Annotated in this window: 368 protein-coding genes, 29 tRNA genes, 2 rRNA genes, 1 other RNA gene and 1 pseudogene; 224 read left to right on the plus strand and 177 right to left on the minus strand. The window is 29.5% G+C overall.

The features are described 5' to 3' along the window. Positions 1–48: 48 nt before the first annotated feature. From FZC35_RS00005 to mutS, 8 genes are all read left to right on the plus strand, one after another. Positions 49–1,449: a GspE/PulE family protein gene (locus FZC35_RS00005; RefSeq protein ID WP_246118479.1), complete on the plus strand. Its 1,401-nt coding sequence runs from the start codon at positions 49–51 to the stop codon at positions 1,447–1,449. A gap of 9 nt (positions 1,450–1,458) precedes the next feature. Next, positions 1,459–2,598, plus strand: coding sequence for a type II secretion system F family protein (locus tag FZC35_RS00010; protein WP_148980630.1), 1,140 nt, complete (start codon positions 1,459–1,461; stop codon positions 2,596–2,598). A 184-nt stretch (positions 2,599–2,782) separates the two neighbouring features. Continuing rightward, positions 2,783–3,337, plus strand: coding sequence for a hypothetical protein (locus FZC35_RS00015; RefSeq protein WP_148980631.1), 555 nt, complete (start codon positions 2,783–2,785; stop codon positions 3,335–3,337). After that, positions 3,334–5,895, plus strand: coding sequence for a valine--tRNA ligase (locus FZC35_RS00020; RefSeq protein WP_148980632.1), 2,562 nt, complete (start codon positions 3,334–3,336; stop codon positions 5,893–5,895). The genes FZC35_RS00015 and FZC35_RS00020 overlap by 4 nt, the downstream gene beginning before the upstream one ends. After that, positions 5,892–6,242: a hypothetical protein gene (locus FZC35_RS00025; RefSeq protein WP_148980633.1), complete on the plus strand. Its 351-nt coding sequence runs from the start codon at positions 5,892–5,894 to the stop codon at positions 6,240–6,242. Before FZC35_RS00020 ends, FZC35_RS00025 begins: the two co-directional genes overlap by 4 nt. Before the next feature lie 171 nt (positions 6,243–6,413). After that, on the plus strand, positions 6,414–6,539 hold the full coding sequence (gene ykgO, locus FZC35_RS00030; RefSeq protein WP_148981140.1) for a type B 50S ribosomal protein L36: 126 nt from the start codon (positions 6,414–6,416) through the stop codon (positions 6,537–6,539). Next, the gene (locus tag FZC35_RS00035) at positions 6,539–6,760 is read left to right on the plus strand and encodes a hypothetical protein (RefSeq protein WP_148980634.1); all 222 of its coding nucleotides are present in this window, start codon (positions 6,539–6,541) and stop codon (positions 6,758–6,760) included. Before ykgO ends, FZC35_RS00035 begins: the two co-directional genes overlap by 1 nt. 1,209 nt (positions 6,761–7,969) lie before the next feature. Next, on the plus strand, positions 7,970–10,354 hold the full coding sequence (gene mutS / locus FZC35_RS00040) for a DNA mismatch repair protein MutS (RefSeq protein WP_148980635.1): 2,385 nt from the start codon (positions 7,970–7,972) through the stop codon (positions 10,352–10,354). Between the two features lie 262 nt (positions 10,355–10,616). Here mutS and nth read toward each other — a convergent pair whose 3' ends face one another. Beyond that, a complete protein-coding gene (nth, locus tag FZC35_RS00045; protein ID WP_148981141.1) occupies positions 10,617–11,282 on the minus strand; it encodes an endonuclease III in 666 nt (221 codons plus the stop codon). Between the two features lie 139 nt (positions 11,283–11,421). Next, the gene (locus tag FZC35_RS00050; RefSeq protein ID WP_172618965.1) at positions 11,422–12,099 is read right to left on the minus strand and encodes a 4-hydroxy-tetrahydrodipicolinate reductase; all 678 of its coding nucleotides are present in this window, start codon (positions 12,097–12,099) and stop codon (positions 11,422–11,424) included. Positions 12,100–12,168: 69 nt separating this feature from the next. Here FZC35_RS00050 and FZC35_RS00055 point away from each other — a divergent pair, with 69 nt between their 5' ends. Then, positions 12,169–12,855: an undecaprenyl-diphosphate phosphatase gene (locus FZC35_RS00055; RefSeq protein ID WP_148980637.1), complete on the plus strand. Its 687-nt coding sequence runs from the start codon at positions 12,169–12,171 to the stop codon at positions 12,853–12,855. Beyond that, on the plus strand, positions 12,855–14,534 hold the full coding sequence (locus FZC35_RS00060; protein WP_172618966.1) for a hypothetical protein: 1,680 nt from the start codon (positions 12,855–12,857) through the stop codon (positions 14,532–14,534). Before FZC35_RS00055 ends, FZC35_RS00060 begins: the two co-directional genes overlap by 1 nt. A 299-nt stretch (positions 14,535–14,833) precedes the next feature. On the opposite strand, the gene FZC35_RS00065 is transcribed toward FZC35_RS00060, so the two are convergent. Continuing rightward, entirely contained in the window at positions 14,834–16,516 is a 1,683-nt protein-coding gene (locus tag FZC35_RS00065) for a leucine-rich repeat domain-containing protein (protein ID WP_148980639.1), read from the minus strand. A gap of 130 nt (positions 16,517–16,646) precedes the next feature. Continuing rightward, complete coding sequence (locus FZC35_RS00070; protein WP_148980640.1) at positions 16,647–17,591, minus strand: Ppx/GppA phosphatase family protein; 945 nt, start codon at positions 17,589–17,591, stop codon at positions 16,647–16,649. A gap of 347 nt (positions 17,592–17,938) precedes the next feature. Between FZC35_RS00070 and FZC35_RS00075 the strand changes: the two genes are divergently transcribed. Continuing rightward, positions 17,939–18,487, plus strand: a complete 549-nt coding sequence (locus tag FZC35_RS00075) for a hypothetical protein (RefSeq protein ID WP_148980641.1) — start codon at positions 17,939–17,941, stop codon at positions 18,485–18,487. 140 nt (positions 18,488–18,627) lie between these two features. Here FZC35_RS00075 and FZC35_RS00080 read toward each other — a convergent pair. Continuing rightward, a tRNA-Val gene (locus FZC35_RS00080) sits at positions 18,628–18,699 on the minus strand. A gap of 92 nt (positions 18,700–18,791) precedes the next feature. On the opposite strand from FZC35_RS00080, the gene FZC35_RS00085 reads away from it, so the two are divergent. The 8 genes from FZC35_RS00085 to truA all read left to right on the plus strand — a co-directional run bounded on the left by FZC35_RS00085 (position 18,792) and on the right by truA (position 27,351). Beyond that, a tRNA-Lys gene (locus FZC35_RS00085) sits at positions 18,792–18,864 on the plus strand. Positions 18,865–18,938: 74 nt separating this feature from the next. Continuing rightward, a complete protein-coding gene (locus FZC35_RS00090; protein ID WP_172618967.1) occupies positions 18,939–20,054 on the plus strand; it encodes an MFS transporter in 1,116 nt (371 codons plus the stop codon). Between the two features lie 36 nt (positions 20,055–20,090). After that, entirely contained in the window at positions 20,091–21,830 is a 1,740-nt protein-coding gene (locus tag FZC35_RS00095) for a hypothetical protein (protein ID WP_148980643.1), read from the plus strand. A gap of 28 nt (positions 21,831–21,858) precedes the next feature. Next, complete coding sequence (locus FZC35_RS00100; RefSeq protein ID WP_148980644.1) at positions 21,859–23,340, plus strand: TolC family protein; 1,482 nt, start codon at positions 21,859–21,861, stop codon at positions 23,338–23,340. 20 nt (positions 23,341–23,360) lie between these two features. Then, positions 23,361–24,683, plus strand: coding sequence for a leucyl aminopeptidase family protein (locus FZC35_RS00105; RefSeq protein WP_148980645.1), 1,323 nt, complete (start codon positions 23,361–23,363; stop codon positions 24,681–24,683). 324 nt (positions 24,684–25,007) lie between these two features. Further along, positions 25,008–25,775: a type I methionyl aminopeptidase gene (map, locus tag FZC35_RS00110; protein ID WP_148980646.1), complete on the plus strand. Its 768-nt coding sequence runs from the start codon at positions 25,008–25,010 to the stop codon at positions 25,773–25,775. Positions 25,776–25,778: 3 nt separating this feature from the next. After that, complete coding sequence (radC, locus tag FZC35_RS00115) at positions 25,779–26,450, plus strand: RadC family protein (RefSeq protein WP_148980647.1); 672 nt, start codon at positions 25,779–25,781, stop codon at positions 26,448–26,450. Between the two features lie 166 nt (positions 26,451–26,616). After that, the gene (truA, locus tag FZC35_RS00120) at positions 26,617–27,351 is read left to right on the plus strand and encodes a tRNA pseudouridine(38-40) synthase TruA (protein ID WP_148980648.1); all 735 of its coding nucleotides are present in this window, start codon (positions 26,617–26,619) and stop codon (positions 27,349–27,351) included. A gap of 386 nt (positions 27,352–27,737) precedes the next feature. On the opposite strand, the gene FZC35_RS00125 is transcribed toward truA, so the two are convergent. Next, entirely contained in the window at positions 27,738–28,568 is an 831-nt protein-coding gene (locus FZC35_RS00125) for an RluA family pseudouridine synthase (protein ID WP_148980649.1), read from the minus strand. 37 nt (positions 28,569–28,605) lie between these two features. On the opposite strand from FZC35_RS00125, the gene FZC35_RS00130 reads away from it, so the two are divergent. From FZC35_RS00130 to dcd, 5 genes are all read left to right on the plus strand, one after another. Continuing rightward, positions 28,606–29,184, plus strand: a complete 579-nt coding sequence (locus FZC35_RS00130) for a septal ring lytic transglycosylase RlpA family protein (protein ID WP_148980650.1) — start codon at positions 28,606–28,608, stop codon at positions 29,182–29,184. A 281-nt stretch (positions 29,185–29,465) separates the two neighbouring features. After that, positions 29,466–30,044 carry a dTMP kinase gene (gene tmk, locus FZC35_RS00135; protein WP_148980651.1) on the plus strand — a complete coding sequence of 193 codons (579 nt, stop codon included), beginning with the start codon at positions 29,466–29,468 and terminating at the stop codon, positions 30,042–30,044. After that, a complete protein-coding gene (locus tag FZC35_RS00140; protein ID WP_148980652.1) occupies positions 30,041–30,691 on the plus strand; it encodes a hypothetical protein in 651 nt (216 codons plus the stop codon). The genes tmk and FZC35_RS00140 overlap by 4 nt, the downstream gene beginning before the upstream one ends. A gap of 17 nt (positions 30,692–30,708) precedes the next feature. Next, positions 30,709–32,148 (plus strand): methionine--tRNA ligase, encoded by a 1,440-nt coding sequence (gene metG, locus FZC35_RS00145; protein ID WP_172618968.1) that lies wholly within the window; start codon positions 30,709–30,711, stop codon positions 32,146–32,148. A gap of 147 nt (positions 32,149–32,295) precedes the next feature. After that, a complete protein-coding gene (gene dcd, locus FZC35_RS00150; protein WP_148980654.1) occupies positions 32,296–32,910 on the plus strand; it encodes a dCTP deaminase in 615 nt (204 codons plus the stop codon). 640 nt (positions 32,911–33,550) lie between these two features. On the opposite strand, the gene FZC35_RS00155 is transcribed toward dcd, so the two are convergent. Continuing rightward, positions 33,551–33,850 (minus strand): HU family DNA-binding protein, encoded by a 300-nt coding sequence (locus FZC35_RS00155; RefSeq protein ID WP_148980655.1) that lies wholly within the window; start codon positions 33,848–33,850, stop codon positions 33,551–33,553. Positions 33,851–34,080: 230 nt separating this feature from the next. After that, positions 34,081–34,275 carry a 30S ribosomal protein S21 gene (rpsU, locus tag FZC35_RS00160; RefSeq protein WP_172618969.1) on the minus strand — a complete coding sequence of 65 codons (195 nt, stop codon included), beginning with the start codon at positions 34,273–34,275 and terminating at the stop codon, positions 34,081–34,083. A 597-nt stretch (positions 34,276–34,872) separates the two neighbouring features. Here rpsU and FZC35_RS00165 point away from each other — a divergent pair. From FZC35_RS00165 to FZC35_RS00180, 4 genes are all read left to right on the plus strand, one after another. Beyond that, positions 34,873–36,389: ribosomal RNA gene (locus FZC35_RS00165) — 16S ribosomal RNA — on the plus strand. A gap of 57 nt (positions 36,390–36,446) precedes the next feature. After that, positions 36,447–36,520, plus strand: a tRNA-Ile gene (locus tag FZC35_RS00170). 5 nt (positions 36,521–36,525) lie between these two features. Continuing rightward, positions 36,526–36,598, plus strand: a tRNA-Ala gene (locus tag FZC35_RS00175). Between the two features lie 94 nt (positions 36,599–36,692). Continuing rightward, positions 36,693–39,489, plus strand: a 23S ribosomal RNA gene (locus tag FZC35_RS00180). The 16S and 23S rRNA genes sit together here with 2 tRNA genes alongside, the layout of an rRNA operon. Positions 39,490–41,655: 2,166 nt before the next feature. On the opposite strand, the gene FZC35_RS00185 is transcribed toward FZC35_RS00180, so the two are convergent. Next, positions 41,656–43,509: a TIGR02452 family protein gene (locus tag FZC35_RS00185; protein ID WP_172618970.1), complete on the minus strand. Its 1,854-nt coding sequence runs from the start codon at positions 43,507–43,509 to the stop codon at positions 41,656–41,658. 119 nt (positions 43,510–43,628) lie between these two features. Between FZC35_RS00185 and FZC35_RS00190 the strand changes: the two genes are divergently transcribed. Beyond that, positions 43,629–44,912: an NTP transferase domain-containing protein gene (locus FZC35_RS00190; RefSeq protein ID WP_172618971.1), complete on the plus strand. Its 1,284-nt coding sequence runs from the start codon at positions 43,629–43,631 to the stop codon at positions 44,910–44,912. 2 nt (positions 44,913–44,914) lie between these two features. Next, positions 44,915–46,675 (plus strand): glutamine--fructose-6-phosphate transaminase (isomerizing), encoded by a 1,761-nt coding sequence (gene glmS / locus FZC35_RS00195; protein WP_148980659.1) that lies wholly within the window; start codon positions 44,915–44,917, stop codon positions 46,673–46,675. Between the two features lie 777 nt (positions 46,676–47,452). Here the strand turns inward: glmS and dnaA are convergent. From dnaA to FZC35_RS00215, 4 genes are all read right to left on the minus strand, one after another. After that, the gene (gene dnaA / locus FZC35_RS00200) at positions 47,453–48,751 is read right to left on the minus strand and encodes a chromosomal replication initiator protein DnaA (RefSeq protein ID WP_148980660.1); all 1,299 of its coding nucleotides are present in this window, start codon (positions 48,749–48,751) and stop codon (positions 47,453–47,455) included. Positions 48,752–48,773: 22 nt separating this feature from the next. Next, positions 48,774–49,037, minus strand: a complete 264-nt coding sequence (gene rpsT, locus FZC35_RS00205) for a 30S ribosomal protein S20 (RefSeq protein WP_148980661.1) — start codon at positions 49,035–49,037, stop codon at positions 48,774–48,776. A 65-nt stretch (positions 49,038–49,102) separates the two neighbouring features. Then, on the minus strand, positions 49,103–49,627 hold the full coding sequence (gene ruvX, locus FZC35_RS00210; RefSeq protein WP_148980662.1) for a Holliday junction resolvase RuvX: 525 nt from the start codon (positions 49,625–49,627) through the stop codon (positions 49,103–49,105). Continuing rightward, positions 49,627–51,573: an ATP-dependent helicase gene (locus FZC35_RS00215; RefSeq protein ID WP_148980663.1), complete on the minus strand. Its 1,947-nt coding sequence runs from the start codon at positions 51,571–51,573 to the stop codon at positions 49,627–49,629. Before FZC35_RS00215 ends, ruvX begins: the two co-directional genes overlap by 1 nt. 48 nt (positions 51,574–51,621) lie before the next feature. On the opposite strand from FZC35_RS00215, the gene FZC35_RS00220 reads away from it, so the two are divergent. Then, positions 51,622–52,236, plus strand: coding sequence for a cell division protein FtsQ/DivIB (locus FZC35_RS00220; RefSeq protein ID WP_148980664.1), 615 nt, complete (start codon positions 51,622–51,624; stop codon positions 52,234–52,236). Positions 52,237–52,492: 256 nt separating this feature from the next. On the opposite strand, the gene FZC35_RS00225 is transcribed toward FZC35_RS00220, so the two are convergent. Next, a tRNA-Ser gene (locus FZC35_RS00225) sits at positions 52,493–52,579 on the minus strand. A 185-nt stretch (positions 52,580–52,764) separates the two neighbouring features. Here FZC35_RS00225 and FZC35_RS00230 point away from each other — a divergent pair. Both FZC35_RS00230 and FZC35_RS00235 read left to right on the plus strand, forming a co-directional pair. Further along, positions 52,765–53,289: a lysophospholipid acyltransferase family protein gene (locus FZC35_RS00230; protein WP_172618973.1), complete on the plus strand. Its 525-nt coding sequence runs from the start codon at positions 52,765–52,767 to the stop codon at positions 53,287–53,289. 311 nt (positions 53,290–53,600) lie between these two features. Next, on the plus strand, positions 53,601–54,593 hold the full coding sequence (locus FZC35_RS00235; RefSeq protein ID WP_148980666.1) for an aspartate-semialdehyde dehydrogenase: 993 nt from the start codon (positions 53,601–53,603) through the stop codon (positions 54,591–54,593). A 517-nt stretch (positions 54,594–55,110) separates the two neighbouring features. Here the strand turns inward: FZC35_RS00235 and FZC35_RS00240 are convergent. Both FZC35_RS00240 and lepB read right to left on the minus strand, forming a co-directional pair. Further along, positions 55,111–55,776: a ribonuclease III family protein gene (locus FZC35_RS00240; protein ID WP_148980667.1), complete on the minus strand. Its 666-nt coding sequence runs from the start codon at positions 55,774–55,776 to the stop codon at positions 55,111–55,113. Continuing rightward, entirely contained in the window at positions 55,760–56,569 is an 810-nt protein-coding gene (gene lepB, locus FZC35_RS00245; RefSeq protein ID WP_148980668.1) for a signal peptidase I, read from the minus strand. Before lepB ends, FZC35_RS00240 begins: the two co-directional genes overlap by 17 nt. A gap of 123 nt (positions 56,570–56,692) precedes the next feature. Here lepB and FZC35_RS00250 point away from each other — a divergent pair, with 123 nt between their 5' ends. After that, the gene (locus FZC35_RS00250; RefSeq protein ID WP_148981142.1) at positions 56,693–58,102 is read left to right on the plus strand and encodes an NAD(P)H-dependent flavin oxidoreductase; all 1,410 of its coding nucleotides are present in this window, start codon (positions 56,693–56,695) and stop codon (positions 58,100–58,102) included. Between the two features lie 528 nt (positions 58,103–58,630). Here FZC35_RS00250 and FZC35_RS00255 read toward each other — a convergent pair. From FZC35_RS00255 to FZC35_RS00270, 4 genes are read right to left on the minus strand one after another with little or no spacing between them, the layout of a single operon-like run. Continuing rightward, positions 58,631–59,263, minus strand: a complete 633-nt coding sequence (locus tag FZC35_RS00255; protein ID WP_320410365.1) for an RsmD family RNA methyltransferase — start codon at positions 59,261–59,263, stop codon at positions 58,631–58,633. Next, a complete protein-coding gene (locus FZC35_RS00260) occupies positions 59,190–59,570 on the minus strand; it encodes a HesB/IscA family protein (protein ID WP_148980670.1) in 381 nt (126 codons plus the stop codon). The genes FZC35_RS00255 and FZC35_RS00260 overlap by 74 nt, the downstream gene beginning before the upstream one ends. Further along, complete coding sequence (locus tag FZC35_RS00265) at positions 59,567–59,968, minus strand: iron-sulfur cluster assembly scaffold protein (protein WP_148980671.1); 402 nt, start codon at positions 59,966–59,968, stop codon at positions 59,567–59,569. The genes FZC35_RS00260 and FZC35_RS00265 overlap by 4 nt, the downstream gene beginning before the upstream one ends. Positions 59,969–59,977: 9 nt before the next feature. Beyond that, positions 59,978–61,252, minus strand: coding sequence for an aminotransferase class V-fold PLP-dependent enzyme (locus FZC35_RS00270; RefSeq protein ID WP_216362650.1), 1,275 nt, complete (start codon positions 61,250–61,252; stop codon positions 59,978–59,980). Positions 61,253–61,450: 198 nt separating this feature from the next. Between FZC35_RS00270 and FZC35_RS00275 the strand changes: the two genes are divergently transcribed. From FZC35_RS00275 to smpB, 3 genes are read left to right on the plus strand one after another with little or no spacing between them, the layout of a single operon-like run. Next, complete coding sequence (locus FZC35_RS00275) at positions 61,451–62,170, plus strand: alpha/beta hydrolase (protein WP_148980672.1); 720 nt, start codon at positions 61,451–61,453, stop codon at positions 62,168–62,170. A 43-nt stretch (positions 62,171–62,213) separates the two neighbouring features. Further along, on the plus strand, positions 62,214–63,023 hold the full coding sequence (locus FZC35_RS00280) for a dihydrodipicolinate synthase family protein (protein WP_148980673.1): 810 nt from the start codon (positions 62,214–62,216) through the stop codon (positions 63,021–63,023). Beyond that, positions 63,010–63,435: an SsrA-binding protein SmpB gene (smpB, locus tag FZC35_RS00285; protein ID WP_148980674.1), complete on the plus strand. Its 426-nt coding sequence runs from the start codon at positions 63,010–63,012 to the stop codon at positions 63,433–63,435. The genes FZC35_RS00280 and smpB overlap by 14 nt, the downstream gene beginning before the upstream one ends. Before the next feature lie 523 nt (positions 63,436–63,958). On the opposite strand, the gene FZC35_RS00290 is transcribed toward smpB, so the two are convergent. Further along, a complete protein-coding gene (locus FZC35_RS00290; protein ID WP_172618974.1) occupies positions 63,959–64,678 on the minus strand; it encodes a division plane positioning ATPase MipZ in 720 nt (239 codons plus the stop codon). Between the two features lie 93 nt (positions 64,679–64,771). On the opposite strand from FZC35_RS00290, the gene FZC35_RS00295 reads away from it, so the two are divergent. Both FZC35_RS00295 and FZC35_RS00300 read left to right on the plus strand, forming a co-directional pair. After that, complete coding sequence (locus tag FZC35_RS00295) at positions 64,772–66,256, plus strand: NTP/NDP exchange transporter (RefSeq protein WP_216362651.1); 1,485 nt, start codon at positions 64,772–64,774, stop codon at positions 66,254–66,256. A gap of 95 nt (positions 66,257–66,351) precedes the next feature. Next, positions 66,352–67,875: a YifB family Mg chelatase-like AAA ATPase gene (locus FZC35_RS00300; RefSeq protein ID WP_148980677.1), complete on the plus strand. Its 1,524-nt coding sequence runs from the start codon at positions 66,352–66,354 to the stop codon at positions 67,873–67,875. 719 nt (positions 67,876–68,594) lie between these two features. Here the strand turns inward: FZC35_RS00300 and FZC35_RS00305 are convergent. Both FZC35_RS00305 and FZC35_RS00310 read right to left on the minus strand, forming a co-directional pair. Next, a complete protein-coding gene (locus FZC35_RS00305) occupies positions 68,595–69,083 on the minus strand; it encodes a hypothetical protein (protein WP_148980678.1) in 489 nt (162 codons plus the stop codon). A 39-nt stretch (positions 69,084–69,122) separates the two neighbouring features. Then, complete coding sequence (locus FZC35_RS00310; RefSeq protein ID WP_148980679.1) at positions 69,123–69,815, minus strand: hypothetical protein; 693 nt, start codon at positions 69,813–69,815, stop codon at positions 69,123–69,125. Positions 69,816–69,931: 116 nt separating this feature from the next. Between FZC35_RS00310 and FZC35_RS00315 the strand changes: the two genes are divergently transcribed. Continuing rightward, a complete protein-coding gene (locus tag FZC35_RS00315) occupies positions 69,932–71,473 on the plus strand; it encodes an Npt1/Npt2 family nucleotide transporter (protein ID WP_148980680.1) in 1,542 nt (513 codons plus the stop codon). Between the two features lie 601 nt (positions 71,474–72,074). Here the strand turns inward: FZC35_RS00315 and mltG are convergent. Both mltG and FZC35_RS00325 read right to left on the minus strand, forming a co-directional pair. Then, positions 72,075–72,956: an endolytic transglycosylase MltG gene (gene mltG, locus FZC35_RS00320; RefSeq protein ID WP_172618975.1), complete on the minus strand. Its 882-nt coding sequence runs from the start codon at positions 72,954–72,956 to the stop codon at positions 72,075–72,077. 150 nt (positions 72,957–73,106) lie between these two features. Further along, positions 73,107–73,757, minus strand: a complete 651-nt coding sequence (locus FZC35_RS00325; protein WP_148980682.1) for an outer membrane beta-barrel protein — start codon at positions 73,755–73,757, stop codon at positions 73,107–73,109. A gap of 69 nt (positions 73,758–73,826) precedes the next feature. Between FZC35_RS00325 and FZC35_RS00330 the strand changes: the two genes are divergently transcribed. From FZC35_RS00330 to FZC35_RS00350, 5 genes are all read left to right on the plus strand, one after another. Then, complete coding sequence (locus FZC35_RS00330) at positions 73,827–74,645, plus strand: alpha/beta fold hydrolase (RefSeq protein ID WP_148980683.1); 819 nt, start codon at positions 73,827–73,829, stop codon at positions 74,643–74,645. Continuing rightward, entirely contained in the window at positions 74,645–76,255 is a 1,611-nt protein-coding gene (locus FZC35_RS00335) for a single-stranded-DNA-specific exonuclease RecJ (protein ID WP_148980684.1), read from the plus strand. The genes FZC35_RS00330 and FZC35_RS00335 overlap by 1 nt, the downstream gene beginning before the upstream one ends. A gap of 294 nt (positions 76,256–76,549) precedes the next feature. Next, positions 76,550–77,881 (plus strand): glutamate--tRNA ligase, encoded by a 1,332-nt coding sequence (gene gltX / locus FZC35_RS00340; protein WP_148980685.1) that lies wholly within the window; start codon positions 76,550–76,552, stop codon positions 77,879–77,881. After that, positions 77,878–79,305: an ATP-binding cassette domain-containing protein gene (locus tag FZC35_RS00345; RefSeq protein WP_148980686.1), complete on the plus strand. Its 1,428-nt coding sequence runs from the start codon at positions 77,878–77,880 to the stop codon at positions 79,303–79,305. The genes gltX and FZC35_RS00345 overlap by 4 nt, the downstream gene beginning before the upstream one ends. Then, on the plus strand, positions 79,302–80,132 hold the full coding sequence (locus FZC35_RS00350; protein ID WP_148980687.1) for a DMT family transporter: 831 nt from the start codon (positions 79,302–79,304) through the stop codon (positions 80,130–80,132). The genes FZC35_RS00345 and FZC35_RS00350 overlap by 4 nt, the downstream gene beginning before the upstream one ends. Positions 80,133–80,258: 126 nt before the next feature. On the opposite strand, the gene FZC35_RS00355 is transcribed toward FZC35_RS00350, so the two are convergent. Then, a complete protein-coding gene (locus FZC35_RS00355; RefSeq protein WP_148980688.1) occupies positions 80,259–80,636 on the minus strand; it encodes a DNA polymerase III subunit chi in 378 nt (125 codons plus the stop codon). Beyond that, complete coding sequence (locus tag FZC35_RS00360; RefSeq protein ID WP_148980689.1) at positions 80,633–81,787, minus strand: cation:proton antiporter domain-containing protein; 1,155 nt, start codon at positions 81,785–81,787, stop codon at positions 80,633–80,635. Before FZC35_RS00360 ends, FZC35_RS00355 begins: the two co-directional genes overlap by 4 nt. Before the next feature lie 134 nt (positions 81,788–81,921). Here FZC35_RS00360 and secA point away from each other — a divergent pair, with 134 nt between their 5' ends. Next, positions 81,922–84,426 carry a preprotein translocase subunit SecA gene (secA, locus tag FZC35_RS00365; RefSeq protein WP_148980690.1) on the plus strand — a complete coding sequence of 835 codons (2,505 nt, stop codon included), beginning with the start codon at positions 81,922–81,924 and terminating at the stop codon, positions 84,424–84,426. Positions 84,427–86,176: 1,750 nt separating this feature from the next. Here secA and rpmB read toward each other — a convergent pair. Next, positions 86,177–86,473: a 50S ribosomal protein L28 gene (rpmB, locus tag FZC35_RS00370; RefSeq protein ID WP_148980691.1), complete on the minus strand. Its 297-nt coding sequence runs from the start codon at positions 86,471–86,473 to the stop codon at positions 86,177–86,179. Between the two features lie 221 nt (positions 86,474–86,694). Here rpmB and FZC35_RS02875 point away from each other — a divergent pair, with 221 nt between their 5' ends. Beyond that, positions 86,695–86,838 carry a hypothetical protein gene (locus FZC35_RS02875; RefSeq protein ID WP_172618976.1) on the plus strand — a complete coding sequence of 48 codons (144 nt, stop codon included), beginning with the start codon at positions 86,695–86,697 and terminating at the stop codon, positions 86,836–86,838. Between the two features lie 427 nt (positions 86,839–87,265). Here the strand turns inward: FZC35_RS02875 and FZC35_RS00375 are convergent, their stop codons facing one another. From FZC35_RS00375 to FZC35_RS00390, 4 genes are all read right to left on the minus strand, one after another. Further along, on the minus strand, positions 87,266–89,050 hold the full coding sequence (locus tag FZC35_RS00375; RefSeq protein WP_148980692.1) for a hypothetical protein: 1,785 nt from the start codon (positions 89,048–89,050) through the stop codon (positions 87,266–87,268). 363 nt (positions 89,051–89,413) lie between these two features. After that, complete coding sequence (pth, locus tag FZC35_RS00380; protein WP_172618977.1) at positions 89,414–89,923, minus strand: aminoacyl-tRNA hydrolase; 510 nt, start codon at positions 89,921–89,923, stop codon at positions 89,414–89,416. Between the two features lie 8 nt (positions 89,924–89,931). Further along, a complete protein-coding gene (locus FZC35_RS00385) occupies positions 89,932–90,492 on the minus strand; it encodes a 50S ribosomal protein L25 (protein WP_148980694.1) in 561 nt (186 codons plus the stop codon). 195 nt (positions 90,493–90,687) lie between these two features. Then, a tRNA-His gene (locus FZC35_RS00390) sits at positions 90,688–90,761 on the minus strand. A gap of 205 nt (positions 90,762–90,966) precedes the next feature. On the opposite strand from FZC35_RS00390, the gene FZC35_RS00395 reads away from it, so the two are divergent. Beyond that, positions 90,967–91,506 (plus strand): guanylate kinase, encoded by a 540-nt coding sequence (locus FZC35_RS00395; RefSeq protein ID WP_172618978.1) that lies wholly within the window; start codon positions 90,967–90,969, stop codon positions 91,504–91,506. Next, on the plus strand, positions 91,488–92,816 hold the full coding sequence (locus tag FZC35_RS00400; protein WP_148980696.1) for an MFS transporter: 1,329 nt from the start codon (positions 91,488–91,490) through the stop codon (positions 92,814–92,816). Before FZC35_RS00395 ends, FZC35_RS00400 begins: the two co-directional genes overlap by 19 nt. A gap of 398 nt (positions 92,817–93,214) precedes the next feature. Here FZC35_RS00400 and thyX read toward each other — a convergent pair whose 3' ends face one another. From thyX to FZC35_RS00425, 5 genes are all read right to left on the minus strand, one after another. After that, a complete protein-coding gene (gene thyX / locus FZC35_RS00405) occupies positions 93,215–94,066 on the minus strand; it encodes an FAD-dependent thymidylate synthase (protein ID WP_148980697.1) in 852 nt (283 codons plus the stop codon). Positions 94,067–94,277: 211 nt separating this feature from the next. Then, positions 94,278–95,477, minus strand: a complete 1,200-nt coding sequence (gene murD / locus FZC35_RS00410; RefSeq protein ID WP_148980698.1) for a UDP-N-acetylmuramoyl-L-alanine--D-glutamate ligase — start codon at positions 95,475–95,477, stop codon at positions 94,278–94,280. Further along, positions 95,474–96,544, minus strand: a complete 1,071-nt coding sequence (locus tag FZC35_RS00415; protein WP_148980699.1) for a phospho-N-acetylmuramoyl-pentapeptide-transferase — start codon at positions 96,542–96,544, stop codon at positions 95,474–95,476. The genes murD and FZC35_RS00415 overlap by 4 nt, the downstream gene beginning before the upstream one ends. Then, entirely contained in the window at positions 96,534–97,706 is a 1,173-nt protein-coding gene (locus FZC35_RS00420; protein WP_148980700.1) for a UDP-N-acetylmuramoyl-tripeptide--D-alanyl-D-alanine ligase, read from the minus strand. The genes FZC35_RS00415 and FZC35_RS00420 overlap by 11 nt, the downstream gene beginning before the upstream one ends. A 14-nt stretch (positions 97,707–97,720) precedes the next feature. Continuing rightward, a tRNA-Ile gene (locus tag FZC35_RS00425) sits at positions 97,721–97,793 on the minus strand. 74 nt (positions 97,794–97,867) lie between these two features. Here FZC35_RS00425 and FZC35_RS00430 point away from each other — a divergent pair. Beyond that, entirely contained in the window at positions 97,868–98,497 is a 630-nt protein-coding gene (locus FZC35_RS00430; protein ID WP_148980701.1) for a class I SAM-dependent methyltransferase, read from the plus strand. A 16-nt stretch (positions 98,498–98,513) separates the two neighbouring features. After that, positions 98,514–99,329, plus strand: coding sequence for a tRNA (adenosine(37)-N6)-dimethylallyltransferase MiaA (gene miaA, locus FZC35_RS00435; RefSeq protein ID WP_148980702.1), 816 nt, complete (start codon positions 98,514–98,516; stop codon positions 99,327–99,329). Positions 99,330–99,521: 192 nt separating this feature from the next. Here the strand turns inward: miaA and FZC35_RS00440 are convergent. Further along, positions 99,522–99,597 (minus strand) — tRNA-Glu (locus FZC35_RS00440). 183 nt (positions 99,598–99,780) lie between these two features. On the opposite strand from FZC35_RS00440, the gene uppS reads away from it, so the two are divergent. Next, the gene (gene uppS, locus FZC35_RS00445) at positions 99,781–100,461 is read left to right on the plus strand and encodes a polyprenyl diphosphate synthase (protein ID WP_148980703.1); all 681 of its coding nucleotides are present in this window, start codon (positions 99,781–99,783) and stop codon (positions 100,459–100,461) included. Between the two features lie 118 nt (positions 100,462–100,579). Beyond that, the gene (locus FZC35_RS00450) at positions 100,580–101,221 is read left to right on the plus strand and encodes a phosphatidate cytidylyltransferase (protein ID WP_148980704.1); all 642 of its coding nucleotides are present in this window, start codon (positions 100,580–100,582) and stop codon (positions 101,219–101,221) included. Between the two features lie 282 nt (positions 101,222–101,503). Here the strand turns inward: FZC35_RS00450 and FZC35_RS00455 are convergent, their stop codons facing one another. After that, positions 101,504–102,973, minus strand: coding sequence for an ATP-binding cassette domain-containing protein (locus FZC35_RS00455; protein ID WP_148980705.1), 1,470 nt, complete (start codon positions 102,971–102,973; stop codon positions 101,504–101,506). 179 nt (positions 102,974–103,152) lie between these two features. On the opposite strand from FZC35_RS00455, the gene FZC35_RS00460 reads away from it, so the two are divergent. After that, the gene (locus FZC35_RS00460; protein WP_148980706.1) at positions 103,153–104,346 is read left to right on the plus strand and encodes an MFS transporter; all 1,194 of its coding nucleotides are present in this window, start codon (positions 103,153–103,155) and stop codon (positions 104,344–104,346) included. 120 nt (positions 104,347–104,466) lie between these two features. Here the strand turns inward: FZC35_RS00460 and tssK are convergent, their stop codons facing one another. From tssK to FZC35_RS02910, 3 genes are read right to left on the minus strand one after another with little or no spacing between them, the layout of a single operon-like run. Then, positions 104,467–105,762: a type VI secretion system baseplate subunit TssK gene (gene tssK / locus FZC35_RS00465; protein ID WP_148980707.1), complete on the minus strand. Its 1,296-nt coding sequence runs from the start codon at positions 105,760–105,762 to the stop codon at positions 104,467–104,469. After that, positions 105,752–106,246, minus strand: a complete 495-nt coding sequence (locus FZC35_RS00470) for a hypothetical protein (protein ID WP_148980708.1) — start codon at positions 106,244–106,246, stop codon at positions 105,752–105,754. The genes tssK and FZC35_RS00470 overlap by 11 nt, the downstream gene beginning before the upstream one ends. Positions 106,247–106,264: 18 nt before the next feature. Further along, positions 106,265–106,534, minus strand: coding sequence for an SPOR domain-containing protein (locus FZC35_RS02910; RefSeq protein WP_216362652.1), 270 nt, complete (start codon positions 106,532–106,534; stop codon positions 106,265–106,267). Between the two features lie 298 nt (positions 106,535–106,832). Between FZC35_RS02910 and FZC35_RS00480 the strand changes: the two genes are divergently transcribed. From FZC35_RS00480 to FZC35_RS00525, 11 genes and pseudogenes are all read left to right on the plus strand, one after another. Further along, positions 106,833–106,905: transfer RNA gene (locus FZC35_RS00480), tRNA-Trp, on the plus strand. Positions 106,906–106,920: 15 nt separating this feature from the next. Then, positions 106,921–107,115 (plus strand): preprotein translocase subunit SecE, encoded by a 195-nt coding sequence (secE, locus tag FZC35_RS02970; protein ID WP_148980710.1) that lies wholly within the window; start codon positions 106,921–106,923, stop codon positions 107,113–107,115. Beyond that, the gene (gene nusG / locus FZC35_RS00490; RefSeq protein WP_148980711.1) at positions 107,108–107,851 is read left to right on the plus strand and encodes a transcription termination/antitermination protein NusG; all 744 of its coding nucleotides are present in this window, start codon (positions 107,108–107,110) and stop codon (positions 107,849–107,851) included. Before secE ends, nusG begins: the two co-directional genes overlap by 8 nt. An 80-nt stretch (positions 107,852–107,931) precedes the next feature. Continuing rightward, a complete protein-coding gene (locus FZC35_RS00495; RefSeq protein WP_148981144.1) occupies positions 107,932–108,390 on the plus strand; it encodes an uL11 family ribosomal protein in 459 nt (152 codons plus the stop codon). Positions 108,391–108,434: 44 nt separating this feature from the next. Then, positions 108,435–109,112 carry a 50S ribosomal protein L1 gene (gene rplA / locus FZC35_RS00500; protein WP_172618980.1) on the plus strand — a complete coding sequence of 226 codons (678 nt, stop codon included), beginning with the start codon at positions 108,435–108,437 and terminating at the stop codon, positions 109,110–109,112. Beyond that, positions 109,105–109,584 carry a 50S ribosomal protein L10 gene (gene rplJ / locus FZC35_RS00505; protein ID WP_148980713.1) on the plus strand — a complete coding sequence of 160 codons (480 nt, stop codon included), beginning with the start codon at positions 109,105–109,107 and terminating at the stop codon, positions 109,582–109,584. Before rplA ends, rplJ begins: the two co-directional genes overlap by 8 nt. Before the next feature lie 4 nt (positions 109,585–109,588). Further along, the gene (gene rplL / locus FZC35_RS00510) at positions 109,589–109,957 is read left to right on the plus strand and encodes a 50S ribosomal protein L7/L12 (RefSeq protein ID WP_148980714.1); all 369 of its coding nucleotides are present in this window, start codon (positions 109,589–109,591) and stop codon (positions 109,955–109,957) included. A gap of 84 nt (positions 109,958–110,041) precedes the next feature. Continuing rightward, positions 110,042–114,079: pseudogene (gene rpoB / locus FZC35_RS02975) on the plus strand (DNA-directed RNA polymerase subunit beta); the annotation flags it as partial. A gap of 15 nt (positions 114,080–114,094) precedes the next feature. Then, positions 114,095–118,165, plus strand: coding sequence for a DNA-directed RNA polymerase subunit beta' (gene rpoC, locus FZC35_RS02980; protein ID WP_407078986.1), 4,071 nt, complete (start codon positions 114,095–114,097; stop codon positions 118,163–118,165). A gap of 73 nt (positions 118,166–118,238) precedes the next feature. After that, positions 118,239–119,177 carry a hypothetical protein gene (locus FZC35_RS00520; protein ID WP_148980716.1) on the plus strand — a complete coding sequence of 313 codons (939 nt, stop codon included), beginning with the start codon at positions 118,239–118,241 and terminating at the stop codon, positions 119,175–119,177. Between the two features lie 630 nt (positions 119,178–119,807). Then, the gene (locus FZC35_RS00525) at positions 119,808–120,338 is read left to right on the plus strand and encodes a hypothetical protein (protein WP_148980717.1); all 531 of its coding nucleotides are present in this window, start codon (positions 119,808–119,810) and stop codon (positions 120,336–120,338) included. 380 nt (positions 120,339–120,718) lie between these two features. On the opposite strand, the gene FZC35_RS00530 is transcribed toward FZC35_RS00525, so the two are convergent. The 10 genes from FZC35_RS00530 to FZC35_RS00575 form a co-directional block, all read right to left on the minus strand. After that, the gene (locus tag FZC35_RS00530) at positions 120,719–123,856 is read right to left on the minus strand and encodes a DNA polymerase III subunit alpha (RefSeq protein ID WP_172618981.1); all 3,138 of its coding nucleotides are present in this window, start codon (positions 123,854–123,856) and stop codon (positions 120,719–120,721) included. After that, positions 123,849–124,517, minus strand: a complete 669-nt coding sequence (locus FZC35_RS00535; protein ID WP_148980719.1) for an ABC transporter ATP-binding protein — start codon at positions 124,515–124,517, stop codon at positions 123,849–123,851. Before FZC35_RS00535 ends, FZC35_RS00530 begins: the two co-directional genes overlap by 8 nt. Next, the gene (locus tag FZC35_RS00540) at positions 124,517–125,704 is read right to left on the minus strand and encodes an ABC transporter permease (protein ID WP_148980720.1); all 1,188 of its coding nucleotides are present in this window, start codon (positions 125,702–125,704) and stop codon (positions 124,517–124,519) included. Before FZC35_RS00540 ends, FZC35_RS00535 begins: the two co-directional genes overlap by 1 nt. A 371-nt stretch (positions 125,705–126,075) precedes the next feature. Further along, complete coding sequence (locus FZC35_RS00545; protein ID WP_148980721.1) at positions 126,076–128,166, minus strand: mechanosensitive ion channel domain-containing protein; 2,091 nt, start codon at positions 128,164–128,166, stop codon at positions 126,076–126,078. Between the two features lie 2 nt (positions 128,167–128,168). Continuing rightward, positions 128,169–129,284, minus strand: a complete 1,116-nt coding sequence (locus FZC35_RS00550) for a hypothetical protein (RefSeq protein WP_148980722.1) — start codon at positions 129,282–129,284, stop codon at positions 128,169–128,171. Between the two features lie 31 nt (positions 129,285–129,315). Next, positions 129,316–130,446 carry a hypothetical protein gene (locus tag FZC35_RS00555; RefSeq protein WP_172618982.1) on the minus strand — a complete coding sequence of 377 codons (1,131 nt, stop codon included), beginning with the start codon at positions 130,444–130,446 and terminating at the stop codon, positions 129,316–129,318. A 178-nt stretch (positions 130,447–130,624) separates the two neighbouring features. Next, positions 130,625–130,873 carry a hypothetical protein gene (locus tag FZC35_RS00560; protein ID WP_172618983.1) on the minus strand — a complete coding sequence of 83 codons (249 nt, stop codon included), beginning with the start codon at positions 130,871–130,873 and terminating at the stop codon, positions 130,625–130,627. 668 nt (positions 130,874–131,541) lie between these two features. After that, on the minus strand, positions 131,542–133,176 hold the full coding sequence (gene argS / locus FZC35_RS00565; protein ID WP_172618984.1) for an arginine--tRNA ligase: 1,635 nt from the start codon (positions 133,174–133,176) through the stop codon (positions 131,542–131,544). A 192-nt stretch (positions 133,177–133,368) separates the two neighbouring features. Continuing rightward, entirely contained in the window at positions 133,369–134,745 is a 1,377-nt protein-coding gene (locus FZC35_RS00570; protein WP_148980726.1) for a phosphohexomutase domain-containing protein, read from the minus strand. A 2-nt stretch (positions 134,746–134,747) separates the two neighbouring features. Beyond that, on the minus strand, positions 134,748–135,125 hold the full coding sequence (locus FZC35_RS00575; protein ID WP_148980727.1) for a TraR/DksA family transcriptional regulator: 378 nt from the start codon (positions 135,123–135,125) through the stop codon (positions 134,748–134,750). Positions 135,126–135,249: 124 nt separating this feature from the next. Between FZC35_RS00575 and FZC35_RS00580 the strand changes: the two genes are divergently transcribed. After that, a complete protein-coding gene (locus tag FZC35_RS00580) occupies positions 135,250–135,534 on the plus strand; it encodes a hypothetical protein (RefSeq protein ID WP_148980728.1) in 285 nt (94 codons plus the stop codon). Positions 135,535–135,600: 66 nt separating this feature from the next. On the opposite strand, the gene FZC35_RS02965 is transcribed toward FZC35_RS00580, so the two are convergent. Beyond that, positions 135,601–135,807, minus strand: coding sequence for a hypothetical protein (locus FZC35_RS02965; RefSeq protein WP_320410366.1), 207 nt, complete (start codon positions 135,805–135,807; stop codon positions 135,601–135,603). Positions 135,808–135,969: 162 nt separating this feature from the next. Here FZC35_RS02965 and FZC35_RS00590 point away from each other — a divergent pair, with 162 nt between their 5' ends. The 8 genes from FZC35_RS00590 (at position 135,970) to FZC35_RS00625 (ending at position 145,200) form a co-directional block, all read left to right on the plus strand. Then, positions 135,970–136,701, plus strand: coding sequence for an ABC transporter ATP-binding protein (locus FZC35_RS00590; protein WP_148980730.1), 732 nt, complete (start codon positions 135,970–135,972; stop codon positions 136,699–136,701). After that, positions 136,698–137,465, plus strand: coding sequence for an ABC transporter permease (locus FZC35_RS00595; protein WP_148980731.1), 768 nt, complete (start codon positions 136,698–136,700; stop codon positions 137,463–137,465). The genes FZC35_RS00590 and FZC35_RS00595 overlap by 4 nt, the downstream gene beginning before the upstream one ends. 194 nt (positions 137,466–137,659) lie before the next feature. Then, positions 137,660–138,043 carry a disulfide bond formation protein B gene (locus tag FZC35_RS00600; RefSeq protein ID WP_148980732.1) on the plus strand — a complete coding sequence of 128 codons (384 nt, stop codon included), beginning with the start codon at positions 137,660–137,662 and terminating at the stop codon, positions 138,041–138,043. 142 nt (positions 138,044–138,185) lie between these two features. Next, a complete protein-coding gene (gene lon, locus FZC35_RS00605) occupies positions 138,186–140,582 on the plus strand; it encodes an endopeptidase La (RefSeq protein ID WP_148980733.1) in 2,397 nt (798 codons plus the stop codon). A gap of 57 nt (positions 140,583–140,639) precedes the next feature. Next, positions 140,640–141,959 carry a cysteine--tRNA ligase gene (gene cysS, locus FZC35_RS00610; protein ID WP_148980734.1) on the plus strand — a complete coding sequence of 440 codons (1,320 nt, stop codon included), beginning with the start codon at positions 140,640–140,642 and terminating at the stop codon, positions 141,957–141,959. Beyond that, positions 141,944–142,690 carry a hypothetical protein gene (locus tag FZC35_RS00615; RefSeq protein WP_148980735.1) on the plus strand — a complete coding sequence of 249 codons (747 nt, stop codon included), beginning with the start codon at positions 141,944–141,946 and terminating at the stop codon, positions 142,688–142,690. Before cysS ends, FZC35_RS00615 begins: the two co-directional genes overlap by 16 nt. 264 nt (positions 142,691–142,954) lie before the next feature. Beyond that, on the plus strand, positions 142,955–144,145 hold the full coding sequence (gene hisS / locus FZC35_RS00620; RefSeq protein ID WP_148980736.1) for a histidine--tRNA ligase: 1,191 nt from the start codon (positions 142,955–142,957) through the stop codon (positions 144,143–144,145). A gap of 2 nt (positions 144,146–144,147) precedes the next feature. Then, on the plus strand, positions 144,148–145,200 hold the full coding sequence (locus tag FZC35_RS00625; RefSeq protein ID WP_148980737.1) for a PCRF domain-containing protein: 1,053 nt from the start codon (positions 144,148–144,150) through the stop codon (positions 145,198–145,200). Positions 145,201–145,623: 423 nt separating this feature from the next. Here FZC35_RS00625 and FZC35_RS00630 read toward each other — a convergent pair whose 3' ends face one another. The 3 genes from FZC35_RS00630 to FZC35_RS00640 all read right to left on the minus strand — a co-directional run bounded on the left by FZC35_RS00630 (position 145,624) and on the right by FZC35_RS00640 (position 149,339). Continuing rightward, complete coding sequence (locus tag FZC35_RS00630) at positions 145,624–145,935, minus strand: hypothetical protein (protein WP_148980738.1); 312 nt, start codon at positions 145,933–145,935, stop codon at positions 145,624–145,626. A 121-nt stretch (positions 145,936–146,056) separates the two neighbouring features. Then, complete coding sequence (locus tag FZC35_RS00635; RefSeq protein ID WP_148980739.1) at positions 146,057–146,878, minus strand: hypothetical protein; 822 nt, start codon at positions 146,876–146,878, stop codon at positions 146,057–146,059. A gap of 172 nt (positions 146,879–147,050) precedes the next feature. Then, a complete protein-coding gene (locus FZC35_RS00640) occupies positions 147,051–149,339 on the minus strand; it encodes a DNA gyrase subunit B (RefSeq protein ID WP_148980740.1) in 2,289 nt (762 codons plus the stop codon). A gap of 182 nt (positions 149,340–149,521) precedes the next feature. Between FZC35_RS00640 and FZC35_RS00645 the strand changes: the two genes are divergently transcribed. Next, a complete protein-coding gene (locus tag FZC35_RS00645) occupies positions 149,522–150,853 on the plus strand; it encodes a hypothetical protein (protein ID WP_148980741.1) in 1,332 nt (443 codons plus the stop codon). Positions 150,854–150,917: 64 nt separating this feature from the next. Here the strand turns inward: FZC35_RS00645 and FZC35_RS00650 are convergent, their stop codons facing one another. Then, a complete protein-coding gene (locus tag FZC35_RS00650; RefSeq protein WP_148980742.1) occupies positions 150,918–151,700 on the minus strand; it encodes a biotin--[acetyl-CoA-carboxylase] ligase in 783 nt (260 codons plus the stop codon). A gap of 143 nt (positions 151,701–151,843) precedes the next feature. On the opposite strand from FZC35_RS00650, the gene FZC35_RS00655 reads away from it, so the two are divergent. The 4 genes from FZC35_RS00655 (at position 151,844) to trxB (ending at position 159,321) form a co-directional block, all read left to right on the plus strand. After that, positions 151,844–153,121, plus strand: a complete 1,278-nt coding sequence (locus tag FZC35_RS00655) for a glutamate--tRNA ligase (protein ID WP_148980743.1) — start codon at positions 151,844–151,846, stop codon at positions 153,119–153,121. 308 nt (positions 153,122–153,429) lie between these two features. Next, positions 153,430–154,656: a serine hydroxymethyltransferase gene (glyA, locus tag FZC35_RS00660; protein ID WP_148980744.1), complete on the plus strand. Its 1,227-nt coding sequence runs from the start codon at positions 153,430–153,432 to the stop codon at positions 154,654–154,656. Between the two features lie 318 nt (positions 154,657–154,974). After that, positions 154,975–157,713, plus strand: coding sequence for an isoleucine--tRNA ligase (gene ileS / locus FZC35_RS00665; protein WP_148980745.1), 2,739 nt, complete (start codon positions 154,975–154,977; stop codon positions 157,711–157,713). A 660-nt stretch (positions 157,714–158,373) separates the two neighbouring features. Beyond that, positions 158,374–159,321 carry a thioredoxin-disulfide reductase gene (gene trxB / locus FZC35_RS00670; RefSeq protein ID WP_148980746.1) on the plus strand — a complete coding sequence of 316 codons (948 nt, stop codon included), beginning with the start codon at positions 158,374–158,376 and terminating at the stop codon, positions 159,319–159,321. 1,421 nt (positions 159,322–160,742) lie between these two features. On the opposite strand, the gene rpsF is transcribed toward trxB, so the two are convergent. Together rpsF and alr are read right to left on the minus strand one after the other, a co-directional pair. Then, the gene (gene rpsF, locus FZC35_RS00675; protein WP_148980747.1) at positions 160,743–161,267 is read right to left on the minus strand and encodes a 30S ribosomal protein S6; all 525 of its coding nucleotides are present in this window, start codon (positions 161,265–161,267) and stop codon (positions 160,743–160,745) included. Positions 161,268–161,305: 38 nt separating this feature from the next. Continuing rightward, entirely contained in the window at positions 161,306–162,352 is a 1,047-nt protein-coding gene (alr, locus tag FZC35_RS00680; protein WP_148980748.1) for an alanine racemase, read from the minus strand. 173 nt (positions 162,353–162,525) lie between these two features. Between alr and lspA the strand changes: the two genes are divergently transcribed. Further along, positions 162,526–162,972, plus strand: a complete 447-nt coding sequence (gene lspA / locus FZC35_RS00685) for a signal peptidase II (protein WP_172618986.1) — start codon at positions 162,526–162,528, stop codon at positions 162,970–162,972. A gap of 527 nt (positions 162,973–163,499) precedes the next feature. Next, positions 163,500–163,763 carry a hypothetical protein gene (locus FZC35_RS00690; RefSeq protein WP_148980750.1) on the plus strand — a complete coding sequence of 88 codons (264 nt, stop codon included), beginning with the start codon at positions 163,500–163,502 and terminating at the stop codon, positions 163,761–163,763. Between the two features lie 3 nt (positions 163,764–163,766). Here FZC35_RS00690 and FZC35_RS00695 read toward each other — a convergent pair whose 3' ends face one another. Next, entirely contained in the window at positions 163,767–164,657 is an 891-nt protein-coding gene (locus FZC35_RS00695) for a uracil-DNA glycosylase (protein ID WP_148980751.1), read from the minus strand. A 1-nt stretch (position 164,658) separates the two neighbouring features. Continuing rightward, positions 164,659–164,964 carry a HesB/IscA family protein gene (locus FZC35_RS00700; RefSeq protein WP_148980752.1) on the minus strand — a complete coding sequence of 102 codons (306 nt, stop codon included), beginning with the start codon at positions 164,962–164,964 and terminating at the stop codon, positions 164,659–164,661. 89 nt (positions 164,965–165,053) lie between these two features. On the opposite strand from FZC35_RS00700, the gene FZC35_RS00705 reads away from it, so the two are divergent. The 4 genes from FZC35_RS00705 to FZC35_RS00720 all read left to right on the plus strand — a co-directional run bounded on the left by FZC35_RS00705 (position 165,054) and on the right by FZC35_RS00720 (position 169,989). After that, complete coding sequence (locus FZC35_RS00705) at positions 165,054–165,749, plus strand: hypothetical protein (protein WP_148980753.1); 696 nt, start codon at positions 165,054–165,056, stop codon at positions 165,747–165,749. A 25-nt stretch (positions 165,750–165,774) separates the two neighbouring features. Next, the gene (thrS, locus tag FZC35_RS00710) at positions 165,775–167,646 is read left to right on the plus strand and encodes a threonine--tRNA ligase (protein ID WP_148980754.1); all 1,872 of its coding nucleotides are present in this window, start codon (positions 165,775–165,777) and stop codon (positions 167,644–167,646) included. Continuing rightward, the gene (infC, locus tag FZC35_RS00715) at positions 167,639–168,229 is read left to right on the plus strand and encodes a translation initiation factor IF-3 (protein WP_148980755.1); all 591 of its coding nucleotides are present in this window, start codon (positions 167,639–167,641) and stop codon (positions 168,227–168,229) included. Before thrS ends, infC begins: the two co-directional genes overlap by 8 nt. A gap of 68 nt (positions 168,230–168,297) precedes the next feature. Then, positions 168,298–169,989 carry a hypothetical protein gene (locus FZC35_RS00720; protein ID WP_148980756.1) on the plus strand — a complete coding sequence of 564 codons (1,692 nt, stop codon included), beginning with the start codon at positions 168,298–168,300 and terminating at the stop codon, positions 169,987–169,989. A gap of 1,202 nt (positions 169,990–171,191) precedes the next feature. Here FZC35_RS00720 and FZC35_RS00725 read toward each other — a convergent pair. Continuing rightward, a complete protein-coding gene (locus tag FZC35_RS00725) occupies positions 171,192–172,121 on the minus strand; it encodes a hypothetical protein (protein ID WP_216362654.1) in 930 nt (309 codons plus the stop codon). A gap of 367 nt (positions 172,122–172,488) precedes the next feature. On the opposite strand from FZC35_RS00725, the gene FZC35_RS00730 reads away from it, so the two are divergent. The 13 genes from FZC35_RS00730 (at position 172,489) to FZC35_RS00790 (ending at position 185,850) form a co-directional block, all read left to right on the plus strand. Then, positions 172,489–172,764: a hypothetical protein gene (locus tag FZC35_RS00730; protein ID WP_148980758.1), complete on the plus strand. Its 276-nt coding sequence runs from the start codon at positions 172,489–172,491 to the stop codon at positions 172,762–172,764. Beyond that, complete coding sequence (gene gatA / locus FZC35_RS00735; protein ID WP_148980759.1) at positions 172,754–174,211, plus strand: Asp-tRNA(Asn)/Glu-tRNA(Gln) amidotransferase subunit GatA; 1,458 nt, start codon at positions 172,754–172,756, stop codon at positions 174,209–174,211. The genes FZC35_RS00730 and gatA overlap by 11 nt, the downstream gene beginning before the upstream one ends. Further along, positions 174,198–175,628: an Asp-tRNA(Asn)/Glu-tRNA(Gln) amidotransferase subunit GatB gene (gatB, locus tag FZC35_RS00740; RefSeq protein ID WP_148980760.1), complete on the plus strand. Its 1,431-nt coding sequence runs from the start codon at positions 174,198–174,200 to the stop codon at positions 175,626–175,628. The genes gatA and gatB overlap by 14 nt, the downstream gene beginning before the upstream one ends. Positions 175,629–176,059: 431 nt before the next feature. Beyond that, entirely contained in the window at positions 176,060–178,405 is a 2,346-nt protein-coding gene (alaS, locus tag FZC35_RS00745; protein WP_148980761.1) for an alanine--tRNA ligase, read from the plus strand. 61 nt (positions 178,406–178,466) lie between these two features. Next, complete coding sequence (gene yihA, locus FZC35_RS00750) at positions 178,467–179,000, plus strand: ribosome biogenesis GTP-binding protein YihA/YsxC (protein WP_148980762.1); 534 nt, start codon at positions 178,467–178,469, stop codon at positions 178,998–179,000. A 227-nt stretch (positions 179,001–179,227) separates the two neighbouring features. Continuing rightward, positions 179,228–179,410, plus strand: a complete 183-nt coding sequence (rpmF, locus tag FZC35_RS00755; RefSeq protein WP_148980763.1) for a 50S ribosomal protein L32 — start codon at positions 179,228–179,230, stop codon at positions 179,408–179,410. Between the two features lie 6 nt (positions 179,411–179,416). Beyond that, a complete protein-coding gene (locus tag FZC35_RS00760) occupies positions 179,417–180,394 on the plus strand; it encodes a phosphate acyltransferase (protein ID WP_148980764.1) in 978 nt (325 codons plus the stop codon). A 5-nt stretch (positions 180,395–180,399) separates the two neighbouring features. After that, on the plus strand, positions 180,400–181,302 hold the full coding sequence (locus tag FZC35_RS00765) for a beta-ketoacyl-ACP synthase 3 (protein ID WP_148980765.1): 903 nt from the start codon (positions 180,400–180,402) through the stop codon (positions 181,300–181,302). 301 nt (positions 181,303–181,603) lie between these two features. Then, positions 181,604–181,688, plus strand: a tRNA-Tyr gene (locus tag FZC35_RS00770). Between the two features lie 7 nt (positions 181,689–181,695). Beyond that, positions 181,696–181,767, plus strand: a tRNA-Gly gene (locus FZC35_RS00775). A gap of 39 nt (positions 181,768–181,806) precedes the next feature. Continuing rightward, entirely contained in the window at positions 181,807–183,006 is a 1,200-nt protein-coding gene (gene tuf, locus FZC35_RS00780; RefSeq protein ID WP_148980766.1) for an elongation factor Tu, read from the plus strand. 707 nt (positions 183,007–183,713) lie between these two features. Beyond that, positions 183,714–185,588: a leucine-rich repeat domain-containing protein gene (locus tag FZC35_RS00785; protein WP_148980767.1), complete on the plus strand. Its 1,875-nt coding sequence runs from the start codon at positions 183,714–183,716 to the stop codon at positions 185,586–185,588. A gap of 190 nt (positions 185,589–185,778) precedes the next feature. After that, positions 185,779–185,850 (plus strand) — tRNA-Thr (locus tag FZC35_RS00790). A gap of 604 nt (positions 185,851–186,454) precedes the next feature. Here the strand turns inward: FZC35_RS00790 and FZC35_RS00795 are convergent. The 3 genes from FZC35_RS00795 to FZC35_RS00805 all read right to left on the minus strand — a co-directional run bounded on the left by FZC35_RS00795 (position 186,455) and on the right by FZC35_RS00805 (position 188,774). Next, positions 186,455–187,060: a MarC family protein gene (locus FZC35_RS00795; RefSeq protein ID WP_148980768.1), complete on the minus strand. Its 606-nt coding sequence runs from the start codon at positions 187,058–187,060 to the stop codon at positions 186,455–186,457. Positions 187,061–187,220: 160 nt separating this feature from the next. After that, complete coding sequence (locus FZC35_RS00800; RefSeq protein WP_148980769.1) at positions 187,221–188,051, minus strand: response regulator transcription factor; 831 nt, start codon at positions 188,049–188,051, stop codon at positions 187,221–187,223. A 252-nt stretch (positions 188,052–188,303) separates the two neighbouring features. Then, the gene (locus FZC35_RS00805) at positions 188,304–188,774 is read right to left on the minus strand and encodes a single-stranded DNA-binding protein (protein ID WP_148980770.1); all 471 of its coding nucleotides are present in this window, start codon (positions 188,772–188,774) and stop codon (positions 188,304–188,306) included. A gap of 125 nt (positions 188,775–188,899) precedes the next feature. Here FZC35_RS00805 and FZC35_RS00810 point away from each other — a divergent pair, with 125 nt between their 5' ends. Then, on the plus strand, positions 188,900–189,961 hold the full coding sequence (locus FZC35_RS00810; protein WP_148980771.1) for an FtsW/RodA/SpoVE family cell cycle protein: 1,062 nt from the start codon (positions 188,900–188,902) through the stop codon (positions 189,959–189,961). Between the two features lie 155 nt (positions 189,962–190,116). Beyond that, a complete protein-coding gene (locus FZC35_RS00815; RefSeq protein WP_148980772.1) occupies positions 190,117–191,355 on the plus strand; it encodes a terminase large subunit domain-containing protein in 1,239 nt (412 codons plus the stop codon). A 387-nt stretch (positions 191,356–191,742) separates the two neighbouring features. Here the strand turns inward: FZC35_RS00815 and FZC35_RS00820 are convergent. The 5 genes from FZC35_RS00820 to FZC35_RS00840 all read right to left on the minus strand — a co-directional run bounded on the left by FZC35_RS00820 (position 191,743) and on the right by FZC35_RS00840 (position 195,619). Then, positions 191,743–191,820: transfer RNA gene (locus FZC35_RS00820), tRNA-Asp, on the minus strand. Between the two features lie 161 nt (positions 191,821–191,981). Next, entirely contained in the window at positions 191,982–193,070 is a 1,089-nt protein-coding gene (locus FZC35_RS00825) for a hypothetical protein (RefSeq protein WP_148980773.1), read from the minus strand. Between the two features lie 484 nt (positions 193,071–193,554). Continuing rightward, a complete protein-coding gene (locus FZC35_RS00830) occupies positions 193,555–194,229 on the minus strand; it encodes a hypothetical protein (protein WP_148980774.1) in 675 nt (224 codons plus the stop codon). Between the two features lie 80 nt (positions 194,230–194,309). Further along, entirely contained in the window at positions 194,310–195,095 is a 786-nt protein-coding gene (locus FZC35_RS00835; RefSeq protein ID WP_148980775.1) for a pseudouridine synthase, read from the minus strand. Then, positions 195,092–195,619 (minus strand): hypothetical protein, encoded by a 528-nt coding sequence (locus FZC35_RS00840; RefSeq protein WP_148980776.1) that lies wholly within the window; start codon positions 195,617–195,619, stop codon positions 195,092–195,094. The genes FZC35_RS00835 and FZC35_RS00840 overlap by 4 nt, the downstream gene beginning before the upstream one ends. A gap of 46 nt (positions 195,620–195,665) precedes the next feature. On the opposite strand from FZC35_RS00840, the gene FZC35_RS00845 reads away from it, so the two are divergent. The 5 genes from FZC35_RS00845 (at position 195,666) to gyrA (ending at position 203,575) form a co-directional block, all read left to right on the plus strand. Beyond that, positions 195,666–196,988, plus strand: a complete 1,323-nt coding sequence (locus tag FZC35_RS00845; protein WP_148980777.1) for a UDP-N-acetylglucosamine 1-carboxyvinyltransferase — start codon at positions 195,666–195,668, stop codon at positions 196,986–196,988. Continuing rightward, on the plus strand, positions 196,985–198,838 hold the full coding sequence (locus tag FZC35_RS00850; protein WP_148980778.1) for a ribonuclease J: 1,854 nt from the start codon (positions 196,985–196,987) through the stop codon (positions 198,836–198,838). Before FZC35_RS00845 ends, FZC35_RS00850 begins: the two co-directional genes overlap by 4 nt. Before the next feature lie 1,584 nt (positions 198,839–200,422). Further along, entirely contained in the window at positions 200,423–200,695 is a 273-nt protein-coding gene (locus FZC35_RS00855; RefSeq protein ID WP_148980779.1) for a hypothetical protein, read from the plus strand. A gap of 31 nt (positions 200,696–200,726) precedes the next feature. Further along, entirely contained in the window at positions 200,727–200,975 is a 249-nt protein-coding gene (locus tag FZC35_RS00860) for a hypothetical protein (RefSeq protein ID WP_148980780.1), read from the plus strand. A 47-nt stretch (positions 200,976–201,022) separates the two neighbouring features. Further along, positions 201,023–203,575, plus strand: coding sequence for a DNA gyrase subunit A (gene gyrA, locus FZC35_RS00865; protein WP_148980781.1), 2,553 nt, complete (start codon positions 201,023–201,025; stop codon positions 203,573–203,575). Positions 203,576–203,755: 180 nt separating this feature from the next. On the opposite strand, the gene FZC35_RS00870 is transcribed toward gyrA, so the two are convergent. Then, a tRNA-Thr gene (locus FZC35_RS00870) sits at positions 203,756–203,828 on the minus strand. A 287-nt stretch (positions 203,829–204,115) separates the two neighbouring features. Here FZC35_RS00870 and FZC35_RS00875 point away from each other — a divergent pair. Next, entirely contained in the window at positions 204,116–210,112 is a 5,997-nt protein-coding gene (locus FZC35_RS00875) for a hypothetical protein (RefSeq protein ID WP_148980782.1), read from the plus strand. Between the two features lie 670 nt (positions 210,113–210,782). Here the strand turns inward: FZC35_RS00875 and dnaN are convergent. From dnaN to rlmB, 4 genes are all read right to left on the minus strand, one after another. Next, positions 210,783–211,886, minus strand: coding sequence for a DNA polymerase III subunit beta (dnaN, locus tag FZC35_RS00880; protein WP_148980783.1), 1,104 nt, complete (start codon positions 211,884–211,886; stop codon positions 210,783–210,785). A gap of 72 nt (positions 211,887–211,958) precedes the next feature. Continuing rightward, on the minus strand, positions 211,959–214,778 hold the full coding sequence (locus FZC35_RS03005; RefSeq protein ID WP_246118476.1) for a prolipoprotein diacylglyceryl transferase: 2,820 nt from the start codon (positions 214,776–214,778) through the stop codon (positions 211,959–211,961). A gap of 142 nt (positions 214,779–214,920) precedes the next feature. Continuing rightward, the gene (locus FZC35_RS00890; protein WP_148980784.1) at positions 214,921–216,654 is read right to left on the minus strand and encodes an ABC transporter ATP-binding protein; all 1,734 of its coding nucleotides are present in this window, start codon (positions 216,652–216,654) and stop codon (positions 214,921–214,923) included. A gap of 14 nt (positions 216,655–216,668) precedes the next feature. After that, positions 216,669–217,430 carry a 23S rRNA (guanosine(2251)-2'-O)-methyltransferase RlmB gene (gene rlmB, locus FZC35_RS00895; protein WP_148980785.1) on the minus strand — a complete coding sequence of 254 codons (762 nt, stop codon included), beginning with the start codon at positions 217,428–217,430 and terminating at the stop codon, positions 216,669–216,671. 427 nt (positions 217,431–217,857) lie between these two features. On the opposite strand from rlmB, the gene trpS reads away from it, so the two are divergent. From trpS to FZC35_RS00920, 5 genes are all read left to right on the plus strand, one after another. Beyond that, on the plus strand, positions 217,858–218,853 hold the full coding sequence (gene trpS / locus FZC35_RS00900) for a tryptophan--tRNA ligase (protein WP_148980786.1): 996 nt from the start codon (positions 217,858–217,860) through the stop codon (positions 218,851–218,853). Positions 218,854–218,919: 66 nt separating this feature from the next. Next, a complete protein-coding gene (pgsA, locus tag FZC35_RS00905; protein ID WP_148980787.1) occupies positions 218,920–219,441 on the plus strand; it encodes a CDP-diacylglycerol--glycerol-3-phosphate 3-phosphatidyltransferase in 522 nt (173 codons plus the stop codon). Positions 219,442–219,575: 134 nt separating this feature from the next. Further along, the gene (dut, locus tag FZC35_RS00910) at positions 219,576–220,004 is read left to right on the plus strand and encodes a dUTP diphosphatase (protein WP_148980788.1); all 429 of its coding nucleotides are present in this window, start codon (positions 219,576–219,578) and stop codon (positions 220,002–220,004) included. Positions 220,005–220,072: 68 nt separating this feature from the next. After that, a complete protein-coding gene (locus tag FZC35_RS00915) occupies positions 220,073–221,641 on the plus strand; it encodes a hypothetical protein (RefSeq protein ID WP_148980789.1) in 1,569 nt (522 codons plus the stop codon). 809 nt (positions 221,642–222,450) lie between these two features. Further along, a complete protein-coding gene (locus FZC35_RS00920) occupies positions 222,451–224,838 on the plus strand; it encodes a hypothetical protein (protein WP_148980790.1) in 2,388 nt (795 codons plus the stop codon). Positions 224,839–224,940: 102 nt separating this feature from the next. On the opposite strand, the gene FZC35_RS00925 is transcribed toward FZC35_RS00920, so the two are convergent. Then, positions 224,941–225,516, minus strand: a complete 576-nt coding sequence (locus FZC35_RS00925) for a hypothetical protein (RefSeq protein ID WP_148980791.1) — start codon at positions 225,514–225,516, stop codon at positions 224,941–224,943. A 107-nt stretch (positions 225,517–225,623) separates the two neighbouring features. Between FZC35_RS00925 and FZC35_RS00930 the strand changes: the two genes are divergently transcribed. Then, positions 225,624–226,067, plus strand: coding sequence for a helix-turn-helix domain-containing protein (locus FZC35_RS00930; RefSeq protein WP_148980792.1), 444 nt, complete (start codon positions 225,624–225,626; stop codon positions 226,065–226,067). 68 nt (positions 226,068–226,135) lie between these two features. Here the strand turns inward: FZC35_RS00930 and FZC35_RS00935 are convergent, their stop codons facing one another. Both FZC35_RS00935 and FZC35_RS00940 read right to left on the minus strand, forming a co-directional pair. After that, positions 226,136–226,765, minus strand: coding sequence for a class I SAM-dependent methyltransferase (locus FZC35_RS00935; RefSeq protein WP_148980793.1), 630 nt, complete (start codon positions 226,763–226,765; stop codon positions 226,136–226,138). 133 nt (positions 226,766–226,898) lie between these two features. Then, entirely contained in the window at positions 226,899–227,462 is a 564-nt protein-coding gene (locus FZC35_RS00940; RefSeq protein ID WP_148980794.1) for a class I SAM-dependent methyltransferase, read from the minus strand. Between the two features lie 43 nt (positions 227,463–227,505). On the opposite strand from FZC35_RS00940, the gene FZC35_RS00945 reads away from it, so the two are divergent. The 3 genes from FZC35_RS00945 (at position 227,506) to FZC35_RS00955 (ending at position 232,692) form a co-directional block, all read left to right on the plus strand. Further along, a complete protein-coding gene (locus FZC35_RS00945) occupies positions 227,506–228,699 on the plus strand; it encodes a PLP-dependent aminotransferase family protein (RefSeq protein WP_172618988.1) in 1,194 nt (397 codons plus the stop codon). Next, entirely contained in the window at positions 228,689–229,570 is an 882-nt protein-coding gene (locus FZC35_RS00950; protein WP_148980796.1) for a hypothetical protein, read from the plus strand. Before FZC35_RS00945 ends, FZC35_RS00950 begins: the two co-directional genes overlap by 11 nt. Before the next feature lie 212 nt (positions 229,571–229,782). Continuing rightward, positions 229,783–232,692, plus strand: a complete 2,910-nt coding sequence (locus FZC35_RS00955; RefSeq protein WP_148980797.1) for a coiled-coil domain-containing protein — start codon at positions 229,783–229,785, stop codon at positions 232,690–232,692. A 13-nt stretch (positions 232,693–232,705) separates the two neighbouring features. Here FZC35_RS00955 and hemW read toward each other — a convergent pair whose 3' ends face one another. Beyond that, positions 232,706–234,049, minus strand: coding sequence for a radical SAM family heme chaperone HemW (gene hemW, locus FZC35_RS00960; RefSeq protein ID WP_148980798.1), 1,344 nt, complete (start codon positions 234,047–234,049; stop codon positions 232,706–232,708). A 154-nt stretch (positions 234,050–234,203) separates the two neighbouring features. Here hemW and FZC35_RS00965 point away from each other — a divergent pair, with 154 nt between their 5' ends. Next, entirely contained in the window at positions 234,204–234,428 is a 225-nt protein-coding gene (locus FZC35_RS00965; protein ID WP_148980799.1) for a hypothetical protein, read from the plus strand. Then, complete coding sequence (locus FZC35_RS00970) at positions 234,395–234,859, plus strand: leucine-rich repeat domain-containing protein (protein WP_148980800.1); 465 nt, start codon at positions 234,395–234,397, stop codon at positions 234,857–234,859. Before FZC35_RS00965 ends, FZC35_RS00970 begins: the two co-directional genes overlap by 34 nt. 77 nt (positions 234,860–234,936) lie before the next feature. Here the strand turns inward: FZC35_RS00970 and FZC35_RS00975 are convergent, their stop codons facing one another. Continuing rightward, positions 234,937–238,515, minus strand: a complete 3,579-nt coding sequence (locus FZC35_RS00975; protein ID WP_148980801.1) for a hypothetical protein — start codon at positions 238,513–238,515, stop codon at positions 234,937–234,939. A 171-nt stretch (positions 238,516–238,686) separates the two neighbouring features. Here FZC35_RS00975 and FZC35_RS00980 point away from each other — a divergent pair, with 171 nt between their 5' ends. The 3 genes from FZC35_RS00980 (at position 238,687) to FZC35_RS00990 (ending at position 241,990) form a co-directional block, all read left to right on the plus strand. Continuing rightward, positions 238,687–240,030, plus strand: coding sequence for an AMP nucleosidase (locus FZC35_RS00980; protein WP_148980802.1), 1,344 nt, complete (start codon positions 238,687–238,689; stop codon positions 240,028–240,030). A 40-nt stretch (positions 240,031–240,070) separates the two neighbouring features. Next, on the plus strand, positions 240,071–240,733 hold the full coding sequence (locus FZC35_RS00985) for a beta/alpha barrel domain-containing protein (protein WP_148980803.1): 663 nt from the start codon (positions 240,071–240,073) through the stop codon (positions 240,731–240,733). 69 nt (positions 240,734–240,802) lie between these two features. After that, on the plus strand, positions 240,803–241,990 hold the full coding sequence (locus FZC35_RS00990; RefSeq protein ID WP_148980804.1) for a leucine-rich repeat domain-containing protein: 1,188 nt from the start codon (positions 240,803–240,805) through the stop codon (positions 241,988–241,990). A 67-nt stretch (positions 241,991–242,057) separates the two neighbouring features. Here FZC35_RS00990 and FZC35_RS00995 read toward each other — a convergent pair whose 3' ends face one another. Next, on the minus strand, positions 242,058–242,600 hold the full coding sequence (locus tag FZC35_RS00995) for a hypothetical protein (protein ID WP_148980805.1): 543 nt from the start codon (positions 242,598–242,600) through the stop codon (positions 242,058–242,060). A 79-nt stretch (positions 242,601–242,679) separates the two neighbouring features. Here FZC35_RS00995 and FZC35_RS01000 point away from each other — a divergent pair, with 79 nt between their 5' ends. Beyond that, positions 242,680–245,409 carry a class I tRNA ligase family protein gene (locus tag FZC35_RS01000; RefSeq protein ID WP_148980806.1) on the plus strand — a complete coding sequence of 910 codons (2,730 nt, stop codon included), beginning with the start codon at positions 242,680–242,682 and terminating at the stop codon, positions 245,407–245,409. 497 nt (positions 245,410–245,906) lie between these two features. Here FZC35_RS01000 and FZC35_RS01005 read toward each other — a convergent pair whose 3' ends face one another. The 3 genes from FZC35_RS01005 to ssrA form a co-directional block, all read right to left on the minus strand. Next, positions 245,907–246,899 (minus strand): leucine-rich repeat domain-containing protein, encoded by a 993-nt coding sequence (locus FZC35_RS01005; RefSeq protein ID WP_148980807.1) that lies wholly within the window; start codon positions 246,897–246,899, stop codon positions 245,907–245,909. A gap of 397 nt (positions 246,900–247,296) precedes the next feature. After that, positions 247,297–247,722 (minus strand): ClpXP protease specificity-enhancing factor SspB, encoded by a 426-nt coding sequence (locus FZC35_RS01010; protein WP_246118478.1) that lies wholly within the window; start codon positions 247,720–247,722, stop codon positions 247,297–247,299. Positions 247,723–247,834: 112 nt separating this feature from the next. Continuing rightward, positions 247,835–248,182: a transfer-messenger RNA gene (gene ssrA / locus FZC35_RS01015) on the minus strand. Positions 248,183–248,247: 65 nt separating this feature from the next. On the opposite strand from ssrA, the gene FZC35_RS01020 reads away from it, so the two are divergent. Further along, positions 248,248–249,648: a leucine-rich repeat domain-containing protein gene (locus FZC35_RS01020; protein ID WP_148980809.1), complete on the plus strand. Its 1,401-nt coding sequence runs from the start codon at positions 248,248–248,250 to the stop codon at positions 249,646–249,648. A gap of 116 nt (positions 249,649–249,764) precedes the next feature. Here FZC35_RS01020 and FZC35_RS01025 read toward each other — a convergent pair. The 3 genes from FZC35_RS01025 to FZC35_RS01035 all read right to left on the minus strand — a co-directional run bounded on the left by FZC35_RS01025 (position 249,765) and on the right by FZC35_RS01035 (position 251,334). Then, positions 249,765–249,838 (minus strand) — tRNA-Arg (locus FZC35_RS01025). Positions 249,839–249,846: 8 nt separating this feature from the next. Further along, positions 249,847–249,928 (minus strand) — tRNA-Leu (locus tag FZC35_RS01030). Positions 249,929–250,239: 311 nt separating this feature from the next. Beyond that, positions 250,240–251,334, minus strand: a complete 1,095-nt coding sequence (locus tag FZC35_RS01035) for a UDP-N-acetylglucosamine--N-acetylmuramyl-(pentapeptide) pyrophosphoryl-undecaprenol N-acetylglucosamine transferase (protein ID WP_148980810.1) — start codon at positions 251,332–251,334, stop codon at positions 250,240–250,242. 22 nt (positions 251,335–251,356) lie between these two features. Between FZC35_RS01035 and aspS the strand changes: the two genes are divergently transcribed. Then, the gene (gene aspS / locus FZC35_RS01040) at positions 251,357–253,099 is read left to right on the plus strand and encodes an aspartate--tRNA ligase (protein ID WP_148980811.1); all 1,743 of its coding nucleotides are present in this window, start codon (positions 251,357–251,359) and stop codon (positions 253,097–253,099) included. Positions 253,100–253,222: 123 nt separating this feature from the next. Here aspS and FZC35_RS01045 read toward each other — a convergent pair whose 3' ends face one another. Further along, positions 253,223–255,127, minus strand: a complete 1,905-nt coding sequence (locus FZC35_RS01045; RefSeq protein WP_148980812.1) for a leucine-rich repeat domain-containing protein — start codon at positions 255,125–255,127, stop codon at positions 253,223–253,225. 335 nt (positions 255,128–255,462) lie between these two features. On the opposite strand from FZC35_RS01045, the gene infB reads away from it, so the two are divergent. Then, positions 255,463–258,546 carry a translation initiation factor IF-2 gene (gene infB, locus FZC35_RS01050; protein WP_148980813.1) on the plus strand — a complete coding sequence of 1,028 codons (3,084 nt, stop codon included), beginning with the start codon at positions 255,463–255,465 and terminating at the stop codon, positions 258,544–258,546. Positions 258,547–259,633: 1,087 nt separating this feature from the next. After that, positions 259,634–260,971, plus strand: a complete 1,338-nt coding sequence (locus FZC35_RS01055) for a hypothetical protein (protein WP_172618990.1) — start codon at positions 259,634–259,636, stop codon at positions 260,969–260,971. 466 nt (positions 260,972–261,437) lie between these two features. On the opposite strand, the gene FZC35_RS01060 is transcribed toward FZC35_RS01055, so the two are convergent. Continuing rightward, entirely contained in the window at positions 261,438–261,602 is a 165-nt protein-coding gene (locus FZC35_RS01060) for a leucine-rich repeat domain-containing protein (protein WP_148980815.1), read from the minus strand. A 126-nt stretch (positions 261,603–261,728) separates the two neighbouring features. On the opposite strand from FZC35_RS01060, the gene FZC35_RS02955 reads away from it, so the two are divergent. Continuing rightward, on the plus strand, positions 261,729–262,637 hold the full coding sequence (locus FZC35_RS02955) for a leucine-rich repeat domain-containing protein (RefSeq protein WP_148980816.1): 909 nt from the start codon (positions 261,729–261,731) through the stop codon (positions 262,635–262,637). Further along, positions 262,618–262,770, plus strand: coding sequence for a leucine-rich repeat domain-containing protein (locus tag FZC35_RS02960; RefSeq protein ID WP_148980817.1), 153 nt, complete (start codon positions 262,618–262,620; stop codon positions 262,768–262,770). The genes FZC35_RS02955 and FZC35_RS02960 overlap by 20 nt, the downstream gene beginning before the upstream one ends. Before the next feature lie 107 nt (positions 262,771–262,877). On the opposite strand, the gene lysS is transcribed toward FZC35_RS02960, so the two are convergent. From lysS to trxA, 7 genes are all read right to left on the minus strand, one after another. After that, complete coding sequence (gene lysS, locus FZC35_RS01075; RefSeq protein WP_172618991.1) at positions 262,878–264,407, minus strand: lysine--tRNA ligase; 1,530 nt, start codon at positions 264,405–264,407, stop codon at positions 262,878–262,880. A gap of 34 nt (positions 264,408–264,441) precedes the next feature. After that, positions 264,442–266,001, minus strand: coding sequence for a leucine-rich repeat domain-containing protein (locus FZC35_RS01080; RefSeq protein ID WP_172618992.1), 1,560 nt, complete (start codon positions 265,999–266,001; stop codon positions 264,442–264,444). A 239-nt stretch (positions 266,002–266,240) separates the two neighbouring features. Then, positions 266,241–267,968 (minus strand): transglycosylase domain-containing protein, encoded by a 1,728-nt coding sequence (locus FZC35_RS01085; protein ID WP_172618993.1) that lies wholly within the window; start codon positions 267,966–267,968, stop codon positions 266,241–266,243. A gap of 98 nt (positions 267,969–268,066) precedes the next feature. Next, positions 268,067–269,923, minus strand: coding sequence for a translation elongation factor 4 (lepA, locus tag FZC35_RS01090; protein WP_148980821.1), 1,857 nt, complete (start codon positions 269,921–269,923; stop codon positions 268,067–268,069). After that, on the minus strand, positions 269,916–272,204 hold the full coding sequence (gene ytpR / locus FZC35_RS01095; protein WP_148980822.1) for a YtpR family tRNA-binding protein: 2,289 nt from the start codon (positions 272,202–272,204) through the stop codon (positions 269,916–269,918). The genes lepA and ytpR overlap by 8 nt, the downstream gene beginning before the upstream one ends. Beyond that, a complete protein-coding gene (locus FZC35_RS01100) occupies positions 272,201–273,205 on the minus strand; it encodes a phenylalanine--tRNA ligase subunit alpha (RefSeq protein ID WP_148980823.1) in 1,005 nt (334 codons plus the stop codon). Before FZC35_RS01100 ends, ytpR begins: the two co-directional genes overlap by 4 nt. Positions 273,206–273,622: 417 nt before the next feature. Next, a complete protein-coding gene (trxA, locus tag FZC35_RS01105) occupies positions 273,623–273,937 on the minus strand; it encodes a thioredoxin (RefSeq protein ID WP_148980824.1) in 315 nt (104 codons plus the stop codon). 155 nt (positions 273,938–274,092) lie between these two features. On the opposite strand from trxA, the gene FZC35_RS01110 reads away from it, so the two are divergent. The 10 genes from FZC35_RS01110 to dprA all read left to right on the plus strand — a co-directional run bounded on the left by FZC35_RS01110 (position 274,093) and on the right by dprA (position 288,406). Beyond that, positions 274,093–274,347: a 50S ribosomal protein L35 gene (locus FZC35_RS01110; RefSeq protein ID WP_148980825.1), complete on the plus strand. Its 255-nt coding sequence runs from the start codon at positions 274,093–274,095 to the stop codon at positions 274,345–274,347. Next, a complete protein-coding gene (gene rplT / locus FZC35_RS01115) occupies positions 274,348–274,701 on the plus strand; it encodes a 50S ribosomal protein L20 (protein ID WP_148980826.1) in 354 nt (117 codons plus the stop codon). 1,800 nt (positions 274,702–276,501) lie between these two features. Beyond that, positions 276,502–277,584 (plus strand): redox-regulated ATPase YchF, encoded by a 1,083-nt coding sequence (gene ychF / locus FZC35_RS01120; RefSeq protein WP_148980827.1) that lies wholly within the window; start codon positions 276,502–276,504, stop codon positions 277,582–277,584. Positions 277,585–278,303: 719 nt separating this feature from the next. Continuing rightward, positions 278,304–281,021: a hypothetical protein gene (locus tag FZC35_RS01125; protein WP_148980828.1), complete on the plus strand. Its 2,718-nt coding sequence runs from the start codon at positions 278,304–278,306 to the stop codon at positions 281,019–281,021. 195 nt (positions 281,022–281,216) lie between these two features. Then, the gene (locus FZC35_RS01130) at positions 281,217–284,318 is read left to right on the plus strand and encodes a hypothetical protein (RefSeq protein WP_172618994.1); all 3,102 of its coding nucleotides are present in this window, start codon (positions 281,217–281,219) and stop codon (positions 284,316–284,318) included. 93 nt (positions 284,319–284,411) lie between these two features. After that, positions 284,412–284,996 carry a hypothetical protein gene (locus tag FZC35_RS01135; protein WP_172618995.1) on the plus strand — a complete coding sequence of 195 codons (585 nt, stop codon included), beginning with the start codon at positions 284,412–284,414 and terminating at the stop codon, positions 284,994–284,996. Then, a complete protein-coding gene (locus FZC35_RS01140; protein ID WP_148980831.1) occupies positions 284,993–285,733 on the plus strand; it encodes a hypothetical protein in 741 nt (246 codons plus the stop codon). The genes FZC35_RS01135 and FZC35_RS01140 overlap by 4 nt, the downstream gene beginning before the upstream one ends. A gap of 126 nt (positions 285,734–285,859) precedes the next feature. Beyond that, positions 285,860–286,387, plus strand: coding sequence for a cell cycle transcriptional regulator TrcR (locus tag FZC35_RS01145; RefSeq protein WP_148980832.1), 528 nt, complete (start codon positions 285,860–285,862; stop codon positions 286,385–286,387). Between the two features lie 388 nt (positions 286,388–286,775). After that, positions 286,776–287,300: a glycerol-3-phosphate acyltransferase gene (locus tag FZC35_RS01150; protein WP_148980833.1), complete on the plus strand. Its 525-nt coding sequence runs from the start codon at positions 286,776–286,778 to the stop codon at positions 287,298–287,300. Continuing rightward, on the plus strand, positions 287,297–288,406 hold the full coding sequence (gene dprA, locus FZC35_RS01155) for a DNA-processing protein DprA (protein ID WP_172618996.1): 1,110 nt from the start codon (positions 287,297–287,299) through the stop codon (positions 288,404–288,406). The genes FZC35_RS01150 and dprA overlap by 4 nt, the downstream gene beginning before the upstream one ends. Before the next feature lie 375 nt (positions 288,407–288,781). Here dprA and FZC35_RS01160 read toward each other — a convergent pair whose 3' ends face one another. Further along, positions 288,782–290,413 carry a WH2 domain-containing protein gene (locus FZC35_RS01160; RefSeq protein WP_148980835.1) on the minus strand — a complete coding sequence of 544 codons (1,632 nt, stop codon included), beginning with the start codon at positions 290,411–290,413 and terminating at the stop codon, positions 288,782–288,784. 263 nt (positions 290,414–290,676) lie between these two features. Here FZC35_RS01160 and FZC35_RS01165 point away from each other — a divergent pair, with 263 nt between their 5' ends. The 6 genes from FZC35_RS01165 to groL all read left to right on the plus strand — a co-directional run bounded on the left by FZC35_RS01165 (position 290,677) and on the right by groL (position 298,118). Then, entirely contained in the window at positions 290,677–291,498 is an 822-nt protein-coding gene (locus FZC35_RS01165; protein ID WP_148980836.1) for a glycine--tRNA ligase subunit alpha, read from the plus strand. Next, a complete protein-coding gene (locus tag FZC35_RS01170) occupies positions 291,495–293,495 on the plus strand; it encodes a glycine--tRNA ligase subunit beta (protein WP_148980837.1) in 2,001 nt (666 codons plus the stop codon). The genes FZC35_RS01165 and FZC35_RS01170 overlap by 4 nt, the downstream gene beginning before the upstream one ends. Before the next feature lie 48 nt (positions 293,496–293,543). Beyond that, positions 293,544–294,437 (plus strand): 5'-3' exonuclease, encoded by an 894-nt coding sequence (locus FZC35_RS01175; protein ID WP_148980838.1) that lies wholly within the window; start codon positions 293,544–293,546, stop codon positions 294,435–294,437. A gap of 332 nt (positions 294,438–294,769) precedes the next feature. Continuing rightward, the gene (gene tyrS, locus FZC35_RS01180) at positions 294,770–295,975 is read left to right on the plus strand and encodes a tyrosine--tRNA ligase (RefSeq protein WP_148980839.1); all 1,206 of its coding nucleotides are present in this window, start codon (positions 294,770–294,772) and stop codon (positions 295,973–295,975) included. Between the two features lie 174 nt (positions 295,976–296,149). Further along, a complete protein-coding gene (locus tag FZC35_RS01185; protein ID WP_148980840.1) occupies positions 296,150–296,485 on the plus strand; it encodes a co-chaperone GroES in 336 nt (111 codons plus the stop codon). Further along, on the plus strand, positions 296,478–298,118 hold the full coding sequence (groL, locus tag FZC35_RS01190; RefSeq protein WP_148980841.1) for a chaperonin GroEL: 1,641 nt from the start codon (positions 296,478–296,480) through the stop codon (positions 298,116–298,118). Before FZC35_RS01185 ends, groL begins: the two co-directional genes overlap by 8 nt. A 1,065-nt stretch (positions 298,119–299,183) precedes the next feature. Here the strand turns inward: groL and FZC35_RS01195 are convergent. From FZC35_RS01195 to rho, 4 genes are all read right to left on the minus strand, one after another. Then, positions 299,184–300,629, minus strand: a complete 1,446-nt coding sequence (locus FZC35_RS01195; RefSeq protein ID WP_148980842.1) for a hypothetical protein — start codon at positions 300,627–300,629, stop codon at positions 299,184–299,186. A 110-nt stretch (positions 300,630–300,739) separates the two neighbouring features. Next, the gene (locus FZC35_RS01200) at positions 300,740–301,009 is read right to left on the minus strand and encodes a hypothetical protein (protein WP_148980843.1); all 270 of its coding nucleotides are present in this window, start codon (positions 301,007–301,009) and stop codon (positions 300,740–300,742) included. Between the two features lie 119 nt (positions 301,010–301,128). Further along, positions 301,129–301,749 carry a ribonuclease HII gene (locus FZC35_RS01205; RefSeq protein WP_148980844.1) on the minus strand — a complete coding sequence of 207 codons (621 nt, stop codon included), beginning with the start codon at positions 301,747–301,749 and terminating at the stop codon, positions 301,129–301,131. 30 nt (positions 301,750–301,779) lie between these two features. After that, positions 301,780–303,024, minus strand: a complete 1,245-nt coding sequence (gene rho / locus FZC35_RS01210; protein WP_148981146.1) for a transcription termination factor Rho — start codon at positions 303,022–303,024, stop codon at positions 301,780–301,782. Positions 303,025–303,322: 298 nt separating this feature from the next. On the opposite strand from rho, the gene FZC35_RS01215 reads away from it, so the two are divergent. Both FZC35_RS01215 and FZC35_RS01220 read left to right on the plus strand, forming a co-directional pair. Beyond that, entirely contained in the window at positions 303,323–304,123 is an 801-nt protein-coding gene (locus FZC35_RS01215) for a hypothetical protein (protein WP_148980845.1), read from the plus strand. 2 nt (positions 304,124–304,125) lie between these two features. Beyond that, the gene (locus FZC35_RS01220; protein WP_148980846.1) at positions 304,126–305,100 is read left to right on the plus strand and encodes a ribosomal RNA small subunit methyltransferase A; all 975 of its coding nucleotides are present in this window, start codon (positions 304,126–304,128) and stop codon (positions 305,098–305,100) included. 606 nt (positions 305,101–305,706) lie between these two features. On the opposite strand, the gene FZC35_RS01225 is transcribed toward FZC35_RS01220, so the two are convergent. Both FZC35_RS01225 and FZC35_RS01230 read right to left on the minus strand, forming a co-directional pair. Continuing rightward, the gene (locus FZC35_RS01225; RefSeq protein ID WP_148980847.1) at positions 305,707–307,092 is read right to left on the minus strand and encodes a PDZ domain-containing protein; all 1,386 of its coding nucleotides are present in this window, start codon (positions 307,090–307,092) and stop codon (positions 305,707–305,709) included. An 872-nt stretch (positions 307,093–307,964) separates the two neighbouring features. Beyond that, positions 307,965–308,037, minus strand: a tRNA-Lys gene (locus tag FZC35_RS01230). A gap of 87 nt (positions 308,038–308,124) precedes the next feature. Between FZC35_RS01230 and FZC35_RS01235 the strand changes: the two genes are divergently transcribed. Together FZC35_RS01235 and FZC35_RS01240 are read left to right on the plus strand one after the other, a co-directional pair. Then, positions 308,125–308,712 (plus strand): elongation factor P, encoded by a 588-nt coding sequence (locus tag FZC35_RS01235; protein ID WP_172618998.1) that lies wholly within the window; start codon positions 308,125–308,127, stop codon positions 308,710–308,712. Positions 308,713–308,714: 2 nt separating this feature from the next. Continuing rightward, on the plus strand, positions 308,715–309,482 hold the full coding sequence (locus FZC35_RS01240) for an inositol monophosphatase family protein (protein WP_172618999.1): 768 nt from the start codon (positions 308,715–308,717) through the stop codon (positions 309,480–309,482). Between the two features lie 607 nt (positions 309,483–310,089). Here FZC35_RS01240 and FZC35_RS01245 read toward each other — a convergent pair. Then, the gene (locus FZC35_RS01245) at positions 310,090–311,796 is read right to left on the minus strand and encodes a Mur ligase family protein (protein WP_148980850.1); all 1,707 of its coding nucleotides are present in this window, start codon (positions 311,794–311,796) and stop codon (positions 310,090–310,092) included. A 68-nt stretch (positions 311,797–311,864) separates the two neighbouring features. Between FZC35_RS01245 and FZC35_RS01250 the strand changes: the two genes are divergently transcribed. The 7 genes from FZC35_RS01250 to FZC35_RS01280 all read left to right on the plus strand — a co-directional run bounded on the left by FZC35_RS01250 (position 311,865) and on the right by FZC35_RS01280 (position 318,597). Then, positions 311,865–313,556 (plus strand): ribonuclease E/G, encoded by a 1,692-nt coding sequence (locus FZC35_RS01250; RefSeq protein ID WP_148980851.1) that lies wholly within the window; start codon positions 311,865–311,867, stop codon positions 313,554–313,556. Positions 313,557–313,580: 24 nt separating this feature from the next. Further along, the gene (xseA, locus tag FZC35_RS01255) at positions 313,581–314,867 is read left to right on the plus strand and encodes an exodeoxyribonuclease VII large subunit (protein ID WP_148980852.1); all 1,287 of its coding nucleotides are present in this window, start codon (positions 313,581–313,583) and stop codon (positions 314,865–314,867) included. Positions 314,868–314,923: 56 nt separating this feature from the next. Beyond that, the gene (locus FZC35_RS01260; protein ID WP_148980853.1) at positions 314,924–315,487 is read left to right on the plus strand and encodes a DedA family protein; all 564 of its coding nucleotides are present in this window, start codon (positions 314,924–314,926) and stop codon (positions 315,485–315,487) included. Between the two features lie 173 nt (positions 315,488–315,660). Beyond that, positions 315,661–316,239, plus strand: coding sequence for a 16S rRNA (guanine(527)-N(7))-methyltransferase RsmG (locus tag FZC35_RS01265; protein ID WP_148980854.1), 579 nt, complete (start codon positions 315,661–315,663; stop codon positions 316,237–316,239). Continuing rightward, positions 316,220–316,993 carry a ParA family protein gene (locus FZC35_RS01270; RefSeq protein WP_148980855.1) on the plus strand — a complete coding sequence of 258 codons (774 nt, stop codon included), beginning with the start codon at positions 316,220–316,222 and terminating at the stop codon, positions 316,991–316,993. Before FZC35_RS01265 ends, FZC35_RS01270 begins: the two co-directional genes overlap by 20 nt. Further along, complete coding sequence (locus FZC35_RS01275) at positions 316,990–317,868, plus strand: ParB/RepB/Spo0J family partition protein (RefSeq protein ID WP_148980856.1); 879 nt, start codon at positions 316,990–316,992, stop codon at positions 317,866–317,868. The genes FZC35_RS01270 and FZC35_RS01275 overlap by 4 nt, the downstream gene beginning before the upstream one ends. A 150-nt stretch (positions 317,869–318,018) precedes the next feature. After that, positions 318,019–318,597, plus strand: a complete 579-nt coding sequence (locus FZC35_RS01280) for a phospholipase D-like domain-containing protein (RefSeq protein ID WP_148980857.1) — start codon at positions 318,019–318,021, stop codon at positions 318,595–318,597. 241 nt (positions 318,598–318,838) lie between these two features. On the opposite strand, the gene FZC35_RS01285 is transcribed toward FZC35_RS01280, so the two are convergent. The 9 genes from FZC35_RS01285 to FZC35_RS01320 form a co-directional block, all read right to left on the minus strand. Further along, positions 318,839–319,702 (minus strand): tyrosine-type recombinase/integrase, encoded by an 864-nt coding sequence (locus FZC35_RS01285; protein WP_148980858.1) that lies wholly within the window; start codon positions 319,700–319,702, stop codon positions 318,839–318,841. Positions 319,703–319,717: 15 nt separating this feature from the next. Next, the gene (locus FZC35_RS01290; protein ID WP_148980859.1) at positions 319,718–319,969 is read right to left on the minus strand and encodes a hypothetical protein; all 252 of its coding nucleotides are present in this window, start codon (positions 319,967–319,969) and stop codon (positions 319,718–319,720) included. A 555-nt stretch (positions 319,970–320,524) separates the two neighbouring features. Continuing rightward, on the minus strand, positions 320,525–321,742 hold the full coding sequence (gene clpX, locus FZC35_RS01295) for an ATP-dependent Clp protease ATP-binding subunit ClpX (protein ID WP_148980860.1): 1,218 nt from the start codon (positions 321,740–321,742) through the stop codon (positions 320,525–320,527). A gap of 78 nt (positions 321,743–321,820) precedes the next feature. Continuing rightward, a complete protein-coding gene (locus FZC35_RS01300; protein WP_148980861.1) occupies positions 321,821–322,420 on the minus strand; it encodes an ATP-dependent Clp protease proteolytic subunit in 600 nt (199 codons plus the stop codon). Positions 322,421–322,422: 2 nt separating this feature from the next. Further along, a complete protein-coding gene (gene tig / locus FZC35_RS01305) occupies positions 322,423–324,045 on the minus strand; it encodes a trigger factor (protein ID WP_148980862.1) in 1,623 nt (540 codons plus the stop codon). 21 nt (positions 324,046–324,066) lie between these two features. Beyond that, positions 324,067–324,147: transfer RNA gene (locus tag FZC35_RS01310), tRNA-Leu, on the minus strand. Positions 324,148–324,371: 224 nt separating this feature from the next. Further along, the gene (locus tag FZC35_RS02880) at positions 324,372–324,539 is read right to left on the minus strand and encodes a hypothetical protein (RefSeq protein ID WP_172619001.1); all 168 of its coding nucleotides are present in this window, start codon (positions 324,537–324,539) and stop codon (positions 324,372–324,374) included. A gap of 351 nt (positions 324,540–324,890) precedes the next feature. Further along, a complete protein-coding gene (locus FZC35_RS01315; protein ID WP_172619002.1) occupies positions 324,891–326,057 on the minus strand; it encodes an aminoacyl--tRNA ligase-related protein in 1,167 nt (388 codons plus the stop codon). A 165-nt stretch (positions 326,058–326,222) separates the two neighbouring features. Then, positions 326,223–326,297 (minus strand) — tRNA-Val (locus FZC35_RS01320). A gap of 164 nt (positions 326,298–326,461) precedes the next feature. Between FZC35_RS01320 and FZC35_RS01325 the strand changes: the two genes are divergently transcribed. After that, positions 326,462–326,548, plus strand: a tRNA-Ser gene (locus FZC35_RS01325). A 518-nt stretch (positions 326,549–327,066) separates the two neighbouring features. Here FZC35_RS01325 and FZC35_RS01330 read toward each other — a convergent pair. The 6 genes from FZC35_RS01330 to FZC35_RS01355 form a co-directional block, all read right to left on the minus strand. Continuing rightward, complete coding sequence (locus tag FZC35_RS01330; RefSeq protein WP_172619003.1) at positions 327,067–327,510, minus strand: leucine-rich repeat domain-containing protein; 444 nt, start codon at positions 327,508–327,510, stop codon at positions 327,067–327,069. Beyond that, a complete protein-coding gene (locus tag FZC35_RS01335) occupies positions 327,488–327,793 on the minus strand; it encodes a hypothetical protein (RefSeq protein ID WP_148980865.1) in 306 nt (101 codons plus the stop codon). Before FZC35_RS01335 ends, FZC35_RS01330 begins: the two co-directional genes overlap by 23 nt. 80 nt (positions 327,794–327,873) lie before the next feature. Next, the gene (gene topA / locus FZC35_RS01340) at positions 327,874–330,168 is read right to left on the minus strand and encodes a type I DNA topoisomerase (protein WP_148980866.1); all 2,295 of its coding nucleotides are present in this window, start codon (positions 330,166–330,168) and stop codon (positions 327,874–327,876) included. Between the two features lie 131 nt (positions 330,169–330,299). After that, positions 330,300–330,869: a DNA-3-methyladenine glycosylase I gene (locus tag FZC35_RS01345; RefSeq protein ID WP_148980867.1), complete on the minus strand. Its 570-nt coding sequence runs from the start codon at positions 330,867–330,869 to the stop codon at positions 330,300–330,302. Between the two features lie 159 nt (positions 330,870–331,028). Next, positions 331,029–331,103: transfer RNA gene (locus FZC35_RS01350), tRNA-Met, on the minus strand. Between the two features lie 196 nt (positions 331,104–331,299). Further along, positions 331,300–331,373 (minus strand) — tRNA-Arg (locus FZC35_RS01355). Positions 331,374–331,449: 76 nt separating this feature from the next. Here FZC35_RS01355 and atpB point away from each other — a divergent pair. The 4 genes from atpB (at position 331,450) to FZC35_RS01375 (ending at position 333,294) form a co-directional block, all read left to right on the plus strand. Further along, positions 331,450–332,166, plus strand: coding sequence for a F0F1 ATP synthase subunit A (gene atpB, locus FZC35_RS01360; RefSeq protein ID WP_148980868.1), 717 nt, complete (start codon positions 331,450–331,452; stop codon positions 332,164–332,166). Further along, the gene (locus tag FZC35_RS01365) at positions 332,147–332,383 is read left to right on the plus strand and encodes a F0F1 ATP synthase subunit C (protein WP_148980869.1); all 237 of its coding nucleotides are present in this window, start codon (positions 332,147–332,149) and stop codon (positions 332,381–332,383) included. Before atpB ends, FZC35_RS01365 begins: the two co-directional genes overlap by 20 nt. A gap of 90 nt (positions 332,384–332,473) precedes the next feature. Continuing rightward, on the plus strand, positions 332,474–332,827 hold the full coding sequence (locus FZC35_RS01370; RefSeq protein ID WP_407078981.1) for a hypothetical protein: 354 nt from the start codon (positions 332,474–332,476) through the stop codon (positions 332,825–332,827). Then, positions 332,818–333,294 carry an ATP synthase subunit B family protein gene (locus FZC35_RS01375; protein ID WP_148980871.1) on the plus strand — a complete coding sequence of 159 codons (477 nt, stop codon included), beginning with the start codon at positions 332,818–332,820 and terminating at the stop codon, positions 333,292–333,294. Before FZC35_RS01370 ends, FZC35_RS01375 begins: the two co-directional genes overlap by 10 nt. 657 nt (positions 333,295–333,951) lie before the next feature. Here FZC35_RS01375 and FZC35_RS01380 read toward each other — a convergent pair. From FZC35_RS01380 to FZC35_RS01405, 6 genes are all read right to left on the minus strand, one after another. Further along, entirely contained in the window at positions 333,952–334,890 is a 939-nt protein-coding gene (locus FZC35_RS01380; RefSeq protein ID WP_172619005.1) for a DMT family transporter, read from the minus strand. Beyond that, on the minus strand, positions 334,877–335,350 hold the full coding sequence (locus FZC35_RS01385; protein ID WP_148980873.1) for a hypothetical protein: 474 nt from the start codon (positions 335,348–335,350) through the stop codon (positions 334,877–334,879). Before FZC35_RS01385 ends, FZC35_RS01380 begins: the two co-directional genes overlap by 14 nt. Before the next feature lie 243 nt (positions 335,351–335,593). After that, complete coding sequence (locus FZC35_RS01390; protein ID WP_148980874.1) at positions 335,594–337,003, minus strand: Npt1/Npt2 family nucleotide transporter; 1,410 nt, start codon at positions 337,001–337,003, stop codon at positions 335,594–335,596. A 142-nt stretch (positions 337,004–337,145) separates the two neighbouring features. Continuing rightward, positions 337,146–337,940 (minus strand): MlaD family protein, encoded by a 795-nt coding sequence (locus tag FZC35_RS01395; protein ID WP_148980875.1) that lies wholly within the window; start codon positions 337,938–337,940, stop codon positions 337,146–337,148. Beyond that, a complete protein-coding gene (locus tag FZC35_RS01400) occupies positions 337,927–338,598 on the minus strand; it encodes an ATP-binding cassette domain-containing protein (protein WP_172619007.1) in 672 nt (223 codons plus the stop codon). The genes FZC35_RS01395 and FZC35_RS01400 overlap by 14 nt, the downstream gene beginning before the upstream one ends. Next, a complete protein-coding gene (locus tag FZC35_RS01405) occupies positions 338,598–339,587 on the minus strand; it encodes an MlaE family ABC transporter permease (RefSeq protein WP_148980877.1) in 990 nt (329 codons plus the stop codon). Before FZC35_RS01405 ends, FZC35_RS01400 begins: the two co-directional genes overlap by 1 nt. 259 nt (positions 339,588–339,846) lie before the next feature. Between FZC35_RS01405 and FZC35_RS01410 the strand changes: the two genes are divergently transcribed. The 9 genes from FZC35_RS01410 (at position 339,847) to FZC35_RS01450 (ending at position 345,980) form a co-directional block, all read left to right on the plus strand. After that, complete coding sequence (locus FZC35_RS01410) at positions 339,847–340,236, plus strand: DUF167 domain-containing protein (protein WP_216362634.1); 390 nt, start codon at positions 339,847–339,849, stop codon at positions 340,234–340,236. A 148-nt stretch (positions 340,237–340,384) separates the two neighbouring features. After that, entirely contained in the window at positions 340,385–340,840 is a 456-nt protein-coding gene (locus FZC35_RS01415) for an RpiB/LacA/LacB family sugar-phosphate isomerase (protein WP_148980878.1), read from the plus strand. Positions 340,841–340,921: 81 nt separating this feature from the next. Beyond that, the gene (locus FZC35_RS01420; protein ID WP_148980879.1) at positions 340,922–341,527 is read left to right on the plus strand and encodes a transaldolase family protein; all 606 of its coding nucleotides are present in this window, start codon (positions 340,922–340,924) and stop codon (positions 341,525–341,527) included. Then, positions 341,517–342,464 carry a tyrosine-type recombinase/integrase gene (locus FZC35_RS01425; protein ID WP_148980880.1) on the plus strand — a complete coding sequence of 316 codons (948 nt, stop codon included), beginning with the start codon at positions 341,517–341,519 and terminating at the stop codon, positions 342,462–342,464. Before FZC35_RS01420 ends, FZC35_RS01425 begins: the two co-directional genes overlap by 11 nt. Positions 342,465–342,608: 144 nt before the next feature. Continuing rightward, positions 342,609–343,445, plus strand: coding sequence for an acetyl-CoA carboxylase carboxyltransferase subunit alpha (locus FZC35_RS01430; protein WP_216362635.1), 837 nt, complete (start codon positions 342,609–342,611; stop codon positions 343,443–343,445). Beyond that, on the plus strand, positions 343,438–343,716 hold the full coding sequence (locus FZC35_RS01435; protein WP_172619009.1) for a hypothetical protein: 279 nt from the start codon (positions 343,438–343,440) through the stop codon (positions 343,714–343,716). Before FZC35_RS01430 ends, FZC35_RS01435 begins: the two co-directional genes overlap by 8 nt. A 76-nt stretch (positions 343,717–343,792) precedes the next feature. Beyond that, on the plus strand, positions 343,793–344,470 hold the full coding sequence (locus FZC35_RS01440) for a hypothetical protein (protein ID WP_148980882.1): 678 nt from the start codon (positions 343,793–343,795) through the stop codon (positions 344,468–344,470). Between the two features lie 29 nt (positions 344,471–344,499). Continuing rightward, positions 344,500–344,694, plus strand: a complete 195-nt coding sequence (locus FZC35_RS01445) for an NADH-quinone oxidoreductase subunit K (RefSeq protein ID WP_148980883.1) — start codon at positions 344,500–344,502, stop codon at positions 344,692–344,694. Between the two features lie 164 nt (positions 344,695–344,858). Continuing rightward, a complete protein-coding gene (locus FZC35_RS01450) occupies positions 344,859–345,980 on the plus strand; it encodes a proton-conducting transporter transmembrane domain-containing protein (RefSeq protein WP_172619010.1) in 1,122 nt (373 codons plus the stop codon). A 389-nt stretch (positions 345,981–346,369) separates the two neighbouring features. Here the strand turns inward: FZC35_RS01450 and FZC35_RS01455 are convergent, their stop codons facing one another. From FZC35_RS01455 to FZC35_RS01465, 3 genes are all read right to left on the minus strand, one after another. Next, positions 346,370–349,756 (minus strand): adenosylcobalamin-dependent ribonucleoside-diphosphate reductase, encoded by a 3,387-nt coding sequence (locus tag FZC35_RS01455; RefSeq protein WP_148980885.1) that lies wholly within the window; start codon positions 349,754–349,756, stop codon positions 346,370–346,372. Between the two features lie 168 nt (positions 349,757–349,924). After that, positions 349,925–352,960, minus strand: coding sequence for a S41 family peptidase (locus tag FZC35_RS01460; RefSeq protein ID WP_172619011.1), 3,036 nt, complete (start codon positions 352,958–352,960; stop codon positions 349,925–349,927). Positions 352,961–353,144: 184 nt separating this feature from the next. Further along, entirely contained in the window at positions 353,145–354,653 is a 1,509-nt protein-coding gene (locus FZC35_RS01465) for a type II secretion system protein GspD (protein ID WP_148980887.1), read from the minus strand. A gap of 148 nt (positions 354,654–354,801) precedes the next feature. Here FZC35_RS01465 and dapE point away from each other — a divergent pair, with 148 nt between their 5' ends. From dapE to FZC35_RS01485, 4 genes are all read left to right on the plus strand, one after another. After that, positions 354,802–355,968, plus strand: a complete 1,167-nt coding sequence (gene dapE / locus FZC35_RS01470) for a succinyl-diaminopimelate desuccinylase (RefSeq protein ID WP_148980888.1) — start codon at positions 354,802–354,804, stop codon at positions 355,966–355,968. 113 nt (positions 355,969–356,081) lie between these two features. Continuing rightward, entirely contained in the window at positions 356,082–357,242 is a 1,161-nt protein-coding gene (locus FZC35_RS01475) for a hypothetical protein (RefSeq protein ID WP_148980889.1), read from the plus strand. Positions 357,243–357,257: 15 nt separating this feature from the next. Next, positions 357,258–358,607 carry a cell division protein FtsZ gene (ftsZ, locus tag FZC35_RS01480; protein WP_172619012.1) on the plus strand — a complete coding sequence of 450 codons (1,350 nt, stop codon included), beginning with the start codon at positions 357,258–357,260 and terminating at the stop codon, positions 358,605–358,607. Between the two features lie 165 nt (positions 358,608–358,772). Further along, positions 358,773–359,048, plus strand: a complete 276-nt coding sequence (locus FZC35_RS01485) for a S1 domain-containing protein (protein ID WP_216362636.1) — start codon at positions 358,773–358,775, stop codon at positions 359,046–359,048. Positions 359,049–359,694: 646 nt separating this feature from the next. On the opposite strand, the gene FZC35_RS01490 is transcribed toward FZC35_RS01485, so the two are convergent. From FZC35_RS01490 to FZC35_RS01545, 12 genes are all read right to left on the minus strand, one after another. Then, positions 359,695–360,816: an aspartate kinase gene (locus FZC35_RS01490; protein WP_148980891.1), complete on the minus strand. Its 1,122-nt coding sequence runs from the start codon at positions 360,814–360,816 to the stop codon at positions 359,695–359,697. Between the two features lie 36 nt (positions 360,817–360,852). Continuing rightward, positions 360,853–361,350 carry a hypothetical protein gene (locus FZC35_RS01495; protein WP_172619013.1) on the minus strand — a complete coding sequence of 166 codons (498 nt, stop codon included), beginning with the start codon at positions 361,348–361,350 and terminating at the stop codon, positions 360,853–360,855. 62 nt (positions 361,351–361,412) lie between these two features. Further along, a complete protein-coding gene (locus tag FZC35_RS01500) occupies positions 361,413–362,936 on the minus strand; it encodes a hypothetical protein (protein ID WP_148980893.1) in 1,524 nt (507 codons plus the stop codon). Further along, positions 362,933–363,391 (minus strand): hypothetical protein, encoded by a 459-nt coding sequence (locus FZC35_RS01505; protein ID WP_148980894.1) that lies wholly within the window; start codon positions 363,389–363,391, stop codon positions 362,933–362,935. The genes FZC35_RS01500 and FZC35_RS01505 overlap by 4 nt, the downstream gene beginning before the upstream one ends. Before the next feature lie 6 nt (positions 363,392–363,397). Then, entirely contained in the window at positions 363,398–363,721 is a 324-nt protein-coding gene (locus FZC35_RS01510; RefSeq protein ID WP_148980895.1) for a hypothetical protein, read from the minus strand. A gap of 20 nt (positions 363,722–363,741) precedes the next feature. Further along, entirely contained in the window at positions 363,742–364,248 is a 507-nt protein-coding gene (locus FZC35_RS01515; protein WP_148980896.1) for a hypothetical protein, read from the minus strand. Further along, positions 364,245–364,787, minus strand: coding sequence for a hypothetical protein (locus FZC35_RS01520; protein WP_148980897.1), 543 nt, complete (start codon positions 364,785–364,787; stop codon positions 364,245–364,247). The genes FZC35_RS01515 and FZC35_RS01520 overlap by 4 nt, the downstream gene beginning before the upstream one ends. 10 nt (positions 364,788–364,797) lie before the next feature. Continuing rightward, positions 364,798–365,997, minus strand: a complete 1,200-nt coding sequence (locus tag FZC35_RS01525; RefSeq protein ID WP_148980898.1) for a phage major capsid protein — start codon at positions 365,995–365,997, stop codon at positions 364,798–364,800. A gap of 52 nt (positions 365,998–366,049) precedes the next feature. Then, a complete protein-coding gene (locus FZC35_RS01530) occupies positions 366,050–366,481 on the minus strand; it encodes an HK97 family phage prohead protease (protein WP_148980899.1) in 432 nt (143 codons plus the stop codon). Positions 366,482–366,505: 24 nt separating this feature from the next. Further along, positions 366,506–366,982 carry a hypothetical protein gene (locus tag FZC35_RS01535; protein WP_148980900.1) on the minus strand — a complete coding sequence of 159 codons (477 nt, stop codon included), beginning with the start codon at positions 366,980–366,982 and terminating at the stop codon, positions 366,506–366,508. Between the two features lies 1 nt (position 366,983). Beyond that, complete coding sequence (locus tag FZC35_RS01540; protein WP_148980901.1) at positions 366,984–368,111, minus strand: phage portal protein; 1,128 nt, start codon at positions 368,109–368,111, stop codon at positions 366,984–366,986. Positions 368,112–368,248: 137 nt separating this feature from the next. Continuing rightward, positions 368,249–368,938 (minus strand): tetratricopeptide repeat protein, encoded by a 690-nt coding sequence (locus FZC35_RS01545; protein WP_148980902.1) that lies wholly within the window; start codon positions 368,936–368,938, stop codon positions 368,249–368,251. A gap of 82 nt (positions 368,939–369,020) precedes the next feature. Between FZC35_RS01545 and yidC the strand changes: the two genes are divergently transcribed. The 4 genes from yidC to xseB all read left to right on the plus strand — a co-directional run bounded on the left by yidC (position 369,021) and on the right by xseB (position 371,931). Continuing rightward, positions 369,021–370,511, plus strand: a complete 1,491-nt coding sequence (gene yidC / locus FZC35_RS01550; protein ID WP_148980903.1) for a membrane protein insertase YidC — start codon at positions 369,021–369,023, stop codon at positions 370,509–370,511. A gap of 185 nt (positions 370,512–370,696) precedes the next feature. Beyond that, on the plus strand, positions 370,697–370,906 hold the full coding sequence (locus FZC35_RS01555) for a hypothetical protein (RefSeq protein ID WP_148980904.1): 210 nt from the start codon (positions 370,697–370,699) through the stop codon (positions 370,904–370,906). 97 nt (positions 370,907–371,003) lie between these two features. Continuing rightward, entirely contained in the window at positions 371,004–371,576 is a 573-nt protein-coding gene (locus FZC35_RS01560; RefSeq protein ID WP_148980905.1) for a cob(I)yrinic acid a,c-diamide adenosyltransferase, read from the plus strand. Continuing rightward, positions 371,566–371,931: an exodeoxyribonuclease VII small subunit gene (xseB, locus tag FZC35_RS01565; protein WP_148980906.1), complete on the plus strand. Its 366-nt coding sequence runs from the start codon at positions 371,566–371,568 to the stop codon at positions 371,929–371,931. Before FZC35_RS01560 ends, xseB begins: the two co-directional genes overlap by 11 nt. A gap of 131 nt (positions 371,932–372,062) precedes the next feature. On the opposite strand, the gene FZC35_RS02885 is transcribed toward xseB, so the two are convergent. Next, a complete protein-coding gene (locus FZC35_RS02885; RefSeq protein WP_216362637.1) occupies positions 372,063–372,224 on the minus strand; it encodes a hypothetical protein in 162 nt (53 codons plus the stop codon). A 68-nt stretch (positions 372,225–372,292) separates the two neighbouring features. Here FZC35_RS02885 and FZC35_RS01570 point away from each other — a divergent pair, with 68 nt between their 5' ends. From FZC35_RS01570 to FZC35_RS01640, 15 genes are all read left to right on the plus strand, one after another. Beyond that, positions 372,293–372,961 (plus strand): phosphatidylserine decarboxylase, encoded by a 669-nt coding sequence (locus FZC35_RS01570; protein WP_148980907.1) that lies wholly within the window; start codon positions 372,293–372,295, stop codon positions 372,959–372,961. Beyond that, on the plus strand, positions 372,958–373,629 hold the full coding sequence (locus FZC35_RS01575; RefSeq protein WP_148980908.1) for a phosphatidylserine decarboxylase: 672 nt from the start codon (positions 372,958–372,960) through the stop codon (positions 373,627–373,629). The genes FZC35_RS01570 and FZC35_RS01575 overlap by 4 nt, the downstream gene beginning before the upstream one ends. Positions 373,630–373,670: 41 nt before the next feature. Further along, on the plus strand, positions 373,671–374,474 hold the full coding sequence (gene pssA / locus FZC35_RS01580; RefSeq protein WP_148980909.1) for a CDP-diacylglycerol--serine O-phosphatidyltransferase: 804 nt from the start codon (positions 373,671–373,673) through the stop codon (positions 374,472–374,474). Between the two features lie 94 nt (positions 374,475–374,568). Then, positions 374,569–375,060 carry an acetyl-CoA carboxylase biotin carboxyl carrier protein gene (gene accB, locus FZC35_RS01585; protein WP_148980910.1) on the plus strand — a complete coding sequence of 164 codons (492 nt, stop codon included), beginning with the start codon at positions 374,569–374,571 and terminating at the stop codon, positions 375,058–375,060. Continuing rightward, positions 375,057–376,394: an acetyl-CoA carboxylase biotin carboxylase subunit gene (locus FZC35_RS01590; RefSeq protein WP_148980911.1), complete on the plus strand. Its 1,338-nt coding sequence runs from the start codon at positions 375,057–375,059 to the stop codon at positions 376,392–376,394. Before accB ends, FZC35_RS01590 begins: the two co-directional genes overlap by 4 nt. A gap of 86 nt (positions 376,395–376,480) precedes the next feature. Then, positions 376,481–377,881 (plus strand): leucine-rich repeat domain-containing protein, encoded by a 1,401-nt coding sequence (locus FZC35_RS01595; protein WP_148980912.1) that lies wholly within the window; start codon positions 376,481–376,483, stop codon positions 377,879–377,881. A gap of 41 nt (positions 377,882–377,922) precedes the next feature. Beyond that, complete coding sequence (locus tag FZC35_RS01600; RefSeq protein WP_148980913.1) at positions 377,923–379,173, plus strand: leucine-rich repeat domain-containing protein; 1,251 nt, start codon at positions 377,923–377,925, stop codon at positions 379,171–379,173. Between the two features lie 113 nt (positions 379,174–379,286). Beyond that, complete coding sequence (era, locus tag FZC35_RS01605; protein ID WP_148980914.1) at positions 379,287–380,153, plus strand: GTPase Era; 867 nt, start codon at positions 379,287–379,289, stop codon at positions 380,151–380,153. Between the two features lie 194 nt (positions 380,154–380,347). After that, positions 380,348–381,931 carry a leucine-rich repeat domain-containing protein gene (locus FZC35_RS01610; RefSeq protein WP_172619015.1) on the plus strand — a complete coding sequence of 528 codons (1,584 nt, stop codon included), beginning with the start codon at positions 380,348–380,350 and terminating at the stop codon, positions 381,929–381,931. Positions 381,932–382,272: 341 nt separating this feature from the next. After that, a tRNA-Leu gene (locus tag FZC35_RS01615) sits at positions 382,273–382,355 on the plus strand. Between the two features lie 92 nt (positions 382,356–382,447). After that, a complete protein-coding gene (locus FZC35_RS01620) occupies positions 382,448–384,094 on the plus strand; it encodes a malic enzyme-like NAD(P)-binding protein (RefSeq protein WP_148980916.1) in 1,647 nt (548 codons plus the stop codon). Then, complete coding sequence (gene mgtE, locus FZC35_RS01625; protein ID WP_148980917.1) at positions 384,075–385,439, plus strand: magnesium transporter; 1,365 nt, start codon at positions 384,075–384,077, stop codon at positions 385,437–385,439. The genes FZC35_RS01620 and mgtE overlap by 20 nt, the downstream gene beginning before the upstream one ends. A 107-nt stretch (positions 385,440–385,546) precedes the next feature. Then, positions 385,547–385,620 (plus strand) — tRNA-Met (locus tag FZC35_RS01630). Positions 385,621–385,905: 285 nt separating this feature from the next. Beyond that, positions 385,906–387,516 carry a leucine-rich repeat protein gene (locus tag FZC35_RS01635; protein WP_172619016.1) on the plus strand — a complete coding sequence of 537 codons (1,611 nt, stop codon included), beginning with the start codon at positions 385,906–385,908 and terminating at the stop codon, positions 387,514–387,516. Positions 387,517–387,558: 42 nt separating this feature from the next. Next, positions 387,559–388,539 (plus strand): leucine-rich repeat domain-containing protein, encoded by a 981-nt coding sequence (locus FZC35_RS01640; protein ID WP_148980919.1) that lies wholly within the window; start codon positions 387,559–387,561, stop codon positions 388,537–388,539. A 72-nt stretch (positions 388,540–388,611) separates the two neighbouring features. On the opposite strand, the gene FZC35_RS01645 is transcribed toward FZC35_RS01640, so the two are convergent. The 3 genes from FZC35_RS01645 to FZC35_RS01655 are packed head-to-tail and all read right to left on the minus strand — an operon-like array spanning position 388,612 to position 390,663. Next, a complete protein-coding gene (locus FZC35_RS01645) occupies positions 388,612–389,034 on the minus strand; it encodes a transcription antitermination factor NusB (RefSeq protein WP_148980920.1) in 423 nt (140 codons plus the stop codon). Further along, on the minus strand, positions 389,028–389,765 hold the full coding sequence (locus FZC35_RS01650) for an SDR family oxidoreductase (protein ID WP_148980921.1): 738 nt from the start codon (positions 389,763–389,765) through the stop codon (positions 389,028–389,030). Before FZC35_RS01650 ends, FZC35_RS01645 begins: the two co-directional genes overlap by 7 nt. Beyond that, the gene (locus tag FZC35_RS01655) at positions 389,758–390,663 is read right to left on the minus strand and encodes an ACP S-malonyltransferase (protein WP_148980922.1); all 906 of its coding nucleotides are present in this window, start codon (positions 390,661–390,663) and stop codon (positions 389,758–389,760) included. Before FZC35_RS01655 ends, FZC35_RS01650 begins: the two co-directional genes overlap by 8 nt. Positions 390,664–390,755: 92 nt before the next feature. On the opposite strand from FZC35_RS01655, the gene tssF reads away from it, so the two are divergent. The 4 genes from tssF (at position 390,756) to ligA (ending at position 396,208) form a co-directional block, all read left to right on the plus strand. Continuing rightward, complete coding sequence (gene tssF, locus FZC35_RS01660) at positions 390,756–392,498, plus strand: type VI secretion system baseplate subunit TssF (protein ID WP_172619017.1); 1,743 nt, start codon at positions 390,756–390,758, stop codon at positions 392,496–392,498. Beyond that, positions 392,495–393,385: a type VI secretion system baseplate subunit TssG gene (locus tag FZC35_RS01665; protein WP_148980924.1), complete on the plus strand. Its 891-nt coding sequence runs from the start codon at positions 392,495–392,497 to the stop codon at positions 393,383–393,385. The genes tssF and FZC35_RS01665 overlap by 4 nt, the downstream gene beginning before the upstream one ends. Before the next feature lie 238 nt (positions 393,386–393,623). After that, positions 393,624–394,538, plus strand: a complete 915-nt coding sequence (locus tag FZC35_RS01670) for an outer membrane protein assembly factor BamD (RefSeq protein ID WP_148980925.1) — start codon at positions 393,624–393,626, stop codon at positions 394,536–394,538. Then, entirely contained in the window at positions 394,535–396,208 is a 1,674-nt protein-coding gene (gene ligA, locus FZC35_RS01675) for an NAD-dependent DNA ligase LigA (protein ID WP_148980926.1), read from the plus strand. The genes FZC35_RS01670 and ligA overlap by 4 nt, the downstream gene beginning before the upstream one ends. A 254-nt stretch (positions 396,209–396,462) precedes the next feature. On the opposite strand, the gene FZC35_RS01680 is transcribed toward ligA, so the two are convergent. The 4 genes from FZC35_RS01680 to FZC35_RS01695 form a co-directional block, all read right to left on the minus strand. After that, complete coding sequence (locus FZC35_RS01680; protein ID WP_148980927.1) at positions 396,463–397,020, minus strand: hypothetical protein; 558 nt, start codon at positions 397,018–397,020, stop codon at positions 396,463–396,465. A gap of 2 nt (positions 397,021–397,022) precedes the next feature. Beyond that, positions 397,023–399,014, minus strand: a complete 1,992-nt coding sequence (tssC, locus tag FZC35_RS01685; RefSeq protein WP_148980928.1) for a type VI secretion system contractile sheath large subunit — start codon at positions 399,012–399,014, stop codon at positions 397,023–397,025. 210 nt (positions 399,015–399,224) lie between these two features. Beyond that, complete coding sequence (locus FZC35_RS01690; RefSeq protein WP_148980929.1) at positions 399,225–399,638, minus strand: nucleoside deaminase; 414 nt, start codon at positions 399,636–399,638, stop codon at positions 399,225–399,227. Between the two features lie 40 nt (positions 399,639–399,678). Beyond that, entirely contained in the window at positions 399,679–400,938 is a 1,260-nt protein-coding gene (locus FZC35_RS01695; RefSeq protein WP_148980930.1) for a type II secretion system protein, read from the minus strand. A gap of 327 nt (positions 400,939–401,265) precedes the next feature. Here FZC35_RS01695 and FZC35_RS01700 point away from each other — a divergent pair, with 327 nt between their 5' ends. The 3 genes from FZC35_RS01700 (at position 401,266) to FZC35_RS01710 (ending at position 404,023) form a co-directional block, all read left to right on the plus strand. Then, positions 401,266–401,952, plus strand: coding sequence for a hypothetical protein (locus FZC35_RS01700; RefSeq protein ID WP_148980931.1), 687 nt, complete (start codon positions 401,266–401,268; stop codon positions 401,950–401,952). A 653-nt stretch (positions 401,953–402,605) separates the two neighbouring features. Next, a complete protein-coding gene (locus tag FZC35_RS01705; RefSeq protein ID WP_148980932.1) occupies positions 402,606–403,253 on the plus strand; it encodes a hypothetical protein in 648 nt (215 codons plus the stop codon). A 59-nt stretch (positions 403,254–403,312) separates the two neighbouring features. Next, positions 403,313–404,023: a prolipoprotein diacylglyceryl transferase gene (locus FZC35_RS01710; RefSeq protein WP_148980933.1), complete on the plus strand. Its 711-nt coding sequence runs from the start codon at positions 403,313–403,315 to the stop codon at positions 404,021–404,023. Here the strand turns inward: FZC35_RS01710 and FZC35_RS01715 are convergent. The 5 genes from FZC35_RS01715 to FZC35_RS01735 all read right to left on the minus strand — a co-directional run bounded on the left by FZC35_RS01715 (position 403,995) and on the right by FZC35_RS01735 (position 408,465). Then, positions 403,995–404,540 (minus strand): CvpA family protein, encoded by a 546-nt coding sequence (locus FZC35_RS01715; RefSeq protein WP_148980934.1) that lies wholly within the window; start codon positions 404,538–404,540, stop codon positions 403,995–403,997. The two genes, FZC35_RS01710 and FZC35_RS01715, sit on opposite strands and share 29 nt — an antisense overlap. Before the next feature lie 91 nt (positions 404,541–404,631). Further along, complete coding sequence (radA, locus tag FZC35_RS01720) at positions 404,632–405,966, minus strand: DNA repair protein RadA (RefSeq protein ID WP_148980935.1); 1,335 nt, start codon at positions 405,964–405,966, stop codon at positions 404,632–404,634. Positions 405,967–406,034: 68 nt separating this feature from the next. Further along, positions 406,035–406,280, minus strand: a complete 246-nt coding sequence (locus FZC35_RS01725) for a hypothetical protein (RefSeq protein WP_216362638.1) — start codon at positions 406,278–406,280, stop codon at positions 406,035–406,037. A gap of 25 nt (positions 406,281–406,305) precedes the next feature. Next, positions 406,306–407,256 (minus strand): hypothetical protein, encoded by a 951-nt coding sequence (locus FZC35_RS01730; protein WP_148980937.1) that lies wholly within the window; start codon positions 407,254–407,256, stop codon positions 406,306–406,308. A 771-nt stretch (positions 407,257–408,027) separates the two neighbouring features. Next, a complete protein-coding gene (locus tag FZC35_RS01735) occupies positions 408,028–408,465 on the minus strand; it encodes an OmpA family protein (protein ID WP_148980938.1) in 438 nt (145 codons plus the stop codon). A gap of 243 nt (positions 408,466–408,708) precedes the next feature. Between FZC35_RS01735 and nusA the strand changes: the two genes are divergently transcribed. Beyond that, complete coding sequence (gene nusA / locus FZC35_RS01740) at positions 408,709–410,478, plus strand: transcription termination factor NusA (protein ID WP_148980939.1); 1,770 nt, start codon at positions 408,709–408,711, stop codon at positions 410,476–410,478. Positions 410,479–410,594: 116 nt separating this feature from the next. Next, a complete protein-coding gene (locus tag FZC35_RS01745; protein ID WP_148980940.1) occupies positions 410,595–411,959 on the plus strand; it encodes a hypothetical protein in 1,365 nt (454 codons plus the stop codon). A 1,093-nt stretch (positions 411,960–413,052) separates the two neighbouring features. On the opposite strand, the gene rpmG is transcribed toward FZC35_RS01745, so the two are convergent. The 3 genes from rpmG to FZC35_RS01760 all read right to left on the minus strand — a co-directional run bounded on the left by rpmG (position 413,053) and on the right by FZC35_RS01760 (position 416,299). Then, positions 413,053–413,214, minus strand: coding sequence for a 50S ribosomal protein L33 (gene rpmG, locus FZC35_RS01750; protein ID WP_148980941.1), 162 nt, complete (start codon positions 413,212–413,214; stop codon positions 413,053–413,055). 22 nt (positions 413,215–413,236) lie between these two features. Then, positions 413,237–413,309, minus strand: a tRNA-Phe gene (locus tag FZC35_RS01755). 65 nt (positions 413,310–413,374) lie between these two features. After that, complete coding sequence (locus FZC35_RS01760; RefSeq protein ID WP_148980942.1) at positions 413,375–416,299, minus strand: hypothetical protein; 2,925 nt, start codon at positions 416,297–416,299, stop codon at positions 413,375–413,377. Positions 416,300–416,542: 243 nt separating this feature from the next. Here FZC35_RS01760 and FZC35_RS01765 point away from each other — a divergent pair, with 243 nt between their 5' ends. After that, positions 416,543–416,752 (plus strand): hypothetical protein, encoded by a 210-nt coding sequence (locus FZC35_RS01765; RefSeq protein ID WP_148980943.1) that lies wholly within the window; start codon positions 416,543–416,545, stop codon positions 416,750–416,752. 64 nt (positions 416,753–416,816) lie between these two features. Continuing rightward, positions 416,817–417,302, plus strand: a complete 486-nt coding sequence (locus FZC35_RS01770; protein WP_148980944.1) for a hypothetical protein — start codon at positions 416,817–416,819, stop codon at positions 417,300–417,302. A 111-nt stretch (positions 417,303–417,413) separates the two neighbouring features. On the opposite strand, the gene FZC35_RS01775 is transcribed toward FZC35_RS01770, so the two are convergent. From FZC35_RS01775 to serS, 3 genes are read right to left on the minus strand one after another with little or no spacing between them, the layout of a single operon-like run. Continuing rightward, positions 417,414–418,802, minus strand: coding sequence for a hypothetical protein (locus FZC35_RS01775; RefSeq protein ID WP_148980945.1), 1,389 nt, complete (start codon positions 418,800–418,802; stop codon positions 417,414–417,416). Positions 418,803–418,833: 31 nt separating this feature from the next. Then, positions 418,834–419,697, minus strand: a complete 864-nt coding sequence (locus tag FZC35_RS01780; RefSeq protein ID WP_148980946.1) for a LysM peptidoglycan-binding domain-containing protein — start codon at positions 419,695–419,697, stop codon at positions 418,834–418,836. Further along, entirely contained in the window at positions 419,691–420,917 is a 1,227-nt protein-coding gene (serS, locus tag FZC35_RS01785; protein WP_148980947.1) for a serine--tRNA ligase, read from the minus strand. Before serS ends, FZC35_RS01780 begins: the two co-directional genes overlap by 7 nt. A 184-nt stretch (positions 420,918–421,101) precedes the next feature. Between serS and rplU the strand changes: the two genes are divergently transcribed. The 3 genes from rplU (at position 421,102) to FZC35_RS01800 (ending at position 422,398) form a co-directional block, all read left to right on the plus strand. Beyond that, on the plus strand, positions 421,102–421,380 hold the full coding sequence (gene rplU, locus FZC35_RS01790; protein WP_148980948.1) for a 50S ribosomal protein L21: 279 nt from the start codon (positions 421,102–421,104) through the stop codon (positions 421,378–421,380). 11 nt (positions 421,381–421,391) lie between these two features. Continuing rightward, positions 421,392–421,688: a 50S ribosomal protein L27 gene (rpmA, locus tag FZC35_RS01795; protein ID WP_148980949.1), complete on the plus strand. Its 297-nt coding sequence runs from the start codon at positions 421,392–421,394 to the stop codon at positions 421,686–421,688. A 440-nt stretch (positions 421,689–422,128) separates the two neighbouring features. Then, on the plus strand, positions 422,129–422,398 hold the full coding sequence (locus FZC35_RS01800; protein ID WP_148980950.1) for a hypothetical protein: 270 nt from the start codon (positions 422,129–422,131) through the stop codon (positions 422,396–422,398). 475 nt (positions 422,399–422,873) lie between these two features. On the opposite strand, the gene FZC35_RS01805 is transcribed toward FZC35_RS01800, so the two are convergent. The 5 genes from FZC35_RS01805 to FZC35_RS01825 all read right to left on the minus strand — a co-directional run bounded on the left by FZC35_RS01805 (position 422,874) and on the right by FZC35_RS01825 (position 427,991). Further along, positions 422,874–423,701 carry a hypothetical protein gene (locus FZC35_RS01805; RefSeq protein ID WP_148980951.1) on the minus strand — a complete coding sequence of 276 codons (828 nt, stop codon included), beginning with the start codon at positions 423,699–423,701 and terminating at the stop codon, positions 422,874–422,876. A 235-nt stretch (positions 423,702–423,936) separates the two neighbouring features. After that, positions 423,937–425,169 carry an amino acid permease gene (locus FZC35_RS01810; protein ID WP_148980952.1) on the minus strand — a complete coding sequence of 411 codons (1,233 nt, stop codon included), beginning with the start codon at positions 425,167–425,169 and terminating at the stop codon, positions 423,937–423,939. A 50-nt stretch (positions 425,170–425,219) separates the two neighbouring features. Next, complete coding sequence (acpS, locus tag FZC35_RS01815) at positions 425,220–425,630, minus strand: holo-ACP synthase (protein ID WP_148980953.1); 411 nt, start codon at positions 425,628–425,630, stop codon at positions 425,220–425,222. A 43-nt stretch (positions 425,631–425,673) separates the two neighbouring features. Beyond that, entirely contained in the window at positions 425,674–426,819 is a 1,146-nt protein-coding gene (gene mnmA, locus FZC35_RS01820; protein ID WP_148980954.1) for a tRNA 2-thiouridine(34) synthase MnmA, read from the minus strand. Beyond that, positions 426,816–427,991: an MFS transporter gene (locus FZC35_RS01825; protein WP_148980955.1), complete on the minus strand. Its 1,176-nt coding sequence runs from the start codon at positions 427,989–427,991 to the stop codon at positions 426,816–426,818. The genes mnmA and FZC35_RS01825 overlap by 4 nt, the downstream gene beginning before the upstream one ends. A gap of 230 nt (positions 427,992–428,221) precedes the next feature. On the opposite strand from FZC35_RS01825, the gene FZC35_RS01830 reads away from it, so the two are divergent. After that, positions 428,222–428,294, plus strand: a tRNA-Thr gene (locus FZC35_RS01830). A gap of 293 nt (positions 428,295–428,587) precedes the next feature. Then, positions 428,588–429,037 carry an NUDIX domain-containing protein gene (locus tag FZC35_RS01835; RefSeq protein WP_148980956.1) on the plus strand — a complete coding sequence of 150 codons (450 nt, stop codon included), beginning with the start codon at positions 428,588–428,590 and terminating at the stop codon, positions 429,035–429,037. A gap of 150 nt (positions 429,038–429,187) precedes the next feature. Here the strand turns inward: FZC35_RS01835 and FZC35_RS01840 are convergent. The 7 genes from FZC35_RS01840 to FZC35_RS01870 form a co-directional block, all read right to left on the minus strand. Further along, a tRNA-Leu gene (locus tag FZC35_RS01840) sits at positions 429,188–429,270 on the minus strand. 239 nt (positions 429,271–429,509) lie between these two features. Next, positions 429,510–430,118 carry a cold shock domain-containing protein gene (locus FZC35_RS01845; RefSeq protein WP_148980957.1) on the minus strand — a complete coding sequence of 203 codons (609 nt, stop codon included), beginning with the start codon at positions 430,116–430,118 and terminating at the stop codon, positions 429,510–429,512. A gap of 268 nt (positions 430,119–430,386) precedes the next feature. Continuing rightward, positions 430,387–430,457: transfer RNA gene (locus FZC35_RS01850), tRNA-Gln, on the minus strand. A gap of 294 nt (positions 430,458–430,751) precedes the next feature. Further along, on the minus strand, positions 430,752–431,369 hold the full coding sequence (rpsD, locus tag FZC35_RS01855; RefSeq protein ID WP_148980958.1) for a 30S ribosomal protein S4: 618 nt from the start codon (positions 431,367–431,369) through the stop codon (positions 430,752–430,754). A gap of 37 nt (positions 431,370–431,406) precedes the next feature. Further along, positions 431,407–433,572: a UvrD-helicase domain-containing protein gene (locus tag FZC35_RS01860; RefSeq protein WP_148980959.1), complete on the minus strand. Its 2,166-nt coding sequence runs from the start codon at positions 433,570–433,572 to the stop codon at positions 431,407–431,409. Continuing rightward, positions 433,569–435,296, minus strand: coding sequence for a hypothetical protein (locus tag FZC35_RS01865; protein ID WP_148980960.1), 1,728 nt, complete (start codon positions 435,294–435,296; stop codon positions 433,569–433,571). Before FZC35_RS01865 ends, FZC35_RS01860 begins: the two co-directional genes overlap by 4 nt. Positions 435,297–435,324: 28 nt before the next feature. After that, positions 435,325–437,421, minus strand: coding sequence for a sodium-translocating pyrophosphatase (locus FZC35_RS01870; RefSeq protein WP_148980961.1), 2,097 nt, complete (start codon positions 437,419–437,421; stop codon positions 435,325–435,327). A 323-nt stretch (positions 437,422–437,744) separates the two neighbouring features. Here FZC35_RS01870 and FZC35_RS01875 point away from each other — a divergent pair, with 323 nt between their 5' ends. The 5 genes from FZC35_RS01875 to FZC35_RS01895 are packed head-to-tail and all read left to right on the plus strand — an operon-like array spanning position 437,745 to position 442,911. Beyond that, on the plus strand, positions 437,745–438,173 hold the full coding sequence (locus tag FZC35_RS01875) for a division/cell wall cluster transcriptional repressor MraZ (protein ID WP_148980962.1): 429 nt from the start codon (positions 437,745–437,747) through the stop codon (positions 438,171–438,173). Then, the gene (gene rsmH, locus FZC35_RS01880; RefSeq protein ID WP_148980963.1) at positions 438,170–438,997 is read left to right on the plus strand and encodes a 16S rRNA (cytosine(1402)-N(4))-methyltransferase RsmH; all 828 of its coding nucleotides are present in this window, start codon (positions 438,170–438,172) and stop codon (positions 438,995–438,997) included. The genes FZC35_RS01875 and rsmH overlap by 4 nt, the downstream gene beginning before the upstream one ends. After that, positions 438,994–439,248 (plus strand): hypothetical protein, encoded by a 255-nt coding sequence (locus tag FZC35_RS01885; protein ID WP_148980964.1) that lies wholly within the window; start codon positions 438,994–438,996, stop codon positions 439,246–439,248. The genes rsmH and FZC35_RS01885 overlap by 4 nt, the downstream gene beginning before the upstream one ends. A gap of 14 nt (positions 439,249–439,262) precedes the next feature. After that, positions 439,263–440,771, plus strand: coding sequence for a penicillin-binding transpeptidase domain-containing protein (locus FZC35_RS01890; protein ID WP_148980965.1), 1,509 nt, complete (start codon positions 439,263–439,265; stop codon positions 440,769–440,771). Then, on the plus strand, positions 440,764–442,911 hold the full coding sequence (locus FZC35_RS01895) for a Mur ligase family protein (protein ID WP_172619018.1): 2,148 nt from the start codon (positions 440,764–440,766) through the stop codon (positions 442,909–442,911). The genes FZC35_RS01890 and FZC35_RS01895 overlap by 8 nt, the downstream gene beginning before the upstream one ends. Before the next feature lie 256 nt (positions 442,912–443,167). Here the strand turns inward: FZC35_RS01895 and rpmE are convergent, their stop codons facing one another. After that, positions 443,168–443,401: a 50S ribosomal protein L31 gene (gene rpmE, locus FZC35_RS01900; protein ID WP_148980967.1), complete on the minus strand. Its 234-nt coding sequence runs from the start codon at positions 443,399–443,401 to the stop codon at positions 443,168–443,170. Positions 443,402–443,617: 216 nt separating this feature from the next. Between rpmE and tsaE the strand changes: the two genes are divergently transcribed. Beyond that, positions 443,618–444,034 (plus strand): tRNA (adenosine(37)-N6)-threonylcarbamoyltransferase complex ATPase subunit type 1 TsaE, encoded by a 417-nt coding sequence (gene tsaE / locus FZC35_RS01905; RefSeq protein WP_148980968.1) that lies wholly within the window; start codon positions 443,618–443,620, stop codon positions 444,032–444,034. Positions 444,035–444,111: 77 nt separating this feature from the next. Continuing rightward, on the plus strand, positions 444,112–445,320 hold the full coding sequence (locus FZC35_RS01910; protein ID WP_148980969.1) for a M48 family metalloprotease: 1,209 nt from the start codon (positions 444,112–444,114) through the stop codon (positions 445,318–445,320). Positions 445,321–445,753: 433 nt separating this feature from the next. On the opposite strand, the gene cgtA is transcribed toward FZC35_RS01910, so the two are convergent. Continuing rightward, entirely contained in the window at positions 445,754–446,926 is a 1,173-nt protein-coding gene (gene cgtA / locus FZC35_RS01915) for an Obg family GTPase CgtA (protein ID WP_148980970.1), read from the minus strand. Between the two features lie 49 nt (positions 446,927–446,975). Continuing rightward, entirely contained in the window at positions 446,976–447,173 is a 198-nt protein-coding gene (locus tag FZC35_RS01920) for a hypothetical protein (RefSeq protein ID WP_172619019.1), read from the minus strand. Positions 447,174–447,355: 182 nt separating this feature from the next. On the opposite strand from FZC35_RS01920, the gene FZC35_RS01925 reads away from it, so the two are divergent. The 3 genes from FZC35_RS01925 (at position 447,356) to FZC35_RS01935 (ending at position 450,078) form a co-directional block, all read left to right on the plus strand. Next, positions 447,356–447,679 carry a hypothetical protein gene (locus FZC35_RS01925; RefSeq protein ID WP_148980972.1) on the plus strand — a complete coding sequence of 108 codons (324 nt, stop codon included), beginning with the start codon at positions 447,356–447,358 and terminating at the stop codon, positions 447,677–447,679. Between the two features lie 160 nt (positions 447,680–447,839). Beyond that, on the plus strand, positions 447,840–449,516 hold the full coding sequence (locus FZC35_RS01930; RefSeq protein ID WP_172619020.1) for a ComEC/Rec2 family competence protein: 1,677 nt from the start codon (positions 447,840–447,842) through the stop codon (positions 449,514–449,516). 229 nt (positions 449,517–449,745) lie between these two features. Next, positions 449,746–450,078 (plus strand): HIT domain-containing protein, encoded by a 333-nt coding sequence (locus tag FZC35_RS01935; RefSeq protein ID WP_148981150.1) that lies wholly within the window; start codon positions 449,746–449,748, stop codon positions 450,076–450,078. Positions 450,079–450,272: 194 nt separating this feature from the next. Here FZC35_RS01935 and tsaD read toward each other — a convergent pair whose 3' ends face one another. The 3 genes from tsaD to FZC35_RS01950 form a co-directional block, all read right to left on the minus strand. Next, the gene (gene tsaD / locus FZC35_RS01940) at positions 450,273–451,277 is read right to left on the minus strand and encodes a tRNA (adenosine(37)-N6)-threonylcarbamoyltransferase complex transferase subunit TsaD (protein ID WP_148980974.1); all 1,005 of its coding nucleotides are present in this window, start codon (positions 451,275–451,277) and stop codon (positions 450,273–450,275) included. Between the two features lie 231 nt (positions 451,278–451,508). Then, positions 451,509–451,583: transfer RNA gene (locus FZC35_RS01945), tRNA-Gly, on the minus strand. A 327-nt stretch (positions 451,584–451,910) separates the two neighbouring features. After that, on the minus strand, positions 451,911–452,753 hold the full coding sequence (locus FZC35_RS01950; RefSeq protein ID WP_172619021.1) for an N-acetylmuramoyl-L-alanine amidase: 843 nt from the start codon (positions 452,751–452,753) through the stop codon (positions 451,911–451,913). 80 nt (positions 452,754–452,833) lie between these two features. Between FZC35_RS01950 and FZC35_RS01955 the strand changes: the two genes are divergently transcribed. The 7 genes from FZC35_RS01955 (at position 452,834) to rpoD (ending at position 461,184) form a co-directional block, all read left to right on the plus strand. Beyond that, the gene (locus FZC35_RS01955) at positions 452,834–453,319 is read left to right on the plus strand and encodes a F0F1 ATP synthase subunit delta (protein WP_172619022.1); all 486 of its coding nucleotides are present in this window, start codon (positions 452,834–452,836) and stop codon (positions 453,317–453,319) included. Beyond that, a complete protein-coding gene (atpA, locus tag FZC35_RS01960; protein ID WP_148980977.1) occupies positions 453,300–454,820 on the plus strand; it encodes a F0F1 ATP synthase subunit alpha in 1,521 nt (506 codons plus the stop codon). Before FZC35_RS01955 ends, atpA begins: the two co-directional genes overlap by 20 nt. Then, on the plus strand, positions 454,817–455,566 hold the full coding sequence (locus tag FZC35_RS01965) for a F0F1 ATP synthase subunit gamma (RefSeq protein WP_148980978.1): 750 nt from the start codon (positions 454,817–454,819) through the stop codon (positions 455,564–455,566). The genes atpA and FZC35_RS01965 overlap by 4 nt, the downstream gene beginning before the upstream one ends. A 160-nt stretch (positions 455,567–455,726) precedes the next feature. After that, entirely contained in the window at positions 455,727–457,160 is a 1,434-nt protein-coding gene (atpD, locus tag FZC35_RS01970; RefSeq protein ID WP_148981151.1) for a F0F1 ATP synthase subunit beta, read from the plus strand. Then, positions 457,160–457,543, plus strand: coding sequence for a hypothetical protein (locus FZC35_RS01975; protein WP_148980979.1), 384 nt, complete (start codon positions 457,160–457,162; stop codon positions 457,541–457,543). The genes atpD and FZC35_RS01975 overlap by 1 nt, the downstream gene beginning before the upstream one ends. A gap of 349 nt (positions 457,544–457,892) precedes the next feature. Then, positions 457,893–459,482, plus strand: a complete 1,590-nt coding sequence (gene dnaG, locus FZC35_RS01980) for a DNA primase (protein WP_148980980.1) — start codon at positions 457,893–457,895, stop codon at positions 459,480–459,482. Then, on the plus strand, positions 459,466–461,184 hold the full coding sequence (rpoD, locus tag FZC35_RS01985) for an RNA polymerase sigma factor RpoD (RefSeq protein WP_172619023.1): 1,719 nt from the start codon (positions 459,466–459,468) through the stop codon (positions 461,182–461,184). The genes dnaG and rpoD overlap by 17 nt, the downstream gene beginning before the upstream one ends. Positions 461,185–461,373: the final 189 nt, after the last annotated feature.

Raw genomic sequence — 461,373 nt, forward strand, 5'->3', positions numbered from 1 at the left:
ATGATAAATGCAAACATTAAACCAAATGAATATTTATCTGAATTAGATATGGAAGATGTTTTTGTTGAAGAAAGTCTTCTTTCTTTGTTTCCTGAAAATTTTTGCATTAAAAACAAGTTGCTTCCTCTTGAATGTTCCAACAATGTATTGTTTGTAGTATCAGAAGAAGACAACAAAGATTTGGTCGAAGAAATTTCTTCTTATGTGAAATTTGACGATATTGTTTTTAGAGTGTGCAAAGAAGGCTCGATCGTTTTTCACATCAAGAAACTTTACAGTAAATTTAATTTTTCTATAGATCGATCTCAAGCAAATGATTCTGGAGAATATGTATGCGATAAAATTATCATAGATGCTTTTACTAAAAAAGCTTCCGATATACATTTTTGCCCTGCCAAAAAAAGTGTTTTTGTTAAATATAGAGTAGATGGGATTCTGAGAGAGGTTCTTGAGTTTGAAAAAGAAAAATGGGCGTCTGTTTCTGTTAGGATAAAAATTCTATCTGATTTAGATATATCTGAGACAAGAATTCCTCAAGATGGAAGTTTTTCTAAAGAGATTTCTGGAAAACAAATAGATTTTAGAGTTGCTTGTCATCCAACTATGCATGGAGAAAATATAGTTTTGAGGGTTTTGGGGAATAGCAAATCAATAAACTTAAACAATTTAAATTATTCTGGCCACATCATGGAGGATATAAATAAATTTATAGAGACCCCTGATGGATTAATCATTTTTACTGGACCTGTTGGATCTGGAAAAACCACTTCTTTGTATAGTATATTGTCTAGATTAGATCCTAAATCAAACAACATTGTAACTCTTGAAGATCCAATAGAATCTTATATCCCTTTTGTTAGGCAAACAGATATAAATAAGTCTCCAAATATGAGCTTTGCTTCTGGAATAAAGTCTCTTCTGAGGCAGGATCCTAATGTTATGTTGATAGGTGAGATAAGAGATTCTGATACAGCTCATATGGTCATGAGAGCGGCTATGACAGGTCATAAGGTTTTTACAACAATGCATACCAATAATGCTTTTGGGGTTTTTGATAGACTTGTAGAGTTTGGAATAGAAAAGAGCTTGATATTTCAATACTTAAAAGGCATTGTTTCTCAGAGATTGGTTAGAAAATTGTGTTGTTGTAAGGTTTTGGCTAAAAATAATATTCCTGACTGCATAAAATATCATTCAAAAGGAAGCAGTTTTATTTTTGAAGCAAATGGTTGCGCTAAGTGTGATTACACTGGATTTGATGGGCGTGTTGTGGTTGCAGAGAGTTTGTTTGTAGATGGAAAAAGAAAAACAGGAAACATAATGATGAAAAATAATTTATCAGATATAGTTCCTGAAGATTTCTGTGAAATATCCTTTGATGCAAGAAAAAAGATTGTGTCTGGAGAGACAACTCTTGAAGAGGTTTCCAGATCCATAGATATGTCTTGATGTTGTTTGATGTTATTTAAATACTTGGCTTTGTCTAAATCTGGAGTTAGAAAATCTGGACTTCTTGAGGCAAATAGTTTCGAAGATGCAATGATGGTTATGGATCACAAAGATATGAGCGTTGTTTCTTTAAAAAGAAAAATTGTTTTCTTTGGAAATAAGTTAAGTGATTCTGATTTGTTCTTGATGTTTGATTTTTTATCCAAATTTATGCTTAATGGACTTGCTTTGGATAAATCGCTGGATATGATTTATGAATGCTCTATACGGTCAAGTTCAATGTGTATAAATATTAAGCTTTTAATCGTAAAAGGGTTTTCTTTTTCTGAAGCTCTATTAAAAAATAAAAAACAGTTCAATAAGAGCAACATTGGAATTTTTTCAGTAATAGATAAAGTTGGTTCTATTAATAAATTTTGTGTGTTTTTATCCCAATATTACAAAAAAATGCATAAACATAGAAATAAGATAAAAAAGAATATGAGATATCCAATTTTATTATGTGTTTTCTTTTTGATTTCTTTTTCCGTTGTGTTGAATTTATTAATTCCAAGCATAGTAGATTTAATGCAACAAACAAATCAGGATATTCCAGCTCCTTTGTCCATTATGAATCATATTTCATCTCATTTTGGACTGTACGTACTTTCCTTTGCATCTTTGCCTTTTCTGGCGTTTATTTTTAGAGAAAGAATGAGCGATTTATTGGATATTATTCCTTTTGTTAGAAAATATAGAATGTACAGAGATTTTTCCTTTTTCTTTTATGTAAGTAGCATGCTTCTTAGTAATGAGATAAGACTAATAAATGGATTTAGAATTGCAAAAGATTGCATGTTAGTCAGAAGAAATGCGTACATGATAGAAGAGGTGTGTAGTAGCGTAGAATCTGGAGAATCAATAAGCAATGCTTTTCAAAATGCAGGAATAGAAGAGAGGTTATGCAAGTTAATTGATTTATACGAGAAATCTGCCAATTTACAGGATGGTTTTCATGTTATTTCAGAGATGTATGAAATGGAAATGTTTAAGATTATAGATGGGATAGGTGATTATTTGCAGCCAGTAATTTTGTCTTTAATAACTGGGCTAATTAGTTTAATAGTATATTCAATTATGGTTCCTGTTTATAGTTCTTTCTCTGTTTGATGACAGTTATCAACCATAACTGGGCTAATTAGTTTAATAATATATTCAATTATGGTTCCTGTTTATAGTTCTTTCTCTGTTTAGTTTTAGAGCGTCGAATATATAAGAAATTTATTAGGAGTAAAATTGTATTTGTTTGGGGGGGCATGATTCATTTTTGTATTGAATATGTTAAATTATTTATATGAGCAAATCTTTAGAAGATATATTAGCTTCAATTAGAAATGGCAAAAATATAACTGAGCATTCTACAGAAAAGAAATTTGATGAAGATTTTTATCTTGAGGAAAGTAAGGCTCTTAGGAGCGGTTCTGTGATTCAAGAAGATGATTCTATAAAACACATTAAACACGCTTTGGGGGAATTAAAAGAAATAGATGAAAAGTATGTTTCAATTCAGAAAACAGAGAAATTGAAAATTAAAGAAAGTGAATTAAATGATTTGATTGGCCCTATGTTTAATTCTTGGTTTAAAAATAATAAGCAAGAAATCATGAATACTCTTTCTTCTAAAATTGATATTAAGGATATTTCTCAGGATTTGATGAAGAGTATAATTTCTAGTGCAATTGAAGAGCGCATTTCTGAAGAATATATAAATAACATCTTAATAAAGCATGTTAAGGGTTATCATTCTTATATTAAGCAAACTATAGATCATTTGATTGGGAATGTTATTCAAGATAGATTGCATGAAACTATTGAAGATGTAATCAGAAAAATTATGAGGAATAAATGAGCTTTATAGAAAATATTAAAGAAATAGAGAAATGTAAATCTGCTAATTTTGATACAAAAAAGTACGATGGGGTTGTTGTTTTGCCTCCACCAAACATAACTGGAAGATTGCATATTGGGCATGCTTTAAATGCCTTTGTACAAGACCTTAGGGTAAGGTTTGAGAAGTTGCATGGAAGAAATATATTATGGATTCCTGGCACAGATCATTCAGGAATAGCAACTCAAATATTGGTTGAGAAATCTATCGCCCCATTGACCAAATATGATCTAGGGAGAGAAAATTTCTTAGAAAAAGTATGGGATTGGAAAGAAAAATATCAGGAGAATATATATGATCAATTAAAATCGCTTGGTCTTTTATTAAATTGGGATTATGCAAAATTTACCATGGATGACGACATGCAAATTTCTGTATCCAAGGCATTTTGTGAGCTTTATAATAGCGGATTAATTTACAAAGCAAAAAAGATGATTAATTGGGACGTGCAATTGGAAACGGCTATTTCTGATCTAGAGGTAAAATCTGAAGAAATGAAGGGGTCGTTATATTACATTAAGTATGATTTAGATGATGATGATTTGAAAGAGATAGTTGTTGCAACGACAAGGCCAGAAACATTGTTTGGAGATCAGGCTATTGCCGTAAATCCTAATGATGAACGATATGAAGGAATGATAGGAAAATTTGCTAGAATTCCTTTAACAAATCGAAAAATAAAAATAATTTCAGATGAGAGATGTGAGATAAATGTTGGAACTGGAGCTGTTAAAATTACTCCTGCGCATGATTTTCTGGATTTTGAGATTGGGCAAGATCACAATTTAGATAACTGTAGCATTATTGATCAAAAAGGCATGCTTTGCAGCGATTTAGTGCCAAGTAAATATATTGGTTTGGATAGATTTATAGTTAGAAAGATGCTTGAAGATGATTTAGGAGATTATTTAGAGAAGATTGAAAATATTAAGCATGTAATTCCAAAAGGAGATAGATCTGGAACTGTGCTAGAGCCAAGATTAACTGATCAATGGTTTATTGACACATCTGATCTTGCAAAGCAAGCTCTAGAAGCATTAAAAGATATTGAAATTTACCCTGATTACCTTGTAAATACATATAAACATTGGATGAACAATATTCAACCATGGTGCATTTCTCGACAACTATGGTGGGGGCATAGAATTCCTGTTTGGTATTGTGAAGGCAAAGTAATCGTTGCAATCAATAAGGAAGAAGCTGAGAAAAAAGCTTTGAAAATGAAGTTAAATATAAAAGACTTAAAGCAAGATGAAGATGTGTTAGACACATGGTTTTCATCGGGGTTGTGGTCATTTACAACAATTGAAAATAATAATTTAAGTTCTGATTTTTATCCAAATGATTTTTTGGTTACTGGAAGTGATATATTATTTTTCTGGGTAGCAAGAATGATTATGTTTGGATGCTTTTTCAAGAAAAATGTTCCTTTTAAAGAAGTTTATTTGCATGGGTTAGTTCAAGATGGATTTGGAAAGAAAATGTCTAAATCAAAAAATAATGCAATAGATCCTATGGAAGTTGTTGATAAGGAGGGCAAAGATGTCTTGAGGTTTGCTTTGCTTTATTCTTCGATTCCTGGAAAGAATGTTAAATTTGGAGATAAGAATATTGAGCATTCAAGGCATTTTTGTATAAAAATATGGAATTTGTACAAATATGCAAAACACCACCTTGGAAATGAAATGAATTCAACTTCAGATGAAATAAAAATTGATGAAAATATAAAAATAAATCATGCGTGGAATATTTGGATTCAAAATGAAGTTGATCACAGAATATATGATATTAATAAATGCATTAGAAGTTGGGATTTGTATCATGCTGCTAGCAAGGTGTATAAAATGGTTTGGGATGTTTTTTGTAGTTGGTATTTGGAAGGATCTAAATATTTGTTGAATTCAGAATATAAAGATGAAACAAAGTATGTATTGGCAAATTCTATTAAGAAGATATCTGTTTGTTTGCATCCATTTATTCCATTTTTAACTTCATATATTTACAAAGATTTATTTGGCAAAGATATATTGAATCATGAAATGTCTGAGAACTCAGTTGAATTAATTAATAACGATGAAGTAAATTTTGCAAAAAAAGCAATTGACGCAATAAGATTTATAAAAGCTGCATTTGAGATAGAGAAAAAACCTATTTTGCATGTGACAAATAATCAAGAATATAAAAATATGTATGGAATTATTAATCAGATTTCAAAATGTGAAATTCAGCTATCTGAAAATGCATATTCAGAAGAGCATATTCCTTATCCTATTTCTGATGGATTTTTGAGCATTCCAATTAAGAATTTTAATTCTAATGAAATAAATATAAAGTTGAATAAAATGAAAGAAAATATGCAAAAAGAATATGACATGATATGCGCCAAATGCAATAATAACGAATTTATTTCAAAAGCTCCGCAAGAAGTTAGAGAAGAGATGATCAAAAGAGTAAAAATTCTAGGAGGAGATCTAAAAAAGATGGACAATTTAATTAGTATGTTGGAGAATTCATTATGAAAATATTTGTCGCTGTAGTTGCATTTCTGTTGTATGGATGCGATTCAAAACATGGATTTATAATGAACAAGAGTGTTTTAGGCATTTCAGAGAATGATTTGTATTCTAAATATGGGAAGTCTGTGATTTCTCATCCAATGAATAAAAACGCCTTATTCTACTTTGAATCTTATGGGAAGAAAATGAATTGGGCTAGAATAGAAATTAAGAATGGAAAAGTTTGTTCGTATAATTCTGGATTTTCAAACAGCAAGCCAAGGATTGCAAATCATGTGAAGCCTAATTTAGTGAAAACCAAATGGATTGATGAATTATTCAGCTATATTGGATCTGCTTCAACAGGATAACAAGCATATCATTTAAGCTGAATAGGGCAATAAAATGCTTTTAGCCTGATAATATAAATATTATTAATTTATTCAGCGATCCAAGTGTTTAAGTCTTTTTTGCTTCAATATTGAATTAATCTCTCTAAGTTAATTGAATTTTTCTCGATAATGTGTTTTAATGTAGATATTATGAAAGTAGCAAGTTCTTTAAAAACTCTAAAACTAAGACACAAAGATTGTAAAATAGTCAAAAGAAAAGGAAGAGTTTACGTAATCAATAAAAAATATCCTAGATATAAGGCAAGACAAGGCTAATGAGCCAAAATAATTTTAAAAGTATTTTGGCTATGACTCAAAGAGCTAAGGATTTGACCAATGGAGAAATGCCTAAGGAAAAGATCAATAGCGATAATGTTGGGTATATAGCTTATTGCGAATTCTATAAGGGAGTATTAGATGAAGACGACCTTTTTAAGCGTTTTGTTAATCAAGATAAATATGTCGAAGATGACGATGATGATGAATACAAAGCCTAGTTTTGCATTGATCTTTAATAATTTTTAATTATAAGCACTATAATCAATGATCTGTTTCAGATCTTGTAATATTTTTTTGGCATATTTAATACGAATTGCTTTGCAAGATTACAAACAAATAGATGGGATCTCCATCAGATAATTTACAAATAATTTATAAATCAATTTCATTGCAGAAAAGCCTATCAATCAATTTTATTATAGAATTTTATAAATTTTTCTAGTTTAATTTCGAGTTTTATTGAGTTTGTTGAAGCAATTCATTGCGAAATCTTGAAGTTTTCTTGAATTCCCCTAAAAATCATTCAATATTTGCTCTTAAGAGGTATTTTTGTCATTAAAAGATATTTCATTAAATTTATTCCACAAATTCTAGTTTCCTTAATTATTTATTTCAAGAATTATTCAATCTGAGAAGGTTCTGATTAATTTATTTCAAAGATTGTCTAATCTGCAAGAGTTTTGATTAAATGTGTAAGTTGCAAAAATCCCAATTAAGCATTTTAAATGCACGCATTAATTTATCTAAAGAATTATAGTCTTAATCAATGTGTGGGTTGTAGAAGTTATAGTTACTTGGATTTTAAAATCCTTCGTTAAATTTATTCCACAAATTCTAGTTTCCTTAATTATTTATTTCAAGAATTATTCAATCTGAGAAGGTTCTGATTAATTTATTTCAAAGATTGCCCAATCTGCAAGAGTTTTGATTAAATATGTAAGTTGCAAAAATTCTCATTAAATTTTAAAAGGCTATTATCAATATATAATTTGCAGAAATTCCAATTAAGTTTTCAAAAGTTTTGATCAGCATGTAATCAAGAGATATCATTGTGCTATTTTATGAGAATTATAAGCAATGTAAGTTGCTTTCTTAGTAATAAACACAATCTATAGATGAATTAAGACAAACCATTTATAGACTCTTAATCTAGTTAGGAAAATCACAACTAGATCATTGTAAATTTCAAATTAATGAATTGTAGATTTTCAATTTTCAAATCATTTTAAAGTAACGCATAATCTCGAAAGTTATTATTAAGATCTATCTTGCAAATTAACATATAAATTTGTAAAAATTAGGATCATTTTAGAGATATTTTTTCTCAATTTGTTAGCATTCTAAATATCATTAGCTTTCCTGTCTATATTATTAGATGTTGAAAAGTTGTAAAATTGCTGATAATTAGTTATTTGAAAGGCAGTTTTATGCATACTCCATTAATAAAACAATACTGTGAATTAAAAGAGAATTATGATGATTGTATTTTGTTCTTTAGGGTAGGTGATTTTTATGAGATGTTCTTTAATGATGCTAAAAAAGCATCCCATAATCTTAATATCACTTTAACTTCCCATGGAAAAGCTAAAATTCCTATGTGTGGAATACCTCATCATTCAAGTAGCTCTTACATTAATCAATTAGTTCGTTCTGGACACAAGGTTGCATTGTGCGAAGAGGTTGAAGATACTGGAATTAGAGTTGATAAAAAAGCTCCGTTAAAAAGAGATGTTGTTAGGGTCGTTACTGCTGGCACAGTTACAGAATCTTCAATGTTAGATTCTAAATCTTACAATTTTTTGATGTGTTTTAGTCCAATTTCTTTTGGCATGACATCGTATGCTATAGTCGATTTATCGATTGGTGATTTTTTTGTTGAAGAAGTTTCTGCGAAAGAAATAAGAAATGTAATAGCAAAATGGTGCCCTAGCGAATGCCTTATGCCAAAATCAATCGCAGAATTTAATGAAGAATTAATGGATGAAATTTCTGAATGGAAAAATATAATTAGCTTTGTTGATGAAGATGAGTATAATCTAAATCAGAGTCAGAAAGATTTAAAAGCCATTTATCAAGTTTCTCATTTAGATGGTTTTGGACAAATGAAAGATTCATCTACTATAGCTGCAGGTTATTTGGCAAATTATTTAATGTACACACAAAAAACAAATGAAATAAAGCTAAAACCAATTGCTAAATTAAACAACAGTTATTTGATGCATTTAGATAAATTTACGCGAGATAATTTAGAAATTTCAAAAAATCTACAAGGAGATTCTAAAGAAACTTTATTTGGTATTTTAGATTGTACAGTTACGTCATCTGGGGCAAGGTTATTAAAATTTAGATTAATGTCTCCACTTAAAAGTTTATCATTGATAAGAAGAAGATTAGATTCTGTTGAATTCTTTGTAAAAAATAATGATTTAATAGGGCAAATCAGAGAGCATCTTATGCTTTGCAGTGATTTAGAGCGTGATATTGGAAGAGTTGCATTTAGAAGAAGTTGTCCAGAAGATTTAATAAGCATTGCTAATAGCTTGGTATATGCTAAGAATATTTATCATTTGCTGCATAAGCTTGTTTTGCCTATAGATATTCAGAAAGAAATTCAGTTTCTAACTGATAATGATAAGATAATAGAAAAAATACTTGATTCCATGGATTATAATCCTGTTTCCAAAGAAAATGGATTTGTGAGATCTGGATACAGTAGTAAATTAGATGAGGAAAAAGCGCAAAAAGAGCTTTATGAATCTCAAATTCCAAATTTAGAAAAGCAATACAAGAATTCTCATGAAATTCTTAGCTTGAAAATTATTCACAATAACGCGTTGGGATATCATATTGAAATTGCAAACTCAGAAAAAGGAAAAGTTCCATATAATTTTGCAAAAGTTCAATCTCTAGCCTCAATCTCTAGATACATGAATGACACTCTTAATGAAATAAATTCCAGAATATCAAATCTTTGTGATTCTATTCGTGTTCAAGAAGCGGTAATTTTTGATGAGATTATTAAGTTTGCCAAACAAGAGCAGGTTAATATCTTGAGAATTGCTAAGAGCATTGCGATTATTGATATTGCAGTTGCTATGGCAAAAATAGCTGTTGAAAATAATTATTGCAAACCCATTATGAATAGCGGAAATAATTTTGTTGTAAAAGAAGGAAGGCATCCTGTAGTTGAGAAGATTTGCAAGAATGAAAATTTTACATCTAATGATTGTGATTTGAATAAAAAGAAATTTATGCTTATGACAGGTCCAAATATGTCGGGAAAAAGCACTTATCTTAGACAAAATGCAATTATTACAGTAATGGCTCATTCTGGTTGTTATGTGCCAGCCAGTTATGTAAATATGGGAATTGTAGAAGAAGTGTTTGTTAGAGTTGGGGCCTCTGATAATTTGTCTAAAGGAATGTCTACTTTTATGATAGAAATGACAGAAACTGCATGCATTTTGAATCAATCTACTAAGAACAGCTTAATTGTGATCGATGAAGTTGGAAGAGGGACATCTACAAAAGAAGGAAGCGCTATTGCATCAGCAATCATGGAGAATCTATCTAAGAAGAAAGCTAGAACATTTTTTGCAACTCATTATCATGAATTGGTTAATAGGTCTCTTGAGGATGAAAATATATCATGTGCAACTATCAAAATTGAAAAGGCTGAAAACAAAATTTCATTTTTGCATAAAGTGGTGGAGGGTTGCTCAAAAACATCTTACGCTTTTGATGTATGTAAAATGGCTGGATTGCCACAAGAGGTGATAGATAGAGCTGAGCAAATTGTTAATGATTCTTGATGAGTGTCATATGAATTTCTCAATGCGTACATTTATTAATGCTTAATTTTTTTTGATATATGTTTGCCTATTCTTTAATTACCTTTATGCGAATAATTGCATCTTTCACTATATAGTTGCGCTTTGGTTCTTCGCAATTGAAGCTGCGTATTTTTTTTCAGGGAACATGTTTGCGTTCTCATTCATATATAATAAATATAGTTGAGCTTTGATTTCTTATAATTGAAGTTAAATATCTTGCTCAAGGAGCATGTTTTTGCTCCTATTCGTCTATATGCACATAATTGTGTTTTGATTCTTCATAATTGAAGTTGCATATCTTCCTCAAAGAACATCCATCACATTTAGGATTGCGTGCTTTGCAAGTGTTTCTTCCATGCCACACAAGAAAATTATGAGCTTCTAAAGCCCATTCTTCAGGAACATATTTTTCTAAATCTTTTTCTACCTTTTCAGGAGTGTTTCCATTTGACATTTCTAGTCTGTTTGCAGTTCTGAAAACATGAGTGTCTACAGGAAAAGTTGGCTTCCTAAATCCAAAATTTAAAACTACATTAGCAGTTTTTCTCCCGACTCCAGGAAGTTTTAGCAAATCTTCTATATTGTCTGGCACTTCAGATTTGAAATCATCGATTAACATTTGACTAGAAGCTATAATATTCTTAGATTTTGCTCTAAATAATCCAATAGATTTTACATATTCAATTAATTTATCAAACCCTAAATCAACTATTTGCTGTGGATTAGAAGCGACTGCAAATAATGCTGGAGTAATTTTATTTACTTGTTTATCAGTAGATTGGGCAGATAATATAGTTGAAACAAGAAGTGTATAATTATCCTCATGTTCTAATGCAATAGTTTCAGGCAGCTCATCTTTTGATAGTATTTTGAAAATTTCATTTATGCGCTTAGGGTTTGTTTTCATTGTAATTAATATATACACAACATGGCGCATTTAATAAAGTTGTTCCTATTTAATTTTTATAGAGAGTAGCTTGTATGGATTTTTTCTTCATAGAATGATTATAAGCTTGAAAGTTAAATTTGTGATTGCAAGTCTATAATTAAATTATTTCATTAATAAAATCTTGCATGATAAACAATTGATTTTTTTGCATAATTAGCCATTTGCATATTACTAATGCATCATGCGCATAAAGCTGTCTATCAAGAACTTGGTGTTCTAGTCTTGCTATCTCTAAATCATTTATTCCCATAAATTGATGCATAGACATGTTTTTGCCAACTCTGAGAGACCAAACTTTATCTGCGTTGATTTTATCATCTAGTTGTTTTGTTGTGCCTGATGGATCATCTTTTTTGTTTTTATGATGAACTTCTCCTATTTGTATAGCTAATTTACTTGCTAATGATATTTTTTCAATAGCATTTTCCATAATATTCCATGTAATTGATGTGTTTGGAGCCCACATAATTGGGATATTGAATTTATTGTAATCAGATTTTTTATGACCTTCAGTCGTTCCTATTAGAATTGGAATTTGATATTTATTTGCATATTCTACATTTGATTTGCTTGCTTGAGAATTTGAAAAATCTATTATTATATCAGCTCCGTCTTCAACTTTATGAAGAATTTTTACTTCTTTAGATAGTTTGTGGCCAACATAATCTGTACATTCTTTCACAACAACAGAATGTATATTTATATTTTGCTGTTGAGCGCTTTCAATGATTGCTTGGCCCATTCTGCCATTTGCTCCTATTATGCATAATTTCATGTCTAAATTTATCACATTGAGCAAATAAAATGGAGTTGTATATTGGGTAGATTGTTGATATTTTAACTCATGATAGAGTATTTTTTGCATGGAATTTTTGAAGCTTTTCCAATTAGCTCATCAATGCACCTAATGTTGCTTGGGTATAGCTTGGATAACATTGCAATTTTGCATGGAATTACTGCTATAGTAGCTATAATATTTTTTCACAAAACAATCATTAAACTTTTAGTAGATTTCTTTTCTTTTGGATCAATTTCTTGGAAATTATTTATTGCATTGATGCCTAAATTATTGGTTGGATTTGCATTGAGAAATTGTTATTTGAATTACAATTATTTTGTTGTAATTTTATTTGGATTAATATTTTTTGCAGTTGATTATTTTAGAAGTCAAAATATAGAAAGTATAAATGATATTAGTTATTTGCAGTCATTGCTTGTTGGAATCATAAGCTCATTTTCATTTTTTCCAGGAGCTAGTAGTTTAGGGACATATTATACTGCATTTAGAATTTTCAAAATTAATAGAAAGAAATCTTTAGATTTATCATTAATTCTTAATATCATTCCTTCTATAGGCGCATTCTTGTTAAAATATAATTATATACAGATAAGTATTGTCCAATTTACAGCATGTACTTTTATGTATTTTTTATCAATATTTTTATGTAGAAAATTAACCAAATATTTATTTTTATTAGGGATATACAGAGTAGTTATGGGAATGTTGATATGTATAAATATACGAGAATAATGCTTCTGTGTTTCTTGGCAGCTGGATGCGACAAGAAATCTGATTGCAAAGACACTATCGATGGAAGAATTTCTTCTAGTGTAAAAAAAGGAGATTGGAGTTCTGCTTCTAAATTACTGAATTTGCATTTGAACATGAAAAGCTCTGCATCAATGCATCTGATGAATGGAATGGTTTATGAAAAGCTATCTCAACAAGATCCAGCTTACGCAGGATTGTCAGTTGTTGCTTATAAAAGAGCCCTTAATCTTGATCCTAATAATTGCAAAGCGTCATTGGCAATTGGTAAATATTATTTAAGAGAGCATGATTACTTGAAAGCAATAAGCGCTTTTGCAAAAACATTGCTAACAAATGAAAATAGCGTTGAAGCTTTGTACGGAATGGCTAATGCTGCTTATGCAACAAGAAACATTACATTAGCTAGAAATTGTATAGATAAAGCTATGAAATTATCTGAAGACAAGCTGCTTTATAGGTTGGCAGCTTTGATTTATGCTGCAGAAAATAATCCAAAGCATGCAGAACTTGCTAATAGATTCGCTGTCATGGAAGACGACCTAGATGAAATAAAATACATTAGAGGTAGAATCACAGATTGGAAAAGAACTCATATTCGCATGAATAAAATTAAGTTTTCTCCAGAAGCAGAAGGCCAAGAAGTTCAAAAAGATGAGAATAAAAACATTACAGTGGAGTGTGTGATTTTGAGCTTTGATGAAAGCGGATCTTTTTCAAAAGGAAGCAACTTCTTAGAAACTTTGCAAGAATTTAAAAGAGATGAATTTTCTAAAGGGCTGCATGTGAGATTTGGTAATAGAAAAATATCACAAGATGGAAGCGCAATAAATACTGAGCCAGTTTATTCTAATTCTAGAGGCAAAGGATATGATCTTGAGAATGGATCTTGGGTTGTTGATGAAGAAAGTGGCAATACAGGAAAAGTAGTTAAGAAGGCATTCTCAATTGGATTTGATAGCATTAGATATAATCTAAACATATTAAACTCAAGTAGCTCTGTGATAGATATTGTTTCAAGGCCAGTCATGCAAATCGCATCTCAAGGAGGAAGAGGAACATTCGAATCTGGTGATAGAAATTATGTTAACACTGGAGGAGATGTAGGGTCTGCTATATCTAATATTCCATCTGGGGTTAGGTTATCTGTAGAGTCTAACAAAGTAGGAAATCAGGATGTTGCTTTATCAATTGATTTAGAAATAAATAAAACTATATTTAAAAATAATGCAGGGTCTCTAAATGACACTGCAAGTACAATACATGCTCAATTGCAAACCCAAATTCAAGCAAAGCTTAATGAAACAATTGTAATTGGAGGGGTTTATAGCAATATCAATGAATCAGGAAGATCAGGATTCCCTGGTGCTCATAATGTTCCATTGTTAGATTTAGTTTTGTCTAATAAAAATACCCATACAACAAAAAAGTCTGTGATGATGATGTTGACTCCAAAAACAATAGAAGATAAGAAGATTCCTGTTGAAATAGATGGGATGGAAAATATTTTACTTCTAAAAGAATATGAGCCATCATTCTTCAGAAACAGATATAGAAAAGAGAGAAAGATTAAGCAGCAATCTCATGAATATAGGAGGGATGATATAAAATTCCTTAATGATCAAAAAGATATTTTAGATCTTGAAAAAAGAATGTTTTAAAGGAAAGGATAGAATACGAAGAAAGCAAATAAAGAAAACAAAGAAAAATCTATAATATGAAAAAATGAACAAAGAGTTGAGTTTGAATTAATTAGATTCAATAAATACGAAATAATTAAGTGTATAAATATACAAAATTAAACCTCTAAAGGAAAATTAGATTTGGTATAAATTTAGAATTTGAACCTCTAAGAAGGCTGTGAATTTTTCATGTAATTTCTAAATATCTGAAGGTTTGTTTAATGTTGCAAAGCAGCATTAAGATTTTGAATGCTCGCAGTTTTTAATTTCTATTAACTTTAATTTCTATTAACACGAACAGTGCATGTTTTTTCAACTGCAAGTTTGATTTCTCGATCTGCTATTAATTGACTGCATTCAATAGATTGCAATTTTCTTTCAGATGGAATTTGGATTATATTAATTTCCATCCCTGTTCCGATTAATTTTTCTAATTTTCCAGAAAGCTTTAATGTTATTTGTTTGTTAATTTGCTTACTCATATTGAAATACATAAGATGCTTAAATTGCGTTAAATCAAAGTTTGTGATTCCATTTCCTTCTATCCATAAATGAGTTAAATGAGGAAACATTGCGTGCAATGATTTTAATATTATGCTTTGATCAGTAAGAATATTATGACTTATGCAAAGCCCTCCAATTGTTGGATAATAAAGTCCTTTTAATGATTCTGAAGTTAATTTATGCAATCTATTTCCTGTCATGAATAAAGATTGTATTCCATTCATCAATTTGCAAGGAGGGAGAGATTCAAGCTCATTAAATCCAACATTAACTTCTTTCAACCCTCCAATGCGCTCATCTTTGCTGCTCCACTCTTTAATTTCGCAGTTTATCAACCTTATTATTTTTAGATTGTGCTCATTGTCTCCAAAATACCCAGCCTCATGCAGTTCAAGTCCAAGTCCTTCAAAAATTAAGCTTTTAGGTGCGCATCCAATTTCTCTTTTTGCAAAATCTAAAATAGATTTTACAGGAGCTCCATTGCTTCGGAAGAAAGTAAGGTGATTTACATCTCCTGAGTTAGGTAAGATTCCTTCGCATCTGTAGTAAATTGTTCGCATAATTCCACCTGATTTGCATAGATTTTTTATTTTTTCTTTTTCGTCTTGATCAGTTTGCGCTGCATATACAGAAAAATTAATTTCTTGAGAATATAATGTGATTGCAGAATCTTGATTGTTAATATTATGCACATGACTTGCTATGGTATCTATGACAGAGCATATTTCTCTATCTTCAAACAAATGAAAATTTCCATGTTTCATATCAATGCGATGTTTATTTATAGCTTTAATATAAAAGTTAATTTTCTTTTTTGTGTCCATATCAACTAATCGCTCAAGTATTGATTTGTATTCCCCTATGTGTTGTGCGAATTTTTCAATAAATTTATAATATTTATCCATTAAAGGCAAATAAGCAACTGTGCGAATGCTGAAAGGCTCAAGAGCGTTTCTATGGTATTCTAATGGGGTCATAAAAATTGTTGTTTTTGCTTTTTTTCTAATTTCCTCTAATTTTTCTATTTCTTCTTCTGTGTATAAATCTTCTTCATTAGAAGTAAAGGGCCCAACAGAAGAATCGTGAGAGATTACTGAGTGTGATGGTGATTCTTTGATTGGATTGTCAGGCTCATCTTGATCGCATGACTTGCTTGAAGAGTTAGCAAAATAGGACATTTGCTTGAATTTATTTGCAAATTCCTCCTCTTCTTTTTTTGTTTTCATTGCAGATGCATTAATTCTCTTTAGATGCGATACAATTTCAGTGAGAGAGGCTATGCATTTCTCAAGTTCGAGGGCGGTTTGTTGAAAATTTTCGCTTCTTACCTCTTCATCATTTTTTGGGCTTGATTCATTGCATAGTGCGATAAGTGAACTTAAAGGTCTAGTTAAGTGATTTGTTGCATTAAAGTTGATGCAAATCAAACAGGATAAAATTTTAAGTAAAAGTTTCATGTTAACAAATTAACATATAAATATAATTAATCAAGTGCTTTTTTATCTTTTTTGTTTGATGCAAAAAAGATAAATATAAATTATTTCTTTTAGCGCAATTTTTTACACGCTATGTTTAGTTTTTCTTGATTTATCTGAAAGCTTTTTGATTATTTTTAGAACATGCAACAGAAAGTAGGCCTTCTCGCAATCCAGCGTTAGACATAACAATAACTGATATATTAGATATTATTGATATAATTTTATCTATAAAAATACAGCTTCCACGTGTAGAAATGTCTTTCTGGTTAGTTCTGTCATTTCTTTCAATGTCTCGTATAATTTCTCCAAATGATTGCTTTACTTGAATTAGAGGCAATATTTTGCCATGCAATATTTTGATATCTATATCTTTGAGAGAATGGGTATGGTTTGCAAGCGTGCTCATAATTCCAGATTTAGCTATTATGAAAGGTATGCTTTGTTGTGCGTGATTTTTCATGCATCTATGTGCAAACTGTCTTATTATATTTTCAGTTTCCTGGTCCATATAATATTCGCTATTGCTTTCAAGGAATTTTAAAATTCCAATTGGCAAAGAGATCCATTCTTTCAAATGCACGGAGTTATTATGTTTTAGGCATAGAGCTATTTCAGTACTGCAACCACCCATGTCAATTACATAAGAATATTTATATGGCATAATCTCGGAACACCCTAAAGAAGATAAATATATCTCTTCATCTGGGTCAATAACTCTAAAATTTAGACCTGTTTCATTCTTAATTCTTTTTATTATATGATTTTTGTTTGAAGCAAGTCTGCATGCTGCAGTTACTACGCATTCAATCCGTTTTACATCATATTGTTTGGCTATTTGCATGCATTTGTATAAAAAAGATATAGTTCTGTTGGCTGCATCTTCTTGAATTAATCCAGTTTTATATACTTTGTCACCTAATCTTACAGCATTTGCTGCAGACTTAAGTATTGAAAAACCCAAAGGTTTGTTTTTATTTGCAAATCCAATTAACATCCTGCAAAGATTTGATCCCAAATCTATGCATGCTGCTTTGTTATTGTAATTAAATTTCATTATACTAAATTTAACATATTTTTTTGTTTTATGATAAATTATATGATGTTTGCCTAGATAAATAAAATAAATTCATTTTTACTATATGTGATTAACATTGTATTTATTTAATTCATACACTAATCATTCATGTTTACGAAAGTCAAAATTTACTGCTAGGCGGTAAAATGGTAAGGTGTCAGGAGAATATAATGGTAATTTTAGATTTTAATTTTTATAAAAACTACAATACGTTGATTGCAATAAAGTCAGATAAGTACTTAGTTAAAAGAAAAATAGTAAGAAGACGAACAGCAAAAATATCAAAGAAACTTCCGTGATCATGCTTTGCATGCTAAATTGTGTTTGTGAAAATATTTAGAAAAGTGCCAAAAACTTTTAAAGCGCTTAGTTTGTTAGAAGTTAGTTTTGTATTGATAATTATGAGCCTGATGACATTTGCAGTTATGAAAGGCGTTGGGTTGGTTAGAAAAACTCAAGTAAATCGCTTGTCAAATGATGTGCAAGTTTATATTTCTGCAGCTCAATATTTTAAGAATGAAAATGGACAATTGCCTGGATTATATTCTGAAAGTCATAGTCCTGCGCCTATTTATGCAAATACTACTCAGAAATTTTTTGCTCAACTTCAAAAGTCTGGATTGGTGAACGTTAAAGAATCAGATAGTTATTCTACTCCCATAGGTGGATATTATGTGATAGATGAAGATAATGGTGATTTGTGGATCAAGATATGCAAAGATAGTCAAGGAAGTGAATATTATTCAATAAGTAGTAGTCAATGGAGCGTATTAAAGCATAATGAAAATATAGATGAAGTTAGACATGGAAATACAGATGAGTTTAGCGATAATTCAGCAAGCCAAACAAGATCTATAAGATTTAAAGTTGGATAATAGTTTTCAAAATTTGTAATTTCATGATTTTGACTTAGCAATATGAATATTATTTTATCCTAAAATTTTAAATTAATTAAATGTCAAAAAAATTTAATCAAAGAAATTTAATCAAAGAAATTTAAAAATGAAAAAGAAAATGAGCGTAATAGGGATTGAACCTATGACCCCTACGATGTCAACGTAGTGCTCTACCGCTGAGCTACACACTCTCTCAAGCAATGCTATCAAATTACAGGATTTTGTAAAGTATTTTATTTGATCTCTTTAAATATTTTCATCTTTGTGCTAAGTTTTCGTTTAGGGGCGCTTAGCTCAGTTGGTAGAGCATCTGACTCTTAATCAGATTGTCGTAGGTTCGATCCCTACAGCGCCTGTGAAATTTATGAAATTTATTAGAAATTATTTTTCTTTCACATATCTGGGAACCTTGCTTGAATATTATGATTACGTGCTTTTTATGCAGTTATCTTATTTTATATCTAAAGTATTTTTCCCTGAAAATTTTAATTCAATGTTTTATTTGTTTTCTGCTGGATATGCTGCAAGATTTTTTGGAATTTTTGCAATTAGTTTTTTTAGACATGATCAAGAAAAAATATTAAAAGCATCATTGTTGATTGTGTCTGTTTCTAGTTTAATTATATCTATAATGCCAACTTATCAATCCATAGGTTTGGTTTCTACATATGTATTAATAACATTAAGATTATTGCAAAGCATTTCTTATGCAGTGGAATTTCCTTCTGCAGTTTGCATCGCATCTGAGTCTAGTTCAAAGATAGGGTTAGTTATCTCTAGTGCCACTGTAGGATCTATTTTAGCCAATTTATCACCGTGGATTTTATTATTATTTTTTAACAGTCAGCAGATTTTAGATTTTTATTGGAGGATTCCTTTTATGATTTCTGGAGCATTAGGTTTGATTTTGTTTAGATCAAGGTCTGTAAATTATGAAATGATTGAACGTGTAAGAAAAAGTATGTCTCAGTTTAATTTTATATCTCATTCTAAGGGAATATTAAACTCTATAAACACTTTGCTATTTCCTGGATTTTTGATCATAGCTTATATGTGTTTGCCTCAATTTTACACTAAATATGGTTATAGCGATTTGTATTTTATATATAAATATAAGTTAATTATGTTAGTATTTTCAATAATATGCGTTAGCATAATTGGAAAATTAATGGACTCCAACAAGAATAAAATATTTAATGAAAGTGGGATTTTGCATGTTCATAGATATTTTGTGATTTTATGGACCGCAATAGCCTCTTTGTCCTTAATGTGTAAATTTGGAGCTATATTGTTGATGGCATTTATGCAATTTTGCATTGCATTTTCATTTCAGTACGGATTAAAAAATATGCGCTCTCAATGCAGAGGTTCAATTTTCGCATCTATTATTGCTTATAATACAAGTATGTTTATTGGATCTTTTGCCTCTTCGTTTATTAGTTTTGCATATATGATTATTATTCCATTGTCCCTTGGATCTTTATTTGCATTTCAAATTAATAAGAATTTCAAAAATACTGACCTGAAGACCAATCAGCAAGATTAAGAGTATAGATTGATCAATTTTATTTCACATAATTACATGTCATTTCTACCATTATTTGGTGTTCAAATTTTGCTTTATAAGATTTTTTCAAAAAATAGAGAGTTTTCATCAACATTATTTGTTTTGTTTGGCTTTGTTTCTTATTTATTTTTCTCATCAGAATCTATCTTTTTCACATTTTTATTGTGGGAAATAATTACGTGGATTTCTTATCTTTTATTACGCAATGAAAATAATCGAAAAGAAACTAGAGTTATATTGTTAAACAATATATTTGGAGGGCTTGCATTCGCATGGGCAACATGTGTTTTGTTAAAGAAGGTTAGTTTGTGGAGTGATTTGCATAATGTTGATTTTTCCAATGCAGATATAATTCAGATTTCGCTTGGTTTGTCTGTAGCTATTTTAACAAAATCATCTCAATTTCCATTTTCTTGGTTAATGCTAACTAAAAAATCTTCATCGCTTGTTAGTGCGTATTTGCATTCTTCAACTGTAGTGCAAATGGGAATTTACTTGATGGTAAAAATACACTCATCCGCTTTAAGTAGTGATCTATTTTTCTGGATTATATGTATTTCATCTTGCATAACTATCATTCAATCTTCTATGTATTTTAATAATAACAATTTGAAAGTATTAATTGCCATTACATCTCAAATTCATGCATCATTATGCATTTTGCTTGCTTTGTACGATATTAATTGCATAAGAAATATAATCATTGTTCATGCGATTTATAAGTCTTTTATGTTTATTTATTGCGATGAAATATTTAGGAAAAATAAAAGTTACAATATTAGAGATGTAAATTCCATTTCTTTTTCCTCTTTTCTGTTGTTGATTTTATGCTCCATTCCTATGTGTGGGATTCCTGGATTTATGGCTAGCGCAGTTTATGGAAGCAAGGTGTTTTTGCAAAACAAAATAAATTATATTTTGATGCTTATCATTAAGTCTTTCAATATTTTGATATTTGTCAAATTATTTATACAAATTTCTAATTTAATTAGAAGTAAAAAGATTGAGTTTTTTAGCTATTTGCATGTTTTGCTATTGCCATGTTTATTGTTCTTAGCTCCATCAGGATTTATCAAAACAAACTATTTTATTTTATCCATCCTTTTTTCTTTTTTGCTTTCTAAGTTTGCACTTAAGTCAGAGAGCAATTTTAATGTTGTGAAACTGTTTGGGTCTTTGATTGAAATGGCTAAAATTCCAAGTAAAAAAGATTATATATTTTACCTATCCTTTCTTTTGATCTTCATTGCAGCTGTGGGTAATTTTTATGAATGCAATGTTTTTGATAATTTTTTAATGCATTTTAATGTAGAAGATATAATATTCTATGCGTTTCTGATTTTTGGATGCTTTTTTCTTCTTCAAGATGGTATTTTTAAGAAGCTATCTGGATTTTGGTTGATAAGCATTTTTACGACAAATGAATATATGAAATTTGGGGGAGTTGATATTGTTGTTACCAATATATTGGCTGATGTCATTGTGTCTTATTTGCTTATTAAATCATTTATGAATTTTGACCACAAAGATAATAATATGATTAGATTTATAAGATCTGTCCCTATCAATGCTACGATATCTTTTTGCTGCATTTCTTTTTTTAAAATTTCTTCTAAGATTGTGCATTATAATTCGTCAATTTCAGTGAATGATATAGTTGTATTTTATCGTATTTTAGACACTTTAGGAGAGACCTTAGTTTTGTTGATAGTTGGGTTATGCATTAATTTTTTGATAGCTAAGGATAGATATTAAGAGACAAATATGATAGAAATTTAAATATATGAATATAATTTTTAAGTCAATTTTATCTTTAGTTTTATGTTTTTGCAGTTTTGAATCTATGCAAGCTAAAGGTGCAAAAAATACAAATACAACAGCTAATGTTAAGAAGCATTCCAATCAATCAAGAAAAAGAGATGCCTATCATAAATCAGAATTATCATTTATTTCTTCAGGAGATATAAAGCAAATAGAAGATTGGGCATCAAAAGTGGTTGCTAGCAATAATTATGTAAAGTGCATAAGGGCTAAATTTGTTTCAAAAAATGCTAAAAATATAGCAGATATTATGGCATTCTTTCCATCTGTAGATGTTTCCCTTTCTCATCAGCATGTTTTTAGAGAAAATGGAGCTAATGCTAAAAAAGTTTTTGATGCTAAGTGGCATAACAAAGAGGTAAAAGTTAATTTGATTCAACTTAAAAATTCTATGATTACTGATATAGCTGCTTCAGGAATGAAATCGAAAGCTGATCTTGAAGAATACTGGAAAGAATGGTCTAAATTTTGTTTAGAAGATGTTATTTCTAACTTAATAGATTGGATAGCGCAAAAATCTATCGTAAGAATGAAGCAAAATATTGTAAATTCAAGAAAATCTATCGTAAGAAAAATAGATTTAAGAATACAAACAGGAGTTATGAATGTTTCTGATTTATATTCTGCGCAATCTGAATTAGCTACTTCTGAGGCAGAATTATTTATTGCGCAAAATAAAGCAAAAGTTTTGAGAAATAAATTAGATGATATTTCAGGCGGAATTGAACCCCCTCAACAAATTGGAGTTATATCAGAGTATGGAAATTGGGAAGAGAATAAGTCATCCATTTTAAGAAATTCTCATGACTTAAAGCAAGAATATTACATGAGAAAACATAAAATCGCTAAAGGATCATCAAATGTATTAGGTGGAACTTTGCCGAATTTAGGCATTGAAATGTCATTTAATAAAAAATCTGACCATCACACTTTTGGATCGAATCCTTTGAAAAAATGGAGAGGTTCTTTTGATTTGAGCTTAAGTCAGCATATTGGATTAGATAATATTCCTAGAATTGTGAGCGGGTCAAAAGGAGTTGTTGCTGCTAGATTAGAATATTTAGAGGCTGTTAGAAAAACCATTACTGCTGGACATGAAGTGTTTGCTGATCTTGAAAATAGCGCGCAAGAATTGAAAATGCATAGAAGAGCTTTGGAGATTCATGAGAAATCATTGAGAGTTAAAAGAGAGTTATTTTTCAATGATTTAGAATTGCAAGGAAAAAGAAGATTATCTATAGATGATGTGATTTATGCTGAAGGAAATGTAACTTATGGGCATAATAAAACCATTGAAGCATATCAAAAAGCTGCAAAAAGCTACTTCACACTTATGCATATGAAAGGTGAATTAGCCAGAAGAATTGGAAACAGAAAAAATTCAAACAAATCTTTTGAGAATAGCGTTAAACAAGCACAAATAAAAAGAAATAAAAAGAAATAAAAAATTTCGAAAGGAAAAAAATGTTATCAGTTTTAAATTTAAATTTTAAAATCACAAAAGAAAGAGGCGATGCGTTGCTTTTTTCTGTCAAAAAATCAGAAGATAACTTGATTTATAGAAATGAATCTTCTATAGAATATTTTACAAGTAAAAAAGATTATTTGATTATTGGGGTAGAGGTTGCAAAATATATAAAAAAAGAAAATAAAAGCTTGTCAGATATTTGTATAGACTGCTCTATGGAAAAAGAAGATTTTTTAAAATTTTATGAAGGAATTTTAATAGGGTCTTGGGAGTACGATAATCACAAAACTGACAAGAGTGGTAAAAATATCTCTGTGAATTTATTAATCAATCAAAATATGGGAAATGACATAGAAAGCAAAGCAAAGGAAATTTCTAATTTAATTGAAGCTTCTTTCTTGACTAGAAAGTTGGTTGAAATGCCAGGAAACTTGCTTACTCCTAGCAAATTAGCTGAGTATGCAAAAAATATAGATGGGTTAAAAGTCGAGGTAGAGAAAATAAATCATGGTGGAATTTGGGAAGTTGGAAAAGGAAGCTCTGAAGATCCTCTTTTGCTAACTTGCGAATGGAATGGAGATAGCTCTGAAGATCCGATAATATTGGTTGGAAAAGGAGTCACATTCGATTCAGGTGGATTGTCTTTAAAGCCGCCAAGAAGCATGGAAGACATGAAATGTGATATGGGTGGAGCTGCTACTGTTCTAGGAATTATGCAGGCTGCTGTAAAAAATAAAATTAAAAAAAGAATTATTGGAATTATGCCATGTGTTGAAAATATGCCATCTGGAAATGCGCTTAAACCAGGTGATGTAATTACTTCAATGTCTGGAAAAACAATAGAAGTTCTAAATACTGATGCTGAGGGAAGATTGATTTTAGCAGATGCTTTGCACATTGCTCAAAATAAATATAATGCTAAGGAAATTATTGATTTTGCAACATTAACTGGAGCTGTGACAGTTGCATTAGGAGAATTATATGCTGGATTATTTTCCAATAATAATGAGCTAGCTAATAAAATAACTGAATCAGGGGAAATGGTTTGTGAGCCTGTTTGTAGATTGCCTTTGCATGAGAAGTATGATGAATTGATGAATAGTGATATAGCTGATATGTGTAATATACAAAAACCTGGGGGCGGGGCAGGAAGTATTACTGCTGCGCAATTTCTTCAGAGATTTGTTAATTCTGATGTTGCATGGGCTCATTTAGACATTGCTGGAGTTGCAAGAACTTCATTTAATTCGGCTATTAATATAAATAAATCTACTGGATTTGGAGTTAGATTAATTTATAATTACTTAACAAATAATTGAATCCAACAATGTATAACTTTCTGTAATTTGATTGTTCAATTATCAAATTTTCGATTCTAAGGAAGGAATTGAATCAATGCAAAAAAATTTAATTTAATCTAATTTTTGAAATCAAATCTAATTTTTGAAATTTTTATATTGTAATTTGCAAATAAAGAAAAAGTTGAATTAATGCATAATAGGCAGATCTGTATGTTAGAATTTTTACATTATAATCTTATATTACAATCTTATATTTATAAATTTGCTTAAATATCTATCTTATATTTATAAATTTGCTTAAATATCTATGCTTATTGTTATGTATTTGCTAACATTTTATTAATGGTTAGAAAAAATAAGTTTGGCGTAAAAATATATGATGAGAGTAGTTTTGAAAAAATGTCTAAGGCATGTAAATTAGCTTCAAAAACCATAGATTATTTAAAACAATTTGTGAAAGCTGGAATTACTACAAAGTATATAGATAAGATGTGTGAAGAATTTATTTTAAAAAATGGCGGAAAGCCAACATGTAAAGGGTATAGCGGATTTCCAGCATCGTTATGCACTTCTATTAATGATGTGGCATGTCATGGAATTCCAAATGATATCGAATTGAAAGATGGGGATATTATTAATCTAGATGTAGTTGTTGAAATCGATGGATGGCATGGAGACACAAGCAAAACATTTGCAGTTGGGAAAATATCTGAGCAACATCAAAATTTACTTAGAATTGCCGAAGAAGCTATGAACGTAGGTATTGAATCTGTAAAAATTGGTGGATGCTTTAATGATATAGGAAGATCAATTGAGCAATATGTTAAAAAACAAAAAGGATTTTGCTTAATACCTAAATTTTGCGGTCATGGAATTGGACAGAATATGCATGAAGATCCTCTAGTTTTACATTTTGAGACTTACGAAGAAACTTCTACAATTGAAAAAGGGATGTTTTTTACTATTGAGCCTATTATTTCATGTGGAAGCTCTAATGTTAGAGAAATGAAAGATGGATGGACAATGGTTACAAAGGACAATGGATTTGCTGCTCAGTTTGAACATACTATAAGTATTGGGCATGACGAGAAAATACATATATTAACGTAAAATATGGATCACAAACTTGGACATAGAAAAAGATTAAGAGAAAGATTTTTAGAATCTGATCATTCTAAATTCTCTGATTATGAGTTAATCGAGCTGTTGCTTCAAATGGCCCAGCCTAGAAAAGATGTAAAGCCATTGGCTAAGGATCTGATGGCCAGCTTTAAAAGTTTTAGCGCTGTTATTAGTGCTAGCGTAGATAAGTTGAGGCAAATAAAAGGAATGGGTCAAACATCTACAACTATGTTTAAGATTGTACATGAGTCATTATGCAGATTATTACGAGAAGATTTATGTGATAACCCCATTTTAAATACTGGAGATAAAGTGATGGATTATTGTAAATCTAGAATGGCATATCTTGATAAAGAGCAGTTTAGAGTTTTGTTTCTTAATAAGAAGAATGTTTTGATTTTAGATGAAGTTCAGCAAAAAGGGACTATCGATCATGCTCCAATTTATCCTAGAGAAGTTATACAAAGATCGTTAGAATTAGGGGCGTCAGCTATAATATTGGTGCATAATCACCCAAGTGGAAATCCATCTCCATCAAATGCAGACATAACTGTTACATATCAATTGAGAGATATTGCAAATATGATGGAAATATCCCTTCATGATCATTTGATTATTAGCAAGGGAGGTTGTTTTTCTATGAAAGAGAACAATATAATATAAGAATTGATGAGAATAAATTATGCTTGTTTGATGTTTATAATATTTTAGAAGCAATTTAATGATGTTTTTATGGTATTTTGGAAAATAATTTAATAATTAAATTAACAATTAGATTAATTAACGATTAAATTAATAAAGAAAATTTTATTTTACTAGAAAGGGATTAATGTTTAGATATAAATTTACCATTGAATATGACGGAGCAGCTGCAAATGCAGGTTGGCAAGTTCAGCCTGGAAAAATATCTATACAATCTTTATTGTCTGATGCTGCATTTGAATTATCTAAAAGTAAGATTTTATTTTATGGATCCGGAAGAACTGATAGAGGAGTTCATGCTTTAGGTCAGGTTGCTCATGCAGATTTTTTTAAAAGTTATCCGCTATTTTCTCTTAAACAAGGTATGAATTTTTATTTGACAGGAAAAAAAGTTGCAATTAAAGAAGTTGAATTAGTTTCTCAAGATTTTCATGCTAGATTTTCTGCAAAAATAAAAACATACAGATATGATATTTGTATGCAAGATTATCCAAATGTAATTAATTTGAAAAATTGGAGAATTAGCAGAAATTTGGATATCAAAAAAATGGAAGAGGAGTCTAAGTTTTTATTAGGCGTTCATGATTTTGCAAGTTTTAGAAGTAGTCATTGTCAAGCTGCAACATCAATCAGAAGCATAGATGAGATTAATTTCATTATTAGAGGAAATATCTTGAGTGTATATTTTGTTGGGAAGTCATTTTTGCATAATCAAATCAGGGCAATGATCGGAACTTTGGTTGATATTGGGATGGGTAGGCAAATTAATATAAAAAGTATTATGCAGAGCAAAGATAGAAAAAAAGCTGGGCAAACAGCTCCTCCAGGAGGTTTGTTTCTTGAGAAGATTGATTTTGATTAATAGTTTTGATTTTGACTCATAAATTAATGGTAAATATTCATGGCAAATTATAAATAATAATAAAATAAATTGATTGCAGAGTCTAAATAATAAATTCAGCGCAATAAATTGAATAATAATGAGATTTGTAGATAGCGTATAAGAAATTAAATTATACACTAGATCGTGATTTTAATGCTGCAAGTAAATTTGCTTTTAAGATTTAGAATGAAATGAAAAGAGAGATTTTTAATTGCATATCTCGAGAGCTTATTCTTTAATTGTATATTTTCTCATAGAAAAATCTTAATTCCATTGTTTTATTAAAATTGTATTGCCTGATAATAGTTAAATTCTATTTTATACAAGCTTAACATGATGTTTTTATGCATAATTATGCTAGAAGGCTATCTCTTCAAGTGATGAGATAAGTGCTCCATATGTCCAGGAAGAGGCGCTTGTATTGTAAATCTTTTTCCATTAAGTACAAAATATACTTCTCTGCAATGCAAATGCATCCTTGTCTGTTCTTCAGATCCATACATTCTATCGCCAACTATAGGTAGTCCCATATCAGAAACATGCCTCCTGATTTGATGTTTTTTGCCTGTTTTAGGGAAGAATTTTACAATTTCATATGGATATGTATCAATATGAATTTTACCAACTGATAAATATCCTGTAATTAGAGATTTTCCATCTTCAACAGTATTGATTGATCCGCTTCCTAAATTACTCCATGGAAGAAGAGATATATATGTCTTCTTCCAGTTTTTAATGGACTCAGATAATAACATGGCTGTATTTCTGTTTAATGCAAAAATCAATACTCCTGTCGTGAATTTGTCTATTCTATGGACTGGATAAGCTTTTTTGCCTTTTTTATGAGCGTATTGATTCACCTGCAAGAATGCAGAGTCATCTATATCTCCTTGACTGCACATATTGTATGGCTTATTTATAGCTAATATATCTTCATCTTCATATAATATTATAGAGCTATTTAATTCTTTTGTATAAATATCACTGTAGGCATTTTCTACTTTTGGTATTTTGTCCCATACATGTATTATGTCGTTTGATGACAATATATGCTGTGGGCTTACTTTTTTACCATTTAACGTGATGTCTTTCACCCTTAAATATTTTTGCAATTCGTTATAGGTAAGATTAATATAATGTTCCCTAAACCATTGCCTAATAGATAATCCGTTTTCTGCTTTGTATTTAATTTTCATAATTTACTATTTTCATTGATTATAATAACATATATTTGTGCAATTTGTTGTTTTATTAAGTCTTATGCTGTATGGATGTGTGCAAAAATGGGAAGATGCTCCTAGAAGAAGTAGTGGAAGAGATATATTTTCTGTTAAACGTAGAAGTGGATCGCATTATACTGTTAAGAATAGCCAAGGTTCTTTTAAAGTAAAAAGGCAAGGTCATTACAATTTAGATGAGTATGGAATAGCGTCATATTATGGAGGAAAATTTCATAATCGTAAAACTGCTATTGGAGTTGTATATAATCAATGGGATATGACATCTGCTCATCCAACCATTCCTCTTCCTGCTGTTTTGAAAGTTTCTCGCACGGATACAGGAAAGTCTATTTATGTTCTTGCAATAGATAGAGGTCCATTTGTGAAGAAAGGCCCAAGAAGAGTTATAGATTTATCAAGAGGGGCGGCAAAAGCTTTAGGGATGGAAAGACAAGGAGTGGCACATGTTAGAGTGCAATGCCTTGCTATGGAAAGCGAAAGGTTAAGGAAAAATTGGCCAACACATAAGAGAAATGGAAAAATACCATATAATCTAGCATGCAAATATACTAAAAGTAGAAACCATTGGTAAAAAATTAAAAGTAGAAACCATTGGTAAAAAATTAAAAGTAGAAATCATTACAAGAAAATCATAAATCATATAAAGCATTAATATTTCTATAAAATTTGATATTATGAATATGAATTTTTATTTAAATTAATCAATCTTTATATAATTTTATAATTTGACACTTAATCAATGGAGCTCATCTTTTATTAAATAATTTATATCTCTTACTTGATAATTTAATTGATTTCTTGCTTACTATTCAATAATTTTGATTTTTCTAGGCCAGTGTTATATATTAAGTTGTGTTTATAGTATTCGAAGGTATTGATGGAGTTGGGAAAAGTTCTCACATTAGAGGTGTCGCTAACTTTCTAGCTGAAATGGGAGTGCAGCATACTTGTACTAGTGAGTTTGGAAATTTACAAATAGGAAAAAATATTAGATATATATTGATGAATTATGATTTAACAGGAAGAGAAGAGTTGTTTTTAATTAATGCTATAAGATCTTATCATTCCAGAGAGGTTTTGGCTCCTTCTATAAAAGCTGATCAATGGATTTTAATGGATCGATTTATAGATTCTACTTGGGCTTATCAACACGGAGGAAAGCAAATTCCAAAAGAGGTTGTGCAGGAAATTACAAACTTGATCGATGTGCCTAAGCCTGATTTGGTCGTACTTCTTGATGGAGATAGTCATAGAAATATTGCTAGAGATAAGTTTGACAATGCTGGATCTGAGTTTTTTGATAGAGTTAAAGAGTCTTATGAAGAGCGTTTTGATTCTAGAAATTGGTTAAGATACAATACTAATCTGGGGTACAAGCCCGTTCAAGAGATGATTAGAAAAGATTTAAGAAAGAGAATTTTTCAAAGTTGATCAATAAAAAAAAATTAAAAGATAGACTGCAAAGTTTTCTTGATTCATCTGGATTGCCTGCATTTGTTTATGGATCTGAGGTGGGTTTTATTAATGAAGTATGCAAGGAATTATTTGATGAATTTAATATTGCAGAGAAAATACAGCTTGATTTATCTTCAATAAGTGAAGTGAGGGATTTAATTGGTTTTTTGAATGCTACTCCAATATATGGCAAGCAGAAATTAGTGTTGCTGAATGACGCTCAAAAATGGAGCAATGGTGTTAAATCTGCTTTGTTGAAAAGCTTAGAAGAGCATCCAAGTTATAACAAAATTATTATTACTTCTTCTTCAATATTGGATTTAACTATAATGTCTAGATGTTATAAAATTCATATTTCTTCTGATTTATTGAGCAAAACTTGCAACATTGATGAGGTAAGCAGAATAGAAGATCCAAATGTTTTGTTTGCATGCATGAAGGATTATTTGGAAAAAATAATTCTATGTAATAATTTTAATTTACTTGCTTATGCAGAAGATTTATGGGATAAGGTGAATGAAACTTATAGTTGGTTTAGAAAAGGAGAAATATCATCGCAAAATTGTATTCAGATTATGTCAAATCTGATTCTAGATCATTTGAATCAGATAAACAGTTTATAACTGCGCCAATATATTATGTGAATGGATCCCCGCATTTGGGTCATTTGTATACCTCAGTGGCAGTTGATATATTACATAGGTTTGCTTTGCTTTTTGGCGAATCATTTTTTTCCATTGGAACAGATGAGCATGGGCAAAAAGTTGAGCAATCTGCTCAGAGAAATAAGTGTGAAACGCAAGATTATGTAGATAGCATGTATATTGAATTTTACAAATTGATGAATGCAGCGAATATAAAATATGATGCTTTTGTGAGAACAAGCTCTAAGAAGCATAAAGATAATGTTTTAAATTTTTGGGATAAATTGTGTAAAAAAGGGGATGTATACGAAGGCGCTTATTCTGGCTGGTATTCTACTCGTGATGAGCAATTTTATTCTGAAGATGAAGTATCAGATGGCGCAAATGGAAAAATTGCAAAAATATCTAACAGTCCAGTTGAATGGCTGGAAGAAAAATGCATGTTTTTTAAACTCTCTAAATATCAAAATATTTTATTAGATTATTACAAGAAAAATAAAGATATTATAAAACCAAGTTCAAGATACAATGAAACTATAGGAATGCTTGAAGCTGGAATTCCAGATTTAGCAGTAACTAGATCAAGATTTTCATGGGGAGTTAGTTGCGGAGAAGGGCAAGTGATTTATGTATGGGTCGATGCTTTATCTAACTACATTACTGCAATGGAAAATAATGTAGACTATTGGATCAATGATATGATTCATATTATAGGTAAAGATATATTGAAATTTCATGCAATATATTGGCCAGCACTGCTTTTATCAGCAGATTACGCCCTTCCTAAAAGAATATATGCTCATGGATGGTGGACTGTTAACAAAGAAAAAATGTCTAAATCTCTTGGAAATGTGATTGATCCATTTGAAATTTTAAATAAATATGGAATTGATCAGTTGCGATACTGCATTATGAAAGAGATGAGCTTTGGTCAAGATGGAGATTTTGATCACGAAAGAATAAAAAATAGAATAAACACTGAACTAGCTAATGTAATTGGAAATTTGACTCAGAGAATACTTAGCTTTGTTTGGAAAGAATATGAAGAGACTTTAGAAATCAATAGCATAGATGAAAATGACTATGAGCTTCTAAAGTGTTGGGATGAATGCTTGGAAAATTCTTATTCAGCAATGAAAGAGCAACAAATTCATGTATATTTAGAAGAAGTTAGAAAAGCTGCTGCAAAAACAAATCAATACGTAGATGGTGCAGCTCCATGGAAGTGTGATGATGCTAACAAAAGGAGAATTTTATCTGTTGGAATCGAATGCATTAAAAGAATGGCCTTGATATTGAGTCCAGTTATGCCAGAGATGAGCAAGAAGATTTTGAATATTCTAGGATGTGAAATAAATATAGATTCATGGTTTAAATCAATTAATTATAGAAAACTGGATAAACCATCTCCATTATTTAGCAGAATAATTGGTTGAACTTGCTCCGAAACTCAGATAAATTATATGCATAATTGATTATGGCAATTAATTAAATTCTATAATTTTCACATTTTTATTTCATTTAGCCGTAAATCAATTTGACTGACTGCGCTTTTGATATTAATATTCATATAAGGAAAATAGATGAGTATTCAAATTGATAAAACTAATAAAATTCTTGAACAAGAGACAAAGAATAATGCTAGAGGGGTTCTTGCAGATCATGAAATTCGTGATTTAGCTATAAATAAAGGAATGATTTCTCCTTTTATAGAAAAGAATGTTGGAAAAGGGATTATATCTTACGGATTATCTTCATATGGATATGATTCTCGTTTAGGAGATGAGTTTAAAATATTTACAAATGTGAATAATAGCATAGTAGATCCGAAGAATTTTAGTTCTGATAATTTTGTTTCTAAGAAGGGTGATTTTTGCATTATTCCACCAAATAGCTTTATGTTATGCAGAACTGTTGAGTATTTTAAAATTCCTAGCGATGTTCTTGTGATTTGTTTGGGCAAATCTACTTATGCAAGATGTGGAATTATCGTAAATGTAACTCCATTGGAGCCAGGTTGGGAAGGGCATGTTACATTAGAGTTTTCCAACACAACTCCATTACCAGCAAAAATCTATGCCAATGAAGGTGCATGCCAATTCATTTTTATGAGATCGACTCCTTGCGAGACTACATACAAGGACAGATCAGGAAAATACATGAATCAAATTGAAATCACCCCTCCCATGATAAAGTAAAACTTTATTATCCCTGAATGATAAAGTAAAACTTTATTATCCCTGAATGATAAAGTAAAACTTTATTATCCCTGAATGATAAAGTAAAACTTTATTATCCCTGAATGATAAAGTGATAAATTTGAATTCTCTTTTGTGATTATAAAGCAACACTTAGAGCATTTAGTTATGAAGTGAAGCTTATTGTTTCTTTTGATTAAAATAAACTTCGATGCTTCTATGCGTTTTACAATCTTATATGGTTGTCATTTTATTAATATTTTTCTCCAATAGAGCAAATATTCATTTCAATTTCAACTTTACAAATTATTTAATTTTAAACAAAGCCTTTATTTTAGTTGCATTAAAAAGCTTTGTTAGATTTATTCTTTAATAAGAAATGACTTAGCTTTATTTAATTATAAATAGAGTTTTATTCTTTTTGTATTAATTAACATCATTATTCCATAAGTAAGCTTTGTTATCTTCATCATCAATAAATACTGTGCTGACTGATGAAGCCAAAATAATATGGTTCATTTTTTTCATAATTACCTCTGATAAATTATTAAAGAAATTGATTAATTAAATATAAAAAGAATTGATTAATTAATATAAATTTATTTTGATCTGCAGAAAACTTAAAGTTTTTGCGAGTTGATTATTTTGACTTACGTAAAGCTTTTTCTTGATTAAATAGCGTTCGGAAAGTTTTTGTAAATGTGATTTTAGCATCATATTTGCCTTCCACTTCTTGTTTTTCTCCAGTCCTTGGGTTTGTTTTTATTGCTGGCTCTCTCCATTTCGGCTCTGATTTGAAGAATCCTCCCCAAGAAACTGCATCATCATCTAGCATCGATTCAGTTATTATAAGCTTAAAAGCAGATAAAACATCATCTACTTCGTTTATTTTTATATGTAATTTTTTTGCTATAGCTTGCTTTAATTGCGTATAATTCATATTCCTCCTAAGAAATTATATAACTTAAGGTATGATACATTAAAGTTATATTTTTAAAAAGAGACACTCTCTTGAAGAAATGTAACTAGAAATAGTAAATTTTTTATTAATTTTTTCATATTAATATTAAAAATACAAAAAAATCATATTTTTTGAATAAATTTATAGATTTACTGTTTTTTGAAATTGCAAAAATATATCTAAATTAATATATTGGCTTTTGATTTAAGTCAGGTAGGTGATTTAGATCTTGCTTTAGCTATTTTACGAACTCTTTCTTTCTTTTGCATTGCTTTTTGCTCAGAAGGCTTTAAAAAATGCCTTCTCCTTTTTTGTTCAGCGCCTATTCCTTCTCTTTGAACGAATCTTTTTAGAAGTTTCCATGCTTTCTGAATTTCATTATTAACAACATTAACTGATATCATAATTCTTCTCCATTTCTGCAATAATATCATATTAGTTAAACAATGAAAACGCGATTAATATTTATGCGAAGTTTATAGTTTGTAAATTATTTCTATTTGATGCAATTTGCATAATTCTGCATTTTTTAATTTATATAGATATAGATAATTATGACAGATAAATTAATCAAATATATTCAGATATTAATATACAGCACAATTCTCTTTATTTTTCAGCAATGCCCTTTTCTTTATTTTTTTTGATTTAAGGATATGTGTATAGAATGTGATTTTAAACTTTTTTGGAAGAGCAAAATTTATGATTGAATTTTTATCTTGATTTAATAGATAGCAAAGAGGTTTTTTAAGCGCTTAAATATATAATATAAATTAATATGCAATTTATAATCGCTTTTGCATAATTAAATAATGCGTAATTTGTGTGTAAAACACTGAACATATGGAGCTATATGAAAAAAGTTAAAAAAAGGTGTTGACAATTTATGCGGTATGAGAGAAGATACTTGTGTTGGACAAAAAGTCTGTTTAAAAAGTGTTTTTTGAAGGATAGCAAGCTAGCTGTTAAGGATGACCAAGTGTTTACTTGGGACTTTGTTTTAACTTGAGAGTTTGATCCTGGCTCAGAACGAACGCTGGCGGCGCGCTTAACACATGCAAGTCGAACGGAGTTATGTTTTCGGACATAACTTAGTGGCAAACGGGTGAGTAATACATGAGAATTTACCTTTTGGAGTGGAATAGTTTTTGGAAACGAAAAGTAATACCACGTAATCTCTTTAATTTGGTTTTTAAAGAGCAAAGATTTATCGCCATTAGAGAAGCTCATGCCCGATTAGGTAGTTGGTAGGGTAAAAGCCTACCAAGCCGATGATCGGTAGTTGGTCTTAGAGGATGATCAGCCACACTGGGATTGAGATACGGCCCAGACTCCTACGGGAGGCAGCAGTGGGGAATATTGGACAATGGGGGAAACCCTGATCCAGCGATGCCGCGTGAATGATGAAGGTTTTTATGAATTGTAAAGTTCTTTTACTCATGAAGATAATGACTGTAATGAGAGAAAAAGCTCCGGCAAACTTCGTGCCAGCAGCCGCGGTAATACGAGGGGAGCGAGCGTTGTTCGGATTGACTGGGCGTAAAGGGTGCGTAGGCTGTTCTTTAAGTGGAATGTGAAAGCCCTGGGCTTAACTCAGGAAGTGCATTTCATACTGGAGAACTAGAGATCAGAAGAGGAAATGGGAATTCTTAGTGTAGAGGTGAAATTCGTTGATACTAAGAGGAACACCAAAGGCGAAGGCAAATTTCTGGGCTGAATCTGACGTTGAGGCACGAAAGCGTGGGGAGCAAACAGGATTAGATACCCTGGTAGTCCACGCCCTAAACGATGAGTGCTAGATATCGGGCGCACAAGTTGTTCGGTATCATAGCTAACGCATTAAGCACTCCGCCTGGGGAGTACGGTCGCAAGACTAAAACTCAAAGGAATTGACGGGGGCCCGCACAAGCGGTGGAGCATGTGGTTTAATTCGATGTTCCGCGAAAAACCTTACCAGCTTTTGACATGCAAGTTTTGGACAGATGAAAGTTTGTCCTTCGGTTCGGCCGGGCTTGCACAGGTGCTGCATGGCTGTCGTCAGCTCGTGTCGTGAGATGTTGGGTTAAGTCCCGCAACGAGCGCAACCCTTATCGTTATTTGCCAATAGATTTATTTCTAGGAACTTTAACGAGACTGCCGATGTTAAGTCGGAGGAAGGTGAGGATGACGTCAAGTCCTCATGGCCTTTATAAGCTGGGCTACACATGTGCTACAATGGCAACTACAATGAGATGCAATAGGGTGACCTGGAGCAAATCTATAAAAGTTGTCCCAGTTCGGATAGAAGTCTGCAACTCGACTTCTTGAAGTTGGAATCGCTAGTAATCGCAGATCAGAACGCTGCGGTGAATACGTTCACGGGCCTTGTACACACCGCCCGTCAAGCCACGGGAATTGGCTCTACCTGAAAGTGATTAGTTAACCCTATGGGAGACGGTCAAATACGGTGGAGTTGGTGACTGGGGTTAAGTCGTAACAAGGTAGCCGTAGGAGAACCTGCGGCTGGATCACCTCCTTTCTAGGGATTTACCCTATTTATACTTAATAGCTAGCGTGCTATCCTTCAAAAAAAATAGGGCTGGTAGCTCAGTTGGTTAGAGCGCACGCTTGATAAGCGTGAAGTCGGAGGTTCGAGTCCTCCTCGGCCCATTTACGGGGGTGTAGCTCACTTGGGAGAGCGCATGCTTTGCACGCATGAGGTAGTCGGTTCGATCCCGACCATCTCCACTTTGTCCGTTTTAAAAGTATAAGAAATATTTAATACATTCTCAATTTAATGATTGTTAAAAGTAAATTAACTATATAACATTCATTGAGTAAGAATCAAACGCGAAAGGGTATTTGATGGATGCCTTGGCATTAAGAGGCGATGAAGGACGTGATAGACTGCGATAAGCTACGGGGAAATGTCAATAATTTTTGATCCGTAGATTTCCGAATGGGGGAACCTGTTGCATTAGCAACATCACTTATTGAATTAATAGATAAGTGGAGCAAACCTGATGAACTGAAACATCTAAGTAATCAGAGGAAAAGAAATCAATAGAGATTTCGTTAGTAGCGGCGAGCGAAAACGAAACAGCCCAGTACTTTGGGTTTTTAAACCAAAATGCTATGGAAAGAGCAACGATATAGGTGATAGTCCTGTATGGGTATATAAAAATTCAATTTCTTGAGTAGAGCGGGACACGTGTTATCTTGCTTGAATATGGGGGGACCACCCTCCAAGGCTAAATACTACTTAATGACCGATAGTGAACAAGTACCGTGAGGGAAAGGTGAAAAGAACCCCGGAAGGGGAGTGAAATAGATCTGAAATCAAATACTTACAAGCAGTCGGAGCAAATTTTTTTGTGACGGCGTACCTTTTGCATAATGAGCCAGCGAGTTTATCTTTTGAGCAAGCTTAAGTCGTTAGACGTAGGCGTAGCGAAAGCGAGTTTTAATAGAGCGAGCAGTTTAAAGGATAAGACCCGAAACCGAGTGATCTAGCTATGAGCAGGCTGAAGATGTGGTGATACACATTGGAGGGCCGAACCATATCACGTTGCAATGTGTGTGGATGACTTGTTGCTAGGGGTGAAAGGCTAATCAAACTCGGAAATAGCTGGTTCTCCGCGAAATCTATTTAGGTAGAGCGTCATAATTATCTTTTTGGGGTAGAGCTCTGAATAGGCTAGGGGGGAGAAATCTTTACCAAACCTAATCAAACTACGAATACGAAAAGTCAATTTTATGGCAAGACAGACTTAGGGTGCTAAGATCCTAGGTCAAGAGGGAAAGAGCCCAGATCACCGTCTAAGGTCCCCAAACACAACTAAGTGGTTAAGGAAGTAAAAAAACCAAAACAGTCAGGAGGTTGGCTTAGAAGCAGCCATCCTTTAAAGAAAGCGTAATAGCTCACTGATCTATTAGTTTTTTTGCGCCGAAAATTTAACGGGGCTAAAGTTGTGTACCGAAGACGTGAGTGCTTTAAAATTAATTTATTAAGAATTTTCTTTGTAAATTTTTTTTAAGGCGCGGTAGCGGAGCGTTCTGTAAGCCTGTGAAGGTGTAGGCGTGAGCCTTACTGGAGGTATCAGAAGTGAGAAAGCTGGCATGAGTAGCATAAAAAAATGTGAGAAACATTTTCGCTGAAAGTCCAAGGTTTCCTACGCAAGGTTTGTCCGCGTAGGGTTAGTCGGCCCCTAAGGCGAGGACATTTGTCGTAGTCGATGGGAATCAGGCTTGGGTTTACCCAAGGTAAAAATAATATTCCTGAACCTGCTAAATGTGACGGAGTGAACATACTGTAAGTTTTTATTGGATTAAACTTGCTTTATCTAGCTTCCAGGAAATAGCATTAGCATATAGACCGTACCCCAAACCGAAACAGGTGGACTGGTAGAGTATACTAAAGCGTTTGAGAGAATGGTGTTGAAGGAACTCGGCAAATTGATCTCGTAACTTCGGAATAAGAGATGTCTCAATTTGGGAAACCAGATTGAGATGGCACATAAGAGGGAGTGGCGACTGTTTATCTAAAACACAGGACTCTGCAAAAATCAAAATTGATGTATAGGGTCTGACGCCTGCCCGGTGCTGGAAGGTTAATAGGATTTGTTCACGCAATGAATAGAAGCCCCAGTAAACGGCGGCCGTAACCATGACGGTCCTAAGGTAGCGAAATTCCTTGTCAGGTAAATTCTGACCTGCATGAATGGCGTAACGACTGCTCCGCTGTCTCCAACACCAACTCAGTGAAGTTGAATGCTCCGTGAAAATGCGGAGTACCCATGGTTAGACGGATAGACCCCGTGCACCTTTACTACAGCTTTACATTGGCAAGATGAACATTATGTGTAGGATAGGCGGTAGTCTTTGAAGCGTGGGCGCTAGCTTGCGTGGAGACATCCTTGAAATACCGTCCTTGATGTTTGTTTTTCCTAACCTTTTCTGCGATCCAGGTAAGGGAAAGTGTATGGTGGGTAGTTTGACTGGGGCGGTCGCCTCCTAAAGAGTAACGGAGGCGTACAAAGGTAAGTTCAAGTTGTTTGGAAAGCAACTGTTGAGTGCAATGGCATAAACTTGCTTGACTGCGAGACGTACATGTCGAGCAGAGACGAAAGTCGGTCATAGTGACCCGGTGGTTCTGTGTGGAAGGGCCATCGATCAACGGATAAAAGGTACGCCGGGGATAACAGGCTAATCTCTCCCAAGCGTTCACAGCGACGGGGAGGTTTGGCACCTCGATGTCGGCTCATCACATCCTGGGGCTGAAGCAGGTCCCAAGGGTTTGGCTGTTCGCCAATTAAAGTGGTACGCGAGCTGGGTTCAGAACGTCGTGAGACAGTTCGGTCCCTATCTGCCATGGGCGTGTGGAAAATTGAGAGGAGCTGCTCCTAGTACGAGAGGACCGGAGTGGACATATCACTGGTGTACCAGTTGTCGTGCCAACGGCAATGCTGGGTAGCTACAGTATGGCACGGATAACCGCTGAAAGCATCTAAGCGGGAAGCCGACCTCAAGATTAGTTTTCCCTATGAGAGTCGTGGAAGATAACCACGTTGATAGGCTGGGTGTGGAAGTCAGGTAACTGATGAAGCTGACCAGTACTAATACTCCATTGGTTTGATTCTTACGCAATGTTTGTTATGTTATTACTAATCATAAATTTTTGTTTATATTTCTTATACTATTTAAATTTTTTGACTTTTTGTTTATACTGTTTAAATTTTTAATATTATACTTCTTATTATTTTATATATTTTGTTGAATATGCGATTGTATCGTTATGTTCAAATGTTAATATAGGTATGTTTGATAATTTGATATATTTTATTAGAGTTATTTCCTAAGAATATTAAATTTGTTGATACAATTTATTTTTCTAATTTTTTAATAATTTGATATTTCATTGTATATGCAGTGTTGTAAATTTACTACATTGACTTATCTAAATCTTGTCTTTGAGTGTTAAGATAAAATTGCAACTTTATTGTGCTAAATTCATTGCATTTGTATTGATTGATTTAAATAAGTAAGAGTTGAAGTGCAAAATATTTTATATTTACAAAAGTTCTTCAAAGTCAGCCAAGTCTATTAAATTGCTTTTAAATAAACTGTTCTCATATTTTAGATTTCTTATAACAATTATATTAAAGCTACTTAAATTAGATCGATAAGAATAGTTGAGAGCAATTATTTAGATTGATAAAATTGGTTATTTTTTGCGCATTCTTTTAATTTTAATTTTAAGATAATTTGATATTTTATTATAATTTTAATTTAAAGCTTAATTTAAAAAACTATTCTTTTTTAATTAATAGTTGCTTAAAAATGAAAGGCAGGCCATCTTCATATCAGTCAATAAACTTCATGCCTTAATGCATATTGTTAGATTGCTTAAGGGTGAGTTTACAATGAAAAGTTTTTTCTGAACATATTGATAGCACAGCTTTTATGGCGCTGATATTAGAAAGGCGAAAAGAATCATTATCGCGCACAGCTATAGTCTGAACATCTTGTGTAATTTAAAACTCAAAACAATTAGTTTGTTCTGATGTTTGAAATCTGCCTTAACTAGATTGCTTAAATATTTAATCCTTAAATTCCCATTAACTAGATCACTTAAGTATAAATTTCAATGGATAGAATCAAAATTCTTTTTTGATCATATAGCTGCTTATTAGTTTTTTTCTACAAAAATTTAATTAAGACTAAGACTGTATTATAAAAGTGCAAGTGTTTAGAATTAACCTATTAAGATTTTTCTTTGTGAATTTTTTTTCAGTTTCGATAACGAAAAATTCTTTAATCCTATGAAGTCATAAGCATTAAAGAGTTGTTAGAAGCGAGAAAACTGGAGCGAATCGTAAAAACGTGAGAAACATTTTCACTGAAAACTCAAAACTTCCTATGAAGCTTTTCTTTTGGTTCAAGTAGAGTTAGCTTACCTTAAAATGAGAGTGTTTGTTGCAGTTAATAGCAATAGAAACAACGCTACTTAGCTCTGTAGATGTGATGAAATGAACTGCTGCAAGTTTTCATTGAGCTAAACTTGTTTTTCCTGCTATTGTGCAGATGATTTATTCTGATGATTTTGAAATCCTTGATTATTTAATGCGCATTTATAGAGCACTGAAATAAATTTGCAAAACTTTATATATTTTTGTTGTTGAAATATATTGCTTCCAATATGAGTGAAGTTTGGATCGAGACGCACTTACTTGTTATGTTTGTGAATTTATTTGCTTTTTTACTGTAAATGCATTTATTTCTATTAAGCGCTTCAAGAGAAGTTAGCAATGCGAATTGAAATATTTATTAGATTTATATAATTTGTAGCGTTTTATCAGTTTTGCCATTGAGCCATCTCAAAGACAATTTCTTGTGCCATATATAGGTTGTGAAATATTTATTACACATGCATCAGTTTTGCCTTAATTTGCTTCAAAAGAAATTGTTTATCCAGTGTTAATTGAAATATTTGCCTTTTAACAGTTCGCAGGAATTTCCTTTTTTGATTAATGTGGATTTTTATCTTTTTTATTTTCTATGATTTTGTTCTATATACTTGATATCACATAGTAAAAAAAGATAGCTTTAATTTTTTTTTGTTTTCTGGCTTTGTGTTGTATGTTTTTTTATATAGCTAAAATAGTTAATTAAAGCGAAAGTTCTTCAATTTGACTTATTTGACTTGTTAAATAATACAATAAGTCATTTTTAATTTTAATGATTATGAAATTGAGAAATTATGAAATTGAGAATTTTAATTTAATTAACTAGTGTATTTTTTTAAATTAATAATCATAGGAATTATAGCTCATATCAAACGCTTTGTTAAAAATTGTATTATTTCCCCCTTTTCCTGGTATTGCAAATATTACTTTCTTGAATAGTCCTTGGAATTCCTTTTCACTTAGCACTTCTTTGTAGCATTGTGTAATGAATTCTGGGCTATTTCCAAATACTCCACATCCCCATGCTCCTGTTATGAATGTATCGCTTCCAGTTATGTATGCAGCCTTAAGCTGGTCACGCATTTTAGCTTTGGTGATATTTTTGAACTCTTCTACATTTCCTTTTGAAAGATTGAATGCATATTGATCAAATTTTTTGTTTGATGCTCCTTTGCTAAGTTTGTCATTTATGCAGTATGCTGCTTGTACAACTACTGCAATATTATGAATTTTGTCAAATGGTTTATAGTCATCTTTCTTCGCTTTTCTGATCAATGAAACTCCTGGAGCGTAGATTATTTCGTTGTGAGCAATTGGATAAAGCGATGAATGTTGTTTTATTCTACTTTGAAGAATATGGAATAAATTTGTCGATCTGCACAAATCCTCTTCCTGTGCTGATGCTCCTTTTTTGAATCCTCCGCACATGTCTTCTTTGTTTGCAAAGTCTAATACAGCAACTTTAAGCCCTTGTTGAATTGCGGAATCAGATGCTGTGATGGAATCTGTATTCGCAACTTCTATTTTAGTGACATGTGTAGTTTTAGATTTTAATTTTTCATTGAATCTTTTGTTTAATTCTGTGGAATTATTTTTATACGTACTATTTGCTGCTTTTTTTGCGTTTAGACTTGTTTCATTATCTACATTCCAGTCATGGTGTTGGTTAGCAAAGATAGTTAATTCATAATCTCCTCTTGTGCTTCCTGGTTTGTATGCGCTCCAAGATTCTCCTGTTTTTGACACAATAACATCTGCAATCAATGCGCTTCCTGACCTATCTTTTGCATATTCAGGCTCTATCATAAGAGATGATCCTCTTTCATCTTTTTCAACAGAAGTAGAGGTAGAAGCTCCTTTTCCACCAGCAGATTCAAGTCCTTTTGACCCTTTGCTATAAGATTCTTGTTGTATTACAGAAGATCCTCTTCCAGCGGTAACTGCAGATCCTCTTCCAGCGGTAACTGCAGATCCTCTTCCACCAGAGGTAGAAGCTCCTTTTCCACCAGCAGATTCAAGTCCTTTTCCACCTTTTCCACCAGCTTCAACAATCTCTACAGTTTTTCTTGGTTGAGATGCGCCAAATCCACTAGGTTCTGCATTTTTTGATACATTATTGTAGAAATCATATTTTTCTGTAATGACTGCGTATCCTTCTATGTTTATAATTTTAAATTCTACCCCTATGCATTTTTCAATAGCTAATACCTGTTCACGTGCTAAATTATCCTCAGAAAATTTGTCTGTTTCTTTGAAATGTTGAGCCGTTTTAGATTGCGAGGAATGCATGTGATTCAATAGATCTTCTATGCTTCTATTTTTATTAATAGCCTCTTTAATTATTTGTTCTTGCTTATCACTGAGGCCTCGATATGTTGATTTAGCTACTTGTGTTAACAATGCTGTAATTATTGCGTAATAATCACTTCCATTTATTTCTCCACGCTTAGTTTTTTCATGCAAGCTTTTAATGGTAAAATTGACCGATTGCGCATTGTCTTTAATCAGATCTCCAAGTTCGTTTGCTAAACGTGAATTCAATTTTAATAATTCAAGTGAATGTATGCTGACTCCTATATCTTGCATTTTAATTGAGTTAGAATGCAATGCATTATAATCTATTCGATCCTGTTTTAAATTTATGCAATTTAAGTATGATGTCAATAAAAGTGGAATAATGTTTAATATTTTCATAATATATTCTAACATTTTAACTTTTGAAGTCAAGTAAATTTTTATTGTTGCAATTAGGCAAATTTAATCAATTGAATAAATAGGTTTTGCAATTGTATATATATTTGTTACAGTTATACATGACTATTGGAATTATTTTAGCTGCTGGAAAAGGGTCTAGATTTGGCTCAAAATCCAAGCTATTTGTCGAATTATGTGGTCAATATGTTTTAGACTATCCGATTAATTTATGTAAAGAATTAAGAATAGAAGAAATTAACTTGGTTGTTAAGGATAGAGAAGAAGATTTGGATAAATGCAATATTGAAGGGTGTAATATTATTTTACAATCCGATAAAAAAGGAACTGGTGGAGCCACTTTGTCTGCAGTTGAGAAATTTCAAAAACCTATTAATGGTAATGTTGTTATATTATTAGGGGATTGTCCTTTGGTGCTTGAGAACACAATAAGTCAAGCATTGAATAAATTAGATAATTACGATCTTATAATTGGAGGAGTTAAATCAGATTCAGATCATTCTTATGGGAGAATTATTTCAAAAAATGGAACAATTTTATCAATAGAAGAAAGTTCTGTTAAAAGTGAAATTACAGAATTTCGTAATGCTGGTTGGATGGTTTGTAATGGAAAATATCTCAATGATTTGCTTAGAAAGATTCCTTTAATTAATGGAGAATATTATTTAACAGAATGTGTTAGAATAGCTAATGAATTTGATTTGCGAGTTGGAATGATTGAAGTTAGTGAAGATATTGGAATAAATACAAAGTTGGATTATATTAATGCATCATCTGTATTACAGAAAAGATTTAGAGAAAATGCTATAAATAAAGGAGTTTTGATGATGGATCCTGATGCGGTTTATTTTTCAGCAAAAACTACTTTTGAAGATGATGTGCAAATAGATCCATATGTGACATTTAAAGGGAATGTAAAATTGCAATCTGGAAGTCATATCAAATCATTCTCTAGCATAGAATCTAGCACAATAGGGCAGAATGCTAAGATTGGCCCATTTGCTAATCTAAGAAATGGAACGATAGTTGGGGAAAAAGTAGAGATTGGATCTTTTGTAGAGACAAAAAAATCTGTATTTAAAAAGCAAAGCAAAGCAAAGCATCTCAGCTATATCGGAGATGCTGATATAGGAGAGGGGTCTAATATTTCTGCAGGAGTCGTATTTTGCAATTACGATGGAGTTAATAAAAACAAATCCAAAGTTGGAAAAAATGTTTTTCTAGGGGCTAATAGCTCTTATATTGCTCCATTGGAATTAGGAGACAATTCTCAAATTGGAGCTGGTAGCGTGATTACTAAAAATGTAAAAGATAATTCTCTTGCTGTTGCACGTTCTAAGCAAAATGAGTATAAAATAATAAATAAAAATAGGAGCAAAGATTAAATATGTGTGGTTTGATAGGTATAGTTCATAAAGAAGGCAATGTTTGCGAAAAAATACACAAGGGATTGGAATATCTTCAATATAGAGGATACGATTCTTGTGGTATTTCTGTCATGGAAGATGGGGAATTTTACGCAAATAAACAAATAGGGCCTATTTCTGGTCTGAAAAAAAATTGCCATAGTGGAAAAATAGGAATTGGACACACTAGATGGGCTACTCATGGATGCATCAGTATAAAAAATACCCATCCATTTATGCATAAAAATCTTGCAATTGTTCATAATGGGATTATAGAAAATCATTCTGAAATTAGAGACAAATATCCTGATTATCATTGGAAAACAGGATGTGATACAGAGTCTATTTTGAAGTCCACATATGAGCATTTAAAGGAATATAGAAATATTAACGATGAAATTACTGATCACGCTGATTGGAATTATGCATTTGAAAAGATGTCAGAAGAATTAGACGGGTCATTTGCTGTTGCATTTATGGATTTAAGCTACCCTGACACTTTATTTTTTATAAGAAAGGGATTAAGCCCTTTATCAATAGCTGTTTCAGATGACTTTGGAGCAATTGCATCTGATTGCCTTGCATTATCCGATATGTCTGATCATGTTATTGATATAGAAAATGGCCAATATGGATATGTAAAAGCTGGAAAATATGAAATTAAGCCAGGAAATATAAATGAAAAAAGACATATTATTAAATCTCCTAAAATGTCAGAGAAATCTCATGATACATGGTTTGCTCATGAGTTCCACACTCAACCAATGGTTTTGTCTAATGCGCTTCATAAATTTAACAGCGCTTTTACTTTATCAGATTTTGAGAAGCCTAAATTTATAGATATATTAGGATGTGGAAGTTCTTACTATGCAGGATGTGTAGGTAAGTATTGGATTGAAAAATATGCAAATATTATGTGCAGAGTTCAAATGTCTTCTGAGTGGAAAGATTTAAAAGGATACGATAGAACCATTGCACTTATTTCTCAATCAGGAGAAACAGCAGATACTTTAGCAGCTTTTGGAAAACAGCTTGGCGCACATAAGACTGTCGGTTTTGTGAATACTTTAGGAAGCAGCTTATCTAGAGCGGTAGATCATGTTGTGCCTACTTTTGTTGGTCAAGAAGTTAGCGTTGCATCTACAAAAGCCATGACTGGACAAATGCTATCTTTATTTTTATGGGCTACAAAATTATCTGGAGTCAACAAACAGGATGAATTAACTGAATTATTTGAAAAAATGTCTTGTTTAATCAATAAATTGCCTGAAAATACTAAAGAAGTAATAGATATATGTGCAAATGTTGATGATTTGTTTATTCTAGCCAAAGGGAATTTGGTTCCTATAGCGTATGAAGGTGCGTTAAAAATTAAAGAATTGGCATATGTTCATGCAGAAGCAATGAGCGCTAGTGAATTAAAGCATGGTCCTTTAGCGATGATTAATCCAGATTCATCTCAGGCAATTATATTTCTAGCCCCGTCTTCAAGCTCTCTTTGGAGCAAGATGCTTTCTGCTGTTGAAGAGGTTCATAGTAGAGGTGGGAAGGTCATTGTTATTAGCGATAAGCCTGAGAAGTTTAATGTTAATTATTCTGTAAAAATGCCATATATAGAGGAAGATTTAGCCCCATTTTTGTATATATTATCCATGCAGTGGATTGCTTATGGATTAGCAATAAGAAAAGGAAATGCAATTGATATGCCTAGAAATCTTGCAAAATCTGTCACAGTAGAATAATTTTAAATTAATTCATAGTTATCATTATTATTTTTGAAATAACTTGCATTTAGAAAGCAATCTTTTTCAATAATTTGACTAAGCCAGAAGGGCGATTATATCAAATCATATACAATTTCTTTATTTAATTTTTATGTCATGAAATTTGCATTATTTTTTTTAATATCTACAAATGTAAATTATTATAAGCTTGAAAATACTTAATTAAATTTAAGAGAATTTATTTAAACAATTTCATGTTTAAGAAATTTTTATTCGCATGCAAACTCTTCTAGTTTGTAATATCAGCCCCTTTTTGCATTAATTTTAGATGCTACAGTAAATTATTAACTGTTATCTCAAATCTAATGAAGTGTAATTTCTTTAATAAACAAATGGCATTTTTAGCGATGAATTTCTTAAAGCTTTTCTTAGAATATTAGTTGCTGATTAATTTATGCAATTCAAATATTGCTTGCTAATATTATTGCATTAACAATGAAAAAAGATTGATTTTTGATGTTAATCTTTCAAGTTATGGCAATAACACTCCAAACTTGATCATGAAATGATGCAAGTTTTTATAAATTAGATTTAGTTGCTTGATAATATCTATTAACGTTAGATTTATTGATTTATTTGCATATTAGATGTTTTATTTTTACTTAATTATTAATGCATTTTGGTATTTTTTAGCTCATATTCTATCTGCTAATATTTTATGCTTTCTAATTATTCGATTTTTTCATGCTAAATATAATTTATAAATATTATTGTAAGTTATAATTATTTCTCAAATTATTTTATCATTTGCTTAATATCTTGTAGCTCTGATTCAAGAGAATCTATGCTTTGTTCAATTTTCTTTATGCTATGCATTGCCGTTGTATGATCTTTCCCCCCAAGAAATCTTCCTATTTCTGGAAGAGAGCTATCTGTAAGCTCTCTACACAAATACATAGCTATTTGTCTTGGTTTAAGAATATTCCTTTTTCTAGATTTTGAGCAAAGCTCATCTTTTTCTATATTATAGTATTTACAAATTGAATCAATAATTAGTTCAGGTGTTATAGGTTTTTTATGCTGAACAAATTCCTTTAAAATTCCTTTAACTGTATCAAGATCAAGGTCTTTTTTGAAAAAATCTACATATGCTATAACTCTCATCAATGCTCCGCCTAATTCTCTTATGCTAGACTTAACGTTTTCAGCTATAAACTGAAGAATTTCATCATTGATATTTCTTCCTATAGATTTTTCCTTTAATATGCTTAATCGCAATTCATAGTTTGCGGGATGCAAATTCACAACTAATCCGCTACCCAATCTTGATCTCAATCTTTCTTCAATTCCAGATAATTCTGAAGGAGGCTTGTCTGCAGAAATAACCAATTGTTTTCCTTGAGATATTAGATACACAAAAGTGTGAAAAAATTCTTCTTGAGTTGAGTCCTTGCCTGATAAAAATTGAAAATCATCAATCATCAATATATCAAAAGATCTTAACTCTTCTTTGAAAGACATCATATCTTTTTGCTTTAATGCGTTGATAAATTTTAACATGAACTGCTCAGCAGATAAGTAGCAAACATTATTATTGTGGAAATTTTTCTTAATATACCATCCAATTGAATGCATTAGATGAGTTTTGCCAAGCCCAACAGGTCCGTATAAAAACAAAGGATTGAAAATTCTTTCTTCAGATTGCGCTATTCTTAATGCTGATGTGTAAGCCATTTCGTTTGATCTTCCAACAATGAAAGTTTCAAAAACCATATCTTTGCTTAAGGGAAGTGAATATTCATTTTTATTATTATACGATATTTCATTTTTTTGATTATTGATTTTAGAAGAAGATTCTTTTGCTAAAGTTTCCTTTACTTCGAATTCAATAGAAAGATTATGTTTTTTTGCGATATCTTGAACAATATCTAAATAGTGATTTTTAATCCAATTAGCAATGAATTTAGTTTTTACGCATGCATATAGCTTATCTTTAACTATATTAACCTCTACACCATCAAACCAACTACTCACAGTAGAGTCGCCAAGCTTGCTTTTTAGTTCAGTTAATATATCTTGCCAAACGCTGCTCATAAAATTCTATTCATCAAAAAATTCAAATTTTATTAAATAATTTAGCTAATCTTTCAATTTTTCTATCAGCATTAGCAGGGTGAACTATTCTTTTTCTTCCACATCTAGCTATGCAAGATTGAGTTTTTCTGAAAAGCTCAACATTTTTTTCTGCATTTTCGATAGATTTTCTCAATGCTTTAATAGAAGTTCTCATTGTGCTTAGGGCAGATTTATTTCTACCCCTAGCTCCTCCAATATTCTCATCTCTGCGAATACGTTTTTTAGTAGCTGTATGATTAGCCATTATTTACCTCTTTTGACATATACATAATTCTACAACATATTTTCATATCAATAAATAGCATTTTACTATTTCTTCCTTCCAATAAATGATTCTAATATTGTCATTGCTGACAATGCGTCATCTGTTTCTAATTTATGACCCCCACTATACATTGATGAGACGTATGAGCTTGTACATCTTTCATCTCGTTTTACTATTGGTCCTTTCCAAGATTTTTGTAAATTATCAATAAATTTTTGAGTTTCTTTGCATTGAAAGGCTTCTTCTCCCTTCATATTTAAGGGCCATCCTATAATAACCCCAACAACATCTCTTTCTTTTATTAATTGTAAAACTATATCTACAATAAATTTTTTTGGCCCATATACTCCATTAGGGATTGCAAGTTCCTGATTATAATCGCAGAAAGCTACTCCAGTTCTTACTTCTCCATAATCTAATCCAATTAACACTCCAGATGTGGGAATACTTTCTTCTGATATTGAGATATTATTTCCTGATTCAGATGCAATGCTACTTGCCCCTTCAATGCTATCTTTTTCTATTGAGATTTTATCTTCTGATTTTGAGATGCTGTCTATTGTTTGCATTATCTTTTTGCCAAACTATTTAATGGGACAATTTTTACTACATTGCCAAATTTAACTTGAGCATGATGAACTCCAGTTTCCTCAACAATTCCATGTCCAAATATATCATGAAATACTTTGTTTCCATTTTTCTTGTGCTTAAATGACTGGAAAGTTGAATTTTTTGAATCTAGCTCTTTTAAAAATCTAGATGGAGTTGTAGACATGTATTTTCCATGCTGCATTCTGCTTTGTGCGTATGATATTGCTAAGTAAGATCTAGCTCTTGTTAGCGCAACATATGCTAATCTTCGCTCTTCTTCAGTGTTAGCTCTTGATCTTATATGAGGAAACAACCCTTCTTCCCATCCAGGCAAAAATACGATATCAAATTCCAATCCTTTTGCTGCATGAACTGTCATCAGTTGAACATCTTTATCATCATCAGACTTTATATTGCTCCATAGAACATAATTTGCATATTCTTCTGCTCCTTCAAACTCTCCAACAGATTCCAGCCATCTGTTTAGATTTTCTTGTCTAGGAGGTTCAGATGCTTCAAACAATCCAGATTCTTCAATTATTTTTTTAGCTAATTTTGAAAAAGGAAGGGGAGAGCTTTTCCATGAATCAAATTGATCTAGAATTTCCTTTAATTTATTATTTGTAGATTCATTTAATCCGCTATTGTCTATTTTATCTTTTACAGAAGCTCCAGGAGAGCTTTCTATTTTATCTATAGTAGTTTTTCCTATTCCTCGTTTTGGAGATTGAATCAATCTGCTGAAAGCCATGAAGTCATTTGGATTAGCTAGAAATCTAATGTATGAAACAGCATCTTTGATTTCAGCTCTATCAAGCAATTGAATCGATCCAACAATAGAATATTTGATATTTGCATTAAGAAGGCTTTCCTCCATAGAGTCCATTTGCGCTGAAGTTCTGAATAATATTGCTACAGATGCGTCAGGATTTTTTTCTTTTTCCTGAGCAATAATTTTGCAAATCTCGCTACTTTCTTCTTTTTCATGAATAGCAACAAATACATCTACTTTTCTATCTGAAACAGAATTTGGCAGTAATTCTTTGTCTATTCTATTTTTATTGAATTTAATAAGTGAGTTTGCGCTTTTTATAATCTTATCAGTAGATCTGTAGTTTTGGTCCAATATAATTCTTTGTGAGTTTTTAAATTCTTCACCAAAGCCAAGAATGTATTTTATATTTGAGCCTCTAAATGAGTAGATTGCCTGATCTGGATCTCCAACACAGCATAATTGATTTTCTTTTCCACATATTAGTTTTAGCCATTCATGTTGGACTTCGTTTATATCTTGATACTCATCCACGCAAATTAGTTTATATTGTTCTTTATATTGCGCCAAAACTGATGGGTTATTTTTCCATAATTTAATTGCATTAACTAACAAGTCAGCAAAATCCATCGCATTCATTTCTTTTAGTCTTTTTTGATATATCTCTCCAATATCTCTTTCTGCAGGATTTAGGTCTCCGAATGTGCCTTTTTCTTTTGCTCTTTGAATTAGCTCCAAAATCTGACTTGGCCTAGAATCTTTGAATTTCATATGACTCATAATTTTTCTTATTAACTGCAATTGATCATCATATGAAAGAACTTGAATGTTCTCAAATCCTAATAATTTTTCATGAGTTTGCACGATATTTAAAGAGATTCTATGAAAAGTCCCTATTGAAATCATAGATGCAAAATGGCCCAAATGAGATTCTAGCCGTTTTTTCATTTCATGCGTGGCTTTATTAGTGAATGTAGTTGCCATTATTTGATTAGGAAGAACTAATCCCTGATCAATGTAATGACATATCTTTGATACAATTGTTTTTGTTTTACCAGTTCCCGCTCCAGCTACTATAAGCAGGTTATCTTTGCACTGAACCGCTTTTTCCTGGTTTGGATTTAAATTATGCATATAGCTAATTTGTACCACATTTTGCGCAAGCTATAAATTCATGAAGAGATATAATATAATTTAGGAATGAAGAGAAATATTTTCATTGCTTTTTCTATGCTAACTGCATTTATTTATGTAAAACAATTGAAAAAATATCAGATTCAAAAAATAACTATTCTAGGAAATATAATGACAACAAAAAATGAAGTTGTTAAATTGATTCCTAAGGGAATGTATGAGTGTAATGCAGCAAAAATAAGGCGCAATATGATCAAAATGCCATGGGTTGCAGATTGTACAGTAAAAAAAGTGTGGCCATATGAGGTTGTTGTTTTTATTGAAGAAGAGATTCCTATTTTTGAAAATGCCAATTTTTATATTACTTCAGTAGGCAAAATGATCAAGAAAGATTCTAGGGAATATCCAATTTCTAGAATTAAGTTTTCAGGAAAGTTTGTAGCATCTGAAATTGAGAATGCATTTAAGATTATGTCTCAACATGAAGATTTATTAGAAAAAGTTGATGCAATACATAGAAAACGAGAAGATAGATTTGATCTTAACATTAAAAATAAAACAATTAAATGTTTAGATGGAGATCTTAATCGCTGTATTATAAGATATTTATCTTTGCCTAAATATATTCCTAATTCTAAAAATATTGATCTAAGGCATCCACAAAGAGCCGTTTTTTACTAAATCAATAATATTATTTTCTTCATGAATTGAATTGGTTGAAATAGCAATTGACCTTTAATTATGCTAATAATGCAAATTCTTCATATTCAGAATTTAAAAAATTCTTAATTTAACAGATTAACAATATTCACATTTAATTTAATAATAGCTTGCATTTAATTTGAGTGTAATTCACATTTAATTTTAATAAGAGTCAATGTTTAATTAGAATCCATATTAATTTTTAATGTCAGTTTTGTAAAATTTTGTAAAAATACAGATAGAGTGGGATTCGAACCCACGAGATACTCGCGCATCTGCCGGTTTTCAAGACCGGTGCTTTCGGCCGCTCAGCCATCTATCCGATTTTATGATATCAAAAAATTATGATATGTTGTAGATGTTATGGGAAAAATATTTTATTATGCAAAATCTGCTCTATTTATATCGATAATGTATTCATTTACAGCATTGTATTTTGTAGTCGGGTTGCCACTTTTATTTAGTGAATCTTTCACGTACAAATACATGAGATCATGGTGCAAAATCATGATTGCTATAGTGCGTTTTTTTGGAGTGAAGAGTGAGATTGTTGGAAAAGTTCCTTCTGGGTCTGCGATTATATGTTCAAATCATCAGTCATATTATGAAATAATATTATTATTTGCAGCATTGGATAGGCCTGTTTTTGTTTTAAAAGCAAGTATTTTGAAAATTCCAATTTATAATTTATATTGCAAAGTAATGGGAATGATACCTGTTGATAGATCAAGATTTAATAAAGATTGGCAAGATTTGGCGAAAAAACAATTAGAAAAAGGCAAGCAAGTGATTATGTTTCCCGAAGGAACTAGAGTTCCTATTGGAAGGACTGTTTCATATAAACCTGGAGCATTTAAATTGGCAAAAGATATGAATATGCAAATATATCCTGCTAGCACTAATGCAGGAGAGATATGGTCTGGTCCAGGATTTTTGAAAAAAACAGGAAAAGTTTATGTAAAATTTCATGATCCAATTGATCCAGACCCAATTTTGCTAAGAGATGCAATTAATTCTGTTGTTAAAATATAATTTAAATAACGAGCTGCTAATGCAATTTCACTGCTTCTGTTTGTTTTTATTTCTTAAGAAGATAGATTTTTTCATCTAAAATTGATTTTACCATTGAAATATTATTTGAAAGTTTGTCAATATAATCTGACTGTTTCTATTTATTAAAAAATTAAATACAGCTTTTTATTTATCTAAAATTGATTTTACCATCGAAATATTATTTGAATTTTACTGTTTAGATATTATTTGAAGTTTAGATATTATTTGAATTTTTAATCTGAGCTCTTTAAGCGCTTTCAGTATTATTGATTGCATAGTATATTTTATATATGTTTAATATTGCGATTATTGGTGCTTCAGGATTGATTGGAAGGTCAATTTTAAGTGTTTTGCATGAAAGAAAATTTCCTATCAAGAATTTGTATTTACTTGCAAGAAAAGAGCAAGAGATTTCTTTCGACGATAAGGTATTTAAATGCAATCGTCTTGATGAATTTGATTTTAAATCTGCCGATATAGTTTTTAATGCTACAGATAGAAGTGTAATTATGAAATATATGGGCGATATTGTTGAATCTGGAGCGTTTTTGATTGACAAATCAGATGCGTTACGCATGGATAAAGACGTTCCTCTTGTTGTTTCTGAGGTTAATTATGAAATTAATAAAGATAAAATAGAAGCAAATAAAATAGTTGCATCTCCTAATTGTGTGGCTATGCCTGCTGCAATAATATTGAGCGCTTTGTTGCGAAAAACAAAAATAAGCCATGTGTTTATGACTGCGCTTCAATCTGTATCTGGAGTAGGGGGTAGTGGAACAAAAGGCCTACTAGAAGAAACAAAGAAAAGCTTAATGTCTTCTCATCTTAATCCTGCTTATTTTGAAAAAGTTATTGCATTCGATATTTTGCCCAAAATTGGTGAAATTAATTCAGATCTTTCGTCCACAGAAGAGTTGAAAATTAAAAAAGAAATAAACAAAATAATTAAAAATAAATTATATATGCATGTGACATGTGCTAGAGTTCCAGTTTTGACAGGACATGCAATTGACATGCATATTCCATGCGATCTAAGCAGAGAAGATGCTGTTAAGGCATTAAAAAGCATGGAGTGTATTCATGTTTGCGATAGAGAAGATAATACGTATGTTACTCAACGAGAATCAGCTGGAGAAGATGAGATCTTTGTTAATAGAATTAGACACATAGATGGAGTTTTAAGCATGTGGGTTTCATATGATAATATTAGATCTGGTGGCGCTATCAATGGAGTGAAAATTGCCGAAAAAATTATTCAAAGCTTGAAATCTACTAATTAAATCTTTTTTTGTATTGGTCAAATTTAATTCATAATTAGCTTTCTTTAATTTATAAAACTATCTTTTTTATATTTTAATCATTATGCAAAAGCATTATACAAAATTTATTTCTGATTTATTTCTGATTTATTTCTGATTTATTTCTGATTTATTCCTTCATCTTACTAGAGATATTTTTATATTTTAATTTTCAAATCACATAAAGTGACAGATTAAAGAAAGTTAGTTTAGTTTATAAATTTATTGATGATATAGAATTATTAATGATGAAGAAATTGTGAAGTTATGATATTTAACGTAGAGCTTTTTCACAATTATTTAAAATTTAGCGTTTATTTTTTACTATTGCTCAATTTAGCGTTTATTTTTACGATAATTCAAAATGTATCTTTCCAACTTTATTTAAAATTCAATTCAATCTCTTTGAAATATTTTCACCAACTTATTTCTGCTTAAGTTTAAATTAATCGTTATTTAACATCTATTTGTGTTTTTTTATCTTTAATTTTTTATGAACTTATTTTCTATTTTTTTTATTATCAATTAGATCTGTGTATTTTTTTAGAAATTCCAATGCTGCATTTTTTTCAGCTGCTCTTATTGATTGGCTTACTCCAATTGTTATTTGCGTATTTACTTGTAATTCAACTGTATATTCTGGTTTGTGAGGAGGGCCATGCTGACTTACAAGTGTGTATTTGTATTCTTTTGAAGTTTTGTGAGTCCATTTTTGCAACAAAGATTTTGGATCTAATTCAGCAAAGCTCATAGCCTCTTTAGGCCAATTGTTTTGTACCAATTTGTATGCAGAATCCCACTCTCCATCTAAGAATACCGCCCCTATAATTGCTTCGCATGTATCTGCAAGAACGTTATCTGAATTTTCTCCTTTATATAATATGTAATCTTGAACATTCCACATTCTTGCTATCTTCAAAAGGGTGTGTTTGTTAACTTTTGTAGCTAATTCTTCAGCACACTCTTGCTCCGATTCATGTTTTTGACTCCATATCATTTTTGCTATTGATAAATTAAGAACCCTATCTCCTATGAATTCTAATAATTCAAACTTAGATTTTTTATAACTAGGATGCGTGATCGCGTTTTTAGAATAAAAATTATTTTTAAATTTATAATTTATATTTTCTTCTAGCAACTTGATTGATTTAGATAAATCTTCCAATTCTACTCCATTTTATGTTGATAATCATGCTAATGATGCTAAATGGCAATCTTATGATCCATGATATCCAGTTATTTTCTTGAGCCATTCTAGAGCTTGATCCAAATATGATCAAAGTAGGCTTTCCTATAATTCTATCGTAAGAAACAGAGGAAACAAAATTGTGAAATCTAAAATCTTGCGAAAAGTGCATATTGTCTCCCATGCAAAATACATGCCCATTTGGCACTTCAAATATTTCTGTATTGTCTGATGCAATGTTTCTATCAGAAATATTATCCGGATCCCTTCTCAATATCTCATAAGATTTTCCAGATGGAAGTGTGACAGAAAACACACTCATATCTTCTTTGCTTCCATTGTCATGAATAAGTTCATATGCTTCTTTATATTCTATTTTCATAGCTTCGTTATTAATATATATTGTTCCATTTTTCATTTGAACTTTATCTCCATTTATACCGATTATTCGTTTTGTATAAAGCTTAGAAGGCTCTTTATCTATTGAGAAACATATAACATCTCCTCTTTGTGGAGTTTTTGCCATTATTTTATTTTTCCAAAATGGCAACATTCCACCTATAAATGGAATAGACATTCTAGAAAATCCATAATTATATTTAGTTGCGATAACAACATCTCCATTTTCCATTGTTCTAGACATTGATTCAGATGGAACGATATATGGTTCAAATAAGAATATGCGAACAAATATTATCAATCCTATGAAAATATTATTTCTTAATTTCTTTGTAATTTGCACTATTTTACCTATAAATTCCTTGTTAGCCACACATTATCATGATTAAATATGAATGTATAGTAAGTAAAACAGTAAGTAATTTTCAATTGATCTATAAAAAAATGCTTATCGATGATAAAATCTAATACTGAGTTTATGCTGAAAAGAGGAACCATGAGCATATTAAATAAAATGATAATGAATGGAAAAGAAATATTCCCCTTAGTCGAGGGAGGAAAGGGGATTTCTGCGACAAATGGGGAAAGCTCTGGAGCATGGGCTGCATGTGGTGGAATTGGAACTATTTCTGCTGTATATGGCGATGTTGTAGAAGATAAATTAGTTCAAATCAAAGGAATAGATGGGTTTGATGGCCCAACAAGAGATGAAAGATCATTGCAATTGGCTGAACATACAATCAAAGCAACTGTATCTCAAATTAAAATTGCTAAAGAGAGATCAAATGGAAATGGTCTTTTGAATATTAATTTACTTTGGGAGTTAGCAAAAACTAAAGAAATAATGCATGGCGTTTTGGAAAAAGCAGGTCATTTGTTAAATGGAGTTACGTGTGGAGCGGGAATTCCTTACAAATTAGCTGAAATAGTATCAAAATATGGATTGCTATATTACCCAATTGTCTCATCTGCATTAGTTTTTAAGATTTTATGGAAGCGAGCTTATTCTAAATACAAAGAAACTCTTGGCGCTGTAGTGTATGAAGATCCTTGGGTTTCTGGAGGTCATTTAGGGATTAGTAATAGGGAAGACCCTAAAAAAAGAGAAAGTGCACTAGATAGAGTGATTAGCTTGAGAAAAACTATGAATGAATTAGGTTTGCAATCTACTCCTATTATTATGGCTGGAGGAGTTTGGCATCTTAGTGATTATGAAAAAGATTGGATTAACAATGATTTTCTACAACCTATAATGTTTCAACTTGGAACAAGGCCATTGTTGACACAAGAAAGTCCTATTTCAGATGAATGGAAAATGAAGCTGTTTGATTTGAAAGAAGGAGATGTAGAGATAAATAAATTTAGCCCTACAGGATTTTATTCTTCTGCTGTTGGAAATTCGTTTTTGCGAGAATTGCAGGGCATAAGCGAAAGACAAGTTGCATATTCTAGAGAAAAAGATGAAAATTTCTCCGCAGAATACAAACAAGGAAGAAGAAGTATTTATTTTCACAGTGATGATTTGACCAAAGTTCTTGATTGGAATGCAAAGGGATATGATAAAGGAATGTATACCCCAGATGAAACAATAGTTTTTGTAACTGAAGAAAAGTCAAAGCAAATTGTTCAAGATCAAATTAATTGCGTTGGATGTTTGAGTAATTGCAAGTTTAGTAATTGGTCTAACTCGGAAAGTGGAACCACTGGAATGAAGCCAGATCCTAGATCTTTTTGCATATACAAGACATTGCATAATATATCTCACGGGCAATCTGTTGATAATAACTTGATGTTTGGTGGATACAATGCATATAAATTTGGACAAGATCCATTTTATTTCAAGAATGGAAAGAAGTTCATTCCTACAGTTAAAGAATTATTCGAAAGAATGTTGACTGGATATTAAAAAAATTAATTTTTTCTATAATCAGGAAATAGTTTTTTATAAAAGCAGTTTAAGTAATGTATTTCGTTTGCAAATAGTTTTGTATCAAAGTATTTTAATTTTTCAAATAATTTAAATAAAATAAATTCTGCCTAAGCAATGTCTTTTTGTAGGTAAATTTATAACACTTTAAATTTCATCTAAAGCAATATTTCTGAATCATTAATAAATATTATCGCATTTTGAATTGCTTCTTATGGCAAGCTAAGCTTTTTTTTATTTAAGTATCTTAGAAATATTTATAGTGACTTTGTTCTTTTCAGAATATAAAGTTAAATTTTTATTGCATTTTATTTATTGAAATAAACTAAGCTTTGTTCATGCGCTTCAAATAGAAATAGAATTATGGAATAAGCTAATTGTTATTTAAGTATTCGAATGGCAATAGAATAGAATTAAACAGTCCTTTGAAGTATATAAAAATTAAAGTTTATGATTTGTGCATCATAAGAATAGCATTCATTTTACGTTTTTTTGCAAAAGCATACTTTACGCTTTTTGCAAAAACATAATGTGAGACTTTCCCTCTATTTTTTCTTTTAATACTTTGAAATTTGCATGCTCATACTGATGTTTTCTGTATGATCTTACAGATATTATCGAATTTTCATCTATTAAATTTTTCTCTAACAGGTTTTCCAAAACTAAATTTTCTTTTTGTTCTGGAAATGGCAAATCTATAAATAATGTATCAAAAACCTCGTCAGGGAAATTAACTTTTAATGCGTTGGATATGTATGTTCTTGCCTTTATGTTCAGAATATCTGAGTTTATATCCCACTTTTTTACTGTTTCATTTAGATTTCTTATTACAGATGGGTCTTTGTCTACAAAAACAACTTCATTTGCTCCACGTGAAAGAGCTTCTAATCCTAAAGATCCGCTTCCACAGCATAAATCAAGAACTTTATTTATTTTTTGTCTACTCTCTATTGTATCGAAAATTACTCGTCTAATTCTCGCTAAAGGAGGTCTAGCAGGATGAATAACAGGCATAGATTTCATGCGATATATTCCCTTTATAATGCGGGGATTTATAACTCGTTTATTAAGCACAGAATGACTTTCCACATGCACATTTGCACTGTTCGTTAGGATTATTGAATACAAACCCTGAAGCACTTTCAGTTTCGTGATAGTCTATTGTAGCCTCAGAAAGCATTTTTAATGTATCGTCATCCATAAATGCTTTAACTCCATTTGTATCAATGTAATGCTCGCCATTTATTTCAAATACATATTCCATTCCATAAGACATTCCAGCACATCCATCTCTAGCAACATTTATTCTTATTCCTAGAGGTTTTTTGCCTTTTTTTTGCTCGTATTGGTCGAATTTTTCAATAATTTTACTAGCAGCTTTTTCAGATATGCAAGGAGGAACAATATTTTCCAACTTCACTTCTGTTGTATCATTTGAACAGTTCATTCTTTCCCTTTCTTGATTAATCTTTTAGAGATTAAATTTTCTATAGCATCTGTGATTGCTTCTTCTGCCAAAACTGAACAATGTGTTTTGATGGCAGGAAGAGATAATTCATCAGCTATATCTTTATTTGTAATTTTTTTAGCCTCTTCAAGTGTTAATCCCATTACTTTTTCTGTAAGAACAGAGCTTGATGCAATTGCTGATCCACATCCAAAAGTTTTGAATTTTACATCTGCAATTCTATCACTATCATCAACTTTAATATATATTTTCAATACATCTCCGCATCCTGGTGATCCAACAAATCCTACTCCAACATTATCATCTGTTTCATCCATAGATCCAACATTTTTTGGATTTCTGAATGCTTCATTAATTTTTTCGTTATATCTATTCATAATTTCTCCTTAGTGGTGTGAATGCCACTTAACTTTCTTTAAATCAACTCCTGATTTTTTCATTTCCCATAATGGGCTCATTTCGCGTAATTCATTTACAGTTCTAATTGCATCATTTGCAAAATTATCCATATCTTCTTCAGTAGTATATATTCCCATAACTATTCTTAATGAAGTATGTATAAGCCCTTCATCGACTCCTATTGCTTCTAAAACATAAGAAGGTTGCAAAGTTGTAGATGAGCATGCAGAAGCAGATGACATGGCATAATTTTTTAATTTCATCATGATTGCCTCTCCCTCTATATGTGCAAAACTAAGATTCATGTTATGTGGAATTCTTTGCTCTGAATCTCCATTTAAATATATATCTTCCAAAGAGGACATAATCTTATTCAATGTTTTTTCTTGCAAATTTTTCATGCGATTCCACTCAGATTCTCGTTCCAATTCTGCAAGTTCAGCAGCTTTTGCCATTCCAACACATAATTGAACAGGGACAGTTCCAGATCTGATTCCTTTTTCTTGTCTTCCTCCAAACACGATAGGAGAAACTCTAGTTTTTTTCTTAATATATAGAGCTCCTATTCCTTTTGGGCCATAAAATTTATGCGCAGAAAAGCTCATAAGATTTACGTAAATTTCTTGAAGATCTATTTTTATTCTTCCCACAGCTTGTGCTGCATCAACGTGGAAAAATACATTTTTAGCTTTACACATTTCTCCTATCGCCTTTATTGGTTGAATTGTTCCTAATTCAGAATTTACCCAACCTACAGAAATTAGAATGGTGTTTTCTTTTATTGCATCATGTAATTTTTGCAAATCAATGATTCCATTTTTCTCGATTTCTATATAAGTTGTTTCTACATTATCTTGTTTATCCAATTCGTGAAATGTTTCAAGAGTTGCTTTGTGTTCGATATTTGTAGTAATGATATGAACTTTATCCATGCCATTTTCTATCCTACTTTTTACTATTCCTTGAATTGAAATATTATTAGATTCTGTAGCTCCAGAAGTAAAAATTAATTCTTTAGATTCGCAATTTATAACTTTTCCAATAATTTTCCTACTACTTTCTACTGAATCCGTTGCCTGCCATCCATATTGATGAGTAATCGAATGTGGATTTCCTATGCATTTCAAATAAGAATCATATATTACTTTTGCTACTTCAGGACGACAAGGTGTAGTCGCGCTATAATCTAAGTAGATTTGTTGCTCAGAAGCATTTTGCTCCTGAGCTAGCCTTTTAGAGCTTTTTTCACTATTTATATTCACTATTTCTCCTTAAGTAATATTATAAAATTTAGAGAGAGCGGGCAAGGTTAATTATATTTTAATCTGTACTTGTATATTTATATAGAAATATTTGAAATTTATTTGTTGTTATTTTAATACAAATTAAAGACTTGATTAAGCTTTCATTAACTGTTAAAATAAATTGGTGCATTTTTATGTTCATTGTTAAAGGTGTTTATGATTGTTAATAAAAATAAAAAGTATTCCAGTATTATGATACAAAGAAAATATGGAGCTTTAGAAGGCAAGTATTCTAAGTGTGAAGCGAGTAATTTGGGAGGCAAATCAGCAGTGCTGATTCTTCATCCTGATTCTGCTTGTGGGGGATCCATGAAGAATAAAGTTGTAAAAGTTCTTGGAGATGCATTTGCAACTCTAGATTTTGATGTTTTAAGGATAAATTTTCGAGGGGTTGGAAAATCTCAAGGAAAATATGATGGTGGAGTAGGAGAATTAGATGATGCATTGGATGCTATAGATTGGCTTAACTCTCAATATTATGATTTGGCAAATATTTGGGTAGCAGGGTTTGGATTTGGTGGATTAATTGCTATTAAATCTGTAATGAGGCGTCCAAATATCAACGGATTTATTTCTATCAGCCCTCCAAAAGAGAGTCAAGAATTAAACCCACTTACTCCATGCTCTAATGGATTATTGATTGTAGGAGAAAATGATCATACTGTTGAGCCAGATGTTGTAAAATCTTTGACTGAAATTCTTTCTTGTCAAAAGAATGCTTCGATAGATTATAAATGTGTTGATAGGGCTGATCATTATTTCTCAGATCACATGAATGAATTAGAAGATACAATTTATAACTACATTCACGATAAAATGTTGTTAGATTCACCAATTTGCACAAAGAAAAAAAATAGAAAACTAAGCAGCTTATAATATTTGTGTTGAAAAAATTGAAAAAATATTAGAAATTACTTGTATGTATGAAAATTATATTGCAATTATCACTCCTTTCTATCATGGAAATATAGATTTTCCATCTTTGCATGTTTTCCTAGAAACAATTTATAAATCTGGAACTAGAAAAATTGTAGTTGGCGGAACGACAGGGGAGGGTATTTTGCTTACCAACTCAGAGAAAAAATCCATATTTACTCATATTAGAAAGCACTTCAATTTTGAAATTGTAGGGTGTTATTCTGATATTAGTGTAGTTAATTTTGATGAAGATGTTTATAATTTATGCGATAAAGTAATGATCTCTCCTCAGTATTTTATTAAGCCAAATATAGATTCGAAATTTGATTATATTAGCAACATAGCTGATAAATACGATAAGGAAATTATTATTTACAATAATCCATCTCGATTTTGCACAAATATAGATGAAGAATTGTATGATAAATTATATGAAATAGATAATATTGTAGGAATCAAAGAGGCTGGAAATATAGTTGATATAAAAAAATATGACAAATGGAAATGGTTTGGTGGAAATGATGATGCTATGGATATTTTTCAGAAAAATGGATTTAGCGGAATGATTAGCGCGGTTGGAAATTTATGCCCTAAATTGCTTGATAGTGCATGGAGTGATTTGAGTTATTTTAATGCATGGAAAAATATTTCTTTGGCAGTATTTGAATCTCCAAGCCCTTTGCTTATTAAATATTATCTTTATAAAGCGGGGATTATTTCATCCTATGAAACAAGATTCCATATAACTGACTCCAAATTAAATATGAAGTATAATGAATTAAAGGATGTTGTAGATAATGCTGCTGAATAGAAAAGCTAGATTTGATTACACGATTTTAAGCTCAATGGAGGCTGGAATTGTGTTGCTAGGAGGAGAAGTTAAGGTTTTGCGTAATGGCATGGGAGATATCATGCATAGCCATGTTATGCTGCATGATAATGAGGCATGGCTTATGAATATGCAAATTCCAGTTTACAAACAATCATCGATTAATTATGACGTGAGAAGAAATAGGAAGCTTTTGCTTAAGAAGAAACAAGTAAGGTCTCTTATTGGAAAAATGAAATTGAAAGGCGTGTCTGTTGTTCCATTAAAATTGTATTTTGTAAGAGGTTTAGTGAAAGTTGAAATAGGAACAGCTGAAGGTAAGAAGAAAGCAGATAAAAGACAAACAATTAAAGAAAGAGATTTGCAAAGAGAGATGCAAAGAACAAAAATTTAATTGGCTCTATTTTCAATTAATTTCAATTTTTCAACTTACTTCTAATAGCTTTCGATATTTTCAACATTTTCATTTTTAGCTGACTAGTGACTAGATATTTCAATTTATCTAATAATTTTATATTTTTCGCCATTTTTATTTTATCTATGACTTAATGATTTTAATTTATACTTTCAATTAATTTCAACTTTTCAACTTTTCAATTAATTTTTTAATTTTTTCAATTAATTTTTTAATTTTCGATATAATATACAATCTTTTAATGGCTTTTTAGCAATTTGCTTTTTTATTCTTTAAATTTTTAAGTTTCATTTTTTAGCGATATGCTATTAATATCAAGTCTCGAATCTGTTTTCTTAATGAAACGCTGAGGAGAAATAAATATTTCTCATATTTATTTTCCACTATTATTAAATATTTTTAGCTTTTTTGCTAAATTATACTGATAATTTGTGCAAATTGTTTGATAGATATATATTTTTATTAAATTGCGTGAAATTTAGATTATGTGAGTAGCTTAAAATTAATCTTTGTTTAAATTATTTATATGAAATATAATTGACCTAATTTCATTTTTTGCTGAGATATTAGATATATTTAGTTTAGATGGAGGTAAATCAAATACAGTTTTGCCCTCATTAAATAATTCCTTGAATACAACTCTATCTTTCACTCCAGAGCACAAAGAAAAACCAAGTGAACTTTGCATTTTTTTAAGCAATATCATGATCTTTCTTTGATTATTTGTTATTCTAACACTTAATTTGTTTGGAACTATAATCCATTTCAACTGTTCTTTTCTTTTTATTAATTTATGTTTTCTAGCATCCCAAATTATATTTGCATAGCATCCAGGTGTAAATTTTTTGTCTTCAGGGGAAAATTGACCAATAACATCCAGATCAAACCTGCTATCACTAATTGGGGTAAGGAAAATATCAGCAAGTTCGCATGCTTTTTTCATTGCATTATTTAAACTACCTGGAGTATCTATGATTATATAATCATATTTTTTATTGTCTTCAATAATTTGCTCAAGTTGATTTTCATCTTCTAGTTTTATATGGTCAAATTTTGGATTTTCTTTATGCCTAAAATAGTTATTTAATGTGAATTGTGGTTTATCTATATCAATAGTAAGCACTTTACTGTTTGCACTTAAAGCTACAGCTAAATTAGCGCATATAGTGGATTTCCCTGTGCCCCCCTTGATATTGCTAACAGCTATAATTTTTGAATTCATCATTTAATTATAATTTAATTATAATATTGTAACAATATTTAACAAAGGCCTTGCAAAAAGAATCAAATATGGTTAAGAATGTATTTAATAGTTATGTTAGTATTTACAACTTTTTGGCACAGAATAAAACGCAGTTCCAAGATATTGTTTCCAATTAAAAGATCAGAATTTAGTTTATTTTTTTCAATATCATCTTTGATGTTATTAATTTTATTTAATACTTCCATATTAAAAACTTTAAAAGATACGTTAATAATTGCTGATAAAAATTCTGGCGCTGAAGTTGTTAATTTTCTGAAAATTTTTGTAGTTGTTCCTTTATCTTTTATTTTTGTGTTCTTGTATAGCAAAGCGTGTAATTCAATAGATAATAGATTCATTTTTTATATAGTAATTGGATTTTTCACTGTTTTTCTTTTAACATTTGCATTGTTCTTATATCCTAACAGAGAATTTTTACACCCTTCATTAGAGAAAATAAATTATTTAAAATCTATGTATCCAAGATTAAAATGGATCATGCCTATTTATGGTTTATGGACTTATTCTTTATTTTATTCGTTTGCAGATTTATGGTGTAGCATGTGTTTAAGTCTTTTATTTTGGCAGTTTGCAAATCAAATTATTTCCAAAGAGGATAGCAAAAGATTTTATGGGTCATTTGCAATAATAGGATATTTAGGATTAATAATTGCTGGATATGTTGTAAAATCTATATTTAAAATGACAAATGCAGTTAAGCTAAAAAATGTTACTAGCATAGTGAGTGAGAATGCCTTTGATACTAGATTAATAAAAATAATTTTAATAACTTGCGCTTGCAACTGTTTGATCATATCAATATATTATTTTATAACTCACCACTTATCGAAGAAAGCAATTTCTTTTGGAGTCAAAAAATCTAAAACATCCTTGCTAAATAGTTTTAAAATAATTTTTAAACAAAAACAGTTGATGTATATCATGTTCTTAGTATTTTGCTATAACTTTAGTATTAATGTAATTGAAGTTACATGGAAATCGCAATTGAAAAAATTTGCAGGAAACAAGTCTAATTACATTTTTTATGTTGGAACAATTAATCAAGTGGTAGGATATGCAACTATTTTTCTAGGGTTTATTTCCAACATAATGTTTCAGCGCTGTAGTTGGTTTACATGTGCTATGCTTACTCCTATTTTAGCTTGCTTTACTTCATTGCTATTTTTATCAAGCATTGCAATAAAATATGTTGGATGGAAAACAATACTAGGATTTTCCTCTTTGGGTGTATGTGTTTTTGTTGGAATTGTTCATAATGTATTGAGCAAAAGTGGAAAATATGTCTTCTTTGATCAAACTAAAGAAATGTCTTATATGCATTTGGATCAAGATTCAAAAACTAAAGGAAAAGCTGCAGTAGATGTTGCTGGAAGCAGGTTATCCAAATCTTTAAGTGGTCAAATTCAAGCTATATTGCTTATTATTATCCCTAATTCTTCGCAGATAAAAATATTTCCTTATTTAGGGGCGCTGCTTATGTTAATATTTGCATTATGGTTCTGGTCTTTGAAAAAATTAGACAAAATGCATAAATAAAATGAACTTGATATTTTTTGCAATTAATTTTCAGAAAATAAGATTTATTTTATTAAATATTTTGAATACTGATAGATATTTGTTAGTATTATAATATGTCCGTAGCAACTGTATCTACTGTTTCATTTCGAGGAATGGATATTGTCAATATTGAAATCCAAGCTTATATTGGACCCGGATTGCCAGCATTTCATATTGTTGGATTGGCAGATAAAGCTGTTACAGAATCTAGAGAAAGAATTAGATCTGCCTTTCAATCTATAGGATTAGCTTTGCCTGCAAAAAGAATTGTTATTAATATGTCTCCTGCAGACATTCAAAAAGAAGGAAATCATTATGACTTGCCAATTATACTTGCTATATTGGGAGCTCTGGATATTATTTCAAAAGATTATTTGAATGAGTGGATAATTATGGGAGAAATTTCATTAGATGCAAAAATCAACCATGTTGCTGGATCTTTATTAGCTGCAGTTCATGCTGCGCATTTGAAAAAAGGATTAATTTGCCCATCTACTTGTGCAGGAGAAGCAAAATGGGGAGGAGATTTGAAAATTTTAGCTCCATCCAACTTAGTTCAATTGATGAATCACATTAAAGGAATTCAAATTTGCTTAGAGCCACATTATGAAGAAGAGAAAAAAATACATGAAGCAAAAGATTTTAGCGAAGTTAGAGGTCATGAATCAATTAAGAGAGCGCTAGAGGTTGCAGCTGCAGGGCGTCACCATGTTTTGATGATTGGCCCTCCAGGTGCAGGAAAATCTATGTTAGCATCTAGAATGAATACTATTTTGCCAGAATTAACTCCAAGAGAAGCATTGGAAGTTTCTATGATTTATAGTATTTCTAATTTAAATAAAGCTGGATTAATTAAGCGTAGACCATTTAGGTCTCCTCATCATAATTCTTCTTTGCCTTCTGTAATTGGAGGAGGGCATAAATGTCGCCCGGGAGAGATTTCATTAGCTCATCATGGGGTGTTATTTATGGATGAGCTTTCATTGTGGGCTCCATCAGTTTTGAATGGACTTAGAGAATCTATTGAGACAGGAAATATTTTTGTAGCTAGAGCCAATGCAAGCATTAAGTATCCAGCCAGATTTCAGTTAATTGCTGCTATGAATCCTTGCATCTGTGGCCATGCTTATGATTTAGAGAAAAGATGTTCGAAATTTCCTAATTGCTATACAAATTATCTCAATAAAATACCTGGACCTATTTGGGATAGATTTGGAATTATTGTCTCAATAGATAAGTTATCTCCTTGGGAATTGAGCGAAATTGGAGACAAGTCTAAGAGCAGTGCTGAAATGAAAGAAGTGGTTACTAGTGCAGTAAATGTTCAACAAAATAGATATAAAGATAAGGATTTCAAATGCAATAATGATGTTCCAAGTTCTAAAATAGATATATTGAATATATTGCAAGATTCAATGGATGTTATTAATAAATATGCAAAAAGTGTGGGAATGTCTAATAGGAGATATTATAATACTGCAAAAATTGCTCGCACAATTGCAGATATAGAGTCTAGCGAATTTGTTCAGATTCATCACATGCAGGAAGCGATTAGCTACAATATGTTTCAAAAGAGCTTGGTTAATATTTCTGAATGATAATACTTTTTGCCAATTATTTTATTTCTATATTTCTTAGTTTGCATATTGCATTAGAGATTTTCTTCTTTGCAGCAAGAAATGCTAATTGATTCATTTTGATGCTTTAAATATACCTTTTGGGGATTTATTTGTTTAATCTGCAAGAAATCTAAAATTTTAAGAATTCTTCTAATTCATAGAAAATCGAGTTCATAAAAAAGCTCAAATATTATGATTTTGAAGCGATGAAAATATCAATTTTATTTTCAGGGTTTGGTTTTATCATTCAGGTTAATACAAATCATTTTTGCAAGATTTGATTTCATAATAAATCTAATTGCAATTTTATTTTATAAATTTTAATTTGCATTGTGATTATGATTTGATTCCAAAACTTAATTAATTTTTAATTTATAAACCTAATTGTATGCAATGAATAATTTAAATTCTAAAATCTATATTTAATTAAACTTTAAAAAGGAGTTATTGCCCAATTAATATAAATTGTATTAATTTTCAATTATATGCATTTCTTAATTTCATAGTTTTTATCTTATCAAATTTCAATTTATTTAAGACATTATTACAAAAAGAAAGTTTAACAGGAAGGCTTAGGTTTGTATTAAAATTTATCTTATTTGTTAAATTCTCTGAGATTTTATTTAGAAAATAATTTGCATTATTTGATTTTCATATTTTACTATTTATCTTATTTGTTAAATTCTCTGAGATTTTATTTAGAAAATAATTTGCATTATTTGATTTTCATATTTTACTGTTTTATCTTTAGATAATTGTCCAATTAAGTAAAAATAACAAGAATATGAAGAGAGATTTTTCAAAAAAAGACCAGATAACTCATCTTCATTTATTATAATATCTAATTCTACCATTGTTTCAGTTACGATTACTTTGCCTTTTTTTTGCTTTTGAAGGAAAACAAGACAAATAGTAAGTAATATTTGGGCTAAATTATCTAAATTTCTTGGAGTATTTTGAAAATCTAATTCAATATAATTAATTTTTTGAATAATCTTTTCAGCATGATTTACAGTTAGATTGGAGCTAAATATGCTTCTAATAATATCTAAAACTTGCATTGCATGATTAATAGACTCTTTAATAATATCTTGTGATTCGCTATCTATCTTTTGGTCTAATAGCATAGCAACTCCACCCAGCGGATTGATTAAATCATGAGATATTCTAGATATCAGAGTATTCATTAATATGTTTTTATTCATGATGAATTTAATTGATACTTTTTATCTTGAATCAGATGATTTATTTCTTGAATCTCTTGAATCAGATGACTTGTCTCTTGAATCAGGCCTTGAATCTCTTGAGTCATTTTGATTATCACTTTTTTGTGAAACTATGATATTCCATTTTCTTTCCATTCTAATAATGAAAAATTGCATTTTTTTGTTTCTCATAGTTTGCAATAAGTTAGAGGCTTTTCCTCCCAATGAAGAGTAATCTATCTGACTTGAAGGCAAGAATGATTTTACTCCCCACGGAAGCAATATAACTATAAAGCCTCCTCTAACTTTTTCTGTGATTGTTCCTTCAACCAATTTTTTCCCTTGGAATATTTCTTCAAGATCTTTCCATGACCTAATTTGATTAACTTTAGAAAAGCTGATCACCATAGATCCGTTGGAATCCTCGTGTTTGTCTATCCAAACAGATATCAAATCACCAACATTAGGAATTTTTCCGAATCCATTAATTTTGAATTCATTAATGTCTATTCTTCCCTCTGATTTGATTCCAATGTTCACCCAAACATAATCCTTAGTTACACCACTTACAGTAGCTGGAACTATGCTTTTTTCCTTCGGCATTGAGAAAGAATTCTTAATTTCTTCCATATTTCTCAAATTAGATTCATCCACTTCCAAAGATTTATTGTAATATTGTCGTGGCTTAGGGCGCAATTTTAAAAACTCATGCATTCCAAGATTATAACAAATATAAAACCATAATCAAGTACATTATTACTTATTCCATAATTTTCTTGATATTGCTAAAGATTTAAGGATGATATATAGATTAATAGTAAAGGAGTTTTATGAATCAAAACGCAAGTTTTATAAATAGTTTGCAAAATTGGTCGATAAAAATAGTTAAAATATTTTTCCCAATTCAAGCTAAAGAAATTAAAAAATACCTTCCTACTGCAATGATGATGTTTATCATCCTTTTTAACTACAATATTGTTAGAATTTTAAAGGATAGTTTTATTATTGGAGATGCTGGAGCAGAAGTTGTTAACTTTTTGAAGCCATTTGTTGTTCTTCCAGCTTCATTGTTGTTTGTTATTTTTTACAGTAAAATGAGTAACTCATTTAGCGAAAAAAATGTATTTTATGTTTCTGTATTACCATTCATTGCATTTAATATAATATTTACACATATATTATATCCCAATGTGAGTTGGTTGCATCCTTCTGCTGAAACTATTGCAGGATTGAAAGCATCTTATCCAAAGTTAAGATCTATATTTCCAGTATATGGACTATGGACATACTCTTTGTATTACACGTTCTCAGAATTGTGGGGAACTGTTGCAATGAACCTATTGTTTTGGCAATTTGTTAACAGAATTGTAAGCACAGATGAAGCTAAAAGATTTTACCCATCTTTTGGATTAGTTGGAAATATTGGATTCACATTAGGTTCTGTTCTTCTTTTGAAGACAGTTACAGTGGCTACAAAAGATACAGGTGCATTTGCAAAGCAATTTACTAATGTTATGAATATTGTAATCTTACTTAGTTTTGCATTAGTTGTCTTATACTGGGCAATTAATAAATTTGTTCTTTCGGATCCTTCTATGTTGCCATGTGAAGAAAAAGTGAAAAAGAAAAAGAAAGCTAAGCCTTCTCTTTCAGAAAGTTTCAAGATTGTTTTTTCATCTAAGTATTTAGGATTGATCATGCTTTTGATTTTCTCTTACAATGCTATGATTAACTTGGTTGAAGTTACATGGAAAAGTCAGGTTAAAGCTTATACATCTGTTGCGGACAAAGAGATTTCCAAGGCGAACTATACAGCATTTGTTGCTAGAACAAACATATACACAGGATTAGTTTCCATTGCATTGTTTGTAGCTGCAAACTATTTGCTTTCTAGATTCAAATGGATTATTTCAGCATCTATTACACCTATAATTATGGTGTCAACATCTGTGTTGTTCTTCTTGTTTACTGTGTTTCCTAGCATTGCAACTCCAATGACTGCGTTCTTCTCATCAACTCCATTATTTATGGCTGTTGTATTTGGAGCTATACAAAATGTTGCAAGTAAGAGTACAAAGTATTCATTGTTTGACCCTACTAAGGAGATGACATACATTCCTCTTGATAAGGAATTAAAGAGCAAAGGTAAGGCTGCAGTAGATATTGCTGGAAGCAGAATTTCCAAATCTTTTGGTTCTGCATTACAAGGTGTTCTTTTGACTGTGTTTGGATTTTCCACTCAGTTGCAAATTGCACCTTATCTTATGATTTTTGTTATATCAATTGGTATTCTATGGTTCATAGCTGTTAAGTTGTTGGCTAAAGAGTACGCAAGTGCTTTGCAAGAAAAATGCGAAGAAGATAAGAAATAATTTTCTGTCTTAAGAATTTTATTTCAAGTTACTTTTAGAAGAACTTCATTCTTTTAAAAGCGCCATTTAGCTTTATTGATTTTTATTTCAATTTTATTTGGTTTTATTTTATATAATGAATAAATTAATAAGATCATACAAAGCTAATTTCAACAAATTATTAATATCAATCAATCTATTATTTCTTGAATAGAGAAACTATTGATAATTCATAAAGTTATTTCACTGAATAGTTAGCATGAATTAATTTGTTTTGTTATTTGCGAAGGAAATATTTATTTATTTTTTATATAAATTTATAATTTCATAACTAAGTATAAATCTAATTCATTTGAAATGGATTTTATATCAAGCATTTATTATATTTACTGTTAAATAATTATTGAGATCAATATAAATCAAGCTATACCAATAAGTTGAAATTAGAAATTTAGTATTATTGAAATATTAGAATCACTTAATTATATGATTGATTGCATTTTTATATTATTGAAGCGCATGACTAATTTATGGATCTCAAATATTAAAATAACTAATTAATTTTATTAATTATCAAGTAAGGTAGATTTTTTTGGAAACTTTAATTGTTTAATTAAATTTATTATTTTTTCTGAACTCTATTTATTGAATCTATATGGTCTGAGAATTTTTCTGACACTGTTATATTTTCTTCTCTATGATGAAAAAATAGCTCTTTGCTTGATATAGGGTTAATTGAAGCAATTAATGCATGTTTTCCTGGGTTGCATATTGATCCAATAGGCAATCCTTTAAATTTATAAGTATTATATGGAGAAATATGCTTAATATCATCATGAATTACCCTTGAAATATGAGTTTCTCCTTTTGTAATTCCATATACAGCAGTTGAATCTGCATCAAGTTTCATCTTTTGGTCCAATCTATTGCGAAATATTGTTGCTATTCTATGCATTTCATTGTTAGATTTAGATTCTTTTTGAACAATAGATGAAAAAATAATCCAGTCATTTATATTATTCCAATATTTTTTTTCATTTTGGCTCCAAATTTCAGTAGTCATTTTCACGAAATCATTTTGCATTTTTTGAATTATTTGATTTCTATTGATATTTCTTGCATACAAATAAGTTCCTGGAGAAATGGTTCCATCATTTGGAATTTCGCCAATTTCCCCTGCCATATATTGATTTTCATATAATGTTTGGCAAATCTTAAAAGAAGACCATCCTTCTGGTATTGTGATCTTTCTCATATATATTTTTTTTGACCAAATATGATATATAAATTGAAAAATATTTTTTGAATCATATTCTCCGCTTTCTAATCTAACTATTTTATTTGATGAAATAGCCATCATTGCAAGAGAGGCTAGCAATGATGATTTTGATGACGGTCTTTTGATTGATTGATTAAATATGCAAAATCTCTCTTTTAGTGATGCATTAGGATGTATGTATATAATTTTATTTATTGGATAAAGTAAAATTGAACAAAATAACACAACAGATAAAAATATATTGCGTAAAGCAAATTGATAAGTGTTAAATTTAAAAAATACTGATAGCAATATTATTATAAATAAGAAGTCTGGATAGAAAATTTTTTGTAAAAATATAATATTTTGCATTATGTTAATTCTATATTATTTTAGCTATATTCTCATCAATGCAGCTACAGACAAAACTCCAGGACCTTTTTTGTTAAAAGTAATTCTTCTTTCATTCGCATCAGATCCTTGTTTGAATAAATTAATTTGAGCGGGGTGTAAATATCTAAGCTCAAGAACTGTTATTCCAAGTCTAATTTGTGCTCCAGCTCCAACCATAGGTGTCCATTGCCACTCTTTATGCTTGTCATTAGTTGTTTCATTTTTATATTCCATATATTGACCATGGGGTCCTGCAAAAAGCAAGAATCTCATTAATGCAAAATTTACACCAAGCACTCCAGTAGTCCCCAAAGTCCAAGTATTTGCTTTAATTGTATATTTTTCTTTTTCTTTATTTGTATTTGCTTCTAGAGAGTTTTTGCTTCTAAAAGACTTTCCAGCATCTATACAAAATCCCAAAGAAAACATGCTAACAGAGAAAAAGCTTTCTAGGGAAGCGCCTAATGTTGTTCTACTTGCAAATTTTCCACTATTTTTTTCTGATGATATTTTCTTTTCAATTTTCTTTATAGAAGAACTGATTTTTCCTTTAAGAGATAGAGTGCTCATGTCTATTCCGATTCTGGATCCCATATAAAATGACATTGCATTTGTTTGCCCAGCAATCAATAATAAGTGTAATATTTTGCGCATATATAATTTTAGATTATTTTTATCTAAGATTGCAATGTATTTTTTTAGCAAGTAGAATAATATTAGTTTATGAGAAAATTATTAAAGAAATTATATAGAAAAATAGATGGAAATAGATTCGTTAATTTTGATGTTTTTTGCAATAATATTCAAAGTAAGTTTTCTATAGTATTTGCGCATAATATATTGAACAATCATCAAGATATGCAGTTTTTGATAGATAAATTTTCTGACACACATAATGTTATTGCAATCGATTTTTCTGGACATGCAGGAAGTGATAATCTTAATGAATATAATTACGACTCTTATTTAAGCGATTGTTTATCAGTGATAAATCAAGCAAATTCTAAGTATATTATTTGGATAGGGCAAGGTATTGGAGGGATTATAGGGGCAAAATTAGCTTCGCATATTGCCAATCCTATTGTTGGGCTAGTTGCATTTGATTGTGATCAGTTTTCTAATAATAATGTTTCATCTAATGATGTTGAGTATGAATATAATAATTTGATAGAAGCTAAAGAAGCTATTTATTCAAAATACTCTGATATAGATAGAAATATCTTAGATAAATTTTCTCTGAATAAATATAAAGTTATGAATGAAATGTTTGTAAATAATTATCATATTGGAATAATTGCTCAGCTTGATAACTTTTTTAATTGTGATTTAGTAAAAATATTCAATGATGTTAGAAGTAGAGCTTTGCTAATAGGTAAGAAAGACCTAATTGATAAAGTTAATGATATGGATGTTTGCAAAGAAGAGCATGAAATTAAATTGTTGCACAAAGAAGAGCATATTAATTTAATTCATGGATGGGTTACCGATATCATGAATGATCCTCATATGTTTTTGAATCAATTTAAGAAATACATGTCGTAATGTCTATTAAGGATGCTTTGTGGGTTGCGCCTAATGAAATTGAAATTGATAAATTAAAAAATCTTAAAGAATCTTATGAATTATCTGATTTAGAGGCTATTTTTGCAATTAACAGATCTGTTGATTTAAATGATTTTTTTAATTCTAAGATATCAGATTATATAAATAATAAAGATTTAGTTGACTTGCAAATTGTAGTGAATAGAATAAAAAAAGCAATTCAAAATAAGGAGAAAATAGCAATTTTAGGAGATTATGATGTAGATGGAATTACATCAACTTCCCTGTTTATCAAATTATTCAAATCTTGTAATATTGACTGTATTTATAAAATTCCAAATAGAGAAGATGGATATGGGCATTCTATGGAGAGTGTAAAAAATTTGGATGTAGACTTACTTTTGATGCTTGATTGCGGGAGTAGTCAAGATTTCAAAGAGATATCCAATAAAGATATATGTATTATAGATCACCATCAAACTAGCAATGATCCGAATGTGTTGGGATTTATCAATCCTTATAGATTTGATATTGATCCATTGCCTCAAGAGAAATTTAAAGGAATTTGCACTGCAGGATTGGTTTTTATTGTAATTTTTCATTTAGTTGAAGAAATGAAATTGAAATTTGATTTTAAAGCGTTGTTAGATTTAGTGGCTATGGGAACAATTGGAGATTGCATGGAGCTTACTGGATTGAATAGAAGTTATGTGCAATATGGCTTGAAATTAATTAATTTAAAAAAGCGAGATGGAATTAGATTTTTATGCGAAAATTTAAAATTAGATAGAATTTCTTCATCTAGCGTAGCTTTTTATATTTGCCCATGCATTAATGCTGCAGGAAGATTGGGCCAATCTGACATTGCATTGAGATTTTTATGTAATGATCATGAGTCTTATGAATTATCTCGTACATTGATTGGATTAAATAGCAGAAGAAAAGAAATAGAGCAGGTATGTTTAGATGAGGCTATGAGTACAATAAATGTTTCTAATAAGAAATGCATTATACTTGAGAATTCAGAATGGCATCCAGGAATTGTTGGAATTTTAGCCGGAAGAATAAAAGAAAAATTTGATTTGCCAACTTTTGTTTTTTATAAAAAAGGAGATATGTGGAAAGGGTCTGCTCGTTCTATAAATGGAATGAATATTGGAACTCTTATACAAGATTCTGTCTGCAAAGGTTTTGCTAAAGAGGGCGGTGGACATGCTATGGCTGGAGGAGTTTCTGTTTCTGAAGATTGTTTTGAAAAATGGAAAGAATTTATTCAGGAAAATGCAAAATTTACAAAGCAGAAAAAGAAAATTACTATAGATGCAATTATGACTATGAAAGCTGTTTACAATGTTAGCTTGGATAAAGTTGCGCCTTTTGGAATGGGAAATAGCGCTCCATTAATTTTGGTTAAGAGCGTTCTTCTTGAAAAAACTTCCAAATACAATAATCATGTTAGATTAAGCTTAAATGAAAATGGATTTAGAAGAAGTATTTTTGCATTTAAGTGTAGTGAGCATGAATTTAATGTTGGCATGTTAGTTGATATTATTGTAAGAGTAGACAATATTGGAAATATAGACATAGTTGATATCTCTAATGATGCATAACTGATATCTCTAACATTGCATTATGGTATTGTATTTTGACATAGAGCTTCTTTAATATTGTTGTATTTCTTTGTGATATAATTGATATTTCTTCATGATATTACCGATATCCTTTTGTGACATAACTGATATTTCTTTGTGAGATTGAAGATATTAATATTTCCCATATATCTTTCATAAACATTGCTGATATCTTATAGAGTAATGACTAACGCCTTTGTGAATTTAAGATACAATGAATTTTAATTAATTTTAGTCTTTATAACCATGATATACTGTGATATTCATTAATCAATGTTAGTTATTACACGTTTTGCTCCTTCTCCTACAGGAGACTTGCATATTGGCGGAATTAGAACAGCGCTATTTAATTGGCTATTTGCGCAATCTCACGGTGGGAAATTTTTATTGAGAGTTGAAGACACAGATCATGATAGATTTGCAGAGAATTCATTAAATTCCATCATAGAAGGACTTTCTTGGATGAATCTTCATTGGAATGAAGAAATTGTTTATCAGTCAAAAAATGTAGATTATCACAGAAATATAGCATATGAATTATTAGAAAAGAAATTAGCTTACAAATGTTATTTAACTCAAAAAGAATTATCAGACATGAGAGAAAATAATGATTATTCTGAATTAAGAAAATATAGAGATAATATAGTAGATTTAAATACTTCTTATGTAATTAGATTTAAGATGCCTTTAGAGGGAAAAATCGTTATGAAAGATTTAGTGCAAGGTGATATTGAAGTCGAATGCAAGCAATTGGAAGATTTTGTAATTTTACGACAAGATGCAAATCCAACTTATAATTTATCTTGTGCAGCAGATGATCATAAAATGAATATTACGCACATTATTAGGGGAGATGACCATATAACTAATGCTTTTAAGCAAATTTCTATATTTAATGCCATGGGGTGGAGTTTGCCAAATTATGCGCATATACCTTTAATACATAATGAATCAGGGCAAAAACTTTCAAAGAGAAATCAGGATGCTGGAATTTCTTATTATCGTGATTTAGGAATTTTACCAGAAGCTATGCTTAATTATTTACTGAGATTAGGTTGGAGCCATGGTGATGACGAAATTATTAGTATAGAAAAAGCTATCGAATGGTTTAATTTGGATAATATAGGAAAATCTGCATCTCAATTAAATATGGACAAACTTCTTCATATTAATGGAGTTTATTTGAGACAAAAAGACAATTTTGAATTATTAAATCTTCTTGATAATTATGGGCTTTCTCTTGGAGATGAAGGTCGTAATATGTTTAAGAAAGCAATGGGCGCTCTTAAAATAAGATCAAATACTCTAAATGAACTAAAAGATACAGCTCATGATTTTTTTGCAAATAGATTGCCTAGATATGGTATGGATGTACCAAATATTTCTCCTGAAGCTAGGGATTTTTTGAAAAGCTGGGATATAAATTTTGATGAAAGTGAATTGAGAAGCAAGTTAGAGAAATGTGATATAAAATTAAAAGACATTGCTCCTTTTATTAGATTTGCTTTATCAGGCAAGAAAGTATCTCCAGGAATTTTTGATATGATTCAATTCTTAGGGGAAGAATTAACTAAGTACAGAATAGACTGTGCTTTGAGACTATGATATTTAGATGCATTAAATTTCCTTTTTTTTATACTTTGTTTAATCTATTTTCCATATCAATAATTGTTCTTATGAGCTTTGTTATTAATAATTGGTATCTTGGATTTTATTCTGTTTTATCTTCTAATAAGGAAAAATTGCCGTATCTTATTATTTTATTTATAATATATAATATTATTTCTCATGCAAGTGTATCTTTGAAAGAATTTACACAATATTCAATAAGTATTAGGTGGAGAGCAAATATTATTGCTAAAATTGCAAGTAGAATTAAGCCTCATTTGATAGATATTTCTAATCCAGATCAAAGATTATGCGAGGATAGCAATGAATTTGTTTCATATTTTACAAAGCTTATATCTGACATTATTCTCAATGCAGTTTCTTTAATTGTATTTATGATTTCATTGACTAAAATTACTTCATTTGGAATAGCGTATAAATTAATTCTTGGAATGACATTGTATTCTTTGCTATGCAATCAAATCATTTCATTATATGTGAAAAAATACATCTTGAAATTAGGGGGTAAAAATGAAGGAAATGAAGCTGATTTAAGAATTAAAGTTTATGAGTTGCATCAATCTAAATCTGGATTTTCTATTGGATTAAAAAGATTAGTTGTGAAGGCTTTAAGAAAAATGTCTTTCCATCAAAAAAAATATTTTAATCATAAAACACTTATAGCATTCTTGCAGAAATTATTTGATGAAAATATAGGAATGATTTTCCCCTACATATTAATTTATTTATTTAGTTCAAAGTCTTGGAATATTGGGTTAGTGATGCAAATTGTGAATTGTTTAATGGTAATTAAATTTCGCATGATGTTTTTTAGTGAAAATATACAAGATATATATATCGCGAAAATTGGCTACTATCGTTTAAAAAGATATATCAATCATTTAATTGATCATAAAGATCAATTTCAACATGGAAGGTCTGAGAATCTTAATATAGCTTTTTGCAAAATTGAAGTGTCAAACATGATTTTATTGAATAATATAAAATTAGAAGTCAAGAAAAATGATTCTTTGTGCTTGTATGGAGAATCAGGCATAGGCAAAACAACTTTATTGAGATACATTAATAACTCTATGAAAAATATAGAAGGGTTAGTAAGCTATCCTGGAAAAATGATTTGTCTTTGTTTGGGTAATCTGAAAAATTATTTAATATCTAGAGATAGATATGAAGATCATTTTTCTCAAGGAGAATTGCAAAAAGAATGCATTTCTTGCTTGATTGAAGAAAAGCCAGATTGGATTGTTTGGGATGAATTTTGCTTGGGATTATCTCAAGAAAGCAGAAAGAGAGAGTTTTTTAGATTGAAAAATAGTTTGAAGAATATTGGATTGGTAATTTTGACGCAAGATAAATTAGATTTTTGTGATAAGTCAATTCATTTAGAGAGGTTTGCATGATTATTTATAGATTTTTGCCTTTTTTATACATTTCATCTTATGTTGTTATATTGTTCTTTGTGAAGCAATTGCAATTAGATTCTAGCTTAAAAGCATTAAGTAGGTTTATGGTTTCATTTATTGTTTTGTCTCCATTATTTATTATTAATCGAGATAAATTAAAAACAAAAAATCACAAGATATATTTTATCAGAGCTGTAATTGCATGTTGCGCTGTACTTTTGACATATAGAGTTTATAGCGTGTTGCCATTTACTAGCGCTACTTCAATTTCTTTGAGTGAGCCTTTGTTTAGCGCTTTATTATCTTTTTTAATATTGCGTGAGCAGATTTCATCAAGAAAATGGATTATGCTTCTTATTGGGTATATAGGAGTGTTAGTTTCAATGTGGCCAATAGATTTTGCAAATAAATATTTAGTTATGCAGGGGTTATTGATTTTGGCCAATATTGTGGTTTCTTTTAATAGCGTGATTATGAAAAAATTGAGCACAAATGAAGACACAGTTACAGTTTTGTTTTATTCATATATTTATATAATTCCTTTGCTTTGGATGGTAAATGCTTTTATGGGAAATAATTTGTGTTGCAGTGAAGTTTTTACTTATCAAAATATGAAAATATTAATTCCTATAGGTGTTTTAGGGGGATTAAATAATATATTGATGATTTTTTCTTTAAAGAAATTGCCGGTATCAACATTTACATCTGCTCAATATTTCAGGATTTTCCTTGCCACTGCTTTTAGTATATTTATTGGAGAGTGCATTTCAATCAAAGAGATTGTTGGAAGTATAATTATTGTTGTAAGTTCAGCTTTTATGTAATTGATTTAATCTGTATTATAATAATCTCTGTTATTAGATTAGATATAATTAACTGCAAAAACTCTTCTGTTAAATGCTTTAGCTTAGTTTTGATGTAATTGATTGTATAAATATTGTATTATTAGGTTATATTTTGCCTAAACTCCATTTTCCATTTTCTTCTTGCCATATTTTTCCTTTTGCTTCAGATCTAGGTGGATTCCATAGTATATTTTCTACACTTTCATAAGAATCTGATGCATGATGGAAGTAAATATAAGTGTCAAATTTCATATTTTCTATTTTTTTAGTGCTTATTACTATGGTTTGATCTTGCAAGTTAGGGTCATTTTCATCTCCATGAGGTAGAAATCTTCTGCTTTTCCAGAATGCATCATTCAGCATATTCATATCTTCTTCATTCTTTACAATTAAAAGAATGGATCTATCATGTTTGTATAATTTATAAACCAACTCGAATATATTTTTAACAGAATGATCTGGAGAGCAAAAATAAGTAATCATCTTTTATCTAGCATATTTTTAAATACAACAATAAACAATGCTCCAGCAGATAAAGATACAACTGTAGTAGAAACAATCCAATTTGTTAAATATGTAGAATTTTTATGAAAACTATATATGTTTATCAAAACAAAAGAAAATTCACTTACCTGAGACAACAATAAACTAGCCTCTAAAGCAAGTATGTCTTTCCATCCTAGCAATTTTAAGCTAGACATATTTATAAATAGTTTTATTGCAGTAACAGCGCAAACAATTGCAAATATAGATAACATGTTGTTCATAATAAATACTACGTCAAATAATATTCCTACATATATGAAAAATGACATCATTAGTATTCCGCTCAATGGGGCAGAAAAAGCTAGAAGTGAATTTTTTGGCCCTATATTCCCAAGTATAAATCCACATAAGAAAGCTCCATATACTCCAGATAATCCTAAATACTCTGATATAGCAGCAAAGCTAAAACATGCAGCAACTGATATTAATGCATTAATCTCTGAAATTTTAAATATCCAAGAGTTGAAGAATTTATGAACTATTCTTGGTTGAGATTTGCTCAAAAGAATAACTGTCCCAACCATACTTACGATAGATATAATAATTTTTATGAATAGCGTATGCATAGATTGATGAAATACTAAGCTTTTTAATATCATGATCATGGGAGCTAATGTTAAATCTTGAGCAATTAATATGCTAATCACTAGAGATTGAACTGGGGTGTTGATTTCATTAAAATTTTCCATAATTTTAATCGCTACTGCAGTACTACTTAAAGCAATCATACATGTTATTAATGCAACTGTTGTTGCGTCTAAACAGAAAAAATAAGACAATAACAAGCTTATTAGTATTCCAAAAATAATTTGAGCTGAAACGCAATACATTGCTGTTTTCCATACTTTTTTGAATTCATATACATTTAATTTAAGACCAACCGTGAAAAGCATGATTAGCATTCCATAATCACCTATAATGCCTATTAATTCTGGATTTGTAATCCATTGCAATGTGTAGGGGCCTAATAATACTCCAGTTAAAATATATCCCAAAATAGGTGGTTGTTTTAATCTTATAAATAACAATGCCATAACTGTGCAAACAGTAAGCACGATGGAAATTTGATTAATTTCAGCGAAGCCCATAAAACCATTATGTATGCATATTGAATAAAAGTAAAATTTATATATTTTTTACATAAAATTTGTATATTTACAATTAGAAAGTTAGAGAATATTTTTAAATTAATCTTGAAATATGTTCTCCTAGAGTATAATGTATGTTTGTGTTTTCTTTGAAAAAAGCAATTGAAATAGTAGTAAGTTCAGTTAAAAAATTATTTTTTGGATCAAATCAGTTTTTGCTGAATAAAATGTGGAAAGTAGTTGATCAAATAGATCATATAAATCTTTCCGATTTGAGCGATAAAGATTTGTCTGGCATGACATTTGTGCTGAAAGAAAGATTGAAAAATGGCGAGTCGATAGATGATATTTTAGTGGATGCCTTTGCTGTTGTACGTGAAGCTGCCCATAGAGTATTAAATGAACGTCCTTATAGAGTTCAGCTTTTAGGTGGAATTGCTCTTCACAAAGGAATGATTTCAGAAATGAAGACAGGAGAGGGAAAAACCCTAACTTCTGCTCTTCCTGCATATTTAAATGCTTTAACTGGTGAAGGTGTTCATATTGTTACAGTTAATGATTATCTTGCAGAAAGAGATTCTAAATTAATTGGAAAGATTTTTAATTTTCTTGGTTTGTCTGTTGGTTGCGTTGCAAATCATATGGGTGATGAAGCAAGAAAGCAGCAATATGATTGTGATATAACTTATATTACCAATAATGAATTAGGGTTTGATTATTTGAGAGATAATCTAAAAATGAGCCCTGATCAAGTTTGCCAAAGAGGTCTTCATTGCGCCATTGTTGATGAAATTGACAATATATTAATCGATGAAGCAAGAACCCCTTTAATTATTTCAGGGTCATCAGAAGAAACTTCTGGATTGTATATGTGGATTCAAAGCATTGTTTCTCAACTTGACGAAGCTCATTACGAAAAAGATGAAAAAAATCATACAGTTACTTTAAATGAAGATGGAATACAAAAAATAGAAAATATTATGCGTCAAGAGGGTGTTTTAGATGATGATCAGACAATTTATGATTCTCAACACATTATTTTAATACATCATATCAATCAAGCGTTGAAGGCAAATGCTTTATTCATAAAAAATGTGCATTATATGGTAAGCGATAATAAAGTTAATATTATTGATGAATTTACTGGACGAATCATGCATGGAAGAAGATATTCTGATGGACTTCACCAAGCTATTGAAGCAAAAGAATCGGTTGAAATACAAGAAGAAAATCAAACTCTTGCATCTATTACTTTTCAAAGATTATTTAGATTATATGGAAAGTTATGCGGTATGACAGGTACTGCATCAACTGAAACAGAAGAATTTGAGAAAATTTATAATTTGAATATTGCAGTGATTCCAACCAATAAAACAATTGCTAGAATTGATCATGAAGATGAAATTTACGGAACTATGAAAGAAAAAATCAATGCTGTTATTTCTCTTGTTAAAAAATGTCACGCCAAAGCGCAGCCAGTTTTACTTGGAACAAGCAGTGTGGAGAAATCTCAGATATTTGCGGATGCCTTAACTGAGCATGGAATTATGCATAGAGTTTTGAATGCCAAGAATCATGCCAATGAAGCTAAAATTATTGCTAATGCTGGTAAGTTAGGTCATGTTACAGTTGTTACAAATATGGCTGGAAGAGGAACTGATATTAAATTGGGAGGAAATCCTAAAATATTAATTGAAGATTTGACAAAAGATTTGGATGATGAAGAGCAAATTTCAGAAATTTCCAATCATGTAAATGAGCAATCTGAAAAAGAGAGAGAAGAGGTCTTAAAAGTTGGTGGATTGTTTGTAGTTGGAACAGAAAGACATGAGAGCAGAAGAATAGATAATCAATTAAGGGGAAGATCTGGACGTCAAGGAGATATAGGGGAGTCTAAATTTTTCCTTTCTTTAGAAGATGATTTGATGAGAATTTTTGCTTCTGGAAATCTAAAGCAATGGCTTAAGAGATTTGGATTAAAAGAGGGTGAGAAAATCACTAGCAAAATGATCACAAAAGCAATTTCAAAAGCTCAAAAGAGAGTTGAGGCTCATAACTTTGACATAAGGCAACAAATGAAAAAATATGCCGATGTGAAAGAAGATCAAATGTCTTACATATATTTATATAGAAATGAGATATTATCTAGTTTTAACTTTGATATGTTAATAGATATTTCAAACAGAGTGATTGACAATGCTATGGAAAAGTTTTTATCTGATGAAAATTGGAATGAATCTGGATTATCTGAATACTTGCAATCAGTTTGCGGGATTAATATAGATATTGCTAGCGCTGTAAAAGATACACAAGCTAACTCTTCGTTGATTTCTAATTATGTAAAGGAGAATCTAAGAGTTCATTTGAGTCAATTTGAAAATGATGAAGATATGATAAGTTTTAGCAGAGTTTGCGCTTTAAATGCAATTGATGATCAATGGAGATCTCATGTTCAGGCATTGGATTATTTGAGACAGGGTATCAACTTGAAAAGTTATGGGCAAAAAGATCCTCTTATTGAGTATAAAAAAGACGCCTTTGCTATGTTTGAGAAAATTTGGCCATCTATTTATGAGAATTCATTGCAAAACTTGACTAATAAAACAAGTCATCCCAGCTTGCTTGACGAAGAGTATTAACTTAAAATCCAAAGCATTCTAAAGTGCACTTCTTAATGAAAAAAGTTTAGTTTATTGAAATTATAATATTTGCTGTAAAGAAGATTAGTTATAATTAAGCTGTATTTTCCTATAGAATTTAATTGCATTTTGAAGTAATGTATATTATTTGCAAGCTCATTATAAAATTTAAATTTCATGATTTTTGAAATATAATTTTTGAAATCTCAAAAATGCATGGTCAATAAAATCTAAATAATTCACGGAAAATTTATTTTATCAATAAATAATTTCATGAAATAAAAAAATAAGATAAATAATATTTGAAATAAAAAATAAGCGAATAATATAGAAATCATTTCATGAAAAAATGAAAACAATCTTATGTTTAATTATATCAAGCAAGTAGCATGCAAATATATTCTATTTTTCTTAAATTGATAATGGATATCAGATAATTCTCATGTTGCATCTAAGATTCAATTAATTTTTATGAGCTTAGATTGAAAATGATTATGCGCAAAAAGATTGGAATAATATAGTAGAGCGCACAAATAATAGAATGAGATTTAGATGAATTGAAATCTTTTGAATATAGCAATATATTCAACTATAATATTTTAACAATATAACATATATTAAATTTTGAGAATTTACTGAGATTTTTTTTAAGTTCATGTTTATGATATTAGTAAGTTTATATTTTAATGCTTCTTCTTTAATTCTACTATGAAAAATATGTGTTATATATAATCTGTAGATGAGGCAATAGAAGTTGAATTTACTTTAGCTTTCTGACATTGCGTATGAAGCTAGATCTTAAGCATTAAGAGTGAAAAATTAAGAAATAACTAGAAAAATAATTTTAATTTATATCGATAGCAGAATCAATAAAATCAATAAAATCAATAAAATCAATAAAATCAATAAAATCAATAAAATCAATAAAATCAATAAAATCAATAAAATCAATAAAATCAATTGATAATCTAGAAAATTAGAATGCAATATAAATTATAATTGAACATATACAAACTAACATTATTTTTTTGTTAGATTGGCATTGCGCTGAACGTGTTTGTAAATTAAGAGTTTTTGCAAGATAATTTGCATATTATTGTTGATTTAAGTATATAAATTTTAAATAATAAATCTATTGATAAAGAATAGAATAATTGCTATTAAAAAATATATAATTTTCTTAAATAGCAGAAGAAGTGTAAAATTTCTGAGAGAGAGGTGTGATTTTCTTAGAATAGCCTTAAAATAGATTTAATTTAAAATACAAAGCGATATTTATAAAATAAAATCATTTTTAGTGAATTTTGTAATTTTCGTAGGATTTTTTATAAAAGTGCAATCTAGTAGGATTGGCATATAAGTTGTTCCCAATAAAATAAAATCATTTTTAGTGAATTTTGTAATTTTCATAGGATCTTTTGTAAAAATATAATTTAGTAGAGTTGGGAGCATTAGTTGCTCTCAATGAAATAAAATCATTCTTGGTAAAATACAATATAATTATTCCTGATGAAGTATAAATTTTTTAAATATCAAATCATTTCTTAAAAAACGCATATCCTGCTCGAAGAAATATAAATTTATTAAGCTTTTTTATAACAATTGATAATATCGACCTCAAGAAAGTCATTTTAGAATATGAAAAAAGTTTATCTCAAAATGCAAAGCAATTATTTGCAAAACAATATCTAATGAATTCTTATTATAATTTAGAATTACATTATTTTTTAGTGTAGAGTTAATTTAAAAATTAAGCTTTTTTAGCTTGTTTTTTAAGATACTTTTGCAATTTTCTTTTTTGCTCTTTTGCATCTACTGTCAATTTTCTATTTTTTGCATTTAGAAGGAATTGATCAAAACCACCATACTTGGTCATTGTTCTCTCACCACGGTGAGAAATCAAGATTTTAATTTCTTTTTTTCTTATTTCACTCACAACATTTTTGGAGTGAAGGTTAGGCAAGAAGAGTCTTTTTGTTTTATTGTTCGCATGGCTAACATTGTGTCCATGTTGTACTCTATGTCCTGTTACTAAACAAATACGCATACTAGAATAGTATATTAATTATCAAAAAAAGCAAATAGATTGAATTAAAAAAAATTTAAAGTTTAATTGATAGCCAATGAAAATCACAAATAAACAGATTGATAGCAATTTCTAGTTATGCGCTTTAATGAAAACTGCATTGATGGAGACGCGCACTATAAGCTGACATAGGGTAGGATTATATCTAGATATATGAGCATTATCCCAGAGATTTATAGGCTTTGGAATTTCTTGTAGATACTGGAGGAATAGATAGAGGTATGGCTGGCTTTATAATTGACATTTTAGCCATATTTGGAATTATGCTTGAAGTCATTGGAATCATGCTTGAAGTCATTGGAATCATGCTTGTAGATGGTGATTGATTGTCTTCTCCCAAATTAATTTTATGCTTGAAATTTGCATTGAGTTTGATTTGCATGGAAGTTGCAGAAAAGAAAATAGATTGAGCTAAAAAGATTGAACTAAAAGTTTTTAAAGATGCAATCAAAAACCAATGACTGTTATTTATGAATGAAATTTATTATGCACATGCGCAAAATTATCGGCAACATTATGTAAATTATAGGCAATATTATTCAAACTGTTCCTATTCATGAAATTGGCTTGAAATTGCTAAAAGCAAATAGAATGAATGAAATTTTTAAATTTAGGTTGTTGATTTATGAAATTTTCAAATAAGAAAACAGGCTGCTAAATTTTTTAATTAACTTGATTGAAAAATGAATTTAATGATTAAGATGTATTTATCATTAAATTGCATGCAAATTACTTAAAAAACAAATAGGCGGATTATACGCCCTCTTGAAACCCTCCATCAGTTAATATATTTCCTATGTACTGAATGCGCTTGTTATCTTCCAGTTTTTCATGAAAAAGCCTCACGCTAATTCTTCCATCAATATATATACATATCTCTGCTCTATATGCATTGTTGCACATCAATCTCCCTGCTTGTTTATCAATTAGTTTATTTTTCATAGGCTGTTTATTTTTATATAAATGATATGAATCATCCCCTCTTAGAAGTGCGTATTCTTTTGTAAATGGGAGCTTTGTTCCTTTTTCAATTAACATTGTATTCTTATCATTTTTTATTTCAAAATCAAATGGCAAAGCATGGCTGAATCTATTGTATAATTCATCGACTTTCTTAGCTTTTTCTTTCATTTCATCAAATTGCTTTTTATTGCGTTTTTCTAATTTAGCATCTTTCTTTTTTAGCTCTTCAATCTTCTGATCTTGCTCTTGTTTAGTTGATTTTGAAAGTTTGCTAATTGCATCAAATTGCTCTTGATTGCGTTTTTCTAATTCAGCATCTTTCTTTTTTAGCTCTTCAATCTTCTGATCTTGCTCTTGTTTAGTTGATTTTGAAAGTTTGCTCATTGCATCAAATTGCTCTTTATTACGCTTTTCTAATGCAGCATCTTTCTTTTTTAGCTCTTCAATCTTCTGATCTTGCTCTTGTTTAGTTGATTTTGAAAGTTTGCTCATTGCATCAAATTGCTCTTTATTACGCTTTTCTAATGCAGCATTTTTCCTTTTCAACTCTTCAATTCTCTGATCTTGCTCTTGATTGCGTTTTTCTGATTCAGAATCTTTCTTAATCAATGATAAAATAAGATTGTTAGTTACAGTTTGATATGAAAGTTGATAATCCTTATTCATTTGTATTTCTAGTTGATTCCATGATATGTCTTGCTCATTTTGCAATAAAATTCTGCGAATATTCTCATCTTGCTCAGAGAAATCTATGTAATGTTGTATGAATTCGCTTAATAATGCATTAGAATATTTTTGCGCTTCATCAATCATAGTTGAAGATTGCGCAATTCTTATATTTGCCTCTTCTGCTAAAAATGAACTTTTTATGGAATTGAATTCGTCGTCCTGTTCTTTGGCTGTTCTATTTCGATCTAGAGTGGAATATTCTGCTGTATATGATAAATATTTATTTAGTAGAATGACAAATTGATGAATTTGATTTCTTTCGATATAAAGTCTGTGACATTCTTCTCCAACTATTTTTCTTAATGTTCGTTCGTTAATTGAGCAAATTTCCATTAGATAAGAAACAATTTGATTGTTTTCATTTAAGAATTCATCAGATAATTCAATATAGAATTTGTCATATTCTGCATTTATCATTGCTCTTTCTGCCGCTTCTAATTGCTCAGTTCTGCTTTCTTGTGATTTGTCAGCACTTTCGCATTTATATGTAGAGGTCACTTCATCTGTTTCAGATTCTGCGTCATTAAATTTCATTTCATCCAATAATGCATTTAATTGTTTCTGGGTTGCTATATCTGTGGTTCTAGATGCGATAGAAAGCAATGCTGCAATTTGCTTTGATGGAATATCTTTTGGATCAATGACAGATCCAGTTTCGCTATCAGTATGCAAGTCATGGTAAATCCCTGCTTGTTCGCTAATATCACTATTTTGGCATGGCGCAACGGAACATGTGCTTGACTGAGATAGAGGATTTAGACTTGGGCTTAATCCCATATGCCCAGCATTTTCACCGCCTGATACAATGCATTGAGCTATGCATAAGCAAAGTATTTTTGTTTTCACAAATCACCCCTTTTCTTTTTTACTGTTTTATATATATTTGAGTGAATAGTCAAGCAATTTTATCCTTTGAATTATATTGTAGTTGAAATAATAAATTAGAATTCTGACAATCCATATAATTTACTTTAAATTCATTCTATTTTTCATCTATTTATAAATAGAAATTGATTTAAATTAGAGGGAAACTTTTTCTAGATCAATTGCCTTTCTTGCCAAACTGATTATGCTGTCAAATAGATGAGAGATTAAATAAATATTGAGAATTTCAACAGCAATTTTCATTTCGTTGAGAGAGCTGAATGTTGAAAAAGTATAAATTTTTCATTAATGGGAATTAGATTTTATGGATTTGCAAAGTATTTTTTATGCTAATGAGTCAGATTCAATCAAATTTTTGATCTTTTCTTTCCAATGCGATAAATCGCTTTTTGCTAATACAAAATCTCCAACTCCTTCACCAGGATGCCCAATGCCAAGTCTGATTCTGTGATAATTTTGACCAATTGAGCTTGTAATGCTTTTCAATCCATTGTGCCCACCAGAGCCTCCACCTTCTTTGAATCTGATTTCTCCATCTTTAAGATTTAATTCATCATGAATTATTAATATTTCTTCCGGCTTACATTTATTTTTGCTTATATAAGATAAAACAGCTAATCCAGAAGCATTCATATAAGTAGACGGCTTCATCATATTGAAAGTTTGATTTTTTGAAATTAAAAAGTTTGATTTTTTATCTGATGTAAAATCGCTTAAATTGCGAATTTCTTTTAGAATATCTAGAAAAATAAATCCAAGATTATGTCTTGTATTATCATATCTAGTTCCAATATTTCCAAGTCCGACTATTAATTTATAATTATCAAACTTCATTTGCTTCATTATTCCTTAGGTTTTGAAGGAGCAATAATGTTTGCAAGGGTATCATTCTCAGTTAACCTAAGAACTTGAATGTCAGTAGGAATTTCTAGATCTTTCAATCTTATTACATCGCCAATTGCGCTATTTTTCAAATCAAAATTGATCGCAGAAGGGATGTTGTCAGAGCTAACAACAGCTTTAATTCCCTTTGTCAAAACATTCAAAATTCCTCCTAATTTAATTCCAGGAGATATTTCTTTATTTTTGAATGATATAGGAAGAGTAACTGTCATTTTTCTGTTAGGCTCTATAGCAAATAAATCTATATGAAGCGGCTTTCCACTCAATGGATGGTATTGCACATCCTTAATTAGCGCTTTGTATGATTTATTATTTAATGAAAAATCCAATTGAGATATCATTGCGTTTGGTTGAGTAAGCATGTGCTTAGCACTTTTGTAATCAATAGAAGCGTGTTCATGGCTATTTTTTGAATACAATACAACAGGAACTTTTTCCTGCTTTCTTGCTTCTTTTGCAGCTTTGCTTCCTATATTTCTAGAAAAAAGATTTATATTCATAATATATATAATTTAACTCTTATTATTGTAAATTTCAATGCTGATGAATCAATGAAAATCATTATCGTGCATTTATCAGTAAATAAGAGTGAAAATTTAAAATAATTAACAAGCAAACAAAGCTAATCAATAAATAAATTAGTTGAAAAAATTAATTGAAACAAATTTCGATTGGAGTATCGAAATTTCTGACAAGGCGAACAACCGGTCTCGAACCGGCGACCTCTAAAGCCACAATCTAGCGCTCTAACCAACTGAGCTATGCCCGCCATCAACATAAGAATACAAAACAAATTTATGAATGACAAGTATATTATGAATGATAAGTGAATTTTGAATAATTTAAAAATTTATGAATGATAGATGCATTTTGATAAATGCATTTTGATAATTTAAAATTTAAAGTTAAATAATTTTCAAAGTTAAATAATTTAAAAATGTTAAAAAAATTAATTTTATGCTAATATGATCTCCATGAAGAAAATTGTAGTTCTAGTTGGGCCTTCCGGATCTGGAAAAACCTCGTTGGCTAATGCTCTTTCTTCAAAAGGTTTTTATAAACCCGTTACTTGCACCACTAGGTGTAAGAGACATAACGAAAAAAATGGGATTGATTACTTCTTTATTTCAGAGGAAGAATTCATTAACAAAAAGTACAATCAAGAATTAGTTGATTACGATTATGTTTTTGGAACTTGGTATGGAGTTGAAAGGGCAGAATTTCAAAAAAATGATAGCAATATCGTGATGCCTGCAACTTTTAAAGGGGTGTCGAATTTAAAATCTCATTTTGATAATGTTAGGTCTGTTTTTCTTAATCCTCCTAATGAAAATGTTTTAATGGAGAGAATGAGAGAGAGAATGATGTGTGAAAAATTGATAAATGACAGAATTCTAAATATTCGAGATGAAATGCGCAATATGGAGAAATGTGATTATGTAATTTCTACTGATCAAGATTTAGATGCATCATGCACAGATTTAGAAAGGATCTTATGTTTGAAAAATTTTTAAAAAGATACAAGTTGTATAAAAATTCTGAGCATTATTTGAGAAATAATATAATTTTAGCTCTTGGAGCTGTGAGCGCTGCAGTTTATGCGCTATGTTTTCACACTTTAATATACTGGTTGGCAGATTTGGAAGTTTCAGCGAAATCTCTTGGATTTGTCAGTCTTGGATATGTTGTAAGTGCGCTGAAAATTTTCTGGATTCCAATTTTTGAGAAATTTGATGTACCGTATTTGAAGAATTTCCTAGACAGACGAGCGTCATGGATTTTTCTTTGCATATTTATATCCGGTATTTTAATATCGATTGTGAGTTTTTTGCATCCTTTGCAAGATACTTACTATTTTGCAACATGCATTGCATTGTCTTTTTGTTGTTTTAATATAATGGATACATTATTGAGAGCTCAAATATTGAAACTAGCCACAGATGATAAAGATCAGACAACCATTGTTGGATTAGGGGCATTTGGTTTCAGAACAAGCATGTATGTATGCATTAATATATATTACTTACTTTATGCACAGTTCGGAATTTCATGGGAAAGCATATATAGAACTTCAGGAATTCTTATTATTTTTACTTCATTCTTATTATTTTTACTTCCAAAAGTAACTGAATTAAGCAAAGTAAAATCATTTAAAGAGCTTTTGGTTGTTCCATATCAGGCATTTTTGCAAAAACATAGAAAATATATTGTAAGTTTAATTGGATTTATGGTTTTCTTTAGATTGCAAGATAGATTGATTGCTCCTGTGTTTTATAAATTTATTACAAGTTTGAAACCAGTAAGCGTGTTTAGTTTTATTCCAGATATAGGAATTAGAACTATTTTCTCATCTTATAAATTTATAAGTGGACCTGTTATGGCAGTAAGTTTATTATTTAGTGTTAGATTTTTAAGAAAACACAGCTATAGATCAAATGCTATTACAAGTGTGATTATACATTCATTAAGTTGTTTGCCTTTAGTATTTTTAAGTATGCAAAAAAATCATATGGCATTATTTATAATTCTGACTCTATTTATTGAAAAGATAGCAAGAAGTTTTGCAAGCAATGTTTACTATATGTATCAAGCAAAGTTTTGTGATAAAGAGCATGCTGCAGGTCAAATTGCCATGCTTACTCTTATTGAATCTGTTGCAGGTGCGATTCTTGGAATTTCCTCAGGATATATAGCGCATTATCTAAATTGGACTGCGTTATTTATAGTGGCTACATTTATTAGCTTGCCTGTTTTATTCTTTATTAGAGGATTGCCAAAAGATTTGAATGATGCTTTAGGATCAAAAGCAGCATCTAAGAAATAAGCATAATTCAATTGCAGGAAAATATTTTATTGAATGCAATTTTGTTACATCGCTTTTATTTAGTTTTTAGTTTTTAGTTTTTAGTTTTTAGTTTTTAGTTTTTAGTTTTTAGTTTTTAGTTTTTAGTTTTTAGTTTTTAGTTTTTAGTTTTAACTTTTAACTTTTAACTTTTAACTTTTAACTTTTAACTTTTAACTTTTAACTTTTAACTTTTAACTTTTAACTTTTAACTTTTAACTTTTAACTTTTAACTTTTAACTTTTAACTTTTAACTTTTAACTTTTAACTTTTAACTTTTAACTTTTAACTTTTAACTTTTAACTTTTAACTTTTAACTAAAAGTGCGCAAAATTGCTTTGATAATTTTGTATAAATATCACAATGAATTTTTGTTTGAATTATTTAAGAAGATCTTCTCTTTTGATATTTTTCATCAATTCATTCCATTCGTTTTTACTCATATTAGTATCTTCTTGATTAATATTTTCATTATTTGACAATGCTTGAACAATTTTTATTCCGTCTTTCGATAAAGAAATTTGATTATAATTGTCAAAAGCTTCATAAGTAAATGGAACCCATGCTTTTAGTATGTTTTTAATTGCAATTGCATATTCTCTTATTTCAAATTGTGCATGACTAGAACTACGTAATTTAATAAATCTTAATAGGTTGTTTAAATCTATTTTCCAGTAAAATTGAGTGTATAAATTAGTTGGAAGAACTCCTCGAGCAACTTCTCTAGCAACTTCATCTTCAATTAATTCTTGATACGCTTTATAAGAATCTTCATTGATTTGATTTATTTTTTCTTGAGATTTCTTTTGAATTGATTGATCAATATGTCCTCCTCTAGCTTGTTTATTACTCATATTTTGTCCTGTAATATGATTCATTTCAGGTAAGTAAAAATCACTTTCCATCTCTGAATATCTTGCAGAATACTCATTAACATTTGCTGTTCTATGCCTTAACCATTGGCGGGCAACAAATATAGGAGCTTTAATATGCAACTTTATTTCACACATTTCGAATACAGAAGTATGTTCATTGCGTAGAAGATATTTAATAAGGCTTTTATCATTGCTAACAGACTTAGTTCCTTTTCCATATGAAATACGAGCTGCCTGAACAATAGCAGCATCATCTCCCATATAATCTATAACTCTGATGAATCCTTTGTCTAGTATTTTAGTTTCTTGACCAATAATTTTTTCCAAGCTTTCAACGCAAATTCTTTTTGTTTCCATGTAGAAATTAAAACATGAAATGCTATCTATCGATAGATTATCAATGCTAATTCTTGGTTATATATTTGTCATTCAGGTAATTAGAGAAATATAGCAGATAGAGTCATTAGAAAAAACAATTTTTTAAAGCTTATTATTCATTTAAACTGAACCATTATTGATCTAAATTGAATTAATTTTATTGTTTCGACAAAAGATTAGGAAAGGTTTCTCATAAAATATGCTCTAAGGCTAAATTTTTGAACTCTTTCCCTCTTGATTGAAAATTTTCATATGAATCAAATGACTGAAATCCAGGGGAAAAAATTACTACTTCATCTTTCATCTTTTTTTGCAAATTTTTTATTGCATCTTCAAGGTTTTCATAAACAGAGCAGGGGATATTCATGTTAGTAAAAATTGAATTTAATTCATGGCGATTTTCACCAACAAGAAATGCATGTTTAATATTTTGGACTGGAATGCTTTTTAATGCATATTTAGATATTTCAGATTTTTTTCCTCCAGCAATCCAAAAGATATTTTTATGTTTTTTGGTTAAATAATTAGAGCATTCTAAATTTGTACTTTTGCTATCATTTATTATTAATGGATTTGAATTTATTATTTCCTGTCTGTGTTCTAGCAATTGAAATGCTTTGCATGCATTTATTATATTTTGATCAGAAATTTCAAGCTCTCTGCATATTTGATACGCAGCAATTAATGACTCTTTAGAAATATGACAAAATTGAGACAATTCATCTGGAATAGAATAATTTATTGTATTTTGGCGTGTAATTTTTAGATTATCTAAGGCATTCTTCATATTTCTTAAAACATCTTCACCGATAAATATTTTCTCAGATAAATCAGAAATATTTAACTTTGCATCACAATATTCTTGATAGGAATTATAAAATTCTAAGTGATGAGGCCTGATATTTAGAATTGCTCCTATGTCTAGCTTTATTTTTGTTATTTCTAGCTGAAAAGATGACAATTCAATTATAGGAATTTCATTATCTTGAAGTTCATTTAGCCCAATTCCAATATTCCCCACAGCTCTTGATGGAATTCCATTGAAATTTAATATATGCGCAATTAATGACACTGTAGTCGATTTTCCAAATGATCCAGTGCATCCAATTCTGATTTTTTTATTCTTTGAAAATTTAAAAAACACATCTATTTCATGTGTGATATTATTTTTTTTAACAAGATTTAGAAATTTGTGATATCTAATTCCAGGGCTTAAAACAATTTTATCTACTTTATGTTGATTTGCATCGAATAAGTTATATTTTGATTTCAATATCAAATCTTGCTTATCTTCTTGATCATCCCATATATAAAATTCTTGATTATTTTTTTTCAGAATCTTAGCGCATGATTGATTTGATACTCCAAATCCTAATAGCAAATAATTCATATTATGAACAATATTATAAGTGCATTCACAAGAATTGCAAAACAAACAAATAGTTTGGTAATGTTTTTTTCTTTCATATAATGTTCGAAATGATGATGAATTGGGGTAGTGATAAATATTTTTCGTTTAAATAATTTTATTGATATCATTTGCACGATAACAGACATAGCCTCTAGAACGAATACTATTCCAGCAAGTGTTAGAATCCATTCTTGTCCAATTAACAAGTAATTAATTGCAATAAATGCCCCTAATGACATAGATCCAACATCTCCCATAAATATTCTAGCTGGATTGCGATTAAATTGCAGGAACGAAAATATTGCAACAAATATTATTGCGTTGATCATTAGATCTGTTGATGGTCCAAATTTAATAAAGTGCATAATTGAAAATGATGTAATTGTGATCAATGAGCATGATGCGGCCAATCCATCTAGTCCATCTGTTAAGTTAACAGCATTTGCAGTTCCGTTGATAACAAATGTCCACCATATTATAGACAAATAACTTATATCTAGATTTTGCTTAAAAGCATAAAGAGTGAGCAATGAAGTTAAAATTTGCAAGATAAATTTATGAGAAGCTTTGATTCCTTTGTTGTTTTTTCTTATTATTTTCAATGCATCATCTAATAATCCTATGAACCCAAATAGTGTAGTTAATATTATAATTAAATAATGATTAGCATTTAAATGAAGAAATTTGCTTAAATATAAAGAAGATAATATAAATGATGTTAAAAAAATCATTCCTCCCATGGTAGGTGTATTTTTTTTATGATTATGTTTGATGTATTTAGAAATAGGTTGTGAAAATTTACCTCTAATAATTTTTATATAAGCGCTAGTGAAGAAAAACACTGAGTAACATGTGAAAATTAGAACGTTAGTTATGTTAGTTATTAATTTTAATTCAGTGTTCATAAAATCTGTGTTCATAAAATATGAAGATGAGTTTAAAGCAATTAATCCTATAAGCATTGATAAATATAACTTAGTTTTTCTCGTTTGATTAATAAACGCCATTCCAAGATAGTTGGTTAGAAGTTGTAATTTAAATGCCATAATGATCCTCAAGATATTTAGATATTAGCTTTACATCAGTAGAATTGCTACCTTTTAGCAATATTACTGCACCTTCTTCCATAATTCCTTCCAAATATTTACATAACTCTTCATAGTAATTAAATATTTTTCCTTTTGATGTTTTCCAAATATCTCCCAATAAAAGAAGATGATCTACATCATAATCAGCATGGTGATATTGTTCCGCATAATCTCCCAGCTCTTTCATTTCTCCAAGCACAGCAATTTTCTTGCCAGGAAATTTCATTAACTGTTTTATAGATGCTTGCAATGATATGGGATTGCAATTAAAACTTCCATCAATCATAGAGAAATTGATGTTGTCTTTATTCAATTTCACTATATTGTTTCTTCCTTTTGACGGGGAATAATTTTTTATATTATTGCTTGCATTGATTAAATTTTCCATTTTTGCAATTTTCATAATAGGAAATGCATTTTGCTCGTATATATCATCATTTTGTTGAGAAATTTGATTAGAAAGATTGGCAGGACAATATTTTTCGCATATCTCAGGAAAAAAAGCATACTTACTAGTGTATTGCAAAAGTTGAGATTTCTCTTCAGCTATATGTTCTATATCTCTAAAATGTTCAATATGTCCTGCACCTATTGAAGTTATAATGGAGTAGTGTGGTTTTATTATTCGAGCCAACTCCTCCATCTCTCCTGGATGACTTGTTCCTGCTTCTAATATTAAATAATCAGGAATATTTTGAATATTACATATAGTTAGAGCTAATCCATAAATTGTATTATAACTTTCTGGAGATGCTAACACTTTTCTCTCTGAAAATGCAAATTTCATCTGTTCTTTTGTTGATGTTTTGCCTGCTGTTCCAGTTATTGCAATTACAGTAGAATTTAATTGATTTCTTACATTTTTAGTTAGTTTTATCATATATTCTTCTACGTTATTCACATAAATCACATGATCATTTGGTATATTAACTGGCTTTGAAGCTACAATATATTTAAACCCATTATAAATTGCATTTTGTGCAAAATCATGTCCATCATAATGATTTCCTTGTATGCAAAAAAACAAATCAGCTTTTTTTCGACTATCTAAGGAAATTCCAGAAATTGAATCATCAATCTGAAAAGTTTTAAGCATTATGTCATTGTTAATAAGTTTCATAATATTTACTAATGTAGGCTTGGCAGGATTTGAACCTGCGACAACACCGTTATAAGCGATGTGTTCTAACCCCTGAACTACAAGCCCTCCAAAAGATCTTAAGGCATAAATCGAATAGTATCAAGTTGCATGGTTGTGTAAATATATATTATTCTATTGTAATGACATGGACATGCGGTAGAAGCAGAAAATTAAAAAATAATTTAGCAAAGAATTGTGAGAAAAATATTTGCAATAATGAAAATATAAGAGATGTAATAAATAATATTCCTAAAGAAAAGAAATTATGTTTAGATATTGGATTTGGCTCTGGAGCAAGTGTTATGCAGACTTTGAAGGATGAAAATACCGTAGTTGTGGGTTGTGAGATTTTTAAGCCAGCTATTTTGCAAACTCTCATGAGTGTTAATGATAATTCTAAAGTATTTTTATTTATGTCTTTTATTGATGACTTGATAAAGAAAATCCCATCTTGCTCATTTGATGAAATTAAGATGTTATGCCCAGATCCATGGCCAAAGTATAAGCATCGCATGAGAAGGTGTTATAATATTTATAATTTTGATTTGAAAATTGCTAGAATTCTAAAAGGAAAAGGAAAGTTTATTATGGCCTCAGATATAAGTGAAATGACGCTTAATATGGTGAAATTATTTGATAGCCCTATATTTAACATTGAATGTAATAAATATACTGATTATGATTCTTGTCCACATAAAACTGATTATTGCAGAAAAGGATTCAGAGCAGGAAGAGATGTGAATGAAATGATTTCTATCAAGGCTATTTAATGGAAAAAATTATTTAATGAAATGCTTTATCATTGGAGGAACAACTGCTAGTGGGAAATCATCTTATGCTTTGGATTTAGCTAGCAAGATCAATGGATCTATCGTTAATGGAGACAGCAAGCAAGTTTACAATGTTTTGCCAACTTTGACTGCACAACCTGATAATTTAGAAAATCATTATTTATATGGATATTTTGACTATAATCAAAGAATAAATATGATGATTTGGCTTAATGATTGCGTTAGAGCTATTAAAACTCTAATCGAAAGAAATAAAATTCCAATCATTGTTGGTGGCACTGGATTTTATCTTAATGCTTTAAAAGAAGGGTTTATTCAAATACCCGATGTGAAATATGATCATGAATTAGATCTAATGAGCAATGAAGAATTAAAAACAAAAGCTACAAAATTAGATCCAGAAATAAATGTAAATCAGAATGATAAATATCGCTTGATTAGAGCTATTAATATTATGCTTGGTACAGGAAAAGCTTATTCTTGGTGGTTAAAACAAGAAAAGAAAAAATTACTTGATGTTGAGTTTCATTCAATCTATATATCTAAAACAAAAGAGCAAGTTGCAGAATCTGCATCAAAGAGGTTAGATAAAATGTTTATTAAAGCAATTGATGAAGTAAAAAATTTAAATAATACTCAAAAGCATATAAATTCAATTATAGGAGTTGATGAGATTAATATGTTTCTTAAGGATGAAATTTCTTTTGAAAAGATGAAAGAGTTGATATTAATAAGAACTATGCAATATGCAAAACAGCAAAGAACATGGTTTAAAGGGCAAATGACTTTTGATGAAATTGTTGAGAAATAGCATTTTGATGAAATTATTGAAATAGTTGCAATTTTACAATTTATACTTAAGAAATAAATACGCTTAGAAATAGTTAACATTAATCTTGAGATGTATATTTAGAAGCATTTGCACAAAATAATAGCAGTTAAAATATTAATTTAATTTGAAAGCTAATTTGAAATAATTTTTGAAAAGCTCTAAATACCAAAATGGTACTCCCTAGGGGAATTGAACCCCTGTTTCCGCCATGAGAGGGCGATGTCCTAGTCCACTAGACGAAGGGAGCTTTAAGTATTCATCATACAACGAGTTAGGGAATAATTCAATATACCTAGCGAACAATTTAATATAAATTTCTTAAATAGTGGGATGGTAGCAATTTAATATAATTTTTTGAAGAAAAATTCATATGATTTGCACTTTAATTCAATTTATTGGTTTTTTATGGAAAATGAATTAGTTTAATATTATGGCAAAGTGTTTGAACCATATCGCATTTATTATGGATGGGAATAGAAGGTGGGCCAAAAAAAATAAATGCAGCGCTATGCATGGATATGAAGCAGGTTTCGAAAAAATGCTAGAAGTTGTTGATTTATGCGCTAAAATGAATCTGAAATATGCAAGCTTTTATAGTTTTTCTAAGGAAAATTGGTTTAGAAGCATTAAAGAATTGTATGGAATTTTCTATTTAATTGAAAAACATGGCAAGCAAATCATTGAAAGATGGAGTAGTGCTGATTATAAAGTGAGAATTGTTGGAGATAAATGTAATTTGCCATATAAGGTTAAGAATTGGGCAGATGAGTTGGAAGAAAAAACACAAAATTGTACTGGATTGAATGTTTCTTTAGTTGTAAATTATTCTGGAAGAGATGACATTGTGAAAGCTATTGTGAAAATTATAGATAAGAAAAATGAAAATATAAATGAAAGCATAGTTAGTCAAAATTTGTATACATCAGATATTCCTGATCCTGATTTATGTATCAGAACTGGAGGAGAGTCAAGGTTAAGCAATTTTTTCTTGTGGCAAATGGCATACACTGAGATTTCTTTTGTAGATATTTTTTGGCCAGATTTCTCTGAAGATAATTTAAATAATTTAATGAAGAATTGCTTGTCCAAAGATAAAAGATGGGGAGTTTAAGAAATACTAAGAATTTAAATGTTATGAAATAAATATTGTTAAATTGCGTTAAATATATGGGATCATGCATATGCAATACAAGGTTTCTTTGTTTTTTGAAAAAATGTAGAATTCAGTAATGAATTTCTTAAAGTCAAATCTATTTAATAGATTAGTGTCTGGATTATTTTACGTTGGATTAATTGGATTATCAGCTTATTTAGAATATGACTCTTATTTATTTCTTACATTTGCATTTATATTGATAATAGAATTATTTTGCGCATTAAGATTTAGCAAATCTAGCAAGAGAGTGAAATTTTTTGTTGGATTAATTGGGTTGTTGTATGTTGCAATTCCGAGTTATTTTGTTGGAACTATGGTAATGAAATTTGCTGGCATGATTATGATTTTTGCTTCATTGGTAGATACAACAGCGTATGTATTTGGACGTATGATTGGCGGTCCTAAATTAATAAAAATTAGCCCAAATAAAACATGGTCTGGAGCAATAGCGGGAATGCTTATTCCATCTACATTAGTGTCATTTTATATACTTTACTCGCATGGAATTACTTTTGATTTTATGTTTTTTATGCAAATGATTTCTTATTTTTCATTTATGGCAGCAATTTCACAAATTGGTGACATTTTTGTTTCATATGGAAAAAGGAAGTTAGACATAAAAGATTCTAGCAAGTTAATTCCTGGACATGGCGGCTTATGGGATAGAATGGATAGCGTTCTCGCTATCGCAATTGGCTTTTTGCTAATCAGATAGCTTTGCTATCACAATTGGCTTCTTGTTAATCAGATAGGTTTTGCTATCACAATTGGCTTTTTGCTAATCAGATAGCTTTGCTATCTAATCTGATTATGCTTATCAATCGGATAATGGATAGCGTTCTAGCTATCAGTTTTTTCTAGCAAGATAATTGCTTTTTTATTGAAGTAAAATTCACATCTAATATATTTTCACTATTATGATATGTTATTATTTGCCAAGGCAGCTTTGTCATATGATTGATATTTGCAAGACGCTTTAATTTATCATCTGTAAATTTTAATTAATTTCTTTTTCTAATTTTATTATTTTATCATGTTCAATTTCATGTTGTGATGAAATTATTATGCTTGGAATATGCATTTTTAAGAATTGGATCAATTTATTACCTGTTTTTATATCTATACAATTGAGGGACTCATCCATCACAAGAGCCCATATTTTTTTATGCAAAATTGATGCAGATAGACTAAGGAAATTATGCTCCCCTGAGCTAAATTGCTTTTGATCAAGAAGGTAGTTTTTTTCAGGAAAAAATTCAATCCATTTTTTATTGTTTTTAAGTTGCTCTAGTTCAGATTCAAATACGATTAAATCTTTTTCTTTGTATATAATATGACTTCTCCAAATATTTTGATTTTCCTGATTTAATTCAAAATTTCCATTTTTCATTATTCCTGATTTATAGAGGAATATTCCTGATATTAATTTACATAACGTTGTTTTTCCAGATCCATTATTCCCAAATATCAATATGCATTCATTAGGCTGGATAGAAAATGAAAGATTTTTAATAATATTTCGATCATCGTAATTAAATGAAATATTTTGAGCTTGAATATTGGAAAATATTATATTTTTACATTCATTTTTCTTGTGTTTTATATCAAGATTGATTCCATGAAGCAGTCCAATGATATGCCTAGATAATCCAAATAATTTTGTGATTTGTCCAATCATCATTGCTCCGTGCATTATATAGATTGATTCCATTTTTGCAGGAACGTTAAAGTATATTAAAATCGAGAAAAATGCATATAAAGATATGTTTATTATAAGTGCAAATGATCTTATGTATATTACTTGTTTATTGTATGCATTATATTCTTTTTGAAGTTTTGTTGTGACCTCATCTTGAAATAAAGAGGAAGATTGATGAAATGATTCTTTGTATTTTATAGCTAAAATCGATTGAGAATTTGTTGCATTATCAGCAGCATAAGCTTTTTTTATCATGGGGGTCCATTTTATAATTGCAAAAACATAAAATATAGAATACGAAATAAATGCAGGAATTAGATATAGCAATATATTGCTGCGATACATTATTAGTCCATGAAGTGCAAATGAAAATAAATGTATGGAAAAATTAAATGATGAATTTATTATTCTATGCATGTGATCTGATAATCGTTTAATTTGCCCTAATTCAACTGATTTATCTCCATCTGATGATATGTATGTTTTCACTGCATGGCTTTTAGCATCTATAATTATCGCATTAAATGCTTTGTATGTTAGTAAATTTCTTAGTTGTGGATATGCATTTGTAAGCAATTTTTTATTTATTATAATAAATGCAGAAATTGTTGATTTATCTACAAAAACAGAATAAAGAAGAAGTGGAAAAATCCCATTTGATGCAATATATATTGCAGATATCAAGATTAAGAGTAAAAAACGCAGTTTGAATTTCATTGCATTGTGTAAAAATATTTTTATCAAGCGAATATATAATGGAAAAATCATTATCCAATAATATGTTGCAGAGCAATTAATTGCAATTAAATTAATTTAAGAATATTGCAAAGCTGGATTGAAAAATCATTAAATTTATTAAGAAAATTAGGTAAATCTTAAAATCTTTAGAAAGCTAAATAAATCTTAAAATCTTGAATATTATGCGAAAATCTTCTAGCATGGATTGAATGAATCTTAAAAAAACCTTCTCAGCTTTTTGGACTTTATCCGGATCAATGTTGGAATATTATGACTACATGTTGTTTACGTATATGATGCCTTCTTTTGGGCCTATTTTGCTTCCATTTGAAGATAAATCGAAAAGTTTATTGTTTGGATATGCTTTGTTGTTTGCTGCATCTATATTGAGGCCAGTAGGGGCATGGTTTATGGGATATGTTGGAGATGTAGTAGGCAGAAAGCAAGGATTAATGATTTCTATACTATGCATATCTATTGCCTCTTTGGGAATGGGGCTAGTTCCAAGCTATCAAACTATAGGAATATTCTCTGTGTACATAGTCTTTATGTTGAGAATATTGCAAGCAATGAGCGCTGGTGGAGATTTAAATGGATCAGCTATATTTTTAATAGAGCATCTAGGAAAAAGGCCTGGATTTGCTAGTGGAATTGCTTGGGCTTCTACTGTTTTAGGTATGATTTTGGCATCATTTGCGAATTATATTGCTGTACAATACGAGCCAAATGGATGGCGTTATGCCTTTATTATAGGTGCATCTATAGGTTTTGTAGGAATGATTATGAGAACTCACATTGTTGAGGGGGAGGGGTTCAAAAAGAAACCAAAGATAGATTGTTCTCCAAAGAGCATTTATCCATATTTATCTGTGATTGGAATGGGAGCAGGTATAGGTGGAATGTACTATTACACAATGGTATTTTGCTTTAACTATATTAGACATCTGCATGATTGGAATATAAATCTAGCATTGTGGCAGACATTTTGCTTTGCTATATATGCTGCATCTATTGTTTTGTCTGGATGGCTTAGCGATTATTTCAATTTAAATAAAATAATGAAGTTTTTTGCATTTGCAATTATAGCATTTGCTTTTCCGTGTTTTATGTTTATGAAGTGCAATTACATGTTATTTTCTATTATTATGGTTATTTTGCTAGGAATGTTTGTTGGGCCATCGCATAATTTAACATTCAGTTTATTTCCTCCAAGATATAGATATAGATCAATTTCGGTTTGTTATGGAATAGGGACCTCTATTATAGGAGGCGCGACTTTGTATGTATGTACTAAATTTATAAGTACAAGTTTTCCTGCAATTTGGCTTATTTCCTGCGCGTTAATGGGCTACCTTGGAATTATATTTGCTGAAAAAAGTCCAAAAATAGAATACATAGATTGATTGTTAATAAAAAATTACACTGTTAGTAATGTGAAGGCGCATATAAATTCATCATATGAGCTATTTAACTGTAGATTTGTTTTCAAGATTCATTTTATTGATAATCTAGATATTATTTTACTAAGCTTGATTTACAAATTCAATTAGAGAAATAGACGCTGGGTTATGCGATGAAGATGGATTGTAAATGCATAATTTTTCATTTTGCGCAAAGAATCTATCATTTGAATTTATTTTTATCATAATTTGCTGATCCGAAATATTATTTATTGTTGCCAATTCTCTTTTTATTCCAAGAACTCTTGTTTCAATTGCTGTGTTTAACATTGATTCACTGGCAATAATACAATCTTGCATCCATTTATTCATATCAGAAGATCTAGCATTTTCATCAAAATCTACAAGAAGGAAAATTTCTTCATTAATAAGATTTTCATTAATCTGCATGAAGAAAATTGATTCCTTTTGTTCGAAATTATGCAATATATATGGTTCTTTTATTTCATCAAGAATTCTTTGTATAAATGCAAATAAAGGGTTGAAGCTTTTTAGCAAATTATCATGATGATAAATCGGAATGTCATGAAATATAGCATCAACATTAAATATTGAAACATGGGCAATAAGATTTATCAGAGCAGAAAATAGAGCATTTGGATGAGAATTATTTGAATGTATAATATGCTCTACAGGCAAGATTCCTTGCATAAAAATAGAATGGATTGTAGATGGATTGTATGTCATTTTATTGACATGAATCTGATTTTTTATATGCATTGTTTTATCTTTTAGCAATTTAATTAATCGCTTAATCTCATGAATAATATTAGTTGCCAACTTTACATTAATGCATGGAGAATCATATAAATCAATTTTTGGTCCAAAATTACTTGAAATCACTGAGCATATTTGTATTCCAGTATGGTTAACTGGAATTTCATTGAATGCAATTTTATAGATTGGTTTTAATTTGAAGACACATGTTGAATTTTCTCCATTATTATAATCTTGAGTAGAATCTATTTGCACAGGTTGGTAGCTTTTATCATGTGAATCCGACTCATATGTGTAGTGAGAATCTGATTTCACTAGAAATATCTTAAGAGACTGATTCTTTTTCATATGTTCTTTGAATTTTATTTCTATAGATTCATCTTTATTCATTGGATAAAATATAATGCTTTTATCTTCTAAAATTGCTTCAATATTATTCAGGTATATTATTCCATCTTGCAAGTTGGAGTAATCCAAATCCATATCTACAATTCCCCAATGGTAAGGCATAGTTTTTGACAAGATATAAGACAATGCATTTTCTTGAGCTGTGTCAGATTGTTGGAAATGATGAGGAGAAAGAGGCATTCCTTCATACCAATGAATTTTGTAAGGACAGAATTTCTTTGTATTAGCATTCATGATTTGCTCCTATTGAATATGTTTGTCTGTATTTTAATCCGCTTTTGATTTTCCCTACAGAAGAGGCTTTTTCAATTGCATCTGGTCCAAGCTTAATGTTTAGATGCTTAACTTTAGGAGAAAGAGTAAAGCTGTTCTTTTTATCTGATTCATAAGACATAAATACTATTGCTCCGTAACATACTGGAGACCAATTTGCGATGCAAAATGCCTCTAATTTTGTTTGCGGTAGAGGTTCAAATGACCAAACTTTAATATGCTGAGAATTATGCGCAAGCAATGATTTCCTATTTTGAAAGTACTCTTTTCCTTTCATTTTAGAAATTGTATCCCATAAGCTTTGCTCAAATACTTGAATCAAGTCCAATCTTACAACAGAATTATTGTTCATATTTTGCGATGATAATATGCCTAATGTTTCCAAAGAATATCGTTTTTGTTTGTTTTCGCATCCTATTATCATGATTGTTAAGGCGCATAACATGCTTTTCCAATATTTCATTTATTTGTTTTCTCTCTCTGTTATTGTTGCAATTATATGATATTCAGATCTTATGATTTCAGATGTTGTTAAAGCATGCTGAAAATCAAATTTATCTTTCAATTTTACTGAATATATATCTGAATTTTGACTTATAACAACTCCTAATTCACCCACTTTATCAACAAAATCTTTTGCATCTTCTTTGTTTTTAAATGAACCTAAATTAATTTCATATTTTTTATGGTCAATTTTTTTAATATTTGATTTAGATTGCACATTTTGTATCATATATTTATGTGATTTTGAGTAATAAGACTGAATAAAAAAACCACATGCAAATGATAAACATGAGAAAATTACTAGTGTTAAGATAAAAAATACCGTAAAGCTAATGCCGACCCTTTGCTTTGGCTCAATCAGTTTATTTCCTAAATTATTTCTTAAAATTTGATTCTGCATAATTCATCTTCCAAAATGTTTATATGGCTTAATGATTGATAAATAGTAAATTTTGCCCTATTAAACATGAATTATATTCAATCCATTGATATATATTTCCTTTTATTGTAAAATTTGATGGTCAAATAGGAGTGTAGCTCAATTGGTAGAGTATCGGTCTCCAAAGCCGACGGTTGGGGGTTCGAGACCCTCCACTCCTGCTCAGAAAGGATTCTATGATTTTTTCTAAGATTAGAAGTTTCACCAACAGTATTAAATCAGAGTGGAGGCATCTTAGATGGCCCAGCAAAGCTGTTGTTTTAAGCTCTCTTAAATTAGTTATTATATTTTCAACAGTTTGCTCAATTATTTTTTTTGGAATTGATTTTATATTTTCAAATATAATAGGATGGGTGTTGAATAATGCATAAAATTGATAACAATAGAGTTGAATACAGGATTAAAATAGCCGATGGATTCGAGAATAAGTTTAAGGATTTTATAGCCTCTCATAGCGATTTAATTTCTGATTGCAATTTAGAAGATGGAATTTTTATTGCTAGCTTTGCAAGTCAATCAACATATGAAGAATTTTATAAATTGGCTTCTAGAGAAATGGATATTGTCTATGCTAAAAAAGATATCGATGATGATGCGCGTAGTAACTGGTATGCAGTTAACATTCCATCCAGAAGAGAAATCGGTATTGAGCAAAAATTTATTGAATATTCTATAAATAACGAAGGAATTAATGAAATTCTTTTGCCTAAAACTGAATCTACTGTTTGGAAAGATCAAGTTAAAAAAACTGTAAAAGAATGCATGAGTCCTGGATATATATTCATAAAAACAACAAGTCCTGCATATATTATGAAGGCTGCGGCGGATATAGATGTTAGGGTTAGTGTTTTAGATCATCCTGTATCAGAAGATGAAATAGAGAAACTAAGAATCAAAGAAAAGGAAGATTGCAATTTTGGTCAAAAACAGTCATATTCTGTAGGAGACCATATTTGTGTTTGTGATGGAACATTTAAAGGTCACAACGGATATATAGAAGAAATAGATGAGAAAAATGAAGGCCAGTTGAAGGTTGTTTTGCCTGTATTTGGAAGAGGCGTTTCTGTTAAACTTGGTTTTTCTGATATAAGAAAGGTGAATAAATGAGCATTAAAACAGATGTTTTAAAAAGCATAGTGGAGCAAAAAAATTCAGATGAAGTTGATTATTCAAAGAATTTATTGAAAATGAAAAAAGATGCTTTTGTGTCTTTTAAGAAAGCTCCTAAAGCTGTCGTAAGACTGCATTTAGAGGGGGGAAAGGCTAGTCCTGCCCCTCCAGTTGGTCCTGCGTTAAGTCAACATAAGGTTAAGAATTTGATGCAATTTTGTAAGGATTTCAATGCTGCAACTCAAGGATCTCCAGCTGGAATTAAATTTCCAGTGGATATTTTTATTTTTGATGGCGGAGAAGTTTCATTCAAAGTTTTAAAAATGACCGCTAGTGATTTGATAAAACAAAAAGCTGGAATTGAAAAAGGTGGATCCAAAGCTGGAAGAGACAAACATGCTGGATCTGTCACACACAAGGACTTAGTTGAAATAGCTGAGTTTAAATTTAGTGATTTAAATACGTTGTCTATTGAAGGCGCTGTTAAAATTATCGCTGGTTCTGCAAGATCTATGAATATAGATATTGTGGAATAAGCGAATACAGTGTACTATGGATTTTTGAAAGGTTTTGGTGTTTTGTGTCTAAAAACGAACGAGAAGTTTATGATGTTTTATCTGCTATAAAGCTCATACGAGAAAGCAAAAAAAGAAAATTTGATGAAACACTAGATTTCGGATGTGAAATTAACATAGGTTCATCTAAGGATCAAGTTAGCATTAGAGGGTCAGTGGATATGCCTGCTGGAACTGGAAAAAAAGTTGTTGTTGCAGTTTTTTGTGCTGATTCTGACAAATTTGATGAAATTAAAAAAGCTGGAGCTGACTATGTTGGAGCTGAAGATTTAGTTGATAGATTTAAAAGTGGAGAAATTAGCTGTGATGTGTGTTTGGCTAGCCCAGATGCTATGATCATGCTTGCTAAGATTAGTAAGATTTTGGGACCTAAAAAGCTTATGCCTAGCCCTAAATCTGGAACTGTTAGCAATGATATAGTTAATCTAGTATTATCTTTTAAAAAAGGTAAAGTTGTTTACAAAGCTGATGCGCAAGGAAACATATATGCTGGCATAGGAAGAATTAGTTTTTCAGATGAAGATTTGATTTTGAATTTCAATGCATTATTTGATGACGTGTTGTCAAAAGCGCCTTCAGTTAAGTCTTTATTTGTTAAAAGGGTCTTTTTATCTTCTACAATGGGTAGCAGCTCTTTTATGTTGGATAAAAAATCATTGAAATCAGGAGTAACAAATGAATAGAGCTAAAAAAGAATTATTTGTATCAGAATTATCTAAAGAAATTGAAAATGTTTCTTATATTTACGTTTACGGATGTGGAAATGTTAGTTCTGAAGAATTGTTTAAAATTAGACTTGACGCTACTTATTCTGACATAAATGTTAAATTTGTTAAAAATACTCTTGCAAAGAGAGCTTTAAATGATCAAATTCAACCTATGTTAGAAAAAACTAGTGTTTTGTGTTTTGGGTCTGGAGACCCTTTAAATGCAGCTCATGTTTTAGCTAGATATGAGAAAGAATATAAAGGTAGATTCGTTTCTAGAGGTGGCTTGGTTGAAAAGTCTCTTTGTGATAAATCTATGATTAAAAGGATGTCTTCCATTGGTTCTGTAGATGGATTGAGATCTTTGCTATTGGGAGTTCTTCAGGCTCCTATGGCTAGTTTTGCAAGAGTGTTAAATCTCATTGCTGAAAAAGAAGAAGGAAATTAATAAGATGAATAATATAAAAAATGATATTTTAGAAACAATAAGCAATATGCCTGTTTCTGAGCTTTTGCAATTAGTAAAAGATGCAGAAGAGAAGTGGGGAGTATCTGCGGCTGCTTCTGCAGCTCCTGCTGCTGACAGTTCTGAGAAAGAAGAAGAGAAATCTGATTTCGAAGTAGTTGTTGTTAGTATGAATGATGGAGCTAATAAAGTTGCATGCATTAAAGCTGTAAGAGCTATCACTGGGCTTGGCTTGAGAGAAGCTAAAGAATTAGTTGAGAGCGGTGGATCATTAGAAGGAAGATTCGACAAAGATGCTTCTGCTGGTCATAAGAAAGCTTTGGAAGAAGCTGGTCTTAAAATAGAATTAAAATAATAACTTAAGTTTATTATTTAATTTTAGCAAATTTTAAGCCATTCATTGGTTAGTATTTTCAATATTTAAAGGGGTTGTGTTCATATGTCATTTTATAAGGATTTTATTCGTAAATCTTTTGCAAAAACTGATGAGAGTTGTTTGTTAGTAAACGATTTAATCAGATTGCAAAGGGATTCTTATGATGAATTTTTGCAAGCAAATGTTTTGCCTGAAAAAAGAAAAGATAAGGGGCTTCAACTTGTTTTAAAGGAATTTTTCCCTATTGTTGGAATGTCGGGTCATTTGCGATTAGAATTTTGTGGATATGATGTTGCAGAGCCAATTTTTAGCTCTTTAGAATGCAAAAGAAAAGGCCTTACATATAGCGGCGTTATTAGCATTTTATTGAGACTTGTTGTTAGCGAAACAGATGAGTCTGGAAAAACATCAGTCAAAGATATTAGAGAGCAAAGTGTATATATTGGCGATTTGCCTTTTATGACCGATGCAGGAACATTTATTGTTAACGGAACTGAGAGAGTTGTTGTTTCTCAAATGCATAGATCTCCAGGTGTATTTTTAGATATTGAGAAAAAGACAGGAACAACAGGACCTTCTCACGATATACATATTGCAAGAATTATACCTTATAGAGGATCTTGGATGGATATAGAATTTGACTCTAGTAACTTGCTTTATATAAGAATTGATAAAAATAGAAAAATACCTCTTTCTGCTCTTTTGATGTCTTGTGGAAATGAAGACTTGTCCAAAGAAGGAATGTCAAAAAGTCAAATTTTAAGAGAATTTTACGATACTGTTAAGTTTGAAGTTTTGGAAGATGGGTTAAAATTTAATATAGATTTTAAGAAACTGACTGGATCTAAATTAGACTTTACTATTTTTAACGAAGAAACAAGAGAAGTTGTTCTAAAAGAAGGGGAATTGATTAATAAAAGCTTGGCCTCTAAATTAGGAAAAATAAAAAATGATTTCTTCGTTGAGAAAAATGATATTAAAGACATATTTTTATGTGATGATATTGTTGGTGAGCTAAAAAGTGCTACAATTCCTTCTCATGAAGAATTAATAGAAAATAACATAACTTCATTTGATGGAATAATTATTGATGGATATCATAATGCTCCTTATATTTTAGATTCGTTGAATGCATATTCATATAATAATCGTATTGAAGCTATGGTAGTAATTTATAATGCTATGAGACCGGGAGAAAGAGTCAAAATAGATGTTGTTCGCTCGTTATATAGATCATTATTTTCAGATCCTGATTATTACAATTTATCTCAAGTCGGAAGATTAAAGCTAAATCAAAGATTGAATTTGAATAGCTCTTTAGAGTGCATGACATTAACTCAAGATGATATTTTAGAAACATTAAAAGCTCTGATTAGGCTTAAAAAAGGATTAGAGCCTGTAGATGATATAGATAGCTTGGAATTTAGAAGAGTTAGATCTGTTGGTGAATTAGTAGAAAATCAATGCAGAATGGCAATGGGAAGATTCTTGAAATCTGTTAAAGATAAGATGAGTGGATTAGATATAGAATCAGTTATGCCATCTGATTTGATCGCCCATTCAAAATCTTTTACTGGTGCTGTTAGAGATTTCTTCTGCACTTCTCAATTTTCTCAATTTATGGATCAAACAAATCCATTGTCAGAAATAAGTCACAAGAGACGTTTGTCTGCTTTTGGTCCAGGTGGTATTAGTAGAGAAAGATCAGTTTTGGAAGCCAGAGGTTTGCATGCAACTCATTATGGAAGAATTTGCCCTGTAGAGACTCCTGAGGGTCAAAATATTGGATTGATTAACTCATTATCTATTTTTAGTAAAATTAATAAATTTGGTTTTATTGAGACGCCTTATCATCCTGTTGTTGATGGAAAAGTTCAATCTGATATAGTTTATTTCTCAGCTTCTGAAGATAAGATGTATGTAATTGCACATGCTGATCCAGATATAATAGATGATGATGGAAACATCACATCCTCTGCTGTGAAATGTAGATACAATCATGATTATATTATTTCAGAACCTAAAGACATTCAATACATAGATGTGTCTCCTAAGCAGATTATTTCTGTAGCCTCATCATTAATTCCTTTTGTTGATCACAATGATGCTGGAAGAGCTTTGATGGGTGCAAATATGCAACGTCAGGCAGTTCCTTTGATAGAGCCTGATGCTCCATTGATTGGTACTGGTGTTGAAAGATCAATTATTCATAGATCTGCAGTTGCTTTGTATTCTAAAAGAGCTGGAGAAGTTGTTAGAGTAGACTCAACTTCTATCATGGTTAAAGTTGATGGATATGATATTGATGTATACAATTTAAGAAAATTCGAAAAAACAAATGATGGAACATGCATTAATCAAAAGCCTACTGTATTTGTTGGTCAAATGATTGCAGAAGATGAAATGATTGCAGAAGGATCTTCCATTCATAATGGAGAGCTTTCTCTTGGAAAAAATGTTAAGATTGCCTTTCTTTCATGGAAAGGTGGAAACTATGAAGACGCTGTTCTTATCTCTTCTAAATTAGTTAATGATTTTTCATCTATACATCTTGAGAAATATGAAATTTCTGCGCGTGAAATTAAACAAGGTGTAGAGCAAATCACAAGAGATATTCCTAGAATTAGCGAAGAATTTTTAATGAATCTGGATGAAAGTGGAATTGTTAATATTGGAGCTAAAGTAAAAGCTGGAGATGTTCTTGTTGGAAGAGTTACTCCAAAAGCTGAAGGCCCTGCTAGTGCAGACGAAAGATTGCTAAGAGCAATTTTTGGTGATAGAGCTTCCGATGTTAAAGATAGTTCTTTGAGAGTGCCTCCTGGATTTTCTGGAACAGTTGTAGATGTTCGTGTTTTCACAAGAAAGGGAATGGAAAAGAATGAAAGAGCTCTTGTTATTGAGCATGAGCTTCTAAAGAATTTGCAAGATAAAAAGAATATTGAAATTGGAATTTTAAGAAAAAGCTTTGCTGGAAAACTGTCAGAGTTTATAGTTGGCCAAACATTAAGTAGAAAAATTGATGAGTTTAAACCTGGAATTATAATTGATTCTAGTATTTTTGCTCAAATATCTGAAACAAAAGATTTGAATATATTTTCTAAATCTGTAAAAGGGTTGCCAAAAGAAGCTGACGAGCTTTTGAAATCATATACTTCTAAAATTGAAAGCATATCAAGAAAGTTTTCAAGAGAAGAGAAGAAAATTTCTGCTGGAGATGATTTGTCTTCAGGTGTTATGGTTACTGTTCAAGTATTCTTGGCTGTAGAAAGAAAACTACAGCCTGGAGATAAAATTGCTGGTAGACATGGTAACAAAGGAGTTGTAGCAAGGGTATTAAACCTTGAAGACATGCCTTATACATCTAATGGAGAGCCAGTTGATTTGATATTCAGTTCTTTGGGTATTTCTTCTCGTATGAATCTTGGTCAAATTTTAGAAACTCATTTAGGATGGGCGTCTTTTAATTTAGGTAAAAAAATAAAAGAAATGCTTTCAGATGTTAAAGATGGAATCAAACCTTTAGAAGAACTTCGAGAACTTATAGATAAAGTATATGAAGATAATATAGAGATAAAATCAAAAACTGATGATGAAATTTCTAAATTTGCTGCTAATTTGACAGATGGTATTCCATTTAGTTGCCCTGCATTTGATGGAGCTAGCCCTGAAAAAATTGGTGAAATGCTTGAGTTAGCAGGATGCGATTCTTCTGGACAAGAAGTGTTATATGATGGTCAAACTGGTATTCCGTTTGATCAAAAAGTTACTGTTGGAATCATGTATATTATGCAGTTGCATCACTTTGTTGATGAAAAAATACATGCTCGTTCTGTTGGTCCTTACAGTTTGATAACACAGCAACCTCTAGGTGGTAAATCTAACTTAGGTGGTCAAAGATTTGGAGAAATGGAGGTATGGGCTCTTCAAGGTTATGGAGCTGCTTATACAATCAGAGAATGTTTGAATGCAAAGTCAGATGACCCAATAGGTCGTATGGAAGTTTTCCAAGCTATAAGCCAAGGTTATAACGTATTCGATCAACATGGTGTGCCAGAATCATTCCGTGTATTGTTGTATTCTTTGAGATCTTTGTGTCTAAATGTAAAATGTTTGTCATTGATTGATGAAAATCTTGTAGAGCAAGATTTAAGCAATTTGAGTCATTTAGATGCTTTGCAAATTTCTATTGCTAGCCCTGAAGATATATATAAGTGGTCTTATGGTGAAGTAACTAAAGCTGAAACTATTCATTATAGAACTTTGAAACCAGATTCTGACGGTTTGTTCTCAGCAAGAATTTTCGGGCCGATTAAAGATTATGAATGCTTGTGTGGAAAATATAAGAAATTCAAATACAAAGGCGTAGTTTGTGAAAAATGTGGAGTTGAAGTTACTTTATCTAAAGTAAGAAGAGAGAGAATGGGTCATATTAATTTGGCTGCTCCTGTTGCTCATATGTGGTTCGCAAAATCTCTTCCAAGCAGAATTGGTATAATGCTTGACTTATCTGCTAGAGATTTAGAATCAATTTTGAATTTCGAAAAGTATATTGTTATAGAGCCTGCAACTTCTCCTTATGAAAAAGGAACTTTGTTTAGTGAAGTAGAGTATGAATCAGTTCTAGAAGAATATGAAGATGAAGGATTTGAAGCTGATACTGGAGCAGTTGCATTAGAAAGACTTTTGAAAGAAATAGATCTTGAAGAAGAAGTTGTTTCTATTAATAAAGAATTAGATGGAAACCCTAATGATACAAAAAGAAAGAACTTGATTAGAAAGTTGAAGATTCTTGAAGGATTTAGAAATTCTGGCACAAGACCTGAGCTTTGCATAATGAGAGTCCTTCCTGTTCTTCCTCCTGAGTTGAGACCATTAGTTACTCTTGAAGGTGGAAGATTTGCCTCATCAGATATTAATGATTTGATGAGAAGGGTGATAAACAGAAACAATAGATTAAAGAGATTGATTTCTTTGAGCGCTCCTATGGTTATTTTGCGTAATGAGATTCGAATGCTGCAAGAATCTATTGATGCATTGTTTGATAATGAAAGAAAAAGTAGACCAATTACTCATGCAAATAGCAAGAGACAATACAAATCACTTGCTTACTCTTTGAAGGGTAAAAGAGGTATGTTTAGACAAAATCTTCTTGGTAAAAGAGTTGACTATTCAGGTCGTTCTGTGATTGTTGTTGGTCCTGAATTGAAGTTAGACCAATGTGGTGTTCCTAAGGAAATGGCTCTTGAGTTATTTAAGCCTTTTGTGATTTCTAGATTAGAATTAAGAGGGTTTGCTGCTACATATAAAATAGCAAAAACAATGGTTGAGCATAAGAGACCTGAAGTGTGGGATGTTCTAGATGAATGCATTAAAGATCACCCTGTTCTTTTGAATAGAGCTCCTACATTGCATAGATTAGGTATTCAAGCTTTCAACCCTGTATTAGTGGATGGTAAAGCGATTAGATTGCATCCATTGGTGTGCACAGCTTACAATGCTGACTTTGATGGAGATCAAATGGCTATACATATACCTCTATCTATTGAGGCGCAAATCGAAGCTAGAGTTTTGATGATGTCTACTAATTGCTTGTTAAACCCTTCAAACGGTAAAGCGATTGTTAAACCTTCAAAAGATATGGTTTTGGGTCTTTATTATCTTACATTGATGTTTGAAACTGAGGCTAAAATTATTGTTAGAGATATAGCAGAAGCTGAACATGCAATGGAAAATGGAAAAATTAAAATAAGCACTCCTATTATAATTGAAATAGGTGATGAGCATGAATCTAGAGTTGTCACAACAACTTTGGGTCGTATGAAAGTTTATGAAATTACTCCAAAGCATCATAGAATTGAATTTGCTATGATCAATAGAGCTTTGAATACCGGAAATATTGCGGAACTTGTTGAAGCTGTTTACGATCATTGTGAAAAAGATGTGGCTGTTAAATTCTTGGATCAACTTATGGGTCTAGGGTTCTTGTATGCAACAATATCTGGAGCTTCTTTTGGTAAGGATGATTTAATTGTTCCAGAAGAAAAGCATGAATTAATTGCAAAAACAGATAAGTTGATTGATGAATATCACCAACAGTATATGGAAGGTATTATCACTAATGAGGAAAGACATAACAAAGTTACAACCGCATGGTCTAAATGCTCTGATTCTGTAGCTGAGCTTATGATGAATAGAATGTCTGCTATAAAAGATGGAAGAATGAACTCTGTATATATGATGTCTGATTCTGGAGCTAGAGGTTCTGATATGCAAATTAGGCAAATTTCTGGTATGAGAGGTTTGATTTCTAGGTCAGACGGATCTATTCAGGAAGATCCTATTAAAAATAGTTTTAAAGAGGGTTTAACAGTGCCTGAATTCTTGTACGCTTCAGAGGGTGGAAGAAAAGGACTTGTTGATATGGCGTTAAAAACAGCTAACTCTGGTTATTTGACTAGAAGATTAGTTGGTGTTTCTCAAGATTGTGTTGTTCAGCATGAAGATTGTGGTACAGAAGATGGAATTACTATGAAATCTGTTTCTCAATCTGGAAGAATAATAGTTTCTTTGGGAGAAAAAGTTTATGGAAGAGTTTTGACTGAACCTGTTTCATTCGTAGTAGATGGAAAAGAAACTTCATTAAATGTTGGGGATATAATCACTAAAGATATTGCCGAAGAAATTGATAAATCAGATATAGAAGAAATAATAGTAAGATCTCCAGTGTCTTGTGAAAATATAGATAGCACAGTTTGTGTAAAATGTTACGGTTATGATTTGTCTAAATCTGACACTGTTCAAGATGGTGAATCTGTTGGAGTTGTTGCTGCTCAATCTATTGGTGAGCCAGGAACTCAGCTAACTATGCGTACCTTTCACTTTGGAGGAGCTGCTCAAAACATTTCTGATGATTCATTTATTGATTCAAATGTAGATGGTGTGGTAATTGCTGATGAAATTAAAACTATTCGCAAGAGCGATCATTACATTGTTATGAGTAGAAACAACGAATTGAAGATTAAAACTGATAAGAAAACATTTACTTATAATGTTCCTTATGGTGCTAAGTTATTCTTTGGAGACAAGGATAAAGTTAGCGCTGGATCCAGAATTGCTGAATGGGATTTGCATAATATTCCTATCTTGTCTGAGGTTTCTGGTCATGTCGTGTATCAAGATTTAGTAGAAGGGATTTCTCTTAAGAGTTCCGTTGATGAATCCACTGGTTCAAGTAATTACATAATAAGTGATTGGAGCATTGTTTCTAAAAAGGCAAATCTACAACCTGCTTTGAAGATTGAAATTGAGGGTAGTGATAAGGAAAACTATTATGGTCTTTCTATCAATGATGTGATTTTGGTTAAAAATGGAGAATTTGTTGAGGCTGGAGAAATTATTGCCGCTCGAAGTCAAGGTGCAATGAAAACAAGAGATATTGTGGGTGGTTTGCCTAGAATTGAAGAATTGTTTGAAGCTAGAAACCCTAAATCAATTGCGATTTTAAGCGAAACTGATGGTAAGGTAAGTTTTGGAAAAGATTACAGATCCAAGAAGAAAATTATTGTTACATCTAGTGATGGGCACGAGCAAGAGTATGTTTCTGCTAAAGATAGATATATTGTTGTGCAAGATGGAGAGTTCGTAAAGAAAGGTCAAATAATAGTTGATGGAAATGCCTCTCATCATGATATGTTAAGAATTCTTGGAATTGAAGATATGGCAAATAACTTCATAGAAGAGGTTCAACAAGTATATAGAATGCAAGGTATTACTATTAATAACAAGCATATTGAAGTTGTTTTAAGACGAATGTTGAGTCAAGCTGAGATTATAGATCCAGCATCCAGCACTTTCTTGACAGGTGATATTATGGATATTAAGAAAATTAATACTCTTAATAAAATGCTTAAAGAAAGCAAAGAAGAAAGAATTAAATTCAGAAGAGTGCTTCAAGGTATTACAAAAATATCTACCTCATCTGGAAGCTCTTTCTTGTCTGCTGCTTCATTCCAAGATACAGCAAGAGTTCTGACAAATGCTGCTTTGTTTAATGAAATAGATTGGATTGTTGGTATTAATGAAAGTATTATGGTTGGATCATTGATTCCTGCTGGAACTGGAGCATTCACCAGAAGAGAAGAGATCTCTAAGAAAGAAAAATTGCAAAAGGAGTTCCTGTGCAATTAATTGTTTATAGACAAGAAATTAATTGTTTATAAACAAGATTTATAGTATGATGTCCTTATCTATAGGAGGATGAATGTTTTTAAAGAAACCTTATTTATTTTTATTAGCTGCTAATTTTATTTTTGCTGAAGTGCAAAATAACCAAACTAAAATTGTTGCTGAAGTTGGTCATAAAACAGGCAAAATAGTTAAGATTACTTATGAAGAAGTTTTTAAAAATATTTTAAAAATGTTGCAATCTAGAGGTGTGCAGCCATCTCAATTTGTAGAATTAGCTCAAAAGAATCCTAAGGTTTTTGCTGAGATTTTCTCTGCTACGAAAGAATCTATGATTAAAGACTCTGTTTTGCATTTTATTGCAAAAGAGAAAGATTACAGTTCAAACAAAGATTTCATTAATGATCTTGAAGAAGCTAAGAAAAATTTGATGATTCAGTATGAAAAAAGCAGATATGCAAAAAACGCATCATTTTCTGAGGCTGAATATCAAAATGCATATGATAATTTAATGAAAGAATTTAAGAACGTTAAGCAATATTCAGGAAGAATGATTATTGTAAAAACAAAATCTAAAGCGGATAGCATAGTGAAGGCAATCGAAGGAAGAAATAAATCAAAATCTATTGAAGATTCATTTATTGTTTTTGGCAAAGAGCATTCTATTGTTCCGTTTGATAGCAATAAAGGCGCATTTTCTATGGTTGAAATGGAAATCACCAAAGAGTATGGTAAAAATGTTGCTGCTGCCGTTAATTCTGCTAAAATTGGCTCTGTAGTTGTTGAGCAATTTGGTCAAGATTCTAAATTGAGTGGAAATTATGGTGTGTTTTTGATTTCTAAATCAGAAGATGCAAAAAAACCTGAAATGAAAGATATAAAAGAAGCTTTGAAATCAAGATTAATAATAAAGAAAATAAACGAGCAAATTACCAAGGCAAGTAAAGATATAGGTGTCAAAAGATACAATAAAGATGGATTATTAGAAGAAGATTCTGCTAAATTAGTCAAATAGTTAAGATTTCTAATAATTTATAAAACTATAAATCAATTGGAGCTGCCCTTAAGCTCATTAAAGATTGCATGCTTATTTGTATAAAAATAAGATTAAGCTTCTTATGATTAAATTTCCAATGTGCTTTAAATGCATTTTCATTTTCTGAAATAAAAATTGAGCTGCAAATAATTTGATCTGCAAATAATCTATATTTTTTTAACAAAAGTTATGATTAGAATATTGGCAAATGCAATCAAATTTGCATAAAATAACAATTAAATTTTCTAATTTTTTAGAGTTTAAATCAACAATTTTTCAATTATTGCTTAGAAATAATTTAACTAAATAGAGATTTTATAGCTTTGAAGCATTTAATTTGCAGTTAATTAGCAAATAAAATTAAGCGATAATTTTTAAATAATTAATTCTTATCAAGAAGAAAATATTTATTTTAGTATGAAATGATTAAGTGTAGTTTAAAAGTTAGAATAATCAATTAAGATTCCAAATAGCAAATTAGGCAAATATTAAATTTGTATAAAATAAGGCAAACAAGGTTCATATTTTTCATATTTATAATAAGGTTGTTATTTTTTTGTTGAGATATCTGTTTTGTTTGTTGTATCATGAAATTATGGGGTGTGTGATATGGGATTAGCAGTTGCAAAAAAAAGATATGTTAGCAGACCTGTAGCTGTTCGTGGAAGGCCAGCTAAGCCTCCTTGCTCTTTTGGCCCAACTTATGAAATTATTAAACGCAAAGAAGAATTTGGGCTTAATGATTTTAATATGCCAATAAGCATGTTGTCATCAATGTATTCTTTAAAAAAGATATCTGAAGAAGAATATGAAGCTGCTAAATTCTATGAAGAGCTAGCTTACAAAGCAATAGGAACTACAGATTGCGCATCAAGAAAAACATCATCTTTATTATCTACTTTATCAAATGAATCAAAAGGCAAAAAAGAATTTTCTAAGAATCATCAAAAAATTTGGAAAAAATGGATAAGAATAAGAGCAATTTTGATGGAATCTTCTAAAGAAATCGACAAAATTATATATCAAGTATTGGTGAAAAACAAACCTGCAAATCACATGCAAATAAATTTATTCAAAAATGGATTGGCAATTATTTATGATTATTGTTCAAAAAGTAAGAAATATAAGAAAGAAATATAAATTCAGTAGGAAGTGATATAAAAATCAATCTTATTTGCAAAAATCAAAAAAAATCAATAATTTTAATTGGCTAGATAAGCTATAAATATACAGAAAGGTTTTTTAGAAATTAAAACTACAATTTGTGCATATAAGAAATATTTAAATTAACATTGTTTTTTAAATATTTCACAAAACAGTCAAAATAAAACAGTCAAAATAAAACAGTCAAAATAAAACAGTCAAAATAAAACAGTCAAAATAAAACAGTCAAAATAAAACAGTCAAAATAAAACAGTCAAAATAAAACAGTCAAAATGAAATTTAACAAATAAACAGAATTATTTATTTAATTTAATGGTCAAAAACATGCTTAATTAATAAATCAAAATTGTGTTTAATTAAATTTTCCAATTAAATTTATCTAACTTCTTAAGTAAATTCTCAGATAAATTAATTTTACCAACTATAATTGGATTTTCATTTTCAAAGTTAAGCATGATTTGCATTTTTCCATTTTTGTCCATATGAGGCTCAAGAATTTGATGTAAATTTTTGATTTCTTCCTGATCTTGAATTTTAAACACTATTTGACCATCTGAGTTGATGAAATCATCCAAATGAACAACATTATTTGCAATTATGAATTTTGCTTTATCTTCTCCGTTTATGTGTATCTTTGATCCAACGAATTTACTTAATACATCAGGCTTTTCTCTGGATATGAAGCGCCATATTCCAAATGGATCAGATACTATGCATATAGAGTATGTGTCTCCTCTTGGGCTTTTTTTGCTAATTATTTTTTCTAATTTTCCTACTCCAGAAATAGATTCTTCAGCGCTTGGTCGAATTGAAATCCATTTCATGTGAAATTTATTTATTGCAAATTTATCAAGAGGGTGCTCTGTAAGATAAATTCCTAATGCCTCATGTTCATTGCTTAGCTTTGTGTCATTGTTCCAGTCTGTTATTTCAATTTGCTCAGTGAATAGAGTAGGAATAGAGTTATTTTTATCTTTCTTGCTCCATACTAATGCTCTATTTTTTTCTAAAGAATCAAATGCTCCAGATTTAATAAGATTTTCTAATGTTTTTTTATTTACATTGGCTCTATTAAAAAAGTCTTCAATAGTAGCAAATGGTTTTTTAGAAATTATGTCATTTATGCAATGAATTCCAACATTTTTAATTGCATTTAATCCAAATCTGATATTTCCATTTTCTATTGAGAACGATTCGCTAGATTTATTGATGTCAGGAGATAGAATGTTAATTTTTAATCTACGTCCTTCATAAATAAATTCTGCCAGTTTATCAGTATTGTTTTGTTCTAAAATCATAGATGATACCAGAAGCTCAATTGCATAATGAGCTTTTAAATATCCTGCTTGATATCCAATAAGGGCATATGGAGTCGCATGCGCTTTAACAAAAGCATATTTAGCAAAGCTTTCAATTTGTTCAAATAGCTCTATAGCCTTGTCCTCCTCGGAATTCATTTTTTCGCATATTCTTTTAGTGAAATCAATTTTGAGCTTTTTCATCTCTTCAGGCTTCTTTTTTCCTATTGCTCTTCTTAGCAAATCAGCTTCCTGCATTGAGTATCCAGCTAAACTTCTGGCAATTTCCAAAACCTGCTCCTGATAAACCAGAATTCCATATGTAGGCTTAAGTATTCTTTCCATTTCTGGAAACAAATACTGAATTGGAAGCAATCCATGTTTTCTTTTAATAAAAGTAGGAATGTTTTCCATAGGTCCAGGTCTATATAAAGATATAACAGCAATTAAGTCTTCAAATGTCTCAGGGCCTAAGCCAACAACAGTTTCTGTCATTCCTTTGCTTTCAAACTGGAAAATTCCAACAGTGTGTCCATCTCTAAATATATCTAGAGTTTTTTGATCATTAAGTGGTATAGCATTTATATCAAAATTTGGATTTGCTTTTTTTGCTAAGTTAGCAGCATCATTTATAATAGTTAGCGCAGTTAATCCAAGTAAATCAAACTTTACCAATCCAGCATCCTCAATGTGATTTAATGAGAACTGAGTTACTGTTAAATTGTTTTCTCTGTATAAAGGAAGAATATCATACAAAGCTTCTTTTCCTATAACAATTCCTGCAGCATGTATCGATGCATGTCTGGGCAATCCTTCTATTTGCAGGCTAAGCTCAAACATTTTCTTAACTTTTTCATCTTCCTCCATCTCTTTAGTGAGGTCATCATTTTTTTCCATATATTTTTCTAAACTAAGATTAGCACCTTGAATTACTGGAATTGATTTGGAATATCTGTCTACCAGCCCATATGGAACTTGAAGAATTCTACCAACATCTCTCAACACACCTTTTGATTGAAGGGATCCGAATGTAATTATATGAGCAACTTTATCTATTCCGTATTTTGAAATTATATAATCAACAACTTTGCCTCTTCCTTTAGGGCAAAAATCCACATCAAAGTCAGGCATGCTAATTCTTCCTGGGTTTAAAAAACGCTCGAATACAAGTCCGAATTGCATTGGATCAATTTCTGTAATTCCCACACAATATGCAGTTAATGACCCAGCTCCAGATCCTCTACCAGGCCCAACTGGAATATCATTTTGCTTTGACCAGTTTATAAAATCTGCAACAATGAGAAAGTAACCATCGAATCCCATTTTATTAATTACTTCTAATTCAAATTCTAGTCTTTGTTCATATTTCCCCATATTATCTGATTTTACTTTTTCTTTTAATCCATCATATGCTTTTTTATTTAAAAGCTCTTTTTCTGTCATATTTTCTGTTGCAAAATGAGGCAATTCAGGCTTTCTTTTTTTCAGCAAAAAAGAGCATTTTTTAGCAAATTCAAATGTATTTTCAAGAGGAGCTTTCCAATTTTTATACATCTCAGTCATCTCATCAGAAGTTGGCAATTGAAATTCATAGCTAGTATCTTCATCAAAATATTGCCCATGCTTTATACAATTTAAAGCTTGATAAGCTTGGTTTTGCTCTTTAGTTATGCATCTAATTTCAGGAATTGCAACTATAGGAGTGCTGTGAATGCTGGACATATAGCAAGCTTCTTGCTCTTCTGTATTTCTATTTCTTATTCCAACAGCCCAATTATTTGCAAAATATTTATCCATATTATCTGCGCACTGTTTTTCTTGTCCAGTTTCACAAGTATATCCAGGAATTGCAATTGCCATGATATCTTTTGCATCTTTAAAATCTGACCAAAAAACAGATGTTACTTTTTCTCCATAGCTTTTACTTATAATCTTGCATAAATTTCTGTATCCATTTTCATTTTTGCAATACACAAGTATTTTGTATTTTTCTTCAAGATTTAATTCACATCCTGTGATTGGTTTTATTTCCCCATTTATTAGAGTTTCATTATAATCCATGGCTCCAAACAGATTGTGATCATCTACTATTCCAATCGATTCAAATTGTGTTTGTTGATTTAATTCAGACATTCTTATTGTGCTTTGAAGCAGGGAATATGAAGTTCGAATTCCTAAAGGTATGTAACTAGACATCATTTCTCCTTACAATATGAAGCTTACCTTTTTCAAAATAATATTCACTATCAAACATGTTATTCCATTTTTTATTATGTGTAACGCAGATCATGGAAATATTATTCTTTCTAGCAATTTGAATGCATATATGCATTATTTTATCTCCAGTTTCTTCATCAAGATTTCCAGTAGGTTCATCAGCAAGTATAAGTTTTGGGTTATGAGCAAATGCTCTGGCCAATCCAACTCTTTGTTGTTCCCCTCCTGATATTTTTGTTATAGAAGAATTAATGTAATTTTCCAATCCAACTTTGCATAGCCATTCCTCTGCTATTTTATGTGCATTTGATCTTGAAATACCTTGCAGCACTAATGGCATAGCTACATTTTCTTTTGCAGATAAATCTTTCCATAACATATGAGATTGAAATATATGCCCTATACTTCTCCTTAATTCATGTTTTTTCTTGTATTTGCTTACATCTTTATCCATAAATGTAATTTTTCCACTTTGAGGAAAAGATAATAATCCAGCCATATGCAAGAATGTAGATTTTCCAGACCCAGATTTCCCTTCTATGACTGCTAATTCTCCTTCTTTTAATTCAAAATTCAAATTATCTATAATATTTCCATTTTTTTCATAAAAAAATGAAACGTTTTCAAAACACAGAAGCATTAGCTGATTCCTTTTATTATATCAACTTTATTAGATTGTCTTGCGATATTCATCAATATAAGCATCATAATTACGAACGATATTGTAGAAATTATTACTAGGTCTGATATTAAAACTTTTGGAATAAATTCAGAAAATCCAAATGATTCTTCGTGTATCATTGTTTGTCCATATGATTTATGTATTATATTGTACAATTTGGGAAACAGGGAAACTAGAGTTAATCCAAAGATAAGTCCAAATAATATACTTCCCAAGCTAATGAATAAACCTAAATATGCAAATAATGAAAAGATTTGAAAATTACTAGCTCCAAATGCTTTTAGTAGACTGATATCTTGTATTCTTTCAGATATTAAAATCCATAAACTATTTGTGCTTTGCATCATACAGCATAATATAAACATTCCTATGAATACTGCCAATATTATATTTTGCATGCTAAACATTTGCTTTAAAGAAGGGTTTGTGTCTTTCCATGTCCAAATTGAATATGACTTTCCTGATAAATCATATAAATCTTTTTGTATGTCATCAATTTTTTCAGGGTTGTTGGTATAAAACATATATTGCTTCTGTTCAAATCCTAAAGAATATTTATCTAACGTATTTCCAATTACAAAAACTACATTTTTGTCAAAAGAATGAAATCCCAATCTAAATACTGAGCCAACTTTTACATCTAAATCTTTAATTGAGATTCGATTTGATAATACTCCATGAGGTATTAGTAATTTTGCATTTGAATTTGCGGATAATTGAAAATTCTCTGCTAATTTATCGCCAATCACTATAATTGGAGCAGATGATTTTGCATCAGATTTTTTTACCCATTTATCTTGTATGATATAATCGCAATCTTCTTTGCTAATTCCTATAATCTTAACGCCTTGAGTTTCATTGTTGGAAGATAATATTCCTTGCTTCTCATTTACATGTATATGTCTTTTATACCAATCTTTATTCTTAATTAGATGTATTTTACTATCTAAATTATTGGAATAAACATCCATATGTCCATATATATGAAGTATTCGTTCTAAAATTGAATTTTGAAACCCATTCATTATAGATATTGAAGTTATCAATGTTCCTATGCCAATGCCAATACTTGCAATTGTGGTCCAAATCACTTTTTTTTGAGTTCTCAATGATAAGAAAAAATATTTTAGAGCTAAAATTATCATTACATTTAGAATACAACTTTTGCGTTATCGTGCAAAGATCTTAACTGAGATTATTTTGTTTATATATTTGCTTTATATTTTATTAAGCTAAATTTGTATAATTTACATAATGCTTTTCTGGTGAAGTAATTTTCCTTAAAAATATGTAAAAATAATTGCGTGCAAAAATTCCTTCTAGATTTGAATAAAAAGCAATTAATTAAAATCATATTCTCAAAATTATGAAGTAAAATATAAATATTTATAGAAAATCATTCATAGAAATTTTATAAAAACATTTGAGCTTTATAGAATTTTGCAGAAATGACGCAACAAGCTATTAAAAGCAAATTTTAAATTTGATGATTTAGCTTTGTTTTAATTGTATAAAATCATGTTAATGATTCTGGAAGCTTAGTAATAGTGGAGGGCGTGTTGTTTAGATGACCTAATGTGATTTCAGTTGGCATTTGTATTCCATTTTCATCAAATAATTCTTTTATTATTTTATTAAATGCTCTTTGCGCTTTAAATTGATACCCTGGCATCACTTTTAATTTAGCTTGTATGGAATAATATATACCATTTAATTCAGATACCCCTCTCATTTCAAGCGGAACAAATACTTTATGTCTAAACATTTCCAGATTTCTCAAAAGATTAAATCCTTCATGCATTGTTTCCATTGCTTTTTCTGGATCAGTATCGTATTTCACAGCTACATTCATGATAACAGCCATAAAATTTCTACTCTTATTAAATACTTCATTTACTCTATGGTATGGTATTGTAATAAGAGTTCCATCGTCTCTTCTTACTTCCATGTATCTAAGATTCATATCTTCTACTTTTGCATTTTTGCCATCTATAATTATAAGATCTCCGACCATTATAGTGTTGTCCATAATTATAAATAATCCATTAAGTAAATCTGTTATCATATCTCTAATGCTAAAAGATAGACCAGCAGAAAACACACCAAGAGCAGGAATAATCTGAGAGGTATTGTATCCAAAAATAGAAAGAGATCCAAGAAAAGTTATAAACCATATTAATGATTTAAATGAAGATGTTAATATATTGAATAATATTTCGAATTTTCTTTCGTTGTCCTGATTTTTCTTGATTTTTGACACCAGCCAATTAACCAAAACATGCTTAGTGAAAGATATTGCAGTAAATGTAGCAATAGATAAATAAAATAACCCTAACATCTTATCAAGTGCAAATTGATTTACAATTACAATTGCATTTTTATACAAAGATATTCCCCATATTTGCAATGTTATTAATATCGTAATAGGAGCAATGGATTTTTTTATAATAGAAAGAATATTAAGATACATTTTATTTAGCTTGGATCTATGCATATAGTTTAGGCTTCTTATGTAATTAATTATATATTTTCTAGAAAGAGTAGATGAGATTAAAATTGAAGGCCACAAAATCATCGAAACAAATGCTCTAGTTAATTTATAGGATATATTTAAATCAATCCAAAATATAATCATAATATATATAACTACAAGAGACATAGATTGCAAGCTAGTAAAATTTTTCACCCATATATTTCTATTTTCAAATTTGTGTTTTAATTTTTGCCTTAACGTGATTAAAGCATGAACAAGAATAAGAGTATAAAAGAAGTTAGCTATCAGACTAATATCTTTAACCACTTCAGAATTTAATTGGTTGATTTCATAAATAGCAATAAAATGCTTCATAATGTCAAAAGTAGACCATGCTATGCAAATAGAAATCATATTATGCATAATGGGTTTGTGCATATTTAATATAATTTTATTCTTGCTATAACTTAAAATTATTCTTGTTGTATATATTATGAGAGCGCTAAATATCACGCGTGTAAGTGTGACAAATAAGAATTTCATCTCATTATGAGAAAATGCATTATTATTGCTTATGATCAATTCTAACTCTGGCAACAAATTGATTAACAATAAAAAGGATGTTAAAAATACTGATGCAGAAAAATCTAACGCTACAGCATGCCATTTATTTTTATATAAACTGCAATAATACTGCATAATTTTCTTGAACAATGCAAATATTATATATGATGATGCTAAGCTAAATAATGCTAACTTGAGAAGGTCTTTAAATGCATTTTTAATCAATATATTTGTATCTTTATTAGTAAATACAAATTTAATGGATTTCATTAATGTTTTGTAAACTATTTGTATTGTTCTAATTATGTTTAATATTAGAGTTTTATGCTTCTTCTCTTCTTCTTGTTTGACTTGCTTTATCTCTGCTTTCCCATTTAGAGACTCACTAATCTTACCTATTTCTTTTTGTAATTCATCTATTTTTTTACCAAGTGCATTTATTTTATCTTCTTCTTGAACAGCAACTTCTTGTGTTTTTTGATCCATAGAATTATTAGCATCTTCAACATTGTCTGCAAATAAAAATAAAGTCGAGAATAGCACAATTTTTTTAATAATTTTTAATATCAAAATTATTTCCTCTGCAGTTCGTTAATAAAACTGTATATATCATTTTCATAATGCTTAAATAATGCGTTTGTGAATGAATTTACAGCAAGATACTGAAAGTAATTCCTCAAAAATGACTTGCTGTCTAAAATTTGCTGATCTGTTGGTTCAAAGTTTTTTATTTCATTTGTTTTAATTAGCACAACGCCATTTTCTTTTTCATAACAATTTACATTGCCTTTTTTTGTTAAAAACAAAGTCATATTATCTTGATCATTTTGCTTTATATTTTGTTCTTCCAGCTGAGTCCAATTTGCTTTTATTTGATTTGCATGATTAACAATATATTTTTTCAATAAATCAATTCTCACTTCTTTCTTTGCATCTTCGTATTTAGTCAAATAATGAGAAGGCTTTCTGTCGTTTATTTTCAAATATATTGTATTTCCATCACTAGTGCTGTAAAATTTTTGATCTTCTGTTTGTTCTTGTTCAAGAAATGGATATTGTTTGTTAGTTGAAGACTTATTTATCCAAGATATTTTAGCAATTTTAGCATTATATTCTTTCTTAATATCTGCAATGTCATTCCCATTTTCAATAAGTGATTCGAATTTTTCTCTTGGTAATTTTTGGCTATCAATTATTAAAGCCACTCCATTTACAACTCTGTCAGATTTGAATTTCAATTTATTTGCATTATAATATTCTTGCATTTCTTTTTCTTCAAATTTTATATCAAGATCTGAACATTTTATAAATGCTTTTTCTCCATTTCTGATTTGCAACAATCCCTTTGCATGATTATATGCATTTTCATCGCTGATTTTTACAATAGATTTTACAGAATCAATAATTTGCTTTTTTATTATATTATTTTCAGCAATCAGCAGCTTACTTGAAGGAGAAAGTTTGCTATATTCAGGCTTTTTAGCTTCATTTATTATGCGCTGCCTGGAAATTCTAATGTCACTTTCTCTGTATTTGTCTTTAAGTATGCAGTCATATAGAAGAGTTTGAAGTGCATCAGATCCTTCATATTTTGCACTATATGCTATTCTTGCTTCTGTTGTAATAGGAGAAGATCCTATGCTTTGTCCTCCCTTTCGGAAAATATCCAAAAGTGGTGGAGCAGCCATGACTACTAAGCTCAGAATTATTAATTTACTCTTATATGATGATTGCATTCTTATAACCTCTTATATAATCTAACTTTTTAGGCCATATATTCCAAGATCTCTGTAACATATTTAGAGAATCGTATATTTCTTTTTTGTTTAGAAATGAGCCATGTATGTTCATGCATTGATCTTGATCTATATTGTCAATGATTTTATTAATAGCTGAATCAACACTAATCCATGATCCATTATTGCTTATATTTATATTTTTCATTAGATCTTTTTTGAATCTTCCTCCATATATATCGCAATCCACATCCATTGCAATGTAAGGAATTCGAAGAAATTTGCCTTTATAGTTTTGCGAAATATTCTCAGCTGCAACTCCTATTTGCCTCACAGTCTCAGCTATATTTGGATAAATTTGCGTTGTGATTAATAAAAATTTTGCTTTATATTCTTTGCATAATTTAGATAAATATTCTGTTTGGTGAAGAAAATCTACATTTTTATTTCTAGTTTTCAATGATGTTATTCCATCAAAATTTATAACATGATATTGATCTTTTTTAATTAACTCTTCTATATCATAAATTATTTTCTTATTGAATATTTTCTTGTAACTAATCTTTTTTAATGTAGGCGTGTTTTTATTCAATAAAATATGAACTTCATTATTCTCTGATAATCTATCAAACAATTTTTTTAAAAAAGTATCATTTGATCCGTATATTATAAATTTCTGATTTTCTATGTTATGAATAGAATTTAAATCTGTCAAACAATTTTCTATTGAAGGCATTAACACTTCATCATTTCTTAACACATTAACACAGATATTGTTTTTTAAGCTAAATTCTAAGATTTCTCTAAATTCTGACCCTGATTTAGATGACCACAATATAGCGCTTGGATTTGATTGTTTGATAGATTTTTTAGCAGCTTTCAATTCTTCTTTTTCTAATTTCAATTCTCCAATTATTCTATATCCAATGATTTCAGGCCAATTCTTTAAAAAATTATCACTGATGCATAAAATATCTGGCATAAGCTTTTTGTATTTATTATATTGCAAATGAAGAAAAGCAGAATAAATAATAAAGTATGATAGATGGTATGGAATTGCATTATAATATTTTTGAGTCATAAACCAAAAAGGTATAAACAATGCGGAATGCATCAATTTTATAATAAAAGATCTTCTGATTTTGAAAACAGGAATATGGGAAAAACAAATATAATACCAATAATGGAATGCAATTATATATAAAAAATTTACATGCAACTTATGATAATGAGCTTGAATTGCAATGCTTATAAAACTTATTAAGACATGCGGAATTATATTGGAAATAAATCTAAGCATATGTGCTCCAACACTCTAATTTATTTGACAATAAAATTTCCATCATTGCATTTGCATTTCTAACAGGCATGTATATTAACATATTTCCATTAGATTTCCTCGCTATTGTCCATGGCTTAGGAATCAGATTCATAATTTTAACTTGCTGAATTAGGGATTTGCGACCTATATTTGATATAAATATAAATCCATCATTCATTGCATATGTGAATATAGCTGTTGTCATGATTAAAAATTTCACTACACTTATTATAATAGAATTGCTTCATAATTTGTAGTATGGCAATAATTTATGATTGCTATGATATAATTGCGGCAACCTTCGATTACCGCGATATTGGATTAATCTTTATAATTTACTTTTGCAATTTGCTGTATTGCGGCAACCTTCGATTACCGCGATATTGGATTAATCTTTATAATTTACTTTTGCAATTTGCTGTATTGCGGCAACCTTCGATTACCGCGATATTGGATTAATCTTTATAATTTACTTTTGCAATTTGCTGTATTGCGGCAACCTTCGATTACCGCGATATTGGATTAATCTTTATAATTTACTTTTGCAATTTGCTGTATTGCGGCAACCTTCGATTACCGCGATATTGGATTAATCTTTATAATTTACTTTTGCAATTTGCTGTATTGCGGCAACCTTCGATTACCGCGATATTGGATTAATCTTTATAATTTACTTTTGCAATTTGCTGTATTGCGGCAACCTTCGATTGAGAAAGTATAAAGGCAAATTTGAAATTATTAAGATCATTATCTGATTTGATTATTTTTATAATTTAGTTTACTGCCTGTTTAGTTTGTAATTATTCCACAATTTGATTTTTTTAATGTGAATGAAGTTTACAATCATAATTGATTTAATTTTGATTATAAAAGTTTGCTTGATTGAGTTTATAAGCTGTCGTATGGCTTAATTCCAAGCAAGTTCATTGCTTGGGTTATAGTCTTTTTAACAGAATGAGCCAATACCATCCTATCATTTGTATATTTTTCATTTTGCTGCAAAATCCATCTTTTTTCAGGATCCATCTTTCCTTCATTCCATATAGAGTGAAATTTTTCTGCTATAGATGTTAAGTAATGGGTCATTTTATGAACCTCTAAAGTTCTTGTTATAGATTTTATGCATTTTCTAAAATCAAGTAATATTTTCAACAAACTACACATTGACTCAGTGAGAGAATCTAATGAGAAGTTAAAATCTAATTCTTTATTGTGAGCGTTAAACATGGAGTGTATTCTTGCATGTGCATATTGCAAATAGTAAAAAGGATTTTCCATAGACAGCTCTACTATTTGATCTGTGTTAACTGTGTAATGTGTATCTAGGCTTTTGCTTAACATAAGAAATCTAAACATATCTTTTCCTATACCTTCAACAGCCTCTCTCAATCCAAGTGCATTTCCCGATCTTTTAGAAATTTTTATATTTTCTCCATTTTGCTTAAAAAGAACTACTTGGCATGTTTTTATATCTAATTTAATGTCATCAGCAAGATTTAAAACTGCATTTTGAAGTCTTTTTATGTACCCATCATGATCTGCTCCCAAAACAACTATCATCCATTTAAAATCACGCTTGATTTTATCGTAGAAATAACCAATATCGTTAGCAAAATAAGTATTGGACCCATCAGGTTTTGTAAGAGCTCTGTCTTCTGAATCTTCAAACTTTGAACTTCTGAATAATGTAAGGGTTTGATGCGATTCTTCTCCTTTTTTACTATGTATTGTTCCTAATTTTCCTTCATATATCAAATCTTTATTTCTTAATATTTCAAATGCTTCAGAAACTTTGCATATTATATCGCTCTCAAAAACCCATTCATCATGTTTTATTCCAACGCTAAGAAGATCTTCTTTGATAATTTCAATAATATATTTCATGCTAAATGATTTAAAATGCTCTTTATAATTATTTTTATCCCATTTCTCTGAATCATTTTTGTATATTTCTTGAGCTATATCAGAAATGTAAGATCCCTTATATTGCTCTTCTAGCTCTAAAGAAGGAAGATTTTGCAATTTTAAATACTCTGAAAACACTGAATCTGCAAGTATATTTATTTGATTTCCAGCATCATTTACATAATATTCTTTTGTTGTGTTGTATCCAGCAAATCGAAGTATATTTGCTAAAGAATCTCCATATACTGATCTTGCATTTCCATAATGAAGCGGGCCAGTTGGATTTGCAGAAACAAATTCTACATTTACTTTAATGTTATTTTTCTCAAAAGTATTTTTATCATCTATAATATTTTTCAATCCATCATGTAAAAAATTATCATGCAAGTGGAAATTTAAAAAGCCATTTTTTGACATTGTTATATCTTTGATATACTTATTATTGATTTTAGTCTTAATTTGTTCAAATATGTCTTTAGGAGATTTCTTCATATGCTTACTTAATATAAAAAGTGCATTTGTGGATAAATCCGCATGATTATTGTTGGAAGTAAAAAAGATATCTTTTGTGTGAGTTTTTTGTCCTAATTCTACGATCAAATCACTCTCTAATTGCATGAAGTCCATGCCCTAGATTAAGTTAATAATGAAAAGTTTGGTAGATGTTTTTGATAATGAAATTTCCATAATGTTTTTACTATCCTTAAGAACTAAAAAATGCAATGCGCCAAAAATTAAAAAATCTGCAATATTATATATAAATATATATAAAATTAAAAATTATCAAATTAAAAATTCAGATATGAGTAATTAGAAGGGAAGTCCACATGAAGATAATGTGGCTTCCATAAAGTTTTTTACCTCTTCATATGCTTCTTCATTCCATCCTTCACACCTAGCTGATATTACATTTTCTGTTTGAGATGCTCTTGCCATCCACCATCCATTGTGATGATTTACAAGTATGTTGTCATGCAATGTTTCAATCATAAGCTCTGATCTAGACAAGGAATCTCTAAGATATTTCATAACCTCATGCTTATTAAGATCTCCACAATTTATTCTAATTGACTTACTTGCCCATACTTTTGGCATAAATGATTTTATGTCAGATAATTTGCATGGTATGCAATTGATAATATTTAGCAATCTCAATCCACTATATATTCCATCATCTGCGCAGAAGAAAGAATCTCTAAACATATAATGACCACTTATTTCTCCTCCAAGCATAGCTTTTTGCTTTCTGATTGAATTTATAACATAGCAATGTCCAGTTTTGCTTAATGTTATGTCTACTCCAAATGCAGATGCATATTTTATTAAGGTTTTGCTAGATTTTGAATCCCATATAGCTTTAATAGGTTCCCCTCCATTCATTCTTGACGTTATGCTAAATATCAAAAGAAGCTCATCTCCGCTCCATGCTTTTTGGTTTTCGTCCACAACAACCATTCTGTCCGCATCTCCATCAAAAGCTAGTGATATATATCCTTTTTTATTTGCAATTGTTTTGCATGTATAATTTAAAAATTCAGGTTTTGTATTGTCAAAATCTTTACATTCTGTATTTTCTTCAATTCTGGAAAAGGAATGAGATTCAGGAAGATATTTGGCGCAATGTTCAAGCATGTCTCCAGCAACTCCATGTCCTGCATCCCAAACCACATTAGTATTTTCTATATTCATATGCTGAAAAAGATAATGAATGTATTCTTCCATAAAGTTTTTATAGGACCTTGTTCCTTTTCCTTTGTAAAACACATTATTTTTAATTCTGTCGTACAGCTCAATTAAATCTTGACCATAAAAGTTTTTTCCTTTCATGTAAAATTTAAATCCATTGTATCTTATTGGATTATGAGAAGCTGTAATCATTGTAGATGCATCAGTTCCTAGGAATTTATATGCCAATGCTGTATATGCCGTTGATGCTCTTCCTACACTGACAACATTAACTCCAGAATCTAATAATCCTTCGATGTACTTTTCATTAAACTCTATAGATGATGGTCTTCTATCATATCCAACAGCAACAGTTTTGCCGCCTTGGCATTGCAATATGGATCCAAACGATAATCCTATCAAATAAGCTTGATCTGGGCCAAAATGTTCATTAACGCATCCTCTAATATCATAATCTCCAATGGCATGTTGGAAATCTATAGAAATATTGGATATATTCATGATTAAATATTATTGAAATATCGTGGATATGTAAAGTTTTTTTCAGGTTTTTGTGGAGCTTCTATGTTGCATATCGCAGTAGGGTTTGCAATGAGACGTTTTAAACTTATTGTTTTTTTAGTTTTTGGACAAATTCCATATACGCCATTCTGCATTCTAATTAATGCAAGCTGTACTTCCTTTAGCATTTTTTGAGATTTTCTTTGCTCTTCCATCAGAACTTCATCGTTCAAGCTATTGGATATATTTTCCAGCTCTTCTGAACTTTTTTCTTTTTTATATTTAGAAATTCTGTTTGAGATTTCATAGATGAGCTCTCTTTCCATTTCTTCTAATTTCACTTTAAAATATGATAAATCTTTACTGCTTAATGTTTTCATATATTCTCCATTGGATTTATTCTAGACTTCATTATTAAATAAAATAAAAAGAAATACTGAATAATATGCAAAATATAGTATAAAATTTTATTTGTTTTAAATTGATTGTATCTATATTTAATATATGAGATTTATTATATTAGAATCATTGGCTCTCTCTGCTCTTGTTAGTTTCTATAGCATAGGAGTTGCTTTTTGCTTGTTATTTTCTTTGTATTTTGCAAATGAAATTACTAATTATTTGATTTGGCCAATTTTATTATTAAGATTATTGTATGTTGTTATTTGGCTCATTATTGGAGCGTGGATTGGATCTAATATAGGATTTTTTGCAATGTATTTTACCGCTATATCTGCTTCTCTGATGTCTGTATTTATTCAATATACTTTTTGGAAAAGAATTTATTGATCTTGAATGATAAAAATCCATTCAATTGATTTGTTATATTTATTTTTAATAATAAATTTTATTCAACTAATTTGTTAATTTATGAATTTTACTAACCCAATTATTTAATTGATCGATCATTATATTGATTTCATCAGATGTATTGCCACATGCAGAATGAACAATAATTTCATTATTTTCTATGAATGCTATTGTTCCTGGAGTTAGCGTGATCCATATTGCAAGCGCAGATTGAGAGGCATTTGATAGATGAATAGCGTTAAATTTCAGCATTGTTTCGATTTGAGAATGGTTTATTATTATTTTAACAAAAGAAAAATAAGACTTAGCTATAGATAATAATATTGTATATGATATCTCTAATATGATCAGACAGACACATAAAATATTTTTGATTTTCTTTACAATTTTCATATAAGTAACTAGATTATTAATATGAGTACTGTATATCAAGTCAGTGATGTATGCAAGGTTTATAAGAACAACATACATGCTCTCAAAAATATTTCACTAACTATAAGACAAGGTGAGATTTTGGGATTAATTGGAGTGAATGGATCTGGTAAAACAACTTTATCTTCCATTATTGCAGGATTAATTCCAGCAACTTCAGGAAGCATTATGCATAATGATAAACCAATTTATAAAAACCTTTCAGAATATAAGAGATTAATTGGCCTATGTCCGCAAAAATTGAATTTAGATAATAGAATTACTGTAAAAGAGAATCTTATTAATGATGGATTATTTTTTGGTTTTACATACGATGAATCTGTAGATAAATTTAATTCATTATCTGAAAAATTAATGTTGGGGAAATATGAAGATTCTTATCCTGCAGTTTTGTCTGGTGGGTACAAGCAACGAGTCGCGATTGCTAGGGCATTAATGCATAATCCTAAACTAGTTATTTTTGATGAACCTACACTTGGCCTAGATCCAAATGTTAGGAAAAATTTATGGGATATTATATTGAATCTTAAAAAAGAAGGAATTTCTGTTCTTCTTACAACGCATTACATGGATGAGGTTGAATATTTATCAGATAGAATATGTATTTTGCATAATGGAGAAATGCAATTCTTAGGAAAATTGGATGAGTTAAAATCTAAAAAAGAGGGAAACCTGGAAGAAATTATGGTTAAAATAGGAGAAGACGGAATATGATTACATTTTTAAGATTGATCCAAATGGAGTGCATGATTATTGTTAGAAACATGACAGATAGCTTAATTAACAATGCTATATTTTGCACGCTTATAGCATTAGTATCTGGATATATTTTTAAAGCTTTTGGAACTTCTAGTTCGTTTGCATCTCTTCAGGCTGCAAGCTTGATTGTAAGTGTTGTTGGATTTGAATCCTACAGAAGCATCTTTAGATTATTAAGTGATTTAGAAGGGGAAAAGCATATTCAGTATTATTTCACTCTACCTATAGCAAATAGTTTGATTTTTCTTAAGATGGTTTTGTCTTTTGTTTTTAATGGAGTGCTTTTTGGAACTTTTTCATTATTCATTTTAAGAATAGTTTTGTTTAAGCATATAATTTTGAAAAATATAAATTTCGGATTATTTTTTCTTACCTTAACAGTTATTGGAGGTTTTTTTGGAACCTTTTCATTTTTCTTAGCGGCATATACAAAAAATATGATGAAAATTGGAAATACATTAATGAGAATTTTATTTCCTATGTGGATTATAGGAGGATTTCAATTTTCTTATGCTATAGCTAAATCTATATCTCCTATTCTTGGATATATTGCATTATGCAGTCCTTATACTTATGCAAATGAAGCGATGAGATATGTTGTATTAGGGTCGGGAGATTTTATTAATATATGGATATCTTTGCCTGTTCTGATTATTTTTACTTTATTGTGTTGGGTTTTCGGAATTAGAAAACTAAGAAAAAGATTAGATTTTATCTAAACTCAAATATTTATCTTGCAAATTAGCTTAACTCGAATTTTATTTTATTACGTTTAAGTTTATTTCTACTTCACTTCGTTTGCTTGATAAACTTGCACTACGTTTAAGTTTGTTCGTCTAATTTAGATAATTCGCTTATTATTTTCTTAATTTAAATAGATTTTATTTTTTATATAATTTATGTAATATGTGTCATGAGAATTAAACATATATTAAATTTCTTTTTAATAGGAATTTTAGCCTTTTCATTTTTGTTGATTAAGTATGGAGGGATTCATCCATGCATGTTTTGTGTTATTTCTAGATTAACTTTCTTTGGAGCTTTAATTTTTTCATGGTTGAGCTTATTTAGACATGCATACATATATATTTCAACTATTTTGTTATTAGGAAATTTCGCCTTTGGAAATGTAGCTTTATATTTTTACATAAATGGAATAGAGCCTTCATGGTGTTGTGTTGAGGGTGGATCATGCTTAGAGCAAAATACATTTTTAGAGCTTCCGATGCAATTTTGGGTTATTTGTCTTAGCTCTATTGGTTTAGTTTTATCTTTATTAGCATCAAGAAATAAATAATTTGATAAATTATCCCTATTAAATCACGCATTTTAATCAAATTCTTTCATCAATAATTGAATTCCTTTTCGTTGTAATTTAAATTAAATATTTTATGCGTTTTATGTTGCTTATCGACTTGTAATTGCCTAAACTATAATTAATGAATGATGATTTCGCTTTAAAAATTGAACAAGCTCCAGTTTTGCCTTTGCAAAATATGGTTATTTTCCCAAATATGATTTTGCCTGTATTTATTGCAAGAGATATTTCAAGGATTATTATTGAAGATAAGAGCAATAGCCATATAATTTTAGTTGCGCAAAAAGATTTAACTAAAGATGATCCTTTTCCAAAAGATTTATATAAAATTGGTACATTATGTAGAATTATACAGCATGTGCAATTAGCTGATGGAACAATCAAAATTATGATTGAAGGTGAAAAAAGAGTTCAATTAAATGAATATACACAAGATAGGCCATTTATGGTTGCTGATTATGTGGAATTGCCTAATGAAGATGAAGATAATGAGAAGCATGCTGCATTATTTAGAGCTTTGGCAAAATCTTTTGTAAAATATATCAAGAAAATTGAGAGAAATTCTACTGAGCTAATTGCTGAAGTTGAGAATACATCTGATATTGATAAGGGCTCTAATTTAGTTGCAAGCAATCTTTCAATTAAAAATAGTGAAAAACAAGATATATTAGAAGAAACTAAGCTGAGTTCTAAGTTAAGTAAGTTGATTGAAATGATTGAACTAGAACTGCAAATCTTAGAAACTGAGACAAGTATTAGAGATAGAATTAAAAAACAAATTGATGAGCATCAAAAGAGTTATTTATTACAAGAGCAAATGAAAGCTATTCAAAAAGAATTAAATGATGGAGAAGAAGATCCTATAGATGAAATTAAGAGCAAGCTAGATAAACTAAATGCTCCCGCTGAAGTGAAAGAAAGAATTGAATCAGAGATTAAAAAATTGAAATTAATGAGCGCTATGTCTGCTGAATCTTCAATTGTTAAGGGTTACATTGATTGTATTATGGAGCTTCCGTGGAGGAAATTTTCTGTTTTAAATAAAAATTTTGCTAAATCTAAAGAAATTTTAGATAACGATCACTATGGATTAGAGAAAATTAAAGAAAGAATTTATGAATTATTAGCTGTTCAAATGAGAGTTAAGAAGAGCAAAAGCTCGATTATGTGTTTATTTGGACCTCCAGGAGTTGGAAAAACTTCTGTTGCAAAGTCTATCGCAAAGGCAATGGGAAGGCCTTTTGTAAGGATTTCTCTTGGAGGGGTTCATGATGAAGCAGAAATAAGAGGTCATAGAAGAACATATATTGGAGCTATGCCTGGAAAAATTATTCAAGCAATTAAAAAAGCAAAAGTATCAAATCCTCTGATTTTATTGGATGAAATTGGTAAGGTTGGACATGACGTTAAAGGAGATCCTGCAGCTGCATTATTGGAAGTGTTGGATCCAGAGCAAAATCACGCCTTCCAAGATAATTATTTAGATTTAGGATATGACTTATCTGATGTTTTATTTGTTGCTACTACGAATAGTTTGAATTTACCTCCAGCTTTAGTTGATCGTTTGGAAATTATAAGAATTTCTGGATACACAGAGATGGAAAAAGTGCATATTGCTGAGAAGCATTTGATTGCAAGGCAAAAGAAATTGCATGGATTAAAAAATGGAGAATTATCTTTTTCAAGAGAATCTTTGCATGAATTGATATCAAAATACACAAGAGAAGCTGGCGTTAGAAACTTAGAGAGAGAAATAGCAAATATTTGTCGAAAAACAGTAAAAATGATTGTAAGCAAAGAGAAAGAAAAGATTCATGTTTCTAAAAATAGTTTGTATAAATTACTTGGAATGCAAAAATATTCCTCTGATAAAGCTGAGTTAGAAGATAGAATAGGTGTTTGCACAGGAATGGCTTGGACCGAAATGGGTGGAGATATTCTGTACATTGAATCTTCTGCTTTTAGCGGAACAGGGAAAATAGTTAGCACGGGTCATTTAGGAGATGTAATGAAGGAGTCTATTCAAGCAGCAATGACTTTTATTAAATCTCAAGCAAATAAATATAATATTGATATTGCGTTATTAAATAAAACAGATGTTCATGTTCATGTGCCTGAAGGGGCAATTCCTAAAGATGGTCCATCTGCTGGAGTTGCAATGTGTTGTTCAATTATGTCTGCTTTATTGAAGAAAAATGTAAAAAGAAATTTGGCTATGACAGGTGAAATTAGCTTGAGAGGAAGAGTATTGCCTATTGGAGGGGTGAAGGAAAAAGTTTTGGCAGCTCATAGATCTGGAATTGAAAATATTGTTTTGCCTAAAAAGAACGAAAAAGATTTAGAAGAAGTTCCTTCTTATGTAAAGAAAAGCATTAATTTTCATCTATGCGAATATGTAGATGAAGTAATTCAAATTGCTATTCCAGATTTAAGCGAAGGAAAATTAAGAAGTGAAGATTCAAAGAGCGAGAATGAAGGCTCAAATGATATCAGTAAAAATGCAAAGAAATGCGATTGATCTGATTATTTAAATTAATTATATAAATATATTAATAAAGCGAGTAAAATTAAACAAATGATTCATAAAAAAACAGAAATTCAATTGGATAAAATCAAATTATTTAATAGTTTGATGTCTAAAAAAGAGGAATTTATTCCTTTTGATGATAAATGTGTGAAAATTTATGCCTGTGGCCCAACAATATATAAATCTCCTCATGTAGGGAATTTTAGATCATTTATTATTTTTGATGTATTGTTTAGATTTATGCAGCAAATTTACCCAAAAGTTATTTATGTCAGAAATTTGACCGATATAGATGATAAAATTATTAGCGAATCTAAATTGAGAAATATTCCACACAAAAGCCTTACAAATGAAGTTCATGAAAGTTTTAAATTTGATTCAGAAAAACTGAATGTTTTAAATCCAACTTACGAGCCTAAAGCTACTGAATATATACATAATATGATTCAAGATATAGAAAAATTAATTGAAAATGGATTTGCATATGTTGCAGATGGGAATGTTTTGTTTGACTCAACAAAATATGATGATTATAGAGCTTTTTGTAAGAATATGAACTCTGAATCTGGAGCTAGGATTGAATTGACATCAATCAAAAAGCATGAAAATGATTTTGTTCTTTGGAAGCCATCTAATGATGTATTTTGGAGTAGTCCATGGGGAAATGGTAGGCCAGGGTGGCATATTGAGTGCACTTCCATGAGCAAAGAGATACTTGGATTTCCATTTGACATTCATTGTGGGGGTCAAGATTTAATTTTCCCTCATCATACAAATGAAAGAGCTCAAGGATACGGTCTTTGCAATGTTGATTGTGCTAAGTATTGGATTCACAATCATTTTGTAAATATAGATAATAATAAAATGTCTAAAAGTTCAAGCAATGCTTTGGATTTGAAAAAGTTGCTTGAAAAATACAATCCAATGGTTATTCGATTATTTTTACTTATGTCGCATTACAGACATCCTATGAATTGGAGCGAAGATGGGCTGGAAGAAGCTGGAAATATATATGCAAAATGGAAGAGAAGTTTGTCAGAAATTGAGATAGGAAATACAATTCTCAGCTCTGTTTATAATGCGCTAGCTGATGATATAAATACTCCTTTGGCTATTAAAAAAATTAGCGAAATTATTAAAAATAATGAAGATTTAGGAAGTGCGAAAAAATCATGTGAAATTCTTGGAATTCATTTTAATGATGCAGGTAGCATTGATAATGATTTGATTGAAGGTTTAGTGCAAAAAAGAGAAGAGGCAAGAAAAAATAAAGATTATAATTTGTCAGATCAAATTAGAGATCAATTAAAGCAAATGGGAATTATTATCGAAGATTCAAAAGATGGAATAAAATGGAGAAAAGAATAATGTCTAGTGGAAAATTTAATGTATTAATTGATCCATTTCATATTATTAATAAATACAATTGCATTGTTATATATGGAAAACATGAAGAAATTGCATATAGTTTGTTTGATGAATTTAGTGGAGCAGTTGTAGATTGCAAGGAATTTAAAAATTTCAATTTACTTCAAAATTCACTTATTCCTGAGCCAGACTTAAAGATAAAAATGTCTCCAAAAGATTTTAAAGAGGTTTTTAAGCAAGATATTACGCAGTGGCAGAGAAAATGTATTATTTTGCTTGATAAAAAGCCTGTAGATATTCCGAATCATGATTTAATTGCTGAAATTAATTGCGATTTAGTGAATGTAAATAAATTTCTTGAATTTCATATCAAAAGATTGGATTATAAGTTTAATAGTATAGATGATTTATTTTGGGTGAAAAATTTACATGATCTTCATTTTGCAAATAAGATAAATCTAATTGATCCAAACGCGGTTAGCAATATGTCTACTCATGAAACAAATCAAATGAGCTTGATTAAGAAAAATGACGATAAATCTTTAAATGAATTTTGGTCAATTATGGAAAACCCTTGGTCTTGGATTAGATATTTGCAGCATTTTTACAACTACAGGAATGATGATGCAAAATCTGCAATGTGTAAGCATTTAGAGTTGTGGTCTCATAAATATGTACCAAATGATGAAATTTTTATATGGCTTCTTAGGTCTATTTTAATGAGAAATTGATTTTTAATTCAGTTTGAGAAATTGATTTGTAATTCAATCTTTTAATATGAAATTCAAGAAATTCATTGATATTTATTAGATTATATTTATTGGGGTGATTTTGATTTTATTCTTTGGGATTCACTCTCTGAAAAGTTTTTTGCTTAGCGCTGGAATTAAATGTTTTTTGCTTAGCGCTGGAATTGAGTTTAAAATTTAAGAATCGAGTTGGAGATTGGTATGCTAGATAACTATTTCTGTGCAAAAATGTTATCTTAAGAGCATATGAATGTTAAAGGCACAATTGATTGGATAGATAATTATAATCTTAGGAAATATGTTATTGATAAATTTTCTAAAACAATGAATTCATGTGGATTTGACATGATAGAGCCTTCTATTTTAGAGCGATGTGAATTTTTTGTTCGAACTGTTGGATCTAGTTCAGAAATAATGCAAAAGGAAATGTTTTTTGCTGTTTCTAAAGATAAGCAAGATTTAGATATAGTTTTAAGACCTGAGTTTACTACATCTGTGGTGAGATCTTTAATTGAATCTGGTGATATATATGACAAAAGAGTGTCATATTTTGGAAAAACATTTAGACATAATAGGCCTCAAAAAGGACGTTACAGAGAATTTACTCAACTTGGGTGTGAAGTTTTTGACGATAATCCATATACTGATATTGATGTAATTTATAGCGCTGTGAAATTTTTGCAAGAAATTGGCGTGAGCATAAAAGTTAAAATGAATTCTTTGGGTAGCTTCGAAACTATTGCTTCTTATAATGAAGTTTTGAAAAAATATCTTACTGAAAATAACATATTTCATGATGAATCTAATCCTATGCGCGCTTTAGATAAAATGACAAATGCAGATAAGCAAAAATATGATATTCCAAAGATTAGAGATTGCATGAGTGATGATGATATTAAAAGATTTGACATAGTTTGCAGTGGTTTGAAAAAATTGAATGTTAATTTTGAACTAGATGATTATTTAGTTCGTGGTTTAGATTATTATAATCATACTATTTTCGAGATAGAAAATAATGATTTAGGGATGTCAATTTTAGGTGGTGGAGCATATTCAGGACTTGTAAAGAAAATGGGAGGGCCTGATATTTCTGGGATTGGATGGTCATTTGGGCTTGAAAGAATTCTTATGATGGATGTGAAATTTGAGCAAGATGATAGTAAAATTATTGTTGTTTCAATAGATGAGCATGATTATACATTGAATATTGTTAATTTACTTAGAAATAAGTATAAAACTTTCGCGTTATTTAATGATTTTAAGAAATCATTGAAGAAATTAGGAAAACTAGATCCAAAATATATTGTTTTTTGTGGAACAGAAGAAAGACAAAACAATGTTGTTAAAATAAAAAATTGCATAACTGGAGAACAGGATAAAATTGCTATAGATGATATGTTGAATTATATTGACCAAAGAATGATTTTGAAGGATTGATTATGTGGTGGAAAGAGATTGTTAGAAAATATAAAGTTTTAGAGAAAGAATTACAGGATATAAATATATCTAAGGAAGATTTATTGCAGAAATCTAAAGATTTAGGAAATATTTCAAAAGAATATGAAATAGCGCAGAAATTAGAAGATTTACATTTCGATTTAGAAGAAATTTCTGCCATGATTGTTGAATCTAAGGAACAATGGCTTTTTGATCAAAAGAAAGAAGCAGAAAATGCAATTGAAATCCTTCATAAAGAATTTGTTGATTTGAAAGATAAATCAAAAATGCAATCACTTATGTTGGAAATTCGCCCAGGCGCTGGTGGAGACGAAGCAGGGTTATTCGCATATATATTGTTAGAGATGTATATTAGATATTCGCAACATAAAAATTGGTCGATTGAAATTATGTCAAAAAATATTACAGAAGTTAAAGGGCTTAAGGAAGCTGTTTTGTATATTAAAGGTGAAAATGCTTACGATATTATGCAATATGAATCAGGAGTGCATAGAGTTCAAAGAGTCCCTCAAACAGAATCTAGTGGAAGAATTCACACTTCCACAGCAACGGTTGCTGCTCTAGAAGAAAAAGAAGATATTGAAGTTGAGATTAAACATGAGCATTTAAGAATGGACGTTTATCGCTCTAGTGGGCCTGGAGGTCAATCTGTGAATACTACAGATAGTGCGGTGAGATTGACATATTCTTCTCCAGATGTGGATCAAATTGTTGTGTGCATGCAAGATGAGAAATCTCAACATAAGAATAGAGAAAGAGGCATGAAAGTATTGAAAACAAGATTACGCGATGCAATTGAACAGAAGCAACACAAGGAAATGGCAGATCATAGAAAGACGCAAGTTGGATCTGGAGATAGATCAGAAAGAATTAGAACTTATAATTTCCCACAAAATAGAATTACAGATCATCGTTCAAAATTAACAGTTCATGGCTTAAATGAAATTTTTGTTACAAATCCAGATACTCTAGAAAAAGTGATTTTTTCTATGAAAGAGAAGAATGTTCATAGTGAATTGAATTCTGAAAATTAATGAAATTAGCCTGAATTGTAAAAGATTTTCTTCAAATTACTGAAATCATTCCTTTGATTTATTCGTTTTTGCCAAACTTATTCAAATAATAATTGCCAACAAAGAATCTATGCATGTTAATTTTATGAGGAATTACATGAGAAAAGTTTTGAATATTATATAATTTAAAGAAAATATCATAAAGTTATTTATCAAAAAAACAAATAAACTATTTCTATATATAATTATTTAAATGGACTATAAAGTTGTTCATATTGGCGGATCAGCCTTCATAAATAAAATATACTTCTAAAGGCAAAACAGCTTTTACAAATCTATTTCTGGCCTGCTTTTAGCGGAGTCACCAGCGCTATATACCAAGAATAATTCACATTTTGCTGGATCTTTTTCAGAGCATTCTGCAAGCCTTTTGAGAACTTGAAATTATGAATTTCTTTTTGAATTTTTTGTATATTCCAAAAGATTTTCTATTGGTTTTGGATTTCTTAATATACTATGCTCACGTTCCACTGTATTTGAACTTAAATATACATCTTTAAGAAATCTAGAAAAGGAATTTAAATCTTCAAATGTTGCAATTCTAATGTCAAATTTGCAGCATTCTCTACTAGAGGTAGGTTTAGTAGAAAAGAAAACAGGAGCGCATCCTAGAGAATTTATAAAATATCTCCCTTCTAAGAATTTCTCTTTGCTTAAGTCTAGCAAATCGATATCTCCTCCTGTAATAATTAGCATTAGCTCTTTTAGCAATGTGTTTATTAGTTTCAATTGTATAAGATTTCTTAAGAGCAAATAACTATAATCTTCCATTAGCAACCTTGTTACGTTGATTCTATCATGTCTCATTTCGCCAAATTTATGTGTTTGTAAATTTCTTGCTCTTCTTTGCTGAGATTAAAAAATTTACTGTAGTTTTGGCATTTGCAATCTTCAATGCAATTTTCAGATACTTTTCATAATCACATATGCCAGGTTCACCAACTACTGCTGATGCTCCATCACTGCCAAGTTTTCTAAATCTTTTGCCAATGTTGCGACATATATAATCATCGTAATCATCATTTCGAAATTTATAATCAATTTTCAAAGTATCAATTTTCATGCCAGATGGTATAATATTCATTTCACTAAATCCATTTATTCCTATCTCCAACTTTTCAATAGGAGCATTAAAAATAATTGATAATAGAAAATGAGGAATACTTTTTGATATATCTAAAGCTCCTACACTTTCTCCACTTATTGCATAACCTCCATTGTAACCTTCTGATATTATGTTCCAGACTTCGCCTGGCTCTCCGTCAAGAATTCCTTCCATTTTACTGCAAGATATTTCATCCATGATTTGCTTTCCTAGATGTTGATCAATGCCACCTTTTATAGCATCTTCACTGATATCCATGTGAAGTAGCTTAAATGCATTTGCTTGAGTGCAATTGCTCATCCTTACATCATCAGTGTTATATAGTTTAGATTTTAATTCATAAGTTACAGATAAAAACATCATAATAGCATTTATGTTTATCGTATTAGTTCCTGGTTGGCATAGATCTTTAAATGAACTTAATGCAGATTCTCTAGCTTTGGAATATTCCATCACTTCAAAAGTGCAATTAATATTAGACATACTTGCTAAAATAGCGCATGACAATATAGTGCTTTGCAGTTTGTTTAACATGATTTATTTATAGCAATTAATTTTACATTCTTAAAGCAGTATATTTGTATAAGATGCAAAAATGTTTAATAGAATTTTTCATAACTTTCATAATTTATAAATCAAATTTTTTAAATACAAAAAATCCTTTGAGAAGATTTGCTCTTGAGAAATTTATTAAATTGCAGAAGTGTTAGCTATCAAGTTCAGCGTATACTGCGTTTTTCTCAATAAATATACGTCTTTCTTCAACACTTTCACCCATCAAATCTATGCAAATCTTATCTGCTTCATCAATGTGATCAACTGTTACCTGAACATATGATTTCATAGCCGTTTCACTTAAATCTTCAGGATTCATTTCTCCAAGACCTTTGTATCTTTGTATTGTTAACCCTTTTCTTCCCATAGTTAAACATGAATCATAGAATTTTACTGGATCCTCTGTCCAAATTTTAGACCATTTATTAGTAAATTTAGATAAATGTTGGAAATCACCACCTCCAATAGATTTAATGTCGAATTTTGTTACCTCAGAAACTCCATTGTCATTCCATTCCAAACTCCATTCATGTTCTGAAAATTGCACTGTCCATTTTTCGCTATCCAAATATTCTACTAAACGAGCTCCATGAACATCTTGTTCAATTTTCTCACCATCAAATATTTTTGCAGCAAGAAGCATTTGCATAATTGGAGATTTATTCTTAAGAATTTTCTTAATGTTAAAAATATCTTGCAAATAATCATTTAATTCATGTCCTGTTAAAACATAATCCCCTTGCTTAAATTCTTTATCAGATAAGATTCTCAAAATATAAGAATTCAAAGCATCTTCATCACGAACATATGTAAATTTACCTTGCCTTTTAATTCCATACAATGGAGGTTGAGCTATATATAAATACCCTCTATCAATCATAGGCTTCATATACCTGAAGAAAAATGTTAATAGCAAAGCTAAAATATGCTTTCCATCAACATCAGCATCAGTCATGATAATGACTTTGTGATACTTTATTTTATCTATATCAAAATCTTCTCCAATGCTTGTTCCTAACGCAGAAATTAAAGTAGTTATTGCAGCGGAGCTAAGCATTTTATCAAATCTTGCCTTTTCTACATTCAATATTTTTCCTCTTAAAGGCAAAACAGCTTGCACAAATCTATTTCTGGCCTGCTTAGCAGAACCACCAGCGCTATCACCCTCTACCAAGAATAATTCACATTTTGCTGGGTCTTTTTCAGAGCATCCTGCAAGTTTTTTAAGAACTTGGAAATCAATCCCTGTTTTTTGTTTTCTGCTCATATCACGAGCTTTTCTTGCAGCCTCTCTAGCTGATGCTGCACTTAAAATTCTTGGAATGATTGTTTTCGCAACTTGAGGTCTCTCTTCAAACCATTCGCTCACTTTTGCATAAATAGCATGCTCCACAGCTGTTCTTACATGTGATGAAACAAGCTTTTCCTTGGTTTGAGATGAGAATTTAGGATCTACTACATTAACAGAAAGCACACATACAACACCTTCTCTAACATCATCACCAGTAATGCTAACTTTTTGTTGCGTTTTTGATCCATTTTCTTTCAAATAATTTTGAACAGCTCTAGTTAGTCCGCTCCTGAAACCCATTGTATGAGTTCCTCCATCACGCTGTGGGATTGTGTTTGTAAAAAACAAAGAAGATTCATGGTAGCTGTCAGTCCACATTATCGCGCATCTCATAGACACTTCATCGCCATCTTGCTTGATGCTTATTATTTCATCATGCAAAGGCTTTTTTCTTTTTGCAAGAAACTTAACAAATGAAGATACTCCGCCTTCATCGAAAAATATATCCTCAGTGATTTCTTCTGCCCTTTGATCAATTAATGCAACTCTAACGCCTGGATTCAAAAATACTAACTCTTGAAATCTATTAGCTAATTCTTTTTTTACAAAAATAATTTCACTAAAAATTTCATCATCAGGGAAGAAATGTATTTTTGTTCCTGTTTTCTTTGATGGGCCAGACACATGTAAAGGCTTTACTGTTTTTCCTCTGTTAAATTCAATGATATGTTCATTTCCATCTCTGCCTATAGTCACAACCATCCATTGTGATAGCGCATTAACTACAGATGCACCAACTCCATGTAATCCACCAGAAATTTTATAAGTATTTTGAGAAAATTTACCACCAGCATGCAATTGGGTCATAATGACCTCAGCAGCAGACATCTTTTCTCCCTTATGCTGATCAACTGGAATTCCTCTACCGTCATCTTGAACAGAGACAGATCCGTCTTTATGCAAAATAACCGTAACATTTTTACAATAACCAGCTAATGCTTCATCAATAGAGTTATCTACAATTTCATAAACCATATGATGCAATCCATGCCCATCATCAGTATCTCCAATATACATTCCCGGACGTTTACGAACTGCTTCAAGGCCTTTTAAAACCTGTATCGAATCTGCGCTGTAATTATTGTTCACACTACTATCTTACTGCTATATAGGAATTTTTCCAACAGATTTATTATTATGCTATGTAAATTTAAGCATTTTAATATAAATTATACAAAAAAAGAAAGAAATCAGCCTCAATAATCAAAAATATAAATCAAAATATTCAGATTTCCTTGACTAATTTTTTAAATTGAATTAATAAATAAATCATGTTAAACAAACTGCAAAGCACTATATTGTCATGCGCTATTTTAGCAAGTATGTCTAATATTAATTGTACTTTTGAAGTAATGGAATATTCCAAAGCTAGAGAATCTGCATTAAGTTCATTTAAAGATCTATGCCAACCAGGAACTAATACGATAAACATAAATGCTATTATGATGTTTTTATCTGTAACTTATGAATTAAAATCTAAACTATATAACACTGATGATGTAAGGATGAGCAATTGCACTCAAGCAAATGCATTTAAGCTACTTCACATGGATATCAGTGAAGATGCTATAAAAGGTGGCATTGATCAACATCTAGGAAAGCAAATCATGGATGAAATATCTTGCAGTAAAATGGAAGGAATTCTTGACGGAGAGCCAGGCGAAGTCTGGAACATAATATCAGAAGGTTATAATGGAGGTTATGCAATAAGTGGAGAAAGTGTAGGAGCTTTAGATATATCAAAAAGTATTCCACATTTTCTATTATCAATTATTTTTAATGCTCCTATTGAAAAGTTGGAGATAGGAATAAATGGATTTAGTGAAATGAATATTATACCATCTGGAATTGCAATTTCCAGATTACACATTCATGCATTTGAATGTGATCTATACCTTCCTGCTTGTACGCTTTATAATCACCTCGTAGATTCAGATGAACTTCAATCTGAATTTGGTCTTACTTTTGATGAATTAGAGGTTGAGTTAGCATATGAACTATTAGGTGCAAATGATTATGGAATAGAACATAAAATCATCAATGATTGTTTTCAAGATGGCATTAATACCAACTTTTGCTTTTGTTATAGTGATAATGATAATGAATTAGATGATTTAGGAAAAAAAGAAGATTATAAACGCATGAATTTTAGCAAAGAAATGAGACATGATCGTATCAATATTTTAAGTGTATCGATAGATATGCAGCAACATTTATTGCTAAGGAATATTATACAATTGGAATATATTGCCATACTGCCAAAAGAGCTAATAATTGTAGGAGATCATGTAGATCTTTTAGATTTAAATAAGGAAGCATTTATACGTGGAGATTATTTTAGAAAAGGATTGTTGGATTTTCCTTTTGTGCTTAATGCTGATAATGGAAGTGACACGCCTGCTAATTTTGCAAAACTCGAGGAGTTGGATTTGTTTTTTAGATTACTTAAAGATGTATACTCAAAAATAGAGAGAAAAAGCGTAGAATGGACTAATGCATATATGAATAATAACGAGAATCTCTCTTCCTTTTCTTTCAGCAATCCAAAGCCAATAGAAAATCTTTTGGAATATTACAATAATTTCGTTAAAAATAATTCATAAGAAGCGATTTTTTGATTGTTTTTGCAATAATTTTCTATAATTTCTATATTTTTGCAATAATTTTCTATAATTTATAACTTAAATTATCCTTTAATCTTAATCTTCCTTTATGAAAAGTTCTTCTTTCATTATTCGATTCAATAATTATCATTCCATTTTTATCATAACCTTTAAATATTCCTTCAATTTCTTGATTTTCAATATGAAGAGTAATTTCCTGATTTAAATATGCAGAATATTTATTGAGTTTTTTGAGAAAGAAATTAATTCCATGATTAAGAAAATTATCCAAATAAGTCAATATTTCATCACAAATATCTTCAGTCAACTTCTCTATATCTATTTCGTGCTTCAAAATATCTTTCAAGCAAATTGAATTTTCAGCATGGGCAATATTTACATTAATCCCAATCCCAATAACAGCCAATTGATGCTCTTTGTATTTATGTAAATCACATATCACGCCGCCCATTTTCTTATTATTATATAAAATATCATTAATCCACTTTACACTTATCTCAACATTGTAATTTTGCAAAATATCATGAATTAAAATAGTGAATATTTGAGTAAGATTTATAACATTGCATTTTTTTAATTTTACTATGCAGCTAAGGTATAAATTGCCTTCAGGAGAATGCCATGAGCGTCCATATTGTCCTCGCCCATCATTTTGTTTTTTTGCTTTAATTGCAATAAATTTATTTTCATTTAATATAGATTCAAGATTAATTTCTTCGTTATATTTTTCATGAATAATATCTTTAGCAATAATTTGAGTACTGTCAATTTGATCTAAGTTTATCAATAAAAATTTTTTGAAATTACTGAGACTTATTAAATTCATATGTAAATTTTACACAATATCTGAATAATAGAAAGCGTATTATTGAAACGCGCAAGATGCATGATCACAATATGCGAGACATATTATTGCAATATATGAGATATGTTATTGCAATATATTATATAGAATTTTACGATTAGTATATGTTATGCACTAGATTTGCCCCAAGCCCAACTGGATTATTACATTTGGGAAATGTTAGAACAGCTTTATTGTCATATTTATGGTCCATGAATAATAAAGGAAAATTCATATTACGTTTTGATGATACGGATAGAGTTGAAGAGGAATATATTAAAGCAATTAGAACAGATCTTGAATGGATGAATATTAAATTTGATAAAGAAATATTTCAATCAGAAAGAAATGCAATATATTCAAAATGGCTTGAAATTTGTAAAGAAAAAGGGATTGTATATCCAGCATATGAAACAAAAGAAGAGCTTGACCAACTGAGAGAGAAATTATCTAAAGAGAAAAAGCCTCCAGTGTTTAAAAAATTCAATGCAAAGCAAGCAGATGACACAAATCCACATTGGAGATTTGAATTGCCGAGCATAAAAATTGAATGGAATGATGCAATTAGGGGAAAAATTTCTATTAATCTGAAATCAGTCAGCGATCCAATTGTGCAAAAAAGTGACGGTTCATTTACTTATATGCTTACTAGCGTGATTGATGATATTGAGGAAAAAGTTTCTCATATTTTTCGAGGTGAAGATCATGTGACCAACACAGCAATTCAAATATACATGTTTGAGAGAATTGCTAATCATAAAGTAGAATTTGGTCATTTGCCTATTTTGCTTAACAAAGGTGGGCAGCGAATGTCAAAAAGAAATAAAGATGAAAGTATTCAAGATTTAAGAAATGAAGGATTTTCCGCTATGACCCTTGCAAATCAGATGCTGTTTATTGGAAAGAGCGAGTTTCATCTTTGTAAAACAATGGAAGAATTGAGCAAATATGCTGATTCTCAATTTTCTTCTTCACAGATTCGTTGGTCTAAAAAAGAAGCGTTAAAATTACAAAATAAATTTATTCAATCTTTAAGTCAAAATGAAGCTCATGGATATTTTGGAATAAACTTTGATAAATGGGAATTGATTAAAAGTGAAATTTCATTCAAGCAAGATTTAGAAGATTGGAAAAAGATTTTTGAAAATTGCGACGTAGTATCAGATGAAAAGATTAATTTTAAAGAACTGAATATAGATGAAAAAATATTTGAATTTGATAAAATGAATATTGACTGGAATAATTTTATAGCAAGCATTAGAGAATTAGAGCATGGGAAAATTGTTATGAAAAAGATGAGAAGCATATTAACTGGGAAGAAATTTGGCCCATCAATGATTGAATTACTTGAAAATATAGATATTAAAATCCTTAAACATAGATTTTATGCATCTATTGCATAGATAAAAAATATTTCATGATGAATTCTGAACTGTCAATATTGGTTTATAAGTTATTAAATTCTGAACTGTCAATATTGGTTTATAAGTTATTAAATTCTGAACTGTCAATATTGGTTTATAAGTTATTCAATGCTGAACTATTAAGATTGGCTTATAAGTTATTAAAATAAAATTAGCTTTGTAAAATAAGAAAAGTTTGTAAAATAAGAAAAGAATAATTCAACTGCTATAAGCAATAAATTCATTATAAAAAATAAATTATCGCAACTTGCTTGATAAAGATTATAATAATTCATAAAATTCGTTATATGAATGATTTTACATTGCATGGTTCTCGAGATCTTGAAACACATTCTCTGTTGGCACAAGAGCATGAAAAGCAAAATAATACTATCTCCTTAATCGCTTCAGAAAATCTTGCTTCAACTCAAGTTAGGCATGCTCAAAGCTCTGTTTTTACTAATAAATATGCTGAAGGATATCCTGGGAAAAGATATTATGGAGGATGCGAGATAGCTGATAAGTTAGAGATTTTATGTCAGAAAAGGGCATGCGAATTATTTGGTGCAAAATATGCTAATGTACAACCGCATTCTGGGTCTCAAGCAAATATGGCTGTGTTTAATGCTTTGCTTAAACCTGGAGATGTAATTCTTGGAATGGATTTATCTTCTGGAGGTCATTTGACACATGGATCTAAAGTAAATTTTTCTGGAAAAATATACAATTCAATTTCTTATGGATTAAGCGATGATGAGTTAATTGATATGAATCAAGTAAGGAAGATTGCTCTTGAACATAGCCCTAAAATGATTATTGCAGGAACATCAGCTTATAGTAGAGTTGTAGATTGGGAAGGATTTAGGAAAATTGCAGATGAAGTAAATGCTATTTTATTAGTTGATATGGCTCATGTAGCAGGATTAATTGCTGCAGGAGAATACCCAAATCCCGTAAATTTTGCAGATGTAGTCACGTCAACTACACACAAAACACTTAAAGGGCCTAGAGGTGGAATAATTTTAACAAATCACGAAAATATTTTTAAGAAGATTAATAGCGGGGTGTTTCCTGGAATTCAGGGAGGCCCTTTAATGCATATCATTGCCGCAAAATCCATTTGTTTTAATGACGCTTCATCAGACGAATTTAAAAATTATGCAAAGCAAGTGATATTAAATAGCAAAGCGATGACAGAAGAATTATCCAAGAAATTTCAAATTGTTTCCCATGGAACTGACACACATTTATGTATAGTAAAATTAGATAATTGTTCAGGAAAAGAAGCAGAAAAATGGCTTTCAGATGCAGGGATTATTGTAAATAAAAATATGATCTACAAAGACACTAGAAGCCCAAGAGAAACTTCAGGAATAAGAATCGGGACTCCATTATGCACTTCAAGAGGCTTTAATGAGAATGAATGTAAGCAAATAGCAAAATATATAATCGAGATAATTGATAGCAAGGGAGAAAAAAGCAGTGGAATTAGATTAAAAGTTGAAGAATTATGCAAATTACACCCAATAGCATAGTTATTTCTGAATAAAATTTTGTTTAATCTGTTTAATCTGTTTAATCCGAAGAATTGCAATGAATAAAATTGCTGTAAAATCTCGATTTCTTTAAAAGCTTCAAAATCTTTAAAATAATTGCATAGAATTTAAAAGAATCATATAAATTAAAAAATGAATTAATCATAAGTTTATATAAGTTTGCATTTCAAATTCCAAACAAGATAAATATTTCAGTTTGGTGGAATATGAAGCTATATTTCAAGATTGATCAATAGGTATATATAATAATTTTGTAATTTATTTGAGTTATTGCTCTATTGATTGTAATATGTAATTATGAAATATTTTGTTGCGTTACCTAAAACATCTTTTCCAATTAAATCTAAAGATAATAAAGAAATATTGGATTTTTGGTCTAAAATTTCTTTGTATAAGAAGTTGCACGAACGTGATGCTGAAAAGTTTTTGTTGCATGATGGACCTCCATTTGCAAATGGGTCTCCTCATATGGGTCATGCAGTAAATAAAATAATGAAGGATATCTTTAATCGTGGAAAAGCGATGTTAGGATATAAAATTGATTATGTTCCTGGATGGGACTGCCATGGACTGCCAATTGAATCCGCAGTTGAAGCTGCATTACGCAAAGAAGGCAAAAGAAGATCTGAATTAAGTGTTGAAGAATTCAGGATTATGTGCAAAGATTTTGCATCAAAATGGATTAAAGTTCAAAAAGATGGATTTGTTCAAATGGGAGTTATTGGAGATTTTGAAAATCCATATACAACCATGAAGAGTCAGTTAGAAATTTTGAAAGAATTTCATAAATTTGTCGCAGATGGACTAATATACAGAGGATCTAGGCCAGTTATGTGGTCATGTTCTGAAGCAACTGCGTTGGCTGAAGCTGAAGTAGAGTATTATGACAAGCAAAGCAATTCTATTGATGTAAAATTTGAGATCACAAAAAGCAAAAATAAGAATTTAATTGGGTCTAAAATCGTTATTTGGACCACAACTCCATGGACATTGCCAGCAAATAGAGCAGTTGCATATGGTGCAGATTTTGAGTATGTGATCATAAAAACAGGAGAAGAAAAACTCATCATTGCAAAAGATTTATTGGATGAATTTTGCAAAAGATCATCGATAGATAAAAATATTGCTGAAACAATTAATGGAAGTGATTTAGAGGAGTCTTTCTGCAAACATCCTATGTATGATTTAGGATTTGAAATGGAAGTCCCTGTTGTTGAAGGGCATCATGTTTCTTTGGATCAAGGAACTGGATTTGTTCATATTGCTCCAAGTCATGGTGAAGAGGATTTTATAATAGGCAAGAAATATAATCTGGAAATTCCTGAATTAATAAATGAGCGAGGAAAATACAAGGAAAATGTTTCACTTATTGGCGGAAAAGATATTTTTGCTAGCGAGGAAATTATTATAGAAGAATTGCAAAAATTGAATATAATTGCATCTCATACAAAAATTACGCATTCTTATCCTCACTCCTGGAGATCTAGAAAGCCTTTGATTTACAGAGTAACTCCGCAGTGGTTTATCAATATCAAACAGATGAAGAAAAATGTTTTAGAAGTTGTAGATCAAGTTAATTGGATTCCAGATTTTGGAAAAATGCGATTTGTTTCTATGTTGGAGAATAGGGGAGATTGGTGTGTTTCTAGGCAGAGAATATGGGGCGTGCCTTTAGCTATTTTATATCACAAGGATACTGGAGAGATCCTGAAAGATGAAAATATTCTGAATGAAATCCAAAATAGACTAGCTAAGGATGGAGTAGATAAATGGTGGAGCATTGCTAATGAGTATGTTGAAAAGTATCCAGATTACATTCCTGTATATGATATTTTAGATGTTTGGTTTGAATCTGGAGCTAGCCAATCTTATGTTCTTGATGGAGAAGTTGCTGATGTTTATATTGAAGGATCTGATCAGCATAGAGGTTGGTTTCAATCTTCTGCATTGCAGGCTTCAAGGGAAGTTGCAAAACTTCCATACAAGAATTTAATTACACATGGGTTTGTTGTAGATAAAAATGGAAGAAAGATGTCTAAATCCCTTGGTAATGGCGTAGACCCTATGGATATTATTGAGAAAAATGGGGCAGATTTGATCCGTTTATGGATTTCTAGTCAGAATTATACTGAAGATATGAGGTGGAGTTTAGAGCATCTTAATCGCGTTAAAGATATGGAGAAAAGATTCAGAAACACAATTAAATATATGATTGGAAGCACTCAATTCGAATTTGGAGGAAATTATAAATCAATGCCTTTGCTTGAAAAGTGGATATTAAATAAATTGTATGTTTTGAATGAAGAGTTTAAGAGTTCAGTAAATGAATTTACAACTTACAAATTCATCAGAAAGTTATTTTTGTTTTGCACTGTTGATTTATCTGCATTTTATTTTGATATAAGGAAAGATGTTTTGTATTGTGATGACATGAAGGATGAATCTCCAAAATTAGTTCGTTTAGTATTGAAAAATGTTTTGGATTGTTTGTTGAAATGGCTTGCTCCTACAATGAGTTTTGCAACAGAAGAAGCGTGGAAGGCTATGGGTAATCAAGATTCAATTCATGAGCAAAAAATTATGGAATTAGATTCTTTATGGAAAAACAATGATGCAGAATTAGAAATTGCTAAATTGAGAGAAATAAGAAAATCAGTTACTTCAATATTGGAAAATATGAGAGAAGCTAAGGATATCAATTCAAGTCTAGAAACAGAAATTGCAATTATAACTAAAGATATAGATAAATCTCATGAAAATATTATGAAAGAGATATGCATTGTTTCTTCAGTGAAAATATTTAATGATATTCAAGAGTTTGAACTTTATAATTTAAATTTGAATGATAAATTTGATATTAGTAAAATTGACAGCAACAAAACAGATGAGATGAGAGATCAAAATATCATTATTTTTGCTAAAAAAGCCACAGGAAATAAGTGTCCAAGATGCAAGAAAGTATTCATGAATATTGAAGAATTATGCGAAAGATGCGAAAAAGTATCTGAGCTGTACAAAGAAAAAGATTCTGCATAATAATTTATGCATTTTTTTGAATAAAGCTTTATAATATTTTAATTTTAATTGCTAGGTATAATTTCTCAATTGATAGTCATAATTTATTTTTTTTTTTTGCTTTAATTTCAAAGTTGCGATTTTCTAATTTTAAAATCTTATTTTGTCTAAGTCAAAAATTACAATTCTAAAATTATTATCAATATCAATCTAATAATATTATTTTATAATTTAATCTCAATCGCAACATAATTTCAAGCATTCAAATTTCTAATTTCATAATTGCAAAACTTCAAAATTTACTTACTTTAAAATAATTTCCAATTCATGATCTTGATTATAGCTATGGATTCAATTTAAAATTCCTATTGTTGTATGTTTAAAAATTCCAAACATGAATTTAAAATTACTTTCAACATAATATGCTTATTTCCCCATCATAGCTCTAATGTTTGGATTTTTAATTTTAATTCAAAGCCTAAATCCTGATTCCAATGATATAAATTCCAAAATTTTACTTTAAAATTATTTTTTGAAAATCATTTTAAAATATTGACTGTATTATTTCTTCCTGTGATTTGAAGTTTGCAGTTTCTGATTTCAAGATTTTCAACTTTCAATTAATTATGCGTTTGAAAGCAATTATGCTAAAATGAAAACTCAACTATCTATGGAGTGTAAATGAATAATCATAATAATATTTTTGAATCATTTGATGTGGGGATTATAGGTTCTGGACCTGCTGGAATAAGTGCTGCATTATATTGCGCTAGAGCTAATCTGAAAGTTGTGGTATTTGAAGGGCCGCAACCAAAAGGTCAATTGATGACAACTACATCCATAGAAAATTATCCAGGATTTGATGAAGAAGATGCTAAATTATTGATGCAAAAAATGCATAAGCAAATTCAAAACGCTGGATGTTTTTTAAAAAATGAAACTATTGAGAAGATAAATCCAAACAAAGGAAGTATTGAATTAAAATCAGAAAAAGCATTGTATAGCTGCAAATCAGTTGTTCTTGCAACTGGAGCTAAGGCAAAATATTTAGGATTGGATAGTGAATTTGATTATTTAGGATATGGGGTCTCTACTTGCGCAACATGCGATGGTGCATTTTATAGAAATCTTGAAGTTGCAGTAGTTGGTGGTGGTAACACAGCAGTAGAAGAGGCTATATATCTTTCTAACATTGCTTCAAAAGTTCATGTGATACATAGAAGAGAAACTTTTCGTGCAGAGCAAATTATGCAAAATAGAATGCTTGAAAAAGAAAATATTGTGATGCATTTAAATTGCACTTTGAATGAAGTAATTGGAACCAAATCTCCAAAGCTTGTGACTGAGGCAAAAGTGCTGAATTTAATATCAAAAGAAATTACAAATCTTAAAATAGATGGAATTTTTATTGCCATAGGCCATTCTCCTCAAACTGATTTGGTTAAAGGTTTAGTTGAGCTTGATAGCAGTGGATATGTTGCGTCGAACAATGTGAAGACAGAAATTCCTGGATTATTTGTTGCTGGAGATGTAGTTGATCAAGTTTACAGGCAAGCAATTACATCTGCAGGGCAGGGATGCATCGCAGGAATTGAGTCAATTAAATATATACAAGAAAATTTTAAATAGAATAATAATATAAATTAGTGAAATTAGAAATATAAATTAACACCATGATAAGACTATGATGAAATTTCGAAAATGATAATAATAGAATTAATGAAATTTACAATGTAATTCAAAATAATTAGGAAATATTGCATTTAAAGCGCAATTTTAAAATAATTGCCAAATCAGTCATGTTTTCATGTGAATATTTAGGTTAAATATTTCAAAACAATGCATTTTTTTCAGAAATTTTAAATTTTAATGAATATTTTCAAAAGAATCAGATTTTAGTTGTGAAATTTATAGTGATTTAGCATTTTAAGTAGTTAAGATAAATAGCTCATATTTGTTGTTTTATAAATATTGATAATTTTATGAGTCAATATTTGCATGAGTCCTAATAAAGCGTATTCACATGAGATTTTAATAATTTAACAGTGTAAAATATAATATAATAATAAATTTTTCAATAGATTTAAAATATACAAATGCATTTTTTTGACAAGCAATATCACGAAATATACTTGATTATTTAAGCGATGAATTGCAATATTGAATAGAAAAATGAGATGTTAATTTGACACTTATGAAATCTTAATGATGCAAATACTCATTAATTATGTTGAAATAGTATTTATGGAAATAGATTTCTATGCATATGCAATGCGATTTTTTTTAATTTCAATTTATTCTTACGCTCTCAATTCCTTAAAATATTTATAATTTGAATCACTCTCAATTTTCTTTGTGAAAACCTTTCTTAAAAGTTTTTTGCATCGTATGGTTTAATAATTTATGAATTAGCTATGTAGTCTGAGAAATAAAATTATGTATTGCGATGTAAGTTTATAGAGTAGGCAAGTTGCTGAAATAAATTAAGTGCACTTTGAGTTTAAAGGGCTAGTAATTTAGTTTAGTTATTTAAAAAATTAAATATTATTAAACTTTGAATTTTTTAATGCGCATTATCGGCAATATATTGATAAATTTAAAATTAAAGCATCTCTCCAACGTGCAAAATTTAAAGTATTGTTTCAATAATATTAAATTCCACATTATGACCTTAAATGCATAATGCGAAGACTGCAAATCAAGCTTTTGCTATATTTAAAATATCAAGCTTTTCATATATTTCTAATTTTTATGCATTTTGATCAAAGTGCTTAATGAGTATTATTTTTAATCATGCATATGATTTTGAATTTATATATTTTTAAAGACTTTAATCATAAGCTTTGAAAATATAAAAAGCAACTTATTGAAATTCACCTCATAAAATCTTATTGATATAAAACAACAAACCCTTTAATTAAAATGCTAAGTTTATAAAGTATTAAATAATTTATTTATATAAAATTTAATTTTAAAATATGAAATCAATTAAAAATTATTTATGAATCTAGAAAAGGAACAAAATAATCTTAATTATATGAATTTATGAGTTATTGCTGAACTCTGAAAGGCATTAAACCTATGTATCTAGCTCTTTTAATTGCTTGAGACAAACATCTCATTTGTTTGGCGCTAATTCCAATGATATATCTAGAAAGTATTTTACCATATGGACTTATGAATTGACTTAAATTATTTAAGAATGCAGATTCTCCAAGCATTAGCTCAGATTTTCTTTCCTTAACTTTTCCTTCAATTCCTAGAGTTAATCTATCAAGTGGTTTGTCAAATTTATCTAGCTTTACAATTAAATCTCTCAAGAATTTATCATTAATATCTATAAGACGTTTCATGTCTTTTAATTTCAATGGATCTAAATTGAAATCTACAACAAAATAATGAGCTCTTGCATTTCTATTCATTTCATAAGCTGTTTTAGCAAGTCCGAAGTTTCTAACTCCGCCTAACTCACCATTGTTTTCTTTAATGTATTGAACAATTTTCTCAACATGCAATTGCGCTTCATCAGCTGAGAGATTCTGCTCTAATGCACAAACTAATCTATAATTACGCATAACCACATAATAGCTTAAATTTATGCAAAGTAGAAGGCTTAATTAATATTAATATATTCTCTTTTTACTCTTGATCCAAGATTGCAAGTGATTTCCATTCCTTTGATTTTACTGTTCCAGTTAGCTATTTTTTCAAATGTTATATTTTCTCCAAGCAACTCTACTTTATCATCATTTAAATTGATTGATGTAACATCTAAAGTTAAGTAATCCATAGAGCATGATATAATTGGAGCGTAAGATCCATTAGTGAATGCAAATCCTTTCCTTATAGCGTATCCATCGCCATATCCTATATTTACTATTGCTATTTTTATGTCTTTTTGCGCTTGATATCCCTGAGAATATCCTACATACTCTCCTTTTAAAACATTTTTTACAGATATTATGAAAGCTGTTAATTTTCCAACTGATTTAAGAGGTATATTTTTAGATTGCTCATTTGACCCATATAAAAATCTGCCAATTCTAGACAATCCTTCATGATGTTTTTCTTCTAGCAATATTCCACATGATGAAGATAGGCTTTTTTTGCATCCTTGTATTTGATTGATTTTTTCTAACTGACTATTATTAGTTGAATATTCTTCATATCCGCATGCCAAATGATGCATGACAAAATCTATGCCAATTGAATCTAATATGCTTTTCATTTTGAAGAAATCATTTATATCTAATCCAAGTCTATTCAGTCCAGTTTCAATTTGTATAGAAATAGGTTTATTTTTATTGCATTTTTTACAATGCTCACTCCACAGCATAATTTGCTCTTTATTAAAACATACAGGAATAATATTTCTAGACCATATTTCTTCAATTTCATAGTCAAAAAATCCGCCCATAATGTATATTTTAGAATCAGATTCTTTGGACACATTAAATATCTCTATAGCCTCATTAATATCATTAACAAAAAAGCTCCTGCAATCAGTATTATTGATAAGATGCTCAACAACTTTTGTCGCGCCAAATCCATAAGCATTGCATTTTACAACAGCTCCACAATGATTTACATTGCTTTTGATATAATTGTAGTTGTATGCAATATTTTGCAAATTGATTTGAAAGGTTGCGCTTTTACTCACAAGATTATTTTATAGTTTTTTTTAGTTTATTTCAATTTGTAATTTAAAATATCACAACATCAGCTGTATTGTGATATTACATGAAAATTACAGTAAATTTCATGTTTATAAATAAATAACCAGATAACAGTTGTGATGATATTTTTGAAAATAATATGTATAATAAATTTTACATGATTAGCAAAAGTTTTCTTACTCTATTTATAGTATTCGCAGATCAAATGACAAAAAAGTTTGCCTTACAATATTCATTTAAATATGGAATTTATTCATTAACTTCGTTTTTGAAAATATTAATTAAATGGAATTATGGGCTCAGTTTTAGCGTTTGCGATAGTTTTCATACAAGGGTTTTGCAATTTGTTATGCTTAGCGCTTGCATTCTTTTATCTAGTATGTGGCATAAAGCTAAAATAAAATCTGAAACTATAGCATACAGCCTAATATTAGGTGGAGGAATAGGTAATTTGATAGATAGAATTTGGCATGGAGCAGTGCTTGATTTTATTTACATTCACATGAAAGGATTTAGCTTTCCAGTATTTAATATTGCAGATATATCAATTACTGTAGGAATAATGATGATTATCTGGAATAATATTATGTATAAAAAAAGATAAATTCAAGTAAATTTGATTATTAGCTAAGTATTGATTAAAATAAAGATACAAAAACACAATTTATATAATTTATATCTTTACTTCTATTGTCATGAAGCTTGTTTGCTAGTTTTGAAAATAGTCTAAATAGCATTCAAAATTGCATAAAATTTACTTCGAATCAATTAGAAGTAGTGCAGGATTCAATGCAAATAAATGCAAATATTGAAGATTATAATTTTTCACATGAAATTATTAAGGAAATTGACACAATCAGATCTATTGTAGAAGGAATTCAAATCATCTTTTTTAGATAAGAAATCTTTAGAGTATAGATTATGTAATGAAATAGATGAAGATGAAATAACAGCATATGAGAGAGAAATATCTCTTATTTGCGAAGCGGCAAAAGAGCAAGAAAATAAATTTGAAGTAAAAGAAGTAATTAGAAAAATAAAAGATTTTTTATTAAATTAGGCGAATTTCATAATTATTATTTATTTGTTTCAGGTAATTTAAGTAACAAAGAAAAAGAATTAGATGAAAAAATGAATATTATAGAGAATATAAGCAGTATTATAGATAATGAAGTTAGTCTTCCTGATTTGGAAAGAATTCAAAATCCTATTAGTGAAATTTCTAATGAAATAGACATTTTGAAAGATCAAAAGAATTATTTCGCAAAAAAGTGTTCAGAGCTTTCAAATTCAGGAGATTTGATTGTGAGAAAAATTCTTGGCCTATCTGAATCATTAAGAGGTTTAGTTGAATTGCAATATGATGGCACTGTATTGCAAACTGTTATTAATTGACATTTATTCCAGAATATCTAAATTTAATTCTTTGATCTTGTTTTTAATAGAAAGCATATCACGCCACATATCTTTTTTCTTGCTTGGAGAGCGAAGAAGGTAAGAGGGGTGAAAAATAGGAATGTACAATCTATTATTGTGATCTATAAATTCTCCTCTTACTGTAGTGATAGCCTTAACTTGATTCATTACAGCTTTATATGAAGTGCTTCCAATTAATATTACAATTTTTGGATTAATAATCTCGATATGATTGAGTATATAAGGTCTCATGATCTTAATTTCTTCTGTTGTTGGAGCGCGATTTTCTGGAGGTCTCCATGGAACAATATTGGTAATATAGTAATTTTTACGATATATTTTAGCTGCATTGAGCATTGATTCAAGCAATTTTCCACTTTCTCCAACAAATGGCTTCCCTTGTTTGTCTTCTTCTTGACCAGGCGCTTCTCCTATTAGCATCAATGGAGATTCTGAATTCCCATCTGAAAACACCATTGTTGTTGCATATTTTTTGAAAGGAAATTCTATTTTAGCTAAATTAGATCTTAATTCTGACAATGTGTTTGATTTGACAAATTCTTGAAAATTTTCCATTACGATTTTCTCTTTAGTTTTCATCTTTTTCTCTTTAGTTTGAATAGACTTTTGAATAACATTTTCTTTAATTTTCATGTCATTAATTGTGGTTTTTTTAATTTTTATATCATTAGTTTCTAAGCAATCAGATTGAATGCAATCATCAGATTCTCCACTGCAATTTTCTTGGAAATTTTCTGATCTCATAGAATTGTCGCATGAAGAATATTCAGGCCTATCAGAATAATTAGAATAATTTGGCATGCTAGGTTTTGCGTGCATTTTTTTAACCCATAATTCGTATGATTTTGACATGTTATGCCTTAAATGAAGTTCCGCAGTGGCATGTTTTTTTGAAATTAGAGCTAGTAATAAGAAATCTTTCTTCCATTAATTCTTCAAGAAAATCTACGGTTGATTCGCTTATTCTTGATAAAGTAAATTGATCTGTAATAATAGACTTACTTCCATGTTTAAATATTATATCTCCTTCATTACAAGATTGAGGAAATGAGAATTCGTATTTAAATCCATTGCATCCACCAAAAAAAACTTTCACTTTTATAAAATTTTTGTTCATTTGATTCATTTTGTCAGCTGCATTTTGAGACAAATATATCATGAGTAAATAATATCATATATGCTATTTGATTTGTAAGTATTTGAAAAATAGTGCATCTGGTATATAATACAAGTAAATGTGGAGGTTTTTTGAACAAGAAAATTCATAAAATTCATATAGATAATTCAATTAAAGGAATCAATTTAATTAAAGAGTCTAATTTAGATAGTAAAATTATTGGATTTAAATCTGACGAATCTGTGTATGATTTACATACTGAGATTCCTGCTGGATCTGATGTAACCCCTTTGTACAGAGAAGATCATGAGTACATACACTTTTTAAGACACGATGCAGCTCATGTTTTAGCGCAAGCTTTAACATACATGTATCCTGCTATAAAATTTGGAAAACAGTTTTTCAGGGATGAAAATGTTTTTGGATTTGATGTGCACTTAGCTGGTTATGTTTTTACTGCATCAGATTTTTCTAAGATTGCAGAAATTATGAGAAAAGTTGTTGCAAGCAAAGATAATATTATAAAGCATATTTGGGATAAGGAAAAAGCTTTAAGTTATTTTTCAAATGATAAGTTTAAACAAGATATAATTTCTAACTCTCCAAAAGAAAAAGTGACTCTTTATGAGCATGGCGATTATATTGATATTTGTGGAGGCCCTAGAGGCTTGAATAATGATCATGTTGGGGAACATTTTGCTTTGTTGGAAATTGAAAGTTCAACATGGATGTATGATGATGAAAAGAATATGCAACGAATTATAGGAATTTGTTTCAGAAATAAAGATGAAATGGATGCTTTTATGAAAGAAAATAACTCCAAATGATTTGCTGTAGTTTGGGGTTAAAATAATGATAGAAGTAAAATTAGATAATTCTATAGAGCAATTTGGATCTGGTGTTTTTGCATGCTCGATTGTTGAAGAGTTAGGAAGCAAAGCAAAAGATTTTGTTGGATTTAAATGCAATAAAACTGGATACATTTATGATCTTCATAGCTGTTTGCGAGGTCCAGTTTCTGTGGTCCCTGTGATTAAAAATAGTCCAGATCATATGATTATATTACGCTATGATGCAGCTCATATTTTATCTGCAGCTTTGAAAAATTTACATAAATCCAAAATTGCACAAATAGAAGTTGCTGATGGAAATTTCCATATAGATTTTTATTGTGATAAAAATATTTCAGATCATGATTTTCAAGACATAGAGAATAAAATGAATGAATTAATGAAAAATAACGATAAATTCATGGTAAATTCTTATAACAAAGAACAGGCTATAGAGTTATTTGAAAACAATGAGCTGGCTATAAAGATAATTGAACGTAGCAAGGAAGAACATTTTTCTGTGCATAGCTTTGCATGTCATAATATCTTATCTGAAGATCCTGCAAGTTTGTATGCTAAAAATTTACATTTTAAGCTTTTATCAGTATCTGGATCTAGTTGGGATTATGGTTCTGAAAAATTGCAGAGAATTTATGGAACTTGCTGGAATAGTAAAGAGAAATTAAATAATCATTTAGCTGAGATTGAAGAAAATTTGAAATGGGATCATAGAATTTTAGGGAAAAAAATGTCTATGTTTCATATAGATCCTGAGGTTGCCAGTGGAATGGTTTTCTGGCTTCCAAATGGAATGAAATCTTTAAACAATATTAAACAATATTTAAGAGAAACATGGGTTAATTACAAATATCAAGAGGTTCTAACTCCTATAGTTATGAACTCTGATTTGTGGGATAAATCTGGTCACTCAGAAATGTTTAAAGAAAATATGATGTTTATGAATTTACAAGATAATGAGTATGCTTTAAAGCCAATGAGTTGTCCAGCTCATATCAATATTTTTAAATTAGGAAATAAGAGCTATAGGGATTTGCCTTACAAATTATCTGAATTTGGATTATGTCATAGATATGAGCCTTCTGGGTCTTTGCAAGGCTTGATGAGAGCTAGAAGCTTTACTCAAGATGACGCTCATGTTTTTGTATCTGAAGATCAAATTGAAGAAGTTATTTTAACATTTTGTAAAATGTTGAAGGAAATTTACAAAAGATTTGGATTTGAAGATGTTCTTGTTTGTCTTGCAACAAAACCTGAAAAGCATATAGGGGATAGCGAGTCTTGGTCTAAAGCTGAGTCTGCGCTTTTGCAATCTGCTAATAAATCTGGCTTAAATTGTGAGATTAATGAAGGGGAGGGCGCATTCTATGGGCCTAAGCTAGAATTTTCTATTAAAGATAAAAAGGGACACGTATGGCAATGTGGAACAGTTCAAGTTGACTTTTCTTTGGCAAAAAGATTAGGCGCTACATATACTGATGAAGATTCTGAGAAGAGAAATCCTATCGTGATTCATCATGCTGTTTTAGGATCTCTTGAAAGATTTCTAGGAATTTTGCTTGAGAATACCAAGGGAAGATTGCCTGATTTTGTGCATCCTCATCCTGTGGTAATTTTCCCTATTAAAGCAGAAGAGTATGCGAATGATATAAAAAGCAAAATAGAAAAAAGTGGATTATATTGTGAGATTGATAATTCAAATCAAACTTTGAGTTATAAAATTAGAAATTGGATTGATCAAAGAGTGAATTATATAATTATTGCAGGAAAGAAAGAGCAAGAAAATAATGTCATTACTTTAAGATCTACAAATGGAGAGGAAGAGAAATTGACTGTAGAAGAGTTCGTATCAAGGGTTAAGGTTTCAAATGAATAAAAATATCAAAAAGAAAGTGTTGATGAATAACAAGATTAATGCTGATAGAGTGTCAGTTATTCATGAAAAAGAACAAATGGGAACAATGTCTTTAATGTCTGCGTTAAATATGGCTGAAGACATGAGGCTAGATTTAGTTCAGGTTTCTGATGGAAATGTGCCTACTTGTAGATTGATGGATTATAAGCAATTTTTATACAAGCAAAATAAGAAGAATGCAGAAATTAAAAGAAAGTCCAAAACTTTTGAAATTAAAGAAATACAAATTAGGCCAAAAATAGGTCAACATGATATAGAAACTAAAGTAAAGCATGCTAGAAGATTTTTAGATGCTGGAAATAAAGTTAAAGTTGTATTAAGACTAAGAGGAAGAGAAATGGCGCATGTTGAATTGAATGTTGAAAATGTTTTAAAACAATTTGCTACTTATGTTGACGATATTTCTGTAATTGAAAAAGAGCCAAAACAAGAGATGAGAAATAGAATTTTTATGACATTGAAGCCAGATCAAGCTAAAATAGATAAAAAATTAAAAGATCAAACTGAAATAGACAAAGGTCAAACTGATTCAGACAAAGAATAATGAATATTGCCATTCAATTTTTCCAATTAATTTTCAATTTTTCGCGAATATTTTTTTTCGCATTCAGTTTGTTTTTATTTAATACTGCAAACAAAAAATACATTGAATTGTTTAGTGGCAAAATTTATTTTGAATCAGCAAATTTAACTAATAAAGGTTTTTTAATAAATAACATTAATGCGTTTGGTGCTAGGATTGAAAAAATCACAATTGGATTAAGTAAATTAGAGCTATATAAGCTTAATATTTTGAAATTCGATTTCAATTTTAACGCTTATTATAAAGATGCATTTCATTTTAATGGAGATTTATTAAATAAAAAAATTAGCTTTGAATCCACAGTGCATAATGGAAAAATTACTTTAAATACAAAAGGGATTGAAAAAAGCAAATTAATTGGATTTTATACTAATGGCAATATTATTCTAGAGTTATCAAATGGTATCTTAGCTTATTCAGGCGATAAATTAATCGCAAAATCAGATACAAAGAAATATTTTCTTCAAACAGAAATTGATTTGAAAAACAAAGAAATTAAGAAAGTTGATTTTTATTTCAAAGATAGAAAAATAAAATTATTATTTGACGAGAAATGGGATTTTAAATCTTCAGATGAAAATTTAAATATTGCAATTAATCTTAATAAAGATTTGATAGGATCTGGAAAAATAAACATTAATAAGAAATTTGGAATACTAGACTCTGATTTGAATTTCAACATTGAGGCAAAAAATATGTCTGTGCATGCTTATGGAAATAAAAACCAATCAATAAAAATTCAAGATTTTGACTTGTTAGAAAAAAACATTAAGTGGAATTTATACTTTAATGCTAAAAAACAAGCATTCGAATTAGATTCTGATTCAATTAAATTGCATGCTCAATTTTTGACAAATAACATTAAGTTTAATTTTAAGTTGAATTCAAAAAAGATTGATATATCTGCATTTGGATTTATGGATTATGATAATAATATTACTATTGAAGGAAATGGAGATTATATTTCCTTGCTTGATATGAAGTCTTTATTTAAGAGCAGTGGAAAAAATACATTGAATGGGAAATTTAAATGGAAAAAAGCGCAATGGATTTCTGATCTATATTTGCAAGATATGAAAATTTCTTGCTATAAAAGCGCTGAAGGGTTAGAAAAATGTTCCATTGATGCTAATTTTGAAGAAAATCCTATTGTATTGTGGAAAAACATGCTTCACGACCCTTTGTATTTTAAAGTTTGGAATTTTGCTAGAGCATTTGAGCTTATGTATGGAGATAATATGTTTAAGTCAACTGGGGTATTAGATGGAGAGATTTATGTTGGAGAAAAAGGGATGCCTTGGCATTTTACTTTGCATGATTTTGAAAGCACTCAGCAGTTTAGTGCAATTTATTTGCAAGTAATATCTTTAAAATTTTGGGCTTCATTATTTAAGCAGAATCAAAAAAAATGGGATTATTTAAGTGGAAGTGGGTATATATCAAACGATAAATATGAAATTAATGAAATTAAAATGGAGAACGATTATTTCAAAATTGATGGATCAGGATTTATTCATAGATATGAAGATTTGTTAGATATTAATGGGTTTTTAGGAACAAAATCAATTACGAGCGATCTAAAAGACCTTATGAAATCTAAAGGAAAAAGCAAAGTTGATTTTCATATTCATGGAAGTTTAAAGAATCCAATTATAGATAATAAGATTGGATTTAGAAAATTAGCCGCCCCTATGCTTCCTTTGGCATTCTTCTTGATATAATTTAATAATTTGCATTATTTTCTCTATTTTATTAAATCATAAGATTTCTTTTTTATAAAAGATTTTTTCTTTAAAGAATGCATAACATTAATTGATTTTTTATAATTTAGCTTTGTTTCATTTCTTATGAAATAAACGTATTCTAATAATAAGAATTCTGACTTCATTTTATGTTTAAATTATAAAATTAGTAGTTGATCTGATCAAAGAATGAATTATATAATTATTGCAGGAAAGAAATAGTCAGAAAATAATATTATTGCTTTAAAATTCATAAATAGATAAGAGGAAACATTGATTGAAGAAAGTCTATATCAAGAGCTAAGTTTCATCAATTAAAATTTCATGATTCTTAGATGTTCAAAGAGCGTGAGTTTAACTCTTAATGAATGCCTATGTGAAAAGATTGATGAAGTAAAAATATTATTGATGTTGAATAAAATGATATTAAAGCAACTTCTTAAGCTTAATTTTATTTATATAGATTGCTCTGTCTTAGATAATATATCTACTGTTTGAGTACTGTTGCTTTAATTTGTTATTCATAGCTATCTAAATGCTTCTTAATTTCAAAATATTTCTCTTTGTAAATAAGTCATAGGATAAGAAATAATTTGCATTATAGCAATTAAGTATGCATTTTTAAATAAATAGAGAATAAATTAAACGTCAAAAGCGAATAGGGATCATTTAAGAATTAGTAATGAATATGATAAGTATGGCAAATTAATTTATGCCAAGAAGCTTAATGCAATAAATTAACTCTATTCAAAAAAATTTATTTATAGCCTTGTAGTGCATTTAAATATTTAGAAAAAATGCTTGTATTTGATGACGTGTATTTTTACATTAGCTTATTGCTATAAACTATTTGCTTTAAGCAGTGCTTATTAAAAATCTTTTGAATTTATGAAAAATGAATTACGCTAAAAATTTAACTTATAATAATAGCAATAATTTAAATGCAATACAGTAATTTAGATTGATAAAATTTCATGATTTTGCAGTAAAAGATAGATAAGCATTAATATATTTTATGCATTATGCAATATATTTTGATAATTTGAATTATGTAAATAAATAATAATTTAAACAAAATGTAATAATTAATTAAAAAATTAAATCCTAACTTCAGAAGAAACTAGGAAAGACAATTATACAAGAATATAATTGTTGAGTTTGATTTAAAGGGTTTTAACCTATCAACCAAATTTGAACATGTCTAGACCAAATCTAATTGCTCCGTTGAATCCAAATGCTTCTTTTCTCTTGAATGAAAGTTCAGCTTTGTCTCCACCTTTTGCAAATGTAACATCAGCAATTTTGATATCTTTGTTTGCTCTTAGTTGGCCTGTAACTTCTGCTCCAACAAAAAATGTTTCATTGATTAACCAGTCAGCTCCTAGCTTTAAGTAACCACCGAAAGAATATTGCATCTTTGTTTTTACTTCTGCAAGATCTTTTCCGCCGTATGTGAATTTAGTGTTATGCATCATAGCACCAATTCCACCATTCAAACGCATATTATCCATTGCGTAGTAAGATGCAAATACACCTGTGTAACCAGCAAAGTAATGACTTAGCTTTAAGTGGTTTGTGGCATCTTTTGTACCAGCAATGCTTTGTGTTCCTGCTGATGAAGTTACAGGAGTAGCTGAAGTTCCTCCGTTTCCTGTGCTAGAAGAAGTATTCTCAGATGTTGTTTTGTTTTCATCTGAAATGTCATTCAACCATGCTTCTCTTTTTCCTAGGTCAGCAAAAATTTCCCAACCAATAGCTGCTTGCTTCCACATTTTGTAAGAAACAGAAAGGCCAGCTCTACCAGCAAAGTATCCAAGATTCTTTGTTTGTTCGAACTTTAACTCTTCGTCACGAGAAAGCTCAACTCCAGCAATGCTTTTACCATCAATGCTTGATTTGATTTCATTTGCTTTTGAAGATTGGTATCTAACAACAGGAGCTAACCAAATTGATGCGCACCCTTTCTTTGCATAACAAGCTTCAGAGTGAGCTGAGTTAGCAATTGCTAAAACACTCAAAGATAATAAGATTTTTCCGTACACGAATACGCCTCCCTTAAATAATTTCAACGCTTTAATAGCGAATACAATCATTCTAAGCAAAAAAAACATTAAAAGCAATGTATTCTTTGAGAAATGCGTATAGATTTTCCACTTAAATTGAATGCAATTATCAAGAATTTTAAATAAAATGATTTCATCAATACTTAACTATTATTAATTATGATTTAATTGTATATGCATTACCATGAAGTGTTAAATTTTCTGAATTAGGAAAATTTTAACAGAAAAAAACTTAATTCGTAAATTTTCTATTAATAGTTTTCTTATAAGAAATTGATGTCATATCAAATCTATTTTTTAATTTGCTTTTGATTCATGGTAATTTTTAAAGAAACTTAAAGAAACTTTTTTGAAAAATCTAGAAATAATTTGCTATATACTTGAGAAAAATCATGAAAAACTGTAATTTTTATTTATGCCATGTAAAATTAAGCAAATTTCTATGATGTCTAAAATAGAAGTCGTTGATCCTGATCAAGTGGAGCAAGATTTTGATAACATAATGGATTTGATGCATAAAATGGACAATGTTGGTCAATTGAATGGATCTTTATATCAATATTCCTTGAATGCAATAAGGGAAGATAATCCTGTAAATGTTATAAAAAATGAGAATTTTGATCCAATGATGAATGCGAATGATTTTAAGGAAAATCTATTTGTTGTGGATGGAGTTGTAGATGAAAAATAATTGTTCTAGTTTAAGTTTGAAGCAAATAAGAGATTTATTAAAAGTTGGGCAAATATCTCCATTGACCTTAGTTAGTGAGATGTATGATGAGATAGATAAATTTTCTAATCTTAATAATTTTATTGCTTTAAGCAAAGATATGGCTTTTGAGCAAGCTGAAAAAAGCTGGAAGAGAATAAAAGATGGAAATGCGAGAAAATTAGAGGGAATCCCTATAGGAGTTAAGGATTTGTATGCTGTAAAAAATCTTAAAATGACCGCATGTTCAAAGGCTTTGGAGAATTTTGTTGCTCCATTTGAATCTCAAGTTACAGAAAATTTGTGGAATGAAGGAGCTATTTGTCTTGGAAAATTGAATATGGATGAATTTGCTATGGGATCTTCAAATAGAACTAGTTGTTTTGGAGCGTCTATTAATCCATGGAGCAATGGAGATAAATTAGTTCCTGGTGGATCGTCTGGAGGAAGCGCTTCCGCAGTTGCTTCTGGAACTTGTTTTGCTGCATTGGGAAGTGATACAGGTGGGTCTGTTAGACAGCCAGCTTCATTTTGTGGGATAGTTGGATTTAAGCCATCTTATGGACGATGTTCTAGAAGAGGAATGATTGCATATGCTTCTTCGTTTGATCAAGCTGGAATATTTGCTAGATCTGTCGAAGACGCCGCGATTATGATGGATAGCATGATGAGTCATGATTCTGGAGATTCCATGTCTAGCATGGAAAAAATACCAAATCTAGAAAATGCGAACATATCAGTTAAAGGTAAAGTTATAGGGTATCCAGCAAATTGGATGGATGACTTAGATTCTCATGTAGTTAATAATTGGAAGAAGGCTTTGAAAATTCTTGAAGACCTTGGAGCTATTATTAAGCCTATTGATTTATTAGAATTTGACGCCTATTTGTCAACATATTACTTATTAACTTCTTCAGAAGCTGCTTCTAATTTAGCTAGATACACTGGAGTTTGCTATGGAAATAAAACAGATAAAAAAATAAACCCTGAATATAATAAAACTTTTGCTTTATTTGGAGAAGAAGTAAGAAGAAGAATATTTATGGGTGTTCATAATTTGTCTCAAGAAAACTATGAAAATGGATATAGCTTAGGGCTAAAAACAAGAAAATATATCAAAAATCAATTCATGGATTTATTTAATGATGTGAGTATGATTGTTTATCCTTGCTCTCCTAGAGAAGCATTTGGAGTTGATAGTGTATTCCAAAATCCATCAGATGCTTATCATGAAGATGTATTTACAGTGATTGCAAATCTTATTGGATCTCCTGCTATTTCTGTGCCTATTGGGCTTGGAAAAAACAATCTTCCTCTTGGGATTCATTTGATGACAAAATCATTTGAGGAGGAATTCTTGATTTCTGCTGCTAAGGAAATTGAAAAATACGCTGAATTTAAAGGATGGTTAGATTATGACAAAAAATAATTGGAAATTGGTGATTGGATTAGAGGTGCATGCTCAAATTTCAACTAAATCTAAGTTGTTTTCTAGAGCATCTACTGCCTGTGAATCTCCAAATACTTGTGTGGATTATCTTGATTTGGGACTTCCTGGCGCTCTTCCTGTTTTGAATAAAGAATGTGTTAGGAAGGCCATAATATCTGGACATGCTTTAAATATGACCATTAATCATACTTCTCAATTTGATAGAAAACATTATTTTTACCCAGATTTGCCTTTGGGTTATCAAATTACACAATTCTATCATCCAATTGCTGAAAATGGATCTGTGCCAATTTGGATTGGTCAAGAAATTAAAAATATTGGAATCAATAGAATACACATGGAAACTGATGCTGGAAAAAGCACTCATAAAGATGGAAAAACGTACATTGATTTAAATAGATGTGGAATTCCTCTTATGGAAATTGTTACAGAGCCAGATTTTAGAAGTGAAGAAGAAGTAGCTACATTCTTTAGGATTTTACAGGCAACTTTGCGAAAAATTGGAACTTGTGATGGAAATATGGATAAAGGGCAGATGAGAGCTGATGTAAATGTATCCTTGAGAAGATCTGATGATGATGAATTTGGGACAAGAGTTGAGATAAAAAATATAAATTCTGTGAATTTTATGAAAAAAGCAATTGCATATGAATATGAAAGACAGGCAAAAATACTAGAATCTGGAGAGAAAATTATTCAAGAAACTAGGTTATTTAATGAAAATACATGCACTACATCTCATATGAGAAACAAGGAAGATGCTGCTGATTATCGTTATATGCCTGATCCAGATCTGCCTCTTTTGATCTTGGATGATGAAATGAAGAATGAAAAAATAGAAGATAAGTCAATTCTTCCTTACAATATTTGCAAAGATATCGTTAGCTTGGGGGTTTCATATCAAGATGCTTGGATTGTAGCTGAAAATCCTCAGTTGACGAATTTATTTTATGAGGCTGGGAAGTTATTGAATTCAGAAGACAAGATTACTCTTTTTAAATGGATCATTGGAGATGTAATTTCATATATGAAGAAAAATTCTGAAGCTGTAGTTAATCCTAGTTATTTGAGTAGTTTGATTGCTGAATTGAGCAAGGGAAATATTTCAGGAAAAGCTGCAAAAGAAGTATTGTTAAATATGATTGAGCAAAATAAGAGCCCTGTTGAAATTATTAAAGAAAAAGGGCTTGCTCAAATAAATTCTTCTGAAGAGATTAGAAGTATAGTTAGTGATGTTATGAAAAATCATCAAAAAGAAATTGAATCCTATAAAAATGGAAATGAAAATTTAAAGCAATTCTTTGTTGGTCAAGTAATTAAATCAACAAAAGGAAAAGCTAATCCAAAAATTACTCAAGATGAGGTAATGAATTATCTAAACAATATTAAAATATGAATTTTAATATTTTTTAATGACATCATTTTCTCTTTCTTATAGTTTTCAAATATTGCAAAATCGATAAATAATAAGATTGGTTAAAAAAATAAGATTGGTTAAAAATTTCAATGAAGGTAATTTAATAAGATTTATGGAATTTACGTAATAGATTTGCAAAGCATGTTAAGGGTCAAATTTGTTTAATAATTTAATAAATTTTAAAAGAAATAATTCTATTGCGATTTTATTAATTGATGCGAATATACTTAAATTTTCATAATAACCCATTGTTAATTGAGCCGCCGTTGAATTGCAAAATATTTATTTAGCATTTAAATTATTTTATTGCTTATTAGCTGTTGAATTTATTTTGCATATCTTTTTAATTTCCGATTTGTGTTGATGTTGCTGTGATATACATTTTGTTGCAGATCATATAAAGTTTATTTATGAGTGTTAAAAAGAAGTTTCTAGATTATTTTGCTAGTAAAAATCACTTAATTATTCCATCTTTTTCTTTGATTCCATTAAATGATCCAAGTTTGTTGTTGATAAATTCTGGAATGGCTCCTATGAAAAAGTTTTTTCTTGGACAGGCAAAGCCTCCAAGCTCTAGAATTGCCAATAGTCAGAAATGCATTAGGGCAGGTGGAAAGCATAATGATTTAGATGATGTTGGATATACAAAAAGGCATCATACTTTTTTTGAGATGTTGGGAAATTTTTCTTTTGGAGATTACGCGCATCAAGAAGCGATTGATATGGCATGGGATTTTTTGACAAATAATTTAAATTTACCTTGTGAGAAATTACATATCACTGTTCACCCAAGTGATAAAAAATCTTTAGAAATATGGAAGAAAACTCCTAATGTTATTCATGATAATATTGTTTTTGAAAAAGAAAATGAATGGAGTGCTGGAGAAGAAGGGCCATGTGGAGTTTGCACAGAAATTTTCTACGATCATGGAGGTCATATACCAGGAGATATAACTCAAGGTGATAGATTTGTTGAAATATGGAATATGGTTTTCATGACTGACAATGTTTTTAATGGAGTAAAAACTAAATTAGACAAGCCATGCGTAGATGCTGGAATGGGATTAGAGAGAATGGAAGCTCTTTGCAATGGAACAAATGATAATTATGAAGCTCCATTTTTTGCAAATATGATTAAATTGATTTCTAAAAATGATATCGACAACATTAATAATAGAATTGTAGCAGATCACAGTAGGTCAATTGTATTTATGATAGATGCTGGAGTTTCGCCTGATTCTGAGGGTGTGGGGTATGTGCTTCGTAAAATTATTAGGCGTGCTATAAGAAGATCTATTAATAATAATTCAATTGAAATATGCATAGATTATATTATAAACAATATGTCTAATGATTACCCTTCTTTGTTAAAAAATCGAGAGAAAATAATAAAAGTATTTCATGATGAAAAAATGCAATTTTTGAATGTGTACAATCAAGGCATTTGTAAATTAAATGATTATATCGATCAAGGTGAAATTGATGAAGAAAAAGTTTTTGAATTATATGACACACATGGATTCCCATATGATATATCCTTTGAAATTATGAAAGAAAAGGGAATTTCGTATGATTATGACAAATTTGAAAAAATGACAAAAAAACAAAAAGAATTTTCAAAATTGAAGAAATATCATGTAGAGAGCAAGAATAGAATTACAGAATTTGTAGGGTATGATTGCGAAAAGATAGAAAGTAAAATTTTAGATATTCAGAAAAATGATAAAACATATATTTTGCTTGATAAAACTCCATTTTATGTTGAGTCTGGAGGGCAAAAAAGCGATTCTGGAATTATAGAAACTGACTCTGGTGTTTTTGAAGTTGAAGATATGCAGAAAAATGATCATGAAATATGGCATATTGGTAAAATCATTAAAGGGTCAATTGAATTAGGGCAGACTGTTACAGCAAAAGTGGACAATATAAAGAGAAAAGGGTTAAAGCAACACCATACTGCTACGCATATCTTGATGTCGATTTTGAGAAAGAAGTTTGGAAATTCTGTGCTTCAAAAAGGATCTAGTGTTAAGGAAGATAGTCTAAGATTGGATTTTTCTATGAATGATCTTATTGATCAAGATAGTTTGAAAGAAACTACTATGGAAATTAATAGAGTTATACAAGATAATATCGAAATTTCAACCAATGTTACAGATTATGAATCTGCTGTGAAGCAAGGCGCTTTGATCACTGAGAAAAATTATCCAAATGAAGTTAGGGTTCTAAAAATAGGAGATATTTCTACTGAATTATGTTGTGGAACTCATGTAAGATCAACTGGAGAAATTGGATTGTTTGCTATTAAAAGCCATAAAAGCGTTGCTTCTGGAATAAAAAGAATAGAGGCAATTTGTGGTATGAGTGCTGTAAATTATTATTTATATTCAGAAAAGCAGGGCAAATTATCAAAGTCTGATGATGTAGAAAATAGCGCCAAATCTATTAATAGAAAAGAAATTAAAATTAGCAATCTTAATATATTGATTGAGCAATACAGCAATGCAAATGCAAAATATTTACTTGGTGAAAGTGATAAATATATTAAAATGCATGATTTAGTTATTTTGACTAATGATAAAAATGCTATTTTAGTTAAAGTGGGAGATAAAATTGTTAAAGATGCTGCAGAAATATTGAGAAATATTGGCGGAAAAGGTGGAGGAAATAAAAATCTCGCCCAAGGAAAAATAGAAAAAATCAATTTTAACGACATTATTGATAAATTTATGAGTGAAAGTGAAGGAATGATATGAAAATAGAGATTTATAAGTTTAATTTGTGCAAATTATGCAAAATTATGAAAAAGAGTAGTTTATGATAAAAGTTGTAAATAAAACATATTTTATCAGCGAATTGCCTGAAAATAATAAATATGAAATAGCCTTTATTGGGCGTTCTAATGTAGGAAAATCATCTTTATTAAATGCAATTTTAAATCATAAAATATCTAGAGTTTCAAAAACTCCTGGATGCACAAGATGGCTTGGGTATTATCAATTTAAAGATATTTCTCTAATCGATTTGCCTGGGTATGGATATGCAGAAATGAGCAAAAAACGCATTGGGTTAATTGATACTATGATAGAAAAATATTTGCTATCTGGAAGAGTTAATGAGCTATGGGTTTTGATAGATTCAAGAAGAGGTATCATGGAAATTGACTTAGAGATTATTAATTTTGCTAGAGAAAATAATGTAGAATTGAAAATTATTTCCACAAAGAATGATAAGAAGGATGTAAAAATTATGGAAGCATATTTTTACACTTCTGCAAAAACAAAGCATGGAATTGATAAAATAACTGCTTATATGAATGAAATAAACTCCAATCATTCCAATCATAGATAATATCTGCATAATTTTGCAGAAATTTATGAAAATAGAGATTTGAAATCTATGTTTGATTTTTTTAATAGAATTTTTTAATATAGAATTGATTTAATGAATGAAATTGTGGTAATTTTTCTATTAATAATACAATGCTAAATGAGAGTTTTGCAATGCGACATTGAAAAATAATTAATTAAGTGATAATGTTTTAATAAGAATTTTAATAAAAATAACTGGAGGATATAGTGGCAGTTCCAAAGAAGCGAGTATCGATACAAAAGAGAAGACTTAGACATTCTAATAGTAGAATTAGATTGCCTAATACTGTAGTTTGTTCATGTGGTAAGTACAGATTGACTCATAATGCATGTAAGCACTGTGGTATGTACAGAGGAAGACAAATTATAAAGATCAAAACAGAGGATTGATCTGCTTTGAATAAAACTTTTTCTATAGATTGTATGGGAGGGGATTATGGGCCTCAAGTTGTTCTTGATGCTGCTTTTCATACACTTAAAGAGTTTAAAGATCTGAATTTAATTTTTTTCTTAGACAAAGAAAGTAAAGTAAGTCTAGATAATTTAAGGATTTTTTCAGATAGATTTGAAATCAGAAGGTGCGAGAAATTTCTCAAAGCAGATGATAGTTTGTTGTCTATGTTGAAAAATGCTAAATTTTCCACTATGAAGGCTGCATTGCAATCTGTTTCTGATAAGGAAAGTAGCGCTGTTTTTACAGTTGGTCACACAGGTCCTTATTTTATACTTGCTAAGAAGATTTTAGGGTTTATTAAAGGGGTAAATAGAATTCCTTTGGCAGTCATGATACCTTCTAGCAATGGCTCTAAAGTTTTAACTGACATTGGAGCGAATCTCGAATGCTCTGCTACTGATTTATATAAATTTGGCCTACTTGGCAAAGAATTTATCAAATCAGTTTTGAGTATTGATAATCCAGGAATCAGTTTAATTAATGTTGGTCATGAAGAAAATAAAGGAACTGAAGAATTGCGTAATTCTGCAAGTTTATTTCGTAAAAAAATTGGCAATGATTTCAAAGGATTTATTGATGCAGACAAAATTTTTACCTGTGAAGCTGATGTAATTGTTACTGATGGATTTTCAGGTAATTGTATTTCTAAGGCATGTGAAGGAACATCTAGATTTATTATGAGCAAATTCAATAAGTATTGGATTGTAAGAAAGTTAATATCTTTATTTTCTGATAGTGCAGATAGATATAATGGAGCTGTGTTGCTTGGAATAAATGGATTGTCTATCAAAGCTCATGGATCATCTAAAGAGCCTTCTTTGGTCAATGCATTAAGAACTACATATAGATTTGCTTCAAAAGCAGATTTATTGATGAAAAATCTTAACTCTATTGACTTTGAATCAAATGAATTACAATAAACAACATGAATGATATGATGATTTGCGATGTTGGGATGTATTTACCTAAAAAAATTTTACATAACAATGATTTGCCTGATTCTTTAGATACTAATCATGAATGGATTCACCAAAGAACTGGTATAGAGACTAGACGAATTGCTGCTGAGAATGAAACAACTGGATTTATGGCTTACAATGCAGTGAAAGATATGAAATTTAAGAATTTAAAAATGATTATAGTAGCAACGTCTACTCCTGATGTTGCGTTTCCTTCGTGTGCTTCTTATTTGCATCAAAAATTGAGCGAGTCTCATGGTTTGTGTAGAAATATTATGTGTTTTGATGTTCATGATGCATGTAATGGGTTTGTGCAAACAATGGATATAGCTTTGCAATATTTGAATAGCTTTGAAGAATATTCTGAGGTTTTGATAGTTGGCTCAGAAACTATGACAAAATTAATCGATTGGACAGATAGAGGCACTGCAATATTGTTTGGAGATGGGGCAGGGTCAATGTTGCTGAATAACAGTGGAAAAGTTTTATATAAATCCTCTAAGAGTATTCCAAATTATGATTCATTAAACACTAGTGGAAATAAGATAAATATGAATGGTAGAGAAGTATTTAAAACAGCCGTAAGAAGCTTTTCTGAAGATGTGAATAATGCCATGAATAATGTTGGTGAAATAGATTGGTTTGTGCCTCATCAAGCAAATTTAAGAATAATTGAATCTGTGCTTAAAAACACTAAATTGAATGAGAAATCGCTCATTTATAATGGAAATCTATATGGAAATACATCAGCAGCATCAATTCCTATAGCCTTTCATCAGGAATTTTCCAAAATGAAAAAAGGACATAAGATATTATTTAGTGCATTTGGAGCTGGATTGCGAGGAAGTAGTTTGTGTATTCAAATTTAATCGAATTCCTAATTATTGCATTTTAATCTGATTATTTGATAGGTGTTTATGTGTTCATTGTATTATTCTTAAGTTAACTTATACATTGAAATAATAATTTGCATGAATGCTGAAGAATAATCATGAAAGTCAAATTATTACATGAAAAGAAGAGAGAGTAGTATTTTTAGATAATTTGCAGATTATATTCTTATATATAGATGCGACAATGTTTTTGACATTTAATTAGAAAGTTTTTATATGAAAAACTCTTGACAAAAATAGGGAAAAGAGGCAAATTACTATTGTTACTCTTTGTTGGGGAGGAATGGTCGAGTGGTTAAAGGCAGCAGGCTGTAAACCTGCCGACGGTGTCGTCTACGTAGGTTCGAATCCTACTTCCTCCATACTTATGCGGGCGTGGTTCAATGGCTAGAATGTCAGCCTTCCAAGCTGAAGACGTGGGTTCGACTCCCATCGCCCGCTTTTTTTACTAAGAGTACTTATTTTTTTAGGGGGTTACGAATGGCTAAACAGCAATTTGAAAGAAATAAACCACATCTTAATGTAGGAACTATTGGTCACGTTGACCACGGAAAGACAACTTTAACAGCTGCAATTACTAAAGTTTTGTCAGAAACCGGACAAGCTGAATTTAAAGGTTATAGCAATATTGATGCTGCACCTGAGGAAAAAGCTAGAGGTATTACTATTTGCACAGCTCACGTTGAATATGAATCTGATAAGAGACATTATGCTCACGTTGACTGTCCTGGTCACGCTGATTATGTGAAAAATATGATCACAGGTGCGGCGCAAATGGATGGAGGAATCTTGCTTGTTTCAGCTACTGATGGTCCCATGCCTCAAACTAAAGAACATATTCTTTTAGCTAAACAGGTTAATGTTCCTTACTTGGTTGTTTATGTTAATAAAGTTGATCAAGTTGATGACGAAGATATGATTGAAATGGTTGAAGAAGAAATCAGAGAATTGCTAGCTGCTCATGGATTTGACTCTGAGGAAAATCCTGCTCCAATAATTCGTGGTTCTGCTCTTTGCGCCCTTGAAGGACGAGAAGATGAAATAGGAAAGCAATCTATTTTGAAGCTTATTGAAGCTTTGGATACATACATTCCTGAGCCAACAAGAGAAGTTGATAAAGATTTCTTGATGGCTGTTGAAGATGTTTTCTCAATTGAAGGTAGAGGAACAGTTGCTACTGGGCGTATCGAAACTGGTAAAATTACAGTTGGAAGCGAAGTAGAAATTGTTGGTTTAAGAGATACTCAAAAAACAACAGTTACTGGGATAGAAATGTTTAGAAAAGAAATGAAGGAAGGTCTAGCTGGAGATAATGCTGGTATCTTGCTTCGTGGTATTAAAAGAGATGACATTGAAAGAGGTCAGGTTATTGCAAAACCTGGTACAATTACTCCTCATAAGAAGTTTAAATGTACTGTTTATGTATTGAAAGCTGAAGAAGGCGGACGAAAGACCCCTTTCCACAGTAAGTACAGACCTCAGTTTTACTTCAAAACTACAGATGTTACTGGTGAAATCACACTTCCTGAGGGAACAGAAATGGTTATGCCTGGTGATAATGTTCATGGATTAACTGTAGAATTAAACTCCAGCATTGCCATGGATAAAGAGTTCAGCTTTGCTATCAGAGAAGGTGGTAGAACTATCGGAGCTGGTGTAGTTACAGAAATCATTGACTGATTTTTGTATATTTTTTTAAATAATTCAAGAATATTGAATTGTTTATTTATCATTTTGCAAATTTAAGATATTTATTTAGAATTTGATATTCAAAGTATTATTTTATAAAATTGCAAGTTTTTTACCAAATGCAAAACAAAATTTAGCAAAAATAATTTTTTATAATTTAATAATAGTTAAATATTTTTTAAAAATAGTAAATAGTAAATTGAGTGTAATATTAGAGTTTGAAAAATCTATACTTTAGTAATTCTCAAAATAATTTTGTTTTCTCTTGAAATATAAATATAATAGATTTTGCAATAATTCCATAATCAAGCTTTCTTTAATTAAGAAGATTTGCAATAAGAATTATTGATCTATTTCTTAAATCTTTCAATAAATTTCTCTTTCAAAATATTGTTTATTTGATAAAAAGTAAATTTAAAATAAAATATAAGATAAATAAAATATAAGATAAAATTTGATAGGTAGAGAATGTGATAAAACTTAGCAACTTAGTGTTTATAAAATAAATTAGTGTTAAATTGCTAAAGAAAATTGTAATTTGGAGAATTTAACATTGCTTTGCATATATAAAGTCAATTGATATCAAGTTTTAAAGAAAATATACAAACAAAGAATAGTTATAATGCTTTTATTTTTTAAATGTTATTTGATTGCTTTATAATTTGCATTGTTATTGTTATAATGCTATAAATCCGTTAATGAAATATAGAAAAATACTGCAATTTATTTCCATAATATGCGTTTCAGATATCAAATCTGACAAAGAATTATTCAATAAATCTATGAGCGAAATAAATGCTTATAATTCAAGTGATTTAAAAAGGCTTGAGACTGAAAAAGGCTACAAAGAATGCCTATTAAAAAGAAGTCAAGAAGAAGCATTAAAGATGTATTGCGCTTATCAAATTAGAAAAAAGAAAGCAGAAATAATAAAACTTCCAAAAAGTTACGATGAATTCAAAGAAAATGAAGCAAATAATTTTTTATATATGCTTTGTATGGGAGAAAAAGATGTTTTGAAGGAATTGAAATCAATCAAGTTGACTAACTGGAACCTAAAATATATTCCAAGCAATATGTTTGATGGCTTAGAAAGTCTAAAATATCTTAATATCAGTTTGAATCAATTAACTGAATTGCCAAAAGAAATAGGAAAACTGAAGAGCTTGACTGTTCTTGATATAGAGAATAATAATCTAACTAAATTACCAGAAGAGGTTCTTAGCTTATCATTGGATGCATTTTGTTATTCAGGAAATGATCGTAATTTAATATCTAATTCTGAGAAAATACTAAAAGAAGTGTCAATGCCTAGCTTTGAGAGATTGCCAAAAGAAATAGATCCAAGATATGAATATTTATTTATTGAGCAGAAAAATGACATTGCGACTTCTTTGGAAAAAAGGAGTTTGTATAATCCAAATGTGACAATATTGAGCATTGTGGGAGATGAAGGAATTGATCGCATTAATGCATGTGATTTGATGCTGAATTTTCCTAAATTAGAAAAATTGAAGCTATTCGATGTAGAATCAATTGATTTGCCAATTTGGATCAGAGATCTGAAAAGTTTAACAAAGCTTAGTATAGGGCGTAATGATCTTTTTGCAAAAAAGTATAATTTAGCAATATTACAGAATTGGATAGGAGAATTGAGGAATTTAACAAAGCTTTGTATAGTGGGTAATGATTTAACTGAACTGCCAAATGGAGTCGCAGAATTGAGAAATTTAATAAAGCTTGATATATCAAGAAATAAATTAACTGCATTGCCAGAAGCGATAAGAGGATTGAAGAATTTAATGACGCTTCGTGTAAAACAAAATAAACTAAATAAATTACCGTATTGGATCGGGGAATTGAGAAATTTGGAAGAGCTCAATGTATTGATCAATGAATTAACTGAATTACCAGATGATACTAAGAAATTAAGAAATTTAACAAACCTGAATGCATCGTATAATGATTTGGCTAAATTACCAAGCTGTATTGGGGAGCTGAAGAACTTAATAAAACTTTGTGTTTCAGGAAATCAAATAGCAGCGTTGCCAGAAGGAGTTGCAGAACTGAAGAATTTAACAGAACTTAATATAGGCAACCAATTAATAGAATTGCCGAATTGGATAAGTAAATTAAATCAGCTAAAACTTCTTGATTTAGCAAACAATAAATTAACTGCATTGCCAAGGGAAATTGGTGATTTGGAAAATTTAACATCTCTTTATATAGGTGGCAATCAACTAACAGTTTTACCAAGGGAAATTGGGAAGCTAAAAAGCTTAACAGATCTTAATGTGCGTGATAGCCAATTAACTGAGTTGCCAAGGGAAATAGGCAGACTAACAAACTTGACAACACTTGATGTAACAGATAATAAATTGACAAGATTGCCAAAAGAAATTTGTAGTTTAACATTTGGAATTTTTTTCGAGTCAAGAGATGATTATGATTATGGCAGCAGAACTGACGGGTTCCATTATTCAGGCAATGGAAGTAGTTATATTTTGAGGGATAATTCTGATCCAGAAGTGTGTAAATGGCTTGGGGAGAGGTATGATTCCTATAGTTGGTAATGCTCATTCCGCTAATTTCAACAATTTTATTCTCTATTTTGAATTTTTAAAACTCCCTCTGTTAATTTTATCTGATGCGCGTCAATGGTAGCGTTTAGCGCTAGTTTTTTCTTTTGATTTATATAATTTGTGAAGAATATTTTAATGATAATATTGATTTTTTTCAGTTTTTATGAGTCAATTACTTTATGCCGTTGTAGCTCAGGGGTAGAGCGTTCCCTTGGTAAGGGAGAGGCCGAGAGTTCAAATCTCTCCAATGGCAGTTATTTTTGTTAAAAGATTTTCTTTTTTATTAATTTTATTCAATTTACCGTGAAATTTGCTTTTCATTTCTCCATTATCTTAAAAGTGATGATATAAAAAATAGTTATGTTTTTAGCGTTAAAATAAATTAGCAACAAGAAACTAATTGCTTTACCTTTTTGAAATTTAATGTGGCTCTTTGCTATATTTTACCTTTTTTGAAATTGAGCGAAATTTTTTCTATTTAATTGGGTGGTTCTTTTTCTAATATGGTAAAGCGCAATGTGAATTAAGTGTTAACAGATAGCCTTTTCTAATAATCTTTTGATTTCTTTGCAATATTCTTGAGTTTAAGTTTTGTATTAAACTGGTTAATGTTATCAGTATTAAATTCTTTCCATATCTGACTATTTATAATGCATATGCTAAGTAAAATAGTCGTGGGATTTTACATGCCTCAATTTATTTTGTTATTATAATTTTATTTATTAATGTTGAAATTGATTACGTTGTTCGGATTGTATTGTTAGGTAATTTATTTAGATATTTAATTTTACGTTGTTCGGATTGTATTGTTAGATAGTTTATTTAGATAATTATGGTTGTTTGTTTTTTGATAGTCATTATATGCATTTGCACATCATTGAAAATCCATCTATAAAGAATTGAGCGGATAATGCTAGTAATATTGTTCCAAAGAATATGCTCATCATTCTCATATAAGTTGGTGAAATTTTGCTAAATAATCTACACCCTATGTTTAATACCACATAAACTGAAATAATTGCCGCTACTACTCCCAATGAGGATGGAATTAATCCATTTGCACCTTCTTGCTTGATTATGGTTAGTATTGCTGTGAATACGCCAGGACCAGCTAATGTTGGAACTCCTATTGGAAAGAAATGAAGATCGCCTTTATGCTCTCCATCATTATCAATTGTGTGTCCTACAACCATATTATATGCTGCAGGACCTACAAGTATTGCTCCTGTGAATTTCATAGCTGCCATGGTGACTTTAAGCCCATCAAGCATTAATTGTCCAACTATGGAAAACATAATAACAGCAGCAGTTGCAACGAAGATAGATTTCTTAACCGTGTTAAGTCTTTGCTTAAGATTCATGTGCGGAGTGAAAGATATTATAATAAAAATATTAACAAATGCATTAAATATAAAAAATATCGATGCATAAGAATTCAGAAAGATTTGTAAGCTACTTATCATGGGCCAATGCTATCATGTTTTTGGTAAAGGGGCAATTTAAGCAAAATCAAGACATTTAATAATACGCTAGTTTAATTTTAGAATACGCTAGTTTAATTTTAGATTTTTTACAATAAATTAATTTCAAGCAATTGACTGCATTGATTGCAATTGTTTATTATTATCCACTGATTGGTCTTTTTATTTTTTTAGTAGGCCTTCCAAATTCATCTTGTTCAGAGATAATTTTTTGTTCAGCAGAGTTTTCAAAATTGTCTCGAATCATTTTCTTTTTTGGAAGATAGTCTATTAAATTTTTACGCTGATCCAATCTGTATCCATTTCCCCATGAAGTTGCAATTGCTGGACTATTATCATTTAGTTCTGAGTTTCCAAGTGCTTTTGAGATTTTCTTTCTCAATTTACACATAAATACATCTACAATTTTTTTCCCAGGCTCATTGCAATCAGCATTGTAAAGATGATCTAGAAATGAATCTTTGTGCAAGAATGAATCTTTTCTTCTTGCAAGTAATTCTAGTATATTGTATTCAGTTTTTGTTAACATTAAATTTTTATCAGATATAGATACACATTTACGCTGCAAATCTATTACAAATGTTCCAATTTTTATCACAGAGGCTGAATGTCCATTGGACCTTCTAATAACTGCATTTAATCTTGCAAGCAATTCTTGTTTGTCAAATGGTTTTGGAAGGTAGTCATCTGCGCCATTGCATAAAGCTTTGACTTTTTGTGAAGTTTCAGAAATAGAAGAAAGAATGATAACAGGAGTTTTGATTTCGCATGCTCGCATTCTGCTTAAAAGCTCTTCTCCTTTTAAATCGGGAAGTATCATATCCAATATAATTGCATCATATTCGTATAATCTAGCAGAATCAAACCCATCTTGTCCGTTGACATCATGGTCACATATAATTCTTTGAGATTTAAGCATTGATGTTATCGCTGAAGCTACTGCCTTGTCATCCTCTATTAGAAGTATTTTCATAGACTTCTCTCCTATCTTTTATAAACAATAAGAACATTTTTCTGCAAAAAAGTAAAAAATATATGAATTTATATATTTTATTTATTTATATTTCATGTAAATTAGCTGTCATTTAAATAATTTAATTTATAATTTTTAAGATTAATACAGTATTAAATTTATTTCACAAATTGCATAAAGTTCTACTAAAGCAATATGCAAATTATATTATTAGAAATAATTTAGAAATAATTTATGAATAAATATTGAACATTAAAATGGAATATCTATGTCAGTATTATTTTGCTCAGGTGAGCTTTGTTCAGATCCTTCTTCAGAATAAGAAGATTTTGCTTCAGAGTAAGAAGATTCTGATGATCCATAATCTTCTGATCCACCAAAGCTATCGCTTCTTGGGAACATTTTTAAATCCATCATTTCAACTTCAACTGTAGTTCTTTTTTGGCCTGCATCATCAACCCAAGAAGATGGTCTTAGTCTTCCTCTTATGTAAACTAAGCTACCTTTTTTTAAGTATTTGGATGCTATATCGACTAATTGTGGATTGAAAACTGCCACTCTATGCCAATCTGTTCTTGAAAATTTCTTCCCTGATTCTTTGTTCATCCACTCTTCTGAAGTTGCTACTGAAAATTTTGCTATCTTTGTGCCTTTTCCATCTCTCACTTCAGGATCATTTCCTAAATTACCAATGATCATAACCATATTTACAGATTTTACCATGGCATCATGCTATCATATGCTACTGCACAACACAATTATTAAAGAAATTTAATGAAAAATATTCAATCTTCAATAAATAATTATTCAATCTTCAATAAATCTTCAATAAATAATACAATTCATTAATGATTCTTAGATCAATTGTGTATTTAGATAGAAAAATCCTTTTTTGCGTAGCAAGCTTGTGTGTTATTAGTTCATTTTGCATGGCAGCATATGGCCCAGCATCAATTTCAAGGCACATCTTATTATGGTCATTAGGAGCTTCATTATCTCTTTATATGCATTCAAAAGATAGTAAGTTATTAATTAAAATATCCAAGATACTATTCATAATTTCAATATTTCTGATAATATTTGCCTATTTTAAGAGCTCAGCAATTAAAGGGTCAAAGAGATGGATTTCTTTATTTGGAATTTCATTGCAACCTTCAGAGCTATTAAAGAGTTCATGCATTATTATCGCTTCAGATTATCTCTTTAGAAAAAAGCATTTTAAATTTTTTGCAATATATTGTTTGGGCATAGCTTTATTAATTAAACAGCCAGATTTTGGCTCAATATTATTATTATTATCTATTATGGCGATACAGCTATTTATATCCAATATTCGCATTATTCATTTATTCTTTTTCTGTTTTTTTTCATCAATATTTGCATCAATGGCAATAGCAAGGCTTCCCCATGTGCAAGCTAGAATTTTCAATTTCATTTATGGAAAACAATCTATTCTTGAAGGAGGATATCAAGGATTTATGTCAATTCAAACTATTAAATCTGGAGGATTTTTTGGATTAGGAATAGGAAAAGGAATTATTAAACAATACTTGCCAGACGCATATTCTGATTTTATTTTTGCTGTTGTTGGAGAAGAATTGGGTGTTGTTGGATGCGTTTATTTAATTTATATGTTTTTGCTGTTAGGGTATTCTGCTTTTTTTAATAATAGAAAGCTGTATAGATCAGTTGAATATTATATAAATACTAGTTGTATCAGTATTTTTTTAATACAAGCTTGGATCAATATTGCATCTGCATTATGGATAATACCAACAAAAGGGATTACTCTTCCATTTATTAGTCATGGAGGAACTTCGTTATTGATATCTTTCTGGACTTTATCCGGAATATTAATTTCATCTAGAAAGGCTAAATTTAGCAGAGAAATTATGCCGTTTGATACATGATTGATAAACAATAAAAAATGCGTAATAAATATATACGATAAAAAATGTATAATTAAACATGAAAAAAGATTAAAAAATAAGCAAATAAGTTAAAAAAGCATAGCAGTATAAAAAAATGTTTGAATATTGATGTGTGTATTTTCTATAATTGAATTATGCAGCAAGAATTATTAAGAGAAATATATGATTTAGGGTTAAAATTACTTCAAAAACAAGCGAAAGAATATGATTGGAATTTGCATGCTAGAGATTCGCAAAAAATACCATCCTGGAATTGGAGAGTGTGGCTCTTGATGGCTGGGCGAGGATTTGGAAAAACAAGAACTGGAGCAGAATCTATTAGAAAACTTGTTTCGCAAGGGTATAGAAATATTTGCTTGCTAGGAAAGAACAAGGAAGATGTTAGAAAAATAATGATTGAAGGAAAAAGTGGATTACTGAATATCTATCCAGAGCATGAAAGGCCTAAATTCTTTGCTTCTAAGAATATTCTTCAATGGCCAAATGGAGCTATTGCGCAGGTTCATAGTTCAGATTCATATGAAAGCTTGAGGGGTCCTCAGTTCGATTTAGCATGGGTTGATGAGTTGGCGAAATTTAGCAATTTAGATGAAACTTGGGATCAACTGATGATGACTATGAGATTAGGAATTCCTAAAGTTATAATCACAACAACTCCCAAACCAATCTCCTTGTTACATAAATTGTGCAAAAGAAAAGATACTCATTATACGACAGGAAATACATTGGATAATGAGAAAAATTTATCTAAAGAGTATTTGGAATACATTAAAGATGAATATGGAGGCACTAGCTTTGGAAAACAAGAGCTTGATGGGGAGTTGTTAGATGATATGAAAATGTGGTCAGATGAGAATATTTATAGAAAAAACAAGAGCTCTATGAAATTTTCTAATGTCATTATTGCGATTGACCCTGCTGTGACAAACAATGAAAATAGTGATGAAACTGGAATAATTGTATTGGCAATGTCTAATGATGAGATATTTGTTCTTGAAGATAAAAGTGGAAAATACGCTTCATTTGATTGGATTAAAATTTGTGATCAAATGTGTGAAAAGTACAAAACAAGAACAATTGTTGCTGAGGTAAATCAAGGTGGAGATATGATAGAAGATTTATTAAGAATACAAAATCCAAATATTGATTTTCATGGAATCAGGTCTATTCATAATAAAGTTACTAGAGCTCAGCCAGTAGTTTGTTTATATGATCAAGGAAAAATTTTTCATGTTGGTGTATTTGAAGAGCTTGAAGAGCAAATGAAATCATTTCCTGGATTTTCAAAGTCTCCTGATAGAGTGGATGCGCTAGTTATAGGAATTAATTTTCTTAGATCTAAAAAAAGACTTGCACGAGTTTCCATAATTTAAATTTATTTAGAAGTTAAAAAAATTATTTTCACAATTTAAAATATCAAATAGCAATTCTACGTATTAGAAAATATAAAAACATTTTTAAAGTGCAATAAGTTGTATTTGAAAGAATGAATATTTCCAAATCGCAAAATCACATATCGTAAAACTTTAAAATATTTATAGTAATTTAAAATTATAACTAAATCATATATCATAAAACTTTAAAATATTGATAGTAATTTAAAATTATAACTATAGCTATAATTATAATTATTTATTAAATCTCATCAAGATATTTAAAATAGTATATGTAGTATAAATATTATTACCAATCAAAAAGCATGTAATCAAATTTTGAAAATTTTAATTTTTTTGTTGAAAATATTAATTTGAAGATATAGGTGGCGAGAGCGACGGGACTCGAACCCGCGACCTTCGGCGTGACAAGCCGACGCTCTAACCAAGCTGAGCTACGCCCCCTATGAGATAAATTTATACAAAAAATACCTGTCTGTCAATTATAAAAGGTAAAAATAATATAAATTACTCATCAATAAAAGATATAAAGAAACTATTATTGATTATTAGAATTACTTTAATAATTTACTTTGAATTCATTGTGCCGCTTAAGTTATTTGCGACTATGAATTGTTGTGCCATTCAATTGCTAGAGGTCTTCCATTTGCAGAATCATACATATTTTGACTATGCTGGCGCAATTCTTTTGCCTTTTGACTTGTATTGCTTATTAGTTCTTTGTTATTTGAATAAGCTTCTTTTCCTTGGTTGTATAAGTCCTGAGCTAGCGCAAGAGTTCCTTCTTTATTTTCTTTTTGTGCTTTGCGTGCTTTTGTTACAGTGTCATAACCGCTTTGAGCTTTTTCATATACATCTTTTGCAATATTTCTATTATCTTCACTCTTTACAAAATCTACAAAACCAGAAGCTGATTTTTTGAATTGATCATTATTTGCCAAACTTTTACCTGCATTGAATGCACTTTTACCTGCATTGAATGCACTTGTTGCAGCGCTTGAAGCGCTGTTTTTCGCCCATTGAGCCCCTCTTGCTCCTGCATTGAATGCGCTTGCTGCAGCACCTGGAGCACTGTTTTTCGCCCATTGAGCTCCTTTTGCTCCTGCATTGAATGCACTTGTTGCAGCGCTTGAGGCACTGTTTTTCGCCCATCCAAACATTCCTTTTGCTTTGCTAGATGCAGAGTTAAGCAAATTATTTCTCTCTTTGGGTTGATTGTCAAATAACGGCATATTTGCTTGATTAGGAGCATATACATGTTCTTGAGCATCCAATAAAGAGATTGGAGGCGCGCTTGGAACAGTATTTGTTTCATAGTTTCTATAATTTGCCTGCGCAATAGGAGCAGAAGATCCTTTTAGAATTGGTGGCTCTGGTTCCATATACATTGGTGGCTCTGGATATATTGGAGCCTCTGGTTCCATATACATTGGAGCAGAAGATCTTTTTAATGTTGAAGTTTTTTGTGTATTTGAGTTGTTGTACCCATATACATTTTCAAACATTTTTTGACGCTCAATTTCATTTGCTGTTTGGTTAGAAGATACTCTTCTTCCTGAGCTTTTTCTTCCTGAGCTTTTTCTTCTAGCATTTCTTGCTTGAGAAGATGTTTTTCTTTTTACGTTACTAACTCCTGCATCAACACTTAAACAAGACATTAATGCGCAAAATATTGCAAAATTCTTTTTATTCATTTGTTTTCTCCTGTACTATAACAATACTTAGTTTGAATTAAGTTTGTGTAAAATTTAATTACAGGATGCATGTAATATTCATATGAATTTACAATAAAAGCATATTAAAATTAATTCATTATTTTCCACAGTAATAATGATTTTTAAAAAGCTGCAAAGTAGATGAATTAGAAAATGCAGGTTGAATTATTATTGATTGCGTGAAAAAGCTCGATTAATATTATTTAGGCAATACATAAGAAAGATTTGATATAAATATTACATGGAAAATTTTATGGAAAAACCTTTGTTCAGAATGATTTTATAATTTTATTAATAATGCTAATTTCATTGGTAATTTTAAAATTATATATAAATCTATATATCTCTCATTTCATTCTCATGTTTTTAATTTTTGAAACAGTTGAATTTCTTATTAGCATAAATGAAGTTTGCGCTAATATCTTTTTAATTTATTTTGCTTATTTGCTTGTTTTTACTCATCTCATGCTTTATATGCAGACAAGCTTGTCATTAAAGATTCCAAATAGTCATCTTTATAATTTCTCATATCAGTATATTGATCTAAATCTTTTTCTGCTGGCCTAAAAACAATTTTTTTCATTTTATTTTTATGAATTTTTTCTATAATTTCTAGTGATTCTCTTCTTTCTTCTTCTGTGTTGTATTTGATCGAATAGATAGATTTTTTTATTGAAACTAAGCGTCCATTATCTATAAATATATCATTGCTAGATATGCAAGTATCCATAAATATTCTAAAATTTCCCCCTTCATTCATTTCAACCAATCCGTTTATTATTCTTTCTCTTTCAAATTTATTTCCTTCATAGAGTTGTTCAAATCTAATTCCACGCAATGTTCCACGCAATGTTCTTCCATCGTCGTTAACTTGATATATTTCATCATGTTTAGCATTATAAAGATTTTGTTTAGCATTTTGTAACTCAGCTATTTTAACTTTTAACTCTTCTTTTTGCTTTTCAAATTCTTTTTGTACTTCATCTGCTTTACGTTCTAAATTTTCGATTTTAGCAGCATTGATTTGATTCCATGACAGAGTTGATGTATGATCAATTAATTTCTCTGAATTCATGGCTAGCGATTTTTCAATTTTAAAAAGAAGTGATGCCAGCAGTATAACTTTTATATTTTTCATACATTTATTTTATATGCATTATGCGCAAATTATAAGCGCAAACTATATTGAAATATGCACAGTTAAGATGTGAATAGTAATTATGATTTGTTTGATTTATGATTATTTGATATATAATCAGACACTTTTGAAAAATTGATTTCTTGTATTTCTCCAGGACTTAAATTTCCCAATTTAAATGGCCCGTGTTGCACTTTCTTTAATTTAAATATTGTCATATTGCATTTTTCGCATATTCTTCTTATTTCTCTATTTTTTCCTTCGCGTAGCTCTAATCTAATTTTATAACACCCAACTAATTTTGTTTGATTGGTCATATTGATTCTCATTAATTCTTGACCATCTAAGCATGGATTTCTGATCTCAGAAGCAAATGATCTGTCTATATGGTTTACATATATGTCGTAAACTCTTTTATAGTTTGAAGAAGAGAATATTTTCACCAAACTTGGAACATTAGTTAAAACAACCAATCCTTCAGACATATAATCAAGCCTTCCTAGAAATGTAAGATGCTCTCTAATATTTATTATGTCAAAAATAGTTTCGTATCCATCTTGCGGGTTGTGGGTTGTTAAATACTTGATTGGTTTGTGAAATATAAAAACTTTACTAGATTTCTTTATTTGTCTTCCATCTACAGTTATTTCATCGCTATTGCTAACTCTTTCAGCGCATTCATTTATCCTGATTCCGTTTACACATACGCGCCCATATTGAACCAATCGCTCTGCTTCTCTTCTACTGCAAAAACCCATAGAAGAAATTGCATGTCCTATTTTCTTTTTATCGTCATTTTTGCTTAATTCATTTGCATTAGCATTGTTTTGCAAATTATCTTGATCTAAGTTGTTTAAATTGCTCAAAACATAATTCCAAAATTATTTACAATTAATTGAATTCCTTCTGCGCTATCCCAATTGAATTCAGGATTCTCCATTCTATACTTTACTTTTCCATCTTTTATCAAAAGAACTATAGGTTTATTTTTTGCAGACATTTTTTTGGAAAAAGAATTTTTATGATCAACAAAGAATTCCATTTCAAATTTATGATGTCTTTGAACAGATCTTAATTGAGGCAATATTTCTTGATCTTCATAATCAGTATTTATTATTGCAACAATTTTTATTTTATCTTTAAAAATACTATTAATTTTCCCTAATTTTAAAATAGAAATCATAGAATTTCTTACTAAAGATTGACCTTGATTTTTATTCAAATCACATATCAGTATCATTGCCGGTCCATTTTCTTTGGTTGAAATTTGAGCATTTTCATTTTCTAAAACAACATCTTTAGAAAATCCATTTTGATAACCAAAAAAACCTATAGCAAAAAATACTACTATAAATAGAAAATTACGTACTTTTTTTATTTTGCAAAACACAATAACATTTTATACTAAAAAAATTAATTTTATGATAGAATAGCTCGTGGATTTTTATCAAGTAAAGGGCGGATATAATTTTTCTGGACAAATTCGATGCGGAGGCGCTAAGAATTTATCCATTAAAGCTATAATTGCTACTTTGCTTTCTGATAATATTTCTATTTTAGAAAACATTCCTGATATATTAGACATTAAGTCTATCAAACATTTGCTAAATGAAATAGGAGTAAAGTTTGAACATAATAAAGACGTAATTTCAATTGATGCAGGAACAATAAATAATTTCATAATTAAAGAAAATAAAGATGTTTTATACGGAAGAACAACCATCTTGTTATTAGCTGCTTTAATGCATAGAAGCGACATTGTGTCTGTTCCGAAAATGGATGGATGCAAATTTGGACCCAGATCGACTGATTTTCATTTCGATATATTGTCTAAATTTGGAATCAAAATGTCCGAAGAGGAAAATCAATATATAGCCAAAAAAACTTCTAAGTTAGTTGGGCAAAAAATTACTCTTCCTTTTCCATCTGTAGGTGCTACAGAATTTGGCTTGCTAATTTCTGTTTTGGCTGAAGGAATATCTGTTCTAGACAATGTTGCTACAGAGCCAGAGATATTGTGTTTAATTTCTCTTCTTCAACAAATGGGAGCAAAAATACATTGGACTGGAAAAAGTGAAATAACGATAGAGGGTGTAAAAACTTTATATGGAGCTAATTACAGAATTATAAGTGATCGCATTGAAACAGCCTCATGGGCGGTTCTTGCTGCTTGTAGTGATGGATCAATAGATGTGCATAATGTAGATAACATTGAATATCTTTCAACTTTTCTTGGAATATATCAAAGAATGGGTGGGGGATTTCAGAGAATACCTGAAGGAATTCGTTTTTTTCGTAGAGAGAAGCTAAAAAGTATATCAATTGAAACAGGAGCATATCCTATTTTTTCTACTGATTACCAACCTATGCTTACTTTGATGATGTCGCAAGCCGATGGAATTAGCTCTGTGCATGAAACATTATTTGAAGATCGATTGGCTCATTTAAAGAATTTGAACAAATTTGGAGTTAAGAGTGATGTAGTTACAAATTGCATTGGATCTCCTTGTCAGTTTCATCAACAAAATCACAAACATAGTGCTTTTGTGTGCGGAAATGCTCAATTAATAGCTCCAGATGAAATTATAGAATCTGAAAACTTAAGATCAGGAATGACTTATTTGATAGCCGGATGCTTGGCAAAAGGCATTTCTAAAATAGGAAATATACATCTAATTGGAAGAGGGTATGAAAATATTCTTGAAAAATTACGATCATTGAATATTGATATAAATCTAATTAAAAGAGGTGAAAAATGAATAGAAATAACAATAATTTCAGAAAAAATAATAATTTCAGAAATAAAATAGTGCAAAGTAAAGAAAATACATCTTTTGATATAGATAATAATTCTCTTTGTTTCGTCCCATTGGGCGGATCTGGAGAATTTGGACTAAATTTAAATTTGTACCATTGCAACGGAAAATGGATTCTTGTCGATTTGGGAATGAGTTTTGAAGACCTTCCTGGATCAAATATAATATTGCCAGATATAAGCTTTATCAAAACTTTGAATCATGAAGATATATTGGGGCTTGTCATTACTCATGGACATGAGGATCATATAGGAGCAATTCCCCATCTTATCAAAGAGTTGAATATTCCTATATTTGCAAACCCATTTACATCTTCTCTAATTAAGAAGAAATTAGTGGATCATGGGGTAAAAGCTACTCTTAATACAGTTGAAATGGGTAAAGAATTTTCTCTTGATCCGTTCAAAGTTAAATTGATTAATGTTACTCACTCAATTCCTGAAAGTGCGATGGTTTACATTAAAACTCCTTTGGGAAATATAATGCATACTGGTGATTGGAAATTGGATGAAACTCCTGTTGTTGGAGATAAAACTGATTACAAATCACTAGAATCTGCAGCTAAAGATGGTATTTTGGTTGCTGTATCTGACTCAACAAATGCTATGATAGACACTGAAACTGTATCTGAAGAAGCAGTAAAGAAATCTATTGAAAAAATAATTGCTCAACTTGATAAAAATAGAATAGCGATGGCATGTTTTGCTTCTAATGTATCAAGAATTGATTCATGTGCTAGATTAGCGCAAAAATATGGAAGAAAAGTTGCTCTTGTAGGAAGATCTATTCATAAAATAAAAGAATCTGCCTATGAGCATGGATATTTCAACAATTTGCCTGATTTCTTGACAGAAGAAGAAGGGTACAGAATGCATAAAGATAAAATATTGTTTATATGCACAGGATCACAAGGTGAGCCAAACTCTGGATTGAAGAGATTATCTGAGAATGATCATGCAAAAATTAAATTGGATAAAGATGATACAGTTATTATTGCTTCCAAGACAATTATTGGAAGAGAAAAAGAAGTATCTGAAATGTTGAATAATTTTGCAAAGAACAATGTGACTGTTATAACATATTCAGATGAAAATCCAATTCATGCTTCTGGACATCCTGTAAGAGATGATCTTAAGAAAATGTACAAGATTTTGAAACCAAAATTCTTGGTTCCTGTGCATGGAGAAAGATTGCAACAAAATGCACATGCAGCACTTGGTGAAGGTATGGGAATTAAATCTGCTGTTGTTAAAAATGGTGATGTTCTTAGAATAGACCTAGGTGGAATGCGCATAATTCATAATTTCCATGTTTCTAAATCTGTTTTGGATGGAAAAGGAATTGTCCCATATAACGGACAAACAATGAGTGAAAGATATTGGCTAGAAAATGGATGTGTTTTTGTTAGTGTTCTAATTGGAAGCAAGGGATACTTTAAGTTGATCACAACATTTTCAGGAATATGCGAACAATTTGATCCATTGAAAGAAAATATCAAAGAAAGCATAAGAAAAGTTATTGCAGGACTGGATCAAGAAGACAGAAAAGTTCAGAAAAAACTTGCAGGAACGATCAGGAAGGCAATAAAATACACAATGTTTGATTTGCGTGGAAAAGATCCTGCTGTATTTGTACATTCTACCATATTGGACAAAAGACCTCCTGTATCTATAAATAAAGAAGGCAGAGAGGTTAGAGGAAACAATAATTCTAAAGAAAATAGAAACATTAAAGAAGATAAAGACATGCAAATTGATATAGTAGAAGAGAGAGAATCAGATACTTTAGACTGATTTTTTCAATAAAAGCTTCAAATATCAATCATGAAAATGCAAATTGTTTGTATTTGAATTTATAGATATTATTTAGATATCTGCAATTCTATTATTTGATCTTGCAAATAATTCAATTTATTTTCTAAAATCCACCTTGACTTACATTGGTGCTTCAGATTATTTTTTAATTTCTATAACTCTAGAATTTAATTTTGTTTTGAGTTTTTAAAGATTTTATCTTCTTGAAACTCTTTAAGTCTTATCATTTAGTCATTTTTTTTTAACTTCTAGAAATTCTTCATATATTTGCAATGCTTTAGCTTGCTTTTTAGATTTAACTTTAGTTGTCAAGCATTTATAGATAGGTTAGATATGTAGTTTTGGCTTATTAAATACAGGAAGTTTTCATGATTCATTTTATAAATTTATATGCATTTGCGATAATTGTATTTCATCGATTTTGCTATTATATTGAATTTCAGATAAATTTTCTAATCAAACAAAATAATTATCATTAAGTAATAAGAATTAATCGAAGAATATGATTTTTATGCTTGGCATTTTGTCATTATAATGAGGAAAAGTTTATATAAATTGATCTTTTTTGATTGTATAAATATATTGTAATGAATTATGATCTATAGTCGATTTATTTTCATTCAATTTATTTTTCATCTTATGAAACTTCAGCATTTGGATTTATTTTTTGATTTTAGAAATTTCTGAGTTGTTTATAATTTTGTAATTTGAGCTTGCAATCCTTCAATTATTTATTTTTCAGTTGATATAATTTTTATATTTAGCTATACTTTTCAGGCTTTTAGAGATTTTTGAATAACTTTATATTCTTAAATTTTCCTTCCAAATCAATCTTGAGATTATTGAAAACTTCTCAATCTTCTTGCTTTAGTTTGATTGTTCAAATTTTGCAATTTGATTTCATGTCTATATCCGCTCTTTTGATTATCATTAAAAAGATAGATTTGCATCTTTGACTCTTTTTTGAAAAATATTTAATTCAAGAAATTATTTAATTAAAGCGTTCTGCAATTAATCAAAGTATATAACATATAAACTGCATGACTTCTTTTGCATAAATTGGAAAGATTTTTCATTAAATAAAAGTGCTTATATTTTCAATGAATTAGATATATTGAATTTTGTAAAGCATTTTTTGTGCCAATATTTTCATTATTTTATTTGTAGATTTTAAGAAATACATTAAATTAATACATAAAGAATATTAAAACTATATTGTTAATGTATTCAATTTTCGCAAGCTGTAGTGCGATAGTTATGAATTAAGATAGAGTTGTTGATTGCGAACTGAGCTTAGTTGAAAGTAGGGCATGGGGTTGAAAAGTAAATGCGTTGCTCAAATTGCAAATATAAAGAAATGAATATGCAGAGAAGAAAGATGATGAAGAAATTCTTAAGAATGCTTTATCTGAAAAAATAGCTAGTGGAAATTATATTAGAGATGATGGAAGAAATTATGTTAGAGAAAGAAAATTGTATGGAATGTTGAATGCAATTAAATTTGAAATGAATTATTTAGGAAGTCCATTTTAAATAGCTAAATATTCAGAGAATTCAATAACAATGAATCAAGGAAATGCCATTAAAATATTGAGAAAACCTTATGCTCATTATGATGAAGAGACATGGATAGATGATGGATATGCAATAAAAAAGGAAAATCATTGCTCAATTATTAAGGAAGAGAAGCAGACAGAGATTTTAGAGATTTTAGAAATAAAAAAAGTTGTTTTCCAGCCACTATCTTTAGATGAGCACGCTATTATAGAAAAGAATTCTTCTATGAGCATAGAATTAACAAAAAATAAAAGAGTTGAGAGAAAAATTTCAAAATGATCTTGAAGAAATTGACAGGCAAGGAAATTTTATGATTCGTGAAATGCTAATTGGGAGAATAGTAGTAGAAGCTAAATCAAATAATGGGATAAAAATACAGAAGAAGATATTTTGTAAACAACACTTTGCAGAATTTTGTAGCATTATCAATGCAAATAGTAAAAATAATTACGGGGTTCCAAATGACATGAGTGATAAAAAATATCTCGAGAATGTAGTAGGGGTCCCAAAATATCCAATGGCAAGCGAAGAAGAATATTTGAAATTTCAAGCGTTATAAAGGCGCAAATGGACAAAACTCTCTAATCCTAATATAATTCCTTTATAATGGAAAAAAATTTAGATCAACCTAACTTAAAGCAAAAGATTTTTGAAGAAGAGCTGCAGTCTTCATATTTAGATTATGCGATGAGTGTTATAACTAGCAGGGCAGTACCTGATGCTTATGATGGATTGAAGCCAGTTCAAAGAAGAATTTTATATTCCATGGTAGAAACTAATTGTATGCCAGAGAATCCTCACAGAAAATCTGCTCGTATTGTTGGTGATGTTTTGGGTAAGTATCACCCTCATGGAGACTCTGCAATTTATGATGCAATGGCAAGAATGGCTCAAGATTTCTCTATATACGCGCCATTGATTGATGGTCAAGGTAACTTTGGTTCTATTGATGGAGATAAGCCTGCTTCTATGCGTTATACTGAGGCTCGTCTTGCAAAGATTGCGAAGTATCTTTTAGAAGATTATGACAAAGATACAGTTGATATGTATCCTAACTATGATGGAACTCTTGAAATTCCTGAAGTATTGCCGGCTCGTTTCCCTAATTTATTAGTTAATGGAGCTAGTGGTATTGCTGTTGGAATGGCTACATCTATACCTACACACAATTTATCTGAAGTAATAGATGCTACATGTGCTTTTATTGACAATAGAAATTTAACCTCAATAGAGTTGATGCAATATATTCCTGCTCCTGATTTTCCATTAGGTGGAGTGATTTTTAAAGGCAGCGGCTTAATAGATATTTACACAAAAGGAAGGGGAAGTTTTACTGCAAGAGGAAAAATGCATCAAGAAGTTGTAAATGGAAGAAATGCTCTTGTAATTACTTCAATACCTTATCAAGTTAATAAAGAAAATTTGATGGATAAAGTTGCTGATTTAATGCAAACAGAGATTTTGAATAGCATTCATATATTTAGAGATGAGTCAAATAAAGATGGAATGAGAGTGGTTCTAGAATTGAAAAAAGATGCTGAGCCTAATTTGATGACTAGTAGAATCTATAAATTCACTCAAATGCAAGTTTCTGTTCATGCTAATATATTGGCCTTGCATAATAATAGGCCAAAACAATTAAATTTAAAGCAATGTTTGGATATTTTTCTTGATTATAGAGAAGAAGTCCTTATAAGAAAAACAAAATTCTTCTTAAATAGCGATAGAATAAAAGCGCATGTTTTGTGGGGATTGCTTTTGGCAGTTAAAAAATTAGATGAAATTGTTCATTGCATAAAAACTTCTAAAGACACACAAGAAGCGCAAGGTCGTTTGCAACAAATGGAATGGTCTTGGGATGATATTAAAGGATATCTTAACTGCATTAGTGAGAGCTGTGAGCCTGTAGACCAATATTTCTTTTCTGAAGAGCAAGCAAAAGCAATATTGAATCTTAGGTTGAGCAAATTAACAGGTCTTGAAAGAAACAAATTATTAGATCAATTAGAAGCATTAGGAGAAAACATAAGAGAGTATCTAAAAATTCTTAATGATCGTAGTGAGAGATTTAGAATTATTAAAGATGATTTATTAGAAATTAAAAGATTGTTTGGAAATCCTAGAAGAACAGATCTTGATATTAATTTAGAAGAAATGACTGATGAATCCTACATTACATCAGAAGATATGGTCGTTACTTTGAGTAGTAATAAGGGTTATGTAAAAAGCATGCCTTTGTCTTCATATAGATTGCAAAAACGTGGAGGAAAAGGAAAGATCGGCATGGTGTCAGATGATCCTGTAGAGCATATGTTTGTTGCAAACACCCATCAAGAAGTAATTTTCTTCAGTAGTTTGGGATATTCATATTCCATGAAAGTTTATAGATTGCCAACTGTTAGCGCAGGAGGTAATAAAGGTAGAGCATTAGTGAACTTTTTCCCTCTAGGTGGAAATGAAAAAATTATGAGCTCATTAGCGCTTCCTCTTGAGATTGATGATAAAAATACTATGATTTTCATAACTTCAAAAGGATATGTAAGAAGAAATGCAATTAGCGATTTCCAAGGAATTAGATCAAACGGAAAAATTGCTATGAAACTTGGAGATGATGAGAGATTAATTGGCGCAATGATTTGCAGCGACGACGATGATATGTTGCTGACATCATCTGCTGGAAAAGTTGTAAGATTTTCTATAAAAGACGTTAGAATATTTAATAGCAGATCATCTCATGGAGTTATTGGTATGAATTTATCTGGAGATGAAGATAATCAAATTGTTTCTGCAACTCTAATTAGCCCAGAAGATAAAGCAATGATTTTGACTGTTAGTGAAAATGGATATGGAAAGCGTAGTGAAGAAAGTAATTACAGAAGATCTAAACGTGGAGCAAAAGGTGTTTCAGCGTTAGATGTGACAAAAAAGACAGGAAAAGTTGTTGGAGCATATAGAATAGATAGCAATAGTGAGATTTTGATGATGAGTGAAAATGGACAAATAATCAGATGTGGATCAAATGAAATACGAGTTGCAAGTAGAAAAACACAAGGCGTGCGATTGGCTAGATTAGATAATGATAAGCTAGTGAAAGTAGTTGCGATGAATGAAATAGAAATAGATGACAAAGAAGAAGGGGACGAGGAAAACAATCAATAAAAATTGATTTTTCTGACAAGAGGTCATTTTACTTATCTTGCTTATCTTGACTTCCTTTATTTTGCTAAAGATAGGCATTATACTAAATTTTGCTAATTTAAATTGTTAATTAAATTTATTAGTTTTAAATTATGAAATGAATATTATGTTTAAAAAGAAAATTATTCAACAAATAGAATTTGCCGGATATCGGAATCGAACCAATGACCTACTGATTACAAATCAGTCGCTCTGCCAACTGAGCTAATCCGGCAATAAAAGTATTATACTTAAAAAAGAAAAATTATTCAATAAATAGCTTTTAAATTTATTAATATTTTTAAAAATCAAACTTATCAATATTGTGCAAAATAAATCAATAATGCTGCAAAAATAAAGAAAAATCAGTGATTTCAGATTTTAATAGATCATTTGCCTTCAATGGAAAAAACAAGCTATTGTCTTCAGTTTGATTGGAAGTATTGGTAATTATAGAAAATCACTTCTTAATTACAAATGATCAGCATTTCAATTTTGTTAATTAATTGTTAATATAATAGCATGAAGCATAATGCAAAACTTTTATTATTGTTAACCTCATCTATTTTTGCAATCACTGATGAGACAAGCACAAACAGAATGGATATATCGGGCCAAACTTTCAAAAGATGTGACGAATTATCCAATGTGATTAATTTTCATAAACATGAGAATCTTGAGAGAGATTTTGGAAGTAGAGATAAAATTGAAGATTTATCAAATATAGTTTCAAGTTGTTTGAATGATTGTATAAATAAAATAGATAATTTAATTGGCGCAGTAGTTCAAAAAGAAGGATTTTCATTTTTAGTTACTCAAGATGAAATTATTGATGTGTCTAATAGCAAATTGATGAACAAAATCCTCAAACTTGTATACATAGGAGGAATTACTAAAGCGTATCAATTTGATAAAAATGCATGGGAAAGAATTCCTTCGCGATACAGAAATAGAGCTAATTTATACAAGAGAAGCGATGATATTAAGTGGGATGACATAAGTGAAAATGGAAAATATATGTCAGACATTGTTGAGAAGATATTAAATGGGAGAGATTACTCCTGGAGCTCTTTTAGAACTTCAGAGGTATCATCACCTAATCGCTCAGGAAATGGAACTCCAGTAGAAAAAACTTTAAGTAAAATCGTTAATCCAGAATTGGAAAGCGAAGATAAGATTGTTCCAGTTACATTGAAGAAAGCATACGATGCATCAACTTTGACAGATGCTCTAGATACCCAAGCTAAGAAAGTGGAATTATTAGTTCAAGAGCAAAGCTTAGTATCTAGTCAAATTAATCCTGTAGAGCTATTTACAATGCAATCAGAATTGAAATCATTATTAAATCAAGATAGCAGAGTTGTGTCATTAGTTGAACAACAATCAGAATTATTCCAAATTAAGGTTGAAGAAAAAACAGATGCTGATATGCAAACTGAGCAAATAGAAGAATATAAAATTGAAAATATTATTGCAAAATTAATTAAAAATGAAGAAGAGAGTAGAAAAAAAATTGATGATGAGCGATTGTTTTATGAGGCAATTTTAAGTAAATTTATTGATTATGCAAAATTAATTGATATGAAAAATTCAACAAAAATATCTGAATTAGAGGCTAAATCTGAAGAAAAAGCTAAAGAAATTACAGAATTGCAAATAGCTCTAGAAGCTAAAGCCGAAGCATTGAAAATAGCTAAAGCAGAAGCTGAAAATCAAGCTAAAGAATTACAAGCAAATCTAGAAGCTAAAGCCGAAGAATTGAAAATAGCTAAAGATGAGGCTGAAAAACAAAAAGTATCTCTAGAATCTCAAGTTAAAGAATTGCAAACAGTTCAAGTAGAAGTTGAAAAGCAAGCTAAAGAATTGCAAACAGAGCTAAATGCTAAAGCCGAAGAATTGCAAGCAGCTAAAGTAGAAGTTGAAGCTCAAAAAGTATCTCTAGAATCTCAAGTTAAGGAATTGCAAACAATTCAAGCAGAAGCTGAAAAGCAAGCTAAAGAATTGCAAATAGCTCTAGAAGCTAAAGCTGAAGAAAAAGCTAAAGAAATTACAGCATTGCAAACAAATCTAGAAGCTAAAAATGAAGAATCTAAGAAGCAAGTTGAAGAATTGAAAATAGCTAAAGATGAAGCTGAAAAGCAAGCTCAAGAATTGCAAACAAATCTAGAGGTTCAAGCTCAAGAATTGCAAGTAGCTAAAGCAGACGCCGAAGGTAAAATTCAAGAACTAGAATCTCAAGCTGAAGAATTGCAAACAGTTCAAGCAGAAGCAGAAGCTCAAAAAATAGCTCTAGAGGCTAAAACCGAAGTATTGCAAGCAGAGCTAAATGTTAAAACCGAAGAGTTACAAGTAGCTAAAGCAGACGCCGAAGGTAAAATTCAAGAACTAGAATCTCAAGCTAAAGAATTACAAACAATTCAAGCAGAAGCTGAAACTAAGATTCAAGAAAAAACTCAAGAACTAGGAGCCAAAGCTGAGGAATTGAAAATAGCTAAAGCAGAAGCTGAAAATCAAGCTAAAGAATTGCAAACAGAGCTAAATGTTAAAACTGAAGCATTGCAAATAGCTAAAGCAGAAGTTGAAAATCAAGCTAAAGAATTGCAAACAGAGCTAAATGCTAAAACTGAAGCATTGCAAATAGCTAAAGATGAGGCTGAAGCTCAAAAAGTATCTCTAGAATTTCAAGCTAAAGAATTGCAAACAATTCAAGTAGATACTGATATACAAGCTCAAGCATTACAAATAGCTCTAGAATCTCAAGTTAAAGAATTGCAGACAGTTCAAGCAGAATCTGAAAATCAAGCTAAAGAATTACAAGAAGAGCTAAATGTTAAAACCGAAGCATTGCAAACAGCTAGAGCAGATGCTGAAAAGCAAGCTAAAGAATTACAAGCAAATCTAGAAGCTAAAACCGAAGCATTGCAAGCAGCTAAAGTAGAAGTTGAAGCTCAAAAAGTATCTCTAGAATTTCAAGCTAAAGAATTACAAACAATTCAAGAAGAAGCTGAAAAGCAAGCTAAAGAATTGCAAACAGAGCTAAATGCTAAAGCCGAAGAATTGCAAATAGCTCTAGAAGCTAAAGCCGAAGCATTGCAAACAGCTAAAGCAGAAGTTGAAGCTCAAAAAGTATCTCTAGAATCTCAAGCTAAAGAATTGCAAACAATTCAAGCAGAAGCTGAAAAGCAAGCTAAAGAATTGCAAGCAAATCTAGAAGCTAAAGCCGAAGAATTGAAAATAGCTAAAGATGAGGCTGAAAAACAAAAAGTATCTCTAGAATTTCAAGCTAAAGAATTGCAAACAGAGCTAAATGCTAAAACCGAAGCATTGCAAACAGCTAAAAATGAGGCTGAAAAACAAAAAATATCTCTAGAATCTCAAGCTAAAGAATTGCAAACAGTTCAAGTAGAAGTTGAAAAGCAAGCTAAAGAATTGCAAACAGTTCAAGTGGAAGTTGAAAAGCAAGCTAAAGAATTGCAAACAGAGCTAAATGCTAAAGCCGAAGAATTGCAAGCAAATCTAGAAGCTAAAGCCGAAGAATTGAAAATAGCTAAAGATGAGGCTGAAAAACAAAAAGTATCTCTAGAATTTCAAGCTAAAGAATTGCAAACAGAGCTAAATGCTAAAACCGAAGCATTGCAAACAGCTAAAAATGAGGCTGAAAAACAAAAAATATCTCTAGAATCTCAAGTTAAAGAATTGCAAACAGTTCAAGTAGAAGTTGAAAAGCAAGCTAAAGAATTGCAAACAGAGCTAAATGCTAAAGCCGAAGAATTGCAAATAGCTCTAGAAGCTAAAACTGAAGCATTGCAAATAGCTAAAGATGAGGCTGAAAAACAAAAAGTATCTCTAGAATCTCAAGCTAAAGAATTGCAAACATCTAAAGAATTTCTAGAAAAAAATGAAAGATTATTAATAGAGAAAGATCGTGAGCTTGCTATGTGTGAAATTAATGACCATGAAGTTTTTGATAGAGAGAAATTAGAAGCAAAGGAAAAATTTGAAATGACTTTTGATAATTTTAGAAAAGCTTTAGAAGAATTTGAAATCTGTCAAAGATCATTAATAGAGCTTGAAGAAGCTAAAGAAGCTCTGGAAATTCAAGAAAACCTAAGAGAATTGGAAGTTTTGCGAAGCAATCAAGTTGAATTTTCAGAAAAAGAAACTCAAACAGAGTCAAAAGCTAAAAAAAGAATAGTTAAAAAAAGAAATGAGATTGAAGGAGCTATAAGTGGACAAAGTTCCAAAGTTGATCAAGAAAATAGAAGTAAAAATTTAGAACAAGATAAGTCATGCTCAGTTAATTCGCCTACACAAGACGTATCTATTTTATCTATAAATTCACTGCGCCCTAATCCTGAAGATGCGCATGCAGGAGATCATTCACTTCATGAATTAAATGTTAGCCTTCCTGTAGAAAAAACAGGTCAAGATTCAGAAAGTCAAAAAAGCGTTGATCCTCAAGAAAGTTTTGCTTTATTTGTTGAAGAGGGTAGCGGTATACAGGAAGGCTGCCAAGAAGATCAAGATGATTTGAATAAAAAAAGTATTGAAAGTGAAGAAGAAAAAGAATTTAGAGAAATAGAGAAACAGTTTTTTAGCAATAAATTGTTTCAAAGTTTTGTTTTAGACAAAGTTAGCTCTGATATAAGCAGAATGAACTCTATTTGTGAAAATGCAAAAAATAAGAACACTTCTCAATTGATTGAATTTATTTCTAAAGAATATCCTGGTCTATTAGTTGGGATTGATAGTAGTTTGAAAAAGGAAATTGATGCAGAAAGCAGCAACAGTAAATTAAAATATATAGTAGAGAATATTAAGAGCAATCTTGCATTATATGACAAAGTAGTGAAGATTGAAGAATTTATAGGATCAAATGAGATTGTCATTAATGAAGAAAATAAAGAGAAATTAGGTGCATTGCATAATGAGCTAAATAAATTAATGGACCATGTAGCGCGCATTGAATCCACTGCAAGCGTTGAAGATGTGTCAAAAAAATTAGAACGCCTTTACATGAAAATGGAAAGCGAAATTCAATCGAAGAAAAATTCAGAAAAATTGAGCAATGTGTTTAAAATGCATGAAGATTTAAAGGGATTGTTTAGTGATCTGTATTATAAAGCATCATCTTTTATTGATGTGTTGAGTTATAAATACACAAAAGGTGGCAAATCTTGCAAAGAATATACTCCAGAAGATAAATTTCAAGAAATCAATGCAATGTTTGAAGGAGGGGTTAATATTCCAACTTCAATCAAAAAATCTATACTTGACAAACTAAGAGATTTGGAAATTTTCAAAGGAATTGAAGGAATGAATGCATATGAGATGGTTTGCAAAATGATTGAAGAGCTGAAAAAGCAAGAAGAGCTTTTGCCTGTGTTTGTTTGTGATAAATATGGAGTTGGAAAAACAAAGGCTCATCATAATAAATTTACTTATGAAGAAGAAAAAGCATGGGATTGCATTCAAAAATCTTTAAATGTATTTGAAGAATTGAGCAATTTGCTTCAAGCGAAACAAATAATGAATGATGGTCAAGTAAACGAAGTAAGTAAAAAAATAGAAAAATTTGCAGAATCAATTGGGAAATTGATCGCTGTACAAGAGAAAAAACAACGCAACCCTGTTTCCAAGATAGATTCAGGAAAAAGGAAGAAAGACAATAAAAAGAAAATAGAAAATATCCAAGTATCAGAAGTTAAAATTTGCAAAGCACTTAATGAATTTAGTGCAATGGAAATTGATTTGACCAAAAAAAACAAAGATAAAATTACAAAACATGAGAGCGCTATAAATGAATCAGTAAAATACATTCAAGATGAATTTAGTAAATTGCATGAATTAGATGTTAATACATTCATTTTTGATTGTGTTGATTCTATTGCAGTGAGCCAAGAAAAGAAAAATCAAGACGAAGCAGCAAATAAAAGGGCAGAGCAATATGGAAAAAATCTTGGAAAATTTTATGATATAACGGGGAAAATTATTGACTCTTATATGAGTTATAAAACATATATATGCGATAACGAAATACCCATTGCCTTAGATTTGAGCAAGCAAATTTTTGTTTTGTCATTAAGGACATCATTAAGATCTGATTTAATAACAAAGCTTCTTGATCTTCCATATCGAACTGAAGGCAATGTTTTCACAGAGGGTAGTATTGATAATATTCCTAAATTCTTTTACCATTGCATACAAGATTCTGCATTTGCAAAAGCATTGGATAATATGATTATAAGCAATCCTTCTATTGGTAAAAATTATATTGCTGGTGCTAAGAAACGCTCAGAAAATGTTGAGTACAATGTAGATGCGCTTAGAGAAGCTAAAAATAATTTGGAAGCATCTCTTAATAGACGATCTATTCGTGCAAGAGCTTCTCTTGGTGGGAAAAATACAATTGAAAGACAGCTGTCTAAAAATGATTTAACTTCACATGAAAAGCCAGAAAATACACAAAGTACTGTAAGAAATTTAACAGCAGAATTAAATGGAGCGCTTAGTCCATAAGTAAAAATTAATTAATTATGAAAATTTCTATTAGGAATTAGAGGATTTTTCCCAGAATTTCTTTTGTTATGCAAGTATTTTTCATAATAATAATTAATAGCATAACAAATCACTATTTTGCATAATAATACAATTTATCAATCACAATAATTAGCAATCAAATAAACAGTCTTGCAAATCTATGAAATCAATTTTATACAATAAATTAGAATTGAATTAGAATTAATTGTTCAAAGAATTTTATATAGCATACATGAGATTTATGCAATTAATTTAATTGATTTTGAGCAATAAATAAGAGTCGCATTAGAAATGATTTAAGTGAATTGTGATAATTAAAAAACTAAAGTTGAATCAAAATCTATGATCTGTAATTATAGATGAAGATAATTATTCTTTTTGTTTTTCAGATTTCTATTTAGTTGTTTATAATTCTATAATTCTGCTTTATAGTTTTTAAGTTTTTTATCTCAGTTTATTTAATTTATCTTCCGCTTTTTTGAGTTTATAGATTCTTTAGCTGCTTGTAATTCTTAGCTTGAGTTTTATAGATTAAGAAAGATCAAATGCTACTATAGAAATTCCACAAATTGATAATTGATTTATCTAGTATAAAATAATATGAAATTGCAGTTGAAGCAAAACCCTAAACCCAAATTATTTAACACGATCAGTCAGAATTTACAATTCCAGGCATTGTGATGTAAGTGAAATTATTGTAATTTTCATGTTTCATTAATATGGCTTTATTGATTCCATGGTATTCCAATTTTGTTTTCCCATCTTCGAATAATCTCAAGAAATCTAGCCATATATTAGCGTCTATATTAAATGCAAAATCAGAGCCTTTGTATTCTCCTTCTAATTTCTCTTCTCCAGACCATCCATGTGAAATATTATCACATTTTATAATTGACTCATCTTGCAATTTTACTGTTGTGATAATTCTTGATAATTGCGATGAAAGAATTGATATGCGGTCCAATGAAGATTTTAAATTTCCAATGCTATCTTGGAAAATTCCTTCGATTGAATTTGGTATCAAAGCTTTATAATCGGGGAATGATCCATTTACTAACCTGCTAATAAAAAAGAAATTTTTTGCTTTAAACATCACTTGATTGTTATCTTTGTAACAGCATATTTCTTCCTCATGAGAAATTAAAGCTACAATTGTTTCTACGCTTTTTCTAGAAAGAATCATGTCGAATTTATTACAATCCATTTTTTCTGTAAAAACAGCCATTTTATGACCATCTGTCGCTACAAATCGCAATCCATCCTCATCTCCTTCAATGTGTATTCCATTGAAATGCGCTCTGATTTCATCGTTTGCCATGGCAATTTTTACCATTTTGATCTTTTCCAAAAGATCTGTAGAAAATATCTTGAATACTAAAGAATCAGCAACTTCAGGTATTTTAGGGAAATCTTCAGGATCTAGAGTGTTTAAATTAAATGACCCAGATCCATAATCTATTTCAACAGAATCATTTGAGCATTTTATATTCAAAAATTCTTTATTAGATTTTCTAACTAAATTATACAATATATGACCTGGAAGTGTTATCGCTCCATTTGCAATTGTTTCGCAATCAATTTGGTATTTCAGCATTAAATTTCCATCAGAGCCTTCTATATTTAATTTTCCATTTGATGCATCTAGCTTTACATGAGAGAAAATGGATTGAGTTGCCTTTCTATCAAGCACAGACTGCTGACATCTAAGCGCTTCCATTAAATTAGTTCTTTTAACTTTAATATTAAATTGCATAACAAATTTTAAACTATTTTACTGATAAATGCGATTGTGAGGAGGGTTTTTGAACATATATTATAGATAAATTTAATTTAAGAGAGAGTGAAGTGTATGAATTTTTCCTTTTAGATTTGTAATTTGCTTTGCAAGGCTACCTCTCTTATTTTTATCTTGTTTTGAGCTGCCTTTTACATTTCTTTTTGCATCTGTAAGTTCTTCAATTTTATCACGCATTTTTTTTATTTCTTCTTCAGCTTTTTCTTCAGTAGTTTTTTCTTCAGTAGTTTTTTCTTCAGCAGTTTTTTCTTCAGCAGTTTTTTCTTCAGCAGTTTTTTCTTCAGCAGTTTTTTCTTCAGCAGTTTTTTCTTCAGCAGCTTTTACTTCTTCAGTTTTTACTTCTTCAGTTTTTACTTCAGCAGCTTTTGGTTCTTCAACTTCTAATTTAGCTTCTGGTTGAGAAGCAGCATCTCCAGCTCCAGCTTCTGATCCTTCAGCAACTTTTTCTTCAGCAGCTTCTGGTTCTTTAGCTTCTGGTTCTTTAGCTTCTGGTTCTTTAGCTTCTGGTTCTTTAGCTTCTGGTTCTTTAGCTTCTGGTTCTTTAGCTTCTGGTTCTTTAGCTTCTGGTTCTTTAGCTTCTGGTTCTTTAGCTTCTGGTTCTTTAGCTTCTGGTTCTTTAGCTTCTGGTTCTTTAGCTTCTGGTTCTTTAGCTTCTGGTTCTTTAGCTTCTGGTTCTTTAGCTTCTGGTTCTTTAGCTTCTGGTTCTTTAGCTTCTGGTTCTTCAACTTCTAATTTAGCTTCTGGTTGAGAAGCAGCATCTCCAGCTCCAGCTTCTGATCCTTCAGCAACTTTTTCTTCAGCAACTTTTTCTTCAGCAACTTTTTCTTCAGCAACTTCTGGTTCTTTAGCTTCTGGTTCTTTAGCTTCTGGTTCTTTAGCTTCTGGTTCTTTAGCTTCTGGTTCTTTAGCTTCTGGTTCTTCAACTTCTAATTTAGCTTCTGGTTGAGAAGCAGCATCTCCAGCTCCAGCTTCTGATCCTTCAGCAACTTTTTCTTCAGCAGCTTCTGGTTCTTTAGCTTCTGGTTCTTCAACTTCTAATTTAGCTTCTGGTTGAGAAGCAGCATCTCCAGCTCCAGCTTCTGATCCTTCAGCAACTTTTTCTTCAGCAACTTTTTCTTCAGCAACTTTTTCTTCAGCAACTTCTGGTTCTTTAGCTTCTGGTTCTTTAGCTTCTGGTTCTTTAGCTTCTGGTTCTTTAGCTTCTGGTTCTTTAGCTTCTGGTTCTTTAGCTTCTGGTTCTTTAGCTTCTGGTTCTTTAGCTTCTGGTTCTTTAGCTTCTGGTTCTTTAGCTTCTGGTTCTTCAACTTCTAATTTAGCTTCTGGTTGAGAAGCAGCATCTCCAGCTCCAGCTTCTGATCCTTCAGCAACTTTTTCTTCAGCAACTTTTTCTTCAGCAACTTTTTCTTCAGCAACTTCTGGTTCTTTAGCTTCTGGTTCTTTAGCTTCTGGTTCTTTAGCTTCTGGTTCTTTAGCTTCTGGTTCTTTAGCTTCTGGTTCTTCAACTTCTAATTTAGCTTCTGGTTGAGAAGCAGCATCTCCAGCTCCAGCTTCTGATCCTTCAGCAACTTTTTCTTCAGCAGCTTCTGGTTCTTTAGCTTCTGGTTCTTCAACTTCTAATTTAGCTTCTGGTTGAGAAGCAGCATCTCCAGCTCCAGCTTCTGATCCTTCAGCAACTTTTTCTTCAGCAACTTTTTCTTCAGCAACTTTTTCTTCAGCAACTTCTGGTTCTTTAGCTTCTGGTTCTTTAGCTTCTGGTTCTTTAGCTTCTGGTTCTTTAGCTTCTGGTTCTTTAGCTTCTGGTTCTTTAGCTTCTGGTTCTTTAGCTTCTGGTTCTTTAGCTTCTGGTTCTTTAGCTTCTGGTTCTTTAGCTTCTGGTTCTTTAGCTTCTGGTTCTTTAGCTTCTGGTTCTTTAGCTTCTGGTTCTTTAGCTTCTGGTTCTTTAGCTTCTGGTTCTTTAGCTTCTGGTTGAGAAGCAGCATCTCCAGCTCCAGCTTCTGATCCTTCAGCAGCTTTTTCTTCAGCAGCTTTTGGTTCTTTAGCTTCTGATTGAGAAGCACTAACAATAAACGGAATTGGATCTTTATGTAATTCTCTAGATTTTTCTTTAGATGACATTGGAGTTCCTGTTTCAGATGTAACGACAGAAGAATATATACTAACTTCAGATCCATCATTTTTTACAATGTTAATAACTGAAATGTTTCCATCAATATCTTGGTCTATTTTAATCTTTGAATCATTTTTAGATGTTCCTGTTATGATATCTGATACTATTTTAGATATAGCAGATGCAGTTATTGTTCCTTTTTGATCAAATTTGGTAATAATTTCTTCAGCATTTTCATTTGCTTTTGAATATATGCAAATTTCACTTTTAGCTTGTTCGGATAATTGATCCCAAGCTTTTTGATTGAACTCATAGATGTTTTGGTTTCTTCCACCAATTTTTTTAGATGTAAGTTTGATCAATTTTCTCATTGCTTCATCGCTTGATAAATCTATTGCTAATTCATTTCCTTCTTTGTCGTGAATAAAAAGAACAGACAATGCATCTTTATCATTTTTGAATTGAATTAAAGATCCGATCAAATTGCCAATGTTGTTTGCTTTTGCATTATTCAAGCATTCTATTGCCATGTCTGAAACTTCTTTAATTCTATTTATTTCTTCAAAAGATTTTAACAAACTTTGTTGCCTGTCTTTGTTGCATAGAAATATTCCGTCAACTTTTGATGAACGAGATGATAAAAGTTTCTCGCCTTTAGATGGGGCAAGCTCCCCTTTAGCAGATGCTTTATTGCTTGCAAGTGTTGCAAGTAATAATAATAATTTTATTGATTTATTATTCATGCCCTATGTTAATGTTTATTTAATATTTTGTAAAGCAAAAAAATCCCTTGAGAGCAATGTTTAAACAAAAGGAAATAAAAATCAATGAAATGTATTTATTAAATTAAAATGAAATAAAAGATAAATGCTATTATGTTAGTTCTTATTTGTCTGTTTGTATTTGATATAGCTCTTTATACAAGCCTTCTTTAGAAATAAGTGATTCATGATTTCCTTGCTGTACAATTTTACCATCATCAAATACTAGTATGTGGTCAGCATTTTTAATTGTATAAAGTCTATGAGCTATTATGAATTTAGTTTTAGATGGATCGATTTCTTCAATTGCATTTAAAATATCTCTCTCTGTTATAGTATCTAGCGCTGATGTAGATTCATCAAAAATGAATATTTTTGCATTTCTTAACAATCCTCTTGCGATCATTAGTCTTTGTCTTTGCCCTCCAGATAAGGAATTATTTTTTATTTCAGTTTCATATTGTTTAGGGAGCGTCATAATAAAATCATGTATTTGCGCTTTTTGTGAAGCTTCCATTGCCTCGTCTTTAGTTGATTCAAATGATCCATATCTAATATTGCTTAGAATTGTATCTTCAAATACTTTTGGGTCCTGGGGTATAAGTGCAAAATTCTCTCTTAATTCATATTCATTCATATGACTTGTTTTGTTTTGCCCTAAGAATATTTCTCCTTTTTGTGGGTAAATTAATCCTAGAAGAAGCCTAACAAATGTACTTTTTCCACTTCCAGATGATCCAACTAAGGCTATTTTGCTTCCTTGTTTTATTTTTAAAATTCCATCATGTGAGAAAACTTCTTTGTCATTATAAGAAAATGATATATCTTGCATGGAAATATCATAATTAGAGAAATTGATTTTTTGAATTTGATTTTCTCTTTGAATAGAATCACTGTGAGCCATATCCAAACCTTGTCTAATTCTTCCTATATCACTAATAAGCCAAGATAAATCTTGGGCAAATTCCCATAAGTTATGTGAAATATTGTGTATAATTTCTCCAACAAGCATGAAATCACCTGGAGTTGTTAATCCATATTTGAATAATCTCAACATGTAGAAAAAAGCAAAAATGGTTATCAATACAGTTACAACTGATTGGCTGCTGAATATTAATAAAATAAATTTATATAATTTTCTATCTTGATTCATAACTTTTTCAGAATATGCTTTGTTTTTTTCTAATTCTTTTTCAACTCCATTATATACAAATACTGAGTCTATGTTGTCGAATGTGTTTGTCCATTTTGCTGATAAGGAGCTTCTTAAATCAGATAATTTATATGACATGCTATATGTTATTTTTGATAACAATACTGATGATAGCATCCAGATTAAAATCCATGATATTCCCAAATACCCCAATGTTGAATTAACATAAAATAAGGTAATGCAAGCTAAAGTTAAACTGAATCCAGTTTTAAGAAAATCAACTATATAGTCAACAAATAAATCTGAAGTGGATTCTGAAACTTGAAAAGCAGAGTAAACAAATTTCGTTGGAGTGAAGTTTTGGAAGAAATTATATGAATATGAGAAAGTTTTCCCCGCTACCTCATCAATGATATTTTTCTTTATGTTTGGTATCATTTTTAATTGCAAATACTCTCTTATTCTTGCTGATAACTCATATGCAGCAATAAATGATATGGATAATGCAGAAAATTTATATGCATTTCCAATCTTAGACATATCTTTAGTGCATTCTGATAGAGTGTCTAGCAAATATTTTATAGACCAGAAAAATCCATAAACTGACAATGATGATATTCCTACACATAAAATTACCCCAGCAAATATAAGTCTATATGGCTTAATTGCATTGTGAAGAAATTCTATTAAATTTATTCTTTTCATAATAATACTATCCTTTATTTATTTTTATTTGTTTCATGTTTTGTGCGCATAATATGCATTCCCAAAGCAGCTGCGACTGATGCATTTAATACAGAAAAATTAGTTTCTGTTTCAATTTTAACAAATGCATCGCATTCAGATCTAACTCTTTGTCTAATGCCTTTTCCTTCGCTGCCTATCACAAGCACGCATCCATCTGTTTTTAAATTATCAGAACATTTACTTCCATGCTCTTCAAGTCCAAAAACCCAAAAACCTTTCTTTTTCAACTGAATTAGCCCATCAGCTAAATTAGTTACTTTTATGACATGTATGTGCTCTAGAGCTCCGCAAGCATTTTTTGCTACGGTTCCATCTAGAGGAGGGGAGTGATCTTTAGTCATTAGCAAATGCTTAAATCCCAATGCAGCCATAGATCTAATAATTGCTCCTACATTGTGAGGGTCATTTATTTGATCAAGAGCTATAATTCTATCATTCGGTTCAATGTGTGTGCATAAAGATAACTTGCAACATGAAAGTGAAGAACATGTTAATAATATTCCTTGATGCTGCACATCAGGAAATCTTTTATTTAGGAAATTTCTATCTACAATTTCTAGACTCACATTGCGAGTATCAATGTGAGCGTCAAAAAGAACTTCTGCAACTTCATCTCTCAATGAATCTATGCACTGAATTCTAGCTATTTTTCTCTTTTTTTGCTTAATAGCCTCAAAAACAGAATGCTTTCCCCATAAATTTACATATCCGCTCATTAAGGGCAATGATAACATAGTTTTGAATGTATGTGGAGCGCCTTAATTGATAAGTGCAATTTCAAATAAATCATAATAAATAGAAAGTTGTTAAATAAATTGTTAAATATATTAAAAAAGAATTTAGCAAAATTAAAGTAAAATTAAAGTAAAAAATGATAATTTTGAATTTTCTATGCAAAATTACAAAAAATTTTAAATGCTGCAGAAGGTATAATGAATTGCATGAATATATAATAATGCGTGCAAAAAATACATTAAAATTAAAATTACATATAAATTAATTACATATAAATTAATTACATATAAATTAATTGCATATAAATTAATTGCATATAAATAAATTCATCATTGCAAAGAAGTTATATTCATAAGAAATTGAAATTATTTAATTTTCAAATGAATTAGCGTAAATATAGAACTTAATTTGTATAAATTGTAGAATATTTTTATGGGAATTGTTTTAACAGGAGATAGGCCTACAGGTAAATTGCATTTAGGTCATTATGCTGGATCTTTATTATCTAGAATAGAATTGCAAAATGAGCATGATCAGTATGTTATGATTGCTGATTTGCAAGCTATGACTGATAGCAATTCAGATTTAATTAAAAATAATATACTTGAGGTTATGAAGGATTATATTTCTGTAGGTTTGGATCCAAATAAAACAACATTTCTTTTGCAATCTGCTATACCAGAATTAACAGAGCTTACTTTTCATTATATGAATTTAGTTACATTGGGCAGGCTAGAGAGAAACCCAACTGTTAAAAATGAAATTAGGCAAAAAAGCTATGAAAATTCTCTTCCTGCTGGATTTTTATGTTATCCAGTTAGTCAGGCTGCAGACATAACTGCTTTTCAAGCTGATTTAGTTCCCGTAGGAAACGATCAAATTCCTATGATTGAGCAAACTAATGAAATAGTAAGGAAATTTTCCTCATCTCATGGAAGTGGAGCAATAAAGGAAGTAAAGGCAATTTTAAGTAAAACACAAAGATTAATTGGAATTGACGGACAAGCAAAAGCAAGTAAATCTTTAGGAAATGCAATAATATTATCTGATTCTTCCGAAGAAATTAAGCGAAAAGTATTCGATATGTATACTGATCCAAATCATATACATGTGAAAGATCCTGGAGAAGTTGAAGGGAATGTTGTTTTTGAATATTTAGATGCATTCTATGGAGACAAAGAACATCTTGAAGAATTGAAGATTCATTATAAAAAAGGTGGGTTAGGAGATTTTGCTCTAAAAAAATTGCTTAATCAAGTTTTGCAAGATTTAATTGCTCCAATAAGAGAAAAAAGAGAGTCTCTTAATGATTTAGATATGAAAGATATTTTATGGAAAGGGACTCAAAAAGCTAGAGTAGTCGCATCAAATACTCTGAGCAAAGTAAGAAAAGCTATTGGGATAGATTTTTTTAACTTATAAAAACTTTTAATTTAATAAAATTCATAAACAGTTGCACATTATTTTTCATGATAATAGAATATAACTATGTTATTGCTATTATTGCCAAACATAATAACCATGTTTCGTATAATTGCCACTCCAGCAATTTGCATTTTAATTTCCTATGAAGTGTATTTTTATTCATGCATTTTATTTGCTTCAGCATGCTTGTCTGATTTTCTTGACGGGTATATTGCAAGAGCGTATAAAATGACATCTAAGTTTGGGCAGCATTTTGATTCTTTTGCAGACAAATTCTTAATAACTTCAGTATCTATAGCTCTTTTACAGAATAGAATTGTGTGCGACTTTCACGTAATCCCTATATATATGATTATTGCAAGAAATTTATTGATGTATTTTATGAGAAATTATATGAATTCAGCCAAAAAGAAGAATATTGAATCTAATATGATGGGAAAATGCACAACGTTTATTCAAATGGTTAGTATGTTCTTTTTGATAGGTGGTTTAATTAAATTAGGGTTGGCTATGTTGTGGGCTTCTATGATTTGCGCTGTTATAAGTTTTATTGGATATTTTATCCACGTTTTGAATTCTGATTAATCAAATCAATACTTTGCAATAGATTTATAAATTGCAAATTGTTTAAAGTTAGTTATATCAATATTAATGAAAAATTAGATAAAAAACCGTTTGTGACTTTTTATTTTTTTATTTATTTATGATAAATTATTTCTATGAATAACATAAATATAAAATTACTTAATGAAAAATGCATGCCTACTAAAGGAACAAAAGATAGTGCTGGATTTGATTTATATGCAAATATAGATCAAAGTGTCACAATTTCTCCAATGAAGAGAGTGCTTGTGCCCACGGGATTTTGTATGGAGCTTCCTAAAATGCATGAAGCGCAAATCAGATCTAGATCAGGCCTGGCTTATAAAAATGGAATCTCGGTATTAAATTCTCCAGGAACTATTGATTCAGATTATAGACAAGAAGTTAAGGTGATTTTGATTAATTTAGGAGAGCAAGATTTTGTTATAGAGCCATATTTTAGAATTGCTCAAATGATTATAAATAGATTAGATGATATTATGTTGAGAAATGCTGAAATTATGGATACTGCTAGAGGAGGATTTGGATCAACAGGTATAAAGTAATCTATAAAATAGACAAAATAAAAGTTAAGTACACTTGATTTTTTAAATAATAATGAGATAATTGATGCATGAATAAAAGTAGTGCAATTTTAGGTATGTTGCTTTCTTTATTTTTTAATAGCGTAAATGCTGATAAAGCAGGAATAGAGGCTTTATCTAACTATGCTAGAGATAGTCGTGGAAAAGTTTCTAATATTGAAGCTTTCATTCTAGATGTTGAGAGTGGATTAGAATTAGTAAAAGAAAATGGTGATGTTTTTGGAATCAGTAAAGAAAATATCAAAAAATACTTTGAATTGAAGAGCATTAATGGAGTTAGAGTTTATACATTCAAAAAAGAAAGAAATAAGCAATTTACTCTTTATGGTCTTTTGGCTGAATTGACAAAAAGTGAATCAAAGTATTCTCAAGTTTCATTTGCTGCGGCTGCGGATACATGCAATAAAATAAAATTTGGACCATCTCTTGGATCATTTGAATCATTTGAAATTAATATAACAGAAGCTGACATGGAATATTTTGCAGAATTGAGTTCTGAAAATAGAAAAGAAGATTTGGAAGTTCTGAAAGCTATTGCTGAAGAAGCTGAAGAAGGAACATTAGCTCATTTCATTAAACTGTCTATTGAAGGAGAAGAAAATTTAACATCTTACTCTTTTGCTTTTGAAAATTTCAAATGCAAAGCAAATGATATTCTTGAAGAGGTTAAAAATGTTTCAAACGAATCATTAAAAGCTGAAGCTTTGAAAATTCTTGAATCTGTTAATTATCTTGGCGAAGATTCTGAAGAAGATTTGAGAATTAAAACAGAAGAAGCAAAAGATAAATTAAGCGATTCAAAGACAAGCGAAGAAATTACAAATAATGAAAAGATTTTCATTGAATTGATCAAAATAGGACAAGCTCAGGAAGCTGTAAGTAAAATTAAAGGGCTTTTTGAAGAATTCAATTATAATAATTTAGATAATTTTATTAAAAAACTTGTTGATCTTTACAAATCATGGATTTTAAATGAAGCAATTAAATCTGCACATGATATGATTGATGTAAATAGAAAAAGATTTAATGCTGAACTTTATGATTCAAAGAAATTACGTGAAAGAGTAGAGCAATTTTTAGAAGAGTCAAAAGCAATAATAGAGGCAGAAGAAAGCGCAGAAGAACATGAAGAGGTGGAAGAAGAACATGAAGAAGTATGCATAGAGCATTTAGTTTCAGCGCTTACATTGTCAGCAAATGAAGCATATACAAGAGTAGGTGAAACACATATAGCAGCGATTTCAAGAGCAGATGAAGCACTTTTAAGAGCAGATGAAGCATATACAGCAGCAGATGAAGTGTATACAGCAGCGATTTCAAGAGCAGATGAAGTATATGAAAAAACAGATATAGTAGAATTAGAAGCGCTTGTAAAAGCAAGTGAAGTTCAAGAAGCAGCATATGCAAAAGCGCATGAAGCATTTGTAGTAGCGCGCAATGTTTCAGAAATAATTGAATGTTTGCGTAATTCAAATGATGGGTTGAAAGAATTACTTGAAACTAATTCTGATTTCTGCAAATTGTTGAATCCATATATAGAAAAAGCAATTGGTAACAATGCATACAGCTTTAAGATTAATTCTTCTAGCAAGAAATAATTTTATATTTCTATATAGCATTTTCTAAATACTATTTTATTTAAAGTTATTTTAATAATTGAATGTTTTTTAAATAAGTTGAGCATTTTAATTTAATAATTAAAAATATTGTTAAGTTTTTTAGCTAAATATCATTTTAGCTTAGATAATTTGTTTATAAATAAATTATTATGAATTCCATTGGAATGTAAATTAATCCCCCCCTATATTCCTTAAATAGTTTAAAAGCAAGCTAAGTGAGATCAATATATAGTTTTTATGTATTAAATAACAATTAATAACGCTGATTTTTATACATTATATAATATTTATTTATACAATTTATAATAAATTGAAATATATAAATTAATTTGTTGAATTTTTTTTGCATAGTTAATTTTTTTTCACATTAAGTATGAATTCGCGAATATATAATTGATCTTTTTATGGGCATTTATTAAATTAGCGATATAAGTTCTTTTCAGTATAAATTGTATTAAATGTTTTTTTGTATTATATGAATTTATATAATATATAATCTATAATTTATTGAATTAGTGTATAAAATAAACTTTTCCAATGTTAATAAATTCATTAGTGTTTGCAACTTTCTGTATCCAATACAATGAAATGAGTTGTTTTATTGAATTAGGTCATTTTAACTTTAATAGGATTCATGATTGCAAGTTAACAAAATTATACAATAGTTGTAATTTGCATGATAAATAGATAATTTAACAATATATTATTATGTAAAATCAAATTAATACTATATAAAATTTGCATGATATTAATTTGTTGATGTTGTAATAGAATAAATTGGAGGAATGATGAACAAGAAAGTATTGGCTTTTATTGCTGCATTTACTATTAATAAATCTGTTATAGCTCGTGATATATCTTCTTTGGATAATAGTTATCATAGCCATGCTGTTATTTGTGAAGAATCTGTGTTATCGAATGCATCTGATTGTTTGAAGAAGTGGGTGTCTGATGCAAATAAGGATTTGTATAAATTCTTAACTTATAACAATCACGTTTACACTGGAGAAAATGATGAAGGGTATAGTTTTTATAGATTTCGATGCGATGGCAATGATTTTGATGAAGGTGTAGGGTATAAAGATGGAAAATTGATCCATTTTAAAGGCTTAAATTCAAAAACTGATTTGCATGATGTGCAAGAAGGTGAAATTCATCATGTTGCTAAGGTTGACATAAGTCAAGTTGAAACAGTTAGAGATTTACTATCTGATTCATCATTAGATTTAGCAAAGAGAGATTTTTATCTAGATATAGTTAAATTCTTTAAAATTATTCAAGCTCCAGCATCTAATCTTGTATTGATGCTAGATTCTGATTTGAGAGATTTTATGGTAGATGAAAGCAACAAAAGTTCAGTTTTGTCAATTATTTGCAATGAGGCTCAATCAGGAAAATCATTTTATGATTCTTTATCTGACATGAAGTGCGATATTAGAAATGCAAGATTGGTAAAAGAATTTAATGCAGAGCTTGCTCCTAATATGCAAGATGAAAATATTCAAGGAATTTTCCAGAATTTGCTTGACAGTTATATTGATCCAGCAAGTAACCCTGAAGCTGTATCAAAGGTTTATGAGCATATTAATGAACTACATGCAAAACTTGATAGCCAAGAAATTTCTTTGAGTGAGTTTTTGAATCATTTTCTTAAAGATCAAAAAGGAAATGCAATTACTTTGACTTCTGTAAAATATGCAATCAGTTTAATGAAAGTTGTTTTGAGCAAGCGTGATTGTTTAATTAATCCAAGAATGGATTCATTTGATGAAATTAAAATGATTGCTGATCGCATATCTGATGATATTTTAGGTGAATTTGAAAGTGAGTATTTATCTGAGATTGTTATTCAATTTGGAAAATTTGTCAAAATATCTGATCATTTCTTTATGCAAGATATTGTAAAGTTTATGATGCCAATTTGGTTTAGAAGCAGCGATTTTGACAATCTTGCTGATTACAATTATAGCAAATATACAGAATTATTTGAACTTGGACAAGAAGGATCAGCTGCTGCCATTCATCATTTTGTAAGAAGATATGTAGGAGAAACAGGAAATACTGATATAAGCGAATTATATAATAATGTATTGATTAAGATTTATCCTAATCTTGCAAATGAAATTCAATTAATGCATGATGTCATGTCTGGTGCATTGAATGGATATTTGGATAATCAAAGAATTGTGAATGAGAATCCTGATATGCTTTATCGTGATTTGTATGAAGGTGATAAAGATGCATATCATCAGCATTTAGTTGATGATTTTGCTCAGCCAATTGTTAATTTATTTAACGCTGAGCAAATTACTGATTTATCAGATAAATCTTTGGCTTATGCTCAAGTGATAAATTTTGCAATTGCTTTTGCAAGTGATCCAGTGGAATTCCTTGCTCATATGCCGTTTTCTCCTATTAGTGATGATAAGGTGCTAGATTATTCTGCTATGACTCATAATGAGTTGGGGTATGAAACAATGATCGCATTTAACTCTACTGTGATGCCAAGTGGCGCATTTGGATATAAAGTGGACAATAGTATAGATAGCTTTAAATATGGATTTAATAATATTCTTGATAAATTGTATGAGTTAGAACAAGCAGAAGGAGGTTTTTTACAATTTGTAGAAAATACTGTTCAAGAAACAAGAAGTAAATATAAAGATATTCTTATGCATATAAATGAATCAGGTGAATACATGAATGCTGGGAAGGTTGACATTGCAAGAAAAGCAATAATTAATTTTATACGCAATGCAGATTCTCTTTATGTGGAATATGATGATGATATTATATTTAATCAAGAAATAGATATGATGCATGTGATTTATTATATTGAAAGTGCATTGCGAGGAAATTTTAATAAAGATTCTTTTAGTTCAATATTAAGAGAGCTAAATTGTCATGCATACAATAGATTGCTATATGGAAAATCAGGAAATGTTTTAATATATTTATGTTCTATACTTGATATTGATGTTGCTTATACAATAGGAAATGAAAGAGAAGAGTTTAAATATTCAGAGCATATTTCTTTTAAATTGAATGTTGATAAAATGTTTGCAGAATTAAAAGAAAAATTAGAAAAGAAAAACATTGATGTTGATGCAATTTTAGATGAAATGCATGAGTTAATTATGAGTACTAATAGCCCAGAATCTGAATTAGACGAATAAATGACACAAAACCTAAAGCATAAAAATGCAATAATTTGAGTGCTAATAATACAATGTGTTATTTTATTTATGATGCATAAAATCTATTTAGAATATATTGTATTATTTAGAACATATAAAATCTGATAAAAGCAATTCATGAGATTTGTATTCTTTGTCTATAATTTGAAGATTTCCTTTTTCATCAATATTATTTACATAGAAAACAGTCTCATTTTTTTTATCTTTTTTCCTAATAATTAAATTTTTCATCTCATTTTCAATTTGTTTCTTATTAATCATTTTAAGTTTGTTCATGAAAAAATGAATTTGATGACATATCTTAATAATAATATTTTTCTTGCTAATAATAGGCTTGATTTGTATGTGCAGTATATTCGTTTTATGAGTTTTGCATTTCGCAATTATATTGTTGTCAAAACATATGGTATTTGGCCAATCAAACTGATATCTTTTATCTATATTTTTTAACATACTATGTGTTGCCAATATACCTATAAATAGCAATATATGATTTTCAAGATCATTGATGATAAAATGAATATCAATCATTGTATCGCTTTGCAAGTCACTATTTTGCATAATAACGCTATAACTTTTTAACTGGTTATTTGATGCGTATTCTATTGGGTTGTCTGACATAATTAATTCAAAACCTAAGGGTAATTTGGTGTTCATATTTTATTATAATAACACTGTCATTAAAAAGATGATAAAATAATCTTTACTTTACTTTATTTAAAGTTATCTGCTTTATACTAAAAGTACACTACAAGGAATATGATATGGAAAGAAAAAATTTTAACGCACTGCTAGAGCATATTATTAGACTGAATAAAGTTGTTTCTAATGCCATGAAAAGCAATATTAAAGACATAGGCATTAGCGACTTATCTCCAACACAGGCAATTTTATTGCTATTTATATCAGAAAATAAATTTGGATTATTAGAATTGGCAAATAATTACTTCTTGCCAAATATACCGTATAACATAAAGCAAATGAAAAAATATGGATATATTAAGCAAGAGAAATCCAAATATGATAAAAGGGCATATGAAATCACTTTGTCTAAAAAAGGCGTAGATGCATTAAATAAATTGCAAATGGAAATAGACAAATATTTATTGAATTACGAAAAGTTTTTGACATTGTCTTTTGGAGATTTGATCTCTTCAATGCAGCAATTAGAAGATTTGTTCAAGCATTCAAAAGCTGTAGATATCTAATTTAATTGATTGAAAATGATCATACTGATTTAAGAGCGCACTTTATAAATTATTTGACTGATTTATTGTTAAAATGATTGATTGTTGCATAAATATAAATATGCTGGAGGGAAATTTCTCAACACATAGCTGCATCTTCTAGAGCTTATGCCATGCTTTTTTGCTTTGCTATTGAAGAATGGACTATAAGACATTTGAAGATAATCTGACCCTTCGTCAACAAATTTTTTAAATAATCTCATAATCTCATCAGTTTTTTGTTTTCCAAGAGAAACAAATGGAAGAGTAGAAATGAAGCTATTGATTTGAGTTTTAGAGTCAACAAAATTTTCAATTTCCAGTATATCAGCATTATATACCGATGCTTTGGGAAATTTCTTTTTCAATATATCGCAAAAATCTTTCTCTATCTCAAAGCATATAATTCTATCTTCTGGCACTCCAGATTTTATTAATGCTTCAGTTACCGTGCCAGTTCCGGATCCAACCTCAATAATTGGCCCAGGTTTATTTAAATCTATATTTTTTGCAAAATGAAATCCTATCCCAGAAGAGCTAGGAATTATAGAGCCCATTCTGAAAGGATTAGAGATCCATTTTTTGAAAAAAACTTTTTTACTCATTCTTAATTCTATCAAATACTTTAGATTATTTAAATGCAGCATTAATTCTTTTATTAATTTTGCAATATTAGGCATTGTACAATATTAGGCATTATAATGTTTTGCCAATATTAAGGGTTTTTTATTGAAAGCATTTCATTTTGTATCTTTAAAATTGTATATACTTGAATTTCTAAGATTATATAGCTTTATAGTAGAATTTCTAAGATTATATAGCTTTATAGCAATGTATATATGTCATTGGAATTCCCCAAACAGATTTGCAGAAAACTTTTTTCATTCCATAGCTTGCGAATGGTACAAATGGAGTGTATGCAACATGTATTATTACTCCATTATTTGATTTGAGCACATCTACACATGAAGTGATGATTTCTTTAGTGATAGTTTTTCCAACAGACATAAATGGTATTGATGAAATAATTACTTCAACATTGTTTAAAATGTCATTAGGTATGTATTCATTGAATTTAGATGCGCTTTTGTTATGAATAATTGCTTTAGGAAATTTCTTTTGCAATATTTTGCATAGTTCTTCATCTATTTCCACACAAATAATTTTATCTGCATTATTGCTGCTTGATATAAATTCAGTTAAAGCTCCAGATCCACTTCCTATTTCCAATATAAGGCCGTTATCTGAAACTTTTGGCATGCTGTGTATCATTTTTTTTCCAACTTTTGAAGATAAAGGCAAGAAAGTTCCCATGCGTTTAGGATTTTTTATCCAACTTTTAGCAAATTTAATATTCTCTTTGTTAAAAATAGCCATAATACAATTTTATCTAATACGGTCAGCAAATACTAGGATATAGATGCGATCTAAAGTATTTATTGATCGAAAAATGCATATTGATTGCTCAAAAAACGTATTTATGGTAGATTTTCTTATGTTTTGCTCTGGCCCAACAAAAAAATACAAAGAATGGCATCAAAAATCTAAAGATAAATTACTTCAGGATTTAGGAAGATCGCATAGGTCAGAATTATGGATAAAAAGAATAAGTGAAATATATAATTTGATTAGAGTTGCATTGAGAATTCCTGAAGATTATAAAATAGGATTTATTAATGGATCAGCAACATCTGCAGTTGATGCATTATTGTTGAATTTGCTTGGGAATAGACCATGCAATGTGTTAAAAACAGGAGTATTTAGCAATAGATGGTCTCAAGAAATATTTAATAAAATGAAGATGCCTGGAAAAACTATCGAATTTCAAAAAGATGCTATAAATCAAATAAATCAAATAAATCAAATAAATGCAGAATCAGACAAGCTAAATCAATGTCATGATAATAAATATTTGAATAATTATATAAATCCAAATCCAAATTGCGATTTTGTTTTCACAATGATTGAAACTACAAATGGTTTTAAATGGTTTGATGAAGAGGTTCTGAAAAAAATTAATGGACTAAAAATATGCGATGTAACTTCTGCAGTATTTTGTGAAGAAATTGATTGGAATTTGATAGATTGTGGAGCATTTTCATTTCAAAAAGCATTAGGCGGAGAGGGAGGAATTGGATGCATTGTTGTGAATAGCAAAGCATTAGAAAATCTCAATAAAAAATTTACTGTGCCACGATTCATGGAAATTAATGACAATATATTCGATGCAAAATTGAATAACACTCCATCTCTGATAGCATTGAATGATATAGAAATTAATTTGAATATTTTTATGGAAAAAGGAGGTCTGAGCAATGCAATAAAGCAGTGCAAAGAAAATCAAATTAACATAATGAAGTCATTAGGTGATTTGTTTTATAAGACATCTGATGCAAATGGAATGCTGTGTGTGGATTTTAAAAAACAATTGGGTGAAAAATCTCAATTAATTAAAATTTTGTCTAAAAAGTGTGAAGATTATGGAATATTTGATATATGTGGGCATCCAGAAGATGATCCATGTTTTAGATTTTGGGCAGGCCCAACATTAGAGTGGTCAGAAATTCAACCATATATTAATAAATTCATTAATATAGTAGAAAATGATATTTAGTAAAAAATTAGCAATATTATTCGCATATTTTACATTTTTCAATCATGGAAAAGAGAATAAAAATACAGCGAAAATGATAGTTGATATAGTTGATGATCAAAAATGCTATCAATCTCGAAATAATTTAGATAAATGCATATTAAATTTAACTACCTCTAAGAAGTATAAAATAAATCGTAATGTGTATAAAAGCAAAACAAATGAAGTAGAAAGATTTATTAAAAATTATAGAGCCAATGAAAGATATTTGAAAAAATCCAATTTTATAGGAGATGTTTATCCTGAGAGCAAATCGTATGATGTTGCATTGTTGGTGTATGATCCAAACCAGGGGATTGAAGTTTTTAGAGAGAAAGTAATCTTTTTAAACAAGCTTTATGAACAAGGATATAGATGGGATGTTGTAGAAGTTATAGTTAGCTCTAAAAGCAAAAATTATGGCTTTGAGGAAATACAAATATTGCAAAATAAGTATAATTTATTAAATATCAGGAGATATAATATAAAGCAAATACATAGAAAGCCATTAAATGATGAAGATATTGCACAAATTATATTAGAGCAAATGGAATTGAATATAGGGGATAAGATAGAATTTTACTCTCATGATCAGTCGTTATCTCAGATTATGCGAGATTGGTCAAATGAAAGCCCTAATACAAAAACAATTGACATACAAATCAATCCTATGATCCCTTACTATAAAGCTAGATGGAATGAATATTACAATCATAAATCTAATAAGATAGAAGTTGTTGGAAGCGCTGGAATCACAAACAAAAAAGGGCGAGTTGATATGTATTATAATGCAGAATTGATATTAAGTAGCATTGGTTTGTATTATAAATATGCGAATAAATACAGATTTTAAATCATTTTTATAGAATTTATTATGCAAATGTATTTATATATTATAGTTTTCTGCAATTGTTATTGCCTCATGAAATAAATAAATTACAGTTAACTTTTTAAGACAATTTATATGAATTATAAATTGAATTACATTAAAGATTATCAGAATTATAATCTAAATTTACAATATATTAATCGCGCAATGTTTCAATAAAACAAAATGGAGGAATAATGAATAAGAAATTGTTAGCCTTGTTAGCTGTATTTTCTATTAACAAATCTACTTTTACTAATAATGTGTCTGATGTAAGCAATAACCATTTAAGTAAGACATTTATTTGTGATGGAGTGATCCCTGAAGATGCATCTGATTGTTTTAAATCATGGATTAGTTCAATTAATGATGGAGATCTTATAAGAAAATTAGTTCATGATAAGCATGTATATACTGGTAAAAATGAAAAAGGAATTAAAGCATTTAGATTAAGATGCGATGATGGATTTGATGAATTGGTAGGATACAATTTTGACAAACATGAGATTGTTCGTTTTACTGGAGTAAATACAAGCGCAGACTTGCATGATGTTCAGCTAGGACAAGTTCATCAAGTTTCCAAGGTTTCTTTAGATCAAACAGAAAATATTTCAGATTTGATAAAAAATGGATCTATTAGTGATTCATTAAAGCACAAATATGAAGAAGTGCAAAAGTTTTTTAAAGCGCTTCAATTTCCTATTTCTTATATTATGCTAGGTAGAGATCCAAGCTTAAGTAGTTATATGCATAGTTTAAATGGAAAGAAATTTTCTATGGAAACAATTTGTGATGAAGTCAAATCTGGAAGGTCATTTTCTGATGCTTTCCAGCATATGCATGACACAATTAAGAGCGAAAAAGATAAATCTGAATTACAAGGCAATATTTCTCAATCTGAAGGAGTTCTTAAAGCTCATCTTTCAAGTGAAAATGATGAATTGCAAGAATTTGTTGGCGAACAAACTGATGCGCTTGCAGGTCAAAATAGAGTCATTAAATCAAAAGTTGGCGAATTGCAAGTATTCGTTGGCGAGAAAACTGATGCTCTTGCAAGTCAAAATGGAGAGATTAAAGTAAAAGTTGGCGAATTACAAGAATTAGTTGATCAGCGCACTTTAGCTCTTGCAAATCAAAATGAAGAAATTAAAACAAAAATAGAAGATGCAATTAAAGAGGCTGAAGAATTAGCTCAAGGAGTTGAAGAATGCTGTGTTGAATTAAAAGATAAAGTAGATTTAACTAACAAGCAATTCGAAGTTATTCCTGGTGAATCGCCAGATACTGATGAAAAAACTCAAAGAGAATTGCTTCTAAAAGCTCTTGCAAACTCTGAAGAAGCAAAAAATAAATCAAGATTTGAGCATTTGACAAATACCAATGAATTAAGAGTTGGGGTGAGCAATGGTTCAATGTTTGCTTATCATTTTGTGTATCACTTTATTTCAGATAAGTCATCTGTTACTGATGCAGAAGCAATGGTAATTATTAAAGAATTGTTTGCAAATATGAAATGTGGTTTTGGAAACCCATCAAATGACTTGTTAGAAGCAGTTAGATTAGTTGCAGAAAAAGTTGATGCAGAATCTTTTGATAGTTTTAAAGAATCTTACAAAAATATTGTGACCTTTAAAACTGGATTATATCCTTCTTCATCTTTAGAGATTACCAGCACTAACACTGCAATCAATGATTATATGAGATGGATGATGCCTATATGGATTAAAAACACTGATGATACAGGAGGGGCGCTTGCTCAAAACGTACAAGATAATTTTGACCAAGAACTGAAAGATTTTATTGTTAGTCAATATACTGAGACATCACATGATATGGCATACAATTTAGTTAGATGGTATGCGCATGTTGCTGAAAATACAGGAAGCGCTATAAAATGGGCTCATAATGCTATTAAAGCTATTAAAAATGTGCATATTCATTACATGTTTCCTATATTTAGTGGATATGTAGATGCAATGATAGATGAAGAAAGAAAGATAAATTCATCATATTCTTATAGCGACTTCTATAGAACAAAACAAGATAGCATTGTTCTTGATCTATATGGTATTTTAAATGCATTTGATATTGATTTAAACACAGTTAGCTTAGCAGATAAATATAAAATTCAAGATGAAATGGTAAAAATTGCAATCACATATGCGAGCGATATTCCTAAATATTTGAGTGAATTATATAGTACAAATCCAATATATTCACCTATCAAGAATACTAGCGATGGATATTATGTTGATAGAGGTTGGATTGATTCAAATGGTGATTTGTATGCAGTATTGCGTGCTTTTGTGATTGCGATAAATACAGATGACATAGAAGAAATATCAAATAGTTATGAGCAAAGCATATTGTTAAGAAATATTTTGAAGCATGGATTCAATAATACAATGCCTAATGTTTATAATTTAAGCACTACAGGATCAGGAGAGGATTACTTTATTAAAGGTAGCGGGTCAACAGATGTTCCTAATGCTGAAAAATCTAAATTATGGCATTTGCTAAATAGAAGCACAGGAGACTCTCATTTTCTAAAATTTGCAGATGACAATAATGCATTTTTCAAGATAACTGATTTCTTTGCATCTATTATGAGAAATAGCGATGTTTATGGAGATGAAGATCATGAAATACTTTCTACTATAGATGCTTGGATTGGTGAAAGTGTTGCTCAATATATGAATTCAGGAGATGAAGCAAGAAATGCAAATTATAGCGCTCACTATATGCATGCAATGAGAGCATTCTTTGAAGAATTGTGTTGCTATACATCAAAAAGACTAAAAGTAGCTAATGGGCAAGAAAATAAAATAGAACATTATGCGGCTATTTATGCTTTGTTGAATAAGTCATTGAATAATTACAAAGGCTTCACAAACAAAATGCACAATTTCTTTGAAGAAGAAAATTTGCCAGCAATGAAAGTGTTTGCATTCGAGCATTCTGTTGGTTATATTATGCATAAATGTATTAAGAAAATAATTGATTCTGGTAATGTTGGCGATGATTCTTTGATAGGCGCAGCAGCTTTGAAAGAATTTTTTGATATGTCTGCATTTTATGCAAAGACAAATTTTAATATTGAACGATAAACATAAAATATATTTAGAAAACTAAATATTTGCATATAGATCCATGTCTAATAATGCCTGATTTAGTTAGTTTTATATGATTTTTATCGACTTGAATATAATTATGTTTGAGCAAATTATCTATTTTTTCTTTGCTTAATATATCAATAATATTAACATTAAAACGATTTTCAAAATCAATCATATTAATCCCATAGACAAGCCTTAATCCCATCATAATAAATTCTTGAATTTGAGCTTGGGTGTCGATTTTTTCTAAATTTCTCAATCCATGCTCAAGATTTTGAACGTGTTTAAGCCATTTTTCAGGAGTTTTTATATTTTCTGTTGAATAGTAATTTTGGATATTAGGATTAGATGAGATTTCATTTATTGAATTTATGCTTTTTTTTATATCATTGCTATTTATTACGTTAAAATCACATTGATTATATTCAGACATTTTTTTTGACATATTAGAAAAATCATCATTATTTAGGAATAATCTTCCATGAGCTCCTGGTCCAATTCCTACAAATTGCTTGCTAAGCCAATAATTCTTATTATGCAGAGATTCATAGCCTTTCTTAGAGAAATTGGAAATTTCATATCTTTTATATTCATTTTTTTCACAATTTTTTAGTATTAAATTATAAAAATCTGCAACTTTATCATCATGAGGTAAGAATAGCTCTTTATTTTCTATTTGATGATTAAGCAATGTATTTTTCTGCAAAGTAAGCTCATATATGGAAATATGCTTTAGATCGATATCTAATAATTTATCAAGAGTATTTTGCAATATATCAAGCGTTTGAGTTGGAAGCCCATACATAATATCTGCAGAAACATTGTCAAAAATATCTAAGCTTTGCTTTATAAAATTCAGAGCCTCTTCTGCGTTATGAGTTCTATTAAGTAGCTTAAGTATGTCATTATCTAAAGATTGAACTCCAAACGAAATACGATTTATTCCAGCATTTCTGAAATCTTGCAGTGAATATGATTCAAGAGAAGAAGGGTTAGTTTCAAGTGTAATTTCAATTTCTTCGTTTGAATTGCTCAACCACTCATTTGAACCATTTGATGATGAGCATTTCCATAACTTCTTTGCTTCATTGATAATTTTATTTATATTGCTTGGCTTCATCAGAGAAGGGGTCCCACCTCCAAAAAATATAGATTCCATTTCATATGGAGCATATTGAGACCAATAATGCATTTCTTTTAGCAATGCATTAATCCATACTTCTTCATCTATAGAATCTCTGACATGGCTGTTTAAATCGCAATATGAGCATTTTTTCCTACAAAATGGCCAATGTATATACAAAGAAAATAACTTTTCTTTTTTATTGGGTTGATTGCAATAATTCATATTATATTAATTTAACATACTTATTGAGTTTAGATTGCATTGTATGCATTCATATTTAGAGTTTATGCTTTATCAATATTTATAAATGCAAATCATCGCATATTCTAGCTTACAATTAATAGAAAATAAATTAATTTTGTAATCTAGTATAGTTATGACACAGTGCAGTATGAATATAAGTAAATTATTGCTATCAGATATACTTATGCAATCTATGGTTACAGCACCAGATGAAGTAATGATTGATATGATGAAGGAAGATATAGAAGTATATAAAAAAGTTAGAGAAGAGAATGATACAAATCATCAAGCTATTATATTTAATCAAAAAGCATCCTTCCATTTATGTTCTGCGCAAACAAAAAACAAGTTGCAGTAGAAACAAAAGAAAGTTTGAAGGATTTGAAAAAGCTTGATTTGCGTAATGCGTTCATCACTTCAATTGAACCAGGAATGTTTGAAGGATTATCAACTGAGCCAGGAATGTTTGAAGGATTATCAACTGAACCAGGAATGTTTGAAGGATTATCAACTGAACCAGGAATGTTTGAAGGATTAAATAGTTTGACATATATTGATCTATCAGATAATAAAATCACTTCGATTGAATTAGAAGCATTTGTGGGATTAAGCAATTTGGGCACGCTTGTTCTATCACTCAATTACTTCACTTCACTTGAACCAGAAGCATTTGCAGGATTAGGTGGTGCGCAAACAATTTATTTTCAAGATAATCCACTAGATGATAAATCTAAAGATTGTTTAGAAAGACTAAGAAGAATATTTCCTTATATAAATACTTATTGCTAAATTTTTCTTATAAATTGTTTATCTTAAAAGATTAATATGCTTAGATATATCATAAAGTATACTCTTATATTGCATTCTTATATTATAGGAGCTATCCATTCGCTTATATCGATTTCATCTCTTCCATACTCTTGATTTATAAATTTTGCAAAAGATTCTAATTCTCCAAATTTTGTCAAAATTCCTAAGGAGCCGCTAATTTCTCTCTTTGGAGAAATAAACTTAAATGCCTCTCTAAGCAATTGTTTGTCTGCTATAGAATTAATTAATCCATTAAAAGATGAAACTATATTATTTCCTACATACGATAAGTGAGGGCGTATATGATAAAAATCCAAACTTGTAATAGAGGCATTTTCAATTGCTCTATCAACTCCTTCTCGATAAAAATTCTTATAGTTTAGTAAAATATTTGACATTTCTACAATAGCGCTAGGGCTATTTTGCAATTCTTTGCATCTATTTTTCATGTAACAAAGAATTCTCCCAAAATAACTATCCAAATAATTTGCCGCATTAGCAATTGCATCCTCATAATCACTTGCATTGATTAATTCATTATTTAAAGCAATTGCAATTTTCTCAATAGTTCTTCTTAAAAATACATACATATACTCATTGTTTCCATTATCAGAAAATCTAGTTAAATCAGAATCACACTCGAATCTCCATAAAGTTTGCTTTAAAGCGCTGCTATGATCTTTAAAATTCCTCATTACATTTCTAGAAAATTGATCGACAGATTCAGACATTTCAATCATTTCATCTACAATATCTTTAAATCCAGGATCAATAGTATAGTAGTAATAATAGGATGAGAATTGATCCACAATAAATTGATTAATGTTAAGCAAAATATTAGAAGTTAATTCATTAACATCATATCTATAATTAAATAAATTCAATGCAAAATGCATATTTTGTTTGTTTTGAATTGAAATGTAGCTTTCAACACTAGTTTCTCCAGGAATATAAGATTGCGTTGCGTTGTCATATTCTACTATATTTCCACTTATAAAGAAATTTACAATTCTTTGGCGCCAAGCACTTCCATATGCAGCATATTCATTGATTCTTTGAGCAACTAACTCAGGCAAATTATTATTACTATGACCCTGAATCACCCATTTAAATGCTACAAGTCCAAGTTCTGCACTTTCATTACTAGTTGCATCGACCAATTTTTCTTCAATATAATCATCAACTTCTGATATGCCAGATAATAACGGAATAATATTGTTTAAATCATTAACATGCAATTCATCAGCAAATTTTATTATGATTGCTTTTGTAAAATCAATTTGATCAATATCAGTGTCTTTTAGAGGAATAGTGTCATGAATTCTCATGCATCGATTTATCATATGATGCATAAGCTCCAACTTATATTTATTATCTAAATTTTCTAAATAAACATTGTTTTGTTGCAAGTTATTCAAAGGATTTTTATTGTAATTATTCCAAATATATCTATACGAATTATATATTGCATTTACAATGTATTTTGTGTTATTACTTTCAGAAAATGCAGAAACTCTAATCAAGGCAGGGGAGGCAATTCTAAAGAAATCACGATAATTCATAGGATTATTTTTATGCCTCTCTCTTATATAATCAATATATTGTGTTGAAAAAGATGCAAAAGAATCCTTCTCAACATAACTTGCAATATGCATGATTGAATCTAAAACATCATCGTTTAATTGACTTACAGGGCATGAGTATAAATCAAGAATAACATTAACAATGCTTAATGCATGCTCTGTATCTATTGAGGAGGATTCAAAATCTGCCAACATGCTTTTTACATACGCTGTAAATGAAAAATCAATACCATTTTTCATTGCATTTGTGATGTGAGCGTAATCAAATCTCTCTAACTTGCCTATTATTTTCCTAATATCTCCATGAGCTGTATTCAAAGCATGAAAAAAAGCATCATCTTTTCTATTATGCGGATTAAGGTGATAATCAATTTGACGATCAATCTCTTCTGCTTCAAGCTTGATTTGATCTGCTACTTTTTTAATATGACATATTGCTTCTCCTATATTATCATTGCAATCAACTGCAAGTTGAGAGCTAATTTGTGTATTCATTCCATCTACCTTTGAGCTAACTTGCCCAACTGCAGCACTAACGTCATCAACTTTCCCATCAATAGCACTTGCTTTCATTTCAATTCTATCAACTTTGATTTCAATTTGATCGGCTGTGTTTCCAACTGTATCTACTTTTGTATCAACTTGCCCAACTGCAGCACTAACGTCATCAACTTTCCCATCAATAGCATTCGCTTTAGCAATTATTTGGTTAGATTTTTGTCTAATTTTCCCTACTACAGTATCGATGCCATCTACTTTTGTATCAACTTGCCCAACTGCAGCACTAACGTCATCAACTTTCGAATCAACTTGACCAATTGCATTGTTGATACCATCTATTTTCCCATCAATTACTCTTGATTTATTTAGAAGTTTATTGGTTTTTTGCTTAACCTTGTCTATTTCTACATCAGTTTCAAGTATTTTTTCTTTAATAGCTTCAGTTTTTGTGTTTAGATTATCTAACAAAGATTGTATATCAGAATCTATTTTTCTTACTTGCCCCTTCAGATATTCAGGATCTGCATTTGAAACTTCATTCAAAATCCTATTGAAGTCTGCAGGATTATTCGCTCCAAAAAATGATATCAATCCTCTTTGAACATTGCTGAAAAATACATCGCCCGCATCCTGACCTCGCAAGATATTTAATATTGCTTCTAATATATTTTGCCCATCATCTGTATTTAGCAGCTCTTTTACTTCATTGCAACTTATTTGCAATTGCGTGTATATTTCTTCATCTTGAATAGCATCAACTCTCAATGCAATGTGTCCAAGATAGCCAAATATAGTCGTCAAATCATCTGTATGAGCGCTTCCTGCTGTATCTTTCAATTTATTTACAGTTTGATGCAATGCAGAAATATCAGCATGAACATCCTCTTTTATTGAGTCAGCATGCTTGTTTTGATGGTACAAATCTAATATATCGCTTAAAGAATCATGAACAGATTTTCCAACTAATTTAGATTGAGAGCAAATCAGCTCCTTAGTGTATTGTTGATCATGATCTATTGATATATTCGGGTTAGTTAAGATTTCATATTGTAAGATCAAGCCTCTCATAACTTGAAAAAATGATACTATATCTTTCAAATAATCTTGCTCGTCTGAGTCAATATTATAATCAATTAAAACTTTTTCCATTACGCTAAGGTCAATTGCATTTTTAGCAACTGCATGAATTTCCCCATCTTGCATATCATGCAAGGCACTATGAGAATCTTTTATTTTATACACAGCTCCTTCTAGATAATTATATGTATACATTCCTGTATATTGTTTGTTATTTTTATTTGATGAGATGAGATACCCTATAATTTCATCACTACTTGTCTCTAGATTTTCTAATCCATTATAAATAGATCCATTTTTATGCCTAATTAAATTGTGACCTAATAATCCTGTAGACCATTTTTTCACATCATCGCTTTGATTTTCTAACATTCCATCGCATGGCTTAATTTTCTGCAATATTGAATTTTCAACATTTTTAGAGTTAAGCTTTAATAAGCATAAAAGCGTTAAACAATATAATTTTTTGTTCATAAATACACCATAATTATAATTACATTAGACAGTAATGCTAAATTTAATATAAATTTGTGCAAAAATTATTGCAATAATTAATAATTAATAATATTTTAAAAATATTTTAAAAATTGATTTGCAATTGATTTGCAATTGTAAAAATCAATAAATCAAGATATGATTTACTAAATGTCAACTGTTTTTGATCAAGTAATTAAAAATATTAAAAAATTTACTAATATCACTGATGCATTTAGTTATTGCATCGAGTTATATGAAGAAAAAACCAAGCTATTAACTGAGTCTGCAGACTGCGAAAATCGCACTGTTAATTATCCATACATTGGAATAATATCTAAAAATGATCAAAAGTCTTGCTATTATGGAAATACCATCACGCATCCTGTAATGCTGAAAAGATACTATACAGATCAAATTAACAAAATAATAAAAAATGGAGAATTTGAATTTCTGGTTGGAGAATCTTATTATCCAATGTCTTTAGCGTTCGTATGTGAAGATTTATTTAATATTGTAAATAAAGAAAAATCTATAATTATGCCTTGCATAACAAGAATCAGAAAAGGAATGCAAGAAATTGAATATGGGAAAAATATAAAAAGAATTGGTTTTTTTCATGCTGAGCACATTGATTATTGCTTGAACAGATTGCATCATTACTGCGGGTCACATTCTAAGCATTTTCAAAATAATATAATTTTTGCCAATTACAAAATGTATGTAGATTTCTTTGTTGAAGATGGGAAAAAATGGGTTAATGAAGGTATTTATGAATGCCTTCTTGGTCCAGATATAGAATATTATGGAGAAAATCATGAAAATAATTCTGACATGTACTCAAAGTCAAAAAAACATTCTTCACTTCCTCAAATGCCTGCGTATCATTTAAAAAAAGCAAACGGGGATGGAATAACTATCGTTAATGTTGGGGTTGGGCCAAGTAATTCGAAGAGTATCACAGATCACCTTGCAGTTTTGGCTCCAAAGTCTTGGCTTATGCTTGGGCATTGTGCTGGATTGCATAATGCAATGAAGCTTGGAGATTATGTGATCGCTCAAAATTACATAAGATATGATTATGTTCTTGACAAGCATGTTCCAAACAAAATTCCAATTCCAAGTTGTGGGAAAATTGTTAAAAAATTAGAAGATCATATTGAAGAATGCAAAATCAATGGAGAAAAGCTATACAAAGGCTCTCTAATAACAACTGCCGACAGAAATTGGGAATTAGATTGTGAAATGGTTCATGATTTTATAGAATCAAAAGCAATTGCAATTGATATGGAATCAGCAACAATAGCAACAAATGCATTTAGGTTTTCAATTCCTTGTGCGACTTTCTTGTGTATATCAGATATGCCGCTTCATGGGAAAATAAAATTACGCGGAATGGCAAAAAATTTCTACCAAACAAAAGTAAGGCATCATTTTAATATTGGAATGTTTTCTATTCAAGATTTATATAAAGAAAAGCGTGAAAAAGCAAATAAATGTACAAAAATAAAATAGACAAGTCTTTGAAAAAAAATAATAGAAACAGCACAGAAAAATGAAGCTATACCCATCCATATTTGCATTTAAGGATCTTAATATTGGCAATGAGATCTCTAGATTTGATGGCATTTCATCAGGATTGCATGTTGATATAATAGATGGAAAATATATAAATAATTTCGGATTCCCAATATATATGACCAAAATGCTCAAACAATACACAAACAAGTCAATTCATATTCATGTAATGGGATTTATCGATGATTTAATAGGCGAAATTATTTCATGCAATCCTGATGTGGTTTTTTTTCATGCAGATTCAACATCGAGCCCTCAAAACATTATAAATATTCTGCAAAGTAATAATATACAAATAGGCTTGGCAGTTTCAGATTTCAAAAAAGAGATTTCTTTGCACGATGAGATTGATTTATGTAAAAATTCTTACAAAAATAAAATAGTTGATTTATATAAAGTAAATAATTTAAATTATCTTTTATTTATGACTGTAAATCCAGGAAAATGCGGACAAAAATTTATTGAAAGTAAAAAGCTAGAATTACAGCAATTAAATGAGATTTTTCCAAATGTCAAAATCATAATAGATGGAGGAGTAAATCCTGATATATTAAAACAAGAATGCATTAAAAATAATGTATATGGAGCAGTAATTGGTTCAGCGCTCTATAAATATAATGTTTCTCATTTTAAACAATAGACTTTTGTTAAATAAAAATAAGCATGCTATAATACAAGATGAATACAAACAAACTATTATTATCAGTTTGTGCAATCTATTGTTGCGACACCAGACCAAGCAATGCTTGATGAGATGAGAGCAGACATAGAAATATATAAAAAAGTTAGAAAAGAAAATGATGAATGTGACAAAGCTATAGCATTGAATAGAAGGCATATTATGCCATTTATGTTTTATATAAGCAGAAAACAGGTTGAAGTAGAAACAAAAGATGAAAAAGGAGCTATAACAAAAGCTGAAGAGCATATTATAAATGCAGATAATGCAAAAGATGTTATTTCTTTCTTAACAGGAGATGGCCTTTTCTATAAAATTGATCCAAGTAATCCAAATTATGTAGAAAACGAAAATTATAAATTAAGCTATCCATTTGATGCATTGAAATATAATCTTGCACACTATATTGATGTTAATGAATTTAGATTTGAAAACATACAAAAATGTGCAAGCAGTGGAATATTACATATTAGAGGAAAGGAGCAATACTTTTCTATGAAGTATGTCTCTATGCATGATGACGAAGTGAAAAAGAGCTTAGGGTGCTTGCAACTTCTTACTCTAAGTGGTTATATAGTTCCTTCACTTGAAAAAGGAGTATTTGAAGGATTGGATAGCTTAAATACTCTTGGGTTATCATGCAGAAGCCTGCGTTCAATTGATCTTGGAGCATTTAATGGACTAAATAATTTGAAAGAGCTTCACATGTCACGCACCTCATTATCAAGTTCATTGAAACCAGGATTATTTGCAGGATTAAGCAATTTGATAAAGCTGAATCTATCGCATAATAAATTCACTTCACTTAAACCAGGATTATTTGAAGGATTGAGTAGTGTGATAAAACTTAATCTATCAGACAATCAAATCACTGAAATTGAACAAGGGGTATTTGAAGGATTGAGTAGTGTGACAAAACTTAATCTATCAGGCTGTAAACTTACTTCACTTGAACCAGGAGCATTTGCAGGATTGAGTAGTGTGACAGACCTTGATCTATCAGACAATCAAATCACTGAAATTGAAAAAGGAGTATTTGAAGGATTGAGCAGTTTGAAAAGCCTTGCTCTATATGAAAATCAAATCACTGAAATTAAACCAGGAGCATTTGAAGAATTAAGTAGCTTGACAGAGCTTAATCTATCACGCAATAAAATCAATTTTTCACCTTTAGAAGCTCTAAGAGAAAGATATCAAAATATAAAAATTGTAAGTTAGAATCTGCTTTAAAGTAAATTTTAGATTGAAATTAACAATAAATGATTTAAAAAATTCCAAACAACTATCAAACAGGCATATAAATATACAAAGGCTCTTTTATGCAATTTGCATGATTTTCATTTATAGAATTCATGAGCTTTCCTGCATTTTGTATTAATTCTATTTTCATATCATTAAGATCATCAATCAAATTCATTTCTTTCTCATATATCATCTTATACTCTTGATCGATATCTAATTCTTTTCGAAATTTTACTTCCCATTTATTGTCAAAAACAAGAAATATATTTCTATTCAGCCTGATTAGTAAATTCTTAGGATTGTCAAGCAAATCTTCCATATTATGAGATGAAAAATTAATATGCAAAAATACTCTTTTAAGTGCCGATAAAGTGCTATATGCAATGCGTATGCTAGAAAATGATCCAGGGCCGCTTATAGAATTGAAATGAGACAAATCATTCATAGATAAATCATGTCTTTTCAATAATATTCCAATGCATTCAAGCAAATTATTTGATGGGGTCTTAACATGCATTTTCCCTGTGAAATCACTACCATGCCATAATTCAATAAAAAATTCTCTTTGTATGAAAAATATATTCAACCTATACACTTAATAATACTAAGCAATTTATGTGCATCAAGCTAGTTTGTATTGGGTTTGTAATATATAATTTGATATTATGAATCAAATTCAAATAGATCAAATGGAACAATCAATTAAGAAGCTTTGGAAAGAAAGTAATTTATATAAATCTGAAATTTCTTCTAAGCCATCATATTGTATTTTAGATTTTTTCCCATATCCAAGTGGAATTGGACTTCATGTAGGGCATACAATTGGTTATATTTCTACTGATATTTTTGCAAGATTCAAGCGAATGCAAGGAAATAATGTGCTTTATGCAATGGGATTTGACTCTTTTGGATTGCCAGCAGAACAATTTGCAATACAGACAAATCAACATCCTGAAATTACAACTCAAACCAATATAAAAAACATGAAAGCACAGTTAGAAGCTTTGTCTTTAAGTCATGATACAGACAAATCTTTTTCTACAACTGATCCAAAATATTACAAATGGACTCAATGGATATTTACTAAATTATATAATAGTTATTTCAATAATATTGAGAAAAAAGCAGAAAATATAGAAGAGTTGCGTAAAAAGCTGAAATCAAAAACATTCTCTGTGGAAGATGGGGAATTGATAGAAAAATCTAATAATTATTCCCAAAAAGAAATAAGTCAACTTATTAATGAAATGCGATTAGCTTATTTGGATGATATTGAGGTAAATTGGTGCCCAATGCTTGGAACAGTTCTTGCTAATGAGGAAGTGAAAGATGGGAAAAGTGAGCAAGGTAATCACCCTGTAGAGAAGCGCCCAATGAAACAATGGATACTAAGAATTACAAAGTATGCAGACAGATTGCATGATCAATTAGATCAGCTAAATTGGCCAAGCAATATTATTACTATGCAGAAAAATTGGATTGGGAGAAATGAAGGAGTTAAAGTATATTTTGATAGCAAATATGGAAAAATAGAAATCTTCACAACTCGTCCAGAGACAGTTTTTGGAGTAACATTTATAGGAATTTCACATAATCATCCTATCTTGCAAAAAGCTGGGATCAAATCCGATAAAGAGCAAAAAATTGGCTATGCGATTCATCCTTTAACTCAAAAGGAAATCCCTATTTGGACAACAGATTATGTAATTCAAGAATATGGAACTGGGGCCGTAATGTCAGTTCCTGCTCATGATCAAAGAGATTATGAATTTGCAAAAAAGCATAATATTGAATTTAAATCTGTAATTAAAGCTCCATATTTATGGTTGAAAGAAAATAAATCTGAATGCATATCTGATAGTAAATTATTAGATGAATGGAAAGAAAATCCTTGCAAATTTAAATCTGCATTTGAGAATAAAGCCCCTTTATTTGCTCCGCAACAGTTTGAAATTCATGAAGATATGTCTGTTAAAAATCAAATTAAACAAGTGATTCAATTTTTGGAAGAAAATAAAGTTGGTAAAAAAACTACAAATTATAGATTGCGTGATTGGTTATTTAGCAGGCAAAGATATTGGGGAGAACCATTTCCAATTGTTTTTGATGAATCAGGAAATGCATATTCAATACATGAAAGTTGTTTGCCAATTACTTTGCCAAAACAATATGACTTCAAACCAGCTTTAAATCAAGAAAATGCAGAGCCTCCACTTGCAAAGGCTAAAGAATGGAAATCTGTTAGAGGAATTGTCATGGATGATGGAAGTGTTAAAACTTTATCTGATTCAGATCCTAAAAATCCTGATGAGCAAATTTTCAAACGAGAATTAAATACAATGCCAAACTGGGCTGGATCATGCTGGTATTATTTAAGATACATGGACCCTCACAATGATTCTTCAATTGCGTCCCAAGAAGCATTAAAATACTGGTCATGCAATGATATTGGATCTGTAGATATGTATGTTGGAGGAGCTGAACATGCAGTATTGCATCTATTATACGCGCGATTCTGGCATATGGTTCTTTTTGATTTGGGGCATGTGCCAAACCCAGAGCCTTTCAACAAGCTTGTAAATCCTGGAATGATGACTGCAGATGCTTATAGCAATTCTCGTGGATTTTATATAGATATAGAAGATGTAGAGCTGAAAAATAAAAGTGCATTTCAAATTTCTACTGGTGAAGAATTAAATATTGAGCCAGGAAAAATGGGCAAAAGATATAAAAATGGACTGGATCCACGAAAAGCATGCGATAAATATGGAATTGATATATTTAGAATGCACGTAATGTATATGGCGCCAATTACGCAAAGTAGATCATGGGATGTATCAAATATCAAAGGAATGGAGAGGTTTTACAGATCAATTCATGCAAAAATAGCAAAATGCATTCAGAATTCAGAAAAATCTACTGATAATCCAACTAAACTGCATCAAACTATTAAATTTATTACAGAAGAAATGTCAAATATGAGATACAATACTTCAATTGCAGCGTTAATCAAATTAAACAATGATGCAGAAAAGTTTTCTCTTGATGATTCAGTTAAAGTTTTGCAAATGTTATACCCTTTTGCCCCTCATTTGAGCGAACATTTATATCAGGAAATTAAATTAATTAATAATATTGAGCATAATTGCATAGAGCAGATCGAATGGCCTCAATATGATCCAAATCTACTGCAAGATGATACAACTAAATTACCAATCAATATTAATGGGAAAATAAGAGATGTTTTGGAAGTTAGCGTAGATATTGTTGATGAAGAGATAAAAAATTTGATAAGCAAAAGCGAAAAAGCTGCAAAATATATATCGTCCGACATAAAGAAATACATTATTATTAGAAAAAATAATAAACCTATTATCGTTAATATAGTTTGTTGATTTAGTAGAGGTGATTTTGTAAAGAAATATTAAGATTTAGATATGCTTTTTACAGTTTCATATTTATAATTGCAACTTTGCTTCAATTTGTGTTTGCATAAACATTTTATTTAAAGATGAATTTCTTCTAAATTAGATGGTTTTTTAAACATTTCCGATCTGATATAAGAAATTATATCATATGATATATAAATCTTTTTCAAGTATTTAACTTATAAATGTTTCAGGCTGAAATTCAACAATTTTCTTTCTTATATATGGATTTATTGGATAGTTTATAAAACTCATTTCTGTTTGCTTTTATAAAGAATGAGGCGATATAATTTTCGACACTATTTGTTATTAGCCAATTTGCTTGTTTATCATATCTACTATTTGGCTTTTCATGAATTACAGATTGCATCTCGCAAAATACAATTGATAGAAATATTTTAATTTATAATTACATTAGACTATATCATGATTTTGCACATTAATAATTAATCAACAAATTAATTTTATAAATCAATATTAATATTTGGATATACCTCTTTTAGCTTTACTAAATATTCCTTGGATTTGTAGTCTAATGGATTGTCATTTAAATTTATATTTTTCATAATATGAAAATCAATTCCTTTAAATGTCTCTGAATTAATTGAAGTAATTTTATTTCTACATAAATCAAGTTTTATTAAATTTCTTAATCCTGCAAATACTCCTGAATTTATTGAAGTTATCATGTTATTATCCAATTGAATTTTTTTCAAACTATTCAATCCCTCAAATAATTTTGGCCTAAGTTCAACAATCTGGCTATTTTGCATATAAAGCCTTGTTAGGCTATTTAACCCTTTAAACACTCCTTCTTCAAGATCAGTAAACTGACCATTTTGAAGATAAAGCCATTTTAAGTTATTTAGGCCATCAAATATCCCTGGCTCAATTTCAATCATTTTATTATTCTTTAAATTTAATTCTCTTAAATTATTTAATTGCATATTTGTATCATCATCATGCAAGGAAATATAGCGCATATAAAAATACTCTTCTCCAGCTCTTGTTTTGCTACAGCAAACATTTTCAAACTTATCTGCATCTATATATCTTGCAAATTCATATTTGAATTTGTCAAAAGGATAATTTAATGCATAATTTTTTATTTTTTTATAATATGGATCTTTTGGATCAATCCTATAAACTTCACTTCTGTTTTTTGTTGTTAAGAAAGAAAGAATAACTTTTTTAATATCTTCTCCTATAGAGCTAATGCTATTGAATATTATTTTATTTATTTCTCTATCTCTTGTTATGCGATCTCTTGTTATGCAATCCTGAAGTAGATTATTGTATTTTTTGTTTTTAGACATTTCCTCCATTTCTTCTTTATTTTCTTTTCTAACTTTGTTGTAAATTATAATATCCTGCCGCATATTATCAGTATATGCATCATATCCTGCTGCTATATATTTCATAAGAATAGATGTCAATAACAATTTATTTACATTCATGCTGTATTATATCATAACTTTATTGGATCGCGAAAATTAATTAATTAATTAATTAATAAAATAAATTTAAATAAAAAAATTTAGAATTTTATATAATTCTTTTTTCAGATTTCCTAAACAATGCACTAATTCATTTTCCAAACAATGTACATTTAATATAATTTTAACCATTTGGAATTAATATGTATTTGCTACCAAACACACAACCCTGGTAGCTTTTTCATTCATATTCATTTTTCTAATCATTAATATAAGTTTGGTTAAGTGAATAAAACATATTTATTTGTAAATTCATAAAAAACTATTGAATAATTGAAATCTCTTTTCTTAATATGATTTTTGTATATGATTCTTTAGAAATTGTATTATTGATTTATCATTTTGGATTTTTAATCAGTTATAATTTTGAGTATAAATGAGGATCAAAGTATATTATTTTCCCTTTAACATCAATTTCATCTATATTAGGAATTTCCTTCAAATCCGGAGAGAATTCTAATGAAAAATTATCGGAAGGATCTGTAATATACATCAATGCATTAAATGGAACAGATATATCATATTTTATTCCTGAAAATGTTAAATTCACAGAAAATCCTTGATTAGAAATTTCTAGATTTTCAAATTCATTTTGTAACACAATAGTCATAGTTTTTGGGTATTTTTCTTTAAAGCTATCCGGTATTGAAACATTTGGATGTTTTGTAGAAAAAGCTATGTAAAGATGTTGCTCTCCCTGCAATCCATGCTTTATAACATCTCTAAGAATATCTCTAACAAACAGCCTCAAATATTCTTGTAACTTTTTTTTGTAGTTTTGCATCACAAGCCTCATAATAAATGTAACAAGTATTTTTCTGTTAGTCTATAATATGAATGATTTAACTAGCAAATACAAACAAAGTAAAATTTTTATTTTTATATCATTTATAAAATTTGCAGAGTTTCTGTTGCTCGGCACTCTACAAGCCGCATGCTTATTTGACTTGCTTATATTTTAAAATCAATTAAGCGAACGCAAGCTCTGAACTAACATTACTGTTTGCTGCAGATTGCGGGTTAAATACATTATTTGCATTTATTATTTAGTTTATTCCGGTCACAACACCGAGTAAAAATCAAATCTTTCAATTCACGTCGATCCTAATTCATCCCCATATGGTGGAGATGTCGGGTTCTGCCCCCGAGTCCGCTAAACCTATTAAATTTAATGTTTATTACTATATTTACAGACTAGCTGTAACTTTTTAATTCTATATCTTTATATTCATAAATTCAATCAATCACAACAATTCCACTTATCAATATATTTCTCATGCAACCTAATAAAGTTATGATATAATGCATAATGAATATAAACAAATTATTACTATCAACTATAATCATGCAATCTATGATTGCAGCACCAGATAAAGTAATGCTTGATGAAATGAGAGCAGATATAGAAGTATATCAAAAAGTTAGAGAAGAGAATGATAAGGATCGTGAAATTGTATCGGGAAATAGAGAGTTTGCTATTTCTTTTATGTTTGATCTAAAAGCGAAAAGCAAGGGTAAAGAAGCATCGTACTTAAAAGATAATATTAATAAAGACATTATGAATATTATTGTCTCTTTCTTAATTGGAAACGGTTTTTTCTATAGAATTGATCCAAGCAATCCATATTATGTAGAAAATGAAGATTATAAATTAAGCTATCCATTTGATTCATTGAAATACTGTCTTGCAAAATACATTGATGTTAATAATTTTGAATACGTAGATCATGATGGCAGATTTATGAGAAAAGAATACTTTGGCATGAAGTATATTTCTATGCATGATGATAAAATAGAAAAAAGTTTGAATGGCTTGATAGAGCTTGATCTATCGCGTAATAAAATCACTTCAATTGAACCAGGAGCATTTGCAGGATTGAGTAGTTTAACAAGGCTTGATCTATCAGAAAATCAAATCACTTTAATTAAGCCAGGAATATTTGAGGGATTGAGTAGTTTGACAGAGCTTGGCCTAGCACACAATCAAATCACTTCACTTGAACCAGGAATATTTGAAGGATTGAGTAGTTTGACAGAGCTTGGTCTAGTATGTCATCAAATCAAATCACTTGAATCAGGGGCATTTGTAGGATTAAGTAGTTTGACAGAGCTTAGTCTATCAGACAATCAAATCACTTCAATTACAAGAGCATTTGCAGGATTGAGTAGTTTGACAAAGCTTAATCTATATAGAAATCAAATTGCTTCAATTGAACCAGGAGCATTTGAAGGATTGGGTAGTTTGACAACGCTTGATTTATCATTGAATCAAATCACTTCAATTGAACCAAGAGTATTTGAAGGATTGAGTAGTTTGACAAAGCTTGATTTATCATTGAATCAAATAACTTCAATTGAACCAGGAGCATTTGCAGGATTGAGCAGCTTAACAGAGTTTTATCTATCGTATAATAAAATCACTTTACTTGAACAAGGAGCATTTGCAGGATTGAGTAGTTTGACAAAGCTTAATCTATCAGGCAATCAAATCACTTCACTTGAAAAAGTAGCATTTGAAGGATTGAATAGCTTAACAGAGCTTGATCTATCAAAAAATCAAATCATCTCACTTGAATCTGGAGCATTTGAAGGATTGAGTAGTTTAGAATGGATTGGCTTAAGTTGCAATCCTATAGATGATAAATCTAAGGATTTTTGTAAATTTAAATTCAATTCCAAACAACTATTAAACAGGCATATAAATATATAAAGGTTCTTTTATGCAATTTGCATGATTTTCATTTATAGAATTCATAAGCTTTCCTGCATTTTGTATTAATTCTATTTTCATGTTATTAAGATTATTTATTTTTATTGAAGTTTATACACGCCCGAGAAGAGTCGAACTCCTAACCTTCAAATCCGTAGTCTGACGCTCTGTCCAATTGAGCTACGGGCGCAGTCCAAATACCCACTGCCGGACTTGAACCAGCACGACCATAGGTCTGCAGATTTTAAGTCTGCTGTGTCTACCATTCCACCAAGTGGGCTACAAACTAAATTGTAGTATTTTATGCAGAAAAAATCAATTAATTTTTTAGATTATTTTATATGTATAGTTTAAATATTATTATGAAATGAATTATATGCATAAAGTATTTATTGCTATTATGTCTTATTTATGTTTTTTGAAATCTTATTAAATAAGGAAAAGTTGAGAATTATATTATTTTAAATTTGATTAAATTGTTAATTAAATTGAGAAAGTTGATGGTTATGTATATTTTGAAAAATTGAGAAATTTAATAATTTATATAGTTTTTTATATTAATTTACATGATTTTTTGTAATATTGAAGATTTTATTTATCATTTGCATGATTTTCGTTATATATAATTTTCGCCGCAAACAATCCTCCATGAACTGGCATCCATTTTCCAAGCGCTTCTGATTTTTGCTGAAGCTCTGAATTTATATTTGCATTTGAAGAATTTGATAATTTTTCATTTTTTATTTGCTTTTGTTCCATTTCATTCATTAAGTTAGTTATGAAATTTTTTAAATAGCTAGCGGTAAATTCATGCTCTGGAGCCCACCATCCTCCTCCGCTGTTAGTCCACCATTGAGCATTGTATTTTTGATGATTATCTTTTGCATTTGCCCATGGAATTAATAGCCCTGGTCGCATAGAAGCTGTTAGATCGCTAATAGTTCCCATTCCTGCTCTTGCAATAACCAAGTTGCTCCATGGAAGAGCTTTAGAGGTGTCTACAAATTCTTCCAATACAACTTTTTTCAATTGAATTTCTTGATAAGATTTTGCAAAATAATTTTTATCCTCACCAACTTGTTGATGTATGCTTATTCTTTGCAAAATTTCTTTTGGTAAATTATGAAGAGCTGATGGGATCACTACTTTCCAAAATGCGCTTGATAAACTTCCTCCCATAATTAGGATTTTCAGTTCATTTTCAGTTTCTATTGGGTAGGAGATTATATTTGATCTTGGAATCAATCCTACGCACTCTGCTTTTTGATGATGGATTGCATATGAAGTTGTGAAGATTTTTTTCGCCATATAGGAAAGTAATTTATTTGCTTTTCCTATTAATTGATCTGCTTGATACAAATAAAGAGGATTTTTCATAACCCAAGCCATTATGCAAGTTGGAAGAGAGGCGTATGATCCAAATCCTACAACAGGACTCTTTTTATATTTTTTTAGCTCTTTCCAACTTTTTATAAAACTTTTCACGAAGCTATACATGTTAAATAAAATGTTATTTTTTACAGGCAAAACATGTATTTCATCGAATAAATTCTTATCTATGTATTTTTCTCCACGCTTGTCTGTGAAGATGATTTTGCGCGTATTTACATAGTATGCCATGCCATTTGCAGCAAATACATGACCAGCAGTTCCTCCTGCTACGAATATAGTTGTTGAGTTTTTCATAAAATAGCCTTATTTTTTCAGTATGTCAAAAAAACAATACAGAAGCAATTATTGCATGGACTTAAATTCAGACTATATAGACAAAGAAGTTAAATTAGCAGGATGGATTAGAAAGAAAAGAGATCATGGAAATATGATTTTCATAGATTTGAAAGATCATACTGGGGTTGTTCAATGTGTCATTGATACAAAAAATGAAAACTTTGAAAACATTAATCAGCTGTCTGTTGAAAGTGTTATTTCTTTAGAAGGAAAAGTTATTGCAAGGCCAAGCGACTCTATAAATGATGGATTAGAGTCAGGAAAGGTGGAGATTGATATTAAAAAAATAACCATTTTATCTAAAGCTCAAACATTGCCTTTTGCTATGCATCAAGATGATTTAGGGGAAGAATTGAGATTGAAATACAGATTCTTAGATCTTAGAAGAGATGAGATGCAATATAGATTAAAGTTGAGATCAGATGTTATCAAGGAAATAAGAGAAATTATGGAAGAAAAAGGATTCATGGAAGTTCATACTCCAATTCTAACTTCAAGTTCCCCTGAAGGTGCGAGAGATTATGTTGTTCCAAGTAGATTGAATCCAGGGAAGTTTTATGCTTTACCTCAAGCTCCACAACAATTTAAGCAATTGCTGATGGTTTCTGGGGTTAGCAAGTATTATCAAATAGCTCCTTGCTTTAGAGATGAAGACACAAGAGCGGATAGAGCTCCTGGGGCTTTTTATCAGCTAGATATGGAAATGGCATTTGCAACTCAAGAGGAAGTTTTTGAAGTTATTGAAGATGTGATGTTTTCTGTGTTTTCTAAATTTAGATCAGATATGGAGATTTCCAATAAGCCATTTGTAAAAATTCCTTACAAAGAAGCGATTTTAAAATATGGAAGCGATAAGCCTGATTTGAGAATTCCATTTCATTATCATGATATTACTCATTTGTTTGCTGAGAATTGTCCAAAAATATTTAAATCTATTGTGGAGGGAGGGGGTAAAATTTTGATGCTTCCTGTGAAAGGTTTGAGCAATCAAACGAGGAAATTCTTTGATAGCATGCAGAAATTTGCTCAGGATCATGGGGCATTTGGTTTAGGTTATATGCTTGTTGGGGAAGGGAAAAGCGGCCCTTTAGCGAAGATATTATCTGATGAAGTTTCCAATGTTGTTAGAGAAAAAGCAGATGGAGCATTTTTTATTGCTGATTATGAAGTTAATTTGCCCAAATATGCTGGACCTGTATTGAAAAAAGTAGCAGAAGAAATGAATTTGATAAACAAAGATAAATACGAATTTTGTTGGATTATTGATTATCCTATGTATGAAATAAATGAAGGAAAATGGGATTTTTCACATAATCCATTTTCTATGCCTCAAGGAGAAATGAATGCATTTGAAAAGGACCCTGGAGAAATTATGGCCTATCAATATGATTTAGTTTGCAATGGAATTGAATTAACCAGTGGCGCGATTAGGAATCATGATCCAGAAATTATGTACAAAGCATTTGAAGTTGCAGGATATTCAAAAGAAGATGTTGATAGAGAGTTTGGCGCAATGATTAACGCATTTAAATATGGAGCTCCTCCACATGGTGGATCTGCGCCAGGAATTGATAGAATGATAATGCTGTTAGCTGATACTGAAAATATTAGAGAAATTATACCTTTTCCACTAAATCAACAAGGTCAAGATTTAATGATGAATGCACCTTGTGAGATTTCAAACAAACATCTTAAAGAGCTTGGAATTAAAATAGAAGAATAATTTTTCCACACATTTGTTCGCTTGGTGTTGCAATCATAGATTATGCAAGTATAGCTGATAGTAATAGATTATTTATATTCATATTGTATTATATCATACTTATTTTGATTTAATAAATATCTATTAAGATGAGATTGCAATATTTGAGAGCATCTTTTTTAGCTCTTCCAAACAATCCTTAGATTGTTCATCTAAAGCATTATAGCTTAATTCAAGTATTTGTAAGCTGCTCAATCCTTCAAATGCTACTTTTTCAAGTGAAGTGATTTGATTTCCTAATAGATCAAGGTCTGTCACACTACTCAATCCTGCAAATGCTCCTTGTTCAAGTAAAGTGATTTTATTATACGATAGATAAAGCTCTGTTAAGCTGCTCAATCCTGCAAATGCTCCTGGTTCAATTGAAGTGATTTGATTCCATGATAGATCAAGCTTTTTCAAACTACTCAATCCTGCAAATACTCCCGGTTCAATTGAAGTGATTTGATTTTCTGATAGAAAAAGCTCTGTCAAACTACTCAATCCTGCAAATACTCCTGGTTTAACTGAAGTGATTTTATTGCTATATAGATTAAGCTCTGTAAAACTACTCAATCCTGCAAATACTCCTGGTTCAATTGAAGCAATTTGATTTTCTGATATATCAAGCTTTATCAAACTACTCAATCCTGCAAATGCTCCTGGTTTAATTTCAGCGATTTTATTTCCTAATAGATTAAGCTCTGTCAAACTACTTAATCCTGCAAATACTCCTGGTTCAAGTGAAGTGATTTGATTGCCTGATAGACCAAGCTCTGTCAAACTACTTAATTCTGCAAATACTCCTGGTTCAAGTGAAGTGATTTGATTTCTATATAGACCAAGCTCTGTCAAACTACTCAATCCTGCAAATGCTCCTGGTTCAAGTGAAGTGATTTGATTGTCTGATAGATCAAGCTCTGTCAAACTACTCAATCCTGCAAATGCTCTTGTAATTGAAGTGATTTGATTGTCTGGTAGACTAAGCTCTGTCAAACTACTCAATCCTTCAAATGCCCCTGGTTTAATTTCAGTGATTTTATTGCTTATCAGAAAAAGCTCTGTCAAACTACTCAATCCTTCAAATGCCTCTGGTTTAATTTCAGTGATTTTATTGCTTATCAGAAAAAGCTCTGTCAAACTACTCAATCCTGCAAATACTCCTTGTTCAAGTAAAGTGATTTGATTGGCTGATATATCAAGCTTTTTCAAACTATTCAATCCTTCAAAAGCTCCTGGCTTAATTGAAGTGATTTGATTCCATGATATATCAAGCTTTGTCAAACTACCCAATCCTGCAAATACTCCTGGTTCAAGTGAAGTGATTTGATTTCCTAATAGATTAAGCGTTGTCAAACTACTCAATCCTGCAAATGCCCCTGATTCAAGTGAAGTGATTTTATTACACGATAGATCAAGTATTGCTAAGCCACTCAATCCTTCAAACATTCCTGGTTCAAGTGAAGTGATTGAACTGCGTGGAAGATAAAGCACTTCCAAACTATTCATGCTTCCTTTAGCTTCGTCATCATGCATAGAAATATACCTTATGCAAAAGTATGCTTTTTCTATAAATCTACCATCATGATCTACGTATTCAAAATTATTAACATCAATGTATTTTGCAAGACAGTGTTTCAATGAACTTGATGAATCAAATTCATAATTCAAATTATACATGTTTTCAGAATAATACGGATTATCTGGATTAATTTTATAGAAATCTCCTTTTTTTACTAAGAAAGAGACAATAATATTCATAATGTCTTTATTAATATTATCTTTTAAGTACGATGCTTCTTTACCCTTGCTTTTCGCTTTTAGATCAAACATAAAAGAAATAGCAAACTCTCTATTTCCCGATACAATTTCACGATCCTTATCATTCTCTTCTCTAACTTTTTGATATACTTCTATGTCTTCCTTCATCATAGCAATATCTTGATCACTTGGCGCTGCAACAATAGATTGCATGATTATAGTTGATAGCAATAATTTGTTTATATTCATCTTGTATTATATTATAATTTTTTATTGCTTGCAAATAATATAAAGTATGTTGCAAGTTGATAAATTATGCATTAATTACTCTATTAAGAGAATTATTTTAAATTTTTGTTATGTTTATTTCTTTTTTCATGCAAATGCAACTGTGTATTTCTATTTAAACAAGAATCTCAAGTAATTTTATAATTATTTCTTATATTGCTTTAAATACTTTGGATTATATATTTGTTAAAATTTATAATCAATATGCGCATTTTAGGAGAAAATTGCCTATATTTTTTTACGCCAAAAAACAAGTCTTTAGATTATTGTTATTTTTAGTTATGATGATTGGATAGATGAACTATACTGTAAAAGATAGAAATAATAACAAAGTTACCGTTGAAGTGAGAAAGAAATTCTCAAAATCGGGAACGACGGACTCTAAGAAATCTGGAGGATTTAATTCTCATGCCCAAGATAGAAGTAGAGTTTTGGAAGAAAGCTTTAATAAAGTTAGAGAAAATAGCATAAATAGATTTAGCTCTCCGTTTAGCGCAAAGAAAGAGGTTAATGTTAACAATGATAGCAGAAGCCAATCTAGCAGCGAAAACAAGAGCCCTGTTAGAAAGAGTCCTGTTAATAACGAAAGCAAGAATTCTTCTACTAGTGAAAATAGAAATTACTCTAATCGCCAGAAAAGTTATGCTGGAATAGATAGAAGCAAAGCTTATTCTGCTATTGGTAGTGAAAATAGGAGCTATGTTCGTAATAATAACTATGCTGGCCCTGGAAATAATAGAAGCTATACTGGTCCTGGTGAAAGAGGGTATGTTGGTAATCGAAATGATTCTAGTTCAAACAGGGTAGATAGAAATAAAAGCTATGTTGGAAATGATAGGCCTCCAAGAAAAGTAAATTTTAATCAAGAAGCTATAGGAAAAGTCACTGAAATGAAAAGAGATTTATTGAAAGGAGCTATGGGCAGCAGCTTAAATCCTTTGAATAAAATCTTGAATACAGGAGAGAAGAAAACAGAATTCAGAACTTATACTCCAAACAGATCTCAAGGATCATTTAACAGAAATAGACCTGATTCTGGAGGCAGATTTGGTCCTGGAAATAACAGATTCAGCAGCGGAGGCGGAGGATTTGGCGGAAACAGATTTAACAACAATGGCGGCGGATTCGGTGGAAATCGATTTAACAACAATGGCGGCGGAAATGGATTTGGTGGAAATCGATTCAATAATAGCGGCGGAGGCGGCGGATTTGGTGGAAATCGATTCAATAACAATAGTGGAGGCGGATTTAATAGGCCTGGCAATTTCCATAGAAAAGATGATAGCAGGCCATCATTTAGACCTGGCTCTGAATCTAGATTAAATGCTTTCAAATTATCAAAAGGAAGAGCATTTATACCATCTGATAAGAAGCCATTCCAGAAATCATTTTCTTCATTTGCTCCATCTTTTATGTCCAAGTCAAGCGAAGGAAGAAAGTTTGCTACTAAAAAGAAGTTTTTCAAGCAGGATGGCGATAAAAAGCAAAATAGATTTAGACAAGAAGAGGGTCCATCTGAAGAGAGATTTTCTCATCAATTCCTTGGAAAGATTAATTCTGCTGAGGATATAGAAATTGATTCAAACATGTACTTTAACAAGAGATTTAGAAATTCACAAAGAGTTAAAGATGCTGTAGTAAGAAATGTAGAAATTCCTTTTGAAGGAATCGATCCTATGAATCTTGCTAATCAAATGGCGGTTAAGTTGAATGTTCTTCATGCAAAATTAGAAAGCCTTGATCTATCTAAATCTGATATTATAGAACCTGAAATGGCTTTGATTATTGTTGAAGAAATGGGTCATAAAGCTGAAGTTATGACCAATAAAGATATGGAAATTATTCCAGATGTAGGGAATGAAGATGATTATGAGCCTAGATGTCCAATTGTTACAATAGTTGGTCACGTTGATCATGGAAAAACATCCTTGCTTGATGCGTTAAGAAAAACAAATATAGTTTCTGGGGAATCAGGCGGAATTACTCAAGCAATTGGTGCATCTCAAGTATTCTTAAATGAGAATAAATTTGTTACTTTTGTTGACACTCCTGGACATGAAGCGTTCACCTCTATGAGAGTTAGAGGAGTTGAAATTACTGATATAGTTGTTTTGGTTATTGCTGCAGATGACGGAATTAAAGATCAAACAGTAGAAGCTATTCAGCATATACAGAATGCAAAGGTTCCATTTATTGTTTGTTACACAAAAATTGATAAGCCAGATTCTAATATTGATAATATAAGGCAAAAATTACTTATTCATAACATAGTTGTGGAGTCTATGAGTGGAGAAATTCTAGAAGTAGAAGTTTCTGCAATGAAAAACAAGAACTTGGACAAGCTTTTGGAGATGTTGTTATTGCAAGCAGAAATGTTAGAGTTAAGAGGTAATAATAAGTGCAAAGCAAGTGGTATTGTGATTGAATCTAGATTAGATAGGCATAAAGGTCCAGTTGCAACTGTTTTGATTAAAAATGGTAAGCTTGATTACGCTGATCACTTTATTGTTGGTGATACATATGGAAAAATTAGAAATATGACATTGCCAAATGATAAAAAAACAAAATCTGCAACTACCTCTATTCCTGTAGAAATTATGGGTTTGAATGATGTTCCAAGTCCAGGAGATTTGTTAATTGAAGTTGATAGCGAAAAAGAAGCTAGATCGATTTCAGAATATAGAGTAAATTTGAAGAAGAGAGTTGTTGTTAAAAAGAAGGAGGTCGATATCTTGGCATATTTCAATGAAGAAAAAGCGAAAAATATTAACTTAATTGTAAAAGCTGATGTTGCGGGGTCTTTGGAAGCAATTGTTGCTGCTGTATCAAAGATTGAGTACGAAAGCATTGATATTAATGTTGTAGGAAAAGGAAATGGAGCCTTAACAGATAGTGATGTATTATTAGCTAAAACAAGTGATTCTACTATTATATGCTTTAAAGTTAATATTCCATCTTCAGTTGCTGGTTTGGCAAAAGAGCATAATATTAAAATCAAAAGATTTTCTGTTATATACGAGCTAATAGATTATGTTAAAAGTATGGCTGAAGGAATCCTCGCTCCAACAGAAGAAGAGAAAATTCTTGGAACTGCAGTTATTAAAGAAATTTTTGTTAAAAAGAAAATTGGAACTATTGCAGGATGTGGAGTTGAAGAAGGTATTATTAAGGTCAAGACAAAGGGAAGAGTTATCAGGAATGGAAAAGAAATTTACATTGGAGATATATTGAGCTTGAAGCAAAGACAATACGATAAAGTTGAAATTCCAGCTAACCAAGAATGTGGTATTATCATGGAAGGATTCACTGATTTCCATATTGGAGACCAAATTGAAAGCTTTATAATTAAAAATATCGCTAAAAAAGATATAGACGAATAACAGATAAAGTTCATAAATATGAATTTGATTGCTGAATTAGCAATTTCATAGACAAATTTATTGTCGAAGTAATTTAAAATCAATTTATTCATTAAGATTTCAGATAGAGATCAAAATTACATTTAAATTATACTGATACATAAGTCATATAATAGTATTGATATAGAAATTATATGCTTATTCATTTATGGCAAATAATTAGAAATAAAATCAAAAAATTCATTAAACAATGTTGTGAAATAAAATTTAAAACTTGAAATATTATATCAAAATGCAATATTGTTAAATCATTTAAAATATAAAATTACATTGTTTGGAAAAATATAGAAATCAAGATAAATTAGCAATGAATCTATTTGTAAAATATAAATTCTAAAGAAATTTAGAATTATATTTAAATTGCATTGATATAAAATTGTAGTTATTGAAGAAAATTCTGCTTAATGAGCAATGTAATAATTTATAATTAAGCACATAATTTAAAAAAGATGCAATTTGCAAAAATCAAAATGATGTATATCAATAATTAATAGCGCTTCTAATGATTAATAAATATACCAATAGTTATGATTGACAAATTATTATTTGGAAATTTTATTATAGTTATTTCTTAATTGCAAAATATTACTAATAATTAATTCAAATATTTTTTGTTTTGCATGGGTTTTCAAGTGGCTTAAAAAGCAATAGTTTAATAAATATTTATATGTTTAATTTTTATGTTGCAGTGATTTATAAGGTAGGGCAAGAAATATTTAAATATTAATGACTTTAATGTATAGTTGCATAGCAAATTTCTATTTAATTATATTTATACTTACTATTTATTTAAAAACTCAAAACTGTGTATAAATCCTACTTATTCTGTTGGTATTTGCTATTTATTATACATTTAAAACATTATTTATTTAAATTTGTTTAAAAACTAAAAAATCATATTAATGAATTTAGAAATTGAATGAAACAATCATTAATTTTTTATTTTTGCTTTGATTTAGGAAAGTGTTTGATTAAATTAATGCAGTCAAAAAACAATGCAATTCTTTAATGTGGAAAATATGCTTAGATTTGTTATAATAAAGTTACTATGAAATATAAACAAATAATTTTATCTATGATTTGCATGTTAAGCAGCGTAAATTCTGTTTTTGAAAAGCCAAAGCCATTTCAAAATACTGTAAAAGAATCTCAAGGAGATGGAAAAGATATAGCTGTCTTTTGCAATATGAATCTTATTCCAGATGATAAAGTTTTTATTGCAAAATTCATAAAAGCTTGGTCTGATAAATTGCATAATCTGAATGGAAGTATTGTTTTAAGAAATCTAAATAGCAATATAGATTTGCCTGATCTTGGCTGTGCTGAGTTGGTCATTTTTGATTATTTGCCAGAAAATAGTGGGGAAATGGGTTCATCTAATAATTTTTATAAGTATGTTGAGAATACATTGAGAGAACTTCAATACAAATCAGTTGTTTTTGCTAATAATATAGCTCCATTTGATATAGAATCTATGATTAACAGTGAATCTTTTAAATATTATAGGTTAGGATTCACCTTATCTCATGAATTTGATTGCATGGAATTTTGCTTATCTATGATAGATCTTACCAATAAATTTGATGATTTGAATGATACATATTTTAAAGCGATGCGCTATAATGAATCAATGCTCATTAAGTCCTTATTGAAAAAAGGCGTTGCCATGATAAATGAAAAAAATCATAAGTATAAACGCGTATGCAAAAAAGAGGGTGTTTTCAAATGCACTGATACTGATGGTGAAGTTGTAAGAAAATGCATGATTTCCTCTGATGAGAATGAGAAATTAATTTATGCAAAAGAATTATTCACAATTAATGGAAACAAATCTGTTATTAATGTGCTTGCTAAGAATGATTCATGGATCGAAGAAATGTGTAAGCAGGGCATGCTAGAAACTGTCATAGTTGATGATGAATTGTCTCTAAAAGCAAAGTTTGAAAAAATTACACAACAGTATGAAAATATGTTTTTATGTTATTTAGAAAATATTTTATTAAAATTTACTTATGAGCAAAAAGCAGAAGAAACATCTAAAAAAATATTAAAAATGAAAGATGAAAATGGCTTGATTGATAAAAGAGAGCATAGCAAAATATTAGATGAAGATATGCATGATATATCTGAAATTATGATTCCTTTTAAGAAAGAGCTTGCGCTTATATTTGATGAGAAATATGGAGATAAGGTTGATATTGATTCCTTTTCTTATCATTCTGATGAAGTAAAAGGAAAATTTTTTGAAGAATTAAAACGTATTGTAGCTGATATTATTGAAAGCATGAAGAAGTTAGCCAACTTACAAAAAAATTTAATTTTAGTTTCTGTATCAGATATAGATAACAAAATTAGCTTTATTGATAAAGTAATTGCTGAGCTTTAACAGTAAATTTATTTTATAATTCCATTGTTTAAATTTCAATAAGAATAGCAATTCACTATGCAGTGATGATTTTTTATTAGTGAGTAGAAATATTAATTTCAATACAAGCAAATTAAATTTATTAAAAATCAAAACTAGGAAATTTATTGCAAAATTTTTCATAAGCTTACACAATTTAATATAAATATGCTACTCATATAATGCATTGTAGTTTTTAAGTGGTTTATGATGAATTTTAATCTGGAATTTATTCTAAAATATATTCAATAATTGTAGATTTAACGAAATTATGCAACATTATGAAAAAGATGTTTTGATGTTATTTAGAAAATATTTTACTTTCAATTTATAAAATAATTCCTGGAGATTTGCAATATATAATTTGAATGAGATTATATGCGGACATGTCTTTCTTAGTTCTTCTAAATAATTTTTAGATTTATCATTAATAGCGTTTCGATCTAAATTAAGTATTGTCAAACTGCTTAATTCTTATAAGCATTCTCAGTTCGAATGAAGTTATTTTGTTATGATGCGGATCAATTGCTTCTAAATTCAACCCTTCAAATATTTCTGATTTAGTTGAAGTAATTTGATTATATGAAAGGTCAAGCATTGTTGCATTATTCATACTTTCTTCTGTTTTATCATAATGTATAGAAATATTTAATTTACAATTTTTCTTTTTGCATAATTTATAAATTTACAATATGGTTTATATTATTTATAAACAACAAAATTATAGGTATAATACAGTATGAATATAAATAAAATATTACTATCAGCTATACTTATGCAATCTATGGTTGCAGCACCAGATGAAGTAATGATTGATATGATGAAGGAAGACATAGAAGTATATCAAAAAGTTAGAGAAGAGAATGATGCAAATCATCAAGCTATTGCATTGAACAGAAAGAGTGTTCTTCCATTTATGTTTTGTGCAAGCAAAAAACAAGTTGCAATAGAAACAAAAGATGAAAGAGGGGTCATAACAAAAACTGAAGAGATTATTATATGCGAAGATAATGCAAAAGATGCAATTTCTTTTTTGATAGGAAAAGATCTTTTCTATAGAATTGACCCAAGTGATCCAAATTATGTAGAAAACGAAGAATATAAGCTGAGCTATCCATTTGATGCATTGAAGTATAGTCTTGCAAGCTATATTGATGTTAATAATTTTGAATACGTATATCATAATGGCAGATCTATGAAAAAAGAATACTTTGGCATGAAGTATATCTCTATGCATGATGATGAAACAAAAGAAAGCATGAAAGGTTTGGAAAAACTTGATTTGCGTAATGCGTTCATCACCTCACTTAAACCAGGAACATTTGTAGGATTAAGCTCTCTTGAATCAATTCTACTATATGGAAATCAAATCACTTCAATTGAACCAGGAGCATTTGTGGGGTTGGATAGTTTGAAACAAATTGACTTAAGGGCCAATAAAACCACCTCACTTAAACCAGGAACATTTGTAGGATTAAGCTCTCTTGAATCAATTCTACTATATGGAAATCAAATCACTTCAATTGAACCAGGAGTATTTGTGGGGTTGGATAGTTTGAAACAAATTGACTTAAGGGCCAATAAAACCACCTCACTTAAACCAGGAACATTTGTGGGATTAAGCTCTCTTGAATCAATTCTACTATAGTGGAAATCAAATCACTTCAATTGAACCAGGATCATTTGAAAAATTTAGCAATTTAACAAATCTTGATTTGGATTTCAATGCTCTAGATGATGAATCTAATAATTATTTAATGAAATCATTTACAAGAATATAAAAATCTAAAAATTAGATTGTAAAATGTAAATTCTAGTGTTTATTTTAATCAAATAAGTCGTAAATTTATTAATTTATAAAAAATTTCTTTCTATGCAAATAATTTAACTAGCTTATCTTGCTTTGAATTAATTTTATACTTTCTTCTTTTCCATATAATTCGAAGAATGGTCCTAATCTTGGACCTGTTTCTTCTCCAAATAAGACAGTATATATAATTTTAAACCAAGCTTTCAGATCTTCTATATCTCTATTTTCTACAGCTTCATTCCCTAATGCGTACAAATATGTTTGCATATCAAGTCCATTTGATAAATTAGGCATATTGTCCAAAAATCTCTGAAAATATTTATTCAACCAAGATGGAGCAGGAATTGATTCTGTTTTATGGTGCTCTGCAAATCTATAAACACACTCAACTAATTTTTCCTCTGTGTCATTTAATTGACCATGTTGCTTGATGATAAAACTTCTAAATGTATCATAATCAGGGCTTCTTAATCCTTTTTGAAGATTTAGCAGTAGAGCATATGACAAATTTGTTGATGATGGCAAATTACTTTCATTTTCATGAACAAAAAAGATTGGGTTATCATGTCTTCTATCATCATTTTCTGCAACTTGCTTATGATATCTATCTAAATCTTTCAAATACGCATCAACATATCTATGCAAATCCATAATGTCTAATCGCTTTGCTCGCTCTGGATTCAAGAACAAAAAATGCTTCATGCTGGCAATTGGAGTGAAATTTAGCCAATCTTCCAAACTAACTCCATTTCCTTTGGATTTGGATATTTTTTTATTATCCCCATCAAGAAAAAGCTCATAAACCATATTTAATGGAGCCTTTGAACCTAATGCTTTGCATATTGGTTTTGAAGCAGAAAAAGAATCTATCAAATCTTTTCCATACATTTCATAATCAACTTTTAATGCATGCCATTGCATTCCCCAATCCACTTTCCATTGCAGTTTACATTTCCCATCAGTTACTTCAGACTCAACTAATTCGCCTTCATCATAAAAAGTAATTTTACCTTCATCAACTTTATATTCCTCTATTTTAACTTCCAAAACCTTGCCACTTTTTTGTGAGATAGGAAGAAAAGGGCTGTATGTTTTTCGCCTTTCCTCTCCAAGAGTTGGAAGCATGATTTTTAGTATTTTTTCATGATTTTTCAAAGTTTTCAGCAAAGCTTCGTTGAATTCTCCAGGCAAATATTTATCACTAGATTTCACAACTTCAACATGTTTTGTTAATCCAAATTGTTCAATTAGTTTATTTAATTCATTTATGTTATGATCTGCAAAATTGTCACAACAATCAAATGCATCTGGAACTTTGAATAATGGCATTCCTAAGAATTGCTGTAAAAATTCTTGTTTTGGAAGATTGGAAGGAACTTTTCTGAATCCATCCATATTATCTACAAACACGATAATTTTCCCTTTGCATCCTAGAAATTCTAAAGCTCTTTGAATCATTCTTGTTCTGATTATTTCTGCAATTGTTCCAAGATGAGGTAATCCAGAAGGGCCATATCCAGTTTTTAATACAACAATTTTCGATTTATCATTTGATCTTTCATCAATTATTTTTTTTGCATTTTGCATAGGCCAAGAACGATAAGACATGCTCAATATTATCATTCATTATAGAGAAATACAATTAATTGCTTTCTTGATATAAAATTATAATACTTGTATCTTTGTCTTTTATATTTTTCAAACTTTGTTTAACTTTGTCATCTAAGTTGTTAGACATAATATTTAGCTCTTGCATATTTTTAAAATTTTTCATTTGAGATATTTTTTTTTCAATGCTTTGTATTTGATTTTCTTGCAAATAAAGCTTTATCAAACTACTTAATCCTGTAAATGATTTTAGTTTAATTGAAGTGATTTTATTTCCTGATAGATCAAGCTTTATCAAACTACTCAATCCTGCAAATGCTCCTGGTTTAATTTCAGCGATTTTATTTCCTAATAGATTAAGCTCTGTCAAACTACTTAATCCTGCAAATACTCCCGGTTCAATTGAAGTGATTTGATTTTCTGGTAGAAAAAGCTCTGTCAAACTACTCAATCCTGCAAATACTCCCGGTTCAATTGAAGTGATTTGATTTTCTGGTAGAAAAAGCTCTGTCAAACTACTCAATCCTGCAAATGCTACTTTTTCAAGTGAAGTGATTTGATTCCATGATAGATCAAGCTTTGTCAAACTACTCAATCCTTCAAATACTCCTGGTTCAAGTGAAGCAATTTGATTGTCTGATAGATCAAGCTTTATCAAACTACTCAATCCTTCAAATGCCCCTGGTTCAAGTGAAGTGATTTTATTGCTTATCAGAAAAAGCTCTGTCAAACTACTCAATCCTTCAAATGCCCCTGGTTCAAGTGAAGTGATTTTATTTTTTGATAGATCAAGCGCTGTCAAACTTTTCAATTCTTCAAATGCTACTTTTGCGATCGAAATGATTTCATTGCTTTTAAGATTAAGCTCTTTCAACTTACCTAATCCTGCAAATGCTCCTGATTCAAGTGAAGTGATTTGATTGCCTGATAGATCAAGCTTTGTCAAACTACTCAATCCTGCAAATGCCCCTGGTTTAATTTCAGTGATTTTATTACACAATAGATAAAGCTTTGTCAAACTACTCAATCCTGCAAATACTCCTGGTTCAAGTGAAGTGATTTGATTGTCTGGTAGACTAAGCTCTGTCAAACTACTCATACCTCTTTTCATTTTATCATCATGCATAGAAATATACTTCATGCCAAAGTATCCTTTTCTCATAGATATGCCATCATGATCTACGTATTCAAAATTATTAACATCAATGTATTTTGCAAGATAGTATTTCAATGAATCAAATGGATAGCTTAATTTATAATCTTCATTTTCTACATAATATGGATTGCTTGGATCAATTCTATAGAAAAAACCGTTTCCAATTAAGAAAGAAACAATAATATTCATAATGTCTTTATTGATATTATCTTTTAAGTACGATACTTCTTTACCTTTGCTTTTCGCTTTTAGATCAAACATAAAAGAAATAGCAAACTCTCTATTTCCCGATACAATTTCACGATCCTTATCATTCTCTTCTCTAACTTTTTGATATACTTCTATGTCTTCCTTCATCATATCAAGCATTACTTTATCTGGCGCTGCAACAATAGATTGCATGATTATAGTTGATAGCAATAATTTGTTTATATTCATTATGCATTCTATCATAACTTTATTAAGTTAGAAGAGAGATTAATTAATTGCGTTATCTGTCTAAATGCGTTTCAAATTGATTAAATTTACACTCCTTTAATTATAATTAATTTCCCAAAAATCCAATTTTAATTTCCCAAAAATCCAATTTTATACTTTATCATGCTACGAAAATAATGATCATTATTCTAAGAATTCTAACTATATTTCAAAAGCTTAACTTTGTATTTCTTATTGAATTAATTGTTTTTCTCTAAAAATCCAACTTTGTATTTTTTATTATCTTTGAAAAAATCATTCCACTCTTTTATTTCCTCTTCTGTTGGGTTTGTTTTCAATGCAAAATCTCTCCATGCCATGACGCTTGGATTTGGTCCAGGATTTAGTTTCATTGGTTTTAAATAATCATCATTTCCGCACCAAGTTCCTATTAGAAGGTTAGGGGTGAATCCCACAAACCAAAAATCTCGATATTCTTGAGACGATCCACTTTTTCCAGCAGCTGGGTACGAAAGTTTTATTCTTTTCCCCGTCCCTCTAGAAATGATTTGTTGCATAATAACTCCCATTTCTCTTGCTGTATCTTCTTCAACAACTTGATCTGATGACTCTTGAGATGATTCAAATAATACTTCATCATTTTCTTTATTTATTATTTTTTTGATTCCATATAATTGAAAATACTTGCCTTTGTTTGGGACAACTCCAAATGCTTTTACTAGCTCTAATAAACTTGCGCTTGAGCTGCCCAACGATACAGATAAATTATTAGGTATGTCATCTGATAGCTCTAATTCATGAGCAAGATCTATAATATCATCAATACCTATATGATGAGCCAATCTAACTGTTATTCCATTTATAGATTTTATTAACCCTTCTTTCATTGGCAAAAACCCTGATTCTTTGTGATAGTAGTTGCTTGGAGCCCATCCATTAATATTTGGACATGAATCATCAACAAGAGTTTCTGGGTTAATTCCATTTCTCAACGCTGAAAGATAAACAAAAAACTTAAATGCAGATCCAGTTTGTCGCATTGCTTGTGTTGCTCTATTGAATCCACCGCTAGAATAACTGACTCCTCCTACCATAGATTTGATTGCACCATGATGATCAGAAGCGATCAGAGAAATATGCTCAACATTCCATTTTTGCTGATTTTTGCTATGTGTATCTAATATTGTTTTATATGCATGCTGCTGCATATTTATATCTATAGTTGTAATAATTTCTAGATTTGCTTTCATGTCTATAATCCAGCTTGGTATTTGATTTCCAACAATCCAGTCTGTAAAATAATATATAGAACTATAATGTGTTTGATGCATTAAATGAGATTTATTTAGCAATGCAACTTCTTTTTGCTCATTAGTTATATATTCTTGCTCTACCATATTCTTTAAAGCGCTGTTTATTCTTATATTTAATTTTTCTTGATCAGATGCATATCTTGAAGGGGCTTGAAGCAAACTAACTAAGCATGCGCATTCGAATAAAGTTGCATTTTTTACTGATTTTCCAAAATATTTCCAACAAGCAGCATTTATTCCATAAGTTCTACTGCCAAAGTAAACTCTATTTAGATAAAAATTAACAATCTCTCTTTTTGTAAATTTTCTTTCCAATTTTAGCGCTAACATAGCTTCCCTTATTTTTCTTATATAGGATCTTTTTGGTATTTTCCCACTTTGATGAAGTAATAAGTTTTTTGCTAATTGTTGTGTGATTGTGCTTCCACCTTCAACAATTTTTTTAGATGATAAATTTTTAAAAAGCGCTCTAAAAATACTAAATATATCTATTCCAAAATGGTGAAAAAATCTCCTATCTTCTAAAGAAATCAATGCATTTATGAGATCTTGAGGCATTTCTTCCATCGAGATATCTTCATATTTAATATCTCCATATGTTGCGATTAAATTTTCTTTTTCATCTTTAAAAATTATGTAAGGCTCTAGATTCATCTGAAAAACATTGTCCACATTAGGGAGAGTTATATTAATCAATATAAGTGATATTGATGAAATAAAAAGTGTGTGTAATGTAATTTTCCAGATTAATTTCATTGAGATCTACGTAAAACTTTAAGAATTGCTTTTTGAGAAACTACAACTTTTCCAGCCATAAATTCTTTCATTTTCTTCTTACCTTTCTTTTGTTTTTTCAGTAGCTTCATTTTTCTACTCACATCTCCACCATAGCATTTTGCAGTAACATCTTTTCTAAGAGCTGACACTGTTTCTCTTGCTATGATTTTTCCACCAATAGCTGCCTGTATTGCAATTGGAAATAATTGTCTATCAAGGGATTCTTTAAGGGATTGGCAAACCCACCTTCCATAAGCTTCTGAATTTCCCTTAAATATCATACTTCCTATTGCTTCAACTGTTACTCCATCAACTAATATACTCAAAGGAACTATGCTAGCTTCTTCATACTTATCATCTTCATATTCAAAGCTTCCATATCCTTTTGTAATGGATTTTAATTTATCATGGAAGTTAAAAATAATATCTGACAAAGGGAACCTGTAGTTTAAAATACATCTTTTAGAATGCTCATTTAATCCCTCTAAATAATCTACCCCAATTTGCTTTCCTCTTTTTTCATCACATAGAGTCATCGTAGGGCCTGTATATTCTTCATTGATAATAATGCTAACTTTTACCCAAGGTTCCTCAATTTTTTCAATATAGTTTCTTTCAGGCATTTCAGAAGGGTGATTTACATAAATAACATCGCCATCAACTTTAGTGATTTTGTATCTCACAGAAGGGGCTGTCATAATTACATTTAAATCGAATTCATCTTCCAATCTTTGCTGTATGACTTCCAAATGAAGCAATCCCAAAAATCCACATCTAAATCCTGCTCCTAAACTAGGCATATTAGAATGTTCTATAACTAAACTTCCATCATGAAGCTTTAATTTTTCTAAAGATACTTGAAGAATTTTATAATCAGAGCTATCAACAGGATAAATACAACAAAATACAACTGGCTTTACAGCTTGAAACCCTTCAAGAGGCTCAGTGATTAAGCTGCTTTTCTCTACAACTGTATCTCCAAGCATAACGTCAGACAATGTTCTAATGTTTGCAATTATGAATCCAACCATTCCAGCTTTTAAGACATCTAAATTTTTTCTTTTTGGAGTAAAGACACCAACATGATCTATGCTATAAGATGCGTCAGTATGCATCATTCTAATATGCATTCCAGCTTTTAATTGTCCATCAATAATTTTTACTAATAGAACAACTCCAAGAAATTGATCGAACCATCCATCAACCAATAAAGCTTTTAATTCTTTTTCTGAGTCTCCTAGTGGGTCAGGAACATTTGCTATAACCTTCTCAATAACTTTATCTACCCCTAATCCAGTTTTAGCAGAAATCTGCAATGGAACTTCATCAATCCCTAAAACATCTCTTACTTGAGCGGTGGCTCCTTCAGGATCAGATGATGGTAAATCTACTTTATTTAAAACAGGGATTAAAACTAAATCTTCCTCTATGGCTTTGTAGATATTAGCAATTGTTTGCGCTTGAACTCCTTGGCTAGCATCAACTAAAACAATAGCTCCTTCACATGCTTTAAGAGACCTTTTGACCTCATAACTGAAATCAACATGACCAGGAGTGTCAATAAGATTTAAGGTATACTGTTCACCATTTAATTTATATTGCAAAGAAACAGCTTGCGCTTTTACTGTGATTCCTCTTTGTTTTTCAACGTCAAGAGAATCAAGTAATTGAGCTTTCATATCTCTCATCTCAATTCCACCACACACTTCAATCAATCTATCAGAAAGAGTTGATTTGCCATGATCTATATGCGCTATGATTGCAAAATTTCTAATGTTCTTAGATTTTTTTTGGTCATCTATAGTTTTATTTGTTTCTAAATTATCATTCATATTTACATCCTAATTGCTCAAGAATTTTAATTAATTCAGAGCATTTCCCTTCTATTTCTTCAGAAGTTTTTGTTTGTTCAAGATTCTCCCAAATCATTCTAATTCCTACAGATTTATCTTTAGATAGAATTTTAGTTGGGTATATATCAAATATTTTAATTGTAATATTTTGATCAAACTCGCTTTTAATTCTATTCATGATTGTTGATATTTCTACTTTCTGCGGAATGTTAAATGACAAATCCTTATAAATAACATTATGCATTGAAATTTCATTAATTGCATTATCTTTATTTTCACTGTTTAGTCTATGAGCTAAATCTAAGTTAATTTCAAATGCGAATGCTTTATGTTTAATTTTAAAATGCTTCATCATATTTTTATCTACTTCAATCAATTTGCATATTGATTTGTCTTGAATAATCCATTCGCATCCATTATATAGATTTTTTTGTGAATCACATCTTACATTATTCATTTTTAGGAAATTTTCCACTTCCAACTTACAATCAAAGAAGTCTTTTTCTTTTGATTTCCAGTCTTCTAATTTGTTAATCCAAACACACCCTAAAGAATTTGATTCATATTTTTTTGCATTCTTTGAAAATATTTTACCAATTTCAAAAATTCCATCGCATTGCCAGTTGTATCTTAAATATTTGCTAATCATATGTAATAGCCCAGGAAGCAAGGAAGGGCGCATACTGTGTTGTTTTGATGTCATGGGATTATTTACATTAACTAATTCGTGATTAAATAGCTCAGAATCTTTTTTATCCATAAATGAATTATTTAAAACTTCATAAAGGCCGCGTTGAGTCCAAAATTTCCTCATGTCAAAGTCATTATTATTGCTAAATGTTACTTTGCTAAATGGCAAATCCTTTGAAGGTATGTTGTTAATTCCATAATACCTAATTATTTCCTCTATTAAGCAATGAGGGTCTTTTATGTCATTTCTTCTCCATATAGGAGCATCAACACTTATTTTATCATCATCATTTTGCATAATTTTAAATCCAAAATCTTGCAAAGCTTTGATTACATTGTTTTTGGCGTATTCATGACCTGAAATATCCGATATTTGATCAAAATTCAAATGAATAATATGTTCATTTAATTGTTTGATGCATTTTATCCCTGAAATAAATTTATATCCCAAATATTTTTCTAATAGTTCAGATAAATAATTTACTGCGATTTCTAAATTTGAAGAATCTCCATAAGAATATTTTAAATTACTTTTTTCGCAATTAAACGATATTGCATAAATGTTGATATTGTTTTTATTTTTACTGTTCTCATCTCTAGCATCGCTATTTTCATTGCCAATATTTATGTCATCTTTTATTTCTACCCTTAAATCAGAAATGTTTTTATCAGATTCATGAAAAATATCTATGGTATTTTTTGCCTCTAATTTAACCTCAGATTTAACCTCAGAAATATCTTTGTCAGATACATAAAAATTATATCCAAAAGCATAATGAACATAATTTACAATATTTTCCATTGCGCTATCTGTAATTTTAGCCCCAATCTCACTTAAGCGATTTAATATGAAAAATGGAGTTTTGTTTGATTGGTCATTTTTTGAATCTTTGTTTGTGTTTCTACTCATAGTGATTTGCGCATAATCAATATCTTGACTCGCATCAAAAGGAGTTTTTGATAAATCTGAATCTTTCAACGAATTTTTGTTTTTATATAATTCAAATTTGGAATCTGAAGAATCTGCAAACCCTGCTGAAGTTTCTCTAGCAATTCCAGCAATATTTAAAACATCTTTTCTATTTGCTGTTACTTCTATGTCAAATAAATCTCCGTCATCAAATAAATCTCCCACAGAATCTTCAATATTTGCATATTCTGTTATATCTAATATTCCATCAGAATCGCCATTATTTATATTTAATTCATCAGCAGAACAAAGCATTCCGCAGCTTTCAATTCCTCTTATTTTAGCTTTTTGAAGAACGAAGTTATCTCTAGGAATTTTTGCTCCTATGCGCGCTAAAATAACTCTCATTCCTAAATATAAATTTGATGCGCCGCAAACAATTTCATATTTTTCATTATTTTTTGTTTTTACAACACATAAATTTAATTTATCTGCATTTGGATGTTTAGATAATTCTAATATTTCTGCTACTGCAAAGTTTTCAAAAGAATTTTTAGCTTTTCTTGATTCTATCTCCAATCCTCTTTCAATTAATCTGCTTTCAAGGTTGTCCAGCTTAAAATCATAAAACTCTTTTATCCAGTTTGTTGTAAATTTCATAATGCGATTCCTTTGCTTCCGTATTTTTTCAACCAGGGTAAGTTATTATCCACTAAATCATGTATTTCACTTATTCCAAATTTTATCATTGCAATTCTTTCTAAACCAATTCCGAATGCAAATCCTTTTTTATATCCATTTTTCTGTAATATATTTTTTCTGATCATTCCTGCGCCTAATATTTCAAGCCATTTCCCATTATCAAATTTTACATCTACCTCTACTGATGGCTCAGTAAAAGGAAAATACCCAGGCCTTAATTGAATCTCCACATCATCTTTTTCAAAGAATTTCTTCAAAAAATCAAGCAAAAATCCTTTTAGCGTTGAAACTGAAGCATTGTCATCCACAATAAATCCTTCAATTTGATGAAACATTGGCAAATGAGTTGAATCATCGTCTCTTCTATACACATCTCCAATTGAGTAAATTCTGAAATTATCTTTGTATTTTCCCGACTCCAAAGCTCTGATTTGCACTGAAGTTGTATGTGTGCGAAGTACATTTTCCTCAACAAAAAAAGTATCTTTTTCATTTCGAGCAGGATGGTTTTTTTCTATATTCAGCGCTTCAAAATTATAATATTCACTTTCTATAGAAGGGCCTTTTTCATGACAAAAACCCATCTCTTGCATGATTTTGTGTATTTGTTCTTTGGCGAGTGAAAGAGGGTGCATCTTGCCAATATTTGAGTATACAGGAATAGTAAAATCAACTTGCTCTGCAGATTGAGCTAAGTTTTGCATTTCATTAATTTTCTCTTTGTATAAATTGCTGAAAAAATCTTTCAGGTCATTTATTTTTTTACCTACTATTTTTTTATCTTCGCCATTAATATCAGGATCTTTCATGCATTGTCTAAGAATAGTAGTGATTATCCCATCTTTTCCTACAAAATGCGATTTAGCTAAATTTAAATCTTTGATATCGTTGCATTGATTAATATGCTCGGTAATATCTAATTGAATTTTTTTGCATTTTTGATCGTCAAATTGATTCATATTTCCTCTTTTTTAACCTTATTATAGATGCATGAGATTAAATTTGAAATATCTTGTTTGGCAGATAAGGTGCAAAAAATATAATTTGTCATTTATTGTTTTGTTTATTCTAATGTCGTTTGTAAATTATAAACTTAAATGTCTAAAAATGCATAAATTATAATTAAATTCTGATGCGTAAAAAATGAACAAATAAATTAATGGTTTAACAATTCTTAATTTAAAATACTAAACATTAATAAATTCAAAGAGCATGCGTTATAATTAGTTAAGCAAGTTCTAAAACTTAAATTATTTCTTAATTAACAAGGCAATTAGAAGAGATTGCATAATTGCAACAAGAAGGCCTGATTATCCAAATTAAGTAAATAGCTCTATTTCTTCTATCTTCGAAATTAAAATTCTATATTGATTTACTTAATCAATATTTGAATTAATCCATTTCTGCAAATCTTCTGCGCTCATAGATCCAGTTTTTCTGTCAATTTCTTTTCCATCTTTTAGAATGACCAAAGTAGGTATGCTTCGTACGTTGTAATTTTGAGAAATAGAAGACATCTCATCTATGTTGATTTTGCAAAAACTAACACCATCATTCGATTCTTTCGCTACTTGTTCAAAAATAGGCGAAAAATTTAAGCAAGGACCGCACCATTGAGCCCAAAAATCTAGCACACATAGTCCAGATTCTAATTTATTCAAATTTTCTTGATTTATATTTATAACGTTCATATTTCCTCCGTATTGAAATTATACGACTTTTTTGGTAAAAAACACATGTTGGTTAGTGAAAATCATGTAATATTTTCGATCATAATTGCTAGATATATAGCAGTTTGATTTAATTGAAAAAGTGTGGTAAAAGTTGTTTAAGAATCGGAGTTTCTATGAAGTTAAAGTTAAAAACTAAAAAAGCATTGATCAAAAGAATAAATGTATCCGCTACTAGACTAAAAAGAGGAAGTGCCTGCAAAAGGCATAACTTGAGAAGAAGAAGCACAAACATGAAAAGACAAACTAGAGATTTGCTAGATGTGCATGTTTCTCATGAGAGAGCAATAGCGAGATGGGCTCCATATTCTAGATTAAGAAGAATGAAATCAAAAGCAGCTTCATCATATTCAGCAAGGGAGATAATTTAAATGACAAGAATTAAAAGAGGAACAAATAAAAATAGAAGACATAAAAAGATTTTAGAGGCTTCTAAGGGTTATCAAGGCAGATCTTCAACTTGTTACCGTATTGCAAAATTAAGAGTTGAAAAAGCTTGGCAGTATGAATATAGAGACAGAAGAAACAAAAAAAGAGATTTTAGAAGACTTTGGGTGCAAAGAATAAATGCAGCTACAAGATCTTTGGGAATGAATTACAGTAGATTCATGAACTGTTTGAAGAAGTCTGAAATTGATCTAAACAGAAAAATGTTGTCTGAGATCGCTATTGCGCATCCAACTCAGTTCAAATCTTTGTTTGATCAAGTTGCATCATTTGCTTAATAGAAATATTCAAGCAAATAAAGCGCAATTATTTTGAATTTTTAAATAGATAGTAAAATCAAAATAGGTAGTAAATATCAACAAAAAGAGATTTATTATATGATTTTCAATCAAAAAATTTTTGAAGCAAACTTTGATAATTCAGAAAAAATCAATATATTATGCTATAAATCACTACAAATTATAGTTTTGTGAAATATTAAAAGATTTTAGATTTTAGATTTTAGATTTTAGATTTTAGATTTTAGATTTTAGATTTTAGATTTTAGATTTTAGATTTTAGATTTTAGATTTTAGATTTTAGATTTTAGATTTTAGATTTTAGATTTTAGATTTTAGATTTTTAGATTTTAGATTTTAGATTTTAGATTTTAGATTTTAGATTTTAGATTTTAGATTTTAGATTTTAGATTTTAGATTTTAGATTTTAGATTTTAGATTTTAGATTTTAGATTTTAGATTTTAGATTTTAGATTTTAAAAGGTCATTGATCTAATAATCTATACTATAGCTTCATGATTTAATCATCATAACATTTATTGTATAGTTTATTACATAATTGAGTTGTATTACAGAGTTATAAATTACATTGTAAAAAATATTTAAGAATATTGTTTTGTTAAATTTGTGTTCGTATTGATAGTGATTTTACAAACAAAAAATCTAAACATTTAAGAGCATTGCTATTAAAATTATTTGAAAATTGCATAGCAAATTTCTGTTTAATTATATTTATACTGACTATTTATTTAAAAACTCAAAACTGTGTATAAATTCTACTTATTCTGTTGGTATTTGCTATTTATTGTACATTTAAAACATTATTTATTTAAATTTATTTAAAAATTAAAAAATCATATTTAATTGGCAGTTATTTATAGCATTTGAGTAAATAAATATTCTTTTGCATATAAGTTTATCATTTCAGGAAAAATGAAAATGAATTTTAAGTAGATCAAAAGAGAATCAATTAAGAAAGATAAAAATGAATTTTGCAGGATTAGTTTGCAGAATTGTTATATAAAATCAAATTAATTGAATGTCACATAAAATCAAAATTGACTGAAATATTGCATAAAATGTATAAAATCATAAATATTTCTTGAAAGCATTTTGACGAAAGAATGAAATATTTCTAGAATAAATTAAAAGATGGCTAATAGCAAAAGAAAAAATAACAAGAGTTGTAAATTCAATGAAATTACCAAATTGTTTTCAACAATATGCAAATTTTTAACAGTATTTGCTTGTAAAATTTAATAAATTGAATGGAAGTTTGTATGAAATGAATTTGTAATTTTCATAGATTTAAAAAAGCTGAACAACCTTGCAAAAAAAATCAATAATTTTTTATAAATATTAAATAAGATCATAAATATCTCAAACTTCCATACCTTTAATCTTAGAGGCATTTGCTTGCAATGTTAAATGAGCCTTATGCAGATTGAGTAAAATTGCAGTAAATCAATAATTTTTATAAATTTCGAAAAAGCTGAATAACTTTGAAAAGAAATCAATAATTTTTATAAATGTTAAATAAAATCATAAATATTTCAAATCTAAACAGCTTTAATTTTGTAGATGATTTCTTATAATATTAAATGCAATTATAATTTTTTATAAAATTTCAATGAGATATCAATAATTTTCATAAATTGTAGAGAGAAAAATTGGCAAAAAAATCAATAATTCATAAATTGCAGAGAGAGTGCAAAGTAATTTTTATGGGTGAAAAGTATTAATTTCAGAATAAAGGTAATTTGATTTGATCAATGAGAGTATAATGAGTATAATGCTTTTATGGGATTTTCTTGTGGTTGTGTAGGCTTGCCTAATGTTGGTAAGTCTACTTTGTTCAATGTTTTATTAAAAAAAGCTGTTGCTGAAGCATCTAATTATGCGTTTTGTACTATTGAGCCTAATAAAGGGCATGTTGCTGTTCTTGACTCTAGATTGGAAATTTTGTCTAAAATCGAAGGATCAAAGAAAATAATTTATCCAACATTGGAATGTGTTGATATTGCTGGTCTAGTTAAAGGTGCTAGCGAAGGAGAGGGTTTAGGGAATAAATTTCTTGGGCATATTCGCCAAGTAGATTTAATAATGCATGTAGTTAGATGTTTTGAAAACAAAGATATTACACATGTAGAAGGAAGAATAAATCCTGTTTTTGATGTAGAGCTTGTAGAAACAGAGTTAATTTTTGCTGATTCTGAGATTCTTGATAGATGGGTAAACAAAAAAGGAAAAGGAGTGAAGCATTCTGCTAAGGAGTTAGAATTGGCTAAAAAAGCTCTAGATCTTTTAAATAATGGAGTTTATTTAAGTAATTCTGGTAAGTTTAATGAAGAAGAAGTTGATGAATTGAAAAAGATGGGAATTATTACTATCCTTCCTAAGTTTTATGTGGCAAACATGTCAGAAGATGATTTCAAAAACGGAAACGAATATCTTGATAGTCTAAAAAAAGCATATCCTAGCGATATTATTATTCCTATCTGCGTCAAATTAGAAGCAGAGTGCCTGGAATTAAATGATGAAGAGCAAAAAGAAATGTATGATGAGTATGGATTAAAAGAAAATGGATTGAATCTTGTTTTGAAAACAGGATATAACATGTTGAATTTGCATACATATTTTACAATAGGACCCAAAGAAGCTAGAGGGTGGGCAATTTCTAAGGATGCGTTGGCTCCTGAAGCTGCTGGAGCTATACATACTGATTTCGAAAAAGGGTTTATCAGCGCTGATGTTATTTCTTATGATGATTTTGTGGAATGCAATGGGCATGCAGAGGCTAGAAATAAAGGAAAATTAAGGCAAGAAGGCAAGAAGTACATTGTGCAAGATGGCGATGTGTGTAATTTTAAATTTAATGTTTAATTTATTAGGCTAAATTTATTCATAGTTCAATCAATTTAAATTTCATTAGGGCGCTTGTTAATTTCAATAGCATTTGATCTTCCAATCTTTTTGCTTATGTGAATTTCGATTAACAATTCAACTGTATAAAATTTGCTTAAAATATCTCGTTAAAATCTAAAATTATATTTATTATATTCAATATATCATTAAAATCTCAATAATACCTATTTGCCAATTCTTTAGCTTATGTAAATTTAGCTTAAATTCTTTCATATATTTGGATATATATTATCCTGTGTTTTTATCTTTATTATGAATTTGTTAATTTCATTCTGATTATTTTTATTTTTCGATCAGTTATTAGAATTAATAAACGCAGAAAATTATCTAAGTTTTGTAGATTTGCATAATTAATCGCTTTGTTTTTTATATGACATTTAATTTTCAACTCATTAGAATTATTTATTCAATCTTTATGTTTTTTGCATTATCTTTCTTGATTGTTGCTAAATTATAATTCTATTTTATATGTGTATCAAGCAATGCATTGCTAAATTGCATAATTTTTTAATACAATTCATCATTTATTGTAATATTTATTGTAAATTAATTTATATTGAATGCAATTTTACTTATTATATACAGTTAAATCAAATTGAGTTTAAATTAGTTTTAAATAAAATTTATTAGCTTTTTCTTTACAAACACTTGGCAAAATTAATCAAAATGGAGGACGAATGAAATATAAAAATAAATTTTTATTGTCATTAGTAGTGCTATTAAGCGCGGATTGTATGAAAGGTAATCTTGAAAATAATCATATTGCCAGAGATTTAATGGAACAACTTTCAAAGACACAAGCTATGAATGCAATGAAAGCACATCAAGAAACAATTGATTCTATTCTTTTCATTAACCAAGGAGATTATTACTTAATTCAAGATGGTCATATGTACAAAGTTGACGATAGTTTGAAAAGTTCTATTTATGCAGATGCTACAGTAGCAAAAATTTCAGATGAAGTAAAAGCAAAAATTACTGCAGGAGCAGTGGTTAACAGCGATAAAGAAGTAATTGATTCTGTTTTTGAATTTGTTAACAAAAAATCAACAGATGCTAAAATGAATTTATCTAATTTAATGAACACTTTGTTAGAAGATGGGCTTTCTTCTGAAGATGATTTATTTGTTAGAGTTATTTCTGGATCTGAATTAAGCAACAGTGATGCTAATGCATCCATTGATAGCTTAAACGATATTGATGAAGAGCATAAAAGTGAATTAAAAACATCTGTGTTGGTATCTGGAAATATTGATTATAAAAATAAGCATGAAGCATTGATTAGTGCGCAAAAAGAATTAGCACAATTTGCTGAAGACAACAGTGTTGCATTAAAAACTGCAATGAATAAAGCTGAAGCTGCTAAAGAAGAATTAATTGAAAATGCAAGCAAAATCAGCGCTACATCTCATGAGATAAAATTAGCAAAACTTTATGCAGAGCAATTGAATATTATGAAAACTTATAAAGAGAAGATTGAATCTGATCAACGTAAGCTTAATTCTAAAGAAAATTCTGTGTTAGAGCTTAAAAGTGGTTCAGAGCGTGAAGCTGAAGAATTTAATCAAATTATGAGAAATGCTGTAGAAGCTGTAAGTATGATCAAAGCAATGCATAATGAATTAGATTTCTGGAAAACAAATGTTGGAGGAAGTGGAAGCGATAACCAAACAGCTAGAATGACTAGTTTTTACAACAAACTAAATGCAATGACAAACTTAATAGAGGTGTCAGGAATAGTTTATGCTAAAAATAATAGTGGTGAGTTAAATAGTTATGATCAATACAAAACAATGATTGAAGATCAAGACTTTATTAGCAAGATGAGCTCGCTTTCCATTGAAGGAGATAGCAATCCTATTTCAAAAGCTATATATAATTTGTTGCAAATGACCAATTCATTAATAAAGTACCATGCTGCTTTCAACAGATCTCAATCTTTAGAATTTTCAGATTCAATAATTGAATTAAGCAGAGATTATTATAGAACTAATAGCAATGGAGACAAAGAGATTGAAATTGGAACTTTTGAATACATTGGTATCATGAGAGATGCGCAAAATAAAGATTACACTTCCCAAGAAAATGATGCAGAGCTTATAGATCATGTAGAAAAAGCAATAAAAGTAGGGGTATCTTACGAAGAATTATTGCCTAGCGATGCTCTTGTTAAAGTTGATGCTGCATATAGACATATCCTAGATTCTGATAACACAGCAAAAGAAATAGAACTTGATGCAAAATTGATTGAACAATTAATGTTTGATGCAAATCAAGTTGTTGTAATAATAGATAATGCAGAAGTAATAATTGATTACAGCGATCTAATGATTACAAATGATGAGAAAGAAGAATTTTCGTATTTCCAGTATTCATATGAAAGCGATGATGAAAAAGTAGAGCTTGATGAGAAAATTAGAGCAATTTTGATTAAAAAGCTTAAAGAGCATGCTTTAAGATCGACAGAAATCATGAAAATTGAAGCAAAAGAGTCTTGGGTTTCTATGAATGATACTATGGGAACACTAAATCAAGCTATTAACAATAACCTTGAAAAATCTCAAGATGATGATGGAAAATATACAAATATAGCCATGTATTACATTGCTGAACTTTCTGGGTTTGATGGTTCTAATTATGAAGAATTAAATAATGCTGTTAAAGATCATTTGACAAGTCTTGGCTATGATGGGATAAACAAACCACAAGACATAGGAATCAGATGGAATTTTATACTTGGTGATCTTTACAATGAAGACTTATTGAATGTTTATAAAAATGCTGTAAATGTTAAAAAAGCTTTAGCTGCATTAAAAATTGAGAAAGAAAAAGAAGAGCCTAGCGCTGAATTGAAACAAGATATCGAAGGTAAAAAAATAGAAGCAGAAAAATATAGCAATGCATTGCATGATTTTGTATATACTCCTGAGCCAGGAAATGGAAATGATCTAAATATTCCTGAAATCTTATGGAGTGGAGAAGGCGCCGCTTCTAGCTCAGTTAGCATATCATCAGGAAATAGAACAAGAGCAGGTTCTGCTAGATCAATATTTGATGAATATGTAGGGTATGGAAGATTCCAAGAAGGAATTGACAATTCTCTAAAAACATTAACAAATCCATTCGCAGGCGCAGCTTATTCTGCAGAGAAAACTGTACATACAAACTCTTTGGATGCTCTTAATGCTGCAATTACAGAATTGGAAGCAAAGTTTAATGAAATAAATATTGATTCTGATGCATACAAATTTGAACTAGAGAAAAGCGCTGAATTGCATGCAGAAATAGATGTTCTTAATGTTGAAGTTAGTGCAAAATATCAAGATCAAGAAGATAAAGTTGCTGGATTGCAATCAGAATTAGATGCAATTCGTGAACAAATTAAAAATGCATAATTTAGCAATCTAATTGTTTATATTAAGTATTGGTAATATTAATAATGAGCGTTAGAAATCTAACATTTATATAAAATTACAAAAACACCTTAAAGAGCTTGTAGAAATGCAGTGCTTATGCAATGAATTGAAAAGCTATAAAGTATTATCATTTTCTTTGCAAGTATTATTTAAAATTAAATCAAAGGAATGGTAATGAAATATATCTTTTTAAGCATTGTTGTCTTATTAATCTCAAACTCTCATATTGTGGCAGATGAAATAAATGATGATGAAATATCACAAAATAAAATTGTAGAAAAAATCTATAAAAGAAAAATAAAACCAACTATTTCTAAAAAGAACAGTATAAAAAAAAGAAAATCAAGAAAATCTAAACTTAAAGCCACAAAAAGAAGCAGAATAACTGGATCTAAAAGGCGAAAATTACCCGCAAAAAGAAGAAAGTCCTCTGCATCAAAATTGACCAAAAGATCATCAAGAAAAAGAGTTAGATTAAGTAGGGCAAAATATCCAATTGCAAAAAAACTTAATAAGATTAACTCTGTAGCTGTAAAGATTTCATATGAAGATATATATAAAAATGAAATTAGAAAATTACAAGAAAAAGAAAATGAAATTAGAAATAAATTAATTGCTAGTAAAAATAATCATATGCTAGAAATAAAACTTAACAAAGAATTGACTAGCCTGCATTTGAAAACGATGCATTACAAATTATTGTTAAACAAACCCAATGATATATCAATGCAAATAAAGCAATTATCAAGCATGCAAATGGATATTAGAAACAAATTTGACAAAGAAAAAGATCAAGCACAGAAAGATAAGCTGAGAAAAGAATTGCATGCCATTAGTGTGAATATAAATCATTATAAATCACTATTAAATAGAAATAGATCTATGAAATCTGATTCATTATCAAGAAGAGATATGTCCGTAGAAGTTAATTTCAGGCCAAAAATTAACGAACCAAAAAGCACTGAGGGCGCAACTATATTGATGACAAAAGAACAAACTATATCACGTCCTGAAGAAATTGCAATTATTGCCCCAAAAGATTCTGTTGCATTAATAGAATCATCAAGTAAAATTGAAAATCCTGCTAGAGACTCAGTTGTTTTAAAAAATAGCGAGCAAACAATTGTTAATCCAAAGAAATTAGTTGAGCTTGAAAGCGCATCATCAACAATAACAAATAAAGAAGATAAAAAAGAAGCGATCACCTTAGTGGAAAAAGAAGAGTATATAAGTAGAGATGAGCATAAAAAAAAGACTGTTGAATTATCTGGACATATGCATGAGATTAAATCAGAACACACAAAGCCTAATTTGATTGAGAAGGGGTCGCAGTTAGCAATTCCTCAATTTAAGGAAGAGGTAAAACTATTTGCGAATGATAAATCAATTACATCTCCAATAAGGGAAGAGCAGAAAAAAATAATTGAAGAAGAAAAACAACAACAATCAGCAACAAAGATTCAAGCTTTATTTAGAGGAAGAAGTGCTAGAAAAGCAACTGAAGTAAAGAAAGTTGCTGAAGCAGAAGAGAAAAAGCTAGAAGAAGCAAGATTGAGTGAAGAAGAAAATAGAAAATTAATTAAATCTGAAGAGAAAATAGATAGAGAAGAAGGAGAAAAAAAGATTCGACTTTTATTGGAAAAATTAGTTGAAATAAAAGATATAAGAGCTACAACAGACAAAAGAAAAGAAAGGAATAAAAAATCAGAAGAAGAAAAAGAAACAAGAAAAGAAGTTGAAATAGTAGAGAGAAAGGAAATAGAAGAACTAAAAGCTAAAGAAGAAAGAGCAAGAAAAGAAGTAGAAGCAAGATTAGATACAGAAGAAAAAGCAGCAACAAAGATTCAAGCTTTATTTAGAGGAAGAAGTGTAAGAAAAGCAACTGAAAAAACAACCCCAAAAGATATTGAAAGGAATAGCTCATCTGCCCCTTTAACTCCAAGAAAATTAAGTTTTGATTCCTCAGACGATAGATCTTCAAGAGCTGAATCAGTCGATCATACACCTGGGCATGAAGATAAAAGAATATCAAGAGGATCAGATAGATCAACGTTTTCTTCAGATTCAACTTCTTCAAAAGGTTCAAAAAGATCATTAACAAAAGAGGAAATTGCAAAAAAAAATCAAAGCGCGAAGGTTGAAATAAACAATAATATAGAAGGGCAAAGAAGAAATGAAGCAATAACAAGAAAAAAGAACAAAGATATAAATAATAGAAAAAAAATAAAAATAAAACAAAACAAAATTAGAGCTAATAATAGAATTAAACAAAATAAATTAAGAAAAGAAAAAGATCTGAGATTGTTCGGAAGAAAAATAGCAGAAGAAACTAATAGAAAACAAAAAGAATTAGAGAAAATTAGAAAAGATAAACTAGATATTAAGCGGCTCAGTGAAGAAGAAAGTCGCACAAGGTCTGAATTGCAAAAAGAAGAAAGTTCTGGAAGATTAATGATAAAAGATTCTAAAGATAAAAATACATGGAAAGAAATTGCATTAAGTGAGAGTGATAATAACACTGAAGGACATGAAAATGATGATGAAAGCATGATTTCTGAAGAAATAACTCAAATTGAAAAAACTCTTGATCAGTTGAATGGAGAAAAGAAATCTATAGAAAATGGCATAAGAGAGTTTAAAAATAAAGTTGTGTTAAAAAATAAAGAAAAAGCAGAGTTAGCAAAAGATTTAAAAAAATTAAATGAATTGAAGAAAAAATCAGAAGAAAAATCTAATGAAAAAACACTTCCATTTGGAAGAACAAATCTTCAAAAGCTTAATGAAGCAGTTAAAAAACATGGAGGGTCAAATGCTGTAATTTTAATTGCAAGCATTGGAGAAAAAATTACAAGTTTAGGAAACGAAATAGTAGAATTAGAAAAAAACAAAAAAAAGCATGAAGAGAAATTAATTGCAGTGGAGAATGAAATTAAATCTAAACAAAAAGAATTGCAAACAAAGAAAAGCTTGCTTGAAAGAATAAAAAATGCCTTTAAAGCAGCGAGATCAAAAGTTATCCCTAGTAAAAGCAAAAAAAATAACAATCGAAATGCAGGATCATCTGTAATTCCTTATTATGATGAAAGTCGTGAGGTATATTTATTGGATCCACAAATAACTCCTTACACATCTGAAAGAAGAAAAAATAATGACACAAAATCTAGATCACCTTCTGGAAGTAGGTCAAATTCATTAAACTCTCCTTCTAAGTCTTCTTCTGCCAAAAATAAAACTCCACCTAAGTCAAAATATGCACATACAATATATTCTTATTAACTTGATTAATTATTATCCGTGATGAGGGAGAATAAAGTGAAAATTCCAAGGACAGCTCTTTTGTTTATTAGTTAAGCAAACTATAATGTGCGCATGAAGATATTCATAATTTTTGCTTTATGTATGTCTATTTCTGGGAAAAGTCTTTCTCAAGAATCGCATATTGTTTTTCTTGGTAAAATTTTAGATTACCATTCGGATCATGATGAAATAAACTTGATTAATCAAAGAAATATTTCTCTGAATAAACTGAGGTTAGATTTTCCGCTTTTTGATTTATTTATTTCTCAGAAAAATAAAACTTCTTTTGCAAAATGGTTTTATCATTTTTGCTCTTTGTCTATTATGAATTCGAGTAGAAAAAAACAAATGCAAGAAATTTATAGCCTTATTAATATTTCTGTTGATGGATTTATTAATGGGGTCATGCAATTAAACTCTATTGATTGTAGCACTTTGTCAGATAATGCAAAAAATTGGATTGATAGAGCGCAATTATGGATTAAAGCTTACAAAAAATTCGAAAAATCATATCAAGATAAATCTGGAAAGTTATATCAAAATAATAATCACGATATAACTAGAAAAATAAGTGAAAAGTCTTTTAAAAATAAATTTGAACAAAAAACAAATGAAAAGCTTGATGAGAAAAATTCTAAGAAAGTGGATGAAATATGATTTTTAAAATAATATCTATAATATTGATTGTAATTACAATTAAAATATTTGATTTTATACCAATTCACATTAAAGTAGGAGATCTGAATTATAAATGCAATTTTTCTATCATAATTTTATTTGCGATGATGCTTTCTTGGATTATTTATTATTTTTGCAATTTAAAATATTGTATAAAATCCCACTGCAATAAATCTAAGCAAAGCAAGATGGAAAAACAAGAAATTGAAACAAATAAGAAAATAATTCAACAATCAATTGAAAATGTTTGCAAGATTTGTTTAAGCAATTATAATGATTTAAATGGCCTAATAAGCGAAAATGATAAAAATGATAAAATTAATGAAGTTGAAAAAAGTTGCGCTCATAATAGAAGCATTTTAATTGATATGATTGATATGATTTGCAATGTTAATTTTCATAGTGCGAAAAATCTTGACTTATATATAAACGATAAATTATTTGAATTTATAGAAAAATCATATGAGTATTTAAGAAATAACAATTACATTAAAGCGCAGGAAAGTTTAGAAAATTTGTATGATCATGTAAAAATATCGCCAAAAATTCATAATTATAAGTGCATTTATGAGAATTTATATGTTTGTTATATAGAAAATAAAGAATATGATAAATGTCAAAATATGTTAGATGATTTATATAAACGAAATGCAATTAATAAGGATCAATATGATGAAAAATGCAGAGGAATACTGAAGTATGGGAAAATTATATAATAAGTCTAAATGCTAATCATGCTGTACAAAATATGCGAAATATGAAAAAATAATTTATTAGAAATCTTGTTATAAGATTTACTTGTAGGCTATTTTGTGTTCTAATTTACTTATTAAGGAGATTTTATGAGTAGATTGCTTATGCCACGTTCTACAGCGCTGTGGTTATTAAATAATACTAAATTAACATTGCAACAAATATCCAGTTTCTGCTCAATGTCCATTTTAGATCTAGATGTTATGAAGAGAGGATTTTCCGATTCTGCATTACAAGAAAGCGACCCTGTTAGCAGAGGTCAGTTGTTATTGGAAGAAATAGAATTATGCGAAGAAAATCCAAGCAGGAAATTAAGCTTGAATGTTGTAGTAGAAGTTAAAAGTGAAATTAGGAAAATTCCATATAAATTAAAGAAGCAACTATCTAAATTTATTTCATGGATGCATAGAAATTATCCAGATTTGACAAACAAAGAGATTGCAAAATTCTTTGGAGTAACGCAAAAAACTGTAGAAGATGTTGTGGATAATCCTAATTCATTTTTTGAAGCTTCAGACCCAATTTTAAATGGAGTGTGTTCGAAAGAACATTTAAATGCTTTTATTGAAAAAGTAGAGCAAAATAGAGAAAAGGCTGCTAAGAAAAGTAAAAAATAATTAAATTATTGCATTATTTAAAAGTAATTCTTAGAAATTATATTTCTTCTTGGATTTTCCTTCTTTTTATTCAATTTAGATATTTGAATTTCTTAAAATAACATTCATTTTATTAATTATAAATCAAGAAATATAATTATATATGCACTAGAAGTATAACCAATGATTTCAGAATTAATGAAAAAATTATTTATCAATATTGCGCGATACACTATTTAGATACAGCTGTTCTCTATTAGAGGTTGTATTTATTATATAAATTATTTTCATAAAAATTTACATTCAATGCTGCTTGCTAGCTCTATATTGCATATTTATTTTTATATGAAGCTGATATAATCTAGGGAAATAGTGAAAAATACAAAAACCATGAAAGGTATAAATCAAAATGCATGATTTTATATTGTTAACAAGTTCTTTTCTTGTAGGATCTATCCCATTTGGAAGGATTTGGTCTTTTTTGTTAGGGAAAAAAGATTTGAGAAATTGTGGATCAGGAAACATAGGAACAACCAATGCTTTTAGGGTTAATGGAAAAGTTGTTGGAATTCTAACTGCTTTGTTTGATGTAGGGAAAGGATTTGCATGTTTGTTATTTCCTAATCCTGCTTTATTTGGATCATGGATAGTAATTGGTCATATTTATGCACCATGGTCAGGTGGAAAAGGAGTCGCTGCATTTTTCGGAATATGTTTAGCAATTCTAAAATTTTACGCACTAATACCTATGATTACATGGATCGCATTGGTTTATTGCAAAATTAGACCAACTTATGCTAGTTATGTAGCATTATTCATTATGTGTATTATTGCATTTATTAAAGTTCAAGAGATTTTTATGTTAATAGCTTTGTTAAGTGTGGCAATTATATACAAACATATTGTTTCTGACCTATCCAAGAGATGCAGATGATAAAGTATGAACAGAATAATAATAAATTCAATAAAATTCTAACCGAAGAAGAAAAAATAGATTTTCTAAGAGTTATTAGGACGAAAAATATTGGCCCAATTAGCTTTTTTCACTTGTTAAATACTCATAAAACTATAGATAAGGTAATTAAATTTTTAGAAACAAAACTTGAAGTTAAATCTAAAACATATGCTGTAGAAGAAATGAGAAAAATTCGTAATTATGGAGCTGATATTATATGTTTTTCAGAGCCAAATTACCCTATTTTATTACGTGAAATTAGAGATTGCCCTCCCGTTATTTGCGCAAAAGGTGATTTGGGCATATTAAGTAGAGAGAAGCTTTTTGCAATTGCTGGGTCTAGAACATGCTCTGTACAAAGTCAAGTTATGACAAAAAGAATTACATCTGAATTAGGAGAAAATGGATACACTATAGTTTCAGGATTAGCTCGTGGAATTGATACATGCGCTCATCAGAATAGTTTAAATACTGGAACAATTGCAGTTCTTGCAAATGGGATAGATCATGTTTACCCATCAGAAAATAAATCATTATACGAAAAAATTGCAATAAAAGGCGTTATATTATCAGAAGTAGAATTTGGAACAAAGCCATCTGCGCATTTATTCCCAAATCGAAATCGAATTATTGCTGGAATGAGTTTGGGAGTGTTAATTGCAGAAGCTAGTGTAAAATCTGGATCTCTAATTACTTCTCAATGTGCTCTAGAAAATGGTCGAGATGTTTTTGCTATACCTGGATGCCCGCTTGATCCTCGTTCGCGTGGTGCAAATAAATTGATTAAACAAGGAGCTGCTTTAGTAGAATTTATTCACGATATTACAAATGCATTTGAAGATTTTTCTCTCAAAGAGCCAGTTGAGAGCTATATTCCAGAAATAAAATACGATTTCTCTGAGAAGCAACTATCTGATTATAGCGAGAAATTATTAGATATGATTGGATTTTTCCCAATTTCGATAGAATTACTTATTAATAAAATGGATATTCCGATCAGTACGGTTAGAGCGCTGCTTGCTCAGCTTGAAATCGAAGGGAAAATATCGCATTCTTGGGGAAATAAAGTTTCATTGCGAAGATAATGTAATTCGCAAATAAATTTTCTTTACAAGTGATTTATGAAAATAAATATTAACATGGAAAATTCATTGTATAGTATAAATTTGCATAAATAAATATTTCTATGAAAATGATTGGTGAAAATATCAATGTAAAAAATAGCATTGTTTTATGTTGCTTGCTTTTAGCGTTTAGTATTTATATTTCTATCGATTTCATTTGGCTGCAGCTTTATTTTATATTTCTATCGATTTCATTTGAATGCAGTTTTATGTTAGATAAATATTTCTGTTAAAGATTTATGATGAGCTTAATCTCTCAATCTACTTCCATTTTTACAATGTTTTTTAAATTATTTCTTTTTTCTAAGCTCATTTCACGCTTCAGTAAGTTTATTACTAGATGTCATTTTCATCAGAATCTTTATAATTACCAGACATCATACGTTGCCTAATCAGTGCCTTTCTCATTTTTTCTTCAAATTCGCTTTTTGTTTCTTTCGCTTTCTTTAATTTGAAGTTTCCTTTTCTTATTTCTGCGAACAAATCCGCTCTGCTATCTTGATCTTCACTTAAAGGCATTGAAGCTTTAGACAAGCCTTTTATTCCTTCTTTAGGAAGTGCTGGGGCATCAGGAATTGCTCCAGTTTTAGGCGCAGGAGGAGGTGTTGGAATTGCTCCAGTTTCAGATGCAGGAGTTTCGTCAAAAGCTATTTCTCCCATTGATAATTTATCAGCTCTTTTTTCTGCAGCAAGATCAAGAGCTTTTCTTTTTTCTCTGCCTTTTTCTTCAAGCTCTATCAGAAAACTCGCTTTAGTTGAATTTCCAGATGTTGCTTTAGACAAGCCTTTTATCCCTTCTTTAGGAAGTGCTGGGGCATCAGGAATTGCTCCAGTTTTAGGCGCAGGAGGAGGTGTTGGAATTGCTCCAGTTTTAGGCACAAGAGGAGGTGTTGGAATTGCTCCAGTTTCAGATGCAGGAGTTTCGTCAAAAGCTATTTCCCCCATTGATAATTTATCAGCTCTTTTTTCTGCAGCAAGATCAAGAGCTTTTCTTTTTTCTCTGCCTTTTTCTTCAAGCTCTATCAGAAAACTCGCTTTAGTTGAATTTCCAGATGTTGCTTTAGACAAGCCTTTTATCCCTTCTTTAGGAAGTGCTGGGGCATCAGGAATTGCTCCAGTTTCAGATACAGAAGTTTGAAGTGCTGCATTAGTTGAATTGTCTCCTGCTATTTTAGGAATTGAAAAATAATCATCATCTACATTAGTTGAATTGTCTGCTGTTTTTTTAGGTGAATTCAACGAAGGTGCATTTATGCTTCCTTTTGCTGATCTTTCAATTTCGTTCATCTCTTGAGAAGCATTTTGTTCGATTGCACTTCTCTTGCTATGTTCTTCTATTAAAAATGCTGAGGAATTTTCTAGAATATTTTTAGCTTTATTAGTTGCAAATTGAGTGCTTTTAATTTTTGATTCAACAACAAATAATCTATTTTCCAATTCCACTTTTTCTTTTGCTGTTAATTTTGTGTTGTTTGTCAATTTTGTTGTTAACGCCATTTTCTCTGCATTCATGCTTCTTAGATCAGTCATATTTTTGTCATAATCTTTAGATAATTGGTCATAATAAGAAACTGTTGCGCTTTTTGTTTTTGCAGATGATGCAGATGATCTTGAAGTTGGTCTGAAGCTTCTTCTTGCAATTCGTCTTCCAGATCTAGTTGCGCTTCTTCTAAATACAGGCTTGCGAGATCTTGAAATTCTTCTTTTAGCAGCTCTTCTTGATTTGGAAGTAACTTTCCTTCTTTTAGCAGCGGATTTTCTTCTTGATTTAGCAGCGGATTTTCTTCTTGATTTGGAAGTAACTTTCTTTCTAGATTTTCTTTTTGTTTTTTTAAACGATTTATCATCGCTTTTTTTTATTTCAGTGTGAACAGGCTTTCCCTCTACAATACTCATGTTAACTTCTTTTGCATCAGCATATGTATTAGAAATCAATAAAGCGGCAATGCTTAAATAGATATATTTCATTACTATTCTCCTTTTATTTTAATTTTAAATATGATTTGCAAAGAAATTGCTAATTGATAGGAGAAATTGCTTATACTTAACTTATCATGATTTAATTCTACATAAATTTATTTATCAAACATCGCTTTATTTCAATGATTTGTTTGTTTTAAAAAGAATTTAGAAAGAAAAGAGCAAATGATTTTTGAAGAATATTTGAAGTGATTTGCTTGTAAAATTTACAGAATAATGAGATCTTTAACACAAAGGAACTCAATTTTCTCATGACATTTCTAGAAATTATCGATAGATTAGAGAAGTTTTGGATAAAATTTGGTTGTAAAATTATTCATCCTGCTGATATGACAGTTGGAGCTGCAACTATGCATCCACACTTTATTTTAAATGCATCTAAAAAACATAGGTTGGCTTATATGCAACCATGCAGAAGGCCGCAAGATAGTAGGCCAGATAGCAAAAATAGACTTTATAAGCATCATCAATTCCAAGTTACAATTAATCCTGTAATGGAAAATATTCAAGATGTATTTTTGGACAGTTTGCTTGATATTGGATTTGATTTAGATGTTCATGAAATTAAATTTCTTGCTGGAAACTGGCAAAGTCCAAGTTTGGGAGCATTTGGAGTAGGTAGTGAAGTTTGGGCAAACAATAGCGAAATTGCGCAATTTACTTATTTTCAACAAGTGGGTGGAAAGCCATTAAGTGAACAAGTTGTTGAATTGACTTATGGACTTGAAAGAATCGCAATGAGTTTGCAGAATATTGAAAATTGGCGAGATATAATATGGCAAGATGGAGTTAAATATGATGATATAGATGATTCAGAGTTTAGCATTGCCTCTAATAATAATTATAATGTTGAGTATCTTAAAAATACTTTTGATATGCATTTAAATGAATCAATTCATTTATTGAGTTTGAATTTGCGATACCCAGCATACGAGGAATTTTTGAGAGCTAGTCACGCATTTAATACATTAGAATCCAGGCAAGCATTCAGTCCTACACAACGCGTTGATGAGTTAAATAAATTGAGAAGTGTGGGGCAGAAATGCGCAAGCCAAGAAAGCAATAAATCATGAATAAATTTTTATTTGAAATTATGCACGAGAGCATTCCTAGTGAAATAATAGAGACTAGTAAGAAAAGATGGATTGATGCAATTAAAAGTGAATTTGAAGACCATCAAATCAGAAATGTTTCTCTTGATATTTATTTGACTAATACAAGAGTTATAACTTCTGTAAATGATTTGCCAAGCGAGATTTGCAAAGATGATGAAATTATCAAGGGTCCGAAATCTAGCATCGCTGATGAAATATTGGAGAAATTTCTTAAAAAACATGGAAAAAATAAATCAGATGCATATGTGGAAAATGGATTCTATTATGTAAAAAACATTTATGCTTCAAAAAACATTGAAGATATGATTCCTGAGATTTGTATAAATATCATGAAAAAAATGAAATGGAACAAAGTAATGTTCTGGAGCAAGAAAATGGGATGGATCAGGCCAATTAGGAGATTGGTATCAATTTTTAATGGAAGTCCAATGCTTTGGCATATGGATGCTATTGATTTATCTACTTCATCTTCTTTTATATATGATTTAATTAAAAGAGAAGAGTTTATTGCGTCTAATTTTGAAGAATATGAAAATTGCCTAGAAAACAAAAATATATATTTAGAAGAAAGCAAAAAATTGGATATTTTGATTATGGAGATTGAAAATTCTTTTAGAAAACTTAAATCAACTAATGAGAATGATAAAAACACAAAATTGATTATTAATAATGAGAATAATAACAAAAATGATCAATTTCTTGATAATAATTCCGATAATAACTTTGAAAACAATAAAAAGTTATGCTGTATTAATCAAAAAGATATTTTAAGAATTTGCTCTCAAATGGAATCTGTAAATGTATATTGCGCAGAGATTAATGACACTTTTGAAATACCTAATGAAATCAAGCAGGCTATTCTAAAAGAGCAGCAACATATTGGAATTTTTCATGGAAATATTTTGAAATATTTATTTGTATTTTCTGATTACGCATTGAAGAGCAGTGATTTGCTGTTAAGTCAAACTAAAAGAACTGTATTGTCGAAATTTAATGATGCATATTTCTTTTGGACAAGAGATATGGCATGCAATGAAGAGTATTATTCATCAAAATTGCAATCAACTTTGTTTTATAAAGATTTAGGAAGCTTGTATCAAAAGTCAGAAAGAATTAAAAAAGTTGCAGAGAGATTATGTCCTAATAATGATAATTTAATAAGAGAAATTGGGCTTATTCAATTTGATTTATGCATGCAAACTGTAGATGAAATGACAGAATTGCAAGGATTGCTTTCTTATTTTTATGCAAAACGAAATAACGAAAATGAAAATGTATGTAATATTTTGTATAATCAATATGTAAATAATATTTCTACAAAAGATGATTTGTATTTATCTTTATTGTACAATTTAGATAGCGCTCTTGCATTTATTGGAAAAGGGATGACGCCTAGTGGATCAGCAGATCCTTTGGCCATTAGAAGAAAATGCTTGCAAATTATTGATTGTATTATTAAATTAAGTGAAAAAGGAATTTCTGTAAATTTAAATGAATTGATCGAGAATTTCAAATTGAATTTTGACAACCAGGGAATTTCTTTGGATTTATCTGGATTTTCTACATATTTCCAGAAGAGATGTGATTATGTTTTAAATAAAAAATATGGAATATTGTCTAAAATGAATAAAGAAAAAGACATAATAGATGCAAAGAAAAAGCTTGATAAATTATCTAGTTTTGCAGAATTAGATAAAATTGTTGAAGTGTATAACAGATTGAATAAGCTAGATTACGACAATGCAATTCACAGTCAAAATTCCGATGAAACTGAAAATCAATATAAAGTTTTGATGGCTCTTATTGGCGAGGAAAATGATTTGAACAACTTGCTTAATATAAGTTATGAAGTAGAGAAGATTTTTGACAAAGTATTTCTTGAAGATAATTTACATATAAAAGGCATGCTGTGCAAAATAAAGGAGAAATTTGAGCAATTTGCTGATTTTAAATAATGCAAAATCAAAAACAATAAGTAATATGGAAGGCATGGAATTATATTTATGAATAATTTTAATAATGAATTGGTTATAGTGGATGGATTCAGCTTGTTATTTAGGAATTTTTTCGCTATGCAAAATTTATATAATATTGACGGGCTTCCTATAGGTGGAGTTTCTGGATTTGTTAGAACTTTATTTAAAGTTGTTGATAATTTTAATCCTCAATACTGCGCTATTGCATTAGATAGTGGAAAGCCAACTTGGAGACATAAATTATACCCTAAATATAAATCTAATAGAAAATCAACTCCTGAAGATCTTGTTCCTCAGTTTCAAATTATGTTTGAGGCTTGTGATGCATTTGGAATTTCCGCCTTTAAGGGAGGAGAATGTGAGGCTGATGACTGGATAGCATCTATAGTAAATAAGTATAAAAATACTTGTTCAAAAGTATATGTTTGTTCTAGTGATAAAGATTTGATGCAATTGGTTGGTGGAAATGTATATTTTATAGATCCATTTAAATTAATGATTATGCATGAGCATGATGTAGTTCAGAAAATGGGAGTGTCACCTTTGCAAATTCCTGATCTTTTTGGATTGATTGGAGATGCGAGTGATTGCATTCCTGGAGTTCCGAGCATTGGTCCGAAAACTGCATCAAATTGGATTAATGCATTTGAGAATATTGAAAATATATTTGAAAATAAAGATAAATTAAACCCAAAATCAAGAAGAGGTAAATTTATTGAATTTTATGATCAAGCTATACTATCAAGAACATTAGCTCAATTAAAGCATGAATTAACTTTGCCTGAGATTTCTTCATTAAGCTATGGATCTGAAGAAGAAATTATACATGAATTTGTGCATAAATATAAAATGAGCAAACATATTAGAAAATACCCTAAATCTATAACAACAAATAAGCAATCTTTTGATTTTATATATTGATTATATTGATTGATTTTTTTATTTTGTATATTTATCTATTGTAAAATTATCAATATGATTCAATTTATTTGATTTATTATGTGATTAAATAGTTAATTTAAATAAGTTTTTTAAACAAATGCATTGTGTGTTAAGTTTATCCAATTTTGCAGAATTGATTAAATAATTTATCAAGTTTTTTTATTTGACAGCAATTGCATTTTCTCTTCAAAGTCAATCCAGCTCCTTCTTTATTGAATTTTAAAGTGTTTCTTTTTTTTGATTAATTTATAAATAATATTTTATATTTTATTATTTTATATTCACATCTTATATGTTAAATTTTAGTTATTATGAATTTGCTTAATTGGCTAGAGTCTAGAAAACTAATATATCAAAAAACCAACGAATCTAACTTATCGGATCAATTGGAGAAAAAGCAAATATGTGCTTATTTAGGAGCAGATTTAACAGCTTCAAGCTTGCATATTGGACATCTTCTTCCTTTGAGAATTCTAAAAATTCTTTCTGAGCATGGATGTAAAAGTATTTTTTTGTTTGGAAGAGGGACCACAATGATTGGAGATCCTTCTCTTAGAACCAAAGAAAGACCAATGTTAAGCCAAGAAGAGATTTATCAAAATATGAATAATATAAAGCCTCAAGTTGATAAATTAATTAAAAATGTTATATATGAAGATAATGCTAATTGGTTGCTAAATACTAATTTAATTGATTTTCTCAGAGAAGTGGGAAGTAAGTTTTCAGTTAATCAGATGGTAAATTTAGAGACTTTTAAAAATAGAATTGAAAATAATAATCCTTTGAGTTTTTTGGAATTTTCATATCCTATTTTGCAATCTTATGATTTTTATCATTTAAACAAGAATCATGGATGCAATCTTCAAATTGGTGGATCTGATCAATGGGGAAATATAATTAATGGAGTGCATTTTATAAAGAAAATGACATCAAAAGAAACTTATGGCATTACACTGCCCTTGCTTTTGAAGGGTGGAAAAAAAATGGGCAAAAGTGTCGGAGGAGCTATATGGCTTGATGAAAAACAAACAAGTGTGTTTGATTTTTGGCAATTTTGGAGAAATTTACCAGATTCTGATGTGGAAGATTATTTATTGAAGTTTACAGATATTCCTCATGAAGAAATTAAAGATATGGTTAAGAATTCTATAAATGATGCGAAAAAGAAGATTGCTGACTACTTGACTTCATGGGTTCATGGAGAGGAAAAAACAAAAAATGCTAAAGAAAAAAGCATTTCTATTTTTGAAAACAAAAACATGAATAGTTTAGATGAGTTTAAATTGGATGATAAGCAATTCAGTAATTCAGAAATCAAATTGACAAAATTGCTTGTGGAAATCGGATTATCTGATTCTGCATCTGACGCAAAGAGAAAAATTAAAAATAATAGCATAACTGTAAATTCAGAATTGATTGAAAAACAAGATGCAGTAATTTCTAAAAATGATTTTGATAGTGAAATTATTGTAGGGCATGGAAAAAAGAAAAAAATTAAAGTTGTTTTGGCAAAATAAGAATTCTTTAAGCAATCTGCAATTTTATCTGATTTGCAGAATTATCAATGCAGAATTTATATTCATATGCAAATCATCTTTTATTTCAAGAATCTGGATAAAATTTGTATATTATGTTATAAAGTGTTTTAAAGTGAGATCTTTTTTTGATCTTCATAGAAATTGGAGGAAATTATGTCATTGACTGAAAATGATGTTAGAGCTCTTGAGCCTCTTGGCGATAGAGTTTTGGTAAAAAAATCTGATAGGAGCAGACAAACTGCGTCTGGAATAGTTCTGCCTGAGACTTCCAATGAAGATTCAATAACTGGAACTGTAATTTCTGCTGGGCCTGGATCATTGAATGATAAAGGCGAGAGGATTTCTATGCAAATTTCTGTTGGAGATGTTGTGTTGTTTGGTCAATGGGCTGGAACAAAAATCAATGTTTCAGGATTAAAAGATGGAACATATGTAATTATAAAGTCTTCTGATATATCAGGAATTATTAAAGGAAAAAGCAATGAATAAGAGAATAGTTTTAGATTTTGAAGCAAGAAAGAAAGTTATTGAAGGAATCGATAAAGCTGCTGATTGCGTAAAATCTACCCTAGGACCTAAAGGTAGAGTTGTTGTGATGGGGAAATCTTTTGGATCTCCAAGAGTAACAAAAGATGGAGTTACTGTAGCAAAAGAAATAGAATTATCTGACGAGCTTCATAAAATTGGATCTGGATTCATCAAAGAAGTTGCCTCTAAAACTGTTGATGCAGCAGGTGATGGAACCACAACTGCTTGTGTAATATTGCAATCTTTAGTGAATAATGGGCTAAAAGTTGTTGAAGCAGGGATGAATTCTGTAGAAATTACAAAAGGAATGAATCATGCTTCTAAGAAAATTATTGACTATTTGAATGATATAGCAATTCCTGTTAAGGGAAATAGTGATCACATTAAACAAGTTGCGACTATTTCTGCAAATGGCGAAGAAGAAATTGGAAAATTAATTGCTGAAGCTGTTGGTAAGATTGGAAATGAAGGAATCATCAGTGTAGATGACGGAAAATCCATTCAAACTGAATTAAATGTAGTTGAAGGTATGGAGCTAGATCGTGGTTTTGTTTCTCCTCATTTTGCCAATACAGAAAAACAAACATGCGAATTAGAAAATCCATATGTTTTGATTTATGACAAGAAAATCAGCTCTTTGGCAAATATTCTTCCATTATTAGAAAATGTAGTAAAATCAAGCAGATCTCTTTTGATTATTGCAGAAGATGTTGATGGAATTGCTCTAAATACTTTGGTAGTTAACTCTCTTAACAAAATAATGAAAGTTTGCGTTATTAAAAGTCCTGGATTCGGCGATAGAAGAAAAGAAATTTGTGAAGATATTGCAGTTTTGACTGGCGGATCATTTATTTCAGAAGAAATGGGCAAGTCCTTAGAAGAGACAACTGTTGAGCATTTGGGTCAAACTGAAAAAATTATTATCACAAAAGATAAAACCACCATTATAGGAGGAAAAGGCTCAGAAAATGAAATCAAGACAAGATATGAATTGATTAAATCAAATATTTCTGATGCTTCATCTGATTATGATAAAGAAAAATTAGAAGAAAGAAAATCTAAATTAATGAATGGGGTAGCTGTTATCAGCGTTGGGGGAGTTACTGAAAGCGAACAAAAAGAGAGAAAAGATAGAGTAGAAGATGCAGTTCAAGCTGTGAAAGCTGCTATAGAGGAGGGAATTCTTCCTGGAGGCGGTTCTGCATTAATTCATGCAAGTAAAAATTTGAACAATGTTTCTGGATCTCAAGCATTTAAAGCTGGTGTAGAGATAGTTAAGAAAGCTATTTTATCCCCACTTAATCAGAATTTAATCAATGCTGGCCATGATGATTCGGCAGTAATCATCGATCAAATTAAAAAATCTGATGATATTCAATTTGGTTATGATGTCCTTAATGAAGGATATGGAAATATGATGGAATTAGGAATTGTGGATCCTAAAAAGAGCACAAGATCTGCTTTGCAATATGCTGTTTCAGTAGCAACTTTGGTTCTAACAATGGGCGCTGCTATAGTAGATGAAGAAGATGATAAAAATTCTAGCGCTAATAACATGGGCGGCGGAATGCCTCCTATGGGCGGAATGTATTAATCATTCTATCAGAATAAGTTAGAGGATCTGGATTAGCGCTTAATTGAATGAGAATGTTATATTTCATTAATGTGAAATTATAAAATTTAAATTTATTAAGATATGCACTTATGCCAGTTAATAGCATTAAATTTATGTAAAAAGCATAAATTTTGATCAAATATTTTAACATGATCAATAAAGTTAGTTATATTTACAATAATTTAAAAATTTCTTATAACAAATCAGTTAGATTAAATTTGCAGGGCATAACAATTAAAATATTGTAAAAATTGATATAGTAAGCATTAAATTATATATTAAAATGTTTGTAAATTATAAATTGAGCCTCTAAGATTTAACAAATAAAATTACGCTCAATCTTTTTTCTATGATGTTTTATAAAATTAAAAAATAGGATTATAGAAAATCTCTTAAAAATAAATATTATGGAAAATAAAAATAACAGTCAAAATTTATAATTTAATATTAAAATATTGGATTTCATTTAGAGAAATAAGTAATAAATTTGCAAAATATATTATCAAGGCTAATAATTATACTTATAATCATCAAAATTAATACTTTGTTTGATTTTTTTATATAAAAGAAAAATGAATTAGATTAGTTAAATGACATTGATTGATTATGTGAGCTTTGTCAAATTTCAATAATTCATTAACCTATGCTTTTAATAATTTATCAAAATAATACAATATAATGCGTATTATTACAGTTAATCAAAAATAAATAAATTCATAGCATTTTTTTGAGCAATAAATTTAATATTTTAAAATCATCTAAAATTAGAGCAGAAAATTATAGTATAAATTATTAAGATAGATTTCTATTAATAAAATTATAAATCGATTTATTAAGGTGCAAAATGAATTTAAATAGAAACTAGCATTCAAAATAATATTTGTTTGTCGTTTGTTTCTGTTTTATTTTTAAGTAAAAATAAGCATTTCTATTTTATTTATGCATTTCCTTTTCAAATTTATCGATAGAAGTGTGTCTTATAAATTTACAATATGTAAATATTTGCAATGAATTTACAATCATGAAATTCATTGTTTGTTTTGATCAATTAACTGAAGGGTTGTGAGAAATTTTTACTCTACAGAATGCAGAAACAACTGTTCTCCATTTATCATTTTCACTTAAGGTATTGAATTCTTTTTTGCTTGTTAAATAAGATTTGATCAACTGCTCATCTTTGAATGCTTTGTTATCAAATTTCATAATTTCCATTTTAGCTCCAAATGTAAATTTATTTAAAGGCATAGCAAATCCAGTGGAAATAATATTTGATTTCGCATGAATTGTTGAATCTTTAGCATCTTTCCATTCTGTTTTTCTGTCTGAATACATGTATGAAGCGTAAATCTCCAAGCCTTCCATTGATCCTGAAGGAATTGTAAATGCAACAGTAGGAGAAACAACATACCCTCCATTTGCTTTGTCATGAATTTGATTGTCAAATTTCACACCTTTGATTTTATTATTATGAAAATCATCAGAATAAGATTGAATTTTTTTATCAGCAATTAATCCATAGCTTAATCCAAATTTCACAAATTTATAGCCAATATTATTTCCTAATGTAAATCCTTTAACATCATTCATTTTAACTGCATCTACTTCATATCTTTTTGCATAACCAAAAGTAGCATAAGAGCAGTTTGTGAAATTACCTTTTTTAGCATTCCATTTTATACCAGCTCCTAAATGATTTTTCATAGAATCATCATTTAACTTATCATTTTCATTAATTTTAGCAAAAGAGTATCCGCCTTTATTTGGGTGATTAGGTGTGTAACTTAATGCGGCTACAACATTATTTTCCTTGTTGTTAATAAATTTCTTTGCCTTGATCATTATTTTCATGGAAGTTGCAGTATTAGTATTAATTCTCTCATTTGTCATTACATTAGGAGCAAGTATCTCGTCTGACATGGCATACAAGTTTGTTGTTTTGCTTATAATGCCACAACTCAAAGGAGCGAGCTTCTTGTCAGCTCCATAAGTGTAACCAGCTCTAGCTGACAATTTTAATTTCGTTTGTCTGAAATAATTTTTCACATATAAGCTTGCTTGACTTACAGAAAACTTCTCAGGATTTGCTTTAATGGCAAATTGAACACCAATTTTCATATTTCCTGTTATTTTTTGCAAAGCAATACCTATTTTTGCATTAGAAAATTTTAGATTATCAAATGGATCTTTGATTTTTGATTTTTTATCTTTAGGTGACCAATTTTTTTTATCACCTTCAGACCAAACAATTTGATCTTGATCTGAAAATAAATGAGTTGATAAAATTTCTACATTTCCAGCAATATTGAAAGGGGCTTTACCTCTGTAATCATATATATCGCTTTCATGAAATGGAGATTCTTCATTTGAATTTGAGTTATTACTCTCTTTCTTTGAAGTATTGCTTTGTGATTTAGGAGTTTTTTGATTGCTCTTATCAATGCTTTTTTCTGCATTTACACATGCAATAGCTAATAATAAATAAACTAACATAGAGAAATTATATATTAATTGTTAATTATTTTCTATATCAATAATTTATATGCAAAACTATATAATAACTGTTGCATTATTTTCTTTATTTTAATAAGTCTACAATAGATCTAATTTTGATGCATTAAGTGAATTGGAGTTCTTGATGATTGAGTTCTGCCCAAAATCACTTTTTCTCTGTTGTAATGTTTTTTGAATTTTGCATGATTTTTACATTTTTTATTGCGAAGTTTTTTGTATTTGCTTTTTACAATTTGCTTGTGTTTTGTAATATAAAATTTATTTCCATCTAAAGTCATTGTTTTTTCCTCACAAATATTTATGAAAGTTTTTGCATTTATCATAGATAGAGACAAAAGCATTAAAAATAATCTATTCATTTTTAATTCTCCTTTGGGAATAGTTTATTTATATTATTTTAATATTATATTTAATTTATTCATGCAAATCATGTAATTTTAAGATAAGATTCATTAAATTTAAAAATTTATTGATAAAATTATCTAGAATCTGAAAATTTCCTTAAGGGTTTGTAGCTTTTTCTATGAAATTTCGTAATTCCAAATTCGTTAATTGCGTCAATATGATTTTTAGTTCCATATCCAACATTAGATTCCCAAGAATATTTACAGTAAAATTGACCCAATTGCTTCATATAAAAATCTCTCGATTCCTTAGCAATTATAGAAGCGTATGAAATCATAAGATTATTTTTATCGCCATTCACTAAACTGATAACATTGTGAATAGTTTTAGGAATATATTTCCCATCAAGCAAAATATTCATTTTATTTACATTTTTGCTGCTTAATTGCGAGTTTTTATTTAATTTATTATATTTATTTTTAAGCATATTCCATGATTTTCTTATTGCATCATCAGTAGCAACTCGCAATCCAAATTTGTCTATATCATGAGCATGAGACCAAGATAAGGCAAAGTCATATTTATTTCTGATTTTATGAAATGTATTATTTCGCATATTTTTTGTTAACGATTTAGAGTCTCTCACTTCATAATTGTCTATTTTTTCATATAGAATACTACACACCACAACTGGACCAGCCCATGATCCATATCCAACCTCATCTGTATAAATGCAATATTCTTTCAACGGCATTTTATTTAAAAAAAATCCTGTTCAATTAAATTAACTATTCATCATTCTAAAGAAATGATCATTATCTTTGCTATTATGGATCTTATCCAATAAGAATTCCAAAGCTTCAACTGTATTCATTTCTGAAATAATTCTTCTGATTAGCCAAATTTTTGACAATTCCCCTTCATTTCTCAGCAATTCTTCTTTTCTTGTTCCTGACTTAAGTATATCCAATGCTGGGAAGATTCTTTTGTCTGCTGCTTTTCTGTCTAATATTATATCTGCATTACCAGTTCCTTTGAATTCTTCAAATATAACTTCATCCATTCTAGATCCAGTGTCCACTAATGCAGTAGCGATAATCGTTAATGACCCACCTTCTTCAATATTTCTAGCTGCTCCAAAGAATTTTTTTGGATATTGTAAAGCATGGGCATCAACTCCACCAGTTAAAACTTTACCAGAAGAGGGGATAACATTATTGTAGGCTCTAGCTAAACGAGTAATGGAATCCATCAAAATTACGACATCCTTCCCATCCTCAACCATCCTTTTGGCTTTTTCTATCACAACTTCAGAAACCTTAACATGTCTTGTTGCTGGCTCATCAAATGTTGAGCTAATTACTTCTCCATGAACCGATCTTTTCATGTCAGTGACTTCTTCTGGTCTTTCTCCAATTAACAGCACCATCAACTCTACATCTTTATGGTTTTGATGAATTGCATTTGCGATATCTTGCAATAAAATTGTTTTTCCAGTTCTTGGAGGCGCTACAATAAGAGCTCTTTGACCAAATCCAATTGGGGTTATACAGTCTAAAGTTCTTAAGCTAAGATTTTTTCTATCTTCAGTTTCAAGTTTCATTTTTCTATCTGGATATAAAGCAGTTAAAGACTCAAATGACAGCCTTCCTAATATGCGTTTAGCAGGTTTGCTATTAATAGAAATTATTCTTTTTACAGAATAATTTTTGTTGTTTTCTGGAATTTTGATATTAACTTCAAGTGAATCTCCAGGTTTTAAGTTGAATCTAGAGATAAATTGTTGATGAACATGTATGTCATCATCAGAAAAAGTATAATCTTCTGATGCAAACCTTATAAATCCATACCCATCATTTATAACTTCAAGAGTTCCTTCAGCTTTAATGTCATTTCCAAGAACAGAATACTCTTTTAATATTTCTAGCAATAAATCTTTATTTTTTATTTCATCTAAGTTCAAATTAAGAGATTCAGCAATTCTTACTAATTCAGTATTTTTTCTTTCTCTCAATTTGCATAAGTCTATATAAGGTCTAGATGGAGAGTAATTTTCATCACATTCAAAATTATTGTTGTTATCTTTGGCGTTATTTAAATTAACGCTTTTTTTAGTATTAGTTTTCTTAATTTCAGAAGAATTTATAACTCTTCTTTTTTTCGGCTTTTCTAAACCACAATCTTTTTGAACTATTTTATTTTCTTCTTCAGATGAAGTATTCATAATGAAATTTTCTCCTAGATAAACAAATCATAATTGACAAATATCAAAATGTCTATATAAAAATCATATTTTCAAATTAGCAAATAAGTAGGATAATACATAAATGGCATATAGTTTAAACTTAAATTTGCACAACATTATAGGAGGATTTTTTCTACTTTTCTTATCTTGTCATGCAGATATAAAAATTGGAAACAAAATTTTCACTAAAATTCAATTAGAAGAAATAGAAAAATTTCTTAATTCTTCACAAATTCAATCGACTTATCAACTTAAATTTAACAAACCTGAAGAGTATATTTTTGATTTAGAAATTCTTAAATTGATTGCTAAGAGGGCTAAATTGCAAATGGGTCAAGATCATGAAAATTATATGAATTATATAATGAATACCCTTCCAAAGCATCCAGAATCTAAGAATTTAGCGTTATATTTAACATTATCTGCTCAAATCCAAAGCCATGCCAATTATAATAAAATGAATGCAAATCACAAAATAATTCAAAGAATAAGAAATAATCTTATAAGAGGGTTTGTGATATGGAAGATTGCTAATAAAGATAAATCAAAAGCAGAAAAAATCAAAAATGAGTTGGAAACTTCACATACAAATGAATATAAATCAATAGCGTTGTCATCAGATCATTTTGTTGAGTATAAAAGCGCTGTAATGTCTTTTCAATTAAGTGAAAATGCATTGAAGGTTATTAAAAGAACGATCAAAGGAAACTTCTCTGATATTATATTCGAAAACGGAGAATATACATTCTTTTATTTGATAAATACAACTACAATTGATGAGTCTGATTATATTGACGCAACAAAGCAAAAATACAAAGAAGACTTTCTTCAAAATCAAATGAGATCGCACAGGAAATTTGTTTCAATGGAATTAATAGAATAGAAATGATTAGCAAAAGAAGCGGGGCTTTCTCATCTCAAAAAATACATACAAAGAAAAATTTGGGGCAACATTATTTAGTTGATGTAAAAAAATTGTCTTTTATGGAAAATTTTATATCTAATATAAATAATCATGTTATTGAAGTAGGGCCTGGAACAGGTCAATTAACTAAATATATTATTAAGAATTGCGCAAAACTTTTAGCTATAGAAAAAGATATTAGATTTATTAGTCACTTAAATAACTTATTTGCAAAAGAAAAATTTCATAACAATGCTGAAAATAATTGCATAAACTATGATTCAGAAGATGGAAAAAATGACTCAGAGAACTTTAAAGATGCAAGAAAATTAACAGAAAATGCAAAAGAAGATATAGAGTTGTTTAAATCAAGTGAAGAGAAATTTAAAGTAATTAATTGTGATATTTTAGAGATAGATTTTAATAGTTTGCCAGATTATATTTTAGTAGGAAATTTGCCATATAATATTTCTGCCTTAATAATTGCAAAATTTATTAGATGTATAAATAAATTCAAGCATGGAGTTTTTCTTATACAAAAAGAAGTTGCAGATAAAATTTGTGCAAAATGTTGCGATAGAGATTATGGTAGAATTTCAGCTTTTGTGCAAAGTGTTGCAAAGGCAAAAAAAATACTTAATGTTCCTCCTGGATGCTTTGCTCCTCCACCTAAGGTGAATTCTGAAGTAATTCATTTGGAGATATTGGATGATTTTGCAGAAAGTGATTTAATGAATTTAGATAATCTTGATACTATTCTTAGAGCTGCATTTTCAAGTCCACGTAAAACAATTCAAAACAATTTATCATCTGCTTTCCCTCATCTTGTAGAGAAATTCTCAGATATAATAATTCAAAATAATTTAAATATGAAAATGAGGCCAAATCAAGTTTCTGTGAGCGTTTATCAAAAAATGGCAAATATTTTCAAAGAAGAAGAAAATGACAAAAAATAACTGAAACCTAAGTCTAAATCATTTGAGCTTTATTAATATTATTGGTTATATAAGTCTATTTATTTGATTTTTAATTCTAACTCTTAAGTAATTTTATAGAATATTTAAATAGAATTTTATTGATTAATTGAAAGTAGAGTATGATTGTAAAATTAAATATGATGAGAAGCTAACAAATTTGTGAGAAAATTACAGTGATTTTAGGAGTAATAAATATCATAAATTATCAATAATTCCATCTTTATCAGATGAAGTTAAACTTATTAAAGAGGGGGGTATTGTATGGAAAACTCCCTACTAAAATATAATCTGGCAAATTATTAAAATCTATCTTCAAATTTTTTATGAAAATAAATTGAGAGCAATTCTATTAGAAAAAAAGAAGCAATTAAAGTGGGATATATAAATAATTTATAGAAAAGCAAAGCTAATAATAAAAGATAGAATTGTCAAATCTTCCTTAAATCATATTGACGCTTTAAAGCTTCATTCATTCTTAAAACATTTTATAAAATTGATGCTTTAGAAAACTATCTATCTCTAAAAAATTTGCAAACACGATCTATCGAAATGCTTTGCAAATCTTATAAAATGAATTTTAAGCGCTTAGTTATTTTTAATAATAATTTGAATGGTTTTATTTTTCCTGATAATAGAAAGAGCCAATGAAGACTTCTTTTTATCTTTCAACAATCCATATTCACTATGCAAAGAAAGTATGCTTGCTGGGCGATTGTCAATAAATCTAATTATATCTCCTTTTTTAAATTGAGAAGTGTCATTGTTTACATCCACAACCATAACTCCCAATTCATAAGCAGAATTGTTTGCGCTTTTACTGAGAGAAATAGATTTTAGAGCAATTTCCTTTAATTCTTCAGATAAAGATCTAATATTTTGCGCATATATTTCATTTCTACCTTTGTCTAATTTGCTAAAAAACACATAAGCATCTAATTTTGTATTGTATCCAGTTATATTTTCAATAATATTTACCTTCTCAGAAACAACAAATTTTGCAGAGTAATCCGATTGATCTCCATTTGGGCCAGATGCTACAAAATTAATTTCCACGATATCATCAGGAACATATTTTTCTAAATTTTGAAAATTTGGATCATTTTCAACTGTTGTATTCCCTATTTTTTTAACTTTAAGTCCTTCAATTAAATTAATTGCATTAACAGGGCTATCTTTCTCAACTAAATCAATGATTCCATTGTGCACACTTAATCCATGATATCCTTTGATAACTCTTCCATATTTTATGATTTGATTGGTAAATTTTCTTAGAATATCAAGAGAAATTACTCTGCTTTGATATTTATTTTCACTTTCATTGCTTATAATCATTCCAAGAATTTTCCCATTTTTGCTTGATACAATTCCTCCATGTGAATATTTAGGCAAAGATCTATCTATAACAAAAAATTCATTTTCATTTTTAGAAATAATTGAGCTAAATAAATCTTGAAAAGTAAAAATCATCACATCGCTCCCAACAATTCTTTTAGAAGTATTTTTAACATAATTAGATTTAAAAATATCTTTAGTCTGAAGTTTGCATTCATGTTGGGAGTTGTTTTTGTCAATTTCAAAAACAGCTATAGATGCATCTTGATCATGTCCAACAAGAGTTAGAGAAATTTTTTCTTGATTACACAGCAAAAAAACTTCCTTTTTATTTTTAATATTTTTGAAATCAGTGATTAAATGATTGCCCATTATAATTCCAGAAAAATAACTGTCTTTAGAAATATTTACAATTGTTTGTTTTTTCATTGGATCATTTTTAGAAGCATCGTATTCATTTGGATAATAATTAGATCTAGCAACAATATGAGCCACATAATCAGAAATAATTCCATCTTTTTTTGGCAAATTATCTGGTTTTGCAATGCTTATTTTCTGTTCTACCTTTTTGGGTTTAGAGTTATTAGAATTCGCATGTATAGACGCAAACGCAATAGTTAAAAATATTTTCCCGTACATGAACAAATAATAACATACATGAAATAAATTGACATATAAACTGAGCATTTTAGAAAATCTTGTTTTCCATCATATAATTCCAATTTATCTAACAAATTTTGTTGAAACTATATTTTAATTTTGAGCATTGTTTTTTGATCTATGACATACGTATATTAATTTAGTTTTTTTGTGAAATTATATACTATATGCAATTTTGCAGTTTAAATGCTTATGCACAAGGGAATATTATTTATGCAAAACTTTAATATTTTTTTACTCAAAATTCTTTTGTCCAAAATTTAAAACTCCTCCAATATTTCTTTTAAACTCTCTAAGATTGTTTGATTATATCACATAATGGATATTATGTTAAATGAATCTTCAATCCGAAATAATTCAACAACTCAATAAAATGGCTATGATTTGCAATAATAAATATATATATATAAATAATTGCAATTAAATATAAATAAGTAACTGCAATTTATAATAAACAATAATAAAATTATATTATTTATATAATTTAATAAAAATTTCAATTTCAAAGTAATTCACAAAATATTAACATCAATATCAAGCAAAAATATAAAAATAGAAATTATGTAAAATATATATCAAGCAAAAATATAATAAACTGAATTAGTAAGAATTGCCGAACCCCTTAACAATATAAATGAAATTTCTCACTCTAATAAAAATAGTTGGAAGAACAATAGCTGCAATTATGCATTTGATAAAATATATGCTTTAAAAAGATGCTTGAATAACAAATAGAAGAATTTTTTAATTATTTAAATTTAAAAAATAAAATAATAAAATTTTAAACAAAAAGCATGTCTATTAAATAAATTAAAATATTAAATGATAAATTAAATTAATTTTCTGAGAAGCAGGCGCTATAGGGTTCGAACCTATGACACCTTGATTAAAAGTCAAGTGCTCTACCAACTGAGCTAAGCGCCCTCTAGATCTTTATTATGTGTGCTTTTAAATATTGAGTCAATAGTCTTTTTATTCGATTTTTTGTTCAATATGATATATGATGTTTTTATGAATCAAAAAGTTAGTGTAGCAGATATAAAACCAGGAAATATTGTTGTTTATAAAGATAAATTGTTCAAAGTCAGAAAAACTGAGCATGTAAAGCCAGGAAAAGGCGGAGCATTTATTAAAGCAGAATTGAAAGGCGTAGACTCTGAAACAAAAATAAATGAAAGATTTCGTGCAGAAGAATATATTGAAAAAGCGATTTTAGAAGAAAAACAAGCAAAATTTCTTTATGAATCAAATGGAGAATGTTGCTTTATGTTTATGGATGATTTTGAGCAATTTGAAATTCAAAAAAGCGATTTTGAGCCCATTTCTCACTTTTTGTCTGATGGAATAGAAATTAAAGCTATGATGTATGAAGATGACAAAGGAAGCAGAGTGATTAGTTTTGATTTTGCAAATCCCGTTGTTATGGAAATAATAGAAGCTGACCCAGCAATAAAAGGACAAACAGCAGCATCTTCTTATAAGAATGCAGTATTAGAAAATGGAATGAAAATTCTTGTTCCAACATATATTGATCAAGGTGATAAAGTTGTAGTTGATCCTTCTAGTTGCTCATATGTAGAAAGATATAAAAACAAATGAATATGAATATAGTTAAAGAGAATGTTTTCAAGCCATTTGACATGATGGTAATGGAAGAAGCTCTTGAATCAATAGGAAAAACTCTAGCAAGAGATTTTAATGAAATTAAGCATATTAATTTTGAGAAGAGAGAAAAGTTTATTGAAAGATTTGAAAATAGAACAATAAATTTTATTATAAACCTTCTTCATCAAAAAAGACTTGATTATGGAATTATTACAAAATCTATGATGTTTCAAGAAGAAGCAGAATCAAAATGGATAATAAATCTTCTTGATGGTCGTGAAAACTTTCTTAGAGGCATAGGGGTATTTTGTTGCGCTATAGCAGTTATGAAAAATAATGAAATAGTTTCTAGCATGATATTAGACCCAATGAATTCTGATTTATTTGCAGCAGATGAAAAAGGTGTATTTTTAAATTACAGAAAAGTTTATGTTTCTAAAAATGTCGAAATAGAAAAAAGCATGTTTGGATTAAACCAAAATATAAACAACCCTAACATCAAACAAAGAAAACTTGGGTCCACTCTTTTGAATATGGCCTATGTTGCTAATGGGAAATTAGATGGATGCATAGAGCGCCCTACCCATTTATGTGATTATGCAGCAGGGTTGGCTTTAGTTAAAAAAGTTGACAATGGATTGGTGAGCGTTCGTAAGGACAAAAAAATTAGCGAATTGCCATTAGATAATGATTTATTAGACCTTCCAAGTGATTTGATATGCTCTAATGAAAAATTACATGATTATCTCAAAAAATCAATTTAATGCATTAAAATATTAGAGAAATTATTTCAAAACATTAAAAAAATCAACTTAAAAATGACTTGAGTGGTTTCTTGCAAATTGAATTAAATTTGTAAATGAATTAAAAGAAATCAATAAAACAGCTAAAACAGCAAATCTACAAATTTGAGAGAAAGAAATTTCTTGAGATAAAAAAATCCTGAGATAAAAAAAATTACAATTTTATTTGTAATAAATTTCTCATATAATAAGATTATAAAATACATTTCATTTTTCTATTTAAATAACAAAACAACAAAGCTTTAGAAAATAGCTTATAAATCAATTTATATAAAAAATTAATCACTATTATGTTTTTTCAATATAATTTGATAGATTTGATTATTTATGCATGTTTATATAAGAAATTATTTATTTTTTACTTGAAATGTGTTTTGCTATTATTTGAGCATTAAATAGCCTACCTATATAATGATTTTTCAAGATTTTATGGAATGCATTTTAATGGTTTTATGGGCTATAGCATAATATTTTTTGTAAATTGACATTAGAATTATTCATTAACTTCAATTTATTTTCATAAAATTGCCATAATGTGTAATTTGCATAATTAATAATCTAAGATTGCTTATAAACTAATATGCTTTATGAATTTGTAGTATAATTTGCAAACTTCACCAGCACCTATAAATAATACTAAGTCATTTTGCTTCGCATGGGATTGATTTGCATATTCCTGTTTTGCAGAACTTTGCTTTGCATGGGATTTATGTATATCATTTATAAAATCTTGAAGTGCATTTATTTGGTCTTGTGTGTTCCTTGATTTAATTTGTATATTTCTATTTTCTTGATCGATATTATTTGAATTTTTTGTATTTATTTTGCGCAACAAAGATTCATAGAATTTATTTTCTAAATTTATATCAAAATCTTCTTTAACATTATGAATTGGCATAATTGCTACAGAGGTATTTATTTTGTTGCATAAATTTGCTATTTCTCGAATAAATAAATTGAAATCTTTCTTTAATCTAGAGTATTTATGTATTTCTAATATACAGTAAATTTTACTATATTTATAATTAATTAAAGTATCGAATAGTAATTTTATAGAATGAGGATGGTGTGCATAATCTAGCATATAATCAATATTATTCACTTGATTCACTTCTAACCGCTTCTTCATTCCTTGAAAAGAAGATAAAGCATTTCTGATATATATTTCATCAATATTATAATATACAGCAACGCATATTGCAGCCAAAGCATTTTCTATATTGTGCATTCCAAGCATATTCAAATATACATTATGCATTTCAATTAGCCCGCAAACATCAAACATCATTCCATTTTGGTGAAATTTAATATTCTTAGCATATACATCTGATTGACTTGAAGTATTTGAATCTAAATTATCAAAGCTGTCAAATTTACTAGAATTATTTGAGTCAAAATAATCCGACTCACTTGAATTTGAATCATCAAATGATTTTGAATGATTTGAATCTTTGATATTTTCATATAAGGAATTTGTATTTTTACTATCTAAAGAATATGTAAGAACGCTATCTATGTTTAATTCTTCCTTAGCTTTTTGATGACATATACATATTTGTCCGGAAAGCGCGAAGTTTTTAAAAGATTTAGCTATATTTTCTCTATTTTCATAATAATCCATATGATCTTCATCGATATTGGTAATGACATTCACATCTCCTGTAAGTTTTTGCATTGATCCATCAGATTCATCAGACTCAATAATGCAAATTTCTTCTTTGCGCTCTTCTAATTCATTGTCATAATAATTATCATTTAAGTCATCTAGATCATTATTTATCAAATCTTTATTTGAATTTTTATTTTTTACACATAATGAAGCTATATTCAGATTTTGCATTTTATCTCCAAGCATAAAAGATGGATTTAATTTGGCGCAATGCATGATCCATGTTATTAACCCAGAAGTTGTGGTTTTCCCATGTGTTCCCGATACGCATATAGACTCTTTTTCATTAGATAAATACTTAGCAAATGACGCTCTATGAAAAATTGGAATATTGTTTTTGATGGCCCATATGCATTGTGGGTGATCTTTTGAAATCACTGAGCTTACGATAAGACAATCAGATTTTGGTATTTCATTTGCAGAAATCATATGTGGATGCGAATTATAGTCATCTGTTTCGCTTATAGTGTAATTTTTAGCCTGAAGCCATACTTTTAAAGCTTGCATTCCAAGTCCAGAAGCGCCAATCATATGCACCCTCTTTATTTTGTTGCTAGGAAATTCATCTGTTTTCCATAGATTTTTCATGTTTTTTTCTGTATTCATTTAATTATTTCTCTATTTTGATTTTATAGAGTTGAATATTATAAGTCAAAAGAATACAATCTAACTAAGTGAATAAATTAATGCTGGTAGATTCAACGGATGAATCAAGTATTCAAATTGCTATAATAGAAGAAAATAGATTAATGAATTTTTTCTTTGAATCTAATGAAAATCATTCCAATGTTGGAAATATTTATTTAGCTAAAGTAGATCATGTTGAGAATTCTCTTCAAGCATACTTTATAAATTATGGTGAAAATAAAAATGGATTCTTGTCATTTCTATCTTCAAAAGAATCTCTGAAAAAAGGACAGCTTGTTATTGTGCAAGTTGTTAAAGATGAAAAAGAAAACAAAGGGGCAATGTTAACAACTTTTATTGAAATTAAAAGCTTGTTTATGATTGCTTTAATGAACCAAGAAAATAGTTGTTCTATATCTAAGAAAATATCTGCAAAATCAGATAGAGAATCTATAAAGGCTTGGCATGAAAAATTAACGAAAAATACTGATTGTCATATAATTTTTAGACACTCTGCTTTAGGAGAAAATTACAAAAAAATTGAAAATGATTTCAGTAATATAAAAAGAAAAATGCAAATTATATCTCAAGCTGCTAAGAAAAAAGATGTTCATTTGGCATTGCGATCTCCATCTCTAATAGAAAAAACTTTTATAGATTACCACAAACCTGACATGAAAATGATTATTGAAGGAAGAGTTCCAGACTGCATTAAAGATTCTGCAATTAAACACAAAGAATCAAATCCTATATTTAAATTTTATGACGTTGAGAATCAAATTGAATCTATGTATTGTGAAAGAGTTAATTTGGAGTCTGGTGGATATATAATCATTCAACATACTGAAGCGCTTACCTCTATTGATGTGAATTCTGGAATATGTAAGAAAGAAAATTCTATAGATAAGACTGCATTTTTGATTAATATGGAAGCTGCATATGAGGCTGCAAAGCAAATTCAATTACGAGATATTGGAGGCTTAATTGTGATAGATTTTATCGATATGTATAGCCAGAATAATTTGGGCACAGTTTCTGCTGAATTTGCAAAACATATGGATAACGACAAAGCTAAATATAATTTAGGAGAAATGGATAGATTTTGCCTTTTTTCTATTTCTAGACAACAATTGCGAAGAAATTCATTTTTATCTATGCATAAGAAATGCTCTAATTGCCATGGATCTGGATTTACAAAGAAAGATTCCTTAAATTCAACGTTTATATTCAGGCAAATTGCATATATTAATCAAGAAATAAATACAAAAAATATAGTTATTAATTGCGATTCAAATTTGATATATTATATTTTGAATCATAAAAAAGATATTGTTAGAGAGTTTGAGCAAAATAATGATATTAATATACGTTTTGAATTCCATAGTGAATCTATGCCAAAAATATTCTATGAACAAGATGGCCAATTAATGGAATATTATTATGATGATGTAAAAAAGAAAATTCATAATGGCTCGTTTAAATTTCCAAAAGTACTCGCAAAAGAAATATCTGATCCTATAAATGCGAATGCAAATGCAAACATAAATGCAATTTCTGATGAAAAAGAAGTTGATACTAAGAAGAAAAAGAAAAATATTGCTTCAATTAACAAGAAGTCAAAAGATATTTGCGAACAAAATGTACAATTGAGAGCCACATTGCATGAAAGTCCATTTAATAAATCTATGAGACCTATGGATGCAGTAAGTGTTGATGGAATAGTGGTTGGATATTTATGATAAAATGTGTAAGTGTGATTTAATATGACAAATAATTTGCCAACTTTTGGAGTTAAATCTTTATCTTTAGCGATCAAGAAAATGCTGGAATCATCTTATAGTAAGATTTATATTAAAGGACAAGTTAGTCAGCCAAAAAGAATGAATCATTTATACTTTTCACTTAAAGAAGAAGATGCTGTTATAGATTGCATCGCATGGGCTAATGCTAAATTATCGTTTGAGCCACAGCATGATATGGAAATTATTTGCTGCGGGCGAGTTTCTAGCTATCCTGGAAGATCTAAATATCAAATGGTTGTTTTGTCAGTTGAGCATATTGGAGACTCTCAAGTATTGGAAAAAAGAAAGCTTGCGCTGCAAAAGGAAGGATTGTTTGATATTAGTAGGAAATTAAAGCTTCCCAAATATCCTAAGAAAGTTGGAATTATTACATCTCCTGTTGGGGCTGTTTTACATGATATGTTGCATAGATTAAGAGATAGATGCCCTTGTAAAGTTGTTTTCTACCCTGTGTCTGTTCAAGGCGCTGAAATGGCTAATAGCGTTATAAATGCTATTAAATATTTTAATTCTCCAGATTTGCGTGATAAAAATCATGAAGTAGATTTGTTAATTGTGGCTAGAGGAGGAGGAAGTTTTGAAGATTTATGGGGATTTCAGGATGAAGATTTAGTTAGAGCGATTGCAAATACAAAAATACCTTTAATTACTGCTATTGGGCATGAAACAGATACCACACTTGCAGATTATGCTTCATCATGTAGAGCGCCTACCCCAACAGCAGCTATAGAGTTAGCATTTCCAGATAAAAAAGAATTATGCATTAAATTAGAGAATTATGAATCTAAAATCAAAAGTTCAATTTTATTTTATATAGAAAATAAGTTTAAAAATAAATTATTAACATTGAGAATGCAATCAGCAAAAGAAATTATTAAACCATTGTTTCAAGATTTTAAAAGTAAAATCGCAAAAAAAGATTACGCATATAATTCTTATTGGAACCAAAAGTATAATGAAATTAAATCTATAGACAAATTTAGATTAAACTTAAATTCTTTGCAAAAAGATCTTATCCATAGAATCGAAAAACTTCACTCACAGTTTAAGCAATTTATTTCAAATAATGCAAATTTGCTTGAAAAAAGAATTGATGCAATGAAAAGCATTTCGTATGAAGACACATTAAAAAGAGGATTTTGTAGAGCAACCGTAAATGGCAAATTGATTAAAAATAAATCTGAAGCGCCAGATAAGTTCAATATAGAGTTTCAAGATGGATCTTTATTGGTTAAAAGAGTCGAATAACTGAATAATAACAATAACTATATAGACAATTGATATTTATATATTACAATTGATATATGTTAATTGATTTAGTTCAAAATTATGGGTATTGGATTGTTCTGTTTGGATCCATGATAGAAGGAGAATCTATTGTTTTGACAGCAGGAATGTTGTGTGCGCATGGAGTTTTGTCATTTTATAAGATTTGCATTTTATCTTTTATAGGAACATGTGTAGCTGATCAATTGCTATACAATCTTGGATATTACATTGGGCCTGGATTTTTAGAAAGATTTAGCTTTAGTAGAAAATTATTTACAAAATTAAAGCCACTAGCCATTAAATATCAAAATACATACATACTATCATTTAGATTTATATATGGAATAAGAATTATAAGCCCTGTTTTGATAGGAATTATTAAAATAGATCCAAAAAAATATATGATTTTGAATATTATCGCATCAGTAATATGGGCTGTTATAAGTTGTGCGATAGGTTATGCAATTGGAGCTTTTACAAAAAGCCTTGATTTCAATTTTAAATACTTAATGATAGCCGGAACACTTATGATTTTATTGCTTTTATTGATTTCTAAATTAATTGCAAATCATATTTTAAAGAAAAATAATATTAATTAAATCTGTTAACTTTATATAAATAAATTTTTCTACAATCTTTTACAGCATAATTTTATTTTATTTTCTAATTTTAATTCTTAACTTTCCAATCTTTTGAAAGCATTTTATTTAAATTCTATAGCTCTATTTTTAAATATTTTGCTTTATTCTTCTTCAAATGTTATTTTTATAGTATGTTAAATGAATTTTTCAATGATGATCAAATGAAAAAAGTAAACTTCTATAAAAATGCATTGCGAAGGTGGCATGCTGAATTGCACTTGGTTAGCGATAAAGCTTTAGAAGATATTGATAAATATATTTTAGATTGCGCAGATTTATGGAGTTTTATAAAAGATGAGCCATCAATAGTTGATATTGGATCTGGAAATGGATTACCTGGAGTAATATTAGGCATTATGGGAGCTAGCGGATTATTAGTTGATTCTCACAAGAAAAAAGCTGTGTTTTTACGAGAAATTGTCAAAGATTTAGATCTAGATTTCAAAGTTGTAGATCATTCTATAAGAAGCGTTGAGCAAACTGACGCAAAATGGATAATAGCAAGAGGATTTAGCTCATTTGAAAGATGCTTAGACGCTGCTAAGAAATTATGGAACAAAAACACAAAAGGCTTGTTTGTTAAATCTCTTAATGTCCAAGAAGAAATAGATGATGCGTTAGCAAAAGGATGGAAATTTGAATATAGTATTAATGATAGACATATGCCTGGCACAGTTGTAGAAGTTAAAAATGTCCAATACACTCAATAAAAAATGCAAAATAATCGCAATCTCTAATCAAAAAGGTGGAGTTGGCAAAACAACCACATGTGTCAATTTATCTGCTGCTTTGGCTATATCTGGCAAAAAAATTCTATTAATTGATGTAGATGCTCAGGGAAATGCAACCACTGCATTAGGTTTAGAAAAAAATGAACAAATTAATAGCTATGATTTCATAAATAGAGATTGTTCTGATTATATACAAACAAATATAAATAATTTATTTTGCATTCCTAGCAGCAATAATTTGTCAGCTTTAGATGTTGAGTTATCTTCAAAAGATCAGAGAGAATATTTTCTTAGCAATCAAATTAACAAAATTAAAAATGATTTTGATTATATTTTTATTGACTGCCCTCCTTCTTTGAGCATGATAACGATTAATGTTTTTGTAGCATCTGATTCGATTTTAATACCAGTTCAATGTGAATTTTATTCTTTAGAAGGAATTGCTCAGTTGCTAGAGACAATAAATGCAATAAAAGGAAATTTAAATAAAAAATTACATATAGAAGGAATCGTTATGACTATGTTTGATAAAAGAAATATTTTAGCAAACAATGTTTTGAGTAATGTAAAAGAGCATTTCGGAGATTATTTGTATGAATCAGTTATTCCTAGAAATGTACGTCTTTCAGAGGCTCCTTCATTTGGAAAACCTGCAATTATATACGATGTGCATTGTAGTGGATCTAAGGCATATTTAAGTTTAGCAAAAGAATTTTTAAGGAGTAGAAAATGAATAAATCTCGCATGGGAAAAGGTTTGGAATCTTTGTTAAAAAAAGATAAAAATATTTTGAAGGATTTTCAAGAAATTGATATAGAAAGCATAGAGGCAGGATCAATGCAAACTAGAGAGCATTTTGATCAAAAGCAATTAGAAGAACTAGCAGAAACAATCAAATCTCATGGAGTATTGCAGCCTATTATTGTTTACAAGCAAGATGGTAAATTTAAAATTATTTCTGGAGAAAGAAGGTTTCGAGCTTCCAAAATCGCAAATCTCAAAACAATTCCATCTAGAGTTGTGTCTTGGTCAGATGAGAAAATATTAAATGCAAATATATTAGAAAATATTCAGCGCGCTCAATTGAATGGAATAGAAGAGGCAAATGCGTACAAAAGATTCATGGATGAATATGATTTGACTCAAGAAGAAATTGCTAGGAAAGTTGGGAAAAGCAGAAGTCATATTGCTAACTTGATAAGATTACTTAAATTACCAAAAGAAGTTCAAGAATTGATCTATAAAGGAAGTTTAACAATTGGTCATGGAAAAGTTTTATTGCAAAAATATAAAGAAGAAAAGGAATTGACTGAAGCGGCAAATAAAATTGCTAGCGAAGGAATTTCAATACAAGAAAGCATTGGAAATACTTCAAATAATAGGGAAATTGAACAAAATAAAAATCCAAACGTATCAAAACATGAAACTTCAAACTCTTCCAACAATGCAAACTCAGATGAGTATGCATCTATAGCTGATAGCCTTTCTCATAACTTAGAATTTGATATAAAAATTATTAAAAATGGAAAAGAAGGAAGTCTAAATATCAATTTTAAAAATGACATTGAATTAGATAAAATTTTAGATTTATTTGCAAGTCTTAAATAATTACATTTAGATTGGATTTTAAAAAATCATAATTTGACAAAGAAAACTCATAATATTACAAAGTTTTGTGATGCAACTCTTTCATCAATTTTGCTTCACTAACGCTGACTTTCAATTTTGATTTTTCTCAAAATCTGATATAATTTTGGTATGTTTTCAGAAAATAAACTTAAAAAGCTTGCTGTGATTCTATCATCAACATTATTGCTTTTTGTTTTTATAATTAAGAAAAATGATAAAGTAAAATTTGATCACATAGAAGCATGTTTCATTCCATCGCAAAAAAATTGCACAAAGATGATTATCAGAGAAATTGGAAAAGCTAAAAATAATGTAAATGTTCAAGCATACACATGGACTTCTATAGATATATCTGAAGCCCTAATTGAAGCAAAGAGAAAAGGTGTAGAAGTTAAGATTATATTAGATAAAATTAATACTTGCAAAAATGCATCAATAGATTTGCTTCAAAAAAATAATATCACACCTCTTATAGATCGTGTGCCTGGAATTGCGCATAATAAAATTATAATTATTGATGATGAAATCACAATCACTGGGAGTTTCAATTTTTCTAAATCTGGGCAACAAAGAAATTTAGAAAACGTGATCAAAATTCACAGCAAAGAATTAAATAAAATATATAGAAGTAATTGGAGATATAGAGAGAAATTATCGTATGATATTAATTCAAATAGTAGTGCAATAAAATACAAACCTTGGAAATAGAAAAAATAAATATTTTAGTATAAAATGATTTTGAAATTCATCTAATCAAAATCTCTCAATATGTATATGATTTCTTGATTTTTTATTTAACAAGCGTTCTAATTCTTCTGCTATCAATTTTACTCGAAGATTTTGTTGAGCACTAATTAGTTTTATAAATTACAACATTAATTGCTAAATCTTTTCTTCTTTATTTCAATTGTAATTTTATATAATTTTATAAATTTTTCTTAATCTTTAATTATTTTTTATTGGCTCTATTATTTAGAGGGTGGTATTTCTTAATTTCAATTTCTGAGTTATGTGCATGAGTATATAGAGATGTGGTTTTAACACTAGAGTGGCCCATAACTTTTTTAACTTCCAATAAATTCATTCCATTTTTCACCAAATCAGATGCAAGTTTATGCCTAAAATCATGAGGAGAAATTCCTAATTTTTTCATCCATAGAAAAATAGATTGCCTTGTAATATGCTTTGAATCATTATTCCATAAATAAACTGAAGTTTCTTTTCTTATTTTGATATAATCTTTCAATGATTGAATCGCATTTTGAGTCATAAACACCTGCCTTTCTTTGTCTCCTTTTCCAATAATTCTAAAACTTTTTTCTTCTCCAATTATTATATTTTTCATTTCATTAATTTTTATTTTAATTAATTCCGACACTCTTAATCCTGTGCTATAAAGCATGTTTATAATCGCTTTTAACCTGATATTATGAAAATTATTCTCATTTATTTGTTCTAAAATCATTGAAATTGCATTATTATTTATTATTTTCAAATCCTTCCTATCTTTTTTTATTTTAGGAATAATAGCATTCCAATGAATATTCATTTCTTGTGATTGAAAATTAATCCATTGATTCAATGTCTGAACTCTTCTTTGCATAGTAGATTGCGATAATTTAACTTCTTTGCAATACTCAACGTACTCTGTAATAATATTTTTATTATCTATTATTTTATTGATTTTATTTAATTTTATCCATTTTAAAAATGAAAAAATGTCTTGCTTATAAGACTCAATAGAATTTTGTGATAAATTTTTTTCATTCAAAAAATCTATAAATAACTCTGTGTTTTCAAAATTATAATTCACAATTCTATAAAATTTCTATTTTTTTTCAATCATATAATGCGTCAATTTCTCTAATAAATCTTTCGATGCATGATTTGACTTGGCAAGATTAACTATACGAATCATTAAATTTCCTAATTCTTTTTTAAGCTCACTATTAACCATTATACTTTGTTCAAATTTTTCTTGCGCGCTAATTAATTGAGATACAAGGCTTTTTACTTCATAATTACTATGCATTTTATTGTCATTTTTAATAAAGTGATTATGGAAATTTAAAAAGAACAAATTTTTCTTTTTGCAAACAAAATAAATAGTGCAAAAAATAATTGACTCTAAAGCAATAAGATAGATAAAATTATTTATATTTACAAAACAATGAAATAAAATGGGGTTAATTAACCCAATAAAAATAAGAAAGTTAATTTTGCCAATCCACTTTTTTTTCAATTGTTGATTTATTGCTATCCAGCTGAATATGATAAAATCTTTATGCTTTAATATTTTCTTGTAATCGTTTAATATGCCAAATTTCTCGCCTTCGAAATTATTTTTAATCAGCTTGGTCAAATAGATATTACTTTTACATGCAAAATAAATTAGATACACACATGCATATATATTAAATATTATTATATGAAATAATTTTATTCCATGAATTGCGTTTAAAGCAAATAAATCTAAGATTTTGATATACATACATAAATTTTACATAGTTTTATTGCAAAAAACTAGAATTATTTATACAATCATTTTTCTGGAATTATTATTTATTTAATTTATACAAATCCCTCTTAAAAATCTTGCGTGCAGAATAAGTAGATTTTTTGCAGAATTGATTTATTAACCAACAGAGTTGATTTTCTTTTTACTCGTATTGCAATTATTTTCAAGATATTCTCTGTTTATCAGTAATTCATGCTTGGAATCTTCGCGCAAATCAAAAAAGTGCTGCAAAAATATTTTTTCTAGAACAGATTTTAATGATCTTGCTCCTGTATTTCTCTTTAATGCTTCTTCTGCAACAAATTCCATTGCATCTTCTGTGAAATTTAACACAACATTGCTTAATGCAAATAAACTAGAATATTGCTTAATTATTGAGTTTTTAGTGTCTCTCATAATTCTTATCAAAGCATCTTTGTCAAATTTTTCTAATTTGGCAATAATTGGCAACCTTCCAATTAATTCAGGAATTAATCCAAATTTTATTAAATGCTTTACATCAATTTCATTGCTATTATAATTTTTATTAGTTTGAATGTCATGAGTTTTAAATCCAATTTTCTTAGCGCTAGATTCTTGTATAATTTCATCCAATCCAGAAAAGGCTCCACCACAAATAAACAGTATATCTTTTGTATTCATGAAAGTTTGCTCTTGCCCTTTCTTTTGCATTTTTTGTGGCAATGAAATTGTTGATCCTTCAATCAACTTAAGCAACGCCTGCTGAACTCCTTCTCCTGAAACATCTCTAGAAATTGATCGATTTTCCGATGTCTTTGCGATTTTATCTATTTCATCTATGTAAACAATCCCTTTTTGTGCCATTTCTAGATTATAATCTGCAGATTGCAATAATTTGTGAAGTATCCCTTCGACATCTTCTCCAACATATCCAGCTTCAGTTAAAGAAGTGGCGTCAGCAATAACAAAAGGAACGTTCAATATTTTAGCCATGATCTTAGCAAAAAAAGTTTTCCCAGATCCGCTAGGCCCTACTAACAATATATTAGATTTTTCTATTTCAATATCATCATCAGAATTTTCGCTCATAATTCTTTTATAATGATTGAACACAGCAACAGAAAGTATTTTTTTTGCTTCTTCCTGATCAATCATATAGCTATCAAGTATTTTTTTAATTTCATATGGATAAGGGATGTCAATTTTGACATCCAAATTACTTTTATATTTCAGTATCATTTTATGGCATAAATGCACACACTTATCACAAATAAAAATTGAAGATGGAGCAGCAATTAATTTATCTACAGAATGCTGATCTTTATAACAAAAAGAACAAGCCGTTGTAGATTTTTCCTGATTATAAGATGTCATAGAATAAATTTATCTCACTTTTATGTTTCATATATTAAAAAAACTTTCCTCAAACATTAATTTTGCATATTTAATGTTTTAATTTCCCTTTTCTTTGGCTATTTTTCTATTTTTTACAATTTCATCAACTAAATTCATCTCAATTGCTTCTTGCGCTCTATATATTGTATCTCTATCAAAAATCTGTTCCAATTTATCTAAAGAGATTTGAGTATGTTGATGGTATATATCTGCAACTATATGCTTTAATTTGTTTATTTCTTCAACGTAAAGCTCTAATTCTTTAGCTTGACCCTTCATTTGTCCCAATGGTTGGTGAAGCAAAACTCTAGCATTGTTTAACATAAATCTATTTTTCCCTGAACATAAAAGCATAGATGCAGCTGAACATGCTTGACCCAAACAAACAGTATTAACATTTGGCGCTATAAACATCATAGTGTCATAAATTGCCAATGCAGAAGTGACTGACCCTCCAGGAGAATTGATATAAATATAAATATCTTGCTCTTTGTTTTCAGCTTCTAAAAATAACAGTTGAGAGCAAATCAAAGTTGCAAGATTATCATTAATTTCTCCAGTTAAAAATATAATTCTTTCTTTTAATAATCTAGAGAATATATCATGAGATCTGTCTCCTCTTGATGTTTTTTCAGTTACAACTGGTATAAAATTCATGATTAATCCTTCTTAGACTTCTTTGTTGAATTTTTCTCAGATTTATTATCTTTTTCTTCTTCATTTGTGTTTAATTCTTTTTCAGAATCCATATCAACTTCTTTATTTGATTCGTCTATTTTTTTATCACTTTCTGATTTTTCATTAGAATCATCATTTGAGGAATTAAATTCTATTTGAACATCTAGAGATTTAACTAATTTATCTAATGTCTCAAAAAATTGCTTTATACTCATTGCTTCTTCTTTTGCATTGGTTTGCATAAGCATCTCTTCAACTATCTTATCTTCCATCAAAGAATTTTCTATAGCTGTTTTCGCATTTTTATTTTTTTCAAAATAACTTACTGCTTCAGACAATCCGCCTTTAAAGTCTTGAGATTTTTTCATTATCTCAGCATCTACATCAGATTTTGATAAATTAATTCCCAATTTACTTTGAATGTTTTTCATGATGAAGAAAAACTTTAGTCTTTTCTTTGATAAATCAATATATTTTTTATCAATTTCTTCAAATGTAGAACTTTTCATGAATCCAGCTTCTTTGATTTTTTCAAACAAACTTTTACATTCTTCATGAGAAAACATTGTATCTCTTTTTAACTGAAATTTAGCTAAAAATCTATTCCAAAAAGATTGAACTTCTAAATTCAAAGAATTTCCAGGAAGCTCAAAATTTATTTCGCTTAATTGGTCAGAAAGTTGATGTTTTCTATACATGAAAGAAGATTCATCAATTCTTTTTTGCAACATATCTCTGAATCTTAGCTTACATGCCTCAACAGATGCGCATCCAAATTCTTTAGCCATTTCAATGTCAACATCATAATTTTTAGTTTCCATAATTTTATCAACATTAAAATTAACAGAAAGCTTTTTTCCAGCAAATTTTTTCATATCTGAAGGAATGCTAGAATTATCTATATTTTTAGGAATTGAAATTTCATGTTGAATTTTATCCCCTTCATTTAATCCAGCTAACTTTTCTTCAATCTCAGGTAAAAACTTATTGCTTCCTAATTTTAATCTAAAAGATTGCTTGTCAGAGGATTTTCCTATAAGTGACATTGAAATGTCAACTGTGTCTCCAATTGCAGAAGAGCGTTTTTCATTTAATTCAACTCCTCTTTCATTGTTTTTAGCCCACAAATCCATTTCTTTTGCCACATCTTCATCTGTGATTTCAATAACAGGTTTTTTAATTTCTATAGATTTAAAATCTATTTCTGGGACACTTGGCTCTATCGCAAGTGTGATTTCAAAAACCACTTCATCATCATTTTTTTCATCAAAATGTTTATTGATTTTAATATCAGGATCACCAAGAAATATTACATCTAATGCAGAAATAGCTTCAGAAATAATTCCTCTTGCTGCATTAGCAAAAGCAACGCTTGAAAAATCATTTTTTACGATAGACATAGGAACTTTTCCTGCTCTATTAAAATATTTAGTAGTGTAAGTTTTTTGTTTTTCAGCGAAGAATTCATCCATTAATGATGAGAATTTCTTATGCTCTATAGATATAGTATATACCCTACTCAATCCTTCTGAAGATATTAATTCAGATTTTACACCTTCGAGTAAAATTTTGATTTCATTATCTTTTTTGCTGGGTACATTCATTTTGGCTCCTTCTTAATCAAATACGGATGAAGGGACTTGAACCCCCACAGCTTGCGCTATTAGAACCTAAATCTAACGTGTCTACCATTCCACCACATCCGCTCTCGTGATTTATAACATATCGTATATTATATGTCTATCTTGAGGGTTAAATATTTATTAATTTAAATGTTTTTATTAAGAAAAGTAAAATTTTCTAAAAATGTTATATTAATTTTTTGTCTTATTTTTAACAAAACAATACAATTTTTATTTGCATGATTCTTAAATTTTATTTAATTTAATGAATATTTTTTATTGCTATAAAAGTCAAATATTTTCTGATCTCAATCAATGAAATCTGCAAACATTTTCATTGAAGTGGTAAGATCTTTAGAGCCATTCCAACTTGAAGTTTCTGGCAATTCTTTTAAAGCATCAGATAAGTTATAAATTCCATTAAATTCAGGATGTGACAGAGTTAGTAAAGTTATTATTTTCTTATTTTCATTCAAAATATTTTGAAGCTCTTTCAATGATTTGCTTTCGTATATTTCTTCAATAGATGCCTTGTTAAGTCTATCTGAAATAAGAGGCGCAATGTCATTGATTGTTTTAATTGCATGACTAACTGTTCTCTCTCTTCTTTACCAATCTTAGCATTCATAGTTCTTTCAAAAAACATTGAAATCATTTATAACTTCAATTAATCTAAATAATTATTTAAGTGTCCATATAATTACCAATCATTGCATTATGTTTTTATATTAAATCTTTTTAATTTGATTTAATTCTATTGCAACATAATTAAACATTAGACAAATCATATTATTTAATTTGAGAAATACAAAACATCTTCTCTGTTTTCAAAATTGCATAATATTATTAACATATTCATATATTTTTTCTATTTCTATATTTTCTTTTTTGCCTTGGAATCTAATTTCTACTAATCCATTCTTTAGCTCTTTTGGCCATATAACAATTTTAATTGGAGATCCAATCATATCTGATGCAGTAAATTTCTGACCAACAGATATAATCCTATCATCATAAAATGCTATATTTTTATATTTATTGCATATTTCATTAGATAAATTAATGCAGTTCTCACACTTCATATCTGCATTAATTATATTAATTGCAAATGGTGCAAAATCAATCGGCCAAACGATTGAATCAGATTCATGATTATAGTATTTTTCTATCATTGCAGCTACTATCCTAGAAACTCCAAGTCCATAACATCCCATAATTAAAGGAAATTGCTTGTTTTCACTATTAGTAATGCTCAATTTCATTGGGGCTGTATATCTATCTCCAAGCAAAAATATATGACCTAATTCCAAAGAGGATTTATTTGATCCATTGATCTCTATTTCATCCTCCCCAACATCAGATGGAATGTGAAATTCGTGACTTTTTAATCCACCAACTTCTCCTGTTTCTGCTTCTTTTGCAATGGCTTCAAGTCCTAGTTTTTTAAATATCCTATGATATCCTTTAAAAACATCATCATAAAATTTACTAGATTGATCCACAGTTTCATGAAATGAATATCCATCACACATGTAAAACTCTCTACATCTAACTACTCCAAAACGAGGTCTTAACTCATCTCTGAATTTCCATTGTATGTTAAATAAATTAATAGGAAGATTGTTTTTATTTATATTGGCTTGCCTGACCATATCCACACATGGTTCTTCAGCTGAAGGCCCATATATAAACTCATTGTTTTTTCTGTCAAAAACTCTAAGCATTTCTTTTCCATATGCGTCATATCTTTCGCTTTCTTTCCATAAATCTGCTGGGTGTAAGGTTGGAATGCACATTCGATTGAATCCCATATTTTCAAATTCTTCTGAAATAATATTTTCTATCTTTGACATAATCTTATATCCCATAGGAAGCCATGAATATAGCCCAGAGGCTAATTTTTGTATCATTCCGCTCTTTAGCATAATTTTAGCAGATATAGACACTTCATTTACTTCTCTTCTTATAGGTAGGAAAAAATTTGATGCTTTCATGAATGTATTATATATTAAATTTTTCAAAAAAACTTTAAATTTATCAAAATATTGAGAATTTTGCTTTAAATACATATGTTATAAAAATATAAAAAGTTTCATAAATAAAAAACACCTAACTTAAAAACTGCGTTTCCTAATATTTATTAATGTAAAAATTGAAAATGGTGGGTGATGACAGGGTCGAACTGTCGACCTCCTCGGTGTAAACGAGATGCTCTACCACTGAGCTAATCACCCAAAAGAATTTTAATTTTTTTTCACAAAAATTGCAAGGTAAATTTATATCGTTAGCATTTACGCCCTCTTCAAATTATTTAAATAACTTATATTTCAATTTTCAGCGCCATAATTTTTGATTACTTAATTGGCAAATTAGTAGAAATTCATTAGAATATTTATTAGGAGAAATGCCAGAGTGGTCGAATGGGGCAGTCTCGAAAACTGTTGTGTGTTTTTACATACCGTGGGTTCGAATCCCACTTTCTCCGAAGGTAAGAAATGGGAAGAACGAGATTTTGAGAGAAACGAGAAATCGATGTTAAATCCCACTTTCTCCGAAGGTAAGAAATGGGAAGAACGAGATTTTGAGAGAAACGAGAAATCGATGTTAAATCCCACTTTCTCCGATTCAAGATCTAGCAAAGATTTATAAGATAAAAATAGGGAAATCAAACAAAATTTGCACAGTCGAGAATAGCGAGATTTTGAAAAAATTAAAACAAAATGAATATTAATATATAAAATGAAAATACCAATATATTATCATAGCCTAAAGCGAAGTTAATGAATTGAAGCAAAAGAATAAAAAATGGATTGAGAGCAAAAAAGGCAGTACAGTTAAGCTAAATCTGAATAAATACACAAGTTTAATTCAACCCAAATATCAAGTGCTATTTTTAATATTGCTCACTCTTTAATTGCATCTAACTCTTCCACTTCCATAGCTTTAAATCCACCATCAATCCACTTTCTCACTTTTAGGCTAATTCCACACATATAGCCAAGGTCAAAATCTATAAATCTCCTCTGGCAATGTAGTTAGTGGGTTAGCTCCTATATTAAGTTTTGTTAAATTCTTCAGCTCTCCAATTTCCTTTGGCAATGTGGTTAATCTATTGTTGTGCGCATAAAGCCTAGTTAGATTCTTCATCTTATTTACCCATGATAATGAAGTTAGTTGATTGCCATGCGCATCAAGCTTTGTCAAATTTTTCAGCTCACCTCTTCCATCTGGCAATAAGGTAAGTTGAGAGCATCTCATATCAAGTGTTTCCAAATTATCTAATTCCCAGATTTCCTTTGGCAGCTCAGTAAATTGATTGCATCCAATATAAAGCCCTGTTAAATTCTTTAGCTTATCAAACAAATTGCTTGGAATGTACTTTAAATCATTGTTAAAAGAGTTTAAAGAAATTCTCCCCAAGCTATTAAGAATAGCTCTTTTCTTCATATAAATTGCATAAAGATCGATTCTCTTCATCACTAAATTGTCTATAACTTCTTACAATGAAATCGCTTTTTCTAATTTTGTAAGCGCAATATAGCTTCAATGCTTTTTCCTGACCTTCTTGCGATAAATATTTTTTGCAACCTTCTTCAGTTTCAAACTTTGATAACTCGCTCATATCATAAGCACTTATCTCATTCATGCGCTGATTGAATAATTCTTTGCTGGGCTTGGCATCTACAATGCATGCTATGGAAAACAGATATAGGATTTTGCTGTATTTCATTGAGACTTTTATATCATCACGAAATCAATAAGGCAAATTATAAATAATTGATTTATATTTTTTTAAGAATTTTCTAAAAATTAGACTTTCTTATCAGCTTTTTTTGCAGTCTTTTTATCAGATTTTTCTTCATTCTTTTTTTCTATCTTACTTCTATTTCTCGGAGATTCTAATATATGTAGACAATCTTCCAAAGTTGTTTCAAAAGGACTCTTCTTCAAAGATACATATGTGTTTTTATATAAAATCCATGGTCCAAATCTTCCTATTCCTATTTTAATAATCTCGCCATTGCTAGGATGTCTCCCAATAATAATTGGCAGTGATTTAATTTTAAGAGCATCTTCAACGGTCAAATTATGCGGAGGAGCAAACATTGCTGGCAACATTACACGTGCCTTCACTTCAGCTTTACCCCATTGTATATAATATCCATACGGACCTTGCTTGACTAAAATCTCATCTCCAGAATCAGGGTCTTCTCCTAAAGTCAAATCTTGATCTAATTCACTATCTATTGATTTATTCCAATTGCATGATGGATAATTTGAACAGCATAAAAATCCACTTCCTTTGCTAATTCTAAGCTCTTGATCACCTTTGCATTTAGGGCATTTAGCGTCAGTTTTCTTAAAAAAGTGCTCTTTGTATGTTTGTGATATTCTTTTTAAAATATCTTTCATATCCAAATTATATGCATCATCAATTTTAGATTTGAAATTTACCCAAAAATCTTGCAGCAATTCTTTCCAATTCTTCTCACCTTTTGAAACCAAGTCTAACTTATCTTCCATTCCTGAAGTAAATTCATCTTGAACATAAATCTCAAAATAATTCTTTAAAAATGCAGAAACAATCCAACCAAGATTAGATGGAATAATGCTTTTTTTATTCTGAAATACATACCCTCTTTTATCCAAAACAAAAAGTATGTTTGCATACGTGCTTGGTCTTCCAATTCCTTTATCTTCCATATATTTAATCAATGAAGTTTCTGTAAATCTAGACGGAGGCTTCGTTTGATGCTTCTCATCAACAACTTCATCGCACTTAATTGTGTCTTTATTAAAACTCCAAATATCTTCATTTTCTAACTTATCTATACTGTATAATTTCTGAAAACCATCAAATTTACTCTTTACTCCATGAGCTTTCCAAGTTCCTTTTTCTCCACTTATAAACATGTTGCATATTTCGTATATAGCAGAAGCCATTTGAGACGCAACAGATCTTTTCCAAATTAGATTATACAATTTAAATTCTTCTTCATTCAAATAAGGCTTTACTTGCTCTGGCAAATGATTAAAGTTAGTTGGCCTAATAGCTTCATGCGCTTCTTGAGCATTTCTAACTTTTGATTTGTAGAAATTTTGCTTTTTTGGCAAATAAGTAGATCCAAATTCATTTTCAATCATAGCTCTGCATTCATCAACTCCAGATTGAGAAATGTTTACAGAGTCTGTTCTCATGTATGTTATCAAACCTTCCATTCCATTGGACAATTTCACACCTTCATACAATTTTTGAGCAATTTTCATAGAAAACATAGGTTTCCAACCTAATTTATTAGCTGCTTCTTGTTGTAAGGTTGATGTTATAAAAGGCGCGCTTGGATTTCTTAATTGATCTTTAAATTCAAAATTAGATATTTGATAATCACTTTTCAATAATTCATTTTTAGCACTATCAACTGACTCGCTAGTCCACATAAATTTATCAATTTTCTTCCCTTCCCATTCATGAAGATCAGCAGTGCAAGAATATTGATTTTGTGAAAATTTCGCATGCAAAGTCCAATAATCTTCAGAAACAAAAGATTCAATTTCATACTCTCTGTCTGTAATTATTCTCAAAGCTGAAGACTGAACTCTTCCAGCAGATTTACTTCCTGGTAATTTTCTCCATAGAACTGGGGAAATATTAAAACCTACTAAATAGTCTAGTCCTAATCTAGCCATGTATGCATCAACTAAATCTTGATCTATATCTTCTAATTTATCCAATGACTCTTTAATAGACTTTGGAGTAATAGAGTGAAATCTCATTCTTGATAATTTTGCTTTTACTTTTCCGCTACCCATCATTTGAGCCAAATGCCATGCAATTGCCTCACCTTCTCGATCAGGGTCAGTGGCTAAAATTACTTCATCGCTTTTCTTGGCGATGCTTATAATTTCTTTAGCTGCTTTAGACGATTTGCTAACATTTTCCCAATTCATAGCAAAATCATTTTCAACATCAACAGATCCTTTTGTTTTTGCCAACGCCCTAACGTGACCATAACTAGCTACAACTTTGTACTCTATAGATTCATTTTTTAGATAAGAATTCAAAGCTTTTGCTTTTGTAGGAGACTCAACTACAATCAATTTCATAGAAAAACAATTACATCATATAAAAATATTAATCAATAACTTATGACAAATATCTTCATTTTCTTTAAAATTTACACATTAAATTTATAAACTTAACATTATTTTCAATCATTTTCATTATGATTTATAATTCAAGATATTTTCTGATCTATTTTTTTCCATTGAGGGCATCCAATAACATGATCATTAACCATTCCAGCTGATTGCATGTATGCATAAATGATTTTAGATCCAACAAAAGACATGCCTCTTTTTTTAAGATCTTTGGATATTTTATCGCTTTCCTCATTAGACACAGGAACATTTTCAAAATCTTTCCATGCATTTTTAATTGTTTTAAAGTTGAAAAATTTCCATATATACTTATCAAAACTTCCAAATTCTTTTTGTATTTCTATGAATATTTTGGCATTTTTCCTAGCAGAATATACTTTTAATCTATTTCTAACTATTCCTTTGTCAAGCAATAATTCATCCAATTGATTATCAGTCATATTTGCAACTAGATTAATATCAAAATTATGAAATGCTTTTCTATAGTTTTCTCTTTTATTTAAAATGATTTCCCAACTTAATCCTGCATGAGCTCCTTCCAAAATTAATAATTCGAATAAATCTCTATCATCATGCAAGGGAACCCCCCATTCAAAATCATGATAATCCGAATAAATTTTGCTATTAGAGCCAAAACATCTTTCCATAATTAAATAATACTACAAAAAAGCAATACTTAAAATAAAAAGCAATACTTAAAATAAAAAGCAATACTTAAAATAAAAAACAATTTTTTTTGAATTGAATAAAAAAGTAAAAATTTCAAACTACTTAAAATTAATTCTAAATAATTTAAAAAAGAAATGTTGCGGGAGCAGGATTTGAACCTACGACCTTCAGGTTATGAACCTGACGAGCTAACCAGGCTGCTCTATCCCGCAAACAAATACTAGCAAAACCCAAGCTAATTTGCAAGCAGTTTTTGTAATTCAATTCATTTTATTAAAATGATTATTTTTTGAAACATAAATTTGCACATTATTGCAAAGAAGTTAAATTAAAAACTCAATAAACAAATGAAAATTAATTAATTATAAAAATGAAAAAATAAAATTACATAAATTGTTAATTTTAAAGCACGCCCGGGGGGATTTGAACCCACGACCTCAAGATTAGGAGTCCTGCGCTCTGTCCTGCTGAGCTACGGGCGCTTTAATATCGAATAACATCATTAAGAAATTAAATCAATCTTATTCAAATTTTGTTATATTTGTATATAATATACCTATGGATCTTTTGAATCAATTTATTGTTGTTCCAATTTTCAACATACGCTTTTTGGGATTTGATATCTCATTCACAAACTCTGCTTTATTAATGCTCATGACTGCTCTGTCTTCTTCGATAATTTTATCTGCAAGAAATAAAGTAAATTTAGTGCCTAATTTCATCCAAAGCATAAATGAGATTATATATAATTTTATATCTAATCTAACAAGGCAATATTTGAAAGATGAATCTGATAAATACATTCCATTTTTTATGGCATTATTCATATTTATAGCTATGGGAAATTTGTTTGGACTTTTGCCAAAATCTTTTACATTCACAAGCCATTTAATTTCTACCTTTTCATTGGCAATGTTTGTTTTCGCGCTTTCTGTATTTGCAGGATTCAAGAAACATGGATTAAAACTTTTTTCATTGTTTGCTCCTAGAGGAGTTCCAAAATTAATGCTTCCTTTAGTATTTTTGATAGAATTTTCTTTGTTTTTTGTAAAACCATTTGTTATGGCATTGCGTTTGTGTGTAAATATGATTGCTGGACATATTATTTTAAAAGTAGTGCTGCATTATTCAACAACATTATTTTTAATCAAATTTATACCTATATTCGGATACTCAGCTATGCTTCTTTTTGAATGTGCAGTTGCTATTTTTCAAGCATATATATTCGTGCTTCTTTCTTGTATTTCATTGAAAGATGTTTTATACTTACACTAATATGATGGATAAAATGTTTGCAGCATCGGTAGCTTTACTTCCTTTGATAGGTGTTTCTATAGGACTATCTAAGCTTTTCTCTTCTTTGTTTTCTGCTATAAGCAACAATCCTGTTGCAAAAGATAGCATGAGCACACTTGCTTTTGTAGGAGCTGGTTTACTAGAATCTATCGCTCTTCTTTCTTTTATTATAGCTATATTAATAGTATCTTCATAAGAGAGCAATATGATTCCTCAAGCAAATACTTACTGGTTTTACAGTCAAATTTTTTGGATTTCAATCAGTTTTGGTATTTTTATTTCATTAATGTATTCTTTTTTCATTCCTTGGATTAAACAATCTATTTTTGTTCGCACTTCTTATATAAGAAAATTAGAAGATTCAGTAGAAGAGTTAAATAATAAAATCTTAAAAGATAGCAAAAGAATTGAAGAATATGAATCAAGCATGAAAAATATTTTAGATGAAAATATAGCTAAGTTAAATCAAGAAATTGAAAATCAACACAGCAGAGAAAAAAATGAAATTGATGCGAAATACGAAGTGATTTTAAAAAAACATATGAATGATTTAGAAAAATGGCAAAATGATTTTATGGAAAAGCTAAAACCACATGTAAAGCATATTGTATCAGAAGTGAGAAATAAGATATGCTATTAAAATTATTATATGAATCTATTTCATTTTTAATAGCATGTTTAATTTTGAGAAAATTCGCCCTACCTACATTAAAAAACTTTGTAAAACAATACAGAGAAAATATAATAGATGAAATACAAACCTTAGAAGAAAATCTTCGATCAAAAGAAGAGATTTTAAAAAAAATATGCAATGACCAAATTATCACAAAAGAAAAATATGATAATTTTATTGAAAACATAGGAGAGCAATTAAATATCCATAGAATTGGAGCTTCTAGCAAGTGCGCTAAGATTATAGATAAGCATAACGAGCAAATGCATGAAAATCTCATAAAAGAAGAGAAAAGATATCAAGCTAGAGTATATAAATCTGCAATCAATGTTATTAAAGAAGAAATTATCAAGGAATTAAAAGTTTCAAATCAAATTTCTGTAAATTCAATCAATCAACTTCATAAAATTAATTTCCAAGATTATTTCAATTAATATAATACACAATGCCTTAATTTAAAAAAACTATTTAAATTAATACATAATATATTTATTTAAAGATTTTAATTTTTATATTCAAAATTAATGAAAATTCAAAAACTTAGATTAATAATGCAAGTTATAAAATTAACAATATTTCATTTAGGTTTTCTTGCTATTTATTTCTTATTGTTTAATAGAATGAAGGGATGAAGAATTTTTACTTTCTATTTTATAAAATTCAATGCTTTTATTTGCTTTAATGCGCCTTTCCAATAAAATTCCTCATAAAGACTTTTTATTTGTTTTTATTAAATTGTTGCACAATATAAACTTTTATCTTGCATGTTAAAATTTTAATAAATTGCTAAATTTAACTAATCTAAATTTTAATTAAAACAAATCATCGCTAATTTACATTATTTTTATATTGACGAATTTCTTTATAATAAGAGCATAAATTCTTGCTTGTTTTAGTGTCATAAATAATTGATTGATTATTAACAATAGACTTATTAGCTTGCACAGGGCTTTTTGGCAAATTTAAAGATATAATAGAGAAAAATAATAACATATGCTTATAATATAAGTTCATAATTAACATTATGCAAAGTGTTTTAAGGAAATTAATTATAATTTATGCAATTATTACTAAATATATGAATTAAAATTCTACTTATTTATACATATTTCATAAAACATGCTATATATCAAAGAAATAATTAGCAAAATCATACCTATAAAAATAGACTTAAAACACAATGCATCTCCCAATCTAGAGCTTAAAAACATTGAAATTGGAAGAGATAAAAATCTTAAAGGTTGTAAAGATGCTACATCAGCTAATTTATAAGATTTTAGTATAAATAAGAATAAGCAATTTCCAAGCAATCCTTGCAATATATACAAAAATAATTGATTAAATGCTATGCATTGCCATAGTTTAAAAGCAAATGGAAAGCTAATAATAGAAACACCTACTGATGTAAAGAACAATAAGTTGATAATTTCTTCATCATCATTTAGCAAATATTTATTAATTACATCAGATAATGCAAATAAGAATGCAGCAGATGCAATGCATAAAACTATTGGCAAGCTAATAAGATTAACATATTGCTTTGCAACTATTAAAATGCCAAAAATACCAATCAAAGTGGATGAAAACCTTCCTTTAAGGGATTCTTTCAATGAAATGCGAGCTATAATCAAAACAAATAATGGTATAGAAAATTCCATGAAAGTGGAAAAAACCAAACTTCCTTTTGCAATTCCATATGTCCATAAAATCATAGGAATAAATAGCAAAACAGATCTAATGGAATGCTCTAATATTCTATATTTTTTGAACCAATTTTTTGAATTATCTAGAGAAATTTTTGCATTATTTGAATTGCTTTTTGATTTCTTATATCGTTTTAAGATAAAAAATGGCAATAAAATTATTGCACTAAAAAAGAATCTCAAAAAATTCATTTGAAATATGCTTACATCTATAAAATCACTTACAGAAATATATTTTACTATATAGTCGTTAAAAAACCCACACAATATGGACATTACAAACCAAGATGAAGCTTTTAAATAATTTAATGAGTTATTTTTTATCATTGTAATCCCTATAGATAAATTTATTCCCATGTTTTTGCACAAAATAAGCATCGTTAGATATTTTAATAGCAGATAAGCATAATTTGCATTTATGATCAGTTTCGCCTAATTGTTTGTCTAATGTTTTGTCTGTGATTTCATTTAAATCATGCAATCTTATCATAATCAAATCTTGTAAATAAGACTTATATGCTTCCTGACAATACTTTCTCATGATTTTTGTAACAGAATTACGAGCATATTTAACTAACCAATCCCCTTGTTCAAAAGCTATCTTTAATTTGTTTGTTTCATTCTCTTCTTCTTCAATTGAAATTCTTATATTTTTCACTTTTGAACAATTAATTTTTTCTTTTTTCTTAGCATCTTTTTTGATGCATTGATCAGGATTTTTTACTGTTTCTGCTTTTATAAAATTAAATAAAAAGCAAATGCTAATAATATTAAAAACTAACTTCATTAGCGAAATATACCATATTTATTTGTTATGAGCAAAGCTTCATTAATTTAACGTATTTCATTTAACTTTATAGGCAATGTTTTCTTATAATTCTATTTGGTAATTTTCTTTTTTTAATTTTGTCTTTAATTGTGATTAAAAATTACTCTTATAGATTTATAAAATGGTGTTTAAAAGATCACCTATATTCAATTTTTTGCATCTTTAATTGTATTAATGCTATTAGCAAATTGCCAAAATTTTTTATTGCTTAGAAAGTGATATTTTTTCATATTCATAAGATAGATTTCTTGCAGAAAAAATCCATAATATCATGCAAGCTATCACAATATAAATTGTGTAATAAGATATCGAAATTTGATTTGCATTAGGGATAATTGTAAGCAAAATAGCCTGAATATATCCGCTTAATGCCTTGGAAAACTTTCCTCCAAATACATCTATCATAGCTTTTCCTTTTAACTTTTCATCTCTTTTTAAAGGTATATATGCCATTTCTTTAACAGGGTCAAATAGCGCATATTTCAGAAATCTGTTGCATATATAATATGCAGATCCAGCAATTGTAATTGGCATTAAATCAACATAAGTCAAAGAATGCATATTATCTCTAAATACTTTAAATAGAGTTGTGTAAAATATTGTAGTCAAAACAGATAAAGAAACTGGTATTGAAATTGCAATTGTCATCCAAGATGCCCTCTTCATTAATTGAGCTGGCAAATAAAATAATAATATAGATAAGATCCCTGATATCATATAAATTACACCCATATAACTTGCATATTCATCTGCTCCACCTACAGATGTTTTCAATATTGACTTCCATGTTATTTCAACTAAATTACTTGTCATATGATAGCAAAATACTAACATCATCATATATCTCAAGTATTTTGAATGGAAAAACATTTTTAATATATCTGAAAATTTAAATTTTGTTTTTTGCTCCATTTGTAAATCATATGAATTTTGCAAAACATAATTAAATACAAATTTATACAATACAATGATACAAATTGTACTAGTAGAAATAATTCCACTCATTAATGAAATTTTGTAATTTATATTAGAGGAAAATAAATATGATATTATCCCTCCTCCAGAAACCATCCCAATGCTTCCGAATATCCCAAAATAAACGTAATAATTTTTTGCATCTTTAATTGTATTAATGCTGTTAGCAAATTGCCAAAATATTAAATTCAAAGCAACTGCAGACCATAATTCTGAAACTATATAAAATAATGCGTTAAACCAAGATCCATATAAAACAAAAATCCATTTAAATCGTTGAAATTCACATATAAGCCTGTTTACTGACTTAGGATTTGGCAGCATATGTGATCTAATTGGGTGCAAAACAGCATATAATGCAAAAAATATAAAGAAAAATGCCATAATTATGTAAATTATTCTACTTTGCTTTACTGATGCGCTTGCTTTTGTATAAAAATAAACAAAAATCATCGAAATAGGCATTACCAAAAATGACTTTATAAAATGCACAACTTCGATACTAGAATTATCTGAAAACAGCAATGTGTCTTTAATAACTCTCAAAATAGCATTGTTGAATAAAGTTAGTGTCATTATAGATAACAAACACATGAATTTCATATATTTTTTGCAAAATCTAGGCTTTTGAATCATGACAAACAAACCGCTGTTTTTTTACTAATCATATCCCATTCTACTATTAATAAAAAATATGTCCATAGTATTTAGGTATATAAATTTCAAAAAACCTTTATTTAATTAATATAATTTAGCAGTTCTAAGTAAAATTTAATTCTTAGCTATACCAATCTAATAAAAATTTTACAGGCTTTTCCTTGAATCTATTCATGATTTTGCTTGCGTCATCTAAAATATCATTCAAATTACTTATGCTTGAATTTAACTTTGGAACAGATGTTAAGAAAAAATCTTGCATGTTGGATTTGCTATCTTTTGTTGAGTAATGCAAATTATTTGCAATATTATTTAAATTATTCAAAATGTTGCTCATTTTATCTATTGATTTAGAAGATTTATCTGCAATTTTGTCAATTTTTTTCATAATATTATTTAAATTGCATAAAATATTATTTATCATTTTCAAATCTATATCATTTAATTTTTCAATTAAATTGTGAGTCTGATCAGCAATCATTGGAGCCCTGTCCATAATTTTAGACAAGTCTGATTTTTTGGAAGATATTTGTTGAAATCCATGAAATTTTCCTAATTTACCTACATTGTCTTTTGCTAAATTAATATACTTATGTCCTGATAATCCTTGAGATTGTATTTGAGCCACTTTATTATCTGTTTTCATTGAATTGCTTATCATAATAACAATATTTACTTTATCATTATCTGGATTAATTGCTATATCTCTGATGTATCCAACGCTCACACCATTAAATAAAACAGAAGACCCCAGCTCTAAGCCGCTCACATTTTCATCAAAAGCAATTATATAAGCATGTTTATTTCTAAAATTATCATGAAAATAGCAAGACAATCCTACTAATATTGGGATAACTGCAAATAATATGAATAAAATTGCCTTCTTGTTGAAAAATCTCTTGTTAAAATTTGACATATTCACTTTCCTTAATTTCCTCTTCTTTTAATTGTAATATCTTTTTGTTTTCTAATATATAATATTTATGAGATTTAATAAAATTATGCGTAATGCATATGACTGAAGTAGAGTGAGACAAGCTCCATATCAAATTTTCAAACTGCTTAGAGCTAATCGCATCCAAACCTGAAAGAGGCTCATCTAAAATCAACAATTCTGGGTCAATAGACATTGCTCTGGCCAGAGAAACTCTTTTAATCATTCCTCCAGAAAGCATGTGTGGATATTTACAAAAATCTTTTTCAGTCAATCCTGTTAATAATATTTTATTCATAGCTAATTCAAATGACAAATCCCAGTCAAAATTTGCTACATATCTTAATGGCATAGCAACATTCTCTAAAACAGTTTTATCAGCTAATAAAGCTCCATTTTGTGGTTGAAATCCAATTCTAGATTTGACTTGATTGATATCTAATTTTTTACCTTTCCAAAGTACAGATCCTGAGTTAATTTTCATAAAACCTAGCAAAATATTTGCAAAAGATGTTTTTCCAGATCCAGATCTTCCCATCAAAGAAACAATTTCCCCTTTTTTGATAGAAAAATCTAAATCTTCGTGTATTATTTCTTTGTGAATCTTTGTATTAATTTTAACGCAATCTAATAAACTCATCATATCCCCATCTTTGTACATAAAAACATCACGATCATGTCAAAAACTATAATACCACTTATTGAATAAACTACAGATTTAACTACAGCTTTTCCAAGATTTTTGATTCCATAATCATATAAAATACCAGCAGAGCACATAACCAATCCAATCCACCATCCAAACACGAGAGATTTTGTTTGAGAGATAAGAAAATTAGTCATATTAAAAGAGCTAATCATATGATTTAATGCGAAAATTATATTTGAATTTGAAAGAAAAGAATATGCAATGGATCCAGATGCAAGAGAAAAAATCAATCCATACACATTCATAAGAGGCATTATTATCATGCATGCAATCCATTTTGGTTTCAAAACTATATTTTCATTTATATTCATAAAAGACAGCATTTTAAGCTCTGAATTGATTTTTTGAGCAGATAATTTTGATGTAATGGATGTAACACATTTGCTTGCAATGAGTATTGAAGACATAATTGGAATCATTTCCCTGAATATGAAAGAAACAAAGAAATGCATTGTAAATGATTCTACTCCTAAATAATAAAGCTGAGCATACCCTTCAAGTACAATTGCCATACCCAATACAGAGCACATTGCAGCTACTAACAGCAAGCTATTCATTCCTAACTCCGCAAAATCATATACAATATAATCTCTAAATGCTTCTTTTTGAGCGCTATTCAATTTCATTCTTTTTAAAAATTGTATTTGCATTCTAATAATTTTTGTTATAAACAAATCTTCTTTTTTATCATCGGCATTAATATCTGCATATTTCAAACTTATTCTTTTTTTTCTATCACTTTTATTATTGTTATATTTATCAACAATATACTCTACATTCAATGATACCTCTCCATCAATTTGCACTTCAGAGATTTTTTCATCTGCATGATTTATAATATCAATTAAATTAATTAAGTTATCATTATTCCATTTTCCCATTAAAATAAGGGAATTATTAATAAATTTATACTGAACCATTAATTACTATTTAATCACAAAATTGTATACAAAAAAATAATTATGATAAATTGCAACGAAAAATCAATAAAATCTTAAATTCTTGTTTGTTCAAAAACAATTATAAGCTGCATTTCTTAAAATTGCATTTCTATATTTATTTTCCTATTTTGCATTGTAATAATTGCAAGTATTATGTATTTTCTATGCAAGAAATATACCTTACTTAAGCATAAAATTGCTTACAGCAAATATGCATGTTATTCTTAAATTAATGAAAATGGTTTTTATTAATGTTATCAATGCATTCTTTTTATTTAATTTTATAAGGATAGAAGCTGCAAAAGACTCTGATTATCATGTAAAAAAAATTATGACAAAATGCTATCAAGAGGCGCATGAATCTTGTTTGCAAGATTTTATTGAAAAATTACAAGATTTAAATGACATAACAATTAAAATTAAAGTAACTCCAAAAGCAAAATCATCAAGAATTAAAAAAGATAAGGATTTGTATAAAGTTTATGTAACAGAGCCAGCCAAAAATGGAAAAGCAAATAAAGCTGTTATTGAATTGATTGCAAAACAATTTGGCGTTTCAAAATCAAATGTAATTATTAAAAGCGGATTAACAAGCAGAGAGAAAATAATTCTTATCAAAGCAAATTAAAAATTGAATCAAAATATCAAATAATACTGTTAACTAATAATGATTTCCAAAACTAACAAATAAAGCATAAATAAATTTTTCTGAAAAAATTATAATGAAAATTACAATCATTTATTGATCAATGCAAAATCATGAAATATAATTAATCATGCAAATAATTATCGGAACAGATCACAGGGGATTTGAATTAAAACAAGAAATCATGCTCAAAATTGACAAAATCTCTGGCAAAGAGGTAAAAATAATAGATATAGGATGCTATGAAAATGAAGAAATAGATTTTACAGACGTAGTTTTTGACTTGATTGACAAGTGGAATGAAGATTCTGTAGGGATTTTGATATGCAAAACTGGAATTGGAATGAGTATTTGTGCAAATCGATTTTCTAACATTAGAGGAGCTATATGCAAAACAATAGATGATGTGATTTCAGCTAGAAGTCATAATGATGCCAATGTATTAATTCTTGGAGCTAAAAATGAAAATGAAGATATTTTTAAAATGATTGATGTATTTTTGAATACTAGTTTTAATGATGATGAAAAATACACACGAAGAGTCAGCAAGATCAATTCAATTAAATGCACTAACAAAATTAATTAAATGATGAGATTTGCTCAATTAAAGCAATTTTTATAAAATTAAATCTTGCAATTGAATTGAATCAATTACACAATTGTATATATGATGATTTTTGCTGATTCAGCTAATTTGGATGACATTCTGCCTTTATCTAAAGCAGGGCTTATAAATGGAATTACTACAAATCCAAAATTACTACAACACGACATGAATAAGGCGATAAAAATCTCCGAAATGACAGGTCATAAAGTTAGTTATCAATTAAAAAACTATGATGAATTTATTGATCAAATTGGAACAGTTTTTCAAAATAAAGATAAAATAATATTAAAAATACCATCTCATCTTGATTATTTTAAACAAGTTGGAGATTTTATTAGAAATGGACTAGATGTTAATGTGACACTGGCTTTTAATGTAAATCAGGCTATATTAGCAGCTAATTTAGGCGCAAAATATGTTTCATTATTTGTTGGAAGACTGGAAGACAATAATGAAGATCCATTCAAAACAATACAAACAATTAGAAGTATATATGATAAAAATAACATTCAAACTCAAATAATAGCTGCATCAATTAGAAATAGAGATCATGTAGAAAAATCTGCTGCTGCAGGGGCTCATATTGCAACTATTTCTACAAAAATAATAGAAAGTTTATTCAACCATCAATTAACTCATAATGGAATAGTTGATTTTGGTAAGTAAGCAATTTTTGCAAGATGAAAAATATTCAGAGTTAAGAAAAATAATACGTTCTATAAATTCAGATGAAAACTTAAATGAAAATCTTTCTGAATTTTCGTACAATATGATTCATGGAGAAAGCAAGCAACTAAATACTGTTTTATCCTATTTATATGATATAAAATTATCTTTAGATTTCTTCGCAAAATATAGAAATGAAGATATTTCTCTAAACACAATAAATAAATTAACTAAATTAGATTTTCGAGCTTTGTATTCAAATAGAAAAATTCATAATGTAAGTCCTTTTTCTCAAAGAAGACTTCTTTCATCATGGAGAAAATTATTTAAATTTCTAGAATGTGAAAACAATGTGTTGTCTGAGTTAAAAATAAAAACACCGCAAACATTCCCAAGGTCAATTTCAAAAGAACTAATAGATGATTTGTTGCAAGTAAATGATACATGGATTTCATATAGGAACAGAGCATTGTGGGGATTATTGTATGGAAGTGGAATGAGAATAAGCGAAGCATTAAGTTTAAATATATCAAATTGGGATTCAAAAAAAGAAAGCATTACAATCAGGGGAAAAGGTAATGTTATAAGAAAAGTTCCAATATTTAAAATCGTCAATCAATGGATAGAAGAATATTTATTCAGATATCCAATTCAATTAAATAAAAATAACCCCTTGTTTATTGGGAACAAACTTTCAAGGCTTCACCCTCAAACATGCGCTCATATTCTTGCAAAATGGAGAATAAAAAATAATATAATTCAAAAAATAACACCACATAGTTTAAGGCATAGTTTTGCTTCTCATGTGCTAGAAAATGATTGCAATTTAAAAATATTGCAACAAGTTTTGGGTCATAAAAATTTGGATACAACCAGTAGATATGTAAGTATAGAGGATAAAAAGCTTGAAAACTCTTTTATGAAAATAATGGAATGAGCTATTTGAGCATAATGGAGTAGAGATTTTTCCTGAAATGTGATAAAAATTCTTTATATAATGTTTGATTTGATTAAAAAATTTAAAAAATTGTTTGACAATTCTAGTAGAGATTTTGCAAAAAGCACTTGCTCCAATTCGCCTATGTCAAATAATATTAACTCAGAAGATAATTTGACCGTTTGGGAAAAAGTTCAAATTGCGAGGCATCCAAATAGACCTCATGGTTTAGATTATATAAATTATATTTTTAGTGATTTTTTTGAACTATGTGGCGACAGATTTAATGAAAATGACAATGCTATTATTGGTGGAATTGCAAAGCTAGAAAATCAATCGATTATGGTAATTGTGCATGAAAAAGGCCATGATATTGAAACAAGAATAAAGCATAATTTTGGAATGGCTAATCCTCATGGATATAAAAAAGCATGCAGGTTGATGGAAATTGCAAGTGAGCTGAAAATTCCTGTATTAACTTTGATAGATACAAGTGGAGCGTATCCTGGAATTATTTCTGAAGAACGAGGGCAAGGTTATGTCTTAGCTAAGTGTCTTGAATTATCATCTGATTTAAATGTTCCAAATATTAGCGTAATAATTGGAGAAGGAGGATCTGGAGGAGCAATTTCTTTGGCTCTTTCTAATGTGGTTTTAATGCTTGAGAATTCTATATATGCAATTATTTCACCCGAGGGGTGCTCTGCAATTTTATGGAAAGATCAAAAATATAAAGAAAAGGCTGCGGAAGCACAAAAACTAACAGCTCAAGATTTATATAAATACGGAATGATTGACGATATTATTCCAGAACCAAAAGGTGGAGCACATCAATCAAAAACAGCCACTATGGATCAAGTAAAAAAATATATCATGCACCATGTTAATAAATTAATAAAAGAGTTCAAAGAGAATCCTGAATCAATAAAAAGAAAAAGGGCTGTTAAGTTTCTTAATATGGGAAATGCAACTGATGCTTAACTTTGGCTTCAAAAAATTAATAGGGAATTTAATTAGAATTTCTATATTTGCATTTTTTGCTATGAAAAACATTGATATGTATTTTAAGATAAATGATTTAAAGTCAAATATGAGAAAATTGAACAATAAAGATCAACAACTTTCAAATGAGATAAAAAAGATTAGAAATCATATTTGTTTAATGAATAATAATAATATTGATTTAATAGAAACTAAATCTATGTGGTCTCTTGGGTATTCTCCAATTAAATCAAAAATACTTTTGCATTAATGAATTTATTTTTAGCAAAAAGGATAAACGAAAGTGTGTAAATGACAAATTATAAAAAAGCAAATAAGGCTAATTTATGAAATATAAAAAATCTTTTCAAAGTGAAAAATTTGATCAATCTGCTATAAGCATGAGAAAATCTTCCATGAATATAAATAAATTTTCTGGAAATAACAAACAATCTTCTCAGAATTTATTTATATCTTCGCTTAAAAATATTTCTATAGGCATTGCTTTTGCATGTTTAAATAGCAGTAATTCATGTTCAATGTCAGAATATTTAATGACATTTGGCGCAGTCTATGTTTTTTCTCTGCTTTTTGGAAGAAAGTTATTTTTTTATTCAATTGGATATATAACTGGAATGCATTTTAATATAAAAGGAGGCTTTCCAGCAGGAGTATTGATGGCGCTTGGATATCAGGAAAAACAAAATAATTTGAATTCATGTAATGACAAGGCATGCAATATGAATGATAGATTTTCTAAGAATTACACTGTTAAACTGTTTAATAGTATTTCACATGCGACTAATCTATTCAATAAAGTAAAGCGATTTAGTGATTTAATTTATATATCTCTAGCCATATTGATTGTTTCATCTTATTTTCCTTTGTCTTATTTTGATATCATTTCTATTAAAAAATTGGAAATTCTATTTGATCTAGCTGTTTTTGCAATTACGTTTATTTCTTTAAAATTGATTATGAGCTCTTCTTATAATGAAAAATTTAAAAAGACACAAGAGAATTAATTGATGAAGAGCACAACGTGATTAGTATAATGATATTATTAACATTTGGATTGTACTTTATAAGACAAAACAACAACACATCCATATTCGGATATATTTTAATAGGGCAGGCAATTAATTTATTTTTGCTTTATTTGCATAAAAACAATTTATTGGAACAATCTTTTATCCTTACTTCAATTGTAATTGGACTTGGAATGATTGCGTTGTTGTTAAAAAAATGATGCTAACATTATCTTCTGCATCTTTGTTCATTTTATTTTCTGCAGTTTTATTGAATATTTTTTTTGATAAATTAAAGTGCAATTCATTAACTATAAAATATACCAATATATCAGTTATATTTATTTGTTCTGCATTATTGTTACATGATTACTATTCTATTAATATGCAATTAATTAATTTTGACCCAAGAATTATAAAAATCATGCCAAATAACATTGGTATATTTATAGCATTATCTGCAAGCGCATTAACTTCTTTAGCAATATTGTGTAGTCCAAACTTATCAATTGGATTTCTAGCCAATTTATATGGAATATATAAAATAACTTGCACAACAGATTTTTTCAATATGTATGTTGGATATGAAATAGTTTTAATTGGATTTTTATTTTGCTTGATAAAATCTGGATTCTCTCAATGGAAACAATACTTAAAATATCAAATGATGGCTAGTTTTATCATTGTATTTGGAGTCGCATTATTCTATTTAGAACAAGGGCACTTAATAATATTTTCACAACAAAAGCCATTCATATCTTCATATGTTATGTTGATAGGATTTTTAATCAAATGCGGAATATACCCATTTGGACTATGGATATCATTGTATAAAAATATGCCAAATTATATATCATTTTGGGCGTCAGGAATTATAACAAAAATATCCTTATACTCAATTTTAATACTAATGCCATGGATTAGGATGGATGCTTTGCCTTTCAAACAAATTAACATATTGGAAATATTGTCAATTATTAGCTCTATTTTTGGATCAATTTTAGCATATCAATCTAGAGAAAATAGAAAAATACTTAGTTTTCACATCATGAGTCAAATTGGAATTTTATTAAATATTGCTATTTTTGAATTTTGTTTTTTTGATAAATCAGGCAATTTTTACCTTACTAAATTATACTTATTGCATCATATATGGACAAAATCAACTTTGTTTCTTATGGAAGATTGTAAAAAATCTTGGATACTAAAATATGCTGCATTATCATTAGTAGGCGCTCCATTAACTCCAGGGTTTTTGGCAAAATTTAGCGCATTGTATTTCATGATTTCGAAGCAATATTATTTAGGAGCAATTAATTTAATATTTTCTAGTTTAATAACTGCATTTTCAATGGAGAAATTTTTAAATAAAAATACATATCGCTTAAATTACATGAAAGAAAGTGGTCAAAAAATTAATAATATTAATTTTAAAAATAAAGTATCAATAGCATCATTGCTAGCTCATGCTATTTTAATTCTTGGATTAATGAAAGCTTTTATATAGCATTCATTTTCTGATATTTTATTCAATCTTTTATTCAATCTTTTATTCAATCTTTTATTCAATCTTTTATTCAATCTTTTATTTAATCTTTTATTTAATCTTTTATTTAATCTTTTATTTAATCTTTTATTTAATCATTATTGAAAATTGATTTAATGAATATTGTTGAAATTATTAAAGATTAATTATTTTATTCTTAACTTTTTAATTTCGCTGAAAATTTTTACTATAAATTGTAAATTTTTGTTGAATATTTCATTCTGTTTTGGGAAAATAAAAATCTCTTGCGAGAAAGAATTATAAGCTTTTATTTTTTCATTTGCATTATTAATTTTTACTTTATGGTTTGGGCAAAATTTCAACAAACAAAGCATGAATATTCTTTGATTTCAAGAACATCCACTTGTAGACCCACAACTCTCGCATTGCAAACATGTTCCTACTCGTCTCATTGTAAATTCTTTGCAATTGCTACACATATCCCCTGTGTATCCTAAGCTTTTTTTCAAATCTCTATCAGTTTTTGGGTCATTGTCTTTCTCTTCTTCAGCAACTTCAACATGCGCAAGATGATCCATGTTTCTGTAAGAAATCGCCAAATCTCTCATCAAATAATCAACAATGGATGTTGCATATTTAATTCTATCATGACCTTGAATAGGGCCATACGGCTCAAATTTAGTAAATGCAAACGCATCAACATATTTTTCAAGAGGCACTCCATGTTGAAGTCCAATAGAAATTGATTTTGATAAACAATTCATCAAACTTCTAAATGACGCGCCTTCAGTTCCCATTCCAGCTGTAAACACTTCTCTAATATCATTGTTTTCATTCTCTCCAGTTGTATGATAAAAAGTATACCCTCCAATTGTGACTTTTTGAGTATAGCCTCTTCTTTTTTTAGGCAAAGACTCCTTTTGACCTCTTTTTAATTCGCTATCATCAGAAAAACCTTTCGCTTGGTTGTCGTGGGAATTAATGCTATTTGTGTTATTAGAGCTATCGCCACTCTCTTTCTTTTTGTAAGATGCAGACTTGTTTGTCAAATTTAATGCCTGAGCTAATTTCGATCCATCTCTATATAATGCAATTGCTTTTGTTCCTAACGCCCATGCTAATTTATACGCATCTCCACACTCTTTAATTGTTGCATTTTCAGACATATTAATTGTTTTTGATATTGCTCCAGACAAGAATGGCTGTACGGACGCCATCATTTTTATATGACCTTCAGCAGATATGAATCTTTCTCCATGTGTAGCGCAATCAAACACTGCCAAATGCTCTTCTTTAATATGAGGAGCCCCTATAATTGTTCCAAATCCACAAGCAAATTTACTTGCAGCCAACTTATCATCTTTGGAAATTCCAAGTTTTTTGAATAATTCTTTAGAGTTTTCAACTTTTAATTGTTTCAAATCTTCTTCATTAAGAGCCCAAGAAAATACAGAATCTATATCGAATGCATTTTTCAAAGCTACAGAAATTCTATTCAACATTTCATCTGTGCATCCAGCTTTTTTTAACATTGCATTGCTTAATCCAGGAGCTCCTTCCAAATTACCATGCCCAACAACATACCCTATGATATCTTTTATTTGCTTATCATTATAATTTAGAGATTTCAACGCTGGCTTAATTGAATTATTAATAATTTTGAAATAACCTCCACCTGAAAGTTTTTTATGCTTAATAAGAGAGAAGTCTGGCTCTATTCCAAGTGTATCACAATCCATTAGAAGTCCAATTGTTCCTGTTGGAGCAAGTAATGTTACTTGAGCATTTCTATAACCATACTTTTCTCCATTTTGAACAACTTCATTCCATAAATTCTCTAATCTAGATTTATCTTTAATAGGACATGCGTCCCAATTTAATACAATTGGCTTAATCCCAATATTGGAAAATTCTCCATTAAAAATAGCAGATTTGTGATTTTTCACAACTTCTAACATGCATTCTCTATTTTCATCAAACTTAGAAAATGCGCCTAAATCTTTAGCTAATTTTGCAGAAGTATTATAAGATTCACCATGCATTAAAGCTGTAATATATGCAGATAACGCCCTACCTTCTTCGCTATCGTATGGCATTCCACTTTGCATTAATAATGCTCCAAGATTTGCATATCCTAATCCAAGTGTACGGAAATCAAATGATCTTTGAGCAATAAGTTTAGATGGGAATTGAGCCATAGCAATTGAAATTTCTAGAACTGTAGTCCAAAGCTGAACAGCATGAACAAATTTATCCTGCTCAAAATTCCATTTTCCATCATTGTGATTATAAAATTTCAACAAATTAATAGATGCTAAATTACACGCAGTGTCATCTAAGAACATATACTCTGAACATGGATTTGACGCATTAATTCTTCCGCTATTTTTGCAAGTATGCCAATCATTAATTGTTGTATCGTATTGAATTCCTGGATCAGCGCAAAGCCAAGCTGATTTGCTAATTTCATGCCATAAGTCAGAAACTTCCATTTTTTCAGCAATTTGATTATTTGTTCTGTAAATAAGATTTATATAGCCAGACTCATTTTCAACTTTATTCATAAAATCATTACCAACACGCACAGAGTTGTTTGAATTTTGACCAGAAACAGAAGCATATGCCTCAGATTCAAAGTCAGTTGTAAGAATTTGACAATCCACCTCTACGCCTTGTTCGATCAACTTAATAACTCTATTAAGATATCCATAAGGAACATCTTTTTCTTCTGCTTCACATAATGCATTTCCTAATTGTTCATTAAATTCTGGATCATATTTATGGTCTTCTTTTCCTGCCCAAGATTTGCATGCATTTTTAATATTGTTAATAGTTTTGTTAATTAATTTAGAACCAACAGATAAAAATACAACCTTGTCTTCTTCTTTAGATTTCCATCTAATGTATTCAACTATATCTGGATGATTTGCATCAACAATATCCATTTTTGCTGACCTTCTAGTTGTTCCTCCAGATTTTATTGCTCCAGCATTTTCATCAAATACAGTTAAAAAGCTCAATAATCCAGAAGAAATTCCACCAGAAGAAAGCGATTCGCTTTTAGCTCTTAAAGTAGAATAGTTTGTTCCGCTTCCAGATCCATATTTAAAAACTCTTGTCTCTCTTGCAATAAGATCTATAATTCCGCCTTCTTGCAATAAATCATCTTTAACAGATTGAATAAAACAAGCATGAGGCTGAGGTCTTTCATATGCAGAAGAAGACTTGCATGTTTCTAATGTTTCTGGATCTACAAAATAGTGCCCTTGAGGCTCTCCTGTTACTCCGTAAGCCCAATATAGCCCGGTGTTGAACCATTGAGGAGAGTTAGGAGCTGCTGATTGAGATGCTAACATGTAACAAATTTCATCGTGGAATATTTTTGCATCTTCTTCTGAATTAAAATATCCGTATTTCCAACCCCAATAAGTCCATGCACCAGCTAATCTATCAAATATTTTTCTAGAATCTGCTTCTGCATCATATCTTTCTATTTCGCTTAATTTTCCTAATTTTTCTTCATCTGGAATTGATTTTTGAATCCATTCTGGAACATTTTTTTCTGCAACACGCTTAGTAAATTTAGGAACCCCTGCTTTTCTAGCATATTTCTGCGCAATAATATCCACTGAAGTTTGAGACCAACCTTCTGGAACAAGTATAGATTCAAATGATTTTATAGTGTTTCCATTTAAATCTATAATTTTACTACTTCTTTCAGTAAATTTTATACTTTCATATGGATTTGATTTAGTTAATAGTCTTTTAAATTTCATTTAAGCCCTCGTTAATGAAAGTGTAATATTAAAACAATTTATTCGCTATATTTGAAAATATATTTTATATATGTTAGGGCAAAAATCTTATAGCATTTCTTCTAGTGAAAATTTTATTTTGCAAAAAATTTGCAAAAAATTTGCAAAAAATTATTTTATAAAAGACTGTCAAATCTTTTCTAAAAGAAGGTCAATTGCATATTCTAATTGTGGATCATGATTATTTTCAAAATCTTGTGGGAAAATTCCTACTTCAACATCAGGCTCAACTCCATTGTTTTCCATGTCTAATCCAGTCCCGTTCATTGAAATTCCATATTCTGGCTGACTGGTTAATCCTCCATCAATTAAATAATATCTTGGACAAATTCCAACTACTCCACCCCAAGTTCTTTTTCCAATTACTGGACCAAGCTTTAATTCTTTAAACATTCTAGTGAAAATATCTCCATCAGAACCAGTATATTCATTACACAGAAGAATCATTGGCCCAGAGGGAGACTCATCAGGATAAGGATCCTTTGTGCCGTGTCTTGGAATCGAATATGCAGACCTTCTTCTTTGCAATTTATCCAATATCAAAGAAGATAAAAATCCTCCACTATTGTATCGCGCATCAACTACAAGTGCATCTTTTCTATGTTCAAAAATATATCTTCTGTAAAATTCTTGAAAGCCATTCTCGACCATGTCAGGAATGTGAACATACCCTATTTTATCTGATCTATTTTTAATTATAGAAACATTTTTCTCTATCCATCTATGGTAAGAAAGCTCGCTCCATGATTTCATAGGCTTAATGTAAATTTCTTTATCATTATTTAGAATTATGGAGTTATTTTCTTTATTCAAATAAATATGAACATCTTTTTTATTATTCATATCATGTCCATTTACACTTGTTACTATATCTCCTGCCTTAGCATTTAAATGAAGCGGAGATTTGCAGTTCTTATTATAGTATATTTCATCTATCTTAAATCCTGTTTCTACTTTTGTGAATTTTGCGCCCAAATAACCATGGAATCTATGCTCAGGCTCAAAAACATCTCCTTTTTCCAAAACATATGCATGAGAAGTTTTCAACTCTCCAATCATGTCAGCAATAATTGAGTTTAGCTCATTTCTAGATTTAATTTTCTTCACTAAACTTTGATATTTAGATTTCATAGAATCCCAATCTATATTATTCATACTTGATTCCCAGAAATGCTCTTTAGTTAACCACCAGACTTCATTAAGGATTTGTGTCCATTCTTCACTTGGGTCAATTTCAACCTCAATATCATCTACAGCAACCCATCCACCTTTTTTGTGCGAAGTATCATTTTCTTCAAATTTAGATCCAGCTTGACCGATTCGCAATTTTTCTTCATTGGCATAAATAATCCATTTTTTATTTTGGGATAATTTATAGCTTGTCATATCAGATACTATGTTTTCTAATTTTGGATTTTGAAAATTAAATACGTCAAGCTTTTTGTCGTGTGAAATCAATAATTTATCTTCTATAGCAATTAGTTTGTGATATTTTCCTGGCTTAATTGAAGAAGCAAATGTTCTGAGCTCTATCCCATCTAAATCTATTTTAGTTGGCTCAATTTCTTCTTCGTCATCTTTTTTATCAGATTCAGCAGCTTTCGCTTCTTTGTTTTCATCTGAAATAACTACTTCATCTTCTAAATCATCATCTTCGTCATCTTCATCTTTAACATTCATCCAATCTACAAATGGATCTTTGGAATCTTTTTCCAATGAAATGGCATATGGCTTTGCCCCATGTTTAAAATACAAATTAAATGACATAGGATCAAATTCAGTTTTTAAATCCCTAAATGATAGAAAGTATATATACTTACCTTTTGGATCAAAGCTTGGAGATGCATCTTTAAATTCTGAAGGAGTAATTTGTGTGTGCTTTTTTGAATCTAAATTATATAAGAATAATGATGAAATGCTTGAGCAAATCATTCTACTGTAAACGATCCATTTTCCATCTGGAGACCAGTCAAATCCTCTAAATTTATTTCCATTATCCAGTATTTTCTCTGCATTTTTCTTGTCAATATCAATCAACCACATTTCATTACGATTATTTATAGTTGCAATTATATTATTCTCAGAAATAATATATTTCTCGATTCTTCCAATTCCTTCAACTTTAAATTTAGACTCTTCTTTATCATGATAAGTAATTATTGAGTCATTTTCATTATCTTGAATTGTAACTAATATATTATCTTTATTCCAAAAGGCAATTCTGCATCGAATATTTCCATTTCTTAGCTTGTGTCCTTTGTTCCACAATGCCTTAGAAAATACCTTTCCTCTTATTGCGCAAGAAACTTCAGATCCTTTGTTATTCACATCTCCACTAGTTATCAATTCATAATTACTTTCATTGTAAAATTTATCTTGTTCAAAACTATAGCTAGGACCTTCTATATCTAGTTTTTCATCTTTTCCTGTTTCAACATTAAAGCAATATATATCTCCAGCCTTGCTGTATAATATTTTATCTTCATCATATTTTGAGATTCCCCTTGCATAAAAATCATCATGATTAGTTTGTTGTTTCCAAGACTTTTCATCGACATTGTATTCATATATATTTCCGATTCCATCACAATCACTTAGAAAAAATAATCTATCTTTTACCCATAAAGGAGATAGTGCATTGCTGTTTTCAAATGGAAGTTTGATAAAATTTGCATTTGATGAATTTTTTAAATTAAATTTATCAGATGATGCAATCCATAAATCACCAACTGTTCCTCCTTTATACCCTCTCCAATTACTATATCCATATCCAAATCTCTGTATTACAGGTTTATTTTTACCATCATATGCAATAAATCCTGCATGACCACAAGGAATCTTTGTTGTGGAATCATCTTTTATATTTAAAACGAACAGCTGAAATTGATTCTTGAATGGTAATTCATAATTTGTTGCATAAATTATATTATCATTATCAAGCCATCCAACTACATAAGTAGAGCCTCCATAAAAAGTTTTTCTAATTGGCTTATGACTATTAATATCTATGATATAAACATCTGATTTACTGTCTTCAGATCCAGTAAATGCTAAATGCTTTCCGTTTGGGGATAAAGATAAATCTATGGCTGTATTTTGAAGCATAGCCCATCTATTTAGTCCATTTTCCTTTGACCAAGACCATAAAGTTTCATGAGATACCATGTATATCTTTCCTTGAAAACCAACTGGACACCTATAATATTGATTCAACGACATATAATAATTCTCTCAAAAATCATCAATCAATAATAGAGTTTCGATAATTTAATTAAAAAGGAATTGATCTATTGATTTTTAAAGAATATTTAATTATTTTCTAATTTATTGTTTTAGATTATAAGTGATTTCATTTCCTTGCATTTAACTTAAATAGCTCATAATCTTTTGCGTTGCTTATTAAATTATATTCAGGAGAATCTACAATATAAGCCCTTATCATGATAACAATTTCTTCGTAAACTTCAGAGCGGTTTGTCGATCCTAAAACAGAAACTTTTCTAACTCCAGGAATTCCTTCTTTTTCTTTTGCGCTTCTTTTTTTAATTAACCCTCCAATAACTACTAAATCTCCATCATCAACACGTATCGTGCTGTCCATTTCTTGGGTAGAAATTATTGGAACCTTAGATTCAACTTTTATATCATTTGCCATAAGAGGGACTGCTGGGTCTTTAGTAAAATGACTTATATCAGAGATTGTAGGGTGAACTAGCAATGTAATTGTTCTGTTTCTAAAATCTATTGATGGCTGAACAGAAAGCATAGTTCCAACTGGCACTGTATTAATCTCACTGCTAAATGCTCTCAAAACTTTATCTTCCCCAACAGATTTCTTCCAAGATAAATCTGATTGTTTTAAATTGAAGTAAATCTGATTTTCCGCAACTTTAAATATAGCGTATTGGTTATTTAGAACTGTTGTGGTTGGGTTAGAAACTGTAGATACTTCTCCGAAATTCTCTAAAAGATCAATCAAGCTATCATTAACTATCTCACCATCATCACTTTTTTGTGAAGTGAAAATTTTAAGCGCATTGCTATTTTGTGTTTCTGAGCCCACTGCCCAATCAACTTTATTTTTTATGTTTCTGTATAAATTAAGAGAATTCCAGTTTATTCCTGTTTTTAAGTCATGATTCAATTTAACAGATAAAACTTTCGCTTCGATCAAAACTTGACTTGATGCTCTTTTGTGCACTTGCATCAAGAAATCATGAATTTGTTTTTGCGTTCTTTGCTTTCCTCTAACAATTAAAACTCCAGCTTGTTTGTTAATTGTGTATTTTTTATTATTTTCTCCAAGAATAAAATTAAGATTAGATTCTATTTCTTTCCAAATGTCGTAATCATGTTTATTGCTCAAATTTACAGATGATCCAATGTTCAAACCACCCTTCTCGCATCCAGCGCTAACATTTGTATTAGTGCTTGCGCTTCTCACATTGGATAAAAATGCTATTTCGTGAAAAAACTCATATTCCTCATCTTTGACTATTTGTATATCACTATCTTGTATAACTATTCTAAATCCAGCTAAAGCACATAATTTCTTGACAGCCTCTAATGATGAAATATTTTTGCATGAAAAAAATACTTTTTTATCTTTCAATTCTTCAGAAATATTAATTGAAATACTGCTTTGTTCAGAAATCTTTTTAAGAATCTCAATTGCAGAATAATCTGCAAAAGTAACACTCATCTTATTGTCCCAACCAAGCGGAATGCACATTTTCTTTTTTGGTTTTTTTATTGCGTTGGATTTTGCATGCTTTAATTCTTTACATAATGATTTTGGCCTTTCCAGTTTCTTGTTGCAACCAAATAGCATCAAACAAATAATTAAAGAATACTTCATTGTGATAAAGATACTATTAATTCATCCATATTACAAATAAATAGGCAAATTATGACATTTAATGTTTGTGTTTTATCAACAAAATTATAATTTAATATAGCGCCATTATTCAATTGACTTTATAAGCATTAAGAATAAATAATTGCACATGAATAACTCTGAAACATTATCGATTATATCAAAATTAATTAGCTTTAAATCCATAACCCCCCTTGGCTTAGATTGCTTGGAATATGTATCATCTTTTTTAAAAGAATTAAATTTCTCAGTAGAAATCATTCAATATGGCCCTGTATACAATATGTTTGCGAAACTAAAAAAATCAGATGGTCCTCATGTATGCTTTGGAGGGCATGTAGATGTAGTGCCTCCTGGAAATGAATGGAATCACAATCCTTACGAGCTAACTCAACAAAATTCAAATGGAAAGGAAATGATTTCTGGATTGGGAATTGTTGATATGAAAGGGGCAATTGGTTGTTTCTTATCAGCTTTGAAAGATTGTATAAATAATATTAAAGGAACTGTTAGTGTATTACTTACCACAGATGAAGAAGGTGATGCAGTAGATGGCATAAGAAAAGTTATAGAAAATCATAAGCTATCAAATGAAAAATTTGATTTATTTGTATTAGGAGAGCCGTCTTGTTATAAAATTGCAGGCGATGCAATAAAAATAGGAAGGCGTGGAAGCGTTACTGGGATTATTTCCCTTAAAGGGAAAAAGGGTCATATCGCATATCCTGAGTTTACAAATAGCTCAATCAATCCATTAAAAGATATTTTAGATATTCTGCATAATAAAACCATTGGAGAAAGAAATGAATATTTTGAAGCAAGCAGAGTTCAAGTTACTGGCATAAGCAATGAAAATCAAACTGAAAATGTAATTCCTGGAGATTTGCAAATATGTTTTGGAGCTAGATTTAACTCTAACTATACAGGAGAAAAAATAATTGAAAAGCTATCAGAAAAAATCAACAAAGCATGCAATAAATATGACATAAAATACTCTATTGCATGGAAAAAGCATGGAGAATCATTTGTTGTGCATGATAAAAATATCATTCAATGGATTAGAGATAGTGTAAAAAATATTTCAGGCAAAGAAATAGATTTTAATGCAAATGGAGCAACTAGTGATGGTAGATTTCTAACCAAATTAGGCCCAGTAGTTGAAATTGGACTTAATGAAGATCAAGCGCATCAAACAAATGAATGCACAGAATTATCTAATATAAAAATTCTTCAAAATATATATTGCGAACTTTTAAAAAATATGACCAATATGCCTTCGTCAAAATCTTCTAATTAATAGCTCAAAAAATTAGCTTTTCTGCAAATTAAACAGAAAACCAAATAATAATAAATAATATTTAATTTCATAAATAGCTTAATTTCAATGATTAATAATGATATAATTTTGCAATGCATAAATTAATTCTTCAGTTTGGAGAAAAACAGACAACTGGTTGTGTTGTCAAGGAAAAAGAAAAAATAGCTACAGATATTCTTGATTCTCAAGGAATATCTAATGGAACTATCACTGATCTTAATAAATTTACAAAAAAAATACATGAATTAGTTAAAAAACTTGAATTAAGCACAAATGTCAAACTTCAGGATACAGTTGTTATTTTGCCTTCTGAGCAAATTAAAATTATTTATCTTTCAACGCAAATTAAAATAAAGTCTAAATTTAACATAGATCATATGAAAAAAATGATTTTTCAGCTAAAAAAAACATGCAATCAAAATAATTTATATCTTATAAAATGTTTTCCATGCTCAATAAAAATGGATGAGCAAAAAATAGAAAATCCAATGGGCATGGAAGGCTCTATATGCCAAATTACTTGGAGCATATTTTGCACGCAAAGGGCAATTATCAATAATTTCAGAAATGCTTTTAACAATCTATACATCAATGTTGTTGATTACAGCGTATATGATTATGAATTGTTTAATGAAATATTGCATGATGATGACAGAAAACTTGGATCAACAATTTTAAATATTAAAGAAGAAAATGCGATAATTTATTCAATAAAAAATCACATTCCAATTGAAATCATAAATATTAATATGGGGTACAGTATAATAGATAATGAAATAGCAGTAAAATTTAATATATCCATAAAACAAGCAAGTCATTTGAGGAAAAAGTATTGCAGAGGAATTGCAAATGAAAATGACAAAAATCATCATATAAAATTAAGTAAAAGGAATTTATCTGAGAATACAATATCTCACTATGAATTTATTCATAAAACCATTCCACTGATTAAAAAGTTTATTTCTCAATTAAAAAATACAGTTGAAAACAAATTGGACTATAGCAATAGATTGTTTTTATTTGGAGAATTTGCAGAAATACATGGAATTGAATTCATGTTTAACAAATATTTCGAAAAAAATCTGTATTTATTAAATAAATCCAATATAAATAATTTTGACTCAAACATTACTATTATTGATGCTTATTTAAAGAAAACAAAAAACAAAATAAAGAAAAAAAGCGTTTTGTTGAAAATTTCTCACTATATATTGCTTGGGTTAAAAAAAATTTATGATATGATTAATAAATAGTTAATGGAGATGGTAATGAAAAAAAATATGAATCTTAGGATTGTTGTTCTTGGTGTTGGTGGAGCTGGATGCAATGCAGTCAATAATATGATTAAGGGCAAATCTACCAAAGCATCTATCAAAAATAAATTAGATGCTATTCTTACTTCAAAAGATGAACATAATAATGACTCATCAAATGAAAGCGAAGTTTCTGATAGTTTGTTTTCTGGAGACACTGAAGAATTATGCGACATTGAATTTGCAGTTTGCAATACTGATATACAAGCATTAAATGAATCTAATTGCGCAAAAAAAATACAACTTGGAACAAAAACAGCTCAAGGTTTAGGGGCTGGCTCCAAGCCGGAGTGTGGTAAAAAAGCTGCAGAAGAAAGCATAGATTCTATAATGGAATTTTTGAGCGATGCAAATATGGTTATCATCACTGCTGGAATGGGAGGAGGAACTGGAACTGGAGCTGCTCCAGTTATTGCAGAAGCTGCAAAAGCTGCAGGAATTCTAACATTGGGAATTGTAACAAAGCCTTTTAATTTTGAAGGATCGCATAGAGTCAATGTTGCAGAAAAAGGAATAGAAGAATTGCAAAATAATGTCGATACATTAGTAATTGTTTCTAATCAAAATCTACACAGTATTACAGCTGGAAACACTCCATTTGTAGATGCTTTTGGCATTGCGGATAAGTTTCTTGCGGATTGCATTAGCAGCGTTGTGAATATCATTAAAAATCCAGGATTAATTAATGTTGACTTTGCAGATTTATCTACTGTTGTAAAAGACAGAAGAAATAAAGCTATGATGGGAAGCGGAATTGCAAGTGGAGAAAATAAAGGAGCGAAAGCTGCTGCAACAGCAATGTCTAATTTATTATTAGATTTTGGTGATTTTTCTTGGAAGAATGTTGACCATGTATTGGTTTGTATTACAGGTGGACCTAATTTAAGCATGGACGATGTTTCTGATGCTACTCAAAAGATTAATGAAGAAGTTTCTAGCAATGCACATATTATTCTTGGAGCGACTTTTTCAGATAACGAAGATGATTCAATAAGAATTTTCATATTTGGAACAAGCAAAATCAATGAAAGTGAAATAAAAAAAGATGGGGAAGAGAAAAAACGAAAAAAAGTGAATGCTAATTATGATGAAGATGGAGATGATAATGTATTTATTGGATCTAAGCATTATAATCTAAATGAACCAAATAGTGAGTTTAAAGCTGATTATAGCAATTCAAAAACAAATGACAAAAAAAATGGATGGTCTGTTTTAAATTTCTGGAAAAAAAACAAAAAGAGCGAAGAGGAAGTTTCTGTAAAAAATAATCTTCCTGATTTTCTCAAAGATCAAGATGATCAATAATTTGCACTAAACTGCATTTTATTTACAATTCAATACATATTACATTTATATAAAATTATTTTTTTATGCAATTTAATGCTACCGTAATTCAAATTATTATTTATGATTATTTCTTGACGAATTATTGCATCTCATTTACAATACTTGTTATGGAAGATTTAAAGTATGAATTCTAGCTCTGTACCGTTTTATGGGATAGTTGAATCTGTGTGTGCTGGAAAAATGAAAATTTTATTGGTATCAGATGTAGAAACCAAAACAAAAGTAGAGGGAGAGCTTAGGATTATTGCTTGCTTATCAGGCAAAATCAGAAATAATAAAATAAGAATAACTATGGGAGATAAAGTCAAAGTAAATATCAATCCTAGAAACCTACAAAAAGCCAGCAAAGATAATGGATGGATTTCAGGCACTGGAACCGTAGTTTTCAGAGAAAAGTAATTGAATCAATTAAGATTTTTAGTTTAATTTATACAATATTGCATTAAACGCTATGAATCAGAATGTATTTGCTGTGTATTCAAAAAAACCAATATATATTATGAAATAAATTATAAATTTAAGCATTTTCTACATTGTTATATATTTAATTACGATGCATGTTTTCCTTTTAATTGCATGCTCATTCACCAATTACGCAATGATTAATTACAACTAGTTTAAAAGTGATCAATCATCTGATTGCAATACTTTCAAATGAAATAGAAATCTTGAGCATTCAATAAATATTGAACAGTAAGAAGAAAGTAAAAAATCAAATAGCGCAAATATATCGAAGAATTTGCAAAGCAAGTAAAATGAAATAAATATTAATGAGAGAAAGTGAATTTGACTTTAGATAGCGCAAATTACTAATCAAAACAAAACAATAGATCGCTTAATGCGCCTTGGAAAATTGTTTTTAGCAGCTTAAAAGAAATTTTTGGATATCATTTTGATACATTCAAGAAAAAATAAATATTTATAAGAAAAATTTCAATAAATGAATTATTGTGGGAATTGAAATCTATCATCATGAAAAATCTAAACAATGCTTATGATTTTTCTTTTGCAAATGCATATTATATAGGAAATTAATTAAGCAAAATCATTTAACAAAGCTCTCATGCAAATCTTTTTCTAAATTTGATGCGTATTTCTTTTCAATGCAAATCCATGAATATGAGTCCATGCAAGAGTATATTTCGGAATATTTCTTTGCAATATTCAAAAAATGATCTTTTGCAATTTTGCTTGGATGTATTAAAGTTATTTTCATATATTTTTGTTTTGAAATATTTTTATTGTTATTTAAAGCATAATTTTCAAATTCTTCTTGATTGGAAAAAATACACCATTTGCCAAATGTAAAAATATGCTCACTTGGAATTGGATCATGATTTTCTAAGGGGATTATAAATGCTTGCTGCGATGTTACAATATTTTTTTGTGAAAAATTATTAGAAATCATTGTGCCAGATTCTTTTTGAAATGCAGATTCTACAAATATTTTTACATTATGCTTTTTCGCATATTTCACAGCTTTGTAGCAAACAACTTTTGCTCCATGTTTAGATGCAATTTCCATATTTTCATAACTAAGGCTATCTATTTTCTTTCCTGAATTTGAATTTGGATCACAAGTAAAAACACCAGATACATTTTTGTATATATAGCAATCTGCATTTAGCTCAGCAGCAATAGCAACAGCAGTCAAATCAGAAGAACTTTCCCCTAATGTGGTAATATTTTTGCTTGGAGAAATTCCTTGAAATCCGGCTACAACAGGTATTGTCTTTTGATTTATCAATTCTTTTATGTATTTCATAGAAATTTGCTGAATTTCAGCATCTCCATAATTATCATCAGTAACAATAGGAAGCTGCCACCCACATAAGGGAATCGATTTATAGCCACAATCTTGCAAACACAATGAAAAAACTCCAGCGCTTATTGTTTCTCCTGATGATAATATTAAATCTGATGCAATATTGGAATATTTTTTAATGGAATTCAAATTTCCTGAATGCTTTTCAAGAGCGCATTCATTTTCTGATGAAATTTGAGATATTAAATCTCTTAATTGATTAGTTGTATCATTCATGGCAGACACAACAATTATAATGGAATGTTCATTAAATTTAGGGGATATTTTTTTAATGCAATGCTTAATTTTATCTATATCTGCTACAGTTGCTCCTCCAAATTTCATAACTAAACATCTCTTCATGATTAATGATATGCAAATGTTTCATAATAAATCAAATCAATTTTCAAAATATTTCTTATCTTTGCTTGATCTTGATCCAAATTCAAACACATATGCATCCTTGAGACATGATCCAAAAATTCCTGCAGCTGTAGAAATAATGCAAATCATCTCAGTAGATAGATCAGAGATCATGCCTAAAACTAATAGGCAGAATGATAATCCTGCAAATGCTAAAAATAACATAATATGTCTTTTTCTTTTCTCATGCTTGCTCAGTAAAGCATCTCTTTTTCTAGCATTTTTTCTATCTTTGTGATGTATATCTTCTTTTATAATGCTTTCTATAGTCTTTTTTAAAATAATATTAACATGCTGATCTCCACTTAGCTTCTGTATTAATGAAGATTTATTGCACCCTTTTAAATACTTAAAGATATCAGATGCACTAGAGAAAAACAATTTTGAATAACTCTGCTTTCCCATAAACATGTTTCCAATAAACGATCCTATAAATTTAAAAAATTGAAGAATCTTAATTACAATATTAATCATTTGCAAGTGGAATAATTGTTATCTCTGGCTTTGGTAATTCAATAATCTCTTGTATGTAAAAATTATCTAAGATATTCATTATGTCTCCTTTCTTCATTTTGACAGCTCTTATATAAATTCATTCTCAATTCATTAAAATGATGGTCATAATTTGCATTATCTATAATTTTCAAACCAACTATTTGTCCAAAATCTCTTTCAAAATCTATTTTTGTTTTATTGATACATTGAGGCAAATTATAATCCTCTCCATAAATTCTTTCAATCAAAAACTGACCATGCTGTTTAATTGAATTCATATCAACATAATTATCGCAAAAATAATTTTCTGCTACATAATTTATTTTTTCATTTTTATCAGGCTGTTTGTATTCATTAAAATGCAATTTAAATCTTACTTCATTTTTATTATTTTGAAATATTTTCTCATAAGAGAATACATAAGCATATTTTTCTTGCATATGAATATCTTTAAATTTAATTTTATCCATTGTTTCTATAAAAGACCAATATTCTGCTGGCCCAGAAATTGAAATTGAATATTTATATGCATTTTTGCTAACATAACAGTTAATCAATTTCAATAATTGTTGAAAAATGTCTTGACCAGCATCTGAATCAAATAAATTGCATCCATACTGAGATGATCCAACAAAGCTCTTTTCATTTATCACAACCCAATTTTTTCTATCCATAAAATCACCTGATTTATGAGCTGAAATGCATTGGTAAATCTTATTATTTAATAAAACTTTATCTCTGCTTAAGTAGTGCTCTTCTTCTTTCCATGCTTTATATTGAGCAATATATTTGTCTCCGTTTAAATTAATATTGAAATCTTTAATATTATCAATATTAAAATTCATTTTCCATGCTTCAGATTTACTTCTCTTCTGCTCCTTTTTTAATGTTATAAAAACTCTGCCATCACGCATGTAAGAATTCGATACAATATACTTTCCAAATCTTTGAGCTTTTTTCGGCATATTTTTTTTAATTTTACTTACTGCTTCTCTAGAAATATATGAAGTTATACTATTCATCACGTCTATCATTTTCATCTCATGCTCATTCCAACGAATATTAACATTGCATTCGAATGAATTATTATTGCTAGGAATATTGTATTCTTTGCTATATATTTTATCATCATCTAAAGCTAAATGATAAATATTTGGATCATGCTTATTTAAATTAAAAACTCTTTTCTGAGAATCAAATAACAAAACATCATTTACATGCTTCCCGCTTGGATTAAAAATTTCATTAATAGGATCTAACTCAAATGCTTTTTCAATATCTTCTTGTTTGGGATCAGAAATCATACTAATAATAACTGATATTTTATCAATTCTCTTTGAAACTATGCTCCCTAAAAAAACAACTTTATTATTATATGCAATTGCACAATGTTTAATTTTTTCAATAATTTCAATATCATGCAAGCTTACATGAATTTCTGCTTTTGCTTTACTATTAACATTTTGACTTATTTTGATTAAATCTACTTTATTGCTATATTTATCTTCATCTTTTAAATCACTTGCATTAATTTCATTTTCAGATGCAAAAAATAAAATGCTCATATTTCTTCTAATTCCAATTTCCAAGTAGATTTTCCATATTTAAATTCAGATGTTAATTTGATGACCTTCACTTTCAACATAATTCTATAATTTAATTTTAACCCATCATAACTTTCAGCTTCATCAATAGATTTTAAATATACTCTTTTATTATCTGCTGTTATTAAAAATAAAGAGCCAGGAACAATATTTCTATCAATTTTAATCTCTTCAGATGGCTTAATATTTTGATTCATGCCTAATGCACATTCTAAAATCATAATTTCATTCATTCTGATCTCAGGTGCTGATCCAAATCCACATATCGATGATGTGTATTTATTATTGTTTGATACTATAATAGGATCTCCATTTATACTACGCTTCATAAAACTATTTGCTTCTAGAGTTTGCGTGCATTGATTTGAATCTATCACATTATAATTTCCAACCTCATATTTTAAAATTAAATTCATACCACCTCATTCATCTTCAACATCTCTTTGAATTGCAATCAAAAATCTTATGATTCCTTTGTTTACATCGCAAACACAATCAACGCATTTTTCATCGCTGCATATTTTATTTTTTAATTTGACAAACTTCTCATAATATTCTGTATTAATTTCGAATTTCTTTAAACGCATACAGTATCTTATCCAAAGTTTTTCACAATCTTGTTCATGCTGTTCTATTTCTATATTTAAAACATCATGCGCACTATTATCCTGAAATCCAATGTATGAATTTGGAAATACGCTTGATGCAATTTTTAATATTTTCTTATTACATTCATTTAATTTCATTTCTATACCTTTTGTTTGTTTTAATTTTGATAATTTGCACTATCAGTTTGCACTAATGTACTTTCATCATTATCACCCTCTTCAATATCAGTTGAGTGATAGCTAGCATTAGTATCCAGATCATTTTTTTCTTGAACTTTACTATCAATTTCTTGAATATGCACATTATCTGTTGCAAAAATACTTTGACTTCTAATTTCTTTAGCAAACAAATAGCCGTACCTATTATTAATTGGCTGAAGAAATGAATTAACTTTTACATATTTATCATTCCAAGCAGCCATAGAAAAATGCTTTGTATCAAGATTGCATACTATTCCAAAAAAATTCTGAATCACTCCAGTTTGTTTTTGATGCAAATTTAACGGAGCCATATGACACCAAATTTGTTCCATTTTTGTAACTTTTTGCACATATTTCCCATCTACAAAAACTTCATCTATGAAAATAGGCTCTATAAAATCTCTAAATCTTGGCATTTCTCCTTGAAGAATAGAGTTCCATTTGTTTGGATAATTTGTGCTCATAATTTATTTCTCATGATTTTGAATGAATCCAACAAAACGTTATGATTTCTTAAATTATCACTCTTTTGAGCAGATCCATTGTATAAAACCTCAAATCTATTTAATAAATATTGCAAAATAGATGATGGCAAATCTTCTTCTTTTTCAAAACCAGCTGAATACTTAACTCTAACTTTTTTGTTCATATATTTATTCTTATTAAGCTCTAGAATCATGTAATCATTATGCTTTTGAACACAATAATCTTTGATATTTTCAAATTTTCCATTTTTCATAACTTCAACGCTATTGATCTTTGCAATTGGCGGCTTTGGCAAATGCATTTGCACTTGATTATGCGTGTAAACCCATTTTTTTAATACAATAGATCTATCAGTGTAGGTTTCAGCCTGACTAATTGCAATTTTCAAAAGTTTCTTGATATATTCATCGCTCTCTTGAAGAGAAATTTTAAAATGATTCCTGATGAAATTTAAATCCACAGGCAAATCATTTGACTCTTCTTCTAAATGCAGATAATCATTACTAGCAACACTCATTATTTATCCTTTACTTGCTATCTGCTTGAGTTTTTCTAAAGCCAACAAAAGCATCTTCTCTTATAACTTTAGCTCCAATATCATTTCTCACATAATTTTGCACCAAAGATTTTTTGCTGTATTTATCATGCAACACAAGCAGGTTGTCATTTTCTACAATCGCATAACCTTTTTTCAAATTACAAAAAATCAATTCACAATTCTTTCCTTCTAATTCAGGAACAAAGTAAATTGGGTAATTTAAGAAATATTTATTATGACAATCTGAGTGAATCAAAAACCTTCCAGCCTTGTCTGTTAATTGCAAAAATTCATTGTACATTCTTCTTGTCATCATCCATGCAGTATTTTCACCATGAAATTCTTCTGGAAGCTTACTCACCATATTAATGGCAGTTTCATAATTGAAATCTCCATCAATAATATATTTATCATCAGAAGGAACAATGCTATCTATTTTTCCTTCTACTCCATCTACAAACAAGCTTCTCTCTGTTTTAGACATATCATGTGCAATTTTAGCAAGAACAAATGATTCAAAATTAATTGGCTTGCTATGCATCATATCTTGAGGAATGTTTGCACAAGCTTCAATTGGACATAATTCAATATCATTGTTTTTAAAAGTCACATCAGTTGAATTTGCATTATCATAAGCATTGTCACAGTCTCCTGCAGTGACTTGAATATCATTTACAAAGGAAAGCTTAAAAGATCTACCTCTTTGAATTGAATATTTTGAAGCCAATTTCCTAACTGGAGAAACATAACTTGACATTTGAGTTAAATATTGATTAAGATGCGGGAAAGTAAAATATCCACCTACTTCTTGCATGTCATTTTTTCTCTCTAATGAATTTCCAGTGCAAACATAGTCTCCAAATTCTTTTTCAAAATTATTATTACACTTAGACCATGAAGAAATGCTTTTCTTTTCGATAGGTTTATTTTTATCATTTTTATCTGATAATTCAAACATTTTTCTATCTAAATCCATGCATTTCTTCTCCAATTCACTTTGTTTGTTTTCCATATTTTTTTGCCCTTCTTTAATTTTTTCTTGATCTTGTTTAATGCTGACTTGTTCTTCTGTATTTTTTTTACTTTGCTCTTCTAGTTCATGCTTGCATTCATAAAATGCCTTTCCAAAAACTTTCAACGAATCTTGATGACTCGCATCTTTTCTCTCTATATTGTTAATTTGATTCATAATTTACCTTTCTTAATTTTAATAACAAAAAATAATCTTGAGTAATAAATAATCAACTTTCAACTTTATTAATCAAAGCTGAACGATTAGCAGGAAATCGAACAATGGAAATTTCTCTTAAATCAATTTTAGTCAATCTTCTGACATTTCCATCTGTTTCATACATTATAGGCTTAAAACCAATAGAAAGACCACATATTTTTTTCTCTCTTATCATATTGTAAATTTCTTCACCCATATATAAATTTTTAAATATCTTGCCTGTAACGTGCAATCCAACATTATTTTCTTCAATTTCAATCCACTTACCCAATGGAATTCCGAAATCATGTTGAAAAAGCATATCTATATCAGAAAAATCTCTAATAGCTGCTTTAAATGCATTAGGCAAAATAATATCACCTTTTAGATCTATTTCATTAAATGTGCTTGCATAGCCATAAAATAAACCATCTTCATTAATATTTTTAATTTCTAACTTCATTTTCTCTTTCTAATTCTTTATTTTTTATTCTTCTTCATTGCGTTCTGATAATGAATAATCCACAAATGGAATGAATAACATATCACTATTATGCATATAATATGCAGATTGAGTTTTCAAACAAATAGCAACAGTTTCTCTATTAATTGTTTTTTCTGCGCTTTCTGAATCAGGCACAAATTTCAATTTACATCCAAATAAACTTCCTTTTACAGAAAGAACAGGTGCTTTGTAAATAATATTTCCTTTATACGTAAAGGCTATATAATCAATATTATTATCATGATATTCACTGATTTGCCATTCACTTTCATTTGAATAATCTTTAGCATTTAATGAAAAATCTTTGCTTTTATTAGATTCAACATTCTTATTTGCAACAACCATTTGATCAGATAATTTATTAATAGACTCTTCTATTAAAAGAAAATTTCCATCCATTTGTTTAGCTGTTAATGGCCCACTATTTCTTTCGAAAGTTGTTAGTTCTAATTTATTCATTTTATTTTCCTTTGTATCCACATAATTCGCGTTTTTCCTCTATAGATAGGAAAGATAGCCCATCAACATGTTTTTCGTATTCTTCTTTTTGCGCAGAAAGAACAGGAACGCTTGAAAAATCATATTCTAGTTGCAAATCCGGATAGTTTTGCAATAACCAATCCTTCAATTGACTCAAAATCATACTAGCAAATGGAAAAAGAGTTTCTTTCCAGAAATTAGATCTTGCTTCTCTGTAATATGTAAAAGATGAGGCTTCGTGCATTCCAAGCATTACTGGAGGGACTCCAAATGCCAATGCTATCTCTCTTGCTGAATCCATCTTTGCTTTGCTAAAATCCATATCTTTTGGAGAAATGCTCATTTCTTTCCATTGAGCACCTCCTTCTAGAATCATTATTCTTCCAGCAGAATCTGATCCAGAATATCTTGAGTCCAATCTTTCTCTTAGATCGCTAATTTGGTCATCAGTCAAATGATTGTCAAAAACTAATGCCCCAGAAACCCTTCCTCCATTGTTTAATATGGATTGATTGTGATTAGTAATAGAGTTATAAAGCATAGCTGATTTCTCAATAGATGAAATTGGACTCATTCCCTTCCATGGAGAAGAAGGATTGAATAGTTTAATATGCAAGAATTTTTTGTCATTTGCATCAATTTTACACTCATCAGAGCATGCATATTGTTCTGCATCTCCAGAATCATTTCGATCTATTCTAACATTTTTTGCATTCATACGAATAATCTCATCTTCATCATATTTGTATAAATAAGCATTTCCATGCAACAACAAATCAATCACTGTGGCATTAATCATCATAAACCAATCGCATTTATCATTTGGTCTTGTGATTAATTTAGCTATTTCATGATCTTTCAGTATATTTCCATCTTTATCTTTTAATTCATATTTTATATTTGCTATATTTTGCGCTATCAAATTAACGCATCTGTACACTATCACATTATCTTCATACAAGTTTCCACAGTATGATTCACGGCTTGTATAATTTGCAATAGTGTCATATATTACATTCTTTGGCTTGCTGAAATTCTTTTTCTCAAATTGAGAAGGCTCATTCATACGCTTGCCATTAGATTGCAAAAATTTCTTCAAAAAATTCATATTTCATATTCCATTTTGATCGTTTCCTTTGAGTTGGTTGGGAGTAGGAGTAAGATGCATCCTACATTTTCTGTTGTACTAAATTTTAGGGTGCATTTTCAAGCTTTTTATTTCAGACCTTCGAAAACATCCCTGTTTTACAGCACATTTTCCACTTTTTTAATTTCGTTAATAATGTACTTTTCATGCATGCTTTTTCTATAATTTGCATATTTTGAATCAAAAAACTCCATCAAAAGTTTAGCTTGGTCTATTTTTTTCAAACCTAACAAGCATTCCATAATATTTAAAATACTTCTAGGCATTTTATCTTCATTTTTTCTGTACACAATATCACTTTTATTTCTAATCATTGATTTATAGAATTGACCTAAGTGCAAAATCGCATTAGTAAATTTTTTCTGTTTTAATCTAATCATTCCCATCCAATAATAGTGGGAACATGGATCAGAAGATTTCATTTTTGACAATTTAAAAAATTTCCTATAAGCAGAGTTCATATCCCCTCTTGCCATCAGTTTAATTCCATCTTGATGTATTTTTATGTAATCTTTTCTAGATATTTGATCTTCAGATTTATTTAGCGGGATGTATTCAATAATATTTTCTATATATATTTCATGCCCATTTTTTTTAGTCAAACTTCTCCTTGAGGCTTCATTCAAAATATTTCTGATGCTTTCAATTTTCTTTTCGCAATTAATTTTCTGATCACCTGTAATTTGCTTGTCTTCACAAAGACTTATCAAGTGCATTTTTACATTATCCAATTCATAATCTACATCAGCGAACAAAACGCCACAAAAAAAAGCAAAAACTAAGAACATATACTTACATTATAAATGAAAAAATAGTTAAAAAAAGATTGAAAAATCTGAAGATTTAATATATCTTGAGTGTATTAAAACAATGAAAAAATATCTTTTTTATATTAATATGGCTTTATTTGCCGCCGTACTTTGGTCTTTTTACAATAAGAGAAATATCCAAATCAAGGTTCCTAGCGTAGTTAATTCTCAAGTTGTAGTAAATAAACAACTAACCAAAGAAGCAATTAACATAGATAATAAAAATATCGAAGGAAAAATACATTTCAATAATAATTCTTTTTCAAATTTGAAGATTAATTATAATAATAAGAAATACAATATCTTGAATTGTGATTCTTCTTGGAGCACAACATGGAATTCAAAAGATTCTAACACGCCAAACAACGACCAATGGTCTAGTAATAGTGAATCCCTTTCAAGCGATAAGCCTTTAATACTTACATGGAAAAGTCCTGAAGGATCTATTTTCGTACAAAGCATGCAAATAGTAGATGACTATATAGTCAAAGTAGAATACTCTGTTTTCAACGCACTATCTAAGCCAATTAATATTGGATTAGACTTATTAACAGAAAAAGTTAAAGGAAATTTTATATATCAAAAAGATGACGCAACAATCAGAGCAAGCAAAAAGCATGCTTCCATCAATACAAATTCATGGCATGGGTTTGAAGACGAATACTCTGCATTTGCTGTAATTCCTAAAAACAACATTTCATATTCATACAACTCAAATGATTCAAGTTCAAATGTAGCGTTTCCTTCTCAAACAATTAACCCTAAAGAATCTTCTTCGTGGAGCTTTTATGTGTTTGCAGGTCCAAAGAAATTAAGCATTTTAAAGAAATATGCAAAGAAATACGAAGCAAATGGATTGGAAAATTTAATAAACTACGGCTTTCTATCAATTATAACCAAAACTATATTTGCAATTTTATCCTACATATTATCTATATTTGACAACTTTGCATTTGCAATATGCTTGTTAACTTTAATTGTAAAGATAATACTAGCGCCATTTTCATATAAATCCCATATATCAATGATGAAAATTCAAAAATTGCAGCCACAAATTGAGCGAATTAAAGAAGTGAACAAGGGAAACAATGTTGCTACACAGCAATCCATTCTTGCGCTATACAAACAAGAATCAATTAATCCATTAGGAGGGATTTTGCCTTTTGTTTTCCAGATTCCATTATTTATATCTTTGTATGCAGCAATTTCAATAAGCATAGATTCAGTTAATGCTGGATTTTTGTGGATAAAAGACCTATCTATATCAGACCCATACTCTGTAAATAATTTGATCAAATACTTTACTGCAAAATCTTTGCCTTTTGATATAAATCTTTTATCAGCATTGTTTTCAATAACAATGATTGCCCAACAATGGAACACTTTAAAAAAACAAAAAGATAATTTTATTCTTGCTTTGCCTTTAGTTTCAGCAGTTCTGTTATCAAGCTATTCATCTGCATTTATGATATACATGATTTGGAGCAACATATTAGCGTATTTGCAATCAATCATATTCAATAGAATTATCAAAAAGAACTATGCAAATTAATGCAAAGTCTACTAAGCAACTTAACTTTTTTCTATATAATGTCTTCTTTTTGCATAATATATGATTTAATTTTTTTTCAAGTCCACTTATTTTCTTTAATTTTTTTTACACTATATTGCAAATTCAAACTTGTTTCCTTTATATCAACAATATCCTTTATATCTTTAATTTATGTAATCTCGATATTGAGCAAAAAAACATACATACAGCTAGGGGATATTTTTATGCTCATAATATCTGGATCAGACATAACAATAGATAGACTTCCTTATTTTATGCTGTACATAGGGATAATAAATCTACTCATAGGATTAATTTACAAGAAATTCACAAAGAAAAATGAAGTGCCAATGATTCCTGCAATATTAATTTCATGGATTTTATTAAAATCTTAAATTAATTATAAAATCAGCAGCAATTTCAAATTATAAAAATACCATTCATCCAAAAACACAAATTGCTATCAATCATCAAATTTGATAAAAATGTAATATGAACTGCCCTTACATTACTAAATCTGGAGACAAAGGAAAAACTTCAATCATGAACAAAAGGCTTGCAAAATATAGCCCTCTAATATGTTTTATTGGAGCTCTTGATGAAATAAATTCAAATATTGGTTTAATTTTAAGTCATATAAATGAAAAAAACTTTTCTGATCTAAATCTAACAAAGCTTCTTCTAAACATACAAAATCAACTTCTAAATATAGGAGGATATATGAGCGGAGGAAACATAACAATTGATGAAAAGTACCATTTATACATAGAAGAGCAAAGCAATTTATTTTTCAAAAATCTGAAAAATGCAAATAATTTTGTTTTTCCTGGAGGATCTATGCTATCAAGTTATATACATATTACAAGATGCATCATTAGAAGATCAGAAACTATATTTTGGCAATACATAAACCAAGCAAATTCAGAATCAGAATCACAGCCAGAATCACAGCATGTTGGGCAATATATCAATCGACTATCTGATTTATTTTTTGTTCTCGGAAGGTTACACGGACAAAAAAATGAACTACTATGGAAGGTAGGAGAATTTCTTTATGAACAATGAAAATAATATCAGCAATATGAGCTTTGAAGAAATTATTATGAAATTAGAGCAAATAACAACAAAACTTGAAAGTGGATCTATGCCATTAGATCAAGCAGTTGAAACATACACTAGCGGAATAGAGCTAAAGAAAACAGCAGAAAAACAGTTAAAGAATGCTTATTTAAAACTACAATCTGTTCAAGAAAGCGCAATTGTATCTAAATTCAGAGAGCAATTTGTTATTTTGTTGGAAAATTTTCAAAATTCTATTATCCAATCTCTGGAATCAAAAGATAGCGAAAGCTCAATCAAAGCAAAGAATAAAGAATTTTTAAGCAATTTAATTGAAATTTACAACAGATCATCACAATAAAATACGAAGCGTTGTAATTATAAAATCATAAAATATTCAAATTTGTTTGCAATTATTTAATTTATTAGATATAACAATGGAGTTATGTTTTTTGCGATTATAATAATGGGAATTTTAGCTTTAAAAGTTATCTATAAATATGAACCGAAAGGGTTAATTAAATATACATACAACATGCTTTTGTTTTCTTTATTTTTAGTAACATTAATATCACTTGTTGTATTTATGATATTTCTTATTTTATCGCCAGTTTTGTTAACAAAAACAGGAATAGATTTGGCCAAAAGCATCATGATGTATACAGCAAAAATTTAAACGCAGCAGTTTGATTTACTTGTCATATATGGTATGAATATATTATATGTTTAAACTGAGCCAAGATGGAATCAAAATAGCTAAAGTTCTTATACTAGTTATAGCTTTAAGCTTTGTTTTAGGTAAATTTATCACACTGCTATCAGTAGGGCTTTTAATTTTATTCAGAGATGAAAATAGAATTATTACCAATCCAAATGCAGTATTATCACCATGTGATGGAATTGTTTTATCCATTGAAAATAATGTAAAATTCAATCTATCTGATAAATATCAAAACAATAAATGGAATAAAATAACTATTTTAAATGGAATACTAGATATCCATGCAAATAGAATGCCAATGAGTGGAGAAGTAGAAGAAATAATCTACACTCCTGGAGATTCTAGAGATCGCTATATCTACAAGCAAAATGAAAAAATATCTTGGATCATTAATGGAGATATAGATTTTATTCTATCTCATTCTGTAGATACAATATTTCATGTTGTTTCATCCAAAGTAAAGAAAAATCAATTTGCAAAAATTGGAGAAACATATGCTAATAGCTTTATAGGAGCAACAATAGAGCTGTATTTGCCTCAAGATATTGAAATTACTATTTCAGAAGGGCAAAAAATGGTTGCAAGCGAAACTTCTATAACAAACAGCATAGTGAAAAATGCGATGAATCAACATCCCTCTAAAAAAATCACTAAGAAAGATACAAAATGATTAAAAGAACTTTTATTGATAAAGTAAGGTCAGATGGATACAACACAATTGCTATATCTTTTCTTGCTTCGCTATTTTCATTTTATTACAGTTATTATTTAGGATTATGCGGATTGCTATTTACTGCTTTTTGCATATGGTTTTTTAGAGATCCAGATAGGGTTGTGCCAAATAGAAGCGATATTGTTATAAGTCCAGCAGATGGAATTGTTGTTGATATAGAAAGAAACGTATCTTCTCCAGAATTTAAAGATGGATCTTGGACAAGAATAGGAATATTTCTAAGATTATCTGACGTTCATGTTAATAGATTTCCTATTAGCGGAAAAATTATGCACATGAAATATGAAAAAGGAGGATTTGGATTTGCATGGGGCAAAAAAACTCATATGAAAAATGAGAGATTAGCCATATTTATCAAAGGATTTATTGATTGCATAGTTGTTCAAATAGCTGGATTTGTAGCAAGAAGAATTGTCACAGATGTTTCTACTAAAGATGATGCAAAAATGGGATCAACTTATGGAATGATCAAATTTGGAAGCAGAGTAGACACTTATTTTCCTGGAGATATGATAATTCATATAAAAAGAAAGCAAACTGTAGTTGCCGGAGAAACAATCATAGCTAGCAAGCCAAAAATAACGAAAGAAAGCAATGAAAAATAAAAATACGCATCAATCAATTGCATTTTCTGTAAAATATTTGAATGGAAATAACTAACATGACAGGAAATAAAAACAACCCCACATCTGTTAGAAGTAACAAAAATAATGATTTTCATAAGAATAGAAATCGCAGAGTGAAAGATTTTTTTCGCAGTAGAATGTTCCTCATACCAAGCTTTGTTACATCTATTTCCATATGTCTTGGAATGCAAGCTATACATTTTTCATTTACTCAAAACATAGAATATTCAGTATTATGCATAGCAATCGCGATGTTCATAGATGGAATTGATGGAAGAATAGCTAGATATTTAAATAGTGCGTCAGAATTTGGAAAAACATTAGATTCTCTTGCAGATTTCTTAAGTTTCTCTATAGCTCCTGCATTAACAATATATTTCTATAAATTAAATGATTGGATAAGCTTTGGATGGTCATGTTGTATATTTTTTGTATTATGCATGGCATTTAGATTAGCAAGATTTTCTAGCGATGAATCTGACCATGAATCTTTCACAGGAATACCAGCTCCAGCTGCTGGATTATTAGCATTTTTCCCATTTGCTTGTGAAAAAGTTTTCAGCATTTCAATGCATCCAGCGTATTTTGCATTCACTGTGCTTATAGTTTCTTTAGGAATGATAAGTAAATTTCAGACAATAGCATTAAATAGAGTTCAAATCAATCACAAAACAATGAATGTTGTATTTGCATTAATAGCATCATTAACAGTATTGGCTATTACATATATATGGGCAGCTGGATTACTTATTGGATTTATATATTTATCACACACAATTCTTGCAATCTTCAAGCACAATAAAAATAATCATAAAATTGATTAAGAAGTTTTAAAGCAAGCCATTTAATAAATTTAATAAAAACAATAAATTAACATGATTTCTTCCAATTTTCTTCGATTAATATTAAAATGCATACATGACAGAATTTAACAAAGAATATATAGAATATTTAGTTAGTCTTGTAAAAGAAAATGAATTAGGCGAAATAGAATATACAAAATCAAAAGATGGAGAAGTTCGTGTTACAGTAAAAAATCAGAAATCTGAAAACAATATTGCGACTCAACCTCAAGTAATTTATTCTAATCCTATGATTGGAGCGAATTCAGAAGCTCAAGATAATCAAAATTCATCTAATCAATCTAATAATATATCAAATAAACTGGGAGATAATTTTAAACCAATTAAATCTCCCATGATTGGAACAATATACACCTCCCCTAAGCCTGGAGACCCTCCTTTTGTGAAAAAAGGATCCAAAATTAATGAAGGAGATATTTTATTTATTGTTGAAGCAATGAAAGTGATGAATGAAGTAAAAGCTTCATTTTCAGGAACAATAGAAGAAATTTTGATTTCCGATGCTGATCCTGTTGAATTTGATCAAATCTTAGCGAAGGTGTCATGATTAAGAAAGTTTTAATTGCTAATAGAGGAGAAATTGCTCTAAGAATTATAAGAGCATGCAAATCTTTAGGAATAAAATCTGTTGCAGTATATTCAACAGCAGATAAAAATTCAATGCATATTAAGATGGCGGATGAAAGCATTTGCATAGGTCCTCCAAACGCAAATGAAAGCTATAGAAATATCAAATCAATTATTGCAGCAACAGAGCAATCTGATGCTGATGCAATACATCCTGGATATGGATTTTTATCTGAAAACGAAGAATTTGCACATGTAGTTGAGCAACATAATATAAAATTCATTGGGCCCTCTTCTAAGCATATAAAACTACTAGGAGACAAAGTAGAAAGCAAAAGAATTATGCAAAAATACGGAATTACTACAATTCCTGGATCAGAAGCATTATCCACAGCTCAAGATGGGCTAGATTATGCAAAAAGCATAGGGTTCCCTGTAATCATTAAAGCTTCCAATGGTGGTGGTGGAAAAGGAATAAGAATAGCCAAAAAAGAAGATGAATTTCTCAGCAACTTTGCAGCAGTAGATCAGGAAGCTAGCGCATTATTTGGAAAAGGTGGAAGCATATATGTCGAAAAATACTTCGAACGCCCTAGGCATGTAGAATTTCAGGTGCTTTCAGATGGCAAAAAGGCTGTGCATTTATTTGAAAGAGAATGCTCGCTTCAAAGAAGAAGGCAAAAAGTTCTAGAAGAAGCTCCGTCAAATGTTTTGACAGATCAACAAAGAGCAGAATGGGGTGAAAAAATCTCTAATATGATAGCTGCCATAGGATATGAAGGAGTTGGAACTTTAGAATTTCTATATCAAGACAATCAATTATACTTCATGGAAATGAATACAAGATTGCAAGTAGAGCATACAATAACAGAAGAAATAACTGGAATAGATCTGGTTCAACAACAAATCAAAGTTGCATCTGGAATTCCATTAGAAATAAAACAATCTGACATTAAAATAAATGGACATGCAATGCAATGCAGAATAACAGCAGAAGACCCTATCACATTTACACCTAGCCCTGGATTAGTGAAAAGCCACCTTCCAGCATTAGGACCATATGCTAGAGTAGACACAATGTTATATAACGGCTATCAAATACAGCCATATTACGATAGCTTAATTTCAAAATTAGTTGTCAAAGGAAGCAATAGAGAAGAGTGTATACGCAATTTAAAGCAGGCATTGAAAGAATATATAATAGAAGGTCCAAAAACTACATTACCTTTATTTCACAAACTAATTGAAGATGAAGAGTTTCAAAAAGCTGATTTTACAATTAACTGGCTTGAGAATTGGATTCAAAATTCATAAATTCAATTAATTTGTGATGCATTTAAACAAATAATTCAATTTTAATACCCTTCTAACAATCTAATATAGATATGATATAATACAAGATGAATATAAACAAATTATTACTATCAACTATAATCATACAATCTATGGTTTCAGCACCAGATAAAGTAATGCTTGATATGATGAAGGAAGACATAGAAGTATATCAAAAAATTAGAGAAGAGAATGATAAGGATCGTGAAATTGTATCGGGAAATAGAGAGTTTGCTATTTCTTTTATGTTTGATCTAAAAGCGAAAAGCAAGGGTAAAGAAGCATCGTACTTAAAAGATAATATTAATAAAGACATTATGAATATTATTGTTTCTTTCTTAGTAAAAAAAGGAGATTTCTATAAAATTAATCCAGATAATCCATATTATTCTGAAAACATGTATAATTTGAATTATGAATTTGATTCATCAAGTTCATTGAAACACTATCTTGCAAAGTACATTGATGTTAATAATTTTGAATACGTAGATCATGATGGCAGATTTATAGAAAAAGCATACTTTTGCATAAGGTATATTTCTATGCATGATGATGAAATGAAAAGAGGTATGAGTAGTTTTACAGAGCTTAATCTATCACAAAGCCAAATCACTTCAATGAAGCCAGGAGCATTTGTAGGATTAAGTAGTTTGACAACGCTTAATCTATCATATAATCAAATCACTTCAATTAAGCCAGGAGCATTTGCAGGATTGAGTAGTTTGACAACGCTTAATCTATATAGAAATCGAATCACTTCACTTGAGCCAGGAATATTTGCAGGATTAAGTAGTTTGACAGAGCTTAGTCTATCAGACAATCAAATCACTTCACCTGAACAAGGGGTATTTGCAGGATTGAGTAGTTTGATAAAGCTGAATCTATCAAGCAATCAAATCACTTCACTTGAACCAGGAGCATTTGAAGGATTGAGTAGTTTGACAGAGCTTAGTCTATCAGACAATCAAATCACTTCAATTACAAGAGCATTTGCAGGATTGAGTAGTTTGACAAAGCTTAATCTATATAGAAATCAAATTGCTTCAATTGAACCAGGAGCATTTGAAGGATTGGGTAGTTTGACAACGCTTGATTTATCATTGAATCAAATCACTTCAATTGAACCAAGAGTATTTGCAGGATTGAGTAGTTTGATAAAGCTTGATCTATCATGGAATCAAATCACTTCACTTGAAAAAGTAGCATTTGCAGGATTGAGCAGCTTAACAGAGCTTTATCTATCGTATAATAAAATCACTTTACTTGAACAAGGAGCATTTGCAGGATTGAGTAGTTTGACAAAGCTTAATCTATTAGGAAGTCAAATCACTTCACTTGAAAAAGTAGCATTTGCAGGATTGAGCGACTTGAAAATACTTAATTTGAATTCTAATGCTTTAGATGAACAATCTAAGGATTGTTTGGAAGAGCTAAAAAAGATGCTCCCAAATATTGAAATCTCATCTTAATAGATATTCATTAAATCAAAATAAGTATGATATAATGCATAATGAATATAAACAAATTATTGCTATCAACTATAATCATGCAATCTATTGTTGCAGCGCCAGATAAAGTAATGCTTGATATGATGAAGGAAGACATAGAAGTATATCAAAAAATTAGAGAAGAGAATGATAAGGATCGTGAAATTGTATCGGGAAATAGAGAGTTTGCTATTTCTTTTATGTTTGATCTAAAAGCGAAAAGCAAGGGTAAAGAAGTATCGTACTTAAAAGATAATATCGATAAAGACATTATGAATATTATTGTTTCTTTCTTAATTGGAAACGGTTTTTTCTATAGAATTGATCCAAGCAATCCATATTATGTAGAAAATGAAGATTATAAATTAAGCTATCCATTTGATTCATTGAAATACTGTCTTGCAAAATACATTGATGTTAATAATTTTGAATACGTAGATCATGATGGCATATCTATGAGAAAAGGATACTTTGGCATGAAGTATATTTCTATGCATGATGATAAAATGAAAAGAGGTATGAGTAGTTTGACAGAGCTTAGTCTACCAGACAATCAAATCACTTCACTTGAACCAGGAGTATTTGCAGGATTGAGTAGCTTAATAGATCTTGAGCTATCGCGTAACAAAATCACTTCACTTGAACAAGGAGTATTTGCAGGATTGAGTAGCTTAATAGATCTTGAGCTATCGCGTAACAAAATCACTTCACTTGAACAAGGAGCATTTGAAGGATTGAGTAGTTTGACAGAGCTTTATCTATTAGGAAATCAAACCACTGAAATTAAACCAGGAGCATTTGTAGGATTGAGTGGTTTGACAGAACTTAGTCTATATAGAAATAAAATCACTTTACTTGAACAAGGAGCATTTGCAGGATTAAGTAGTTTGACAAAGCTTGATATATCAGAAAATCAAATTGCTTCACTTGAACCAGGAGCATTTGCAGGATTGAGTAGTTTGATAAAGCTTGATCTATCAGACAATCAAATTGCTTCACTTGAACCAGGAGTATTTGAAGGATTGAGTAGTTTGATAAAGCTTGATCTATCATGGAATCAAATCACTTCAATTGAAAAAGGAGCATTTGAAGGATTAAGTAGTTTGACAAAGTTTGATCTACCAAGTTCAATCACTGAAATTAAACCAAGAGCATTTGAAGGATTGAGCGACTTGAAAATACTTAATTTGAATTCTAATGCTCTAGATGAAAAATCTAAGGATTGTTTGGAAGAGCTAAAAAAAATGCTCCCAAATATTGAAATATCATCTTAATAGATATTTATTAAATTATAAATGTTTATTCATTTTTGCAATTATAAGTGATATTTAAACATAACAGAGCATGCCATACAAACTTTATCATTTAAATGATAAAGTAAGAGAATATGAATAAAAAAGTCGCACAAATTGCAATTATCGGATCACCTAATGTCGGAAAGTCTAGCTTATTAAACCATTGGCTTGACGATAAAGTTAGCATAGTTTCCTCTAAGCCTCACACAACTCGTAATGCTGTATTTGGATCAATAACTAAAGATAATTCACAAATAGTTTTTGTTGACACTCCTGGATTTGCAAGACCAGATGGTCTTTGGGGCGTTCATTTGACTGAATCTTTGAATAATGCATTGAAAGGCGTTGATGCTATCTTATTAGTTATAGATGCGAACAAGCCACTAAGACATGGAACTGAAATTCTTCTTGATTTAGCTTTAAAAAGCAATAAAAAATTATTTATTACTATACATAAATGCGATGCTGTTAAAAATCCAGCTTTATTTGAAACAGTTCAATGGATTAAAGATAAGGGATACAAACAAGAGGTATTTATCACATCAACAAATGATAAAATAGGGTTAGATGTATTGCTGAGCAATATGTTTAAAGCAACTAAAGATGGAGAGTGGTTGTTTGGAGAAAAAGAAAAAACAAATCTAACCAAAGAATGGATTGGCGCTGAGTACGTTAGAGAAAAAGCATTTTACTTGTTGCATCAAGAAATCCCTTTTCATCTTGTTGTTGTTCCAAGAAAATGGAATTTTAGAGAAAATTCATGGGATCTTCATGTAGATATTATTGTTCAAAACGTTGGGCATAAGAAAATTGCAATTGGTCAAGGTGCCAGCATGGTTAAAGAGATTGGATCGGCTGCAAGAGCAGAATTAATGACCAAATGGGGCAAAGGAAGCTTATTTATTGAAGTTAAAGTAGATAAAGATTTCAGGGAAAATGCTTTGAAATTATACCAATAATTTATAGAAGTCAATTAAAAATCCAAAATGATAAATCAATAATACAATTTCTAAAATATCATAAATATCATAAATTTTAACATAAAAATTTATTGAATTAAAAATCTGAAAGATACTTCGTATTAAGGCATCAATTATTCTTCTTTTTAAAGCATAAATATTTGTTAGTTTAAATAAATATGATAGAGTGTGAAATGAATATAAATAAATTATTATTGCAAACTATATTTATTCAATCTGCAGCTGCAATGCTAAATGAGCAAGATATAGATATGATGTGCAAAGATATTACAATATATCAAAAAGTGCAAAAAGAGAATGAATTAATAGCAAAAACTATATCATCTAATAAAATATGCGCGCTTCCATTTATGATTTGCTCATATAGAAAAAGAATGGCGCAGAAGAGCGGAGAGTCAAGAGGAATCGCAAATAAAGATATTGCAAAATACATTGTTTCATTCCTGATAGAAAGAAGCAAAAGTGAATTTTACAGAGTTGATCCAAAAAATGCAGATTATACAGCAAGCGAAGAGTATTCTTTGCGTTATATGTTTGATGCATTGAAGTATGATCTTGCAAAACATATTAATGCTGATGAATTTGGAAAAGCGGAGTATGCGCCATATGCAGGAATAGAATATTTTGATATATGCTATATTGCTCAACATTTTGATGAAGTGAAAGAACAGCTTAAATACTTTGTTAAAGAAATTAATTTAAAAGAAAATCAAATCACTTCAATTGATTTAAGAATGCTTGTAGGGTTGGATAATTTAATAAGTCTTAATTTATCAAAAAATCAAATCACTTCTCTTGATCCAGGATTATTTTCTGGACTAAGCAATTTGAAAAGCATTGTTATGCATAACAATCAAATAGCCTCACTTGATCCAGGATTATTTTCTGGATTAGGTGTTTTGGAAAGCATTTATCTGCATGAGAATCAAATCACTTCTCTTGATCCAGGATTATTTTCTGGATTAGGTGTTTTGGAAAGCATTTATCTGTATGAAAATCAAATAGCTTCACTTGATCCAGGAGTATTTTCTGGACTAAGCAATTTGAAAAGTATTATTATGCATAATAATCAAATAACTTCACTTGAACCAGGAGTATTTTTTGGATCAGATAGTTTAAAAACAATTGATTTAGGGGCAAATCAAATCACTTCACTTAAAAAAAGAGCGTTTGCAGGGTTAATCAATTTGACAAGCCTTAATCTATCAAACAATCAAATCACTTCAGTTGAACCAGAAATGTTTGCAGAGTTAATCAATTTAAAAACACTTGATCTTTCATCCAATCAAATCACTTCTCTTGATCCAGGATTATTTTCTGGATTAGGTGTTTTGGAAAACATTTATCTGCATAATAATCAAATAGCTTCACTTGATCCAGGAGCATTTGCAGGATTGAGCAGCCTAACAGAGCTTGTTCTGATATACAATCAAATCACTTCGCTTGAACCGGGAATATTTGAAGGATTAAGTAGTTTGCCAGAGCTTAATCTATCAGGCAATCAAATCACTGAAATTAAACCAGGAGCTTTTGAAGGATTGAATAGTTTGACAACGCTTGATCTATCAGGCAATCAAATCACTGAAATTAAACCAGGAGCTTTTGAAGGATTAAGTAGATTAGAAACACTTGATCTACTATTAAATCAAACCACTTCAATTGATCAAGGAACATTTGAAGGATTGAATAGTTTGACAACGCTTGATCTGCAAGGCAACAAAATCACTTCATTTGAAAAGGATTGTTTAAAGGATTGAATGTCTAAAATACCTTCGTTTAGAAGATAATGCTCTAAATAATCTAAACAATGAATCAAGGGATTATTTAAAAAGCCTAAGAAAAACATGTAAGGTTTATTAATAGGTAAAAATCATCTGAAAAAGAAAGATGGCTAAATTCAATAATTCTAAAATATTAAAATTCTTTATTTGTTTGAGATCCTGGATAGTTTAAACAGCATCATTTTTTTCGCAATGAAAAACCTTTTCTTGAAAGGCAATATTTGCAAAATAAAGTGGTATTTATTTTATATAATTACATAGAAATTTATTATGCTCGGATTGTAGGGCTAGTGATTTTTATGCTATTATAATGTGTAGCGGTTATGGCGGAATGGTAGACGCGCAGCGTTGAGGTCGTTGTGGATGAAAATCCGTGGAAGTTCAAGTCTTCTTAACCGTATTAATCAGTTTTAAACTAAAATTTAAACAAATTAGTTACAAGTGCTTTATATGCAATTATTTGTTATTTTAGTTAATTAAAGGAGATAAATTATGAGTCAAATCAAAAAATCTTTAGAATATCATTCTAATTTTCCTAAAGGAAAATGGGGGATGCATGCAACAAAGCCATTGTCTGCGCAAGATATGTCTCTTGCTTACTCTCCTGGAGTAGCAGATCCATGTCTAGAAATTGAATCAGACCCTAAATCTGCACTTGAATACACCTCAAAAGGAAATTTAGTTGCAGTCATTAGTAATGGAACCGCAGTATTAGGACTGGGAAATATAGGAGCATTAGCATCAAAGCCAGTAATGGAAGGCAAATGCATTCTTATGAACAAAATGTCTGGAGTTTTCGGAGTTGATATAGAGATTGACGAAAATGATGCTCAAAATATAATAGATATTATAAGAAAAATCTCGCCTTCATTCGGAGCTATCAATTTGGAAGATATAAAAGCTCCTGAATGCTTTATGATTGAAGAAGAATTACAGAATTTGGGAATTCCTGTCTTTCATGATGACCAACATGGAACTGCGATTGTTGCAACTGCAGGAATTGAAAATGCATTAAAATTAATAGGAAAATCATGGAGCTCTATTAAGGTTGTTGCAAATGGGGCTGGAGCTGCTGGAATAGCATGTTTAGATTCTATGGTTAATATGGGGCTAAATCCTAAAAATATCATGTTATTTGACTCTAAAGGATTGATAAATAAAGATAGGTCAGGATTAAATAAATATAAAGCAAAATATGCTTCAGATGAAAAATCTTGCACGTTGGAAGAAGCATTAGATGGAGCTGATGTATTTTTAGGCGTATCTGCTGCAAAAGCTTTAAAGCCAGAATGGACCAAGAAAATGTCTGAAAACCCTATAATTTTTGGTTTAGCAAATCCTGAACCTGAAATTATGCCTGAACTAGCTAAAGCAGCTAGAAGAGATTGTATAATTGCAACAGGAAGATCTGATTATCCAAATCAAGTAAATAATCTTCTATGTTTTCCTTATATTTTTAGAGGAGCATTAGATTCAGGCGCAGAAAGAATTAATGATAACATGAAAAGAGCTTGCATCAAGGCGATTGCTGAAATTGCTAGAAATGATGAAGAATTTGGAGTTGATCATATAATTCCTAGCGCATTGGACGAACGATTAGGATTAGTAGTTTCAAAAGCAGTTGCTGAAGCTTCTGGTGGGAAAATTCCTAATCATTATGGAAGATATGTAGAAAAAATGTTAAATGAAAATTCAAGCAAGTATTTTAATATTTTTGACCAATCTAAATCTATGAATATTTCAAATACACCTAATGCTGTTAAAGAAATTTACAAAGCATGGGATATTTCAATCAAGGAAGATACAAATGCAAATTACAAGCTTATGCCTTTAGAAAAATCTTGTGATGGTGAAAAATTAGTTTGGTTTTTCGGGTTAGAATCAAATCCTTGGATTGCTTATAGCCAAGCTGGAGGAAAAGTAATCGATCAAATTAAAGAGATGTTTGATTTTACAGACATTCCTCATGTTCCAATAGTTAGCTTAGAGCAATGTCGTAATTTAGAAAAAAGGAAGGATTTCTGTGGTAGACTTTCTTTAGACAAAGGATTGAAGATGGAATTTAAGCAAGGATTGAGAAATATAGCTTACTTAACCTTACTTCTAAGTGGTGTGGAGTATGAACAAACTTCCAATTGAAGTTCACAGATATGAAAATGCACAGCGCCGAATAGCGTCTATTATATCGAGCTTAAATAGCAATTCTATATCAAAAACTAAAGGCATATTTAAGCATATTCATGCTTCAGAAGCTGCTATAGTATTTCACTTTTTATCTCAATCACAGAGAGAGAAATTAATTAATATTTTAGGTTCTGATTTTGATCCATATATATTAGCTTTCTTGGACGATGAAGTAAGAGAAGAAATTGTAGATAGTTGGGCAAATGATCAGTTAGGTCATGCTTTGAGCTCTATTAACGAATACGATGCCTTGGAAATTTTATCCGAACTGCATCCAGAACAGAAAAAAGCGATTTTAAAATCTGTTAAACCAGAGGTAAGAATTTTTCTTGAAGAAGGATTGAGCTATCCTGAGAAAAGCGCAGGACGCTTAATGTGTTATCAGGTCGTTGCATTGCCTCAAGATTGGACTATAGAAAAAGCTGTTTCTTTCCTTGCAAAAGCAAAACATCTTCCTGAGGAGTTTTACGTTATCTTTGTTGTAGATAATTTTAACAAACCTGTTGGAGTAATTAAATTGCAAGATATATACAGACAATCAAAATCTTCTGTATTATCTCATTGCATGGAAGAAGTATTATTTGATGTATCTGCAACAATAGATCAAGAAGAGTTAGCATTGCTTTTTAGACAATATTCTGTAATTGCAGCTCCTGTTGTAAATAACAATGGATCAATAATTGGAACTGTAAATGCAAATACGATAGTGAACATTATTTTCAAAGAAAGCGAAGAAGATCTTTTGCATATGGTTGGTGTGGAGGATTCAGGTTTCCACTCTAATATATTAGAAACTGCACAAGCTAGATTCAAATGGCTATTCGTTTCTAGTTGCATGGCCATGCTTTCTGCTAGTGTGATTGGCATGTTTCAAGGTGTAATATCAACTCATTACCAGCTTAGTATTGTGTTGCCAATGACTGCGACTATGGGAGGAAATTCTGGAATGCAGGTTGTTGCTGTGATTATCAGAGCGCTTTCTAATAAACAGATTAGCATGATTAATATTTGGCGTGTTTTGCGAAAAGAAATATTAGTTGGACTACATAATGGCTTTGTATTTGCAATTATTTTTGGAACTATCGCTTATTTCTTCATATCCAGCAAAATTGCTATTATTTTTGGAATTGCAATAATGTTAAATATAGTATGGTCTGGATTTATTGGAATGATTTTGCCTATTTTTCTTGACAGAATGAACATGGATCCAGCGCTAAGCGCGGCATCTTTCCTTACTGCTATGACTGATATGATGGGATACGCAGCACTTTTATTGATCGCTTCATATTTCTTGAATTAACTTTCATTTTTATGCTAAATAAGTATGCTAATATATGAAAATCTCTTGTTTTAAGCTGACTAAACTCACTTGATATAAAATGAAAAAACATGCACAATATTGTTGTTGGCGAAGTAGCTCAGCTGGTTAGAGCAGCGGAATCATAATCCGCGTGTCGGGGGTTCGAGCCCCTCCTTCGCTATATTTTCAAAGCAATTTTTTTTATCATTTTTAAATCTATACAAAATTTATTATTAAGATTATCAATATTTATATTTTATAATTTTAGAAAGAAGTCTATAGATTTATACATTCTTCTTGCAATTTAATTAAATTCTTCTTCGATTATTATCTAGAACATTAGAATTTAAATTAAGCGTTTTGATGTTATTCAAATCATTTCTTAATATATTGCACTTATAAAAATAATCAAATTTCTGCAAATCAATTAACTTTTCCAATTTAATAAAATATAATACAATGCATGATGAATACAAACAAATTATTGCTATCAGCTATACTTATTCAATCTATAGCTTCAACACCAAGTGATCAAGAGATTAATGAAATGAGAGCAGATATAACAGTATATAAAAAAGTTAGAAGAAAGCATAATAAATGCAAAAAATATATTGCACATCATCAAAAGGTAAATAGAATTAGCTGTTTTATTTTTGCTGCAAAAAAGGCAAAAGCTAAAATGAAAGATGCAAAAGGAAATATTGTAAAAGAAATTAAAGAATCTATTATATTTGAAAATAATATAATCGATGTCATTTCTTTCTTGACAGGGCATTATTTTTTCTTGAATGAACAAGGCTCTTACTCTTTAGAGGGTCCTTTAGATATAATCAAATCAAATAAATTAGGAACGTATAAATTAATACATCCTCTGAATTTATCGAAATACTCTCTTGCAATTTATATTAATCCTGATGACCTTGAATATGTAGATCATGATGGCAAATCCATGAAAAAAGAATACTTTGGGATGATGTATATCGCCATGCATGACAGCAAGGTGAAAGAAAGCATGAGCAATTTAAAGAATCTTTGTTTTGAAAGCTATGATATTAGCAAAAAGATTTCTTCAGTTGAACCAGGGTTATTTGAAGGATTAAATAATTTGAAAAATCTTAGTCTATCATGGAATAAAATCAAATTCATTGAATCAGGAGTATTTGCAGGATTGGACAAATTAAAAAGGCTTAGTTTAGCAAACAATAAAATTAAATCATTTGAACCAGAATCATTTGAAGGATTGAGCAACTTAAAAAGTCTTAGCCTATTATCCAATCCAATTCACTCTCTTAAAACAAGATCATTTGTAGGATTGGATAGTTTGGAAGAGCTTCTTTTGCATGGAAATAAAATATATAAAATTGAATCAAAAACATTTGCAGGGTTAAATAATTTGAAAGATCTTGATCTATCAAGAAATCAAATTGTTTTAATTGAATCAGGAATGTTTGAAGGATTAAGTGGTTTGAAATATCTTGATATATCAAGCAATAAAATTAATTCAATTTGCATTAAACCAGGAGTATTTGCAGGATTGAATAGCTTAAAAAGTCTTGATCTGCGAGACAATAAAATCACTTCACTTGAATCAAAATATTTTGCAGGATTAATTAATTTAATAGATCTTCGCCTATCAAACAATCAAATCACTATAATTGAGCCAAGAATGTTTGAAGGACTAAGTGGTTTGACAAAACTTAATCTATCATGCAATCAAATCACTTCAATCAAAAAAGGATCATTTGAAGAATTAAATAATTTGGAATGTCTCATTCTCTCATACAATCAAATCACCATAATTGAGCCAAGAATGTTTGCAAGATTAAGCAGTTTGACATATCTTGGTCTATCAAACAATAGAATCACTTCAATTGAATCAGAAATGTTTGAAGGATTAAGTAGTTTGACAAAACTTAATCTATCATGCAATCAAATCACTTCAATCAAAAAAGGATCATTTGAAGAATTAAATAACCTGCAAATACTTAATTTAAATTACAAAATTCTAGATGATGAATCTAAGGATTGTTTGAATGAACTAAAAAAGATTCTCCCAAATATTGAAATATTATCTTAAATACTTATTTATTAAATCAGAATAAGTATGATATAATATACAATGAATATAAATAAACTATTACTATCAGCTATACTTATGCAATCTATGGTTGCAGCACCAGATGAAGCAATGATTGATATGATGAAAAAAGATATAGCGATATATCAAAAAGTTAGAAAAGAGAATGATAAAGATATATTGAAGAGTAGAAAGAATGTTTATTCATTTTTATGGACAATGAATGAAAAAAGAAATGAACTTGATGCAAAGGGAGTTGAATCACAATATATTAATAAAGATGTTGAAAAAATTATAGCTTCTTTCTTAATAGGCATCAATGGTCTTTTTTGTAAAATTGACCCAAGTGATCCAAATTATGTAGAAAACGAAGAATATAAGCTGAGCTATCCATTTGATACATTGAAGTATAGTCTTGCAAGCTATATTGATGTTAGTGCATTTAAATACGTAGATTATAATAGAAGATATATGAAGAAAGAATGCTTTAACATAAAGTATATCTCTATGCATTATGATAAATTTAAAGAACGTTTGAAAAACTTGAAAAAGCTTGATTTACGTAACACGCTAATCACTACAATTGAACCAGGAATGTTTGAAGGATTGAGTAGTTTGGAAATGCTTGATCTATCAGGAAATCAAATCACTTCAATTGAACCAGGAATATTTGAAGGATTGAGTAGTTTGAAAATACTTGATCTATCACACAATCAAATCATTGAAATTAAACCAGGAATATTTGAAGAATTAATTAATTTGACAGAGCTTTATTTATATGGAAATCAAATCACTTTAATTAAATCAGGAGTATTTGAAGAATTAAGTAGTTTGACAAAGCTTGATTTATCAAGAAATCAAATCGCTTCAGTTGAATCAGGAGTATTTGAGAAATTGAGTAATTTGAAAATGCTTTATCTATCAAGAAATAACTTTTCTTCAATTTCAGAAAAACTTAAAGAATTAAATGTTTTAACAGACTTTATTCTATATAAAAATCAAATCACTTTAATTGCATCTTGAACATTTAAAGAATTTCTTTGTAAACCAAAACGCTTTTTGGGATTTTTATTTCTCTTATTAACTAAGCTTTTATCAGGAATTTAGAAAAATCTTTACATTTTCTAAGTTAGAGTGCAAAAATGCAATAGATTCTTCTTCGCCAAATATTCTAGCAATAGATATGTAATGATCCACAACTTGTTTTTTGTTTTCACAATTAGACAAATCAAAAGAGCCGCAAATCAAAAGAGATTTTACAATACACCCTGTATTTTCCCATCTCCATTTTCCATTGTCCAAAATTTCCATAAGCGTGTCTTCTATATCATCAAGAGAATTAACAATTTTATTTATATCTTTGAAAAATAAATTTCTGTCGCCTAAATCTTCATCGCTTCTATCATGAAACTGCATCAAAACTTCATTTTTATTATCTAAAAGTAAAAATTGATATATAGCTTGCACTTTTGCAAATCTAGTCTGCTTTAATATCTCTGGTTCAATTTCGCTTAACACATTAACATTCCACCATTAATGTGTAATGTCTCTCCAGTTACATAATCAGCTTCTTCGCTAGCTAAATACAGCGCACCAGCTGCAACATTTTTTGGTGTTCCAGCTTTTTTGGCAGGAATATTATCAAAAATTTCAGGATTTTTCTCTAAAAGATCTTTTGTCATTGGAGTTTCAATGAATCCTGGAGCAATCGCATTAACAGTAATTCCTCTTGAAACAACTTCTCTTGCTAGTGTTTTTGTCATTCCCAAAAGAGCTGCTTTGCTAGTAGAATATGCAACTTGACCAGCATTTCCCATGCATCCAACTATAGATGAAAGATTAATCACTCTTCCATAACGATTTTTCATCATCCCCATAATAGTCATTTTAGTTAATTTCCATACAGAATTTAAATTAATATCCATATGCAGATTCCAATCCGCGTCCTTAACTCTCATAAAAAGGCTATCTCTTGTGATTCCTGCAGAATTAATTAAAATATCAATCTTACCCATAGCTTTCACAGCAGAATCATGCAAATTTTTCAATTCGCTATCATCACAAAGATTTGCCTTACAAAAACCAGCACACCCTTCTCCAAGCTCATTTTTCAATGCTTCTAATTTGGATTCTTCCATCCCAGTAATAAAAACTTGAGCCCCATGATTCACAAACTCTTTAGCAACAACAGATCCAATTCCTCCGCTTGCTCCAGTAATTAATACGGTTTTTCCACTAAAATTAAACATTCAAGAACTCCTTCTTTGCGCATAGTATATCATCTATGCTTCCTATAGTCATCGACTTCATATTAGATTTTTCAGCCAATTTAGACAAAACATTTCCACATCCCATTTCTACCAACATTTCTACTCCATTATCCTTCATGCAATCCATAGATTTTTTCCATTTAACTCCATGAGTTACATGGTCTATCAAATTATTTTTAATTTCACTTCCATCAAGAGATGCTTCTCCAGTTTTATTTGAAATTACTGCAATCTTTGGATCATTAAAATTAATTTTTTCAATTTCTTTAGCTAATTCTTTTTGCACACTTTCAACTAATGAAGAATGGAACCCTCCACTAACTTTTAATTGTATGCATCTTTTTATTCCAAATTCTTTGTAAGATTGATTAATTTGATTTTTCAATCTTTCATCACAACTGATAATAATCTGAGAATCAAGATTGTGATTTGAAACTTCGCATACCAATCCTGTTGAATCATTAATATTTTTAGCAAAATTTGCCACATCTTCAAAATTTGCGATACAAGCAAACATTATTCCAGAGCACTTAGCCATTAATTCTGATCTCAATTTTATCAATCTTAATCCATCTTCAAAACTAAAGCATCCAGCAGCGTAACACGCAGCATACTCTCCAACTGAATGACCAGCTAAATATGCAGGCCCAACACTGTCCTTCATTGCAAGCCAAATTGCACATGAAACAACATATAAAGCAGGCTGAGAATATAAAGTGTTGCTCAATTCTTGATCTGTTTTTTGCAAAATAGATTGAAAATCAGGGTAAATATTATTGGCGCGGTCAAAAATCTCTTTACTAATTTCAAGCAGATCCATTCCCATGCCTTGTTTTTGAGCTCCTTGTCCAGGAAATACAATAGAATATTTTGTCATAGAGAGAAATTATATACCTAATAATTCAACTTATCCATACTTATTTATCAAAAATTTATTATATTTTAACCATAATGCATTCTAATTCTGACATGAGTCAAAATAATCCTGACCTAAATAAATTGTTTCCATACTTCAGAAATTCAATGAATTATCTGATGCAAGAAGGAGAAAAATTTGCTCAGAAATACCCTTCCATAGCAAAAGAATTAAATTTCTCAGAACACAAAATTTCAGATCCACATGTTAAAAGAGTCATAGAGGCATTTGCGTTTTTTGATGCTAGATTGCAATATCAAGTTGATGATCAAATGCGTGATATTAGCGCCAATCTTCTTAATGCGCTGTATCCACAATTCACAGCCCCAATCCCTTCATGCACTATATTGCAATTTCATAAAATGAAAAATATTTCTCAGAAACAAAGTATTTCTATAGAAAAAAACACTCAAGTAAAAGCAAAAAACTCTTACAAGCAAGAATGTACATTTTCTACTGTATATGATTTAGATCTAACTGATTTTCAGATCAATCAAATGCAATATGTAAAAGCAGAGCAATCTGATTTAGCAGTAAAAAATTCATTTATGCTTGGATTAAATGCGCAAAATATAAAACCAAATCAAAGCGTCAGTTTATTTATTAATTCAGACTCATTCTCTTCATTTTCTTTGTATGAAAACATATTAGCTTATAACCATGATGGCCCAACTCCAATTTTTGCTGCAAATTTAAAACATGAATTATTGCAAAAAGAACCAATAGGATACATTTACCCCAAAGGATTTAGCGATGAAGATGCTCTTCTAGATATTCCGCAATATTGCTCTGATATACATAGAAATCTAATGGAGTACAGCGCATTTCCAGAGAAGTTCCTATTTGTCGATATGAAATTTAATGATTTTAATTTTGAAAACAATGAAATACAATTATTGATTCCATTAAGTGAAAAAGCTAATCCAAATACAATTCACCTAAATAACAATATGCTGTCTACTAACTGCACACCAGCAATTAACTTATTTCCAAAAAAATCAGAACCTATTATGATAAATTATGAATCTGAATCATATAAATTAATTCCAGCAAAAAATGAAATTGCATTTGAAATACACACAATACAGAATGTTTATCAATATGATCAATCCAAAGAAAATAATAGAATAACTTATAATCAATATTTTGGATTTCGCCATCATGATACAAGCAAGTCTTGGTATCACTACAGGCAGCCATCTATTTATGATGGAACAGATGCATTTATAGCCTTAGTAGATGAGGAAATGAAGCACCTTGATTCAAATTCAGCAACAATATACGCAGATTTATTATGCACGAATAGAAAGCAAGCAGAGCATATTAAGATCAATACAGAATTTCAGGTAAATAAAATTGACGGAGTGTATTGCTCAAATCTAATACAGCCAACCCAAAGCATGTATTCTAATAGTGAAGGCAAAGAACAGTGGTCATTAATTTCCAACCTATCTTTAAATCATATAAGCTTAGCGATAAATCGTAATAATATAGAAACATTGCAAAAAATGCTGTCAATATATAGCTCAAGAAAAGATCTAAAACAATACAATAAAAAAATATTAAAAATTGAATACAAAGAATCTATAGGAAGAGTAAAAAATGCAATCACCGAAACTCTTCCAAAAATCATATTCAAAATCACATTTGAAGATTCAAATGCAGAAATATTTTTATTGTCTGTCTTATTGAGCAATATTTTAATCAAAACTGCGCCATTCAATAGCCTGGTAGATGTTTTAATATTAAAAAATTCAAATGATACAATATGGAAAAAGGTTAGCTTAGAACAATGAACCTAGAGGAAAAATTAATTTCACAGCCATGGAAATTCTCCTTGCATCAATTCATGTTTTTGTCTAAACAAATTGATCCAAATTTAAAATTCAAAGGAAATATAGATTTAAGTCCAAGTCCAAGCGATATTATTGAAATCAATCAAGACGAGCGACATGTTTTAGTTAATGGAATTAGTTTGCTAGGAATTCAAGGCGCACTTCCAATTCATTACATAGATATGATTATGAATAGAAAAAGAAAAAAAGATCATGCTTTGCAAGACTTCTTAGACATTTTCAATAATAAAATAATCAACAATACTTTTGATATAAAGAAAAAATCAGTTTTCTCACTAAGCGCTTCAAAATTTCAAAAAACATCATCAGGCAGAATCGCAAATGCAATAGGATTAGGTGAATTACATAATTCTAATTCTATAACAAGGGAACTTTGCACAGCATTGCCTATTTTATTTTGGTCGCAAAAAAGCCCTAATAATTTAATCTATATACTTCAATCATTTCTAAAAGACGCAAAAGTAGAATGCAAACAATTTATAGGAAAATGGATCAAAATAGAAGAGGAAGACCAAACTATATTAAGATCAAACTGTAAAAAACCAAGTCTTGGATTAAAATTTCTAGGAAAAAGATTTTGGAATAGCAAGCATGGAATAAAAATTATAATAACCACAAAATCTCTTGAGTTATATTCTAAATTATTACCAAACGAATCTTTCAGGAAAGACTTGGAGCTTATTATCAAATCGTATATTCCTTATAATATAAATTTCCAAATTGAATTAAATCTAATATACAAATCTCAACCAACATTATTATTAGGAAAGCAAAGTATATTATCTTACTTCAGTTGGTTAAATAATGCATCATGCGAAAAAAGATAATTAAATTAGAGTTTATTCTGATTTAATTAGAATTTATTCTAATCTGATTAGGACGCACTTTGTGTGGACTGATTTAATTAGAATTTATTCTAATCTGATTAGGACGCACTTTGTGTGGACTGATTTAATGAGAATACATTCTGATCTGGTTGATTTGCTCTTAAGCAAATTAATTTAATCGGAGCTTGCTTTGATAAATCTAATTGGAATACATTTCATTATATGTTAAAAATATGTAATGAAGATTTTACTAGCTATCTTATTTGCTTTCTCTATGAATATGAATGCAAAAAATAGCAATGATATATACAATAAATCAAATAGTAAAAATGAAATAGACAAAACAAGCGAAGAAGCCTTATGGCACAAAGCAAATCAATTATTCAAACAGTCAAATTATTCAAAAGCAGCAAAAATATTAATGCAAATAGAAGAGCTTTATCCATCTTCTTCAAGAATCAAAGATGTTCTTTTTCTTGCTTCAAAATCATTTCTTTTGTGCAAGCAATATAAAAAAGCAATTGAAGCAGCAGAATTATTGAAAGAGCTAGACGCGTCATACAAAGAACATTCAATAGATGATGTGTTAATTCAATCTTATTATGCTCTTTTGAGAAGTCCAGAACGAGAAAATCCAACATTAAGAATGACATTAGCTTTGGCTGATAAGCATCCAAAAAAATACCATAGAATCAGACAAAAATGCATAGATATATTAGCGTATGCAGATCTAAAAACAGGATTGTTATATGCAAAGAAAGATAATTATATAATATCCTTAAAATATTATGGAAATATAATTAGAGAATATAAAGAAAGCGCATTTACCAGCGAAGCATATTTTAGATGCGTAGAAATTTTCCATCATTTAGGCTTAACAAAAGACAAAAACCAATGCATAAAAATACTTGCTATTAAATATTCAAAATCTGAATGGTATCAAAAAGCAATTGGACTAAAAGATGGTGGCAGCAAATGCGAAAAAATTATGTCTAATAATATTAAAAACAATTCTCAATCAACTATAAATGAAACTGAAAAGTCATATAATGTTTATATGAAAGATAGAAAAGATGAGAAAAAGATGAAAGAAAAAGAGGCGCAAAAATACAAACCAAGAAAAACCAAAAAAAATCAAGAAATTAAAATATGAGCAAAGAATTATTAGAAGAATGGAAAGAAATAGCTAAAAAAATCAAAAAATATGATAAAAAATATGCGCATGGAATTCCTCTTATATCAGATTTTTCTTACGATGCTCTTAAACAACGATTAGAAGATATAGAAAAAATTATAGGAAAACAGCGAAATAGCCCTTTAAATACAATTGGAGAAGTTGAGGAAAAAACAGTAGATCATGCAACCCCTATGCTTTCTCTTGATCATGGATATGGAGCAAATTCTATATCTGATTTTTATAAGAAGATTTATAACGCAACAAAATCTACTTATGAGAAAGCTGTTCCTAAAATGATTATAGAGCATAAAATTGACGGTGTAGCAGTATCTATTAGATATGAAAATGGAGCAATAAAATATGTTCTCACAAGAGGGGATGGATTCGCAGGAATTGACATAACCAAACAATCAAAATATATAAAAGGAATCCCACAAAATATTTCATTAAAAGATTTTGATATTAGAGGTGAAATATACATGACATTCGAAGATTTCGACAAAACTCAAGGATTTAAAAGCCCACGTAATGCAACTACTGGAATAATCAGAAGCAAAGAAATGGATTTTATAGCATCACATAATCTGCAATTCATTGCACATGGATTTGTAAACAAAGGAAACTTTGAACAATATTCTGAAGGAATAGAATTTATCAAAAATGCTGGATTTCAAATATCTGATTATCATATAAGTAAATCTGAGCAAGAATCAATAGAAATTTTTGAAAAATTTGATCGCGATAGCGTTCCCTATCCTATTGATGGAATGGTATTTAAAATCAATGATTTAAATTTATGCGAACAATTGGGTCATCATAGAACCGCTCCAAGATATGCATTTGCAGCTAAATTTCCTCCAAAAAATACAAAGACTTTCATTAAAAATATCGAATTTCAGGTTGGTAAGTTTGGAACAATTACTCCAGTTGCAGAAGTAAATTCAATAGAAATAGATGGAGTTATGATTCAAAAAGTATCCATGCATAACATGGCTGAATTGCAAAACAAGAAATACAATATAGGAGATGAGATTATAATTGCTAGAGCTGGAGATGTAATACCTTATATACTTTCAAAAGAGAGCTCAGGCGAAAAATCTTTTGAACTTCCAAATCAATGCCCTGTTTGTAATTTTAAATTAATTTGGGATAGCGTTACAATGAGATGCACAAATGGGTGGAATTGTAATGCGCAAGCTTTATTGAGGATTGAGCATTTTGTATCAAGAAAAGCAATGAATATTAGTGGTTTAGGAGCGAAAAATATCGAGAAATTATTCAATGCTGATATTGTAAAAAAGCCAAATGATATATTTAATATAATAAATTTAGTGCTTAACAATGATGAGGTAATCAAAAAATTACTTGGTACAAAAGTTGCGCAAAACACATTTGAAAGCATTCAGAAAAATAAAAAATTATCTCTAAGTAGATTTATATATTGCTTGTGCATTCCTAATATTGGACATGGAATGGCTAAGACCATAGCAACTCATTGCATAACATTTGATAATTTTATAAATATATTTCAATCAGATCAAATAGAAATCAAAGGTGTTGGTCCTATGATTATTGAATCTATCAAGAAATTTATTTCTGAAGAAAAATGGATCTATGATGCGTATCAAAAAATTGAAATTATATAAATCCATTAAAATAAAATAATAAAATATAAATTCACAATGAATATTCAAATGAATAAGAATAGAGGTTGTGTAAATCCATTAAAATAATGGATAAAAATTATATAAATATTAAAATAAATTATTTAAATGAGAGCAATCAATATTATCGAAATCATCAAATTGTATTGCAAATCATGATCTTCATTGTAATAAATTAAATGTATTTATGTTTAGAAATTATGTTGAAAAAATAATAATTTATCAATTGATAAATATTACTTTCCTCCAGTTACAGTTGACTCTTTAACATTGTATTTAAATTCAAATACTCCGTCAGAAGCTCCATCATCTTTAATTTTGCTAAACTTAACTGCCCTGCTATCAAATGCAAATCTCATAAAGTAAAATGCACCCAATTGACTTGCAACATAAACAACATTGCACATCCCATAAGTTAAAGTAAGTAATTTTTGTCTTTCATTTTTAACTAAAACAGTTTTTACAAGCTCAATCTTTGTTATAGGATCAGATGACAATCCTTTTTGTTGCAATTCAAAGGCAAAAATACTTTCAGGAATGTAAATTTCTACAAAACCAGAGTTGATTGTTCCTCCAACTGAAGCGCTGTTTTGTCTACTATCCTTCCTAATATTGTTACGAAAAGATTCTGAAAATTTCTTAACAGTAGCAAATTTCTCGAATCCTTTTACAGATCCTTTAGCATTTAAACCATCAGCAGAGACAAATAAATCAGAACCCGAGGTTTGCTTATCATCTATCTCTATATTTAATTCTTCTGTATTTAGAATTGTGTAATCTTGTTCAGTGCTCATGATTAACCTTCCTGTCCTGGTAGACTAGCTACCAATCTCAATGAAACTTCTAGTTCTTCCAACTGGAAATGAGGTTTCAAAAATATTACTGCCTTGTATGCGCCTGGATTTTCTTCATCAGCCACAACTTCAATATCAGCTTCTCTCAATGGATATTTTGCTTTTACATCTTGATCACCTTGATCTGATAAGAAAACGTAACGTGCAATCCAATTATTCAAATACAACTGAATGTCATCTTTGGATTCAAAAGATCCAATTTTATCTCTCATCAACATTTTAATGTAATGAGCAAATCTAGAAACATTCAACATATATGTTAATCTAGCAGATAGCGCAGCATTTGATGTTGCTGAAGGAAGATCATACTCCTTAGGCCTTTGCGTACTTTGCGCACTGAAGAACACAGCTTTATCCGTGCCTTTATTGTGGCATAGAGAAATAAATCCAAGATCACTTAATTCTTTTTCTCTTCTATCTGTAATCATAACTTCTGTAGGACATTTCAATGCAATATCACCATATGAAGTTTTGAATGTGTAAGCTGGTAGATCTTCAACCAATCCACCACCTTCAATACCACGAATAGCAGCTGTCCAACCATATTTTGAATATGCAGTTGTGATTCTTAATGCCATTGCGAATGCGGGGTTTCCCCAACAGAATTTAGAGTTATCCATTCCATCAACTGATTCATTGTAATCAAATTCTTTGACAGGAATAGTATTTTGACCATAAGGCAATCTAACCAAAACTCTTGGTAAAAACAAGTTTATGTATCTAGAGTCTTCTGTGTCTCTAAAGCTATTCCATGCAGCCAATTCAGAGCTTTCGAAAATTTTCTTCAAATCTCTTGGGACATGTAGTTCGTTATAAGATTTAAGATCAAACATATCTGGCGCTGCTGCTGCCAACAAAGGACAATGTGCTGCTGCTGCAACTTGGCTCAATTTTCTTACAAATGCAACATCAATTGGCTTTCTTCCGATATAAAAATCAGCAACTAAAGAAGAATATGGAGATCCACCTAAGGTTCCAAACTCTTCTTCATAAATTCTCTTAAATAATGTGCTTTGGTCAAACTCTGAAGCATTATCCAAATCACTCTGAACTTCATCTCTTGTTGCAGCAAACAATCTAATTTTCAAATTTTCTCCTGTTTCAGAATTCATAACAACGTAATGAACCCCTCTCCAAGATGCTTCTAATTTTTGAAATTCTACATTATGCAAAATTTCATCCAATTGCAATGAAATCTTCTCATCAATTTTTGTGATTACATCCATTATGTAAGGGTATAAACTAGTTTCCCCAGTAATTTCAGATGCATTTTTGCACAAAGAAGCGATCATTTTTCTATATCTAATCATAGACTCAGAATTCTTATCTGCATTCTTTTCATCAGCAGAACTATCTGTATATAATCCACTTTCTTTGATAATTTTATCCATCTCAGGGCATGATTTAGTTGAATCTTTTGATTCTGAAACCAATTTAGCAAGCAATCCTTTGTCAGCAACTGCTTTAGATAAAATATCATGTAAAATATTATTTGAATCTAATTTAGCTGATAAATCAATCAACATTTCATGATCTAACAATATTTCATTCAATTGAGGGATTCCCTTAACAATACTAATTGGATTAAAATCATCCATAGTTTCAAACATCAGCTCAAGAGCTAACATTTCACTAGAAGAGCCCTTCTTTTTATTAGATTTATCTTCTTTGACATCTAGAACATTATTAATAGAAATGTTCAGTTTAGGCTTAATTGATTGCATGACATGAGAAAAATTATCCCTGTCGATGTAAACAAATTTCCTTTCTTTAAAATTTACGCGATCCTCTTGATGACCATATAAATCAGAAATAACACCTAATACAAAAGGAAGCTCTTTAGATTGAACTGCTCCTCCTGTTTCGACGTCATAGGTTATACGGACTCTAGGAGGCCTAATTCTTAACAATAATTTTTGTATGCTTTGCTCCATTTACAAACCTCTCTCTACTTATTAAAGAGCAATATATTTAAGTTTTCGTCAAAATATTGTATAAAAAATGATAATTTAAATAAATTTATGTATAATATGAATCAAATAGCAATCAAATTAATTGTGAATACATGTTAAAACAATATAACAATTTATAGAAATAGAGAGCATTTTCAAACATTTAGAAATTCTACTTAATTATTTTATATTTCATTTATTTCTTTTTGGCTTAAAAAAGTCATAAAGCATGTTTTTACATTTATCTTCACAAACTCCCCCAATAATCTCAGATTCATGAGATATAGATCCATTGTTATAAGCGCCAAATATAACTCTTTTCATTCTAACTAAATTAATTGCGTTAATGCACATCTTGCATGGCTCTAAAGTGCAAAACATAATGCAATCACACAAAAATTTCACATCTAATTTTTTTACTGCTTCATTAATTGCTAAAATTTCAGCATGCAAAAGAGGATTTTTCAACTCTTCAACTTTATTGCAACTTGATGCCACAACTTTGCCTTCATGAATTATCACACAACCCACAGGAACTTCATCGTCATTATTTGCAGCATCAATAGCAAGGCTCATAAAATATTTATGATCAATAAAATTATTCATTTATATAAATAATAAATACTATTTCCATGATATCAAAGACCTAAAATGAACCTAAACGACATGGCGCATCACAATAACATGAAGCCAGAACAAACTTTGTAAGGAAAAATACTTTATCATCAAATCCTTTTGAAATATTTCCTGCTTGATAAAAATTCATAGAGTTGCTAGCATTTTCTAACTTATGCGCACAACTTCCTCGAACAGGCTTCTTTGACCCATCTCTGTTAAACCATCCTCCATTTAAGCCATGACTTATCAAAACAAATGCAATAGTGTCGCATACTTTATACTGAGAACAAGATATATCGCTCATATTTTTACTAACAGAATATGTGATATCGCTATTATAATAATCGCTAACTTTTTTTCTTGATGATGCGCTTCTCATGCGATCTCCAGCATATTTACTACTACCCCATATTTCGCCTTCTGAGTCATCATCATCATAAATGCTATGAAATACATCCATATAATGTGTTTTCTTAGCTTCTTTCAAAATATCAGATCCATTTCTATCAAAAACATGTGGAGACTTTTCAAAAAAACAAGACATATCAGATAATATTGCCAAATAATACCCTGTTCCATAATGATGCCTTGGAGGTGTATTAGCAAAATATTTTATTTTTCTTCTGAATACATTTATAACCATATTTTTTTCTTCTTTTCCATACAGTTTAGCCCCACAAATTCCGGTCATTTTTGCATAATTTCTATTTTTAAGACTTTCAAGATTATCTTTATCGTAATCATGACCTATGTAATTTCTTGACATGCCAATATGTTCGTATTCTTCCCTTTCTCCCATCATTATATTAACTGCATATGTAAAATAATTTCCATTTCCATCTTTCGCATCTTTCTCATCTAGCCCAAGAGTCAAAAAAGGAACTATTCCAAAAGCTTTATTACTCAACTTTCCATCTGTAGATTCATAGAAAAAAGAGGAAAGAGCCTCACTATTACTCAATTTAGAAGCTTGCTCTCCAAACTTACAATCGATCTCACCTGAACATGAATATCTTGATTTTATAATATGAGGAAAAGGCAAATACCCATTAGACATAGCGAAATTTGCTATAGCTTTATTGATTCTTTCAACATTGATTTGAGTAATTTTATCTCTTTGCATTTGCATCATAGAAAAAGTTAGCCTCATAAAAGAATGAGAGGCAATTCCCATAATTATAAGAGCGAAACTTATTTCTAACAAAGAAAATGCATGCATCTTTCCAATAGCAAGCAATTTTTTAACTTTAAGAAAAAGAAGTTTGAAAGAATCAATCAGAAATGCCATATAAATATAATAAAATACTAATTTAATTTCATCAATCGAATTACGACAAAAAAAATTTCTATTTTTAATTTCTATTATAATATTGGATTCGCAAAATATTTCAATTGAATTTATCGCTAAGTATTTTTTTTGCTAATTTATCATTTTTTATTAAATTTATCGCTAAATATTAAAATATTATTTTTCTTATCACTAAAATATTAGTTTATTTTGTTAAATTTTATTAAAATATTAAAAAAACATTAAATTATCTATTTTCATATACGATTTTTTTTTGTATCATTATTCCGTACTATTATTTAGTGTTCTTTTTGAAAGGGGAAAAAAATGAATAAAAAACTTTTATTTGCAACTTTAATTTCTTTGTCTAACCAAGCATTCGCAGGAAGCTTTGCTGGTTCATTCGGTTTGGGAGCAACAGCTCAAAAAACCACATTGGAAATTGAAAAAAATGGCAACGCATCTGAGTTCGAAAAAGACGGAAACAAGGGATACTTCGCAGGAAAAGCTCTAGTTTCATTGGGAATGAAAAAAGGATCTTCATTCTTTGGAGTAAAACTTTCAGCTTCATTGATGAGTGACAAGAAAAACTTAGAAGTAAAAATTGATGGTAAAGATGTTGAGACTATGAATTCAAAATCTAACTTCGCTGTTCATGTTGGTCCAGAATTCGGATACCAAGTAAACGATAAGTTTTCTGTGCACTCTGCTATTTTGCTTGCTTACAAACACATTGAAATCAATCAAAATGCATTAACTATTGAAAACGTTAAAGTTAGTGCAGCAAAAGCTGAAAAAGAATGCCAATACGGATTCGGTGCAACTGTTGCAGCTTTCTACAGCATCACCAAAATGTTCCAAGTTGGACTTGAAGGTGGAGCTGATTACATGATGAAGAAAGAAAATTCTTTCAAAACAAAAGTAGATGACAAAGATAAAGAAGTAAAGTTCGATGTTAAGAGCAACTTTGCTCCTCATGCATCAGTAATTGCTAAAATTTCTTTTGGCAAATAAATCGCAAAATTATCTTTTAGGTAACTTGCGCAACAAATACTACTACGACTAGTGTTTGTTCATTATGAGCAAATTAGTATTTCTGCATTCGCAGATTTACTGTTCAATTATTTCTTTTTTTAGTTTATTAATATTCATACTTAATACAGCAAAGAAATTCTTACGCAAAAATTTCTATAATTTCTTTCTATAATTTCTTTCTATAATTTCTTTCTATAATTTCTTTCTATAATTTCTTTCTATAATTTCTTTCTATAATTTCTTTCTATAATTTCTTTCTGTTATTTCTTTCTGTTATTTCTTTCTGTTATTTCTTTCTGTTATTTCTTTCTGTTATTTCTTTCTGTTATTTCTTTCTGTTATTTCTTTCTGTTATTTCTATTGTAAATTTTATGCATGAAATAACGTGCAACATAAATCCAAGAATTAAACAGATCTCTAGAAAATCTCAAATACATAATCATAGTGTTAGATTTTCTTGAACAGTATGTCTAATAAAATACCATGCAATATAGTCTTTATTTACTCTTAATCTCTATTGTTTGTTTTGTTAAAATATTAAAAAAGCATTAAATTATCTATTTTCATATACGATTTTTTTTTGTATCATTACTCTGTACTATTATTTAGTGTTCTTTTTGAAAGGGGAAAAAATGAATAAAAAACTTTTATTTGCAACTTTAATTTCTTTGTCTAACCAAGCATTCGCAGGAAGCTTTGCTGGTTCATTCGGTTTTGGAGCAACGGCTCAAAAAACCACATTGGAAGCTGGCATAAAAAACACTATATTTGCATTCAAAGAAGATGGAAACAAAGGGTATTTCGCAGGAAAAGCTCTAGTTTCATTGGGAATGAAAAAAGGATCTTCATTCTTTGGAGTAAAACTTTCAGCTTCATTGATGAGCGACAAGAAAAACCTCATTAATCATAATGCTAATGAAAAATTTATTAATTCAAAATCTAATTTTGCTGCTCATGTTGGCCCAGAATTCGGATATCAAATAAACAATAAGTTTTCTGTGTGTTATGCTATTTTGCTTGCTTATAAAAACATGAAAATCAAGAATAAAGAAATAAAAATTAAGAAAGAGTACCAATGTGGATTCGGTGCAACTGTTGCAGCTTTCTACAACATCACTAAAATATTCCAAATTGGACTTGAGCATGGAGTTGATTTCATGATGAAGAAAGAAAATGCTTTTGACAATCAATCAGACAAGAAGGTTAAAGAAGAAGCCAGTGTTAAGAGCAATTTTACTCCCCATGCATCAGTAATTGCTAAAATCTCTTTTGGCAAATAAATCGCATGCATCAAAATTATATGCATTTACTATAAAATATATATAATTTAAAATTCATTATGAACCCAATAGCATTTTCAATATTTTCTTTCGATATCACATGGTATGGAATTTCTTATTTTATATCTTTTGTTTCTATAAATCATTTTACAGTTAGGAAGTTATCAAGCAAATATCCAGAAAAACAAATAGAACAAATCATGTCATTTTCTTTCTTTGGAATGATAGTTGGAGGAAGGTTAGGCTATGTGATATTGTATGATTTTCAAAATTTACTTAATTTTAAGGAAATAATTGCAGTTTGGAATGGTGGAATGGCAGCTTATGGAGGGTTTATTGGAGGAATTACATTTTTATATATCAGGTCAAAAATTTTAAAAGTTAAAATAAATGATATTTTAAATGCAATTTCACTTTATATCCCTATCGCTCTTTTCTTTGGAAGGATAGCAAATCACATAAACAATGAAATACCAGGCAGAGAATTATTTGGAATGTATCATCATGTTATTTTATACAGCATTTTTCTTGAAGGAATGTTTCTGTTTATATTGATTAATTTTAAGAATTATTTCTCAATATTGCAAAAAATATCAGAAAGTAATTTATTTTTTATTTCCTATGGATCAATAAGAATCTTCCTTGATTTCTTTAGAGCAACAGAATCATCCATGTTTTATTATTTTACGTATGGACAATTATTTGGATCAATAATGATTGTTATAGGATTATTAAGATCGATTAAATTATGCACTTATCGATTAAATTGACAATCAAAGCTCTTAATAAATCATATAACTTGAACATCAAATCTTTAGAATATAAAATCATAGAATGATCAGAAGTGAAAAATTGATAAGATCTAGAATTTTCAACATATTGGGTGAATTCTGGATAAAATTCATTTACTAAGCTTGTTGCAATAACAAAAAACAAAAATGCCTTCACTGCTCCAAATGCAATTCCTAACATTCTATCTAAAATACTAACTCTGCTTTTTCTGATCCAAGAAGCTAGTTTGTGGCTAATCCCCAACAAAATATAACCAACTACAAAAAATAATAATAAAGGAGCTGCAAATAATAATGAGTAACGCGTAAATAAATTCTCGAATTTATTTTTATACGCACAAAATCTCACAGAATAAAACATTGGAATTGCAAAAGAAATTAATACAGAAATAGTTCTTAAAATCTCAGCGAAAAACCCTCTTGCAAAACCAGAAATTAAAAAATAAGATGAAATTAACAAAACAATTAAGTCAGCAGATTTGCAACATTCAAACATTATACACCATTAAACTAATCATACTTAATAGAGCTTAACATTAAGTGTAATTTTTATATATATTTTAAATACATATATTTAATTTATAAAATTAATCATTGTTCATAGTTGCTTGCTCTCTTATCCAAGCATGAACTTGGTTAATATGAGCAAATTTAAACACCTTCATATCATGAGATAATTCAGATCCTTTTGGAATGCAAGCTGAATTAAATCCTAACTTTTCTGCTTCTTTCAATCTTTGATCAACATGTGAGATAGGTCTTATTTCACCAGATAATCCAATTTCTCCAAATGCAATGCAATCATTAGGAATAGCAATCTTGTACCACGAAGAAAGCAAAGACATGGCAACAGCTAAATCTGAAGCAGGTTCTAATAATCTAATTCCTCCCACAATATTTAAATAAATATCTTTCCCAGAAACAATAATCTTACATTGATTTTCCAAAACAGCGCAAATCATAGCTAGTCTCTGAACATCCCACCCAACAACTGCTCTTCTTGGATTTTGCAAGTAAGAATTTGAGATTAATGATTGAATTTCTACTAATAACGGCCTACTTCCTTCAACTGCAGGGAAAATGCAAGATCCATGTATAACAGATCTATTTTTTAAGAATGATTTCGATGCATTATCAACAGGGATTAATCCCTTGTCTCTCATTTCAAATATTCCCATTGAGTTGGTAGCGCCAAATCTATTTTTAATTGATCTCAAAATTCTCAGAGAATCAGATCCTTCAAAATACAAAACAGTATCAACCATATGCTCTAGCACTTTTGGCCCTGCAATCATTCCATCTTTGTTGACATGACTAATAATTATCAAAGGAATATTTCTATTTTTTGCCCATTGAATTAATTTGTTTCCACAAATCCTAACCTGCGCAACACTTCCTGGAGTTGTTTCAGAATACCCATCATACATTGTTTGTATGGAATCTATCATAACAATTCCAGGATCAGTATTATCAAGAGTGTAAAGAATTTGCTCTAAATTTGTTCCATAAGCACATTTTAAATTTTTCAATTCAAGCTTTAATCTATTTGCACGAACTTTAATTTGCTCAATTGACTCTTCTCCAGAAACATAAACAACGCTTTTTTCTTTGAAAGCAGCGCTAATTTGCAACAGCAACGTAGATTTTCCAATTCCTGGATCTCCACCTATCAGAATCACAGAACCTAAAACAATTCCTCCGCCACAAACATAATCAAATTCAGAAATTTCGGTTTGAAATCTAGTTACCGGCTTTGAATCTCCAGTTAAAGATTGTAATTCTAATTGATTGACCGACCTGTTCTCGACAACATTTTCAATAATGCTATTCCAAGATCCACAGGCATCACATTTCCCTGTCCATTTTGCATAAAAAGCCTGACATTCTTTGCAGGCAAACTTAGCTGCTTTAGATTTACTCATTAAACAAATTATATATCATAAAGAAAAAATTATACATCATAAAAGAAGCATATTTGTCATTATATTTATTATTGGGGATAAACTTCCATTGCATCGCTCTTGATAATAATTTTTACATTATCAGGCAAGTCTGGCGTGCTTTCCAATGCATTTGAAATGTAAATTTTTACATTTGGCGCTTTTAATTTGTCAAGTCCATTCATTGTTTCAATTGGCCTATCTCTCAAATCAATAACTTCTACAATATCATTTGCAACAAAATCAATTTCTTTCATACTGATGTTCTGCGTTAATGTTATATATTTAATTTTCATTCCAAGCACAGCATCCAAATTATCATTACTGCAAAATCGAAAGTGATTCCAATTCTTTCAAATTACTTATCTCGTGAGCATTATATACATAGCAATTAGAGCTCAACTTTTTAAGACTTGAAAATCTTAAAATCTGATTAGCTTCAATATTTACATCCTCAGAATCCATATCAAGCTCTTGCAACCCTTCTGGCAATAAACCTAAGATATCTGTATCGTGTAACCCTTCATTAGCAAGATCTGAATATTTAAAATTAATGCTAGCAGAAGTAATTACACTGCTAAGCTTTTGAAGCGCATCTACTTGATCAAAATGCTCTTCAGTGGATACCATTCTGCTGCTGATATGAAACTTGTTGAATTTAAATTTTCCTATTTCATCGACCATGGCTATATAACATTTGTCTTCTAGGGAGGAATCAGCAACATGTGGAAGATGCGCATTAAACTCATCAACATTATAACAATTAAAATGTTTCATACAAAGCAAAAACAACAATTGATTTTTTTCTATTGATTTTCGCATAATATCATCATTAGGATTAAATTTATTCACATACTTCAAAAGATCTTCCATGTATGGATTATCATCTGTCAATCTAATATAATTTATATCTATAGCAATTTTTATATCATCCATTGAATTTCTATCTAAATCACCATGTATATTCTCAATATAATTTAAAAACTGTGTTGTGCTTTTCTCTACTAATTCAGAACCACTGATAAGAGCAAGCATGTCTATTCCTGTATTTTCTACATCAATATCATGCTCAAAGCATTTGTTATTATTTTTATATATAACATGCACATATGACAAAACTTCTAAAATACTATTGTTAAACTCTCCAATGCTTTGCATGTAATCGATTAATTTATAATCTGATTCACATTCAACATCTGATCCTACCGCATGCGTATTAATTAAAATCGCTGAGCAAAATATCATCTCTTTAAATAATTTTATAAATCTCATTTCAAATTAGTAACATAAATCCAAATGCTAATAAAGCCCTTACAGCATTTATAAAATTAAATATAATAACGCTAAATTAAACATAGTAACTCTATAATATTTAATAAAATTAGATGAAATAAATTAACACCAAACTAAAATTAACAAAAAAACCTTGCAGTATTTGCAAATTAGATATAATAGATAAATTAAAAATATAGTTCAAATAATATTTATAAAATTATATATAACAACTAATATGTAAATTAAAATTACAAAACCCTTACAATACTTATAAATTAAATACAGCAACTCTAAATTAAATAGCAATTCTACAACATTTAGCAAAATTAGATGCAATAAATTAACAGCATAAATTAAAATTACAAAACCCTTGCAATACTTATAAATTAAATACAGCAACTCTAAATTAAATAGCAATTCTACAACATTTAGTTATTAAATAAAAAAATAAGCTAATAAAAAATTGATAATGCAAATCCAGATATGAGAAAGCTTTGGCAATATTCCATAAAATCAAACATAGCAAAGCCTTAATAATATTCAATAAAATTAAATTGCAAAAGCAAATTCATAATTGAATAATTCGTAAATAATTTCATAATTATAATTCTTAAAATGTAAATTCCCAGACAGAAAGTCTAGAGAATAATATGCAAATGCATAACAATCGACCAGAAAAGCGATCGATCAAAAATCAACAAAATTAAGTTGAAAAGTCAACAAAGTCAACAAAGTCAACAAAGTCAACAAAGTCAAAAATTAAAAAACTTAAACGTATTTTTTAATTATTGCAACTCTGTTTTTCTTTGGATGACCTTTGCCTGCAGGAAGTTTTTCTTCTCCGAAAGCTTTGCATTCAATTCTTGATTCTGAAATTCCATGATCAGATAAGTAGCTTTGAACTGACTTAGCTCTTCTCATAGACAATCTTTTATTGTATGCAGATTTTCCAACTGCGCTTGCGTGACCCGCTACACAAATAGATGAATTTGGATTCTTTTTCATCCAAACAATCAAAGCGTCTAATTCGCATCTAGATTTATCATCTAACATGCATGAATCATGAGCGAAACAAACTGCAAAGCAACCTGCTTCTCTCTTTATGCTGGAATTAACTTCCTTGGCACTTCTGTTGCAACTTTGCTTCTCACAACCAGATAGTAAAAAAGCAGATAAAATAACACTAAAAGCTACAAATGATTTCATAACATCCTCCTATATTTATAATGAGCATACAAAAGACCAGTAAATATCTTATTAATGAATGCCTTACAAGAAAATATTATACAAAATTACTATATAAATCAATAAAATAATCATATTTTTTAAATATTACAAACAATCTCGGATAAATGTCATAAATAACACTAGGCATAGAAATCAAATAAACAAATTATCACTTTCACATAATGTATTTATCATTTACAATATCTCTTAAGGAATCTAAATATGAATACGCCAAGAAATATATCAAAAAACGTTGAGTTAGCTCCAAGAAGCGATGAATTAATCGAGAGTTTATTTCAACTTGCTAGTGAAAAAAATTTAAATACCACTCTATTATTTGAAATTGTTGAAGATTCTATAAGAGAGGTTCTCGCAAGAACTAAGGGAGATATACCTATAGATGTCAAAATTGATATTGATAACAAAACTATATGTATTTATGCAATCAAAACCATAGTTGAAGATGAACCTCAAGACATATACGAGATCTCTTTAGAAGAAGCGTTAAAAAGCGATCCAGATGCAGAAATTGATGGTCAAGCTAGAGAATTAATTGGAACTGGATTTTCATCTATGCCTTTCATGAGGACATCTATTAATGCTGTAAGAAAATTACTGCAAGAAAAAATTATGATTTTGGAAAAGGAAGCAGAATTCGATACATTTTCTGAGAAAAAAAATACCATGATATCTGCAAGGGTAAAAAGCATATCATTTGGAAATATAATCTTAGATATAAAGGGAGGAGAAGGATATATGCATTCTTCTGAAATCATTCCTGGAGAAACATTTAAGATTAATCAAGAAATCAAAGCTTATATATATCAAGTAGAAGAAAATCAAAAAGGACCTCAGGTCATGTTATCAAGAAAGCACCCAGGAATGCTTGAATATTTGTTTGATGAAAATGTTCCCGAAATTGGAGATAAGATATCCATAAGAGCAATTGCAAGAGAAGCTGGAAGTAAGTCAAAAGTTGCTGTGACTTCTGAAGATCCTGATATAGATCCAATTGGATCATGCATAGGAAAGAATGGAGACAGAATCAAAGCTGTAATGAGAGAGTTAAGCAATGAAAAAATAGATATAATTAATTGGTCTGATGATCTTATAACTCTAGTTATAAATGCTATATATCCTGCTGAAATTGTTAAAGTTGTTGTTAAAGATGAAAATGATATAGAACTAGTAATAAAAGATGATAATATGCATATCGCAATCGGAAGAGATGGTCAAAATGTTAGATTGGCTAGAAAATTAACTAAATGCAAAATAAAAATATCATCAGAAACAGAATATAAAGCAGAAGAATTAAGAATCGCGAATAAAGCTAGAGAAGAATTTAAAGAAATTGGAATGAACGATGATGATATAGAATTGTTTATTGAAAATGGAATTCTATCATGTAACGCTATAGTGGAAAATAATCCAGATGAAATAAAAGAAATTGAAGGAATTTCTTTGAATAATGAAGAAATGGAAGATTTAATACACAAAGCAAATGAAAAATGCATTGCTAATTATACAAAAATTGCAACTGAATTGGAGAGTAAAATTGACTCCCCAGATGATAGAATCACTATTGAAGAAATAGCCTCTCTTGCTCAAAATGGAATACTTACTAATGAAGATGTTGCTTATATGGACACATATGACATGATAGATATTATAGGTAATAAATTTAGCAAGTATGATGTAGATGAAATCATAATGAATTTCAGAAAAGATTTAGGAATAATTGACGAATACTTCAGAGAAGATGAAGGATCTGATGATAAATCTGACGAAAATACATCAGAAGATGGATCTTATGATGAAGATGGTAATTTTATCAGCTCCGCAGAGAAGTCAGAAGAAGGCAGATCAAATGAGCCTGATTCATTTGATGAAAATGAGTCATCTGATGAAGAAAAAACTGAAAATTCTCCATTAAATGAAGAGAAATCTGATGAACATAAAAATCCATCTGAAAATCCATCTTTAGACAATTAGAATCTTTATTTTATTAAAATCCTAATTCTAAAAAATTAAATTGTATTTTAAATCATATATTTAAATTTAATTAATTCTGATTTGCTATCGATTGCAAGATCTAATATAATCAATATATGAATATACTTAAATCAACTTTAACTTCATTTGTATTGTCATCAGGCTGCTCACATGCAGTAAGTAATTTTCAATTCAAGGAATTTGACCACAATGCAATATGCGTACTTTCATGTACTTACAAAATTGTGCAGGATAAAAAACTTAAACATATTACTATAACTGAAGATATTGATATGGAAGATATTGATATGGAAGGCGATAAAGACAGTCTTATTAAATATATCAGCACAATATCTGAAACAGAACTAACAGAACAAAGTGGTTTATCAGAAATAAAAGATGCGCTTATGCTAAGTGCTAGCTCAATTGAAGATGCATATATTAGAGAGCTTGCAGAAGAGTTATGCGTTCTCCAAGCATCAAATGAAACAGAAAGACATCACAGACATTTAAGTCCATTAATACCCAAATCTGCCAATCAATTGATCTATTTGTCATGTATGGATTATTGTTCAGATTACAATGAAGATTTAACTTATCATATCAAAAATGCCTTATTTTATTTAGGATCAATTGCCAGTATATTATATAGCACACACGATGTTATGCATGGAATAGGGCAAGATTTCTTAAAAATAATAGCTCAAAATTCTTTAAAATTAATAAGTAGATGTAGTTTTGAAAATTCAAGAATAGTGATAAGTGATATTGGCGCAAGCTTTAATGAAATGGAGCGAATTATTGACAATTTCTCATCAGTCAATAATGCAGCTGTGTCTTTGCGCAAAGAAAGCATTGACTTGGCATTAGCCAAGATTCCAAACGCAAGCACTCTAATATTTTACAACTGCATTGATGTGCTAGCAAATACTCAATTAAATGATTTACAAGAATTAATAATGGATAATGTAGATTCATTCGAAATAGATGCTATAAAAATTCCTAATGTAAAAACATTGCGTATAGAGAAAAATATGCGCCATCAATTTAAAGATGCGCCCAATTTATGCATACCAAGCTTTGTTTGGGATCTTGCAAATCTAGAGAATTTAGAAGACAGATCTGGCATAATAAGAACAACAAACATTTCAAAAGACAATGGATTAAAATCACTTCTATTAAGCTCTGTGTCAGAAATTAAAGGATTAAACAATCTAAAATCATTAGAAAAATTCAGCTTTAGAAGCGCTAGTGAAATCACATTAGGAGAAGATATAAAATCAGATTCTGTAAAGGATTTATGCATATTTATACAAGAAAGCATAACAAATCTAGATGAAATTCTTACATACTTTCCTAATTTAGAAAAACTAACCATGCGTTATGAATCAGTTCGTAATGAAGATATGGCTAATTACACGTCTAGAATTTTAAATGAAAAAGGCATATCAGCTGATTGTAAACAGGGATATAGCTTATAATTGCTGCGCCATATTTATACAGCACAATAAAAAAGCCTAACAAGTTGTAATTCTATTATCAATTCAAAAATCTTCAAATTATTATAAAGCTAAATTTCTCTCTTTAAGCTCAAAGATATTTGAGTTCAAGAATCTTCAAATTAATATTTTCTATACAGCTTCAAAAGTATCTTAGTTATTTGTCAGGCATACTTTTTATAATAACAAAATTCAAGACAAAATCCCTTTAATTGATAAAATCTGCAACATGAGCAAATGAAACAAATTATATTTCATAAGATTTTGCACATTGGGTAAAAAGCATCTTCATAAATATTTCTAAAAAGCTATTGCCTACATGCATTTCAAATCAGTTTCTATAGGGCTGATCAATTATACAAAACAATTGAAACGGTATTATGAATCTTTTTCTAATGACTTTTTATTAATATAAATTATTTATATTATTTCAACTTTAAGCATTTGCATGCAATTAGTCTTAAATCTTTCATCTAATATTTCTGATATTATTTATAATATCTCTCATTGATTATGAGTTTATATAAAAGAAACTTTGCCTAAATTAATTTCAATGCTATTTCTTTAATGATAAAATATAATAAATATTAAGATTGATTGATATTATAAAATAACCAATCAAAATAAACTGATAAATCTGATCTATATATTTCAATTCCATATTTCTTAGCTTTTAAACTATGGAGCAAAACTATCATTTGCACAAATTAATCGATGAGTTTTTATCATTCAAATAATTTAAGAAGATTGGTCTAACTAATTTTCTTAAATATATTAAAACTAAATAATTTTATTTGTAACTTTTGTTAATTATAAATTTTGATTAAAAGATTAATTCAATTAAGATAATAAAATGATAAGCATACAATAATGCTCATTAAAAAATTAAGTTTATTGAATTTTCAAATTATATGAAAAACTTGCAAATTGAGTGTTTGTTTTTTCTAATCAACTGCCCTGTTTTTTAATAAAAGTATTATTTTACGAATATTATCTTATGATACTATTGATGAATATCAATCAATTCAGATTGATAAATTTGATTTTAAGTTATTTGTAAATTTGTTAAAGCGAATTATTTGAGTTTTTTCTCTTTAACAACAACATGTTTTCTGAGTTTTGAGCTATACTTTTTTAATTCAAGCTTTCTACCCTTCATTCCACCAGTTTTTTTACAAACTCCGAAATACCCATCACCAACTAGAGCGATTAATCCAAGATCATTCTTTTTTGCCATAAAAACCCCTTAATTTAAGAAATGCCTAGAGCCGGAATCGAACCAGCGACACGTAGATCTTCAATCTACTGCTCTACCGACTGAGCTATCCAGGCAACCTAAGCATTATAATCTAAAATTATAAAAACTTCTATAGATTTGCAAGAAAATTGCAAAACTATTATGCGCTGTATACTCCAGCATCAACCAACACTTCATGCATAATCTTCAAAGTGTGAACTTCTTTTATATTATACTTGTTGTCAGATCCAGCAACATTAATGCTAAACTTGCTCTTCATAAAATTATGGAACTTACTATCAACTGTATCCATAACCAAAACACTCTTCTGAGAAGCGCTTGGCAAATTCTTCAAAAGATATTCATACATAGAATTCACACGCTTATCTTGTAATTCTTCATCTTTCAAGCCTTCAATGGATGAATTTCCACTATTTATGTAGCTTATCAAGGAATCAGTTTTATCAAACTTCCCCACCAAGTCATCAATGCTAATCTTACAGCACATCAAAACTAATCCATCATTATTTTTATCTCCATTTCTCAACCATTCTTTGAAGTATGGATTAATTAATGGGCTAACTATGTCTCCATTATTATTTTCAATAACCATTTTTGAATGATGCTCACTATTTTTATTCACATAAAACAATAGGTAAGGAATAGTATTATCATCACGCTTTGTAACATGATCATACAATGCTGGATTCATTTCTTTCAAAATCTTTCCGCAATCAGATTTCATGAGATTTTCAGCCTTAATTTGGAATAAAGAGTTATTGTTAGAATCATAATGTCTCAAACCATATCTTCCTTTCCCTTTTTGACCATCTGCATATATAACTTTAGCCAAAGTTTCTTTCTTTTCTTGTCCCAAAATCATTTGAGCTATAAACTTCTTATTGCTTTTTGTTGAAGCGTCATTATTAATTTGATTTCTAACATAATTGATTGTTTCATCGCTAATGTTGAATTTATTTTTAATAGCATTCAAAGCATTTTCAAAATCTGATTTTTCTAAGATATCAACCATTTCATTCAATTTTAATTCTACAGTTTTAGATTCAACTGCAAAGTCATTGCCAGTATTTTTTGTAGAGCTACTTAGAGCCTGTTTCATTAATCCTGACAAAGAATCTTTTTGAATATCATTTTGCTCATTAGCAGTTTTAGAAACTACTTTTTTAACATTTCCATTTCCTCTTTTTCTCTTTCCAGCCAATTTCTTGCTATTTTCTTTTGTAGTTTTAGAGGGCGCCAAAGATGATTTTTCCCCTTCAGGAAGTGTTTGCAATCTATTTGCTGCTGCTTTTAATCTTTTTGTAACAGTCTCATCAATTTTTACTTTCTCTTCATCTTGCTTGACATTCACCAATGGAGCAGGCTCTGCATTTGTTGATCTCAAAACATTTTGTTGATCAGCAAGAAGAGCTTTTTGCTCTCTTACTTTTTTTTCAGTTGCTAATAATGGAGCAGATTTTGCATTTGTTGACCTTAAAGTATTTTTTTCACTAAATAATTTGCTAAGCATAGGATTTCTCTTCAAGCCTGAGAAATGATGATCAGGATCAACTAAAGAACCTCTCTCCAACTCTGCAGGATTCTGATTTTTGACTTCAACCAAAGTTTCTTCGTCTGATGAATCAAGTCTCTCTTCTCCAGTTTGCGAATCAATCAAAATTTCTTTGTCTGATGAATCAAGTTTTTCTTCTTCAGTTTGTGGGTCAACCAAAATTTCTTCATCTGATAAATGAGATTCTAGCTCAGCTGCATCGCTAGCTTTTTGAGGAGTTCTTGGAGTTCTAGATCCAACCTCTATTGCTGACTCGTCTGTATTTCCTTGCAATACATCTAACATGAATTTATCTTTTAGCTGATCTTCTTTTTCTGAATCAGAATTTCTATTAGATACATCGGTAGAAGATGCAAATGCAACTCCATAACCCAAAGGAGAAGCTTCTGACTGAAGTTCTGACAAATCAGAAACAACTAGAGATGTAGGCTGTCTTTCTGTGGTAGGTACTTCTATCAAATCACCAACAATTCGAGGTATAGGCTTTGATAATGAATTCAATGCTTTTGATCTTGATACTAAACCATCTTGCAAGTCTTGAGCCTCATCTTTTTCTGAAAAACCTAAATCTGCTTTTTGTTCTTCATGTGAGGATAACTGCGTTTCTATAGATCTTTTATCTTCTACTTGAGGAGCGACTTGACTTGAGATCTCTGCAATTGGATTCGCGTTCCTAGCTTCAGCCAAGCTCTCTGCAATTGGATTCGCATCCTTAATCTCAGCTAAACTCTCTGAAATAATTGAAGGTTGAGATGGAGACAACACAACTCTCTTGGGAGCTTTTCCATCTTTTTGTGAATCACCAGCAAATGATACATTTTTTGGAGATGTTGCAAATGCAGATCCACTTCTACTTCTAGCCGGACTTCCAGCTGGAGTTGTAACTTTAGAGCTTGCTAAACTACTTCTAGCCGATCTTCTTGCAAGCTTTTCCTTCTCCTCTTTTATATTCTCATCGCTTATAGCAAATCCAGAACCCTTTAATATACCTACTATCTCATCTAGTATATTTCCTATAATTCCATTGTCATAGCTTCCTAAATCAATTGCTTTGCTTTCATTGGTTAGTTTTTTCTCTGCATTCTTATAAAAAATCTGCCCATCCATCTTCGCAGACAATTTAGAAAAATCAAACCCAGTAATATTAAAATAATAATTTGCTTTGCTTAGCCCGGCAATGAGTTTTTTTGAATCAATTTTGCTTAATTTGCCCATCTTATCAACAGAAAACCATGAACTACTATTTTGCAATTTGTTTTCCATAGAAAAATAAAAATTATTCTTTTGATCCCCAAGAACTATTTTTCCAAATAATAAATCTTTTTCTTGATCTCTTATAGCCAACTGTATTCCTTTAAGCAAGTTTGCCAAATTATCTCTAACTGGCGCAGCTTTGCTATAAAACATATCTTGAGCTACACTACTTGCAGTTTTTTCAACCTTAGCAGGCATTGTGTTTGTATTTGAAATAGATAGCAAGCAAGCTAGCAGAATCAATGATTTTTTATTCATATATCACTCCTCATTTTTTACAATTCTAATGATTAATTATTTATAAAAAATAAAAATACAATTAATTAATTATTAATTATGCAAAAATCTAAATAAAATTTGCTTCAATTTTATCTCTATATTAATGAAATGCTATCTTTAATTTTTATCATTTATTTATTGCATTTTTTCAAATTTCATGTATAATGCAAAATTAACTTGCAATTTCTTACTCTACAATGTGAAAATAACTTTGGAGGAAAAGTGAATGAAGAATTTATTGAAAACCTAAAAGACATTTATAAGAAAGCAACAAAAAAGAATTTACTAAGCGTTGCTCTTAAATCACAAGAAATGATAGCAAGGTATTATGGGTATTTTTCAAAAAATACAAAAAAAGATATTTCAATGTTAAATCATAATGAATTGAGTGAAATCTTAGGTGAAATCAAGAAGATGATAGGAGATAATTAAATGCGAGACTCCTAAAAACAATATAATCTTCCAAATTTGCTAAATGAATATCATAATAACAACAATGCATATAATTTTACATCTACCAAATTGGGACACTTTCCTGCAAACACAAATCAATCAGTCAAATTGCACAATAAAAACGTGGTCTCCAAATTTGGAAAAGAAAAGCCATCTTAATCCTTACCAAGTTGTACAAGAAATATTTTCAAAAATTAATGATGATGGATATTTTTTCCTTAGCTTTATAAAGTGTGGAAGATTTTATTTTTCCCCGCCAGAAAATGATCAAGAAGCGTGCGAAGTAATTAAAAAGATGGAAGGAAGACGAACTAGAATATATTACGCTCTCAGACAACCTAATGCAAAATACAAAATATCCGAAGAATGGATCATGTTGAAACGAATGAATGATTCAGAAAGACTGCTAACAGCTCCAAAACTTAAGAATTATCAGGAATTTTTAAGATTATCTGGACAATCTGTAATATTAAAATCAGGATCAACAAGAAACCCATTCAATTTATTGCATAATCATAATATTATATGACATGTCATCATCAGATTAAATTATCACAAAAACTGCAAATACAACTCAAATTACCAAAGGAAACCTAATTATCTTATAATATTATGCAAAACATTAATCACAATTTATATTTTAAAATAACTCATAGTTAATTTCATCAACTTCTACTTCCACACCTTGTTTTGCTAGCTCAATAACTCCGTAATCTATTGGATATTGCTCATATTTCCCTAGCCCATGATAGCGTATGGTAAGATTTTTTAACTTAGGAAAATGCGTCAAAGCATAGTACAGATTTGTTACTGATCGATTTGTTGCTATATCTATATATAAATCAGTCACAGAGCTTGATTTAAGATCTATTCCTAATGTAACTTGATTGATTGTTTTGAAATACAATTTTTTCCTTGCAATCCTTTTTTCTTCAATTTCTTCAATTTCTTCATCTGTTAGACTTTCAATTTCTTCATCTTCTTCATCTATCATATCTTCTATTCTTACAATCTCTTCATCTTTATTTTCAACTATCAGATTCTCTAAGTTTTTAAGATCCCAAATAAAATTAGGTATTTTATACAAATCGACATTAAAATCATCTGATTCATCATCATCATCATCATACTCAACAGGAAAATCAAGCATTATATTAACCGTCTCAACATTAGGTATTTTATCGGAGCATATTTCATGTGATCTTGCATGTCTAATTGTTAGTTTCTTCAAACTATCTAGTTGAACATCTATTTTACATAAGCAGTCATAAAGAGTTAAAATTTTGATATTCGGAAACTTGCTTACAATAATATCAATATCTGCCTGACTTACTATTTCTAGTTCGTCGATTGATGAGAAATTTGCCATAATTCTATTTATTTGATCGATATTTGCATTAGGATCATTTACAATTATTTTTGAATTTTCAAAACTACATCTACTTATTAATTTCAGAGAATTTTGAGCTATCTCTTTCAATAATGGCTCTTTTGTATCATTAAGAATATCTGCAATTTCCTTTAATTCAAATGAAGCATTTTTGATATGATAAGTTAAATCTTCATTGTAATCTGAACAATAACCTATACAGGATAAATAAATAAATTGATTGACAGCTTTGTGTGTTAATGCACTTAAATTTCTGTGATGCTCTTCTGGATCATTTGAGCGGAGGACACATAATTCTTCTGCAAGCTCTCTAAGATATGTATCTTCAATTGAGCTAGCACTTAGCATAAGCGCATCTTTTATTTCTGATAAACCACTTTGTTCTGTTAGTTCTGTTTCAGATATTGTGCTGATATATTTAATAAGACTGTCTTTATCGCCTTCCATATCAATATCTTCCATATCAATATCTTTAATTATAGTAATATGTTTAAGTTTTTTATCCTGCACAATTTTGTAAGTACATGAAAGTACACTCATTGCATTATGATCAAATTCCTTGAATTGAAAATTGCTTGCTGCATTCGAATAATTCGATGATAATACAAACAATGCTAAAGCTGATTTAATAATATTCATGAGTTGAATTTACTAAGTTTATTAAAAAATCTCAATACCTCTTAGCGTATTCAATTTTTTCTGGATCTATATATTTTTTCCCATCCCAAATTCTTATAAAAATATTTCCGGCTGAGTAGCCTATTTTATCTCCCTGCTTAACCAAATCTCCTTTTTTCACAAAGATCTCAGCTAAATTACTATAAGTAACTAACCAGCTCAAATTACCTACATCTTTCTTTATATATATCGTATTATTAGCTTTTTCAATAAACATAACCAAGCCATCATACGGCGCAAAAATATTCCCTGTGCCTACAACAAACACTCCATCACGCCTTTTTCCATGTCTCTGAGAAAATGGAAGAGATTTATCTATTTTTCCATTAGAAGTAGGAAACAATATGCTAGATTTATCAATTTCTTCTTTAGGGTCATTCTTTTTATCAGTTTCCTGACCATTTTTCTTAAATTGCTCTGCAGAATCATTGTCTTTCTTGGCTTTCGCTTTGCTTTCTTTAGCATCTCCCGCAACGATTTTAATTTGCTTTTTCTTTTCAATTTCTTGATCAATCTTAATTTCTGCAAGCTCTTTATCAAGATCTTGCTTTAATTCATCATCAATTTCATGCAATTCTTCAGTTTTTCCAAGCTTTTCCTTGTCAGATATTTGCTCGTCATCTTTATAAAGTATTTTAGCTCTCGTTTCTATTTTGGAATAAGAAAGTTTTTGCCCTGCATTAATAATATAAGGATGCTTTAAATTATTCTTTTCTATTAGATGTTTTTTATTTATGCCATATTTTTCAGAAATTGTATCCAATGTATCTCCTGAATCAGCCACAACAAATTTTATAGGCTTCTTTTCACATCCAAGCAAAACCAAACAAAATACATACGACGCTATTTTCAACATTTAAAACTCTCCATTCCAACATAAGATTGCAAAACATTCGGTATATGCAAAATTCTTTCATCTTTATTATAATAATTCTCAAGTATGGCCGCCAATGTTCTTCCTACAGCCAATGCAGAACAATTCAAAGTATGAGCAAAATACTTTTTTCCTTCATGAGCATATCGTGTATTCATTCTTCTAGCTTGGAAATCTCCACAATTGGAACAACTAGAAATCTCAACATATTTTCTAACTCCAGCCATCCACACCTCTATGTCAAATTGTCTTTTCGCTGTAAATCCAATATCTCCTGAGCAAATTTCCACAATTCTGTAAGGGAGCTGCAGCTTTTGAAGCAATTTCTCCGCATGATTCAACATAAACATATGCTCATCCTCTGATTTATCTTGTGTTGTGATTGAAACAATTTCTACTTTCTGAAACTGATGCAATCTAATCAATCCTTTTGTGTCTCGCCCAGCCGACCCTGCTTCTTTTCTAAAACAATGACTCAAAGCAGTAAATCTCATAGGAAATTCATCAGATTTTGCCAACCTTCCTTGAACAACATTTATCAAAGGAACTTCTCCGGTAGGAATAAGCGCTTTATCTTGCATTACAAATAAATCATCTCTAAATTTAGGCAACTGACCTGAATTATACAATGCAGATTCCTTAACAATAAAAGGAACTGAAATTTCATCAAAACCATTATCTATGTTAAAATCTAACATCCAATTAGCAATTGATCTTTCTAATTTTGATAAAATACCTTTCATCATAGCAAATCTAGATCCAGAAATATCAGCAGAATTAATCCACAAACCCATCTCATCCATTATTTCATCATGAGAAACATTTCTTTCCTCTGGATTTCCCCACTTCTTAATTTCCACATTATCATTATCATCTTTGCCGCTTGGAGTATGGTCAGAAATAATATTTGGAACAGTTGATAAAATACTATTCAACTCCTCGCTAATTTCTTTTTCTTCCTGCTCTAGTTTTTGAATTTCTGCTTTTATTCTTTTGCCCTCTTCAATATCTCTGTTTTTAGCAGCGATTTTTGATTTTTGCCTCAAATTATTCAACTCATTAACTGCGCTACGCCATTTTTTATCTGCATCCAATATTTTTTCTGATTGTGCATTAGAACCACGATCAATAAAATTCTTATCTAACTTATCTGGATTTTCTCTAATCCAATTTAAATCCAACATATAATCTAAATCTAACATACAATTTCATTCATATAAATAAAACTCTATTAATTTATGTGAATTAACACTAGCATGCTAATATTTATATAAATTACATGAAAAGTTGTTTCATTTAATAAAAATTAATTCAATTAATAGATAATCAACAAAGATTATGAAATCAATTATTGACATATCTATATATAAATACCATAATTGAGCTATGTTAAACGCTGTTGTACAATCAAGTGGACATCAATATATAGTAAGCGAAGGTTCTTTTATCAAGCACCCAACATTAAACAACAATGTTGGAAGCGTGATTAAGTTCAATAGCATTTGGTCTACCGGTAAAAAATGCACTGTTGAAGCTGAAGTTTTGAAGCATAGCAGGCATAAAAAAGTAATCGTATTTAAAAAAATTAGAAGACATAATCATAGAAAGTTTAATACCCATAGACAGGGTTACACTCTTTTACAGATTAAGAGCATTAAGGAATAGGGGAATCTTAGATGGCACAGAAAAAAGCTGGTGGTAGTACTAGTAATGGTAGAGATAGCGCAGGTAGAAGACTTGGTGTTAAAAAATTCGGTGGAGAATTTGCCAGAGCTGGAAACATTATTATAAGACAAAGAGGAACTAAATTCTATCCAGGAAAAAATGTTGGAATGGGTAGAGATCATACTTTATTCGCTCTTAAAGATGGAGATGTTTCTTTTGAATACAAATTAAACAGAAAATTCGTCACTGTCACAGAAGACTCAGAGATGGTAATTATCAAATCTGAAAATTCAGACAAGCCAAACTAATTATTCATAATTAGCAGGTTTCATATAAATTGTATTAATTTTTTTGATATAATTTAAAATCTTAAAAAATAAATCGAAAGAAATTTAAATTTTTCACATTTAAAATATAGAGATGTTTGAATTTCAAATTCATTGATCTAATTATAAGCTTTCATTTAAACTTAAACTTTTTTTCGAAATGCAAATTTAAATAAAAATATTGTAGAAATAACAACTCAATCATTATTTATAGCTTTGCAAATTAATTTAGAAGATTTGAAAAATAAAAATTTACAAAAAAGAAAATAGAAATTAAATCTGCTTACTAAGTAAATTGCAAACAAATAATATTAAAATACCCAACAAAACAAATATGCACATTAATTTAGAATGTAAAGATCGAAATCTAATTAATAAATCTCGAATTGATTTGCATGTCAATTACTCCTATTAAACTTGTAATGAAATTTTACTTAAATTATAAATGTAGAGAGTTTTTTATCTTTAAGTCTAGCTCACGTTTATTTTATGGATTTTATGGATTTTATGGATTTTATGGATTTTATGGATTTTATGGATTTTATGGATTTTATGGATTTTATGGATTTTATGGATTTTATGGATTTTATGGATTTTATGGATTTTATGGATTTTATGGATTTTATGGATTGCGTTGCACAATTCATCAAAGCAAATATTTTAAAATTATGCAAAATGCACTATGCAAATAATTAAAAGCTTATTGTGAAATTTACAAATTTAGATTATTTGCTTTGGTTGATTATCAAAAGATTAGAGCATTTTATCTCATTGCATAGATTTCAGAATGTTTCGTTTTATTGCTTACATCAACTAAAAACTTATTAGAAAATTATAGCTTAAATATATAATTGTGAATTTATGAATTAATCAAATCATTTTTTACACCTTGCAAATACTAATAATTAAAGCAAGAATTGGATAAATTAAATTAATTTAATAGCTTTCAATTTGCTTCATTAGGATTGGCAAAAACTTAACACTCAAGAATGCTATGTAAATTTATCGCGCTATTGTATTAATTATCCCTAACTATAAAACTTTGCTTTTCTGGTTTTTCAAATAATATATTTTATTAATTGTAATTTTTACTGCATTTTCATAAAAGTAGATAATTTTATTTAAATCTCATAAACATTACTTGAATCTGGGATTTATATTTAGGTATTATTTTCTTTTATTAGGATTTTTCTTTGTTCCTCCACAGCATCCAAAGGACCCACTTACTTTTAGATCTGCTTTTGGCATTATTTGCTTTGCGCTTACTACGCTAATTGGAGATTTTAATGAACATTTTCCATTTTCACAAACTACTCTCAAATTAGGATTCACCTTAATAGACGGTTTAATTCTAATTTTATTTGTGCAACCTCTCTCATTGCATTCCACTTCTGTCATTGCAGTTGATGCTTGAGATATATGACTGTGTGATTTAGATGGGTTAGATTCTTCCCTTGCTAAAGTTTGAGGTGACCCCACTGACATTCTCAATGAAGCTTGAGGCTTAAGTATAGATCTGACTGAATTTGCAGTTTTATTTAACTCATCTTGAGCTCCTTCGACTGCATCAGATACATCGCGAAATGACTCAGCTAATTGTCTATTTTGCTCATCTATTTGAGCTTTTTCTTCTAAATCAAACTCTATTTGAATTGTGCTTGCTGCATTACTTCTTTGCTCTTGAGTAACTTGGTCTGGATTTTCAATTGCGCTAATTAATGTTATAGCGCTATGAGCAACACTTCCTCTACGACTAGAAATCGCTTGATGCTCCTCGTCACATATTATAGATCCTAGCATAGAAGCCTCTGTTTCGCTTTTTGGCCCAGGAGTAAATTCCTTTTCTTCTTTACATGCTTCTTCTATTCCTATTGCAGTGCTTGATGCATTTTGATAGTAAAAACCACTTTCATCAGTTCCATCTTGAACTGAGTGCTCTGAATTCATTCCATAAATTTTTGCTCCTAATAAGAATAAAGCTAAGTATTTTGACATTTTGCCTCCTAGGGTACTTGTTTACATATTATAAACTCTAGGTAAATGAAATATTAACAAACCTATATTTCAAAGTAAATTTTACATTATTAATTAGATAATTTGATGATTATTTAGAATTTTATTGTAATTTTACACTATTTTTCATGTTTTATTCTCACGTTTTAAAATTAAATTAATATATTTATGACTGCTTGTTTTTTCAATAATGATTTCAGCATATCTAAATACAAACTTAATTAAATAAATTAGAAAACAATTTTCCTAAAATAGGAAAACAAATAATATATATGGTAAATACATTTGTAATCATAGAAAGAGACCCTATAAAAATATTTCCAAAAGTTAAACGAGATTTTATTATTTTAAAGAATGCAATGTTGGTCGCTAAATGAACAACAAATGTAATTAACGTCAAAAAATCAAGCATAACATCAAAATGCGCTGAAAGATCTTCATTGTATGTTGAAATAAGAAATATTAAAGATACAATTGATGAAACAATCAATGCATTTGCTGGAGCTCCAAATCTATTTTTTGATGCAAAAAACTTTGGGAATAATCCCTGCTCTGCAGATTCTGATGCAATAATTCCAGTTGTAAATACCCAACTATACACAGAACCTAATATCAAAAAGATATACAATCCATAAATTAAAGGAGATGCAAAGCTCTTGATTGCATCAGGCATAGCAAATATCAATAATTCTGTATATGGAGCACTTGATCCACTTGGATTAGGTATCAACTTAATGATGGTCCACATGCCCAATATATAAGTAAATGCTATAACAGACATAGCAGAGACCATAGATCTTGATATAGTTTTCTCTGGATTGTGAATTTTGCTACCCATTGCAATTGCTGTTTCTATTCCAAGAAATGCCCATAATGTATGAGATAGCGTGTGTTTTACTCCTTGTGCAAGAGTTGTAGTTTCATATATTTTATATATATCTATATCAGAATTCCAAGCATAATACGCGCAAAATAAAGGAAGGCCCATTAATGGGAATAATTTAACTGCAGCAACAAATATTTCAACTAATTTTACAATTCTTAGTTCGACACAGTTAAATAAAGTAGCAAAAAATAGAATAATTGATGTAAAAACAAAACATGTAAAAAGAGACATTTTGTCAAACCCTGTATAAGAAAATAAACTTGTGAATAATGCACTATTCCCCAATACAACAGATAGCCAATATAAAAACGATGCTATTTGCCCTGATCTTCTTCCAAAAACTGATAATATTGGACCATGCACTCCTTCGCATTTAAGCCAAACCTGCATTTTTGCATATAACAATCCTATTGAAAGAAATCCAACCGCGGCTATAGCATATGACCATAATGAAATTACTCCAAACTTTCCTATAGTTCTAGGAAGTATCAATACTCCACTTCCCATAATATTTCCTATAATAACTGCAGTTAAAGCTGTAAAGCCTATTTTTTTAGTAGACATTTAAGGAATTTATATCATGATTTATTGCGCATATCAAGTTTTATTTAACATTAAGCTGATTCTATGATTGCATTACATATCAATATTTTATTATTATTTATTGTTTCATCGCTAAAACTAACATGAGAAACATATTTTTTTGAAAATGTATTTATTATATAATCATGAGTTTTTGCTTGAATTTCAATAAATGGCTTTCCTAATTCATTTTTGTATAAACATATATCTTGAAATCTACAGTTTGATCCAACCCCAGTTCCAATTGCTTTGCTTATAGCCTCAGTTGCGGAGAATTTTTTTGAAATAAAGTTGGCAATTTGTTTTTGATTAAAATTTTTTTCTGAAATATCTTGAATTTCTTTTTTGCTCAATATTTTATTGATCAATCTGTTTTGATATTTACTAAATAGAATTTCCATTCTATCTTGATTTATAATATCAACTCCAATTCCTATGATCACAATAACATAAATCTATTCATGCTGTTTGCTGAAATATTTTGAATTATTTTCCACCTTGAATGCATTCGCTTTTAATTTCAGATTTATCAATTATATACCCTCCCCCAACAAGCATGTCATCCTGATAAATACCACAAAATTGACCATAAGCTACTCCATATTCTGGATTTTTTAATGTAATTTTGCCTTCTTGGTCATTGTAAGTCTCAACAGAGCAAGGAACTGGCCTGTGGCTTCCTCGAACTTTTGTAGATAAATTCTTCATTAAATTAAAATCAAAATCTCCTAGCAAGTTTAGTTGATTGAAATATATATCATAGCATTCCAAATCTTCCATTCTTCCAACTACAATTTTATTGTTTGGCTTATCTACTTTGTTAACAAACCATGGACCTCCAGATAGATTTAACCCTTTTCTTTGACCAACTGTAAATTTAGAAACTCCATCATGCTTTCCTAACTTATTCCCATCTACATCAACTATATCTCCAGAAATATCTTGGGTTCCCATATTTTTCAACACATCATGATATTTATTACTTACAGCAAAACATAAATCCTGACTTTCAGCTTTTTTTGCAACAAATAAATTCCAGAATCTTGCCATGCGCCTTACTGTTGGCTTTGTCATAATACCCAAAGGAAATCCAATATAAGGCAAATGTTCTTTTGAAATCATAGAAAGAAAATAACTCTGATCTTTATTGGAATCTTTAGCCATAACAATTGCATGTTTGCCATCTCTCACTATTCTTTTTACGTAATGCCCTGTAACTAATCCAGAAGCTCCAATTGATTTAGTGTATTCTACCATTCCATTAAATTTTATATTTTTATTACATCTCATACACGGATTTGGAGTTTTTCCCTCTTCGTATTCAGACATAAATTTGTCTAAAACATGTTCTTGAAACTCATCTCTCAAATCTAAAACGTTATGTTCAAAACCAAGAAAATCAGCAATAGCTTTTGCATCTCTTATTGCATGGTTTGTAGATGGATTATCATGCAATTTCAACGTTAATCCAACAACATCATACCCACCTTTTTTCATAATTGCTGCAGTGACAGAGCTGTCAACTCCACCAGACATAGCGATAACAACTTTTGATCCTTCTGGAAATAAAGATTTTATATATTTGGATAAATTAAGATTAGAATCAACCTCATCTATATTAACTAAATTCATATTCTATCAAGCTTCCTGAAATAGACAAACAAAGTAAAAGTAAGTATAGCTGTTAAAATTAGATAGAAATATTCTCCAAGTGGCTGAAGAGGCATATTAAATACAAGCATTATAGCTATTGCATCATATAAACTATTACCTATTCCAACCAAAGATTGACCACTTCCTGGCGAATCCTTAAATATTGTTAACAAGGAAAGTTTTGTAGCTGGTTGAGCGATACCTGATGCCAAGCATGCCAAAAAGAACCCAAGAGCCCCTATCAATATAAAGCTATCAAACACTGCTCCTGAAACAATCATCCATGCCATTCCAATAGATATTGCCAAGTTGCTAAATGCTAGATATTTTGTAACATTTCCCATATTTAATTTAACAGAACATAAAGTTGCGGTAATGAATGTGCAAAATCTTCCTATTCCTTGAATAACTGCAAGAGTAATTGAAAATCTAACCAGAGAATCAATAGTAATTTGCCCTCCTTCTACTTGAGCAAATCTTGCTGAATATATTGCAATAAATCCATAAAATCCACCTATGCAAATCATTGACACAGCTGAGCATGCAATGAATTTCTTATTATTAATGAAGTTTCCCCAAGTTTTAAATGTGTTCCAATTAATTGGGGTTGGGGCTTTTCTTGGCAAATGAGTAAATATGTAATAAGAAACTACAACAGAAAGTATGAAACTTACTATGCTTAAAGTTTGAAATGAATACATTTTCACCATTGAAGAGAATATTATAGGACATAATGCGCTAGCTCCAAATAACGCCATATACAATACAGAAGTAGCTCTAGGCAATGCATCTCCTTTAAAAAGCAAAGAAGTTCCTGTGTATGTCGCATTAATTGAACCTGCAAGACATATGCTTTTCAGAAAAAACAAAGCTTGCAAAGAAGATAAATCAATTTTAGAAATTAGAAATAAATTAAATACATTTGTCATTACTAAATAAATAGGAAATGTATTTTTTGGCCCAAATCTATCATTCAACGGACCAACAATCAATGCACCAACAGCTAATCCAATTGAACTAAAAAAAGCAGATTGCTTAATAAGCGAAACTGAAATTTCTACATACTGAGACATTGATGCCATAGAAAGAATTAAAGCGTCTTGCCAGAATTTTGTAATCAAGAATCCTGCAAGCAAAAACGTAAATGTCATAAGAATAATCTATCACATACTTAATGAAAATAGCATACTTGTGTGATAATTAAATTTAAAATAGAATATAAGGTTTCTTTTGAATAACTTTTTTTACACAAAAAAATTTCGACAAACCAATAAGTTCATATATTTTTTAATGTTTTTGATAAATTGTAAAATAGTTTTAACAACTTACATCTCTTAATTTTACTTGATAGTTCACAAAAAAAGTTGTAGAAATTATTTATGCCGGAATAGCTCAGTTGGTAGAGCGTCTGATTCGTAATCAGAAGGCCAGGTGTTCGATTCACCTTTTTGGCATTTCATTAGACTTTTTTAATTTTAAGGATTTTTTGCTTCATTAAGCTTGATTTTCAGTTTTTTTCCTAATTAAAATTAGCTTAGTTTTATTGCTTTTTTACAACAATTTAATTTCTAATTTTTTATATCATTTTTTATATCATTTAATTTAAGCGCCACTCAAATAATTTTATATTTTTATATCTTAATCAAAAAATGCCATTAATAAAACTTTCATTACTCCACATCATTTTGATTTCATCTGTTTTTTCTGCATCATTTTGATTTCATCTGTTTTCTAGTATAATTTTGCAATGTACGATTTAAATGTTGGAATAGTGGCAATTTACAACGGCCTAATATGGGTAGGAAAAAGGTCAAGACAAGGAACGTGGCAAATGCCTCAAGGTGGAATTGATGAAGGCGAAACTTCTTTTCAAGCAGCATCCAGAGAATTAAAAGAAGAAACAGGCATTACAGATGTTGAATGGCTTGGAGAAACTGGATGGCATTTGTATAATTTCCCAGATCAGGTTCGTAAAAATGCATTTTTCGCTAATAAAAAAGGCAAAAGGCAAAAATGGTTCTATGCTCATGTGTATAGCATTGAAGACATGTCATTAAATGAAGAATTTGTAGATTTTAAATGGGAAAATGACGAATGGATTAAAATGAATATAGTTGGGTTTAAGCGCAGCACATATAATTATGTATTTTCAAATCCAATATACGAAAAAATTAAATCTAAAAATATATTGCAATAATTACTTATTTGCATGAAAGTTGCTTATAAAAAAATCAAAAATGTAGTTGATGCATTATAAATTCATAGCAAAATGATAAAAAATTGATTTAACTAAAATTCATGATAAAAAATTGATTGATAATTTAATATTCAAGAAAAATCGGAACAATACCTCCGGAGAGATTCGAACTCTCACATCCCTACGAATAGCAGATTTTGAATCTGCCGCGTCTACCATTCCGCCACAGAGGCAATGCTTGTATTGTATCACAAACAATTCCAAAATCAATATATCTTGCTTAATTTAATTGATTAAGAAGAATATTTATCAAACTTAAACTGAGTATTATCTATAATTTATAATAATTATACAATTTTGCAAATATAAATCATTTTGAGAAATGCTTAATATAATTACGCTCTAAATTCATTAATATGATCGTATAAATAAAGTTAAATTAAGCCAATAGAATCTCTCTTGTATATGAAAATTATGCGTAAAGCTTTTCATCTTCCTGGCATTGGGACAGTACTCTAATATTGTGTGCAATTTTTTTTCCATCCATTTCTGTGAAATGACACTCAACCTCAACTCCTTCGTAAAAGATTTCTTTTGGTATGTTCATTTTCCTTAACAAGATTCCAGATACAAAAATATCATAATGCCCATTATTTACAAATCCACAATCAGAACTATAATTAAACCATTTAACAATTGCTTTTATTTTAATCAAATTATTCATGTTGATTTGATTCCTAGTTAACTGATAAATCTTTGACACGATTGGCTTTTGCATATGCGCATCCATAACAACATCGCAATCAATAATATCTCCTGGAATAACTTGCATTTCTACATTAGCATCATGGATTTTTGATATATGAATAAAAATATCTCTATTAATTTTACTGGAGCCTGCAAAACCATATCCTTTTTCATTATTAAACCACTTAATTTCACAAATAATTCTCTCATGATTTGATTCTTTTTCTATTTTATAAACATTGTCTTGCTCAAACAAAATATGATCTTTACTAATGCCATGCTCAAAACAACTTCCCATTTCTTTTTTGTTATTTTTATCTGAAAAGTTGTTCATATAATCTCCTAAATACAGTCAATTTATAGGAATTATTCCATTATTTTAAGTAAACCTCAATAGTTTAGCGCTGTTTGAAAATCACTTATTTATTTTAACAAATGATTTTTTGATTTGATAATCAGCATTGTGAATTGTTTAAAATTTAAAAATGCAACTAATTTAAATAAATGCAAACTTGATATTAAATTAATTTATTAAAAACTTATTTCTAATATAGCAAAACTTCTTTGGGGAGAAATTATTTACTAAAAGTGATTATTTTAAACTGGGAGACCTGGATTCGAACCAAGATTGCTTGATTCAGAGTCAAGAGTTCTACCTTTAAACTATCCCCCATATGAAAAAGCATACCTATATTTTTCACAATACACAACATTATTTTTATGCAATAAATTCTTAATAAATTTTGAAACAAACTTGAATGAATTCCATTTTAATTTGTTAATAAATTTCAATTTACACGCTACTAAAATTTCAATTTACACGCTACTAATTATATTATAATCAGTTAAATTTAAATCATGAGAAAGATATTAAAAATCAATAAAATCATGTTTTGTAATAAATAAATAAAAAAACGCAAATAAATTTATTTGCAATGCTTAAACATTAATGTAAAAAATATTTCTATTACATTAATCTTGAATACATACCAATTACTAAAGGCATATCCATTGGAGCATTATATCCAACTTCTTCAATTGCATCAGGAAGCTTACTCAAAGAACCAGACAGTCCATCAGAAGATGCTTTCAAGTATGAGGGAATGTCACGCTCTATATCAACAGATTGTCTTACAACTGACATATTTTTAGCTTTTTCTTTCAATTCAACTGTATCACCAGCAGAAACCAAATAAGAGGCCACATCAACTTTAGATCCATTCACTAAAATATGACCATGACTTACTAATTGCTTAGCTCCAAAAATAGTAGCAGACCATTTCAAACGATAAACAACATTATCTAATCTGCTTTCCAACATACGAATCATATTGATTCCAGTGTCGCCTTTTTTGTTCATAGCAATTTTAAAGAACCTTCTAAATTGTCCTTCTTTCATTCCATAATAAAATCTAAACTTTTGTTTAGCAATTAATTGCAATGCATAGTTAGAAAGCTTTCTTCTTCTTCTCAAACCATGCTGCCCAGGTCTATTAGGTCTTTTATTAAATGAGCTATTCTTTCTTCCCCATAAATCTACACCACAATATCTTTCGATTCTTGCTGGATTATTAATTAGATTCATCTAGCCTCCAATACACACAAAATTTTGTCCATTAATACTATAATAGCTTTTTGAGATTTTTTGTCAATTCTGAACCAAAAATAGTTACCACATCTTCATTATTTTTTTCACATTCATTAATTAATTTATGCAATTTGTTCTGTACAGTAAATATATATATTTGTTCTTTTGCTCTTGTTATTGCAACATAAATTAATCTTTCTTGTTCTTTTTCTTCATTATATGTTGCTATGCTCAAAATCTTATTATATGTTTCATTGTTTTTGCATGGAAATATAATATAATTATTATAATAAAACATATTTATATTATTACTATACTTAATATCATCAAAAATCATCACTATAGGGGATTCTAACCCCTTTGAAGAGTGTATTGTTTTAATTTTTATTCCATTATTTGATTTAATTACCTTTTTACTATTTTTTATATAATCAAAAAACTCTATCCAAGAATCTTGGCCATATTCATTTACAGTTTCCCAAAACACTTTCACAGATTCATAATTATTTTTCAGCAAATATTTTCCATAATCACTTTTGAAAATTAAGCTTCCAAAGAAATCAATAATATTTTTTGGGTAATCTTTCCACTCATCAATCAATTTTTGCAATTCAGAAATCTTATAATCAGAATTTTGTTTTTTTTGATTGGTATTATTTTTATTTACTATGCTTGAAGGAGTGTTTTTAGCTTTGTCAAAAAAATATTCTAAATCTTCATAATCCCATTGAAAAAATTCATTTTTAAGCAAGCATGTCAAAGCAACATAATCTGCAAACAAAGAAAACTTGGCAATATTTAATAAATTCTGTATAGAGTCATTGTAATAAATGTAAAATGGATGTTCTTGAATGGGGATTCCAGCATTTTGAATTTGATTTATAATTCTAAAACATGAATCATTTCTCTTTCTAACCAAAATCAGAATATCATCAAAGTCAATTTTCTTATCTTGTGAAAATAAATTGCAATTTCTCAATTCAATTATTTTCTGAATCATGCTTTGCAACATTTTGTCACTTTCATCACAATGCAACTCTACTCTCCCATCAAAATTCATTTTAGATAAATGCTTAGTTGGATAAAGGGTTTTTGACATGGTTTTATCCACAAAATCTAATATACACTGTGAAGATCGATAAGAATTATTTAAATGTTTCTCCTGAAAAATTATTTCACTTTCCTTAGCATAACTTTTCAGTTCATTTTTAATATTAGAAAACAAAGAATTAGCAGAATTTTGAAAAGTGTAAATATTCTGCTTTTCATCTCCAACAATATAAAGATCACATTTATTGCTTGACTGTATTTCTTTATATAAATTCAACATAATACTCCACTGATCTTGAGATAGATCTTGAGATTCATCAATAAAAATATATTTAATTTTCATTATTTTTTGCAAAACAGAATAATCAGAAAAATCAACTTTCTTTATCAAATCATGAAAATCTAGCAAATTTTCCTTCATTTTTAATGACTTGTATTTATTTTGAATGTAATTTATAAATAACCCTAAAGAATTTGATCTTAACTTAGACTGATATTCGCTGTATTCTGTAAATTTCTTCCCCATCAAATCAAAATAACTATCTAGCCAATCTTTTGATTTTTGATAAAATTCTCCCCATTTTTTCGAATACAGCTTTTTTCTTAAACTTCCATCTTTAGTCATAATTATGCTAAATATACTTTCGATATTATTGCAATCAATGGCAATCAATTTCTTTTCTATTTCTTTTCCATTCCTTAAATCCTCTAAAACATAATCAGGAAAAATAATCGGATCATATGAAAAGGAATCATTTTCTTCTGTCTTAATCAAAATATCTTGCTGAATAATATTAATTATTTTGTCAATTAAATTGCCCCATTCATCTAAAAGTAAATATATAAGATTATGCCAATCTTCTTCCTGTAGAGCATTTTCAATAATTCTTCGTATATGGCGATCAGATTGCACTTCATCAATAAGTGTGCAGTTATCATACAAAGTATTGCAAAAACTATGCACAGTATGAAATAGTATTGTGTTAGAGTGCTTTTCAAGCCTGCTTTTCATTTCACTAGAGGCTGCATTACTGAAACTCACACAAAGAATCTCTTCTCCAAGAATATTTTGTGTCAATAAATTTTTAATTTCTTCTACCAAGCTGTAAGTTTTTCCTGATCCAGCAGATGCGCTTACCCAAGTTATCATAAAATCCCACTTTGTTTATCATGACTTTGTTTGTCATAATATTTCATCAATTGATTTAATTTATAATTCTTAGACAGCTTATCAAATCCAAAACAATGCTTTTTATTTATTGCAATATTTACTTTTTTCTCTGTATTAATATAAATTTCATCATAATCAATTTCAGATAGCATAATTTCAAAAACATTGTTTGAATCTATAAAGCATATCTTCATATCTGACAAATTATATTTCGACAATATTTTAAATGCACTAAGTAGCAATATATTAATTTGTAAATTTCGATAAAGCTTTATGTCTTTTGCATTAAAGCTGGCAAAAATAAATTTAAATAGGATTCCTGTTTTATTTGTCAGAATAATAAAAAAATCATAATTTGCTCTAATTTGCATAATATTATTCACGCTTAAATAAATGTCTATGCAAATATTTGTATGTTTTTTCGATATTATTTGATTCTTCATCATGCTTTTTATTTGCTTAATCAAATTATTTGATTTCAATTTTATTTTCAAATTATCTATAGAAAAAAACTTACTCTCGCTCAAATACTCATCTATCACATTTTCATTAAAATTTACCATATATCTCATCAATATAATTCGAATATGAAATGGAACGTATTCATAAATATCATAATTCACAAATTTTAAATTTAATATAGATTTTACATAAAAAGTCATAATATCTTCTTCAAATTTACTTAAATTAAAATCAGAAAATCTTTTAGAAGCATTTAATCGCAATTCTAAATCTTCGAATTTAAATTGCAACTTATTGCTTATTTCTTTTTCTTCGCAAGATTCTGAGATATTATGCATTTTCTGAAATTCTGAAACAATGCATGTTTTTTGACATTTTGTTAATTGCTCTTCAGTTGCAATATTTTCTTCAGCAACATGAGAATCATTCGCATTGATGCTTTTTATAATTTGCATATTATGCTTCATATTAATGTTGATTGATTTATTAGTTGAAATATAAATATTTTCGTAGTTTTTTTTCAATTCATCTAATAAGAAACTGCATTCTGACAAACCTGCAATATAAAGATTTTTTGCTTGAAAATCATCTATTTGACTAATGTTTATTATTGAATTCATTTTCTGAATATCTAAATTATTCATTGCCGCATTTAAAATTTCTATGTATTTTTCTCGCTTTTCATGACTGCTTAAATGTGAATATTTCTTATTAACATTTTCTTTTCTTTCATTAAATATTGCTCCATCTTTACTTTCATTAAACATTTCATCATGTTTATTTTTATTAATTTTACCAATATAACATGAAATCTTATTTAAATATTGATTAAACTTCTTCTTAGATATCTCGTTGGTTTTTTCTATCAATTTTTCTGTGAAAATTTTATGATAATTCCAAGTTAAAAAAAGATCATCGTGTTTTATTATTTCTTCATTCAAAATTCCTTTTAAATCTTCATTTACATTGTATATAGCAATCAACTCTCTATTTTCATAATCATAATTTAAATTGAATAAGAATTTACATAATTGCATAATTAAAAATTTTTCATAACTAAAATCATCTGATTGAAAAAGATCGTTTAAATTAATTAAAGTATTTTTTATAACTTTGCTGTCAGTTGCAATAATACTATCATTTAAACTGCTATTTCCATCTTTAAATAAATAAATTTTACTTGATATGTATTCAGACTCACTTAATGAGTCAGGAAATTCTACAACATCAATTAATGACATAATAATCGCAACCTTTAATAATTAACTTTTAGCCAAAAATAATTTTAACTATCAGAATAGCAATTATATTAACCATTTTAATCATTGGGTTTAATGCAGGACCTGCTGTATCTTTGTAAGGATCTCCAACTGTATCTCCTGTCACAGCTGCTTTATGAGCATCTGAACCTTTTCCTCCATGATTTCCTTCTTCGATATATTTCTTGGCATTATCCCATGCTCCACCACCATTTGTCATGGAAATTGCTAACATAATTCCAACCAAAGTTACTCCAGTAATCAATCCACCCATACCAGCAAATCCATTAGCAAATCTATGATTGTAATCTATAAAAAAACAAGCAATGAAAAATAACGCAATAACGCTAAATACAGCTGCTATAGGAGCAAACATGCTATTAATTGATTTTACAGTTAGCATATTTACTGTACGACTATAATCAGGCTTTGATTCCCCTGTCATAATTCCAGGATTATTATCAAATTGATACCTCACCTCTTCAACAACAGATTCTCCAACCAAGGCAACAGACCTCATAGAAAATGAACTGTACCAATAAGCCAATGCCCCACCAATTAACAAACCAGAAACAACAAACACATTGTCTAATCTGAAAATATCTTTTGATAACGAAGACATATCAACAACATCTTGAATATAAGTATACAATATAATAATCGCAGCTAATGCTGTTGATCCAACTGCATATCCTTTTGTAAGAGCTTTTGTAGTATTTCCTAAAGCATCCAATTCATCTGTTCTTTTTCTAACTTCAGAATCCTGACCAGACATTTCAGCAATTCCACCAGCATTGTCTGTAATTGGACCATAAGCATCCAATGCAACAATCGCAGAAATCATACCAAGCATTGAAACAACGCTTATGCCAACTCCTTGCAATCCAAGAAAGAAATAAGATACAAATATAGCAACAACTATAGAAACAATAATTCCAAAACAAGATCTCATTGATACAGACAATCCTGTAATAATATTCATTGCATGTCCAGATTCGGAAGATTTGGCAATAGATTTCACAGGGCTGCAATTGCTTGAAGTATAATAATTGGTAATTAATACAAGTGCAAATGTAGCAAAAATACCCATAGCAAATGGAATTGATAAAATCAAAGAGTCGTAAAAATCAACTCTTATTGCATGTAAAAATAATAAATTAATTGCAAATGAGAATGCAGCTGATCTCATTAAAATGCAAGCTAAGCTGTAAAAAGGACTTCTTTTCATTTTAGCCACAGAAGTAATTGCTAAATAACATCCTAAATTACATGTCATAGCAACTAAGAATGGATAAAATAAAATTAATTCATTTCCTGCTTGATCATATGAAAATAAATTTTTCATTATGTATAAAACAGCCATAAATCCAACTATATAAGTTTCAAATAAATCAGCAGAAGTTCCAGCGCAGTCTCCTACGTTATCTCCTACGTTATCGGCAATCACAGCTGGATTTCTTGGATCATCCTCTGGAATATTTTTTTCGATTTTTCCAACTAAATCAGCCCCCACATCAGCAGCTTTTGTGAAAATTCCACCACCTAATCTAGCAAATACAGACACAATGGAAGCTCCAAAACTCAGTCCTAGCAATAAATCTAATATAAATTTAAAATCTATTCCATAAATCATCATGAAAAAGCATGATGAAACACACATCATAGAAATTCCACCAACTAAGAATCCCGTTGCTTTTCCAGCTTTTAAAGCAATATTAAAAGCATTAGAAATTCCTTTTTTAGCTTCTTGAGCAGTTCTAACATTGCTAATTACAGCAATGTGCATTCCAATTACTCCGCATAACCCAGAAAGAAAGCTTCCTAAAAGAAATCCTGAAATAACCCATGAATTGAATATAAATGACATTAATATAGCGCCAATTATAGTTACTGCTGCAACATATGCATATTGTTTTTTTAAATACGCATAAGCAGCAGTTTTAATTGCATCAGCAATTTCTTTCATAGACTGTAATTTAACTCCGCCTACTACTCTACTATCATTGCTAACTTCAATTTTTCTCACGCTTAAATAATAAAAATAAGCATGGATCAAAGGGAAAATAAAACTAATAGCAAAGCATGTGCACAAAAGAATTTTAAACATTTTTACCTACCTAAATAAAAGAATTGCATAACATATAATATTAATCAAGTTTTTGAAATTACAATCTACATCAATTGGCCAAGTTTTTGAAATTATTTAATTATATTTATTATAATATTCACTAATTTATATTTATATATAATATAGATGCATTAATATGCAAAGTTTTTGAAACATATTTTTATTTTAAATGCTTGATTGAGAAATTCTTAAAAATTAAGTCGCGTTAATTGGAGTTTTGCACAGCCTGTGGAAAAAACTGTGAATAAAGTCCCATTAAATCCCATTGACTCCCTTTTTAACCCTGTGATAACCTTAACTCAATGAATGTGTTTCTTTCTACATACGAAAAAAAGATAGATAAAAAAGGCAGGGTCTCTACTCCTGGAACTTTTAGAAACATATTATCTCAAGAATCCTTCCATGGATTTGTAGCTTTTAAATCATATTTCTTGCCAACAATAGATTGTTTTGGGATATCCAAAATGGAAAAATTAAGCAATAAATTGGAAAATGAAAATCCATTTACAAATCATGAAGCAAATATAGAGGAAAATGTATTTGCAGACGCAGTAATGATTCAATTCGACAGTGAAGGACGCACTACAATATCAAAAGAACTTCTTGATCATGCGCAAGTAAGTTCAGATTTAGTATTTGTAGGAAAAGGTTCTACATTTCAAATATGGGAGCCAAAATTATTCAGTGAACATCAAGAAAATATGCGCAAAAGGATTAAGAAAGAAATATGAGCCATATACCGGTTTTTCTAAAAGAAACAGTTCAAATTCTACGCCCTTCTCCATCTAAAATATTCGCAGATTTTACATTTGGCCTTGGCGGACATGCAAAATCTCTTCTTTCTTGTGGGGGAAGAGTCATTGGATGCGATCGTGACATAAATGCATATAAGCATGCAAGAATATTAGAAGCTCAAACACAAAATTTCAAAGCAAAACATGTAAGATTTAGCGATTTACATGATCATTTGCCTAGTTTAGATGGAATTTTAATGGATATAGGAGTTTCTTCTGTGCAAATAGATCAAGCAGATCGTGGATTTTCTTTTATGAGAGATGGCCCTCTTAGCATGCAAATGGGAATTAATTCTTTCTCTGCAGCTGATATAGTTAATCAATGGGATGAAAATGATATAGCGGATACTTTATATTTATATGCGGATGAAGTTAGATCTAGGTCTATTGCAAAAAGAATAGTAGAGGCTAGACAAAACAAAAAAATTACTACTACTTTAGAATTAGCGAATATTATATCAAGAGGAAAGAAAGGTAAAATACATCCAGCCACAAAAACATTTCAAGCTTTACGCATTGCAACAAATTCTGAACTTGATGAATTATGCATAGGATTACAAATAGCAAGTTCAAAATTAAAAATAGGCGGAAAATTAGTTGTTATTTCCTTTCATTCTACAGAAGATAAAATAATAAAAAACTTTTTTAGAAACTCTAGATTCTTAATGAAAAAACCACAGCCAGTATTTCCAAGCTCTGAAGAAGTCAAAAGCAATGTCAGGTCAAGGTCTGCAAAACTAAGATGGGGAATTAAAATATGAAATTAACAAATATTATGAGCGCTGTACTTATGGTAAATTTAGTCGTTCTTCATTATCAAAATTCAAGGATAAGAAATAAAATTAGCTCAATAAAAATTAATATAGCTAAGCAGCAACAAGCACTTAGTAGGCAGAAAATTGCTTTATATAATTTAAGTCATCCAGTAAAAATTTCGCAACTATGCCAAGAATTTACAAACTACAGGCCATCCACTGTAAGACAATTTATTCATAGAAAACCACAGAAATGAAAATAATTTAAACAGTGAAATCTAAAATAGTTTTTATATTTTTATCAATTTTATATTCCATTTTCTTATTTAGAATAATTTCTATACAAAAATATGATAAGTACAATGCATTTAAGAATAAAGTAGAAATACGCAAGGAAATTCTTGATTCCAAAGGTGAAATTTTAGCATTTACTGCAGAAACTAACTCAATATATTGCATTCCAAACCAAATGAATCAAATTGGCTTTAATTTTCTAGAAAAAAACTTGCAATTTAATGCTAAAAATATAAATAAAAATGGATCATTTGTGTGGATTAAAAGGCATATTTCGGAAGATGAAAATGTAAAAATAAAAAATGATATCAAGAAAAATAAGGTCAAAGGAATATTGATTGCAAAAGACTATAAAAGAATTTACCCATATTCAAGCAGCACTTCTCACATAACAGGATATTGCGATCAAAATCTTAATGGGAAATCTGGAAGTGAGTTAGCTTTTAATGAAAAGCTTAATAAAGATAAAGTTCATTTAACAATAGACATAAGAATACAAAGCATATTATTCAGCATCATAAAGGATATTTTTGAAGAATTTGAAAGCGAAGATTCTTCTGGAATTATAATAGATGTTGAGTCAGGAGAAGTTAGAGCAATGGCGTCGTATCCATCTCCTGATCCATATATGCCCTATTCTTATTTAAGGAAAGAAAATAAAAATCATAATTTGTCTGCTATTGAAGCTGGATCCATATTAAAATTGCATAATGCAGCTATGTGTCTTGAAAATCAAATTGTAAATTTAGATAGCATTGTTGACGCAACAGGAACACTGCAAGTAGGAAAATTTGAAGTTCAAGATTTCATGGGCCAAGATAGAAAAATGACATTTCTAGAATCTGTAAGATTTTCATCTAATATTGCAACTGGAAGATTAGCTCTGGAAGTAGGGGCAGAAAAACAAAAGCAATTCTTCCAAAAAATAGGATTTTTAGATCCAATAGAATGGATTCCCAATCAATTTGCAAGGCCATTAGCACCAAAAAAATGGAGAAAATCTACAATAGTCACAGCATCATATGGATATGGAATTGGGTTAACTTCAATGCATATCGCTCAAGGATTGATGAGAATATTAACAGGAAAATCTAAAAAATTGTCATTCTATTCTTCTGAGCCTGTAAAAAGTAATAAAATAATAAGCAAACACACAATAGAATCAATGAAAATAATTATGCGAACAATTATAAAATCGTCATACAGAAGTATAAATATTAATGGATATGAAATTGGAGGCAAAACTGGAACTGCAAATATGTGTGAAAATGGAAAATATATAGAAGAAAGAAATAGAGTTTCTTATCTTGGAGCATTTCCTATGCAAAAGCCAAAATATATATTCTTAATACAAACTACAAATCCAAAAAAGCACAAACTAAAACGCGGTAAATATCTTGTTGCATCAAATGTTTTAGCAGAAAAAGTCAAAATAGCTGTTCAGGAAATTGCTTCTATAGAGAATGTTGAGCCAATATATGACTAAGTCTATAAAAGAAATATTAAGATTTAAAAATCTCCATTCTAAAGATCTAACAACATGTTATGCGGAAAATAATATGCAAATCAAATCTATATCAAAATATAAAGATAAATGCAAAGAGTCAGATTGGTTTTTAGATATTGCAAATAAACAAATTGTGCAAAAAAAATACCATTTGAAAGAATTGCTGAAAAGCTTAAAAGAGCATCTGGAAGATGATGCAAAAAAAGAATCAGAAAGTGAGATTGTAAATGAATTTAGAGATGATGCAAAAAAAGAATCGGAAGATGGAATTAAGGATGAATTGAGAGATGATTCAAAATTGAAATATGATGAAAAAGATAAATTGGAATACAATTCAAAAAGGCAGAAAAATTGCATAAATAACATAAATGATGAGAGAGATTCAGAAGAAAAGAGCTCTGTTGATTCAAACTATTTTGGAGAAATCGACGCTCCATTTCCTAGAAAAACATGGTCAGAATTATCTTCTATCGCATTTCCTGAACAGCCAAACTTTATTGCGCTAATCACAGGAACAGATGGGAAAACATCTACTGCATGGATAACATATCAAATATGGCAATTTCTTGGAATAAAATCTGGATATATAGGAACATTAGGAATATATATAAATAACAAAAAATACAAATCTGACCTAACTACTCCTGATGCATCTGCATTACATTACTATTTAGATAAAATGAAAAAAGCACATGTAAACCATGTTGCAATAGAAGCCTCAAGCATTGGATTAGATCAAGATAGATTAGCTTTTGTTAAAGCAAATGTAGCAGTTTTCACAAGTTTTGGATCAGATCACTTAGATTATCACAAAACAATAGATCAGTATTTAAAAGCTAAATTGAAAATTATTGACAATATGAAATCAGATGGATTATTTCTAGCTCATCATTCAATTGAAAATTATATAGAAAGCATGAATAATGATCATGTTTGTCATAAAAACTATGCTTCAAAAGAATTCAGAAATTCTGCTGCAGAAAAATTCTTTAATCAGAAAGAGAATTATAAATCAGAGAAATATGGAAAAGAGCACAGTTATTCTGATGGAAAATGGATTTTTAATTTAAATGGAGAGAAATATGAAGTCAGCAATAAGCTTATAGGAGGGTTTAATGGAGAAAATATGACTGCCGCTATAATGACAATAAAACATGGTATAGAGCAAAATGAGAAAATGAAAAATTATTTAAAATCAAAGCATTATGATAGTATAAATCATGCTATTATAATGCAATTAAATAAAATTCATCCAGTTCCTGGAAGATTAAACCTAGTAAATCATGTTCATAATTGTGATATATATGTAGATTTTGCTCATACTGCAGATTCATTAAACAAAACTCTTCAAACATTGAAACAACACTATAAGGAAGTATGTCTTGTATTTGGATGTGGAGGAGATAGAGACAAGTCAAAAAGATCTAAAATGGGAGAAGTGGCTCATAAGCTAGCAGATTCTATAATAATAACTAATGACAATCCTCGTTCTGAAAATCCAAATGCTATTGCGAGTGAAATATTGTCATCATGCCCTAATGCAAAAATAATATTGGACAGAAAAAAAGCAATTAAATATTCTATATTGCGAGCAATTAAATCGAATAAAAATCAGAACGATTTAAACAATAAGATGCAAACTAATGCAAATAATGAAGTTCAAATAAATGAAAAAGCTCATACTAGCGAAGAAATAGGAATTGATAAATCTGAAAATCATAATAATAAATCAAGCAATGATAATAATTCAAATAGTTTTTATAGAATTTTTTGTAAATTAAAAAGCTTTATAATCAACACAAAGGTAAATAAAAACATTCCTGAGAATCATGATATAAATGCAAATTATATTTATAGTGATTCTGATAAAAACAACATTATCAACAATCCTGATTCTAGAGATTGCTGTAAAACTTCCCATAAATCAAAACATTCTGTAAGCAATTCTAAATCTGATAATAAATCATGCAATAAGAAAAATGAAAAATACTCAACAAAAGTTATTTTAATTGCAGGAAAAGGAGATGAGCGAACTCAAACATTTCACAATCATGTGGAAAATTTTTATGATGCAGATGTGATAAATCAACTTATTGAAGAAATATCTTCAAATAAATAAATAGCTCTTTTAATTAATTTGCTAAACTAAATAATTATAAATTAGATTATCAAAAAAACTTATAAAAGAAATAAGATGACAAATCTGATCATAAAAAATAATATTGAGAATTGAGAATTGTTATACGACTAATTGAGAATTAGTTAAAAATAATTGACAATGCCTGCCAAATAACATCAGCTAAAAAAACACTTAGTATTAAATATAATAATCTCTAAAAAATAAAAAACTTGTAGCTTTAAGATAACTTAAAAAGTTATATATCCATCATTCCTTTAAATTTATTAGCAAATTTAGCAGCCATACCACCCTTATCGCTAGATAAGTCGTATTTCTTTGTCCATGCACGGTGAGAAGATGGATCAATATCTAGCTCAGTAGTTTTATCATTTTTACGTGTAGAAGAAAGCTCAATCACATCTCCATTTGACAAAGTAAACTTTACTTTATATTTCTTTGGATGCTTGCTTACAATTTTTTTCTTGTTCATTTAAAAATACCTCTGAGTTAGTTTATATCAATTAATATGAAAAATCAATTTTTTAAATAAATCATTGAAATCAATTTTTCTCTTTGCATTCTAATTCTATTTTCTATAATCTAACTTTATTCTTTACTTTATTCTTTGTATTGTAAATTTATATTATAAATTTCCCCTTCAATGTTTTAATTTTCTTCTTTGCATTCTTTTGGTAAAATAAATTTAATGTATTCTATAAAACAAATAAAAGATTTAGCGATAAAAATATCATCATTCTTGGAGCATGGAGACATTATTGCTCTTAATGGCAAACTAGGAGCCGGAAAAAGTACATTTTCTAAATTTCTTATAGAGTCGCTTGGATTTTCTTATTTGGGAAGCCCTACTTTTTCAAAAATAATAACTTATAACAATGAAAATTTACAATTATGGCATGCAGACTTATATCAGGCAAAAAATCAAATTCTAGATGAATATATTTACGACATAGATAATGGAATACTAATTATAGAATGGGCGAATAATTACAGCAATATAAAAATGTTAGACAATATTATTGAAGTGAATATCTCTCATTTATCTAAAGATAATAGGAATGTAGAACTGATTAAATATGGAAGATTTATAAAATTTGAAATATAGATGCTAAATCTTTTGTTTAATCGTAAATTTTTTAAATTTGATTTGATTAATAACTTTTAGAATAATATAATAGCTCAATGTTTAAAAAATTTATCCTTTTTGTAGGCTTGTTCTTTTCTTGTTGTGCAAATGCTTCTGTTGTTTCTGACATAGAGTTTGACATCACAGTGCAAAATATTATCAAGTCTATAGATCCAAAATTGAAATATGAGCTATTTATCATAAAATCAAATCAAGAAAATGCATTTACTACAATTGATAAAAATGGAAATATAATTATTGCAGTTTATACTGGATTAATAAAATCCCTATCTGCTGAAGAATTTGTTGGAGTTTTATGTCATGAAATTGGACATATACATCATAAGCATGTAATAAAAATGATGCATCTAATAAGTAAAAATAAAACAACATTTAATATTCTAGGGCTACTAAGCTTAATTCCATATATAAATCTTATTCCAATGATTATATTATCTGCTGAATCCAATAATCTTATGATACATTCTCAACAAAATGAAATAGAAGCTGACATATACTGCTTTAACAAATTAAATCAACTTAAATGGCCTGTGGAGGGGATTGTGAATATGTTTGATAGGTGGAGTTATGGAGAGAAAAGATGCTATTTTTCTTCACACCCATGGTCTTCATCTAGAAAAAAAATGGCAGAGAAATTTATCGTAAAATCTCATAAATTACCTCGCAATATATCGTCGCAATACAACCAAATGCAATCTAGAATCAAAAAAGAATTGTATGAAGGGGGCAGTTTGAAATATGCCACTTCTAATGATCATGAATCAGCTTGGTTTAATTATTTAAGCTATAAATATCAAATTAATGATCAATTAAAAGAAGATTGCATTCAATATCCAGCACTAATATTAAAAGCAAAAATATTAGCAAAGCAAGGGAAATATGAAGAAGCAATAAATATAATGGATAAAGTGCATAGTGAAACAAAAAATATGAATGCTTTGTTTCAAAGAATATACTGGAATTTGCTTTTTTCAACAAAAATTAGCAATAAAAATTTATTGGAAATACAAAATTATCAAAAAATGAATCCAAATGATTCAAGAGCATTGGAATTGTTTGCATATTATTATTCAAAACAAAATAATAGAACGGCTTTTCTATACTATAAGGCAGAATATTCCTTATCTAATTACAATATCAAGAAAGCAAAATACTATATAAATGAAATAATGAAAAATAAAGATAAAAATAAGAATTCTACATTCCTTTTGAGAGCTATAGAGCTTAAAAAAGCTATAAAATAAATAAATGCGATTTCATGAAATAAAACCTAAATCTTGCAAGTATGTAAATAATATATCCTCATAAAGTGACAAAAAATGATAATAAAATTTGAACTAGAGAAATCAAAATAAATATTAAAACTTTGAAAAATATAAAATAATATATCTTTAAGCAAACATAGAATTTGGATTAGAGTGATCAAATTGTAAAATTAAATAACAAAGATTGTAAAATTAAATAATAAAGATTGTAAAACTGATAAATTGCAAAGATTAGCACAACAGTTTTTTTGAAATAATGGATTTTGTATTTTCTTTTAATAACAGTTCTTTGTTTCGAAAGATCAATTATTTACTACAAATAAATCTTGCTTATTATTGCATAGCCTATTAAAAATAGTTATGAATAAATGCACTGCAAATAAAAATTAATCAAATGATTAGCATGATTTTTTTAATCTTTACCAGAATCGTCATTGTTTAATTTATCTGAATCAGATTTATCACATGAATCAGAATTATTACAGCATGAGCCTGCCTCTTCTTCATTTAATTTCTTTGTTTCATTTAATTTTTCGATCTTTTCTAACTCTTCAACTCTTCTTAATTCTTCGATCTTTTCTAATTCTTCAATTTTTTTCAATTCATCGATTCTCTTTAATTCATTATGAACAAAATTCAACATTTCATTGATTCCTGTTTTATCCCAACTTGCAAGACAAATCACATTTTCATATCTTTTCTTTGCTTTTGCTTTTGCTTCTTCGATTTCTTCTTCATCAACCAAATCACATTTTGTTAAGCAAATACATATCATTCTTTTTAACAATTCTGAATCATATTGTTTAATTTCATTTATAATGCAATCAATATCTTCTTCAAATGTATCGCTACTAATGTCTGCCAAATGAAGCAAAACTTTACATCTTTCTATATGCTGTAAGAATTGATGGCCAAGCCCCTTTCCTTCGTGAGCTTTTTCAATTAATCCAGGAATATCTATAAAAGTCATGCTTTGATCATGATGTTTTACATTAGCTAATTTTGGCTTCAAAGTACTAAATGGGTAATCTGCAATAATTACAGGAGCATTAGAAACAACGTGTACCAAAGTAGATTTTCCAGCATTAGGCTTTCCAACAACTCCAACATCTGCAATTTGTTTCAAAATTAACTTTAATTCTTTTTCTTCTCCAGGATCTCCATCTGTTGCAATTCGCGGAACTTGAAAATCTGGCCTAGCAAACCTCTTGTTTCCTAAGCCTCTTTTTCCACCTTTTACCAATATCACTTGATTTTCATTTAATATCTCACATATTAATTGGCCATTTTCATAAACCTGAGTTCCAAAAGGAACTTGTATAATCAAATCATCTCCAGAACGACCAGTGCACAAACAAGTTTCGCCATCTCGTCCATTTTCAGCCTTCCAGTGCTTTTTATATCTAAAGTCCATCAAACTGTTTAAGTTGTGATTTCCCTTAATGTAAATGTTTCCACCTTTTCCACCATCTCCGCCATTTGGACCACCATTTGGAGCACTTCGCTCTCTTCTAAAACTGATGCACCCATTTCCACCATTTCCTGCTTTAACAGTGATCCCAACTCGATCAATATATTCATTCATTGTAGTCATTATATCCTATATATTCCAGAATGAGTATTGCAATTAATAATCATGATAAATTATTCCAATTCGCTTGCTTTTTAGCACTTTCTATAATTGGGCGCCTAAATTTATCTACAAATCCATCTGGATTTTTTAATTGTTCAAATTTTTTATCCGTATACTGTGACTCCAAAGGCAATACAGGCTCTCCTAAGCTTAATTTTGGCATATCACCTGAATCATTGATTGAGGATAAATTGCACATACAACATAATATTAACTTCATCATATCTATACATTGCTATAAAAATAAAAATATCAAGCTAATTCTTAGTTATCTTATTTGATTAATTATGAATAAAAATTATCATACTTTTAATGTATAAGCGTCCATATAATTCACAATAAATAAAATTGAAATGCTCATAATTTTAGAAAGGAGAAATAATGCTTAAAACTTTTACTATACTTTTTGCATCTTTATCAATATTTGCAACTCAGGATCAGGAATATTTTTCTGATTCAACATCTTCAATATCTTCTATTATACTTGTTGAGCCTTGTGATTCAGATGACTCAGATGATTCATCGCAAGAAAATTTTAATCAATTAACTGAAATTAGAATTAATTCTATTATTTTGCAAAAAGCTATACGAACAGGTATGGTTAAAATTATAAATCATGAAATTCAAGATAGAAATGTACTTTATGCACAAGAAGATGATTCATTTGATAATTTAAGGCAATATTTAGATCAATTGAAATTGTAAATAAACTTATTAATTTATAAATAAGTTTGCAAAACTACACATAAATCAGAAATTTATATCAAAATCTTCAAAAAGACTTGTTATATTTTCTGCCTGATATATATTCTTTATAATGATTCCTATATATCAGTATCAACTTTTTTGGGTAATATTAGGACAAATGATAGGAATTGCATCTTATATAGCAATTCCAAATCCATCTTTGTTTTTTATTTTGATCCCATTTTCTCTGATGTATTTCTTAAGAAAAAGCATTTATTTATTCTTTTTGATAGGATTGGCTATAGGATTTACTAGAATAACGCATAGAATCAATGTTTTAAGATATGAAAAACCACAATTTACTCATTTCAATGGAAAAATAGAAAAGGCACATAAAAGCAAAAATGGCTATTCATCTCTGATAAAATTAAACGATACGCAAAAATACATAAGAGTTAAAATAAATGATGAATATATATCAGAATTAAATTTTAAAAAAGGTAGCAATATAAGCGGAAATATAAAATTGTATGATGTTCCAAGCCCATGCCTTTCAGAAGCTAAAGACATACGATATAGAGAATATTTCTCACAAATAATATCGTATGGAAATGCTTATAATATCTCTATAATTCCTCAATCTAATAGCTTTTTTCAAGATAAAATTGAATCTAGCATTAAAGATAATTTCCATCACCCAGAATCTACAATATTTCAAACTATACTTCTAGGAAAAAGTAGTGAAATTCCATATGAAATAAAAGAGTCATTTCAAAATTCAAGCATTTCGCATTTGCTTGCAATATCAGGATTACACATAGGAATGATTATGTTATTTTTCTATGCAATTATAAGATGGGCAATATATTTTTGCGTGTATAGATTATACATAATGCCAATTGTATCTATAAGTAAAATATTTGCTATATGCGGAGCAATATTATATTTATCTCTAATTGAAATATCAATTTCATCTATCAGATCAATCATTATGGCTATTTTCCCTATTATATCCTACTTTTCTCATCGCAAAACTGTATCATCTCATGGCTTAATGTCATCAATATTCATACTGTTATCTATTTGGCCAGAATCATTATTATATCCGAGTTTTCAATTTTCATGCGCAGCAGTATTTGGACTAATATCATTCAAATCTAATTTCAAAAATTACTTTGCACAAATTGCATTCAGCACGCTTATTTGTTCTATAATCACCTTACCCTTAACAATATATTGGTTCAATCAAGCGCCAATACAACCATTTCTTGCAAATATGATATGCATACCAATTATGTTTATCATTATGTCCCTAACAGTTTTATGGCTACTTTTATTCAAATTTGGCATGTCATTTCTTATTTTAAATAAATCTATATCACTTCTTATAAGCTTATTAATTTATTTATCTAGAATATTCTCAAATCTGCTCAACTCAGTGCTTCTTTTTCATCAAATCAGCTGGATCTCAACGTCTTTATGCATGATAAGCTTTTTAATTATGACAAATGAAAAATATCGTAAAATCTCATTAATTCTATTTATTCCATTTGTAATTGAAATATTTAACAAACCAAATAATATGTTTGTAATTTCAAGAAGCGGAGAAGTGGCTATTCTTCAAGATGGAATCTTGCATGCAAAAGAGGAAAATTTTACTACCAATTGTTGGGCCAAAACTTTGGGGGCGAAATTATCTATAGATAACATGGTCAAAAGCAGTGTGAAATTTACATATAAAAGAGATAGAAGGAATAATAGAAGAATTCACTCAATAAAACTAAATAATGGGCATGGATATACATTATCAAAGCAAGATTTAAATGATTGCCCATGTAAAATTAAATTATTTTAAATTTCTTAGATATAGAGATTTTCTCTGCAATTTTTCTACAAAATAAATTAAACATAAATCTTGAACATATTAAAAATTAAATATATTAAGTTAAATATAATAGTTACTTGTCTTTCAAAATGTTTCTATTATCATTAAATATTTATATTATTTCTAAAATTAATTGCATTAATCACGATTCACTGCAAATAAATCTTGCTTGTTCTTTCATAACCGACTAAAAGTAGTTATGAATAAATATGACACAAATAATATATTTGCAAAAATCTTAAGAACAGAAATTCCTTCTGATATGCTTTATGAAGATGAATACGCTGCTTCTTTTAAAGATATTAACCCACAAGCCAAAATACATGCTTTGATAATTCCAAAAAAAGAATATCAAAATATATCTGAATTACTTGATGGAGATAAGGAGTTTTTATCTAACTTTATGAAAAGTGTTTCAAAGGCAATAAAAAAAATTAATGTAAAAAATGAAGACTTTCAATTGATAGCAAATAATGGAGAAAATGCTGGCCAAGAAATCTTCCATATGCATTTTCATCTCTTAATTGATTAATATATTTCATATATCAACCGATGGTTATTGATTGATATATTTCATATATCAACCGATGGTTATTGATTGATATATTTCATATATCAACCGATGGATGTTATTGATTGATATCTTTCATATATCAACTTACCAAATCTAAATGTAAAATCAGAATAATGCTTCGCAAATTTATAACAATAAATCTCTTCTAATAATTATGCACTTACATCTATTTGATCTATTTTATAATCTGGAACAGGTCTCATATTATAGCTTGAAAACATTCCTTTCTGATAATATAAATATCCAGTATAACCAATCATCATTCCATTATCTCTGCATAATTTAGGATCTGGAATAAAAATATCTTTGCCATATTCATCGCATAAATCAGTCAAATGGCTTCTTATATATAAATTTGAAGCAACTCCACCGGCAAATACCCAAGATTTTACTTCATACTTATCCCAAGTGTTTTTCAATCTTGAAGCAATAGATTTTACAATTACTTGCTGCAATCCTAGACATAAATCACTTTTAACTTGCTCAGATTTATCGCTGCTTTCCCAAAATCTCATTGCTGCAGTTTTTAACCCAGAAAATGAAAAATTCATCGATCCATCATTTCTCAAAGGCTCTGTAAATTTAACTGGATTATTCGAATTTTTAGCACACTGCTCCATATGCGGACCAGCAGGATTTTCAAACCCTAGGCATCGCCCTACCTTATCAAGCATTTCCCCAACTGCATCATCTATTGAATGACCTAAAATTTCATATTTTCCAAATTCTCTTGCCAAAACTATACATGTATGACCTCCAGAAACCAATAAAATTCCAAATGGAAATTCCAAATTACTGTTCCATTTAGCTATTAACGCATGAGCCTCTAAATGGTGAACTCCTATGAAAGGAATACTTAACCCCCAAGCAAGTGATTTTGAATACTGAACCCCAACCATCAAGCTTCCCAGTAATCCAGGCCCCTTTGTAGCAGAAATAAAACTCAAATCAGTTAAAGATAAATTGTGTTTATTTAAAATATTATCAAGCAAATTAGGCAAAATAGACATATGTTCTCTAGAAGCATATTCAGGGACAACTCCACCAAAATCAGAGAAATTGTGCGTTACAATTTCATTGGCTAGGCATTTTTCATTCTTCATAAGAGCTACAGCTGTATCATCACAACTAGTTTCTATTCCAACATAATAAACCATAATTAATCATGATTTATAACTCAAAAAACATCAACGCTTACATTTAATGCTTGATTTAATGAATTTTATGAAATGAAATTTATCTCTAATGAATTTTATGAAATGAAATTTATCTCTAATGAATTTTATGAAATGAAATTTATCTCTAATGAATTAAATTCTATGAATTGCTTTCTCGCATAACTGTTATTTATTTTAATTAAATTATTGAAAATTATATTAGTATAAAAATGGAGCGGGCGAAGGGATTCGAACCCTCGACCCCAACCTTGGCAAGGTTGTGCTCTACCACTGAGCCACGCCCGCTTCATCATTAACTATGCTATATTTCTAGCAAAAAGTAAATATATTAAGTGGAAAATCAATCAATAATATTAAAAATTCTTTTGCAATTAATTGTTAATTTAAATGATAATCTGTAAAATCCCTTCATGCTTAATGGTTGATTTAAAAATTATTTATATAACACTCAAAACAAACTTTAATATACAAATCATGCATTTAAATAAATCTTTCTGAATACTTCTAGAATTTTTCTGTTATTTTTTTTGTAATTATATTATCGTATTGCCTAAAATAATTAGATTGCATTTGATTAATTATTGAAAAGCATTGTTAATTAATTTAGAAATATTATTCCACTATATATTGATCTATCAATCTTGCTAATTTTTCACAAAACATTTCATCTGGGATTCCAAAATTCTTTGTATATGGGTCAAAATGCATTTGAAATGCCTTTATAGCATCTCCTGTTTTACTATCTGCTTTTCCATTTAATGGACAATCGTATCCATATTTATGTAAATAATTCTGAACCCATGACACAGAAATCGAACTAGGAATCTCAACTTTATTCAGAGAAGTCTCCATGTCTGGCCACGCTCCAATTCCATGATCATGAATCATTTTCCATGGAAAAACAGGGCCTGGATCAAATTTCCTTCCTAAAGCAACATCGCTGTGACCAACTATATTATGAGGCTTGATATCGTACCGAAAAATAATTTCTTTGCAAACAGAAATAATAGAATCAATTTGACATGCATTGTACGGATGCCACTTCTTTTCGCATGCATATGCGCACTTTTCTATTTCTTTTTCAGAAAAATATTTGAATGATTCATCTCTTGTGTATCCAAAATTAGTAATTTCAATGCCGATAGAATGATCATTTATATTTTTAATTCCATTCCAATAACTCACGCCAGCATGAAAAGCGCTATATTTTTCATCAACAAGTCTAAATATAGTTCCTGCATTTCCTACCAAATAATGAGCACTTGCTTGAGATTTTTTATCGCACATCCAATTCACCGCATTGTCATTGCATGAAGTAGTATAATGCAAAACCAAAATTCTTGGATTAATTCCTTTTCTATCTCGAAAATTGGGAGATGAATAACTAAAATCATACACAGCTGAATGCACTCCAATCAAGAAAAAAGAAATAAATAATTTTGCAAAATATTTCATGTTCAATCGTACCATAAATGAAAAGCAAATCAAAAAATTAGTTGATTGTTGTACAAATGACAACTATAATGGTATCAATTATGAACTTAAAAAATATTCTCAAGATTATACCTAAAGAATACATAAAGCAATTTTCGAAAGATATTAATTATATTGTAACCACTAGAAATGCATTGCCAAGCTTATGGAGCTCAATGCCTGTTTCAGGGATAAATGCATTAGATTTGCTTGATTTGTCTAGTTTTTCTAAGGAAATAATTCAACATATACGCAATTCCTCTACGTGGACAGATTTTAATGAAATAATATCTCAAATAAGCAAAATCGTTCTTAAGGATGAAATAACTCATGCGCATATTACAATAGCAAGTAAAAATGAAGAGTTAGAATCAGAGCTTAAACAGTACATACTAAGAGCTGACAAAGAGGCAAACATTAAATTTAAGTATAAAACAAATATACTTGGAGGATTTTTAATAGACATAGGATCTATCAGAATTGATGGATCTTATGTTAATATGTTGAGTAAATTTATTGGAGAATTGAATGAATCGCTTAAATTTTGAAGACATCGTAAATGGAATTAAATCTAAAATAGATTCTATGAACACAAATATAGATATATATGAAACTGGAAAAGTTGAAACTGCATCAGATGGAATATGCAATATTCTAGGATTGTCTGATGCTATATATGGAGAAGTGGTCATTTTTGAAAACAAGCAAAAAGGATTGATAGTAGAGCTTCTGGAAGACAGCGCTAAAATTGCAATACTAGACTCTAATCCTAGCGTTAAATCAGGAATGATGGTTTATAGAACAAAAAAGATTTTAAGCGTTAAAGTTGGACCAGAAATGCTTGGAAGAACTGTAAATGCTTTTGGAGAACCTATAGATGGAAAAGGAGAAATCGAAACCAGCTTGGAAAGAGTGGTTATGTCAGAATCTCCTCAAATTATAGATAGAAAAAAAGTTACGCAACCTCTTTATACTGGAGTAAAAATGATTGATGCTCTAATTCCAATAGGATATGGGCAAAGAGAGTTAATTCTTGGAGATAGAAGAACTGGGAAAACTACAATAGCAATCGGAACTATTTTAAATCAAAAAAAACATTATGAAGAAGGCAATCCTATATATTGTGTTTATGTTTGCATTGGTAAAAAAGCTTCTGAAGCAGCAAAGTTAGTTCATTATCTAGAAGAGCAAGGAGCAATGAATTATTCTACATTTGTAGTGGCATCTGCAGATGATCCAGCAATATTCCAACATTTAGCTCCTTATGTAGGAACTGCTATAGCAGAATATTATAGAGATAATGGAAAACACGCATTGATTATTTATGATGATTTATCAAAACATGCCATTGCTTACAGAGAAATCTCCCTATTGCTAAAAAGATTCCCAGGAAGAGAAGCGTATCCTGGAGATATTTTCTTTGTTCACTCTAGTTTGCTTGAAAGAGCTGCATGTATGAGTGATGAAAAAGGAGGCGGATCTCTAACAGCAATACCTATAATTGAAACATTGGAAGGTGATATTTCTTCATATATTTCTACGAATGTTATTTCTATTACAGATGGGCAAATCTTCATGGATAAAAATCTTTTTCTTTATGGTCAAAGACCAGCTATTAATACAAATATATCAGTAAGTAGAGTTGGTGGATCAGCTCAAACACAGGCTATGAGAAAAGTTTCAGGAATGCTTAAGTTGGAATTAGCTCAATATGCTGAATTAAAAGAATTTTCGCGATTCCTTACAGATATAGATGATACAACTAAAAAAGCATTAAGGAGAGGAGAAGCTGTAACTAAAATATTAAGACAGGGTGCAAGTCAGCTATATTCTTTTGAAGATGAAGTTTTGGTTATATTTGCTTGTAATGCAGGTTATTTTGATCATTTTAATCCAGATCATTTGGAAGAAGTTGAGAAGAATTTCTTGTTAAAATTCAAAAAAGAGCATCCTGAAATAGTAGAAAAATTGATAACCAATAAAGTGATTAACGATGAAATTGATAATACAATTAAAAGATTTATCAAAAAATCTAAGGAGCAATCATGAGACTGCAGCAAATACTTGCAAAGCAGAAAAATATATCAAATATAGGAAGACTTACTTCTGCAATACAAACTATTTCTATGGTCAAAAAACAACAATCTAAACAAATGCATGATAAAATGATCTCTTCTCTTTCCATTCTAAAGAAAGAAATTAAAAAAATGCATTATGAATCTGATAGCAAGAATGTATTTCATATGGTTTTTACTGTGGACAAGAAATTATGCAAAAATTTTATATATCTTGCCTCCAACTATGTTGCAAAGCTAAAATACAGCAAAAATGATGCATTTATGTTTTTTGGGAAATATGCAATTAATGCATTAAAAAATATAGAAAATGAAAGAATTGATATGAATATTATAAGTTCCATTGAAGATTCTTCTTGTGCTGCAGAAATTGCTATGAAATATCTAATGAGCAATCATCAAATAAAAATTCATTTTTACTCATTCAAGCATTCAAAGTTTATAGAAAAATCTATTTTCAAAAGCGTTCCTGTTGCGAGTAAGTGTTCCCATGATAAAGAAGGCATAATTTCTATATGCAAGCTTTATATGACATACTCTATACAAATGGCTGCAATTGAAACAAGTATGATGGAAAATACAAGCAGGGCAACAGCCATGTCTCAAGCATCTGATACTTGCAAAAATATGCAACATCAACTTAAATTAGATTATAATAGATTGAGACAAGAAAAAATTACTCTTGAAATGAGTGAGATAATAGGAGGAGCTAGTGCATAAAAATTCTTCAATGCAAGAAACGCATACAAATGATAAATCAACGGAAGGTTATGAGATGAAAAAAGCTCAAGAAAATTCTCAAAATAAACCTAAATCGGAAGATTTTCAAAACGAAAATACAAATAAAATTAATAGTAAAGATGCGAGCAAATCTGAAAAAATGAACAAAAATTCTACTAAAAATATAGGTAAAATTTCTTCTATTAGAGGAGTTGTAATTGACGTATTGTTTGAAGAAGCATCAACTCCTCCTATATTCAATTCTTTAAAGGTAATTAACCCATTTAATGACAAAACGATATATTTGGAAGTTTCTGCTCATCTTGGAAATGGATATGTGAGAACAATTGCCATGTCTGATACTTTGGGACTTAAAAGAGGCCTGGAAGTGCTGGATACTCAAAAAGGCCTGGAAGTTCCGGTTGGAAGAGACACTCTTGGAAGAATATTTAATGCAACTGGAGAGACAATAGATGGACGAAAGGAAATTATTGACACTCAAAAATGGCCAATTCACAGAAAAGCCCCTCCATTTTATATGCAAGCAGTGAATACAGAAATATTTGTAACTGGAATAAAAGTTATTGATCTTCTTCTGCCATATGTAAAAGGTGGGAAAATAGGATTATTCGGTGGAGCTGGAGTTGGAAAAACAGTTTTGATTATGGAATTGATCAATAATATGGCTCAAGAACATGGAGGAAAAGCTGTATTTGCTGGAGTTGGAGAAAGAATTAGAGAAGGTCATGAACTTTACAATGAAATGATTAGCGAAGGATTAATTGATCTTCAAGGAAAAATGTCTAAAGTGTCTCTTATTTACGGGCAAATGAATGAGCCTCCTGGAGCTAGAGCTAGAGTTGCATTTGGAGGAATCACTATGGCTGAATACTTTAGAGATGTAGAAAACCAAAATGTATTTTTCTTTGTAGATAATTTGTTCAGATTCACACAGGCGGGAGCAGAAACATCAATGCTTCTTGGAAGACTTCCTTCAGCAGTTGGATACCAACCTACATTAGCAACTGAAATGGGAGCTCTTCAAGAAAGAATCACAAGTACAAAATCTAATTCTATAACTAGTATTCAAGCTATTTATTTGCCAGCAGATGATAGCACTGACCCTGCCCCTGCTGCAGCATTTTCTCACTTAGATTCTATTACAGTTTTAAGTAGATCTATGGCATCAATAGGTATATACCCTGCTATTGATCCTCTTGCTTCATACTCTAATGCTCTGTCTCCTGAAATAGTTGGAGAAAATCATTACAAAGTTGCAACTGAAGTAATTAGGTATCTACAAAAATATCATGAGCTAAAAGATACAATTGCTGTGCTTGGATTAGATGAATTATCCTCTGAAGATCAGGCAATAGTCAAAAGAGCTAGAAAAATTCAAAGATTCTTATCTCAACCCATGTTTATGGCTCAATCATTTAGCTCTATACCTGGGAAATATATAGATATAGCAGATACAATCAATGGATGTAGCATGATATTAGAAGGAAAATGCGATCATATTAGTGACAGCAATTTCTACATGGTTGGAGAAATAGAAGAGGTGTTTGCTAAGCATGAGTCTGGAGGAATATAATGTTTCTTTCAATACTTTCTGGAAACAATGAAATTATACATGAAAGTGTTCATATGATAGGATTTAGCTCTTCTCATGGAATGAGGGCTATATACACAGGTCACCAAAATTTTATAACCTCTATTCCTGCAAATTTATTATTTGTGCTTTTTGAAAAAGGTCATAAATTATACTCAATTGGAGATTCTATGATTAAAAAGAAAAAAGAAAATCTTTATGTAATAACAAATTGCATCAATAAAAATCAAAAGTATAAAATACAAACTTCATTGGAAAAAATCTGGAAAGAAAAATATGATGGATACAAACCCACATGGACAAAAGAAAATTGGTTTGAAAAAAATATTGACCAAGCCAAAGATTTAGCTAAGAAAATTAGTTAACTTAACATTGATTAAATTAACTAAAATAAAAAACTAAATACAATGCTATCTTAACTTCTATAATTCAAGAAATAAAATCTAATTACACTTAAAAGAAATCAACTAGATATCTGAAGAGTTATGCATTTTTTTCATTTTAAAATTATTCTTTTAAAAATTAGAAACATTGCACTGATGAAAAGTTAAAATATATCACTCTTATGAGAAATTCATTTGAAGAACTAAAATGTATTTGCACCTTTCTCTATTAAAAATTTATTCATCAATTATATAACCATATTAAAAACTTTCTTAACATTTTCAAAATGCCTAATTGCTTCATTTGCAAAATATAATTAATATTAGTTATATGTCCATAGTAGACGCAATAAAATCTTCAGTAAAATTATCAGATGTTGTGAAAAGGTACTTTAATATCAATGATCATGGAAAGAAAATGTATATTTCATGCCCTTTTCATAATGAAAAAAGCCCTTCATGCATTATTCAGGATGATGTAAATCTTTTTCACTGCTTTGGATGCGGAGCAAGCGGAGATATGATTAAATTCGTTGAAAAAATGGATAACATACCATTTATAGATGCATGCAAGAAAATCGCTGATTGGTTTCATATAAAATACTCTTTCGATAAAAGTAGCAATAAAAAAGATTTCAATTTACATGCGATGAAAAATCTATCTACTTGGTTTATGAATAATTTAAACCAACACATGCATGCAATCGAGTATCTAAAAAATAGAGGAATTAATTACCAATCTATTCAAAAGTTTCAAATAGGATGGATTCCAAGTACGCATGAAGTGTATAAATTTTGCAGGGCAAATGACATAACTATTAATATAATGGAAAATATAGGATTCAAGAAAAGTCTATTAAATATATTTCAAAACAGAATAATAATGCCAATATATAATGGAAGTAATGTATGCGCTTTTGGAGCAAGAAAAATCAATGATGGATACGGCCCTAAATACATCAATAGCCCTGAGACACAATATTTCAAAAAATCTAAAATACTTTATGGGATGAATTTAATCAATAAATCAAAGCCAATAATTTTGACAGAAGGGTATATGGATACAGTTTCGCTTCATCAATATGATATAAATGCCGTTGCATCAAATGGAACTGCAATCTCACATGATCATATCAAGCAAGTATGCGATATAAATCAAGAATTAATAGTTTGTTTAGATGGAGACAATGCGGGATTAAATGGCATGAGAAGAATAATAGATTTAATATTACCTCATTTAGATGAAAATTATCTAATTTCGTTTATTATTCTTCCAAATCAAGAGGATCCAGATTCATTCTTAAGAAAAAATGGAAAAGAAAAGTGGAACGAATTAATAGAAGATAGAATTCCATTAGTGGAAGCATGTTGGAAATTATTCTTCAAAACAAGCAATATACCTGAACTGCAATATAAATATTACAAAGAGTTATTGGATTTGGGAGACAAGATTAAAAACTATAACATAAAAGAATTGTATAAGAAAAAATGGAAAGATCTTTGGAAACAAGAAGTTATGCAGTATAAAAAATACTCTAAACAAGGAAATGCTTCAAATTCAAATCCAAAATTAAATCATACAATTCCAAATATGAAACATGTGTATGAAAAAATATTAATCGCAACTATTTTAAAAAATCCAGATGTATATGATGAAATATGTGATGAATTTTTAAAGATAGATTTATCTGAAAATATGAGCAAAATGCATGACTTAATTCCAGAATGGATAAAAAAGAATAACAAAAGCCTTGACTTTTTTGATCAAAAAGGATGCACTAGTTTGGTGAAGCTATGCCTTTCTGACAATATAATACAATTAGCTCCTTTCGCATTTTGCGAAAATAGTAAAGAAAATTTAGTCAAAGCATGGCAATTTATATTTAACAAGCATGGAGAAAACAATGGAACAAACAATTGATAATGATTTTTTTCTAAACAATGATAATGAGGATAAAAAAGTAGAAGTTAAGCCCAATCCAGAAGAAGAGCTGATTTTTGACGGATTAAAAACAAGCAAAGGCGCGGTAAATGATGATCCTGTAAGAATGTATTTGCGAGAAATGGGAAATGTTCCTCTTTTATCAAGAGAAGAAGAAGTAGAAGTTGCAAAGAAAATAGAAGAAGGAAGCGATCTTATGATACGCGCTGTATGCGAAAGCACTATCACTATTAAAAGAATTTTAGAGTGGTATGAAGCTATAAAATCAAAAAACATGCACCCATCTGAGTTAATTGATGCAGAAGAAACAAGCAGTGAAGAATGCTTTGAAACTACAGATGGCACTACAGATAAATCTGCTGAAGATACAGATAAATCTGCTGCTAAAACTGCAGATAAACCTGTTGCTAAAACTGCAGAAAAATCTGCTTCAACTAAATCAGCTACAGCATCTAATGAGGAAGAGGAAGAGGACGAAGCATATGACCTAAAGTCTCTAGAAAAAAATATGCAAAATCTTCAAAAAGTGCATGGAAAATTTGCTAAAGCTCAAAACAAAAGATTTCAATGCATTAAAGAAGGAAAAGAAGTAGATAAAAAAATAATACAAGAATATGATAAATTTCACCAAGAATTGGTAGATTGCATCATTAGTTTGAGAATTAGTTACTCATGCATAGATAAATTAATTCATGAAATGTATGCACTGAACAAAGAAATAATAAAGCTAGAAATTAACTTAATTAAGCTTGCAGAAAAACAAGGAATAAAGAGAAATATATTTGTGGCTCATATGAATAAAACTCCTATTGAGCATGCGAAAGTTAAAGAATTTTTTGAAAAAAATGATGGATTTATAAATGAAAATGAAATGAAAATGAAATGCATTACTAATCATATTGATTTGCCATTGCAAGAATTTAAGAGGATAATTAAAAATCTTAGAAAAGGCGAAAAAGTCATGTCTAAGAATAAAAACATCATGGTTTCAGCCAATCTTAGACTTGTAATTTCAATAGCTAAGAAATACACAAACAGAGGATTGCAGTTTCTTGATTTAATTCAAGAGGGAAATATTGGTCTTATGAAAGCTGTTGATAAATTTGAATACAGCAGAGGATATAAATTCTCTACATATGCTACTTGGTGGATCAGACAGGCAATTACTAGAGCAATAGCAGATCAAGCAAGAACAATTCGTATTCCAGTTCACATGATTGAAACAATTAATAGAGTTGTAAAGGCTTCAAGACAGCTAATGCATGAAAATGGAAAAGAGCCAACTGCAGAAGAAATTGGAGAATATTTGGCTATTCCTGTAGAGCGAGTAAGGCGTGTGCAAAAAATATCCAAAGAACCTGTAAGTCTTGAATTGCCAGTTGGAAGCAGTGAAGATGGACAGTTAGTTGATTTTATTGAAGATCAAAATGCTGCATCTCCTACTGATGCCATGTTGCAAGCAAGTATCAAAAATGCTATTTCAAAAGCATTCTCTCATCTAACAAGTCGTGAAGAAACATTAGTCAGAATGAGGTTTGGAGTAGGAACTAAGAGTGATCATACTTTGGAAGAAGTTGGAGAAAAATTCAAAGTTACTAGAGAGAGAATCAGACAAATCGAAGCAAAAGCGATCAGAAAACTATTCAGCTCCAAAACATTACGATCACTATATAACAATTAATATTTTCAATATTTCATATTTATGGCGATAATTAATGACTGATCATTGAGAAATATCAAATTTCAACAGCTATTCAATAGAATTTAATTGATGGCTTTTATTTAAATTATAATTTTGTTGAAATCTAATTACTTGATCTCAATTTCACTGCAATGCAATTATTTTACTTAGACTTTTATGCAATTTAAT

The organism is Candidatus Cytomitobacter indipagum, assembly GCF_008189285.1.
Lineage (GTDB): Bacteria > Pseudomonadota > Alphaproteobacteria > CAJXXZ01 > 1604HC > Cytomitobacter > Cytomitobacter indipagum.

Excerpts from the sequence above, each read along its gene's own strand:
- FZC35_RS00185 (WP_172618970.1), bottom strand. The coding sequence starts at position 43,509 with ATGAAAATATTAAACATTATTCCACTTTTATTGACATCATACTTAAAT.
- dnaG (WP_148980980.1), top strand. The coding sequence starts at position 457,893 with ATGTCCATAGTAGACGCAATAAAATCTTCAGTAAAATTATCAGATGTT.
- secA (WP_148980690.1), top strand. The coding sequence starts at position 81,922 with ATGTTTGTGTTTTCTTTGAAAAAAGCAATTGAAATAGTAGTAAGTTCA.
- atpD (WP_148981151.1), top strand. The coding sequence starts at position 455,727 with ATGAACAAAAATTCTACTAAAAATATAGGTAAAATTTCTTCTATTAGA.
- tsaD (WP_148980974.1), bottom strand. The coding sequence starts at position 451,277 with ATGGTTTATTATGTTGGAATAGAAACTAGTTGTGATGATACAGCTGTA.
- FZC35_RS00065 (WP_148980639.1), bottom strand. The coding sequence starts at position 16,516 with ATGAAACTTTTACTTAAAATTTTATCCTGTTTGATTTGCATCAACTTT.
- FZC35_RS00420 (WP_148980700.1), bottom strand. The coding sequence starts at position 97,706 with ATGAAACTTATTAACAATGACATAATGCTTAAAACTTTTCAGATTGAT.
- FZC35_RS01800 (WP_148980950.1), top strand. The coding sequence starts at position 422,129 with ATGAAATTTTACTTAAATTATAAATGTAGAGAGTTTTTTATCTTTAAG.
- FZC35_RS01400 (WP_172619007.1), bottom strand. The coding sequence starts at position 338,598 with ATGAGTTTATTAGATTGCGTTAAAATTAATACAAAGATTCACAAAGAA.
- FZC35_RS01710 (WP_148980933.1), top strand. The coding sequence starts at position 403,313 with ATGAACCCAATAGCATTTTCAATATTTTCTTTCGATATCACATGGTAT.
- atpB (WP_148980868.1), top strand. The coding sequence starts at position 331,450 with ATGGATCTTTTGAATCAATTTATTGTTGTTCCAATTTTCAACATACGC.
- FZC35_RS00940 (WP_148980794.1), bottom strand. The coding sequence starts at position 227,462 with ATGGCTATTTTTAACAAAGAGAATATTAAATTTGCTAAAAGTTGGATA.
- FZC35_RS00810 (WP_148980771.1), top strand. The coding sequence starts at position 188,900 with ATGATTCTTAGATCAATTGTGTATTTAGATAGAAAAATCCTTTTTTGC.
- FZC35_RS01745 (WP_148980940.1), top strand. The coding sequence starts at position 410,595 with ATGAATATACTTAAATCAACTTTAACTTCATTTGTATTGTCATCAGGC.
- map (WP_148980646.1), top strand. The coding sequence starts at position 25,008 with ATGGTTAGAAAAAATAAGTTTGGCGTAAAAATATATGATGAGAGTAGT.
- FZC35_RS01205 (WP_148980844.1), bottom strand. The coding sequence starts at position 301,749 with ATGCCGTTGAAAGAATATTGCATTTATACAGATGAGGTTGGATATGGA.
- FZC35_RS01135 (WP_172618995.1), top strand. The coding sequence starts at position 284,412 with ATGAAGATATTCATAATTTTTGCTTTATGTATGTCTATTTCTGGGAAA.
- tig (WP_148980862.1), bottom strand. The coding sequence starts at position 324,045 with ATGAATGTACCCAGCAAAAAAGATAATGAAATCAAAATTTTACTCGAA.
- FZC35_RS00220 (WP_148980664.1), top strand. The coding sequence starts at position 51,622 with ATGAAGAGAAATATTTTCATTGCTTTTTCTATGCTAACTGCATTTATT.
- smpB (WP_148980674.1), top strand. The coding sequence starts at position 63,010 with ATGCTGCTGAATAGAAAAGCTAGATTTGATTACACGATTTTAAGCTCA.
- FZC35_RS00330 (WP_148980683.1), top strand. The coding sequence starts at position 73,827 with ATGAGAAAATTATTAAAGAAATTATATAGAAAAATAGATGGAAATAGA.
- FZC35_RS01240 (WP_172618999.1), top strand. The coding sequence starts at position 308,715 with ATGAATATAGTTAAAGAGAATGTTTTCAAGCCATTTGACATGATGGTA.
- FZC35_RS01760 (WP_148980942.1), bottom strand. The coding sequence starts at position 416,299 with ATGAATAAAAAATCATTGATTCTGCTAGCTTGCTTGCTATCTATTTCA.
- FZC35_RS00875 (WP_148980782.1), top strand. The coding sequence starts at position 204,116 with ATGAAGCATAATGCAAAACTTTTATTATTGTTAACCTCATCTATTTTT.
- FZC35_RS00250 (WP_148981142.1), top strand. The coding sequence starts at position 56,693 with ATGAGCATATTAAATAAAATGATAATGAATGGAAAAGAAATATTCCCC.
- atpA (WP_148980977.1), top strand. The coding sequence starts at position 453,300 with ATGAATCGCTTAAATTTTGAAGACATCGTAAATGGAATTAAATCTAAA.
- FZC35_RS01345 (WP_148980867.1), bottom strand. The coding sequence starts at position 330,869 with ATGGAAAGATGTTTTGGCTCTAATAGCAAAATTTATTCGGATTATCAT.
- FZC35_RS00050 (WP_172618965.1), bottom strand. The coding sequence starts at position 12,099 with ATGAAATTATGCATAATAGGAGCAAATGGCAGAATGGGCCAAGCAATC.
- yidC (WP_148980903.1), top strand. The coding sequence starts at position 369,021 with ATGAAAAAATATCTTTTTTATATTAATATGGCTTTATTTGCCGCCGTA.
- glyA (WP_148980744.1), top strand. The coding sequence starts at position 153,430 with ATGAATGATTTTACATTGCATGGTTCTCGAGATCTTGAAACACATTCT.
- FZC35_RS01380 (WP_172619005.1), bottom strand. The coding sequence starts at position 334,890 with ATGATAAAAAATAACTCATTAAATTATTTAAAAGCTTCATCTTGGTTT.
- FZC35_RS00325 (WP_148980682.1), bottom strand. The coding sequence starts at position 73,757 with ATGCGCAAAATATTACACTTATTATTGATTGCTGGGCAAACAAATGCA.
- FZC35_RS00020 (WP_148980632.1), top strand. The coding sequence starts at position 3,334 with ATGAGCTTTATAGAAAATATTAAAGAAATAGAGAAATGTAAATCTGCT.
- FZC35_RS01600 (WP_148980913.1), top strand. The coding sequence starts at position 377,923 with ATGAATATAAACAAATTATTGCTATCAACTATAATCATGCAATCTATT.
- FZC35_RS01670 (WP_148980925.1), top strand. The coding sequence starts at position 393,624 with ATGAAGATTTTACTAGCTATCTTATTTGCTTTCTCTATGAATATGAAT.
- FZC35_RS00415 (WP_148980699.1), bottom strand. The coding sequence starts at position 96,544 with ATGGCATTTAAATTACAACTTCTAACCAACTATCTTGGAATGGCGTTT.
- FZC35_RS00915 (WP_148980789.1), top strand. The coding sequence starts at position 220,073 with ATGAATAAAAGTAGTGCAATTTTAGGTATGTTGCTTTCTTTATTTTTT.
- FZC35_RS00070 (WP_148980640.1), bottom strand. The coding sequence starts at position 17,591 with ATGAAATTTAATTACAATAACAAAGCAGCATGCATAGATTTGGGATCA.
- FZC35_RS01060 (WP_148980815.1), bottom strand. The coding sequence starts at position 261,602 with ATGAATAATGCAACAATGCTTGACCTTTCATATAATCAAATTACTTCA.
- gltX (WP_148980685.1), top strand. The coding sequence starts at position 76,550 with ATGTTAGTTATTACACGTTTTGCTCCTTCTCCTACAGGAGACTTGCAT.
- FZC35_RS01165 (WP_148980836.1), top strand. The coding sequence starts at position 290,677 with ATGACATTTCTAGAAATTATCGATAGATTAGAGAAGTTTTGGATAAAA.
- nusA (WP_148980939.1), top strand. The coding sequence starts at position 408,709 with ATGAATACGCCAAGAAATATATCAAAAAACGTTGAGTTAGCTCCAAGA.
- FZC35_RS01520 (WP_148980897.1), bottom strand. The coding sequence starts at position 364,787 with ATGAGTGTTGCTAGTAATGATTATCTGCATTTAGAAGAAGAGTCAAAT.
- FZC35_RS00830 (WP_148980774.1), bottom strand. The coding sequence starts at position 194,229 with ATGAAAAATATAAAAGTTATACTGCTGGCATCACTTCTTTTTAAAATT.
- FZC35_RS00295 (WP_216362651.1), top strand. The coding sequence starts at position 64,772 with ATGTTAGTATTTACAACTTTTTGGCACAGAATAAAACGCAGTTCCAAG.
- FZC35_RS00400 (WP_148980696.1), top strand. The coding sequence starts at position 91,488 with ATGTTTGAAAAATTTTTAAAAAGATACAAGTTGTATAAAAATTCTGAG.
- FZC35_RS01195 (WP_148980842.1), bottom strand. The coding sequence starts at position 300,629 with ATGTTAGTTTATTTATTATTAGCTATTGCATGTGTAAATGCAGAAAAA.
- trxB (WP_148980746.1), top strand. The coding sequence starts at position 158,374 with ATGAATAATCATAATAATATTTTTGAATCATTTGATGTGGGGATTATA.
- FZC35_RS01575 (WP_148980908.1), top strand. The coding sequence starts at position 372,958 with ATGATTAAAAGAACTTTTATTGATAAAGTAAGGTCAGATGGATACAAC.
- FZC35_RS00955 (WP_148980797.1), top strand. The coding sequence starts at position 229,783 with ATGAATAAGAAATTGTTAGCCTTGTTAGCTGTATTTTCTATTAACAAA.
- tyrS (WP_148980839.1), top strand. The coding sequence starts at position 294,770 with ATGAATTTGCTTAATTGGCTAGAGTCTAGAAAACTAATATATCAAAAA.
- pssA (WP_148980909.1), top strand. The coding sequence starts at position 373,671 with ATGGAAATAACTAACATGACAGGAAATAAAAACAACCCCACATCTGTT.
- FZC35_RS00360 (WP_148980689.1), bottom strand. The coding sequence starts at position 81,787 with ATGGGCTTCGCTGAAATTAATCAAATTTCCATCGTGCTTACTGTTTGC.
- FZC35_RS01265 (WP_148980854.1), top strand. The coding sequence starts at position 315,661 with ATGTTAAATGAATTTTTCAATGATGATCAAATGAAAAAAGTAAACTTC.
- dprA (WP_172618996.1), top strand. The coding sequence starts at position 287,297 with ATGATAAAGTATGAACAGAATAATAATAAATTCAATAAAATTCTAACC.
- mutS (WP_148980635.1), top strand. The coding sequence starts at position 7,970 with ATGCATACTCCATTAATAAAACAATACTGTGAATTAAAAGAGAATTAT.
- FZC35_RS00015 (WP_148980631.1), top strand. The coding sequence starts at position 2,783 with ATGAGCAAATCTTTAGAAGATATATTAGCTTCAATTAGAAATGGCAAA.
- FZC35_RS00590 (WP_148980730.1), top strand. The coding sequence starts at position 135,970 with ATGAGTACTGTATATCAAGTCAGTGATGTATGCAAGGTTTATAAGAAC.
- FZC35_RS00535 (WP_148980719.1), bottom strand. The coding sequence starts at position 124,517 with ATGCTTCTGTGTTTTGAAAACGTTTCATTTTTTTATGAAAAAAATGGA.
- rplU (WP_148980948.1), top strand. The coding sequence starts at position 421,102 with ATGTTAAACGCTGTTGTACAATCAAGTGGACATCAATATATAGTAAGC.
- FZC35_RS01500 (WP_148980893.1), bottom strand. The coding sequence starts at position 362,936 with ATGAGCATTTTATTTTTTGCATCTGAAAATGAAATTAATGCAAGTGAT.
- thrS (WP_148980754.1), top strand. The coding sequence starts at position 165,775 with ATGATAGAAGTAAAATTAGATAATTCTATAGAGCAATTTGGATCTGGT.
- FZC35_RS01130 (WP_172618994.1), top strand. The coding sequence starts at position 281,217 with ATGAAATATATCTTTTTAAGCATTGTTGTCTTATTAATCTCAAACTCT.
- cysS (WP_148980734.1), top strand. The coding sequence starts at position 140,640 with ATGATTCATAAAAAAACAGAAATTCAATTGGATAAAATCAAATTATTT.
- FZC35_RS00625 (WP_148980737.1), top strand. The coding sequence starts at position 144,148 with ATGTGGTGGAAAGAGATTGTTAGAAAATATAAAGTTTTAGAGAAAGAA.
- gatA (WP_148980759.1), top strand. The coding sequence starts at position 172,754 with ATGAAAAATAATTGTTCTAGTTTAAGTTTGAAGCAAATAAGAGATTTA.
- FZC35_RS03005 (WP_246118476.1), bottom strand. The coding sequence starts at position 214,778 with ATGAATAATAAATCAATAAAATTATTATTATTACTTGCAACACTTGCA.
- FZC35_RS00060 (WP_172618966.1), top strand. The coding sequence starts at position 12,855 with ATGCTTCTGTGTTTCTTGGCAGCTGGATGCGACAAGAAATCTGATTGC.
- FZC35_RS01955 (WP_172619022.1), top strand. The coding sequence starts at position 452,834 with ATGAACTTAAAAAATATTCTCAAGATTATACCTAAAGAATACATAAAG.
- FZC35_RS00025 (WP_148980633.1), top strand. The coding sequence starts at position 5,892 with ATGAAAATATTTGTCGCTGTAGTTGCATTTCTGTTGTATGGATGCGAT.
- FZC35_RS01885 (WP_148980964.1), top strand. The coding sequence starts at position 438,994 with ATGAAATTAACAAATATTATGAGCGCTGTACTTATGGTAAATTTAGTC.
- FZC35_RS00275 (WP_148980672.1), top strand. The coding sequence starts at position 61,451 with ATGATTGTTAATAAAAATAAAAAGTATTCCAGTATTATGATACAAAGA.
- FZC35_RS01505 (WP_148980894.1), bottom strand. The coding sequence starts at position 363,391 with ATGAATTTAATTTTAAAATATGAGGTTGGAAATTATAATGTGATAGAT.
- gyrA (WP_148980781.1), top strand. The coding sequence starts at position 201,023 with ATGGAAAAAAATTTAGATCAACCTAACTTAAAGCAAAAGATTTTTGAA.
- FZC35_RS00600 (WP_148980732.1), top strand. The coding sequence starts at position 137,660 with ATGAGAATTAAACATATATTAAATTTCTTTTTAATAGGAATTTTAGCC.
- FZC35_RS00010 (WP_148980630.1), top strand. The coding sequence starts at position 1,459 with ATGTTATTTAAATACTTGGCTTTGTCTAAATCTGGAGTTAGAAAATCT.
- serS (WP_148980947.1), bottom strand. The coding sequence starts at position 420,917 with ATGTTAGATTTAGATTATATGTTGGATTTAAATTGGATTAGAGAAAAT.
- FZC35_RS01390 (WP_148980874.1), bottom strand. The coding sequence starts at position 337,003 with ATGATTCAAAAGCCTAGATTTTGCAAAAAATATATGAAATTCATGTGT.
- lysS (WP_172618991.1), bottom strand. The coding sequence starts at position 264,407 with ATGTCTTATCGTTCTTGGCCTATGCAAAATGCAAAAAAAATAATTGAT.
- FZC35_RS01465 (WP_148980887.1), bottom strand. The coding sequence starts at position 354,653 with ATGAAGTATTCTTTAATTATTTGTTTGATGCTATTTGGTTGCAACAAG.
- rplT (WP_148980826.1), top strand. The coding sequence starts at position 274,348 with ATGACAAGAATTAAAAGAGGAACAAATAAAAATAGAAGACATAAAAAG.
- FZC35_RS00985 (WP_148980803.1), top strand. The coding sequence starts at position 240,071 with ATGAAGCTATACCCATCCATATTTGCATTTAAGGATCTTAATATTGGC.
- FZC35_RS01920 (WP_172619019.1), bottom strand. The coding sequence starts at position 447,173 with ATGTGCAATTTATCCTCAATCAATGATTCAGGTGATATGCCAAAATTA.
- lepA (WP_148980821.1), bottom strand. The coding sequence starts at position 269,923 with ATGAATGATAATTTAGAAACAAATAAAACTATAGATGACCAAAAAAAA.
- FZC35_RS00310 (WP_148980679.1), bottom strand. The coding sequence starts at position 69,815 with ATGCATGAGTTTTTAAAATTGCGCCCTAAGCCACGACAATATTACAAT.
- FZC35_RS00920 (WP_148980790.1), top strand. The coding sequence starts at position 222,451 with ATGAACAAGAAAGTATTGGCTTTTATTGCTGCATTTACTATTAATAAA.
- tssC (WP_148980928.1), bottom strand. The coding sequence starts at position 399,014 with ATGGAGCAAAGCATACAAAAATTATTGTTAAGAATTAGGCCTCCTAGA.
- FZC35_RS00470 (WP_148980708.1), bottom strand. The coding sequence starts at position 106,246 with ATGTTATGCGCCTTAACAATCATGATAATAGGATGCGAAAACAAACAA.
- FZC35_RS00935 (WP_148980793.1), bottom strand. The coding sequence starts at position 226,765 with ATGCCTAATATTGCAAAATTAATAAAAGAATTAATGCTGCATTTAAAT.
- tssF (WP_172619017.1), top strand. The coding sequence starts at position 390,756 with ATGAGTCAAAATAATCCTGACCTAAATAAATTGTTTCCATACTTCAGA.
- FZC35_RS00455 (WP_148980705.1), bottom strand. The coding sequence starts at position 102,973 with ATGATTTTTCCATTATATATTCGCTTGATAAAAATATTTTTACACAAT.
- FZC35_RS01150 (WP_148980833.1), top strand. The coding sequence starts at position 286,776 with ATGCATGATTTTATATTGTTAACAAGTTCTTTTCTTGTAGGATCTATC.
- FZC35_RS00570 (WP_148980726.1), bottom strand. The coding sequence starts at position 134,745 with ATGAATATATCCAATATTTCTATAGATTTCCAACATGCCATTGGAGAT.
- FZC35_RS00335 (WP_148980684.1), top strand. The coding sequence starts at position 74,645 with ATGTCTATTAAGGATGCTTTGTGGGTTGCGCCTAATGAAATTGAAATT.
- pth (WP_172618977.1), bottom strand. The coding sequence starts at position 89,923 with ATGAAGTTTGATAATTATAAATTAATAGTCGGACTTGGAAATATTGGA.
- FZC35_RS01020 (WP_148980809.1), top strand. The coding sequence starts at position 248,248 with ATGAATATAAACAAATTATTACTATCAACTATAATCATGCAATCTATG.
- FZC35_RS01725 (WP_216362638.1), bottom strand. The coding sequence starts at position 406,280 with ATGAAAATTAAATATATAACATTAACGCAGAACATCAGTATGAAAGAA.
- rpsF (WP_148980747.1), bottom strand. The coding sequence starts at position 161,267 with ATGCGTAATTATAGATTAGTTTGTGCATTAGAGCAGAATCTCTCAGCT.
- lspA (WP_172618986.1), top strand. The coding sequence starts at position 162,526 with ATGATTAGCAAAAGTTTTCTTACTCTATTTATAGTATTCGCAGATCAA.
- ykgO (WP_148981140.1), top strand. The coding sequence starts at position 6,414 with ATGAAAGTAGCAAGTTCTTTAAAAACTCTAAAACTAAGACACAAAGAT.
- FZC35_RS00645 (WP_148980741.1), top strand. The coding sequence starts at position 149,522 with ATGTTAAACAAACTGCAAAGCACTATATTGTCATGCGCTATTTTAGCA.
- FZC35_RS01690 (WP_148980929.1), bottom strand. The coding sequence starts at position 399,638 with ATGAATAATTTTATTGATCATAAATATTTTATGAGCCTTGCTATTGAT.
- FZC35_RS00700 (WP_148980752.1), bottom strand. The coding sequence starts at position 164,964 with ATGATATATTTGTCTCAAAATGCAGCTGACAAAATGAATCAAATGAAC.
- dut (WP_148980788.1), top strand. The coding sequence starts at position 219,576 with ATGAATAACATAAATATAAAATTACTTAATGAAAAATGCATGCCTACT.
- FZC35_RS01100 (WP_148980823.1), bottom strand. The coding sequence starts at position 273,205 with ATGAATCAATTTGACGATCAAAAATGCAAAAAAATTCAATTAGATATT.
- clpX (WP_148980860.1), bottom strand. The coding sequence starts at position 321,742 with ATGACATCTTATAATCAGGAAAAATCTACAACGGCTTGTTCTTTTTGT.
- FZC35_RS00730 (WP_148980758.1), top strand. The coding sequence starts at position 172,489 with ATGCCATGTAAAATTAAGCAAATTTCTATGATGTCTAAAATAGAAGTC.
- FZC35_RS01895 (WP_172619018.1), top strand. The coding sequence starts at position 440,764 with ATGACTAAGTCTATAAAAGAAATATTAAGATTTAAAAATCTCCATTCT.
- FZC35_RS01570 (WP_148980907.1), top strand. The coding sequence starts at position 372,293 with ATGTTTAAACTGAGCCAAGATGGAATCAAAATAGCTAAAGTTCTTATA.
- FZC35_RS00650 (WP_148980742.1), bottom strand. The coding sequence starts at position 151,700 with ATGAATTTAATAAGTCTCAGTAATTTCAAAAAATTTTTATTGATAAAC.
- FZC35_RS01080 (WP_172618992.1), bottom strand. The coding sequence starts at position 266,001 with ATGAATATAAACAAATTATTGCTATCAACTATAATCATGCAATCTATT.
- dcd (WP_148980654.1), top strand. The coding sequence starts at position 32,296 with ATGAGTATTCAAATTGATAAAACTAATAAAATTCTTGAACAAGAGACA.
- FZC35_RS00980 (WP_148980802.1), top strand. The coding sequence starts at position 238,687 with ATGTCAACTGTTTTTGATCAAGTAATTAAAAATATTAAAAAATTTACT.
- FZC35_RS00315 (WP_148980680.1), top strand. The coding sequence starts at position 69,932 with ATGAATCAAAACGCAAGTTTTATAAATAGTTTGCAAAATTGGTCGATA.
- FZC35_RS01225 (WP_148980847.1), bottom strand. The coding sequence starts at position 307,092 with ATGTACGGGAAAATATTTTTAACTATTGCGTTTGCGTCTATACATGCG.
- FZC35_RS00635 (WP_148980739.1), bottom strand. The coding sequence starts at position 146,878 with ATGTTAAACAAACTGCAAAGCACTATATTGTCATGCGCTATTTTAGCA.
- FZC35_RS01680 (WP_148980927.1), bottom strand. The coding sequence starts at position 397,020 with ATGAGCACTGAACAAGATTACACAATTCTAAATACAGAAGAATTAAAT.
- FZC35_RS01635 (WP_172619016.1), top strand. The coding sequence starts at position 385,906 with ATGAATACAAACAAATTATTGCTATCAGCTATACTTATTCAATCTATA.
- FZC35_RS01870 (WP_148980961.1), bottom strand. The coding sequence starts at position 437,421 with ATGTTTAAAATTCTTTTGTGCACATGCTTTGCTATTAGTTTTATTTTC.
- radA (WP_148980935.1), bottom strand. The coding sequence starts at position 405,966 with ATGAGTAAATCTAAAGCAGCTAAGTTTGCCTGCAAAGAATGTCAGGCT.
- FZC35_RS01545 (WP_148980902.1), bottom strand. The coding sequence starts at position 368,938 with ATGTTCTTAGTTTTTGCTTTTTTTTGTGGCGTTTTGTTCGCTGATGTA.
- FZC35_RS00105 (WP_148980645.1), top strand. The coding sequence starts at position 23,361 with ATGTTATCAGTTTTAAATTTAAATTTTAAAATCACAAAAGAAAGAGGC.
- FZC35_RS01445 (WP_148980883.1), top strand. The coding sequence starts at position 344,500 with ATGATATTATTAACATTTGGATTGTACTTTATAAGACAAAACAACAAC.
- FZC35_RS01835 (WP_148980956.1), top strand. The coding sequence starts at position 428,588 with ATGTACGATTTAAATGTTGGAATAGTGGCAATTTACAACGGCCTAATA.
- FZC35_RS00055 (WP_148980637.1), top strand. The coding sequence starts at position 12,169 with ATGATAGAGTATTTTTTGCATGGAATTTTTGAAGCTTTTCCAATTAGC.
- uppS (WP_148980703.1), top strand. The coding sequence starts at position 99,781 with ATGGCAAAGTGTTTGAACCATATCGCATTTATTATGGATGGGAATAGA.
- FZC35_RS01735 (WP_148980938.1), bottom strand. The coding sequence starts at position 408,465 with ATGAAATCATTTGTAGCTTTTAGTGTTATTTTATCTGCTTTTTTACTA.
- FZC35_RS00350 (WP_148980687.1), top strand. The coding sequence starts at position 79,302 with ATGATTATTTATAGATTTTTGCCTTTTTTATACATTTCATCTTATGTT.
- FZC35_RS00855 (WP_148980779.1), top strand. The coding sequence starts at position 200,423 with ATGAATCAAGGAAATGCCATTAAAATATTGAGAAAACCTTATGCTCAT.
- pgsA (WP_148980787.1), top strand. The coding sequence starts at position 218,920 with ATGTTATTGCTATTATTGCCAAACATAATAACCATGTTTCGTATAATT.
- FZC35_RS00460 (WP_148980706.1), top strand. The coding sequence starts at position 103,153 with ATGAATCTTAAAAAAACCTTCTCAGCTTTTTGGACTTTATCCGGATCA.
- FZC35_RS00805 (WP_148980770.1), bottom strand. The coding sequence starts at position 188,774 with ATGGTAAAATCTGTAAATATGGTTATGATCATTGGTAATTTAGGAAAT.
- murD (WP_148980698.1), bottom strand. The coding sequence starts at position 95,477 with ATGAATTATTTGCTATTAGGATTTGGAGTATCAAATCAATCATGCGCT.
- ychF (WP_148980827.1), top strand. The coding sequence starts at position 276,502 with ATGGGATTTTCTTGTGGTTGTGTAGGCTTGCCTAATGTTGGTAAGTCT.
- FZC35_RS00280 (WP_148980673.1), top strand. The coding sequence starts at position 62,214 with ATGTATGAAAATTATATTGCAATTATCACTCCTTTCTATCATGGAAAT.
- FZC35_RS01845 (WP_148980957.1), bottom strand. The coding sequence starts at position 430,118 with ATGAACAACTTTTCAGATAAAAATAACAAAAAAGAAATGGGAAGTTGT.
- FZC35_RS01655 (WP_148980922.1), bottom strand. The coding sequence starts at position 390,663 with ATGACAAAATATTCTATTGTATTTCCTGGACAAGGAGCTCAAAAACAA.
- ruvX (WP_148980662.1), bottom strand. The coding sequence starts at position 49,627 with ATGCAAACAATAGACAGCATCTCAAAATCAGAAGATAAAATCTCAATA.
- FZC35_RS01440 (WP_148980882.1), top strand. The coding sequence starts at position 343,793 with ATGAAATATAAAAAATCTTTTCAAAGTGAAAAATTTGATCAATCTGCT.
- FZC35_RS01235 (WP_172618998.1), top strand. The coding sequence starts at position 308,125 with ATGAATCAAAAAGTTAGTGTAGCAGATATAAAACCAGGAAATATTGTT.
- FZC35_RS00970 (WP_148980800.1), top strand. The coding sequence starts at position 234,395 with ATGTTCTGCGCAAACAAAAAACAAGTTGCAGTAGAAACAAAAGAAAGT.
- nth (WP_148981141.1), bottom strand. The coding sequence starts at position 11,282 with ATGAAAACAAACCCTAAGCGCATAAATGAAATTTTCAAAATACTATCA.
- FZC35_RS01715 (WP_148980934.1), bottom strand. The coding sequence starts at position 404,540 with ATGTTTGAATGTTGCAAATCTGCTGACTTAATTGTTTTGTTAATTTCA.
- FZC35_RS01910 (WP_148980969.1), top strand. The coding sequence starts at position 444,112 with ATGTTTAAAAAATTTATCCTTTTTGTAGGCTTGTTCTTTTCTTGTTGT.
- FZC35_RS01695 (WP_148980930.1), bottom strand. The coding sequence starts at position 400,938 with ATGGCATTTCTGATTGATTCTTTCAAACTTCTTTTTCTTAAAGTTAAA.
- FZC35_RS01595 (WP_148980912.1), top strand. The coding sequence starts at position 376,481 with ATGAATATAAACAAATTATTACTATCAACTATAATCATACAATCTATG.
- FZC35_RS01485 (WP_216362636.1), top strand. The coding sequence starts at position 358,773 with ATGAATTCTAGCTCTGTACCGTTTTATGGGATAGTTGAATCTGTGTGT.
- FZC35_RS01665 (WP_148980924.1), top strand. The coding sequence starts at position 392,495 with ATGAACCTAGAGGAAAAATTAATTTCACAGCCATGGAAATTCTCCTTG.
- FZC35_RS00430 (WP_148980701.1), top strand. The coding sequence starts at position 97,868 with ATGACATGGACATGCGGTAGAAGCAGAAAATTAAAAAATAATTTAGCA.
- FZC35_RS00260 (WP_148980670.1), bottom strand. The coding sequence starts at position 59,570 with ATGAACTGTTCAAATGATACAACAGAAGTGAAGTTGGAAAATATTGTT.
- FZC35_RS01495 (WP_172619013.1), bottom strand. The coding sequence starts at position 361,350 with ATGATTAATATTGTAATTAAGATTCTTCAATTTTTTAAATTTATAGGA.
- FZC35_RS01005 (WP_148980807.1), bottom strand. The coding sequence starts at position 246,899 with ATGAATGTAAATAAATTGTTATTGACATCTATTCTTATGAAATATATA.
- FZC35_RS01535 (WP_148980900.1), bottom strand. The coding sequence starts at position 366,982 with ATGAATAAATTAGAACTAACAACTTTCGAAAGAAATAGTGGGCCATTA.
- FZC35_RS01365 (WP_148980869.1), top strand. The coding sequence starts at position 332,147 with ATGTTTTATACTTACACTAATATGATGGATAAAATGTTTGCAGCATCG.
- FZC35_RS01270 (WP_148980855.1), top strand. The coding sequence starts at position 316,220 with ATGTCCAATACACTCAATAAAAAATGCAAAATAATCGCAATCTCTAAT.
- FZC35_RS01875 (WP_148980962.1), top strand. The coding sequence starts at position 437,745 with ATGAATGTGTTTCTTTCTACATACGAAAAAAAGATAGATAAAAAAGGC.
- thyX (WP_148980697.1), bottom strand. The coding sequence starts at position 94,066 with ATGGAAACAAAAAGAATTTGCGTTGAAAGCTTGGAAAAAATTATTGGT.
- FZC35_RS00655 (WP_148980743.1), top strand. The coding sequence starts at position 151,844 with ATGTTATGCACTAGATTTGCCCCAAGCCCAACTGGATTATTACATTTG.
- FZC35_RS00125 (WP_148980649.1), bottom strand. The coding sequence starts at position 28,568 with ATGAAAATTAAATACAAAGCAGAAAACGGATTATCTATTAGGCAATGG.
- FZC35_RS02885 (WP_216362637.1), bottom strand. The coding sequence starts at position 372,224 with ATGATGCTTTTGGCCAAATCTATTCCTGTTTTTGTTAACAAAACTGGC.
- FZC35_RS01540 (WP_148980901.1), bottom strand. The coding sequence starts at position 368,111 with ATGAATTTTTTGAAGAAATTTTTGCAATCTAATGGCAAGCGTATGAAT.
- FZC35_RS00495 (WP_148981144.1), top strand. The coding sequence starts at position 107,932 with ATGAAAAAAGATGCTTTTGTGTCTTTTAAGAAAGCTCCTAAAGCTGTC.
- groL (WP_148980841.1), top strand. The coding sequence starts at position 296,478 with ATGAATAAGAGAATAGTTTTAGATTTTGAAGCAAGAAAGAAAGTTATT.
- FZC35_RS01125 (WP_148980828.1), top strand. The coding sequence starts at position 278,304 with ATGAAATATAAAAATAAATTTTTATTGTCATTAGTAGTGCTATTAAGC.
- FZC35_RS01965 (WP_148980978.1), top strand. The coding sequence starts at position 454,817 with ATGAGACTGCAGCAAATACTTGCAAAGCAGAAAAATATATCAAATATA.
- FZC35_RS01770 (WP_148980944.1), top strand. The coding sequence starts at position 416,817 with ATGCATATAATTTTACATCTACCAAATTGGGACACTTTCCTGCAAACA.
- FZC35_RS01300 (WP_148980861.1), bottom strand. The coding sequence starts at position 322,420 with ATGAATTTTATACCAGTTGTAACTGAAAAAACATCAAGAGGAGACAGA.
- FZC35_RS00925 (WP_148980791.1), bottom strand. The coding sequence starts at position 225,516 with ATGAACACCAAATTACCCTTAGGTTTTGAATTAATTATGTCAGACAAC.
- FZC35_RS01430 (WP_216362635.1), top strand. The coding sequence starts at position 342,609 with ATGTCAAATAATATTAACTCAGAAGATAATTTGACCGTTTGGGAAAAA.
- gatB (WP_148980760.1), top strand. The coding sequence starts at position 174,198 with ATGACAAAAAATAATTGGAAATTGGTGATTGGATTAGAGGTGCATGCT.
- FZC35_RS01930 (WP_172619020.1), top strand. The coding sequence starts at position 447,840 with ATGATAGGAATTGCATCTTATATAGCAATTCCAAATCCATCTTTGTTT.
- rpmE (WP_148980967.1), bottom strand. The coding sequence starts at position 443,401 with ATGAACAAGAAAAAAATTGTAAGCAAGCATCCAAAGAAATATAAAGTA.
- FZC35_RS01410 (WP_216362634.1), top strand. The coding sequence starts at position 339,847 with ATGGTTTTTATTAATGTTATCAATGCATTCTTTTTATTTAATTTTATA.
- FZC35_RS00290 (WP_172618974.1), bottom strand. The coding sequence starts at position 64,678 with ATGAATTCAAAAATTATAGCTGTTAGCAATATCAAGGGGGGCACAGGG.
- FZC35_RS00005 (WP_246118479.1), top strand. The coding sequence starts at position 49 with ATGGAAGATGTTTTTGTTGAAGAAAGTCTTCTTTCTTTGTTTCCTGAA.
- FZC35_RS01950 (WP_172619021.1), bottom strand. The coding sequence starts at position 452,753 with ATGAAATATTTTGCAAAATTATTTATTTCTTTTTTCTTGATTGGAGTG.
- FZC35_RS01925 (WP_148980972.1), top strand. The coding sequence starts at position 447,356 with ATGCTTAAAACTTTTACTATACTTTTTGCATCTTTATCAATATTTGCA.
- FZC35_RS01215 (WP_148980845.1), top strand. The coding sequence starts at position 303,323 with ATGGCATATAGTTTAAACTTAAATTTGCACAACATTATAGGAGGATTT.
- FZC35_RS01200 (WP_148980843.1), bottom strand. The coding sequence starts at position 301,009 with ATGAATAGATTATTTTTAATGCTTTTGTCTCTATCTATGATAAATGCA.
- FZC35_RS00155 (WP_148980655.1), bottom strand. The coding sequence starts at position 33,850 with ATGAATTATACGCAATTAAAGCAAGCTATAGCAAAAAAATTACATATA.
- FZC35_RS00095 (WP_148980643.1), top strand. The coding sequence starts at position 20,091 with ATGTCATTTCTACCATTATTTGGTGTTCAAATTTTGCTTTATAAGATT.
- tssK (WP_148980707.1), bottom strand. The coding sequence starts at position 105,762 with ATGAATGCTAATACAAAGAAATTCTGTCCTTACAAAATTCATTGGTAT.
- FZC35_RS00100 (WP_148980644.1), top strand. The coding sequence starts at position 21,859 with ATGAATATAATTTTTAAGTCAATTTTATCTTTAGTTTTATGTTTTTGC.
- FZC35_RS01220 (WP_148980846.1), top strand. The coding sequence starts at position 304,126 with ATGATTAGCAAAAGAAGCGGGGCTTTCTCATCTCAAAAAATACATACA.
- FZC35_RS01370 (WP_407078981.1), top strand. The coding sequence starts at position 332,474 with ATGTATTCTTTTTTCATTCCTTGGATTAAACAATCTATTTTTGTTCGC.
- ligA (WP_148980926.1), top strand. The coding sequence starts at position 394,535 with ATGAGCAAAGAATTATTAGAAGAATGGAAAGAAATAGCTAAAAAAATC.
- FZC35_RS01110 (WP_148980825.1), top strand. The coding sequence starts at position 274,093 with ATGAAGTTAAAGTTAAAAACTAAAAAAGCATTGATCAAAAGAATAAAT.
- FZC35_RS01610 (WP_172619015.1), top strand. The coding sequence starts at position 380,348 with ATGAATATAAATAAATTATTATTGCAAACTATATTTATTCAATCTGCA.
- FZC35_RS01035 (WP_148980810.1), bottom strand. The coding sequence starts at position 251,334 with ATGAAAAACTCAACAACTATATTCGTAGCAGGAGGAACTGCTGGTCAT.
- FZC35_RS02965 (WP_320410366.1), bottom strand. The coding sequence starts at position 135,807 with ATGCTGAAATTTAACGCTATTCATCTATCAAATGCCTCTCAATCTGCG.
- hemW (WP_148980798.1), bottom strand. The coding sequence starts at position 234,049 with ATGAATTATTGCAATCAACCCAATAAAAAAGAAAAGTTATTTTCTTTG.
- rpsT (WP_148980661.1), bottom strand. The coding sequence starts at position 49,037 with ATGGCTAATCATACAGCTACTAAAAAACGTATTCGCAGAGATGAGAAT.
- FZC35_RS00265 (WP_148980671.1), bottom strand. The coding sequence starts at position 59,968 with ATGAATAGATATAACGAAAAAATTAATGAAGCATTCAGAAATCCAAAA.
- FZC35_RS01315 (WP_172619002.1), bottom strand. The coding sequence starts at position 326,057 with ATGAAAGCATCAAATTTTTTCCTACCTATAAGAAGAGAAGTAAATGAA.
- FZC35_RS00355 (WP_148980688.1), bottom strand. The coding sequence starts at position 80,636 with ATGATTACTTATTTTTGCTCTCCAGATCATTCTGTTAAAAATATATTC.
- FZC35_RS00825 (WP_148980773.1), bottom strand. The coding sequence starts at position 193,070 with ATGAATAAAAAGAATTTTGCAATATTTTGCGCATTAATGTCTTGTTTA.
- FZC35_RS01620 (WP_148980916.1), top strand. The coding sequence starts at position 382,448 with ATGAGTCAAATCAAAAAATCTTTAGAATATCATTCTAATTTTCCTAAA.
- FZC35_RS00190 (WP_172618971.1), top strand. The coding sequence starts at position 43,629 with ATGACTATTGGAATTATTTTAGCTGCTGGAAAAGGGTCTAGATTTGGC.
- FZC35_RS00945 (WP_172618988.1), top strand. The coding sequence starts at position 227,506 with ATGCGATCTAAAGTATTTATTGATCGAAAAATGCATATTGATTGCTCA.
- FZC35_RS00765 (WP_148980765.1), top strand. The coding sequence starts at position 180,400 with ATGAATGATATGATGATTTGCGATGTTGGGATGTATTTACCTAAAAAA.
- FZC35_RS00975 (WP_148980801.1), bottom strand. The coding sequence starts at position 238,515 with ATGAACAAAAAATTATATTGTTTAACGCTTTTATGCTTATTAAAGCTT.
- FZC35_RS01650 (WP_148980921.1), bottom strand. The coding sequence starts at position 389,765 with ATGTTTAATTTTAGTGGAAAAACCGTATTAATTACTGGAGCAAGCGGA.
- FZC35_RS02955 (WP_148980816.1), top strand. The coding sequence starts at position 261,729 with ATGAATATAAATAAAATATTACTATCAGCTATACTTATGCAATCTATG.
- topA (WP_148980866.1), bottom strand. The coding sequence starts at position 330,168 with ATGAAATTGATTGTAGTTGAGTCTCCTACAAAAGCAAAAGCTTTGAAT.
- FZC35_RS00785 (WP_148980767.1), top strand. The coding sequence starts at position 183,714 with ATGAAATATAGAAAAATACTGCAATTTATTTCCATAATATGCGTTTCA.
- truA (WP_148980648.1), top strand. The coding sequence starts at position 26,617 with ATGTTTAGATATAAATTTACCATTGAATATGACGGAGCAGCTGCAAAT.
- FZC35_RS01700 (WP_148980931.1), top strand. The coding sequence starts at position 401,266 with ATGAATAAAAAACTTTTATTTGCAACTTTAATTTCTTTGTCTAACCAA.
- FZC35_RS01175 (WP_148980838.1), top strand. The coding sequence starts at position 293,544 with ATGAATAATTTTAATAATGAATTGGTTATAGTGGATGGATTCAGCTTG.
- FZC35_RS01160 (WP_148980835.1), bottom strand. The coding sequence starts at position 290,413 with ATGAAATATATCTATTTAAGCATTGCCGCTTTATTGATTTCTAATACA.
- FZC35_RS01825 (WP_148980955.1), bottom strand. The coding sequence starts at position 427,991 with ATGACATTTACGTTTTTGCTTGCAGGATTCTTGATTACAAAATTCTGG.
- FZC35_RS02910 (WP_216362652.1), bottom strand. The coding sequence starts at position 106,534 with ATGATACAAAATGTGCAATCTAAATCAAATATTAAAAAAATTGACCAT.
- FZC35_RS00395 (WP_172618978.1), top strand. The coding sequence starts at position 90,967 with ATGAAGAAAATTGTAGTTCTAGTTGGGCCTTCCGGATCTGGAAAAACC.
- FZC35_RS00965 (WP_148980799.1), top strand. The coding sequence starts at position 234,204 with ATGACACAGTGCAGTATGAATATAAGTAAATTATTGCTATCAGATATA.
- FZC35_RS01975 (WP_148980979.1), top strand. The coding sequence starts at position 457,160 with ATGTTTCTTTCAATACTTTCTGGAAACAATGAAATTATACATGAAAGT.
- cgtA (WP_148980970.1), bottom strand. The coding sequence starts at position 446,926 with ATGAATGAATATATTGATCGAGTTGGGATCACTGTTAAAGCAGGAAAT.
- FZC35_RS00690 (WP_148980750.1), top strand. The coding sequence starts at position 163,500 with ATGAATATTATAGAGAATATAAGCAGTATTATAGATAATGAAGTTAGT.
- FZC35_RS01275 (WP_148980856.1), top strand. The coding sequence starts at position 316,990 with ATGAATAAATCTCGCATGGGAAAAGGTTTGGAATCTTTGTTAAAAAAA.
- tsaE (WP_148980968.1), top strand. The coding sequence starts at position 443,618 with ATGTATTCTATAAAACAAATAAAAGATTTAGCGATAAAAATATCATCA.
- FZC35_RS00595 (WP_148980731.1), top strand. The coding sequence starts at position 136,698 with ATGATTACATTTTTAAGATTGATCCAAATGGAGTGCATGATTATTGTT.
- FZC35_RS01455 (WP_148980885.1), bottom strand. The coding sequence starts at position 349,756 with ATGAAATTTAAAAGACTATTAACTAAATCAAATCCATATGAAAGTATA.
- FZC35_RS01145 (WP_148980832.1), top strand. The coding sequence starts at position 285,860 with ATGAGTAGATTGCTTATGCCACGTTCTACAGCGCTGTGGTTATTAAAT.
- FZC35_RS00345 (WP_148980686.1), top strand. The coding sequence starts at position 77,878 with ATGATATTTAGATGCATTAAATTTCCTTTTTTTTATACTTTGTTTAAT.
- FZC35_RS01435 (WP_172619009.1), top strand. The coding sequence starts at position 343,438 with ATGCTTAACTTTGGCTTCAAAAAATTAATAGGGAATTTAATTAGAATT.
- infC (WP_148980755.1), top strand. The coding sequence starts at position 167,639 with ATGAATAAAAATATCAAAAAGAAAGTGTTGATGAATAACAAGATTAAT.
- rpmB (WP_148980691.1), bottom strand. The coding sequence starts at position 86,473 with ATGCGTATTTGTTTAGTAACAGGACATAGAGTACAACATGGACACAAT.
- ileS (WP_148980745.1), top strand. The coding sequence starts at position 154,975 with ATGAAATATTTTGTTGCGTTACCTAAAACATCTTTTCCAATTAAATCT.
- FZC35_RS00695 (WP_148980751.1), bottom strand. The coding sequence starts at position 164,657 with ATGTCAAAATCATACGAATTATGGGTTAAAAAAATGCACGCAAAACCT.
- FZC35_RS00035 (WP_148980634.1), top strand. The coding sequence starts at position 6,539 with ATGAGCCAAAATAATTTTAAAAGTATTTTGGCTATGACTCAAAGAGCT.
- FZC35_RS00230 (WP_172618973.1), top strand. The coding sequence starts at position 52,765 with ATGATTGCTATAGTGCGTTTTTTTGGAGTGAAGAGTGAGATTGTTGGA.
- FZC35_RS00450 (WP_148980704.1), top strand. The coding sequence starts at position 100,580 with ATGAATTTCTTAAAGTCAAATCTATTTAATAGATTAGTGTCTGGATTA.
- mgtE (WP_148980917.1), top strand. The coding sequence starts at position 384,075 with ATGAACAAACTTCCAATTGAAGTTCACAGATATGAAAATGCACAGCGC.
- FZC35_RS01705 (WP_148980932.1), top strand. The coding sequence starts at position 402,606 with ATGAATAAAAAACTTTTATTTGCAACTTTAATTTCTTTGTCTAACCAA.
- FZC35_RS01935 (WP_148981150.1), top strand. The coding sequence starts at position 449,746 with ATGAATAAATATGACACAAATAATATATTTGCAAAAATCTTAAGAACA.
- FZC35_RS01385 (WP_148980873.1), bottom strand. The coding sequence starts at position 335,350 with ATGAAGTTAGTTTTTAATATTATTAGCATTTGCTTTTTATTTAATTTT.
- secE (WP_148980710.1), top strand. The coding sequence starts at position 106,921 with ATGATTTTTTCTAAGATTAGAAGTTTCACCAACAGTATTAAATCAGAG.
- FZC35_RS01375 (WP_148980871.1), top strand. The coding sequence starts at position 332,818 with ATGCTATTAAAATTATTATATGAATCTATTTCATTTTTAATAGCATGT.
- argS (WP_172618984.1), bottom strand. The coding sequence starts at position 133,176 with ATGCAATTAGAGAGTGATTTGATCGTAGAATTAGGACAAAAAACTCAC.
- xseA (WP_148980852.1), top strand. The coding sequence starts at position 313,581 with ATGACAAATAATTTGCCAACTTTTGGAGTTAAATCTTTATCTTTAGCG.
- FZC35_RS00530 (WP_172618981.1), bottom strand. The coding sequence starts at position 123,856 with ATGTCTAGTTACATACCTTTAGGAATTCGAACTTCATATTCCCTGCTT.
- FZC35_RS01860 (WP_148980959.1), bottom strand. The coding sequence starts at position 433,572 with ATGATAACTTGGGTAAGCGCATCTGCTGGATCAGGAAAAACTTACAGC.
- FZC35_RS01810 (WP_148980952.1), bottom strand. The coding sequence starts at position 425,169 with ATGTCTACTAAAAAAATAGGCTTTACAGCTTTAACTGCAGTTATTATA.
- era (WP_148980914.1), top strand. The coding sequence starts at position 379,287 with ATGAATAAAAAAGTCGCACAAATTGCAATTATCGGATCACCTAATGTC.
- rplL (WP_148980714.1), top strand. The coding sequence starts at position 109,589 with ATGAATAATATAAAAAATGATATTTTAGAAACAATAAGCAATATGCCT.
- FZC35_RS01525 (WP_148980898.1), bottom strand. The coding sequence starts at position 365,997 with ATGAATCAAATTAACAATATAGAGAGAAAAGATGCGAGTCATCAAGAT.
- FZC35_RS01045 (WP_148980812.1), bottom strand. The coding sequence starts at position 255,127 with ATGAATATAAACAAATTATTGCTATCAACTATAATCATGCAATCTATT.
- FZC35_RS01330 (WP_172619003.1), bottom strand. The coding sequence starts at position 327,510 with ATGAAGAAAAGAGCTATTCTTAATAGCTTGGGGAGAATTTCTTTAAAC.
- FZC35_RS00235 (WP_148980666.1), top strand. The coding sequence starts at position 53,601 with ATGTTTAATATTGCGATTATTGGTGCTTCAGGATTGATTGGAAGGTCA.
- tuf (WP_148980766.1), top strand. The coding sequence starts at position 181,807 with ATGGCTAAACAGCAATTTGAAAGAAATAAACCACATCTTAATGTAGGA.
- rpsD (WP_148980958.1), bottom strand. The coding sequence starts at position 431,369 with ATGAATCTAATTAATAATCCAGCAAGAATCGAAAGATATTGTGGTGTA.
- FZC35_RS01865 (WP_148980960.1), bottom strand. The coding sequence starts at position 435,296 with ATGTCATTAATTGATGTTGTAGAATTTCCTGACTCATTAAGTGAGTCT.
- FZC35_RS00305 (WP_148980678.1), bottom strand. The coding sequence starts at position 69,083 with ATGAATACTCTGATATCTAGAATATCTCATGATTTAATCAATCCGCTG.
- FZC35_RS01260 (WP_148980853.1), top strand. The coding sequence starts at position 314,924 with ATGTTAATTGATTTAGTTCAAAATTATGGGTATTGGATTGTTCTGTTT.
- FZC35_RS01805 (WP_148980951.1), bottom strand. The coding sequence starts at position 423,701 with ATGTCAAAATACTTAGCTTTATTCTTATTAGGAGCAAAAATTTATGGA.
- FZC35_RS01510 (WP_148980895.1), bottom strand. The coding sequence starts at position 363,721 with ATGAAATTAAATGAATGTAATAAGAAAATATTAAAAATTGCATCAAGC.
- FZC35_RS01085 (WP_172618993.1), bottom strand. The coding sequence starts at position 267,968 with ATGAATCTAGAGCCTTACATAATTTTTAAAGATGAAAAAGAAAATTTA.
- FZC35_RS00850 (WP_148980778.1), top strand. The coding sequence starts at position 196,985 with ATGAATAGAAATAACAATAATTTCAGAAAAAATAATAATTTCAGAAAT.
- lon (WP_148980733.1), top strand. The coding sequence starts at position 138,186 with ATGAATGATGATTTCGCTTTAAAAATTGAACAAGCTCCAGTTTTGCCT.
- alaS (WP_148980761.1), top strand. The coding sequence starts at position 176,060 with ATGAGTGTTAAAAAGAAGTTTCTAGATTATTTTGCTAGTAAAAATCAC.
- FZC35_RS01640 (WP_148980919.1), top strand. The coding sequence starts at position 387,559 with ATGAATATAAATAAACTATTACTATCAGCTATACTTATGCAATCTATG.
- FZC35_RS00385 (WP_148980694.1), bottom strand. The coding sequence starts at position 90,492 with ATGAATATAAATCTTTTTTCTAGAAATATAGGAAGCAAAGCTGCAAAA.
- FZC35_RS01490 (WP_148980891.1), bottom strand. The coding sequence starts at position 360,816 with ATGAAGAGATGTTTAGTTATGAAATTTGGAGGAGCAACTGTAGCAGAT.
- FZC35_RS00815 (WP_148980772.1), top strand. The coding sequence starts at position 190,117 with ATGCAGCAAGAATTATTAAGAGAAATATATGATTTAGGGTTAAAATTA.
- FZC35_RS00725 (WP_216362654.1), bottom strand. The coding sequence starts at position 172,121 with ATGTTTTTTTTGCTTAGAATGATTGTATTCGCTATTAAAGCGTTGAAA.
- trxA (WP_148980824.1), bottom strand. The coding sequence starts at position 273,937 with ATGAACGTTATAAATATAAATCAAGAAAATTTGAATAAATTAGAATCT.
- FZC35_RS00890 (WP_148980784.1), bottom strand. The coding sequence starts at position 216,654 with ATGAAAAGAATAAATTTAATAGAATTTCTTCACAATGCAATTAAGCCA.
- FZC35_RS01280 (WP_148980857.1), top strand. The coding sequence starts at position 318,019 with ATGTTTTCAGAAAATAAACTTAAAAAGCTTGCTGTGATTCTATCATCA.
- rsmH (WP_148980963.1), top strand. The coding sequence starts at position 438,170 with ATGAGCCATATACCGGTTTTTCTAAAAGAAACAGTTCAAATTCTACGC.
- FZC35_RS01415 (WP_148980878.1), top strand. The coding sequence starts at position 340,385 with ATGCAAATAATTATCGGAACAGATCACAGGGGATTTGAATTAAAACAA.
- FZC35_RS00520 (WP_148980716.1), top strand. The coding sequence starts at position 118,239 with ATGTTTTTAAAGAAACCTTATTTATTTTTATTAGCTGCTAATTTTATT.
- FZC35_RS00930 (WP_148980792.1), top strand. The coding sequence starts at position 225,624 with ATGGAAAGAAAAAATTTTAACGCACTGCTAGAGCATATTATTAGACTG.
- dnaA (WP_148980660.1), bottom strand. The coding sequence starts at position 48,751 with ATGAGCAGCGTTTGGCAAGATATATTAACTGAACTAAAAAGCAAGCTT.
- FZC35_RS01780 (WP_148980946.1), bottom strand. The coding sequence starts at position 419,697 with ATGTTGAAAATAGCGTCGTATGTATTTTGTTTGGTTTTGCTTGGATGT.
- FZC35_RS01530 (WP_148980899.1), bottom strand. The coding sequence starts at position 366,481 with ATGAAGTTAGAAATTAAAAATATTAATGAAGATGGTTTATTTTATGGC.
- FZC35_RS00615 (WP_148980735.1), top strand. The coding sequence starts at position 141,944 with ATGGAGAAAAGAATAATGTCTAGTGGAAAATTTAATGTATTAATTGAT.
- FZC35_RS01185 (WP_148980840.1), top strand. The coding sequence starts at position 296,150 with ATGTCATTGACTGAAAATGATGTTAGAGCTCTTGAGCCTCTTGGCGAT.
- aspS (WP_148980811.1), top strand. The coding sequence starts at position 251,357 with ATGTCAAAAAAACAATACAGAAGCAATTATTGCATGGACTTAAATTCA.
- yihA (WP_148980762.1), top strand. The coding sequence starts at position 178,467 with ATGATAAAAGTTGTAAATAAAACATATTTTATCAGCGAATTGCCTGAA.
- rpsU (WP_172618969.1), bottom strand. The coding sequence starts at position 34,275 with ATGATATCAGTTAATGTTGTTAATAATGAAATTCAGAAAGCATGGAAA.
- radC (WP_148980647.1), top strand. The coding sequence starts at position 25,779 with ATGGATCACAAACTTGGACATAGAAAAAGATTAAGAGAAAGATTTTTA.
- FZC35_RS01515 (WP_148980896.1), bottom strand. The coding sequence starts at position 364,248 with ATGAGCACAAATTATCCAAACAAATGGAACTCTATTCTTCAAGGAGAA.
- FZC35_RS00580 (WP_148980728.1), top strand. The coding sequence starts at position 135,250 with ATGAGATTTATTATATTAGAATCATTGGCTCTCTCTGCTCTTGTTAGT.
- FZC35_RS00860 (WP_148980780.1), top strand. The coding sequence starts at position 200,727 with ATGATTCGTGAAATGCTAATTGGGAGAATAGTAGTAGAAGCTAAATCA.
- hisS (WP_148980736.1), top strand. The coding sequence starts at position 142,955 with ATGAATGTTAAAGGCACAATTGATTGGATAGATAATTATAATCTTAGG.
- FZC35_RS00525 (WP_148980717.1), top strand. The coding sequence starts at position 119,808 with ATGGGATTAGCAGTTGCAAAAAAAAGATATGTTAGCAGACCTGTAGCT.
- FZC35_RS00550 (WP_148980722.1), bottom strand. The coding sequence starts at position 129,284 with ATGGCTGCTCCACCACTTTTGGATATTTTCCGAAAGGGAGGACAAAGC.
- FZC35_RS01775 (WP_148980945.1), bottom strand. The coding sequence starts at position 418,802 with ATGAATATTATTAAATCAGCTTTAGCATTGTTTGTATTATCATCGAAT.
- FZC35_RS01560 (WP_148980905.1), top strand. The coding sequence starts at position 371,004 with ATGAACTGCCCTTACATTACTAAATCTGGAGACAAAGGAAAAACTTCA.
- infB (WP_148980813.1), top strand. The coding sequence starts at position 255,463 with ATGAACTATACTGTAAAAGATAGAAATAATAACAAAGTTACCGTTGAA.
- accB (WP_148980910.1), top strand. The coding sequence starts at position 374,569 with ATGACAGAATTTAACAAAGAATATATAGAATATTTAGTTAGTCTTGTA.
- FZC35_RS01245 (WP_148980850.1), bottom strand. The coding sequence starts at position 311,796 with ATGAATACAGAAAAAAACATGAAAAATCTATGGAAAACAGATGAATTT.
- xseB (WP_148980906.1), top strand. The coding sequence starts at position 371,566 with ATGAACAATGAAAATAATATCAGCAATATGAGCTTTGAAGAAATTATT.
- FZC35_RS01730 (WP_148980937.1), bottom strand. The coding sequence starts at position 407,256 with ATGAGATTTATAAAATTATTTAAAGAGATGATATTTTGCTCAGCGATT.
- FZC35_RS00795 (WP_148980768.1), bottom strand. The coding sequence starts at position 187,060 with ATGATAAGTAGCTTACAAATCTTTCTGAATTCTTATGCATCGATATTT.
- FZC35_RS01055 (WP_172618990.1), top strand. The coding sequence starts at position 259,634 with ATGAAATATAAACAAATAATTTTATCTATGATTTGCATGTTAAGCAGC.
- nusG (WP_148980711.1), top strand. The coding sequence starts at position 107,108 with ATGCATAAAATTGATAACAATAGAGTTGAATACAGGATTAAAATAGCC.
- ftsZ (WP_172619012.1), top strand. The coding sequence starts at position 357,258 with ATGAAAAAAAATATGAATCTTAGGATTGTTGTTCTTGGTGTTGGTGGA.
- dapE (WP_148980888.1), top strand. The coding sequence starts at position 354,802 with ATGAATAACTCTGAAACATTATCGATTATATCAAAATTAATTAGCTTT.
- dnaN (WP_148980783.1), bottom strand. The coding sequence starts at position 211,886 with ATGCAATTTAATATTAAAGTTAAAAGAACTAATTTAATGGAAGCGCTT.
- FZC35_RS01000 (WP_148980806.1), top strand. The coding sequence starts at position 242,680 with ATGAATCAAATTCAAATAGATCAAATGGAACAATCAATTAAGAAGCTT.
- FZC35_RS00300 (WP_148980677.1), top strand. The coding sequence starts at position 66,352 with ATGTCCGTAGCAACTGTATCTACTGTTTCATTTCGAGGAATGGATATT.
- FZC35_RS01475 (WP_148980889.1), top strand. The coding sequence starts at position 356,082 with ATGCATAAATTAATTCTTCAGTTTGGAGAAAAACAGACAACTGGTTGT.
- FZC35_RS00630 (WP_148980738.1), bottom strand. The coding sequence starts at position 145,935 with ATGCTAATTATTACAGGAGGAGATATCGATTTGCTAGACTTAAGCAAA.
- mnmA (WP_148980954.1), bottom strand. The coding sequence starts at position 426,819 with ATGAATTTAGTTAATATAGATGAGGTTGATTCTAATCTTAATTTATCC.
- rpoD (WP_172619023.1), top strand. The coding sequence starts at position 459,466 with ATGGAACAAACAATTGATAATGATTTTTTTCTAAACAATGATAATGAG.
- FZC35_RS00540 (WP_148980720.1), bottom strand. The coding sequence starts at position 125,704 with ATGATAATTTTAGCTCTAAAATATTTTTTCTTATCATTGAGAACTCAA.
- FZC35_RS01460 (WP_172619011.1), bottom strand. The coding sequence starts at position 352,960 with ATGGTATCTCATGAAACTTTATGGTCTTGGTCAAAGGAAAATGGACTA.
- rpmG (WP_148980941.1), bottom strand. The coding sequence starts at position 413,214 with ATGGCAAAAAAGAATGATCTTGGATTAATCGCTCTAGTTGGTGATGGG.
- FZC35_RS01335 (WP_148980865.1), bottom strand. The coding sequence starts at position 327,793 with ATGAAATACAGCAAAATCCTATATCTGTTTTCCATAGCATGCATTGTA.
- FZC35_RS00950 (WP_148980796.1), top strand. The coding sequence starts at position 228,689 with ATGATATTTAGTAAAAAATTAGCAATATTATTCGCATATTTTACATTT.
- FZC35_RS01405 (WP_148980877.1), bottom strand. The coding sequence starts at position 339,587 with ATGGTTCAGTATAAATTTATTAATAATTCCCTTATTTTAATGGGAAAA.
- FZC35_RS01395 (WP_148980875.1), bottom strand. The coding sequence starts at position 337,940 with ATGTCAAATTTTAACAAGAGATTTTTCAACAAGAAGGCAATTTTATTC.
- rpmA (WP_148980949.1), top strand. The coding sequence starts at position 421,392 with ATGGCACAGAAAAAAGCTGGTGGTAGTACTAGTAATGGTAGAGATAGC.
- FZC35_RS01420 (WP_148980879.1), top strand. The coding sequence starts at position 340,922 with ATGATGATTTTTGCTGATTCAGCTAATTTGGATGACATTCTGCCTTTA.
- rplJ (WP_148980713.1), top strand. The coding sequence starts at position 109,105 with ATGAATAGAGCTAAAAAAGAATTATTTGTATCAGAATTATCTAAAGAA.
- glmS (WP_148980659.1), top strand. The coding sequence starts at position 44,915 with ATGTGTGGTTTGATAGGTATAGTTCATAAAGAAGGCAATGTTTGCGAA.
- FZC35_RS01590 (WP_148980911.1), top strand. The coding sequence starts at position 375,057 with ATGATTAAGAAAGTTTTAATTGCTAATAGAGGAGAAATTGCTCTAAGA.
- miaA (WP_148980702.1), top strand. The coding sequence starts at position 98,514 with ATGAAATGCTTTATCATTGGAGGAACAACTGCTAGTGGGAAATCATCT.
- FZC35_RS01450 (WP_172619010.1), top strand. The coding sequence starts at position 344,859 with ATGCAATTAATTAATTTTGACCCAAGAATTATAAAAATCATGCCAAAT.
- FZC35_RS00800 (WP_148980769.1), bottom strand. The coding sequence starts at position 188,051 with ATGAAAATACTTCTAATAGAGGATGACAAGGCAGTAGCTTCAGCGATA.
- rlmB (WP_148980785.1), bottom strand. The coding sequence starts at position 217,430 with ATGTTATCATTGCCCTTAATGAGCGGATATGTAAATTTATGGGGAAAG.
- FZC35_RS01140 (WP_148980831.1), top strand. The coding sequence starts at position 284,993 with ATGATTTTTAAAATAATATCTATAATATTGATTGTAATTACAATTAAA.
- FZC35_RS01010 (WP_246118478.1), bottom strand. The coding sequence starts at position 247,722 with ATGCAAAACTACAAAAAAAAGTTACAAGAATATTTGAGGCTGTTTGTT.
- FZC35_RS00575 (WP_148980727.1), bottom strand. The coding sequence starts at position 135,125 with ATGAAAACATTAAGCAGTAAAGATTTATCATATTTTAAAGTGAAATTA.
- FZC35_RS01170 (WP_148980837.1), top strand. The coding sequence starts at position 291,495 with ATGAATAAATTTTTATTTGAAATTATGCACGAGAGCATTCCTAGTGAA.
- ytpR (WP_148980822.1), bottom strand. The coding sequence starts at position 272,204 with ATGAAATTTACAACAAACTGGATAAAAGAGTTTTATGATTTTAAGCTG.
- FZC35_RS00555 (WP_172618982.1), bottom strand. The coding sequence starts at position 130,446 with ATGCATTCCGCATTGTTTATACCTTTTTGGTTTATGACTCAAAAATAT.